The organism is Pelorhabdus sp. sgz311002, from assembly GCF_056134285.1.
The window spans coordinates 230,685-692,057 of the sequence record NZ_JBWBCL010000001.1 but is presented as its reverse complement, the minus strand read 5'-3'; the positions used below and the strand labels follow the sequence as shown (position 1 = coordinate 692,057).

The following is a 461,373-nucleotide window of genomic DNA, read 5'->3' as shown; positions in this document are numbered from 1 at the left end:
AGCGTTTGCTAAAGCTTTTAAAATCCAGTACGAAGAGCAGGATCCTGTTCGCGGCAAGCAGCTTGTTCAAGCCCATGGACCTGTTTATGTAGTGCAAAACCCGCCCGCTTTGCCACTGACGACAGAAGAAATGGATGCTGTCTATGATTTACCCTATACAAGAACATACCATCCTCGCTATGAAGCGCAAGGTGGTGTTCCAGCCATTGAAGAAGTCAAGTTTTCGCTTGTAAGTCACCGCGGTTGCTTTGGCGGGTGTTCTTTCTGTGCCATTGTATCACATCAAGGTCGAATTATTCAAAACCGCAGTCAAGACTCACTCTTAAAAGAAGCACAGGGTATGACGAAACTTCCTGATTTTAAAGGCTATATTCATGATGTAGGAGGGCCTACAGCTAATTTTCGTCACCAAGCTTGTTCCCATCAGAAAGAACGCGGTGCTTGTAAGGGAAAACAGTGTATGTTTCCAGGCCCTTGCCGAGAAATTGATACCTCCCATGACGAGTATCTTTCCTTATTGCGTCAACTACGGAAATTACCGAAAGTCAAAAAAGTGTTTATTCGTTCGGGGCTTCGCTATGATTATTTACTAGCCGATAACAACAGAGAATTTCTTAGAGAACTTTGTGAGCATCATGTGAGTGGGCAGTTAAAAGTTGCTCCGGAACATGTAGCACCGACGGTTACGAAACTCATGGGGAAAGCTAGTAAGGAAGTGTATTTGAAGTTTAAAGAAGCTTTTATGACTATGAACAAAAGAGTGGGCAAAGAACAATATCTTGTACCATACTTTATGTCCAGTCATCCCGGCTCCGGATTGCCTGAGGCGATTGAGTTGGCGGAATTCTTGCGTGATACTCACTGCCAACCGGAACAAGTGCAAGACTTTATTCCAACGCCAGGCAGTCTTTCTACTTGTATGTATTATACGGGGATCAATCCTTTTACAGGCGAAGCTGTCCATGTAGCGCGCCAGCCTCACGAAAAGAGACTGCAGCGAGCTCTCCTACAGTACCGTGACCCTAAAAATTATGATCTCGTTTATGAAGCTTTGGAAAAAGCTGGACGACTTGATTTGATTGGTCTTGGTTCTAAATGCTTTATTAGGCCTAGACGTAGTTTCAAGGGGAAAGCAAATTTGCTCCAAACTGAAACTGTAGAAACAGTAGAAAAACCAATAAAATCTTCAAAGCCATCAAATCTCTCAAAGTCGTCAAAATCGTCAAGACCGCCAAAATCGTCAAGGTCGCCAAAACAAAAAGGCCAAAAGCCTTTTAAAAAGCGTCGGTCATGATGTATATGTATAAATAAAGCAGGAATCTTTGGCATACCAGCTGAAGATTCCTGCTTTAACTTACGATATTTTATACAAGCGATTCTGAGGACGGTTTGGATAAATAAAGAGTTTTAATGGATTTACGGAATAAATAGTAGAGAATTAGACCATGGATCAGACAGGCGATGATTCCCATGAGTGGATTGAAGAGCAAAAATACCAAAAGACCTAATAAAACAGCAAGGGTGGATATGGCTATTTCTGCAAACCAAGCCCATCTTTTGGTTTTAAACAAGCCATAGGCAGGAAACGCGTAGAGAAAGATGCCGGGAAGTGAAGTATAGATGCCTGCGACATCTCCAAAAAATAAGCTATGGAATAGACCAATTATATTACCTAAAGCAATGAGTCCTAAGTAACCAACTAATAATAAAAGTCCTGCGGGAAGTTGCATTTTATTCGCTCCTTATAAGGTGAATTAGGTTATTGATTTTTCAGTCTTCTTATATTTTAGCATATTTTTTCTGACAAACCTATGGCTTTGCCCATAATTTGCTTGCATATCAGGAAGAGAAAGGTTATAGTATAGGTTGATACTTTACGTATTCAAGACGGAGGAATGTGCATGCGACGTTATGTGCCACTCTTGTTTCTATCTTTTTTTCTGGTTTTTGCTGCGATTATTGGTACCGATTTATTAGGACACGCTGGTAATCAAACACCGGAAAACCTTAAGTCAATCGTTGTCTATACAAATTTGCCTGTAGAACAAGTATCGCTTTTTGCGCAGGAATATGAAAAGTCCGCAAAAATTAGAGTTCAAATGGTGCCTTTGTCTGACCAGGATCTGTTGCAAAAACTTCAGAATGAGCGCCAAACGCCACAGGCTGATCTTGTTTTAGCTACAGAGGCTGTTCTGAGGCAGGTCCAGAAAGAGCATCTTCTCGCGCCTGTAACCTCAGAGCAAACCGATATAGTTCCTGACCGGTTTAAGGATAAAGATAATTTTTGGGTTGGTACTTGGTATGACCCGATTGTATTTGCCGTAAATCGCGATTTTGCCAAAAAGCTTTCTCAACCAATTCAACGGTGGGCTGACTTAGGGAAAGACAGTCAGGTACGCTTAGCTATGACTGATTTCTTAGCGTCGGAAGCGTCAGCTAGTTTACTTTATTCGTTGCGTTCTCTGCAGGGAGAACAGCCTACTTTGGCTTTCTTCAAGAAAATTCATCCTCAAGTGATTCAGTATGCCAAGTTTTTAGCTACGCCAGTGCGAATGGCTGGTATGGGTGAAGCGGATGTGGCCATTGCTGTTCAAAGTGAAACAATTCGTTATTATAATGATGGGTTTCCTCTAACGATTGTTTATCCTGATGAAGGAACGGCTTATTCTTTAACTGGCATTGCCTTGACTTTGCAGGGGCCGCATAGCGCTGACGCAGCGCCCTTTATTGACTGGATTTTGCAAAATGAAGCGCAGGAGTTATTGCAAAATCACCGATTCTACTTTGTTCCAACAAATCCTGAAACGAATATTGCTAAATTTTACGAGACGAAACATATGAAACTTTTCGACAGTCAACCGCTTACGCCTGTGGAGCAGCATACTATTATGGATAAGTGGATTCAGTCTGTTCGTCTAAGTCCTCGTTCGCTCTAGGAGGGAAATTGCATGTTAAAAGCAGGTTTTCTCAGCCTTGGCTGTGCCAAAAACCTTGTAGATACAGAAGTTATGCTTGGTATTTTGACTGAAAATCATGTTGAGATTGTACAAGATCCGGTCGATGCTGATTTACTCATTGTCAATACCTGCGGGTTTATTGATTCAGCCAAAGAAGAATCTCTTTCTACAATTTTATCTATGGCTGAGTATAAACAGACTGGAAAATGCCGCGGTTTAATTGTCGCTGGCTGTTTAGGTGAACGCTATCGGCAAGATCTTTTGGATGAATTACCGGAAATCGACGCGATTGTCGGTACTGGATCGTGGCATCGTATTATGGAAGCTGTCAATGCAGTTCTCTCGGGACAGCGTCTGTTAATTGCCGATGCAAATACGACTATTTATGACGATACAACGCCTCGGATTACTACAACGCCTTTTTACAGCGCCTATGTAAAAGTAGCTGATGGCTGTAACAACCGCTGTGCTTATTGCGCTATTCCTTTTATTCGCGGCGATTTTCGTAGTCGTTCTATTGAATCTATCGAAAATGAAGTCAAACGTCTTGTAGCGCAAGGAACAAAAGAAATTATTTTGATTGCACAGGACACCACAAACTATGGACAGGATCTTTACGGTAAACCAAGCCTACCTGAGCTGTTAAAAGCGCTTGTGAAAATTAATGATTTGAAATGGATTCGGTTACTTTATGGTTATCCCGTTCATTTTTCTGATGAAATTATTCAATTAATGGCTAAAGAACCGAAAATTCTTCATTATGTAGATCTGCCATTGCAGCATGCTCATGATGATATTTTGCGGGCGATGCATCGTCCGGAGACGCAAGCAGAAATTAAAACTTTGCTGCAAAAGCTGCGAGATGCCATTCCCGATGTGGTTGTGCGTACGTCTTTTATTGTGGGCTTTCCTGGTGAAACAGAAGAGCATTTTCAAGAATTACTTGATTTTGTCAGAGAACAACGCTTTCAAAACGTCGGTGTGTTTATGTATTCTCAAGAAGAGGGTACTAGTGCGGCGAAAATGGCAAACCAAGTTGATGAAGCTGTAAAAGAAGATCGCTATCACCGTCTTATGGCCGAACAAAGCCGCGTTAGTGAAGAATTGAATCTTGCTAGCGAGGGACAGATAATCGAGGTTTTAGTGGAAGGCAGAACCGATGATAATAAGGAGATTGTCTACGGCCGCTCCTATCGGGAAGCGCCGGAAGTGGATGGCCGCGTCTATATAGAAAATGCTGGATCACTGCAGGCAGGCGACCTTGTTTTGGCCAAAATAGTACAAGGCTTTACTTATGATATTTTAGCAGAAAAGCTGGAATCATAAAGGGGAGTGATAAAACCCCTTACAGGGAGGCGCTTCGGCATGATTGTCGAACTTGTCAGCACGGGAACGGAATTGCTGCTAGGAGAGATTGTTAATACAAATGCGGCTTTTTTAGCGGAACAGTTAAACGCTCTCGGATTTCACGTATTATACCAGACAACAGTAGGCGATAATCGCGAACGGATGGCCCAGGTTTTTAAAAACGCTCTAGAGCGTGCCGATATTGTGATTACGTCAGGTGGGTTAGGGCCGACGCAGGGAGATATTACGAAGGAAGTTTCTGCAGAAATTTTTTCTTTGCCGCTCATGCTTGATCCTGTTAGTCTGGACCGAATTACGGAGTTTTTTAAGCGGCGTAAACTAACTATGTCTGATAATAATCGTCGTCAAGCTATGATTCCTCAGGGCGCTTTAGCGATTGAGAATGAGCGGGGAACAGCACCTGGAGTGATCTTGGAACATTTAGGAAAAACAATCATCCATTTGCCAGGACCGCCCTTTGAATTAGAGCCGATGTTTCATTCATCGGTTGTTCCCTACTTGGAGCAACGGTTTGGTCAGCAAGGGACGATCGTCTCCAAAATTTTGCGCACTTACGGAATCGGCGAATCTTACTTAGAAGAACAAATTCGTGATTATATTTTAGCCCAAAATAATCCTACGATTGCTCTTTTAGTGCGAAGCGGTGAAGTAATTATTCGCTTAACGGCCAAAGGAGCGGATCAAGCGGAAGCTGAAATGAAAATTTTTTCTTTAGAGAAAAAAATTCGTGAACGTCTGCAAGGCTATATTTATGGTGTGAATGATGATACTCTGGAAGGGATCATCGGTCGTCTTTTACTTGAAAAAGAACTTACCGTAGCTTTAGCTGAATCATGCACTGGTGGTCTAACCAGCAGTCGTTTAACTGACGTCCCCGGCAGTTCTGCCTATTTTATGGGCAGCGTTGTATCTTATAGTAATGAAGTGAAAATGCAGGAACTTGCTGTCTCATCTGATACCTTGCGTGACTATGGGGCAGTTTCAAAAGAAACTGCTTGCCAGATGGCGGAAGGCATTCGTGAACGGTTTCATACTTCGATTGGCGTGGCAATCACAGGAATTGCCGGACCAGGAGGAGCTACCGAAACAAAGCCGGTTGGGCTTGTTTATATTGCGCTTGCCAGCGAACGGGGAACTAACTGGCAGGAATACCGATTTGCCGGTACGCGAAAGGAAATAAAAACACGTAGCGCTTTAGCGGCGCTCAATAAATTATATCGCTATGTTTTAACAATATGAGGAGGTTGGTACTTTTGAAGGATAAAGAAAATACCCTTTTTGGTAACTTACAGTTAAATAAGAAAATTGTTTCGGCATTACAGGATATGGGATTTGAAGAACCATCGCCGATTCAAAGTCAGACGATTCCGCTTGTGTTAGAAGGTCATGACGTCATTGGACAGGCTCAGACTGGTACAGGAAAAACAGCTGCTTTCGGGATTCCCATGATTGAAAAAATTGATGAAGCAAGCCGCAATATCCAGGGGCTTGTTATTACACCGACTAGAGAACTGGCTATTCAGGTTTCTGAAGAGCTAGCGCGCATTGGTAAATTTAAACGAGTGAAAACATTGCCGATTTACGGCGGTCAGGCGATTGATAGACAAATTAAATCACTGCGCTTCGGCGTTCATGTGGTTATTGGTACTCCTGGACGTCTACTTGATCATATTCGCCGGAATACGATTAAGTTAAGCCATGTAAAAATGCTTGTTTTGGATGAAGCCGATGAAATGCTTGATATGGGTTTTGTTGACGATATTGAAGCCATTATGGAAACCATTGTGGCGGAAGAACGTCAGACATTGCTGTTCTCGGCAACGATGCCAAGACCGATTATGAACTTAACCAAGCGTTATATGAAAGATGCTGTTGTTGTCTCAATAAGCAAAGAAAAACTAACAGTTCCACTGATTGATCAGGTGTACTATGAAACGCGCGAAAAACTAGAAGGCTTGTGCCGCGTTCTTGATAGTGAAACTACAGGTCAATTGATTATTTTCTGCCGTACGAAAAAAGGCGTAGATGATCTTGTGGCATCGCTTTCTTCACGTGGCTATCTAGCTGATGGTTTACACGGTGATTTAAGCCAAGCACAGCGTGATCGCGTGATGAAGAAATTCCGCGACAGCAAACTTGATATTTTAATTGCTACTGATGTAGCGGCTCGTGGTATTGATATTGATGATATTACTCATGTTATTAACTATGATATTCCGCAGGATCCGGAAAGTTATGTTCATCGTATTGGTCGTACTGGCCGCGCTGGACGAAAAGGTGTTGCTATTACCTTTATCCAACCACGTGAGTATCGTCAATTAAAGCTCATTGAAAAAGTAACAAAAACACGAATTATCCGTAAAGCTTTACCTTCGCCAGCTGATGTACTAGAACGTCAGAGAGAAGTGATTAAAGAACGGCTTGTTCAGACAATCGAGCAAGGCCGAATCGCTGATTATCAGTCGATCGTCACTGAGCTTGTACAAGACTATGATCCGTTAGAGATTGCTGCTGCTGCCTTGAAACTTTCGCAGGAAGGTTATAAAGAAAAGGCATCAGAGGCGGCGGAAAAGCCGAATTATCGTTCTTCCGGCGCAGAACCCGGTATGGTTCGCCTCTTTATTAATGTAGGTAAAGCCCAGAAGATTCGTCCAGAAGATATTGTGCGGACCGTCGCGAGCGAAGCTGATATTCCTGGTAATACCATTGGTGTTATTAATATCTATGAAAAATTCACTTTTGTGGAAGTACCAGAAGACGTAGCCGAACGAGTGATTGCCGTTATGCACAAGAATACTTTAAAAGGTTATAAAATTAATGTAGAAGTGGCCAAAGGGCGCTAATACTGCCGAAAGAAGCGGAGGGCTAGAGGCTCTCCGCTTCCATTTTATTTACTGCTTGGGGAGGGATCGTAGATGGATAAAGCAAAAGCCCTAGAGATAGCTATGCGTCAAATTGAAAAGGATTTTGGTAAAGGCTCCATTATGAAGCTTGGCGAAGCGGCGGCGAAAATGAATATTGAAGTGATTCCAACAGGTGCGCTGCCGCTGGATATTGCGCTTGGCGTTGGTGGAATTCCGCGTGGTCGTTGTATTGAGATTTATGGACCGGAATCTTCCGGTAAAACGACAGTTGCGCTCCATGTGATTGCGGAAGCGCAAAAATTAGGCGGAATTGCTGCTTTTATTGATGCCGAACATGCTCTTGATCCCAATTATGCTCGCAATCTCGGTGTTGATATTGAAAATCTTTTAATTTCTCAGCCTGATTATGGTGAGCAAGCCTTAGAAATAGCGGATGCCTTAGTAAGAAGTGCGGCTGTAGACTTGATCGTTGTTGATTCAGTAGCAGCGCTTGTTCCGAAAGCCGAAATTGAGGGGGAAATGGGTGATTCGCATGTCGGTCTTCATGCTCGGCTTATGTCGCAGGCGCTTAGAAAACTTACTGGAATTGTAAGTAAATCCCATTGTACCGTTATTTTTATTAATCAGATTCGTGAAAAAGTGGGCGTTATGTTTGGGAATCCCGAAGTGACCACAGGCGGACGTGCATTAAAGTTTTATGCTTCGATTCGTCTGGAAGTGCGCAAGGGCGAAGCCATTAAAAACGGCAATGATGTCGTAGGGAACCGGACAAAAGTGAAGATTGTAAAAAATAAAGTAGCGCCACCTTTTAAGCAAGCTGAATTTGATATTATGTATGGTCAGGGCGTATCACGTGAAGGGGCGCTTGTCGATATTGGCACTGAACTGGATATTTTAACGAAAAGCGGTACTTGGTATTCTTACGGAGCGAACCGATTAGGCCAGGGACGGGAAAATGTTAAAGAGTTTTTTAAAGAAAATGCTGCTATGGCAGCGGAAGTCGAAGCGAAAATTCGTGAAACCCTTTCTATTGGCACAGCAAAACCAGCTACAGAAGCCGATAGTTTCCTAGAGGTTGAGACAATTCGTGAAGACTAGTAAAGAACAGCAAAAAAGCGCTTATTCTTACGGACTTTTCTTATTATCGCATCGCGGCTATAGTGTGCAGGAACTGACAGCAAAAATGCAGCGGCAGGGATATACGGAAGTGGAACAACAAGAAGCTGTGGCAAAATTATCGTATTATGGTTTTCTAGATGATCTGGCTCTAGCTAAGGCGTATTATCGTAAATTTACGGCAAGTGGGAAGTATGGTGCTAAATTAATTGGGCTGAAGTTAAAGCAAAAGGGCTTTTCTGATTCGATCATTGAAAGTTGTTTTGACGATTATGATCAAGAAACTGCTTTAGCACAAGCGGTGCGACTGTTAGAACGTCGCTATAAGAAGCTTGAAGACAGAGAAACAGCGCCAATGTATCGTTATTTGGCAGCACGCGGGTTTTCGTCAGAACTGATTCGCAAAGCTGTAGCGCTAGCTAGGCAAGAAACTTGACACTCTCAGGAAAAACACGTACAATTATATTACAATCGTGAAAGTAAATACCGTTAACAGCTAAAGTTTTAAATGAACTGACAGCAAAGGGGTTGTCAGTGTAGAAAATGAAAGCCGGGTTAAACTCGGCTTTCCCCCTTATATATATAAAAGGAGGTGGAGAATTATAATAATCGAAATATTCATTGCCGCACTAATTTTCGCATTTTTAGGCGTTGGAATAGGCTATTTAATTCGCAAAAAGATTGCTGAAGCAAAAATGATTTCAGCAGAAGCTGCTGCGAAAAAACTTATTGAAGATGCTGAACGAATTGGCGAAGCAAAGAAAAAAGAAGCATTAGTGGAAGCAAAAGAAGACATTCACAGACTCAGAAGCGAAGTTGAGCGAGAAAGCAAAGAACGCCGTAATGATCTGCAACGCTTAGAACGGCGGCTATTGCAAAAAGAAGAAAATCTTGACCGTAAAATTGATTCGCTGGAAAAGAAAGAGGATATTCTCAATCGTAAGGAAGGCGAAATCGAAAAGAGTCAAGAAAAAATAAATGAATTATACGCAAAACAACTCTCTGAATTGGAACGGGTGTCTAATATGACATCAGAGGATGCTAAGAGGTTGCTTCTAACGAATGTAGAGGAAGAAATTCGGCATGAAACAGCTATGTTGATCAAGGATATTGAACAGCAGGCAAAAGAAGAAGCCGATAAAAAAGCGCGCGAAATTATTTCGTTAGCGATTCAGCGTTGTGCAGCTGACCACGTGGCAGAGACAACTGTTTCTGTTGTGGCTTTGCCTAATGATGAAATGAAAGGGCGGATTATTGGTCGTGAAGGCCGCAATATTCGTACCTTAGAGACGCTTACAGGCGTAGATCTTATTATTGATGATACACCGGAAGCTGTTATTTTATCAGGCTTTGATCCTGTTCGACGTGAAGTCGCCAGAACAGCTTTAGAAAAACTAATTGCTGATGGCCGGATTCATCCAGCTCGCATTGAAGAGATGGTTGAAAAAGCGCAAAAAGAAGTGGAGCAAAAGATTAAAGAAGCTGGTGAGCAGGCGACCTTTGAAACCGGAGTCCATGGTCTTCATCCTGAACTCATAAAATTATTAGGTCGTTTGAAATATCGTACGAGCTATGGACAGAATGTATTAAAACATTCCGTGGAAGTGTCTCATCTTGCAGGAATTATGGCTGCAGAATTAGGCGTGGATGTCATGCTTGCTAAGCGAGCCGGTTTGCTTCATGATTTAGGTAAGGCCATTGACCATGAAGTGGAAGGCCCTCATGTAACTATTGGCGCAGATTTGGCTAAGAAATATCGCGAGTCTGCTGAAGTAGTAAATGCAATTGGCGCCCATCATGGCGACGAAGAACCGACGACTGTACAGGCTGTACTCGTAGCTGCAGCAGATGCTGTATCTGCCGCTAGACCAGGCGCTCGTCGTGAAACTTTAGAAAGCTATTTGAAGCGGTTGACACGATTGGAAGAAATTGCTGAGTCATTTGACGGCGTGGAGAAATCCTTTGCTATTCAGGCTGGGCGGGAAGTCCGCATTATGGTAAAACCAGAAAAAATTGATGACTTAGCTTCAGTTCGTCTTGTACGAGATATTGTCAAACGAATTGAAAATGAATTAGAATATCCCGGTCAGATTAAAGTGACCGTCATACGTGAAACAAGGGCAGTTGATTATGCCAAATAAAAATAAAACCGGCCGGTAAGGTCGGTTTTATTTTTATTTATTAGAGCAGGATTTCCCCCTTTATCAGCGAACTTTTATTGTTATGTCATAACGTGGATGGTGAAAACAATGAATTCTACTAATCAAAGTGAAAAGTCGGTCAGTAACGGTGTTCATCTTTTAATATCGCTGTTAATTCGTTACCCAGAAATTGGCACAGTTACTTTTGATCCCGATCATCATACATTAAAGCTTTCTTTTATGTTTCATAATTTGCCGGAGCAAGAGGATTTTGCCGCTTTAGAACAATCTTTATTGCAAAGTCTTCATACTTATTATCGCCTAGAACGTTTTCGGCAGCCTTTGGTAAATCTATCTGTTAAAACGGTAGCCTCTTTGATTACTCTCACTTTAGTTCGTGATATTTATTCCTTCGGTAAGGGCGAAATTGATCTTGTTGTTGCTTTTTTACGGCAAGAGTTAGGTCAAGCTTTAATTGTTGAAGCGAATCAGCCGCTAGTAGAAGAAGATTTGCGGTTTCAAGAAGAGTTAATTGAGAATATGCTGCTTAGTGTGAAAAAAGAGGAAGTAGGCCATAAGCTCTTTGGGATTCGTGAAGAAGGGAAAGTTATGGTTTTCAATAAATAAAAATAACAATTTTTAGAGGATTTACCTTCCTTCCGTCGAAGTTTTATGTAACTATTATAGTTATTGTTTGATTTAGACGAATTAAAGGAGGGTACTTAATAATGGAAATTTTAAAAGTTTCAGCAAAGTCTAATCCTAACTCTGTTGCCGGAGCGTTGGCTGGTGTTTTGCGGGAGCGCGGCGCTGCAGAAATGCAGGCGATTGGCGCAGGCGCATTAAATCAAGCGGTAAAGGCTGTAGCCATTGCCAGAGGATTTGTTGCACCGCACGGCGTAGATTTAATTTGCATCCCTGCCTTTACTGATATTTTGATTGATGGTGAGGAGCGAACCGCGATTAAATTGATCGTAGAACCTCGTTAAAAGAGACAAACCTGTTCAGGAATGAACAGGTTTGTTGTTTTTTTAGTCATATTTGTGGCATAATATAGTAGAGAAGGGAGCGAGAAAGATGAATTTTGAATGGACTACCATAAATCCTGAAGCGATTCCTTGTGATACGTTAGTGATTATACCTCCTGCGGCTATAGATCAGAATTTCTTATTTTTACCGGAGGCTGATCGCCGACTGAATGATCAGCTTTTTTCTTTCCTTAAGGAAGATAGCACCAAAAAGGATTTTGGCACTGCCACCTTTTTATATACTTTCGGTATGGTTAAAGCAAAACAAATCTTATTTTTAGGTCGCGGTGAAACGGCTTTAAAGTCAAATGAATGGCGTCAATTATTTGGTATTGCAGCAAAAGCTTTAAAAAAGGAACAGGCTAAAAAGGTAACTGTTTTGCTGCTAGACGATGTTTTGACGACAGACGCTACTGTAATTTCCCATGCCGTCGAGGGGCTTATTTTAGGTTCTTATTCGTTTGATCAATATAAGGCTAAAAAAGAAAGTACCACTGTGAAGACCTGCTCTTTTGTCGGCGGCGAAGAGCCGAAAGATTTTTCTCAGATAGTAGAGCGTGGTCTTATTCTCAGCGAAAATGTGAAGCTTGTAAGGCAGCTTGTCAATGAACCAGCAGCAGTTATGACGCCTTCTGCTATGGAGGCGAAAGCCAAGGCTATAGCAAAAAAATGCGGCCTAGTTTTTGATTGTTTGGGACGTAAACAATTGGAAGAGCAGAAAATGAACGCATTTTTAGCTGTAGCGCAGGGAAGTGAAGAAAAGCCCAAGCTACTTGTCTTAGAGTATAAGGGAAATCCTGATCATTCAGAATGTATTGCCCTGATTGGCAAGGGAATTACCTTTGATAGTGGCGGACTTTCGCTCAAACCAAGCAGTGGCATGGAAGAAATGAAAGACGATATGGGCGGTGCCGCTACAGTATTAGGCACAATTAAAGCACTTGCTGAATTGAAAGTTAAGATTAATGTCATGGCAATTATGCCTTGTACTGAAAATATGCCTTCAGGCTCTGCCTATCGACCTGGTGATATAATTACTGCTATGAGTGGAAAAACAATTGAAGTTGTGAATACTGATGCTGAAGGACGGCTGATTTTAGCTGACGCCATTACTTATGCCAAAGAAAAAGGCGCTACTAAGTTAATTGATGTAGCTACGTTGACGGGGGCTTGTGTCGTAGCTTTGGGAGCTGTTGCAGCTGGTGTATTTACCAACAAGCAAGAATGGGGTCAAAAACTTTTAGATGCTTCAGAGGAAACCGGCGAAAAAATGTGGCAACTGCCTTTGTTTAAGGAATATGAGGACTTGATTAAAAGTCAAGTAGCTGATATTAAAAATTCCGGCGGACGGGAAGCCGGTGCTAGTACAGCTGCTTGCTTCTTACAACATTTTGCTGGCGATACACCTTGGATTCATATTGATATTGCTGGTGTAGTAACAACCAAAAAAAATCAAGGTTATCAAGTAAAAGGGGCGACCGGGGCCGGGGTATTTACATTAGTCAAGTTGTTCGAGTCTTTAAGCCATGAGTAAAGCAGACTTACATATTCATACTACGGCTTCAGACGGACGGTTTTCGCCGCAAGAAATTTTAGCAGCGGCCAAGTCCGCTGGCCTTAGCACTATTGCCTTGACAGATCATGATACAATTGATGGTCTACTTCAGCTTATTGAGTCGCCTTCTTGGCAAAAATCCTCAGTCAAGATGATTCCCGGTATTGAATTTAGTACGGATGTTCCAAACCATGAGATTCATATTTTAGGCTATCATATTCACCTATTTCATGAAGAGCTAACTAGACAACTTAAATTACTTGTAGATGATCGTATTGTGCGGGCGCAAAAGATGATCAGAAAACTTTCTGATCTTGGTTACTTTGTTTCTTATGAACGAGTATTAGAGATTGCAGGCGACGGTACGGCAATTGGCCGTCCACATATTGCTAGGGCTTTATTGGAAAAGAAATATTTCTCAACGATTTCTGAAGTCTTTGATAAAGTGCTTCATACTAATGGGCCTGCTTATGTTTCTCACTATAAAATGACGCCGCAGGAAGCCATTGATTTAATTCATCAAAGCGGTGGAATTGCAGTTATAGCCCATCCGGCTATGGTTTATGACGACGCCTTGGTGGAACAGGTCATCAAAGCGGGCATTGACGGTTTGGAGGTTTATCATCCGACCCATCGAGCGGAAGATGTGAAAAAATATAAAAAGCTTGCCGAAGAATACGGTTTGTTGCAAACAGGTGGTTCAGATTTTCATGGAATACCAGGGCGTTTTCCCGAAAAATTGGGCATTTTTATGATTGAAGAATCCTTAGCGGAACAACTACCTGTCAATTTTCTGAATCATTCCCTAAACCTGTAAACAGGGAATTTGAGGTTTATGTAGAATCTAGCAATAATAAAACAATAAGCGACAGAGTTTCTGTCGCTTATCCTCTTGTCATTCGAACTTTCCATTCTTTTAATTTATACATTAGGAGGCTATTGAATGAAGGTGATCGCCTTAGTCGGGCCCAGCGGAACGGGAAAAAGTCATCGGGCTTTGATTGTGGCTCACGAGCATCATGCGGATACCATTATTGATGATGGACTGTTGATTAAAGGTAGCAAAATTTTAGCGGGTCATTCGGCGAAGCGGGAAGCGAGTAAAATACAGGCAGTTCGTCGCGCTATTTTTATGGACGAGCAACATGCCAAAGAAGTAAGAGATGCAATAAAGACAGCTAATTGTGAAAAAATCCTAATTTTAGGAACTTCTAAGAACATGGTTAAGAAAATTGTCCATGTTCTTGCCTTGCCGGAAGTCGAGCAATATATCCAAATTGATGAGATTGCAACAGCTGCTGAAATGGCTAAAGCCAGAGAAAGTCGGATTCGCGACGGAAAACATATTATACCTGTTCCAACGATTGAATTGAAACCACATTTTTCTGGCTATCTAATTGATCCATTAGAAATCTTTTTTAGAAAATCCCGATCAAAACGGCATAAGTTAGGAGAAAAATCAATTATTCGCCCCACTTTCAGCTATTATGGAAAATTGTTGATTTCCGATGCGGCGATTGCCAGTATTGTGCAGCAAGTAGCTAGTGAACAAGACGGTGTCACTCGCACTGGGCAAATTCAAATTAAAAATTCCCATGATCGGGAAAGAGGTCTTTCCATTACAGTGGATATGGTATTACAGTATGGTTGTTCAATTCATTCCGTAGTAAAGGCAGCGCAGTATAAAATGAAAGATATGGTTGAATTTATGACAGGCATGAATGTAGAAGAAATCAATGTAGACGTAAAACGTTTAAGTATTGATTAATCATTAGGGGGAACGGATATGGAGAAAAAAACTGCCCAGCAAGTGATTTTATTTTCCGGCTATGCTAAGCTACCTACAGGAATTACAGCAAGTGAAATGTATAAGGTTGTCGGTATTATTGTAACAATTAATGTAGATACGGGAGTTATTGTGGAAGCTGATTGTACTTTAGCTACGGCTCTAGCCCGTAAACATGTGGCTCAGATTTTAGTGGGCAGTTCCCTTAAAAATGGTCCTGATAAAATTTTAAGAACGATTGATCAAACCTATCAAGGCAGTGCGAAAAAAGCCTTGATTACGGCAGTACGGATTATTTATGATAAACTGCGTAGCTTTCAAGAAGGCAGTATTCCTAGCCTGCTTGATTAATTTTTATAAAATCATCATATAACAAGGAATAACAATGGCTGCAGCGAGTGTAGTAATGGCTGTTAAAATAGCCGCATATTCTGAATCGGCCTCGTAAAATTTAGAGATAATAGTGACTTGCGTCATCGCTGGTAAAGCAGCCTGAATTACAAATACTTTTTTCATTAATTCCGGTATGGCAATAAAGTGAGTAATACATAGAACGGTAAGCGGAGAAATGAGAAAACGGCCGATTAAAATAGCTACTACATCTCGATCGAAACGCAAGTCACTGCGCTTTATTCTACTCATGACAATGCCGATAAACAAAAGAGATAAAGGCGTTGTCATGCCACCAAGATATTTTGTGGTATTGACGACAAAGTGGGGCAGCGATATGTTGCTTACTATAATAGCAACTCCGGCAAGGGCGCCAAGGAGCGGCGGTGAAAATATATTTTTAAGACTTTGTAGGCTAAAGAGACGGACTTCAGCCATGGCGCCGTCTTTGCCAATAAAATAATTACCAACTGTCCAGAAAAAGAGCGCATTTACAATAAAATACAATAGTACAAAGGGAATACTCGTATCACCAAACAGCGCTAAGTTGACCGGAATTCCTATGAAAACGGAATTGGAACAAAAAAATACGGCGCGAAAGACACCGCGGCGCTTTGGCGGAACTTTTAATAAATAAGAAACAACAATGCTGAGAATACAGCAAAGCAGCATGGAAAGAAAAGGAACAGCAATCCCGTAAATTACAGCAAGAAGTTTTTCTTGATTAAAGGCTGTTGCTAAATTCCATAGCATGTAAGCTGGTAAGGCAATAAAATTTACTAGCTTTGGAAAAACTTTACTGGTTTCTTCCGGAAACCAGCCCTTTTTTGTTAAGTAGTAGCCAATTATTACGATTGCGATAATAGTGAATATACCTTCTAGAGCTTGAATAAAGACCATAAGTACCACATCCTGATTTGAATTTTTCCGCAAATCTCTTCATTCTTTTCTCTTTGATTGTAGGCACTGTTCCTTAAATTGTCAATGAAGCTATTTTTGGTGTACTTACTATCAGTACATCTTTTTTATTGCGTCTAGCGGAGGATTTTTATGCCAGAAAGTATTGATTATAGTTTTAGTCACTTAGTAACAGGCGTGGCCTTTATTTTGGGTCTTGTTTTTTTATTGACACGAACAAAATTATTCCGTTTTTCCATTTTACTAGAGAAAACAACAATTACTGAAAAAATTCCCCAGATTCTTTTTTTTGGCTTTTTAGGAATTCTCGGGACGTACAGTGGCTTTTATATTCCTGACGGAATTACAAATACCAGAGCGATCGGAGTCATTATTGGCGGACTGATCGGCGGTCCGCTGGTGGGAACCGGTGCCGGTCTTATTGCTGGCATCCATCGGTTGGGACTGGATAGTCTCACCATGTATACTAGCGCCATATCGGCAGTGATCGAGGGACTTCTGGCGGGGCTGTTGGCTTCTACGTTTCGTACTATGCCCATTCGTTGGCCAGCTGCCTTACTCGTGGGATTTTGTTTAGAAACGATTCATATGCTTCTATTGCTTTTGTCACCGCCTTTCGAAAGGTCGGCTGTGTTTGTCATGACAATAGCGCCCTATATGCTCTTTATCAATCCTTTGGGAATTGCCACCTTTATGGCAATGCTTGACAGTATTCGGGCAGAACAAGCTCATATTGAGGGAAACGCTGCTTTTGTCGCCTTAAAAATAGCTGAAGAGACGCTTCATTTTCTTAGGAAAGGCCTAACTGAAACATCAGCAGCTGTTACGGTCCAGACTATTATGAAGCAAGTGAAAAATCTTGATGCTGTAGCGATCCGTTCGCAAGAGGAGTTGTTAGCGTTTGTTGCTAAAAACCCAAGGCAAACGCCGGAGACAGCCTATGGTACCAGTATTTCATCTACTCTAAAAAATCAAGAAAAAGAAATTGGCGAACTCATTTTTTACAAAGAAGTTCCGAATAGCAGTACTCCCTTTGAAACAGAGCTTATAAAGGGCTTAGGACAGCTTATTTCTACGCAAATTGAATTAAGCAATGGGGAGCAACAGGCCGCATTACGTGCTCAAGCGGAAATTAAAGCGCTGCAAGCGCAAATTAATCCTCACTTTTTATTTAATGCCTTAAATACGATTGCTTATTATTGTCGTAAAGAGCCCGAAGAAGCACGCAGTTTATTACTTAGCTTAGGGGAATTTTATCGGAATAATTTGACTCATTTGGACCACTTTGTTGATATTCAAACAGAGCTGCAGCATGTAGAGGCTTATATTAAGATTGAAGCAGCTCGTTTTCAAGGAAAATTGAATGTGTATTGTGACTTACCGACAGATCTTCGACTTTCTGTGCCTCCTTTAATATTGCAACCGATTGTCGAAAATGCCATTCGTCATGGGCTCTATCCAAAACGGAAAGGGGGAACTATTACTTTACGTTATGAAATACATGGCGAACAGCAGTGGGTGATTGTTGAAGATAACGGCGTTGGTATGAGCGGGGAGCTGATTGATGCAAGTCTAAAAAGTGACCCGAATCGAAAAAGTATTGGCCTTTCCAATGTGCACCAAAGGCTGCAGGCAATTTATGGTTTAGATTACGGTGTGATCATTACGAGTGAAATTGGCGAAGGAACAAGAGTTTGTATTCCTTTTCCTTTAAAAGGTGGTATAGAAAATGCAACTAAAAGCGATTATTGTGGACGATGAACTTCCGGCAAGAGAAGAGTTGAAATATATTTTAGGTAAAATTGACGGTATTGAAATTGTGAAAGAATGTGATGATGGCGAAGAAGTAAAACCGATAATCGAAGCAACTTCGCCGGATGTTATTTTTTTGGACATTCAGATGCGTTCCCAAGATGGTCTTGTCACAGCGGGAGAAGTGCTAGACTTGCCAAATCCACCGCAAATTGTCTTTTGCACTGGTTTTAGCGAATTTGCCGTAAAAGCCTTTGAGTTGAATGCGGTTGATTATATTTTAAAGCCCTACTCGCTAGAGCGAGTGGAAGCGACAGTACAAAAACTGAAAAAGTTTAAAAATTTTATGGATAATAAAACAGAAACTGCTGTTTTAAAATCAGGGAATATCTGCGTATGGTCTTCGGATCGTATCGTAGTGCTGCGCCCAGCTAAAATTCTCTTTGCTCGTTCTGATGAAAAACGCCAAACGATGCTGTATACAGAGCAGGGAATCTATTATACAAAGTCGACATTAAAAGAGTTAGCTGAAATTTTGGAGCCGCAGCGCTTTTTTCGCACCCATAAAAGTTATTTAGTCAATCTTGATAAAATAGAAGAGATTATTCCTTGGTTTAATAATACCTATGTACTAGCTTTAGAGGACTGCAAGGAAACAAATATTCCTGTGGCGAGACATTATATTAAACAGTTCAATCAAATTATGGGTATTTTATAATGCATGTTAGTAGTGAAAAATGAACTCTTGCGCATGATTTTTGGTATTTCATGCGTAAAGCGCTTTTATCATAAAATAGTTTTGATATAATTCAGACAAAGCCATGAACTCTTTAATTTTCAGGCTTTATCAGGATTAATATAGAATGGGGGAGTTTTCATTGAAACCACTTGAAAATGTAAAAGTATTAGATTTAACACGTGTACTGGCTGGTCCTTATGCATCGATGATGATGGCTGATTTTGGCGCTGACATTATTAAAATTGAAACGCCGAATACAGGTGATGATTCGCGTGCTTTCGGTCCGTTTGTTGGTAAAGAAAGTGCTTATTTTATGAGCTTGAATCGTGGCAAACGCTCCATGACTTTAAATCTGAAAGAAGAAAAAGCAAAAGAAATTTTTAAAGAAATGGTCAAAAAGGCCGATGTTGTTTTGGAAAACTATCGTCCTGGTACCATGGAAAAATTTGGTCTTGGCTATGATGTTTTAAAAGAAATTAATCCTAAAATTATTTATACAGCTTGTTCCGGTTTTGGTCATACGGGACCTTATAGCAAAAAACCAGCTTATGACGTTATTGTGCAGGGCATGGGCGGTATTATGAGCATTACTGGCCAGGAAAATGGCGAACCTACTCGGGTAGGCGCTTCTGTTGGCGATGTTACTGCCGGTCTTTTTGCCGTGATTGGAACTTTGACGGCTCTTTATCATCGCGCTATTAACGGTGTTGGTCAAAAGGTCGATGTTGCTATGCTCGATTGCCAAGTAGCTATTTTGGAAAACGCCATCGCCCGTTATGTAACATCAGGCATTGCTCCCGGCCCAATCGGCAATCGTCATCCTTCCATTACGCCTTTTGAAGCATTTAAAGCAAAAGACGGCTATGTAATCATTGCTGTTGGCAATGATCGTCTCTGGTCGAAATTCTGCAATTTGATTGGTAAAGTGGAATTAATCGAAGATGAACGCTTTGTATCAAATTCACAGCGTACGAAAAATCAAAAAGCCTTAAAAGCAATTCTTGATACGATATTTCCTGATAAAACAGTTGACGAATGGTTGGCTGTGATTGATGAAGCCGGTATTCCTTGCGGTCCAATCAATACGGTAGATCGCGTATTGAAAGATCCACAAATTGCGGCTCGTGAAATGATCGTAGAAGTAGAACATCCTATTGCTGGTAGTCTGAAAATGCCAGGCCTTCCGATTAAATTGTCAGAAACTCCTGGTTCAGTAGAAATTCCGGCACCACTATTGGGACAGCATACCGAAGAAATTTTAGCTGAATGGCTGAACTTGTCAGCAAAAGAAGTAGCAGCTCTCAAGGAACAGGGCGTTCTCTAATCAGTAAAGTCTATTCGAAAACAAGGAGTTGATTCTCTTGATGCAACAGGAGGATTTTTGGAAACAACGATGGTCAGCACTGTTCTGGGCGACCCTACTAGGCTTTGTTTTATCTTGTAACTATACAAATCATGGACCACTCATTCCAACCTTAGTGCAGCTTCTCGGTATTACCTTAGGGGCGGCCGGACTGTTTACCACTGCGGTGTTTTTTACTCATTCATTGTTGCAGATGCCTGGTGGCGCCATGTCCGATAAGTTCGGCGCAAAACGGGTAGGAACCTTTGGTCTTGTTGTAATTGCGATTGGCAATATCTTAACAGGTATGGCTAGCAGTTATGAACAGATTCTTTTATTTAAATTTATTACTGGCATTGGTACTGGTTCCGCGATTCAAGCTGGTCTGCGTTATGTTCCAACCTTTTTTGCCGGTAAGGAAATTGCTTTAGCGCAAGGTGTGTATGGCGGTTCGATTTTACTTGGAGCAGGTTTTGTCATTTATGTCATTCCTAGACTCTTAGGACTGCTTGCTTGGCAGGGCATTTTCTTCTTAACAGGTACTATGGCTGCTGTCCTTGCTGTTTTATGGGTTCTCTTGGCTCCCGGGACACCAATTACAATACAACCGAAGAAAATTAACTGGGGCGAGTTACTTGGCAACCGCAATGTATGGCTGTTAGCGCTGACTCAGGTTGGTTCTTTCGGAACGGTTACTTCTTGCAGTGTCTGGATTAACATGGTATTGCAGAAAAATATTCATCTGGATCCCAAAACCGCCGGAATGATTGGCGCGCTTGTATTACTAATTGGGATTTTAGGCCGTCCTGTTGGCGGATTGATTTTAGATCGTAAATGGCTTACAGCGAAACAACTGCTATGCCTATCCCATGTAGGACTTGCTGTTGGCTTTATTTGGGTCGGCATGGTTGATAGTATTACAGTCGCTGTATTGGCGATACTGCTAACTGGTATTATGGCTGCTCTTCCATTTGGACCTATTTTTGCGCAAGCCGCTGGTTCTTTCCCGACAAATCCTGGCGTATCAATGGGCTTTGTAAATACCTGGGGCGCTGCTGCTGTTATGATTTTGCCGCCGGTTATGGGATCGCTTGTTGACAGCTCAGGAACGTTTCTTTCCGCTTTCTACCTGTTAGGCGGTGTTGCTGCTCTAGCTAGTATTGGTTCATTAGGGTTAGTAAGCATTGCTAAAAAATAATTAACTCCTATGAAAATATCATTTTAAAATATCATTGAGAAAACAATCTTGCCATTACGGTAAGATTGTTTTTTTATGCCAATCCTTTCATTTAAGAAGCTTGACTTGATAGAGTATAATAAATAAAAATAACATCTTTCTATTTATTAATAAAAAGTCTCTTTAGAGTGGAGTGATTACGCTTGCTGCAGTCTTATCGCGTACTTATTATGCTGGTTATCTGTAATTTTCTTTGGGCCGGTAATTTTGTTTTTGGCAAAGTGGTTATAGCTGATTTATCACCGTTATGGATTACCTTTCTTCGCTGGCTTTTGGCGTTATTGTTTTTATTTCCTTTAGCCGGGTATTTGGAACAGCCTAATTGGCGAAAAGCCTTAAGACAATGGCCGTTGCTCGTAGCTATGGGATTGTTCGGTGTTATCTTTTATAATTTGATTCTTTATTCCGCTTTATCTTATACGACGCCGACAAATGCATCGCTAGTAGCATCGTTAAACCCTGCTGTGTTAGTAGCTGCTTCGATTGTTTTATACCGGGAACGTTTTTCTTTGTGGCAATTTTTAGGGTTCCTCCTATCTTTATGTGGTGTAGTCAGCGTACTCTTGAACGGTCAATGGGAAAGATTATTCTCGCTTACGTTCAATCAAGGTGATTTGCTCATGTTTGGAGCCGTTCTTGTTTGGACTGTTTATTCTTTTTTGGCAAAATACTTGCAAAGTGGGCCTATAACGGCAACGGCTCTATCAACCACTTTTGCTGTTGTACTTATGGCTCCTTTGGCATTAAGCGATTTTCCCCACTGGCAGCAACTTCAGCCAGTGACTTTCCTTGGCATTGGATATATGGTACTGTTTCCCTCTGTATGCTCTTTCGTGTTTTGGAATCAGGCCGTGCTAGCAATTGGTGCAAGTCGGGCAGGTATCTTTTTAAATTTAATACCTGTCTTTACGGCACTGATTGGTTTTTCCCTTGGCGAAAGCTTGTCTGTATGGCAAGGGCTTGGTGGTTTACTTGTGTTCAGCGGTGTTTATTTGACTACTGGGCGTTTTCCCAGAACAAGGAAAGCGCAAAGCAAGTTAAAAGTTTGCCGCAGTTCTGACGTATGATCATTCTTCGCAACTTGTTTTGTCGGCAGAGCTTGATATATAATAAGGTGATAGTTTAGTTTTTTAGTATAAAACGAAGGAAATTGAGGGATAAACATGGATCAACAGACCGGGACAAAATATAGTCTCATTTATACATATGGCTGTCAGATGAATCAAGCGGATTCGGAAAAATTAGAAGGACAGTTGCGCCAAGCTGGCTATGAAGCAACGGATTCGCAGGAGCAGGCTGATTTAATTTTGATAAATACTTGTTGTGTTAGAGAAAGCGCCGAAAAGAAAATCTACGGAAAAATTGGGGAGTTTAAACGCCTTAAGGCGTTAAATCCTAATTTGATTCTAGCAATTGCTGGCTGCATGGCCCAAAAGGATCGAGAAAAACTGTTAAAAAAAGCGCCTCATGTTGATCTTGTCTTAGGAACAAATAGCGCTGACCAGCTTGTTGCAGCGATCGAAAAAATCGAAACAACCAGAGAAAAAATTGTAGCCGTTTGGGAGCAATCGCCAGCCTTTGGGGAAGAAGGGCCAGCGGTACGTCATGGCCAGCTAAACGCCTGGGTACCTATTATGTACGGTTGCAATAATTTTTGCACCTATTGCATTGTCCCTTATGTGCGTGGACGGGAACGTAGTCGCCGACCGGAAGATATTCTAGCTGAAATTGCCGATTTGGGTCGTGATGGCTTTAAAGAAATTATGCTGCTGGGGCAAAACGTAAATTCCTATGGAAAAGATGCTGATTTTGGCTTTGACTTTGCGGATCTGCTTACCGCGGTGGATCAGGCCGGCTCTGTTCCAAGAGTTCGTTATATGACATCACATCCTCGCGACATGAACGAAAAGGTTATTGAAGCGATTGCATCAGGCAAAACTCTTTGCGAGCATTTTCATTTGCCCATTCAGTCTGGCAGCAATGAAATTATGCGTCGCATGAATCGAGGGTATACGCGCGACACCTATCGCAAGATTGTAGAAACAATTCGCCATAAGATTCCTCACGCGAGTCTTACGACCGATTTAATTGTAGGTTTTCCTGGCGAAACGGAAGAACTGTTTTTAGAAACCTTAGAATTTATTAAGGAAATTCAATTTGATGCGGCTTATACATTCTTGTACTCGAAACGTTCGGGAACGCCAGCAGCTACCTTTGATGAACAAGTGACATTAGATGTAAAAAAAGATAGACTAAACCGCCTGATGGAAGTACAAAATGAGGTCAGTCTCACTTTGAATCGAAAGCTAGAAGGCGAAGTCGTCGAAGTACTTGTGGAAGGTCCTAGTAAAAATGATCCAACTGTGTATACAGGACGTACGAGAACGAATAAAATTGTTCTTTGGGATAAGGGCGCTACGGAACAAGCTGGCGATTTTATTTCCGTAAAAATTGATAAAGCGCAAACTTGGGTACTTAAAGGAACCCGCATTGATTCTCTAAGTAAGTAGAGGAGACACATTATGGCTTATACACCAATGCTTGAACAATATCTTGCCGTCAAGGAGCAACATAAGGAAGAGATTCTTTTTTTTCGCCTTGGCGATTTTTATGAAATGTTTTTTGATGATGCGAAAGTGGCTTCGAGAGAACTGGAAATTACCCTTACAGGCCGCGATGGCGGAGGCGGTAATCGCATTCCCATGTGCGGCGTTCCTTACCATGCTGCGGATAATTATATTGCTAAATTAATTGCCAAGGGATATAAAGTTGCTATTTGCGAGCAAGTGGAGGATCCCAAAGCAGCGAAAGGCATTGTTCGTCGGGAAGTTACTAAAATTATTACAGCAGGTACATTGACGCAGGAAAGTTTGCTGAGTGACTTAAATAATAACTATTTGGCTGTACTTTACGAAAAAGACTTGACACTCGCCTTAGCCGCTGCTGATATATCAACAGGGGAGTGTTTCTGGGCGGCCTTCGATAGTGATGATCGTTATTCTGCCTGTTTTGACTTTCTCTATCGTCTAATGCCTTCAGAAATTATTTTCGCCAGTTCTTTGTTAGAAGAGAAGCAAGTACGAGCTTTTATGCAAGATCGTCTGACAGGTTGCACGGCATCGTCCTTTCAAGCTGCTGATACGACAGGCTGTCCTTTTGTTACGCAGCATTTTACCGTAGAAGAACACCCGGCTGATCGAACGGCACTCGAGGCGGTAGAATATTTACTAGCTTATTTGCATCACACGCTGAAAAATGATTGTTCCCATGTAAATCGTCTGACACAATATGAATTATCGGCTCATTTAATTCTTGACGCCTCGACGTTACGCAATCTAGAAATTACGCGCAATATGAAAGAAGGCGGAAAAAAAGGCACGTTGCTTTCCGTCCTTGATTTCACGCAGACGGCTATGGGCGGGCGTCTATTAAAACGTTGGCTCGAATATCCCCTGGTGCAACGAGAAAAAATTATGGAACGGCAAGATGCGGTAGCCGAATTCATCGAAGAAGCGGCTTTACGGCTAGAACTGCGTGAAGCGTTGCAAAATATTTACGATTTTGAAAGAATTTTGACACGGATTGAGGTCGGCACAGCCAATGCGAGGGACTTAAAGGCTCTTGGCGCCTCTTTGGCGGCATTGCCTGACTTGAAAAATTTATTGGCTCGTACGAGGTCGTCGCTGCTTATTCAAATTTATGAACAGCTGGATCTGCACGAATCGCTGGCGGCGCTGCTGGCAGCGGCTATTGTCGATGAGCCGCCGTTTTCCGTACGGGAAGGTGCGATGATACGAAGCGGCTATCATGAAGAACTTGATGCGTTGCGTCTTTTGGCAAAAGATAATCGTCAGTGGATTCAAGATGTTGAAACAAGAGAAAAAGAAGTCACTGGAATCAAAACCTTAAAAATTGGCTATAATAAAGTTTTTGGTTACTATATTGAAGTAAGCCGCGCCCAGTCGGGACTTGTACCACCTACGTATATGCGCAAGCAGACTTTGGCAAATGCCGAGCGCTATATTACGCCTGAGCTGAAGGAATACGAATCAAAAGTTCTCGGGGCGCAAGAAAAGATTGTGCAGATTGAGTATGAGCTTTTTTGCGAAATCCGTGAACAAATTAAAGCGTATATTCCGGCTATGCAGCTTTCAGCCAGACTGATTGCCGCCTGTGATACCCTGGCTAGCTTTGCTGAAGCGGCGCAGCGTTATCAATATATAAGACCAGCTTTATCGAAAGAAAAGCAAATTGTCATTCAAGATGGACGACATCCTGTTGTTGAACGGTTATTACGCGGGGAAATGTTTGTTCCTAATGATACTAAGCTGAACCACCGTGATCATGAAATGATTATCTTAACAGGGCCCAATATGGCTGGGAAATCAACTTATATGCGGCAAGTAGCGTTGCTTACTCTTATGGCTCAAGCGGGTAGTTTTATACCGGCGGCATCGGCGCAAATTTATCCTGTTGACCGTATTTTCACTCGTGTCGGTGCGAGTGATGATTTAGCTACAGGCCAAAGTACTTTTATGGTTGAAATGAGTGAAGTGGCTCATATTTTAAGCCATGCTACGAAGAACAGTTTAGTGATTCTTGATGAAATTGGTCGGGGGACAAGCACTTATGATGGTATGAGTATTGCTCGTTCCGTGATTGAATTCATGGAAGAAAAGATCCAAGCCTTTACGCTATTTGCTACGCATTATCATGAGCTGACTAGACTAGCGGAAGCGTCGCCGCGACTAAAGAATTATTCCATTGCTGTAAAAGAGCGGGGAAAAGATGTTATTTTTCTACGGCGCATTATTGCTGGCGGCGCTGATAAGAGTTATGGGATTCATGTAGCTCAGCTAGCCGGATTGCCTAAAAAGCTGATTGCGCGTGCTGAGGAGATTTTAAATGATATTGAACAGTGCCGACCAGAAATGGCTTTTGTCGCCGAAGAACCGCCAAAGAAAATAAAAGAGGCAGCGGCGCCTGTCTTAGATCTTTTTTCGCAAGCTGTGATAGAAGAGCTTTTGGCTGTTGATGTCATGTCCCTTACGCCGATCGAAGCCTTAAACCGCTTATATCAGCTACAGAATCAGGCCAAGGAGGAGGTGGGGCGCTAAATGCAGGAAGAAACGGTTGTACGGATTCTCGATGAAAATACAGCCAATAAAATTGCGGCAGGAGAAGTGGTGGAACGACCGGCTTCGATTGTCAAAGAGTTGATCGAAAACTCCCTTGACGCCCAAAGTACCATCATTGAAGTAGAAATTAAAGCAGGCGGCACGGAATTCATCCGTATTACCGACAATGGGCGAGGGATGAGCCAAGAAAACGCCCGTCTCGCTATTTTACGTCATGCTACAAGTAAAATTCGTTCTGCTGATGATCTATCGCAGCTTACATCACTCGGTTTTCGCGGCGAAGCTTTACCGAGTATTGCCGCGGTTTCTAATTTTACGCTGCTCACCAGACGACCTGGCGATGAACTCGGCACAAAAGTTGAGATTTCTGGTGGACAGCTGCTTGACGTCATCGAAGCGGGAACCTCTGTCGGCACCTCAGTCATAATAAAAGATTTATTTTTTAACACGCCGGCCAGACGTAAATTTTTAAAGACCGTAGCAACAGAAAGCTCGCAGATTCATGATATTGTCGGCAAACTTGCATTGTCCCATCCGCAGGTGTCGTTTAAGCTGATTAATCAACAGCGACTTGTTTTATCAACGCCGGGAACAGGCAAACTGTCTGATGCGGCAGCGAGTCTTTATGGTCATAAGATTGTTCCTGATATTTTGACAGTGGATTTTGCTTATGAAGGGATTGAAATTACCGGGATTGTAGCGAAACCAAATCTCATCAAAGGAACGCGGTCGTGGCAAACCTTCATTGTTAATGAGCGAGTCATTCAAAATCGGATGATGGCTAAAGCACTTGACAATGCCTATCACTCACTTTTGCCGAAATCAGGCTATCCGCTAGCTGTTTTATCTTTGAAAATTTCACCAGAAACAGTGGATGTTAATGTACATCCGCAAAAAGCGGAAATTAAATTTAGCAATGATCAGTTGATTTATCAGGCAGTATATCGTGCCGTAAAATCAGTTTTATTGAATCCAGGCTCGCTCATAGCGTCCGCAGCCAGTGCGCCAGAAATGTCACAGCACAGCACGGAAAAAATCCAACAAATTTCCTTTGAAAATATTGCTGCTATTCCTCACAGGAGTGAAGTTCGCGAAAGCTTTGGCGAGAATTGGCAGCCCTATCATGATGCCCCCGCTGCTGTTTCCTTTGCCGAAGCGCGGCAGGCGCTGCAAGAGCAGGATTCCTTTTCGCAGGAAACAGCGGCTATCGGAGCAGTTGCTAGGGAGGCAGACCGTGCTTCACAGACGGCAGCGGTTGCTGATTCGCCCCCGGCGGCTGAAGGCAGTGATTTTTCCGGTGAACTCTATCCACTAGGACAAGTAGATAACTGCTATATTATTGCCCAAGGCAATGATGGGCTGTATATTATTGATCAGCATGCAGCGCATGAACGCATTCTTTATGATAAAATGAGCAGTGCTGCCGATCGGATTCCTAGTCAACAACTGCTTGTGCCGCAATTATTGGATGTGCAGGAAGTAGAAGCCGACTTGATTCTTGATTATCAAGGACTTTTTTATGAACTTGGATTTTCCCTGGAAGCGGCGGGCCCTGCCACAATTCGTCTCTTAGAAGTTCCGGCTGATATTCATTCGGCTTATGCCGAGGCTTATATTCGCGATATTTTACAGCTGTTAGAAAGTGATACAAGGCCCACACCGCAAGCATTGCGTCATTCCTGCTTGCAGCTTGCCGCTTGTCATGGCGCCATTCGGGCTGGCGAACGACTCAATATGCGCCAAATGCAGGCTCTCATCGGCTCGCTTGTACAGACACAGCTGCCTTATGCCTGTCCTCACGGACGTCCCGCTATGATTCGTTTTACCCCACAGGATCTAAGTCGTTTTTTCAAACGAACCTAAAGATACCCTGGTAATAGATAATAGGTGGTTAGATGGTAACAGATATTTTCATTACAACAGGCCAGCGGCCGAATAATGATGTAGTTGATATGGCTGAATCGCTTGCGAAAGAGTGGAAAATTCCTTTTGTGCGGCGCGAAAAAGAATCGATCGAACAAATGTTCCTGAAAGCGCCGGCTATACTTGTTTGCACTAAAGAAGGACCTGTGCTGCATACTCCGGCAGGTGCTCATTCTTTTCATTTGAATTTAGCGTATTTACGTATAAAAAACCTAAAAAAAGGAAATCATGACCATATGATAACAGCGATGAATTTGCGGTCGGGACTTCGTTTGCTTGATTGTACGCTGGGATTGGCCACTGATGCGATTGTAGCGAGCTTTGCCCTTGGCGCAGTTGGTCAGGTAGTAGGCTTAGAAAGCGAAAAGGCTTTAGCTGCTGTAACAACATACGGACTTAAGCATTTTACAGCTGATGAACAGGATGTTACGCAGGCACTGCGCCAGATCACTGTTCAGGCTGCTTCTTACGAAACTTTTCTTAAAAGTCAGCCTGATAACTCTTTTGATGTAGTTTACTTTGATCCCATGTTTCGCCATCCGGTCACGAAAAGTTCTCAATTTAAACCACTACGTACTTTGGCGAATCCTTCGCCTTTATCGATAGAGGCCTTAGCTGAAGCCAAGCGTGTGGCGAAAGAACGTGTTGTTTTAAAAGAAACGCGAGGCAGCAGGGAATTTAGCCGACTGGGATTTACTGATTTTGTCGGCGGCCGCTATAGTCGCATTCAGTATGGTTTGTGGCAAAAGGCGGTGACATAAGTGAAACGGCTTATTGTGATTTTAGGCCCTACGGCTGTAGGTAAAACAAAGCTTAGTATTGAGCTGGCACAACGACTTAATACCGAAATTATTTCTGGCGACTCCATGTTGATTTATCGTGGTTTTGATATTGGTACGGCAAAGCCGACAGAAGCGGAAAAAGCGGGAATTCCCCATCATTTAATCGACATATTAGCGCCTGCTGACGAATATACTGTAGTAGACTTTCAAAAACAGGCAGCACTTTATATTGAAACACTCAATCATAACGGAAAAATTCCCATTTTAGCAGGCGGCACAGGGCTTTATGTTAAGGCTCTCCTGGAAAATTATCAGTTTCATGAGGCGCCAAGTGATGAAGCGTATCGCGCATACTTAACGGATTTAGCGGCTGAACAAGGAAATGAACATGTTCTCTCCCTGCTGGCTGCGGTGAATCCTCAGCTTGCTAGTCGGTATCATCCAAATGATTTACGCCGGATTATTCGTCAGCTTGAAATACATCATTTACAGGAGCAGGGAATTACTACGCCAGAGAAACAAGAACCAACAGAATCGAATCTTTGCTATGATGCGATAGTCATTGGACTGCAGATGGAGCGATCACTCTTATATGCACGGATCAATGAGCGGGTTACTGCAATGCTCGAAGCCGGTTGGGTGGAAGAAGTACGCCAGCTTTTGCAGCAAGGTTTGCCACGGGAGTGCCAAGCGCTCCAGGCGATTGGCTATAAAGAAGTTATTGCTTATCTTGATAGAGCTTTATCTTACGAGGAAATGGTGCGGCAGATTCAACAGACGACGCGCCATTTTGCCAAGCGTCAGCTTACTTGGTATCGGAAGATGCCTTACATTGAGTGGTTTGATCCAACTGAGCAGACAACGGAGCATTTAGTGGAAAAGATTTCCCAACGTATTGCACAAAAGTTTAATCTAAAGTAGAATAATAAGGTAAATACATTTCGGAGGGGTTGCGTCATGACAACAAAAGTAATCAATTTACAGGACAGCTTTCTAAATCAAGTACGCAAAGAAAACGTTCCTGTCATTATTTATCTTGTAAATGGCTTTCAACTGCGCGGGTCAGTCAGAGGTTTTGATAACTTTACCGTAATTATCGAAAACGAAGGCAAACAGCAGTTGGTCTATAAGCATGCGATCTCTACGATCACACCCTTCCGACCGATTACTTCCCTGCACAAAGACGAAACGAAAGAAGCCTTTAAAGCCGAAAGACAGCCGCAGCAATAAGTGTTTTCGTTTATTATAAGGCAAGCCTCAGACCGCCGTGGACTGGGGCTTTTGCTGTTTTTTACTAGTGTCATCAATTTGTCATATTTTTCGCCTATAATAATATACAAGAAATTATGATGACATATTATCAGTAAAGGAGTAGGAAGCATGAAACCATGGATGAAACGTTGCGTTATTCCTGTTTTAGGAATTTGTCTCGGCGGGTCTATTGTCTTAAACTATGTACAGGCAGCGCCGACAATGAACAATCTAACAAATGTTCCTGCTGTCAGTCAAACCCCTTCTGACGCTCGTAATACTTATGTGGTGCAGGCTGTAAAATCAGTAGGGCCTGCCGTCGTTGGCATTACGAATAAAGCCTATATGCGGGATAATTTTGATCAAAAGGTTCTTGTGGAGCAGGGGGTTGGTTCTGGCGTTATTTTTGATTCTAGCGGCTATATTGTGACAAATTACCATGTTGTCGAAGGAGCCCAAGATATTACAGTTTCCCTAACAGATGGACGTACGCTTCCCGGCAAGGTGCTTGGTTCTGATCCAGCTACAGATTTAGCTTTAGTAAAAGTAGATGCGGCGAATCTGCCTGCTGTCACCTTTGGTAATTCTGATGCTATTCAGGTAGGCGAACCGGCAATTGCCATCGGCAATCCACTCGGTCTCGAATTTCGTGGCAGTGTTACTGTCGGTGTAATCAGCGCTTTGAATCGTACCATTGAAGTGGGGGACCGTAAATTTAAATTGATTCAAACCGATGCGGCAATTAATCCCGGAAACTCAGGCGGCGCTCTTGTGAATGCCGATGGTGAAGTCATCGGCATCAATAGTGCAAAAATATCAGCAAATGGCGTAGAAGGGATGGGTTTCTCCATTCCGATCAATTCGGTACGACCCATTCTGGAGTCTCTTGTTGATAAAGGCAAAGTATCAAGAGCCTATCTTGGCATTGGTATTGTGGATCAAAATTCCGCAGCGCGCTATGGGTTGTCCGTAGAGCTTGATCATGGCGTATATGTGGCTCGGCTTGAAAAAAATGGCCCTGCTGCCCAAGGCGGTATGCAAGAGGGCGATCTCATTACCAAAATTAATGGAACAGAAGTCAATTCAGTAGCTGACTTAAGAACAGCCCTTGATGCAGTTCCCGTCGGCAGTGAAGTGACGCTCACCGTAGAGCGAAATGGACGCCAGCGGACTATGAAAATAACGGTTCAGGAAATGCCTGGTTAAGAGAGGAGTATTTTATGCCACAACTTTTATTTCGCTGTATCGAAATAGATGAATTAAAAAAAATTAGCCGTCCGCTTGTGGACGAGTTAACGTCAATAATTGGTTGTCCTCGCGACTATTTTACCTTGGATTATTGTCATACAACACGGATTGTCGATGGGGAAACTGCCAAAGGGAATCCCCTAGTGCAGGTGAATTGGTTTGCTAGAGGGCAAGAGATTCAGGATTTGGCAGCTCAGGCGATTGATAAACACCTTCGACAAGCTGGCTATGACCAAATTGAGGTTTATTTTGTCGAGCTTTCAGAAGTAAATTATTATGAGCAGGGAAATCATTATTAAAGGAAACCCGGAAGCTGCTGAAGCGCTTCCGGGTTTCCTTACTGAGTTGACATTTTTCGCCTATTCCGCTATATTAAAAATAATGTGTTGATTCTGGATAAAGGTGAGGTTCTTAAATTATGTCTGTACTTGATATACTAAAAGAGCGGGGTTATGTGCAACAACTAACCCACGAAGAAGAAATTACAAAACTGTTAGCAGAAGAAAAAATTACTTTTTATATTGGTTTTGACCCCACAGCAGATAGTTTGCATGTGGGACATTTTCTCGGAATGATGGTTATGGCTCATATGCAGCAGCATGGTCATCGTCCGGTCTGCCTAATTGGCGGCGGTACGGCTATGGTTGGCGACCCGTCTGGTAAAACTGATATGCGGAAAATGATGACTAAGGAAACCATTCGTCATAATGGGGAACAATTTAAACAGCAAATGGCCCGTTTTATTGATTTTAGCGATGGTAAAGCTTTAATGATGAACAATGCCGACTGGTTATTGGAGCTCAATTATGTCGAAATGCTGCGCGATATTGGCGCTCATTTCTCTGTAAACCGCATGCTGACAGCTGAGTGTTTTAAGCAACGTTTAGAAAAAGGTCTTTCCTTTCTTGAATTTAATTATATGTTGATGCAAGCCTATGACTTTTTGGAACTGAATCATCGTTGCAACTGCGTAATGCAAATGGGCGGCGATGACCAATGGTCTAATATTTTAGCAGGCGCTGATCTGATCCGTCGAAAAGAAAGCAAGCCTGCCTATGGCTTAACTTTTACTCTTTTAACCAAGAGCGATGGCAAAAAAATGGGGAAAACTGAAAATGGTGCACTCTGGCTTGATCCGGAAAAAACGTCGCCTTATGATTTTTACCAGTACTGGCGTAATGTAGATGATGCCGATGTAGAAAAATGCCTGTCGCTACTCACGTTCTTACCGATGGATGAAGTAAGACGTCTTGGCGCTTTGCGCGATAAGGAAATCAATGTGGCCAAAAAGGCACTTGCTTTTGAAGTAACAAAACTGGTTCATGGCGAAGCTGAGGCCGAGAAAGCCCAGCAGGCGGCAGAAGCTCTTTTCGGTGGCCAAGGGGCGCTTGATAATGCGCCGACTGTGACGATTACTGCCGCTTTACTTGGTACGAAGCTGCTTGATATTTTGGCAAGCACAGGTATTGTAGCAACAAAAGGGGAAGGACGCCGGCTGATGCAGCAAGGTGGACTCTACGTAGGGGATCAAAAGGTAACCGACCTTGATTTTGTGCTCACAGCGGATCTGTTGACAGAACAGAGTGTATTGATTCGCAAAGGGAAAAAATCCTATCACCGTATTGTGATCGAAGGCTAACATAAAAAAGTAAAACGACAAGAAGCTGCCATTTAGCGCAGCTTCTTTTTTATGAGAATTTGCAGGGAATTCCCGCGGAAAATCGAGGGAATTCCCTGCAATACTTTTATTCGGCAAAATATTACAATGAATTTGAATACTAATTATTTTAAGGAGGATCTATTATTGTGTCAACTTATAAGTTGAAGGTATGGAATCCTGAAGATCCCGACTTTTGGAATCAGCAGGGGAAGAAGATTGCGTCAAGAAATTTGTGGATTTCCGTAACGGCTTTATTATTATCATTTTGTATTTGGATGTTATGGTCGGCTGTAGCTGTCAATTTGAACAGTGTAGGATTTCATTTTACAAGTGATCAGCTATTCAGCTTAGCCGCTTTGCCGGGGTTTTCCGGAGCAACTCTGCGAATTTTTTATGCTTTTGCCGTACCTGTTTTTGGCGGTAGAAATTGGACAATCGTCAGTACAGCATCACTGTTAATTCCAACTATCGGAATTGGATTTGCTGTACAAGATCCTACTACAAGCTATACGACGATGGTTATACTTGCCATTTTATGTGGTTTTGGCGGCGGTAACTTTGCTTCTTCAATGGGAAACATCAATTCTTTTTTTCCGAAAAAGCAGCGGGGAACGGCCTTAGGAATTAACGGCGGCTTAGGGAATTTAGGGGTTAGCGTCATGCAGTTTCTTGTCCCATTAATTATTACCACAGGCTTACTTGGCGGTCAGCCGCAAACCTTTGTTAAGGAAGGAATTACGAAGACTATTTGGCTGCAAAATGCTGCGTTTATCTGGGTCATTCCCATTCTCCTCACAACAGTTGCGGCTTATTTCGGTATGAATAATTTAGAGACGGCTAAGGCTTCAGTAAAAGAACAACTCGTCATTTTTCAAAATAAACATACTTTTATTATGAGCTTTATCTATACGATGGCTTTTGGCTCTTTTATCGGCTACGCAGCCGTATTTCCCTTATTAATAAAAATTCAATTTGCCGGGATTGATCCATTAAAATATGCTTTTCTCGGTCCGCTTGTTGGTGCTTTATTTCGTCCCATCGGCGGTTGGGCTGCTGACCGCTTTGGCGGGGCCAAAGTAACTTTTTGGTCCATTGCGGTGATGATTGGCGCAACCTTTGCTGTCATTTACTTTATGCACATAGAGAATTTCTTATTTTTCTTTCTCACAGCGCTCATCTTATTTGTTATGACAGGGATTTCTAGCGGTTCAGCTTTTGGCATGCTGCCTAAGATTTTTACGACAAAAGACGCTGCTCCAGCTATTGGCTTTGTATCAGCAGTTGCGGCTTACGGCGCTTATTTTGTGCCGCAGGCCTTTGGTTTATCCATGAAAATGACAGGATCAGCTGATAGCGCGTTGTATCTGTTTATTGGCGCTTATATCGTTAGTTTACTTGTCATCTGGTATTTTTACAGTCGTAAGAATGCAAGAATATGCTGTTAATAAGGAGGCGAAAGTATGCAAGACGGACATCCTTTGAAGAAAAAACTTACATTTTTTAAAGAAATCGCCAAATATAATGGCGGTTGGTCTCAGGAAGAAGTGAAAGATCGTAGTAGCGAAGATCTTTACCGACAGCGCTGGCAGTACGACAAAGAAGTGCGCACGACTCATGGCGTAAACTGTACAGGCTCTTGCAGTTGGAAGGTTTTTGTGAAAAATGGCTTAATTACCTGGGAGAATCAACAAACTAATTATCCTTCTACTGGTCCTGACATGCCGGAGTTTGAGCCTCGTGGCTGTCCGCGCGGCGCTAGTTTTTCTTGGTACGTATATAGTCCATTGCGGGTGAAGTATCCCTATATTCGTCGCCAACTGCTAGCCTTATGGCGCGAAGCCAAAGAAAAAAACACCGGAAATCTGATTGCAGCCTGGCAATCGATTGTTGAAGATCCTAATAAAAGTAAAACCTATAAGTCCGCTCGTGGCAAAGGCGGTTTTTTACGTTCTTCTTGGGAAGAAGTAAATGAACTGATTAGCGCTATGATGCTTTATACGATCCAAGCCTATGGGCCTGACCGTTTAGCTGGATTTACGCCAATTCCAGCTATGTCTATGGTCAGCTATGCAGCAGGGGCAAGATTTTTATCGCTAGTTGGCGCACCCATGCTTAGTTTTTATGACTGGTATGCCGATTTGCCGCCAGCATCGCCGCAGGTATGGGGGGAACAAACGGATGTGCCGGAAAGCGGCGACTGGTATAATGCGGGGTATTTGATGATGTGGGGTTCCAATATTCCTTTAACTCGGACGCCTGACGCTCATTTTATGACGGAGGTGCGCTATAAGGGCACGAAAGTGGTAGCGGTAAGCCCAGATTATGCGGAAAACGTAAAGTTTGCCGATCATTGGCTCGCCGTGCAGCCTGGTTCTGACGCAGCTTTGGCGCAGGCTATGACGCATGTTATTTTAAAAGAGTTTTATGTAGAACGACAAGAAGCTTATTTTTTAGATTACGCCAAACAGTTTACGGATTTACCTTTTCTTATTCTATTAGAAGAGAAATCAGAGCAAACCTACGGACTAGGGCGGTTTTTACGGGAAAGCGACTTTGATAAAGCTGATAAACATAGCGAATGGAAACCGCTTATTTGGGATGATATCACCGAAAAGGCTGTTGTGCCTAAAGGTACAATAGGTCAACGCTGGGATGGTAACGGTCAGTGGAATTTGAAACTGGAAGATGAAGCAGGCGAAAAGATTGCACCGCGGCTTACCTTATTAGGAGCTGAAGATACAACCGTTTCCGTAGAATTTCCTGAGTTTTCCTCTTATGAGTCTACTTTATTTCAGCGTGCTGTTCCGGCAAAGAGGATTCGTATGGGTCAAAAAGAACTGACTGTTACAACTGTCTATGATCTTATGTTGGCTCAATACGGCATTGATCGCGGTCTGGCGGGAAATTACCCCCAAAATTATTATGAAACTGCTCCTTATACGCCTGCTTGGCAGCAAGAACATACGGGTATCGATCCTGAGCTAGTCATTCAAATTGCTCGAGAGTTTGCTAAAAATGCCGCCGTTACGAAAGGTCGTTCCATGATCATCATGGGGGCGGGCATTAATCACTGGTTTAATGGTGATACGATTTATCGCGCTATATTGAATCTCGTTATTTTGACAGGATCGCAAGGCGTCAATGGCGGCGGGTGGGCCCATTATGTCGGCCAGGAAAAATGCCGTCCCATTGAAGGCTGGGGAACGATTGCCTTTGCTCGCGATTGGTCGATGCCGCCTCGATTGCAAAATGCTACTTCGTTTTATTACTTTGCTACCAATCAATGGCAGTATGAAACGCACGGTATGGATACGCTTAAGTCTGCTGCGGTAGAAAAAACGCGCTATCGCCATCCTGCCGACTACAACGTCTTAGCGGCGCGGCTTGGCTGGCTGCCCTCTTATCCGCAATTTGATAAAAATTCACTGAACCTTGTGCAAGAAGCGCAGCAGCAGGGCGCTGAGTCAAACGAAGACATTGTAAAATATACCGTAGATGCTTTGAAAAGCAAAAAACTTCATTTTGCTGTGGAAAATCCCAATCAAAAGGAGAATTTTCCGCGGGGACTTTTTGTCTGGCGTTCTAATTTGATTTCGAGTTCCGGCAAAGGTCATGAATATTTTCTAAAACATTTACTGGGAGCATCCCACGGCTTATTAGCAGAGCCGAATGAAAGGATGAAACCGGAAGAAATCGCTTGGGAGAATGCCGAGGAAGGGAAGCTCGATTTACTAATTGATCTTGATTTTCGTATGGCTGGTACGGCGCTGTACTCTGATATTGTGCTGCCTGCCGCCACTTGGTATGAAAAGACCGATTTGAGCAGTACGGATATGCATCCTTTTGTCCATCCCTTTAATCCGGCAATTAATCCGCCCTGGGAAGCCCAGTCCGATTGGGATATTTTTAAGAATTTAGCCAAGACTTTTTCTGCTATGGCCAAAGAGTATGTACCGGAGGCAATCAAAGATCTTGTCGCCGTACCGCTCATGCACGATTCACCGGGAGAAATTGCTCAACCGCTGGGAAAGGTACAGGATTGGAGCAAGGGAGAAGTAGAGGCCATTCCCGGAAAAACCATGCCGAATCTGGTGCTAGTCGAGCGGGATTACAAAGAGGTTTACCATAAATTTATTTCATTAGGACCGTTAGTTGAGAAAAACGCTTTAGGTGCTCATGGAATTTCCTACTCGGCGAAAGAAGCAGTAGACGAATTGAAAAAGTCCAGCGGCGAAATTACTTTGCCAGGAGCGGCGCTGGGCCGACCTGACTTATCTACAGCCCGCAAGGCGGCTGATACGATTCTAGCTCTATCAAGTGCTACCAATGGCGATTTGGCCATGAAAGCTTGGGCGGACGGAGAGAAAAAGACTGGTGTTACGCTTCGTGATATCAGCGCTGGTCGAGCTGGTGAAAAGATCACCTTTGATGATATTACAGCGCAGCCGCGCAAAGTGATTCCCACGCCTGTATTTACCGGCTCCAACCAAGGCAATAAACGGTATTCGCCCTTTACGACAAGCATCGAACGGCTTATGCCGTTTCGCACACTTACAGGAAGACAACATTTTTATCTAGACCATGAAATCATCTTAGAGTTCGGCGAAGCTTTACCTGTATATAAACCAACATTATCGCCGCTAGTCTTTTCTGATTTAGAAAAGAAACCAGAACAAGCAAAAGAAGAAATCGTTCTGCGCTATCTCACTCCCCATGGCAAATGGAATATTCACAGCACCTATCAAGATAATCTCCATATGTTGACGTTATTCCGCGGGGGGCCCCATGTCTGGCTGAATCATCAGGACGCTGCGAAAGCCGGTTTAGCTGACAATGATTGGGTAGAAGTATATAACCGCAATGGCGTGGTGGCAGCTAGAGCTGTAATCAGTCATCGCATGCCGCGAGGCACTCTCTATATGTACCATGCGCAGGATCGGCATATTAATGTTCCCGGGTCGGTGATTACGGGGGAACGGGGCGGTACGCACAATAGTCCCACGCGGATTCATGTGAAACCAACACAATGTATTGGCGGCTACGGCCAACTGAGTTACGGTTTTAACTACTATGGCCCCATCGGCAATCAGCGGGATATTTATGTAGCTGTCCGCAAGTTAAAGGAGGTCGCTTGGCTTGAAGATTAAAGCGCAAATTGCCATGGTTATCAATTTAGATAAGTGCATTGGTTGTCATACTTGTAGCGTAACTTGCAAAAATACCTGGACAAATCGCCGCGGCGCCGAATATATGTGGTTTAATAACGTAGAAACGAGGCCAGGCGAAGGTTATCCAAAAGCGTGGGCAGATCAAGAGAAGTATCAAGGCGGCTGGGAACTAAAAAACGGCAGCCTGGCTTTAAAGAGCGGCGGTCGTTTGCAAAAACTACTGTTTCGGCTATTTTATAACCCCGATCTGCCTACACTAGAAGATTACTATGAACCATGGACTTACAACTATGATTCACTGATTCATAGCGGATCCAAGCGTCACCAACCTGTAGCTAGACCGGAATCGGTTATTACCGGTCAGAAAATGAATCTTACGCAAGGCCCGAACTGGGATGATGATTTGGCCGGGACTCCGTTTACTGGCCCCAGTGATCCAATCGTCAAGAAATTGCAGGAAAAAATTCGCTTTGAATTTGAAGAAACTTTTATGGCCTACTTACCGCGTTTGTGCGAGCATTGTCTCAATCCTGGCTGCGTCGCTTCCTGCCCCTCCGGTGCCATTTATAAACGGGAAGAAGACGGAATTGTTCTGGTAGATCAGACTGCTTGCCGCAGTTGGCGCTTATGTATTTCCGGCTGCCCTTATAAAAAGATTTATTTCAATTGGAAGACCTATAAAGCGGAAAAATGTATTTTTTGTTTTCCTCGCATTGAAAATGGCCAGCCAACGATTTGTTCAGAAACATGTTCCGGTCGGGTTCGCTATCTTGGCGTAATTCTCTATGACGCCGATCAAGTACAAGCTGTTGCTTTAAAATCAGATGAGCAGCTTTATGAAGCGCAGAAAAACATTTTCCTTGATCCGACCGTTCCCGCGATTATTAAAGCGGCAAGAGAGGCGGGAATTCGGGAAGACTGGCTGAAGGCTGCACAAAAATCACCCGTTTATGATTTAGCCGTCCGCTATGGCGTGGCTTTACCGCTGCATCCAGAGTTTCGGACTTTGCCGATGGTTTGGTACATTCCACCGCTCAGTCCGATTATAAGTGCCCTGCATCACGAACAAGACGCAGCACCGGCCTTTTTCGCCGAACTCTCCGCTATGCGGATTCCCATGACCTATCTTGCGCAATTATTAACAGGCGGCAATCTCACAGCTGTGGAGAGCGCGTTAAGCAAGCTTTTAGCCATGCGTTCAGCGATGCGTTCTATTTCTTTGCAGGAGCCTGTCGATCAAGAGCTGCTTCGCGCTGCCGATTTAAAAGTTGAGGATATCGAGCCTTTATATCGACTTTTGGCTATTGCGAAATATGACGATCGTTTTGTTGTGCCAACAGCTAAACGAGAAGAAAGCAGCGCATCACTCTATGAGCAACAGGGAAGCTGTGGCTTCTGTCAGAATATGCAAGGAGGTGGACGCCGTGGATAAAGCAGCGTTGGCGCTGATTATCCCCTTGTTGCAGTATCCTGAGGGGCGAGGCGAAATATTTAGACAAACCGCGCAGGAAGCTGCAAGTCTAACCGACAGTGAAGTTTCGAAAAATTTGCTTGCTTTTTTACAAGCTTGCGAGGCGTTTCAAACAGACGAACTTGCGGCAAATTATGTGAGCACTTTCGATTTTAATGAACAAACAAGTTTGTATCTCACTGCCTTGTTATTTGGTGATGAGCGAAAACGAATTGAAGTACTTACTGCCTTAAAGGGCATTTATCTACAGTCCGGCTTGGCCTTAGACGAGACGGAACTGCCAGACTATTTACCGGCCCTATTGGAATTTTGCTGCGCCGCTGAAGAAAGTAAAGCGAAGGAAGCTTTACAGTTGGTACAAGGTGCAATTGAGCTGCTATATCAGCGCTTGGCAGAAGCGAAAAGTTTTTACAAAGAATTATTCGCAGCTCTAGTGATCGCTTTAGAGAAAACGGATACAACATTGCCTGTAGGAGGTGTTTTATGAATTTTGTAGAACAATTCTTATGGATCTTATATCCCTATATCGCTTTGACTTTGTTTGTAGTAGGTCATATCTATCGTTATAGCTCTGACCCCTTAGGCTGGACAGCCCAATCGAGTCAGCTATTAGAACAGAAAAAGTTGAAATGGGGAAGTTTCCTCTTTCATTTTGGAATTGTAGCGGTATTAGGCGGTCATATTGCCGGGCTTCTAGTTCCAAAAGCTTTTTTTGACGGAATTGGTATTTCCAATGAATTATATCATCTAGGCGCTATCTACGGCGGCGGCCCGGTAGGTTTGATTGCTTTTGCCGGAATGGTTTTACTTGCTTTGCGTCGCTTTGGGAATGATCGAATTTTAGCGGTAAGTTCGGTTAGCGATCGTCTGATCGTTTTGCTGTTGCTAGGTGAGATTTTACTAGGTATAGGTGCTACTTTTAGTAATTTATTTGATGCGAGCCATTTTGATTATCGTCAAACAATTGCGCCATGGTTTCGAAGTCTCTTTATCTTTTGCCCTGATAGCACCCTTATGTCTTCTGTTCCATGGATATTTAAGTTGCACATTTTAGCAGGATTTTTTATTTTCGCTTTGTGGCCTTTCACGCGTCTTGTTCATGTCTGGAGCCTACCTGTTGAATACTTACAGCGAGCTTATATTCAGTACTGGCGTCGATGATGCAAGAAAAGCGGGCTTGGCCGATAAATTTTAATGGCTTGGAGCATCTCCCTATGAACCAATTGGAAGAAAAAATTATAACTTTATTAAACCATACAAGAAGCGAAGCAAGGGCTGATTTTTCAGCACTTGCTTGCCAAGAGCCGGTTCAAGGCGTGATTCGTTGGAAATATGCTGTAGGCAATCAAAATGAACGCTTTCGCCGTATTGTACTTCATAGCGGCAAAGGAATTGCAGGCAAAGTACTTCTTTCGGGCCGCCCGACGCAAGTAGTGAATTATCAGCCAATGCCACATGACGATCCTCGCGAATATCCTATCTTATATGCGGAACAACTTCGCACAGCTTTAGGAGTGCCTGTATATATCGATAAAAGAGTGCACGGCGTTTTACTCATCGGCTATCGCAGTGATTGGAATCTAACTATAAAAGAAATTTCTTTGACGCAAAGGTACGCAAAAGAATTAGAAGCTCTTTTCACGCAGTATGCGGTGCAGGGTTTTTAGTACGGAGGCTTTGTTCATGGAAGACGCAAGATCTGATGCATTTTGGAAACATTTATTTTCTCAATTAACCGATGCGGTTGTGCTAGTTGATTCGCAAGGGTTTATTACTGATTGTAACTCTGCAGCCTGTCAATTAACGGGATATTCAACTGACGAACTATTAAAGCCTTTAAAATTGAGCGAGTTGTGCCAAGGAATGGCGACAAGTCACGAATTTACTGCTTGCCAGAACTGTTTTGCTACTATGGAAAGTACGCCTGCATTCTCGTGGCGACTGCGGGATAAGAATGGCCAGATGCTTTGTTTATCAGCTAGCGCCACTCGTTTAATAACAGAAAAAGGGAACTCTCTTGTTGTAGTTTTTCGTGATGTAACAAAATATCAAGAGCAAGAAGAAGAATATTTTCAGCGCAAGATCACTCGCTATATGATGCAAGCCCAGGAGCTGGAAAGAAAGCGAGTATCGCGGGATTTACATGATGGCGTTGGTCAGACGATCTATAGCTTAATTGTTGGCCTGAATACGCTGGAACATGCTGGGGGTGTTCGGGCAAACCAACAGTCTCAGTTTGCTATGACGAAAGAGTTAGCTGTTCAAGCGCTTCATGAAGTGCAGCATATTGCCGTTGATTTACGTCCTTGTTCGCTTGATGACTGGGGATTGACTGCAGCTTTGCGTTCCTTTGCCAAACAATTTGAACAAACCTACGGTATAGTAACAGAGCTGAGTATTAAGGCGGCAGAAAAACGGTATGATCCGGCCATCGAAACAGCCTTGTATCGTATTGCCCAAGAAGCCATGTTGAATGCCGCTAAATATGCCAATGTAGATCAACTATTTCTTGAGTTTCAAGATGCGTCAGAGGTCGTGCAACTTATCATTCAAGATGATGGACGGGGATTTTCATTAGAAAATGTTACGATTCAGGGAACTGGCTTAGGACTTTACAGCATGCAAGAAAGAGCAGAACTAGTGGGCGGACGCTTTGTGCTAAAAACTGAGCTGGGCAAAGGTACAACGATTCAGGTTACCATACCTTTAGCAGAGGGAAGGGAAAAATACAATGATTCGCGTATTGATTGCTGATGATCATGCTGTTGTGCGTGCTGGCCTGGCTATGATGATTAATTCGCAGGACGATATGGAGGTCGTTGGGGAAGCGGCTGACGGACAAGAAGCCGTTGCTGCAGCGCTTAAACTACAGCCTCAGGTAGTTCTAATGGATTTGAGGATGCCGCCGGGAGAAAATGGCCTTGTCGCTACGGCGCGTATTCGAGAAGCGGCTCCAGCCATTCGTGTGCTGATTTTAACCATGCATGATGATGAAGAATATTTGTTCCAATCTTTAAAAGCTGGAGCTGCGGGCTATATTTTAAAAACAGCGCTTGATTTTGACGTAATTCGCGCCATTCGTTCTGTCTCCAAGGGCGAATCCTATCTATATCCCTCAGCGGCTAAGTGTTTGATTGAAGATTTTTTGCAGCGAGGGAAAACAAGCGAAACCTTTGAATCGCTTAATTTATTAAGTGATCGGGAACAACAAACTCTCCGGCTTGTGGCTATGGGCTACGGCAATAAGGAAATTGCCGAAAAATTGTGCCTTTCCGTGAAAACAGTAGAGGCTTATAAAGCAAAGATCATGGAAAAACTTCATTTGAAAACAAGACCCGAACTCGTAAAATATGCACTTAAAAAAGGACTTTTAGATTTAGAGAGTTGAAGTTTTATATATGAAGGGTGGGGCGCTAATATGCTTGATCGCTATGGCAGGGCGATTCATTATTTGCGAATTTCTGTTACGGAGAACTGTAATCTGAACTGCCGCTATTGTCGGCCTGACAACCAATTTATCAGACAAAAAAAGAGTATGACGCATCAAGAAATTGTGCGTTTCGCCGCGATTGCTGCTAAGCAAGGAATTCGCAGTATTCGTTTCACTGGTGGGGAGCCGTTATTGCGGCAAGATCTTGCCGCAATTATTTATGATATCAATCGAATCCCTCAAATTGAAGATGTTTCGGTGACAACGAATGGCGTTTTTTTTACTGAGCAAGCCAAAGAGCTTAAGGCAGCTGGTTTAAACAGAGTAAATTTTAGTTTAGATACGTTTCGTCCCGAACGGTTTTCTTATATGACGGGACAGGATGAGCTTCACAAGGTATTAGCGGCAATTGAACAGTCCATTCAAATCGGCTTATCTCCAACCAAAATCAACACAGTCGTTTTGCGCGGCTTTAATGATGATGAGCTTCTTGATTTTGCCGCCTTTGCTCACAAAATGCCACTACATGTTCGCTTTATCGAATGTATGCCGATTGGCAATCTTACTTTTTATGATCAAGAAAAAACTGTTTCAATTGGAGACATGAAGCAAATTTTAGCACAGCATTATACGCTTGATCCTTTTGCTGAGGTTACGGGCAGCGGCCCTGCTGAATATGTCCGTTTACGCGGTGGCCAAGGAACGATCGGTTTCATTGGGGCATTAAGTGAACATTTTTGTGCCGAGTGTAATCGCCTGCGCCTTACAGCTGATGGAAAATTACGGAGCTGTCTTTTCGCTAAAGGTGAGGTTGATCTTTTGACAGAGCTGTGTCAGGGCGCACAAGATCAGGATCTAGCTGAACTATTTCGCCTGGCAATTCGCAAGAAACCATTAAGACATGAAATGCAGTCTGGCTGGGGAAAAAATAATCGACGCATGATGTATCAAATCGGCGGTTAAGGGGACTGTTTTTTGAAAGAGGTGAGTTTTTGGCTACAGTGATTGCCGTAAATTGCAGCACTAAAAAAGGCGTTGTTAAAAAACCTATTCTGAAAGGTTACTTTAAAATGGATCATGGACTCGAAGGCGATGCGCACGGTGGCAATTGGCATAGACAAGTAAGTTTATTAGGGCGGGAAAGTATTGCCAAAGTAGAAGCTGTGATCGGACACCATCTTTCTCCCGGTGTTTTTGCCGAAAATATTACAACAGAAGGAATTTGTCTTTATACATTGCCGATTGGAACTTGTTTAAAAATTGGCAATGCTGTACTTGAAGTTACGCAGATTGGCAAAGAGTGTCATAGTGGTTGTGCTATCCGGCAACAGACTGGCGATTGTGTAATGCCGCGTGAAGGTATTTTTGCCAAGGTGGTCCAGGCAGGATCGATTCAATCAGGTGATAGCATTGATATTATGGAATAAGCGAAAGCGCTTGGTTTAGCCAAAGCGCTTTCTTTTTTATGTAGCAGGAGTTTTGGGGAGCCGCAGGGAAGAAACAAGCAAGCCATTCGAAGGTTGTAACATTGAATTGATAGGAGAGTTTATGAATGCTGCAAAAAAAACTGCTAAAATATTCGATTAACTATTTATTTATTATAATTCTCCTCACAACTTTCAGCTTAATTGGCTATGTTGTTTTTACGAGCTGGACCAGCTCAATAGAAACAATCATTGCCGATATTCAAAGTAATACGAATCAGCGTCTTCTCGTGCAGATTGATCAGTTTATTAATAATCCCCTGATTATTAATGAGGCAAACCGCAGTTTATTAGAACAGAATATTATTGATTTATCAGATCGGCATAAACGAAATGTGTACTTTTCTAGTGTTATCGAAGCGAATCAAGAGGATATTTACAGTTTTAGCTATGGCTCTGAAACGGGAGACTACTTTGGTGCTAGAAGAAATGACCACAATGAGATTGAAGTTTATGAAAATACCTTGTCAACAAATGGACGGACTCGTTATTATGCGGTAAACAGAGCTTTCGAAAGTACTCTATTAGTGCAGGAAACAGCTCCTTTTGACGTCAGAACAAGAGATTGGTATATTCTTGCCAAGAAAACAAGAAAAGCAGTCTTTTCGCCGATTTATAAACATTTTGTTATGAATGACTTGGCCATATCGGCAGCGTATCCAATTTATAATAAAACAGGAACTTTTGAAGGGGTTTTAGGAACGCATCTAACGCTTTCGCGTATGAATCAGTATTTACAGGATTTGGTGAAAAGCAACAAGGGGCTTGTATATATCGTTGAAAAAGATACGGGTTATCTAGTGGCTAATTCACTGGGAGAACCTAATTTTTTAATATACTCAGAAAATGGGCAAACCGTTTTGGAACGAAAACAAATCTCTGAGGTGCAGCGGCAAAGTATTACTAAGGCGTATGAAAACTATAAGAATTCCCAAGGGGCTACACTTTTTGATGAAAATGATAGCGAAAAACTATATGTAACGGTTTTAGAATACAATAAAGAAGGTCTCCACTGGCTGATTCTTTCGGCAATTCCCGCTACTCCTTTTACGGCAGCTGTTACTAATAGTATAAAAATGACTTTGGGGGTATCGCTCTTAGCAGTTCTTACGGCTATTTTATTGTATATTAAAAGTACGGGGCAAGTTTTAAAACCCATATATCATCTCATTGAAACTACGCGGCGTTTTTCTGCTGGTGATTTTAAACAGCGAGCGACTATTTTCCGTGATGACGAGGTCGGTACTTTGGCTCATTCTTTTAATACCATGGCTGAACAAATTCATGAATTTGTAAATCATTTAGAAACGAAAATTTACGAACGAACTGCTGAATTAGAAGAAGCAAATGAGAAATTAGCCTTACGTACTGGCGAATTAAAGGCTGAAAAAGATTTGGCAGTAAAACGTTTTAATGAATTAAATGCTCTTCATGATATTGCAGCTGAAGTACAGCTTGGTTTTTTACCGGAACCTTTTGAAAACGAATTTATAAGAGCGCAATATTTATTTAAGCCTATTGAAAAGTTAAGCGGTGATATATTAGATTTTATTTGGCTAGAGGATCATGAAAAATTGTGCGGCTTTATTGTTGATGTATCAGGTCATGGCTTAATTGCTGCGCTACGCACCCATATTTTGCATGGATTATTACATGATATGTACTTAAGCGGTGGAACGCTCTCAGAAAAAATGGCTGCTTTAAACCAACAGGCGTTGCGCTACTTTGATGAGGCTAGCTATGCTGCAATTCTCTTTTTTGAAATTGACTTCAAGACAGCGATGCTGCGTATTGTATCAGGCGGAAATTATTATATGATTGCTTCTTGTGAATCGAAGCAGGGGGTTGTAAAGCTTCCTGGCTCCTTAGTAGGGTTACTTCCTGTAAACGTAGAATATTCTACCGTAGAAATCCCCTTGCAAACAGGCAATGTTTTTGTTTTTGGCAGCGATGGCTTATTTGATTTGCTAAAGGAAGAAGAAATTAAAAGTTTTTCCTATGAGCGATTATACCAGCAGCTTACAGCAAAAACCGAACAGGCTGGGCGCTGGGATGATGCATCGGCAATTTTTTTAGAAATCAAAAAAGTATAAAACTTGGACAAGAACTTGCAATTTTATACAGCTGATGGGGCAGGACATTATTCTTTTACAGCGAAGTAGAAAAAAGCACTTTATTCCTAGCAGGAGTTGATAATATGAATCAAATGCGTTTTCTCACAGCAGGTGAATGTTCGCTGGTTGTGGAATTTGGTCAAGAAATTGACGAAATGACAAATCGTCAAGTGCACAAATTAGCCGCATTGCTTCAGGCAAAAGCGCTAACAGGTGTTAAAGAGTTAATCCCTACCTATCGATCTTTATTAATTGATTTTGATCCTAGTCTTGTTTCCAGAGACAGCCTGCAAAAATCAGTTCTAGCTTTGCAGCAGGAACTGGCTGGTGAGGCTCAGGCAGGGAAAGTACGTTTGCTGCACTTTCCTGTATGTTATGGTGGTGAGTACGGTCCTGATCTTGCTTTTGTAGCCGAGCATCATCAGATGATGGAGGATGAAGTAATCGCCATTCATACTTCAGTTCCGTATCTTGTGTATATGCTTGGTTTTACACCGGGATTTCCTTATCTTGGCGGTATGTCCGAGAAAATCGCAACACCGCGTCTGGCTAAACCTCGTACGGCAATACCGGCAGGATCCGTGGGGATTGCAGGCAGTCAGACTGGTTTTTATCCGATTGAAAGCCCTGGCGGCTGGCAACTTATTGGACGTACACCTTTACCCGTTTTTGCGCCGGAATCGTCGCAGCCATTTGTGGTAGCGGCAGGCGATTATCTGCTTTTTGAATCAGTTTCGCAGCAAGAGTATCAGGCGATTGTTGATCAAGTCACCAATCAATCTTATCAGCTTAAAATTGATGAACTTACAGCGGCAGAAATCGCGGATTTGAGAAAGTCAGGTGAGAAAAAATGATTACAGTACGTAAGCCGGGACTTTTGTCTACGATTCAAGATAAAGGCCGTTTTGGCTATCAAGCTTTCGGTATGCCTGTAGCAGGAGCAATGGATGACTATGCCGCCGCAGCAGCAAATGCTCTATTAGATAATGACGCCAATGCGGCAGTGCTTGAAATGACATTTTTCGGTGGTGAATTTGAATTCAAAGAGGAGCTTTGTATTGCCATCGCCGGTGCCGATATGCAAGCCTCTTTAAATGGCAGTCCGGTAGCAAACTGGTCTAGTTTTCTTGTACCAGCGAACTCGATCCTTTCTTTTGGCGCTGTAACAAAAGGTTGCCGGACTTATTTAGCCGTGCCTGGTGGCTTTGATGTACCTCTGGTTATGGGAAGCCGCTCGACTTATACAAGAGCTAAAATTGGTGGTGTAAGCGGACGTGCTTTAGCTGCTGCTGATCAACTTTCGGCTTGCAGTAAAGATAAAAAAGCAAAAGTACGCCAAGTTCCTGAAACCTGGTTACCGGCTTATAAAGAGGTTACGGAAATTCGTGTTTTGTTGGGACCTCAGGATGACTTATTTACCCCAGAAGGTACTAAGACTTTTTTAAGCGAGGTCTATACACTTTCCAATGAAGCAGACCGTATGGGATTCCGTTTTGAAGGCGCTAAAATCGAACATTGTTCCGGTGCCGATATTGTATCAGATGCTTTAGCTTTCGGCTCTATTCAAATTCCAGGTCATGGCAGTCCAATCATTATGATGGCTGATCGTCAGACAACAGGCGGTTATACTAAGATGGCTACGGTTATTCGGGCCGATCGGACGAAATTAGCGCAGTTAAAACCAGGCGATAAAGTGAAATTTGCCGTTTGTAGTGAACAAACCGCCTTAAAAGCTTATTCAGAGCAAGACGAACGAGTAAAACGGATTTACGAACTTCCTTTAGCTAGTTCCGAGAAAGTAACTACAACACAAAGTTTAGAAGAGCCTAGCGGCAAACCGAGACAATTTGTAATAACAGTAAATGATCATCGATATGATGTGCAAATTGTTGAAACAAGTGAAAAATAAATTATCACTTTTGTTTTTCAGACATATAATATAGCATCAAAACCTTATAATTCTAAAGGGGAGTAGCTAGCGGGAATTACCCGTGAGTAGAGTCGACATACTGGCGCAAGCCCGGTTCTACTTGGCAGAACATTTGCTATAGCGAGACCTTTATTTCCCAATCTACAGTTAGGGAAGTAAAGGTCTCTTTATTTTATGCAAAGAAATATCGCAAGGGTTGCAGCAAATTTTATAATGCTCATATACCTTGCGATATCCTAATGGATATTATTTTATGTTAACGACTTGATAAAGTAAGATAAAGGAGAATCATATTTAATAATACAATGACTGTTACCACAATCCAACCAAGCACATTTGTAAAGATTGTATTTTTGAAGGTTCCCATAATGTTCGCTTGATTCGTGAGAATCATAAGCGGAATAATCGCGGCAGGCAGAGCAAAGCTTAGTATGACTTGACTATAGACTAGCGCCTCCATAGGATTGATACCAGACATCAAGATTCCCAGTGCTGGCAACATTGTAATAAGGCGACGAAGACTTGCCTTTAGATCAAAGCCAAGAAAGCCCTTTAAGATCACTTCACCGGCCATTGTGCCAACCGTCGAAGAGGAGAGTCCAGAGGCTAACAGGGCAATGCCAAAGGCTCCAGCAGCCATATTTCCCATTAATGGCTGCAGGGTAAGATAGGCTTCTTCTATTCCGCCGATTTCTAAGCCGTTGCCTTTAAACACGGAGGAAGCAACAATAACCATGGCAGCATTTACGATAAAAGCCATATTCATGGCAATGAAAACTTCTATTTTAGCCATTTTGAAGTGATGCAGACAATCTTGCAGACAATTTCTACGTCTCGTTTGTACCAACTGCGAGTGCAGGTAAATAACATGAGGCATTACGGTGGCTCCCAGCATGCCTACAGCTACTAGGATACTATCAGAACTTAAGAAGGGAACTGCTGTATGATAGAAAACCTCATTCCAAGCAGGTTTGGCAATAAACATTTCCCAAATATAAGCTAGACTAATGACAGCAACCATTGTCGTGATGATTCGTTCGATGATTTTTTGCCCATATTTTTGTAAGTGACAAATTGAATAAGTAATTACGCCTGTTAGGGTTGCGGCCCAAACTAAAGGGATGCCAAATAGCAAATTAAAGCCGAGAACACCTCCTAGAAACTCAGCGAGATCCGTGGCCATTGCTGCGACTGTCGCTACTGACCAAAAGATCCAGTTCATTTTACGGGAAAAAAATCTACCGCAATGTTCTGGTAAATTCATTCCTGTGGCAATACCGAGTTTAGCAGATAAAATTTGCACAAAAATCGCCATAAAATTGCTCCATAATATGACCCATAATAAGTTATAGCCAAATTGCGATCCGCCACTAATATTCGTGCCGAAATTTCCAGGATCCATGTAAGCCACACTCACAATGAAAGCTGGCCCTAAATATTTAAATAACCCTTGCGCTTTTTGTCGGATTACTTCATCTGAGAGAACGGGCAGTTTGGTCATTGGACTCGATACGAAATTTTCATCTTTCAATTTCTCCCACTCCTATTTTTTCTTCAGCAATCACCCCACGAAAAGGTAGTACAGAATTTTATTTACACTTGACAATTATAGAATATGGCGTTGCCAACAAATTTGTGAGGTTACATAATGCAATAAAAATCCATACAATTAGTATGGCGCAACTACCCCAAAACGCCCCTGTATTATAGGATATAATGAAAAAGCTACCTTTCATCGATATGCTTGTTGGCACTTCGCTGAAAGGCAGCTTTTTGTCTTTATAATATATTATTGACTCATTTTTAGCGTTTGGTTGAACGCTTTTTCTTTTTAGGACTTCTTTTTGGTGTAGTCCGTTTTGGTAAACTACTTTTTTGCAACTGCTCTTCTTTCTTCTGTCGATAGCGTCGCCCATAATTGAACAACGAAATAGATGCTGCAATGGTTAAAGCGACATCAGTGACTGTTTTTAAAGTAGAATCTTCCGTAGTTTGTCTGGTAAATAACCATAAAATTGTAAGGGACCAAAAAATAATGTCTGAAAGTCGTTTCATGATTTGTCGAAATTACCCTCCTTTTTCATTCATCTTATTTTACCATGTTATTTTCTGAATTTGAAAATATTTCTTTTTATATAGAATGAAACTAGACTATTCATGGTAATAATGAGCAGATTAGTTTCAAAATGATAATTTATGTTTATAGTCTGAAAGTATGATATAATTAAGGAAAGTTTTTACAGCACAGTTTCAAGTGAAATATTTGCCTTGCTTGCTAGTTTTAAATTAATATAAATCAATGTACAAATTCGCGAGAGGTGATTATCATGAAAACAATGGACTTAAACTGTGACATGGGAGAAAGTTTTGGCACTTATAAGCTGGGCTATGATGAACAAGCTATGCCTCATGTAACATCAATCAATGTTGCTTGTGGCTTTCACGCTTCCGACCCTGTTAATATGGTGAAAACTGTAAAGTTGGCTAAACAATATGGCGTAGCGATTGGTGCGCATCCGTCATATCCGGACCTAGTTGGTTTTGGGCGGCGTGTACTCATGGCTTCCCCAGCGGAAATTAAAGCGGATGTCATGTATCAGGTAGGTGCTCTTGCTGGTATTTGTAAAAGTGAGGGGCTTACGTTGCAGCATGTTAAAGCTCATGGCGCCCTTTATAATCAAGCAGCAAAAGATTTAGCAGTAGGCAAGGCGATTGCTGAAGCCTTGGCGGCCATTGATAAAAATTTAATCATGGTTTGTCTGGCTAACTCGCTAATGGTCACAGCAGCAAAAGAAGTAGGAATTCCTTACGTTGAAGAAGCCTTTGCGGATCGCGCCTATACAGCAGAAGGACAGCTTGTACCGCGCAAACAAGAAGGATCGGTAGTTCATGATGTTCATGAAGTCGCTAAACGAGTATTGCAAATGGTAAAGGATGGAACAGTCCAAACGATTGATGGTAAAACCATTCCGATTAATGCTCAAACAGTTTGTGTACACGGCGACACTCCTTCCGCAGTAGAAATGATCCAAAAGATCACAGAAATCTTTGCTACTGAACAAGTTACTCTGCAAGCTTTTGGTAAGTAGGCAGATTTCTTTGCCAAGTCGTCTCTTCTAGTGTAAAATAGAGATAATTCTAATGAATAAAGATAAAATAAGATAGAGGCTATTTAGTCTCTATCTTATTTTGTCATTCGCCAAGAGAGGTGTTTGGTGTGAAAGAAGTACTGGGTGATTTAACAGGCATCCGTCAAAATAGGCAGGAAGAATTAAAAGCTCTTTATGAATTTTCGGTTCCTTATGGACAGATGATTACAAGTGAACTCAGCGCTTCTATGGCTGCGCTGACAGAAGTGCTAAATCGTGAAATTGCAGTATACCTAAATCGGCGCGGACAAATTGCCGCTGTAGCTGTCGGTGATCAAAAGACCGTTTCTCTGCCGGAGTTTTCCGGGCGGCGAGCAAGACATCGTTTGAGTGGAATTCGTTGTATCCATACTCATCCGGGCGGAGATAGTCGTTTAAGTTCGGTCGATGCCGCGTCCCTGCGGGACATGCATTTTGATGTTATGGCCGCAATCGGCGTAAAAAATGGCGAAGCTGCTGAAATCAGTTTTGGCATGATTACAGGTCTTATTGATGATTTAGAACAGGTCGAGATTATTGGTCCGATGACGATTTCTGAAAACTGCCAAATTGATCTAGTATATTTACTCAGTTTATTGGAACGACGTTTGGCGGCAAGCGATAAGACTCATGCTTTAATTGAAGAAGAACGAGCTATTTTAGTCGGCCTTGATCAGCCGAAAGGTTGGAATGTAGAAGATTCTTTAAAAGAGCTTGCTGAACTGACGGCTACGGCAGGAGCTGTTGTCGTAGGAGGCTTTTCGCAAAAACGCGATCGACCGGATGCTGCGTTATTTATCGGCAAGGGCAAGGTTCAGGAAATCAGTCTTGCTAAACAAGAACTGAATGCTAATTTGATTATTTTTGATGACGAATTAACTCCGGCCCAACAAAGAAATTTAGAACAAATGCTTGGTGTAAAAATTATTGATAGAACAGGTCTTATTCTTGATATTTTTGCGCAGCGCGCTAGAACGTATGAAGGAAAGCTGCAAGTAGAATTGGCCCAGCTTCGCTACAGACTTCCCCGTCTAGGCGGCCAGGGGCTTGTTTTATCTCGTCTGGGCGGTGGGATTGGCACAAGGGGGCCTGGCGAAACAAAACTGGAAGTAGACAGGCGTCGAATTCGTTCGCGAATTACTGATGTAGAACGAGAATTGGAGAAAGTAAAAAAACAGCGTTCTTTGCACCGCGAACGCCGCGATAAGAATAAATTATCAACAGTAGCACTGATCGGCTATACGAATGCTGGTAAATCGACCTTACTCAATAAGCTGACAGAAGCTGGTGTCTTAGCAGAAGATAAACTTTTTGCCACATTAGACCCAACGACGCGAAAAATATCACTTCCTAGCGGCCGCGAAATCTTACTTACTGATACAGTCGGATTTATTCAAAAACTGCCCCATCAACTGGTAGCTGCTTTTCGTGCGACTTTAGAAGAAGTCATTCAGGCTGATCTATTGCTTCATGTCATTGATGCGAGCCATCCCCAGTATGAACAGCAAAGCGAAGCTGTGTGGCAAGTTCTTCGAGAACTACAGTGCGATACAAAACCAGCCCTAACTTTATTTAATAAAATTGACAAAATTACTGAACCGCACTTGATCGAACGAATGACAAGACTGCCTGATAGTATTGCCTTATCTGTTTTAAACCCAGATCCTATTGTTGGCCTTACGCCGCTTTTAAATTTAATCGAAGAACATCTACCAACGCATTTTTTGCGTTGCACTTTATGTTTGCCTTATAGTGCCGGCGGTGAAGCTGCTAAACTGCATGATGTGGCCCAAGTAGAATCTATGACCTATGAAGAAACAGGAATTGTCGTTACCGTGGCAATTCCGTCAGAATATATGGAACGGTACAGTCAATATATTGTGGAGATGAATAAATGACAACTTGGATGGAACAAAATTTTTCGTCAAAACTTCTTGCTGCTAAAGAAGAAGCTTTAGCTAGCGTACAACCTTTATTTAAAGAAATCGACGAAGTCGCAGCAATCAATACGGGCCGTATATTAGCAAGCTTTCGACTACATCAGGTTTCTGATTATTCTTTTAAGCAAACGACAGGATATGCCTATGATGATAATGGACGTGATAAGCTGGATGCAATTTGGGCCGATCTTTGCGGTGCCGAAGCGGCTCTTTTTCGTGGACAGTTTGTTTCCGGAACGCATGCTTTATCTTGTGTTCTATTTGGAATTTTACGTCCAGGCGACGAACTTGTCGCTATTACGGGCTCACCCTATGATACAATGCAAACTTTAATTGGTTGGGAAAGAGAAACGCCAGGTTCTTTAAAGGAATGGGGGATTACTTATAAAGAACTACCTATGATTGACAGCGGTATCGATCTAAGTGCTATTCCCTCTATTATTACAAATAAGACAAAAATGGTTCTTTTACAACGGTCACGCGGCTATAGCTTGAGAAAAACGTTAACAGTGGCAGAAATTGAGGCTGCTTGTGCTGCTGTTCATGCTGTAAATCCTAACTGTATTTGCTTTGTTGATAATTGCTATGGTGAATTTGTAGAAACGTTAGAGCCTACTTCTGTAGGTGCTGATATCATGGCGGGTTCTCTCATTAAGAATGCTGGCGGCGGAATTGCGCCTACTGGTGGTTATATTGCTGGTAAACAAGAATATGTGGATCTGGCTGCTTATCGTCTTACTTCACCGGGACTGGGCGCAGAATTAGGAGCATCGTTAGCAGGGAATCGTCTCTTTTACCAGGGGCTTTTCTTAGCGCCTCATGTAACGGCACAGGCCATTAAAGGCGCTATTTTTTCGGCAGCTTTCTTTTCCTTGCTGGGCTATGATGTGTTCCCTAAGTATGAAGAAAAGCGCAGCGATATTATTCAAGCAATTACTCTGGGGAGTCCGGAAGCTATGATTGCTTTCTGTCGCGGGTTGCAGTCTTTTTCGCCAGTTGATGCCCATGTTCGGCCTGAACCAAGCGCTATGCCTGGGTATCCTGATGCAGTAATTATGGCTGGTGGTACCTTTGTTCAGGGATCTTCTATTGAATTAAGTGCCGATGGACCGATGCGAGCGCCTTACGCTGTCTACTTGCAAGGTGGTCTTACCTTTGAACATTGCATTATTGGTTCGTTAGGAGCGGCAGAAGAATTAGAAAAAATGACAAAATAAAAACTATTACTTAATTCACGACAGGAAAAGAGTAGGTTGTGTCGAATAAAATTAACTTGATGTTACAACAAGACGGTGATTGGTGGTACTATGGAATATTTATTAATATCCACAATTGCCCTTGCTAGCACGACTTATCTTATTTATATTGTAGCTAACAAGGTCTTTCATTTTTCTCTTCACATAAAACCACTGATTTTATGTGCCTGTTGTTCTTTATTTATCAGTGTAGTAATTCCAAGATTTATCGTTGGTTTTGCTGGTCTTACCGGAACGCTTAGCATTTTGGCAGTTTGTGCTGTGATTTTTTCGTATTTTATGGCCTATCATACAGAAGTGGAGCGGGAGGAAGCTTCGAAAGCTCAGCCTGCTACTTGTTCCCCTGGTCTCATTTCAGTAACTGATGAAGAGCTTTCTTTAATAGAACCTTCGATTAGAATGCAAGGTCCGTCGATCGAAGAAGAAAAAATGGCACTACCTGTTGAAGAGGTTGCAGAAGACCTGCCTTGTTCTTCAGAACCTATACAACAACCAGTAGAAGAAAAAGAATTGTCTAGCTTGGCTGAAATAGCACCAGAACCCGAAGAATTAATGCCACAGTTACCTTTTTCTTTTAATGAATTATTAGAAGAGTTTCCGCAAAAACAAGCTATTACTGATCTGACAAGTGACCTTCCCGATGTGTCTATTGCGAAAAAAATGCAAGATGTAGCGGATAGTTCTTTATTACCTGTTACATTAGAAACAGTACAAACAGATCTAACTACTTGCGCTGCTTTACTTGAGTTAGAGAGAGAAGCAAGGGCGAAAAACCAAATTTCGCAAGTAGTTGAAGATGCAGTTACTGAAGAAACAGCTATTGAAGAAGCAATAGTTGAAGAAGCAGCAACTGAAGAAGCAATAGTTGAAGAAGCAGTTACTGAGGAACCAGTTACTGAAGAACCAATAGCTGAAGAAGCGGTTACTGAGGAACCAGTTACTGAGGAACCAATAGCTGAAGAAGCAGTATCTGAAGAAGCAGTAGTTGAAGAAGCGGTTACTGAAGAAGCAGAAACTGAAGAAGCAATAGTTGAAGAAGCAGTTACTGAGGAACCAGTTACTGAAGAACCAATAGCTGAAGAAGCGGTTACTGAGGAACCAGTTACTGAAGAACCAATAGCTGAAGAAGCAGCAACTGAAGAAGCAGCAACTGAAGAAGCAGCAACTGAAGAAGCAATAGTTGAAGAAGCAGTTACTGAGGAACCAGTTACTGAAGAACCAATAGCTGAAGAAGCAGTTACTGAGGAACCAGTTACTGAAGAACCAATAGCTGAAGAAGCAATAGTTGAAGAAGCAGAAACTGAAGAAGCAATAGTTGAAGAAGCAGAAACTGAAGAAGCGGTTACTGAGGAACCAGTTACTGAAGAACCAGTTACTGAAGAACCAATAGCTGAAGAAGCGGTTACTGAGGAACCAGTTACTGAAGAACCAGTTACTGAAGAACCAATAGCTGAAGAAGCAGTATCTGAAGAAGCGGTTACTGAGGAACCAGTAGTTGCGCCAGAGCGTTTAGATTCGCTTGTGTCATTAGATGATTTGCTTGATTATGCCTTTGAATTAAAAGAATCTGCTGAATTTGAAACTGCTTTGCAAGTTTTACATAAAGCTTTACAATTATACAAAGAAACAGATGATTCTCCGTTCATTATCCTTGAGATAGGTAATATTTTGAAATCTGTTGGGCGCTATACTGAAGCCGCCGCTACATTGAAACAGGGTTGTACTTTAGCTGTAGTTGCAGATGATATTATGATGCAGCAGCAATTTAAGCAAATGATTGCATTTATGAACATTATTCAAGAAAACTTGGTAGCAAGTCGGCTGGAAATCATGCCTTATGGTCAAATTCCTTCCGATGTTATGCATAAAATTGATGAAGCTTTTCGCCAATGGCACAGTTTAAACTAAAGCCACACCACAATTGGGAGGATCAGTAAAGAATGAAAAAGAGTGTAGAAATTATTGGATTGCCTGTCATTAGCATTGATGAAGGGCGCGAATTAGGCGTTGTAAAAGATTTAGTTATTAATCCTACAGCAAAAGAAGTAACAGCCCTATTAATTGAAGATGTAAAATGGTTTATGGGAGCAAAAACATTTCCCTTTTCTCAGATCAGCGGAATTGGCCAATATGCCGTTACTATTGAAAAAGGCGATTCGGTAAGTTCCATTTTAGATTCTCCGGAATTACTTGAATTATTAAATATTGATGTTAAAATTATTGGATCTAAAATTTTGACGAAAACAGGCCAAATCCAAGGTAAAGTCGTTGATATTATTGTCGATGAAGCTGGAAAAATCGTTACTTGCGATGTTGAAGATATGAATGGAAATATGACAACGATATCGTCAGCACAAGTAGTAACTTTTGGTAAAGAAGTTACTATTACGGACGGAACAGCTGCTGTGGCTGTAAGTACTCCAGTTGAAACAGTTCCCACTTCGATTGAGACAGAACCTACGACAATTATTCCCGAACCGGAACCAATTGTCGAACCGATTGTTGAACCTGCCATAGTCTCAGAGCCTGTCGTTGAACCAACACCAGAGCCGGAGCCAGTAAAAGTAGAACCAGCAAAAGTAGAAGCTCCAGCAGCTAAAGAGCCTGCTAAAGATGCGCGTTCTGAAGAAGCTTCAAAGAAGTTTGACGAAAGACAAAGAAAATATTTGCTTGGGAAAAAAGCAAATCGTCGCATTGAAATGGATAATGGGGTAGTTATTGTAGAACAAGGCGGTGAAATTACCGAAGAAGTTATTCAAAAAGCTAAATTAGGTGGTAAATTCGTTGAACTTTCTATGAGCATCCAGTAAGGAAGTGCAGAAAACTGTGCAAAGATCTTTTTCAAGACAAAGAGTAGTTTATGGTGCTTTCTTTCTAAGTATTATTTCCTTATTTAGTCTTGTAAGCTTTGCTGCTGCAAATACTGCTTTTTGGGTGAGTGATGAGATTTTTCAAGGAGTTACAGTGGACCATGTTGAATTGGGCGGCTTGTCAAAACAAGCCGCCCGTCATAAATTAGAAGCTGTCTGGTCCGATTCCACACTACCTCAAGGCATTATTTTAGTTAGTGGTGATAAAAGTATTGTAGTTCCACTTGAAGAAATTGATTTTTCCATTTCTATTGATCAGATTATTGATGAAGCCTATGCAGTAGGCCGTAAAGGCTCTTTTCTCCAGCAACTGCAAGATCGTTATCTTGCTAATAATTATGGCAAAGAGGTTCTTTTGGCAGCAAAATTTAATCAAAATAAGTTGCAGCTAGCTGTACAAAAGGCAGCTGAAGCAATGAATCAAGAACCGAAAAATGCTACTGTTATTATGCAGAACTCTGAAGTTCGTATTGTACCTGAAAAAACGGGTCAAAAGATTGATGTTGATAAAACAGTTAACATGGTGGAAGAGGAACTGCAAAAGCATAGATACGTTACAACAGCGCTAGTCTGCAATACCTTAACTCCAGCTATTTTAGCAACTGATTTACAGTCGATAGATGGGATTTTAGCTTCTTATCAAACGGAATTTAATAGCTCCGACTGGGGTCGTAGTCAAAATGTATTACTAGCGGCAGCTAAAATTAACGGTATTCTGGTAAAACCAGACAGTATTTTTAGCTTTAATGATGCAGTAGGATCACGGTTAGCTGAACTAGGTTTTCAGGAAGCTCCCGTTTTTGTTGAGGGGAAACTTGTTCCTGATATTGGCGGCGGCGTATGCCAAGTAAGTAGCACGCTTTATAATGCAATTCTCCTAGCTGATATGACAGTAGTGGAAAGATCAACTCATTTTAGTCCGCCAAGCTATGTTCCTTTAGGGCTTGATGCTACAGTAGCTGATAATTTATTAGATTTTCGTTTTAAAAACACCTCGACGACGCCAATATATATTACCAGTGAAGTGAATGGGAATCTTCTTACAATCACTGTTTTCGGTAAAAAAAATGTGATGGCGCCGACCATTGAAATTGTATCAGCTAATAAAAAAATTCTTGAACCAAATGTCATTGTGAAACAAGATGCTTCATTGCCTTCTGGTGTTGAGAAGGTTCTTGAAGCAGGGCAGCGCGGCTATCGAATATCTACTTATCGCATCAAAAAAATAAATGAACAGGAAATCAGCCGAGAACTTTTGGCAACGGATGAATTTTTACCTACAGATCGAGTGATTCTCGTGGGAACGCAATCAGCAGGAAAAACAAAATAGATGACTATCGTGAAGACAAGTTGGTTATAAAATAAAAATCAGCCGAATACTTAATAGTATCCAGGCTGATTTTTTTAAGTTTTTTTAGATTTGCCGATACACGCCAATCACCTTGCCCAGAATTTGTACGGAGTCAGCATAGATTGGTTCCATTGCATCATTTTCTGGTTGCAAGCGAATTCGGTTTTTTTCTTTAAAAAAACGTTTTACGGTTGCCGCTTCGCCATCAAGCAAGGCGACAACGATATCATGATTGTCAGCAAAGGATTGCTCGCGAACAATAATGTAATCACCATCTAAAATACCGGCATTAATCATGCTTTCACCTTGTACGGTAAGCATAAAAACATTTTCGTTGTTTCTTAATAATGCATTGGGAATCGGATAAGTCTCTTCAATGTTTTCGTCGGCAAAAATAGGTTCACCAGCAGTAACACGGCCAACCAGTGGAACTGGGATTACTTTTTTTTGTCGCCAACTGTTATCTTCCGTTAATTCTAAGGCGCGTGGTTTTGTAGGATCGCGACGAATAAAACCAAGCTCTTGCAATTTAATCAAATGACTGTGAACGGTCGAACTAGAACTCAAGCCAACAGCTTCGCCAATCTCCCTGACTGAAGGAGGATAACCCTTTTCTCTTACACTTTTTCGTATATAAGAAAGGATTAACTTTTGACGATTCGTCAATAACCCTTCTTTAATTGTTTGACCATGCACAGATTATCACCCCAACTATATTTCTTGCTCTATTATAGCACGAAATTGCTTCTTTTCAAACGTTCGTTCGTATTGGCAGGATTTTATCTGTATTTTGTGGAAAATTATTATATATTGGATTAAAAGGAGACCTGTTATGGAAAAAAGTGATTTTCTTCGATTGCTGGGAACGGGACCAGTCATTCCAGCTGCACGAACCTTCGATGATTTTAAGTATGCTTTAGAACAAACGCAGGGAGAAAGTATTTTTGTTTTATTTGGTGATATTTTAGTATTGCCTCAGTTGTTGCAGCTTTCGCTTCAACATAAAAAACGACTTGTAGCACATTTAGACTTGCTGCAGGGAATTGGCAAAGATGAGGCTGGAATACGATTTCTCGCTCGCATGGGAATTAAGGCAATTATTACAACGAAAAGTCATCTGGGTAAAGTGGCTAGAGAAGAAGGTATGATAGTTATTCAACGTCTTTTTGTGATGGATTCAGAAGCATTAAAACAGGGATTACACCTTTTAACGAAAGCAAGACCTGATGCAGTTGAAGTTTTACCAGCGTCGGTTCCCGATTTTGTAGTGAAAGAGTTAATCAAAAAAACGGGGTTACCAATTCTCGCGGGTGGGCTTGTAACGTTGCCGGAAGATATTACAGCAGCAACAAATAAAGGAATTTGTGCTGTAAGTACGAGTTGTCGTGCTTTATGGCAATAATTTTTTAATAATATTCAAAATAATATTTTAAATAAGCAGGATTCCTGTGAAAAAAGTATAATTTCTAATATTATACAAATTTATATGGGGGGACGAGAGTGATAGAGAAGTCCAATAAGCATTCTTTCATATCGGGGAGGGGTGTTTATTGGGCTTTTGTTATTCTCTCTAATCTAACAAAATTACAAGAATAGGAAGTGAATTTACCATGACAAAAAAATATGTTTTGGCACTGGATCAAGGAACAACAAGTTCAAGAGCTATTCTATTCGACCAAGAATCAAACATTGTTACGGTAGCGCAGAAAGAATTCACTCAGATTTTCCCTAAACCAGGCTGGGTAGAACATGATGCAGAAGAAATCTGGAGTACACAACTGGGCGTTGCCTCGGAAGTTATTGCTAAAGTCGGAATTAGTCCTAATGAAATTGCTGCGATCGGGATCACTAACCAACGTGAAACAACGGTTGTTTGGGATAAGAATACGGGAAAACCAGTTTATAATGCAATTGTTTGGCAAAGCCGACAAACAGCTGAAATATGCGACGATATAAAAAAACGTGGCTTAGAACCTATGATTAGGGAAAAGACTGGTCTCGTCGTCGATGCATATTTTTCTGGTACAAAGGTAAAATGGATACTGGATCACGTGGAAGGTGCCAGAGAAAAAGCAGAAAAAGGTGATCTGTTATTTGGCACGATTGATACGTGGCTGGTGTGGAAACTTACAGCCGGTAAAACTCATGTAACTGATTATTCGAATGCTTCCCGTACATTAATGTACAATATCCGTGCTTTAAAGTGGGATAAAGAGCTTTTAGATATATTAACAGTGCCAGAATCTATGCTGCCTCAGGTTTGCCCATCAAGTCAAGTATATGGTCATACCGATGCCAAGTTCTTCTATGGCGTTGAGGTGCCCATTGCAGGTATTGCAGGCGACCAACAAGCAGCACTTTTTGGTCAAACTTGCTTCCAACCTGGTATGGCGAAAAACACCTATGGAACTGGTTGCTTTATGCTTATGAATACGGGCTCTAATCTTTATGATTCTAAAAATGGGTTATTGACAACGATTGCCTGGGGCCTTGATGGAAAAGTGGAATATGCTCTTGAAGGTAGTATTTTTGTTGCCGGTGCTGCCATTCAATGGTTGCGCGACGGTTTGAAAATGATTGAAACAGCGGCTGATTCAGAATATTTTGCGCAAAAAGTACCTGATGCTGGCGGTGTGTATGTAGTTCCTGCCTTTACTGGTCTTGGCGCTCCGTATTGGGATATGAAGGCCAGAGGTGCTATTTTAGGTCTTACTAGAGGAACCAACAAATCCCATCTCATTCGGGCGACACTGGATTCTTTGTGCTACCAGACGAAAGATGTTCTTAGTGCCATGGAAGCAGACTCAGGAATCACTCTGCAGGCCTTAAAAGTAGATGGCGGCGCAGTAAGCAATAACCTTTTGATGCAGTTCCAAAGCGATCTGCTCGGAGTTCCTGTGGATCGGCCACAAGTTACCGAAACAACAGCTTTAGGAGCAGCTTATTTAGCCGGATTGGCTGTGGGAGTGTGGAAAAATAAAGAAGATCTAGTGAAAAACTGGCAGCTTAATCAACGGTTTGAATGCCAAATGGATGATGCTGAAAGAGCAAAATTGTATACGAAATGGCGCAAAGCCGTAACTCGCGCGATGGATTGGGAAGATTAATTTCTTCCCATCCCCTGATTACTGAAAACAATGGGATGTGAATAGGATGCCAAATAAAGTTATAGCAAAAACTGATGTCGTTATAATTGGCGGAGGGATCGTTGGCACAGCTATTGCCAGAGAACTTGCCAAATATAAAATTGATGTAATATTAGTAGAAAAGGAAACCGATATCGGCGTCGGGACGACAAAAGCGAACAGTGCCATCTTGCATGCTGGTTTTGATGCTACGCCTGGAACGTTAAAAGCTAAATTTAATGTACGAGGCAATGAGTTGTATCATCAGCTGGAAGATGAATTGGATCTTGATATTCGATGGACTGGTTCTCTTGTTGTAGCAGCCTTGCCTGATGATATGAAAACCCTGGAATCCCTTTATGAACGCGGCAAAGAAAATGGTGTTCCTGGTTTGGAAATTTTATCAAGAGAAGAATTGCTAGAACGCGAACCTCATTTAAATCCTACGGTTTGCGGTGCTTTATGGGCACCGTCCGCTGGCGTGTTTCTTCCTTTTGGCGCTGCGCTTGCCTTTGCGGAAAATGCAGTTCGTAATGGTGTAAAAGTATTTACAGAGTCGCCAGTTTTGGGTATAAATATGACAAATGGTAAAGTAGTCAGTGTGAGCATCCCGCAGGGAATCATTCAAACCGACTATATTATTAATACAGCAGGAATTCATGCCGATGATGTAGCAAAGATGGCTGATGATCTGAGCTTTAAGATTACACCGCGTAAAGGGGAGTATATCCTGTTTGATCGCAGCGTCAGTCATTTAGTGAACTCCGTGATTTTCCCTGTACCTCGCAATGACTCGAAAGGTATTCTCATTGCACCGACGATTCATGGCAATATTTTTATTGGTCCTAATGCACAAAATATTGTTGATAAGGAAGATGTGGCTACCACTAGTGAAGGGATGAATGAAATCATTACTGGTGCAAAGCGCTTGTTGGAAGGTCTTCCTTTAAATGCGGCTATTACTGAATTTTCCGGCTTAAGAGCCGTCGCCGATGTGGGTGATTTTGTAATTCGACCTTCTTCAACAGCGCAGGGGTTAATTCATGCTGGTGGAATTCAATCGCCAGGTCTTACATCAGCTCCAGCCATTGCGGAGGAAGTTGCTAGAATTCTTTCTGAACAGGGCGTAACGCTTGTAAAAAAAGAAGATTTCAATGCGCGTAATCCCCGTAAAGTTATTTTCCGTGAGCTTTCTTTGCCGGAAAAGGAAGCAGCGATTGCTGAAAATCCGCTTTATGGACGAGTTATTTGTCGCTGCGAAACAATTACCGAGGGTGAGATTGTTGATGCGATTCATTCTCCCTGCGGTGCTAAAACAGTCGATGCTGTAAAACGCCGGACACGGGCTGGCATGGGGCGTTGTCAGGGCGGTTTCTGCGGCCCGAGAGTTACAGCGATCTTAGCAAGGGAATTAAATATTCCGATTACAGCGGTTCGCAAGGAAACGGTAAATTCCTATCTGTTTTTTGATAAAATTCCCGGAACTTGCGAGGTGGCTGATCATGAATAACAAAGAGTATGATATTTTAATTATTGGCGGCGGCCCAGCTGGTCTTGCTGCTGCTCATAGTGCTGCTGCCCAGGGAATCAAGAATATCCTTGTTGTGGAACGTGATAGAGAACTTGGTGGTATTTTGCAGCAATGTATCCATAATGGATTTGGCTTGCAACGTTTCAAAGAGGAATTGACCGGACCTGGTTATGCACGACGATTCATTCAAATGGTAAAGGAAGATGCTAGCGTCATCGATATTATGCTTGATACGATGATTTTAGAGGTTAGCGATCATAAGACGGCCATCGCTATCAGTCCTATACTTGGACTATTTCAAATTACGGCTAAAGCTGTTATTTTTACAATGGGGTGCCGCGAAAGAACGCGTGGTGCAATTCGTATTCCTGGGGAACGACCTGCTGGCGTATTTACCGCCGGTGCAGCTCAACGTATGACGAATATGGAAGGCTATATTCCTGGCAAAAAGATTGTTATATTAGGCTCAGGCGATATCGGTCTTATTATGGCTAGACGTCTAACACTAGAAGGTGCTAAAGTGGAAGGCGTTCTAGAAATTATGCCCTATTCTAACGGCTTAACTCGTAATGTAGTTCAGTGTCTAGAGGATTTTGATATTCCTCTGCATTTAGCCCATACAGTCGTAGCGATTCATGGCCATGATCGTGTAACTGGCGTTACTTGCGCGGGTGTTGATGCGAAAATGCAGCCGATTCCCGGCACTGAGTTTGATATTGAATGTGACTGTCTACTGTTATCGGTCGGTTTAATTCCAGAAAATGAACTATCTCGTGATCTTGTTGCTATTGACCGCATTACTTCGGGACCGATCGTGGATCAACATCGCCAAACAAGTCGGCCAGGCTATTTTGCGGCAGGCAATGTGGTACACGTTCATGATCTTGTTGACTTCGTTTCTGAAGAAGGCGAAATTGCCGGAAGGTATGCGGCGCTTTATGTAAAAGACAATTTGGAAAAGCCTGACCATATGATTCAGGTAAAGGCAGTCGGCGAAGTAAGAACTGTTGTGCCGCAGCAAATCGCCGTGCACAAAGAAACAGGTGAGTCTGAACCTTTACGACTCTTTATGCGTGTGCGCGAGCCGAAACGACAATTGGTTCTGGAAGTGAAAATACAGGAAGAAGTCATTGCTTCCAAAAAGCTAGCGATTGCCAAACCTGGCGAAATGATTATCATGCAGGTACCTAGTAATAAGGTTCCTGCTGACGCTCAAGAATTAATTGTTGAAATTAAGGAGGCGGCAAGCAAATGAGTCAAAGAGAACAAGCGATCAGTTGTATTGTTTGCCCCATGAGCTGTCAGGGAAAAGTCATTTTTGATAACGAAAATATCATTGATGTTGTAGGATTTACCTGCCAACGGGGCGTAAACTATGCGAAACAAGAGGTTACTGATCCAAAGAGAACTTTAACCACTACAGTGAAAGTAACAGGCGGCGAATTGCATCTTTTGCCAGTTATTTCAAAATCAGCTTTACCGAAAGATAAGGTTATTGCTGCGGCACGCTGCTTATCAACTGTTGCTGTAACAGCACCAATCGCAGAAGGTGATATTGTTTATTCAAACATTCTTAACTTGGGTGTTGATATTGTGGCAACTCGCGATGTAGCTGCCCAGTAAGATTTGTAAAAATTTCTTTACTTATAACATAAGATCTTATATTATAATTTATATAAGGTCTTATGTGGAAAACGATTTTTAGAAACTTAATTTGAATATGATGTAAGTAGTTGATCAGGAGGAGTCTGCACCAAGGACTCCTCCTGATTTTTTATGGGGATTTTTAGTTTTATAAATATCTTTAGGAGGATTTATATGGTATGGAAAAAACAGTTTTAGAAATAGCAAATCAGGCATTAGTAAATATAGCACTTCTTTTATTGCTTGGTATTTTAGCAGCTAAAGTAGCTGAAAAATTAAAATTACCCGATATTATCTTATATTTATTGATGGGTATGTTCACAGGACCAATGGGCTTAAATTTACTAATGATTCCGTCCGATTCCGCATTAAATCATGCTTTTTTAACATTGGGTGCTGCCGCATTATTGTTCCATGGTGGCGTTGGCGTCCAATTTACTATCTTAAAACAAGTATGGCGATCATTAGTTTTGGCTGCAACTTTATCTGTACTCATAATGATTTTAATTGTAGGTTATGCGGCACATTGGTTATTAGGCATCAATTTATCAGTTGCTTTTTTGCTTGCTGCTATTATAGCGCCTACTGATCCAGCTGCGCTTGTGCCAATTTTCACGTCAGTAAACATCAAAGAAAAGCTGTCACAAACAATCATTAGTGAATCTGCTTTTAATGACGCTACAGCTGCCATTATGACATTTACGATTTTAACTGTTGTAACTACCGGTGAATTTTCGCTAATCTCTACCTTAAGTCAATTTTTACGAATGGCTGGTGGAGGTATCTTATGTGGTGCGTTTGGGGGGCTAACAAGTCTTTACCTTATAAGCGATCGATCAAATAATATTTTCGCAAATTTTAGCAAGCTTTTAGTACTGCCTGTAATCATTGGTACTTATTTTTCAGCGGAACATTTTGGTGCGAGTGGCTTTATGGCTGTGTTCGTCGCGGGACTTCTTTGGGGAAATAACGAAGAACTAGGGTGGGCAATTAAAAAAATTCACAGAAAAGAGGTTACTTCATTTATCCATATTATTTCGACAATATTTACAATTGCTATATTTGTTTTGTTAGGGAGTCACATTGAATTTTCCTTACTAACTAAGCATTTATTTTCAGGATTAGCTATTGTGGGAATCTTTATGTTTGTTGCACGGCCAATAGCGGTACTGGCGTTTGCATTAGCAGATCAAAAAGCGAACTGGCAAAAGAATGAGATGATCTTTATGATGTGGACCCGCGAAACCGGTGTTATTCCAGCGGCGCTAATCGGGATGCTCACAGGTTATCATTTAGAATCGTTAGAAACGATTTCTTCAGTCGTAATATTGACCATTTTGATTACGTTAATCTTACAACCAGCTACTACGAAACTTTTAGCAAAGAGATTGAATTTGCTGATTCAACAAGAAGAAACAGGCAAGTAACCATAATTAATATTACGTAAACAAAAATACCATATTTTTCTTTTTGTTTATTACTTCCGATAACTATAAATTATCGGAAGTAATATTTTGGCCAATTTTTGATAATTTTTATGAAACTGCAACAACCTGTCTAGCGACACTTAAATACATACTTTAATACTATCCTAATATATACTTTATAAATAAAATAATTTTGAATTTTATTATTATCATTTGAAATAAAATATTTATAAAATGTAAAAATTATTTGTTTTTATCTTTACAAATAATTGTCAATTAAAATCAAACCAATTTTACGCTAGTAAAAATATCCACAACAATATCTTTATTGCTCTTATGCACTCAACAAATTAGCTTCTACCGAAATCAGAGATATATTCTGATTCACATAGGTAAATGTTACATTGATTCCGAAAGGTTGACCAATTTTACCTAACAGAGAAATAAAATAACTCAGCATTTCATGGGTTAGTAATTCTGTTTTATCAATTAATACTACAGCACCATCTACATAGCCAAGCTCTATGACATTACGCATTTGAACTATAGACTTTTCTTCGTAACGTTGGGAGGTCATTAAATAATTTATAGCTCGGTTCTGTCCCGAATAAGATATTAATCTAGCAATAGTGCTTAAAATCATGAGAATTAGCTGCGAATTTCCTACACATTTTACCTTTCTTTGTTCAATCTTTTGACTGTATTTTAGATTATCATAGGATTTTAAAACACGCTGTTCAAAATCACTAGCAAGATCTGTTAGTAAGAATTCATTCCAGCCTATAGGCAAGATTTTAAAATAATCATCTGCTATCATTCTTGCGATGTGCAATTTCGCTAATATTTTTTTACTGTCAACAGCTTCTTTTTTATGTTCCTTTTCAAGATCTAATAACATAGAAACAAGAAATTTTTGAAAACTTTCCATGTCATCTTTTTGTGTAGAGGCCTTTGTCGCCATAGCATACAGTACATTTTTATAGGCTTTATTTCGTTGATATAAGCAAACAGCAAGATCTTTTCTATCTTTTTGCAAGTTATAATAGTCAAGCGCTTGACGAATCACCACTAGTAAGTCTTCTTCCATGTTCCAAGGCTTCGTAATAAAACGAAAGATATCCCCGTGGTTTATTGCGGTCAGTACTTGATCTAAGGATAAAAGTGCATATCCAGAAAGAACTATACGAATCGTATCGGGATACTCTTCTTTTACTTGTTTTAGCAATGTGAGTCCGTCCATACCCGGCATGCGTAAATCAGTGACTATAACATTTACTTTGTGCCTTTGCATGAATCCAAGCGCCTCTGCTGCACTTGTCGCAAATAAAGAAGCGTATTCTTCATCTATAACCGCTCGTTTAATAGAATTCAACACAGGTACTTCATCATCTATAAATAAAACTGTGTCTTTAGCCATATTTAACACCCATTCTTTCTATACGCTTTCCTACAAACATTCTTTTAAGGGCAATTTAATGATAAAGGTTGTTCCGACGCCTTCCTGACTTTCCACCTCTAAAACTCCTTCATGTTTATTCACAATAATATCATAGGAAATACTAAGACCTAAACCCGTTCCCTTGCCAACTGGTTTCGTTGTGAAAAAAGCATTGAAAATCTTCTCTTTTATATCATTACTCATACCGACTCCATTATCTTGAATCAAACAATAAGCAAAACTTTCGTCATGATGCGTTGAAATTTTGATTTTCCCCATCGCATCAAGCTGCTTTGCTACGATGGCATGAGCGGCATTTACAATGAGATTCAGTAAAACTTGATTGATCTGTCCAGAGGATGCAGAAAATGCAGGAACTTCTTTTAAATCAGCCTCTACTTCAGCCACATATTTCACTTCATTTTTCGCGATAATCAATGTATTTTTGATGCCTTCATTTAGATCATAAGCATCAAATTCATTCTGCCTGTCACTGCGAACAAATAACTTCAAAGCTTTAGCAATATCCTGAATTCTTTCCAGTCCCTCTTCACACTCATTAAATAGAGTTGGAATATCTTCTAATATAAATTCTAACTTTTTTCGCTTTTCCAGCTGATTGATTTGATCAATAAACTCAGATACACCTAAGCAACTTTGAATTCCCTCAATGGATTTCAATTCTTTATACTTACATGTAACTTCTGCAATTCGAGAAAAATATTTCTGCAATGTATTAAAATTGCTAGAAACAAAGCCGACCGGATTATTAATTTCGTGTCCAACGCCAGCAGCCAATTGACCAATACTCGCTAGCTTCTCTTGCTGAACCATTTGCAATTGAGTACTTTCTAACGCTTTATAGGCTGCTGTTAATTGCTCATTATGTCTATATAAAGAGTCTTCCATAACTTTCTTCTCTGTTATATCAAGCTCCATACTTAAATAATAACTAATTTCCCCATCAGCATTTTTTACAGGTGATATGGACACTAAAACCCAATATAAATTACCGTTTTTTCTTTTATTGCAAATCTCCCCTTGCCACTGATGTCCGTTAGTTACAGTTTCTTTAATTTCTTTATAAAGGCTTTCAGGATGCGCTTCCGATCTAAAAAAGCTGACATTTTGCCCTACAATTTCTTCTTTAGAGTAACCAGATATTCTACTATATTCTGCATTTACATAAATAATCGTTTCTTCTTTGTTGATAATAATAATCGACCCAGGGTTTGCTTCCACGGCCTGTGATAATTTAAGAATTTCTTCTTGGGCTAACTTCTGTTCCGTAATATCACGAATCATAATAAGCGCCTGTTCTCCTGAAATGACCACCGCACGTGCTTCGCGATATTTGATTCCGTCTTCATATTCAATTTGATATTCAAATGGTCTAACTTTCTTCTGTTGAAAGGAAAGTTTAACATTTTCTTTAAAAACATGAGCTACTTGCGCAGGTAAAACATCTTGAATTTGTTTTCCAAGAATTGTTTTGTCGCCAATATGACTAAACTCTGAAGCCTGTTTAAATTCAATTATAGTGAGCTCTGGCGTTACTACTAACATAATGTCTGGTATCGTTTGAACAAGCACTTTATTTTTCTCTTCACTAATTCTTAGAGCCTTTTCTGCTTCTTTTTGCTCGGTTACATCAATTACAGCGCCAACTAATCCCTGTACTACACCAAACATATCTCGATATAACATTTTATGAAAAACAACATGCCGAACGTTACCATCGACACTGAAGGAATTCTCATAGACTTGCACTTCTTCTTTTTCAAATAACTCTTGGTCTTTAAAGTGATATAGATCGGCATACTCCTTGGGAAGTAAGTCATACGCTGATTTTCCAATAACAGCTTCTTTACTTAGACCAATAAATTTCTCATATGCTTTATTACAGCCTGTATAAGTTCCACAATAATCTTTTACAAAAATGGGTACAGGAACTAAATCAAACATGATCCAAAAATCTAAATCTTTACAAGCGATCAATTCGTTGATTTTTATGGACCTCAGATCTAATTCCAATGTGCTCACTCCTCATTTTCTGAATTTAACATATAAATTCTATTTCTGGTTACCTAAGCCCTACGGACTTATTTTAAAAAAGTTTCATATTTATAAAAAACATGGAACTTTTTTTAATATAATGTCGAATTATCCAAGTATTTCCTTAATAGTTATATCCTAAATTTTTGTATGGCTTGTTGTAGTTCTTCTGCCATTTTAGACAAATGCTGACTGGCGGAAGCAATCTCTTCTACCGACGCAGACTGCTCCTCCGTAGCTGCCGAAATCGTTTGTGTTTCTTCTGAAGCTTTTTTGCTCTCATTATCAATTTGCTGTACGGCATGAACTACATTTTGCGTGCCGCTCGTGATTTCTTGGATTGCTGCAGAGATTTCATGAATTTGTCGCGTCATATCTCGCACCATATTCAAAATCTCGCTAAAGCTTTGACCCGCTGTAAATACAACCTGAGCACCGGTATCTACTTCCTTTTTTCCGTCATTCATAAAGGATACAGCTCTGTCCGTTTTTGTCTGAACATCACTAATGAGATCCGTAATCTGCTTTGCTGCCTCTTGGGATTGCTCGGCTAGTTTTCTCACTTCTTCTGCTACCACAGCAAATCCTTTGCCTGCTTCGCCTGCTCGCGCTGCCTCAATCGCCGCATTTAATGCCAATAAATTGGTCTGTCCTGCAATATTTGAAATGGCTTCTACTATTTGCCCGATCTGGTTTGATTTTTCCTCCAACTCGCTAATCACAACAGTCGTGGCATTCGTTCTTTCTTCAATAATTTTCATTTGACTTACAGCCTGCTGAATTGCTTTTTCCCCTTGATTCGCTGTTGCCGCAGTTTTTTCTGCTGATGCCGATACAATTTCTGTATTTCCCGCTACTTGCTGTATCGCTTCTGAAATTTGAGTCACTACAATATTAGTGTTATTCGCTAATTCTACTTGTTTTTGTGTTCCATGTGCAACTTCCGTTACCGAACCAGCTACTTGATTTGACGCTTGCGCCGACTGTTCCGCACTTGCCGTTAATTCTTCTGAAGAGGCAGCTAACTGCTCTGATGTATGAGCTAATTGCGTAATTAATTTTCTAAGATTTTTATTCATTGTATCAACAGCATTTGAAACCATCCCGAATTCACTTTGATCTCTTAAATTTGCTGCTGGAACCTCTCTAGTAAAATCACCTTTTGCTACTACATTTAAGAAAACAACAATATCATTTAATCTCTTAGAAATTCTCTTCGTTATTAAGAAGCCAAGTAGAATTCCTAGAATTACAGAGGCTATGATCACTATCAAAAATATCATATTGGCAAAAGCAAAGTCTTTTTGATTTTGTTTGTTCATTTCTTCCGATGACTTTTTAGTTTCTTGCGCTAGTGCAATTAGTTTCTTTGTAAACTCTTCTGACAAGGGCTTCGCTTGCTGACTATATAAATTATAGGCTTCACTATTTTTATTCTGCACAGCTAGTTCAATCGCCTTAACTCTAACGGCGCGAAACTTTTGTAGAACACTTCTTATTTCCGCTATTTCTGCTCTAGTCTTATCATCTGCAGATATTTGTTCAAACCGCATTAAGTTATCGTCAAATTGTTTTGCTCTCACTGTAATTTCATCAGATAGCTTCTTATTTTCATTTTCATTAGTTGTAAGCATTAAGGCAAACGTATTTGTTTCAATTCGTCTAGCGCTAATGCGATTTTCATTGATTAATTCTATCGCGGTCATTTTTTCATTATACATTTTATTCAATGCATCATTTGTCTTGCTAAGAAAATAATAGCCTGTCCCCCCAACACAAATCAGGGCAACAAGCAGCACTGAAATTAATAAAGCCAACTTACGCGCAACTCTTAAATTATTTAACCAATTCAAAAAGTTCTCCTCCGTTTTCTAGTAGATATTATGTATACTCAAACCATTTTTCGATATTATTTTCCAAACTCCTTCCATTTCCCACTTGCCAATTTATTCCTATCATTAATTGCAAATATGAAAAGTATCTTATATTATTTCTTCTCCACATTAATTTGTTGCTTATTGATTTCACCTTGTATGAATACAGTTTGATTTAACTCTTCTTTCTTAACTCCCAAAACAGCGCATTGTTTGCAATAATAGTAAGTATATATAGTTTCATAATAACCTGGGTCTTCAGGATTTCCCCACCCTATGATTTTACGGTTAGAGGATTCATACATGGAATAGGAACAATTCTTACAAATCATATTCTTAGTCCCTTCATAATAGTTTTTTCCATTCTACATTAAGTATAGGAGTCCTCTCCTCATATACAAGTCCTGATTATAAAAATTATGTATACAAAGAAGACACCATACCTTAGTTCTTTAATTCCGGTTCATTTCAATGATATATAAAGAAATTTTCAAATTTAACGTTATGGGCGTGTAATCTTTTATTTAGAATAATCCGCTTCGCGACTTTCACTTCGTGCCAATAAATATAAAAAGGACACGGCCTATCACGACTAAAAGAGAGTCTCCTATTTATAAAAATAGGAGACTCTCTTTTATCAGTATTTCAGCCAACAAAGGTTCTTGTAACGATCATACTTTAAATTTTTGTATGGCCTGTTGCAATTCTTCTGCCATTTTAGATAAATGTTGACTGGCGGAAGCAATCTCTTCTACCGACGCAGATTGTTCCTCTGTAGCTGCCGAAATTGTTTGCGCTTCTTCTGACGTTTTCTTGCTCTCATTGTCAATTTTCTCTACAGCCTGAACTACATTTTGAGTTCCACTCGTAATTTCTTCGATTGCTGCAGATATTTCGTGAATTTGTCGTGTCATATCTCGCACCATATTCAATATCTCACCAAAGCTTTGGCCTGCCGTAAACACAACCTGCGCACCAGTATCTACTTCTTTCTTTCCATCATTCATAAAGGATACAGCTCTGTCCGTTTTTGCCTGAACCTCACCAATTAGATCCGTAATCTGCTTCGCCGCTTCTTGAGATTGCTCGGCCAGTTTTCTGACTTCTTCTGCTACCACAGCAAATCCTTTGCCCGCTTCGCCTGCTCGCGCTGCCTCAATCGCCGCATTTAATGCCAATAAATTGGTCTGTCCTGCAATATTTGAAATGGCTTCTACTATTTGTCCGATCTGTTTTGATTTTTCTTCTAGCTCGCTAATTACAACAGTCGTGGCATTCGTTCTTTCTTCAATAATTTTCATTTGACTTACAGCTTGCTGAATCGCTTTTTCTCCTTGATTTGCTGTTGTCGCAGTTTTTTCTGCTGAGGCCGAAACAATTTCTGTATTTCCCGCTACTTGCTGTATCGCTTCTGAAATTTGAGTTACTACAATATTAGCATTACTCGCTAATTCTACTTGGTTTTGTGTTCCATGTGCAACTTCTGTTACAGATCCAGCTACTTGATTCGAGGCTTGCGCCGACTGCTCCGCACTTGCCGTTAATTCTTCCGATGATGCGGCTAGCTGATCCGAAGTATGGGCTAATTGCTTAATTAAAAGTCTAAGATTTTTACTCATTGTGTTAACAGCGTTTGAAACAATTCCAAATTCACTTTTATCTCTTAGATTTTCTTCTGAAACCTCTCTAGTAAAGTCACCATCTGAAACTATTTGCAAGAAAACAACGATATCATTTAAACGTTTAATAATGCGCCTCGTGATTAATATTCCAAGTAAAGCACCTAAAATAATAGAGACCAGTATAATACCAATAAAGATAGTATTCGCTAAAGAAATATCTTTCTTGTTTTGCACATTCATTATTTCTGCAGATTTTTTCATTTCTTCTGCTAGTCCAATAAGCCGCTTGTTAAAGTCTTCCGATAAAGCTTTTCCCCGCAAATTATATAATGCATAGGCCTCGTCATTTTTATTTTGCATTCCAAGTTCAATAACTTTAATTCTAGCATCTCTGTATTGACTTAAAGATTCTCTAATTTCTCCTAGCTCTTTTTTCTCATTCTCTCCCATAGGTAGTTGTTCAAACTGTGTCAAGTTTTCATCAAATAGTTTTGCTCTTCTATTTATTTCATCAAGCAAAGATTTATTCTCGTTATCATCTGTGGTGAGCATTAAGGCAAATATATTTGCCTCTATTTTGCGGGCATGAACTCGATTTTCATTTATCAGTTCAATCGCAACTAGTTTCTCGTTATATATGCGACTCATAGCATCATTAGTCTTGCTCAAAAAATAGTAACCAGTGCCGCCCACACAGATCATAGCAAAGAGCAGCACTGAAACTAAAAGAAATAATTTACTGGAAACTTTTAAATTATTTACCCAGTTCAAATCAGTCATCTCCTTATTTTTCTGTTTTTCTACAATAATCTACTTATAGTGTTTTCAATATGATATTCCAAAATCCCTTTAAAGCGCGATTTTTGTAAAAACATTTTAATAAAAGAGAAATACTGTGAAAATTATCGTTTTATTGAAATTCACTTAAATATTTGTAGAAAATATGCAACTTCTTACGAACGAAGCTATGTAAGTCCTAACCTTAGATAGAGAAGCAAAAAGACCAGGAATACCCCTGGCCTTCGCTTAGAATTACTTTGTATTAGTATTTTGATTATTTCTCACACCACTATTGCTCATCTCTGTTATTATTCTGCCCAATGTCATGATAACTAGCTCTGTAAGTACTAAATTAAATAAGTTTTCTGAATTATCCATTATTGTTTGAGGCGCTTTTTTATATACTCATTTTATAATAATCTAACAGCTATTTCTATATAATCAGCCCTCGTTTTATGTAAATAAAAAACAGATGTATTTTTATACAAATGAGACACTTGCTTTCCCACGAAAATTCGCCTAGAAAGTATGCATATTCCTATATCCTAAAGTATGCACTTTTTTGTCGCTGGACAAATAACCTATTTCTAGCAAAATTAAGTGGATATTCTTGCTAATCTTACTTTCGTATTCTTTTAGTAAAATTAATTTTACTAAATTCGTTAAATAGTAAAAATAAAATATTTAATTCAATCTGAAATTATTTGTTTAGCGTAAGGTTGTTGCTGAATAACATTGTGTATGTGTTGGTTTGTATGCTTCTTTAAAACCAGAATTAATCAAAATATTTTGCGTTGTATTCCCAGTCACACCTTTATTGAAATAGGTTACCGTCGGTTTGTCTTTATCTAAAGAATGCAATGTATTGCGAAGTTCGTCTTGAGGAATACTCCGTGCTCCCAGAATATGAGAATCCTCATATTCTGGGCCTATTCGAGCATCAATGATTTCCTCTTAATCTGCGCACCTTGCTATAAATTAGTAAGCTATATAGAAAGTACATCATCTTGAGCAACAAACTAGGGAACTAGATTTTTATTGATTCAGATTTTATTGCAAAAAAGCCGATAATTTCTCTTTTTTTATGTCTTCCCCTTGCCATGGAATCACAGCCATAGAACCGGCAGAAATCTCATCCACCTTATTCAGCCAAGGAATCTCATTTTGCGCTTTTGTTTTTAGCAAGGAACTTTGTGTGTGAGTCATGAGCAGACTCGCATTCATCACCCACCATTTGTTATGAATTCCGGCCCGCACTAAATCATCGCGAAGACGCATGGCTTCATAAACCGGCGTAGCTTCCGGCAATGTAACAATCACCACTTCAGTCTCTTGCTCATCGCGTAAACGCGGCAGAAGTTTTTTTACCGACTCTGGTACATCGCCATGAGTTCGTTCTACCTCTTTATGATAGCTCTGCGTTGCATCAAGGAGCAATAAGGTGTGACCTGTTGGCGCTGTATCAATAACGACAATCTGATCATCTGCTTTATCAACAAGCTCGGCAAAGGCGCGAAATACGGCAATCTCCTGGGTGCAAGGAGAACGCAGATCCTCTTCTATATAAGCAATGTCTTCTTCTTTCATTGTTTGCCGGGCTGCAGCAAGTACTTCTTCCGTATATTTTCGTAATTCTTCTTGCTCATCGATATGACTGATCGTAACGCCTGGCTGCTCTGTCATAACAAAGTCGAGATGGTTTGCCGGATCTGTTGTCGTTAGATGCACCTTCGCGCCTTTTTGCGCCAAGCCTAACGCAATTATAGCTGCTAACGTAGTTTTGCCGACCCCGCCTTTGCCCATAGTGAAAATCACACGCTTACCGCTTTGATAAAGATCCTCTACTAAAACTTTTACTGTGGCAAGCTTAGATTGGTTCAGTGTGTAAGGCTTCGTTTCCTGATGATCCTCCTGAAGCAGCAAACGAATATTATCAATTCCGGTAAGATTATAAGAGCGGAGCGGAATTTGATAGGTAGCAATATTTTGTAAAGCAACAGGAATTGAATCTAGAGCCGCCTGTTGTTTGCGCTGCAGTTGGCAGGCGATTTCATCATCGGCACTCTCTTGCTCCAGAACGCCATTAATGATCAATAGTTGATTTTCTACACCTAACTCTTTTAATTCCTTTGACGCACGTGCGGCTTCAGCCAGCGGAGAATTTTCCGGTCTGGCAACAAGCACCAGCGTTGTCAAATTACCATCGGCCAAAGTCTTTACAGCCTGCTTATAGACTTCTTTTTTACTTTCCAGACCCGATAGTTGACCTAAACAGGACGCGCCATGCGTATTTTCGCTAATAAAATTGCTCCAGGCTGAGGGCAATTGCAGCATTCTGAGGGTATGACCTGTCGGCGCCGTATCGAAGAGAATGTGATCATAAAGAGCTTGTGTCTTAGTATCCGTAATAAAATGCGAGAACTCATTAAACGCGGCAATTTCCACCGTGCAGGACCCGGATAACTGTTCTTCCATATTCTTAATTACGCTCGCTGGCAGTTTTCCCTTATAAGGAGCAATCACGGATTCGCGATATTCCCGCGCCGCTTCTTCCGGATTCAAATTTGCTACGATAAGATTAGGGACTTCAGGAATCTCTGTTCCCTTTCCATTTAAGTCCATGCCAAAAACATCTTGCAAATTCGAAGCTGGATCAGTACTAATAAGCAATACTTTTTTCCCTTGATCCGCTAAAGTAACAGCCGTAGCACAGGCGGCAGAAGTTTTCCCCACGCCGCCCTTTCCGGTAAAGAATAAATATTTAGTCAACGTAATCGCTTCTACGCAAAAAGACGGATACATAATGAGCGCCTCCTCAGATTGAAACTTAACAACATCCACCGTTGCAGCAGCAACCGCCATCATCTTTTTCTTGTGACTCAGACGGGGCATCTAATTCAATGCCTGACCATGCGACAAATTCAACATCAGTCGGATAAAGACGTGTTTTTTTCACTTCACCATCTACGAGAGTGATTGGTAAAACCTCAGCTTCTTCTTTTAGCAATAACTCATTGACTTTCTGATAAGAAATGAAGGCTTGCGGTTGATTGGCTAGGCCAAATCGAGTAATATCGGCTCCCTTGGCTGTTAAATTTTTAATGGTAGTTGCCACTCGCAGCAGCTCTTTGTCAATACTGGGACCGCAAATCCCAGTTTCGCAGCACATGGCAGGATCAAAAATTTCAATTTTACTCATCATAATCGCTCCCTTTTCTTTGATATATATTTTTATCTTACTATATCCTATGGATCTTATAATCCTATGTGCTAATATACAAATATATACATATATGCATATTTACATAAACAAGAAAACCAGAGGAACGAAATCGCGCTTCCGTCCAACCAGTTAGCGCGGTATCAGGTTTCTGCATCTCGCTCTAAACTTAATATACCGCAATGCAAGGTACTACGCACTTCTCTAAGCTTTTCAATATCTTTCGCATACTCAGGATGCTGCGCTAAATCTTCGTCTAGAAGCACCTTGATAAACAAGCATTCTGTTAACAGTTGCTCATTAATGCCATAATAGACCCATTGCGCTTTTTTCTCGCTTCGAATCAAATCAGCATCGCGTAATTTGGCTAAATGGCGGGATGCATTGGACTGACTACTTTCTAATAAAGCTTCTACTTCACAGACACATAGCATTTCCTGGCGCAGCAAATTCATCATCCGTAGCCGCGTTTCATCGCCTAAGGCTTTTAAAATTCTTACTAGATCCATGCTGCAAGCCGCCTTTCACAAGTCTTAATAATTAATTCTTATATGCAAATATAATCATATTCTATGAATTGGAAAAAGTCAAGTTTGACTTTTTCCCTATAACTTTATTACAAGCGATGTATCACTATCGTCTTTAAAGAGGCGCCGCTAACGATATTACTGCCGACAGAGGAATATCATACTTGAAAATAATGCAGAAGATACTCCCGATGATAAGTGTTAATAAGATACAAAACCCAATCGCAACACTTCCTTGCCAGCTGTATTTCGGCTTATGAGTAAAGTAATCCCCTCTTTGAACCATACAAAAGCCTCCTTAATTAGCAATCTACATAAAGTTGCTAAAATAAACTGTTTAATTTTACAACTATTACAAAGATAAAAAGCGATTGATAAACCTTCATTTTACTTTATCAATCGCTCCTAAAGCAGCTTAGTTTGTTTACGAGGCTGCGACATGGGACACACGAGACGGCAATTCCAGCAATTCGTTAGCGCATGCCCGCGATCCGATACCGTTGCCACATGACTCCTGCATCTCATTTGAATGACTGATCCATTGCCAGATAAAGCCTGTGACGGACAAGCATCAAGACATTTACGGCAAGACGGCGGACAAAGCAGTCTTGGTTTAGATGCTGGCGCCGATACTTCCATATCGGAAAGAATCGTAACAAGCGTAATCCGACTGCCATATTCAGACGTAATGAGTAATGCCCCCTTGCCTATTACCCCTAGGCCAGCCTTTTCCGCGGCATGGCGATGCGATAAAATTCCCATCCCGTGCTGCCGCGCTTCATCCCAGTAAAAATAAGGGGCATCTGTTGGAATGGGTACAGCAGTAGCCCCCTTGGCCTCGATGTAAGATGCGAGCTTAGTCGCCAGTGTGTCGAGTTCTCTGACAACGACTTCTCCCTGCGCTGTATAGACTACTTTATTCTCAGAATAAACCGTTCCAGCGGAAAGGGCTTTGCCAATGACAATCACACTTTGCGCACTTGGCATAATATCATTGGGGTGAAACCCTTCCGGCGCTTCATTAAAATCTTCCACTCTGGCAAACCCGACTAGGTCAGCGCCGACCTGCATTGCATACTCTCTAACCTTTTCCTGCATTTTATTTCCTTCTTTCTTAGTATTTTCCTCACTATAAGCGCTTCTTTAAACAAGAACTACTGCCTGGGCAAGCTTTATCCAATCCCGATTCCTGCAGTAAGTCAATAGGCATCTCTTCACGGACGATGTCACTAAAACCAGCCCGGTTAAAGTAATCCTTGGCGGTTTCAGTCAGCAAATACACTTCAGCAATCTCTTGCTGTTTTAATTTGGTTAGCATCGCTGTGAGCAAGGTCCTGCCAATTCCGGCTTTGCGAATTGGGGCGGCTACAGCGAAAGAACGAATCAAGCTTTTTTTCCCGTCTTGTAAAAATCCCATGACTCCAATAATCCGATCTTGTTCAGCCACAAGAAAATTTTTAATATGTTTTTCTACGCCAACAACCGGCAAATCATTAGCAGTCAACAAGGCCTCTATAGCAGAATAATCATTCTCGTTGGCCTGTCGAATTTTAAAATCTCCCTCTTCCCGCAATAATCTTGCCGGTTTTTTCGCACGGATGAAGGCACTCACTAAAGACCCCTTGGCAATTTCAAGCTCCTGAGAAGATAAAACTATTTTTTCTTTTCCTTTATTCAAATCAGCAAAATCGTATTCTTTCGTTAATACAATTTCCACGTCTTCCATTCCTACTGAGGCTAATTTTGTGCGATACTCATCTTCACGTAAAGCCCCGGCTAAACAACCCGCCCAAGCCAAAGTCTTTTCTTGAATTTCCGGCGGAATGCTTTTCTTAATCACAATATCAGAAACAGCAATCCGTCCGCCAGGTTTTAAAACTCGCGCCATTTCTTCCATAACTTTTGCTTTGTTTCCTGACAAATTAATAACACAGTTCGATATGATTACATCAATACTCTCATCCTCTAAAGGAATCGCCTCGATTCTCCCCTTTAAGAATTCTACATTTGACAAGCCAGACTTTTCTTGATTTTCCCTGGCTATAGATAGCATTTCTTCTGTCATATCAAGTCCGTAAGCCTTGCCTGTTGAACCAACACGCTTCGCCGAGAGTAATACATCAAGGCCAGCGCCGCTGCCTAAATCAAGGACAATTTCTCCGGCGTACAATGAGCCTAGCGCGGTCGGATTGCCACAGCCAAGCGATAACGCGATGAGATCCTCTGAAAGACCGTGTAGATCACCTTCCTGATATAAATTGCTTGTTACCTGACTTGCACAGCAGTTTGTATTTTTTTCACTGTTAGAAACCTTTTGCTCTATGAGCTTCGCATACTTTGCCTGTATCGCTCCAGCAAACTCTTCGGACATACCCTTTCCTCCTTAGCTAATAAAATTAAATAAATAGCCCGTAAAGATGATTGCCACTGTAAGAATTCCGGCAAATATACCAATTAGGCGTTTCTTTAATACCCGACGCAAAATAATCATTTCGGGAAAACTAATGGCTGAAACAGCCATCATGAACGCCAGCGCCGTCCCTAGCGGCAACCCTTTTTCCATGAGCGAATATATGATCGGCACCATCCCGCTGGCGCTATTATAAAGCGGAACGCCGAGAACAACCACAAGAGGCACAGCAAAAATATTATCTGATCCAGCATATTGAGAAATGAAATCATCAGGAACATAGCCGTGAATCAATCCGCCAATTGCAATAGCTACTATGATATAGGGTGTAATATAACGCAAAAGATCCAGCGTAAACACCTTGGCATTGTGACAGCGTTCAGCGAAAGTAGCCGGAGCGGGCTGACTGCTTTGGCAGGCTTCATACGTTGAAAAATCTTCTAGTAAATGCTCTAAGTGTAACTTGCCGATAATAATACCTGCCACAATAGCAATGATTACACCACTTACCATATAAAGCAACGCGATCTTCCAGCCAAAGAGACCAAAGAGCAAGATCAGCGCTACTTCATTGACCATCGGCGAAGCGATTAGAAAGGAAAATGTGACGCCAAGCGGTACTCCGGCTTCAATAAACCCAATGAATAAGGGAACTGCTGAACAGGAACAAAAAGGCGTAATAATGCCAATTATAGCCGCCAGAATGTTTCCTAAAAAACTGCGCTTTCGACTTAAGAATTCTTTGGTCTTTTCCGGCGGAAAATAGGAGCGGATAATCGAAATAATGAAAATAGCCACAGAAAGCAATACAAGAATTTGCGGCGTATCAGCTGCAAAAAAGTGCAGCGCTGCCCCCAAATGTTCTTTTGGTGAAAGTCCCAGCCACTGATAAACAATCAGATCCGCAAAAGCCTCAAACATAAAAATTCCTCCTTTAGCAGCAGCGTGTGCCTTTTAAGGCTTCCGTTAAAATCTGCAAACTCTCTATAATTTGAGATTGTTTTTCTTCGGGAATGGCCGCTAAAATTTCACCAAAATAATTTTCCATACGGGACTCAATACTTAAAAATAACTCGCGGCCTTGTTCGGTCAACCCCAGCGACACATAGCGCCGATCGTTCGGATCTGGTTCTCTCAGTAAAAGTCCCTGATTGACAAGTTGATCCACGGTTCGGCTTACGGTGCTTTTATCGAGATTAAGCAGTTGCGCCAGATCATTTACAGAAATCTGTTGTCGCCTACCTGTTTCAACAATAACGTGGCATTGTGTCATCGTAATACTGCAGCAAGTAGCGCCACTTCTTTCTAAGACACCTAATTTACGAATTAAGATACGCGTCGTTTCGCGCAGTCTCTGACTATCCTTAAGATTTTGCATAAAAAGCACCTCCTGGTAACATCTTACTATATATAGATGTATAATGCAACTATTTGTTTATGAAACTAATAATTTAATAACACAATTTGCCTCAAAGCATTTCAATCGTTTTATTTCACTACATCAATCGTATATTCGACTTTTCCGATCTTACCTACACATTACATAAGCCTTATGCTATTCTTTTGCAATACTATATCCTCCATCAACAGGAATAGCTGCACCAGTAATATACTTAGCTGATTCAGATAATAAGAATACTACCGCATCTGCTATATCCCTTACTTCTGCAAACCTACCAAGCGGAATTAACCCTATTCTCTTTGATACCGCCGCCGTATTTATCATATGTCGCTTTAACCCATCTGTAAGGGTTCGTCCTGGCTCTATAGCATTTACATTAATATTGTAGGGGGCTAATTCCACAGCCATCGCTTTTGTAAGCATTCGAATTCCCGCCTTCGCAGTAGAATAGGGCAACATTCCTTTCCCAACCAGGCTTGCTCTCATGCAACCAATATTTACGATACTACCATTGCAACTATTGTTAACCATCCATTTACTTACCGCCTGTCCCCACAAGAATGCGCCTTTTAAATTAACCTCAATAGAGCTATCCCATTGTTCTTCCGTCATTTCAAGAAAATCCATTTTTTCAATTATACCAACATTGGAAACCAAAGCATCTACGCGCTTAAATTTAGTAATACACTGCTTTAGAGCCTCCTCTACATCCTTTTTCTTCGTTACATCTCCACAAAAATAATCTACGTATTCAGTTGGCATTTCACGCTGAGCAACCCATACAAGTTCTTTTTCATTTTTATCAAACAAAAACACACAGTAATTATTATTTATTAGATTTGCCGCAATTGCTTTCCCCATACCAGTGGCAGCACCCGTTACGATAGCTACTTTTTGAGTTGTTCCCTGCATTCTATTCCCTCCAAACATCTAATTAGGTACTTCTTCGTTGTTACGTACATACTTCCTTTCAAAAATTTGGTGCTTTTAGTTTTACATTCTCACTAAAAAAATTACTTAAAAAATTTAAAGCTAAGACATTACATATGCCTTAGCCTTAAATTAAGTTAACTTATTGGATAAAATGTTTTACAATATGAATTCTTACATGTAAAAAACTAAGATGCCAAGACTAACTCTTTAATTTCATCACGCCAAATTTTATAAGCTTCATCATTTAAATGCAATCCATCTTCCGTATATTTTGCAAAAAGCATACCATTTTGATCAGTAAACTCTGGCGTTAAATCAATATATTTACAATGCGTTTGCATTGCTATTCTTCTAATTTTACGATCAAGCAACTTAATATTAGAATTTGATCTCAAGTTATTTGAAGGAAAGATGTTTTCATTAAATGGCAAAACACTTTCAACATAAATCGGCGTATTTGGCAGTGCCGTTTGTAATGTATTAATAATTTTTTGGTAATTTGCTGCTGTATCGTCAATCGATCGATTAAAGCAGAGGTCATTCGTGCCAATCATCAAAAAAATACGTGAGGGCTGTAAAGCAATGACTTGATCAATTCGATTGAGAACGCCTGCTGTTGTGTCACCGCCAATTCCTCTATTTTCCACATTTTGTTTAGGAAAAAGCTTTGACCAGTCCCCCTCATCAGTAATGCTATCACCTAAAAAGACAACAGGATGCTCTTTATGAGGCTTTAAAGAAAAATAAGTTTTACGAAATCGATAGTAAAGACTTAAATAAGCAGGATCATTAGGGTTGCGACTCAAATCGTTTGCCAGTAGGTAAACCTTTTGACCATCTTTTTTGGCGAGTTCTTGGACAGAATGATTATAAGCAACTATCCCCAAGATAAATACAGCTATTACAATAAAAAAAGCTTTTCTTTTCATAATAAAACTAAAACCCTTCCTTCTGATTCTGATAAATCGTGATTTTAAATAGTACTGTCACTAGTATTGCTTGTAGTTCTGTTATATCTCCGCCCCCCCTCGCCTGCACAAAAAAATGGCAATTGCTAGTTCGTAATATAAAGGGAATTTTCAATACTACATTTCTTCGCTAAACAAACAACTCGTTCCTGCATAATGTTGCTTGTTTTGAGAATTGTTTATATGATCGATAAATATAGAAGGTTCTATTCTTCTAGAAATAATGGTATTTTGTATATTTTGAAATTAATTATTATGTGGTATAATTTTTACATAGTGTTATATTTTTTGATATTTTTATATTTGCACATAAGGAGTGGCGTAATGCAAACTTTTAAAAAAATAATTAAGCTTTCTTCTAAGTTTCAATTAACTCTACCTAATGATATTCGTAACGCATTAGACATTAAACCGAATGAAATTTTGACTATTGAAATTAATTCTGAGCGTTCGATGCAAATTTCCAAAAATGATTTTGACCAAAAGCTATTGCAAAATCATGATTCTGCTAAAAACATCCCCAATAAAAATCAAGAAAGTAAAATTATCTTTACCTTAGATAAAACCTTTGGTATTTTGCGTAATCGAAAATCAAACTAAGGATGGTATTGCATCGTGGATAAAATATTGCTTGATAGCTCTGTTTTGACAGGTCACTTACTAGGAAATAGCGCTTGTCGCCAATTTTTACAAAAACTTTTGCTTAGCGGCCGCAGTCCGGCTTTATCAGTCATGGTATTGGGATCGTTAGAAATCGAAGAAGACTGTGAAAAAGAAATAAATTCTCTATTAGAGCTTTTTGATATTGTTCCGGTAACAGCGCCAATAGCAAAAAAAGCCAATCAAATCGAAAAGGCCTTACAAAATGGTGAACAACATGATACAATTTTATCAACAGAACAAACATTCGCTGCAGCAACGGCTATCTATGAAGGGTATACCTTAGTTACTCTGCCAGAGTTCGTCTCTCGTTATAGCGCAAATAGTGCTTTAGGTGAATTATTTGTTTTTTCAGTACCAAATTCTTAGGTCAGGCAAATTTAGATTAGATTAGTAAATAAAGTGCATTGATTTCGAGAGAGAAAGGATACAGGAATCATGTCGATATTGCAAAATCCCTATGGGTTTCCTGTGTCGGAAACCTTTAGCGAACCCTACTCGGAGGCGGCTATCAAGTATTTGGAGCGCTCTAAGTCACCAAATACCGTAAAAGCTTATAAATCGGACTGGAGCGATTTTGTCCATTGGTGTAAAGATCACAAGGAGTCTCCCCTACCAGCCTCGCCAAAAACAGTTGTTAATTATTTATCTGAATTAGCCGAAGGCTACTTGTGTGCCAATACCATCTCTCGCCGTTTAACGGCGATCTCGGAAGCACATCGACTGGCAAAACAGATGCCGCCTATTCTGCATCCCGATGTACGAGCTGTTATGACGGGGATTCGCAAAACGAAAGGAACTCATCAACAAGGCAAAGCAGCCATTTTATTTGATGATCTCCAGGATATTCAATTTTCTTTTCCTGATAATTTAACTGGATTAAGGAATCGCGCTTTAATTCTTTTAGGTTTTTCTGGAGCCTTTCGTCGTTCAGAGCTAGTCTCACTGAATGTAGAACATTTAACTTTTATGTCACAAGGCCTTCAGATCTTTTTAGCTCGTAGTAAGAGTGATGCCGAGGGCAAAGGATCTTACCTCGGTATCAACGCCCTACGCACCAGCGCTTATTGTCCAGTGGCTGCTGTTAGGGCTTGGCTAAAAGCAGGTGGTCTAAAAAGCGGTCCTTTATTTCGCCCGATCAGTAAAGCTGGCACAATTAGCGAACGGCGACTGACAGATCGATCTGTTGCCAACATTGTTAAAGAATGGGCTTTGATTAATGGCCTTGACCCAGATATTTACTCAGGACATAGCCTCCGTCGCGGTTTTGCTACATCAGCGGCAATTAGCGGCGCTTCAACGAAAGAAATTATGAAGCAAACTCGCCATCGCAGCGAAAAAATGGCAAATCGTTATATTGCTGAAGGCACGATTTTCGAACGAAACGGCTGGGAACGTTTAGAATAACTAGATTGGGAGGAATTTACTATGAATCCAAAAATAAAAATAGTGTTTGATTTCACCTGTCCTTACTGCTATTTAGCTTGGGGCTATCTTCGCAAATTGCAACAAGACTATTCTTTTGAAGTAGAGTGGATGAGTTGGGAAATTCAACCGAATATGCCGCCAACAGGAATCCGTTTATCTGACTTTTTATCGCCCGAAAGCTTGGTAGAGACGCAAAATAGTCTCAATGAGTTAGGTGAACCAGTAGCATTAAGGCCTGGTGATAAAACATTTTCTTCGAATACACGTTGGGCTCTGGAGGCCCTGGAATTTGCCAAAGAGTATCATAAAGAGCAGGAATGGGTTGATGCTGTATATCAAAGCAGCTTTGTCCAACGACAAGACATTGGTGATTTACATACTTTGTTGGACATTGCTAAAAGTCTAGAACTTGATACAGATAAACTTCGTTCTGCTTTGGAAAATCATGTTTATTATCGCGTTCTATTACGAAATGATCAGTATTGTATGGAACAAAGACTGGAGTTTGTTCCGACTATCTATAGTGGCGACAAAATACTGCTCGAAGGGGTTTTAACTTTTGACATGGTGCAAGACAAGATTCGCATGTTAGCTAAAAAATAATAGCAAAAAGTGGCACCTTACTCTAAAGACTTTGTACTATTTCGTCTTTAAAAGGTGCCACTTTTTTTATTCAGTTTTGCTTTGATTCCCGTCTTCCATTTGAGCCGAAATTTTCTGTCGAAAAGCCCGGCTTAAAGAAAGACCATTCGGTGCAAATAAAGGGCTTTCTAAAAATGAGAAAAATTGGTACAACCCATCAATTCCAATAAGTCCCCAGCAATATTCTAACCATACGGACTGACAAAAACTTAGCAATACTTGTGTCTTCGTTGTTTCGTTGGGTAAATCAGCACTGCAAATATTTTCAAACCCCAAACGCCATAGTCGTTCTTCTATCATGCTTTGCCGCCAAGGAGACATTCTACTTCCCAATGCTAAAGAGTCTTTCAGTGCTTGTTTTACTGCTTGTGCAACAACGCTCTTTGCTGCAGCAAAAGAAACCGTGTCTAAAACATCATTCTGAGGATTTGTCACCAAAACGACTTCATCATCATAGGTTCCTGTGGCCGGCATCCCTTCATAAGGGCTTACTATCGCAAGTTCTTGCAATACTGCAGTTTTTGCTTCTGTAACCGTTAATAATAGTTTGGCCATATCGCCTTTGGAAACTTTGGCAGGAATAAAGGCAAAAATGAAAATGCCGCCAGATAAATCTGCTTGTTTTTTATAGTAGGTTTCACCAGCGCGAATCGCATTTTCGCCGACATCAGCAATAATAACAACTTCGATTGACTGAGAATGCCAAGACAAACAACTATAGCCTTGATTATCTATAGAGGCGCTTCCCTGTAATAGAAGGTTGACGGTTGAAGAATTTTTTCGTGTTCCTAAAAGGCAGGTCGGCTGTAAATTACTTTGCTCATACGTCACCGAACGAACTGAACAGTAGCCGCCCTGGTCTTGCGCTGTACTTAACACAAATCGTTTATCGGGAAAATGAAATTGCACTCTATTTTCTTTAGTAAGGATGAAACCGCCTGTTTTTAATAACTGATTGTCCATGGTCTCTACTCATTATATACATAGAATTTGAAAGCGTTTTACCTGAAAAGCTGTTTTCAAAGCCTCACGATGATTTCGTTCTAAAATCGAGCGATCTATCTGTGTTCTTGCTGTAATCCACAGCATGTCGCCATTTACTTTCAGAGCAGAAAGTCGTTCAATATATTTTTCAAAATCTCTTTCCCCCATGGCCTCTTTTAAGCTGGCCAACGCCGGTAGTAAATCCGGGTTTTCCGTGGCCATTCGCTGGGTAAGTGGTGTAAGTACTTCGCGATATACTGACATAGACCTATCCTCCTTAACGCAGCCGACAGTGCTCGGCGCAATCAATCATATCTTGTACATGCTCAACATAAAGCTGCTGTATTGTTTCGTAGCTGCCTAGACCGGCAAAAGAAACTGATACAGAAAAGCCAGCTTTCATTAATTGATTTTTCGTAGAGCTTTCGTCTTCCCCTGCCATGTCTTCATGAACATGATCTCCTGACGTTAGCAGGAAGGGCTTTAAGCTGACTTTTTGTATCTTTGCTGCCTGAAGCTTTTTGATAACATACGCAAGCGAAGGAAAGCCTTCTACTGTATAAATAAAGGTTCGATCTAGGCCTGCTTCCGCTAATTTCATCTGGAAGGCTGCGTAGGCTGCATTTCCTGGATGTACGCCGCCATGGCCCATAATTACTACAGCTTGACTGGCGTCTTTCGGTTCTAACTGGGCACGCCAATCAGCAATAATTTTGCCATAATCATCAGGCATATTATTAAGACCTGTATAGTGAAGTAAAGGACGTCCTAGGCGCAAAATAGGAAAAACTTGTTGCTCACTGTGGCGATAACGCCAAATAAGTTGTTTGATTTTTTCATATTCTTCGCCGCCCACGATGTGAAGCGGCTGCACTAGTACTTCTTGATAATTTTCTGCCGCTAATTTTTTTAAAGCCGCTTCTTCTGTATCAACATAAATTTGGTCACGTTCTGCTAACTTTTTTATAACAAAACGTGAAGTAAAAGCTCGCCGCACTTCATAATCAGGAAAGGATTGTTTGATTTTATTTTCGACACTTTCAATATTTTCCTTGCGGCCTTGTGCATAGGTAGTGCCAAAACTTACAACTAGAATCGCTTTTTTGTCCATTAAAATTCAATCCCTTTTTGCGCTTTAATTCCTTCTTTATAAGGATGCTTGATTTCTCGCATTTCTGTCACCAAGTTGGCTTTTTCAATCACTGCCGGATGAGCATCACGGCCTGTTAATACTATATGAAGCATTTCCGGCTTTTCATTTAGTAATCCTAAAATATCTTCTAACGCGATTAGCTCAAATTTCAGAGCATAATTAATTTCATCTAAAATAATCATATCCCAATCGCCTGAAGTTATTGCTGCTTTTGCAGCAGCAATCGTTTCTGCTGCCGCCTGACGATGCTGTGCCATCGCTTCATTGTTTTCTTTATCCTTACTTACAAATCCATCGCCTAATGGCTTCATAACAAAACGCGATCCTAACGCCTCTGCCGCCTTTAGTTCGCCATATTTCCAGCTTCCTTTAATGAATTGTAATACAAGGATTCGGAGCCCTTGCCCCCAAGCACGCAACGCCAACCCTAACGCGGCTGTTGTCTTTCCTTTACCATTTCCTGTATGTACAATGATAAGTCCTTGTTGTTCGATCATACTAAGCCTCCTTGTAACGTAGAATTTCTCTATTATGACAATTTTTGATCGCCAGTAGTGGCTGCAATGCTTGTTGTTGCTGGGATACCTTTTGCTGCCAATCTTCCCAGGAACTTTGCATAAATTCATGCACAAGATAGTCTGGTTGAGCAGCCTCAACAATTTTACAGACTGACGAACTCGTAAATGGCAGATGCTGATCAATTTGGAGCACATGCGCCATAACGTCTGCCAGTTCATGTCGTTTTGCCGATTGATGTTGCGTTTTTTCTACATAAAGACCTGATAAAGATTTATGCAAATGGATCACACGAATGTGATTCGATAAGGAACCCATTTTTTTCAAAACATTGAGGACGTAGGCAATCCCCTCCTCTTCTGTCCGTAAAGCTTGATTTGTATTCATTAAATGCCCTGTATCGAGCAGAAAACCGCTATTTTTATGATGAATCTGAGTTAGCAAACGCTCCGCTAACTTAGGATCAAGTAAAGTAAGACCTGGCCACCATAAATTTTCAAAACAGAGCATTACATCTTCTGGTAGATCAGCACAAAGCAAATTGGCAACCTCACAGGCGGCATCAACTACACTTTGATTCGATACTTGAAAATCCCAAGAAAAGAGCTCTTTCGGTCGAACATGTCCGACATGAAAGACAACATATTTAACGCCTGCCGTTAGCGCAAGCTGAAGATTTTTACGATAATTTTCAAGCCACAGCTCAGGCGTAGCAGCACCGTAGCAAGCCGAAATATTTGCTGAGCTGCCAAAGTCAGCCAGCAAATTTTCTTGATTATTCTGCCAAAAGTCAAGCCAACAAGGCCAAAAATGTAAATGAGCGCCGTAAATATATTGTTTAGGGTGAAGCTGACTGTCCCAGTTTTGGTGAAACATCATTTCAATTCCATCAAGCTGCTGTGATTCTAAAAAAAACCGTAACTTGTCAGGATCATGGGCAATCAACTCTAAATCACACTCATAGTTTGATAGATTGACGAGTTGCAACATACTGACATCTCCTATATAAAATAAGCCAACTTTATACTGACAGTATCATCTTATTTTGAAATTGTCAAACTGAACGGAGACTTGCGAATTTTGTCAAAATAATATATTTTTTTCAGAAAAATAGTATAATTTAAAAGGATTTTTCGCATATTACTATAATAAATATAATAAGAAGAAATCTTATAGTAAGACGGACTAAAATTTACTATGAAAGGATGATGAGTTTGGAATTCTTAGGTTTAGGAATTGCTGCTATTGTTGCTGCCTGGGTTTATAGTGATGCGAAAGAGCGAAATTGCACTATACCCTATGGGTGGGCCCTTGGAGTTTTTATCGGTCTGATTATTTTTTTACCGCTCTATCTTATTATGCGTCCCAAAAAGCCTGTAAGAATTGAGCAAAGTCTCCCTCTGGAAGATGAAGCAATCAAGCCGAAACGGCGCTCACTCTGTTCGCAATGCGGCACTCCCTTTAGTGATAACCCCAATTTTTGTTCGCATTGCGGGTATAAACTATCAGATTCTGCCTATTCGAATATCCCCCATCATCGTCTTACTTCCTTTTGATCCAATAAACAGCTGTCTCAAATTTGAGACAGCTTCTTTTTTAAGAAAAAAGTCCCCGTAAACGGGGACGGTTGCGGTGCCTAGTCGCAACGATGGAAAAGAACAACAAAAATAGAGTAAAAGGATTGGAACTATCAATGACTCCTTGGAATCCAAGGAAAAGGTTTGGCATTAAAAAAGCCTTCCTAATTGCTTAGGAAGGCGCATTTGCGAAAATACAACGAAATAAAATTTCGCAGATAAATCCCCTCCCCATCACTCGTGGGTCAAAATGGTGATTGCTAGACAGGCAGTTCTCCTGGCTCTGGATCATAGCTGCTCTAAACCTTCCCAGAATACTCTATTCCAGTGGTATATTTTAGAGGAGCTCCTCATTACAGTGGCGGGACCGCGTCGGTATTACACCGAACTTCCCTATTAAGCCTTTTCAGGCACCTATCTCAAAACTATGTAGTTTTAAAAAGTTTACATAGCTAGTATAAATCTTTTTGCAAAATAAGTCAAGAAAAATTAACTAAAAATTCAGTGCTTTTCACCACGTTCACGCGGATGCTCAATTAAAACTGCTGCAAGCAGCTTCTGCGTATAAGGTTCAGTTGCTTTTGATAACTGAGCCGCTGGAAGAATCTCAACAATTTTCCCTTGGTACATCACCGCAATTCGATCGGTTAAAGCAGCTGCCAGCTTCAGATTATGGGTAATAAAAAGATAGGTTAGGTTAAGCTCTTGCTTTAACTCTCGTAATAGTTGGAGGATCTGATTTTGAATAATTACATCGAGACCGGAAGTTGCTTCATCTAAAATCAGAAAGCGAGGTTTCACAATAAGCGCTTTCGCTAAACAAACTCGTTGCCGCTCACCCCCGCTTAACTCTCCCGGATATCGCGCTAAGATAGAACGGGGTAATCGAACGGCGGCAAGGGATTGTTCGATTGCTTTTTCTATATTTGCGCCATCAGCCAAAGAAAAATTTTGCAATGGTTCCTCTAACGCAATATAGATCGACTGACGCGGGTTTAATGCACCTAATGTATCTTGAAAAACGATTTGCAAGTCTTTACGAATATAGCGTTGCTTTGTTACTGGCAAAGCAAATAGATCTTTACCATTAAAAACAACTTTTCCCGCTGAAGGCGCCTCTAGCATAGCAATTATTTTTGCCAACGTGCTTTTGCCGCAACCACTCTCGCCAACGAGTCCAAGGGTTTCGCCTGCCGCAATTTCTAATGATACATCGGAAACAGCCTGAACCTTTTCATGGCCCAAAAGCCAACTTTTATGAAGTCGATATTCTTTAGACAGGTGGTCAATTTTAAGCATGCGATGACCACTCCGGCAAAAAAGACTCATCGCACTCAAAACGACTTGCTGCTAATAGGCGTTTCGTATATTCCGAACGCGGTGTATCAAATAAAGCCATGCAGTTATTGCATTCCACAATTTTCCCTGCTTGCATAACAATAACATCATCAGCCATTTCGGCAATAACGCTCATATCATGGGATATTAAAATAATGGAAACTCCCTCCTCCTGCTGCAGCCGTTTTAACTCTTTAAGTACCTGAGCCTGAAGTGTTACATCAAGCGCTGTAGTTGGTTCATCAGCAATAATCAGAGAAGGTTTTAACGACATGGCCATAGCAATCATTACACGCTGGCTCATGCCGCCACTCAATTGAAAGGGAAAACGGCGATAAATTTTTGCCGGTTCTGTGAAACCCATTTTTGCTAATAATAATAAGCTTTGTTCTTTGGCTTCCTGACGAGTACAGCCAGTATGAGAACGAAAAACCTCCGATATTTGCCAGCCGACTGGTAGAACGGGATTTAGTGCTGCTGTTGGATTTTGAAAAATCATACTGATTTTTTGTCCCCGCAGCGATCGGACTGAATCAAGTGACATTTTCAGCAAATCTTTTCCTTGGAATAAAACCTCTCCCTGGCAGCAAAATTGATCGGTTTGTTCTTCTAGTAGGCGTAAAATCGCTCGAGCTGTGAGCGATTTACCACTGCCGCTTTCGCCGACAATTCCTAAGACTTTGCCTGGCGCCACATGAAGCGAAATGTCAGCTACTGGTGTCGTTATACCTCGTTGCGTCATAATATTAATCCAAAGATTTCTAATTTCCAAGCAACTTGCTGCTGTCAAGGGAATCACTTCCTGTCTTTGTTCTATTCCGTCTTTGTTGCTGATTCAGTGGATCTAAGGCATCGCGAATGGCATCGCCGACAAAATTCACGGCAAGAACCGTGGAAACAATGGCAAGACCAGGAAAAAGCGTAATCCACCAACACCCAGCTAAAATACTGCGCTGACCACCCATAAGCATATTTCCCCAGGACGGTTGATAAGGCGGAATACCTAGGCCTAAAAAACTTAAAGCAGCCTCAGTAATAATGGCATGGCCCATATTTAGTGTAGCTAATACGACAAGTGATGGCAGACAGTTCGGTAAAATATGGCGGCAAACCACATTTTTCTGAGTAGAGCCGCTAGCGAGCGCTGCTTTCACAAAGGGCTTTTGTTTTATGACTAAAAACTCTGTTCGTATCAGGCGCGCTGTTTGCATCCAAGTGGTGAAGGCAATTACTAAAACAACGCTCCAAAGTCCTTGATTTCCTAAGGATTGCAGGGCAATAACCATAACTAACGTCGGCAGTGATAACAAACCATCAACCAAACGCATACAAAGGTTATCTAACAAACCGCCGGCATAGCCGCTCATTAAGCCGTAGCATAAGCCTATTGTCGTTGCTAAAAAAACGGAAGCAAAACCAACTAATAAAGAAACACGTCCGCCATAAAGCAGTCTGCTGTAAATATCACGACCTAATTCGTCAGTACCGAACCAGTGCTGTAAAGAGGGCGGTTGGCGAATACTGAGAAGATCTGTATCAACTGGATTATAGTGACTTAAAAGCGGTGCAGCTAGGGCAAAAAAAGAATAGAGTAATAGAATTGCTATCCCCCAACGCCCGATTCTATGGCCGTAAAGACGATGCCAAAACAGTTTATTATTCTCATTATCCATGTGCGCCAAGCCCCCGTTTTGCTCCCTCGCCCTGCAATCTGGGATCAAGCCAAGCGCACAAAATATCAGCAAGTAAATTACCAATCACTACAAATAAACCAGTGAGAAGAATGGTTCCCATAAGCAACGGATAGTCCCGTGTTGCCGCCGAGTAGATTGTAAGCTGGCCGATTCCTGGATAAGCGAAGACGGTTTCGACGAGATAACCGCCGCCAATTAATGAGGAAAATGACATTCCTGTATAAGTGATTAAGGGAATTAGGGCATTGCGAAAGGCATGCACATAATAAATATAGTTAGGCATAAGACCTTTCGCATAAGCTGTTAAAATATATTCTTGGTTCAGAACTTCTAGCATGCTAGAGCGAATTAAACGAATATAGGCGCCAATATGGCTAACAGCAAGAACAAGAGCTGGTAATATAAGATGCAACAAACGATTGCTTACATCCTGCTCACGCCCAATTGCGGCGAGCCCAGAAGATGGCAGCCAGCCAAGATAAACAGAAAACACCAGTATGGCAAGGAGTGCTAACCAAAAACTAGGAATAGAAAAAAACAGAAACGCAATAAAGGTTGAAAAATAGTCGAATAAAGAATATTGCTTGACTGCTGCAAGAATCCCGATAGACGTTGCTAATACAAGCATGATTGCTGTAGCACTAGCGGTTAATAGCAAAGTGTTGGGTAAACGCTCTGCGAGAATCTGGCTAACCGGTTGTCCTGTCATATATGATGTTCCTAGATCGCCCTGCAAAATCCCTGACATCCATTTACCATACTGAATAGGCAATGGTTGATCCAGTCCGAGATTTGTCCGAATCCGCATTTGGTCTTGCGGCCGCATTTTTTCTAAATGACTGCCGTACATGGCTACGGCAGGATCGCCGTGAGCCATGTGAATCAGAAAAAAAGCACATAAGCTAATTACTAAAAGAACAGGCAGACTCGATAAAATGCGACGAAAAATAAAACCTAACATTTACTGTTTGCTCCATTCCTCCAAATTCCACATATAACCTGCGCCGTGATGTCCTAGTGTTTTTTCTTTAATGCCAGATAGGTTTTTCTTGGTAACTAAAGCAACATCAAGATATGCTAAAAAATTAAACGCAGGGTCTTTAGCAAGCTCATTTTGGAATTCTTTATAAAGTGCAATTCTTTCATTACGATCACTAGCTTGTCTGGCTGCTAAAAGCAATGAGTCAACTTTCGTGTTTTTATAGTGTTCATAATTGGCAATTTCCATTTGAGAACTATGGAATATGCGATACGTATCATCATCAGGGTCAAACGGACTACCCCAGCCCAGCAAGAAAGTATCAGTTTGGCCAATTTTAAAGGAACCTTTTTCCTTCGGATCAGGAATTGCTTCCACGCCGATTTGTTTAAACTGGGTACTTAAAGCATTGACTAAAGCGACTCTTACAGGATCAGTAACAAAAGTCGTCAACTTAAAGGAAAAACGTTTTCCATCTTTTTGCAAAACTCCATCGGGACCAGGTGTCCAGCCAGCTTCAGTCAGTAAAGCCTTTGCTTTTTCCAGATTGAATGTGTAAGGATTGACATCAGGATTATTGGCCCAGCTCAACTGTAACGGTCCATAAGCCGGTTTGCCCCACCCCAGTAAAACGCCATTTACTATGGCATTACGGTCTACTGCATAGTTGAGCGCCTGCCGTACTCGGGCATCCTCCCATAGCGGATTCAGTCTGTTATACATTAATACCCGATAGTCGGAAGTAACAATGCGATGAACCGTCAAATTTTCTTTTTGTTTCATTCGCTCAACTTCCATTGGATCGACTAAAGCTACATCAATTTCACCTGTTTCTAGTTGCAACGCCCGAACATTTTGGTCAGGCAGATATTTTAAAATGACTTGCTCTGACTTGGGCGACTGACGGTAAAAATCTTGATTGGCGGCAAGTTTCATATATTGTCCTTTTTTCCATTCCACAAACTTAAATGGGCCGGTACCAATAGGCGCAGCATTGAAAACATTGTTATTAATATCTTTACCTTCCAAGAGATGTTTCGGCAAAATTCCGGTAGACATTACATTCACTAGCAAAGGAAACGGTGTTTTTAGAACAATTTTTACGGTATAGGGATCCATAATTTGCACAGCTTTAATTTCCTCAAACCGTTCTCGAATCATTGAATTATTTTTAGGATTTAACGCGGCTTCAATCGTAAATTTTACATCATCCGCTGTAAACGGCTGACCATCATGCCATTTAATATTTTTCTTTAAATGAAACGTATAGGTCAGTTTATCACTTGATATATCCCAGCTTTCCGCCATGTCAGGAATGGGCTCATTTTTATCATCGTAACGGACTAACCCGCTAAAAATAAGTGAAACGGCATCATCATGCTCATCGGCAAAAATTGGATTGACTTTATCAGATTCATTTTCGACACCAAGAATAATCGACTTCGAATCCGTTTTAGCACCTGTCTGATCGGCTTTACCGCCACAGCCGCTTACCAGAAATGTCAGTACTACCAATAAGACAGTAATAAAAAAAACACTTTGTTTTGCGAATAACTTCTTTTTGCTAAAAAATCTACTCATCTTACGCCAAAAGCCTCCCTTAAAAATAAAAACCAAGTAAGCCCTTTCTTTCAAGAAAAGTAGGCTACCTGGTTTACATTGAAAAATTACCCAGAATGCGTAAGAAGCTTCATGCCTCTAATAAAGTACAATTCATCATACTTTATTAAAATTATATTTGACATCAAAACAAATTTTCCTGCTTTATAATAAAAATTCAGTAATTTTTAACAAGCAGTAATTCCGCCATCGACACTCCAAAGCGCCCCCGTAACAAAAGCAGCTTCTGAAGAAGCCAAAAAACAAATGACGTTAGCTACTTCTTCTGCTGTGCCAATTCTTCCTAGCGGGTAATAAAGAGCCATTTCCGCTTTGGCAGCTGCTGGATCGGTCTTTTCAGATAATTGCTTTTCCAATAACGGCGTGGCAATATCGCCAGGACAGACGGCATTGACACGAATTTTATAAGGCGCTAACTCTAATGCCAAGGCTTTAGTAAAAATATTGACAGCTCCTTTGGAAGCGCAATAGGCGCTGCACTGTAAATTCCCCTGTACACCTGCATCAGAGGAAACATTCAAAATAGCGCCGCCACCTGTTCTTCGCATTTGTCTTGCTGCAAATTTTGCCATAAAGTAAACGCCTTTTATATTACAGTCCATTAAATCAGCAAAATCTTGTTCACTCATTTCATCAATCAGCTTCTCCAAATAAAGACCAGCACTGTTGATTAGCACATCAAGACGGCCAAAGCGGCGTACTGTTTCTGCTACGATCTGCTGACAAGCGTCATAATTGCTTACATCGCCTTTTAGGTAAATTACCTCAGGCTGGTTTTGTAAAATCTGCATTGCTTCACGTCCTTTCTGCTCATTACGGCCAACTAGAACAACCGTAGCTCCTTTTGCTAAAAACTTCTTTGCAGATGCTAAGCCAATACCAGAAGTTCCGCCCGTAATCAGTATTACTTTGCCAAGAAAAGACGACTCGCAATTTTCCACATCCAACGCTCCAATTCATTGCAAAATAGATTATATCACTATAAGCATACCACAATTATTTACAAAGTATCTACTTGCTCTTCTTCGTCTTCAAGAAATCTTTCGCTATTTTTCATTTGTACCATAAGAGAACGCACAATTTCCTCATAACGACTTACGACAGCATTCGTTAGTGCCGGGACCTCTCGTTGTCCCCATTCCTCATGCTGTTGCTCTAAAATAAACATAGCAAGTTCATGAATCCGATAGGATTTTAATACACTTTTCAAGTCAAACATTTTTACTCCTCCTTCATCTATTTCTATGACAACACCAACCATCTGGTGTCCATGAGACAAGGATTTTTAATGATGAGGCGCGAAATTATTAAAGAATTTCTAATAAGGAGATACACTATGTCTAAACAACTTACCGCTTTTTCCTTATTGCTGCTGTTTCCTTTAGTGATGATGGCTCCAGCTACAGCCTCATCCATTCCGCTAAAATCATTGCCAGCTGGTTCTTTTGCGCTACAAGATCGCTATCAGTTGGACTTATCGATTATGGGAAGTCCCTTGGCTTCGGAACAGCAATGCGTCGCCTATTTACGTCAAAAAAACCCGCTGCCGGAAACGGCAGTTTCAGCAAAAGAGCTTGTACGGATTTTTTATGAAGAAGCGCGACATGAAGGTATCCGTCCTGACGTAGCTTTTGCCCAATCCCTCCATGAAACAGGCTTTTTTCGTTATGGTGGTGATGTATTACCACCACAAAACAATTATGCCGGGCTTGGCACAACAGGCAATGGCGTAAAAGGCGCCTGGTTTAAAAGTCCTCGTCAGGGAATTCGCGCCCAAATTCAGCATCTCAAAGGCTATGCTACGCCAGTTGCACCACAAGGCATTCTCGTGGACCCGCGCTATGACCTGCTCAAAAAGACTCCTTTTTTTGGTAAACAAAAAACTTGGCAAGCGTTAAACGGCAAATGGGCTGTTCCTGGTAGAAACTACGGGCAAACCATTTTAAGAATTCATCAGGAAATTTTAAAAATGCCTCGTAATTAGAGTTTTTGTTTGATCTTATCGTTCAGTAATGTAATAATATCAGGCAAATCGCTTTTGGCTGCTGCTCTACCTCGTTCAATACAACGATCAATGTCATTTACACTACGAAAGGCTAGATCAAAAGTCTGAGGTCGAATCACCAAATCTGATAATTGCCGACCTTTCAACAAGGTTACTTCCCGCGACATAATTTCAATACACTGCAATAGTACTTCTCCGACAGACTGAATACCGAAATTAGGTTGCCCATCATACCCCAAATCGACGCCTAACACCACTTCCGCCCCCATGGAACGTAAAATATCAGCAGGCAGATTGTTTTTTACAGCTCCATCAACGAGCGTCATTCCCTGATAAACTTTTGGTTGAAAAATTCCCGGGATAGAAATGCTTGCTCGCACTGCTTCAATAAGTGAAATAGAATGATCATATTTTGCATGTAATATATCAGGTTTTTGTCGAAGCAACGTTGTGAAAAACACCGTTTCAGCTGTATTGAGATCAACAGCTGTAATAGCCAAAGGTAGTTTTGTTTCTTTTACTGTCCGATTTCCCCACAGCGAACGAAAATACTGTTCCACTCTTTCACCTTTAATCATTCCAGCCGGAATAACTGATAAGAGACGAAATTTTCCCGTAAATAGCCACTTCATACCGTACTTGACAAGTTGATTTAAAGAAAACTTTGCGTCAATCAAATCATGCAGATTCAGTTCATGGGCAAGTTCTGTCATTTCTTGTGAACCATGGCCAGTGGCATGCAAAGCCGCTACTACAGCTCCAGCGCTTGTTCCGGCAATAAAATGAATGGGAATTCCGGCTCGTTCTAGTTCGGCGAGTACGCCAATATGAGCTAATCCGCGCAGCCCGCCGCCGCTCAAGGCTACGCCAATGCGCGGAATGGTCAGCTCGGATCGCCCGTTCACTCGGATAAGCACTTTGCCACCACCTTTCGGCCATCTGGTATAATCTATGTAATAAACTGATAACAAGTGAAAAAGGTCTGCCAAATATGAAATATTTGGCAGACCTTTTTGGGTAATATAAGCAATAAACTATTTAGTCATGTGATTCTTTCTGCGCCAAAATAATTAGGCGCGGTGTATCTTTGTCATAGGGACGACCATCAAAAGCACCGAAAACTTGTTTAATTCCTAAACCGGCTTCTGTAAGCATATCTGTCATTTCAGCTAGCGTATAAGTTCTAAGCTGAAAATCAGCTTCTGTTTTTTTACCGGTAACTTGATTTAAGAGTTGCCGCTTCATTACGGCAATACCTTCTTCAATCTCTACTTTATAAGAAAGAACAGCTTCACCACTAGGATGACGCCAATAGCGATTTAAATTGTTTTTCAGCATCCAATCACGATTAAACAAATCAATCAAGAAAAGGCCCTTTGGTTTTAAGGCTCTGGCAATCGATGCGATTACCGCTGCATTTTCTTCATCTGAGAAAAAACCAAAAGCAGCGAACATATTAATTACCGCATCAAAAGTTTCCTGATAGGAAAGCTCGCGCATATCACACTCTACAAAGCTCACAGCAATTTCTAGCTCCTCCGCTTTCTGTTTGGCAATCGCTAGAAAATCACGGTTACTATCAAGGCCAATTACTTCATAGCCAAGCTTCGCCAGTTCTAAAGTATGACGTCCATAACCGCAATATAAATCAAGAATCGTTGAATTTTTTATTGGAAGCTGCAGGGCACTCGTAATAAACTGAATTTCCTGGTCGGTTCCTGCTAAAGAATATTCTTTAAAATCCCCTAGCGTGTCCTGCTTCATATTTTCACCTCTTATCTGTCAGCCTGCTGCAATTTCATGAAAAACACGCACACAGTTTTTATCGTTTTGCTTCGCTGCATACATGGCAGCATCAGCATGCTGAATTAATTCAACATCGCTGTCAGCATCACGCGGGAAACTTGCGAGTCCGGTACTGACAGATATAATTCCATTAGGCTGTGTTTCTCGATTATCAAAAGGATATTCTGCAATGCTTTGCCGAATTCGTTCTGCAATAATTACGGCATCATGAAGCGGAGTTTCCGGCAAAATAACGGCAAATTCCTCTCCACCATAACGAACAACAAAATCAACGTCTCTTACGATATGTCTAATTAGTTCGGCAATCGTGCGCAATAAATAATCTCCTTGTTGATGACCATGTCTATCATTATAGCTCTTAAAGTTATCAATGTCCATCATCAGGAGAGATAATGGTCGGTGATAGCGCTTAGATCGTTTAAACTCTTGCGTAAGCAATGTTCTAAAATACCGATAATTAAAAAGACCAGTCATCCCATCCGTAATCGCCTGCACTTCAACTGATGCTACATGGTTCGCATGAGCAATCGTCATAGCAATTTGATTCGCTAAGGAACCGAACATCTCTAATTCCAGCTCACTAAAATCACGCTTACAAGTTGTTTCAATGTCAAAAACACCGATCACCTGATCATTGACAATCAGCGGAATCGCCAGTTCACTGACACAGTCAATTCCCCCACTAATATAACGGTGATCTTGACTCACATCAGGAGAAAAAACAACTTCTCTGTATTTTGCGGCATGACCAGCAATTCCTTGCCCTAATGGAATTCGCAAAAATTTGCAAAAGGTCTGAAAATAGCCAGTATGGGCGCGTACAACAAGCTCCTGGTTCTCTTTATCCAAAAGTAGTATTGCCACATTATCTAAGGCGAATTCTTTTGTGACGTTTTTTAAAATTTCCTCTAAAACTTCTTCTTCATCTACTGTCTTTTGTACAATAGAGGTAATGCGATAGAGCGCGACTAATTGTTTTTTTGTTTGCTCAAGATCCATTAAAAATAAATCTTGATTTGACATTGCTGTGTAGAGCTCTTCATTTACATTTTGATATTGTGCAGTAATGGAAGTAAATTCAGTTTCCATAAGAACCGATTCCGTAATATTGCGAATATAAACAAGTATTTTATCTTCCCAGGGATAAAAATTCCAACAGTAATATTCGGGTAATTCATGAGCTGTTGTATGCTCATGACGACAGACCATCTGCTCTGTTCGCTGCTTTTTGGCCTCATGATACATCGGGAGAATCTCGGTAACAGCATCAGGAAAAATAACATGAAGCATTTTTTCAAAGGGTTGGCCCAAAAAGCGTTTTTTTCGCCATCCTTCTATATTGGACAAAAAAATTTCACCAATTTTACCGTCAGATTCAACGGCCAAAATAACAGAAGGAGTCTGGGCAATAATTAATTCAATCATTTGTTTTAACATATCGTTGCTCAAACGTTCTCCACCTTTACTTTAGGCAATATTATATCTTGCTATAGTTTCGCTGAAGAGTTTTAAAATCCCTGCCAAAAATTAAAGCTATTTCAATGTCTAGTAAAATAGAATCATTGAAATAGCTTTATAAAAATTTATTAATTATACCATTTGCTTGCCAATATATTCGGCGCCTTTTTCTAAAGCAATTTTGTTAATTTCTAAAAGCTCCGGTTTTTTAGCAAACATTTTGGCAAAAGCACCTAGAACTGATTCAGGAGCAACGGCTCCGGAAGCTTTTACAATTGCACCCAAAACGATCATATTTGCTACTTTTGGATTCCCAATTTCCTGCGCAAGCTCATTCGCCGGAATTTTATAAACCTTAATATCCTGACGGGAAGCTTCTTTTTCAATTAAAGAACTGTTTATGATTAAAATACCACCTGACTGAAGCTGCGGCTCAAATTTATCTAAAGAAGGTAAATTCATGGCTACAAGCACATTCGGCTCAGTAACGATCGGCGAGCCGACTTTTTCATTACGGATAATAACAGAACAGTTTGCAGTGCCGCCGCGCATTTCCGGTCCATAAGAAGGAATCCAAGAAACTTCACGATTTTCAATCATGCCAGCGTACGTCATAAGCTGACCCATTAACAGGACGCCTTGTCCGCCAAAACCAGCCATAATCATATCATGGGACATCATTCTTTCACCTCCTTATAAACACCTAAAGGAAAGACTTTCATCATGTTTTCTTCTAACCACTTGGAGGCCTTTAGCGGAGTCATACGCCAGTTCGTTGGACAAGTAGACAGAACTTCTACCATAGCGAAGCCATCGCCTTTAAGCTGATGTTCAAAAGCGGTTTTAATTGCAGCTTTGGCTTTGGCCATATTCGCGGGATTATTGACAGCTACTCTGGCAATGTAGACAGCGCCATCTAGAGTCGAAAGCATTTCCGATACTCGAATAGGATTTCCTGTATTAGCTAAAGAACGGCCATAAGGCGAAGTATTTGTCACCTGATCAATCAAAGTGGTTGGCGCCATTTGTCCTCCGGTCATGCCATAAATTGCGTTATTAACAAAAATGGTTGTGATTTTCTCACCACGTGCTGCAGCATGAACAATTTCAGCACAACCAATAGCAGCCAGATCGCCGTCACCTTGATAAGTAAATACAACAGCATCAGGATGAACTCGTTTTACACCGGTAGCAACAGCAGGTGCGCGACCATGAGCTGCTTCCAGCATATCTATATTAAAATATTCGTAAGCTAACACAGAACATCCCACTGGGGCTATGCCAATCGCGTTTTCTCGAATTTTTAGCTCATCAATAACCTCACCAACTAGACGGTGAATGATACCATGATGGCAGCCGGGGCAATAGTGAAAAGGTACATCCAGAAGTGATTCCGGTCTTTTAAAGAGAACTTCAGCCATTTTATTTCCCCCCCACAGTACTGAGAAGTTTTTTGATTTCCGCCACCACTTCTTTCGGTGACATAATCATACCTCCTGTTCGTCCGTAAAAAGCGACTGGACGAGCTCCATTCACAGCGAGCCTTACGTCTTCCACCATTTGTCCAGCGCTTAATTCTAGCGTTAAGAACGCTTTCGGCGTTTGCGCTAATGCTCCTAATGCTTCACTGGGGAAAGGCCATAAGGTTCTCGGACGGAATAAACCTACTTTATAGCCTTCGGCGCGAACTGTATCTATTGCCGAGCGGGCGATACGCGATGTAATACCGTAAGCTACGATAATCAGATCGGCATCTTCTGTATATAAGCTTTCATAACGCACTTCGTTAGTAGAAATCATTTGATAACTATTCTGTAATAAATGATTATGTTCTTCCAAATGTTCTGGCTTTAAAAATAGCGAGTTAATTACATTGGGAGTTGTTCGTTTATGCATGCCAACAGCAGCCCAAGGTTTTGCCACTGTTTCCTTAATAGCTTCAGGGAATATGATCGGTTCCATCATCTGTCCCAAAGCACCATCACCAAGCAGCATAACAGGATTGCGATATTGGTCGGCTAAGTCAAAAGCAAGTACTGTCATATCCACAAGCTCTTGTACTGAATTTGGCGCAAGCACGATCAAACGATAGTCCCCATGACCGCCGCCTTTTGTCGCTTGAAAATAATCAGCCTGCGAAGGTTGAATACTGCCAAGTCCTGGGCCGCCGCGCATCATATTGACAATAACGCAAGGAAGCTGTGCCCCAGCTATATAAGATATGCCTTCCATTTTCAAGCTAATTCCCGGGCTGGAAGAAGAAGTCATAGCTCTGGCGCCAGCGCCAGCAGCACCGTAAACCATATTAATGGCGGCAATTTCACTTTCCGCCTGAAGAAAAGTCCCTTCTACCTGAGGCATACGCCGCGACATATATTCTGTTAATTCCGTCTGGGGGGTAATCGGATAGCCGAAATAATGACGACATCCGGCCACGATTGCTGCTTCCCCAATTGCTTCATTCCCTTTCATTAGAACCTTTTCAGCCAATGTAATTCACTCCTATCTTTACTTGTGAATTTCAATTACCATATCAGGACAGGTTTTTGCACAAAGCATACAGCCAATACACTTACTTTCATCAATGCACATAGAAGGCCGATACCCTTTACTGTTAATTCGATCAGAAAGTTGAATAATTTTTTTCGGGCAAACGGCGGTACATAGTTCACAGCCTTTGCACCGTTCTTCATAGAATACAGGTTTTGGCATAACTATACCTCCCTTGAAAAAAAATTGTGAATTTTTTTGTAGTTTCTTTCTATGCAAAACACTTCCACAAATTTTAATAAATTCCTCTTCATTTTACAATGTATACAAAGAAAATGTTCAATAATCGCGCGGGTTGTAAACATGTAAAGACAAAAAAGAAAGACTCTGCACTTTTATGCAGAGTCTTTCTAAAACAGACAAATTATTTAATAATTTCGCCTAAATCATCATTGGCGATTTGTCCGGCGTTACCTTCATCTGTATCAATATGCATTTCTAGTGCAAAATCTTCCCGCACGCGAATAATAACATTTTCGAAAATTACGCCGCGGTCGCCGCCGAAACGAACTTTCACACAGTCTTTATCTTTTACGCCGAATTTCTCAGCATCAGCTGGCGTCATGTGAATATGTCTTGCTGCCACAATAACCCCTTTATCAAGAGTTATTTTGCCTTTTGGGCCAACAATCGTAATGCCTGGTGTGCCTGCTAAATCACCAGATTCTCTAACAGGCGGTTTCAACTTTAATTTAATCGCGTCAGTCAAAGCAATTTCGATTTGCGTTTCTTTACGAACAGGACCGAGAACGCGCAATTTGTTGATTGAACCTTTTTCGCTAACAATATCAACAACTTCTTCAGCAGCAAATTGGCCAGGTTGTCCTAATTCTTTTTTTAATGTGAGCTGATGTCCTTCACCAAAGAGAATATCCAAATCTTTCTGCGAAAGATGGAGATGACGGCCAGAAATACCAACAGGAACTTTCAATGACATAATACAAGCACTCCTTTTTATAAAAGCTAAATTTCTTTATCTACCACTAGTTATTCGACGACTTCAGAAAAGTATACCACACTCACCATATCGTCAGGTGATAAGGTTTTTTCATAAATAGAATGTAAAAATGTGATAAGTTCATCGGCGCTAGTAATATTTTGACTTTCTCCCTGCAATTCTTCTAAGGATAGCAGGTTTAATGGTTTCGTATCTACTTTGTCAATCACAGCCGGATAAAGCTTTTTACGCGGTGCAAATCGTTTTCCTACCGTAATCCAAACCAGATCGCCTTCTTGATATTTACTACTTTTATCGCCAAGACGGATCGTGCAAATCTTACGGCGAGAAACAAGCTGGGAGTGATAATGAGACGAATAAAAATTTAAAGCTCGCATATCTTACTCCTCCTATAGCACTATAATTCACAACACAAATTACGTCAAGTACCTTATCCTTATTTTTCTACTAAACGCATGCCACGGCGCTGATTTTCAAAAATAATCTGTTCTACATCTAATGTAAGAAGTTGTCTATTTTCCATTAATATTTTTCCTTTAACAAGGACAGTATCAACATCACTGCCGTTTGCACTATAAGTTAATAGCGATAAGCGATCATGACGCGGATACCAGTGTGCTTTATGCATATCAATTAAGGTAATATCGGCATCATAGCCCACAGCCAATTTCCCAATCTGTTGATCAAGCCCTAAGCATATAGCGCCTTGTTCTGTTGCCAATGCTACAGCTTCTTTAGCTGGCAATAATTCAGGGTTAAAATGATTCGTCTTATGAAGCAGTGCCGCTAGACGAATTTCCTCTATCATATCAAGGTTATTATTGCTTGCTGTTCCATCTGTACCAAGACCTACAGGGATTTTTGCCGCTAACAGTTCCGGTACTGGTGCAATGCCGCTTGCCAACTTCATATTGCTGCCAGGATTATGCGCTACAGTTACATGGTATTTTTTTAGCAAAGCAATGTCTTCTGTTGATAAATGAACGCAGTGAGCTGCTAAGACGGGATGGTTTAACAGTCCTACTTTTTCCATTAGGGCAATCGGTGATAAACCGTGTTTTTTCTGGCATTCTTCCACTTCGCCTTTGGTTTCTGACAAATGAATATGAATACCGGCTTCTAATTTTTCCGCCAATGCCACAACTTGTTTTAGGTAGTCAGGTGGACACGTATATGGGGCATGTGGTCCAAGACGAACCGTAATGCGTCCATCAGCTTTGTTATGCCAATCTTTATAGAAAACCTCGCTGTCTTTGAGAGCCTGCTGACCGTTAGGTGCAACTCCAGCCATACCACGCGCTAAAACAGCGCGCATGCCGCTCTCTTCTACTGCCTTAGCTACTTGATCCATATGAAAATACATATCGGCAAAGGTCGTTGTGCCTGTTTGGATCATTTCCACAATGGCTAAAAGCGTGCCCCAATAAACGTCTTCGGGCGTTAAATTGGCTTCTGCCGGCCAAATTTTTTGTTGTAGCCAATCCATAAGCAACATATCATCGGCATAACTGCGAAACAGTGTCATGGCAGCATGGGTATGGGTATTTACAAGCCCGGGAATTGCCAATTTATGCGATCCATTTATTACTTTGTCGGCTTGCTTCGTAAGGTTTTGTCCTAATGCAGCTATTTTACCGTCTTTAATAAATAAATCTTGCTTAATAATAGCTCCATTTGTTCCTAATACTTCAGCATCTTTTATCAATATACTAGTCATGATCAACGCCTCCTTTGCGCAACCGATAACTCGACTGATAGAACTGGTGCATCGCATCAATATCATTTTGACTTAAAGGAACGGCACCGCCTAGGTTTTGGGCGTAAAGAAAAATTTGCGCTGATTTTTCTACGAGTTCACAAGATAGCATTGCCTCTGTTAAGCTCGTCCCACAGCCAAGCACGCCATGATTTGCCAGTAGTACAGCATTTTTCCGTTCTAGCATTTTTACAGCATTTAGAGCCAATTCATCCGTTCCCGGTAAAGCATAAGGGGCAACCTCAATAGAACCGCCGATAACCTGCAGCATATCCTCAATAATCGGTGGAATTGAGCGTCGGGCAACTGCACAAGCACTAGCAAAAATACTGTGAGTATGTACAACTGCTTGTACATCAGAACGTTGCAAATAAACAGCTAAATGAAGCGGCAGTTCTGAGGAAGGCGCTAATGCCCCATCAAGAACACGACCGGAAAGATTGACTAAAACAAGATCCTTTGGCTTTAATGACAGGTAATCGCGACCAGAGGGAGTCACTAAAATCACGCCTTCTTCGACGCGACAACTAATATTGCCCCAAGTTCCTACAACCAGACCTTTTTGGACTAGCCGATGACCCACTTCAATGATTTCCTCTTGAATCTGTTTAAGTTTTGTCATGCTATAACCTTCTCTCAGGCTTGGTTAATATATTCTTCCTGTTCTTTCGTAAGCTGATCAATAGAAAAGCCCATAGCTTTTAATTTTAAAGCAGCCACTTTCTGATCGAATTCATAGGAAACTTGATGAACGTCATTCGTAAGTTCCTGATGATGTTCTAAAATATGTAAAGCAGCTACTGTCTGCATTGCAAAGGACAAATCCATAATTTCCGCCGGATGGCCGTCGCCAGCTGCTAAATTAACCAGACGACCTTCAGCTAGTAAATAAAGTTTCCGACCGTCAGCCATGGCAAACTCTTGAATATTGCGGCGTGCCGTCCGAACTGATACAGCTAGGTCATTCAAATCGACTTTGTTAATTTCTACGTCAAAATGTCCGGCATTAGCAAAAATTGCACCAGACTTCATTACTTCAAAATGCTCACGGCGAATAATGTCTTTACAGCCTGTAACCGTCACAAAAATATCGCCAATTTTTGCCGCTTCCGTCATGGGCATAACCCGAAATCCATCATAAACAGCTTCTACTGCCTTAATTGGATCGATTTCTGTAATTACGACATTAGCGCCAAGTCCTTTTGCTCGCATAGACACGCCTTTACCGCACCAGCCGTAGCCAGCTACGACGACCGTTTTACCTGTTACCGTCAGATTTGTTGTCCGCATAATGCCATCCCAAGTGGATTGGCCAGTACCATAGCGATTGTCAAATAAATATTTGCAATAAGCGTCATTTACAGCCATCATGGGGAAGTTCAGTCGTCCTTCGGCTGCTAAAGCTTTTAACCGCATTACGCCAGTCGTGGTTTCCTCACAACCGCCAAGAATGCGCGGCGCCAGATCAGAACGCGAACCGTGCAGCAACGCTACGAGATCGCCGCCATCATCAATAATAATATCAGGTTCTGTATCAAGTGATTTATTGAGGAAGTGTTCATATTCTTTATCTGTGCAATCATACCACGCATAAACGGTTACACCGCTGTCAGCCAGCGCGGCAGCTACATCATCTTGCGTCGATAAGGGATTACTACCGGTAATTGCTACCTGAGCACCGGCATTTTTCAGCACGATCGCCAAGTAAGCTGTTTTAGCTTCTAAATGCATGCTAATAACGATTTTTTTACCAGCGAAGGGTTTTGTTGCTGAGAGTTCTTCATTTAAAACATTGAGAACAGGCATATGTTCTTTTACCCAGTTAATCTTATCATGACCTTGCGGTGCAAGGTCTTTATTACGAATTAGCGACATGTGGTTCATCCTTTCATTTCAGCTCGTTGTTTTATTTCCATGATTTTTTTACAATCAGGCTTGTTGATTACGCCATACTCGGTAATAATTGCCGTAATATAAGCCGCTGGCGTTACATCAAAAGCGGGATTATAAACAGTTGCACCAGTAGGAACAGTCTGCTTCCCGGCAAAACAGGCCACTTCTTCGGCATTGCGCTCTTCAATAGGAATTTGTTCGCCGCAGCTTAAAGAAAAATCAAACGTAGACAGCGGCGCTGCTACATAAAAAGAAATTTGGTGCTCTTTGGCTAGAACGGCTACGCTATAGGTGCCAATTTTATTGGCTACATCGCCATTTTGGGCAATGCGATCGGCCCCTACAATCACTGCCTTTACTTTCTTTTGCTTCATAACCCAGCCAGCCATATTATCCGTAATGACAGTTACCGGAATTTGATCAGCCACCAACTCAAAAGCCGTCAGACGAGCTCCCTGGAGCAATGGCCGTGTTTCATCAGCGAATACACCTAGAATATTTCCCTCTTGATGAGCCTGGCGTATTACGCCCAAAGCGGTCCCGAAAGAAACTGTAGCAAGCGCCCCAGCATTGCAGTGTGTTAATACATGAACAGGCTCTGTAAATAGCTCAGCGCCAAACCGTCCAATGGCCTCATTGATTTTTTTGTCTTCTTTGGCAATCGCGATTGCTTGGTTCTCTAAAGCAGAAACACTTTTAGCCGGATCATAACTAGAAACACTCAGACAGTTTAGCATAATATCAACAGCCCAAGCCAAGTTCACAGCGGTTGGTCTTGTCGCTTTCAATTCTTTTGCTGTAGTTTCCATGTGATCCTTAAAAGCTGCTCCAGAATGTTGAAATTCTAAAGCTCCTAACACCATAGCAAAAGCCGCCGCTGCACCAATCGCCGGTGCGCCGCGTACAACTAGTCGTTTTATGGCGTCTGCCACCGCGCGATAATCACTGCAAGTCTTATAGACGATTGTTTCAGGCAGCAGGGTTTGATCAAGTAGAATCAATCGATCTTGCTTCCATTCTAAAGCTAGCAATGACCTCACCACTTTCTAAAGAGTAAAACCGCCAAATTCTCGTAAAGCTTCATGGCAGTGACAGGTTTTTGTTAGTTTACCAGAAGCCAAAACAGCAATGGCCGCCATAATAAGCTTTCTCAAATTTTCACCGTTTGCCCGCATCGTTTCTACGACCTCACTATGAGTCAGACTATGCGGTGAAATTCCAGCGGCAAAGTTCGTAACCATTGATACCGTGGCATAACACATTTCCGCTTCTCTGGCTAAGACTGACTCTGGCAGATTTGTCATTCCCACTAAATCGCCGTGAAGCATGGCAAACATCTTAATTTCCGCTGGTGATTCAAAGCGAGGTCCTTCTGTACAAACATAGGTACCGCCGTTATGGGTGGTAATGCCTAGCTGATTAGAGGCTGCAAATAAAACCTGTCTTAGATCAGGGCAATAAGGCTCTGTTACATCAACATGAACAACGCCGCGCTCTCCCCCTTCGTAGAAGGTAGACGTCCGCCCCTTCGTAAAATCAAGAAATTGATCAACTAAGACAAAATCGCCTGGTTTCATATTCTGATTGAGCGAGCCGACAGCCGTTGTAGCGATAATCTGCTCCACACCTAATTTTTTCAACGCCCAGATATTACCACGATAATTAATCAAATGGGGCGGAATCGAATGCTTGCTTCCATGTCTTGGCATAAAAGCAATTTCAGTTCCCTGATACCAGCCGCTAGTAACTGACACTGGTCCATAAGGCGTTTCTACTTCTTGTTGCCGTACATTATCAAGAATTTTAGGATCATATACGCCTGTGCCGCCAATAATTGCAATTTTCATGTGCTCACCTAGCTTTCTTAAAATAAAACGCAAAATAAAAACTTGTAAAACATCAATTTATGTTTATTCGGTACAGTCTTTTTATTTACCTGCTGCTAGACAAACATTGTCTTATGATTAAGATAATGTAATGCCTAAGAGTCCGCCTAAGGCGCCCGCGGCAAGACCGGCAGCATATTTATTTAGTAACAGCAACACCGATGGGTTGTCGCCACTTAAGTAGAATCCGCAGGACAAGGAAATGGATACATAAAAAAAACCGATGAAAATTCCTAGCAACAACCCCTTGGACTTTTTAATAAAAGCACCATACAGACTACCTAAAAAAATGCTCATTAACGTAATCGCTGCCATGACACCTGAAACATGCTGCTCCACAAACATACTGTCTGTAAGTAAAAGTCCCAAGGAAACGATTAAAATTGCCGTAAACGAGACGAGAAGACTCATAAGAATTCCACGCAGCAAAGCCTGCGCAAAGGCAGGCATTTTTCCTAGTTTAGCTGCTGATTTTTTACTTTTGGACGGGTGATACATCAGGCATCCCTCCAGGCTTTTACCAAAAATGTATGTTTCATTCTTGATTTTTAGCCCAGAAGTTCTGCAGTAATGGTTTTCCTGGCAGTTATTTTTCAAAATTCCATGTTTGGAGTTCTTGCAAAAGTGGATAATGAGTTAAATCGATATGAACAGGTGTTACCGCAATTTTTGCCTCTTTCAAGGCCGTTACATCACTGTCTTTGTCATCAGGTTCCTGGACTACATTGCCTCCCATCCAGTAATAGCTACGCCCCCGCGGATCTTTGCGTTCTTCAAACGAATTTTCATACTGACGACTTCCTAGTTTTGTTATTGCCACACCAGAAATTTGTTCTGGCGGCAGGGCTGGAATATTGACGTTTAGCAAGGTATGTGGCGGCAGACCGCTTGCTACCACTTTAGGAACCAGTCGTTTGGCAAAATTCGCAGCTACAGTAAAATCACAATGATCCCACGCATTGAGTGAAAAAGCAATGGCGGGAATACCATGGAGAATTCCTTCAATGGCTGCACTTACTGTGCCAGAATAGAGTACATCAGTTCCCAGATTAGGACCATGATTAATACCTGATACAACAATATGGGGCATTTCGTCTAATAAAAGTTCCTCTAATGCCAGTTTCACGCAATCGGTTGGCGTGCCACCGATTTTCCAAGCCTTTACAGCCTGTGGTAGCTCATAGGAATCGACTCGAATCGGTTCATGAACCGTAATTGCCTGACTTGTAGCACTTTTTTCTACATCAGGCGCCGCTACATAGACCTGCCCAATCTCTGATAAAGCCTGGCTTAAAGTAAGAATTCCCTGCGCTTGAATACCATCATCATTTGTTACTAAAATCCGCAAGCATTGTTCCCCCCGATCTAATTAAAGTAACTCTAACTGTTTATGGGTTTGGGGAATGATTCGTACATTTCCCAGTTGTTCTGATGCCAAATCAAAAAATGTCCAAAGTTCTCGTTGCATCAGTTCCTGGCCAGCCTGTTTGGCCGTAACAGGCTGCAAAACAAGGGGAACTGTTGGACTGACCGAATGAATCACAGCTAGCGCTTCTTTAAATTCCTTAACGGTAGTTTGTCCTGTCAGAACAATTTTCACAAACACTTCTTTATGGATTGCCTGTTGTAAAAATTTTTGATGAACCATAAAGAGATCTTGACCAGTACTACTAGGCAGTTTAATATCCATGCTAATAAAATCTATAGCAGGTAGTACTTCGGCAAGTTCCTCATAGAGCGTGCCATTTGTTTCTAAATATTTTCTAACAGGTAACTTCTCGCTTAGAGCAAGGAGCGCTGGTACATGACACAACGGTTCACCACCGGTAAAACTAACAGAGTGATGTGGTTTTTCCATTAGACGAAGTGAATGAGAAACAAGACGATCCAGTGAAATAGGATTACTTAATAACAGAAAGTCACCAGTCCCAGGTGTTTGCTCAAGTTTAGCTGGTTCTGTTGTAACAAAAGATTCTGCTGTATCACAGTAATTGCAGCGCAGATTGCAGCCAGCAAATCGAATAAAAAGCTGACGATAACCGACATAGGGTCCTTCTCCTTGAATCGAAGAAAAAACTTCTACAATATGCTCATCCATGATTACGCTCCTGGCGATATGCAACAGCAGAGCGCGGTGATTCCCATACTTTTACTTCGTAAATTTGAACCTGCTTTGCCTCCAAAGGAGTAACTAGTTCGTCATAAATATATTTGGCGATATTTTCTGCCGTAGGATTTTTCGTTTCAAAAGCTGGCAATTCATTCAAATAGTAATGGTCAAGACGGTCGATAATCGTTTTGACTTCTGCTTTTAATACGGTAAAATCAATCACCATACCTAATTCATCTAATTCAAAGCCCCGTACAGTGACTTCTACTTTCCAGTTATGGCCATGCAATCTATGACATTTTCCTTGATAGTTGCACAAATTATGTGCAGCTTCGAATTCTGCCTGTATAGTTAACTCAAACATAAAGAACCTCCCCTAATCATCTAGAATAGAATTAGTATAGCATAAATAGAAAAAGATGAGCAAAGACTCATCTTTTCCCTGACATTTATTTTGCTGCCTGCTTGCTCAAAATAGCATCTTTTGAAAATTCCGCATCATCAGTCACTAGAACTTCTTTATAGCTTAAGCTACGCGTATGCTGTGTATGACTCCATACTCGTTCATGGCGATGAATAAATCCGTAGATCGTAATAGGAATCCAACTGTAAATAAAAATTGGATAAAGTAGCAAATAAAACCACATTTTTAAGGAAACACGGATTTGTGCCAAAATAATCATCGGAAAAACATACTGGGCAAAAGCGAGAATTGTCCATACTTCTACAGGAAGAACCCGATTTAAAATATTAGTGTAAAATGGGAAAAACCCATAAAGATAACTAGATATTACGAAAGCCGTAGACATCAGCAAAAAATAGGGTTGAAACAAATGAAATACACCATCAAGCATGCGAACGTCACCGCGTTTAAAACCTTCTTTGAGTAATTTAGGAATGAAACGACCGGCTACATCGAAATGCCCCTGCGCCCAACGCTGACGCTGCTTCCATGATTGTTTAAAGGTAAGCGGTTTCTCATCATAAACGATGGCATCATGAGCCCAAGTTGTTCGAATACCGCAAAGCAGACTTTTCATAGTAAATTCCATATCTTCGGTTAAGCAAGTAGCTCCCCAGCCGAATTTTTTGAGAACATCCATGCTAATACACATACCTGTTCCACCAAGAACGCTCGTAAGACCAATATTGTATTTTGCTAAATGCCAAATATAGTTTACTACCCAGAAAGAAATGGCGAAGGTGCCCGCAACCCAAGTATCATTGGGGTTTTTAGAATCAAGATACCCTTGGATTACACGCTCGCCTTTGCAAAGGCGATTATTCATTTCCAATAAGAAAGCCGGATGGACTAAATTATCGGCATCAAATACGACAACAGCATCATATTGTTTTTCCATAGCGTAAAGTTTTGCAAACATCCATTCCATAGCAAAACCTTTACCACGCTCTGTCAAATTGGTCCGTTCATGAACAATGGCGCCAGCCTTTTTGGCTATTTCTGCCGTTTTGTCATTACAGTTGTCAGCAATCACATAAATATCATATAAGTCTTTCGGATAATTCAAGACATTTAGATTTTCGACAAGCTGTCCAATGACCGATTCTTCATTATGGGCGGCAACAATAATCGCAAACGTTTTTTCCGGCGTCAAAATTTTGTTTTCATGCCGTTTCCAAAGACCAAACATGGCAATAATAAAATAGTAGAGTGAAAAAAATACGATCAGTAATTGCAATGGGATCATAATAATATCAAAAATATGTTCCATGGATTTTTCTCCTTTAAAATCCGATTTCGTATATCTATCCAAATTATCTTTGGGGACAAGCTAAAAAGGTGGCTCTTCTTATTGTTTACGACAAGGCTGATTTATAATCCAAAAGTCGTAAAATACTGTTGAAGATACCGAACACAGCATAAGTAAAGAAAGGAGCAAAGAGGTAAGAATGCGGTAATGCATAAAAAAGATATCCGCCAGTTGCCACAGCCAAAATAATGGCAATTCGGTAAATTTTTTCGCCTTTGCCTTTAAAATCAGGATAGCGAACTGTGCTAACCATTAGATAGCCAAAAATCGCTACAAAACCAAGAAACCAGTATCCTGAAGGCTGAATGCCTGTCATAATAAAAGTCGCTACAACACAGCCGCCTGCCGGAATAGGCAATCCCATAAAATAACCTTTTACAGTTGTTGTATTTACATTAAATCGTGCCAACCGCAACGCACCGCAAGTGGCGAAAAAAACAGCGACAACCTGCCCCAAAAAACCAAATTCATGCAGGCAATAAACATAAGCTAAAAAAGCTGGCGCTACACCAAAAGACACCAAATCACAGAGTGAATCAAGCTCTTTGCCAAATTCGCTGCTGACTTTAAAATAGCGGGCTGCCCGACCATCTGACCCATCGGCGATCATAGCGGCAAAAATCAATAGGGCTGCTGTGTAATAATAGCCATGAAAGGTTTGCATAATGGCAAACATGCCAAAGACTAAGTTAAGAGCCGTTAATCCATTCGGTATAATACTTTTCAACGTTGCATCCTCCCAATGATGGTTTCCCCGCCACGGACGCGATCGCCTTTCTTTACGAGGACTTCCACCGATTTGGGCATGACCAATTCCGTACATGAGGCGAATTTAATCATGCCGTACAGTTCCCCTTTGGTCAAGCTATTACCCAGCGTAACCCAGGAAACAATTCTTCTCGCTAAAATGCCGGCAATCTGCGTAACAAGCACTTTCATGCAGTCATTTTCGAGTCCAATCGAATGACGTTCATTCTCACAGCCTACCGATTCTTTGTAAGCAGGTCGAAAGCGGCCACAAGTATACTGTTGGTAAACAATTTCACCGGCAATCGGGCTGCGATTTACATGCACATCAAATACGGAAAGGAAAATCGTCACACGAATGGCTTCTTCATGTAAAAATTCTTCATCATAAAAATCTACTACACTCATGACTTTTCCATCTGCTGGAGACAAAATCAATGTATCGTCTGCGGGAATACTCCGTCTTGGATTACGAAAAAAGAACGTAACAAAACAGCATAAAACGCCAGGAATAATACTCCAGTAAATATTCATCACCATTGCAACAATAACTGTCAGGCAGGCGAGTATAGCAATGTAAATATATCCTTCTCTTACAATAGGAGCTTTAACCATCTATCCACCTCCTGATGCACCTATTTACGCACGTAAAAACAAGAAGCAAGTCAACACTTGCCCCATCTTGTCTCAAATTATTATAATATAGCCCATGTCTCTTGACAACCTTTTATCTAAGAGAATTCCTTAGCTAATCAGTTCTTTTTGGCTGCTCGTACTTTTAGCACAAATTTGGGCAGTGCCATCATCCGCATAAATCGACTCGGTTGCTTGAAAAGTCGAAAGAGCCATTCTAATCTTGCTTCTTGCATCCAAAGCGGCGCCCGCTCCATCACGCCAGCCATAACATCAAAAGTACCGCCTACGCCAATAGCGACACGAACAGCTAGTTCGTTCCGATGCTTCTCGATCCATTTTTCCTGCTTAGGAACACCAAGAGCGACAAACAATAGTTCGGCTTTGCTTTTGTTAACAGCATCAATGATCGATTTTGTCTCTTCCTCTTTAAAGTAACCATCCTGAATTCCAACAATTGTAATACCAGGATAAAGTTCGCGAGCTTTTTCAGCAGCTTTCGCAGCTACACCTGGTGCACCACCTAAAAAATAAAGGCGATACCCCGTTTTAGCGCTAATTGCAAACAGACGCTGCGCCAAATCAAAACCAGCGACTCGCTCTGGCACCGGTTTTCCCAAATAGGAGGCTGCCCAAACAACGCCAGCGCCGTCAGGAACGACTAAATCAGCTGTTGATAAAATTGAGGCAAGCTCCTGATCTTCCTGAGCCATCATCACCATTTCCGCGTTTGCTGTAGCAATCAACGAAAGTTTTTCTGTTTCTTTTGGTTTCCCCGCCACCATTGCTTCAACGCAAGTCAAAGCTTCTTCCATTGTTACAGCATCAACGGGAATCCCAAGAATACTAACCTTGTTTTGCAACCATATTCACCCTGCTTATGATTCAGTTTTATTCCAATTCTTATAAATTGTATCATATCATAAAAATCCCGGCAACTGCAGCCAAGGAATTCGCCATTTAGATTTACTCGATTCGCGATCATTCTTGTCTTTGTCTGCCTGATTGCCGCCATCGCCATTAGCGCCCGCTCCGCTCGGATTTTCCTGCATAAGTTTTCCTAAAAAAGGTTCTGTTCCCTTTATAAAGGCGCTTTTTTCCACTTCCGTGCAGCCTAAAATAGGTACACGCCCAGAATTAGCGCAAATCGGAATATTATCAGTAATATTGGCCGGTACTGGAAAAAACGCAGGCGGTTGATCTTTTAATACAGAATTCATCATGGCTCCCCAAAGACCGGCGACTTGACTGCCTGATAAACCGACAGAAGTTCGATCATCATTACCAATATAAATACCTGTTAACAGATCAGGAGTATAGCCGATAAACCAAGCTGCTTCATACTGGTCCGTTGTACCTGTTTTCCCAGCAGCACTGCGACCAATATTGCCAGCTGTGCCTGTACCAGTTTCCAAAACACCAGTCATCATTTTGGTCATAATGTAAGCAATCTCGGGACTTAAAACACTCTGTTGCATAAGCGTAGTCTCCTCAAGAACTTGATCATGTTCATCAAGCACTTTTAAGATTGCTATAGGCTTTGAATAAACGCCACCATTAGCAAAAATAGTATACGCGCTAGCCAGCTCAATTAAATTTACCCCTTGCGTTAAACCACCTAAAGCAGCAGCTAAATTATTATCTTCCGGGCGAATTGTCGTGATTCCTGCCGCTTTCGCCAAAGCCAAGGCCTTATCAATACCGATCTGCTGCGCTACTTTTACTGCTGGAATATTAATAGAATCGCGCAGAGCTTTAGACATAGTAACAGGACCGCGGTATTTCTTATCATAATTTTGCGGTTGATAACCATTAAAATTCACTGCTTCATCAAGAATAACAGCATTGGCTGTCAAGCCAGTTTGCAGAGCCGCCGCATAAAGAAAGGGTTTAAAGGCGGAACCTGGCTGCCTTGTTTCAGTAATAACCCGATTTAATTGACTTTCTTCATAATTTTTACCGCCGACCATCGCTCGAATCGCCCCCGTCTTCGGATCCAGCGTCAAGACAGCTCCCTGTTGTTTTGTTAATACTTTTTCCGCCGCTTTCTGCGTTTTGATGTCTAGTGTCGTAAATACTTTCAGTCCACCTCGGTAAACACGATTAGCACCATAGCGACCTACGAGTTCATTGGCAATGTAGTCGAGAAAATAAGATGCTTGCACTTCTCGTCGCTTTTTCCCAATCAATTGAAGCGGTTCCGCATTAGCAGCTGCCGCTTGTTCCGGCGAAATATCACCTATTTTAACCATCCCGGTTAGAATTTCAGCCCGCCGTGAAAGCGCTGCCGATAAATCGGAATAAGGCGAGTAAATATTGGGACCACGTGGCAGACCTGCCAACAAAGCGCTTTCGCCAAGCGTCAGTTCCCCGGCGTGCTTGCCAAAATAAACCTGCGCCGCCGCTTCGACGCCATAAGCGCCTTCGCCAAAATAAACCTGATTGAGATAAGCCTGCAAAATTTCCTGTTTAGAAAACCGCTGTTCTAAAATAAGAGCAAGCAGAACTTCTTTAAGTTTGCGAATGACTGTTTTTTCCTGCGTCAAAAACATGTTTTTCGCAAGCTGTTGTGTAATTGTACTACCGCCTTCCGCCAAGGTTCCCATACGAATATCAACCCATAGTGCTCGCGCCAACCCAATAGGATCCACGCCGCCATGGCTAAAAAATCGGCTGTCCTCATTATCAATAACAGCGCGCTGTAATTCATAGCTCATCGAACGAATGGGCACTACCACTCGGTTTTCTTCAAATAATTTAGAAATTAAACGACCATTTACATCAAAAACCTGCGTGGCGTTCATAAATTGCATATTTTCTAGATTATCTGTCTGTGGCAGTGTAAAAAAAGCATAAGCAAGACCTCCGAATAAAAGGAGGAACAGAGTAAGAAATAGGCCAAAAAGAAAACGAATTCCTTGATACTTGACAAGATTAGCCATGCAAAAACCTCCCTACTCTTTTAGTATACCCGAAAGCAATTTGTCTTTACGCAGGAATAGCAGGATTTACGTCGAATTTGGAATTTACACTCTTTTATTCGAAACCTGAGGTGTTAAAATTCATGCTCCAATACTCTCTATCTAAAATACTTTGCCGTGCCGCTCTGCTTTTTTGTTTATTATTAATAGCCGCGCCTCTGGCCACTTTCGCTTATGAGCACCTGACAACAGAAGAACCATCTGAACCTGCTTCTGTGTCGGTAACACCTGCCCCCGAAGCGCCGCCGCGCCTCGCTTTTACCTTAATTGCAGAAGATAATGCCTATTTAACAACTGACCAGCCTGTATACGATAACTTTCTCGTTACCGAACGGCAGCAACAGAATTTACCACTTCGTTTGCCTGAACTGATTCCTTATTATGGAACAAAGACAGTGTATTTAACCTTTGACGATGGACCTGATCCAGAAAATACGCCTTATGTCTTAGATTTACTGAAAGAATATCAGATTCACGCTACCTTTTTTCTAGTAGGAAAACAAGCTGCAGCCCATCCTGATCTAGTGAAACGAATTTTTGCGGAAGGGCATGCTATTGGCAATCATAGCTACAACCATGATTATCGTGATCTGTATCGTTCTCCTGACGCTTATTTTGCGCAGATTCATCGAACCGATGAAATTATTAAAGGTATTATCGGAGTTCGTCCACGGATTTCTCGCGCTCCAGGCGGAACGGTAGGCCATTTTCAAAAAGCGTACTGGGATCGTCTAAAAACGGAAGGCTATCGTGATATTGCCTGGAATATTAGTTCAGGCGATGCATCAGACGGTAAAGCGGCTGATCTTTACGGCAATATAGCAGAACAAATCCAGCGCCAAGCGCTCTGGAGCCATGCAATCGTTCTCATGCATGATGGAACAGGCCATAAAGAAACCATGAAAGCATTGCGTAATATTATCGAGTTGTTTCGCTCGCAAGGCTTTGAATTTAAAGTAGTCAATATGCGTACACCGACTGCTTGGTAATAATAAATGAATAAAAGAACCGCCGTTTTCTTCCTATTGTAAGAAAACGGCGGCTTTTTATTATGTTTTAGAGCTGTTTAAAGAAGAATTACAGACTGTAGTTAGGCGCTTCTTTTGTAATGTTAATATCGTGCGGATGACTTTCCTTGAGACCTGCTCCAGTAATACGAATAAAAGTACTATCTTTATGAAGTGCGGCAATGTCTTTTGTACCGCAATAACCCATGCCAGCGCGAAGTCCGCCAACAAGTTGGAAAATCGTATCAGCTACAGCGCCTTTGTAAGGAACGCGACCTTCAATTCCTTCTGGAACCAGCTTGTCCATATTTTCCTGAAAGTAACGATCCTTACTGCCTGCAGCCATTGCCGAAAGCGATCCCATGCCGCGATACACTTTATAGCTCCGACCTTGATAGATTTCCGTTTCTCCTGGACTTTCTTCCGTGCCAGCAAAGATGTTGCCAAGCATAACAACATTTGCGCCAGCTGCTAAGGATTTTACAACATCGCCAGAGTATTTAATACCGCCGTCAGCAATAATCGGAATGCCGGAAGCTTGCGCCGCCATAGCGCAATCATATACAGCTGTAATTTGCGGTACACCAATACCGGCAATAACACGAGTTGTGCAGATTGAGCCTGGTCCAATACCGACTTTTACAGCGTCAACGCCAGCAGCAATCAAATCACGCGTTGCTTCTGCCGTAGCGACATTACCAGCAATTAAATCAAGTTCAGGATACAACGATTTAATTTTTTCGACAGCTTTTAATACGCCCAACGAATGACCATGGGCTGTATCAACAACAATTACGTCAACTTTAGCAGCGACAATTGCTTGGATACGATCGAGCATATCAGCGCCAACACCAACAGCAGCAGCAACAAGGAGACGGCCTTTTCCATCTTTTGCCGAGTTAGGGTATTTTTGCGCCTTTTCAATATCTTTAATTGTAATAAGTCCTTTTAAATTGCCTTGTTCATCTACAAGCGGCAATTTTTCAATTCGATGCTTACCTAGGATCACTTTTGCTTCTTCCGGCGAAGTGCCTACAGGAGCTGTAATCAAATGTTCCTGGGTCATACATTCAGAAATTTTTAAAGAAAGATTCGTTTCAAACCGCAAGTCGCGGTTTGTCAGGATACCGACAAGTTTTTCCTGTCTAGTAATAGGAACCCCGGAAATCCGATATTTTTCCATCAAATTTTGGGCGTCTTGCAGTGTGTTTTCTGGTGATAAGAAAATCGGATCTACAATGATACCATGTTCGGAACGCTTTACTTTATCAATTTCATTTGCTTGACGCTCAATAGACATATTTTTGTGAATAACACCAATACCGCCTTCACGCGCCATAGCAATCGCCATTCTAGCTTCCGTAACTGTGTCCATGCCGGCGCTCATAATCGGAACATTGAGCTTAATATTTTTAGTCAGATTTGTTGCAACACTTACTTCGCGCGGCAAAACCTCTGACTTAGCTGGAACAAGTAGTACATCATCAAATGTTAGTCCTTCTTTTGCAAACTTATTATCCATAATCGACTCCTCTCATGATTCCTGTATAAGTATTTCAAATATAATACCACAAATGCTAGTAAGGAATCCACCCTTTTTTACCGATTCTATAAAATTTTACAATCTTTTTATTTCCTACTCATTATTAGCGAATATTATGTAGGATTAGCAGGAAATAGGGCAGTCAACGGAAAATATATTCTAATAAGACATAGTCGCTTGTAAATTCAGCAGTTGAATTGTCTTCAAATGCATTTATTAAAGAAAAAGGAAGGGAATTACATGGCTAATGATAAAAAAGGGATTTTATTAGAAACCGGTACAAATGAATTTGAAATCGTGGAGTTTACCGTAGGCCCTACTCACTATGGCATTAATGTTGCAAAGGTCCGTGAAGTTATCAATCATGTTCCTGTTACCATTATGCCTAATGCCCATCCCTATGTGGACGGTGTCTTCACATTACGTGGCCGCGTAATGCCTCTTGTTAATCTGCCGCGCGTTCTCGGCGTTCAGGGTCAATCTACGTCGCCTAAAATTATTGTCAGTGAACTCAATAATTATTTTGTGGGCTTTCTTGTCGATGAGGTTTCCCGGATTCATCGTATTTCCTGGACCGAAATGGAGCCGCCGCCGAATATCTCCGAATCAGAAATGGTTGTAGGCATTGTGAAAATGGCAGAAAAAATGGTCATTCTTCTTGACTTTGAACGGATTATTTCCGTAATCAATCCAGAAATCAACGAAAAAATGACGACCCTGCCTGATGCTGTTCCAGATATTGCACCAAAACGCCGCAAAAAAACCATTTTGGTAGCAGAAGATTCTCGGATGCTGCGTGATCTGCTTGTAGAAACACTACATGTGTCTGGCTATGAAAATATTATCTTTACCGAAAATGGTCAAGAAGCTTGGAATCGGTTAGAAGCCATGGCGAAAGATGATAAACCGATTGAAGAAAAACTCCATTTAGTCATTACCGATATTGAAATGCCGCAAATGGATGGCCATCATTTGACGAACAAAATTAAACAGCATGACAAGTTAAAGAAGCTTCCTGTTATTATCTTCTCTTCTCTCATCAACGAAGAAATGCGTCGTAAAGGTGAAACCATCGGTGCCACTGCTCAAGTATCAAAACCTGAAATTGCACAACTAATTGATTTAGTTGACAAATATGTTCTATAAAATTTAAGTTACATAAAAAAATCCGTGAAGCTTTACGCTCACGGATTTTTTATGTTTTTGATTTATCGATCGCAGCGAAGCACGCCGCCTTCCGACAAATGTTCTTTTGGCATTTCACGCAAAATAATCTTGACCGCATCAGCCGGGCACGCAGCTGTTTCAACAATCGCTTCCGTCACTTTTTTAGCTAATGCCCGTTTTTGTTCTAAGGTGCGACCTTCCAATAAATCAATTTGCACAATCGGCATATTTATAGCCTCCCTTAATAGAATAAGGTATCTATTCTGCTCAAAAAGATGATTTCCTGCTATTGAAGGGCTTTGCGCACAATTCGTTCTAGATTTTTCTGCGTGAGTTGCCGCGGGCTATTGGGTAGAAGACGATAAGACAAAGCATCAGGAACAATTTTTTCAACAACAGATTCGTCAAGCCCGATCTCTCCCAACCCTTTAGGAATCGAAATATCTTCTTTTAACTTTACTATAGCTGCTACGGCTTGATGAGCAGCATCTCTTTGAGTCAGCCCAGCTATATTTTCGCCTAAAGCTAGCGCGATTTGTATAAACTTACTATAATCGGCAATTAAGCACTCCTCCATCACAAAGGGAAGCATGATGCCATTGGCAATGCCATGGGCAATACCAAACTGCGCGCCTAGCGGATGGGCTAGTCCGTGAACAGCGCCAAGACCAGCGTTTGTAAAAGCAGCTCCAGCCATCAAACTCGCTAGCGCCATCTGACTTCTCGCCTCTAAATGATCGCCATTGGCATAAGCTACACGAAGCCACTGCCCAATCATTCTAATTGACTGAAGCGCCAGAGCATCGCTAATCGGCTCCGCCTTTGTAGCAATATAGGCTTCAATAGCATGAGTTAAAGCATCAATGCCCGTAGCCGCAGTTACACTTTGGGGCATCGACACATGTAGACGAGGATCAACAATAGCAAGGTGCGGCAGCATGAGTGGATGAGCCACGCCAATTTTTTCTTGCTTTTCCTTATCTGTCGTCACAGCTCCAGCCGTTACCTCGCTGCCTGTCCCAGCCGTAGTAGGAATACAGATCAGCGGCAATGCTGCTTTTTCTACCTGTCGACTTCCCTTCATATAGTTCCGGATAGATCCCCCATTTGTCAAAACCATCGAGATCGATTTAGCCGCATCCATAGGACTGCCGCCGCCAAAAGCAATGATTAGATCAGCGCCGAATTCTTTTGCCGCTAAAACACCTTGATCTACCGTTTCAATACCTGGGTCTGCTTCCACATCAGAAAAAATCTGAACATCAATGCCAACCTCTTGTAAAGCATGCAAAATAATCGGCAAATAAGGCGATTGTTTAGTTGCCGTCTTACCTGTAACAAGAAAAGCCTTTGATGCTTTAAGTTTTTTACATTCCGCTCCAATTTGTCCTATTGTGTTTTCACCAAAAAGAACCGTTGTGGGAAATCGAAAAAAGAAATCATTCATACTAGTCCCTCTCCTACATTGGCAGCCGCGGCACAAAGTCTCTAAACTTTACTGCCGCGGCTGCTTGTCTTTTTATGGATTAATCGTCGTTTTATAAACTTGCTTGCCATCCTTCATTTCCATAACGACAGCACTCTTTACAGGATTGTGGTATTTATCAAGCGTAACCAAACCAGTTACAAGTTGTAAATCTTTAATTTTCGTCAAAGCATCTTTAATTTTGACCGGATCAGCGCTATTGGCATTTTTGATAGCGGCTATAGCCATGCAAGCAGCATCATAGCCAAGAACTGCCGGTGCATCAGGAACTTGGTTATACTCTTTCTTGAAAGCTTCGACAAATTTATCAATCTGCGGATTGCTGTTATCAGGCGCATAATGATTTGAAAAGTAAGTGTTATTAAGAGCCTGCGCGCCAGCAATTTCTACAAGTTTCGGTGAATCCCATGCATCACCGCCAATGATAGGAATCATGATACCCATTTCACGGGCCTGCTTTACAATTTTAGCGACATCTTCATAATAGCCTGGCACAAATAAAACATCAGGGTTTGTTGCTTTTATTTTTGTCAAAATAGCTTTATAATCCTGATCTTTTTGCAAGTAGGCTTCTTTCGCTACTATTTTTCCGCCGCTTTTTACAAAATTATCTTCAAAGTACTGAGCCAGACCTTTGGAATAATCGGCACTGTTATCTACATAGATTGCTGCTGTTTTAGCATGAAGATCTTTGGCGGCAAATCCGGCCATAACAGTGCCTTGAAATGGATCGATAAAACAAACACGGAACGCGTATTCATTCACCTTTTCGCCATCTGCCGTCACCTTCGGATTTGTTGCAAAGGGTGTAATAAATGGGATCTTGTTATCCGCAGCAATCTGTGCGCCAGCAATGGTATTCGTACTGCCGCCAGCTCCTAGAATTAACGCCACCTTATCTTGGGTAATCAATTTGGTCACGGCATTAGCGGACTCTGACGGCTCGGAGCGATTATCAGCAATGACAAAATTAATTTTTTTACCAAGTACGCCACCTGATTCATTAGCCTCTTTAAAAGCCAGTTTAATCCCTTTGGCCATGGACTCGCCCCAACTTGCCGTATTTCCTGTCATTTCAAGATTGCCACCAATTTTGATTTCATTGGAATTTCCTAACCCGCCGCTACAGCCTGACACGAGCAAAGACGCACCTAACAGTGCAACTCCGATCATCTTTTTCAACATAAACTCGCCTCCTCTTAATAGTGAAAATAAAGACGCTGGAAAGAAAGAGTTTACTTTCTTTTCGCAGCGTCTTCGCTTTTCTCGTTTTATTCTTTTATTTTTATAAGACAGGTAAGACGTTTACTTCAGTGAGTAAGAACAGCCTTGTACCTGTTTTAAACGAATTATTTACTAGCAAAACGCAAAATGTTTTTTTCTAAAACAGCTAGGCCACGATCAAGTTCCTCATCGGTAATAACTAGTGGAATCAAAAGCCTGATTACATTGCTGAAAATTCCTGCGCCAATTAGAATTACACCATCTTCTAAACAAGCCTTAATGATTTTTCCTGTCAAATCTTTATCTGGTTCTTTCGTTACCTTGTCTTTAACTAGTTCGATGCCAATCATTGAACCAACTCCGCGCACATCGCCGATAGCTGGACAGCTTTCCTGCAGTATCTTTAAACGGTCCATTGTCTTTTGGCCGATTTGTATTGCTTTTTCGCAGAGCTTTTCTGTTTCAATATACTTAATTGTTTCAATTCCTGCAGCGCATGCTAAGGGATTTCCGCCATAAGTTCCGCCAATATTGCCGCCATCAGGCGCGTCCATTACTGTTGCTTTACCAGTTACCGCACTTAAGGGAACGCCAGCAGCAATCGATTTCGCTGTTGTCATGAGATCAGGTTCGACACCCCAATGCTCAATGGCAAACATTTTACCGGAGCGAGCAAAACCAGTCTGAACTTCATCAGCAATAAACAAAATACCGTGTTTTTCACAAATTGTTTTAAGCCCTGGTAAAAATTCCGGCGGTGGTACAATAAAACCGCCTTCGCCCTGAATCGGCTCAATAATCATTGCTGCAATATGCTCCGCATCGATTTCTGCAGCAAAGAAGCGGTCGAAATTCTCTAGACAATGCATTCCGCAACCGGGATAAGAACTTTGATAATGACAGCGATAGCAGTAAGCAGAAGGGACTTTATAAATTTCCGAAGGAAACGGTCCAAAGTTATACTTATAAGGTTTTACTTTACTGGTTAATCCCATTGTCATGTAAGTTCGCCCGTGAAAAGCAGCCTCAAAAGCAATAATTCCTTTTCGCTTTGTTGCATGACGAGCAATTTTCACGGCATTTTCTACCGCTTCAGCGCCGCTATTCGCAAACATCGTTTTCTTTGGTTCTCGCCCTGGCATTAATTCATTCATTTTTTCGGCTAAGGTGATATAAGGCTCATACATGGCAATAGCAAAAAAAGAATGGAGCAAGTTTTCTGCTTGATCTTGCACAGCCTTTACGACAGGTGGCGGACAGTGCCCTGCATTGAGAACGCCTACGCCAGCATAAAAATCAAGATACTCTCGACCCTCTACATCAGTAATAACAGCACCTTTTGCCTTTTTTACAAAAATATTCGTTGAGTTGGCAATGCCTCTGGCGACAGCCTGTTGTTTACGCTGCAGTAATGTTTCTGTCTGGCTGTTCATTTGACTCATAAGAACTCCTCCTCACGAAGCGAAAAAAAAGCTAAAATCATATCTTCTTTAGATATAATTTTAGCTTCATCGCTTTGTCTGCTTATATGATTGTGTGACTTTCTCGAAGTATGAACTTATTGTAACAAAGAGTGAACGCCAGCGCCATGTGCAATACTCACAAATAGATTGGTTTTGTTTTGTGAATATATACGATATGTTGTTGGAGGTTAAGAAGACTCTGCTCCAAAAAGCTGCCGATGAATCAACGCTCCGACTTGTAAGGTAAGACGCTCATAAGGATTCGCTAAATTGCGGCCTGTCACATCTTCAATTTTCTTCAAACGATAGTCTAGTGTATTGCGATGAACAAAGAGACGTTTTGCAGTCTGCACAGCATTGCCATTTTCCTCAAAAAAAACATATAAACTTGTCACCAAGTCACTTTTATATTTCCGATCATAGGCAAGTAAGGGCTCCATCACTTCTTTATAATAGTTATACAGCGTTTCCTGTGGCAAATCCAGTAACAGCTTAAAAATGCCCAATTGTTCATAAAGATATACTGATTCTGAAGAAACGCTATATTCGCCAAATAATAAGGCTTTAGAGGCCTCGTGATAACTGCGACGAATTTCGATTGGGCTATCGGCAGATTTGCCTAGGCCAGCAGCAATTTTCACTTGGGGAAATGCTATCCTTAATTCTGCAGCAATCTCAGACAACAAGGCTTCATTGGTCTTATGGAAAGATCCTACTTTTACAGCAGGCAAAAGTAAAACAATCGTATCAAGCCAGGTCATTGATAAAGCCGTACGATTTTGTCGCGTTAAAACGCTTCTCGCAGTCTGTTCTATTTGCATTTTTAGGATAACTCGAGACTGTTCTGCTGCTTCAGTCTGCAGGAAAGAAGTCTCAGCAAGGCCCTGCAGACTAATCACACCAACTTGTTGCGGCACCGTCAGGTCGTAGTGAAGCGCCGATGATCGCTCAAATAACTCTTGTACTTGTTCAATCGGTTTTAACAGAAGCTGTTCTAAAAAATCACTGACAGATCGTTCGGCCACATGTTTCGTAACAATCAAACTGCAAATCTCTTGCGTAACTTCTACAAGTCTAACCTCCCAAGGAAGTTCAAAAATAGGAAACCCGGCTTCATCAGCAATCACTAAAATATCTTTGGGAACTGCTTCAATATAAGGACCGACATTGACAATAAGACCAGCAAGATTTTTTTGAATAATACCATGAATTAAATCCTGCAAACGATCTTTATCACCTTGTAAACCAATTCCAGTAATAATTAAAAGTTCGCCGCCCTGAACCCAGGGCAGTACGTCAGGAAGATCAATAAAGTGGACCCAGCGTACTAGCTTATTCAGCCCCGCTTCGCCTGCTACAAGCTTCGCTTTCTGCAAAGAACGGAGCTGCAGGATTTTTTGATAGCTAATCAAAAAGAATCGATCCTTTCCTGTCACTAATTATTTCATCGTTCTCACTTGTACATATCTGCTGCCTTTTCTAGTGTAGTCTGCCATATTTCATCATCATAATAGCTCTTCCATTCGCCTTTTGGGCTATAGCGGCGAATCGCCAATCGTTGCCCTAACTTATTAAAATTCTCTCTTTTTACAATACGAAAGGTATGCGAATCAGGCTGGAGCCAAACCTCAAAGATCGTGCACACTAATTCTGGGCCAAAAATCATATCCTCATACTTGTAATCATACTTTACATGAATTTTTAAAATCGCTTTGTCTGAAAAATTCGCTTTGTTTACCGTATTGCGATCAATATATAGTGTTGCTTTGCTATTATCATCGCTGAGCTGCCATGCCGAATTAGAAAGATTTGGCATGGTCTGGCCTTCATCTGTTGCTATTTCACTATTTCTACCAAAATTTTGTGTATCAGGCGTTTGGTGTTCCTGTATTTTATTTTCTTGCACCAAGGCAGTGTCTTGGGCAACTGGAAAAGTGACATACTGATAATAAAGATAGCCTCCTAGCACAGTAAGACCAAGGAACAGTCCGGTGACGATTTTAAACAGACGCATCCCCTGCCTCATAAAATTTTTTCTACTCCCATTCTTGCGACTTTTTAGCGTAATATTCAATAATCTCGCGGCGGCGAATGATGCCAATAAAAATGTCACCGTCATCAACAACAGGGATAAAATTTTGATCAATTGCTAAGGAAAGCAGACTTTCTATTTCGGCGCTCACCTTAACCGGCGTATTCGTCATCCGCCAATCAATATCTTTGAGCATCACTTTATGGGTGTTTAAAAAAGTCAGTTCAGGCGTGTTTTTCAGTTTCCAAAGTAAATCACCTTCTGTGACGGTCCCCGCGTATTTTCCATTCTCATCGATAACCGGTACTGCTGTATAACGATGATATTCCATTTTTTCCAAAGCTTGCCGCATCGTGCTTGTAATCGGCAAATAAATAACTTCTTCTTTCGGAATCAAGAAAAACGCAATATTCATAGTACATCCACCTTATCTTACTGCATTAATTTTGGTATTTAAGGACGTAGCTTCACCTGACCACTTGCTAAATGGTAGACACCGCCAGTAATTCGTGCCTTTCCTTCCGCAATTGCTTCTTTTAAAATTGGTTCAGAATGAGAAATTTTTTCGATAATTAAATCAACATTCTTAGCAATGGCATTTTCAGTAAGATCACCTTGTTCTTCCCTAGCTTGTACGACAGCAGGCTCAATTTCGGCAATCACAGAATTTAAATGTCCCAGAAACTTGGCGCCAGCAACAGCTGCTTTCACAGCACCACAATCACCATGACCGAGAACAAAAATTAAGGGTACACCTAGCTTGGCAACAGCATACTCAATGCTCCCCAAAGCAGCAGCATCCACAATTTGTCCGGCATTGCGGACAACAAAAAGGTCGCCGAGCCCCTGATCAAAAATTAGTTCAGGCGGAACCCTCGAATCAGAACAGCAGACAATAACCGCAAAAGGATTTTGGCCTGTTAAAAGTTCCGAACGCCGCTTTCCATCAAGATGCGTCCGTTGTGAGTCACCTTGACAAAACCTGTTATTTCCATCGAGTAATTTTTGTAAAGCATCTGCTGCTTTGATCATATTCTCACCAGCTCTCTCATGTTTTCTTTAGTATAATTCTATTTCGCCTAAAATCAGCATATAATTAATATAAAAATTCACGTTTTTTAGCAAATAAACGGTAGAAAAGGGCTATAAAAATAATAACAGGAATTGTAGCACCGACTACAAGCTGCATTTCAATTAATTGATAATATAAACCAACGCCAATTGCCCAAATACATAGAGCTCGCCAATTAATCAGCAAGTGATCGTGCACTCTGCGATGCTGCAACCAGAAATATTCCGTAAGCAAAATTGCAAAAAACGGTGCAAAGACAGAACCAATGGCTAATAAGAAATTTTCATACTGTTCCATATCAACAAGGAGAGCTAAAATAGTCCCGATGATTGTCATAATAAGGGCAATCGGCTTTTCCCCAAAAGCGCCGACAATATTGGAAAAACTGACGCCAGCGGAATAGGCATCAAGAAAGGTCGTCGTGACCGTTGCTAACACAACAATTCCTAATGCGGCAAGCCCCAGATTAGCTGCTAATAGCATCGCGGAAGGCTCTGGATTTGCGGCAACAAGAGCAGCGCCAAGACCAATGATATACATCCAGGAGCTACCAAAAAAATAGCCAAGCCCGCTTCCCCAAACAGCAGCTCCGTTACTTTTGGCAAACCGCGTATAATCTGCAATAAGCGGCAGCCAAGACAGCGGCATAATGACGCTTAACTCAAGGGCTTCACCGAAGCTCATCGTTCCGCTTGCTGGAAGGGAAAAAACGGCGCCATCATGAAAGACTACTTTACTTAATACAAGAGTCATGATAAACAAACAAAATACAGCAACCATATTGAGCCGTTTTAGCCCGCCCTCGCGGCCCAGTAAAATCCAGAGAAAAACAAGAGCGCCAATACCAATTCCCCATAAAGAAAAATTGTCATAATTCCAAAGTGCTTTTGTAATTTCATTGACTGATCGTGCCGCCGTCAGGATCATGACAGCAGTCCAACCGACGAGTTGTAAAATATTTAAAACAGAAAATAGATAAGATCCATATACGCCAAAAGAAATACGTATTGATACACTAGCGGGAATTCTTGCCTCAGAACCGATAAAGCCGCCTAACACTAAAATGATAGTTCCAATCAAATGGCCGAGCAAAATTGCAATAAGCCCATCCTGAAAACCAAGGGGAGCTAATAATCCGCCTGTCAAAATTTCCGCAATGGATACAGCAGCCCCAAACCAAAGAAACAGAAAGTGAGAAAAAGTAAGGTTACATTCATTCTTAAGATTCATTTTAGCAGACCTGCACTTTTGTATAAGTCATAAAAATGGTGAACTGGTCCAACGCCCTTTCCAATGGCGAAAGAATGTTCGATGGCGGTTTGAATATAGGCCTTACTTACGGCTACTGCTTCTTTTAACGATAGGCCCTTTGCTAAATTAGCCGCTAGTGCTGACGATAAGGTACAACCTGTACCATGAGTATTCTTTGTAGGAATACGCGGCGCATCAAAATGAGTAAATGCTTCGCCATCAAATAAAATATCTGTTGCTGCTGTTTCTAAATGGCCGCCTTTTAACAAGACATAACGCGGTCCTAGTTTATGAATGGCTACAGCCGCCTCTTTCATGTCTGCTACTGTGTTAATCGTTAGGCCAGTAATTTCTTCTGCCTCGGGAATGTTTGGCGTAACAATCGTAGCCAAGGGCAGCAACTCCGTAATCAGCGTATGAGCCGCTTCTGGCTGCAACAGATGATAGCCGCTTTTTGAAATCATTACAGGATCAACGACAATTTCTTTGGCCTCATAAGCAATCAGACCTTGAACAATCGTTTTTATCGTCTCTGTACGAGAAACCATCCCAATCTTTACGGCATCTACTGAAATATCAGTAAAAATTACTTCTATTTGCTTGGCAATAATCGCTTCATCAATATCTTGAACGGCAAAAACGCCTTGGGTATTTTGTGCTGTAACAGCAGTAAGAACACTCATGCCAAATACGCCTTGCGCCGAAAAAGCTTTCAAATCAGCTTGAATCCCTGCGCCACCGCTGGAATCCGAACCAGCGATTGTTAGGACTTTTTTCATGATAATCTCTCCCTTTTACATAAATAAAGAACACCCAGATAGGATGTTCTCGTAACTGCTTTCTTGGAACCATTCCTTTGTTTGAATTAAAACTGACTCTATTTGATTGACTAAACCAGTAAAACTGGGCATAATAACAAGCAGAGGTTTAAATACCAAGAAAGAAGATGGTTTTATGACTCACGCTTTGGCGCAGTCGCTACTCGCCCATCAGGTTCGCGTCGAAATTGTCGGCACCTGCCTTGGCTATCTTTCCTTTACTTACTATCTGCGCTATAAACTATTCCTCCAGAAAGAGACGAGAACTTCTCTAGCTTCTCTGCACAAGAAAAAAAACTTCTTTCTGGGGACTCTGTTCGGTTTCGCAGGCTATTGGCTGCTTATTGGTCTCTTATGTGTTGTTTACAGCAGCAAACGCCTAGCGCGTGCATTGTTTTTACAAAAAGACTGATTTAATAGCTGACTTCAAGACCTCTATCAGTAAGAAGCCCAACAATATCAGTAAGTGGCGTCTTTGCTGGGTTATAATCTACAACTGCCTTGCCACTAAAAGCATGGACATGAACATGATACACACCGGGAAGTCCCAACAAGCTTTTTTTGACAGGCAAAGCATTAATCAGATTCAGCCCTTTTAACGATAAATTCGTCTGTTCTATATTGGTATCAGCGGCACAGCCACAAGTTTTACACATCCAAACCCCTCCTCTTTGAGAATGATTTTTACTTACTTTATAAATTAGCTTTTCACAGGACTTTTCCTGCTACATAAGAAAAAAACCTTTTGCCAAATACAAGCGCAAAAGGTTTTTTTATAAGATTTTATAGGTTATCTAGATTTTCAATCACAGGTACATCAAATGAATTTGGTGCTTCCACTACTTCTGTAGGCAGCCCCATTTGATTTAAAAGTTCGATAAAGGGAGTCGGATTTAGTTCTTCCACGTTAACCATGGTTTTTACATCCCACTCGCCGCTAGCAACTAATAAAGCAGCCGCAACAGGCGGAACTCCGGCCGTATAACTGATTGCCTGCGCTTCCACTTCATTATAGCATTCCTTGTGATCACACGTATTATAAATGAAAATTTGCCGTTCTTCTTGATTCTTCGTACCGCAAATATAATTACCAATACAAGTCTTGCCAGTGTAACCAGGAGCTAGTGAAGAAGGATCAGGTAGTAGAGCTTTCAACACTTTGAGCGGCGCCACTTCCACACCTTCAGCAATTTTTATTGGTTTTTCCGAAGTCAGACCAATATTGGTTAAAACGGAAAAAACATTTAAGTAATGATCGCCAAAGCCCATCCAGAAACGAATCGAGTTGGCATCTATATTCTTAGACAGAGAATGAAGTTCATCATGACCTGTTAAATATACCGGCTGACTTCCTACAACAGGAAAATCATAGTCAACACGGATAGAATGTACCTTCTGCTGCACCCATTTGCGATCGATCCATGTCCAGACTTTCTTAAACTCTCTGAAATTGATCTCTGGATCAAAATTAGTAGCAAAGTACTTGCCATGGCTGCCTGCATTTACATCAAGAATATCGATCGTATCAATGGTATCAAAATACTCTTTTTGGGCTAAAGCACACCATGCATTCACAACGCCAGGATCAAAGCCAACGCCTAAAATAGCAGTAATGCCTTTTTCTTTACAGCGATCTTTCCGTTTCCATTCGTAATTTCCATACCAGGGCGGATTTTCGCAGACCTTATCAGGCTCTTCATGAATTGCTGTATCCATATAAACAGCGCCTGTCTCGATGCAGGCCTCTAAAACCGCCATATTAATGTAAGATTGTCCAACATTAATGACAATTTCTGATTGGGTATCTTGAATCAACTGAATCATTTCCGGGATATCTAAAGCATTCACTGTGCGTGAGTACAGCTTTTTCGACCTATCCTTCAAGTGATTTTTGCGCAACACGCTTTCAATGATTGCCTCGCATTTTTGCTGGGTACGTGAAGCGATACAGATATCCCCTAACACATCATTGTTCATCGCGCATTTATGAGCAACTACATGCGCCACGCCACCAGCACCTACAATTAAAACATTTTTTCTCATTTTTGGCCTCCCTTTACTTCTAAAAAAGTTTTTTATGATAAATTATTTAGGAAATCACTATAGGTAAATTGACGGACAAGTTCTGTTTTTCCGTCTAAGCGCCGAATTACAATTGATGGCATATTCAGTCCATTAAACCAATTTTTCTTAACCATCGTGTAGCCAGCGGCATCAGCGAAGCGAACTTCACTGCCAACAGACAACTTGTCATCAAATAAAAACGTGCCAAATACATCGCCAGCAAGGCAAGAGCGCCCTGCCACCATATACTCATGTTTACCGGCTTTTTGATTTTCTATTTTAGCATCAAGGCGATAAATCAGCAGATCCAGCATATGAGGTTCTACGGAAGCATCGACAATAGCAATGCTTTTTTCATTATGAACAATATCAACGACCTGCGTAACAAGTTCGGTACAACCAGTAATAGCGCTTTCGCCTGGTTCTAGGTAAATTTGCAAATCATACTTTTTAGCAAAAGCAGCTAATTTTTCACTGAAAGCTTCAATCGGATAGCCTTCTTTTGTGAAATAAAGTCCGCCGCCAAGACTAATCCAATCAAGCTTGATTAATAAATCGCCATATTCCTCGCCTAAGTGATCAAGTTGCTGCGAAAATGCGGCAAAATCATCATTTTCGCAATTATAATGAAACATTAAACCGCTCAGTTTTTCAATATGCCGTGCAATATCGTCTTTCTGGGCTACGCCAAGACGGGAATACTGCCGCGCTGGGTCAGCTAGATCAAAATGCGAGTAGCTTATTCCTGGATTTACGCGCAAGCCAATTTTAATGTTTTTCGCCATGTCATAATAACGTTCTAACTGCGATAGCGAATTAAATATGATTTTATCAGCAAATTTCACTACTGCCTGAACATCTTCTTTAGTATACCCCACACAGTATGCATGGGTCTCTTTGCCAAATTTTTCTTTACCAAGCTTAGCTTCAAATAAAGAACTAGATGTTGTACCAGCCATATATTGCTGCATGAGCGGAAAAACTGACCACGTAGAAAAACATTTTAATGCTAACACAGATTTTGCACCTGATAACTCATGTACTTTAGCAATAATTTTTAAATTACGTAGTAATTTCGTCTCATCAATTAAATAGTAGGGCGTTGTAAATTCCATGCCTCAAAACTCCTGTCTAACGCTGCTATATTTATGTCAATCGCAAAAACCTGTTAAAACTCATGGTTTTAATAATAACAAAAACTAAGTCATTTGTCGATTATTCTTTTTGTGCCCTTTCTTTCTAGTCAGCTCTGCCAACTTGACAAATTACAATTATTATAATAAGTTAATTATTAACAGATATTATTTATTTTTCATTTCGAAGGGGAGGCTTTATAATGACTGCATCTCAGACTGAGCAAGATCTAAAAATTTCGGACGAAAGTAAATTGAAAAAAAGCGAGTCGCTTGATTCCGCCAGTTGTTGTGTTTCACGCTGCGATGATGTTTATGCAATGGATGCAACTGCCTGTATCGGCTGTAGCTCATGCCCTGAACTAGAATAGTCTAAAGTGATACAAAAAAACACGACATGAATTTGTCGTGTTTTTTTATTGCAGTAAGCTTTGTTTAGTGAGTTTTATGGATGCTGCATGTGTTGCATATGCTGCATCGGGTTAGTTGCTGGATTCGGATTCCATCCCATAATTGTTGGATCTACCATGCCAAAAATCATTGCAATATGACCAACTATGAGAAATAACGTTAACAAAACAAAGTGAAGTTTCATTTTTTCACTATCGCTTTTATGCTTACCAATTAAGCCAAGCTCAAGAAGCGCTATACTAAACAAAGGCACAACACCACTCAAATAAAACCCCACTGCCAAAACATCAGCAGCACCACGCCACTGTATATGGGGCACTGCGGTAATTAATAAATTTAAAAATACGCCTAGAAAATAGAAGCCAAGTACAATCCCTATTCTTCGATTCCAATTGCGCCAACTTGCCTGTTGCGTCGTCCCGCGCAAATATACCGTAAAAAACTCAGTCGCTACCAACGCTTCCGCTAATATGACCGGAACCGCCATATACATAATAAGATTCCAAGGCTGATTCACAGCCAAAAGTTCCATATAATGAGTCATATTCATAAGTAAGACCCCCTCCTTTTGGTTTCTTATTTATTATAGCCATTACTTATGAAGAAATTATGAAGAAGCTATGAAAAAATCATGAAATTTACAGCATTAAAAGAGAATATATTGCAAGAATTCTTTGAAGCCGCGTTCTTTAAAAATGCTCTTATAGTAACGTACTTCCTCTTGAATAAGTCCATCAATAATCTGCATTCCTAAAACCTCTACAGGCGCGTTATCATCTGTTAAAAGATAAATGCTTTTATGATAAGGTTTTAATTTTTTTTGCATATTCTGCATGAGTTTTTTTAAATCATTATTGCCTAATTGGGCTGTATTTTGTTCAAACCGTTTCACTGCATTCTTGTTTTGCGTTGCAAAAAGTTCTCGATTCGTTGACTCATCCACATCAATTGTATAAACTACATCAAATACGCTGGCAATGGTATCCGCTAAGTATTGATTTAAACTCCCTACCTTTTCTTGATGCATATTCATATTTACAACCATAACACCATCTGTTGTTAAATGATTCTTAACCATAGTAAAAAACTCTACAGATGACATTTGAAAGGGAATCGTTATATCCCTATAAGCATCGATCATAATAACATCATACTGTTCATTAGTGGCATTCAAATAGGCGCGACCATCGTAGGTCGTCACCTTAACTGCTGATGGAAGCTGAAAATACTGACTAGCCAAGTCAATTATTTTCTGATCGATTTCCACACCTTCGATTTTAGCATTGGTAAAATATTTATGGCACGCTTTTGCATAAGTCCCGGTTCCCATACCAATCACTAAAATTTTCATTGGCTCTTTTGTTGCAGTACCAGTCATGATAGGAGCCGCCAGAGCATAATCATAATACATTTTGGTGAGGCTATCGTCTTTTTTCATAATTGATTGAACGCCAAACAATACATTGGTAGAAAGAATAATGCTATCAGGCGTTTCTTTTACCTGTAAATAATTATAAAGTGATTCCCCTTCATATAAGAGATTCTTTTCCCAAAAGGCTAAATGATCGGATGATCCAACTATACTGCAAAACAAAAATAATAAAATACTTGCTATACATGTTTTCGGCTTTGTCCGTTTATAAATAAAATAAATCAAACCAATTCCAAGAAGAATACCAGAAAACAATAAAAAGGTCATTGATGTTCCCACGGCGGGAATCGTAATAAACGTCGGTACAAACGTACCAATAATACTGCCAATCGTATTAACTGCTACAAGCTTTCCCACAGTTTGACCGCTGTTGTCCAAACTATCAACCGTGTACTTTACGAGCGAAGGCGTTACCGTACCGAGCAAAAAAAGAGGAAATACAAAGAGAATCATGCAAGTGGAAAAAGCTGCAAAAACTAAAAAATCAGTATCAATTGTTAAAACAAGCACAGCAGATACAGCTAAAATAATATACTTACCCAACACTGGTATTGCCGCAATCCATAAAGCGGCTATAATAATTCGTTTATATAAAATATCGGGATTAGGATTTTTGTCAGCACTTCTCCCACCCCAGACATTTCCCAGTGCCATAGCGATCATGATTGTTCCAATAATAATGGTCCATACAATCTGAGAAGAGCTAAAATATGGCGCTAATAGCCTGCTCGCGCCAAGTTCTACTGCCATAACAGACATTCCTGCAAAAAAACTTGTCATATATAAATAGTACTTACTGTGCAATAAGGTCTCTGCAACCATGCTCATTCCTCCTGTAGGGGCTAATACATTACACTTTCTTTTTCTTTCGATTCTTTTCCAGAAAAGCCTTTTTCAATTACTTCTCACATGAAAAAATTTCTTTTATAGGAAATTATCCCTTTGCTGACGAAGTCAATGAATATAGCTACTAAATTATGAAACGTCAGGAGGCTCAATTATGAAACGTTTTTTAGCGATTTTGCTATTCGCGATGATTATCTGCCAGGTTGCTTATGCAGCGGAAGCAACTTGGCAATATGTTACAACGCAAAACAATGTTTCTTATCATGTGGATATGAATCGTATTACAATCAATAAAAACATTCTAAACTTTTGGCTTTTAGTTGATAGAAAAACGCAGCAACAAACTGTTAAAGCGCATGTTACTGCCGACCTTGAACAAAAAATTTATCGTTTTGATGAAGCCTATATTACAGATACAGCCTCTGACCAAACAGCCCATATGGTAACTCCTACTCCCTGGGAAAAAATCACACCTGCATCACCAATTGAAATGACAATTCAATTTATACTGACCCGACATAATGAATAAACAAACTAAAGGGCCTATTCCCCGGGACTTTCGTTCTATGATAGGATAGAATTGGAACAAGTTATATCGGAGGTTATTTATGAATTTTATCGGTTATAGAACTCTTAAAACAGTGATAGGCACAGGAATCGCTATGTATCTTGCGATTCATTTTGATCTTAAATTTGCTACAACGGCCGGAATTATTACGATTCTCTGTATTCAGGGAACCCGCAAACAATCTGTACGGTTTGCTGCTAAAATGATTGGCTCATTTCTATTGGCCTTATGTCTTTCCATAGTCATCTTCCAGTTATGCGGTTACACCCCTTTTAGCTTTGCTTTCTTTTTACTAATTTTCATTCCTTTGACAGTACAATGTAAAGTACAAGACGGCATTGTTGTCAGTTCCGTTTTGATTACCCATCTATTAATTGAAGAAAATACCTCTCTACCACTACTAATCAATCAAATGTCACTGATGGGTATCGGTGTGCTTACGGCTATGCTACTTAATTTATATATGCCAAATTTTGAGCATAAAATAAAAAAAGAGCAAGTAGCTATCGAAGGAATGATTCAGGACATTCTCCGTCATATGGCGGAAACCTTAAAAAATCAACCTGATTCTCTAAAAGGAGAAGCCTTGTTTACAGCGTTAGAAACGAAACTAAAACAAGGCCGCGAACTGGCATTAAAAAACTATAATAACAGTTTTTATACAAACAGCAGCGACTACACGCAATACATGGATATTCGTTTACAGCAATTGCATCATTTAAAAAACATGCAAAAATATTTTGATAGACTCCTGACACCGTATCCCCAAACGCTTTTAGTTGCTGATTACACGATAAAAATCGCCAAAGATTTTCATCATAAGGATATTGCCGTCTTGCGGCTAGATGACTTTAATCGCTTTCGTCAGAGTTTCACCACGATGGAACTTCCTAGAGATCGAGATGAATTTGAGCATCGCGGCATGCTCTACCAATATTTAAATGACATGGAAGAGTTGTTGTTTCTACAAACTTTGTTAAAATAAAACTGCATATAGGTACAAAAAGAGAAGCACCCCCAAAGGATGCTTCTCTTTTTGTATACCCTACTACGCTAACATCTAAACGTTTTTACCGCATCATTTAATAATTCACAAAGAATCGTAAGCGCCCGCGGTAAATCTTCATCAGAAAGATTGGTCCAGCAAATGCGCAAATGATTAATCTCTGGTTCACCTGCATAAAAAATGGAACCTGGCAAGAAATGAATGCCGCGTCGATGCGCTTCGGGAATGAGTGTGTCTGATTGCATCCCCCGCGGCAGAGTCAGCCAGATAAAAAGACCTGACGATTGCTTTGGCAAAAGAATATCAGGATGCAACAGTTTCCTAAGAGTTGCAAAAACCTTGCGTCGCCTAGCTGTTAATCGGCAACTGATTTCCTCAATTGCTTGAAATAGCTTGGGGTTTCGAAACAGCGGCGTTAGCGATTTTTGCAGCCATAAGGGCGAACCGAGATCAGCAATCGACTTCGCAGCAAGCAAGCGATTATAAATACTACCATCAGCGGCGAGTAAACCAAGCCGCATGCCGGGAAACAGAAATTTACTAAAACCTTTTAAATAAACAACACGACCATCATGATCGAGCATTTTTAAGGGAGGTGGCAAACAATCCCGCTGAATTTGAGGAATTTCGAGTTCACGATGGGGTTCATCTTCTAAAATTAGTACATTATGCTTGCGTGCGAAAACCAGAAGATCTTCGCGACGTGATCGACTCATAATGGCGCCCGTAGGATTCTGACCCGTAGGCACTACATAGACGGCTTTCAAACGGCTATAGGCCGCCAAATCTTCCAAAATATCAACACGCAGTCCTTCCTGATCTAAGGGAATAGGCTGCAACCGCACATGAGCCAGACGAAAAGCATCAATCGCTCCAGAAAAACAAGGCGCCTCTACCGCAATCGTATCATTCGGTCCTAAAAATGTTTGAGCAAATAAATTAATCCCCTGCTGCGTTCCATTTGTTATAAGAAGCTGATGCGGCTCAAGATCAATAGCCAACTTTTTGAGGTACTCTGTTAACGCATTCAGAAACTCCTGATCTCCCTTAAAATCAGCATAGCGTCCTAACGATTCCGGTGATCCCCGCAAAGTTTCCCGGATCGATTCCTGAATAAAAGTTAAGGGAAGTAGCGAATAATGGACGCAGGCATCGGCTAAATCAAGAATTTCTTTTGGCAATCTTACTGCACTTTGACTCCAAAAGCTAGCCCGCGGCAAATAATCTGGCACAGAAAGCTGCCAACTATACGGATCTTGTAAAGATGCTCCTTCGGATTGCTCTTTATTTGTCAGAAGAACAACAAACGTTCCCTTACCAGGTAAGGTTTTCACAAGCCCTTTATCTTGAAGCATTTTATAAACTTCATGGGCTGTGACTAAGCTTATTTTTAAATCTCTTGCCAACTCCCGCACAGAGGGAAGTCGGATGCCAGGCTCTAACAGACCAGAACGAATTCTTTGCGCCAGTTCTAAATAAACTTGTTGTCGAATCGACTCATTGCTGTCCCGTTGAATGAATATGTTCATAATCCCTCCAACTGTTATAGCCATCATTTGACTGTTATAGGTAAATGATGGTTTTATAGATTCATAATACAGCAATGTTATAGAACAGAAAAGAGGGATTTTTATGTATATCGTTTATAGCGCCATGTGTTTAATTTTTGGCACTACTTTTTTAGCCATTAAAGTTGGCGTGAATGTCGGAGCTCCCCCATTTCTCTTTGCCGGAGCCCGTTTTTTTACAGCAGGACTCATCGTCCTACTCGCAGTTAAACTTTGCGGTAGGTCAATTACCCTACCAAAAGGCCATTACAAATCTATTTTTATAGTTGGCTTGTTCATGACAGCACTGATGTTCGGCTGTCTTTATTGGGGGGAACAATATATTTCTTCTAGCCTAGCTGCTCTCCTTGCGGCGACAACGCCGCTTATGATTGGTCTTGTCGAATGGTTTCAAGGAGTGAAAGAATACTCGTTGATTCGTGGTAGCGGCTTACTGATTTCTTTTCTCGGCGTATCAATTGCTCTACTTCCGGCACTGATGCTAGAGGCAACGCCTTATGCCTTCTTAGCCGTTATCGTCATTTTGCTTGCTGAAGTAGGTAACGTTTTTGGCACGATGACAGCGCAAAAACTCCTAGCAGCAAACATCAGTCCCTTTACCCTTAACGGCTGGCAAATGGTTATTGGGGGAACTCTGCTAATGTTGCTGTCTCTTGGCACTGAAAGTTTTTCTATCACAGAATCGACTGATCTCTTAATGATCGCTTTGCTCTATCTCATCTTCTTAGGTTCTTTAGGCGGACATGGCGCTTACTATTGGCTAGTAGGTCGCGCTGGTATGCTGCTTCCCTCTACGTGGACCTATGTTTCACCCGTTATTGCTCAGTTCGTAGGCTACTATATATTAGGGGAAGCCCTCTCATTCTATTCCTTTATTGGCCTCATTCTCGTACTCAGTGGCGTGTTATTTGTCAGTAAACCAGCCCTTATTAGTAAGAAATATCAACAATTACGCTTCAAAAAATCTCAGTTAAACAGGCTCAGCCACTGAAAAATCATCAAATTAAAAATGATTCCTAGTCTCTTGCTATTCTTCTTCCGGCAATAAGCGATCGCCATAAAGTCTTTCAAAAATAGCGCCAGCACTCTTCTCTAGCTGCGGACAACGAATTGATGTTGTATTATTCGCTTGCAGCTTTGCGAGTCCTGCAGGGCCTGCCATCGATTCACCAAGTAAATCTTGACATAAGAGTGAACCATTGGCTGCCTTAAAGGCTTCTAAAAATGGCTTAGCTAAATCACACACTTCATTTTTACTGCTAGGATCGGCTGGATCACAAGTCATGCCAATTGCCATTAAAGCGCCTGTTACGAGCCCGCAGGTTTGACCGCTTCTGGCAATACCGCCGCCGAAGGCTGACGCAACTTTAAGAGCAATTTCTTCTGGAAGACCGAGTCGCGGACCATAGACTGCCAACATGGACTGCGCACAATTATAGCCTTTCGTATGATGTAAAAAAGTTACCTTGTCACTGCTTTTGCTCATTATAAAACCCCTCCCTAAAAATAATAATAATTTTTTTCTCGTTTATGTATAATTAGACTGTATTTAAGGCATAACTACTATTGTAAATTTTCTCCTCTCCCATATAGGCGGCGTCAGCCGCCGCTTTTTTTTTAACTATGTAAAATAAGGGAAAAGCGATCACCAAAACGATTCGGTAAAATGGTCGAAAGTAAATTCCTATAATCCTCTTCCAATACAGCTTCTTGCGCCGCCGTCCGAGCTTTTAATAAAATGGCCACATCAGTAACAATATTAGCAATTTTAAGATCGGGTAGTCCATGCTGTCTCGTACCAAAAAATTGCCCAGGGCCGCGCAGCAAAAGATCCTGCTCAGCAATGACAAAGCCGTCATTTGATTCTGTCATAACCTGAAGACGTTCCTGCGTGTCACCTTGTTTTACTTTAGAAATCAAAATGCAATACGAGGCATGTTCGCCGCGGCCAATCCGTCCTCGCAATTGATGAAGCTGAGACAAACCAAAGCGTTCGGCTCCTTCCACTACCATAATTGTTGCATTTGGCACATTTACGCCTACTTCAATGACCGTCGTAGCGACTAACAAAGAGATGTCATTTTTATAAAAAGCAGCCATAACGGCTTCTTTTTCGCTTGCTTTCATCTTACCATGAATCAGACCGCAAGAAATCCCCTGAAATAATCCTGTAGAAAGTTCTTCATAGCGTTGCACTGCTGCCTGAGTATCAATTTTTTCTGACTCTTCGACTAGCGGACAAACCACATAAGCCTGACGACCTTTCGCGATTTCCTTGGCGACAAATTGATAAATTGCCTCACTTTTTTCTTCGCCGCGTAAAAAAGTACGAATCGGTTTACGACCAGGCGGCAACTCTTGAATCAGTGATACATCAAGATCGCCATAAATCGTCAGGGCCATCGTTCGCGGTATCGGCGTTGCTGTCATAACAAGCACATCAGGCTCGGCTCCTTTGGCCTGAAGCTTTGCTCGTTGCGCCACGCCGAAGCGGTGCTGTTCATCAGTAACAACAAGACCTAATTGTCGAAAATGTACGGTATCTTGAATCAAGGCATGAGTTCCCACAATAATATCAAGAAGACCCGCTTGTAATAAACGGCCAACTTCTTCTTTTTGCTTTTTCGTCTTACTGCCTGTGAGTAACCCCACTTTAATTTTCAGGGGTGCTAACAGCTTTGCCAAGGTATGATAATGCTGATCCGCTAAAATCTCCGTAGGCGCCATCATAGCTCCTTGAAAGCCATTTTCTACCGTCTTCACAAGCGCTAAAGCAGCAACTACGGTTTTCCCTGATCCTACATCGCCCTGCAATAGCCGTTGCATGGGCTGCGTGTCCTCCATATCGGTCTTAATATCTTTGAGGGCTTTTTGCTGATCCTTAGTGAGTGTAAAAGGCAACAATGCGATGGCCTTAGTACTTAATTCTTCATCCCGGCCATGCTTAATGCCGGAAAAAGGTTTTTGATTTTGCGCCTTTAGTAGCAGCAGACCACACTGTAATAAAAAAAGTTCTTCGAACTTTAGTCTATCGATCGCCGCTTGAAGTTTCTCTTGCGATGCAGGATAGTGAATCGTATGAAAAGCTTCTTTGCGTCCCATAAGTCCTTGCAAACGAAGAACTCTTTCCGGCAAGACTTCTGGAATATAAAATTCCGTCAATAAGAATTTTTCTATTAAAGATCGTATTAGAGTTTGGGGAATATGTTCACCAAGACGGTAAACAGGAAGAATCCGGCCATGAAATAGATCAGTCTCACTGATTATTTCAGTTTCCGGATTCGTAACCTTCAGTGTATAATGACGCTCAATTTTACCATAAACACTTACGAGGGCATCTACAGTAAAGCGTTTTTTTAGAAAAGGTTGATTAAACCAAACAAGTTCAACCGAACCCGTTGAATCAACAACGACAACCGATAAAAGAGAAAGGCCCCGCCGAACTTTGCGTTCCGTTACAGTCAGGACCTTTCCCCGAAACGCCTCTACGTTTCCCGGCGATAGCTCGCTAATTTGCTTTAACTGACTTCTATCTTCATACCGAACCGGAAAATATTCCAACAATTGACCAATTGTAAAGATCCCTAGTTTTCCAAGCTGCGCTGCTTTCGCCGGACCAACGCCTTTAATATATTGGATCGAACTGCTCCACTCGAGCACACTAATCACCTTTCTGTCTTGCCGCCAAACGATTCAATTCTGCTAACAATTCATCAATGTTTACGGCATGATTTTTTGCGCCGCTCTGGATATTCTCAGAGTCAGCCCCTAAACAGGAGGCGCAATTCATGCCATGCTGTTTGAGAACCAGTTGAGATTTTGGATATTTGCGGAGAATATCAATAATCAAAGTATCTGTTGTGATCATTATATTCACCCCTTTTTTTCTATTATATAATAAAATTCTGACCATAAGGAAAAAATCCTGCTAAAGACTTGCATTCTCTTAGTGATCTGTGCTAAAATACTAATGTTTAGTAAAGGGATATTTTGTCCTTCTTAAAAGGAGGTGGAATAAATGGCAAACTTATGTGAAATCTGCGGCAAAGGTGAGCGCAGCGGCTTTAACGTCAGCCATTCCCACTTGAAAACCAAACGCACTTGGAAACCGAACATTCAGCGTGTTAAAGCAGTTGTAAATGGCGAAATTAAACGAGTTAACACTTGCACTCGCTGTCTCCGTTCCGGCAAAATTCAAAGAGCAATCTAATTTTTATGTTTTATAAAAAAATCCTCCGCTTATTGCGGAGGATTTTTTTTATTCTTCTTTTACTTTTTGCAAAAGTTCATTCAAATCAGTTTGATCAAACTGATATTTATTGCCGCAAAAATGACAAACAAGCTCTGCTTTGCCATCTTCAGCTATCAAGCGAGACAATTCTTCGCTTCCTAAACTGATTAAAGCAGTTTCCACTCGTTCTTTGGAACAAGTACAACGAAAAGCAAGTTCCTGTTCCTCTAAATAACGGATTGGAAGCCCCTTGCAAAGAGCTTCAATCATAGTTTTCGCATCTTGCCCCTCAGCAACAAGCGACGATACCGACGGTAACGCCTTGAGGTTAGCTTCTACAATATCAAGATCAGCATCGGAAGCATCCGGTAAAGCCTGCAAAATAAAGCCGCCTGCCGCCCGTACAGTCCGATCCTGTTCTACTAGCACACCGAGGCCTACGCTAGAAGGCGTTTGCTCTGATGTGTAGAGATATTCCGTAACATCTTCAGCAATCTCTCCAGAAACCAAAGCCGAACTGCCCGTAAACGACTGCTTCATATTCGTATAACGCGTCACATAGAGTGATCCTCGGCCTACAGCAGCACCGACATCAAGTTTTCCTGCTGCATTTAACGGAAGATCTATTGTTGGATTTTTCACCTTGCCACGGACTAAACCGCCCTTAGCATCTACAATGATCTCCCCTAAAGGTCCATCACCGGCTACTCTTAGGGTAACCGTTTCTTCTGTTTTTAAGTTAGCTGCAAACAGCAAAGCTGCCGTCATCGTTCTACCAAGCGCCGCTGTGGCCACAGGCGAACAATTGTGGCGAAGTCGAGCTTCTTCTGTCAGCTCGGTGGTAACAGCGGCGTGGATACGCAAGCCATCGCCTGCCGTTGCTTTAATTAAATGATCCATAGTTTTCCTCCATAAGCACTTCCCCGTTATCAACGGCGACAATCTGAATCTTTTGATCAAAAAGTAAGGCAAAAGAACCCCGTTTAGCAGCTGTTTTAGGCATAGCTGGCGAACCGGGATTCAGTAAAGTCACACCTTCATGAGATGCAAGCACAGGCAGATGAGTATGACCGCTAATAAATAAATTAGCCCGATAGCGCTGCGCTAATTTCACCTTCTGATCGTCTGTTAAAGTATGGCCGTGCTGCACTACGATCTTATATCGACCTAACTGCAAGTACATAAAGGAAGGATGAATCGGCCACTGTAAAACCATTCCATCGACTTCACTGTCACAGTTTCCCTGTACGGAAAAGAAGGGCTGCGGCAGCTGATTCAGCATGTCGATCAAACTTTTAGGATTATATTCTGCCGGAATTTCATTGCGTGGTCCATGATATAAAATATCACCAGCATGAATAATAGAGTCAACGTCACTCATATAGGTTTCATAGATGTGCTGCCAAGTAGCAGCACATCCATGAGTATCACTTACAATTGCTATTTTCAAAACAAACACTCATTTCCCAGGAAATAATTGTAAAACAAGTAATCTTTATCCAATATTTCTTAATAGATTTGCCATTTCAATGGCGGACATAGCGGCATCAAATCCTTTATTGCCGCCTTTTGTGCCAGCTCGCTCAATCGCTTGTTCGATATTTTCTGTTGTAAGTACACCAAAAATAGTCGGTACGCCTGTTTCCAGTCCCACATGAGCTACTCCTTTGGATACTTCAGAGCAAACATAGTCATAGTGAGAAGTGCTGCCACGAATTACTGTTCCCAAGCAGATTACAGCATCATATTTTTGACTTTTCGCCAGTTTTTGCGCCGCTAAAGGAATTTCAAAAGCACCGGGAACCCAAACAGTATCAATATTATCTTCCTGTGCTTCGTGACGCAATAAGGCATCCTTCGCTCCAGACAAAAGTTTACTTGTAATAAATTCATTAAAACGAGCTACCACAATAGCAACACGAAGATCTTTCGCAATCAAATTTCCTTCATAAATTGTTGACATCTTATTTTGCCTCCTCATACTGTTTCAATAAATGTCCTAACTTTGCTTTTTTCACTGATAAATAACGGTTGTTGAATTTATTAGCACGAATTTCCATGGGAACCCGCTCGGTAATTTTCAGACCGTAGCCTTCCAGACCAGCACGTTTTCTCGGATTATTCGTTAACAAACGAATACTTGTTAAGCCTAGATCGGCTAGAATTTGAGCGCCAATACCGTATTCACGCAAGTCCGGCGGAAAGCCTAAGAGTTCATTGGCTTCTACCGTATCACTGCCTTTATCTTGCAGAGCATAGGCGCGAATTTTATTAGCGAGACCAATGCCGCGACCTTCTTGACGCATATAGAGCAGTACGCCTTCGCCTTCTGCTTCAATTCGCTTTAAAGATGCGGCCAACTGATCGCCGCAATCGCAGCGCAAAGATCCCAACACATCGCCTGTAAGGCATTCAGAGTGAACACGAACAAGAACATTTTCTTTGCCAGAAACATCGCCTTTAACTAAGGCAATATGGCACTGTTTATCAAGTGCGCTCTCGTAGGCAACAACCCGGAATTGACCATATTTCGTCGGCATCGTTGCATCAGCTGCCTTCGTAATCAGCTTTTCATGACGTTTCCGGTAGCGAATCAAATCGGCAACAGTAATCAGTTTTAAATTATGCTGTTTTACAAACTTTTGCAGCGAATCAATGCGCGCCATAGACCCATCTTCATTCATGATTTCACAAATCACGCCAGCAGGATAAAGACCGGCGAACTTCGCCAAATCAACTGCTGCTTCGGTATGCCCCGCCCGACGCAAAACACCGCCTTCGCGACTGCGCAACGGAAAAATATGGCCAGGACGTCTTAAATCCGTTGGTTTGCATTTACTGTCTAAAATGCAACGGATGGTCTCTGCCCGTTCAAAAGCAGAAATCCCAGTTGTTGTCGTTACCGCATCAACGGATACAGTAAACGCTGTTTCATGGTTATCAGTGTTGTTTTCCACCATAGGATGAATTTCGAGTTCATCAAGCCGTGCACCGTCAACAGGCATGCAGATTAGGCCACGAGCATGAGTAGCCATAAAATTGACAGCTTCTGGCGTTACCTTTTCGGCAGCCATTAATAAATCGCCTTCATTTTCACGGTCTTCATCATCAACAACAACAATCATTTTTCCTTGTTTAATATCCTCAATGGCCTCTTCAATTGTGTTAAACATACTATCCCTCCATCTTATAACAAGAATACTTTCTTTAAAATTTTTATGCTAGAAACCCATATTTACCTAATAAAGCAGTGGATATGCGACTTGGCTCAGCTACTGCTTCAGTAGTGTCACTCTGTAATAACTTTTCCACATAGCGTCCCAAAATATCAGTTTCCAAATTAACAGTACTACCAATTTTCTTGGTAGCTAAAGCTGTCACTTCATAAGTATGAGGAATGAGTGATACACTAAACGAATGCGCATCACAATCCACAACAGTTAGACTGACTCCGTCAATGGCAATAGAGCCCTTTTTTACAATATATCTCATGACCTCTGCCGCCGCAGTAATTGTAACAACAACGGCAATATCATCTTTTTTTACATTCTGGATTGTGCCGATTCCATCAATATGACCACTCACAATATGACCGCCCAAGCGATCACCAACGCGAAGCGTCCGTTCCAGATTTACAGCAGCGCCAATCGCAAGATCTCTAAGACCTGTCTGTTTCACAGTTTCCGGCATGACATCGGCCGTAAAATGGCTGGTGCTAAAATCAACAACTGTAAGGCAGGCGCCGTTCACGGCAATACTGTCACCTAACTTTACATCAGTGAGGACTTTTTTAGCGGCAATTGTCAGGCGAACTGATTTTGCCGTCTTTTCAATCTGTTTCACTCTACCCAATTCTTCCACAAGTCCGGTAAACATCGCGTCCCTCCCGTGATTTCAGATAAGCGCTAATGAGAATATCCTCCTCTAGCTGCTCTATGGCAAGATCCTCTAGTTCATAAGCCTGCGAAAGACTTGCCACGCCACTGCCGCCAATCGGCGATGGCGCCGTCTTGCCGCCAAGGATCTTTGGCGCCACAAACCAGGCCACCTTATCAGCTAGGTTTTCTGCTAGCACAGAAGCGTTGACAGCAGCGCCGCCTTCTACAAGAATACTTGTTACAGGATAACTGGCTAAACGGCTAAAAAGTTCTCTAAGATTCAAGCCGCTTGGCCCTTCACTAATTGTCCAAACCGTTACACCGGCAGCTTCTAGGGCCTTTACCTTATCCATTGACGCAGACTTTGTTACAGCAATAATAGTTCGCGCTTCTTTATTTGTAACGACTTTGGCATCAAGCGGTGTACGAGCCTTACTATCAAGAATAATCCGCGTTGGATTACAACCTGGGCCCTCAGGCAGCCGCGTTGTTAAAAGCGGATCATCGGCAAGCACCGTACCAATTCCGACAAGAATCCCATCATACTGATTTCTCAGACGATGAACGGTTTGTCTGGCGGCAGGGCCAGTAATCCATTGGGACTGTCCTGTCGCTGTAGCAATTTTACCATCAAGCGTCATGGCTGTCTTTAATAAGACAAAAGGCATCTTAGTTGAAACCCATTTCACAAACGCTTCATTCACTTTTACGGCATCTAAACAACAGATTCCTTCTAAGACTTCTATACCAGCTTGACGCAATCTATCGATGCCATGGCCGGCTACAAGCGGGTTGGGATCAGTGATTGCCACAACGACGCGGCGAATACCTGCCGCTATAATCGCCTCAGTACAAGGACCTGTCCTGCCGTGATGGCAGCAGGGCTCCAGAGTTACATAAATAGTAGCGCCGTTTGCCGCTTCCCCCGCCTCTTGTAGCGCATGAATCTCCGCATGGGGCGTTCCTGCCATATGATGATAGCCTTTGCCAATCACCTTATCATCCTTTACAATCACGGCGCCAACAAGAGGATTTGGCGTGGTACAGCCTAAAGCTTGCTTTGCCTCAGCAATTGCCATTTGCATGAACTTTTCATGATACTGTCGTTCTTCTTTAGTTATAATCATTCTGTTTCACCTGCAATCTTGCCTTTCAGTCAGGGCGAGGTAGAAAAACAAAAACAAGCTATCTTCAGCCACTTGTAGAAAAAAATATACAAAGGGGCCTGAAAATAGCTTGTGCAACACAAACAAATCTACTCAGCCTTTTCTCATCCAGACTGTACTGTCGGCTTCGGAATTACACCGAATCAACCATAACGGCTCGCGGGCTTTAACCGCCGGTCAGGAATTGAAAGCACGCTTTCTCACCTGGCCCCAAAGGCTATCTTTACTATATTATGTAATTTTCAACTTCTCTGTTAGTGTATCACTTTTAAGAAATTTTAGCAACCTTTTAAAGCGCAACTCACTAAGTGGCAAGCAACACGATGTTCCGCTGAAATCGCTTGTAATTTAGGTTTTTCCTGTTTGCAAATTTCTCTGGTTTCAGGACATCTATTTTGAAACGAACACCCTGGCGGCAAGGCGAGCGGGCTTGGTATTTCCCCTTCTAACAGACGAACCTCTGAATTTCCTTTTTGTGCTACTGGAAAAACAGCTTGTAAGAGTGCCTTAGTATAAGGATGCCTAGCAGTTTGCAAATCACTGCCAGCGAGTATTTCGACAATATTACCAAGATACATGACGGCGATGCGATGACTAATCTGAGCAACCAATGCTAAATCATGACAGATAAAAATCATGGATAAATGTTTTTCCTGTTGTATTCTTACTAAAAGTTCCACGATTTTTTTTTGAACAGATACATCAAGAGCGCTAGTCGCCTCATCGCAGACAAGAATCTCTGGCGACAAAGCCAGCGCACGGGCAATTCCAATACGCTGACGTTGTCCGCCGCTCATGTTGCTAGGATAACGATTCGCAAAAGCCTCTGGCAATTCAACAAGTTGCAAAAGCTTGGTAACTTGTATTGGTGCTTCCCAGCTCTTTAACAGATTAAAATTTCGCAATGGTTCACAAAGGATATCCTTTATTTTCATCTTGGGGTTAAAGGCTTGAGATGGGTCTTGAAATACCATCTGTATATGTTTCCGATTTTGTCGCCTCGCTTCGCCTTTAAGCTGCGTAAGATCTTTACCCCGATAGTAAATAGCCCCGCTACTCGCCTCATAGAGCTGCATAATCAGCTTTACAAGCGTGCTTTTACCGCAGCCACTTTCGCCAACAATTCCTAGTGTTTCTCCTTGATAGAGAGATAATGATACATCATTGCAAGCTGTCAACATCCGTCCGTCAGCTACGGGAAAACGCTTTATGACATGATCGATCTCTAGAATTGCTGCTTTTTCAGCTGACATATCTTTTCCCTCCGACTTGTGGTACAGCCTCAAGCAGTTCTCGCACATACTCCGTTTGAGGTTGAGCAATAATATCAGCTGTCCTGCCAGACTCCACTATTTTCCCCTCGCGCATTACCAGCAAACTATCTGACATATAAGCGGCCACACCAATATTATGTGTCACAAGAATAATAGCCGTTTTATCCTTGTGACAAATTTCTAGCATTTCTTTTACTACTTGCGCCTGTGTCGTAACATCCAAAGCCGATGTCGGTTCATCTGCCAGCAGCAGCCGCGGCTTAAAAAACATAGCCATCGCCACGCCGACACGCTGGCGCATACCGCCACTCAGTTCAAAAGGATAACTTTTCATAATATTTTCCGGATTCGGCAGTTGCATTTTTCTAAGCATTTCTTCCGCCGCCTTAGCGGCCTCTAGTTTTTTAATAGACGAATGCTCACAGATATACTCGACAAACTGCTTGCCGATTCGTTGAATTGGATTTAGCATGCTGCCGCTGTCTTGAAAAACCATTGCGATCTTGGTTCCGCAAAGTTGGCGCCAGTCTTGATCAGCATTTTTTAATACATTCTTACCTTCAAACAAAATCGTTCCTTCGCGGACACGACCTTCATGGGGCAGGCAGCCAAGAATAGCGCGGATAATCGTTGTTTTGCCGCTACCGCTTTCCCCCACAATTGCTAGAACATTTCCTTCTGCAAGGGATAAACTAACATCTTGAACAATGTCCTGATCTGCATAAGAGACAAAAAGTCTCTGCACCTCTAACAACATCTCCATTCTCCTCTAAGTGCTTTATTTTTTTACAGGTCGAATCTGATTTGTCAGCCAATAATAATCAGAAGGATACATTTTGACCCCAGCCAGAGCTGCCTTACCAATGATGTTGGTTTCTGGGTACCCTAAAAATAAGGCGGCTCCATCATTCATAATAATTTGCTGTATATCAATAATGAGCTGGCGGCGCTTTTGAAGATCGAATTCCGTCGACAGCTCGGCAAATTTGCTATCGAGAACTGGATTGCTGTAACCAGAACCGTTCTGAGGATTATCGCCTTGTTTATTGGTGCGCCAATACCAGTTTAAAAAGATCTCAGGATCACCAGTATTTGCCGTAGTAATATTAGAAATCAAAAGGTCATATTCTCCATTAATCCCCATCTTGTCAACCAAATTATAATCTACTGTTTTTATTTTTACATCAAAACCGACCTTTTTCGCATCCGATTGCACTGCTTCAGCATAAATCGGTAATTCCGCCCGGCTGTTGTATACCACAAAATCTACAGTCAATTTTTTACCGTCTTTTTCAAGGATACCATCTCCATCTAGGTCCTTCCAACCGGCTTCTGCTAGAAGTTGTTTAGCCCGTTCCATATTGTAACTGTTCGGATCAGTAAGCTGGTCAAAACCATAATCCATGGAGGGAGGTACGGGCGCTTTGCCTTCAATAAAAGTTCCCTTCAAAATCACTTCGTTATAGGCTTTACGGTCGCAAGCGCTAATAAAGGCGGCGCGCACCTTGGGATCGCCCAGCACGCCTTTTTGATTAATTCGGGCAAGCACTGTGCGAAGCGAAGAAATTCTATCAATGTGATACTTTGTACTATCGTTAAATAGACCGATGTCGCCTGCCGCAATATTAACCGCTAGATCTATTTCGCCTGATTGCAAAGCCATTGCGCGGGTATTAGGATCATCAATCGAAGGAATTTCAACGGTTTCATAAGGCACTTCTCCATCCCAGTAGTAGGGATTTTTTACCATGACCGCTTTGTCTTTGACAAAGGATTTGCACATATAAGGACCTGTGCAAATAGGGCCTTCTTTCGCAAAATTACGCTGCGCCTCGGCCGATACATCGACAATCAAAAATAGAGGATCAGCTAAAAAGCCCGGCAGATTTGGTTCCGGCTTCTCTGTACGGATCGTGAGCTGTTGCCCATCAGCCAACATTTCTGTATATTTAAAAAAGGTTACTGCCCGTTTATTTTTGGCAAAGGCCCTTTCTAGCGAAGCCTTGACGGCAGCCGCATCTAGCGGTTTGCCATTTGAAAATTTTACGCCATCTCTAATTTTAAAGGTCCAGGTCATATGATCACTGCTGATTTGCCAGCTTTCGGCCAACCAAGGCGTTACTTTCATTTTTTCGTCAAACTTTACAAGACTTTCTCCCATGCCATACCGCATGACAACCCAACCAAAATAATTTTCTGTTGGCTCCAGAGAGTCGGCAAAATTTGTTACCCCAAACTTCAGCGTTTTCTGATCAACTTCCGACTTGCTGCTCCCGCATCCTGCCATAACACTTACGGCCAGGCAAAACAATAAAGTTACACAGATGAATTTAGTCCATTTTTTCACAGAATTCTCCCTCTCTCATTTCCTCAATTTGCTTTCTGTGGATCCATAATGTCTCGTAGGCTATCACCCCACAAGTTAAATATTGCTACAACCATCAAGATAGCGATCCCTGGATAAAGCATAAGCCAAGGGGCAGTTTGGATATGCTGTCTCCCTTCATTGAGCATCAAACCCCATTCCGGAGTAGGCGCCTGAGCGCCGAACCCTAAAAAAGATAGCCCAGCAAGTTCCATGATCATCGTGCCAATATCCATCGCCGCTGTTACCACAATGGTCGGTAAAGCATTCGGCAAAATATGATGCCGCAAAATTTGCAGCGGCTTTGTGCCATTCGTTACTGCTGCATAAATAAAATCACGCTCACGCAATTTCAAGGTAAGACTGCGTCCCAATCGAGCATATTTAGTCCAGCTAACCACTGCTAGGGCTAAAATGGTATTTAGTATATTTCCGCCCAGCATACCGGCAATAGCAATCGCCAGCACGATTCCCGGAAAGGCTAACATCATATCAACTAAACGCATGAGCGCCATATCCACTTTACCGCCTAAATAGCCGGAAAGAATGCCAATAAACGTTCCTATCCCTGAAATAAGAACAACTAGGGATAAAGTCATAAGCAGAGACGTCCGAGCTCCATAGAGGATTCGGGTCAAGCAGTCACGGCCCAGTTTATCTGTTCCAAGTACATGTTCAGTCGATGGTGCCAACAGCGAATGCCGCATGGTCGCCTCATAGGGGTCATATGGCGCTAGCCATGGCGCAAAAATGGCAATAGCAGCAATTAACAGTACTAAAAACGAATACAATCCAAACAAAAATTTGTCTTTTTCCCTAAGTGACACTTAGTTCCCGCCTTTCTTCAGCCGTGGATCAAGCAAAGTATAAGAAACATCCACTAATAAATTCATTGCTGTATATAACACGGCGATCCAAAGCACAAACCCCTGTACCAGAGGATAGTCACGCATTTCAATAGCATGCACAGCCATCTTGCCAAGCCCCGGCCAGGAAAAAACCATCTCAATTACAGCCACCCCGCCCAGAAGCCACCCAATAGATAGCCCCAGCAAAGTAATGAGCGGTAAGCAGGCATTCGGCAGCACATGCCGCCAAATAATTTTTTTCAGAGGAAGTCCTCTAGTCTTTGCACCAATGATATAATCTTGCCCTAGTTCCTCTAGTACGGCAGTCCGCACCTGCCGCGTATATTTTGCAGACATGGCAATCGCTAGGGTAAACGCGGGCAATACGATTCGGTCCAAAGACACTACACCGCCAGCAATAGGAAACAGCCGTAGTTTCAGGCCAAAAATATACAATAAAATAAGTCCTACCCAAAAACTCGGCATGGACACGCCCACAAAAGAAAAACCGCGAATCAAATAATCTACGGCGCGATTTCTATATACAGCGGAAAGAATACCGCAAGGCACTGAAATAAGTAGCATCATAACAAGAGCTGAACCTGCTAGCGCCAATGTACCAGGCAAACATTGCCAGAGCCGCTCAGCTACAGGCATTTTTGCCGAATAGGACATGCCCATATCGCCTTGTAAGACACCAGTAACCCAGAGAAAATACTGAACATGAAATGGTTGATCGAGACCTAACTGAGCCCTTGTCTCCGCAATTGTTTCTTCCGACACAATGGTATCTCCTACCTCTAGCAGCATAGCTACTGGATCCCCTGGTGAAAGATACATTAGGCAAAATGTCAGAAAGCTTACGCCAATAAGGGTAATGCCCATTTGCAGCAAACGCTGCATAAATTGTTTTTTAGTCAAGACACCCGCTCCTTTGTTTTAGCTATATTGTTATTTGGGAACAACGCTTCTTTTTATTAACGCTTCTTTTTATTAACGCTTCTTTTTATTAACGCTTCTTTTTATTAACGCTTCTTTTTATTAACGCTTCTTTTTATTTTTCTGCAATGACTGCAACTTTTTTGTTAAGCCCTGGTAAATAGATCCAAAGAAATATCGATCTTCCCAGGCTGAATACCGTAAAGGCCAACCATATGCCATGGTTTCCTAAGAATGGTTCTCCTAATAAAAAAACAATGAGACAGCCCAATAGCGAATAGAGCATAGAATTCCTGATAGGAGTCGACAATGTTGCGCCTGCAAAAATGCCATAAAGCTGCAGCCCCCAAACAGCGCTCAAAGGAAATAGACCGACCCAATATATATACAGGTCAGCTAGTTGCTTCACTTCACTAAGATTAGTAAAAAGTCCAATCACCGCGTTTTTAAATAAACAAACCCCGCCAAACAAAAGAAATGCCGTAACCCAGCCCCAAAATGCAGTTAATTGGACTGTACTTTTGTACAACTTACCATCTTTTCCTCCTATGGCTTTCCCCACTAATATTGTAGCGGTATTGCCGATCCCGCCGAGCAAATTGGCCATAACAAAATGAATTTGCATCAATACAGCATTAGCCGCTAGTACAACCTCCCCATATCGCATGCCGTATATAGCCATCAGATTATATACTGACAAGAGGCATACTGTTCGTATAAATAAATCCCTATTGACCTTCATCATGGCGGTGAACGCCGCTATATTACAGAATATCGCCAAGGAAATCCCGGTAATTGACACTTCTTTGATATGGTAAATCAAAACAAGCCCTAGGACCGTAGCCGCTATTTCCGAAATGAGGGTTGCTGTTGCCACACCATCGGCAGCCATGCCCCCTATCCGAACAAACAGTAATACCAGTAAAATATTCAAGATGTTCATGAAGATCTGTAAACACAGGGACAGTTTGACTTTAGACATGCCTGCTAGCCAGCCATTCATTACATAGCCAGTCAATACAAAAGGCGCTCCCCAAATTCGAATATCATAATAGGTTTCTGCTAATGTCCTGACAGCATCACTCGGTGTCACTAGCATAAAAGCGGCAATTTTGATTGGATACTGCAAGACTACAAGCAGTACGCCCAAAATAAAAGCAATCGCCATAGGCCGCAACAGCGCAGAGGTAATAGTCTTTTTATCTCCTGTCCCACTAGCCTGCGCACTAAACCCAGAAGTACTAATCCTAAGAAAACCAAGCAGCCAATACATAGTATTGAAAATCAAAGTAGCAATTGCTACGCCGCCAATATAAGCCGCCTGAGGGAATCGCCCCATGACAGCCGTATCGACTACGCCAAGGAGTGGTGTTGAAATGGAAGAAATAATCAATGGAACAGCCAAGCTGAGAAATTTTTTATTATCACTACTCATTGCTGCAGCAAAAATGGTCACGATACCTCCATAATATTTTCATAATTTACACAAGAGACTGTACATTTGGTAAAACACACAAAAAAATCTCCTGACGTAAAGTCAAGAGATTTGAAAAATAATTAAAATGTTTGCTAAAAAGCATCTGTCAATTATCCAAATCCCCTCCCCGTCGCTCGCAGGTATAGCGGTGATTATAAAATAGGCAGTTCTCCTGGCTCTAGATCATAGTTTATCCAAACCTTCCCAAGACGTTTGTCTCAGTGGTATTTTTTTGGACTCACTCCCTATTACAGTGGCGGGACCGCGCCGGTACTTCACCGGACTTCCCTATTAAGCCCTTGCGGGCACCTACTTTGACATATTTAATTAACCCCTGCTCGGAAATACTAAAAAACCTCCCTGCATAAAACAGGGAGGTTTGGCATCACAAGATAAATTATTCTCATTTAATCCCCTCCCCATCGCTCGTGGGTAAAAAAACGGTGACTGACAGATAGGCAGTTCTCCTGGCTCTAGATCATAGTTTATCCAAACCTTCCCAAGACGTTTGCCTCAGTGGTATTTTTTGGACTCACTCCCTATTACAGTGGCGGGACCGCGCCGGTACTTCACCGGACTTCCCTATTAAGCCCTTGCGGGCACCTATCCCAAACTATGCAATTTTCATTATACATCATTTTACATTTCATAATTAGTATACCATTTATCACAATATATGTCAAACCTTTCAAAATATTGCGTGTTTAATTTATAATAGTATCAAGATAAACTCAAAAACAAAAACGCTTAAATCCTTTACATTCCAAGGGATTTAAGCGTTTTTCATTTTATAAATAGTAAACAGGAACATATCACCGTTAAGAAATTTAGCAGCCTTTTAAAGCGCGAATCACTGCTGCTTGATCTTTCGCGGAAAAAACAGCTGATCCAGCGACTAAAACCGTAGCGCCTGCTGCAGTAACAATATTGGCATTAGCAGGGCTGATGCCACCATCGACTTCAATTTCCGTTTTGAGATCCCGCTCTTCAATCATGCGGCGCAAACGTGCAATCTTATCGGTTACTGCTGGAATAAAGGCCTGACCGCCAAAACCAGGATTTACACTCATTAATAATACCATATCAATATCTGGCAAAACCTCTTCAATCAGGGAAAGCGGCGTTGCCGGGTTCAGCGAAACACCTGTTTTCATATTTTCTTTATGGATTTCCTGTAAGAGCTTATGAAGATGCACTGTCGCTTCGGCATGAACTGTTAGAATATCGGCGCCAGCTTTCGCAAAAGGAATTACATATTCCTCAGGCTTTTCTACCATCAAATGCACATCAAAAGGCAGCTTAGTAAAAGAACGAATAGCAGCCACAACAGGCACCCCAAAGGTCAAATTCGGAACAAAATGACCATCCATAACATCAATGTGAATATAGTCGGCTCCCACTTCCTCCAGCTTCGCTACTTCAGCGCCAAGCTGAGAAAAATCTGCCGATAAAATTGAAGGAGCTACTTTTATTGTACTCATTTTCCATATCCCTTCTTATTAGCCTGCGCTTCATGCAGAATTGTCACATAGTTTTCATAGCGGCTCGACGAAATTCTGCCTTGAGCCACAGCTTCCTTCACTTGACACTGCGGCTCTTTATCATGAAGACAGGAACTAAATTTACATGCTTGTGGTAACTCATAAAACTCGGGAAAGCAGGTTTTCACAGTATCCTCCGGCAAAGTGATTTCCGTAAAGGAAAATCCTGGTGTATCAACAACAAAGCCGCCTGACTTCAACGGAAGCAGTTCTGCGTGACGCGTTGTATGGCGTCCCCGACCAATTTTATCACTTACCTGCCCCGTTTTAAGCAGTAAGCCTGATTCAATGGCATTAAGCAACGTAGACTTTCCGGCACCGCTTGGTCCTGAAAAAACAGTGATTTCACCATCAAGCAAAGCACGTAATTCGCTAATTCCTGCTTCGGATTTTGCATCGGTAAAAAACACTTTATAACCGATACGGCGATAAATTTCTGCTACGGCTTCCATCTCATCGCGGTCAGCTAGATCCACTTTATTAAAGCAAAGAATAGGCTGCAGTGCACTCGATTCCACAAGAACTAAGAAACGATCAATCAAATCAAGGGAATAGTCAGGATTACAACAGGCAAAGGTTACGACAACTTGACTGATATTAGCAACAAGCGGACGCTTTAATAGCGAAGTGCGGGGATGAATTTTCTCGATGATTCCCTTGCCTTCCCCTGTTACCTTATAATCTACTTGATCGCCGACAACTAAGGTAAACCGTTCTTGTTTCATTCGTCCCTTCACTGTACATAAAATTACCTTTTGATTTGTCTGGACACTGTAATAGTCGCCATAAGCCTTTACAACAACACCTGTCATTACCATAGATATCTTCTGAGCACCAGCATCTCTCCTTATAAATTTTGTTCCTGTGACAAGCTACCATTAATATAAAGCTGAACCCGAACTGTTCCGGTTCCTTCTAACTGCTTTTCAATCTTATCGCCTGGTTTATGAACATTTTCATAGACAACGCGCCGTCCATTGCTATCGGTAACAACAATTTGAACCGTCTGGCGTGCTGGCCCTTCCGGCACAGTCACCGACAGACTTCCGTGTTTTACCCCACCGCCTCCGCCGCCTTTCGCAACAGTAAAATCAACGGCAGTTCCTTCCGCAATTTCAGCACCTGCGGCAGGTCTCTGTTCCAAAATCGTACCAGCAGGATATTTATCACTGACCGTCTCAGTCACTGAGCCAGCCTTTAATTTAAGATTTTCCAGCTGCGCTGTCACAGTGGAAAGCAGAGCGCCCTTAAAATCAGGCAATGTCACTTTTTTGACCGCACTTTTATTGACTACAAGATCCACTGCTGTTCCCTTAGCGACTTGTGCCGGTGGTCGCGGATTCTGACTGATAACTGCATCAGCCGGCACCTCGGAAGAACTCTGCTCATCAACCCGTCCGACTTTAAGACCGGCATTTCTGAGCGCGGCTTCCGCATCTTTACGATTTAAGCCGCGTAAATCAGGAACTGTAGCAATTTCCCCACCACGACTGACAATCAAATTAATCGTTCTTTGTTCCTTTACAACACTTCCAGCTTCCGGCGACTGTGAAATGACCTGCCCCATCGGAACTTTGTCATTAAACACTTCGGATACTGACACGCGAAGATTCCGGCTTGTCAGTATGCTTTTCGCTTGTTCAACCTGTTTGCCTGTTACATCAGGTACAGTGACTTCTGCTCCGCTCCAAAATTTACCGAAAGCGAGAAATGCTCCGCCAGCAAAACAAAGAATAAAAAAGACGATAAAAGCTAAAATTAATTTTTTATTATAAGGCTTCGGCTGTACTCCGTTTTTTGCCACAAGACGCGTAGGTTCATGACCAGCTTCTTTTAATGCTTCAGACATGCCTGAAATCATTTGCGTCGGATACTCTTCACGCGACAGAAGCCTTGTGCTGTCTTCACGCATATAACCTTGTGAAAGCCTTAAGTCATTAATCATTTCACTGCTTGTAGCAAAACGGTCAGCAGGCAATTTTGCCATCGCTTTCATGACAATCGCTTCTACAAGCGGCGGAACATCAGGATTGATTTCGCTCGGCGGAACCAGCCTTTCTTGAATATGCTGTATGGCAATTCCAATTGGTGAGTCACCGTTAAAGGGAACTTTGCCTGTAAGCATTTCATACAAAACTACACCTAATGAATAAATATCCGATTGAGCGCTCACTGGCGCGCCTTTGGCTTGTTCGGGCGAAAAATAATGAACAGAGCCAATAATTGTACCTGTATGAACCATCGTTGCTGAAGTGACGGCTCTGGCAATCCCAAAGTCTGTAACTTTAATCCGCCCAGAACTGGTAACCATAATATTATGAGGTTTAATATCACAGTGGACTAAATGGTTTTGATGGGCATTTTCAAGCGCTTGGGCAATTTCATCAGCAATTCTTACGGCTGTCTCCACAGGTAAAATGCCCTCGCGATCAATCTTTTCTTTTAAGGTTTCGCCAGAAATAAATTCCATTACAATATAATAAATATCGTCATCTCGTCCGACATCATAAACATTTACAATGTTAGGATGAGATAATTTTGCCGCCGCCTGCGCTTCCCGGCGAAAACGCCGCACAAATTCTTCATTGGATGTAAATTGAGAACGCAATACCTTGACTGCCACATAGCGATCCAGTAATTCATCATGAGCACGGTACACTTCCGCCATACCGCCACCGCCGACGAGTTCGAGCACTGTATAACGATTATCAAGTGTTCGATTGATAAGCAAAACCATTCACCTCCTTAATGTAGTGCCGTTTCAAATACTCTACGAGCAACAGGGGCCGCTACAGCACCACCGCCGCCACCATTCTCTATAATCACTGCTACAGCGATAACGGGATTTTCCGCCGGAGCAAAACCAATAAACCAAGCATGATCATCGCCATGGGGATTTTCCGCTGTTCCTGTTTTACCAGCAACCGTCACGCCGCCTAATGCAGCGCCGCGGCCCGTACCTTTTTCTACTTCATAAATCATCATCTGCTTCATGAAAGCAGCCACTTCCGGGGTTGTAGCCGTAAGCCATGTTTTCGGCGAATTCTGCCGCAAGATGCGACCATCATAATCCACAACTTTTTGAATTAAATAAGGTTCCATCATCTGTCCATTATTGGCTAGCGCCGCTGCCAACATAGCCATACGCAAAGGCGATGCCACCAAGCTACCTTGACCGATTCCCGTCTGCGCCAAATCACCATCGCCAAGATCTTTAAAATTCGGCAAACGCGGCTTTTCTCCTTCTAAAGATTCATCGAGAGCCTTATCAAAGCCAAATCGTTCATAGGCTTTACTTAATCGGCTGCGGCCAAGTTCTAAAGTCAACTTGCCAAAAACGACATTGGAAGAAACGGCAAAAGCCTGGTTGACGGTGAGATCACCATAGGCTTTATCTTGAATTTCATGCAACACATAATCAGGCGGTATTTTTAAAAACCCATCGGATCGATATATTTTCTGCGGATTTGCCAGTTTTTCATAAAATGCGGCCTCGGCTGTCAAAGTTTTCATGGTCGATCCTGGCGGATAAAGCCCCTGCAGGGCTCGATTTAAAAGTGGCGCATTTTTATCTGTTGATATACTCTGCCATTCTTCCGCAATCCGATTCGGGTTAAACGACGGCTTGCTCACTAAAGCGAGTAGCTGCCCGGTCTTGGGAGAAATAGCTACAACAGCGCCTTTACGATTTCCTAGCGCCTGATAAGCAACCTGCTGCAAATCGGCATCGAGATTTAAAATAACCGAGTGCCCTTGATGCGGGAAAAAAACATGACTAATGGCGCCTAAGCGACGCCAAGGATCGCTCATGCCAGAGAGTTCGCCATTGGCAGTACTTTCTATGCCTGTTTTACCCAATTTTTCATCAGAATAACCGATCACCTGAGCAAAGAGCGAACCTTGCGGATATTCGCGGACAAAGCCACCCTTTTCCTTACGGCTTTGAGCAAGAATTTTACCATTGCGATCTAAAATGTCGCCTCGCTCCACTTGCTTTAAAAGCAAAGCACTACGGCGATTTAACGGATGCGATGATAAAAAAGAACTCTCATAAAATTGAATATACGTTAAGTAAAACAACAGCAGCAAAAGAAGACCTAGTAAAAAGTAGGCTGCTTTACGAATTGATCCTATGAGTATATTATCCATGGTTTGACCTTCTTCCTGAAATGGCAAAAAGCATGGAAAGCATAATGAAATTTGCCACAAGGGAGCTGCCGCCATAACTGATCCAAGGCAAAGGAATCCCCGTAAGTGGGAAGAATTTGATAACACCACCGACAATCAAAAATACCTGTAGAGCAAAAACAGTCGCAAGTCCGCCAGCAACCAGCGCTTGGTAAGGCGTCTTAGCATAAATAGCCGTACGAAAAGCTCGGTAGACAAGAAACAAATAGATTAATAGCGTACCGCCAGCACCAGCAAACCCAAGTTCTTCGCCAATCGCTGCAAAAATAAAATCAGTATGCACTTCCGGAATCAACTCTGGAAATCCATAAGTTAAACCGCTACCAAAGAGACCACCGCTACCTAAAGCAAAGAGCGACTGAACAATTTGATAGGCCCCGCCGGAAGGATCTTGCCAAGGATCGAGCCAAATATCAACCCTTGTTTGTACATGGCTATAAAATTTATAGCTTACCACAGAACCTAGTAAAAACAAGACGGTGCCAACAGATATAAAACTCGTCTTCCCGCTTCCCATATAAGCCATAATGACAACTGTGCCAAAATAAAGCAGCGCGGAGCCAAGATCTCTTTGAAAAATATACATGACCGTTGTTAAAAACCAGAGAAGCAGTAATGGTGCCAAAAAACGCGGCTCTGGTATTTCAAAAAAACCATACCGTCTTGTAGCAAAACGGAGCAATTCTCTATTCTCATTCAGATAACCTGCTAAAAAAAGCACGACAAAGATTTTAGCGAATTCGGACGGTTGAAATCGAATGGGACCTAAAACAATCCAACTTTTATGACCGCCGATTTCTACGCCGAAAATCACGGCAGCTAATAGTAGCCCAATTCCCAAAATACCAAAGATATACTTATAACTTGCTAATTTCTCAATCTGGCGAAAATACCACGAGCCAAGCAAAAAGAGGAAAAAGCCAATTCCTACCCATAAGGTCTGCGAAAAATAAAGCTGAGGCTTCAGTCGGTAAATCATAGTTAGACCAAGGGCTGCAAGCATAAAAGCCCCGGAAAAAAAGAATGGATCGCCAAAAGGCGCTAAGCGACGAACAATAAAATGAACAATAAACGCGCCGATAATCAATAAAGCGGCCGGTAAAAGCACCTTTAGATCCATCGTGTTATGAGCTAGACAAACAACCAAAAGACCATTTATTAAAATGAGTGATGCACAAACAAGCAATAAAGCTTCCTGTCGGGATCGAAGCTGTCCCATTTAAGATTCTCCCTCATTTTGCGCCAAAATTACAGTAACATTGTCATAGCCCCCGGCTGTTAGCGCCGCTTGTACCAGTGAATCGACCGTATTTTGACTAATCGTTTCTGTCGAAATCATTTGGGCAATCGCAGTTTCCGAAACAAGACCGGTCAGCCCATCTGTACATAGCAACAGATAGTCCGATGGCTCCCACTGAGCACAGCCGGAATCTACGAGAATTTTACTGCTTGTTCCTACCGCGCGTGTTAAAATATTGCGTTGCGGATGCACATCAGCTTCCGCTTTCGTAATACTTCCCTGACGCAATAATTCACCAACTAACGAATGATCCTCAGTCACTTGCCGTAAAAGCCCTTGTTGCATAAGATACATGCGGCTGTCCCCGACGTGAGCCCAATAAATTTTTTGTCCCAAAATATAACAGGCAGTCACTGTCGTTCCCATGCCTAAATACTGGCGTCCTTGTTGCGAACGCTCATAAATTTTCTCATTGGCTAAATGTAGAGCCTTCTCTAGCTCCTGTTGCGTTTTATTGGCGGCAAAAGGCTGCCGTAAATACTCAACAATCGTTGAAATTGCTAACTGGCTCGCAATTTCGCCTGCCACATGCCCTCCCATGCCATCGGCCACAACTAAAAGCTCTGGCGGCTCAAAAGCATAATGATCTTCATTCACTTCACGCACTAATCCAATATCTGTTTTGACAAAAGCCAGCACATCCATCACCTCTCAAAGCGAAATGTCACGATTCCAATTCGAATTTCGTCTCCTTGCTCCAGTCGATAGTCTCCCTGAATTTTATCGCCATTTACGAAAGTTCCGTTAGTACTATTTAAATCAGATAAAACATAATGATTTTTCCGTCGTTCGATAATAGCATGGTCGTAGGAAACAAAAGCATTTGTCAACACGATCGTATGATTTAGACTGCGTCCAATCGAAATTTGATCACCAATTAAATAGTCTGACTCTGGTATACTTTCTTCTCCTGTTTCTAGAACGCGCAGCCTAGCCCCGCCTAAACCGACGGTTTCTTCTGCTTTTGCAGCGGCAGACGATCTAGATAAATCAGCATAGCCAAAGCGAACCATGCGGTAAATAAAATAATAAATAAAACCAAGTAAACTATATTGCAGTACCAGACCAACCCCATTTAGGATCTGACTGCTGTTTACAAGGGGCAGCGAAAAAGATGGCACTTAGATCACCTCATATAAAAGCAAAGTCTGTCCTACTCGAATCTTATCGTTGTGCTTCAATACTTTACGGCTGATTTTTTGGCCATTCACATAAGTACCATTTAAACTCTTGGCATCATAAAGTACGTACTGTTCTTCTTCCCATTGAATGTAAGCGTGAAGACGCGATGTATTCATATCGGACAAAGAAAGCTCGTTATTTTCGCGGCGTCCTAAATGAAACCGCTGCAAAGAAAGTAACGCCACAGCACCACGATCGGGTCCCTCCACTATTTTCAGGTGGGCTTTGGACTGTAAAACAGCTGTTTCTGTCGCTTTGAGCGAAAAATTACCAAATGTTTTTGTCTGCCCCAATTCTTCCGCGTCAAGTACTGTTTTTTTCGGCGGCGCAGCTGGTCGTTCATAAGGAATCGCTTCCGTAAATTCACCAATCACTGCAAACTGTCCTTTGCCTAAATTGGTTCCCTCGCTAAATTCAAAAGTTGGCGTCGCCAGTACAGTATAATCTCGTTTTTCTGCTTCTTCTAATAAGAACCGAGTCATTTCTTCTTGAATAGCCCCAGCTACAGGCAACAAAGCTTCATAATCGGTCTTACGCAGTAAAACTTGGTAATGGTTGGGAGCATATGTTTTAGAAACGCCGACAGAACATTTATTTTCCATCTCCCGTACAAGCTTCTTGGCAATTTCCGCTGGTTGAAGCTCACTGGAAAATTTACTGTTGAAATAGCCTTCAATATACTTTTCAAAAAAGCTTTCCAGATTCCGGACAAATTTCACAATAAACACTCCTATTGACAAAATGAACTAGCAGATAATCCCATTATATGCGAATTTATCAGGCGAGTCAAAAAACTCACAAAGTCTCTTGTTCCATCAGTTTTTGATGACGTAACTGCCCACAAGCCGCTTGAATATCAACACCCATTTCTTTACGAACTGTTGCTGTAATATGACGATCCGCTAAAATTTTAGCAAATCGTTCAATAATCTTAAGCGGCGGTCGATGCAACCCTCGCTCTGGTACTGGATTCACGGGAATCAGATTGACATTTGCTAACTTGCCTGTTAAAAGTTTAGCTAACAGTCTAGCCTGTTCTTCCCCATCATTGATGCCAGCAATTAAAATATATTCATAAGTGACACGTCGTCCCGTGGCTTTCGCATAAGCATCGCCAGCCTGAAGTACTTCCTCAAGCGGATATTTACGATTAATTGGCATTAAGTGACTTCTTACCTCATCCGTTGGCGCGTGTAGCGAAATTGATAAAGTAAGGGGAATCTCTTCCTGCGCCAAGTCATAAATACGCGGGACAATGCCGGAAGTCGAAACAGTAAAATGACGATAGCCTAGATGAAAAACATCTTTGTCATGGCAAAGCCGAATTGCCGCCAACAGCGAATCATAATTTTGCAACGGCTCGCCTGTGCCCATAACAACAACAGTATCTACTTTTTCTTCTGTTTTAGCTAATAAACGCTGCATAAACCAAATTTGCCCAATAATTTCGCCTACCGTAAGATCTCGCTCTAGCCCCTTCAAAGTAGAAGCGCAAAAAAGACAGCCCATAGCACATCCCACCTGAGTGGAAATACACAAACTATTGCCATAGGGCTGACGCATTAAGACGGTTTCGACGCAGGCGCCATCAATAAGCTGCAACAAAACTTTACAGGTTTTTTGATCTTTAGAAACAATCTCCCGCTCTAATTGCGGCGCTTCAATTGAAAAATGTTCGGAAAGCAACGCCCGATCCTCTTTACTGAGATCGGTCATCTCCGAAAAATCCGTAACAAAACGTTGATAAATGGCTTTAGCAATTTGGCGGCCTCGAAAAGGCTTGAGTCCATAAGCGCCAACAGCTTCTGATATGGCTTGAATCGATAATCCAAATAAATTTTGTTTCAAAGTTCAATCCTCCTTTAGTGACTACGCCGCAGGCGAGCGATAAAAAAACCATCCTGTCCGTCGCGATGAGGAAAGAAGCGAATAACCTTATCATCCGTAGGCTGCGGTAAATATTTACCAGCCGGTTCAAGCACAAAGTGAGATTTTTCCTGCAGAAAACGCTCGATAACCGCTTCATTTTCCGCCGTTTCAATCGTACAAGTACTATAGACAAGAACACCGCCCGGCTTTACGCAGCGAGCCGCCTCTCGTAGAATTTCCAGCTGCAATTTAGGCAACTCTTGTAACAGCTTCGGATCTTTACGCCAGCGAGAATCACTTTTACGGCGCAATACGCCAAGACCGGAGCAAGGCGCATCAACCAGTACTCTATCAGCAAGCTCATAACCAGACTTCGATAATTTTGTGGCGTCATAAGCCAAAGTCTCAATGATTGAGATGCCAAGCCGCTTGGCATTCTGCTCAATTAAAGGTAGTTTGTGTTCGTGCAAATCTACGGCAAGGATTCGGCCGTTATTTTGCATTAATGCCGCCATATGAGTGCTTTTGCCGCCAGGAGCGCTACAAGCATCAATCACAAAATCCCCCGGCTGCGGATCTACAATCGGCGCGACAAGCATAGAACTTGTATCTTGAACTTGACAAAAGCCTTCCTGCAGCGGCTGTAAATGATCAAGCGATGCATGCTCTGTAACGAGAATTCCTTCGGGCACACTCGTCAAAGCTTCACAGACAACTCCAAGATCTCGTAGCTTTTTAAGCAACTCTTCCCGCGTAATCTTTAACGTATTCGTACGCAGCGTTAAAGGCGGAATTTCATTATTCGCCGCACATAAAGCCTCCGTCTCAGAAAAACCATACTGCTTCAGCCAATGCTGTACCAACCACAGCGGGTGAAAATAAAAATAAGCCAAGTAAGCATCTGGCTCTTGGGCAGGATCAGGATAGGTCAGTTTATCTTGTTGCCTAATCATATTACGCAGCACGCCATTGACAAATTTTACAGTGCCAGCATGACCATACTTTTTAGCCAGTTCTACCGACTGATTGCAAGCAGCCGATGGCGGCACCTTTGTCAAAAAAAGAATCTGATATAAACCAAGACGTAAAATATTTAAAATAACAGGCGATAAAGTAGAAAGTTTACGGGTAATAAACTTGGCCAAAAAATAATCAAGTGTCTTATGAGTCTTAACCGTACCATATACAAGTTCGGTAATAAAGCGCCGATCCTGTTCGCTCACAACACTCTTATGCAATTTTTTTGCCAAGGCAATATTCGAGTAGGCTCCACTATCAATTATTTCATTAATGACTTGCAACGCCATTTCTCTGGCATTCATTTACATTCCTCCGCCTGTTTTTCTTCCTTTTCTGCTATTTCTTCCATTCCGAGAAATTGCCGTACAATCTTTTCTACGGCCGCCATATCGACGCGCGTATTACAACAAGGACCGCAGGGCCGCTCATTTAAGAGGCCTACTACGGGTAACGGAAATACATCTTGAATTCCTGTAGTCAAGTCCCGCTCGCAAGCAATTGCTAAAATCGCTTGCGGCTTTAAAGCTTTGACTACACGCCGCGCTAAAGTACCGCCTGTAACAATGGCCAAATGGACTTCGTACTTTTCAGCAACAGCAGCAAGCTCCCCTACCTGACAGCGACCGCAGCGTCGGCAATTTTCGATATTCTTAGTAACCTTATAAGGGCAGTCTTCCTGCTGAATGCAGTGCGGCGTAAGGATTAAGAAACGGTTTGGTTTTACAATAACCTGTCGTTTACGAATCAGATGATTACTCACCTCGATAAAAGATCGTTCCACCCGCTCTTTATCTACATCAAACAATTTACCTAAAGCAATTGCAATAGGAAAAAGTAGTTGGACAGCAGACCAGGCAACACCTTGGAAAAACCGGGGCGTAGGAAATCCGAGAATCGCCAGAATAATTCCGCCGACACCAGCAAATACAGTCAATACAAATAGACCGAGGATCGTGCCAATAAACCAAGGAAGCAACTCATTCAAAGCTGACAATCCAGGTAAACTGACTTTCCAAATTCCATAGATGGAGCAGGCTGCTATGATCAGGCTGACTAAGAGCAACGCCAAAAACAATCGTTTCTGTGGTCGGCTAACTACTTCCAGCATAAACTCACCCCTACTTTAGCGTATCCCCAGGATGAATGCAGTAACCACATAGACACTCCTGGGCTGTCATTTTCCGTTTACTTTCCGGCTGCACTTCAACGATTTCTAAAAGGCCCTTGCCGGTCTGAACGACAAAGCCTTTTTCCGTGCAAGCGACAATCATTCCTGCCGTACCAGTCTGCGCATCATCAAGAACACGAGTTTGCCAGATCTTAAGATTCATCGAATCGGTTTTCGCAAAAGCGCCTGGCCAGGGATTTAAGCCTCTTACTTGATTATGAATTTCTTGGGCTGTTCTTTTCCATTGAATTCGTTCCGTTGAACGTTTCAATAAAGCAGCATAAGTAGCTTCTTCAGCAATCTGTTGTTCCCGCGGGGCTTTGCCAGCAGCAATTAACGCAACAGTCTCACTTAACAGATTAGCGCCTTGCAGCATAAGCACATCATGCAGCGTCCCTGTTGTCATATCGGCAGGAATGGCTGTTTCCGCTTTTAAAATCATATCACCTGTATCCATGCCTTTATCCATATACATGGTTGTAACACCTGTCACGGTCTCGCCATTCATAATCGCCCAGTGAATCGGTGCTGCGCCACGGTATTTGGGTAATAAGGAAGCATGGACATTCACACAACCACAAGGCGGCAGTTTTAAGAGCGATTCAGGCAAAAATTGGCCAAAGGCAACTACAACCATCAGGTCTGGCGCTAGCTCTTGTAAGGTGTGAAACATTTCTTCTGTTTTTATCGACTCAGGTTGAAGCACGGTAATTCCTGCCGCTACAGCCGCTTCCTTAACGGGCGGAAACATAAGCTTTCGCCCGCGGCCTTTCGGCCTATCTGGCTGGGTTACTACGGCGACAACCTCAGTCAAGGGATTTTCAATAAGCACGTTTAATGAGGGAACAGCAAAGTCAGGCGTGCCCATAAAAACTACACGCAATGGCTTATTTGTCATTAGAATCATCCTTTGAACTAGTCATAATCGCTTCCGCAATGTCAATAAATAAGATCCCATCTAAATGGTCAATTTCATGCTGAAAAGCGCGGCTTAAAAGTCCTGTTCCTTGGTATCGAACCTTTTTTCCTTGCCGATTCAAAGCTTCTACTGTTACAGAGGCAAAACGTTTCACTTCGCCGCAAACACCGGGCACACTTAAACAACCTTCCGGACCTACCTCTTCGCCTTCTTTGGCAATAATAACCGGATTAATCAGTTCAATCAGCCCATCGCCTACATCAATCACCACAACACGCAGTGATACGCCGACTTGTGGTGCAGCTAAACCTACGCCATCAGCCGCATACATAGTATCAGCCATATTATCAAGAAGCTGCTTAAGTTTTTTATCAATTTTCTCTACTGGCAACGCAATTTCCTTAAGTACTTTATCGCCAGCTCGTTTTATATCAAGAATCGCCATAATGATTCCTCCTTTTATGAAAATCCTGAAACAATTTTAGCACATAACAAGTAAAAAATCTAATACATCAAGCTAAGAGGATCTACATCGACAGTCACATTTCGCTCTTCTAATAGTTTTACGTCGCGAATGACGTCCCGAACCTTATCAGGTTCGCTTGTTTTAATCAGTCCAATCAAGCGATACGTATCTTGAATCTTAGCAATCGCTGCCGCTACTGGTCCAATGATCTCCGTCTGGGGCGAAGTTAACCTATTTTGTAAAACGCGGCAAGCTGCTTCCGCCTGCAAGCGTAAAGGACTTTCTGCCTTGCCTTGCCAAATGATTTTGATAATCTGACAAAAGGGTGGATAAGAAAGCTGACGACGAAATTCAATTTCTTGATCATAAAAAGCCCGATAATTATGGTCAGCTGCTGCAAGAAGCGCATAATGGTCAGGATTATAAGTCTGTACAACGACAGTTCCTGGTTTATCGCCGCGCCCAGCCCGGCCAGCAGCCTGAGTAATCAAGGCAAAAGTTCTCTCAGCCGCCCGAAAATCTGGTAAATTGAGCGCCGTATCAGCAGAAATCACGCCAACAGCCGTTACATTATGAATATCGTGACCTTTCGCCACCATCTGAGTACCCAGCAAAATATCTTGTTTTCCTTGCAGAAATTCCTTTAAAATCCGGTCATGGGAAAATTTTTTGCTTGTTGTATCTTGATCCATTCTCACTACCGTCTTATCTGGCAGCAATTTATGAAGTTCTTCCTCTACTTTTTGGGTTCCTGTGCCGAAAAACTTAATATAACGACTGCCGCAGGCCGGGCAGATATCAGGAACGGACGCCGTCTGACGACAATAATGACAGCGAAGATCCTGCCCTACTGAATGATAAACCATAGCAATGGCGCAATGAGGACAGGATATGACATGACCGCATTCGCGGCAAAGAATAAAGGTTGAATAACCACGGCGATTAATCAAAATAATTGCTTGTTCGCCTCGCTGCATCGTTTCGGTAAGCAAATTAGCCAGCGGCGGAGAAATTACGGTTCGCCGTCCCGCTTTCAATTCTTGGGCCAAATCAACAAGTTCCACCTGCGGCATCGGCTGCTTATCAACACGATAGTCCAGAGAAAGCAGCTCATAGCGTCCTTCTTGCACTTCATAATATGTTTCCAAAGCTGGCGTAGCACTGCCCAAAAGAACGGTAGCGCCAGTAGTTTTTGCCCGTATAATCGCCGCCGTACGCGCATGGTAACGAGGAAGTTCCTCTTGCTTATAGGTAAATTCATGTTCTTCATCAAGCATGATCAGACCAAGGGACGGAGCTGGAACAAATAAAGCAGAGCGAGCCCCGATGACAATCCCCGCTTCTCTTTCCTTCATCTGACAAAAAGAATCAAAGCGTTCCCCAAAACTGAGTTTACTATGAATGACAACGACATCCTCGCCAAATCGTTCCTTAAAACGTCGGACAATTTGCCCTGTCAATGCGATTTCCGGCACAAGCATAATAACCTGCTGTCCCAGTCGCCTCGCTTCCGCTGCAGCCGCCAGATAAACTTCTGTTTTGCCACTGCCGGTTACGCCATGAAGCAAAAAAGTTTGCTGCACTTTTACGGCCAACGAAGGAATTATTTTCGCAAGCGCGTCCTGCTGTTCCTTCGTATAAACAGGCGGAGTGCCCATGATGGCAGTTTCACCGTAACTACGGCGAAAAGTCCGTACTTCCTTGAAAGTAATCCAGCCCTCTTCTTGCAACCGTCTGACAGCGTCCCACTGAGCGCCCTGATTCTTCAAATCAGACCACATAACACAGCCCTGCTGTACAAAGTCAATAACCTTCTTCTGGGCAGGACGACGCGACCAATTTACAGTCTTCCCTTGATCAGACAAAGCAGCACAAATTGCCAATACCTTATCGGTTTTTTCGTTTGCCGTCCGACTTGTAATAATTTTTGTTGTAATGACTTTAGCACGCAAGAGAAACTGCAAATCTTTTTTCGAATAAAACGGCAGTTTCATGAGCTCTGCTTCTGTTTTTAAGTTTGATGAACGTATTGCTTCATAAAGCGATCTTTGGGTCAAAGAAAGCTCCTGCAAAACCTGCTTTAACTCTGGCAAATCAGCCAAGTTTTCCTGATAGCCCCGCTTTGTTTTTATCGTATTTTTCCCTGGCACGAATAGTCTGAGTGTATCGCTGAGCGAACATAAATAATAATCAGCAAGCTGCCGAGCTGTTTCTAGCATACTTTCATCAAACCACGGTGTTTCATCAAGTACTTCCCGAATGGGCTTTAACGCCTCTTCGTCAAGTTCTTCGCCTGCTGCTGCTATCAAATCATTAGCTGATAGAACAGCTACTACAAAGCCTTCTACCATACGAGGGCCAAAGGGAACGAGAACACGACAGCCCCTTGCTACCTCCCAACCTTCTGGAACCAGATAAGTAAAGGGACGATCAAGCCTTCTTACCGTTATATTTACAACAACCTGAGCATAGGTCATATTTTCCACCACGCATAAAAGTAAGGAGACTAAGAAATAGTCTCCTTATAAAATCCGATTTCTAAAATTCAATTCGCTCAAACTCGGCAAAATCCTGCTCCCAATTCCACCAGCTTGGTAAATTGCAGGAGAGAGGATCTTCCTGGGTAAACCAATCTTCCTCATAACAGTAAGGCATCTGTGGTGCGTAACGATGAAGACGGTTCTTAGCGCACGAGGAAAATCGTTTCATAATATCATCTCCTGACTATAAAATAAAGCAGCCTTTATAGTATAGCCAAGTATGATGAAATTATGGCTTTATAGACCAGCTTCCTGGCGTAAAATAGCAGCCTTGTCGGTTTTCTCCCAAGGAAGGTTCAGATCGTTACGGCCAAAATGCCCATAAGCAGCCGTCTGTTTATAAATCGGACGACGTAAATCCAGCATTTTTATGATGCCAGCAGGACGCAAATCAAAATGTTTCTGTACTAAAGCAGCGATAACAGCGTCATCCACTTTGCCTGTTTCAAAGGTTTCTACCATAACTGAAACAGGACGAGCTACGCCAATCGCATAAGCAAGCTGAATTTCGCATTTATCAGCAAGGCCGGCGGCAACAATATTTTTTGCCACATAACGAGCTGCATAGGCGCCAGAGCGGTCTACTTTTGTAGGATCCTTACCGGAAAAAGCACCGCCGCCATGACGAGCCATGCCGCCATAAGTATCAACAATAATTTTACGGCCTGTTAAGCCAGCGTCACCCTGTGGACCGCCAATAACAAAACGGCCCGTCGGATTAATATAATATTTAGTTTTATCATCAAGCAGTTCCGTTGGTACGATTGGTTTAATCACATGTGCGATTAAATCCTGTTCAATTGTTTTTAGTTCCACTTCTGGGCCATGTTGGGTCGAAATTACAATCGTATCAATGCGTACAGGCTTGCCATTTACATATTCTACCGTAACTTGCGTTTTTCCATCAGGACGCAAGTAAGGCAGTGTTCCATTTTTACGAACTTCCGATAAATGACGTGATAATTTGTGCGCTAAGGAAATTGGCAAAGGCATATAATCATCAGTTTCATTCGTAGCATAACCAAACATCATGCCTTGGTCGCCAGCGCCAATTGCTTCAATTTCATCCATTTCTCCCTGTTTCGCTTCCAACGCTTTATCAACACCCATAGCAATATCAGGCGACTGTTCGTCGATCGACACAAGGACGCCGCAAGTATCACCGTCAAAACCAAATTTTGCCCGAGTATAACCAATCTCTTTTACGGTGTTGCGGACAACTTTAGGAATATCGGCATAGCACTGCGTCGTAATTTCACCGGCTACATGGACTTGACCGGTCGTTACCAGCGTTTCACAGGCAACGCGAGCAAAAGGATCTTGTTCTAAAATAGCATCTAAAATGCCGTCAGAAATCTGATCAGCTATTTTATCAGGATGTCCTTCTGTAACTGATTCTGATGTAAATAAAACACGTTTTTCTTTCAAAAAAAGCCCTCCTCTATTGTGCTGTTTAAAAAAGAAAAACTCCCTAAATGGGAGTTTAATCATTCGCTCTCCCATCTCGCAAGAATTTCTCGCCGGAATTGGCACCGTTTTAGCTTGTACTAAATGGTTGCCGCGGTATCATTGGGCCTGTCCCTCCACCAACTCTTGATGAGTAAAATATAAAATTTTCACAAGTGCAATTGTATAGTAGAATGGCAAAAAAATCAAGAGCTTTTTTGCAGAATTGTGAAAACATGATTTAATATTTGATCAGCCAAAGCCTCTTTCGTCATCTGCGGTAATTCGACTATGGCGCCATCACGGAATAAAAGCTTGGCTATATTCGTGTCAACATTAAATCCGGCGCCTGGCTGTGATACGTCATTCGCCACAATAAGATCAAGATTCTTCTCTACCAGTTTTTTCGCTGCATAGGCTTCCACATTCTGCGTTTCCGCCGCAAAGCCTACGAGAATCTGTTTTTCTTTTATAGTACCCAATTCGCGTAAAATATCCGGATTGCGCTCTAATTCAATGATTAAATTCCCGTCATTTTTCTTGATTTTATGGGTAGCTACCGTTACCGGACGATAATCAGATACAGCGGCGGCCTTAATGACGACATCACAAGTCGTAAAATACTTTAGCACTTCTTGCTGCATTTCTTTGGCGCTCTCAACAGAACAAAAAGTAACACCATCAGGCTGCGGCAAACTGGAAGGACCAGATACTAAAACAACCTGAGCTCCTTGTTTCGCCGCTTGCGCTGCAATGGCATAGCCCATTTTCCCGCTGGATCGATTACCAATATAGCGAACAGGATCAATGGCTTCACGCGTGCCAGCTGCTGTAACTAAAATGGTCTTACCAAGAAGCGGCTTCTTCTGCGCAAAAAAGTTTTGTACAAAAGCGACAATTTCCAAAGGTTCCGCTAACCGTCCCACTCCTTCGGTGCCACAGGCCAATAGACCGCTGCCAGGCGAAATAAAGTGGTAACCAAGCTCTTTTAAAGTGGTCATATTTTTTTGCACAACAGGATTGCAATACATATTCGTATTCATCGCCGGAGCAACAATAACGGGAGCTTTTGTCGCCATCACTGTCGTAGACAGCATATCATCAGCAATCCCATTCGCAATCTTGCCCAAAATATTAGCGGTAGCCGGAACAATCAAAAACGCATCGGCTAACGTCGCCAGTGCAATGTGTTCGACATTCCAATGCTTCGCTTCGCTCCACATGCTGACAACAACAGGGTTGCCGCTCATTTCCTGAAACGTAAGCGCACTGACGAATTTCGCTGCCGATTCCGTCATAATCACATGAACATTGGCACCGGCTTTTTTTAATTTACTTACTACATCAACCGCTTTATAAACAGCAATGCCGCCTGTAACGCCTAGCACAATATTCTTGCCTTGAATTGACACTATTTAATACCTGCCTTTGTCCGCTCGTAGGAAACTTTACCTAAAGCGACTTCTTCGAGCGCCATTGTTACCGGTTTATTGGAACGACAGTCGATCAAGGTTGGTTCCCCGTCCATAATCTGTCTGGCCCGTTTCGCCGCCAGTACGACTAAAGTGTATTTACTATCTACCTTGTTTACGAGTAAATCAAGCGATGGATATATCATGTTTGAAAATCTCCTTCCTAAAATCAGCCTGGTAATTCTTCATCTTCGTCAATACTGCCAAACAGGCAAATATGTTCAAGTAACGCCTCATTACGAATAATGCGACAGTGCTCCGCCTGCATAATAGCCTCAACCTGACTTACCGCCTTCGCCACTACATCATTGACAATGACATAATCATATTCATGGGCAAAGGTAAGTTCTTCTTTGACGCATTTCATACGCCGCTCAATAACCGCTTCACTATCAGTTCCCCGCCCAACAATACGGTGTTCTAATTCCGTAAGCGACGGCGGCAATATGTAAATGAAAACGCCTTGCGGAAAAGATTCTTTGACTTTCATTGCGCCTTGAATATCAATCTCTAAGATGACATCTTGGCCAGCCTGTAGTTTTTCTTCAACAAATTGTCGCGGCGTTCCGTAATAATTACCATAAACCTCCGCCCATTCCAACAAGTTTTGTTGCTCACGCATCGTCAAAAACTCTTCCTGCGAAACAAACCAATAATTGACTCCATTTTCCTCCCCAACCCGCATCGGTCTTGTAGTAACCGATACAGAATAGTGAAGTGTAGCTGAAGCTTTTCGAAGTAACTCTTTACAAATTGTTCCTTTGCCGGCTCCAGAGGGGCCGGAAAGAACAAGTAGCGCTCCCTGACGCCGCGTCATACCTGTATATCCCCCTTATTCCTGTACATCTTCAGCACTATCTTTGCTTGACAACCGATGCGCGACAGTTTCTGGCTGAACTGCTGAAAGGATCACATGATCGCTATCAACAATAATCACAGCACGAGTTCGCCGTCCATAAGTCGCATCAATCAGCATACCACGGTCACGCGCTTCTTGAATAATGCGTTTAATCGGCGCCGATTCAGGACTCACGATGGAAATAATCCGGTTAGCTGATACAATATTACCAAAACCAATATTAATTAATTTGATTTCCATATTCTGATTCCTCCTGCAAAATTCTTGCAAAACCATTTATATTACTACTCTATGTTTTGGATTTGCTCTCTGATCTTCTCAATCTCACTTTTCATTTCCACAACGAGTGTAGCAATCTGATAATCATTGGCTTTAGAAGCAATCGTATTCGTTTCGCGATTAAATTCCTGCACTAAAAAATCAAGCTTTCGACCTACAGCCTCGCCACTATTTAAAATGGTCATAAACTGATCAAAATGACTTTTTAAACGGACAATTTCCTCGGTGATTGAAATACGGTCAGCAAATAAAGCAACTTCTTGCAACAACCGACCTTCATCAATTTGCACCGCCACAGGCTGTAAAAACTCATTCATCCGTTCCGAAATTTTTTGCCGATAATCACTGACAACCTGCGGCGCCCGCACTTCAATCTTCGCCAAAATTTCCTTCATGTCGGCAATCCGTCTGATAAAATCAGCCTCAATATTATCGCCTTCAGCAATCCGCATACTCATAAGATTCTGAATGGCCGAATCAGCGGCAGCGGCAATTTTGGGCCAAAGCACAGAAACATCCTCACGTACTTCTTCTACCTTCAGCACGTCAGGATAGCGGGAAATTTGACTGACTGATTCACTTGCTGTCATATTAAGTAGTGTCGCCAAATCGCTTATCGCCTTATGGTAAGCGATTGCCAGCTCTTTGTCAACCCTTACACTGCGCTTTGCTTCGCCATATTCTTCTACTGTAATAAAAACGTCAATCCGACCTCTGGCAAGGCTTGCGGCAATCTTGCGGCGTATCTTATCTTCCAGTGAAGCTAAATTTTTCGGCATGCGAACTACAATTTCATTATATCGATGATTCACTGCTTTAATTTCTATACTAAGTCGGTGGCTTTCATCTAGAAATTCGCCCCGACCAAACCCTGTCATACTTTTAAGCACTAATCTGCACCATCCCTTACCATGGAGTATTGTAAGCAAAAAAAACGAATTCATGCTTTGATTATCAATCTATTTCGAGCTTTTTCGTGGATTTCCTTTTTTCTAAGAAAAAAGGGGGAAATCTCCCCCTCTCTTTCTCTAACGAATTTTTTTCATATCAAAGAAAAAACGGTATTTCTTCTCTTTATTCGCCACGCATAAAATTACAGGGCGATCATGAGAAATCCCTTCATCAGGGAAATAGTAGTAAGCTGCAAACAAATAAAGCTGGCGCGGTTTCGGCGCTCCTGCTACGGGAGCAGAACTTGGCGCAACCACTTTAAGCTCACTGGGCAAATTGGACTGAACAGGAGAAAAAATCTTCTGATCTTGTTCCAGCCACACAGCAACGCCTTGTGGTAAGGTCGAATCGGTTTGGTACAACTGAACAGCAAAGGTTAAAAACCCGGCATAGTCTTGCCAAAGCTTTTCTCCCTCTGGCACATAGACAGGCAAATGATCAGCCAGTTTATTTCTAGCATCAATTGCTACTACGAGAAAGGGCGTATAGCAATAAGCCTGATCCACGCTGTCGTTTAGTTTTTGCGTCTTTTCTTCATAAGAGCGCCAAGGCGCCATGAAATCATCATCACTTAAATGGACGCCCTTAATAGCATAAGTCTGTGCTGCGCCGCTATCATTAGCAGAGGCGGCCGCAAAGACATTCGAGCACCAGAAAATCAAACCTAATAGAGCACCGAGTGCTTTCGCATACTTGTTCATAGGTTCACTCTCCCACACACAGACTTTACTTATTCTATTACACCATTTCTCTGACTTTTCCCTCTTTTTTCATATTATTTCATAAATGAAACTTCTTTTATACTTTTCGATGATACACACCAGAGTAAACCTCAACAGCCGGACCAGACATATAAATATGGTTATCGGCGCGCCATTCCACCGTTAAGTCACCGCCGTCTAAATGAACAAGAGCTTCTCGCTGCGTCCTTCCGGTCAAAACAGCTGCAACTAAAGTAGCGCTTGTTCCCGTGCCACAGGCGAGCGTAATGCCAGCGCCTCTTTCCCAAACACGCATACGCATTTCCTTGGGACCTAGAACTTCAACAAATTCTACATTGGTCTTGCGGGGAAAATAAGGATGCGTTTCGATGACTGGTCCGACTTTAGTCAAATCAACGGTAGCCATATCGTCAACAAAAATTACACAATGAGGATTTCCCATAGACACGCATGTTGCCAAATACTCTTTTCCATCAGCGACAATTGCTATATTTACAGCTTGACTATCGCCATCGCCGGTCATAGGAATTTCTTTTCTTAACAGACGGGGTTCACCCATATCGACACAAACCGTCTCAATCTTGCCATCTTTCATAATCAGTTCGGGACGAATCACGCCAGCTAAGGTTTCCAACGTAATTTTCGTTTTCGTTGTGAAACCATATTCATAGACATAACGGGCAACACAACGCGTCACATTGCCGCACATTTCCGCTTCGCTGCCATCAGAGTTAAAAATTCGCATGCGAAAATCTTCGGTTTCTGATGGCAAAATAATAACAAACCCATCAGCGCCAATCCCATAGTGGCGATCGCAAATTTCAATTGCTGCTTGCGAATAGTCTGTAACAGCTTCTTTTGTTCCGTCAATAATTACAAAATCATTTCCCTGACCGTGTACTTTTGTAAAATTCATGAAAAAACCTCCTTAATTGCTGCAATATAGCCAAAATCAATTCTATCAGACTCGTTGCGCCGCTGAAGGAATGGCTCTTTTCGGTCGCCACAGCCGTCTAATCAGGCTCACAAAGAGCGTCCATCCCGATAAGCATAAAATCACAGCCCAATCGCCTAAGTGAAGCGGCACCAGCGAAAACAAACTGCTTAAAACAGGAAGATAGAGAACTGCAAGATGCATCGAAACCGATCCAGTCACAGCCAACAGCAGTTGCCAATTGCTAAAAAATCCGATGTCCAAAATGCTAAAAAACTCAGATCTGCAGTCAAATACATGAAACAACTGGCAAAATACCAGTGTAGTAAGCGCCATCGTTCTAGCTAAAGCCAAGTCGTTCTGCACTGTATAGGTGAAAAAGAAAACGGCAATGGTACTACAGCCAATTTGCAAACCTCTTGCTATAATTTTACGGCTTAAGCCACGAGAAAACAAGCTTTCTCGCGGAAATCGCGGCGGCCTTAGCATAATGGCCGGATCTTTCCTATCGACACCAAGAGCTAACGCAGGCAGACCGTCAGTGACCAAATTGACCCATAGAATCTGTACAGGCAGAAGCGGTAGCGGTAAAGCTAGGCAAGCGGCAAGAAACATAGTCAATACTTCTCCAGTGTTACAGGCAAGTAAATAACGGATAAACTTGCGGATATTATCATAAATACCCCTTCCCTCGGCCACAGCGGCTACGATCGTCGAAAAGTGATCATCCGTTAAAATCATAGCTGCTGCTTCTTTCGCCACATCGCTGCCTGAGATCCCCATAGAAATGCCAATATCAGCTTCTTTAATGGCTGGCGCATCATTTACTCCATCGCCAGTCATGGCTACAATGTGCCCCCGCGATTTTAAAGCCCGCACAATTCGCAGCTTATGTCCTGGCGAAACACGGGCGAAAACGACCACATCATTGACGCGATGCGCCAATTCCTTGTCGCTGAGTCGATCTAGCTCCGTACCAGTAATAACCGTACCATGGTCTTTTTTCAACAAAGCGAGCTCCCGAGCAATCGCTACAGCCGTATTGGGGTGATCTCCCGTAATCATAACAGTGCGGATTCCCGCCTGCTGACATAAGTTTAGTGACTCCTTTACGGATTGGCGCGGTGGATCGATCATACCAACAAGCCCAACAAAAACAAGCTCTTGTTCCAAGGCTTCATCGACGTTTTCGGCGCATACATCAGCCGAAACCAATCGATACGCTAAAGCTAGCACGCGAAGCGCCTGATTCGTCATGGCTTCATATTGCGCCTCAATGCGGGATCTCTCTGCCGGTGTAAGCAGGCATTCGCGCCCATTCTGATAAAAGCGGTCACATAAGGGGATAACCGTATCAGGCGCCCCCTTAACATAAAGAAACTGCTCTTTTTTTCCGGTATGTCTATATAGCACCGACATACGCCGCCGCTGCGGTTCAAAAGGAATTTCACTAACTCGTTCTGCTTTTTTTTCTAAGTCACTACGCCAAATTCCTGCTTTCGCGCCAACCGCAACAAGAGCGCCCTCCGTTGGATCGCCTTCCACCTGAAAATCTTTCGGTTCTTTGCGCCATAAACCGTGAATTGTTACTTTATGATGTACAACTTCACTATTATTACACAAAACGCCAATTTCTAGACAGAGCCGCAGCCCCGCATTTTTCTGCGGCGCTATATTCTCACCGCCAGTCTGAAATTCGCCGCGTATATCATAGCCTTGTCCCGTAACCGAGATTTGCCCTTCTTCCGTAAAAATTTTTTGCACTGTCATCACATTTTGCGTTAAAGTGCCTGTCTTATCGGAACAAATGACGGTAACGCAGCCTAACGTCTCTACCGCCGCTAATTTGCGCACAATCGCATTGCGGCGAATCATTCGTTGTACCCCTAGAGCCAGTGCAACTGTCACAATTGCTGGCAGGCCTTCCGGTATAGCCGCGACAGCCAGACTAATTCCCGCTAAGCACATAAGTAATAATGGCTCGCCTCGCCAAACGCCTGTCACCACTACGACAAAACAAATCCCGAGACAAGCCCAGACAAGTCGTCTTCCCAAATGCTCCAACCGCTTGGCCAAGGGTGTTTTTTCCGGTTCAATTTCATTTAACAGATCGGCAATTTGTCCAACTTCTGTTCTCATGCCTGTGGCGCAAACAATGGCTTTGCCGCGGCCCCTTCGAACAGTCGTTCCGCTAAAAATCATATTAGAGCGATCTCCTAGAGCACTGTTAGAAGGAGTTAAAAAGGTGGCATTTTTTCTTGTTGGCAGAGATTCCCCAGTCAAAGCGGCTTCTTCCACCTCGAGAAAGTGGGATTTGATGAGCCTGGCGTCAGCTGCAACTCGCTGACCTGTTTCGAGCACTAGAATATCACCAGGGACAAGAAAGCGTGCCGGAACTTGCTGCACCATGCCATTTCGCAAAACCGTTGCTTGCGGCACAGCTAGCTTACGCAATGCTTCCAGCGATGCTTCTGCTCGATACTCTTGCACAAAACCAAGCACCGCATTGAGTAAAACGATCAGCATGATGGTCCCTGCATCAATATATTCGCCGAGAAAAGACGAAAGTAATGCGGCGCCCAATAAAATAAGCACCATAAAATCCTGAAACTGCCCGAAAAAGATCTGTTTACGCGATTTACGCCGACGCGGCCGCATCTCATTCAGACCATATTCTTCTTGTCTTCTAGCGACTTCTTTGGAATCAAGTCCCTCACTGGGATCGCTTCGCCAGTGAGCAATCACTTCATCTGCTTGATATAAATGCCAATCTCTATTCACACCAGTTTCACCCCACGGCCTTTTTTACCATGCTATTCAAAGTATGAAGTAAATAGAACAGGCGCGTTGTTTGACCGCTGGAAAACCTTAATGCTATACTATGATAGAACCAAAAGGAGGCAACACAGTGAGTTTAGATGGATGGAATTTAGCGGCTCTAGCAGCCGAACTGAGTCAAAATATTACGGGCAGCCGTATCGATAAAATCGTCCAATATGATAAATATACGCTTGTTTTTACCTTACGCAGTCATACGAAAACGAATAAGTTAGTTCTTTCAGCGAATCCTGAGCAAATCGGCGCCTATTTAACCGATGAAAATCAAGAAAGTCCGCTGCAACCGCCCAGTTTTTGCATGTTGCTGCGCAAGCATTTTGAAGATGGTCGAATTGGCCTTGTCCGCCAACAGGAGCTTGATCGAATTATTATCATGGATGTTGACACCATCGGGGCGCAGGGCCGGATCATAACGAAGCAACTTATTTTTGAAATGATGGGCAAACATAGTAATATCATATTCGTCCAAGACGGCGTCATTGTTGACGCTTTAAAACGAATTGGTCCAGCCCTAAGCAGAGTCCGTCAAATCCTGCCGGGACAAGCCTATCTGGCACCGCCAGGTCAAAATAAGTTTAATCTTTATACGGATTCTTGGGAAAACTTTTGGCAAAGCTATCGCAATCTTGGCGAGATAAGCGCCGAAAAAGCTTTGATTCAGCTCGCTTTAGGCGTTGGACCGCAAACAGCAAAAGAGTGGTTGTGGCAAACAGGCCTACCGCCAAAAATTCTCGTAAACGAGCTAGATGAAAAAGATTTGCGCACTTTACAAGACATCGTCGGCGAACATCTGGAGCTGTTTCGTCAAGGTCAGTTCGCGCCAACCTTGTGTCTCGATGAAAACAATCGTCTTTTAACAATTACAGCCTTGCCGCCAGCTAAACAGACTCCAAACGAACAGAGATTTACCTTCTCTAGTTTCAGTGAAGCGCTGCGCTATCTTTCGAAAGTAAAGCCAGTTCGCTTAATACCAGAACGAGATCTTCTCTTCAAACAAGTCACTTCGGAACTCCAAAAAAGCCAGCGTAAAAAAGAGAAACTAGCTGAAGAAATTGCCACTTCCCAGCAAGCCGACTTACTAAAACAAAAAGGCGACATTTTAATGGCCTTTCTAACAGAAATTCCGCCGCACAGCCACGAAGTGACGCTACCAAATTTCTACGATGAAAACCAATCTTCCCTTACAATCCCCCTAGCGCCTGACCGTAGTCCTATTGATAACGCACAGGCCTACTACACGGCTTATCATAAACAAAAGCGCGCTCAGATACTCCTTGTAGAACAATTAGAAAACTGCCAAGCTGAAGCAGCCTATTTGGAAACGATTCATGTTGCCCTGCAGCAAGTGCATCGCAACAATGACATTGAAGAAATTCGCCAAGAACTGGTTGCCGCCGGTTATGTAAAAGCAAGTGGGCGACGTCAAGCCCTGCCGCCAACGAAACCACTCCTTTATATCACACCATCAGGGGATCACATTCTCATCGGCAAAAACAATAAGCAAAATGATATTGTTACTTTTAAAACAGCCAAAAATGAAGACCTTTGGTTCCATGCCAAAGATATGCCGGGATCTCATGTAATTTTGCAAGCGGCAGCACCAGCGCCAAAGACGATTGAACTGGCTGCCTCCCTCGCTGCTTACTTCAGTAAAGGAAAAGAATCTGACAAAGTTCCTGTCGACTATACCAAACGGCGCTACGTAAAAAAACCATCTGGCGCCAAGCCAGGTTTCGTCATTTATGAAAAGCAAACGACTGTTTATGTAACTCCTGCCCGCGAAGTTGCGACAGAGCTATTAAAACAAAAATAAAAGGCTGCTGCCAATCCTGTTCAAAAATTTGAACAACTGTTGGCACGCAGCCTTTTTTTACTTGCTATTGTTTTATTGTTTTATTGTTTTATTCTTTCTCTTCGTCAACAATCTCTTTAATCACAACTTGATCATTGCCGTCAGTCTGACTGAGCTGAACATTGACCACTTCACGGCTCGACGTAGGCACATTCTTACCAACAAAATCAGCGCGAATTGGCAACTCCCGATGACCACGATCCACCAGTACGGCAAGCTGAATCACTTTGGGTCTGCCAAAATCAATGACTGCATCAAGCGCTGCTCTGGCAGTACGGCCCGTAAAGAGTACATCATCTACTAAAATCAATCTCTTTCCATGAATATCAACAGGAAACTCTGTACCATGAACAATCGGCTGATAGGCTAACGTAGACAAATCATCACGATATAAGGTGATATCAAGCAATCCTACAGGCACTTTCACTTTTTCAATTTTTTCAATTTCCGCTGCTAAGCGTTCCGCCAAAGGTACGCCGCGCGTCCGAATTCCAGCAAGCACTACGTCCTGCACACCTTTATTCTTCTCAATGATCTCATGAGCAATGCGGCGAATTGCTCGACCAATAGCCTCGCCATCCATTAATACTGTTTTTTCTAGTAAGTCCAAGAAAGCCACCTCTTTCTTTATCGAATCATTCTACAACGAAAATAGTCTAGTAGCTGCTCCATGTCGTCTGGCATAGGCGCTATAAACTCCATAAGTTCCCCCGTAACAGGGTGTTTCAGACTGAGCCGTTCGGAGTGAAGGGCTTGGCCGGAAATCAGGCGATCATAATTTTTTTTACCTGTTGGTCCATAGAGAGGATCAGCTACTAAGGGGTGACCAATATACGCCATATGGACGCGAATTTGATGCGTTCGCCCTGTAAGGAGCTTACAAAGCACGAAAGAATGTTCCTTAAAACGCTCCGTAACAGTAAACAGTGTCGTAGCTGCTTTCGAATTTTGCGGCGTTACGGCCATCTTTTTTCGGTCAATCGGATGACGACCAATTGGCGCTTCAATTCTTCCTTGCTCTTCCCCAATAATCCCATGGACTAAAGCACGATATTCTCGCGTCGCGCTTTTCTCCTGAATTTGCTGTGACAGCGATAAATGAGCTTGATCAGTTTTAGCTACGACCATTACGCCTGACGTATCTTTGTCAAGGCGATGGACGATGCCAGGACGAATGACCCCGTTAATGCCAGAAAGACTATCGCAATGATATAGCAGCGCATTGACAAGCGTACCGTTGTAATTTCCTGGGGCCGGATGCACAACCATACCGCGTGCCTTATTAATTACGATCATTGACTCATCTTCATAAAGAATATGAAGCGGTAGATTCTCAGCAACTACATTGAGTTCTTCCGGCGGCGGAATCAAAAACGTACCTTGATCTCCTTCACGTAGTTTATAATTGGCTTTTGTGACTTTCCCATTAATCATAAGATTACCACAGCCGATTAATTTCTGAATATAAGTACGTGTCAGTTCAGGATACTGTTCCGTTAAAACCATATCAATTCGTTTTCCCTGATCCTCTGCCGCAAAATGTAAACTATCAGCTGCTGCACATTCGTCGTACTGCTTTTCATGTTCGAGATTCATAGCATTTCATCCTTTTTTTCAGTAAATAAAATTGTATAAATCATAAAACCTACGCCGCAGACAATGGCAATATCGGCCACATTAAATACCGGCCAAATGCGAAAGTCAAAAAAATCAATGACATAGCCAAAATAGATGCGATCAATCACATTACCACAAGCGCCGCCTGCCATTAAGCTGATTCCGAAGCGAAACAGACGGTATGTCGACGGAATTTTGCGATAAAAATACAAAATGGCGCCAAAAATAATCAGCGCAATCGTAATAAATAGCCACTGCTGATTCACAAGAATCCCAAAGGCGGCGCCGGGATTGAGAACATAGGTTAAATGAAAGACGTTACGGATAATGGGAATCGACATATCAGGCTGAAACGTATGACTGATATAATATTTTGACAACTGATCTAATATAATGACCGTTGCAACAATACACCAAGCATTCACATGGATTCTCCTGTTCTTTCTTGAAAAATTGGGCGATCTAACGGAAAGAAGCACAGCTTTCGCCATGCTTCTTTAGGTTCCGTACTTATAAGCCAGTCCAACAAACTGGATTATTCGCCGGCGCTGATAGCTCCCACCGGGCAGGTAGCTGCACAAGTACCACAGTCTACACAGTCACTGCCAATTACATATTGCGTGTCGCCTTCCGTAATAGCGCCTACTGGGCAAACAGATGCACAAGCGCCGCATTTGATACAATCGCTGTTAATTACATACATACGATTCACCTCCCTAACATAACTACATTCATTATATCATATAGTTTGTCTATGCATGTGATAAAAATTACAATTTCCCCATCTTTTTCACGGATTCTAAAAAAGTTCCACGATTCTATCAAATCTGTATATTTAGTCATATTTCTGAAAGAAATATCGCTCAATTTCTTTGCGGTAATAATATAAGACTGCCAGCAGAACGACAAAGAACGATGTGATCAACAGCGTCAAGCGAAAGCTACGCGTAATATTCTGGCCTAAGTAAGAGTAGAGCAATAACGGCGGTGTTTGCCCCAGCGCCGTTGCCCACAGATATTCTCTTGCGGTAAGCTGCGTGACGCCAGCGCCGTAACTAACTACTTTATAGGGAACCAACGGCATCATCCGCGCAAAAAAAATCGCACCTAGACCATAGCGACGGCAAAACCGATTGAGTAATTCCAACTGCGAAGCAGCCACAAAGCTCTCGACAAAGGGGCGTCCATACCAACGAGCCAGAAAGAAATCAAGAGCAGCGCCCAAAAAAGCGCCAATCCAAGAATAGCAGGCACCCATAAACCAGCCAAAAAGCCAGGCATTGGCAATCGTAAGAATCATCCCAGGCATAAAGGGCACGAGTGATTGTAATATCACAACAGTGACCGCTGTAAGGGGCGCCCAAATCCCATAGCTAAGAATAAAGTGACGCAACGCTTCTAAGTTGTGTTCTTTCATAACGGCAAAGCTATTATGCACAAACTCATTTACGGCAGGAATAAAAAAATAGATACAAACGCAGCAGATGAGCAGTCCCGCTTTTACGCCATATCCAGTCCAAACTGGCCGACTCATCCCATTCACTCCCTGCTAACAATAATCGGATTAAAACTTGCTGCTGTGGGCTTCAACAATCCGGATAATCTCGGCAATAAAGGTACCAATGCCGGGAATATTTAATAAAATAAGCCGCCGTAATAAATCAAGCATAAGCGCAAATACCAAGGTAGCGCCTAAAGCGATCCCTAAGCCACGGGCAATACCAGCAATAAAATTCGTTAAAATCAACTTTGATGGCTTTTCCAGCATTTCCATATACTGAGCGACGCGCATACTTTCCAAATGCCTTAGAAGTCGCTCTAGTTGCGCCTCAAGCAAACGACTTCTTGCTTCAGGGCTCAGCGGATTAAATTGTTCACCCGAGTCTTTCATCGACTTTCCTCCCAGAATAGTATAACCTTTCGGAAAGAAAAAAACCGGAAAGAAGTTTCCGGTTTTTCCGTCTTAAAGAACAGGTAAGATTTTTGCAATTACTTTACAACAGAAGCGCAACGACTGCAAAGCGTAGGATGATCCGCGCTTTCTCCAACGGAATCACTGTAGATCCAGCAGCGTTCGCATTTTTCACCAGTTGCTGCCGCTACGACCATTTTCAAATCTGCTTCTGCTGATACAAAAGCTGCTTCATCGGTTGTATCGCCTTCTTCTACGGAAACTTTAGATACAATTAAAATTCCCGCTAAATCAGCGCCACAGCTTTCCAATACTTTATAGGCATCCCCTTTTGCATAAATCGTAATAGCTGCATCGAGAGAATGGCCAATCGTTTTGGCACGACGGGCTGCTTCTAGGCCTTTCGTGATTTCACTGCGCAATGCTAAGATCGCATCCCACTTTTCAGCCAAGGCATTATCAATATACTCAGGTTTTGCTGTAGGCCAGGTAGTCATTTGAATACTTTCTGGCATATCTCCTGTTTTCGGTACATAACGCCATACTTCTTCGGCCGTAAAGCTAAGAACAGGCGCCAGCATCGTTAACAGGCTGACCATAATTTCATACATAGCCGTCTGAGCTGCCCGACGTTGTACGGAAGTTTTCCCTTCCGCATAGAGGCGGTCTTTCAAAATATCAAGATAAATAGAACTTAAATCAACGGTGCAGAAATTATGAACCGTATGATATAAAGTATGGAACTCATATTCTTCATAGGCCTCAGTTACTTTAGAGCGTACTTGTTCTAAGCGCAGCAAGGCCCAACGATCGATTTCCAAAAGATCTTTATACTCTACTTTATGCTGAGCCGGATCGAAATCTGCTAAGTTTCCTAAAATATAGCGGAAAGTATTGCGAATTTTACGATATACTTCAGACATTTGCTTTAAAATATCATTGGAAATACGAATATCCGCTTTGTAATCGGCTGAGGCTACCCACAACCGTAAAATATCGGCGCCATATTTTTTAATGACTTCCGGCGGGAAAATAACATTCCCAATGGATTTGGACATTTTACGGCCTTCGCCGTCAACAACAAAGCCATGTGTCAAAACAGCATCATAAGGAGCTCTGCCCTTAGTCGCTACCGAAGTCAATAGTGAGGACTGGAACCAGCCGCGATGCTGGTCACTGCCTTCTAAATAAAGATCAGCAGGCCATTTTAGTTCTTCACGCTGCGTTAGGACTGCAGCATGGCTGGAGCCGCTGTCAAACCAAACGTCCATAATGTCTGTTTCCTTCCGGAAACCTTTTTTACCACAATGCGGGCAGGAGAAACCTTCTGGCAGAATTTCTTCAGCGGTTTTTGCCCACCAAGCGTCAGAACCTTCCCGACCAAACAAATCAGATACCGCTTGAATTGTTTCATCATTAATAATATGCTCGCCGCAATCGTTGCAATAGAAAATCGGAATTGGCACGCCCCAAACTCTCTGACGAGAAATGCACCAATCATGACGATCCACAACCATATTGTGAATCCGGTCTTCGCCCCAAGCAGGAATCCACTGAACATCTTCGATGGCTTGCAGCGCTTCCTTTCTGAAACCATCAACCGAAGCAAACCACTGTTCTGTAGCCCGAAAAATAACAGGACTCTTGCAACGCCAGCAATGGGCATACTGGTGGCGGAGGGAACTCTTACCAAGCAGCATTCCTGTAGCAGCCAGTTCCTTGATCACAGGTACATTGGCATCATCGACATGAAGGCCAGCAAATTTGCCAGCTTCAGCCGTCATCTTGCCTTGATGATCTACGGGGCAAATAATCGGCAATTTATACTTCATGCCAATTTCAAAGTCCTCCTGGCCATGACCGGGAGCCGTATGAACGCAGCCAGTACCCGCTTCCAGCGTAACATGTTCGCCAAGCAGGATTGGTGATTGACGATCCATGAAGGGATGATGGAATAGAGCGCCTTCCAGTTCAGAACCTTTTAACGATCCAAGAATCGTATATTCCCCTAAATGATTCGCTGTTACAACAGATTCGATCAATTCGGTTGCTAACAAATAGACTTCCTGATCAAATTTAACCCAAGAATATTCAAATTCCGGATTCACCGAAATGGCCACATTGGCCGGCATGGTCCAAGGAGTTGTCGTCCAGATCACAGCAAATGCTTGCTTCGGATCAACGCCTGCAGGCAATGTATTTTTGTCATCAACAAGCGGGAATTTTACAAAAATCGAATGGGATTTCTTTTCGGCATATTCGATTTCCGCCTCAGCCAAAGCCGTTTCGCAAGATGTGCACCAATATACTGACTTCAGGCCTTTATAAATATAGCCTTTCTTAGCCATTTCGCCAAAAACCTGAATCTGTTTGGCTTCAAAGTAAGGTCTAAGCGTCACATAAGGATTTTCCCAGTCGCCCATAACGCCAAGACGTTTAAAATCTTCGCGCTGCATGTCGAGACATTTTAAGGCATAGTTTTTACATTCTTTTCTAAGAGCCAAAGGATCTAGTTCATGGCGGTTTAAACCTAAGATCTTAATGGCAGCATGTTCAATCGGCAGGCCATGAGTATCCCAGCCAGGAACATAGGGTGCATCAAAACCGCAATGGCTTTTATACTTAATAATAATGTCTTTTAAAATTTTATTTAAGGATGTACCAAGATGAATATTGCCATTGGCATAAGGCGGACCGTCGTGGAGAACAAACTTTTTACGTCCTTTGGACCGTTTTTGTTTTTCTGCATAAATATTTTTTTCCGTCCACCAAGCCAGCATCTCTGGTTCACGTTGCGGTAAATTACCTCGCATTGGAAACTCTGTTTCCGGCAAATTCAAAGTTTTACTGTAATCAACTTCTGACATACCGACACCTCCAAAAAATTAACACCGTTTCTAGGGAATACCGGAAAATAAAAAAAGCCTTCATCCCTAAGGGACGAGAGCTTTTCCCGTGGTACCACCCTAATGACAGTTACGTCACTTTAAAAAACGAAATAACGCTCGTCATACGGTAAGACTTACTTGTGATTCAGCCTTACAGCTTCCGGGTGATCTTCTTACTGTACGAACTCTGCTAGGCTTTCACTATTCCTGGCTCGCTGTCAGAATCATAACAGAATACTGTCCCGTTCATCGCTTTATCTACGAATATAGCTAAATTATACTCAATTTGCGGTCAACCGTCAAATCAAGCTTCTTCTTCTGCTTCTTCCTGGATAATCATATCAAGCTGCGCCTGCAACATCGTTTTCATGCGCGAACGATAAATTTGCATTTGTTTATGTATTTCTTCATATTCGCCAGACAAACGACGTACTTTTGCCGTAGCTTCATCCACAAGCTGCTGACCCTTAATTTCCGCTTCCCGCATTAAAAGTTCTGATTGCTTCTTCGCATTCAGCTTGACTTCTTCGGCGGTTTCTTGTGCAATAACCAGGGTATTATGAAGGGTATTTTCCATTTGCTGATAATTTTCCAATTTGCCATTCAGGCGTTCAATCGTATCTTTCAGTTCTACATTTTCCCGGTATAAATGTTCATAATCTTTGATGACAAGATCAAGAAATCCGTCAATTTCATCTTCATTATAGCCGCGAAAACTACGTTTAAATTCTTTGTTTTGAATATCTAACGGTGTTAACATCGCCATTCCCCCGTCTTTTACAACAAGCTTATAAATAACGGCGCAACAAAATACTGAGCCGTCCTTTTTTGGTTGTACCTAATACTTCGGCCACTTCGAGTCGACCACGACCACGCATGGAAATCACATCGCCTGCTTTTACAGCCTGATCCGATTTTCGTACAGGCTGCCAATTGAGTTTAATTTTATCAGCCGCAATATCATCAGACATTTTCGTGCGGCTTGTCCCAAAACCAGCTGCTGCAATCACATCAAGACGAAGCGATGCGGCAGTTGTGCGAATCTCTTTAATCTTCTCTTCTTTTGGTGGAATTAGAGCTAAATCAGCCTCTTCGATTTCTACTGTGACTGGTCCAACGGAAGTAAGATTGGAAAGTAAAAAAGGCACTAAAGACTGGTGAACAAGGACAAAGGCTCCTTCGTTCATCAGCACAATATCGCCAGTCATTTCTCGCTCAATCCCACAGCCCAGAACAGCGCCTAGTACATCGCGATGCGTCAATCTGTCAAAGCGTTTATCCCATTTTACCTTAAGTGCAGCAATTTGGTAAACAGGTTTGCCGCGAAAATCAGTTTGAATGAAAGCAGCTTTTACGCGTTCCGCACCATCATAGCCGCCAAAACATTCCAGCCGTACAGCCGGATAGTGGGCCGATACCGTCTCGGCAATCATCATTGCATGAGGGTCAAGAAAGTCCGACACCTTGACCTTGCCATTCTTTGCCACCGCTTCCGCCAAATCAATCAGCTTAGCCGCTATATCACCATCACCGTCAGCACGGTAATAGCGCAATAGTTTTTCCCGATCACTCATGCTTTTTCCCCAAATCTTTGGACTGTTTTGTTGCCGCAACTACAGCATCAATTAAAGCAGCACGAATGCTATAGCGCTCCAAGGTTTGTACGCCCGTAATGGCCGTACCGCCAGGAGATGTAACCATATCTCGAAGTTGCGCTGGATGAAGTCCCGTATCAAGTACCATTTTTGCAGCGCCAAGCAAAGTCTGTGCAGCCAAAGTAATCGCCATAGCTCTTGGCAACCCTACTTTCACACCCGCATCGGCTAAAGCATCAATCATAACAAAACCATAAGCCGGTCCGCTACCTGATAAGCCGGTCACAGCATCAAGCAATTTTTCTTCAATTTCAATAGCCTTACCAGCCGAACGGAAAATAGCTAACACGGCTTCCATTTGTTCCGCTGTTGCTTTCTTGCCTGCCGCAACAGCCGCCATGCCTTCGCCCACAGCCATCGGCGTATTGGGCATAACACGAATAACCGGATTTTCCGGTAAAACCGTTTCAATCCGGCTAAGCGTCAGACCTGCTACAATGGAAACAATGACCGTCTTAGGACGAACCATTGCTTTAATGACTGGAAAAACCGATTCAATCACTTGTGGTTTTACCGTTAAAAAAAGCATATCTGCTTCAGCCACAAGTTTCTTACTGTCAGTTGTAGTCAACACTTGAAAGCGTTTTTCCAGATCATGAAGTCGCTGCTCATTAATATCCGATACACAAACTTGTTCGCTAGGTACAAGACCATTCTTAATAATCCCAGTAATCAAAGCTTCTGCCATGGCACCGCCGCCGAAGAAGCCGAATTTTGTCTGAGTTAACATGATATCCTCCTAAAACCAGGTAACATACTAGCAGGTAAAATTATTTCAACCAGGGCAAGATTCCTTTTTCACCTTCATCACGCGAAGCAAAGGACACATCCACATTATTCGGTGCACATAAGAAAATATGATTGCCCACTTTTTGAATACTGCCACTTAAAGCATAGGTCGTTCCGCTGACAAAGTCAATCATTCGTTTTGATAAATCGCCATCGCAATGCTCAAAATTCACAACAACAGGCTTACGAGCCTTCAGATAATCGGCAACTTGTTGCGCATCATCGAAAGAAACAGGCTCGATGACCATCACTTTCATTTGCTTTTGCGCCGTTGGCAAATTGACGAGATTATTCGCTGCAGCAGAATTTTTCTTGCTTCTCGGTTCGATTTCTTCCACCTTTACGCGATCTTCTTCTTCCTCTTGTTCAAATAATCCAAGGCCGCCCCAGACCTTTTCCATAATTTTCATTCCTTTTACCTCCTTGTTAACTCAACAGCATAATTGCGTTCGCCAAAAATCGCCGTACCTACACGAACCATATTGGCGCCTTCTTCAATAGCAATCGGATAATCATTCGTCATCCCCATTGACAGCCACTTCATATTACAGTTTTCATAAGATTTATCTTTTATTGCAGTAAATAGTTGATATAGTTTACGAAAGATCGGTCTTGTTGCTTCAGGATCGTCAAAATGCGGCGCTACTGTCATCAAGCCTTCAATCGACACATGAGAAAACTGACCTGCTTCTGCCAGAAACGGAATTACCTCGTCAAAGCCTAAGCCAAATTTTGTTGCTTCTTCTCCCACATTTACCTCTAATAATACGGCTTGTACTTTGCCGACAGCGGCAGCATGACGATCAATCTGCTGTAAGAGTCGTAGACTATCAACCGAATGAATTAAGTGAAAAAACGATACAGCTTGTTTCACTTTATTGGTTTGCAAATGTCCTAGCAGATGATACTCTAAACGATCTTGAAAATGATCAAATTTTGCCAGAGCTTCCTGCACGCGATTCTCGCCGACCACTTTCATGCCTAGTTCATAGGCTTCTTCCATTTCTGCAATCGTATGATTTTTCGTTACGGCAATCAACTGAACAGGCTGATCCATGCCTGTTTGCGCTGCCCTTTTTTCCCGAGCCGACTGGATGTTTTGCACAACAACGGCATAGTTTTCAGCGATTGACAAAACAACCCCTCCGTCCTTGTAGGTTTTATTCGCTGGTAATCAAATTTTTCCTGTTTGAAAATTATAAAACTTTTATAAAAATTTACTGATTTACTAATTTTACTAGCTTAACATAATTATACGCATAGCTGTATATTCTAGCAACGGGACTTTTGCACCATGTCTTTATGGTAAAGCAATTACTGCGCCCATGCGTCCCGTTTGGCCGTGTTCCGCTCGATGAGAATAAAAAAGATCTTGATGACAAGAAGTACATTGACCGCTTACGACGATTTGTTCTTTGGGAACACCGGCATCAACGAGTTGCTGCACATTGGCTTGCCATAAATCAAGAAACCACTTTTTCCCATGGGGTTGAATCACCCTGCCCCACCAGGAAAAAGCCCGTTGCAATTCAAAAAAAACTGTATCATCTACTTCATAGCAACAAGACCCAATCGAGGGAGCAATGCCTACGAGACAATTCTCCGGCTTAGACCCAAAGGACTCACTCATAGTTTCAACAGTCTTTTGGGCAATTTTCGCAACTGTGCCTTTCCAACCGGCATGCACGACCGCTACTACCTTTTCTTTCGGATCGGCAATTAAGACAGGCACACAGTCAGCATAGCATAAGAACAATGGCAGATTTGAAACATTGGTAACCAAGGCATCCGTTTTTGCCAAGGCCTCATCATACACTTCCATGCCCATACCGGCCTCTTGGTCCGTAACGATAGCAATTTGCGCCCCATGAACCTGCTGAGCTGTAACGGCTCGTTTCATCGGTAACCCGATCGCTTGAAAAAATCGCCGCCGATTGGCAACAACCGACTGCTTTTGATCGCCTGTATGAAGTCCTAAATTCAAAGCCCGGTAAGGCTTATCGCTCGTACCGCCAAGGCGCGTAGAAAAGCCGTGACGAATACTGTACTTTTCAAAATGAGAAAAAGTTCCTATCTTAAGACCCTGTACTTGCCGTAGTTGAAACTGTTCCATAACCTAACCCTCCCTACAAACACCGCAGCGAAGACAATTCTCCCGGCAGGGAGCCGTACTTTCTTCTCGGCACGCTTTCTCAAACTCTTCCCTAAGATATTCGGGGCGAAGGCCCATATCAAGAAAGTCCCAAGGAAGAACTTCTTCCCACTGCCGCTGGCGGTATAAATAAAATTCTTCAGAAAGACCGTAACAAGAAAGTTGCTTGCGAAATGCTTTAAAACTTTTGGCGGCAGCACACTCTGCTAAGAGCGGCGCCAACCTTCTATCGCCTCTAGCCAAAATGCCTTGTACATAGGCTTCCTTCGGCGATTCAATCAGTACTTCAATATTTTTATCCGACTTTAGCTCTTTTTGAATCCGTTTCAGCCGATTTTCTACTACTTTCATTGGTGCCATAGGCAGCCACTGAAAGGGCGTGAACGGTTTCGGCACAAAAGGATTAATACTTAGCGTCAGCTTGCGGCGACCACCGCCTAAAATCAGGTCTTGCATCGTATTTTTTGCTAAAGTAATAATCGCATCAATATCTTCTTCCGTTTCAAAGGGAAGCCCGATCATAATATAAAACCGGACGTGAGGAATCTTAACATCCGCCGCTAAATCAATGGCTCGTTGCAAATGCTCATTGCTAATTCCTTTATTAATCACTCGCCGCAGCCGTTCACTACCAGCTTCCGGCGCCAAAGTAATCGTTCTTTGACCGCTTTTCGCTAGCGCCGCCGCTAGCGTAGGCGTTATTGTATCAGCCCGCAAGGAAGCAACTGATAAGGTCATGCCCTTACTTAAAATATACTCACAAAGTTCATCAATTTCGGGATAATCGGAAATCGCAGCACCGACAAGCCCCACCTTTTGGCGATACACAGCTGCCCTGTCCACAGCCTCTTTAAGCTGGGGCAAGGCCTGTACCCGCGGCCGACGAAAACAATAGCCAGCCATACAAAAGCGACAGTGACGACCGCAACCTCGCGCAACTTCCACTAGATACATATCTTTAAATTCCGTATCTTTCGTCACAAGCTCTGTTTCGGCCAAGCGGCTGCCAAGCTGTTTTACCCATCTTCTAGTGATCACCGACGGCACCTGAGCTTTCACTTCATACCCTTGCAGCTCGCCGCTTTCCTTATAAGTCGGTTCGTAAAATCTCGGTACATACAAGCCAGAAATCTGTGCTAATTCAAAAAGCAGCGTAGCTCGATCGATGCCGCGATCCCGGCCAGATTCATAAGCATCTAACAGCTCGTGAATCACTTCTTCGCCTTCCCCGATGACAAACACATCGACAAACTCTGCCAAAGGTTCCGGGTTAAAGGTAGCACAAGGCCCGCCTACCACGACAATCGGATCTTGTTCACTCCGATCTTTCGACCATAGCGGCACTCTTCCCATCGTTAGCATGCCTAATAGCTGCAAGTAATCCATCTCAAAAGAAACAGCAAAGCCTACCAACTGATAATGCGATAAAACAAGCTGCCGCTCCAGACTGAGCAGCGGCGTATTGGTTCGTTCATATTCCGCCAAATCTTGCCGATCAGGCCAAAAAAACCGATCACACCGAACTTCCTTGCGGCTATTTATTTCACGATACATAATCTGAAAACCCAGATTTGACATAGCTACATGATATGTATTGGGAAAGGCCAGAGCAACTTCCAAACGGCAGCCCGCTTTAGAAAGTTTCGGCTGCTCCTCCTCATGATAGCGTTGATATAATTTTTCTTTTAAATTCCAAGACATCGTTTTGTCTCCCCAATCCAGTTCTATAGCTAAACAACTAAGCTACCTTAGAGCTGCTTTTCCATAGAAAGCAAAAAAAAGCTAACTACTCTATTATCTTCTGCTTCTCCTATCATATTCCTGCTCTCAGTACTTTTTTCACTGACAAGACGAAAAATTTCACAGGCGAAACAGCGCCTAAGACATCTTATAAACAAAGAAAACAGGCCAGAAATTAAATTCCGGCCTGTTCTCCCTTGAAAGTAAACTCCCTCTAAGCCTTATAAGAAACGAATCCATAACATGCCGAGCCACGTAGCGAAAAAGCCTACCAGCATATTCAGTAAAATATTAACCATTGCCTGATTCAAACCACTTTCCTGCAACAACTTAAAGCTTTCATAGCTAAAAGATGAGAAGGTTGTAAGACCGCCAACAAAACCCACTACAACGAGCAAACGCCACTGCGGGTTTACAATATATCGTTCCGTAGCAGCCGCCATAAAGGAACCAATAATAAAACAGCCGATTACATTTGCCAGTAGCGTACCATAAGGAAACGAAACGCCCCATTTCCCCGCAGCAAACTGTGACAAAAGATACCGCGAGCAAGCACCGATTCCACCGCCAACAAAAACAAGCAAAAGTTTTTCCATGCCCATCCCCTTCTTCAGCCAAGATCCTTAGCGCGGCGGTTTCGGACCATATTTTATAATATCTACATCATCGATTGTAATCATGCCTTTCGCTTCATCCATGACTTCGTCAAGAAAAGGCAAGAGTTTCGCGATATATTCTTCGCTATCAATGATCTCCACTAACACAGGTAAATCGGTAGATAGATCGACAATTGTCGCTTTATGAATTCGGCTATTGGCGCCAAACCCTTCGATTCCGCGAAAAACAGAGGCGCCTGCCAAATCAAGCTTTTTGGCTTTTTTGACGATAGCATCAAATAAGGCCGTCCGCTGATGCCGGTCGGATTCACCAATGTACACACGCAGCCGTTTTGCTTTTGCAGCAATTTTCGCCATAACCATCCACTTCCTTCACCAGATTTTCTCTGTTAGACAGCAGCCTGCTCGTCAAAACGAAACTCAACGACACTGCCATGGACTCGCGTTTGTCTCATATCAATGACACGTTGATTGGCCGAACCGCGAAAGGGTAGCAACAGACTTTTTTGCGCCATTTCAAAAGGACCATCAATGAGTACATCAATCTGCTTCATCAGCGGAAGCTCCGCTACTTCTTCATAAACATAGCCCGTATAGAGCCAAATATCGATATTAGGCTTTTTCGCTTTCACAAGAGAAATCACTTTTTCAAGAGCATCAGCCTGCCATAAAGGATCGCCGCCGCTAAACGTAATTCCCCGATGAATCGGCGACAATTTTGCCAAAATAAGTTCAGCCAGCGCCTCTTCCGTCATATTCTTGCCGCCTTCCGGAGAAAGCAACGCTTCATTGTGACAGCCAAAACAGTGCCGAGGACACCCCTGTAAAAAAGCGACTACGCGAATACCTAAACCATCGACAACAGACTCTCCAATAATATCGGCAAAGCGAATCATTTTACCTAACTCTCCTTTCATACTTCACTGCGCCGAATCTGATGAACAGTCGAAATCCCGCAGGAAGGACAAGCGTCACTTTCAATCACGCCAAGATAACCGCAGCCTTCGCAAAAATCGACAGGAAAATTAATTCCGGCATAGCCAAAATCGCAACGCGCCATATGACGGATTACTTCTTCAATCGCCCCTAAATTATTCACTGGCGGCGACGTAAATTCTACATAACTAATATGACCGGCATTACAATATTTGTGATAAATGCCTTCTTTCCGAATCTTTTCAAAGGCGCTGATTTCATAATGCACTGGCACATGGAAAGAATTTGTGTAATATTCTTGATCGGTTACCCCAGGAATGATGCCAAATTCTTTGTGATCCATCCGGACAAAACGTCCTGACAGACCTTCTGCCGGTGTTGCCAACAGACTATAGTTCAAATCATACTGCTCAGCAAACTTATCAGCTTTATCACGCATAAAGGCGACAATCTCTTCACCAAGAACCTGGCTTTCCTCACTTTCGCCGTGATGCTTGCCAGTAAGAGCCGTTAAAGTTTCAGCCAACCCAATAAACCCAATCGATAAAGAACCGTGTCGAATAGCTGGCTCAATGCGATCCTGCGGTTTTAAATTCTCCGAATCAAGATATAAAGCTTGTCCCATTAAAAAGGGCATATCTTTCACACGCAGCGCCGCCTGCACGAGATAACGGTGATAAAGCTGTTCCGCTACTAAATCCATCAGCGATGACAAGCTTTGGTAAAACTTCATTACATCGCCTTTGGCTTTAATGGCAAGCCGCGGCAAATTCATCGTAGTAAAACTTAGATTTCCTCGTCCATCTGTAACTTCTGGACCGCGGCGATTCGCCATTACTCGAGTCCGGCAGCCCATGTAGCCCACTTGATCGCCATACTCGGAGTTAAAGGAAGAATCCATAAAGCTGAAAGTAGGATTGAGCCGTTGCGCCGCTACACGAATTGCCAGTTTAAAGAGATCATAGTTCGGATCACCAGGGCTGAAATTCACACCCGCCTTAACACGGAAAATAATATTGGGGAAAATCGGATTTTCGCCGTGCCCCAGCCCTTTTTCATAGGCAAGCAAAATATTTCGAATCACAGCGCGTCCGCCAGGCGAAGTATCAAGACCTAAATTCAAACTGGAAAAGGGGACTTGCGCTCCGGCACGAGAATGCATACTGTTCAAATTATAAATCAAAGCTTCCATCGCTTGATAGACTTCCGTATCAGAAGCGTTTTCCATATAGGGCGCCATATCGCGATCAAAAAAAGCAAAACTTTGTCCGCCGTGCATGTCATTTTGCGAACTCTGCAAAATAATCGCAGCTAAAGCCGTGGCCGAACTAGGCCGCTTGGGCGGTCGAATATAGCCGTGACCATTATTAAAGCCTTCTCTGAGCAATCTTCCCAAAGGAATATGGACACAAGTCAGCGTTTTCCCATAGAAATCAAGATCGTGAATATGAATATCCCCGCGCAAGTGAGCTGTCGCCATATTTTCCGGAATCAGTCGATTTAAATAATAAGCCTTACTCGCGGCACTGGCGATTTGCAGCATTTTTGCGGACGGCGAATTGGATACATTGGCATTTTCCCGACTTGTCTCTACCAGAATTTCCGCGACCGCATCCATAAGATCCGATTTACCTTCACGAATCCGATTTCGTCTGGCCCGATACAGAATATAAGCTTTCGCTGTTTTAGCATGGCCTTTTTCAATCAGAATCTTTTCTACGGCATCTTGAATTTCTTCCACCGAAAAAGCATCTTCAACCGAGTTTTTCTCCATATACCGCATAACTTCTAAGGTAATTTCTACAGCCAATTGACGATTGGCGCCGCCAACAGCTTGGGCAGCCTTAAAGACAGCTTCCGTAATTTTAGTCTCATCAAAGGGGACTTCCCGACCGTCCCGCTTTCTTACTTTTAATGACATGTAATCCTCTCCTAGCCTGATAAGCGAAATAAGCTCTATTTTTCCTCGCTTTGCTGCTTTTGGTTTTTCATCAAAACCTGCAGTTCCTGCATAAAGTTCTCAATATCGGCAAACTGTCTATAGACAGAAGCAAAGCGAACATAAGCAACTTGGTCAATCTCTTTCAGATGACGCATCACTAGTTCGCCAATGAGTTCTGTTCTGACTTCTCGTTCAATCGTATTACGAATTTCTTTTTCAACTTGATCTACTAAATTCTCCATTACATCCACAGAGACAGATCGTTTTTCACAAGAACGAATTACACCATTTAACAGTTTCGTTCGGTCAAATAATTCACGCCGCCCATTCTTCTTAATGACGACAAGCGGCAATTTTTCGATCATTTCATAGGTTGTAAAACGCTTCGCACACTCTAGACATTCCCTTCGTCGGCGAATCGTACTGCCTTCATCAGCCGAACGGGAATCAATGACTCTGCTCTCATCATAGCCGCAGTAAGGACACTTCATTTTTTCCACCCCTTATTTTATGACAAAAAGCCGTAAAGGACAACTAAAATTCTCCGTTCTTTTTATCAGTATACTAGATCTGGTATATTCTTTTATTTTTATACGGCATATATAGTATTTTTCCTGCTATAAAAATAAAAAAACACAAAAAACTTTAACCGCTACAATTCGATTAAAGTTTTTCTAAGCGTTTCCTATAAAATCCTTTATGGGATTCTTTAGCGCTTTTTGACGTTCAATTTACTTTGATATATAGCAATTTTACCCTCTAAATTTTGTAAGTTTTCATCCCATTTTGCTTTTTCCTGCATAACCGCAAGCTTATGTTTTTCCAGAATTTCTAAGCGGCGGGCTATCGTGGCATCGCCTTGATAGCGCAAGATCGCATATTCGCGAATTGATTTGATCGGCATGCCTGTATCTTTTAACTTTTTGATAAATAAAATCCACTCTACATCTGCTGCCGTATAGTAACGCCGTCCCAAGGCGTCGCGATTGACAACAATTAATTGTTCCTGTTCATAGTAGCGAAGCGTCGGGGCGCTAAGCTGAGTTAACTTAGAAAATAGTCCAATGGAATAATTCGTAATAGTACTCATAAAAAACCTCTTGACTTCAAGTTTACTTTAACATTTACAATCCAAGTATACCAAATACAGGAGGTTAGAACAATGGAACTGAATCGAATGGAACAAGGTCTGAAAAAATTAGCAGAAGTAGATGGTACGGCTGGTGAAACCGTCATCCAAGCGCTGCAGGATATCGCGCCGGATCTAGGTAAATATATCGTTGAGTTTGCTTTTGGTGATATCTATTGCCGCAATGAACTGAATTTACAAGAGCGTGAAATGATTACCTTAGCTAGTTTATTAACACAAGGCGGCTGCGAACCGCAGTTAGAGGTTCATATCAACGGCGCGCTCAATGTGGGGATTGCCCCCAATAAAATCATCGAAGTCTTTATGCAATGCATCCCTTATACTGGCTTTCCACGGGTTCTCAATGCTGTCGGCGTTGCTAGAAAAGTTTTCAAGGAGCGTCAAGATAAATAAACGGAAGTTCCCGCTTAAAACCTACGTTTAAATTATTTTTGATTGATTATCGTAAATAAAAAAAGTAGAATAGACATAATAAAACACGACAAAACACTGTCGTGTTTTTAGCTGTTCCTGGCAAAACTTAAATCAGACTGTAGCAGCTATTCAATAAAAAAGGATAAAGGAAGTTACTTACTATGTGGCAAGCAGGACTATTAACGATATTTGTACTCGTCATTTTCTCTTTAGGTCGAAGCCCTATTTTCCGGGTAGACCGCGCCGGAGCAGCCTTAATCGCGGCAGCTCTCATGGTAGACTTTGGCGCCCTCACCTTTGAACAAGCAATCCACTCCATCGATTTTAGAACCATCGTCATTTTATTTTTTATGATGATCGTTTTAGCCAATCTGAAAGTAGCCGGATTTTTCGAACTCATCGGCAACTATGTTTTAAAAAATGTTACAACAAAGAAACAATTGCTTTTTGCCGTCATCTTTATCAACGGCATATTATCGGCACTTTGTATTAATGATATTATTTGCCTTCTATTTACCCCGATCGTGCTCATGATCTGTCAAAAAACAGATTGCAACCCCTTACCGCAGCTGCTAGGTCTGGCCATAGCATCTAATATTGGCAGTGCGGCAACCTTCTTAGGTAATCCGCAAAATATCCTCATTTCCAGCTTATCGGGAATCAGCTTTATGTCTTACTTTCTTACAGCCTTTCCGATCGCCTTGGTCGGTTTATTCGTAAGTTATTTCATCATCGCCTATTCCTTTCGGCAACAACTTCAAGGAAAGCTCGAAACGAAAAATGACAGTCAAGAATACTATCATAAATATCTCATCATAAAAAGTTTGATCGTACTGGCCCTTGTCTTAATCGGTTATATTGCCGGAAAAGATTTAGCTGTCACCTCAAGTCTAGGAGCGGCTTTGCTGCTGATGACGCGTCGCGTAAATCCTAATAAAATTTATGCTAGCATTGACTTTAACTTGCTGGTCATCTTCTCCGGCTTATTTGTTATGGTCGGCGCTTTAGAACACAGCGGCTTAATGACCGTATTAGTTGAGTCTACCACAAGCTTTATTGACTTTGGCAACAAAGGGATATTTGCCATAATCACGATCATTTTATCGAATATCGTAAGTAACGTACCTGCTGTACTGCTCTTAAAATTCTTCTTACCGCCTGACAATACAGTGTTATGGTGGAAGATGCTCGCTATCTTCTCCACATTTGCCGGGAATTTAACGATTACTGGCTCAATTGCTAACTTGATTGTCGTGGAAATCGCTAAACGACAAAACATCCATATTAGCTTTTGGGACTACCTTAAAGTAGGACTCCCCATTACAATCATTACATCGCTAATCGGGTTGATCGTGTTGTGGTAGTACCGTAAAATGGTACTGATGCTATTGCCGCACAAGCAGTTATTCTTAATAAAAATATTGAAAGTGAAGATTAACGGCAGATGCCGTTTTCTTTTTAAGGAGCCAATCCCCTGAAGCATGAATGGAAAAACACGAAAAAATCTGTACCTTCCAAAACAGACTCCAGAGATAGTTACTATACCAAAGCAACAATTCTTTATGCTTAAAGAAGAAGGAAACCCTAACAGTAAAGCCTTAGGAGGAAATTAATGGATACACAAGAAGTAATTACGCAAAGAAGAAGCATTCGAAAGTTTCAAAACAAAGTCATACCACAGAAAATAATAGAAGAAATACTAGAGTTAACGATAAAGGCCCCGTCAGGAAAAAATCGCCAGCCTTGGAGATTTGTTGTCCTACAAGATGAAGGGAAAAATAAACTAGTAGAAATCATGACGCAAGTCATAACTTTACGCAAACAACAAAATTTAGATATTGGAAGTTGTGAATCAACAATAAATGCAATTAAGCAAGCACCATTGCTAATTTTAGTATTTAATCCTTTTTCTAATGTGGAGAAAGATTACAACCATTTTAGATTATTGACGGATACACAGTCAATCGGGGCAGCCATTCAAACCATGATTCTATCCGCACAAAATCGTGGTCTTGGTAGTCTTTGGATTTGTGACATATTCTACTCTCAAAATGAAATATGTACATGGCTAAATCGTTCTGATGAACTTGTTGCAGCAGTCTCTATTGGCTATCCTAACGAAAATCCCTATTCTCGCCTGCGTAAATCTTGGAACGAAATAACGGAATGGGTCAATTGGTAATTGGCAACAAAGGAATATTTGCCATAATAACCATAATTTTATCTAATATCGTAAGTAACGTACCTGCCGTAACGCTCTTGAAATTCTTCTTACCGCTCAAGTCAAACTGCCGTCAATCAAGCTTTCGATTCCGTAAGAAAAATAACCCCGTCCATTATTGGATGAGGTTATTTTTCTTACGATCAAAGACGGCTTATCCGTACAAATATTGACTGTTAAATCTAAATCTAATGCTCACTAGTACTAACAAATACGATTCTTTTTGATTATGAAACTTAATATATTGCGACTCAATAGCAGTACCTTTATTACTAGTCTCGTTTTCACTAATTTATAATGTTTACTAATTTATAATGTTTACTTATTTTCCAGTAATGATTTTTACTACATCATTAGTTATATCTAAGCCGCCATAAACAATATTATCTTTAGTCAAGACCGCTTTTATCCCCTTAGCATCAGCCACCGATTTAATTGCGGTCGCAATTTTGTCACTAATAGGTCCCATAAGTTCTTGCTTTTTTTGGTCAAGATCTTGCTGCGTTTTTTGATAAAGCGCTTGCTTATCTTGATCATTCATATTAGCACTTTGTGTATCAAAATCACTTTTTGCCTGTGCAACTGCATCATCTAAAGTTTTCTGTGCTGTTGCAGTTGCCGGAACCTGCGATAATAAAAGTTGATAATCCACAATACCAATTTCATTAGCAGCTTTAGCAGCATAAGTTGTGCTAGGATTGAAGCCGAATGCATTAATCACTCCGAGAATAAATAATATTGTAGCAAATTTCTTTCCTTGACTTATAATATTAATCATTTTATTATCCTCCTACTGTATCCAGTATTTGCTGACCAACCTTCTTCTAGGATTATCTCCCGTCAGTTTTTTATTATAGCTATCAATCTTTTGAATCTTTTTTGATAATCTCATTTGGTAGCGTCAAAGTTCAACAGATGCTAGTGAATCATATAGGAGTACTTATAAGTCTCTATTGGTGAACTACATTTTTTATATCTCTCAAAGGCTCTTTTTCCATTTTCTAATCTTGATTCTAAAATTCTTGGACGGTGCAACTGAATTTATATGCAACCATTTATTCTTCTAGTAAATATCACGTTGTGCTATGTAAAAATGGATACTAGGCAATATTTTGCCTAGTATCCATTTTTATGGTAATTATAATCAACTAGAGCTACTAAAAGATTCTAGAGATGGATTACTTCTAGCCCATCAATTTTCGCCACCAAATAATCCGCGAGCAATCGCCGATGACACTGATCAACCGAAGGATCACTAGACAATAAGCAGTCACCGTCAAAAAGTTCAGGACTCAATAGAATTTCACGAGCATTAATAGTAGTAATATATCCCTTTTCAAACTCTATCCGGCTTATTTTCTTCGCCTTATAATCATCTATAAGATTTTCTGTGGGAGAAAGCTCTGGCATATGAATATAGTCTATGTTAGCAATGACTTTGAGAAAATACTCCAAATCTGCTTTCTTCGTATATCCAGCGAGCTGCGAGGTATTTTTGAGACGAATATCTATTATTCGTCTTACTCCATTCTTTTGTAACAACGCGAAAAAATCACAAGCAGATTTTTTCCCAGACCCAATAGTATAAAGTACCATAATTCTACCTGCCTTCTAATTTAAAATAATATGATAAAGTGAACAATCCAAAAACAAATGGATCTTAATTACTAAAGTATTAAATATCTTATCATGTAGTCCCTGTTTACAGGAAGTAAATGCAATCATCAAATATCCCACAATCGGCACTGATCAGCATATAGTTATAATTACAAAAGCGATGATTATCTCTGTAATCCCCATATTTTGATCCATAGCGGCAGTAAAAACATCAATGTAACATAAAAATATTTTTGATAAAACTTCTATTCGATTAGGAATTAAGAATATTCAGCAAGTATAAACTATATTCTTTTATTTATTGAACAACATCGTATAAATAACGAATCCTTACATTGCTTATTAGATTAGATGCTTTGGCAATGGAGAAAGATGTTTGCTCATTAAATCACGGTTTTGTCTGTAAATGTTTTCAGCGATTTCCTTTATTCTATTTGTTATCCACATATAAGTGGTTGTTCCTTCAGAATAATCAGCCTCTGCATACATATCAATTCGCTCTTGCCTTATCAGCTCATTAACTTGTCTAAACGCGCCTTCATCTCCGTGAGGATAAATAGCAAAAGTGCTCCCCCCATGTCGCTTTACTACTGAAAATGCAGGAATATCACTTGGTCCATCAGCAATATAAATCATATTTTGAAAAGGAATTCTCCTGTCTTCTTCCGGCATTTGAGAGTTAACGTCAATTTCTTCATGAATATTAGAACCCTTATTTATTTCAAATAAAGCTCTGGTTTTGGATGTATTATCAATTACATACCCAATTTGAGATATTTCTTTATTTACTAGTTCGGAACTTTTACTTTCTATTAAGTCTGTTTGCTTAACATCTTCGATAAATTGACATCCCCATACTCCATCAACATTTTGCATTACTACAGATCCTTTTATAATTTCAATTAATCCAGTACTAACAATATAGTGTTCAACTTTTATGTCATATTCCCTATATTTACTTTCATTAGCAATGAAATCCTTAGTTTTAGAGAAAATCTCGGGTATTCCTTTATAAAATTTAAGTTTTTCACCATAGGATCTTAGCTTTTGGTTATTTAAGCCTCTAAATAGACCTTGCTTTGTACAAGTAATAAAATGGTTTAAATATATGGTATCTTGATTAACATCAATGCCTTGCTTTTTATAAAACTGACTAAGAGAATTTACTTCCTTCCAAAAAGCTTTGGCATCAACATTAAATTCTGCAAAAATCGGATCTTGCATATATCCATCCACTAATGTTTTATCAAAGTCCCATATTACTGCTATTTTATTGGAAATCACTGTAATCAGCTCTTTTCATTTTATATTTCTCGTCGATCCATCTTGATACTCATTGAAACCAAATGGGTATTTGTATATACTTCAGTAGGATTTTTACTCCAGTTTAATTTTGCATCCTTATCTTGTCCAAAATAGCAACCCGCAAATATCCTTCATCTGTATTTTAAAAAACAATTAGAAAGACTACTCTTTCCCCTTAGATCTTTTGATTTTTCTCGCTCCACTATCCCATTTATCTGAAAGCCTATTGTTAACCAAAATAAAATGCCAATCCCAATAAATAAGGACTCTAAAATTGTAAGTTCATGAGGCTTAGATTGAAAAATGTAATATGGAAACCCTATAATAAAAATCACAAAAAAGGCTATCCACTTCCATTTTTTCATTTTAGCTAATTTATAAGTCCCCCAAAAGGCATAATAAATTGAAGCCACTATAAAAGTCCATAAAAATCCATTTCTAAAGAAAATCCCCCCCTCTATCAGATTCATAACAAATTATTTTTAAAACAACTATATGTATTTCACCCATCGTAGGCTTCTAGCGCTACCGGCAGTAGGCAATCGCCTTATTGCCTACTGCTGGGAGGGATAATAAACTGCACTCTTTATCTCATCTCTGGTAGCACCTAGCTCTTTCGCATGTTTTACATAAACGGGAGCCCGCTTAATAGTCCAACCGCTGCTAAAACAGCAATATAAGCAATCTCTTCTGTTTTGGAATCAAGGCTACTGATCTGATCGAGTTATTGAACAGGTTCTAATCATGCTTTAGATTGTTCTGAATCTTCTTTTAAAAAGCATTCAAAAGCATTACTTACATTTTCCAAACAAATACCTCCCAAATATCTTTAGTACAAAGTAAAAAACTCACATTCTAACAGCTGGCCTATTCCTTAGGATGAGCTATAAAATGTGAGTTATATTTCTATGGCTATAGCATAATTTTTGCGGACTACACCAACTGCTTGATTTGATAAAAAGCTACTAAACAATCTTACTCAGATCTACTCTAATGCTTTTTTTAAAAGCTTTAGCGAAATTGTATCGTTAATACTTTCGATAAAAGGAATATTTGCCGTATTTACACTAGCAAGGGTCCAGCTCAATAGAGCGGGTGTAAAATCTCTGTCCAGGGCACCACGATACGTAGACAAGATGCAATATTCGGCACAAAACCCACTAATAATAACGGTATCAACGTTTAGCTCATGAAGTACTTTTTCTAATTCAGTTTTATTAAAAGCATTACCATAGGTTTTATGAATACGCTGATCAGTCGGCAAAATATTGAGCGATTCTGGTAGTTCAAAGCCCGGTGTACCAGGAACTAAACCATTTGCTTCATCAATATGCTGTATAACAATAACTGGCAGCTTCTTTTCTCTAAAAAACACAAGGGCTTCATTAATAAAGTGAACTGCCTTGTTTAATGAAGCTGTAGTTTCTGGACTAATTTCAAAGAATTGGTTTTGGACGTCCACGACTAAAAGAGCTGGTTTCATACAAATCACCTCATCTTAAAATAATTTCTTTATTTAAATAGCCCATTTCTCTCTACCTTGCAAATTCTTGTAGCAAAATTTTTATACCACACTTCATTCCCCTTTTTTTGCGCTACTAAATGCTTCTGATCATTTTTCCACTGTTCAATAGCTTCTAGTGAATCCCAATAAGAGACAGTAATACCAACACCACTGGCATCTCTTGCACTTTCAATTCCAAGAAATCCTGGCTGCCGTTCTACTGCCTTGATTAATTCATCACCGATCCGATTATATGAATCTAAATCTTGATCACCCATAAGAGAGGTGAAAATTACTGCATAATATGGTGTTTCCGGTGTTTTAGCAATTCTACTACTCACAAAAAACCTCCTTGAAATGTATCTCCATTCATTTATTTCTATTTTATAAAGGAATCCCCTGCCTCAAATCGAACATATGTACTTATTTATATAAAAAAACTCTAACCGTTACTATCTGGTTAGAGTTTTTCATTGCTATTCAATTTCTTATAATCAGAACCAGCTGTCATTTCTACTAGAATTACATCAAGGCCAATTTTATGGATCTTATGCCAAGGAATCACCATATCATCGCCACGGCTGAATATACCAAAGAGACCGCCAGCGCCAGGCACGATGAGGGCCGTTAATTCCCCCTTATCCACATCAATTTCAATATCGCTGATTGTCCCTAGCCGTCTGCCATCCGATATATTAATAACGTCTTTTACTTTTAGATCCGAACTCTTGATCACGATTTCCCCCTCCACTTCACTTTTCACTACAGTATATGAAGGACAAGATAGGAACGTGACAAAAATTTAATTTTGTAAACAACGAGCTAATTTAACGACCTGTTAATGGCCTGTCAATAGCTCAGCAAAGCGGCTTTTAAAGTAAATGACTGGTTGCTCCTGGCCTGGTTGCTGCGTCGAAACTTCTGGAGCCTGCGACGTCGATGGCGTTGCTAAGCCATCAATTAAACAGAGCGGCGGGAAAAGTACACACCACCAGTTTTGACCTTGGCCGCTGCCTAGTAAAATTCGCACAGCATCATAATCGCCTGCCGGAAACAGCAGTGTGCCATAAGTACGGGCCGGAAAGGCAAAGTTGCCTTGCTGCAAGGAAGCGCTATAATCCACCGACTCCTCTTGCAAAACCTGATTGGCTACAGCTAGTATCTCCGGCTCATTTTGGGCTATAATCCGTTCAGCGTCGGCCTTGGTTACAGCTGTCGCTAACTTTTCCGTTAAGTAAGTTACCACGGCATTACGCACCTTATATTTGATCGCCTGATCTTCCTGTGAATCACTATTGGCCAAAATATGCAGGCGAACCACTTTATCAGCAAAGACGGATGCTGTTGGTTCCTTGGACTGAGCTTGTAAAAAAAAGAGCCAGCCGCCAAGAATAAAGAGTATCAGACAGCCTAATAACAATCGTTTTAGCAAATTTTCTCTCTCCCTTTTTCCGCTTTAAACATGCTTACGCATATGAGTTAACGCTGCTTTTTCCAGACGCGATACTTGCGCCTGTGAAATACCGATTTCATCAGCGACCTCCATTTGGGTTTTCCCTTCAAAAAAACGCAAAGTCAGTATGTGTTTTTCCCGATCATTTAATTTTCGCAACGCTTCTTTGATCGCCACACTTTCTAGCCAACTCATATCAATATGCTTGTCATCACTAATTTGGTCCATAACATAAATCGGATCGCCGCCGTCATGATAAATCGGTTCAAACAGAGAAATGGGCTCTTGAATCGCATCAAGAGCAAAGATAATTTCTTCGCGAGGCACCTGTAACTCTGCCGCAATTTCATGAATGGACGGTTCTCTGGCAAACTTGGCCACAAGCGAGTCTCTTACTTGCAATGCCTTGTACGCAACATCACGCATAGAGCGACTAACTCGAATTGGATTATTATCGCGCAAATAGCGGCGAATTTCACCAATGATCATCGGAACTGCATAAGTCGAAAACTTTACATTTTGACTAAGATCAAAATTATCAATTGCTTTAATCAAGCCGATACAGCCAACTTGAAATAAATCGTCGACATATTCACCGCGATTATTAAAACGCTGAATCACACTCAAGACCAGCCGTAAATTGCCATGGATCAATTCTTCTCGCAAAGGAAGCTCACCGGATTGGAGGCGTTCAAACATATTTCGCATTTTACTTGCTGAAATCACCGGGAGCTTCGCTGTATTCACACCGCAAATTTCCACTTTATTAATCAAGCTTACCACCACCTTTTTTTCCCATTTATTCAATATGTTTACTCTTATCAGTATGAACGAACTGCCGTGTTTTTATACAAAAAAAGAGAGCCTTACATCCACAGTGGACATAAAACTCTCGCTAAAATAGCAAAAAGTCATTTCTAGTCGCTTATACGTCGGCCAGAAATGACTTTTTGAATACAATGCTAAACAGATTCAAGACCTATCAATTAGCTGAGGGAAGTTAAATCAACATAAACGCCCTGAGCTGCGCCATAGAATATAACAACGCCAGTGATCGCAAATAACAGAGCTGTTACACCAACAAACAGAAGTTTATCTTGCAAAGAGACTCTATTGTTTGAAGCATGATCTTTCTCTATAACCTCACAGTAGCCATTTTCACAATATGTATGGTTCATATAATTCCCTTCTTTCCCAACAAAAATACCTTGTGAGGTTATTATAGTCCTCGTCTATTGATTTGTAAATGATAATGGTTATTGTTTAAATTTTAAATCTACACTCACTTTTTTGAAAATACAAAGTAATCGCTAATCGCTCTGGCAATCGCCCGAGAAAACTGATCCTGACCGTCGCTGGCAGCAAGCAGTTTGGCATCCGCCTCATGAGACAAAAAAGCCAGTTCAATCAGACAGGCAGGCATTGTTGTATAAGCTAACACCGAGCGATCATTGTCACCAGAAATGGTTTTAATGCCCCGATCAGCCACTGGCAGAGAATTGACGATTTGACTCTGGCTGCGCATCGCTAGTTGCGCCCCTGCCGTCGATCCCTGATAATACCACGATTCTGTGCCGCAGCTTGAATTATCCTCAGAGCTATTACAATGAATGGCTACAAACACATCATAGTCACCAGCATTGGCTTCTTTGACGATTGTATCCCCTGATTCATGCTGAAAAACCCTTGTCGCATAGCCTACGGCTTCTAAATAAGCGGCTGTCTGCTTAGCTACTGTTAAAGCAATATCACATTCCCGCAGGTTGAACCTCTCATTTACCACGCCGGGATCGGGATCGCCTGCTGGCGCATGCCCGGGGTTTAAAAACACACTAGCCATGACGGTCCCCCCTACTCTAATTGTTTCATGTGCTTTTTCATTTTTTGAATAATCCGTTTCTCCAAGCGAGAAATATAAGATTGTGATATTCCCAGAAGATCGGCTACTTCCTTCTGAGTTTTTTCTTTGCCGTCATTTAATAAACCAAATCGAAGCTCCATGATTTTCCGCTCGCGCCCAGTAAGCCGATTCATAGCTGTGTATAACAGGGTTTTATCGACTTCTTCCTCAACTGATTTATAAATGATCTCATTATCTGTTCCTAATACATCGGAAAGCAATAACTCATTGCCATCCCAGTCAATATTTAAGGGCTCATCAAAGGACACTTCAGAGCGAATCTTCGAATTCCGCCGTAAATACATTAAAATTTCGTTTTCTATGCAACGCGAAGCGTAGGTTGCGAGCTTAATCCGTTTAATCGGGTCAAAGGTATTTACTGCCTTAATTAAACCGATGGTACCAATGCTCACTAAATCTTCAATTCCCACGCCCGTATTTTCAAACTTTCTGGCGATATAGACTACAAGCCGTAGATTATGTTCAATAAACACACTTTTAACAGCCCCGTCCCCTTTTTGCAATTTAGCCATTAAAAACATCTCTTCCGCATTCGATAGCGGCGGTGGCAGCACTTCGGTACTGCCTACATAGTATAGTGAATTGGTTCTTTTAGCACCTAGGGAAAGAAGAATCGCCGTTATTTTTACTTTTACGTAAAATTTCATCATTGGCCACTTTGTAAACATAGGCCCGCCTCCTTCTTCATTACAACTCTGCCATTACGGCAGGGTGAAGCAACAATTGATAAGAACCGTCAGGAGCCAAAGGGCCGGGAACGAGGGCAAGAACCACTTGATAGGAACTCTGCTGAATCATAATCTTATCAGGACGAAACCCCATCAGCATCTCCGTTTTGACAATTCCCTGACAATAAACAAGTTCTAAACGATTAGCGATCGCCATATTTTGCTGTGATATATCGCTAAAAATTTCTTCCGGCCTTTTACGCAACCCATCAAGCAGCGAAGCTGGTAAAAACTCCCGTAATGCGCCGCTCTCTACAATTAACACCGGACGATGATCGGCTAGCGTATACAGGGCATTCCCTGTATCTAGGTAGCCTTTCAGTACAATACTGTTTTCTTCATAACAAATCGTAACAGGAAAGTAGAGTTTTTCATGGCGAAATTGCTGTAAAAAACCTTTTGACCAAATTAAAATGCAACTTCCGCCAATTACACCTCCTCCAATAATTTGTGAAAGAGTAAACTCGAAGGGTTGCGCCTCGGTCCAGGAAAACGCGGATTGCCAAAAAAAGTGCCAACCCAAAATGGCGCCGCCAAAGACAAAAGAAGTACACCAAAAAATGAGAAGCATCCGCGTCATTTGCCGCCAAGTTTGACAGACAAAGGCAATATGGACTAACAAAAACGAAAGGACTAGCTTGCTTAACGGCTCATATAGCAAAGCAAGCTGGGGCAAGACTTCACCTAGTGAATAAACAGAGCCCAGTAAAGCGGCTCCAAAGGCTCTCACAGGTAAAAAAGGCGCGCCAGAAACCCACGCTGTAAAAAATAAAATCAAGCTGTTTAAGACAAAATTTAATAAAAGCAGTTCATCAAAATAAATAATCATAAGACTGCCTCATAGATGATATGGTTTCGCTCCGGAAGCTATGCCTATTATAACAAAGGAATTGTTAAAATTTTGTAATTCGAAAGGCTAAGGAAACCGTCAAAACATGAAAAAACCAGCCAAGAAATGACTCTTGACTGGTTTTTATGTACTTATGTTGTTTTTATTAGCGGCGCATAAATGTAGGAATTTCTAAGTCGCGCCCTTTAAATTCTAAAACAGGAGCTTCACCTGCTTTAGGCGTTGGTGCTGGTTTTGCGAGCGGTTTATCAAATCCTGTAGCAATAACTGTGACGCGTAGTTCTTCTTCTAAAGATTCATCAATAACCGCACCGAAAATAATATTCGCTTCTGGATCGGCAGCATTTTGAATGATTTCTGCCGCTTCATTCACTTCAAATAAACCTAAGCTGGAACCACCAGTAATATTTAACAACACGCCTTTGGCGCCTTCAATGGAAGTTTCCAGTAAAGGGCTGCGTATCGCAGCTTCGGCAGCTACAGACGCCCGATCATCGCCTTTGCCAACCCCAATGCCCATCAGAGCAGAACCGGTTTCCAGCATAATCGTTTTTACATCGGCAAAATCAAGATTGATTAGACCAGGTACGGCAATCAAATCAGATATGCCTTGTACACCTTGCCGAAGTACATCATCGGCCATACGGAAGGCATCCATAATGGACGTGCGTTTGTCAGCAACTTGCATAAGACGATTGTTAGGAATGGTAATGAGTGTATCCACTTTTTCTTTCAACTTAGCAGTACCGCGCTCGGCCTGATTTTGACGACGGCGCCCTTCAAAGGAAAAGGGTTTTGTCACGACTCCCACCGTCAAAGCTCCGACTTCTTTCGCACACTCAGCAACTACAGGCGCAGCACCAGTTCCCGTTCCGCCGCCCATACCTGCGGTAACAAACACCATATCAGCTCCGCGCAAAGCTTTAATGATTTCTTCACGACTTTCCTGAGCCGCCTGCTCACCGACATCGGGATTTGCTCCAGCGCCAAGACCTTTAGTCAATTTTTCACCGATTTGAATCCGATTTTGAGCCTGCGACAATAAAAGCGCCTGTGCATCTGTATTTACTGCTAAAAATTCCACACCTTTAAGTCCGGCGGTAATCATGCGGTTCACGGCATTACTGCCACCGCCGCCAACTCCAATAACCTTAATCTTGGCAAACTGATCTAAATCCATATCGAATTCAAGCATGGATGATGTTCCTCCTTATATCCTTGCATGGTCATGAACCAAACATATTTTTCACTTTATTTACGACAAACTGCCAAGTAGACGGTACCTTATACTCTGGTGACAAATTATCGGCTGCATAGCAGAGCACACCATAGACTGCACTACTTGTCAGAGCTTGATATTCTTGCGGCATCCTATGAGCTATAATCACCTCTGGTTTTAAGGTAAACTGTTTTTCGATCTGCTCAATAAAACTGGATAACTGCGCACATCCCCCTGTCATATACACAGCAGCCTTCGCCCATACGTCGGCTTCCTGTGGTAGATAGTTTTTTATGTCTTCTCTCATCAGATACACTAGCTCTTCCGTGCGGCTTTCGATAATATCATGCAAAAAATCATAAGCGATTTTTTCCTTCAGCCCCATAGAGTCATCGCAATCCAACATAATATTCTGACGATATAACCCTTTATCTAATTTCGCATAATATTTTTTTATTCCTTCTGCCTGCTCTAAAGTTACTGAAAAAGCTTGTGATAAATCGCTGGTAATATAGTCGCCACCATAGGGCAAAGACGTTGATAACACAAGCTGCCCTTGCCGTAACAGGCTTACATCGGCCGTACCAGCCCCTAAATCAAAAATTAAAGCTTCCTGTTGCTTGATTTCTTCTTTTAAGCCCAAAAGAGCTGCATAAGAATTTGCTACAAAGCCGCTTACCGGAATCGACTGCCGTGCAAGCTCGGCATTTAGCTGACTTTTTAACGCTTTGGGCATGGAAATTACATGAGTTTTTACACGCAGCGAATGACAAGCCTTCCCTTGCGGAAAATCCTTGTAAACCTGCTTATCAAGACTATATTCAACAGGAATAATATGCAAAACAGCTTGTTCCGATGATAAAGCGGCTACGGACGCTCGGCAGGCTCGTTCCACATCGGATTCTGATACATTCTGCGGCTGCATCGGCGCCACAGATCCCTCCAAATTGTCTGATTGTAAAATAGCCGCACCAATTCCTACATAGGTACATTCAAACGGCCCAGCTACGGCTGTAGTGACACATTCCACAGCTTGGCGTACTGCAGCAACCACTGCGGGAATCTGCTCAAATTTACCCTTATAGTAACCTTGCATCGGCGCTACGGCACTGGCCAAAATCTCCACTTTGCCGTCAACGGCCTTTCCTGCTAATACCTTTGCCTGACTTGTTCCAATATCAATTGCTAATACTTGCCTCATAATGCCTGTGTCCCTCACTGCGAACTTGATTATGTTTCATTCCTTAATGTTTCAACATAAGAGGCGTTTTCCCTTTTTTTAGCGAGAAAAAAGCGAATATTTTCATGACATGTTCTGCCTCCGACAGGAAACAATAATAACGAAAAAACAGGAGGTGAAATGGCGCATGAAAGACTTCAAACATCCCTTATATCCCTTTTGGAATGGTAAAAATTTAGGAAATAATGACGAATTTAGTGATTTTGCCAAACAGGTGTTAGCAGAAAGTACGCCAGAGGCGCCTTGTGAAATTAGTTCCGAAACAACACCTGCTTATGAAACGGAATAAAATTGAGACAAAAGTCTTACTACTTTTAGCGCATAGAAAAGGGAGAAATAGGCAAAAGCCTATCTCCTTTTTTCTATTGCTATTTTGTTCTTATTTCTTTAAGAAATACCGTCGAATAATTGCTAAGTTCTGAAAAACTCGTAAACCAAAAGCTAACGAAGCAACATAATACAAATCAATGCCTAATCGCTCACCAATAAATACTAAACCGGCAGCAAGCAACGCATTGGTAAAAAACCCGGTAATGAAAACCGTATTATCAAATTTTTCTTCTAAAGCAGAACGCAAACCGCCAAAAACACTGTCAAGGGAAGCCAATAACGCCACAGACATGAATTTAGCATACTCTGCTGGTAAACTAAAGGGAATTAAGCTTCCTAAGATAATGCCTAAAATAAGACCGCCAATCGGTAGCATCATGATGGGCTATCCTCCTTTGGCTTTGCATAGTCAAAGCGGAAGGGGCCTTTATAGGCAGGAATCGAAATTTGCTCTTGCCTTTTCATCGTTACCTGAATACCCCAAAATTGAAGCGTCTCAACAACACCACCACGCATTTTCAGCGAATTTTCCATAGTCGCTCCGTCACCGATGGCTCGAATTTCATAAGGCGGTGAATAGCGCGTGTTGTTAACTGATAAGGTCGGACCGGCGCAACGAATTTCCGATGTAGCAATAATTCGTTGTTCATTAATGGAAATCGCTTCAGCGCCAGCAGCTCTTAGTTCATTAATCACCTTTAAAATATCTTCATCATGAATTAAATAAAGGTTAGGATTTTCACCAGGTTTTGTAGGGCGTTTACTATCATCAATAGAAACAATAATACCAGGACCCTCTAGCGCCACTACGCCTGCTCCCATACGAATATTTTGACTTTCTTTTGCTGCGGTCTCATTCCCGCTGGCTTGCCGCATTTCTTGAACTTGCTTTAACAGAGAATCGCGCTCTTTTTCTGTTTGGTTCAGTCGTTGTGATAGATCTTCAATCCGCTGAAATGGAATTGATGAACGGATATCCTGCGTTGTACGAAATTGTACGGCAAGCATAATACCAAGCACAACACAAACAAGTGCAATGGCTACCTGTCCCTGCCTTAAGGCTGTCAAACTAGTCCTCTCCTCTCACTTTCCTGGGCTTTGAATAAATTTAATATATGGAGTAGCATACCGTAAATCAATAAATTCAGCAAGCCCTGTCTTATCGCCAATTTCACTCAAGATTTGATTCGCAAATTGGGCTTTTTCACTAAGCCGTTCTGGTTGCCCAATCCGAACTTGCACCGAATGAATCGTAAGCGCTTGAAGCTGCTGCGGATCACTAATGTTCACTTCTGACAATAAATTAAGACTTTGATCTGATAACGCACTAAGAAATTCAAGGGATTGTTTCACAGGTTCACTTTGTATTTGATCACCTACATAGAGATTTCCTAGTTTAATCCCGGTAATGATGGGTACATTCATGTTTTTTAGCGTCCGAGAAGCGGCTAGTACCATTCCCTCTTTGTCCACTTCCACAAAACCATAATTTGTCGCTATATAAGCATAAGGCTGACGTTCTGCTACCTCTAATACTAGCGTCGAGGGAAAGCTGCGGCTAATATTAACAGAAGCAATGCGCAAGTCTTTCGTGAGCCGATCCTGTACATTGGCTACGTTTAGGCGAAAAATATTTGATTTTTCCGGAATTCCCGCAACGGATAAGATTTCATCACTTGTCATATATTTATTACCTGTTACCTTGACTTCGCCAATCATAAAATAAGCCGAATTCACAAATAAATAAGCAGCGATTAAAAATAAAATGAGCATAAGTACTGCTATAACCCGGCGTACCACCATCGATCGCCGCGCTGCTCTTACATCTTTGAGCCGTTCTGATGTACTACTCACCAAGCCGCCCTCCTTTCGCCTTAGCTTCTTTTTGTATTATACCGCAGCAGGCTGAGAATATAAAATAAAAAAAGCAGCCACAAGGGCCGCTTTCCCTGTTTCTTTTATTCAACCGCCATATACAGTAATTTCTCACATAGATCGGCAAAGGATAAACCCGCTGAAGCGGCCGCTTTAGGCACTAAGCTTGTTGACGTCATACCAGGAATTGTATTCACTTCTAAAATATAAGGATTTCCCGCTTTATCCATCATGAAATCAACGCGAGCTACACCACGACAGCCAAGTAACGAAAAGGTTTGTTCCGCCAGTCTTTGAACTTTTTTCGTTGTAGCCTCATCGATGCGGGCTGGTACGATATATTCCGTAGCGCCTTTAGTATATTTCGAATGATAATCATAGCAGCCTGAATGAGGCACAATTTCGATAATTGGCAAAGCTTCAGCCGTAGTATTGCCGATAACACCAACCGTTAATTCCATGCCATCAATAAATTTTTCTACGACAATATGGCGACAATAACTAAAAGCTTCTTCCACCGCTTTCGGTAATTCATCGGCCTGCTGTAAAATATATACACCAATACTGGAACCTTGCTCTGCTGCTTTTACAACAAGGGGAAAAGCAAATTGAGCCTTGATATCGCTGCAAATAGCTTCTAACGAAGACGCGGTCTTATCATAAATCATCGAGGGCGCGATGGGCAAACCTGCCGCTTCAAATAAGCGCTTTGATATACTTTTATCCATAGCCACAGCACTCGCTAAAACGCCAGAACCTGTATAAGGAAGTCCAATCATATCAAGCGCACCCTGCAACGCGCCATCTTCGCCGAATTTGCCATGAATGGCATTAAAGACAATGTCGATTTTTTCCGCTTGTAACTGATGAATAATCTGTTTTGGATCAAGATCAATGCCAACAGCCTGATACCCTTTTTCTTGCAGCGCTGACAAAATAGCGCCGCCGGTATTTAAAGAAACTTCCCTTTCGGCTGATGGTCCACCCATAACAACTGCAATTTTTTTTGTTTTCATGATTGCCTCTCCTTTTTCTGAAACAGCTTAATCAGACTCTTTACGCACAATAGCCGCACCTAATTGCTGCAGCTTTTCTTCCAATCGTTCATACCCGCGATCAATATGATACACTTGGTGAATCTCAGACGTTCCGACAGCAGCAAGAGCTGCCAGCACCAGAGCACTGCCTGCTCTAAGATCTGGCGCTGCTACACTGGCGCCACACAAATAGGGAACACCGCGAATAATCGCGGTCCGCCCTTCTACTTGAATTTTGGCTCCCATACGAATTAATTCGTCGACATGCTTAAAACGATTTTCAAAAATTGTTTCAGAAACCACGCTGGTTCCTTTAGCCACAGTCAGTACCGACAACATCGGCGCCTGTAAATCCGTAGGAAAGCCAGGGTAAGGCAGCGTTTTTACATCGATCCCGCTAAGCATTCCTGCCTGCAAGCGAATCGAGTCGGAATAATAGGAAATTCGAGCGCCTAGTTCGCGCAGTTTATCAATCACAGAAAATAAATAGGAATGATGAATATTTGTTACTTCTACATCGCCTTGCGTAACGGCTCCCGCTAACAGCAACGTGCCTGCTTCAATGCGATCAGGCATAATCCGATGCTCAGCCCCATGCAGCTTGGTCACACCGTCAATGGCAATGCTATCAGTGCCAGCGCCACTCACCTTGGCGCCCATAGAATTTAAAAATCGTTCTAGGTCGACAATTTCCGGCTCGCGCGCTGCATTATGCAAAATCGTTGTTCCTTTAGCCAACACAGCAGCCATCATGGCATTTTCGGTAGCGCCTACGCTGGGAAAGTCAAAGGTAATCTCATTGCCCTTAAGCTGGTCGGCCTTCGCATCAATAAAACCACAGGATTCTTCAATCTGCGCGCCCAAATGCTCTAACGCCTTTAAATGCAAATTGATTGGGCGCGGACCAATGGCACAGCCCCCTGGATAAGACAAGCGAACTCGGCGAAACCGTGCTAAGAGCGGTCCCATCAAAAAGACCGACGCTCGCATCTCACGCATGAGCAACTCCGGAATTTCCGTTTTACTGACCGAATAGGTGTCAATGAGCATCTTGTCGCCATCGCGAACGATCTTAGCGCCAAGTAGTTCCATAATTTTTTGCATCATCGCAATATCACGCAAATTAGGAACCTGATAAAGTACGGATTTTCCTTCACACAAGAGAGCGGCTGCCATAATCGGCAATGTTGCATTTTTAGCGCCGCTTACAGCAATCCTACCGCTTAATTGTACTTCTCCTGTGACGATAAATTTCTCCATCGTCTCCCCTCCCGGAAAAAGTACAACCACCCTTTTTAACTCTAACCGGTATTTAAGGAACTAATTTTTCTACAAGTTCTTCACCGGCTTTATAAATATTGCCTGCTCCCATAGTCATGACAAGATCGCCTGGTTCTACAATCTCAGCTAAATAACGAGCTACTTTTTGCCAATCAGCAATATAGACAACAGAGCGCTTTGTCTGCTGTTCCACTTGTGCTTTGATTGTTTCGCCGCTTATACCAGGAATTGGTTCTTCGCCAGCAGCGTATATATCCGTTAAAATTAATACGTCGGCAGGTCCAAATGCAGCGCCAAATTGCTCCTGCAACAGCTGCGTCCGTGAATAGCGATGGGGCTGGAACACACAAATAAGCCGTTTAGGCTCTGTTTGCCGCGCGGCTAAGAGTGTCGTTGTAATTTCCGTCGGATGATGGGCATAGTCATCGACAATCCAAATCCCGCCAGTTCTCGCTTTGGTCTGAAAACGCCGTTTCGCACCGCGAAATTCTGCAAGTCCTGCAGCAATCTGCTCGAAAGTAAGACCTAGCTTCAGCCCTACGGCAACAGCTGCCAGCGAATTATAAACATTATGACGGCCTGGTACATTCAGAGTAATGGTTCCCAAATAAGCCTCTTGTTCATAAACATCATAATGAGTTGTCGCACCTTGCGTGCGAATATTTTTTGCCATCATATCGGCCTTCTGTTCAATCCCATAGCTAATAATGGGACGCTCAATTCCAGCTGCCAGCGCCCGAATATGAGCATTATCAAAACATAATACTGCCAGGCCTTCTTCTTTCGGAAGACGCAGCATGAATTGACGGAAAGCTTCTAAGATATTCTCCATGGTACCGTAATAATCCATATGGTCATTTTCAATATTCGTCACTACAGCAATTTTAGGGGACAATTTCAAAAAAGAACCATCGCTTTCATCCGCTTCAGCTACTAACGAAGCGCCCTGCCCCAGCTTGGCATTGCCGCCTATGTATTCCAACTCGCCGCCGATCAAAATAGTGGGGTCTAGGCCCGCTTTTTCAACCATGAGGCCAATCATCGATGTAGTCGTTGTTTTGCCATGGGCGCCAGCAACAGCAATCCCATAACGAGATTTCATCAAAAATGCTACAATTTCAGAACGATGGAAAATCGGAATTTTCCGTTCAGAAGCTGCCACAACTTCCGGGTTTGTTTGTGCAATTGCTGTAGATACAACAATCGCGTCTACCGAGGCAACATGTTCTTCTTTATGATCGGTATGGACAATAGCTCCTAGCTTAACTAATTTTTCAGTAGTCGACGATTGACTTATATCAGAGCCGGAAACCGTATAGCCAAGCTGCAGCAAAACTGTAGCAATAGCGCTCATCCCCGAACCGCCAATTCCTACAAAGTGTATTTTCTTTAACGATGTGAGCAAAATTTTATCCCCTTTCCTACGCGCTGTCAGATACCTTATAATATGCTCTTTTACTTAGAGCCGTTCCGACCTCTACCCGTTAGCTGCAAAGCCTCATCGGCAATGACATAGGCTGCCTGCGGCCGTCCTAACTCTTTGCTTTTTTGCGCCATAAGAGCAAGTTTGTTTGGTTCAGCAAACAACGCGTCTACTGCCTTAAGCAGTTTTTCTCCCGATAACTCCTTATCGCGAATCACCACAGCAGCGCCACGTTTTTCTAAAATTCGTGCGTTAAACTCTTGATGATTTTCAGCGGCATAAGGATAGGGAACTAAAATAGCCGGAATTCCCTTCGCTGTAAGTTCTGCAAGACCAATAGCGCCAGCACGAAAAATCGCTAAATCAGCACAAGCAAGAGCTTCCGGCATATTGTGCAAATAGGGCACGACCTTAATATTTCCAGTTCCTTCCGTGCCTATGCCTTTTTCTGCTAAAATTCCAGCTATGTTATTATACTCGCTCTGACCTGTTACGTGCAAGATTTGCTTGTCCTTATCGTGCTGCAGCGCTTCATGTAACGCAAGAACAGCAAGATTAATCGTACGGGCGCCGCGACTGCCGCCAGAAACTAAAATCGTTTTCTTCTGTGGATCAAGGCCTAAAGAGCGATAGGCGGCCTCACGGTCAGCCGTCAGGACATTCGGACGAATGGGATTTCCTGTAACAAAAACCTTTGAAGAATGATTAAATGATGCCGCCGCTTCCTCATAACCTACAGCAACGCGATCAACAAATCGCGATAAAATCTTATTCGTAACACCGCCGACGACATTTTGCTCCTGAATCAATGTGGGCTTTTGGAGCAGTGCCCCAGCCAGCAAGACCGGTCCGCAAACATAACCGCCCGTACCGATAATCATATCGGCGCCAAACCGACGAATCAGCTTCGCAGCAGCCACAACACTATACATCGCTTTAGCAGCCACCGTCAGGTTATGCAGCGACAACCGCCGTTCAAAACCTGCTACTTCAATTGTCGCAAGTTCATAGCCCTCCTGAGGAATAATATTAGATTCTAACCCTCGTTTTGTGCCGATAAATAAAATCTCGCAAGACTCACCGCGCTCTGCCAGCCGTTCCTCAAGAGCTTTGGCAATCGTAACAGCCGGATAAATATGACCGCCTGTCCCACCGCCTGATAAGATAATACGCATAATATAACCTCCAGCTCACAAGCTGACATATCTTGATATATTTAGTAAAACTCCAACGCCAGCCAACGTGAAAATCAACGCTGACCCGCCAAAACTAATAAACGGAAGTGGAATCCCAGTGACAGGCATGGATGCTGTAACAACCGCCATATTCATTAGCGCCTGTAAGACAATCATCGTCGTAAGGCCGGCAGCAAGCAGACTCCCATACAAATCTGGTGCGGCCATAGCAATACGAAAGCCACGCCAGGCAAACAAAAAGAACAAGACGAGTACAGTAACCGTACCGATAAATCCCAACTCTTCGCCTAAAATGGCAAAAATAAAGTCAGTATGAGGCTCAGGCAAATATAAAAATTTTTCCCGACTGCGCCCAAGGCCTACGCCAAATAAACCGCCTGAACCGATTGCATACAAGGATTGAATAATATGATATCCCGTATTTAATGGATCAGCCCAGGGATCGCTAAAAGCTAAAAGGCGTTTTAAGCGATAAGGCTCAAGCAATATAGCTGTAATAATTCCAGCTACCCCAGTAATTCCTAGTGAAACAAGATGGGACAGCTTTGCCCCAGCGGCAAACAGTAGAATAAAAACCGTTCCGCCAATGGAAAGAGCTGTGCCAAGATCCGGTTCTTTTAGAATTAACCCAAAAACAAGCAGTAAAATCAGTAATTGCCCTAAAAGGCCGTGGCGAAAACTACTTATTTTATCTTGCACCTTTGTTAAACTATGAGCGCAAAAGAAAACCATACTGAGTTTTGCTATTTCTGAAGGTTGTAGATAGACAGAACCAAAACCGAGCCAGCGTCGTGCGCCATTGACGACGCGGCCCAACCCAGGAACAAGCACCAAAACCAGCAGCAAAATGGTCGCAACCAGCAAAGGCACCGCTAATTTCCGCCAATTATGATACTCTATGTTCATGGTAAAACCAAGCGTCACAAGTCCCAAAAAAGCCCAGATAATCTGTCGCTTTAAGAAATAATAACTGTCATGAAAATTGGCATAGGCCGAAATGGCGCTAGAACTATAAACCATAACAATTCCCATAGCGAGTAAAGCGATAACAGAAAAAAACAAAATCCCGTCAGGCGATTTGTGTCGAGTGACCAAAGAGACCGTCCTCCTTATTGTTTGGAGCGTACAAGCTCCTTAAAGACCCTGCCTCTTTCTTCATAGCTTTTAAACATATCATAGCTAGCACAGGCAGGTGATAATAATACAATATGCGGCGGACGAGCAATTTTATGCGCTAAATCTACAGCTTCTGCAAAAGAACCAGCTTCATGAATGGAGGAAATACCCTGTGCCACAGCAGCCGCTTTAAAGCGATCCTTGGCTTCTCCGAGCAGAATCAAATGCTCTACCTTTTCTTTAATTAAGGTCATAAATTCTGTAAGATCTGTATTTTTATCACGACCGCCTGCCAGTAAAATAATATGGCCGTCAAAAGCTTCTAGCGCTTTTATAGACGATTCTGGATTTGTTGCTTTCGAATCATTGTAGTAAGGAACGCCTTGAATTGTCACTACAGGCTCAATGCGATGCTCTACCCCTTCGAAGCTTTCTAGTACATCCACAATATCGCCAATCGAAACACCCGCCAAATAAGAAACAGCAGCCGCAGCTAAAACATTTTCTACATTATGGGCGCCGGGAATTTTCAAGACCGACAGCGAGCAAAACTGCAGTTCTTGCCCCTGCCAGGAAATATGCATCTGATTATTTTTTACATAAATTCCCTGTGATAAAATTTCTTTGCGACTAAAAAAGCAAACTTGCCCTTTCGCTTTGTCAGCCATATTGCGCACAATCGGATCATCATAATTTAAGACCAAGAAATCTTTGTCGCTTTGATTGGCAAAGAGTTTTTCTTTCATGGCAATATAATTATCCATCGTTTTATGACGATCGATATGATCTGGCGTAACATTTAAAATGGCCGCTATATGGGGCTTAAAATCTTTAGCCGCTTCCATCTGAAAGCTTGAGATTTCAGCTACAACAAGTCCTTCTTTACTAATTCCTTCAACTTCAGCCGACAGGGCCTGACCGATGTTTCCCCCTACAACCACTTCTTGCTTATGTTTTTTTAGCATTTCGCCAATGAGAGTCGTTGTCGTTGTTTTACCATTCGTACCTGTAATCGCCAGAATCGGCGCCGGACAAAGCTGGTAGGCAATTTCCACTTCGCTTAACACAGGAATCTGCCGCTTTTGTGCTGCCGCTACAAAAGGAATATAGATAGATACGCCTGGTGAAATAACGACAAAGTCTACATCATCTAACAGCGCTTCCTCTTGATTGCCAATGGCAAGTTTGATGCCTAACTCTTGTAAAAAAGTAGGATCTTTCTTTAATTTTTCCAAAGGGCTGCTATCGCTTAAGGTTACATGAGCGCCCTGATGATGTAAAACTTGCGCTACAGAGATACCACTGATTCCTGAACCGAGCACAATTACTTTCTTATCCTTAAAATCCATTGTTATTTACCTCCTTGACTTAAAAGCAATATAGTTAAGGCAATTACACTAAAAATAAGCCCTGCCGTCCAAAAAACGGTTACTACTTTCTGCTCAGACCAGCCAGACAACTCAAAATGATGGTGAATCGGGCTCATCTTAAACACACGACGACCCGTAGTTTTAAAAGAAGCGACTTGAATCATCACGGAAAGTGTTTCAATTACGTATACACCGCCCACTAGAACAAGCAAGAACTCGGTTTTTGTCATGACAGCCATAGCCGCCAAAGCTCCGCCTAAAGCCAGAGACCCCGTATCGCCCATAAACACTTTTGCCGGATGCGCATTATACTTTAAAAAGCCGAGACAAGCGCCAGCTACGGCCAAAGCAAACGCGGCCAGGGATATTTCGAAAAAATAATAGCAGATAAAAGCGTAAGCAGCCGCTGCTATTACTGTCGTTCCGGCAGCTAGCCCATCAAGCCCATCCGTTAAATTTACGGCATTGGTCGTTCCTACCAGCACTAAAAAAATAAGTACGTAATAAAACGGTCCAAAGTCGAGATCGGTTCCTAAGAAAGGAATCCAAATATCGGTGCCGCGACCAAAAAACGCCGTAGCTACATAGCAGAGGGCAAAAGCCATAATAATTTGACCCAATAATTTTTGTCTGGCTTTAAGACCTAAATTGCGTTTGAGAACCACTTTAATAAAATCATCTAAAAATCCTAATAGACCATGACCAAGCGTCAAAAATAAGGCAAGCCATACTTTGCTGTCTGTCGGAAAAAATATGAGCATCGGCAAAGTCAGTGCGACAAGAATAATAATACCGCCCATGGTTGGCGTACCCGCTTTAGCCATATGGCTCTTGGGGCCTTCCTCTCTGATGCTTTGTCCAAATTTCAACCGTCTCAGCAGGGGTAAAAATAAGGGACCTAATACAAGTGCTGTCACTAAGGCAATAATACCTGATCCATACATAGAATAACCTGTTTCTACCATAAATATTGACCCTCCATAACATCAAAGCAGCTTAGTTTTGAGAAGATGTGTCTCGCAATGATGCAATGATTTGTTCCATTTTCATACCACGCGATCCCTTAACTAAAATAAGGTCTTCTGGCGTAAGCTTAGATCGTAACACAGCCACCACTTCGCCATGATCTTTGCAAGTATAAACAGCGGTGAGACCGGCTTCTTTTGCCCCACTAGCAATTTCTGCACCTAATGCACCGAGTGTCACAAGCAAATCAACAGTCTTAGCCGCTACAGCCCCTACCTGGCGATGTAGCATCACCGATTGTTCGCCAAGCTCTAGCATATCAGCAAGAACAGCGACTCTACGCCCAGAATGAATCGTTTTCAGCGTCTCTAAGGCGCTTTTCATCGAAGCAGGGCTCGCATTATAGGCATCATTAATCACTTGATAAGGGCCAGCAGCTTCCATGGCAAGACGCATACCGCTTGGTGAAAAATGCAGCATTCCCTGAATGATCGCATCACTTGTTAAACCAAGTTTTTGCGCTGCCGTAATTGCTGCTAAAGCGTTTAATACATTATGCTCACCCAAAGCTGGTACAACAACTGCAAAAGTCTCAGCAGCAGTCATACAGTCAAAGGTGATTTTATCGCGAGACATAACCACATTTTGGGCACGAACTGACGCGGTTTCAGCAAGACCAAACGTTGCGACAGGAGCTTTCGCAACGGAGTCCATTGCGGCAACATAAGGGTTATCGTTATTTAATACAACAAAACCATCGGCAGCAATTGCCTCGACGAGTTCCGCTTTTGCCGCCGCAATATTGTCTAAAGACCCTAAAAGTTCAATATGGGTTTCTCCGACTGTCGTTACAATAGCCGCAGTTGGCGCTGCAATCGCCGCCAGTTCAGCAATTTGTCCCCGGCCGCGCATTCCCATTTCAACTACAGCCACTTGCGTTTCACTCGTCAAAGCTAAGAGCGTCAGTGGCAAACCAATCTCATTGTTATAATTTCCTGGCGTTTTTACAACATTCCATTTTTCGGCTAAAATTGCCGCAAGCATATCTTTCGTCGTTGTTTTGCCATTAGAGCCAGTAATGGCAATAACCGGAATAGCAAAGCGCCGCCGATGAAAAGCAGCTAGATCCTGCAGTGCCTTAAGCGTATTAGCGCATAAAATCGTTGTTACCGTACTAGCTACAGGCCGATCCACAATCACCGCTGCAGCTCCTTTGGCAATGACATCAGCAATAAACGCATGACCGTCAAAGTTTTCCCCTTTTAGAGCGACAAACAGACTGCCGGGAACGACTTTTCTGCTATCAGTATACACGCCAGTAAACTCGGTCAAATTTACTTGACCGAGTTTTGTGCCGCCTGTAGCGCGACAAACCTCTTCTAGCGTAAAATTAGCCAATTAGTTCAACTCCTTTAAAATTTCACGCACCACTTGGCGATCGTCAAAATCAATTGTTTTGTCTTTTAAAATCTGATACGTTTCGTGGCCTTTACCTGCAATCATGACTATATCATGCTCACAGGCCAAGCGCAAGGCGGCGCCAATGGCTTCCCGTCGATCGGGAATCATATGGTACTCTTTCTCCGGCGTTAAAACAGCTTCAATGCCAACAGCAATTTCTTGTAGTATCGCCAAAGGATCTTCACTACGAGGATTGTCGGAAGTGGCAATTACCACATCAGAATACTCTGTCGCCAATCGTCCCATAATCGGCCGTTTGGTGCGGTCACGATCGCCGCCGCAGCCAAAAACCGTAATAATGCGTCCTTCAGAAATTTGTTGTGCTGTCTTTAGAATATTCTCCAGACCGTCTGGCGTGTGAGCATAATCGACGATCACCGAAAAATTCTGTCCGGCATCAACAAGCTCAAACCGACCAGGAACCGTTGTGAATTTTTCTAGGGCGCTTTGAATGACTGCCGGTTTAACATTCTCGCCAAGACCCGCGCCAATGGCTGCTAACGTATTGTAAACATTGAAAAGGCCCGTAATCCGCAGACGCAGCGCAATAGAACCAAAGTCGCCTTTGGCGCTAAATTGCATTTGCCGCGCTTTCACAGCGATATCAACAGCTTGCAAGTTTCCTTTGCCCTGCGCTGAATAGGTAAAAACCTTGCTGTTTTTTACTTTTGCCAGCATGGCTGCGCCAGCTTCATCGTCGCCATTAATCACAGCCCATTTATTATCTTTCGTCGCATTTTCGCCAAGTCCCTTAAATAAAAGAGCTTTCGCTTCACGGTAATTTTCTAAGGTTTTATGATAGTCAAGATGATCTTGTGTCAAATTCGTAAAAATAGCGCCGTCAAACTCGCAACCAGCTACTCGCTGCATAGCCAAAGCATGGGAAGAAACTTCCATCACGACATAATCCATCGATGCCTCAACCATTTCACAAAGCAACTGTTGTAAGTCGATTACATCAGGCGTTGTATTTTTTACTGGCAAGGTTCTATCGCCAATTAAGGTTTGAATGGTTCCGATCACGCCAACCTGATAGCCAGCCTCTAATAAAATCTGTCTGATTAAGTAGGTTGTTGTTGTTTTCCCATTCGTCCCCGTTACGCCAATCATCCGTAATTTGCGAGCAGGGTAATCGTAAAAATAAGGCGCTGCCGTTTGCATCGCTTCACGCGTGCTGACCGTCTTAATAACCGTAAGCTCCTGAGGAACTGCTACGTCTTCTTCCACCAGGACCGCAACAGCGCCAGCCTCTTTGGCTTTCGCAATAAAGTCATGACCATTGACATGAGCTCCCTTGAGACAAATAAACAAACAGCCTGGCGTTACTTTTCGCGAATCATAGGCTAGTGATTGAATGATAAGATCTGTTTCTCCCTGAACAACCGTCCCGGAAATATGTTGTAAAAGTTCTTGTAATGTTTTTGCCATACAAAGGGCCTCCCTTAATGTAAATCCGCTACTAAGATTCACTTTTCTTACTCTATCCTGTTTTCCATATTTTTACTCATTGTTTGTCAGGCATTTTAGGAATTTGTAAATAAGGCAGTATATCTTTCATCATCGCCGCAAAAGCAGGTGCAGCAATTTGCCCGCCATAATAAAGTCCCATGGGCTCATCAATTAAAATAAGCAAAACAATTTGAGGCTTTTGAACAGGAGCGAAACCAATAAATGAAGCAACATACTTTCCAGCCATATAGCCGCCTGCTCCTACCTTTTGGGCTGTTCCTGTTTTACCGCCGACAGAATATCCGGCAAGAAAAGCATTTCTACCTGTACCCAATTCAACAACTTTTTCCAGAACTCCTCTAACTTCTGCACTTGTTTCAAAATTAATCACTTGACCTAAAGATTCCGGCTGAATTTCTCTGACTAATCGCCCATCTTTCGAAACAACTTTTTCAACAATTTGCGGTCGTAGACGATTGCCGTCATTAACGATGGCGCCAACAGCGCTCGCGAGCTGCAAGGGGGTTACAGCAATACTCTGCCCCATCGCTAACGTAGCAATGTTAATAGGTTTTACGTCTTTTTTATCAATAACAATTCCTTTGGCTTCCCCCGGCAACGCGATTTCGGTTAAATGACCAAAACCACTTTTTTCTAGGTATTGATAGAAAGAATCGCGTCCCAGGCGAAGGCCTACATTGACAAAGCCCACATTACAAGAATTTTGCACTACTTCCGCGAAAGATTCGCTGCCATGGCCGCCCTCTTTCCAACAATGGATCTGTCGCCCCTGCACATCAATCGCGCCAGGGTCGTAAAAGCGGTCTTGTAAAGTGACAACCTTTTCGTTTAAGGCCGCTGCAGCTGTTACAATTTTAAAAGTAGAGCCTGGTTCATAGGCATTAGATAATGCTAAATTACGCCAAAACTTGGGAGCGTAGTCGCCAAAATGGTTAGGATTATAGGTCGGACGGTTTGCCATGGCCAATACTTTGCCTGTCGCTGGTTCTAGCGCTACAACAGTAGCCGCAGCGGCCTGCGTATCCGTCATAATTTGATCAAGTTCCCGTTCAACAATTTTTTGCACAACAAGATCAATTGTTAGATAAATATTATTGCCTGGCTCTGGCGGAATAAAACGATGATTCGCATAAGGAATTTCCCGTCCTCTGGCATCATATTCTACCAAAATACGACCAGGCGTTCCTTTTAGTTCGCTGTCAAAGGTCATTTCCACACCATCAAGCCCTTGGCTATCAATTCCAGTAAATCCCAAAACATGAGCAGCGATTTCATCATTCGGATAGTAACGCTGCCCCTCTTGCGTAATTCCGACGCCAACTAAGGCAGATTCTTGAATTTTCCTGGCTAAAGCTGGTTCTACTTTTCGCTTAACCCAAACAAAAGCCTGTCGTTTGGCTAAATTTCGAGACAAGTCATCAGCCTGTAAATTCAAAATAGCAGCCAATTTGGCTGCTGTATCTTGCACATCTTTAATTTCGGCCGGAATTGCATAAACAGATTCAATGCTTTTACTTACGGCAAGTTCTCTGCCTTTTCGGTCAAAAATAAGACCCCGTTTGGCTTCCACGGGGATGTTGCGGATTCTTTGATCCGTAGCATTTTCGCTAAGCCAACTGCTGCGAAATAGTTGCAGATAGCCAAGCCTTAAACAAAGGCCTGTCAAGAGAAAGGTAACCAATAAGAAGAGAATAATAACCCGCCGACGAATCATGCCATGGGAAGCTGCTGCCACAGACTGATCCCTCCGTGCTGTTCAATTGGCTACCGTCGAGTAGTGTTCTGGGCGATCTCTGCCTTTACAAAACCTAGTAAGGAATGATCTGTTTTTTCTTTCCCCGTTTCTGTTGTAGTAGCAGCGCCAGCGGCGGCATAATAAACAGAAGCTGGTTGAACCAGACCAAGCTGGCTTGTAGCAATCCGTTCAATGCGACTAGGCGCCCGTAATTTAGCAATTGCCAGATGCATTTCTTCATTTTCTTTTTCTAAACGAACGACTTGTTTCTTCATTTCGACAAGATCATAGCCGCTGCGAACTATCCATTCACTCTGAATCGTGATAGCCACAGCCATAAAAATTAGGAGAAATACGATCCCCAGACATCTCTTGCGTAGCGGCGCATCAAGCTGAGGCTTGGGAAGCTTATTGTTCTGCTCTGTTGTCAAATGTTGCTCGTGATGTTCCCACTCTTGCTTTTTGCTCACTAACATCATACGGTTCCCCCTTATAAAATAGAACTGTTTTTAACCAATCTTCTCAGCAATGCGCAATTTCGCGCTGCGTGACCGGGGATTTTCTTCCAGCTCCTGAGAGGAAGGTACACGCGGTTTCCCGAGAATTTTCACGTTAGGCCGATGGCCGCAAACACAAACAGGAAATTTCGGCGGACAAATACAGCCTTTCGCCTGTTCTTGCAATACCTGTTTCGTAATGCGATCTTCCAGCGAATGAAACGTAATAACGCAAAGCCGACCACCTTGCTTTAACCGATCAATTGCCGCCAGAAAAGTATTTTTTAAAATCACCAGTTCGCGATTTACCTCAATTCGTATCGCCTGGAAAGTACGTTTAGCTGGATGAGGTCCATCCTGTCTAGCTCCAGCGGGAATGGCTTTTTTTATAACTGTTACAAGTTGTCCCGTTGTTTCAATCGGAGCAAGGGCTCTTTCTGCTAAAATAAACTGCACAATCCGTTTTCCCCAGCGCTCCTCGCCATATTCGAAGATAATACGGGTAAGTTCCGCTTCACTGTAGCGATTTACTACATCATAGGCGGAAAAGGGATTATTCGGGTCCATGCGCATATCCAGCGGCGCATCCTGCATATAAGAAAAGCCTCGCTCAGCCGTATCGAGCTGATGCGAAGAAACACCAAGGTCGAATAAGACGCCATCAACTTTATCAATACCGACTCGATCAAGACAATCCTTAAAATGTTCAAAATTGCTATGAATGAGTTCAATTCGGCATTTCGCTTTAGCTAACCGTTCCCTGCCTGCCGTAATGGCAGCAGGATCTTGATCAAAACCAATGTAACAACCTTCAGGCAACAATTTTTCCACAATGGCAGCCCCATGACCGGCACCGCCTAAAGTACAATCCACATAAATTCCAGCGGGATTTGTTATCAATCCATCAACGCTCGCATCAAGCAAAACGCTTTTATGTTCAAACTCCATCATTATCACTCCGTTAAATTCCAAGATCCGCCAAATGTTCCGCGATTTGAGCTACAGTAGGGGCCGTAAGAGCATTATACTCATCCCAGCTTGTCTTATCCCAAATTTCTACTCGATTGGATACTCCAATCACAACCGTGTTTTTCTCTAATTTGGCATACTCTCTAAGATTCGTCGGCAACAAAATTCGTCCCTGCTTATCTACTTCTACTTCGACTGCGCCAGCGAAAAAAAAGCGTACAAAAGCTCGTGCTTCTGGTTTGGCAAGAGGTAATTGACGAAGTTTTTCTTCTAATATAGCCCATTCAGTTAGAGTATAAACAAAAAGGCAATTTTCTAACCCTTTTGTGGCAATGAAAACAGGCCCCAGCGGTTCACGAAATTTTGCGGGTAATATCATTCGGCCTTTAGCGTCTATTGTATGGTTATATTCTCCCATAAACACAGCGACTCGCCACCATTACTCATTTCTTATCAACCACTTTCAACCACTTTCAACCACTTCAATAAAGTAATTTCGTGCAAAATAAAAAAAAACCTTCAAGTCGCCTTGAAAGTTTTTACAAAAATCACAATTCAGGAAAAAAGGCCTAGTTTCGAATGATTCCTAATCGTTTTAAAATAGGGGCGCCATTGACTCGCATATAAAAAGACCGGAAAGTATGTTGACTACGAAAAATTGGAATTCGCTCTAAAGAGCAAATATTACTGTCGCAATCGACCTCACCATACCTTACCGTAAAAGCGCCTTTATATCCAGCTTGATGAACAAGCTTGCGAACCGTATCATTGTAGGCGCCAGTCGGATAAGCCAAATAACGAGGCATTTGGCCGGTTTCGGCATAAATTTTATCACGCGACTGCGTCAATTCAGCCATGACCCCCTCTGGCGGCAAATCGGTCAGTGGTACATGATTCACTGTATGAGAACCAATTATAAAACCATCTTGCTGCATCTGCCGAATCTGATCCCAATTCATAAAGCGAGGATCCTTGCCAATAAAATCAGTAATTACAAAAAAAGTGGCTGTAAAACCATATTTTTTTAGTATCGGATAGGCATTTTCATAATTATCAAGATATCCATCATCAAAAGTAATTAAAACCGGATTTTCCGGTAGAGCTTCGCCTTTTTTCAAAGCCCGATAAAGCTGCTTTGGAGTAATGGAATGAAAACCATGCTGCGCCAAATAGGCAATTTGTTCCTCAAAGTCCTGTGGCGCCACTGATAAAGCAATTGGCATGTCATCCACTTTATGATAGTTTAGCACAGGAACTTCCGCTGCTGATTCTACTTCTGGTATCTGCGCTACCACAGCATTTGTACCACTAAAGGTCATTGCAATAAATAATAACATACACACAAAAACCATGCCTAATATTGTCATCCGCCGTTTTGACATCAAGACCTTCACTCCACCTTTATCGTTGTCTTAGTAGTATTCTGTCCAGCGTTTTTACCAACCCTTGCAGCCAAACTAGATCTTTTTAAGAATGTAGCAGTAAAAAGAAGAAGAGCAAGCACCATAAAACACACACTGCCCACTTGTGCAATGTTATACCCATAAAGTACTTCACTATCAAGCCGCATGCCTTCCATAACAAATCGACCAGCTGATTCACTAAACAGATAAAAACAAAAGAGCCGCCCAGTTCCCCATAGTTTTTGTTGTCTATCCAATATTTGGATAAGCAAGAGCACTAAGAGCAGCGCGAATGAAAGTAACGATTGGTAAGCAAAAATCGGATGAAAAAAATCAAAAGCCTCATAGCCAACTGGACGCATAGCGTAGTCGACGTAAATTCCCCAGGAGAGCTGTGTGGGATAACCAATTGCCTCCTGGTTCATGATATTAGCCCATTGTCCAATCGCTTCACCTAAAGCCATGACCATAGCAAAAAAATCAGCGAATTGGCCAAAGGCGAGTTTCTGTGATCTTATATATATAAGACCAAAGCAAAAAACTGCCAGTAAAGCGCCATGGGCGGCAAAACCGCCACGGTTAAGCAAAAAAATTTCTTGTAAGTGATTCGAATAATAAGGCCAATTAATGAGTACATAATAGGCACGTCCGCCTAAAATACCACAAGGCAGCGAAAAAATTAAAAGTTCCGCAATCGGTCCTAGCGGCAACTTTTGTCGTTTACCTTGCCATAAAGCAAATAGAGCACTCGCAATAATAGCCAGTACAACAACTGAACCATATGGCTGAATCCCTATGGCTCCTAGTGAAAGAACTGCAGAATTGATCATAAGTTTTTTGCCCCCAGAATTAAGAAACGAAATCCAGTATGTTCTTATTTTACCGCCAAAAAGAGAAAAACTCCAGGAAAAAAATCAGTTCTTGCGGCAAACTTCTCCCCATAATAAAGCGGCTAATCTTTGTTCCACAGCAATTTCCGTATAAGCAGTTTTAAGAACAAACATGGGCTTTATCTGCAATACCTCAATCAAAGAGCCTTCCCGCAAACCCAATAAAAAGAACTCCCTAAATACTGACTCTGGACCATCAATGCGACAAAGCCTCATTTTCTCTCCTATCTTACATTCCAAGAGAGATTTGACCATCAAACCCCCTCCTTAGTCTAAGCGAAAAACAGCTTCACTAATAAACCAGACCCTAACGCAATCAAAAAAATAAAACCTGCCATACTGCACGAAAGAACAAGGCCTTGTTCACGAATGGCAAGAGCAAACTGCGCCAAGCAGGGCAAAAAAACGGTAAAAGTTACGGCAGCAGTCAATAGCTGCACTTCATTTAAATGGTTTGTTACATATAAATCATAAATGCCAGCTGCACCGTAATCACGGCGAACAAAGCCTAGCAAGAAAATCGGCCCCATTTGCGGTGGCAACCCCAACAGAGTAACAATGGGAGCCATGGACGTTGTAAGTATTGACATTTTACCGCTAAGTTCCAACAGGCTTAGCAAGATACTAACCGCTAAAAACAACGGCAGCATTTCACTAAAATAGCCTTTGATCCGTTCGCTTGTTTTACATATAATATTTTTCAGGTGAGGCAGCCTTAAGGGAGCTAATTCTAGCAAAAAGGGAACTTTTCTGCCGGGAAGACACAGATTTAGCAAGCTCCCAATGCCAACAAACAGAATGATCATATAAAAAAACCAGTACAAAAATAATTCTCTATGAAGTGAAAGCAAAGCAATAATCAGTCCCAGCTGGGCTGAACAAGGAATCGCCAGCATAAGCAAAAAAGCGGCAATTCGACGTTCCCGTTTCGTTGTAAGAATTCTAGTTGATAAGACGGCGAGAGTCCCGCAGCCAAATCCCACAAAAAAAGGAATTGCAAAACGCCCATTCAGACCGGCAAGAGAAAAAAAACGATTTGTTAACAGAGCCAGTCGCGATAAATATCCCGTATCTTCTAAAAAAGCAAAAAAGAAAAAAAAAGTAGCCATAATCGGCAAAACAATCGCCACGGCATAACGTAGACCTAATGACAAAACACCAAAATCGCCCACTAGCAAGGTTTGCAAGGAACCATTTACGCCCCAATCAGTCAAAAGCATCATAGCGTAAGGCAGTAACGTGTCTTGAAAAAAATAACGATCTAACGTATCGACAAGCCACCCAGCGCCAAAGCGACCAACAAATTCATATAATCCGCCAAAAAGTATGATAAAAGCAAAAAAAAGTCCGGTTTTTTCTTCGCGAGTTACTTTCGCTAAAAAGGGCGCAAGACTTCGCCGTAAAACTCCTGTTCCATAAGTTATTGTGTCTTTCGTTACAGCAGCCACTTGCTCGCCTCTTTCTTTAAGAAAAAGAACAGAAGGCGGTTTGTTGCAAGAATGCGTAAGTTCTTCTCTTGTACGCTGCACTTCCTGCAACAAGGTTTGCCGCTTCGGCAGACTTTTATAAACATACAAAGCAGTTATATCCTGCTGTAGTAGTAAATAGGCGATTAAACGACGCGCCGGCAAAAAATTTTCTGGCAACCATTGGGTGATTTGATCTAAGGCTTGTTCCAATATAGGTGAGAATGGAACCGGCTCAGCAACTTGTTTTTTGTAAGCACGCAAAGCCTGTTTTAGCTGTTTCATGTCTTTTGACTGGAAGGCTGACCCTGAAATCACAGGAATTTTCAGCCGTTGACTGAGCGCTGCGACATTTATAGAAATACCTAGAGCTTTCGCTTCGTCCATCATATTAATTACAAGCAAAACAGAAAAACCGCCATCAATCAGTTCATAGGTCTGTGGTAGCATACGAATAAGATTCTTTCCATCTAATACTTGAATCACCAGCGAATCAGCGAAAGAAAATAAAGTTTCCCGTGCGACGCGTTCTTCTTCAGTGCGCGCATATAAAGAATACATTCCTGGCGTATCAATAACCTCATAAATTTGGTCGCCTAAAGAAAGCCATGCATGAGAAATTTCTACAGTTGTTCCCGGATAATTGGATACAAAAGCGTAAGCGCCAGTGAGACGATAAAAGATCAAGCTTTTGCCTACATTCGGCGGACCAACAAGCAAAATACGACGACACTTCTGCATAGAAACCCTCCTGATAGTGTCACAAGTCTTTTTTACCTTTTTATTCACAGCCCGCTCTATCTATACCGAAAAAAAGAGTCTATAGCCATAACTTCGGCCATAGACTCTTTTTTCGTTACTACTGCTTACAGCAAGGGTTTTAATTTCCCAATCAGATTTTCTTTTGGCATATAACCCATAATTTTTTCACCAGCATCGCCTTGTTTAAAGACGATCATCGTTGGCAGACTTTTTACGGCATACCGTTCAGCTAATTCACGCTGCTCGTCAACATTGACCTTAACTATTTTACATTCCTGGCTCATTTCCACCGCTACATCATCAAGTACGGGAGATAGACGCGAACAATAGCCGCACCAAGGCGCCCAAAAATCTACTACGACAGGTTTCTGTTCTTCTAAAACTTCACTTTGAAAGTTATCAATTGTTCCCTGAATTACTGTTGCCATTATAACATCCTCCTCGAGTCTATCGCTTAATTTTTATTATAAAACCGTGTATATTAATATGTACGGTCTGACGTTCTTTCATGCGACAGACCTATATAACACGCCTAGCTCCCAAATAACGAGTTTTCCAATAGGGTTCATCAAGATGGCTAATCATAACACCTTTGCTAGTCGAAGCATGAATAAAGCGTCCTTCTCCCATATAAATTCCTTCATGGGAAGCCCCTTTTTCATAGGTCGAAAAAAATACAAGATCCCCTTTTTGCAAAGAGTTTCGCGAAATCATTTTTCCTACTAGAAACTGCTGATCAGCCATTCGCGGCAATTGTCGTCCTTGCTGTTTAAAGACATATTGCGTAAATCCCGAGCAATCAAAGCCTTTAGGGCTTGTCCCGCCAAACACGTAGGGAGTACCAATATAACGCTGTGCTGTTTCCACAATTCCCTTCGTCTGATAGGAAAATGAGCGACTATTTCGTTCTCGCCCTGTAATTTCTCGGTATGTCTCTTGATCAACAATGCCATCATCTGGTAAATGTTGACGGCGTTGAAACTCTTTGACGGCCAACTTAAATTTGTAACTAAAGAAACCATCAATCGCCCCGCTATAATACCCTCGTTCTTTCAGCTTTGTTTGCAAAAGTGAAATCTCCGCGCCTTTATCACCTTGCATAAAATACAAACCAGAAGCAAAAGCTGTCGAAGCATAGGCGATTATCATCATACTACATAGCACCGCTCTTACCAAAAACGCCACAAATACCCCTCCGCACAAATCAATTCTTATTAGATTTCATTTCGCACTTTTCCCGATTTATCCTGCTGCCAATAAAACACTTTTTCCTATAAAATAATTTCTATCAGTTAGAAGGAAAAGTAATATAAATCTCGAATATAATTAAAGTTAAAATATTTTATGGTTACCAAGGGGGTTTTCCTATGAACACATTTTCACCAACAGGTGTTTGTACAAAACAAATTACGTTTGACGTTCAAGATGATCGCATAAAAAATGTTATCTTTCATGGCGGCTGCGACGGTAATTTACAAGGAATTGCCAAACTAGTTGAAGGGCTTCCTGCCCACGAAGTCATTGCTCGACTTAAGGGGATTCGCTGTGGCAGCAAAACAACGTCTTGCCCTGACCAGCTAGCAGCTGCGTTAGAAGAAGCTGCCGCTATGGCAAAAACAAACTAACGAGCAATCGTCAAATAGCTTTACAAGGTGTCCACAGTTTTTCAATTGAATAACAGTACAGAAAAGTGGTATAAATTTAGCTTTCAATTTGCTATTTATACCACTTTTCTTATTATTTGAGGCTTATTTTATTTTGCCACAATCCCCGAAGATTTCTCTAGTGGAAAAGAAATGGTAAATACAGTTCCCTTCGAACAAGTATCAACTGATACAACGGCGCGATGACGTTCGATAATTTGAAAACAGACAGCCAAACCAAGTCCTGTACCTTTTTCTTTGGTTGTAAAAAAGGGTGTACCTAATTTATGCAAATGGTTTTGATCAATTCCCTTCCCTTGATCGGCCACAATTAGCTGAACTCGTTGGTTAAAAATAGTTGTTTTTACCGTTACAGTCTGACCTTTATCCATAGCATCAAGCGCATTGCCAACAAGATTGAGTAACAATTGACGTATTTCTTTGCCATTTACATAAATCGGTGGTATCTCGCCAAGCAATACTTGTAGATCTTTTCCTAAACTTAAGGATTGAGCATAAATAAGTGGCTCGACAGCGCGAATAATGTCATTTAAGTCTTGTTTAGCCATATCAACTGGCTTATTTCGCGCAACAACTAAAAATTCACTAATTAACGAATTGGCTCGATCTAATTCTAAAATCATCAATTCGTAAAAGCCTTTATATTTTTGACAATCGGGCTTACGCATCAGCATTTGCAAAAATCCTCTCACGGTTGTCATCGGATTTCGCACTTCATGACTAATGCCTGCCGCCATTTGTCCGACAATGCTTAAACTATCTAAGCGACATAATTCTTGCTCCATTCGTTTTTGTTCAGTAATATCAACGATCTGTATCAAGAGAATCTCTTTGCCATCTACTCGAACAAAGTCCACTTCAAGCAGGCCTTGTCTCACTTCGCCTTGCTTTGTAAAAAAGTTAATTTCCCGTTGATTGATTCTATGTTTTTCCACTAAACTCGTCTTTAAAAGACTTAATGACTCGGCAGAGCAAAGTCCAATTTCTCCAATCTTTCTGCCCACCATATCGCGTTTTTCAAAACGAGTAGTTCGTAAAAAACTATGATTCAATAGCAAAATATGTCCTGCCACATCGCTAAGCATCATTAAACAAGGATTATTATGAAATGCTTTATAAAAGCTTTTCTCGGCAAATTTTCTCTGCTGTTTTAAAGGAAAAACTTGTTTGCCGCTTTTAGTTTTTTCTATACAAATCGCGCTTTGATCGGTCCCAGAGTCTTTCTTGTCACACGATTTCTGCAAAAATAGTTTATCATACAAAGCGTTTCCCCAAGTTTTCGTTAGGAGCAAAGCTCGCTGTCGATTCTTTACCGTGTTAAAAAAATCTGCTTGATTTGATGCAAAAATCAATGCGCCACAAACAAGCCCCGCTTTCTGAAAGGGAACTAAAAATAAAGAATCAATATGATAAGATTCTAGCAACTCAGCTGTCGTTCTTACTTCGCTAAAGTCTCTTCTTGTAAAAAGACAAGGAGCAGCCCCTTGCAAAGCCGTTACTAAAAATTCGTTTGGTGCAATAACATGTTCCTTTTCTTTTCCATCGATCTTAAAAGTACCTGTTTGCACAGTTAAAGAACGAAAGGAAAAAGTGCATAAAAAAATGGAGGTACAGCCCAGCCAATTTTGCAAGTATTCCAAGGCTGGCGTCAATCCACCTTCACTTAGAACTTTTTTTGTTAAAAAAGGCTGTAGTTCCCACCGCGAAACTTCCACAAGCGATTCTTCGACTCTGGTTTCCGGCTGTATTGATAACAAATAATTAGATTGAACTTTTTGCAAAGTACAACAATTTGTCAATTGCTCCATATAAAAAGACAAGGGCAGTCTTGCTTTGGCCTTATTACAAAGAAAATTCCATTTGGCTTCAGACATTGAAAAGACTGTCATAACAGATTTATCTAATAAGGTTACGCGATCGCGATGTAACAACTGCTCAGCTGCCTGATTGACCTCTATAATTTTTCCCGTTAACGTCAGCAGAATACAACCATTTTGAATACCATTCCAAAATGGCGCCTCACTAAGCTGCATGCAAAGTCACATCCTCGCTGGCAAAATCAATCCTAAAAATATTCAAATGCTACTTTACTAATTTATACAAAAGAATACCTTTTTCCTGCTATTTTCTCAAAATACGAAAAAGCCAGACTAAGGCCCAAAAAAGAAAAGAAAAACAAAAATATTTTTGCTTTTCTTCCCACACAATCGAATCATTTTAAATGAAATACACTATTGACTAACGCTACAATTGTTCGACTATCATAATATTCAACAGCGTTTAGTGCCGTATTATCCTGGCGAATTGACCATAAATCATTTAATGGCATATGTAAGGCAGCGCAAAGTATCGTCCGAATTGTTCCGCCATGGGAAGCAATTAAAATCGTCTGATTTTGATGCTTTTGTAAAATTCGAGAAACAGCACGCATTGCCCTTTCCTGCACTGTGCGGAAAGATTCCCCGCCGGGAATTTGAATATCGTCAGGCTGTGTATAAAGTTGATCTAGTGTTGTCGCCCATTTATCCTGGATCTGGTCGTATTTTAAACCTTCCCATTCGCCAAAATGAATTTCACGAAAATCCGGTTCAGGAATGACTTCTAAACCCTGACGCTTGCCAATCATCCGGCCTGTCTCTAAGGCTCGCGTTAAATCGCTAGCATAAATACAATCAATCTTTTCCTTCTCTAAAAAGGTAGCAACCGCTTCCGCCTGCTGAAGCCCCACTTCATCAAGCGGAATATCCGTATGTCCTTGATAGCGCATTGCTAAATTCCAAGCAGTCTGCCCATGGCGAACATAAAAAATTTTAGTCATGCAGTTCTCCCTTCACGGCTTTTTCCAAAAAGTAAAGTAGACGGTCATTTTGCTTTGCAAGCTTTACGGCTAAGCGCAAATAATAAGCATTTAAGCCTTCATAATTACTACAATCACGTATTAAAATTCCTTCTTTTTTTAGTCGCTGCGCAATAACCGATGCCGTAAGCTGCACTGCCTCCGTATTGACTAGAATGTAGTTCACTGATGGGGGCAAGGGCTTTAGCCCGTTTATTCGGCACAGACCTTGATGAAATCTGACTTTCTCCTGCTCTATATAGCTCCTGCTCTTTTCACCAAAAACATGGTCTGATAAAGCAGCAACTCCCGCAATCTGCGCTAAAGAATTGACATTCCAAGGATCTTTCGCCTCATGTAACTTTGCCGTAAGAGCAGCGGAAGCTGCCATAAAGCCAAGGCGCAATCCAGGAATCGCATAAAATTTTGTGAGAGAGTGACTAATTAAGAGATTTTCAAATTCTTGTAGAAAAGGCTTACAAGAAACAACGGGATCGCTGATAAAATCAAGAAATGACTCATCAACAACAACGAGACACTTTTGCTTTTGGGCTTGCTCGATGAGCGGTCTTAGCATCTGCCTAGTTACTAACTGTCCTGTGGGATTATTGGGATTGCAAAAAAAGAAAAGATCGGGCTTTTCGCTAATGAATTGTTCCATTAATGTTTCAAAAGAAACTTGAAAATCATTAGATTGTTCTAAATAATGATTAATAATTTCAGCCCCGGACGCACGAGCAGAACGTTCATATTCACTAAAAGTCGGAGCTAAAATTAAAACCTTTTTAGGTCGATACACATGGCACAAAAGATAAAAAAGTTCCACTGCGCCATTACCTGGCGTAATTTGCTGAAACGGAATATCATAAGCAACGCTGATCGCCTGCTTTAAATCATAGGCTTGTGTATCAGGATAGTGGAGTACTGAATCGATTGCACCGGAAAGAGCGTTACGCACCGAATCAGCTAATCCCAAAGGATTAATATTAGCGCTATAATCAAGCCACTCGCTCGGATTTATGTCGATATTTTTACGGTTTTCGGCGTAAATATTACCACCATGTTCATTTTTCATAGGCATCCCTCCCGCATAACCTGCACACCGCCGCCAATTAACCGCACCGTCTTAAGATGTGACACGAAAGGACAAGTCCCTTGAATCTCTTCAAGACAAGCTTTAACCTTATCATCTTGACCGACTGAAAACATCAATCCTAAGACCGTTCCGCTATGAGCAGCATTAATACCGTATGCTCCATAACGGCTGCTCAAACGCAATAAGGACTCCAACGGTGGTTTATATAAAATGGCCTGATTTGCCAAAGCACTTAAGGTAGCTCCTTGACCAATCAAGGACAAATCACCACGCTGTAATCCTGCTATAACCAGTTCCGTAGCTTCGCGCACTTCTTTTTCTTTACTTTTATTCAGTACAACAAGGTCTGTACGCTGATGAAAAGAAAGTGTATCAACTTGACCACCCACATCTAAAATAGCTATTATCATATCAGGCGGGTGCCCCAAATTGCGACGAATTTTCCCCTGCACATGATCAAATAACATGATTCCTGAATAAAAAGTACCATCCGTCGGCTCAATAGCCAAGCATATATCAGCAATCTCATCAGGTGTAAGCTCTCTCCCCTGCGCTACGGCTACAGCCTGACAAACAGCGCTTAAGTCAGCGCTGCTGGACGCCATCCCTTTGCCCACAGGCAAAGCAGATTCATAGGAAAAAGAAAATTGTCTTACAAACTCGTCTTTACTTAAACCGGTTTCTAAATAATCAAGGGTAACCGAAAGCGCCTGCTGTGATTTTTCAGCCAAAGTACTTGAAACAACCCTTTTATCTGAAACTGTTAATGCTGTATATAAATCAATCGGGCAAGTAATTAAAAAAGGTTGTCCATCAACAACCCCTTGCACAAGTTCCCCACAAGAACCAGGACTTTTTACGGTAAAATTCATCATTTCTCTCCCACACTATGATAAAAAAGCCGTTAAGGCAACAAGTTCCGTTAATTCAGTAACAGCGCCATATGTATCGCCAGTCAAGCCACCAAGTTTTTTTTCGACGTATCGACAAAAAAGATGAGAAAAAACAAGGCTAATACTCGCCGCTAAAGCGGCACGCCACTCCAGTACACTTAAGGGAATTAGGATCAAAGCGCCTAAACAAAAAGCTTGCAACGCCTCACGTTTTCCTGTATATTCCGCAAAAAGTTTGCCGATTCCTTCCGGCCTGGCATACCCGTATAAAGTAACCGATAAGGATAACGCCACACGGGAAATAACCGGCATAGTAATAAGCGCCGCAGGCAAAAATGCAGGAGAAATCTCTTCTATGAGAGCCCACTTGGCAAGAACGAGCAATACAAATACCGTTACACCACTAGCGCCGACACGACTATCCTTCATAATTTCCAACATTCGCTCCCGACTCCGCCCTGATAAAAGCCCGTCAGCCGTATCCATAAGACCATCACAATGCAACGCTCCGGTCAGAACAAAGCCAGCAATCACCAATAGCAATGCCGTCAGATGAATGGAAAGAAAAGCGCTTAGAATGTAGTGAATCAACAAAAGATGCATGCCGAGCACTAAACCAACACCAGGAAAAAAAGCAACACTTTTACCAAATCGTTCAGCCGACCATTGTGTTTCTTCCTTTAACCGAATCCGTGTTAAAAATTGTAGTGCCGCAATAAAAGCGCCCATAGAAGTCCCCCTAAAATGATAAGCTACTAGACAAAGTAAGCCAAGCTAAAAGTCCATAGCCAAGTACAAACAGAAAAGTTGCCACATACATAAGTCGAATTGTCTTAGCTATATGCCCTGGTCCTAATACTTCTTTTGCATCGCCCATAAACGCCCGGTGCGACGCAACCCCGCCATAATAATTAATTCCGCCAAGCCGAACATGAAGGGCGCCCGATACAATCGATTCAGGGATCCCGCTGTTAGGACTGGGATGCTTGCGCGCATCGCGAAGCCACATTTTTAAGCCTGCTTTACTATCAAAACCTGTCAGTAAAGCGGCAGCTAGTAATAAAAGTCCAGTTATTCTAGCAGGAAAAAAGTTAAAAATGTCATCAACCCTTGCAGCAACCATGCCAAAATCAAGATACTTTTCATTTTTATATCCCACCATGGAGTCAAGCGTATTAACCGCCCGATATAAAAATGCCAAAGGAACGCCGCCAATTATTGCATAAAAAAGCGGCGATATAATACCATCTACAATATTTTCTGCCACGGTTTCCACCGTAGCCCGCGTTACTTCCGGCGTCGATAACCGATCTGTGTCACGGCCTACAATCCAACCGACCTGCTTTCTAGCCTCTTTTAATTTGTTTTGCAACAATAAATTTTTAATCCCATTACCAGCTTCCGCCAGACTACGAGGACTAATAGCAAAAGATAGAAGCATCGCTTCGCCAGCTAAGGTCTCCCATGGTTCCAGCAATGATAAAAAAGAACAAATATAAAAAACGACCGTATAAGTCACAGCGAGAACTGAGCCGACTAGAACAGCGCCTGCTGCTCGTTTTGCCCCGGCTGACGCCTTTGGACGACGCAATATTTTTTCTAATAATCCAATGAAATTGCCAATTAGCACTACTGGATGGAGCCGACTGCGCGGATCTCCTAATAACGTATCAAATAAAACAGCGCCAAGAGGTAACAGGAAAAACCAGCTATACTGATTTAATACTGTATGGCTCATTCTTCAAGCCCCATCATTGCATAAAGTTTTTTCATATCCAGACTGTCGCGTACCGTATCAGCCAACCGATTATAAGCTGCCTCTTTTTGGGCCAGACGATTCACTGTAACTTCAAGCGGAGCAAGACCTTTGCGACAACGCAGTGCATTTAAAATTTTACGACGCAATTTATCATTATCAAAAATTCCATGCAAATACGTTCCCATGACGAGTCCATCCTGCCGCACAACACCGTCGTCAATAGAAATCGCTTCGCCAGAACGTGACTCTAGATGGAAAGCCGTTTGAACAGATTCCAAGAAATTTGTTCTTCCCATATGAATTTCATAGCCAGTAAGTTCCTCTCCCTCGGTTTCTACACCGAGGAGCAACGGTCCAGCGCTGCGCGCCGTAACTTGATGAGTCACTTTTGTTGGTGCAAAAACAGTAGAAATAGGTAACAAACCAAGACCAGAAAGCTCATCATGGTTTGATTCGGTATGATCGGGATCATAAAGCTTGCAGCCAAGCATCTGATAGCCACCGCAAATACCGATAACAGGAATATTTTTCGCCACAAGGGATTGAATTTCCTGTTCGTAGCCATGTTCTTTTAAATAAAGCAGGTCTTCTGTCGTGTTTTTGCTGCCTGGCAAAATGATTAAATCAGGCTGGCCGATTGTGTCGCCTTGACGAACATAGCGAACTGATGTATCAGGCTCCGCTCCTAAAGCGTCAAAATCCGTAAAATTAGATAACTTAGGTAGTTGCATCACTGCAATATCTAACTCTTTCGTTACCTCGCTCTGCTTATCTTCCAGACTAACCGAATCTTCATCATCAATTCCTAGATCCTCAAGATGCGGCACAACGCCTAAAACAGGTTTTCCTGTTTTTTGCTCCAAAAAGTCAAGAGCGGGCTGCAAAAGTTTAATATCGCCGCGAAATTTATTAATAATCAAGCCTTTCACTAGCTGCCGTTCATCAGCTTCTAACAATTCAAGCGTACCTACAATCGAAGCTAATGCGCCGCCGCGGTCAATATCGGCGATCAAAAGAACCGGAGCTGTCAAATGCTTAGCAATACGCATATTCACAATATCATTTTTCTTTAAGTTCACTTCAGCCGGGCTTCCAGCCCCTTCAATAACGATGACTTCATAGTCCTGATTCAACTTCTCCAGGCATTTTTCTACCGCCGCTAAGGCTTTTAAGCTATATCCTTGATGATATTGGGCCGCCGACATGGTTCCAACGGGTTTTCCCATAACAATAACTTGCGAGCAGGCCGATCCCGTAGGTTTTAACAATACTGGATTCATCTCGACAGCAGGCTCTAAACCAGCGGCTTCGGCTTGAGCCACTTGAGCCCGTCCCATTTCGTCGCCTGTTTTTGTTACATAAGAATTTAGAGCCATATTTTGTGCCTTAAAGGGCACTACTTTCTTGCCATCTTGCAAGAAAATACGGCATAGAGCCGTCGTCAAGATACTTTTTCCCACATGTGAGCTTGTTCCTTGTAGCATAATGGGCTTTGCCATCCTGTTTTCCCCCTTGCTTACACCGATTTCGCCAAACTTTTTATTTCTACCGGAAGTCCGCAGACAACAAAATACACTTCATCTGCCGTCTTCGCTACTTTTTGATTGACCCAACCTGCCCAATCGCGGTATTTGCGAGCTAAAGCATTTTCTGGCACAATCCCTGCTCCGACTTCATTCGTAACAAATAAAACAGTTTTGCCGCAGCCTCGCGCCGCCACTAGCAACTGATCGATTTCCTGAAGAATCAAATCTAGATGAGCGGCGTCATCCTGCGGATGATCTGGCGCAAGCAGCAGGTTCGTCAAATACAAGGTAAGACAATCAAACAAAATTACGTCATTGGACGTTGCTGCCGCTCGAATCGTTTCAGCGGCATGATAAGGCGCTTCAAAAGTCTGCCATTGCTTATCGCGTCTCGCTTGATGCATCAGAACCCGTTGCCGCATTTCTTCATCATAAATTTGCGCCGTAGCAATATAGGCTAATGATTCTTCTCTCCCTAATTTTTGAGCAAGTTCTTCGGCAAATTCACTTTTACCGCTGCGAGCTCCACCAGTAATCAAAATAATTTTATTCATCATTGCCTCGATTCTGCCTTTTTGCGACAAAGGCGCGACAACTAGCAATAAAGGATTCGGCGGCTGCTTGCGATCCAGCAAAATGAAGATGGAGGTAAGATCCTAAGAGATTGTCTGTGGCAAAACCGCCGGGATATTCTTTGCCTGTGCGCATTTTCTTTAAGGTAAAAGCCCAGGCGGACACCGCTGAATCTTCTGGTTCAAAGCGGGAAAAGTGAAATTCATGACCGCGGAGTTTACTTCCTTTAGGCCCAAGAATCGTATCAGTGAGTGCCGTAGCTTCCACATAACCGACAGTCTGAAGCTTTCCTTCCATAATTGATGTAGCGGGAATCAAACCAGCCATAGGAAATTCTTCTCCAGTAAAATTGACGATTTTCTTGGTTAAATACATAAACCCGCCACACTCGGCAAGAATCGGCATTTTTTCTTGATGAGCTCTTTGTAGTTCGGCGATAAGACTTTGATTCGCAGCTAGTTCAGCTAAAAACATCTCAGGAAAACCGCCGCCTAACAATAAACCGTCTACCTCAGGCAGCGTAGCATCCTGCAAGGGGCTAAAATAGACAAGATCAGCTCCTAAGCGTTCCAGCATTTTTAAACTTGCCGGATAATAAAAAGAAAATGCTTTGTCTTTCGCCACACCGATGCGCACTTTAGACGCCGATTTTTGCGGCTTCTTTTCTTCATACAGTAATGGCAGAGCCGAGTTTGCTACCTCAAGAATCTCCTGAAGTTTAACTTGTTTGGCAATTGCCGCCGCAATCTGTGCTACGATCCGCTCGCTATCAGTTTCCTCTACAGGCGTAAGTCCTAAATGCCGTTCTGGCGTAGCCATCGTTTGATCACGCCGAATGGCGCCAAATAAAGCCACGCCAATATTTTCTAATGCTTTTGTAATAATTTCGGTATGCGAATCAGAGCCTAGGCGATTGGCAATGACACCGGCAATCTGTGTGTCACTATCGTAACGCTGGAACCCAAGCACGAGCGCAGCTGCACTCTCTCCCATGGATTTTCCATCAACGACTAGTATTACCGGAGCATGCAGCAATTTCGCAATTTCGGCAGTACTACTGATACCATTTTTTCCGCCATCGTAAAGCCCCATAACCCCTTCAATAATTGCTAAATCACAATCTACCGCTGTTTCTAAAAAAATAGGCGCAATTGCTTCAGGCGGCACAAGCCAAGTATCAAGATTATGAGCTGGTCTGCCGCTGGCAAGCTGATGATAGCCTGGATCAATATAGTCAGGACCTACTTTATAAGACTGCACTTTGAGACCCATTTGGCGAAAGGCTGCCAATAAGCCAGTTACAATGGTGGTCTTGCCAACACCGCTTTGTGTTCCCGCAATAACAAGTCGCGGTATAGAGTAAGTAGTCATAGCCATCCTCCTTTGTAATCACTATAGTGAAAGAAGGTTTTTACAGCATATATAAAAGGGCATTAACAGCTGAAGCCGCAATCGGGCTACCGCCTTTGCAGCCTTTCACCGTTAAAAATGGAACCGGTGAAATTTCAGCAAGAAGCTCTTTTGATTCGGCTGCTCCGACAAAACCAACAGGAACGCCAATAATCAGAGCTGGTCTTAGCGATTCTTCCTTCATTAAGCGAATGACTTCAAACAAAGCCGTTGGTGCATTGCCTATGGCTACAACAGCGCCATTCATTCTCTGCCCAAAAGATCGCATCGCCGCCATAGAACGAGTAATCTGTTGATCTTTCGCTTGATGAGCAACCTGCTCATCAGCAATCAGGCAGTGAACTTGTCCGCCTAATTCGCCTAGTTTACGCTTATTGATACCTGTACGGACCATTTCGACATCACAAAAAATATCAGAACCGTTTTTCAGCGCTTTAATCCCCGCGGCAATCGCCTCAGGATGAAGCGCTACATGATTCGCATAATCGGGATCGCCTGAAGCATGGATCATGCGTGAATAAATTTTAATCTCTTGTTCGTTTAAGTTAAAGTCCTTCAAATAAGGAGCAATGATTCTCATACTCTTTTGCTCAATTTCCTGGGGTTGTTTAATAAATTCCATAAGGAATCCTCCTCAACATCTTCTGTCCATTGCAACACTTTGGTCTGCCGCCCACATAATCACTTCTTCCGGCTTGGAAAAAAGCGGATAATCGGTCGATAGTAATGGCGGCCGCGTAATTACAACAAGAAAAAGCGATAACTCCATGGCTGCTAATAGTTTCGTATCACTACCGCCTATTGTACCGCTATTTTTCATCACAACAACCTCGGCGCCACATTCAGCAAACATAGCTTTATTAAGTTTTTGACTAAAAGGTCCTTGCATAGCAATAATATTCTGCGGCGTAAAACCAAGTTCAAAACACTCAGTTAACACTTCCGGATCAGGTAACACGCGAGCAATAAGACGCTTCTCTTTTAGTAGCGGTTCTTTAGCAAAAGTGCCAAGCGTCCGGCTTCCTGTTGTTAAAAAAATAACCTGTCCTAATTTAGCCGCTTCTCTAGCCGCTTCATCTGCTGAAGCGACTTCAACTAGTTTGCCATAATCCGGTAAAGCAACAGCAGGACGTTCATAGCGACAATAAGGAATTCCCATTTCACGGCAAACTTCGCGAGCTGTTTCGCTCGCTTTTACGGCATAAGGATGAGTCGCGTCAATAAGCAAGGAAATATGCTGTTCAAGAACAACATCCTTCATGGCAGTCTTATCAAGCTTACCGACAAGCACTTTTAAATGCTCGCAAGCTGCCAGTTGCCCCCCGTATTCGCTCACAGTAGATACAAGAATTTCTTCTTTTTGCTGCAACGCAAGCTTCGCAGCAATTTCACGCCCATCCTGCGTGCCAGCTAAAACTAAAATCACAGCTGATAACCACGAGGCGTAATCATGCGGCCTGCTTCCACATAAGTTTGACTATTGCCAATAATGACAAGAGAAAACATATCAATCTCTTCTTGCGTAAAATGTTCTAAGTCAGAGATGGTCATCTGCTGTTCACTACGTCCAGCTTGACGAACGATACCGACAGGCGTCTCTTTTTTCCGATGCTTTAAGAGGATTTCTCTAACTGTTTCAATTTGTTTTACCCGTTTCTTGCTGCGCGGATTATAAAGGGCAATTACAAAATCACCTTCAGCAGCCATCTCCGCCCGCTTCATAATGAGCGGCCAAGGCGTCAATAAATCGCTTAAACTAATCACGGCAAAATCATGCATGAGCGGTGCGCCGAGAATCGCAGCAGAGGCCGATACAGCGCTAATCCCTGCAATAATCTCCACTTCAGGGCGATAAGGCTCAGGCACTTTCATCGCTAGCTCTAAAACTAAGCCTGCCATTCCATAAATTCCAGAGTCGCCACTTGATACGACGGCTATTTTTTTCCCAGCTGCAGCTCGATCAACTGCGGCCTGGCAACGATCTACTTCCTGCATCATCCCCGTGCCGAAAGTTTCCTTCTCGGTAATTAATTCGGCAATGAGTTTAAGATACGTATCATATCCTACAACCACATCGGCTTCGACAATCGCTTCTTTCGCCCGTGGCGTTAAATCAAGCAAACTTCCTGGTCCTATTCCGACAACAAAGAGTTTACCTCGCTGATAGCAATAGTGACCTTCTGATATTTTGTTTTGGGTAAGAGTAGCTTGTGACTCTTCCCCCCAAGTATTGCTGCTGCTTCGCATACATTTCCCACTCCTATTTGTTCTTTTACAAAATCTGATTCTGTTAACTTATATTGATTGACACAAGCCTGCAATGTTTTACTATTATAGTATTTCACTGGCAAAGCTAGTTGCTGCGAGGCTGATAAGAGGCCGATTTCATCCTTTTTGATATCAACGGTAGCCAAAGCAGCAATACTTTTCATACTGCGGCCAATCTTTTTACAAGATTGGGTCAGCGCTTCGTAAATCATAGCGCTTGACGTCCCGCGACGACAGCCGATTCCGACAAAAAGAGTTGCCGGTCTGAGATATACATGAGGCTTTGTCATATACAGATCTTTATCAGTAATCACTACAGCACTGTCATAACTATCGGTATCGCCAAGACGATCCATCGTTTCAAGATTTACGCCCATTTCTTCAGCAAGACGATGATACGTAGCCGCCTCTGGCAATTGCCCATCTAAACAAAATAACACACGGTCTTCATTCACAATGGATGCATTCAAAACTTTTAATTGATCAAAAGGCTCTATGGCCAAATTCAGTTTGACAGCCAAAGTATCAGCTGCTACTTTTTGCGCTGTATCTGATGCGGTCGTAATAACAGGAACGGCATCAATCGCTTTAGCCACTGTTAGCGTAAGTTCATTGGCCCCGCCTAAATGACCGCTGAGTAAACTAATGGCGTGTTTTCCCATATCATCAAGCACTACCACAGCGGGGTCAAACCGCTTATCGGTAATGTGAGGCGCAATTACCCTTACTACTATACCTGTAGCCATAATGAAAATCAGACCATCGTAAACAGCAAAGATTTCATCGATAACTGTACTGACTTTTTCGTATGTATGGTGTAAGCGATTCGTTGTTCTCCCTTGTTTTGCATAAACAGTGACATCCAGTTTAAGCGACTGCGCTAACTGATCAGCAAGGTTCGCCCCCTTGCTGGTAACCGCTATAATTGCCAGTCTCATCGGCTATCCCTGTACATATGAGCAAAGTTGGGCGAATAGAGACAAGACAAATCATAGTCACTGTTAAGTACCTTTCCCACAACAATCATCGCTGTTCGATCAATTTTTTCTTTAGCCGCAATTTCGGCAATAGTTGTAAGCGTTCCACGGATAATTTTTTGTTCCGGCCAAGAGGCTTTTTGCACAATCGCTACCGGCGTTTTGGCATCATAACCGCCGTCGATAAGCTCTTGCGCTACATGATCCAGCATGTGAACACTAAGAAAGATACACATTGTTGCTTCATGGGAAGCTAGTAAAGCAAGCTTTTCTTTGGGCGGTACTGGGGTTCTGCCTTCTAAACGCGTAATAATAACAGTTTGCGACACATTCGGCAGAGTATACTCTTGCCGCAAAGCAGCCGCAGTAGCTAAGAAAGAGCTTACACCAGGAATTACGGAAAATTCAATATTTTTCTCTTTCAAACGATCCATTTGTTCTTGTATCGCGCCATAAATAGCTGGATCGCCAGTGTGCAGGCGTACAACCATTTTCTCTTGCGCCACGGCCGCTTCCATCACAGCAATCACTTCGTCAAGTGTCATTGTAGCACTATTATAAATTTCAGCTTCCTTTTTAGTCATATCCAGCAATGCCGGATTGACAAGCGAACCGGCGTAAATTACAACATCGGCCTGGCTTAACAGTTTTTGTCCCTTTACAGTAATAAGCTCCGGATCTCCCGGGCCAGCTCCAACAATATATACTAACACTTATAATCCTCCCTGTTTCACAAGTATGAGTGAAAGATAATCAATTTTTTTACCTACTAAAGATTGCAAATCTCGTGTGACAAGCTGCTCTGGATAACCAAGTTTGCTAATATATACTGCCTTATCAAGCAAATTCAATTTATCAAGCATGGCAACAATCGCATCATAGCGGCCAGCCACTTTCATTAGAACTACATTGGACGCTAATTGAAAAATATTTTCTAATTCTGTCGGATCATCGAGCGCTGGAATAATCAGAAGCCTTTCATTGCTCTCAGCTAAAGGAATATTCACATGAGCAGCGCTAGCGGCAAATGAAGTAATCCCAGGAACGCTTTCAATCGTAACAGTTGGCTCCAATTCCATAATCTTCTTCATCAAATAGGTATAAGTGCTAAACAACATGGCATCCCCAATGGTAATAAAGGCTACATCTTTGCCTTGACGCAACAAAGCACAAATTTGTTGTGCGCCTTGTTGCCAATGAGTCTCTAGCACCTCAGGATCACGCGTCATCGGCAAAGAAATTTCTGCCACAGTTTTGCCTGCAATATAGTTTTTAGCAATCGTCAGCGCCGCATTTATTGTGCCGCCAGAAGCAGGCACACAAACAACATCAACTTGTTTTATTAATTCAACCGCTCTGACTGTTAGTAAATCGGCGGGACCAGGTCCCACACCGATACCATAAAATGAACCTAACATTTGACGCCACCTTTCAATTTTTTCCAGCAAGTAAGCACAAAAATTGGATTGAGGGCATCAAACATATGGTAAGAACCCACTTTTTTCAGCCGATTTACCTGCATTTGAAAACATTCCGCTTCATAATTTCTTTGTGATAACAAGGAAAGAGCATTGGTGACGGTTTCCAGCGTAATTGCTGTAAGAATAAGCCGTCCCGTTTCTTTCAATAATAAGTCACAATTTTCTAGAATCGCCGGTAAACTGCCGCCACTCCCACCGATAAGAATCGTATCGGCTTGCGGCAAATTATCGAGCGCCTTTGGCGCTGCACCGCAAATTGCCGTCAAATTTTCCACTTTAAATTTTTTACTGTTGGCTTCAATCAGCGCTATACCTTCGGGCTCTCGCTCTATCGCATAAACATGACCTTGCGGCGCCATAAGTGCTGCTTCAACGCTTAATGACCCGGTTCCAGCACCAATATCGATCACCATAGCGTCTGTAGCAATTTTTGCCTTACACAGCACGAGAGCTCGCACTTCCGCTTTAGTCATTGGAATATTGCCTCGTATAAATTCACCATCAGAAATTCCTGGGGAATGTATCATCCTGTCACCACCATTACGGAATGAGAAAATCCAGCTACTTTTACAACTTCTTGTAAAGTGGAACTTACTATTTTCTCTTCTTGATAAGAAAGAGCTTCACACAAATAGACTTTTGCTTCCAACGGCCAGCCGCCAGCAATAAGTTCTGCGGCAATCCAACTGGGACAATGAACTGGGTCTGTTAAAAAAGCGATTTTCTTGCATTGATTAAACATAAAAACATCACGTTTCGCTTCTCGCCCATGCAAGCTCACTAGCGTTGCATCCTGCCATACCGAAGCGATACGAGAAAAAGCCATTTGAAAAGAACTAATACCTGGGATCACTTCTAGCTTCGCCTGAGGCAAAAACCGTTGTACTGCAGGCAAAAGACTATAACAGCCGGGATCTCCCGACACTAAAATAACAACATCATCTTGTTGTAAATATTGTTCAATTAAAGTCATCAATGCAGGAATTTCTTTATCAATCGGTAAAGTGATTTGCCCTGGTTCACTAAGTGCAGCAAGGGCCCGACGGCTTCCTGCTAATATTTTTGCAGCTTTTATCTTTTTTTGGGCAATTGGCAATATATAATCAGGTGAGCCTGGCCCGATCCCAACTATAACTATTTTATGATCCATCCCATTTTTCCCCCGATACATTTCGCACCAGCATCTGCTGCTAAAAATTCACCTTTTAAAGTAATAAGAACAGTTCCTACTTTTAGTTCATTAAAGACATACCGCTCTGCCCGCAAACTCGCTCTTGCAGCAATGACTTCATAGACCTTTTCTAATTGATAATTTTCTAAAACCGTCATCGCTGCTTCTGCCGTTGTACAATCCAAAATTTCGGTAACAGCCGCTTGTGGCGCACCTAATGCAGCGGAATAAGCGGCAATCGTTTCCAGCCGTCCATCGGCCATCCGGTTATGTGTATGAAAAATGCCAGCAGCAACTTTAGCTAATTTGCCTAAATGTCCTACTAACAGTACTTCTTTAAGACCATTTTGCGCCGCATTTTCCAGCATATGTCCAATAAAGTTGCTTGTTTGAACAATGAATTCAAGGGGAATATGCAATTTTTCTACTGCTGCATCCTGGCCAATTCGACCAGGAACAAACACAACAGCTTCATGTCCCAAAGCTTTTACAACACTAATCTGAGGCGTCAAGGAATTTTTAAAGGCTTCTTCACTCATCGGCTTTACAATGCCGCTTGTACCAATTATCGAAATGCCACCTTCAATGCCCAGCATAGGATTTAACGTTTTTTTTGCAAGAACTTCACCTTGTGGAACTGAAATGGTGACAATAGCACCTGTTTGAGGCGGCAGAAGCTCCGCTAGAACTAACTCAATCATTTTGCGCGGACCTGGGTTCACGGCAGGTTCCCCTACTGACACAGACAAGCCCGGTTTAGTAACAGTGCCAACTCCCTTACCAGCTCGTATCATAATGCCTGGCTGGTTAGTGAGTTCTACCGTGACTTCAATTTCCGTTCCGTGAGTAATATCAGGATCATCGCCACCATCTTTGATTACATAAGCCCTGCCACCGTTCTCTAGCTTCTCAGCTTTAGCAATCGGTACAGTAATTGGATATTTCTGCGGTGATAAAACCTCTACTTTAGTAACAAATTGATTCCTTGCGGCTAAAACTGCAGCCTTCGTCGCAGCAGCAGCGCAAGAACCTGTCGTATACCCTTCTTTCATTTTTTGACTTGCTAACAAAAGGAAACCCCCCCTTTGATTTTGGCAAAGGGGGGTAAAAGAGACAGAGCTGTTCGCAATTACCCACCTCCCCATCTCTCGTAGGTCATAACGGCGTGTGTCAGAACAGGCAGGTCTCCTGACTCTGGCTCATTGCGCTACTTAGCCTTCCCGAATTTCTCCAGTGGCATTGATAAGAGCGCTCACCATTACAGTGGCGGGACCGCGCCGGCTTTTCACCGGTCTTCCCAATTAAGCAAAAGCACCTATTCCCTTGATTATCAATTTATATTTTGTATATTCCATTATTTTAGCAAAATTCCTGCTTTAAAACGTGTAAAAAGAATATTCAGTTTTTAAAGTATGACAAAAGCACTAAAATTCCCTTATTATCATAAAATTTCATTTTTTTCTTGTTTTTCATGGTATAATATAGAATGAATAGATATTTGCTTATTTTATAAAGAGAAAGGTCGTTTGATGCTGTGTATTCTCCTGAAAATCCTTTAAAAGTCCGTCTAGCAAAAACTCTCTGGTTTAACACGTACCGCGCCCAAGTTACTACGCCGGAAGGTGAATATTTGGCCGCTCTTCGTCTAATTCCAACGATTCCACTTGACCGCAATGAAATTCCGGAAAATGCGCCGGAAGTAAAATCCTCTATCGTCGTCTTAGTGGAAGACGCTTTAGTAACAGATGAACATTTAGTAGAATTTGAAGCTGCTCTTGCTGATGAATTGCAGCAAGAATTAGTAAAAGTAAAATTCAAACCAGAAAATTGCCAATTCTTCTATCCCAGCCCGCCTCATATGTTGGCAGAAGAATCAGCCTTACCTCAGTAAAGGGAAAGAGAAAACAATCCTTGCCTTTCAACTTAATTGGTTCCGCAAATTACGACAAGGAGTGATTATTATGTATAATGCGGTAAGACATGAATGCGGCGGCAATGCTCATCTTGTCGGCAATAAAATGCAGCAAGGCTGGAATCAGTTTTGTTGTGACCGCTGCGGAGCTGTCTTCTTCCGTTGGATGACGGAAAAAATGGTAACTAAAAATGATGCAAGTTCCTAACAAGAATACTTTCCATTATTGCCGGTAAAAAAGAATGTTTCCATCTTGTTTTTGTATTTTCTGGAAGTCGGTCGCCTCTGGTAAAGAGGTAAAACCGGCTTCTTCTTTTTCTTTCATAAGAATATACTTACCCTTTCCATCAGAACGCTGTAAAAAGGTTTGCAGCGTTTCCGTCGGCATCGTATACTTTCCAGCCCAAACATTTTTACTATTAACAGGTTCCTCTTTTAAGATAAGTCGTGGTAAAAGAACATTACCATAATATACTGCTGAGGTTTGATATTCACCATAAATCGCCCCAGTGGCATCACCAGGAAGATCGGAAACAATGCTTTTGGCGGAGCGATGATTTGCTAGAGGAATTAAATTATTCGGAATAAGAAATAATATGGAAACAATCGTCGTAAGACAGACTGTGACAATGAGCATAGTCTGTTTTTTTTGCATCTGCATAAAAACAAGAATCAGTACCATTAGTGTACAAGCGGTTGCTGTTACGATTTTATGAAGAGCAATCGGAATAAAATAGGCGCTCGCACCAAAAATAGCTAGCATGAAACAAGCTGGCCCGCTTAGCCACAACCAATTTGCTGCTGCCACTGACGCTGTATAGAGTTTTTCCAGATAAACTGAAATAAGCACAGCCGCTGGAAAAATTGCCGGAAATACGTAAGTGAGATACTTTGTAGCCATAAATGAGTAAAATACAATAAAACCAAAAAACCATACAAGTAAAAACAATTCCCGTTCTCCAGCTTGCTTTATTGCTCGCCATAAAGCAGGAAATAACAAACCGCTCCAAGGCAGAAGACTCAACGGTACTAGAATTAGATAGTAATAAAAAACATTATCCTTAGGATGTTCAGAAACAGTAGCGCGCATATAATTATGAAGCCCTAAAAAGGTATCAACAAATTCCGGACCGTGAACTGTATACATCGCGTAATACCACGGACCAGCTATCAGTGCCATTAGACAAAAACCGTGTAATAAATATAGTTTTTTTAAATAATTGATGTTTCGCAGTAAAGCTATAAATAAAAGAGCAATCAAGCCAGGCAAAACAATGCCCACAGGTCCCTTTGTCAAAACTGCAAAGGCAGCTGCACCATAAGCCAATACGTAACAACTGCGTCCTCGGCCCTGAAATGCCAGATAGAGCCAACCTAATGAGAGGCTTGTAAAGAAAAACATGACCCCATCGGTCAAAATCAATTTACTAATCATCCAAAATTCCAACGAAGTAACCAGCACAAGACTACCCCAGAGAGCTTGTCTTGTGCTACCGTAAAGCAAAATGATAAACCGAAATAAAAGAACTACACTAGCAGCACCAAATAATGCGGCAGGCAGTCTCGCCGCAAAATCGTTGATACCAAATAAAGAAAAAGAACCGGCAATGAGCCAATAAATTAAAATAGGCTTATCATACCAAAATTGACCGTAAATTTGCGGCGATAGCCAGTTTCCTGATAAAACCATTTCTTTGGCGGTAAGCGCATAATTGGACTCGACAGGATCTGTAACTGGTATGATTTGATTGAATGCAAGATAAAAGAAAAAAGCAAGAAAAAATAGGCTGTAACTCATATAATGGGCCCGCAAAAGGCATCTCTCCTACTATTGTTTAATCAAAATCATTTTATCTTGTTCTTGCCACAACAGCTGCAAACTCTGTTTTGTCTTCTCGTTTAAGACAGTATAGTCTTGATAGCGAACTACAAAATAAGTTCCTCGAACAGCTTCGTCAATTACCTTACCACTGACCGACTTCCGTTTATCATCTAGTTCCTGTCCGTATAAATGAGTATAATAGGCAAAACCTGGACGTAAAAATTTAGCTACATAAATAGGCGCCTGCCCATCATAGATATTTTTAAAATTTTCTGCCGCCGATTTCATACTTAAACTACTAGAAACTGGTCCAACTAAAAAGGCAACAAGAACCGCGCTAAATAACGCAAAGGGAATAGCCTGACTAAAAATCATCATCAACACACTACGTTTCAGGTAAGCTGCCCACAATCCGCCTACAGCGAAAACAAATAACACGATGCTGACGATTGTCCCAGTCTGCAGTTCATTTTGTCTTTGCATTGCAAAAACCAAACCAACACCAAGAAGTCCCAGCAATACAGTTGCTACGATAGGCCAACTAATAAAAGATAGCTTCTGCCGCCGCTCATAAAGCCGATTTAGATACCAACCGATTACTAACGCAAGCGGTGGATACATGGGAAGAATATAGGAAACAAGTTTTGTCTGAGATATGGAAAAAAAGAGGAGAATGAAAAAGCCCCAAATATTTAAGAACTGTAAGTAACTAAAGGTTTGCCCATAACTTGTCAAAGAATTTTTCACAGCCTGAACAAGCACTGCTGTCCAAGGTAAAAACCCGATCAGCATAACGGGAATATAATAATACCAAAGCACTCCTTCAGGATGTTCTGGCGACGTAAACCGCGTCACATTATGATATCCAAAAAAAGTATCAATGAACGGAGCCCCATGCGTATAGGCCATGAATCCATACCACGGAGCTGCAACAAGCAAATAGATCAAACAGCCCCGTAAAATTTGCATTTGTTTTAAAATAGCCCAGCGACGTCCGGCTAATATATAAAGAAAGATTATCGTTCCGGGAAAGACAAGACCAATCGGACCTTTCGCCAAAGTAGCTAGACCAGCAAAAAGATAAAGCAGCCAGTAGCGTTTCAGTAAAAAGGCTAATAATGACGCCGTAAGACAAAACAATAGCGTCATATCAGTTACAGCCGCTTTTGATAAGTAAAAAAACTCAACCATTGTCGTCAATACTAACGCACTAAATAAACCAGTTCGTTCATCAAAAAGCTTCCTGCCTGCCTGATAGATCAAAATCACTGTTGCAACAGCTAACAGAGCCGATGGAAAACGCGCAGCGAATTCATTGATTCCGAACAATTTGAAGCTAAAAGCTACCAACCAATAGAATAACGGCGGTTTATCATACCAAAAATCGCCGTAAATTCTAGGTGATAGCCAATCATTAAACAGCAACATTTCCCGCGGCGTTTCACCATAAACAGGCTCATCGGGATCTAGCAGCGGCAGTTGACCTAACTGAAAGAACGCAGTAAATAAACTAATCGCAATAATAAACCATAAGGCAGGCGTAATTCGGTTAAATTTCATTTCTTATTAGCTTCCTTTCCCACACAGGAATTTATACGTCTTAGCTAATCCTTCCGGTAAAGTTGTTTTCGCTTTCCAGCCTAAATTACTTGTGATCGCTTGATTTTCTAGAAAGGAACGAAAGATATCGCCTTCACGCGGTGGTTCATAAGTGGTACTCATTTTTTTAGCACTAACAGTCTCAATACAATGTAGCAGCTCATTGACTGTTATTTCGGTTTTTGTGCTCACATTATAAACCTGATTGTCTTTATCAGTCTGCAAAGCAAGCAAAATTGCTTCAGCCACATCACCGGCATAAACAAAATCGCGCGTTTGTTCTCCAGTGCCAAAAATCGTAACAGGTTCATCTTGGAAGCACTTACGCGAAAAAATACTGACAACGCCGCCTTCACCGCCATCGCCCTGGCGTTCGCCATACACATTGGCGAAACGGAGCACCACATAAGAAAGGCCGAACTGCGCCTGATACAACGCTAAATATTTTTCAATCGTTAATTTACTCAGTCCATAAAAAGAAGTAGGAACTGTCGGCGCTGCTTCTTTCACTGGTACCTCCGCCACATCACCATAGACAGCAGCAGTCGAGGCAAATACAACGCGCTTTACGCCATAAGTACGACAAGCTTCTAGCAAGCGAACAGATCCTTGAATATTTACATCGGCATCAAATAAAGGCGATTCAATGGATGCCGGCACGCCAGTCTGCGCCGCTAAATGAACTACTGCATCAAAATTTTCCGTTGCCAACACTGTAGACATCATTTCGTGACGAATATCACCGACAACAAGCTTCGCTTTTGCTGGCACATGTTCTTTTCGTCCCGTACTTAAATTATCATAAATTACTACAGTATGACCATCAGCAAGCAGCTTTTGCGAAAGGTGCGAGCCTATAAATCCGGCTCCGCCTGTAACTAAAACCTTCATAAATCGAACCCCTTCCTTTATTCGAATCTCTGAGCTTTTATTTGATTTCGCGTGTTAAAAAGTTCTGGCCAAACACGCGGATGGTAAAATACATACCAATCGAAAACGGCAGATATTCTGAAAAAATCCGCCATACAACAGCAAGTATGCCCACAGTTCCGGCAGGCAAATCACTGGCAAAAAGCAACACAAACGTTCCTTCCGCAATGCCAGAGCCGCCTGGTGTAGGCGCAAAATATAATAAAAGATTTAAAAAAATCATTTTTCCTAATACGTGAACGAGGTCGACAGAAATTCCCATTCCCCAAAACAAGGCAGGCACCATACTATAAAGAGCTAACAGGCTAAAGGCGGATTCTACAAAAACTCGAATCATGGACAACGGTGCCGCTGCCAACAACAAAACACCGCCTCGCACATCTTTATATAAATTAAAGGCATTACGGCGAAGATGGTGGCGTGCATTCTTAAACAATGGGCGCATTAGGTAAATCAACAGGTTGGTTCGAATCAACCAAATACCAAGACCCATACAAAGTAATAACCCAATAGAAATCCCCAATAGTAAATTGGGTGATAACCAAGGTAATTTATCGCTTTCAATTAAAAAAATAAAGGGCATACAAACAAGCATAAAAAAAATCGACAGTAAGGTTCGGACAATCACTAAAACCGTCGCTTTGCCAATCGGTACTCCTGCTTTACGCAAAAACATCACTTGAGCAAAAGCGCCCCCAGCAGCTCCTGGTGTGAGTAGCGCTAAAAAGTAATTGCTGAAAATCACCTGAACCGCCTGCATCAGCGAAATGGATTCGCCAGAAATGCGCACAAGATGCATGAGCCTCGTACCATCAAAAAACATCCCCACTGACCAGACAAATAAGACAAGTAGAATCGTCCAAGGCTTAAATACGTCAAAATGCTTTAAAGTGTGAATATCAACAGTAAAATAAATGACGGTTCCCGATATGCCGGCAACAAGTAAAATCAATAAAATAAGCCGTTGGTACAACTTATTCATACAACAACTCCTTAAACGAAATCAATTCAATATTCTCTTTAGCCAAAAGAAGGCGATTCTCTTCCTGCAACACCGCAGCCAATTCATCCTGCCAATGGTAACGCCAAGGATAGTTGTTACTTAACTTCTGATTCTCTTTACCGGGATGAATCATAATTTCTGAAGTTCCTTCCGGCAAGGACTTCAAAATCTCCAAAAAATATTCTGGCAACAAACTGCCGCCAGCCAGCATGCCAAAAAAATGATCGGGTTGACTAAGACCCGCTTTTGCATAGGCATAACGAGACTGCTTTGCTAGCAGTGATAAGGCACCGCGACCTAAAAAACGACCTAAAGAACAAGGATATTTACCAAAAAAGAAATACGATTCTGCCGGAATTCTCACTGCCTTAATTTCATATTCTTGCGCTAAACGAATCACAATGTCAACAATGCCAGGCACAACATGCATATGTTGATGACTATCAATGTGAGTTATAGATAGTCCAGAAGCCATTGCTTTTTCTACCTGCGCTCGTAATTCTATTTCAATTTCTTTGCGTCGTATTTTACCAGTGAAATATTTCTGTAAAAAAGAACCATAATCTGCTGCAAAACAATTGTTTTCGGCTACTAATGAAGGAATTTCTTCAGGCTGACACAGTGGCTTTTCACCACCAACAAGAGTTAAATGAATACCGATCCCTAAATCAGGAATTTCTTTGGCCAAAGCGACGGCTTCTGTAAAAGCCGCGCCGCCCGGCATCAAGGAAGTACTCGTAATACAACCCGCTTTGTGGCCCTCTACAATCCCCGCATTGACAAGGGGATGCAAACCAAAATCATCGGCATTGACAATCAGCCGTTTTTGCTCTTTTCTCATGGTTATTATACGCTCCAACTTTATCATGTATCTATGTTATCATGTCAGTAGCCGCTTGGCAATTTTTTATAGCCTATGACTACATAAGGAAAGAGAGCTTAATGCTCTCCCTCTTTTTCCACCTCTATTTTGTTACTTCCTCAACATGTGCGGCATAGGCGCTATGATTATGAATTGACTCATAGTTTTCACACTCTACTTCAAACCATTCGATTTCTGGCAGCGTGCGTATTGCAAGAACTAAGTCACGCAAAACATCCTCAACAAACTTTGGATTTTCATAGGCCTTTTCCGTGACAAACTTTTCATCTTCCCGCTTTAAGAGGGGATAAACTTGACTGCTCCCCTGCGCTTCCATCAAAGCAGCCAAGTCTTCGATCCACGTAAAATATCCCTGCCGTTGACGAATCTTTACCTGCATCAGTCCACGCTGATTATGAGCGCCATAGCGAGAAATCTCCTTGCTACAAGGACATAAGGAGGTAAAAGGAACAGAAAGCTCCATGGTAAAAGCCATCTCTTGACCATGTTCAAGTCGTCCACAAAAAGTGCAGTCATAATCAAGCAAACTTTCAAGAGCGCTTACAGGCGCCTTCTTTTTTACGAAATATTTGAATCGGATTAAAAGTTCCGCACTTTTGGCTTGCAATTTTTCCAAAGTATCCAATAAGATATCATTCATTTCACGCTTGGAGATGGGCTTTTGACTCCACTCGCTTAAAATTTCAATAAAGCGACTCATATGAGTCCCCTTAAATTGCTCTGGCAAACTTACGGTAAGAGTAATTTGCGCCAGAACACTTTGAAATGAACCATCTTTGGCCTGAATTAAAAACGGCAGATGAACCGAACTCACGCCGACGCGCTGAATTGCAATTCCTCTTGTATCTGTAAGATTTTGTACATCTTTCAAAAATGGGCACCCCTCTTTTTATAAGGTATCGGATCATTCATCCCAGCTTCGGCAAAGCCTTTTAACCGTAAGAGACAGCTATCACATTCCCCACAAGCTTCTGCTTCACCATTATAACAGCTTGTAGTCAAGGCAAGTGGGGCCTTATTTTCTGTTCCTAATACTACAATTTCTTTTTTGCTTAGAAACTGCAACGGCGTAAGCACTTGGATCTTTTTCCCTGTCGTTGTCGCCTTGGTAGCAAAGTTAGCCAACTCTTGAAATTTAGCAATAAACTCGGGCCGACAATCAGGATAACCGGAATAATCCATGGCATTGACGCCAATATAGACAGCTTCAGCGTCCAAAACTTCAGCATAACCGACAGCATAGCTCAAAAAAATAAGATTACGGGCCGGAACATACGTGACCGGAATATCGTCTCTCGTTACATCACCCTTCGGTACAGCAATTGACGGATCTGTCAAAGCACTGCCACCAATATCTTGCATATTCGTATCAACAATAAGATGTTTTTTTACTTGATAAAACGCACTGACTTGCTGCGCACAATCTAGCTCTCTGCTATGTCTTTGACCATAACGGAAACTAAGCGGATATATTTCATAACCAGCAGCGGCAGCTACTGACATACAGACAGTAGAATCAAGGCCGCCTGATAATAAGACAACTGCTTTCAATCTTTACACTCCCTATTTATGCATTAATTTAACAATACTCAAATCTTTACGTCTTTCCAGATCAATAAACTCGCCCTTATCAGTACGGACAACAGGTCGGGCTGCCATAAACTGACCTAAATAAATAACCTCGGCTTGCTGGCCATTGTTTAACACCACAATATTACCTAAAAAGCAATCGCGTACATTATTTAGAAAGACCGTACAAATTTCCACATCTAACTTTTGATACATATCATTAATAAGGGCCTCAATCACAGTAAAAGGCGCTACTTTTTCCCGATAAGAACGATTCGAGGTCATAGCATCATAAATATCAGCAATTGCTACAATACGTCCAAAAAGATGTATCGCATCCTTCTTCGCATGAAGCGGATAGCCGCTACCATCCATTCGTTCATGATGCTGTAATATACCACAAACGGCATTAGCTGACAAGGCTTTTTCTTGTCTTACAATCTGATAACCGAAATAAGCATGCTGTTGCACAAGAGCCATTTCTTCCGGAGTAAGCTGACTTGGTTTATCAAGAATTTCTGAGGGAATCTGGCTTTTCCCCACATCATGGAGCAAACCAGATACAATTAGATCGAATAACTCTGGTTTCGAAAGTTCTAACCATTTCCCTAACAACCCCGTAATAATAGCCACATTCACCGAATGGTGATAAGTATAATCTGAGAGATGATGTTCTTGCTGCAAATGATTAATAACACCAACAGCATTTATCATATAAGAAATTGGCCCTTTGACCAAAGAAAAAATTTCTTGTAAAGGAAGCGGTTCCTTCTGACGCAGTTGCTGAAAAATGACACGGACTCTTTCTACTGTATCATGGTAAGGATCGGAAAATTCCTTAGGCGTCTGCATACTATTTTGCCATTCTGTTGCAACAGGATTCGCCTGGGTAGAAACGGTAGATGCTGTTTCTGCCTCTGCAACTACAACACTCATAACATTCCATTCCTGCATTCTCTGCAGTAAGGCTTCTGTAAGAACAGTTCCTTTTTCCAACAATACCTTGCCCATTTCATTCAATACTACATCAGCTAATCTCATCCCTGGTTCAACTTTATCAATAGTGAGCCTTTTCGTTCCTGCCATAGCGCAACCTCCTGAAATTAAGCCCTAACAAGTTTTACAATAGTCACTTCCTTACGCCGTTCTAAATCAACAAAATCCCCATCTTCGGTTTTTACGATTGGCCGAGAGCCAAGAAACTGTCCTAGATAAACGACTTCCGCCTGTTCGCCTGTATTCAAGAGTACCCGATTCCCCAAAAAATAATCGCGTACATTATTTAAAAAAACCGTACAAACTGTCGGATCAAGCGCACCAAACATCTCTTCAATTAGAAGTTCCACTACGGCAAAGGGCGTGGTCTTTTTATGATAAACCCGATCACTTGTTAACGCATCATAAATGTCAGCTACCGCAATAATTCTGCCAAAGGGCTCAATCTTTTCCGCCGCGAGACCAAAAGGATAGCCAGTTCCATCAAGCCGTTCATGGTGCTGCACAACGCCAGCTAATACCTGCTTAGAAATTCCCGGTACGTTTTTTAGCAAATCATAGCCATAGAGAGTATGCATTTTCATGACTGCCATTTCTTCGTCAAGCAACCGCTCCGGTTTATTCAACACAGTAAGAGGAATCTGCGATTTACCTACATCATGGAGCAATCCGGCTAAAATCAACTGATCCAATTCTCTGCCTTCATAACCAAGCCACCGTCCCAAAACACCGCAAATAACGGAAACATTTAAGGAGTGGTGAAAGGTATAGTCGTCCTGACGGCGTACCATCAGTAAATGGTTCATAACACCAACAGAATTCACCATAGTAGCAATCGTCGTTTGCGCAAAATCTTGTATCCGAGGTAATGAAAGCTCTTGGCAAGACCTTAATCCCACAAAAGCCTGCTTTACAACAGGGATCAACTCATCATACGCTTTATGAAACAAACGATTTGCACGAGTAATTTCATTGTCTAGAATACTTTTTTCAATGACTAAATGCGTGATACCACGACTTTTCAATCGGGCAATCAGACTATCTGTTAACAGCATGCCTTCCATCAAGGCAATCTGCGAGTCTCGTTCGACTACAACTTGTCCCAATTTCATTCCGGATTGTACATCATCGATGGCTAATCTTACATTTTTGGTCTGTCTCATCAGGAAACACCCTTTTCCGGAAATTATTTAACCATCAAAGCAGAAATTATTTAACCATCAAAAGAAAACTTTGTTATTATATATTGCACACGAAAAGAACAACTTCCTGCACCGTTTTAGAAATAAAATTATGAAAGCTGCCACCACTCAGATTATGGTGACAGCTTTCCAATCTCATAAAGTTTTAGTCATATTGCCTGCAGACTTTTTACGATTGTTCCAGTAATTCTGCAAATTATCCATAAAAATATACATCTGCGGCACTACAATTAAAGTTAAAATCGTCGAAGTAATTAATCCGCCAACAACTACGACCCCCATGGAAGAACGAAGCTCCGCTCCGGCTCCCAGTCCGAAAGCGACAGGCAACATGCCTAAAATCATAGCAGCTGTCGTCATAAGAATCGGTCTAAGTCGAACAGTTCCCGCCTCTAAGAGTGCTTCTTCACGTGAAAGCTTCTCTTTTTCTCTGAGTGTATTTGTATAATCTACTAACAGAATTGCATTCTTCGCTACAAGTCCCATGAGCATAATAATCCCGATAAGACTCATAATGTTGATAGTTTTAGCTGTCACTAATAGGCCTAAAATGGCGCCAATCATCGAAAAAGGTAACGATAACATAATAGTGAGAGGATGAATAAAGCTCTCAAACTCAGCAGCTAACACCATATAAATCAAAACAACGGCAATAATAAGGGCTCGGCCAATTTCATTAAAGGAATCATTCATCGTCCGCGTGTCACCAACAAATTTGTAATGATACCCAAAGGGGAAGTTCATTTGACTCAATTCATTTTTCGTAGCATTAATAATATCGCCAGCTGATACACCGACATTATTGGCATAGACAATAATTTCTCGCTGCCTATCTTCGCGATCAATTTCTACGGGGCCCGATGTAAAATTCACCTTGGCAATATCGCCAATCCGGACTTGATTCCCAGATTTACTAGTTACCCGCACATTGGCTACATCTTCAGGACGAAGCCGCAGTTTATCTTGCAAGCGAACTCGAATATCGTAATCCTTATCGCCTACGCGATAACGATTGGCCGTCGTATTACCAGCAAAGGCGGTTTGGACAACATAGCCGACCGTATCAGCGCTGACACCAGCTTGGCCCGCTTTCGCTCGATCTAAAACGACTTGTACTTCCGGTTCAAAATCGCTTGCCGATGTATCAACATCAGAGGCTCCTTCCACATGGCGAAGCCGTTCGGCCAATTCATTGGAAAGCTGTAATAAAACATGCATATCATCGCCTTGAATGCCCACTTGGACTGGCCGCTTATCACCGCGCCCGCCTGTTGTTGACATAGGAATTACAGCAATTTTCATACCTGTGTAATTACGAAATTTCATTCGCAACATATCCATGATTTCCATCATCGTCCGCTTGCGATCACTGCCATCAACTAATTTTACACCAATCATCGCCTTATTTACCGGATTTTGCGCATAACCGATATTCATAAAAGCAGCACGTGTTTCCGGTAGATCTAGAACCGTTTGTTCAATCGGTTGAGCAAGCTGCCGCATTTTTTCAATAGACGTACCTGATGGCGCTGTCAAATAAATATTAAATTCGCCCGAATCATAGGTCGGCTGAAATTCAAAGCCCAGCAATGGGACAAAGAGAAAGTTTACCAATAACGAAGCAATCGCTATTGCTACAATCAGACCAGGACGCTTTAAGGCGCCACGCAAAAATTCACGATACGTATCGCGCACTGTTTCAAAGCCCTGCTCCCATTTATCAAGAACAGTATCGACTAGCCGCCCCAAAAAGCTTTTAGCTTTCATTCGGTGCTTAGCCGCTAGCTCCTCTTTGCCTTTTAACCAGCGGGCTGAAAGCATCGGCGTCATCGTGAAAGCCACAAACAAGGAAAAAGCGACAGCAAAAGCCACAGTCAAACCAAACTGGCGAAAAAACATGCCGATAACTTCTCCCATAGATCCAACCGGCACAAACACAGCCAAAATCGACAGTGTCGTAGCCAAAACAGCGAGCGATATCTCAGCAGTCCCCGAAAAGGCCCCTTCTGCTGGCGATGCACCAGCTTCAATATGACGGTGAATATTTTCTACTACAACAATTGCATCATCAATTAAAATACCTACGGCAAGACTAAGTCCCATAAGCGACATATTATTTAAAGTAAAGCCGCCTGCCTTCATCAACGAAAAAGTAGCAATGACTGACGTCGGAATCGCCAAAGCTCCAATGAGGGTCGCTCTGCCGTCGCGCAAAAATAAAAACACAATAACAACAGCAAGGAAACCACCTAAAATAAGTGAATTGGCCACATCTTCTACATTACTTTTAATATACAAAGAACCGTCACGAACAATCGTAACCTTTACGTCACTAGGCAGTTCGCCTTCGATTCGCTTCATTTCTGCTTTTACGGCATCAGAAACGGCTACAGTATTTGTGCCGGACTGTTTCTGTACTGATACGACAACAGAAGGAACACCGCCAGTTTCCGCGTATGTTCTTTCTTCTGCATAGGAGTCAGCTACATTAGCCACATCGCGCAGCAACACGACTTGATTATTGATAGTAGCTACAGCAATCGAACCGACTTCTTCTACAGTTCGATACTGACCTAACGTTCTGACAACCATTTCATAACCTTGTTCTTTTACATATCCGCCTGGCGTATTGGCATTGGCGCTATTTACAGCGCTAATAACCTGATCTAGTGTCATATTGTAGGCATCGAGCCGTCTTGGATCAACTTGAACCTGGATTTCCCGATCGCTGCCGCCCAAAATCGCCACATCGCCAACACCATCAAGCTGTTGCAGTCGTTCTTTCACGACATCAGTAGCCATTTTACGAATTTCACCGCGCGGGCGCTTGTCAGAAGAAAGACTATAGTAAACTACCGGCGATGCTGTAATATCATAACGCTGCGTAACCGGTTCATCGATCTGATCAGGCAGCTTTTTGCGAATTCCGCCGACTTTTTCCCGCACATCAGCCGCCGCCATCCTAGGGTCTGTTCCTAACACAAACTCAATTGTTACTTGCGCAATTCCTGGTCTAGTCAAAGTCGTAATTGTTTTAATGCCAGCCACAGAGCTTGCCGCATCTTCGATGGGCTTGGCCACAAGACTTTCCATTTCCTCTGGTGAAGCCCCCGTCCAAGTTACCATGACTGAAACAAGGGGAAAATCCACATCAGGCATTAAGTCAATGCCAAGGCGGGGAATCGCCGAAAGGCCGAAAACGACAAGCACAAACACTAGCATCGTCGTAAAAACAGGCCGCTTAATAAACACCTTTAAAAAATTCATAGCTGACCGGCCTCCCGGGTGGCGCTCACTTTTACGCTCGATCCGTCGCGAATCGTATTTTGCCCGGCTACAACGATCACATCGCCATCATTTAAGCCAGACAGTACTTCAGCCCAACCATCACCGACATAGCCAAGTTTTAATTTTCTTTGCACAACCCGATCACCATCTACAACAAAAACAGTCCGCTGATCTTCAAATAGTACCAGAGCAGACTCTGGCACGACGAGGGCATTGGGGCGTTCTCTGCCAGCGGCCATGACCTTTGCGGTCAAACCGGAAAGCATCGTCCCTTGGCTATTATCGAGCGTCACTTCTACCGTAAACGTTCTGGCAGGAACAGCAGCAGAAGGAGAAATTTTCGTAATTGTACCTATAAAGGGCTGGTCTGACAATGAAGAAATTACAACTTGGGCCGTATCGCCCAGTTTCACTTGCGTCACCTGCCCTTCACCGACAATTGCCTTCGCCAGCATTTTTGTCGTATCAGCTACATTAAAAACAGCGGTGCCCGCTTTCGCATAATCACCGGCCTGAAGATAACGCTTTATAACAATACCGCTATGAGGGGTAACGACGTCAGCATTCGTCAGTCGCGCTTCTAAATACGCGAGATTTCCCTGATTGGCATTGACCTGACCTTCCAGGTTGGCTACTTTTGCGGCAGCTGCTTCATATTGCTGCTGTGATACAGCGCCCTGAGCTACAAGCGTTTGGGCTCTGGCTAAATCCGCTCTGGCTTGGGAAAGATCGGCTCTTACCGCATAAACACTGCCTTGCGCTTGGGATACTTGCGCTGCATATTCATTATTTTCTAGTGAGGCGACAACTTGGCCAGCCGCTACTGCTTTCCCTTCATCTGTATAGAGATTTAAGATGCGCCCGTCCACTTTAGGACTAATATCAGAATACCAAATCGGTTCAAGTGAAGCTGTAAAGGAAAGCATTGGGGTAATATTGCGTCGCGATACAGCCATAACTTCGACCGTTGCAACACGACCTTTGGCCATAGCAGCCGCTTTTTCCTTCGCTGTTTGCATATTACTATAAATGCGAAATCCAATAAAACCTAGAATGAAAACAGTAAACACAGCAATTACATACAAGACCCTTTTGTTTTTCACGCCGAATTCCCTTTCTTTCTCTGCTGTCTAATTATAATGCGAATATTACTGCAATAACCTCTTTTAAGTTCTACAACAAGAGAATTTTTCCTCTTGACTTTACTAAAGTAAAAAAAGAAATTTCCTCAATAAAAAAACTGCTTCTTACAAGAAAAAGCAGCTACTAAAATAATACGTTTCTATGAGTTTTCACAAAATCCACTTTCAGACTTTACAGCCTTGTTGCGCTCGCAACAAAAGTAATACAAAAATCCTAGCAAAACTACACAGCCAGCACAGAACAGATATAATATGTGGTAATTACTATAGCTGACAATAATACCAAGCAAAAAAGATCCTAAGCCAACGCCAACATCTAATGATAAAAAATACGTTGCCGTAGCAAGCCCGCTGCGTTCGGGCGGCGCTGCTAAAATTGCCAAAGTTTGAAAGGTCGGATTCAGACCGCCGAAACCCAAACCAATTACGGCGCCTGATAGTAAAAACTGCAGAAGATTGTGCGAAAAGCCTAGCAGTAAAAATCCGCTGCAATACACCACTACCGCACCATAGACAATAAATTTTGCGCCAAAACGATCAAAGGCTTTGCCAATGAATGGGCGCGAGATTACGATCACTGCGGCGTAAACTGCAAAAAAATAGCTTGCCGCTTCCAACATCCCGAGGCTACGGGCATACAACGGTAAAAAGGTTAGTAAACTGCTGTACACAAAAGCCAATAACACGCCCGTTAACGCTACAGGCAAAGCCTTGGGCTCAACAAAATTTCGCCAGTTAAAATTCCGTCTTGACGTAACTGCCCTTTGTAAATTCATTGTTTTAAAGGAAACGCCGTTACCGCCGACAAAAGCGCAGAGGCTTAGTATAAAGCAAACACTAAAAAGTATTGTAAACGAATAGGAGTGAATCACAGCTAAGCCCACAAAAGGGCCAACAACCATGGCTAGACTGGTAAAAACTGAAAAATAACCAATTCCCTCGCCTTTCCGCGATAAAGGCGAAAAAAGCGCAGCCATAGTGGCTGTTGCTGTGGTTCCCGTCGAAAAAGCCGCTCCATGGATAAACCGAAGTAACAATAAAAAGAAAGCGCCTTGGGCAAAACCATATAAAAAACAGACAAGACACGATAGAGCTAAAGTAACAAAAACAACTTTGCGTTTACTCCATTTATCAATCCAGCGCCCGGCAAAAGGGCGGAAGAGAACTGCGCCAATCTGAAAAAAAGTTAAAGTTAACCCCGCTTCATGATCGCTTTGCTGCAACTCCTGAATTGCAAACACAGGCAGCGCCGCCAACAACGTATAATGAATCATATATTGAAAAAAGCTGCTCGCACTCATTCCAATATACGGTAAAGTCCATAATTTTTCTTTCACCAAACCATCACTGTCCTATTCTTTACCCAGAGCTTGACCGGCTAGTTGATCCGCCAGTTCATTCCCTAAAACACCACTATGACCTTTTACTTTTTCAAAAAAGATCCAGTCCAGTTTATTTGCCGTAAAATTTTTATAGGCCTGAGTAAATTTATTATTGGCCTTCCAAGCGCCTGTCGCCCAAGCGCCAATTCCCATATAGTCATGATGAAGCCGAATCGGCTTGCGATCTTCTTTTTCAGCCCACTGAATCGCGCGCATGGCCGCCGCGAGCTCACCTGCTACATTGCGCATGAGAGCTGCTTCTTCATTTTCACCAACACCGCTGTCCTGAAACAAGACTTCTTCTTGTTTCAGAACCACAAAAGCCCAACTATATTTGTTTTGTTTCTGATTAAAACTACCATCAACATAGATATGGTACTCTTCTGCATTGGAACTAGCTAGACTTTTCTGCCCGCCCTCCAGATAGGCTTGCGCTTCACTTTCGGTAAGAAATGCTTTAAATTGTGCATTAGGATAACCATGAGTCTGGGCTTTGCACTCATTCCAGCTCAAATATAAGCCAGGAGCCTTGCCAACACGAACCGCATAAAATTTCTTGGGAGCCACTATAGAACCTCCTTTGTTTATCAAGCAAAAAAGGTTGTCCGCCACTGCACCGCGACAGACAACCCTTAGCGACTATCCTGTTACGATTTCTGTAAAACTGCTTGTTTCGCCGCTTCCTGCACTGACTTTAGCGCTTGTCCTGTTTGCTTCGCTAACGTAGCACAATCATCATATTCAGGCATAATTTGAATGATTTTACCTTCATAGGTACTAACTTTTACGGCAATATCGCCGTCTGGCAACTTAGCCGTAACGAGAGTACGCTCTGCAATTGCCCGGTTCACAGGATAAAACCGCATACCAATCGTCGATGTTTCATCAAATACAGTGCGGCATAAAGTATCTTTCATTGCCGCTTCGGCTAGTACACTTAACATTGACGCTGAGCGACCCTTTTTCATAACAATTGGCGTAATCCATGCATCACAAGCACCAAGTGCCAATAACTTTTCAACAGTATAAGCAAGTACCTGTGGCGTGGAATCATCAATATTGGCTTCTAAAACCCATAAATCCTGTTCTGCTTCCTGTACGTCTCCTAAATATAAACGAAGCACATTGGGAATAGAAAGTTCATGACTGCCAGCGCCATAGCCAATCGTTTTTGTCGCAAAAGCAGTTGGCTTATCACCAAAGGCCTTTCCATAAGCAGCAAGAATCGCCGCTCCCGTGGGAGTTGCCAATTCCTTTTCCACCTGGCCACTGTACGTCGGTATCGCCTTGAGCAGTTCTGCTGTAGCAGGCGCTGGTACAGGCATAAAACCATGACTGCAACGAACCAGACCGCTACCCACATGAACTTTAGAAGCATAAACAGCTTCAATCCCTAAATAATCAAGAGCAAAAACAATGCCCACAATATCTACAATCGAATCGACTGCACCGACTTCATGAAAATGCACATGATCAATTGTCGTACCATGAACTTTAGCCTCCGCTTCACCAAGCAAAGTAAAAACTGCTTTACTTTTTACTTTAACCAGGTCATTTAACGCAGACTGATCAATGATCTTATAAATATCAGGCAAATGGCGATGATGGTGCCCTTCCCCGGTGACGACATCAACATAAGTTGCGGCAATACCTAATTTATTGACCTTAGATACCTTTATTTCATAGTGATCCAGTGGCAAAGATTGTAAAGCTTCCCGCAGTTTGGCCTCAGGCAAGCCGACCTCCAACAACGCGCCAAGCAGCATATTGCCGCTGATTCCTGAAAAACAGTCTAAATAAATTGCCTTCATTCTGTCACCTCATATGATTTATTATACTAGCCAGACGACCAGCGCCAAAGCCATTGTCAATATTTACGACAGCTACGCCGGCAGCACAGCTATTAAGCATCCCCAAGAGAGCCGCTAAGCCGCCAAAGTTAGCCCCATAACCGACACTTGTCGGAACAGCAATAACCGGTTTAGCCGCAAGCCCGCCCACAACACTGGCCAACGCACCTTCCATGCCCGCCGCCACAATAATGACATTTGCTGCTTCAATCGATTCCCGTTGACTTAATAGCCGATGGATTCCCGCTACTCCTACATCGTAAATCCGTTTCACACAATTGCCCATGACTTCTGCCGTAATCGCCGCTTCTTCTGCTACTGGCAGATCACTTGTCCCTGCCGTAAGCACTAGAATAAAGCGATCTTCATCTTTAGGCAACGGATTTTTCTCCACCACGATCAGCCGCGGCAATTCATAATACACCGCATCAGGCACAACGTTCTTTACAGCTTCATACATATCCTGACTAGCCCTTGTAGCTAAGATGCTGCTATGATGCGCTGCGAGCGAAGTAACAATCTGAACCACCTGATCCACTGTCTTTCCTTCCGAATAAACAACTTCAGGAAAGCCTTGGCGCGCTGAGCGTTGGTGATCAATTTTGGCAAATCCCAACTCTTCATAAGGAGATAGCTTCGCAAGCGCCTCATCAAGAGAAACTTCACCACGCTGAACCTGTTCTAAAATCCCTCTAGTTTTTTCACTCCACATGATCCTTCAACTCCAGCATCTCATTCATACTTCCCGTGCGGTAGCCCCCGAGATCAATTGTTACGTAAGTAAAACCAATTGCTTTAAAGGCGCTCACGAGTTTTTCCCGTTCTTCCCCCACCATAATCGCGGCAATTTGGTCAGGTTCGACTTCAATGCGGGCTAAGTTCCCATGATGGCGTACGCGAAACTGCCCTTTAACCACCGAAGCAAGCAGAATTTCCGCCTCTTCTACCTGTTTTAACCGTTGCCTAGTAATAGGCAAGCCATAAATTAAGCGAGATACTAAGCAGGCAGCACTGGGCTTATTCCAAGTGGGCAGTTGCCAAGCTTTCGAAAGCTGACGAATTTCCGCTTTATGAAAACCAGCTTCTAGCAGAGGACTTTTTACCATAGGAATCTCCGCTAACGCTTTTAGACCAGGACGATAATCGCCCTGATCATCTAAATTCGTTCCATCCAAAATATACGCGTAGCCGCGTTCTTTTGCCCAAGTAGCTAACGCGGAAAATCGATTTTTCTTACAAAAATAGCAGCGTTCCGCTGTATTATTTACAAAATCGGGATCATCAAATTCACCAGCTTCTAAAAAAAGCTGCGGCACCTCTAGCGTCGCAGCGATGGCCCTACAATCTTCTTGTTCTTTTTGCGTTAAACTTTCTGATCTGGCTGTAACGAGCAAAAGATCTGTCATTACAGATTTAGCAGCAGCAGCGAGGAAAGTACTGTCGACGCCGCCGGAAAAAGCAATGACCGCTTTATCATAAGACCGCAGCACTGTCTGCAATTTCTGCACTTTTTCCTCTAAATTGTCCATCTTGTATCACCTAATTTCCTTAGTCAAAAGCTGTGTCTTCCTTCTGGAATCATCAGTTTTGTATAGTAAATAGGCTTCGGCCTACAAATCTCTTTTCTACATATTCACCCAAAGAAGCAAACTTCCTGCTTACAGCTATTGTAAAAGTTCCCCTTGTTTTTTCTGCGCTAACAAAATTTCAAGCAAGGCAATAATATTTAGTTCCATTTCCTCAATGAGAAGCAAGAACTGATGAATCCCCGACAATTCTTTATTCCAAGCAGAAGGAAGAGCCTGTGCTTCTTCCAAATAAGCAATAGCAAGTTCCAAATATTCAGCGCCGGTTACGACAAAAGTATCGAGAAGCGTTTCGAGTCCCGAAGAATGTGGCTCGGGAAAAATAAAAATCGCTCGACTGTAACCTTCACTGCCCGCCTGAAATTGCATAAATACTATAAATGCCTGCCAAAAACCTAAAAAAGTCTTATTCTCAGTTAAGAATAAAGGAAACCAGACTTCCATAATCATTTTGCTAATTTTATTCACGTAAAGTTGCTGCAGTTGAAGCATTTGTGTAAGCTGCTGTTCCGGTTGCAATGCCAATTCAACCACCGCCTTATTTATAAAGACCTGCCGCCGAGGTACTACTCTATCATATTCCAGCCCCATTATTATGTTTACTTCATGGTTACAGAATTAGCGAAAAAAAAGAGAACCTAAAATTTCAGGCTCTCTTTCCTACTATAATCATTTAAATTAAGCTTCTACTGCCACTAAGCGTGTTAGAACAGCAAGCACATCCGAGTCTTCTACAGAACTGCTAATTTTCCACTTACCGAGATCCTCTAACAAGATCCAGCGAGTCTGTTGATTTAAATTTTTCTTATCTCGACTCATATAAGATAAAATGTCATCCTCTTTAAAGCCAGGTGCCGCAGTAGGCAGATGATAGCGCTGTAAAAGTCTTTTAAGTCTTACAGCGATTGTAGGGCTTAAGCCGGTAGTAAGTTCACTAAGATACAACGTCCCCAATAATCCCACAGCAACAGCCTCGCCATGAAGATAGGAAAAAGAACTGGCCGCTTCAATCCCATGACCCATTGTATGACCCAAATTCAAAGCCATGCGAACTCCCTGTTCTGTTTCATCAGCGCAAACAAACTCAGCTTTCATTTCGCAGCACCGCTGAATTACATATCCGACTGCCTCTGGTTCTAGTGCTAACAATGCATCAGCATGGTCTTCCAAATACTGAAATAGAGTTGAATCTGCTAATAGACCGTACTTAATCACTTCAGCCATACCTGCATAAAACTGCCGTGGCTCCAGCGTTTTTAAAACAGCCAGATTGATATGTACTCGCCGCGGCTGATAAAAAGCGCCTATTAAATTTTTTCCTAAGGGATGATCTACTGCCACTTTACCGCCAACACTCGAATCAACCTGAGCCAAAAGGGATGTCGGAATTTGAATAAAAGGAATGCCTCGTAAATAAGTAGCAGCAACGAAGCCCGCCATATCACCGACAACTCCGCCGCCAAGCGCTACGAGCAGCGAGTGACGATCCAGTTTTTCTTGAATCGCTTTTGTGAAGATAGCATTTGCTTCTTGCAGGTTTTTTGCTGCTTCGCCCGCCTGAAAGCAATAAATATCAGCGCAAATCCCAGCCTGTTCTAACAGCGTCTGTACCGTCTTTCCATATAAGGGACCTACATTACTATCAGAAACAATCAGCCCCTGCTGCGAAAAAGATTGTGATGTAAGCCAGTCTGCAAGGTCCTGCCAGGAGTCGGCAACCATTTCAATCTGATAACTTTTTTCCCCCAACTCAATCGGAATGATTGTCATAGCTCCACCGCCTGTTTCTATTTATTCTGATTGCTAAAAGGTTTAAAATCTATTCTTTGGCGATATGAGGCAAGACTATTCTGTAAATCCGCCATACAATCACTGCTAAATTTATCCAAAATAGCTTCTGCCAAAACAAGGCTTGCCGCTGCTTCGCCAACTACAGCTGCCGCGGGTACAGCGCACACATCACTCCGTTCAGTACTTGCTGCAATAGCTTCCCCTGTAGCAAGATCAAAGGTCTGTAAAGGTTTCATTAAGGTAGGAATTGGCTTCATAACTGCACGAATCGAAATCGTTTCCCCATTCGTCATACCGCCTTCGATACCGCCGGCATGATTTGTAAGACGATGAATGCCGCTTTCGCTATAAGTAATCTCATCGTGAATTAAGCTTCCTGGAAGATCAGCACAACCAAATCCGGCGCCAAACTCTACGCCTTTAATCGCTTGAATGGAAACAAAGGCAGCAGCAAACTTTGCGTCTAACTTACGATCATATTGGACATAGCTGCCAAGTCCCGGCGGCGCATTCAACAAAAGAACTTCAAAAACACCGCCAAGGCTATCACCAGCTGTTTTCGTCGCATCAATACACGCTTTCATTTTCTCACTAACAATAGGATCTACACAGCCTACTTCGGAGTTCCGTTCCTGTAGTTCCGCGATTGTAACAGCCTTTTCCAGTTTGACACCGCCAATATTAATGACATGAGAATAGATCTGTATGCCAAGTTCTTCTAATAAAGCGCGAGCAACAGCGCCTGCCGCCACCCTTGCTGCCGTTTCTCTAGCGCTCGCCCGCTCTAAAATATCTCTTACATCACTCCGGTCGTACTTTAACAAGCCCGTAAGATCAGCATGGCCTGGACGTGGTTCTAAGACTTTTTCACCTTGTGGCAACCCTTCCGGTGCCATTTTTCCCTGCCAGTTTTGCCAATCTCGATTAATAATTTGTAAGGTAAGAGGGCTGCCTAATGTTTCGCCAAAACGAAGTCCTGATAAAACCGTAACCTTATCTGTCTCAATTTTCATGCGTCCGCCGCGCCCATAACCTTGTTGACGCCGCGCTAGCTGCTCATTAATTTTTTCTGAAGATAGCTTAAGACCTGCAGGCAAGCCCTCCATAATCACAGTAAGGCAAGGTCCATGGGATTCGCCTGCTGTAAGAAATCGTAACATAGTACACCTCATCTACTAAAGTATAAATTTTCTAGATCCTATTGCTTAAAGGAACTCACCCGTTCTGCTAGACGATCAGAGCTTTTTGCTCCAACCTTTTCTTGCAAAAATTCCGCAGGCAGAGAATAAGCATAAATAGAAATTGCTAAGCTACAGCTTACTTGCAATCCTTTTGACGCAAAAACAACTTTATGGATTGTCATTAAACGAGGAAGACTCTCACATTGTTGTAAAAATCTAAGAATAGAAAAAAAGGACCCTCGCAATGAAATTTCCAAAGGCATTTCACAAAATCCTTGTTGTTGAAAGGATTTTTCCGGCATTACCTTCTCTAAGGTAAGCCCTTGCTGCCAAGCAAGTCCCGCTAAAGTTTTAACAAACTCTGCTAAAGATGCGTCTACCGGAATCTTTTGATCGGCATCGATGAGTTTTTGATCCAGTTCAGCTAAATATACATCTCCCTGCGGATGTAATTCACAGAAAAGCTGAACTTTATCTAACTCCTGTAAGACCTGAACTTTGGTAGTTTGCCACGCTATGATCTCGCGATACTGTGGTAGCAAAAAGAACTTTAAAACTGCGCACGATAAAACAGTGAAAAACCCCACGCCAATAAAAAGCAGTTGTTTTTGTGAGAAGGACTTTTTCTTCGTCAAATTCACACGTAACATACTATAGCCCTTTCAATTTTAACACAATCTCAAATTTTGTTACAGGTTCTTTTTCATCACGCCCAGCATGAATTAGCAAAGGATCTGCAAATGATTCTGATTGGCCACACTGATCCATGAAAGCAGTTACAAAAGAATAATCTAGTGCTTTCCCCTTTACTCTAATATAGCTTTTTTCCACTTCAAGATCGGTAAACCATAACTGCGGTGCTGCCAAAATCGCTAAATTGATAAAAATAGGCGTCCAAACAACTGCGCCCTGCTGTATCGTCTCAATAGTGGTTGTTTTTTCAGCTAGAGATGCTTCGCTCTGCCTCGCCGCTTCCATTTGCACTTTCATAGGCTGATATATAGAGAGCTTAGATTGCAGCGTTCGCACTTCTGATTTCAATTGATATAAAAAAATCGCCTGAAAAATATAAGTAAAGAAAAAAAGTCCCCCAAATAGGCCCATAAAAAAACAGTAAAATTTCTTGAAACTAAGTTTTGAGATTCTTTTGTCTTTTGGCAACAAATTAATATGTATCATTACATTTCGCCTCGCATAGCAAGGCCTAGCGCAGCGCCTAGAGCAGGGGATTCTTTCGCTAAAAATTCCTGATCGAGGCAAGGCGCTACTGCAATGTTAGCTAATGGATCATGATAAAAGACAGGAATGTCTATTTCTAACGCAAAAGCTTCTCTTAAACCGCTCCAGCAAGCGCCTCGTCCTGTCAATATAAGTTGCTGAAACGCAGCTTCAGCATACTGCCTCGTATAGTAATTGATCGCTTCGCGAACCTGCTGCAAAAGCTCTGTCGTCCATTTTCTTGCCTCGTTATCCATTATATCCGCAAAAAGTAACGGCTCCTGGCATTCTTTAAAACTCTGCGCTTCTTGCATAGAACAGCCAATTGAAGCCGCCAGAAACTTGATCAATTGATCGCCGCCAAGGGAAATACTTTTTGTGAATACAGGGGTTTCATTTTGAATAAACGTAAGCTGTGTTTCCTTAGCACCAATGTCAAGAAACAGCAAGTCCTTTTCTTCAGAAACTGTACGCAATAAGGCCAGGGATTCCGTTTCCACTGCCAAAACCTGCAAGTGTAAGTTTTCTAAAATTGCTAACAGCGGATCTAATAGAGACCGCAACACAGCGACTAAAAAAACCCGCATACGATCTGTTTTTACATTAGAATCCATAATGGCAAAATCATAATAAAAGCTCCCCGGTTCATAAGGCACATATTCATCAAGCGTCCAATGAATCGCTTCCGCCAATTCATCAGATGTCATAACAGGTAAAACAATCTCCCGCGAAAAAACATAGTGGTCGCTTAACGCTAAAACAACATTTTTGGCCGTTGCGCAACTGATCGCCAAGCCTTGTTGTAGTGCAGTTGTCAATTGAACCATATCGGCCAACGGGGACTGACTTAAACAACCACTTCCGGTTGGAAAGATTGCAAAATGAGTAAGCTCATTTTTTTTAGATAGCTTATCAAGTTGAACAATTTTAAGGGAAGACGTACCTATATCCAGACCAATTAGGCTTGTAAACCGTTGCTGAAAATAACCTATAACATTCCGTCTAATAGAATGCCATCTGCGTTTTAGTAAAAACAATTTTATACTTTTTTCTCATCATCCGAGTGGTTGGGATTATTTTTTACAATAGTAACCGCCCGACTGATGGCTGTAACAATATCCGCATTAAATTGTGTTTCAAGCAGATGGGTCCTTGTATAGGTTTCACCCAAAGGTTTAACAATATATTTTGAAGGCAATAGGTTTAACGCGATAGCCGCCATGTCATGACGACATCGTTCACAGGAGCAAATATGAGGCCTTTCTGACAAAATCGCCGTAAGCTTCTGCCACACAAGATCTTCCATATAATTTTTCAATATCATGGTATCCGCCCTTTCTCGCTCGTTATTTTGTCTAAGATCTACGTTCTGTCTTTATGCAAATCATGATCAATATGCATAAGCAAAACACCCTTCGTGTCAAATTGCAAGGTTGCCTGCAAAGCTTTGTTTGCTCCTCTAAACGAGCCGATAGAATGAATGTAATATGTTTTGTCTTCTTTTTCAATCGTAACAAAGGCCTCGCCCATGGAAGATTCATTTAAAGATTCAACCCAGCTCTGGCGAAAAGTATTCGGCTGCGTCGAAACTTCGGCAAAAGCTGCATAAAATCCTGCCTGAGCAGCATATTCAGCCTGTTGGGCTCGTCGCGCCACATCGTCTGTAGCCAGAACAATTTGAACTTCTTTAGCCATAGCTGCAATGAATACTCCCAGAAAGAGAGCCAATGCAATTGTAAAGATAGTCGCATAACCTTCCTCTCGCCAAAAAACTTTCACCGCAATACCCCCTGCCCCCCAGAATTCCAAAGATATACCGCGGTTTTAACTGTAACAGACTGTCCTGTTTGCTCATCATAAAACTCCAAATTCAAGTTAATAAGTTGATGCGTTTGTTCAGGATAGAAACAAAAAAATTTTTTTAGGGAAATATGATGCGAAGAAAGAATTGGCTGCGCTCCCGCCCCATCATTTAAATCGCGATAAAAGCCCTGCTGCGAGCTTTGTACGTAAGTAATATTTTTGCCCTGGGCGGTAAAATAAAGATCATCGCCGCCAAAATGAACCGAATCAGCATCAGCAGTCAACAAATCTTGTCTTAGCATCTCGACCGCCATTCTGGACTGCTCCGTAAGATATATATTCGAGTGAATCATTTGATGTTCTTTAATAGCGACTTGCATAAAAGGAAGCCCGATACTAAGAAGAACTGGCAACAGCGCAAGATATAAAGTCAATTCCACAAGAGTAAACCCTTTTACATTAAAAACCTTTGTTACCTTTTTTATTTTCATTGTATCGCCATAACTTTTTGACTTGGTACATAAGTGCAATAATACACCTGTTCCTCGTTTCTGCCTTCTTGCCAATGAACATATACGGTCACCACTGCAAGCTCTTGATAGCGAGGATGCGGTTTAATATGAACTTCCCGCCTAAACCTGACCTGATTACCTAAAAGGTCTTCCTGACTGCTATCTAAAATAGAAGCCGTACCGACAGCCTGCAACTGGGCTAGTTTTTCCTGACACAACTGCGCCGCCATGAAAGCATCTTTAGAACTGCGACTTGCCAAAACCATCATTTGCAAGGCTGCACCAAGAGTCGCAGCAAGAAAAAGAATAATGGCGCTAGCCACTAAAATATCTAATAAGAAAAAACCGCCACTACTTGTATCACTTTTTTTATTTTTAGTAAGAAAGATTGCTGCGAATTCGCCCTGTCGATAAAGCAATGACAATGACACCACGATACTTCGCTCCTTTTGCTGCAAGATCAATGCTATAACCGGTAACTGGAAAACCAGCCCCCCAGAAAATCAAATTTCCGTCTGCCGGAAAATATAGCTCTTTCGCTAACTGAGCTCGTTTCACAATCTTTCCCTGGTCAGAGATATAGTAATATGCTCCATTAGGTCCATTTGCATAAGATAAATAAGCAGTTCCATGACAAAAAGATAACTCGCGCGTAAGGTACAAATCAGCTACCAGTTGGTCCATCGCAAAGGACAAAGTCAAATCAGACAAATTCACCCAGCGCGGCACAGCCAACAGAGAAATTAAAGAAAGCAAAAAGAGAACAACAAGCATTTCCACTAAGGTAAAGCCTCGTCTCATTGTAAAACACCGCTTTCGCCGAAAATACAAAAGAAGAAAATGCCTATAGAGAACGCGACTCGTTATAGTTGATTCATACCAGAAATCACATCAAAAAGTGGTATCATAATTGCTAGAGCAAACAAAGCGACAATAAGTCCGACAAAAATAATTAAACATGGCTCTAATAAAACAGAAAACTTACGAACTGTAACGGTCACTTCTCCTTCGCATATTTGTGCAATTTTGAGCAGCATCGCATCGAGTTCCCCCGTTTCTTCACCAATTGTTACAAACTGGATCAAAAGCGGCGAGAAGAAGACCTGCCGACGTAATAAATCGGTTAAAGATCCGCCTGCTTTTACCTGCTGCTTAGCCTTTTGCAGCAATAAACGTATTTCCGGATGATTCGTACTATCCTCAACCAAAATGAGTGCATCCATTAGAGAAATACCACTAGCAAGCAAGGTTGCCAACAGGCGAGTAGACTGGGCAATAGCAGCTTTGCGCCATAGGGAACGAACAAAAGGCATTTTGACTGCTATTTGATATAAAATGAAATTGGGACTGCTGTTTCTAAAAAAACAGTAGGCAATCATTCCGCTTCCCCCAGTCACTGCCACGGTCTCCAATCCCCACTCTCGTAAAAAAGCAGAAAAAGCGAGTAAAACTCTTGTTAAAAGCGGTAAAGCCACATGCATATCCGAAAAAACAGCAACAAAATTTGGCATAACAACAACCAAAATAAAACTAACCAATAAACCGGTCATAGCTAAAACGATTAACGGGTACAGGAATGCTCCTTGGAGCGTCTCTTGCAATTCACATTCTTTTTCTAGCTGCTGCGCCAAACTACAAAGGACACTCTCCAAAATACCACCTAGCTCACCCGCTCTAATTGTGGCAACAAATGAACGGGGAAACACACCAGTCTGTCGCTCAAATGCCTGCCATAAGGGTTGCCCCTCCTGCACCTCTTTATAAATAACTTCCAACACTTCGGTGAATTTTTCACTGACGCCCTGCTCCCACAAAATCTGAAGAGCGGCTAAAAGCGATACCCCAGCTTCTAACATCGTAAAAAATTGCCGACAGAAAAAAGCAAGTTCTTTACGACTTACCGATTGGCGTTGCAAACACAAAAGAATACGCGACTTGCTCCGACGAAGTGTAGTCACAAAATACCCTTGCTGACGAACAAACTTTGCAGCGGCTTCCCGACTTTCTGCTACAACTCTTCCCGACACCACTTTTCCCTGCCAATTACGGCCTTTATAAATAAAAGTTTGTGCCATTTTGTGAAGCCTTCTTCCCCATCATAGGCAATGCAAAAAAGCTTTAGCAATATCAAGTTTTTTCTAGCCAGATCATTTACTCAAAGTTCGCTCCGAACCGCCCGCATAACCTCAGTTATCGTAGTGATTCCTTGCTTTGCCTTACAAACTCCATCTTTTTTTATAGAAATAAATCCTTCTTGCCCCGCAATTTCAGACAATTCATCAACCGAAACGCCACGGCTGATAGCCTCTCTGATGGTGCGGGAAAAAGGTAGGATTTCTTGAATTGCCAGCCGTCCTCGATAGCTACTGTGACCGCAGTGCGGACAGCCCCGACTCTTAAAAAAGGTTCTATCTACCTCTCCCAAATTTTTTAAAAATTCCACTTCCGGTGAATGTGGTAATAAAGAAAAAGGTTCCTTACAGACAGGACACAATCGGCGCACTAAACGCTGTGCAACAATACCAATTAGCGAAGCTGTCACTAAAAAGGGGTCAATCCCCATATCAAGCAATCGTGTAACGGCCCCGACAGCGCTGCTGGCATGAAGTGTACTAAATACAAGATGTCCTGTAAGAGCAGCTCTCACTGCAATGTTGGCTGTTTCCTTATCACGAATTTCGCCGACCATAATAATATTAGGGTCCTGCCGTAAAATAGCTCTAAGCCCGGTAGCAAAAGTAATCCCGACTTTCTCATTTACTTGAACCTGATTCACTCCTGGCAAATGATATTCCACGGGATTTTCAATTGTAACAAGATTTTCTTCTGGCTGATTCAGAATTTGCAAGGTCGCATAGAGAGTCGTGGTTTTTCCACTTCCTGTCGGGCCAGTCATTAAAAGTAAACCATGGGACTGACGATACAGTCGTTCATATTTTTGTAAGTTTTGTTGTGATAACCCAAGTTTCTCTAAAGTCAACGGAACTGCCGCTTGATCCAAAATACGAATTACGATCTTCTCACCTTTAATCGTCGGCAAAGTAGCAAGCCGTAAATCAATCGATCGTCCGGCCTCGTTCATTTGAATTCTGCCATCTTGCGGGCGACGTTTCTCGGCAATATCCATATTACTCATAATTTTCAATCTCGCTATTAATGGTGCTTGCATGCTTAAAGGAAATGACAGTACTTCTTTCAAAATCCCATCAATGCGATACCTTACTCTGACCTTGTCAGCGAGAGTTTCAATATGAATATCGCTTGCTTCTTCCCGCACAGCCTGTTTTAACAGAGAAGCCACAATCGCAACAATCGGCGCATCGCTAGCAGCTTGCACCTTCGGTATAGGTTGAGCCTCTTCCGCCTTAAGATCTTTTACTGCCTGATTCACCAGATCTTTTACGCCAAAAACCTGATGAATCGCCTGCAATATTTCTTTTTCACTGGCAATAGCCGGACTTATCTCAAAACCGGTAGCAAGATGCACATCTTCTAATGCTAAAAGATTACTTGGATCAGTCATAACAACCGTTAATCGATTCCCCGTTTTAGCAACCGCTAAAATTTTATAACGCTGAACTAAAGACCAAGGAATGAATCTGACGATAGCTGCATCAAGATCTCGCTGCGCTAAAGGAATATACGGAACAGATAATTGCTTCGCTAAAATCGGCATAAGCTGTTCCTCTGTTAAAAACCCTTCTTTCACTAGAATTTGCCCTAATTTTTCTCCCGTGCTCTGTTGCTTGATTAACGCGTCTTCCAGATTATCTACTGTAATGAATCTTGCTGCAATCAGTAATTCGCCTAATCTCTGCCGCTGTTTAACCATTCTTTCACCTCCTCCGGCAAAGCGCAGTTGAAGTGAAACTACTTGGTAAATTGCTATGAACAGACGCCTTAATTACGACTCTTTAGAAGCCTTCGCGTTTCTTCGGCAAATCCCTGCTGTTTTCAAAAAATAGTGACAAATTTATAATGAAGCTTTGACTGCCTGGGCCGCAACGTCCATCATTTTTGACCGCGGCGCTTCTTGTCCTGTCCAAATTTCAAAGGCCAACGCAGCCTGTTCTACCAACATGGCTAAACCGCCTAAAACAGGATAACCCTGTCCACGTGCTTTTTGCAAAAACAAAGTTTCTAAAGGATTATAAATTAAATCGCAAAAAAAAGTGTCGGTTTTGCATCGATTCCAAGCAAAAACAGGCTCTGCCTCAACCTGCGGCGACATCCCCATTGGCGTAGAATGGATAATTAGGTCAGCTTTACTTAGACTCTGTTCCCATTCGTTACTGGGCCAAGTCACCGTATTTACAGATCTGTTCAAAAAAAGATTGGCTAATTCATCAGCCTGCTCACGCCGTCGTGCAGCAATTGTTAAACATGCCACTTCTGGAGCTAAGGCGGCAGCTACAGCTCGAGCCGCTCCGCCGGCCCCTAACAACAGTGCATTTTTCCCAGCTAGAGAGCATCCTTTTCCTCTTAAAGCGGCTAAAAATCCAGGAGCGTCTGTATTATAGCCTGTGAGTACTCCTTCTTTTACTACGATTGTATTAACTGCGCCAATCTGCTTTGCCTGTTCATCAATTTCATCGAGATAAGCCATAATTTCTACTTTATGAGGAACAGTTACATTCGCACCAACAAACCCCAGCGACTCTAGACCAGCAACGGCTTCAGAAAGATTGCCCGGCTGCACAGGTAACGGCACATAGACATAATCGAGTCCACAAAATTCAAAAGCCGCATTATGAATCAGTGGCGAATACGAATGGCCTACAGGCCAACCAATCAAGCCGACTTTTTGTGTGGTTCCTAATATTCTCATCGTTTTTCCACCCCCTCATATAACTCAGGGCGCCGATCTTGCAACACAGTCATACTTGCTTCAGCCTGCAAAATCGCGGTCTGATCAACTTCACCATAGAGAATCTGCTCTGTATCATCGCCTTCCGCTAAAATAGTTCCGTCAGGTCCGACAAGCAGCGAATGACCATAAAAAGGTTGTCCTTTATGCTGACCTACACAATTCACAGCACAAATAAAAAGTTGATTTTCTACGGCCCGCGCCTGCGCCAAAACCTGCCAATTAGCACCTCGTACAGAAGGCCATTCCGCAGGAACAAAAATAACCGAAGCTCCCTTCAATTTCAAGGTGCGAAACATTTCGGGAAAGCGCAAATCATAACAAATAGCCACACCGACTTTCCAGTCCCCAATGGAAAACAGGCAAAGTTTATCACCACTTTGAAAAAAACGGCTTTCCTTAAACAAAGAAAATAAATGTACTTTTTGATAGTCTGTCAAAGCCCCTTTACCATTAAAAACAGGAATGTGGTTATATACCGCGCCATCGCGCCGATAGGCAATTGACCCACCGACAATTGTTATATTATATTGTTGCGCAATACGCTTTAACCCCCGCAAAGTCGGCCCATCCTCTTTCTCAGCAAAACTTTCTACCTGACGCAACGAATAACCGCTTGTCCACAATTCTGGCAAAACAATTACTTCAGCACCCGCTGCCGCCGCTTGTTCCGTTAATTGCAGCCCATGTTGCCGATTATGTTCAATGGCGCCGCTTTCTATATTCATTTGAATCATAGCAATTTTCATCATTTCCACTCCCAATTTACGCTCTATTACTTTTCTTGCTCAATGCAGCATATTTTTGTGGCGAAGCCATGCCACCGTAATTTTTTCTAAAAAGCGTGTAATTTTTGTTCCCAAAAATTCGCGATTCGAAAGCGGCTTTACCCAAATGGTATGACAACCGCTTAAATTTCCACCTAAAATATCGGTGTAAAGCTGATCCCCCATAACTGCCGTTTCCCGTGGCAACAACTTAAGTAATGCCAGGGCAGCCTTAAACCCCCTTAAAGAAGGTTTTAAAGCCTTAGAAACAAATAAGATCCCCTCAGTTGCAGCAATCATTTCTACACGGAAATTGCGGTTATTAGATAAAAGACAAATCTTGATTCCTGACTGTTGCAACCGTTGTAGCCACTGTTTATAGGCAAAGGAAACCTCTTTCTCGCCCCAAGGAACCAATGTATTGTCAACATCAAGAATCAAACCTTTCAACTCATGCTTTGTAAAATAGTCAGCTTCAATATCTAAACAGCGATAAGTCGCTATAGCCGGACATAAAAAACGTAGCATATTTTATCTCCTTACAAAAAATTCAGTTTGAAAAAACAACGTTACAAACTAGATTTTCTAAACAGTTAGATACTATTCTACCCGCCTTGATTCCTGCTTAACCGCAATAATTTTACAGCAAAAGCTTTGCAAGCATTGAATCACAAATAAGTTTTTTCTCTTGACAGTACCTAGTCCTTTTTCTATAATAACCACAACTATGATAGCAATAAAAACAACAGCGTGGTGAAACTATGAATAACACAAAAAAGAACATCATCCTTATTGGTATGCCTGGTTCAGGTAAAACAGCTCTCGGCTGCACCTTGGCAGAAAAGCTGAATAAAGTTTTTTGGGATACAGATCATTATATCGAACAAAGAGAAAAAAGAACAATTCCAGAGATCTTTCAAGCAGGAGAAGCGGTCTTCCGTCAAATTGAAAGCCAGGCGATCTCATCGCTTTGCCGGCAAGATCTACAGATTATTGCCACTGGCGGCGGCGTTGTAACGAAACAAGAAAATATGATTCTTTTACAAAAAGCAGGTATTATTTTTTATATTGACCGCCCGCTTGAAATGATCTTAGCTTCAGCCGAAATGGGCCGTCGGCCACTTCTAGCAAAAGATCCAAAACATATTTATACTTTATACGAACAACGCAAACACTTATATGAAAAGTACTGCGACTATCGTATTGACAATTCTCATTCTCTAAATGAAGCTATATTGGCAATCGAAAAAATCTTAAAAGAAAACCATTTATAAATTATTTCATTCTTTCAGTTGACTACGGATCGCTTCGATGGCTTTCTTTTCAATTCTTGACACATAGCTGCGAGAAATCCCTAGAATTTTTGCAATATCTCGTTGCGTTTTCTTAGCTCCGCCGGGAACACCAAAGCGCATTTCCAGCACCCATTTCTCCCTGCCGCTGAGACGGGAAATTTCCTTACCTAAACGTTCCTGTTCACAGCGCGTTTCCACAGCATCAGCTACAACATCAGAAGAAGTTCCCAGCACATCAATCAAAGTAATTTCATTGCCTTCGCGATCAATTCCGATCGGATCATAGAGACTGACTTCCGAGCGAGTCCGTTTTGTACTACGCAAATGCATTAGTATTTCATTTTCAATACACCGCGCTGCATAAGTAGCTAGACGAATCTTTTTGGACGGATCAAACGTATTGATTGCCTTAATCAGCCCAATGGCGCCGATCGAAATGAGATCATCCATATCTTCGCCGGTATTATCAAACTTTTTGACAATGTGCGCGACAAGACGCAAATTACGTTCGATTAGAGTATTTCTAGCCTGCTCATCGCCTTGCTTCAAACGAAGTAAATAGGCCTCTTCTTCCTTTTCACTTAGAGGCATGGGAAAAGTATTATGACTTACATAAGAAATCAAAAAAGTAATTCCCTGAATAAATGCTGCCGCTAATATAGTAAGCCCCCACATGACAGCCTCGCCCCCCGCCGTTATTTATCTGTTTATTTTATGGCGAAACAAGAAGCTTTGTGTCTGTCCTGTTGAAAAAGGTCTTGTTTTTCCAAACACTTTTTCTTATAATTTGACTGAGGTGTATAACATGGAAAAATTCATTGGTGATTTAGGTATTCTCTTTGCGATTGCATTAATGATTCTTTATTTAAACTGGGATAGTTTATTCCCAGAATAAAAATTTTAAACTAAAAATTGTTTTGCTACTAACTGATCTTGAAATAGCCGAATAATAGCAGCAATTTTTTTTGCCTGCTTCATTACTAACGCTAAAGAAGTGCTTTGCAAAACAAGATGGCTGCTTTCACTGGCAGCATTTACAATTCCCACCAATGAAATCTCACCAGTTGGCGGCAATTGATTCCCTACGGCTAATCCTGCCGTAATGCTTCCTGACCAAATCTCGATCTTACCTATTTCACTATGTTTCCCCAGGCAGGCGTCAACGGCAAGAATAAAAGGATTATTATACCTTTTATGAATTTCTTCCACAACGCTTGCCAAATTACCACCGTGAACCGGTTGATCTAAGGAACCATAAATAGGATAACAAGAGTTCTCTTGGAGGAAGGTTCCCACTAAGGGACCTAATGCATCGCCAGTATAACGATCGGAACCGATACATAAACAGACTAAAGAACGCAGGACTAAGTCCTGCGTTCTTTCTATGTTCCATAAATATGTACACGCTTTTTTTTCCAGATCATTGACACAACAAAACTGGCTAAATTTTTCCATCGCCTTGCCGCCCCTTTCTCGCTATTACTTTGTATCATATTTATGCGACAGCAAAGTGTTTCTATAACAAGAAAAGAGAGCAAAACTTATTGTCTTTTTAGCGCAAGAACAGAAAATAAATAAGTCACAATATATTCCAAAATAGCGCTGATTACGATCGTACCACCTGGAGCAATATCAAGATGATATGACGCAGTAAGACCGATAAGCACTGCTAAAACAGAGTATAAAATGGCGTAAACTAAAGTCTTACGAAAGCCCTTCTGCAACAAGTGCGCTGTCGCAACAGGCACAATCATCAAGGCGCTAACAAGCAAAATGCCAGCGACCGTCATACCTACGACCACAACAAGAGCCGTAATTACAGCAAAGATAAGATTAATGGCAACAATCGGAATGCCAGAAATACGAGCAACCTCTTCATCAAGAGCCATTAACATAAGTCTGTCAAATAACAGATAAGCTGTAAGTGAAACGAATAGAGCCCCGCCCCCGATCAGCATGATCTCTTTCTCTGTTACAGTAATAATACTGCCAAACAAAAAATTTAACAGTCCGATACTAGGCATTTTTGTCATACTGCTAAAAATAATAGCACAAGCAATTCCCGCATAAAAAAAGAGCGCCAGAACCATATCGCTATATTCTTTTTGTCTTTGACGCATCCATTCAATACTAACAGCGCCCAAAACTGTCAAACAGGCTGCGGCTATAGGAGGATAAAGTCCTAGCAAATAACCGCCAGTTACACCGGCAAAGGCAATATGTCCCAAGCCATCGCCAATCAAAGATTGACGGCGCACAACGACAAAAATACCAATAAGCGGACAGATGATCGCTGTAACAATTCCAGCGATAAAGGCCCGCTGCATAAAATCATATTGCAAGAAATCCACCGCGAATTCCTTCCTTCTCTTATGTGGAATAATACCATAAATGATTTTTCGTTAAATGACTCGTTCGAAATAACTCTCTTTCACCATAAAAACATAAATTCTTGTTAATACAAGCTACATGGGTTGCATAGGCTGTAGCTTGTTCAATATCATGGGAAACAAGAACTACCGTCATATTCAGTCTTTCGTTTAATTCTCTCAATAGGTTATGAATCGCTTCACTTGCCTGAATATCAACACCACTAGTCGGTTCATCAAGAAACAGCAATGAAGGGTTGCCTGTTAATGCTCTAGCCACCATAACTCTTTGCTGCTGCCCACCGCTTAAGTCTCCAATCCGACAGTTTGCCAAAGCGGCCAGACCAACAAGGTCTAGCGTATGAAGCACAATATGTCGTTTTTCAGCATCCGGTATCTTACTGCCTAGTGGACCAGACAAAAGCCCCAAGGCGACTACTTCTGCTACTGTAGCCGGAAAATCAGCAGTGTTACGCCGATAGTTCTGCGGTACATAACCAATAAGTTTTTGTTTATGAGCTTCACGAATTGGTTTTCCATTAATCAAAATGGCTCCCTGTGTGGGCGTCAACAGACCAGCAAGCAATTTTATTAAAGTGCTTTTTCCGCCACCATTGGGCCCCACCATCACGACAAATTCTCCTGATGAAATCGTAAGAGTTACATCTTCAAGAACCTTTTCGGCCTGATAAGTAAAACTCACCTTTTCTAATTTGATTTCACACATAATCTAGACTCCTCTATCTTAAAAGACAAGTGCTGTTCATTGCAAGGCTGCTTTGAGATTTTTTAAATTCTCCTGCATTACAGAAAAATAGTTATTTCCCGCCTTTGTTTCTTTATCAGTAAGACCTTCGATAGGATTTAAAACAAGAACTGCAGCACCAGTTTCTTTACCTAACATATTGGCTAATTTAGGCGAAACAAGCGTTTCAAAAAAAACAGCTTTCACTTTATGCTCACGGCAAAACTTTGAAACTTGAGCCAATTTTTCCGGTGTAGGCTCCGCGTCAGGCGCAAGACCCATAAGCGGTACTTGGTGCAATCCATAACGTTTTGCCAAATAGCCGAAAGCAGCATGGGTTGTAACAAAATCCTTCCGCGCAAACTTTTGTACAGCTTGCGCATATTCTTGATCAAGTGCCGTCAATTTCAAGGTAAGTGATTCTAAGTTCTTACGGTAGATTGCTTCATTGGCCGGATCGACCGATACTAAAGCTTCGCAAATATTATTCGCTTCCTGCACAGCAAGCACTGGGTCTAGCCAGATATGAGGATCTATTGTAAGAACAGGTTTTCCTGCTGCGTCAAGATCTTCTTCATCGTCTTCGCCAATTCCTGACAAAGTTTCGATATCATGGCTTACGGCAACGGAAGAAGTCGTCTTATTTTGTGTCAACATCTTATCAACCCACGGCTCGAAACCGTTCCCCTGGTATAAAAAGAGACCTGCTTCACGAATTTTAACAAGATCTTTGGCTGATGGCTCCCAATCATGCGGTTCTGCACCGGGTGGCGCCAGAAGCGAAAGATTAATTTTGTCGCCGCCAATCGCTTGGGCAAATTCATACACAGGATAAACAGATGCAACAACCTTAATTCGTTTGTCACCAAAAGAATTTCCGGTTACAGCACAACCGCTCAATAAAAAAATCAAGCTGCTGACTATAATGAGACAGATTACCTTTTTCATTTTACGCGCCTCTTTCACATAAACAAGAAAGTTCTTATTTAGATTCGAAAAGGAATTTTCATCACCATTATTATACTTGAATTTCCCCTAAATGCAAAGCTTTAGCATATAAACCGCCAAGCTCTGTCAATTCCTCATGCGTTCCCGTTTCAACAACTCGACCTTGACTTAAATAAATAATTCGATCTGTAGCCGCTAATGTCGTCAACCGATGAGTAATAATAAAAGTTGTCCGTCCACCGCTTACTTTTCTTACGGCTGCCATAACTTGCTTTTCCGCCTGCGCATCAAGCGCCGCTGTCGGTTCATCAAGCAATAAAATCTTAGGGTCCATAACAATCGCCCTAGCGATGGCTATTCTCTGTCTCTGACCGCCTGATAAATTCCCGCCAAGTTCACCTACTCTGCTATCATAACCAAGCGGAAGTTCCATAATAAATTCATGCGCGTCAGCGAGTTTAGCAGCTGCAATAATTTGCTCATACGTCGCCGTCGGACGACCATAACGAATATTATCATAAATCGTGGCATTAAAAAGCAAGGGATCTTGCTGAATAAAGCCAATATGGCTGCGCAAAGATTGAATGGTAAGCTCCTTGATATTTACATCATCAAGATAAATATTACCCAATGTAGGATCGTAAAAGCGCAATAATAAGTTAGCAAAAGAAGATTTACCCGCGCCACTTGGTCCTACTACAGCAATCACTTCACCAGGACTTGCTTCTAACTCAATTTGCTTCAAAATCTCATTATCTGGTTGATACCGAAATGATACATTTTCAAATCGTACTTTCCCCTGGACATGCGAAAGTACAAGCGTCCCTTCTGGCAGAGGCTCTTTTTCATCACGCAATTCTTCTATACGTTGCCAAGCAACCATGCCTAGTTTCATTTTGCTGATTGCTTCACTGATCTTTCGTACAGGAGTTGGAACGTTGATAATATAAACAAGAAAAGCGAACATACCGCCGATAGACAATTCGCCTTGAATGACTTCGCGACCACCATACCAGATAATAATGGTTAGGCCAATAGCTGCTAAAAATTCTACAAGAGGAATAAAAATGGCATTCATCCGCTGCACCTTTAACAGATTTTCAGCCGCTTCTTGAATTTGCTCACTAAATTTCTTATATTCGTACTCTTCTCGCACATAGCTTTGTACAACCATGACTGATAGCAGCGACTGTTGTACAATGCTAGTCATCTTAGCCAGAGTATGTTCCACAAGCGAGCCTAGTCTAGCTATTTTACGATTAAAAAAACTAATTGCTACAATAATAAAAGGAAGTGTAGCAAAAGTCACGAGCGCCAACTGCCAGTCGAAGTAGATCATAATCATCATAATCGCAATCACATTAATTGATTCGACCACAATATCAGGAATTCCTAAAGTAACAGCTTGCTGAATCAACAACAGGTCATTTGTGAACAGTGACATAATTTCACCGCTGGGTTTACTAAGAAAATAGGCATAATCATGACTCTGTAAAGTAGCAAACATATCTTGACGCATGCGTGCAATCATTTTGTTAGCTGCTTTTGCCATAATATAATTATAAAAATAGAAAAAGACGCCACGGACAAAATAGAGCGCGACAATCGATCCTGTAATAATATACAAAAAGGACAAATCATTTTGCGATAAAGCACCATCTATTAAAATTTTAATGACAATAGGTGCCGCCAAAGAAGCCGCACTTGATAAAATAAAACATAACACTGATAAAAATACTGAAGAAAAATAAGGCCTGATAAATTTAGACCAATACAAATTAACCATGAATGTCCTCCAAATAACAACAAAAGAATGCTACCATAGCCAATACTATTCTAGTAGCATTTCCGAAAAAAAGCAAATAAAATCGGGAAGGCGATGACGCCTTCCCATTTGACTACAATACTCGTCTGGCTCCAATGTAACGGGGGCCCCAATAACTGCTTTCCAAAGAATCAACGGCTACGCCGCGACTGGAAGTAGCACTAACGAACTGACCGCCACCCAAATAAATTCCTACATGAGATGCGCCTTCGGCATAGGTGGAGAAAAAGACTAAATCACCTGGCTGAAGTCTACTGTAAGAAACACCTCTTCCTACATTAAACTGCTCATCAGCCGCTCTAGGCAGATAAACGCCATAGGCACTAAACACATAACGGGTAAAACCAGAGCAGTCAAAAGCATCCGGAGTTGTTCCACCAAACGAATAAGGAACACCTCTTAACCCTAAGGCTGTCTGCATGATTCTTCTAGCCGCAGATACATTAGAAGAATCACGGCTAACCGGTATGTCTCGTCCCATTAACGCACGGTAAGTCGCATAGCCTACAACGCCGTCGGCTTCAAGGCCGCGATCACGCTGAAAAGCTTTAACTGCACTGGCAGTCAGGGAACCAAAACTTCCATCGGCAGGACCAGCATTGTAACCAAGGGCACCAAGTTGACTTTGAAGAGCGGCCACATCTGGACCTTGATCTCCTTCCTCAAACGCACCTGATGCAAAACCGAGTGAAACAAAACTAACAAAAAAGCAAACAAACAATGTGGTTCTGAAAAACTTTTTCACAGACTAACTCCTTTCCTCTACTAGCCTCCGAGGTTAGCTGACGGGTTCGGGAAGAAGAATAGACCCGGCTCATTTTCATGAGCTTCACCCCAATAAACGGTTTCCCCGTACCTGAGTTGGATTCGGCTTACTACACTCAATAATATATATACGACAAAAAAGACCAAAGTCCTGCCCTCAAAATACAGTTTTTGTCTTTTAGGCGCCGATTAGTTTATCCTATTTTTTACATTGTTCTGTTCCACTACTGTCTTTTCTCCTAATTCGGCCCGAACCCAGTAAAGCGGTCGCTGTTTAACCTCTTCAAAAATACGACCAACATATTCACCAATAATTCCAATGCCAACTAATTGAAAGCCACCTAAAAGAAGAATACTAACAGCCGTAGTAGCCCAACCAGGAACAGCTTCTTCCGTAAAAAATTTAATATATAAGACATGTCCTGTAAGAATCATTGTTCCTATACCGAACAACAATCCCAGATAAAAAGCAAACCGCAGTGGCATTTTAGAATAAGCCGTAATGCCATCAAGGGCAAAACGCAGCATTTTCTTTACTGAAAACTTAGATACACCAGCAAAGCGTTTGGGCGCTACAAATTCGATTTGAATTTGTTTATAACCAATATCACTGATCATGCCGCGGATAAAACGCGCTCGTTCTTTAAATAATCGGAAGCTCTGCACGACTTTTTTATCAAGCAGTCTAAAATCAGAACCACCTTCATAAATGTGAATATTTGACATCGCATTGATCAGCTTATAAAAAAGACTTGACGTAAGGTTTTTCAAAAAAGAAACGCCTTCCGTATGAACACGAATCGTCTGAACAACCTCATAGCCTGCTTCCCAGTGTTTCAATAGGGCTGGCAACATTTCCGGCGGATGCTGCATATCGCCGTCCATTGTAATTACGACATCGCCATTCGCATGATCAAGGCCGCAACTTAAGGCAATTTGATGGCCAAAATTTCTGGCAAGAATAAACGCTCTGACCCTTTGATCTTCTTGCGCCATACGATGCAAAATTAACGGAGTGGCATCACTAGAGCCATCATCGATAAAAACAACTTCAAAATCATACTCTAAAGGTTCGAGATATTTGACGACTTCTGAATAAAATACGGCAAGATTGTCCTGTTCGTTAAAAACCGGGACAACAACGGATACTAACATAATGTAAAACCCTCCAAAACTAAATAAAATACGGCATACGCCGCATACGAGAAAATTAGCGAATGCCGTGCACTATTCATTTTGCTGGGCAATATCGGGACGAAGCCGTGCTGCCTGCCGCAAATAAACATGCCGCATGGCTTTTTGCGGCAATTCTGTATTATAAAGTAGCAGCAACCGAATACAAAGAATCGGCGCTTGTGGGTGCTCAATTTCTACAGTACCAAATAAGGGAACATTATCCCAGCCATATAACCGCGCACCAGCTGCTGGGAAAGCACAAGTTAAATCTGGAGTCGAACTAAAGATAGCAGCTCCTATTTCTTCTACATCAAGTTGATTTTCCTCTGTTAAAGCCCTAAGCAGTTCCGCAACAGCTTCATTTACTGCTTGTTGCTCGTTTTTCTCCACCGTAATGGCGCCGCGAATTCCCCGAAGCAAACTCCATCATCCTTTCTTTATCTATCTTGGCTCTTTTCGACACAATTTGGTACCATTCCTGCTCTACTCGTCTGACTTTTTCTTAGTATGTGCGCTAGAACAAACTTTCATAAAAAAACAACCGGGGGTTACCCGGTTGTTTTTAAAGCATTTTCCAGCCTTTAACGACAAGTTTAATACGTCCGAAAAAACGGCTAATTGCAATTTCTAACGGATACGGCGATATAAACGCCTGGGGTACATACAAAACAATACCACCGATTTCACGCTCAGTAAACTGAGTCAGGTTCTTCGGTTCTCCGATAAAAGCTTCAGGCTCAAGCTGCACAGTACCACAGCACATAGAAACTTCCGGCCCAGCTGTCAAATGAGCTTTACCGCCTTTAGCAAGAATCCACTCCACCGCTTCATCACTCACTGAGATTTCCATTAAAGCGCCTCTTTTTCTTGCAGTTTTCGACTGAATTGTGCCAAGCCAAACTCGACATCCGCTGTTTGCGCTGCCGCAACTTTTGGAAAAGAACAAATTTCAATAGTTTCTAAAATTGGTTCCTGCGAGGCACTGTAAAACACACCGAACCAAATACCGCTTACAGCGCTTTCCACCCATTTTGCCGGCTCCTCTGAATCACTCAACTCAATCGTTAGTGAACCAACGCCTAGAAAGTCGCGAATTGCTTCTCGATCCGGCAAGGCAAGCGGTAATTTGTTGATAAAAATTGTGTGTTCCTTTTGCTCAGTAAGAAACAATTTTAAATTTTCCTCAATTTCTTTAAGAACAGCAACAACTAAAGGATTCTGATGCTCTAAGCTCATCGCATCGTCACCTCCACCTGCCACTCAGCTAGCAGTTGCAGCGTTTTTTTACAGATAGGCTCCAACTGAACGCTCACTGGATCTGTCAGTTCCATTCCCACATCAAGGCTCAGGGGCTGAACGCCAAGAACAACCACTTCTTCCAAGGGAGTTTCCAGTACCTGCAAGATAGCAAGCACCTGCTGAATACCGATATCGTGGAGAGAAACAGCATTTTGAAAGTATAAGTTAACTGCTTCACCGCGAAAATCATAGACATCCCCTGGCTCGCCGCCGCCTTGGATACAATCTAAAATCACTAAACGCTGCGCCTCTGACAAATAAGGAATCAAATCCATTCCAAGCGTGCCGCCATCGAGAAATTCCGCCCCTTCCGAAAGCTTGTATTTCTCGTCTAATGCAGTTACAGCTTTAACGCCAAAGCCTTCATCACTAAGCAGTATGTTGCCGATTCCCAGAATGATCGTCTTTTTCATCTGTCACTTCTCCTGCATCCATTGGTGTATGACTCAAATATTTATAGCCTGTAAACATGCTGGAAATCTCACCTTCATTTTCTACAAGATCAGCTCTTGCTGCCATGTAAACATGAACAATAGCAAAGAGAACAAAGCACCAGGCTATTACATGATGAATAATATGGAGCCAGTACTCATTGCTCACCAGACTAATTAAAGGAGCCAAGACCACAGCTGCCATACTATTAGGACGAATCATGGCGTACATGGTAAAGCCTGTAATAAGCTCACCAAGCAATAGACAGTAGACTCCTAAATAGCTGGCTCTTGCCAGAGCATTCCGCAGATAAGGTTTATGGCGACGCCGTAAAAACAAATAATGCTGCAACGTATCGAAGAAACCTTCCCAGTAAGCCCTCGTCCAAAACCGCGGCAAAAGCCGATCGCCGCGATTGATAATAAAGCCGTAAATCCGTAGAATCAAGGCAGCTAATAAAATATAAGCTGCAGCAAAGTGGACAAACCGAATCGTTTCCATCGACATAAATCGTCCAACGACAAAAGTCGGTTCAAATCCTTGGCTAGTAATAAAGAAAGGATTTCCAATATACAAGCCAGTTAAAAATAAAACAGGCATACAGCAAACCATGGTCCAGTGAAAAATTCTTAGCCAAGGACTAAATAAATAATAAGGTTTTCTTCCGCGTTCTTCCACGGCACTCCCTCCCTTCTTATTTGATGTTAGCGTCTGTACTTACAACAGCAATCGGTTCGCCTGCCGCATTATATACATGAGTTGCACAAGCCAGACAAGGATCGAAGGAATGAATTGTTTTAAGAATTTCCAGCGGTTTTACTGGTACTTTAACCTTAGTATCAATCATGGCGCTTTCATAAGCGCCGTGAGCACCATTCGGATCACGCGGACAAGCATTCCACGTCGACGGAACAATACATTGATAATTCGCTGATTTTCCATCTTTAATTACAATCCAGTGCCCTAAAGAACCGCGTGGCGCTTCATGTATGCCGACCCCCTTAGCTTCTTTCGGCCAGGAAGCCGGATCCCATTTTGCCGTATTTGCTACATTCGTATCACCGGAACGAATGCTTTTTACGAGTTTTTCCAAGTAGTATTTTGCTAAATAAGCTTGTACTTGAGCTTCTAAGGCCCGAGCTGCCGTACGCCCCACTGTGGATAAGAGCCATTTTTCCGGTGGAAGGTTTAACAATTTTGACACGCCGTCGATCTGATCGACGATCATTTTTTCCACCCAGGTTGGCTGGATTAAGCCTTGTTTTACCTTCGTATATACAATAATGTAACGAGCCAAAGGACCTACTTCACAGACTTTCCCCTGCCATTTCGGCGTTTTCAACCAAGAGTATTTTCCGTTTTCATCAAGATATTTCCAGGCAGTTTTCGTTCCTTCTTTCGGGCCGGTAAAGGAAGGTTTCGTAACGCCTTCCCAAGGATGAAGATCGCCGCCTTGCGGATAGGAATACCAGGAATGATCAACGCCTTCATTTAGAATCGCTGGATCGGCAAAATCCTTACCCTCTAAAATGGTTACTTTCGCTGCTAGAGCGCCAGCGGCAAAGTTTTCTACGACACCATTCGAACGCAGTAAGAGATTTTTATGGAAATCGCCATTAGAAATACCAGTATAGCTGTCTTCGGGGTAATCGCCATAGCCAAGAACACGTTCTTTTGCTAGTCCGCCGCCATCAACCATACCTTTTTGTACATAAAGATGACCAATTGCCAGCACATCAGGCACATAGAAACTGTTCATCATATTAATGGTAAGATTTAAAGATGCATCGACAATAGCCAACCGCTCGGCATTAATCGGCGCATTCATATCATTCATGGAAATTGAGCAAGGCATACCGCCGACAATATAGTGCGGATGAGGATTCTTTCCGCCAAATACAACATGAGACGTTACAACATCACGCTGCCTGTCAAGCATGTTCAAATAATGCGAAACAGCCATTAAATGAACTTCTGGCGGTAAAAGCGCATAGTCCGGATGATCCCAGTACTGACCGGCAAAAATTCCAAGCTGACCGCTTTCAACAATTTTCTTTACTTTATCTTGAACAGCTTTAAAATAAGCACTTGTCGCTTTAGGAAATTCTTTCGGATAGGCGTCAGTATCTAGTTCGATGGGAGCCTGCATTTTCAGACTGTATGTGTCAAGAACTGTATTTTGCAATGCTGCTGTTTTCACAGGATCAGCTTTCAAAGCTTCTACAGGACTTACCCAATCAAGCGCATGAAGATGATAGAAATGAACTACGTGATCATGGACGCCCTGACTGTTTGCCATAATATTACGGATATAGTTGGCGTTTTTCGGAATAGCAATTCCTAAGGCATCTTCCACAGCACGTAGTGATGCTAAAGCATGGCAAGTCGTACAGACACCACAAATACGTTGAACAAAAACCCAGATATCACGCGGATCGCGATCTTTTACTACAACTTCAATTCCACGCCAAGCTGTGCCGCTCGATAAAGCATCTTCCACCTTGCCTGTCGCTTCGTCAACCTTTACTTCGACGCGTAAATGACCTTCAATGCGATTCATCGGATCAACTACAATACGCTGCATATATCAGCACCAGCCTTTCTTATTTGTGTTCCTCATCCTGATTTTTCCCTGCTTTTTGCTGTACAACAGAAGCAATACCATGCACAGCTACAGCACCTGCTGTTAAAGCCGCTGCCGCCATACCAACTTTATCAGCATTAGCAACAGAATTCACACCGGGAATTCCAGGCAGTCTCGCATAAAATGGATCGGCATCCCAAAAGTTTTTATTGGAACAGCCCACACAGGGAGCTCCCGACTCAATTGGATAGGAAATCCCGTTCCACCAACGCATATTGCCACAGGAATTATAAGTGACAGGACCGCGACAGCCTACCTTATACAAACACCAACCAGCCTTGCTGCCAGCATCATCAAACTGTTCTACATACATACCTGAATCAAAGAAAGGACGACGATAGCACGTATCGTGAATACGGTTTCCATAAAATTGTTTTGGTTTACCGTCATTATCTACAGGTGGTAGCGCTCCAAACAGAGCATAATGCATAATCGTACCTGTCATAACTTCTGGGATCGGCGGACAGCCGGGCACACGAATAATCGGCTTACCGCTAATCACTTCACCAGCACCGACCGAGTGGGTTGGATTTGGCTTCGCCGCCTGTACGCCGCCATAAGCAGCACAAGTTCCGTAAAGAATGACGGCTGCCGCGTTTTTCGCTACTTCTTTTACATTATTGACAAAGGGCTTGCCGCCTACCATACAGGAAATGCCGTCATTATCAAGTGGGACGGCTCCTTCAATTGCTAGAATATACTTGCCGGCATAGGTTTTCATGACTTCTTCCAAATGATGCTCCAGCGGTTCACCTGCCGCTGCCGCAAGCACATCCATATACTCCAAGGAAATCATATTTAAAATTACATCGGAAGCCATCGGCGTTGTCGAACGAATAAATGATTCATCGCAACCGGTGCATTCATGGCCGTGCAGCCAAATTACAACAGGCAGCGTCTTGTTTTCTGCTGCCTCTACCACCTGGGGAATCATCGTAGGACCAAGGCCCATTAAGCCAGTGAGAGCGACACAGGATTTAAGAAAATTTCTACGACTTACATTACGCTTTTGAAACAAATCCCATAAGGTTCCTTTGTTTTCCATCATTTTCCCTCCCATTTGCATTTAAGAGTCTGGATATCCATACTCAGGAAAGCTGTAAAATCTGAAAATAATGTCTAATATGGTTATTCTTTAAAATTTGACCAATCCCTGCTTAATTCGACAAAATAGCAATTATTTTTTACCGTCCACAGTGACACCACGGTTCCTCAGCAAGATAATCGCCGTCGGAATAATAATAAGCGCGAGCCCGGCAACCGCCGCAAATTTTATCATAACCACAAGCGCCACAGCCGCCTTTTAATGGCTCATGGCGTAGTTCTTCAAACAAAGCGCTTTCCTGCCAGATCTGATCAAAGGCCTTCTCCTTTACATTGCCCACAGCAATAGGTAAGTAAGGACAAGGCTGCACATTGCCGTTAGGAATAATGACGCAGTAACCAGTGCCAGCTAAGCAGCCTCGCGAATAGCGCATTGCAATCCCTTTTTCTTTGGCAATACGCATAAATTGAGGCGCACATGTAGGCTTTAATTCAATGGGAACTTGGCCCTGTTTATCAAGAATTCTGCCCAAAAGGGCTTCATACTGTTCTGTTTTTAATGTAGTGGCTTCAATGTCTTTGCCTCGTCCTGTAGGGACAAGGAAAAAAATATGATGAGCAATAGCGCCTATCTTTACAGCAAAATCAGTAATATCGGTAATTTCAGGCTCATTCCAGCTCATAGCCGTCGTATGAATCTGAAATTTGAGGCCTGCCTCACGGCAGGCTTCCATGCCAGCAACACTTTTCTGCCAAGCTTGCTCTGCTTGACGAAAATGATTATGCTTGTTAGGATCGCAACTGTCGAGGCTGATACCGGCTACAGCCAGTCCCGCTTCTTTTAATTTACTTGCTACGTCTGGCGTGATCAAAATACCATTTGTGCCGAGAACAGGCCTCAACCCGACTGTTCGGGCATGAGCAATCAATTCGTAAATATCGGAACGCATCAACGGTTCGCCACCACTTAAAATAACAATTTTAAAACCTGCCTTTGCCATTTCTGATAACAGTTTTTTTCCTTCCTCTGTTGTCAGTTCATCAGCAGATCGCGTCCCGGCATCGCGATAACAATGCGAACAATGAATATTACAGGCCTGTGTTGTATTCCAGGAAATAATCAAATATGGTTCCCCCCAACTTCTTACAAAATCAATTTCATACCTTCCTTATAAGGTAACAATTCGACTTTAAATGAATCAATCCTGTTTCTATTTCTTAGATATTTTTTTGTTGAAATCGGCATTCCAAACAAACCGATTCTGTCGAAACAGGCTGATATACACTGCCGCATTGTTCACAGCGAGGCAATTCAATGCGAGCCAAGGAAACTTCTTCTGTAGTCGCCTGATCATAAGCCAAGGCTTGTACCGGACAGCTATCAATGCAAAGATTGCATTTCGAGCATTTTCTTGTCTCTTCTAAAATTTCAATAGCTTGGCCAAAGTCCAGAATTTTCAATGCTTTTTCCGGACAAAGTTTTACACACAATCCACAACCTGTGCAAGTCTGATCAATTTTCAGCATGGAAAAAACAGTAGGTTGAAACTCCAATTGACTATTAACATCACGGAGTCGTTCTTTACGCCGAATGGGTTCTGAAGGCCCGACATCTTGTAACAATAGACTCGTCGTCTTAACGAAAGAACCGCAAAGATCTTTAAAAAAAGTCCGTCGAGAAACCATCTTTTGCTTAGGAAGATAAGACGCTGCTTTGGCGCCCCAAATCAAGTTTTTTTTCTGTTCCTGCGGCAACAGCGAAAAACTAGTTCTTAACTGTTCTTCTAAAAAAGGCGCGATCGCTGGACGACATTCTAAACATTTTTGGGTATGAACAACGATAGTCGCACCGTATTTCAATATACTGGCCGTAAGCAAACGAAAATCAAGAAATCCCAAGCAAGCGAATGGGCTTATGCTATCCTGCCTTTGACAAGTGACTACAGCGCAATCACTGTTAAATAATGCACTCCAAGTCTCATACGAAATATCCTTTAGGGAAATAGCGTCAGCTGGACAAACAGCGCTGCAAAGACCACAATCATCGCAAAGGGCTTCAACAACAGAAAAATCGGCGCGAATTGCTTCTTTAGGACATTCTTGGCAACAGCGACTACATTGTGATTTAGAATAGCAAAAAGCATAGCATAGTTCCTGATGAATTCGTGCAGCACACATAAAAATCTGCCACTCACTGAATCTATTTCCAAAAGCCCCGAAACAAAGACAAGTTTCGCGAAAGCAGCAGTTTTTTCACCTCTTTTCTTTTTGAATACTCTAGATATACGCTGTTTTTACCTTTTCCGATTCTTTTAGTATAAAACCCACAGTTTTCCATTCTAACATTTTACATTCTCTTACACTATTAAGAATTCCTGTTATGTGAAATTTTTAATTTGTTAACAGAAATCTTTTAAACTTATGTTAATTGGGAATGTACTAATTTTTCTAGCGCTGCAAGCGGCGCTGAAAACCATTTATCCCGATGAAAAACCATCTGAGATTTTACGGCAATCCCGGATTGCCAAGGCAGCTTTACTAACTCACTGCGCTCTAATTCTGCTTTTAGGGCCAATTCCGGCAATAACGCTATGCCAAGACCATTTCTAACACATTGCTTGATCGTTTCCAAGCTACTAAATTCTAACCAATTTACGGAAACCTGATTTTTACTAAGTAAAAGTTTCAAATCTGTAGGATAACCAGAGCTCCCTTCAGGCATTAACAGCGTTTCCCCTGATAAATCGTGAATCGTCAATTTAGAGCACTTAGCTAAAAAATGGTCAGGCGCTGCAAATAAGATCGTATCACCACTAAACAAAGTAATTTCACGCAACTGCGGCTCTTTATATTCTTCATAAAGACTAAAAGCAACATCTATTATATTTTTTTGCAGCCATTGTGGAAACTCCGTACAAACCCCAGTTCGAATGTGAATCTGCACTTTAGGATAAAGCTTTTGATATTCCTTTAGCAGTGGAGGAAGCCAATAGGTACAAAGAGTTTCAGCCGCACCAATTACAAGAGTCCCCGCCACTTTAGACTCATTTTGAAATAAAAGCTTAAGATTTTTGGCATCACGAACCATACGTTCCGCATGAGGGAGTAGCTGTTTTCCTTGCTCCGTCAAAAACACTTTTCGGCCAATGCGTTCAAATACTTTTACGCCCAAATACGTTTCGAGATTCTTGATTTGTTCCGAAACAGTCGATTGCGAGTAATTGAGCTGTCTAGCTGCCTCACCGAAGTTCAGATTTTTAGCCACGGCGATAAAAATTTCTAAATTCTTAATCATGCTATCACACCAATCGAAAAAATCGATCATTTTAATCAAAACAATCGACTTATCAAAATACAAATATTATGATACGCTATAAGCAACTTTTGCGCAATCGAATTTCACTAAGGTGGTTATCGTTGATGAACGAAGATATTTCCTTTAAAAAAAGCATCACTTGGTTGCAAGGCTCTGCCATGACAATCGGCGCGGTCCTCGGTGCTGGAATTTTGGTATTACCTGCAATTACAGCATCTCTAGCAGGGCCAGCTTCTCTGCTTAGTTGGCTCTTTACCGGATTGCTTTCCTTGCCCATGATTGCCGTAATTGGCATGATATCATCAAAGTTTCCCGATTCCGGCGGTCTTGCTACTTATGTACATACAGCGTATGGTAGCTTAGCCGGACAGCTCACCAGCCTGCTCATGCTAACAGCCATGCCTTTTGGCATGCCGGTTACCGCCCTCATCGGCGCCAACTACCTTGGCAGCGTATTTAATTGGACGCAAGGAAATATCCATGTTGCTGCAGCTTGTTTGATTCTCACAGCCATTGCACTCAATTATCGCGGTATCGAACTATCAGGCAAAACACAGATCGGCGTTGTCTTATCCATTCTGCTGATTCTCACTATTGCCATTATTTCAGCCCTTCCCGCTCTTACAGTGACTGCCTTTACTCCCTTTCTCCCCTATGGCTGGCTACCTGTCGGCGGAGCTATGTCGTTTATTTTTTTCGCTTTTATGGGTTGGGAAATGATTGGAAATCTTGCCGAAGAATTTAAAAATCCTCGCAAGGATCTCCCGCTAAGCCTACTCATCTCGGTAATTGTTATCAATTTCATCTACCTTGCTGTAGCTTTTGTGACAGTAGGAACCAATGTATATCAATCAGAGTCGCCGCTCACTGCTATGATTACTTTAACCGCCTATCGTTGGGGAGACCACGCCAAAATTCTTGTTGCTCTACTTGGTTTTATTGCCTGCTACTGTCCTTTACACACCTTTATTGCCGGATTCTCCCGCCTTGTTTACGCCCAATCTAGAAATGGCGCTTTTCCCGCCTGTTTTTCTCAACTTCATTCTCGCTATCAAACACCTCATAGAGCTTTGTTAGCCTTCGTTCCGCTCTATTTGTTCATATTGCTATTAAGTTATAGCCTATCATGGAATCTCTATCCGCTGATCAATATCCCTTCTGCTAACTTTCTAGCTGTCTACTTTCTGGCAATGAGCGCTGCAACCCACATTCTTTCGGGAAAAGCCGCCAAGGGACTCGCCTGGATCAGTACTTTGTTTGCGCTTATCCTGTTCCTGTTTTCTGGCTGGTTTACCCTCTATTCCCTCACTGTAGCAGCCCTATTATTTAGTTACAAGTTATATCAGAAATACAAATAAGCCGATAAATCCAGGGAATATAACCGATCACTTTATAAGAAATCGCCAAAAGCTATGCCCAGTTCCCGCCCAGTTTGTATCAGTTCATGATCTACCGAAACAAGATGCGGCTGACCGACGACCTTAGCTAAGTCCACTAAAACAATTCGATTGTCTTGCAAGGCAACCATCGTTTTAAACTTTCCATTTTTAATCGCTCTAACAGCGGCTTCGCCATAGCGAGTTGCCAAAATTCGATCAAATGCAGTCGGACTGCCACCCCGTTGCAAGTGGCCCAGAACAGTAGAACGACATTCTACTTCAAGGCGCTTTTCTAGCTCATGCGTAATTTTATCACCAATTCCGCCTAATCGTATTTTTTCCGGGCTATTTTCAATGATTTTCGCCACAGACATTTCACCATTGACGGGCCGTGCGCCTTCCGCTGCCACGATAATGCTAAACAACTTTCCATTCTGCCGCCGCCGTTCAATTTTTTCCACAATTGCTTCCCACTCGAAGGGAATTTCCGGAATCAAAATACAGTCAGATCCACCAGCAATACCACTATGCAAGGCAATCCAACCAGCATAACGGCCCATCACTTCCAGCGTCATGACACGATGATGCGATTCGGCTGTTGTATGAAGACGATCTAACGCCTCAGTTGCAATACTTACGGCCGTATCAAACCCAAAAGTCCTTTCTGTTTGCGGCAAATCATTATCAATGGTTTTCGGTACACCAACTACAGGAAAGCCTAGTTCTGCCAGATCATAAGCAATTTTAAGGGTACCATCGCCGCCAATAACAATGAGCGCTGCAATTTCCCGCTGTCGTAAATTATTAATTGCTTGCTGTGACATATCTTTAAATACCACTTTACCGTTTTCTTGGCATTGATAGTGAAAAGGATTATCGCGATTTGTCGTCCCCAAAATTGTACCGCCGCGCGGTAATATCCCGGAAACAAGCTCTGATGTAAGCAAATGAAGATCATTTTCTACTAAACCTTTAAAACCATTTCTCGCACCATAAACGACAAGCCCCTGCGTACGAGCGCTCTTGTACACAGCTCTGATCACTGCGTTTAAACCGGGACAGTCACCGCCGCCTGTCAGTACTGCAATATTTTTCAAAATAAAGCCTCCTCTGGCAATAAGGTTTGTATACTAAAAAAGTCAGAGTTCCATAAAGAACTCTGACTTTTAGATTCGTTTTTTTTAAGAATTCTCCTGCCTAAAACCAACAATAATCGACACACGAAGAAGCTCAAAATAGTATCTCACTATAAAGTGGAATCCTCTTAAACTATTCCTTCAAGCGCCTTAGTTATTTCAGCAGCAGGTCGAAATCCAACAAGGCGATTGACTTCCTGTCCATCCTTAAAAATAAGTAAAGTAGGAATACCCATAACTTTATACTTACCAGCCAAGCCAGCTACGGCATCTACATTGACTTTTGCCACTTGCACTTTTTCCTGATAAGCTTCCGCAACTTTTTCCACTTCAGGAGCAACCATTTTACAAGGGCCGCACCAAGGCGCCCAAAAATCAATCAATACAGGTTTACCTGCCTCAATCAGTTGATCAAAATCAGCTATATTTTCAATTGCAATAACAGCCATTGTTCTTGCCTCCTCTAACCTGTTTATAAAGAAAAATAAATTTTCTTTACTCTTATTATATTTATTGTAGAAAAATTTATTAATCTTGTCAACAAAAAGTAATTATCAATAAAGATAAAAACAAAAACCGCTTGACAGCGGTTTTTTAGTTACGAGTAATCAATAAGCCGAGTTTTGTTCCGCCGTAGCGGTGATGATCATCTATCTACGCTTCTAGTTGCCTAGAAGCTCTAGCGACACAACCCGGAAGGTTCTGCGGGCAACTTCATCCCTTCCCTATTCGGTCTTGCTCCAGGTGGGGTTTACCAAGCCAACCAGTCACCTGGTTGCTGGTGCGCTCTTACCGCACCGTTCCATCCTTACCGAAAAATCGGCGGTTTTCTTTTCTATGGCACTTTCCCTAAGGTCACCCTCGCTGGACGTTATCCAGCACCCTGCCCTACGGAGCTCGGACTTTCCTCGAATACAAAGTACTCGCGATCATCTTTCATACTCATAAACAGCTTTTTAATTATAGTAGATTAAAGTGATTCTGTCAATAAACTGAGAAAGGAGATTTCTGACAAGAAGCTGTAGTTACAATAATTTTGGAAAAGCAACTCTGTAAATATTCCGCTATAACTGGCACAACAGGAGCCTCTGTTCCATAATGACCTGCATCAATCAGCGTAATTCCTAATGCTTTCGCATCGACAGCATCATGGTACTTTACATCACCGGTTACCAAAACTTGCGCCCCCAAAGCTTTTGCTTGTCGGAAAAATTCCGCACCACTGCCACCGACGACAGCGACTGTCTCCACTAAGCCTTCATCCCCCTCAATAACCTGAATGGATGATAAGCCAAGTTTTGTTTTAACCAAAGCAGCAAAATCGGCTATCGATTGACTAGAACAAGTCCCGAGTCGACCTAAGCCAGGAAACTTCTCCTTATTTTCTAACGCGTACAAATCATAGGCTACTTCTTCATAAGGATGAGCCGAAAGTAAAGCTTCTAAAACCAGCTGTTTTTTAGCCGCTGGCAAAATAGTTTCAAGGCGTAACTCCGCCACTTTTTCAACGCTGCCAACTTTGCCTAAATAAGGATTAGTCCCTGCTTGCGGCAAAAAAGAGCCAGTTCCTTCTACAGCAAAGGTACAATGACTATATTGCCCAATATGGCCAGCTCCGGCAGAAGTCACGGCTTGCCAAACAGCTCCAAAAGCTTCTTGCGGCACATAAGTGACTAATTTTATGAAAGGTTGCTCATAACCACTAATAAAAGGTCGTATATTGCGCAAACCTAATTGCTGCGCTAACACATCATTTACGCCGCCACGAGCACAATCCAGATTAGTATGAGCAGAAAAAACAGCAATATCATGCGTTAACAACAGTTTCACAATTTTCCCTTGTTCACTGTTTGTATCAATTTTGCTCAAAGGCTTAAATAAGAAAGGATGATGCGAAACAATCAGATCAGCCCCCCACTCTGCCGCTTCCTGGGCGACAGCCAGCGTCACATCAAGAGTTGTCATGATTTTATTCACAGGCTGTTCTTTTGCTCCTACAAACAAGCCAATCTTATCCCATTCTTCCGCTAGATAAGCAGGCGCCCAATTCTCCATAGCCTGCATTACACTTGCACAGGTTACTGTCATGGCAAAAGCTCCTTTAATTGTTGTAGCTGTCTTTTTAAGACAATCGTCTTTTCCTGCGCCCCAATACCGGCATTATTCAGTTGCGTTAAGATCCGCTTTGTATCATTTATTTTTTGACCAATATGCTGAGACAGCAAGGGATCTTGCTTTCTTAGCAGAATTGGACCAACTTCATACAGAATTTTCTCAGCTTCCGTAATTTCTGTCTCTACCGACAAAGTCCCCTGCCCGGAAATTGAACGCTTAGCACAAATCACTTCGTAAAGACGGTCATCATCTATTACAAGCGCCTCATCAATTAGCTTCCAACCGTGCTTTACCAGCCATAAACGCAATGCGCCCGCAGCTCCCATCGGCTGTAGCACAAGCGTCGTAAGACGGTTTATCCAGAGTTCACCTTTTTGGAGAATTTCAATCATTGTCTGCCCGCCCATACCGGCAATCACTACTGCATCGATCTCATCTTCACCAATTACAGTTAGGCCATCGCCTAAACGTACAGAAATTTTATCAGACAGCCCCGCTTGACGAACAGTAAGCGAAGCAGCTTTATAGGGCCCTTCATGAACATCACCAGCAATGGCCCAAGAAACCACGTTCTGCTGCACAAGAAACACGGGCAAATAAGCATGATCTGTGCCAATATCAGCGATTCTAGCACCTTGGGGAACGAAAGCGGCTATTTGACGCAGTCTTTCATTCAATTTCATCATTTTCTCCCCTTTACAAAGAAAAACGGAATTCTTGCTTTGCAAGAATCCCGCATTATTTCAACTGGTGGGCCCACCTGGTATCGAACCAGGGACCAGCCGGTTATGAGCCGGCTGCTCTACCGCTGAGCTATAGGCCCAAGATATGAAAACAGGTTTTCCGAAGAAAGCCTGTTTTGTTATCATTTGGCTCCTTGAGTAGGACTCGAACCTACGACCGATCGGTTAACAGCCGATTGCTCTACCAACTGAGCTATCAAGGAATAGTCACCAACGGGATATATTATAATACAAAATAAGTTATTATGTCAAGCAACTTCATAGAAAAGATGATAATTATTCCAGAAAATCCTTTAATTTCTTGCTACGGCTAGGATGACGTAATTTTCTTAGAGCTTTCGCTTCAATCTGACGAATACGCTCCCTTGTAACGCCAAAATGCTGACCGACTTCTTCCAGTGTTCTGGCACGCCCATCATCAAGACCAAAGCGAAGGCGCAGTACTTTTTTCTCACGATCAGTTAAAGTTTCTAAAACTTCTTCTAACTGTTCTTTTAAAAGCATGAATGAAGCGGCCTCAGCTGGCGCTGGCGCTTCTTGATCTTCAATAAAATCGCCAAGATGGGAATCTTCTTCTTCCCCAATCGGAGTTTCTAAGGAAACTGGTTCTTGGGCAATTTTCATAATTTCCCGTACGCGCTCAACTGTAATTTCCATCTCTTTAGCAATTTCTTCTGGCGCTGGTTCCCGGCCAAGTTCTTGCAAAAGCTGTCGCGATACGCGAATTAATTTATTAATAGTTTCAACCATATGCACCGGAATACGAATCGTCCGCGCTTGGTCGGCAATGGCCCGCGTAATGGCCTGACGAATCCACCAAGTTGCATAGGTAGAGAACTTGTAGCCTTTATTATAATCAAACTTTTCCACGGCTTTAATCAAGCCAAGGTTTCCCTCTTGAATTAAATCAAGGAATAGCATTCCTCGACCCACATAGCGTTTCGCAATACTTACAACAAGGCGCAAATTCGCTTCAGCCAAACGACGTTTGGCGTCTTCATCACCTTTTTCCATGCGTTTTGCCAATAAGATTTCCTCATCGGCAGTTAACAGCGGCACACGCCCAATTTCCTTCAAATACATGCGCACAGGATCATCAATCGTAACTCCCTCAGGAATTGACAGGTCAATATCAATCTCTTCCGCCTGTTCTTCTTCTATGTCAGCTGTGCCAGGTCCTTCTGCCTCAGGGATTTCATCAACAATTTCAATACCTTTCGTCGTGAACATTTCATACACATCATCAATCTCATCAGGTGTCAAGTCATCGCTCTGAAAAGTATCCATAATTTCTGCATATGTTAGCACACCTCCGCGTTTTTTACCGCGGTGCAGCAATTCATTAACATGATCAGTCGTCTGATTCTTTTTCTCTGTCATTTTATTCCCCCCTCCCCAGGCCGATGGCGGTCAGCATGACCGATTGATACTTATTAAAATTTTTATTGGTATAATTTATTAATTTCATGTTTAATTCGCTGGCTCTCTGCTAATTCCTGCAAAAAGCGACTATCCCCCATGCGTTCTAATTCATCGGCTTTTAACCGATGCTCTTCATATTGATTTTTCAAAAAAGCAAGTTCTATGGCTCGAATATAGTCGTCTACTAGGCGCACCTTATCTTCACAAGGAGTCTCTAGCAGCATAATGCCTGATAATTCAGCTGCCGCTGCCTGACTCAAGCGAAGAGATATCCCTTCAGGATCAATCTTACCTGTAGCACTATAATCAGAACTAAGCGCTGCCATAATTTCCTGTCGAACTGGACTACTAAAATGCCCTATCCCAAGCATTGATTCTACATAAGGTAATATCGACGCATCTTGAAACAAAAAATGCATTAGATGACGTTCTGCCTGTTCTGCCGCCCCTACTTTGGGGCCAGCAAGAGAAAGAACATTACTAGTATATCCGCCTTTTACAGTTTTATCCTTTTTAGCTTGTAAAGGATATTTTCTTAACTCTTCCCGAATTGTTCCTTCGTCAATTGTTAAAACAGCAGCTAATCGTGATATATGAGCATTTATCTCTACGGCATTATGAGCTTGCGCCAAAAATGGAACAACCTGTGAAATTACAGCAGCTTTTCCCTCTAAGTGAGAATGGTCAATGCTGCCAAGCGCCCTTTCCACCTCATAAGCAATAGCCGTTAACGCCTTATCCATAAGTGCGGCAAAAGCTTGTCCACCATGACGCCGCACATATTCATCAGGATCCTTACCATCGGGAATTTGAATAATTTTTACTTTCGCCCCAGCCTCGCTAGCCGTAATAATAGCTCGACTCGTAGCATTTTGTCCAGCCGCATCACTGTCATAAGCAAAATAAAATTCATCAGTAAATTTCAGCAACACTTTGGCCTGTTCCGCCGTAAAAGCTGTTCCTAATGATGCTGCAACACAAGTGATCCCAGCGCCATACAGACTCACTGCATCAAAATAACCTTCTACAATAACAACTTTCTTTTGGTCGCGAATCGCTTTGTAGGTTTTATCAAGACCGAACAACTCTCGTCGCTTATTGTAAATTGGCGTTTCCGGTGAATTGAGATATTTAGGTTGACTGTTGTCAAGAACACGTCCGCCAAATGCAATCGGCTGGCCTCGTAAATTTACAATAGGAAAAATAATGCGGCTACGAAAACGGTCATAGAAGCCATCACCCGACTGCCTCTTAACGGCCAATCCGCTTTCTTCCAAAACTGCCAACGAAACACTTCTCTCAAGCAAGGCCTGACTCAATTTATTCCAGAAAGGCGGCGCAAACCCCAATTGAAAAATCTCGATAATTTCAGGCGTAATTTGACGATCCATCAAATAATCAAGCGCCTCTTTACCATAGTTAGTCCGCGTCAAACAAGAATGATAGAAATCAGCGGCCAACTGATTTGCCTGAACTAAACGAGCAATTTGCTTTTCTCTCATTCGTTCCGCATCGGTTTTTTCTCGTTCTGGTAAAGGGATATTTAACTTCTGCGCTAGCAGCTTAACGGCATCAAAAAAATCAATGTTTTCAATCTTCATAAGAAAGTTAAAAACATTGCCGCCAGCACCACAGCCAAAACAGTAAAAAAAACCTTTATCAGGCGTAACCGAAAAAGATGGCGTCTTTTCATGATGAAAGGGACAACATCCCCAAAAATTCTTTCCCTTCTTTTTTAAAGGCACATAATCTGATATAACGCTAACTATATCACTTTCGCTTCGCAGACGATCGACGAAATCATCATTTGTACTCTTCATTTAGATCCCCTATCGTGTAAGCGATTCTTCCTTGTAGCCCTTAAGGCATTATTAAGTTTTGAGTATATTCTACAACTCACGTCAAAATCCTGCTTTCTGTCAAGCAGGATTTTAGACTCTTTTTTTATGGATATATTACTATTCCATATAAGTTTTATAAATCCTCTTTTTCCTCTTGACAAAAAATTTTTCTTCGCTCAAAGCAGACAAAATCTTCTACCATTATTGGTACCCCGATTTTTTCGGTAAAAAAAACTCTTCAAATAGTCGAATTGCATATAAGTCTGTCAGACCAGCCACATAGTCGATTACGCTCGTTTTCAATCCCCACTGCGCTTCTCTTGCTAAAAAATCTTCCGGTAATGTGTGTGGATTTTTTAAAAAATGCGATACGAGACTTAAAATAATAAATTTCGCTTTCTCTCGTTCTAGTTGAAGCGCCGGAGAAAAATAAAGTGTTTCAAACATAAATTCGCGAAACTCATCCATGGCGTTTTGCACAGCCGCCGACATGGTAATTTCATCAGCTTTGCTTGACGTTTCCACAATATCAGAAACCATAGCTGTAATCATCTGCGAAGGATTGCGACCAAATAAACTGGCTACTTGTTGTGGTAAATCAGATGGTTTTAACATTCCAGCACGAATTCCATCATCAAAATCATGGCATAAATAAGCAATACGGTCACCGATTCGAACAATACACCCCTCTAAGGTACTCGGTTTTTGCGGACCAGTATGACACAAAATCCCATCTTCCACTTCCTTAGTAAGATTCAATCCTTGACCATTTTTTTCTAAATATCGTACCACTCTAAGACTTTGCTCATTATGGTTAAAATGGCCGGAAAAATCACGTAGCGCAAATTCACCGGCATGGCCGAACGGAGTATGACCTACGTCATGACCTAAAGCAATCGCCTCCGTTAAATCTTCATTTAAACGGAGACTACGGGCAATAGTGCGAGAAATTTGAGCCACTTCCAAACTATGAGTCATGCGCATGCGATAATGATCGCCCGGCGAAATATAAACTTGCGTTTTATGTTTTAAGCGCCGAAACGATTTCGAATGAATCACGCGATCACGATCTCGTTGGAAGGCGGTGCGAAAGGGACAAGGCTCCTCTTGCCGCGCCTTTTGCGACTGGCTGCTTTTTGCCGCTCGTTCCGAAAGAACCGTTAATTCTAGTTTTTCCAGATATTCTCTCACACTCATAACTTTCACCCTTCCCTGCTAATCTTTTCGACTAAAAGACTTGGTATTTTTACCAAACTAGCAAACATGACAATCACCTTCTATTTCTGCTATACTAGCAGTAAGGATGGTGACTTATATGATAAAAAAACTCATGTTAATTCTAATAGCTCTACTTATTCTTTCCAGTACAGCCTTAGCCAAACCAACGATCACAGCTGATAAAACCTATTTTGACATAACAACAGGTCTTTATAATCTGGAAGGGAATGTATATATCGAAGCAGGTTCACGCATTATAACAGCTGGGGCAGCCCGAGTAAATATGGCAACCTTAGAAGTCACTGGCCTTGGCGGCATTACAGTAAATGACGGCGATATTAAATTCAGCGGTGACAGCGTCTTTGTTTCAGGAGCACAAAGTAAAGCAGATATTACAGGAAATATTATTTTTTTGCGAAAAGACTTAACAATTACAGCGGATCAAGTAACTTTTAACTGGAAAACTAAAGAGGCCCTATTCACGGGTCATGTAGAAGTCAAAAAAGACAAAGACACAAAGACTTATGAATCAGTTAAATATAATGTAGTAACAGATACAATTCTCTAGCAAAGAGAATTGTTCCTGTCTGGGTAATAAATAAGTCAAAGAATCCCTGTTTCTAAATAGAAACAGGGATTCTCTTTAAATAATTTCATTTTTTTGAGCAATTTCCAAGATTCGATTCGCCGTTTCTTCAATAGCCCGGTTGGAAACATCAATCACAATACAACGGGTCTTCCGCATAATTGCTTTCGCATATTCCAATTCTTCCGAGATGCGTTCTAAATTCGCATAACTTGCATCAGAAGCAAGCCCCATAATTTTGAGACGTTCTGAACGAATTTCATTCAGCTTAAAGGGATCAATAATCAGACCGACGATGCGATGTGGCGAAACTTGAAACAATTCCGGCGGCGGTGGCACTTCCGGCACGAGCGGTACATTCGCTACTTTGAGACGTTTATGAGCCAAATACATGCTTAGCGGTGTTTTTGAAGTACGAGATACACCGATAATCACCATATCAGCTTTCAATAATCCCCAAGCATTCTTGCCGTCATCATATTTTACAGCAAATTCGACAGCTTCAACCCGCTTAAAATAGTCCTGATCCAGTTTATGCACCAAGCCTGGTTTTAGTTTTGGCTGTAAACCTGACATTGCCTGAACAGTCGTAATCATAGGTCCCATAATATCAACGGTCCGAATATGGTGCTGTTCAGCAATCACCAAAAGAGCTTCACGCAGATGAGAGGACACGAGAGTATGGCAAATGATGCAGTTCTCTCGTTGCGCCGCTTCCCTGACAATTTCAGCAATTTGTTCTTCCGAATTAATATAAGGAACACGAATAATATCAAATAGGCCTGAATCAAACTGGCTGGCTGTAGCACGAGCAACCATTTCCGCTGTTTCGCCAATCGAATCAGATAAAGCATAAATAACCGGTAAAGTGGCTATTTTTCATTACCTCCTTTTTTCTTCCCCGATTTCAACAAATAATCGAGTCACATTCGTCTTGGTAAGTCGACCGACAATTTCCGTAACTGCTTTGCCATCTTGCATCAGTTGTTGTACAACAGGCAGACTATCAATTGCATGATCAATTAATTTCTTCGCCGCCACAAGCACAGACTCTTCCTTCGTTGTGACAACGAGCTTATGAACTGGCGTCATCAGCATTTTCACTGGCATCTTTTGCAAATCGCCAGCGCCGATTGAGGCTTTGAGTAAGTCCTTGCGGGAGACAACGCCTGATAAGATGCCGCCTTTTTCCACAATATACAAAGTCCCTACATCTTCTAAAAATAAAGTCACAACAGCATCATAAGCACTGCAGTCGGCAGGTGCTACAACAGGAACAGATAAAATATCGCCAACTACGATTCGATCCAGTTCTTCTGCTATGACACGCAGCGTATGATTTCCTACATAGAAGTAGCCGACTTTAGGACGAGCATCAATCAGCCCGGACATGACTAAGATGGCCAAGTCAGAACGCAGCGCAGCTCTTGTTACATTTAATTTTTCGGCAATAACACCGCCGGAAATTGGGCCTTCCTGGCGAACAATTTCTACAATTTTTTCTTGTCTTGCGGTAAGCGCAGCCATCACTCCCTTTGAGTAGGAAATTCGCCCTTTACCAGGTATAATCCTCTTTATCAGCAATTCCTCTACCAGTTAATTTATCGAGAACGAGACGCTGTTCCACTTGCGCTACGAGTTTTCTCGTTGATTTTACGGCATCAGGATTTACCGACATGGAATCAATCCCGCTCTTCACTAAAAACTCGGCAAAGTCCGGATAAACACTCGGCGCCTGCCCACAAATCGATACAGTTTTTCCGTCACGATGAGCCACTTCAATTAAATGACGAATCGCTCGACGTACTGCTAAATTACGTTCGTTGAAAATATGCGATACTGTTTCATTGTCGCGGTCACAACCAAGAGTCAGCATCGTCAAATCATTCGATCCAATAGAATAACCATCGACAAAGGCGTTAAATTGATCCGCTAAAATAATATTCGCTGGAATTTCAGCCATAAGCCATACTTTAAAATCGGGTCCTCGTCTCAGTCCTTCGGCAGCCATTAACTCCGTAACTTTAGCAGCTTCGTCTACAGTTCGGCAGAAAGGAATCATTACATTTAAATTTTTAAAACCAAATTCTTCGCGTACTTTTTTAACTGCTTTTAACTCTAACTTAAACGCTTCCGTGTATACAGGATCATAGTAGCGGGAAGCGCCACGCCAGCCTAATAACGCGCTAGGTTCATAAGGTTCATACTTATCGCCGCCCTTGAGATCACGATATTCGCTTGATTTAAAATCGCTAAAACGTAGTGTAACTGGCCGTGGCGCCAAAGCTTGGCAAACCTTACGGATTCCCTCAGATAATGCTTCGATCACTCGGTCAGGCCGTCCTGTTTCAATTAAGTAAAGCGGATGTTCATGAATCGAAGTTGTCCAGATAAACTCCTCGCGCATTAGACCGATTCCATCGCAAGGAAGCGAGCTATAACGATCAGCTAAGTCAGGATCGCCCAAATTCATGTAAATTTTTGTTCCTGTTACCGGGAAAGTTTCTTGTGCCGCTGTCGCGACTTCTGTAACAGCTGGTTTTACAAGATCATCAATACAACCTTCATAAATAATGCCGTTCGTAGCATCAACGGTAATTTCCATGCCATCTTGAATAGCAGTCGTTCCTGCCACACCGCGGCTTTTGCTGCCAACAACACAAGGGATACCCAACTCGCGACTAACAATGGAAGCATGGCAGGTCATCCCGCCCGCATCAGTGACAATGGCTTTCGCTTTTTTCATGGCTGGAACCCAGTCAGGGGCCGTCATTTCCGTGACTAAAATTTCCCCCTCTTTAAACTGATCAATGAGACTAGGATCAAGAATGACATGTGCTTTGCCGCTGACCCGTCCAGGACTTGCCGGCAACCCCTTCGTTACTACACGACGATTTGTAACTTGCTCTTTTCCTTGCTGCATCATATTGCCTCCTCGTTCTTTATTCCTTCTTGACCATACTGTCTCAGGCCGCGCTTGCAAAACCCAAAGTTTTCCATCGCGTTCGTCAATGCCCCATTCAATATCCATATAGGAACCATAATGTTGTTCAATTGCCAAAGCATGCTGCGCTAACTCCCGTACCTGCTCATCAGTCAACACTGCCGCCTTTGCCTGTCCTGCCGGTACTTGTTGCTCTTCACAACCACCATCGGCCTTACGTACTAGCATGATGGGTTTATCGTGAATTTGCTTGTCTACTATCGTTAAATCTGATTTTTTAACAAGAAAACTATCGGGAGTTACTGTTCCTTGCACAATATATTCGCCAAGGCCCCAAGAACCTTCAATAAGAATATTTTGATCATCACCTGTTGCCACATCAACAGTAAACATAACGCCAGAAGCTTTAGAAAAAACCATCATTTGTACTACAGCGCTTAAAGCAACATCAAGATGATCAAATTTTTTCTTGGCACGATAATAAACCGCGCGATCTGTGAACATCGATGAATAACATTCTTTGACTCTTGCTACCACATCGGAAACGCCTTGTACATTCAAATAGCTTTCCTGCTGACCAGCAAAACTAGCATCAGGCAGATCTTCCGCCGTTGCACTAGAACGAACAGCCACAAAAGGATTTTCTTGCCCTACTTTGCTTGCCAAAGTTTGATAAGCCGTTTCAATTGCCTTAGCAATAGCAGCAGGCATCGTCGCCTGCATAATTGCTTCACGAATGGCTGCACTTACCTTGCGCAGCATATAGCTATCCTCTACATCATCTAATTGACCAATCAAATCAGCAATTTTCTCACCTACGCCACTTTCTTTGACAAATAAGCGATAAGCATACGCCGTTGTTGCAAAGCCAAACGGAACGGGAACTTTCGTCTTTGATGTAAGTTCGCCCAGTGATGCTGATTTACCACCCACTAAAGCAACTTCTTCCTTGCAAATTTCATCAAACCATAAGATAAGACTTTCACTTTTTTCCTGCATAATATCCTCCTTATACGCCATAAAATAGCATACTCTATTATTCTTTATAAGCTTATATAGTATATACTATATAAATTCTCTATCTCCTGCTTTATGGCCTGATTTTTTCACTATTTTTATAAAAAAATCAACTCCGAACAAAAATCCTTGTTCGGAGCTGATTTATAGTGTACACTAATTACTTTTTCATTTAGCAAAGAAAATCAAACCAAAATTTTAGCAAAGTCGCCAAAAGGCTGTGTGAGTTGACTAATCTGACGTAACAAAGCTAACCGATTATTACGGACAGCTTCATCATCAACCATAACCATAACGGCCGCAAAGAAAGCATCGATCGGCGCTTTCAATTGATACAGAGCTTGCAGCGCTACCGCATAATCACTTGCCGCTGCTGTCATTTCCGCCTTAACAGCACAAAGACTACTATACAAAGCAGCTTCTGCCGGATCATTCAAAAGTTCTTTCGTCACAACATCGTTTTGCGCATTTTTCGCTAAATTATTGACACGCACGATCGCCTGAATTAAAGGCACCGCTTCTTCTGCCTGGACTAGCTGCTGAAGTGCTTGGGCTTTTAACCATAAATCATAGCAATTATCTACGCCAAGCGATAAAACTGTATCAATCAGATCGTAGCGAATTTCGTTTTCTTGTAGAACATTTTTAAGGCGAAGACTAAAGAAATCAAGTACGGCCTGTTCTAAGGAAGCGATTTTTTCAGCCTCTAAACCTAACAAGTCAGCCGTAAAACGAACTAACTGCGATAAAGACAGCGAAATTTGTCCATCAATAAGGATATTTACAATCCCCAGAGCCTGACGGCGAAGCGCATAGGGGTCCTGGGAACCTGTAGGAATCAGGCCGCGGCTGAAAGTAGCCACAATATTATCTAATTTATCGGCAATACTAAGCAATTTTCCCGCTGCAGTAGTCGGCAGAGAGTCACCGGCAAAACGCGGCAAATAATGTTCAAAAATAGCTTTTGCCACAGCTGGAGTTTCGCCTTGCAGGAGCGCATAAGCTTCGCCCATCGTCCCTTGTAGTTCTGTAAACTCACAAACCATGCCTGTAGCTAAGTCGGCTTTTAATAATTCGCCAGCCCGGCTAAGAGTTTCAGCATCGGCCTTCACAATACTGATTTCACCCACATAGGCTGCTAGTTTCTTAATGCGCTGCGTTTTATCATACATCGTACCAAGACCATCTTGATAAACAATCGTTTTTAATTTCTGCACTCTTACATCAAGAGGAATCTTTTTGTCTTCTTCATAGAAAAACTCCGCATCAGCTAGCCGAGCCCGCAGTACTCGTTCATTGCCGCGACATACTGTATCAATATGATCGGCATTGCCATTACGAACCGTAATAAAGACAGGCAGCAACTTGCCTTCTGGCGAAAACACCGGGAAATAACGCTGATGCTCGCGCATAGGCGTAATAAGCGCTTCTGGCGGCAATGCCAGATACTTATCTTCAAAGCGACCGCACAGTGCCGTAGGATATTCTACTAAAAAAACGACTTCTTCTAATAAATCTTCGTCAATGGCTGCTGTACCGCCTTGGGCCACAGCCAATTCTTTAATCTGCTTAGTAATCAGTTCACGCCTTGCTGCCGGATCGACCATGACATAATTCTCACTGAGCTTCGCAAAATATTCGTCGGCATTTGCCAGCGAAATATTTTTTTCTCCTAAAAAGCGATGACCTGTAGTAACACGGCCACTTGTCACTTGGGCAATGGAAAAAGGAATGATCTCGCTGCCAAATAGAGCAACTAACCACCGAATTGGTCGTACAAAGCGCATGTCAAGATCAGCCCAGCGCATATTTTTCGGGAAGTTCATGTGCTGAATCAAATCCGTCATAATTTCCGGTAAAAGACCGACAACTTCCTGACCTGCTTCAAAAACGTTAGCATAAACGTAGCCGTCTTTCACAACCAAGTCTTTTACATCAATTTTTTGTCCTCTGGCAAAGCCTTGAGCTGCTTTCGTAGGCTGATTCTGATCATCAAAGGCGATTTTAACGGAAGGTCCCTTATTTTCTGCTTTTTTATCAGCTTGTTTTTCACTGACAGCATGTATCAGCAAAGTTAGGCGGCGGGGCGTACCAAAAGTTTCTATCTTGCCACAATCAATTCTAAGTTCAGCCAATTTTTCTCCGGCCAATTTTCCCAACTGTTTCAGTGCAGCCGGCATAAATTTGGCCGGTATTTCTTCTGTACCAATCTCTAGCAATAAATCCTTACTCACTTGCCCGTCCTCCTTTCAGCAGGGGAAATCCCAGCTGTTCTCTCAATTCAAGATAAGCTTGCGCACATTGTCTGGCCATGTTGCGTACGCGACCGATAAACGCCGTTCTCTCACTAACGCTAATCGCGCCGCGAGCGTCCAAAAGATTAAAAGCATGAGAGCATTTTAATACATAATCATAGGCAGGCAATACTAAACCTTGCTCAATAACACGCAATGCCTCTTTTTCATATTGGTCAAACAAAGTAAAGAGCAAGGCTGCATCGGAAACTTCAAAATTATATTTTGACTGTTCCACTTCATTTTGGTGAAAAATATCGCCATAGGTTATCCCATCAACCCATTCTAAATCATAAACATTTTCTTTGCCTTGAATGTACATAGCTAACCGTTCTAGCCCATAGGTAATTTCTACCGAAACTGGTTTCACATCAATGCTGCCAACCTGTTGAAAATAAGTAAACTGAGTAATTTCCATACCATCAAGCCAAACTTCCCAGCCAAGCCCCCAAGCTCCCAGTGTCGGGGATTCCCAGTTATCTTCCACAAAGCGAATGTCATGCTCTTCGTGGCGAATACCGAGTTTTGCCAAACTTTCCAAATAGAGCTCCTGAATATTTGGCGGTGACGGTTTGCGAATTACCTGATATTGATGATGCTGAAATAGCCGATTCGGGTTGTCACCATAACGGCCATCAGCCGGACGTCTCGATGGTTCCACATAAGCTACATTCCAAGGTTCTGGCCCTAAAGCGCGCAAAAACGTAGCAGGATTCATGGTACCCGCTCCTTTTTCCACATCATAAGGCTGTTGAATAATACAACCCTGTTGGGCCCAATAATTTTGTAACGTTAAAATCATGTCTTGAAAAGTCACAATATCCCTCCTAAAAATAAAAACTTCCCGTCCCTGTAACAGTACTGTTACAGGGACGGGAAGTTATCCCGCGGTTCCACCCTGCTTGGCCAAAAATTGGCCCGCCTTCATAAATGCTGTTTCGCTCTGGAGCGCCTTTCTTTCGCCGTTACTGGCTTTCACCTGACCCAGTTCGCTAACTTTTTGGCAAAATACTTTATTCCTTCATCGCTAACTAATTTAGATTACTCCTAGTTTACCTAATTTGCGTTTAAAAAGCAAGCGTAAACTATTCTTCCTGGCGTTCCTTCGTTTCTTCCGTTGGTTCTACATCAACGATGTCATCATTGCGAACCACTTCAATACTGCATTTTTTAAACACAGCTGCCAGTACGCCAAGCGCAGCAATTTGCGGCGCTAATACCGCGCCAATGGCGCCAAGTGATACAGGGATTTCGGCAAGAATCTTATCTTCACTTTTAATGCGAATTCGATTTACATTCCCTTCCCGAATCAAATCTTTCACTTTATCAACAACTTCGCTGGATTTTACAGAAATTTCGTCAGTCCATTTACTATTTTGTTTCTTTTCTTCTAGTTCAATCAGCGCTTCAATTACATTGCCTTCATGTTTTTCCAGCGCTTCTTTTGCTTCTTTAAATGAAGCATTGGTGCGAGAACGAATCATATCAATTTTTTCAAGCGTTACTTTTTCTTCCATGGCTAAATCCCTCCTATTTATATGATCATTGCTGATTAGGCAATACTGTGAATAAAGTTCAATGATTTCAAGGGCCTGTCAAGATGACAAGTCAAATAATCAAGAAATAGCTTTTCAAGCTGCATTAAATCACTGCCAATTATAACAAAATGACTGGGATTATCAAAATCAAGGGATAGCAACGTTAAGAGCAATTCATAGACTTTCTCACTGAGCAAAAAAGCCTCGCCTGTAGCACACTCTTTGCAAACAGTACCGCCTAACTGCGAAGAAAAATGACAAGGCAATTCCACACGATTATGACAATGAACACACTCGGAAAGTTCTGGTCCAAAACCAGCTCGCTGCAAAAGCTGCCAGCCAGCAGCGAGACTTACGAGACGCGGATTTCGCTCTTGCATCAGCCGAAAAATTGCCAGCAACTGATACAGTAAATCAGGCTCCCCTTCACCTTCCGGCCAAAACTGAACAACAATTTCCGCTACAACAGCGCCATAAGCCATAGCCATAAGGTCCTGGCGCATATGAGCAAAAGGTTCTAGTAAAGAACATTGCCGCAAAGACCGACTTTTGCCATTATCATAAGTAATTTCCAGAAAAGCAAAAGGCTGCACAGTTCCAGCCATAGGAGAACGAGCCCGTCTTACATGCCTGGCAAACAACTGAATCACACCTTGATCTTCCGTAAAGAAAGTAACAAGTCTGTCAGCGTCACCACTGTCTTTGGCCTGGAGCACAAGCGCTTTTGTCGGCACAAGAGTCATCGCAGTATCAGCAAAATCATTGCGCTTCCTCCTAATTTGCTTTTTATAAACGTTTTGTTAATTGTTTATTCTGCCTCTATCTCAACAGCCTTATGTATAAGAGTCGCCTTAAGGCGAACGATACGAAAACCATTTACCTCTAAAATCACAAATTCATAAAGACCTAGTTGCATGGTATCATCGACTTCCGGTTTACGGCCTAACAGTCCAAACATATAACCGCCAATTGTATCTTCTTCATGCTCTTCCAAATCAATATGCAGCAGTTCTGCCACTTCTTCGAGCAGTACCCTACCATCAAATTCATAGCTGCCATCAGGCAAGCGTTGAATTTCAATCCCTTCTTCTTCGTCGTGCTCGTCTTGAATATTCCCGACAATTTCTTCTAGAACATCTTCCAAGGCAACAAGACCAGCCGTACCACCGTATTCGTCAATTACTACCCCAAGGTGAGTCCGTTTTCGTTTCATAATCTGTAGTAGTTCCGCCACAGACATGCCTTCTGGTACAACAAGAATTTCCCGCATAATTGATTTTAAATCTTTTTCCTCGTCAGGTTCTAAATCAAGTTCCATCAGATCACGCAAATGAACCATGCCAATTACATGATCACGGTCTTCTACACATAAGGGATAACGGGTATGGCTTGTCTCACGAACAACCGTCATATTTTCTTCAAAAGAATCATCTGTAAAGAGGCAAACCATATCTTGGCGAGGAACCATAACTTCTCTAGCTAAGCGATCGGCAAAATCAAAAACATTATCAATAAGCTCGCTTTCCATCTTATCAAGAACACCACCGCGCGTACTGGCGCTGACAATCAAGCGGAGCTCTTCTTCCGATAAAGCAATATTACTTTCTGTCGCAGGTGGCACGCCGATCAAATTTAAAATAGCCTGAGCCGTTCGATTAAATAAGCCGATGATCGGTGATCCAACCTTTTGAAAAATATAGAGCGGCCAAACAATAAACAATACCATTTTTTCGGTATGCTGTATGGCAATCGATTTCGGCACAAGTTCGCCAATCACGATATGCAAAAACGTAATAATGGTAAATCCGGCTGCTATGCTAATCGAACTTTGCAGCCAAAGCGATCCCGGTAAATACGCCGTAAACAAAGGTTGCAATAAGCTGGAAATAGCCGGTTCTCCCAACCAGCCAAGCCCCAGCGAAGCAAGTGTTACGCCAAGTTGAGTAGCTCCCAAATAACTGTCAAGAGCTGAAACGACCTTCATGGCTAAGGGAGCCCGTTTATCGCCTTGGTGAATCAATTCTTCGAGCCGAGTTTTGCGTATTTTCACGAGAGCAAATTCAGCAGTAACAAAAAAGCCGTTTACCAATACAAGAGCAAAAGCAATCAAAAGTTTAAAGAAGCTATATAGAGGAACATCTACAGCATCGATAGAGCATCTCTCCCTAATTTTTCATTCCAACCCGCTCAGGCATCATGGCGCCTGCCGTAAGAACATATTCTAGCGCACTTTCATTCGTTACATCTAAAGGAATAATATCCTTTTTCGCCACAATAATATTGAAGCCTGATGTAAGATTAAGGCTCATCGGCACAAATACGCAAACATGTTCATCTGGCAAATGTTCAGCAAGCGGTTCAGAAACATCTGATACGATGAAGCCAAGAGCTCTGCAGTCAGCATGCGGATAAGGCACAAGCACTGCCTGTTTAAAAGATTGACTGGAATTAAATACAGCAGTGGACAGTTTTTTAACAATGTTATAAATAAATTTCACAAAAGGTATGGAGTTGACAAACCGTTCTCCTAAGCCTAGAAGTGATTTCATCAGCCAGTAAGAAGAAAGCCATCCTACCAAAATAATAAACAACAAGGCCGCCATAAGGCCAACTCCAGGAAAATGAATTGGCAAATGCTGACCTAACAGTTGCTCAGAAAATGTGAAAATTTGCATGACAACCCATACGGTAAAGGCAATCGGAAAAATCACGATTAACCCATTCATAAAATACTTAGAAACCCACTTCATGATTCACCCCTCTTAACAAATGATAGCATTTTGACTGCCTCTGGTCAATAAACAGGGGCGGCTTTACAATAAAAAAGGAAAAAAAGGGTATGATTATTCATACCCCAGAGATTTTAAAATCGAATCACGATTGCGCCAATCCTTTTTCACTTTCACCCATAAATCAAGATAACAGGGATTTCCCAATAAATTTTCTACATCGACACGGGCCTGCTGACCGATTTTCTTCATTAAAGTACCGCCGCTGCCAATCAAAATTCCCTTTTGTGATTCTCTTTCCACATAGATGACAGCACGAACATACAATTTATCGCCAGGACGCGGTGCAATTTCTTCAATATCCACAGCAATGGCATGCGGCACTTCTTCTCTTGTAAGCTGAAGCGCTTTTTCCCGAATGAGTTCAGCAATGACAAGCCGCTCTGGCTGGTCTGTTATCATATCTTCAGGAAAATACTTAGGCCCTTCCGGCAGGAGACTTTTAATTTCAGTAAGAAGCACATCAAGATTTACTTTTTCCAACGCCGAAATAGGCACAACGGCTTTAAAATCATAGCGACTTTGATAGTTTTTGATGATCGGTAAAAGTTTCGGTTTCTCAACAAGATCTATTTTATTAACAACAAGAAAAACCGGCGTCTTTACTTCTTTCAAACGCTCAATAATATATTCTTCCCCGGGTCCAAATTTTTCACTGGCGTCTGTTACAAATAAAATGGCGTCCACTTCGCGTAGCGTCTGCTCGGCTGCCTCCACCATATATTGTCCTAGCTTATGCTTCGGTTTATGAATGCCAGGCGTATCCACAAACAGCATTTGTGCATCGTCTTGCGTTAGTACGCACATAATTTTATTGCGCGTTGTCTGTGGTTTATCACTCATAATAGCGATCTTCTGGCCAATAAGACTATTAACCAGCGTGGATTTACCAGCGTTAGGCCGTCCAATTACAGCGACAAAACCGGAACGAAAAATATCTTTCTTTGTATTACTCAATCGTTGTTGTCCTCCCCAAAATACGTCAAGTCCTCAGAAGAAAAAGAATAGGGCAATATCTCTTCTAATGACATAACTTTATATTCTCCCGTTTGATTTGCCATAATTATGGCGGGAATGTGAAACTCAGCTATCACTTGTCGGCAAGCGCCGCAAGGCGCTACAGGATTCGAAGTTTTTGCAGCAACAGCCAAAGCTTTAAATTTTCTTTCACCTTTTGCTAAGGCCGTAAAAATAGCAGTTCTTTCGGCGCAGATTGTTAACGAATAAGAAGCATTTTCAATATTACAACCTTCATAAATCGTTCCATCGTCGGTTAGTAAAGCAGCGCCTACGGGAAAATGCGAGTAAGGTACATAGGCTTTCGCCATGGCCCGTGTCGCCGCAGCTACAAGTAAGCGTATTTCTTCTGGCGTAATCGAACAAACTAGACTATCTTTCATAAACGCTCAATTCCTAAAGCGCCCAAAATAGCCTCTTCTTCTTGGCGCATTTCTGCTTTATCACTGTCGGTTAAATGATCATAGCCTAATAAATGAAGTAACCCGTGAACCGTCAAATAAGCAAGTTCTCGCTCCAAACTATGACCATACTCTTCGGCTTGCCTGGCGAGAGTATCAACAGAAATAATAATATCACCAAGCAAATCTTCTGCTGGACCATCAAGTATCTCCGGCTCCTCACCTTCGCTAAGCGCAAAAGATAAAACATCTGTTGGCCTGTCAATGCCGCGAAATTCTAAATTCATTTTATGAATATGGGCATCGTCGCAAAAGGATAAGCTGACTTCCGCCGTCGGCGCTAAGTTGTACAATTCAGCTGCTTTGCTTAAAACTTTCTTGACTGTCGCCGCCATCGCGTCCGATACAGTCACTTCGGTCTGTAAGGAGTTTATGTTGATTTCCATTTTTTAATTTTCTCCTTTCTAAATCTTTCTCATCGGGATATTCAATTCGTGTATGGAACATGCTGGAAAGTACCCTAATAAAAATATCACCGATCGTATTTAAATCGCGCAACGTTAGATTACATTCATCAAGCTGCCCTTCATGGAGACGCTGTTTAATAATTTTGCGCACAGTTGCTTCAATACGGTTAATATTCGGTTTCGCAATAGACCGTACTGCAGCTTCACAACCGTCGGCCAACATGACAAGCGCGGCTTCTTTACTTTGCGGACAAGGTCCTTCATAGCGGAAATCCGATTCAATAATACATTCACTATGATCATTTTCCGTCGCTCGTTGATAAAAATAAGATACTAGCGTCGTGCCATGATGTTGCTGCACAATATCAGCGACGATGCCAGGAATATTGTGTTCACGGCACAAATCACGGCCATCTTTAATATGAGACGTTATAATCAGCGTACTCAGCGACGGCGCAATTTTATCATGAGGATTCTCTCCTGACGCCTGATTTTCCACAAAAAAACAAGGACGCTTGATTTTGCCTATATCATGATAATAAGCGCCTACCCGGGCGAGTACTGGATCTGCACCAATTTGAGCCGCTGCTGTCTCTACCATATTGCCAATAAGTACACTATGATGATAGGTTCCTGGCGCCTCTAACAAGAGCTGCTGCAACAGTGGATGATTGGGTCTGGCTAGATCCATGAGTTTCACTGACGTGGTAATATGAAACACATTTTCTAAGTAAGGTAAAATTCCAGTCGTGATAATCGTAGCCGTAACACCACTAAAAATACCTAGTAAACACTGCGTAACAAGTTCGGCACCACTAATTTGATCAATTAGACCCGTTGTGGCAATAACAAGAAACTGGACAATAGAAATCCAAAAGCCGCTTTTTGCCAAACTGTAGCCTGTCGTCACTGTGGAAATACAGTAAACACCAGTGATACTCCCCATAAGACAGGTCAATACGGCACGAAGATCATGGTCGACAATGACGCCAAAAAAAATCGTTAAAGCAAAAGTTACGGCAAGACCAATGCGGCGATTGATCAAAATCGTTGCGAGCAAAGCGCCGACCGTCATGGGTGCGGCAAAATCAGAATAATAGTGAGCCATTTTTCCAAGAATCATGGTAATCAACATAACAAGGCCTACAAGCACCATTGATAAGTCATTTTCATAAACAGAAGGCGCACTTGTCCGGAGAGAAAGCGTCGTCAAGGCCATAATAATCAAGACAAAAAAGGTAAGCCCTAACACACGAAGTTCATTCGTCTGCCCGCGAGAAAGCCCCAGTTCCTCTAGCGCATGAATTTGCTCTGCTGTAACTACATCGCCGCGACGGACAAGTACTTGCCCTTTTTTGATTGTTTCACGGACAGGCTCTATCCCAGCTAAAACGCCTTGTTTGCGTTTTTCGGTTTCTTTACTGTTCAAAATAAAATTAGTCTGTAAAAACAGTGGTGCTAAAGCGGTTATTAGTTGTTTTTCCGCAAGCGGCAGCGGTAATTCGTTCGCTTCCAAAGCAATTTGCTTTTTTGCCAGATCTAGCTCATCATCACGAATGCCCCGCTGTAAATACTTATTTAGCAAAGTTAGAGTTCTATCTTGGTCGCGTTCCAACGCCGCTTCATCGAGCGTCACTAACAAAGTAGACGCCGTAGCCGACAGCAAGGGCAAAGCTCCTTTGACTTTGGCAATTTTCTCTTGCTCGGAAAGCTGCATATCTTCTTTAACCGTATGGGCAGTACGAAATAAAGCCGTAAGATTTTCCCCGGCTTTATTGACTATGGCCATATCTAGATCATACACGTTAACAATTCCGGCAAGTACTTCACTTTCCAGTTTTTTCGTTTTATCGGTATTAATATAGGAAACAGTCCGTGGCGCTAAAATATCACGATCACTAATTTGTCCAGTTTCAAATGAAACTCTATCACCTAAAAAATCCGTAGCCAGTACGACAATAAACAAAGTAAAAAAAGCTAAAGACAAGACAATCCGGCGAATAACCGGTTTTGCATATACACTGCCTGGTTGCGTAAACATAGCGCGCAACCGTCTACTGGCAGACCCCATTTTATTCACTCCAATTTTTCCATTTTCTTCTCTTTGTCAAAGTTATCATAGGCGCGAATAATCCGTGATACGACTTCATGGCGCACTACATCGGCTTCTTCAAACAGAGAAATGGCAATTCCATCAACCTGAGCCAGAATCCGCTTGGCCTGAGCCAAACCAGAAATTTGCCCTGGCGGCAAATCAATTTGTGTTAAATCGCCAGTAATAACCATTTTAGAGCCAAAGCCTAAACGAGTAAGAAACATTTTCATTTGAGGCGCCGTTGTATTCTGGGCCTCATCTAAGATAACGAAGGAATCGTCAAGTGTCCGTCCGCGCATATAAGCCAGCGGCGCTACTTCAATAATCCCCTTAGACATATATTTAGCAAAGGTCTCACTGCCGATAATATCATAAAGTGCATCGTAAAGGGGCCGCAAATAAGGATCCACCTTTTCTTGCAGATCGCCAGGTAAAAATCCTAGCTTCTCACCAGCTTCCACAGCAGGTCGCGTTAAGATAATTCTTTCCACTTTTCTATTTTTTAATGCTTCTACAGCCATAGCAACAGCCAAATAAGTTTTCCCGGTGCCGGCTGGACCAATTCCCAGCGTAATATCGTGACGTCGAATGGCTTCCAAGTAAATAAGCTGGCCCCAGGTTTTCGGCTTAATCATGCGGCCTCTTGCCGTCGTCAGCACCGAATCAGCATACAGTCGATGCAGTTTGTGGGCGCCATTTTCCTGAACCATTTTTATACTATATTTCACATCATGAATTGTAATAAAGTTTTTACTGCGATATAAAAAGATCAATTCTGACAGCAAATGATAAACTTGTTCTACCAGTATATCGTCACCGCTAATTACAAGTTGATCTCCCCGTGCCGTTACTTGGCAGGAAAAACTTTCCTGAATTAGTCGGATATTTTCATCATTTCTACCTAAAACCATTACAGCTTCTTGATGATCTGTAAAGTCTAATCGTTTTTCCATTTGATTGGCCTGCGGCAAATAGTTAGCCCCCCTGTAAGCTGGTTCTGTTTTCACCGATCTCTTCAATTGTTTCCACTAAAACTTTTACTTTCACCCTATTGGGATCGTCGGTTGCAACAAGTTCCGTATTTTTTGCGATAATTTGAGCCGTCTCAGGAATTTGTTCGGACAAAACTGCTAAAGCATGCCGTACAGCACTGTCCGTCGCTTCTTCGTGCGTTTTTTCTTGATAAACCGGCACAGTTTCATAAAAGTCTTCCCTGGTAAATTCGACAGGTAAATCGGGATTCCTCCAAAGGAGAACTTTTTTGCAAAAAACCTCGCGTTCAAAGCTCGTAAAGGGCGGATTCGGCGCTGATTTTATCGTCACTTCCCGCCCCCCAAAAAAAATCTTATAAGAATCTCGCTGCTGTCCAGTTCGCTCTAGCCAAGTAGTCGAAAGCGACTCTTCACCGGTTGCTTCATAGTGTATCTTGGCTTTTACAATACCAGTTGCCCGTACCGCCTTGCCTGACAGTAGACCTTTGATTAAAATGTCTCCCGCCCGTACAGTATCGCCCTGTTTCTTTTGGCCTTGTCCGTTTAAAACAATCCATTCGCAAATTACACCGTCTTTTTGAGCCACATAATCGGCAGGCTCGCGGCTTTCCTCTTGCGGCATATTCTTCTCGGCAACCTCTACGACAGCCCTCGTTCCCATAAACTGAATAGAAGCCCAGGCTAATTCCGGAACTGCCAAAAGCAAAGCTGTCTCAGCCTGCTTTTTATTCACTTCATCTTTTTTGGCCCCAGGAACAATACCGCCTTCCGCCAAGGCCTGCCTTACTACGGCAGCTGGAACTTGTTCACAGCCAGTAATATGGACAAAGAATATAAAATTTGATGCATATTGAAGCAAAGCACAGAACAGGAACAGTCCCAAAACAAACATCTTTCGGCGCTTAACTTTTTTGAAGAAAAAGGGAAATCCCTGATAAGCAACCACAGAAATTCTCGTCTCACTTCGCTTAACTAACGGTCTGATAGCAAAAAAATCCTGGAGGCTTATATAAACATAAACGCCATCAAATCGCTTGGTAGCTGACCATAGCTCGAACCCTTGATCAAGACAAAGATTGATGAGTTTCTCCGGTCTTTTACCTGTAACTTTTATATAAACAAACCCTTTGAAATAATGATTAAACCGCATAAACAACACAAGCTCGCCTCCTATAAATCATAGCGAAGCGACTGAATCAGTCCTTCGACTAGAATTTGTTCTACCTGGAGGCTTCCTAACGATAAATTGCTTCCTACTACAATTACAACTCCCTGCTTGAGCCTAATGCGGACAATTTGCGTCGTATACTCAATAATACCTTTATGATTCTCAATTAGCAACTGTTTATTTCCCAACAGGGTCATGCGAGGCAGATCAAAAATCAAATCATCAGGAATTTCAAACAGCTCCGCTATTGATTCGATACGATTGTGCTTACGCCTTGCCATAGAGTCTCCGCCCCCTTACTTTATGTGTATGTAGCAAGCGGAGCGTTCAGACATGGACTTATAGATTTGTTCTATTTTTTCAGTTACCGTTCAAAGTTATGAACTTTAACAGGCGCCGCAAAGCGCATATAATTTGTGGCTAAAATTACTTCGCCACACTCTAAGTTTTTAATTTCATTTCGTTGCTGCAAAATATCTTTGCGGCACATGGTTTCTAGTTTTTGACGATCAGCGCGCGAGGAAAGCGCTAAAATAAATAGCGTATTTAACTGAGAAAGCACCTGATCCGCCAAGAGTCTCGGCTGCTGGTCAACTACGCAAAGTCCGAGACGAAATTTACGAGCTTCACTGACGAGCCGCCGAAAAATATGCTGGGAGCCGACTTCCTTCCTGCCTAAAAAACGATGAGCCTCTTCCAGCACCAGCAAGGCTGGGGTCAGACCCATTCTTTCATCGTCGCTATGGGCAGCATAATAGTTAAGCAATTTTTTCGTAATTAAGGTGGATAAAGCGATCTCTCCTAACGGGGAATTATGTTTCATTTCTACTAATACCACCTTACCATTTCCTACTTCCTGAATCATCTGGGCAAGTGTACCTACTGGCTCTTGCGTTAATTGCAGTTCCTGCTGTAAATTCCAGCAGATGCTTTTGATCTTGCTAATAGTCCTAAGTTGAAATTTTTGGCCTGTTTCTGTTTTTAATTCACTAATTAAATCTTCTGCCTCGTATTTTAACAGGTAAGACATCCATTCTCTAGGCCAGAGAGAAGCAATCTTATAAAGAGCATCAAGCTGTACCTCAGTAAAAGTAGCGCAAAGCGCCAGATCAAGGGGTTCCCATTCCTCCATAGCCACCTGAAGAGGCTGACAAAGTGCGTCTTGGGGCTTTAAACTGTATACAACTAATCGGTCAGTAATCTGAGAATGCTTCGACAAAGCCTGATAATACTCATTATGAACATCAAAAATAAGCATGCCATACTGTTGCGATGCCAAAATCGAACTTGCCAATACTTTTACAAGATTGCTTTTCCCTGAACCAGTTGTCCCAAAAATCCCCATATGTTCTGGAATGGACTTGCTACCGCAAATTCCCACGGGAAAGGGACTGATACCGCGACCGCCTTTTAGATAACCAATTTCTAAATCACCGCCTATTTCCGCCAGTAATTCTTTATCTTCTTCCCCCAAAGAACGAACTTCGGCAAAAAAATCAGGGCATGTCTTAGGATTATAAAGCTGCCTAGCAGGATCAGCATAGCAAAGCTGTTCTGCCATCGCCAGTTTGACAGTATGATTGCCGCCTAAATAAAAATCAAGCTCATCTTGATTTACAACTTGACCACTTTCATCTAATTTACTCATGAGATAATTCACACCATTTAGGCCTGACCAGCGCGATTTCACTTTAAAATCATAGACGCGAATATAAAACCGGTCTTTTTGCTCACCTTCCACAACAAGAATATCGCCAAAATCAACCATCTGATGCGGCGCTACAACAAATTCCACATAAGTTCCCTTCGCAAAAGTAAGCCGTCCCTGATACATGGCTATCGCTCCCCTCGCAGTCCGTCTTAAAGCTTCACCAATATTATTTTGCACAAATGTCAAAAAAAAATAAGGCTGATACCCAAAATAGCCGTGTCTCTAAGTGAGAAACGCTGAGCAGTCAGCCTTATTCTTAGCGAAAGTTTTTTTGCCCATAGGGACGAATTTGCTTAGGCTTGCCGAGAATCTCCGACCACACAATCGCGGCGCGGAGCTGTTCTGGCGTGATAGACGAACCTTCTGACGAAGATGCGATCGCTGCAACGGAGGGCTCAGTCGTTGTTTGCGACGAAAAGCCACTTTCTTTCCCATCAAGACTTTGCGGCTTTTTTTCCGAAAGGAGAGCATTTTTTTTATCGTTACTCCCTTGCATCATTATCTGGTCTGGGACCGGCGGCGATTGCGATTCTGGGACAGAAGGATATTCATAGCTTTTTTTACGTTTTTTACGAAGAATTTCTGGTAAGCCATACAAAAGAGCCAGCAATAGTAATACGCCAATAAAATCCATATCCTATCACCTACTTTTTATCATCCAGCTTAGGTGCGCCGCTTTTAGCCACACTTTCTCGCATCTGCGTATCAGCCACAACGTTATTCAAATTATAGTAATCCATCACGCCAAGGCGACCTTCCTGCAAGGCAGCAGCCATCGCGTGAGGGACTTCGGCCTGAGCTTCGACAACTTTTGCCTGCATTTCCTGCGTATAAGCGCGCATTTCCTGCTCTTTCGCAACAGCCATAGCGCGCCGTTCTTCCGCTTTGGCCTGAGCAATCCGTTTTTCCGCTTCCGCTTGATCTGTTAAAAGTTCAGCGCCAATATTTCTACCTACATCAACATCAGCAATATCAATCGATAAAATTTCAAAGGCCGTACCGGCATCAAGGCCTTTTGATAGAACCGTACGGGAAATATGATCCGGATTTTCTAATACATCTTTATGATCAATAGAAGATCCCACGGTTGTAACAATGCCCTCGCCCACGCGAGCAATAATCGTCTGTTCCCCCGCGCCGCCAACAAGTCTATCAATATTGGCACGCACTGTCACTCGAGCCTTTACCTTAAGCTCAATCCCATTTTTCGCCACAGCAGATACGACAGGAGTTTCAATCACTTTGGGATTTACACTCATCTGCACAGCTTCCAATACATCGCGACCAGCTAAGTCAATGGCAGCCGATCTAGCAAAAGGCAGCGGAATATCGGCACGATGGGCCGCGATTAAAGCATCAATTACCCGATCTACATTGCCGCCTGCTAAGTAATGAGCCTCTAGCTGATTGGCATTTACATCAATCCCCGCTTTATTCGCCTTAATCAACGGCATTACAATCGCCGCAGGCGGAACACGGCGTAACCGCATGCCAATCAGCGTAAAAATTCCTACGTCAACAGCAGCCGCCATCGCCGAAATCCAAAGACCTAGCGGAACAAAGTGTAAAAACAGCATAACCGCTAAAAAAACAACAAACAAAATAAACAGTGGGAAAATTAAAGCTGTCATTATAAAACCCCTCCTTATAGAAACTTAATGGTCTATACGTAACGTTCTTACAATAACCCGCCGCCCTGAGACAGCTAATACCACAATTTTTTCGCCAGAGGCAATATAATCGCCTTCTGTTACAACATCAATTTTTTTGCCAGCAATCAGCGCCGTTCCCGCTGGACGCAACGTTGTTACGGCAACGCCTTCCAGACCAACTAGCACAGCATGATCGTCAACACTGTGAAACCCCTTCTCCCGTGCTTCGCGATCCTTTAGAATAAAACGTGCCACAAAAGCGCTTTGCGGTAAGAAGCGAGCCATCAGCGAAAAAATCACTACAGCCACAATTAGACTCGCAGTCAAAAATTGCAGTGCTGGCCCATCTCCGCCTAAGGCTAAAAAAAGTCCCCCTAACAGCAAGACAAGACCACTGAGTGCAAAAATGGCTGTACCAGGGAAAAAAAGTTCAGCGACTAACAGAAAGATACCGCTAAAGGAAAGCAGCGCCGGCATCCAGCCGCCACGCAATAGCCATTGCCCGCCCAAAAGTAAGCTAGCTGCGATTAAGGCAGTCAAAATTCCAACACCACTACCTACCGTTTTAATCTCCGTCAGTAACGCCGTAAAAATCAGAGTAACTAAAAAACCCTTAATCAAAGGAATTTCTAATAAACCTGCCGCTTGCTCCCAAGGCGATAATAACATATCGGTACCAGTTGAAGCGGCGAGGCATTTTGTTCCCACGGCACCAAAAATAACAAAGACTGTAAAGAAGCTGCGATACCAAGCTTTTCTTGCAAAAAACATAGTCTCATCTCCTCTCAGCGAATCCTTATTGTTAGTAGAGACCCTCTTATATTGTCTTTGGCAAAAGAAAATACAAGAGGGTCTCTACTAGAAATAAATCCGGTGCCATATTAGCACCGGATTGTATTTATGATTGAAGCATTTCGCGCACAAGCGTATTCACAAGTTTGCCATCAGCTTTGCCCTTTACAGAAGGCATTAAAACAGCCATGACTTTTCCCATATCCTTTACTGTTACAGCGCCAGATTGGGCAATTGCGTCTTTAACCAGCTGACGAACTTCGTCTTCGGCCAACTGCTTGGGCAGATACTGCATTAATACTTCAATTTCGCGTTCGAGATTTTCTACTAAGTCAGGGCGGTTGCCTTTGGCAAACTCCTCCATAGAATCTCGGCGCATTTTCACTTCTTTGGCCAGGACTTCTAATACACCCTGATCATCAAGCTCCGTTTTACGTTCAATCTCTGCGTATTTGATATTAGCGCGTACCATACGAATCACAGAAAGAGCAAGCTTCCCTGATTCTTTGGCTTTCATTGCCTCTTTCATGTCCGTTGTCAATTTCTCTTTAAGAGACATGTATCAATACCTCCGAACAGAAAACACTAGTTGAATTTACGTTTACGAGCTGCTTCGGACTTTTTCTTCCGTTTTACGCTAGGTTTTTCGTAATGTTCACGTTTTCTAACTTCAGAAAGAACACCGGCTTTTTGACAGGAACGCTTAAATCTGCGGAGTGCGCTTTCAAGTGTTTCGTTTTTACCAACCTTAATTTCTGCCATCTGATCTCCCTCCCTCCACGCAAGCCTACGGGAAGTGCATTCACATACACCTAATTATTATACAATAGGCTTCTGTCAACTGTCAATCTTAACCTGGAGGCCAGTTCATAAACCGCCCGCCGAGAATATGCAGATGCAAGTGATGAACTGTCTGGCCGCCATTATCTTTCGTATTAATTACTGTACGAAAGCCATCTTCATCCAATCCCGCCTGTTTTGCAATAAGGGGAACGGTGGCCATCAGATGCTTTAAAATTTCCTGATCCTCTTCCGTCGCTTCCAGGAGGTTAGCAATATGCTTCTTCGGAATTAAAAGAATATGAACAGGTGCGCCCGGATTGATATCAGGAAAAGCCACAACCATGTCATCTTCGTAAAGAATCGTCGCCGGAATTTCCTTATTTACAATTTTGCAGAACACACAATCTTGCTGCATATGCCAGATACACCTCCTTTCTGTCAAACCAAGGATTTTACATGACTTTATCTTATAAAGAGTTCGTTGTTAAATTCAAAACTCCTGCAAAGAACTGTAATAAATTAAAAATCCTGAGATCCCAATAATCCATCACGCCAAAGCTCTGTTGCGGTGACCGCTTGAATCGTACCTGTCAAATCTTTGTCGCTCGGCATATACACCTTTAAATAATGCTCGGTATGACCTTCGAGAACGCCGTCTTGCCATGTTTCAAAGAGTACATTGACTGTTTGACCAACAAATTGCTTCGCATAGATTGCCGCTTTTTTCTCAGCAATTTGTTGAATGACATGAACCCGTTCTTTTTTGATCTCTTCCGGAATTTGTCCGGCAAAATCAGCCGCCGGTGTACCAATGCGTTTCGAGTAAGGGAAGATATGCATTTTAGAAAAAGGCATTTTTTCCACAAAACTGACTGTTTCGGCAAAAAGTTGGTCCGTTTCGCCGGGGAAGCCCACAATTAAATCAGTCGACAAGGCTAAATCAGGAATTTCTGTTAGGATTCTCCCAATTAGCTCGCTATATTCACTTGTTGTATAGTGGCGATTCATCGCCTTTAAGATCGTATTGCTTCCTGACTGGAGTGGTAAATGAAGGTGACGGCAAAGCTTGTTATTTGCTTTAAGCAGTTCAACCATCTCTGGCGATACTTCGATGGATTCCAAGGAACTCAACCGCAGACGCACCACATCAGGCAACTCAGTGATTGCCTTCATGACATCAGTCAAGGTTACTGGTTCCGCCAAATCACGACCATAGGCGCCTAAATGAATACCTGTTAGGACAATTTCCTGAAATCCCGCACTTGTCAATTTTTCAACTTCGCTTAAAATGCCTGACAGCGGCCGAGAACGCAACGGCCCTCTGGCATAGGGAATGATACAATAAGTGCAAAAATTCGTGCACCCTTCTTGAATCTTGAGAAAAGCCCGCGTTCGACCCGGCATGGAAAACAAGGGAATTTCCTCAAAGGCATCGGCATCCATAATGTTAGTAACAACATTCAGCTTCGCTTCATGCTTTGATGCCGTTTCTACAAGTTCTACAATTCCCTGCCTATTTTGCGTTCCAATAATAACATCAACCCCATCAATTGCTGCAACTTGATCAGCAGCAACCTGGGCATAACAGCCAGTTACGGCTACTACAGCTTCAGGATTCAATCGATTGGCTCGTCTGATATACTGACGCGATTTTTTTTCTCCCAAATGAGTGACCGAGCAAGTATTGATGACATAAACATCGGCTTTTTCTTCAAAGGCAACAATCTCGTAGCCTTTGGCCAAAAAAAGCCCTTCCAACGTCTCGGTTTCAAATTGGTTAACTTTACAACCTAAAGTAATAAAAGCTACTTTTGGCACAAAGGTCCCCCCAAATCACCACATTCATACATAACCACAGCTAAAGCGGTTGTTGCTGCTGTTTCCGTTCGTAAAATTCGCGGACCAAGCGTAATGGCTGTAGCGCCGCTTCCCTGAATCAGTTCCGCTTCGGAAGCGCTAAAGCCGCCTTCTGGTCCAATCAAAAGCAAAAATTCTTTCGCCTGACTTTGCTGCAGCACATCTTTTATCCCGAGATTTTTTTCATTTTCATAGCAAAACAACCGAAGACTCTCCGGCGCTGCAAGGCGAAAAACTTCGGCTAAGGTCTTAACCGAAGTAACAGTGGGAACAACAGTCCGCCGACATTGTTTTGCTGCTTCAGCGGCAATTTTTTGCCATCGGTCTTTTTTCTGTTCCTGCTTTTTACTATCATAACGAACAACAGAATGATCTGCTACCCACGGAATAATCTGATGTACGCCGAGTTCTACCGCTTTTTGCACAATGTAGTCAAACTTATCATTTTTCGTTAAAGCCTGTGCAAGTATAACTTGAATGGGCGGTTCACTGCTATGATCAAGCCAAGCAGCAAATTCGATAGAAACTTTCTCGCCCTCAATTGCCGCAATACGTCCTACCGCCGCTTGTCCCGCTTGATCCACGACTTCCACTTCATCGCCGACTTTGAGTCGGAGAACTCGCGTCATATGTTTCGCTTCAGAGCCTTCTATAACCATGAAAGGTTCAATTTGCACAATAAAAAACTGCCGCATAACTTATCGCTCCAAATGAGCTACAATAGCAACCCAGCCGCCTTCTTCACTAACCTTGTCAACAACAAACCCTTGCTCTAAAAGCACAGCTGTCACATCGCTAAGGCGTTCTGTAATAATACCACTGCTAACAAAAAAACCGTCTGGTTTCAAGCGTTCTTTCACATCAGGAATCACTTTAATAATAATATCGGCAATAATATTGGCAATAATAAGATCAGCTTTACCGGTTACGCCTGTGAGCAGATCGCCCTGACTGACTGTGACTGTTTCAGCGACTTGATTGAGAGCCACATTTTCCTTGGCTACGCGAACAGCGACGCTGTCTAAATCGACCGCCTTAATAGCGGCAGCGCCTAATTTGGCACTGGCAATTGACAAAATACCAGATCCTGTACCAACATCAAAAATCTGCATGTCAGGCTTAACTAACTCTTCTAAGTGACGAATACACATAGCTGTTGTATGGTGAGTCCCTGTACCAAAAGCCATACCTGGATCTAATTCAATAATAAGATCATCCACACCAGCCTCATACTCTTCCCATGTCGGCTTAATCACAATTCTTTCGCCAACCTTGACCGGATGGAAAAATTCCTTCCAACAAGAAGCCCAATCTTCTTCCTGTATTTCGCGACAACTAATTTCGCCTTTGCCAGCATCAATATTATGACAGCAAAGACCGTTTACTTGTCCCTCAAATGAACGAAGCTTGTCATCAAGGGCTTCGTCAACAGGTAAGTAGGCTTTTACAACAACAACTTCCGTATCAGTTTCTTCAGGAATATCGCAATAATCCCACGCTCCTGATAAACGATAGGTGTTAATAAGCTCTGGATCTTCAATAACGACACCGCTGGCTCCCAAATCATGAAAAATATTGGCCACCGCTTCGGTGGCCTCATGGGAGGTTTGAATACTAATTTCAGCCCACTTCATCTGCACTCGCCCCTTCTTATGGAATTAAGACACCCCAAAGGCATCCTTCATTTTCTTAAAGAACCCTTTTTGTTCCGGGTTAATATCTTCTCCGCTAATTCGGGCAAATTCTTTTAAAAGTTCACGTTGTTTCTCAGACAAGTTTTTCGGAGTCACAACTTTTACTTTTACTAGCTGATCACCGCGCATATTACCGCGGATATGAGGAATTCCTTTATTTCGTAAGCGGAAAACAGTTCCAGACTGCGTTCCTTCTTCGACACGGAATTTCACTTTTCCTTCCAAAGTTGGTACTTCTACTTCGTCACCTAAAATTGCCTGAACAAAGCTAATGGGAACTTCACAAATAATGTCGTTTCCTTCGCGCACAAATAGTTTATGCGGTTTCACGAAAATATACACATATAAATCGCCCTGCGGACCGCCACGAAGTCCCGGTTCGCCTTCATGAGCCACACGTAACCGTGAACCAGTATCAACCCCAGCAGGAATCTTAATTTTTATTTTCCGTTTCACCTTAATCTTGCCTTGACCACGGCATTCTTTACACGGTGTCTTGACAATCTTGCCTTCGCCACGACAACGGTCACAAGGTTTCACATTGACCATTCGGCCAAAGGGTGTATTTTGTGTAAATTGAACTTGGCCCGCCCCTTTACAGTCAGGACAAGTTTCAGGATGAGTCCCAGCGGCAGCGCCTGTGCCATGACATTCTGGACAGGTATCCATCCGCGGAATCTCTACTTCTCGTTCCACGCCAAAAGCTGCTTGGTCAAAAGCAATCTCCATATCAAAGCGGAGATCTGAACCTTTTTCCGGACCATTGGCACGGCCGCCAAAACCTTGACCGCCAAAAAACATATCGAAAATATCGCCAAACCCGCCTTGACCGCCGAAGCCGCCTTGGCCGCCAAAACCGCCAAAGCCTCCACCTTGACTTCCGTCAAAGGCAGCATGACCAAATTGGTCATACTGCGCCTTTTTTTCGGAATTAGACAAAACTTCATAGGCTTCCGCAACTTCTTTAAATTTTTCTTCTGCCTCTTTCGCATTGTCCTTGTTGACATCAGGATGATATTTTCGGGCCAACTTGCGATAGGCCTTCTTTAGTTCATCGTCAGATGCTGACCGGGACACACCCAAGACTTCATAATAATCTCGTTTGCTCACCTTGCACCATCCTATGCTTTGTCATTCTTTTTTTCGTCAACAACCTCAGCGTCCACAATAGATTCATCTTTTGCTGCGCCAGCTGAAGCACCGCCTTGCGGCTGACCTTCATTTTGCGCATACATAGCTTGTGCTAATTCATAAAGCGGCTTCGTTAATTCTTCCGTATCAGCCTTGATTTTTTCCAAATCATTACCTTTTAGCGTTTCCTTTAAGGTATTCGCTGCTGCTTCGATTTTTTCAACAAGCGCTTTATCGGCTTTATCGCCAGCTTCTTTAATCGTCTTTTCTGCTTGATAAATCAAAGAATCAGCAGAATTTCTTACTTCGACTTCATCTTTGCGGGCTTTATCTTCAGCTGCATGAGCTTCCGCTTCTTTAACCATACGTTCGATTTCATCTTGACTGATACCACCAGAAGAAGTAATCGTAATTTTTTGTTCTTTGCCTGTACCAAGATCTTTGGCGGAAACATTTACGATACCATTGGCATCAATGTCGAAAGAAACTTCAATTTTAGGTACTCCACGCGGTGCTGCCGGAATACCGGACAATTCAAAACGTCCCAACGTTTTATTCGCTGCAGCCATTTCACGTTCGCCTTGAAGCACATGAATGTCAACGGAAGGTTGATTATCAGCTGCCGTTGAGAATACTTGGCTTTTCGACGTAGGAATTGTGGTATTTCTATCAATAATTTTCGTGAAAACGCCGCCCAGTGTTTCAATGCCCAGAGACAATGGCGTTACATCAAGCAGTAATACGTCTTTTACTTCACCGACAAGAACACCAGCCTGAATCGCAGCACCAACGGCTACGCATTCGTCAGGATTTACGCCGCGATGCAGATCTTTGCCAATAAATTTCTTCAAAGCTTCTTGTACAGCAGGAATACGAGAAGACCCGCCTACCAAAATAACTTTATCAATATCTTTCGGGGAAAGACCAGCGTCAGACAAAGCTTGACGAGTTGGCCCCATAGTGGATTCTACCAAGTCAGCCGTTAATTCTTCGAATTTAGCACGGGTCAAGTTAAGATCCATATGTTTCGGACCGGATTGGTCGGCTGTAATAAAGGGAAGATTAATATTGGTGGAAAGTACACCGGAAAGCTCAATTTTCGCTTTTTCCGCAGCTTCCAACAAACGCTGCGAAGCCATTTTATCATTGGCCAAATCAATGCCTTGTTCTTTTTTGAACTCTTCAATCAGCCATTGTTTTACCCGCATATCAAAATCATCGCCGCCAAGACGGTTATTACCGCTTGTTGCTTTTACTTCAAAGACGCCATCGCCTAATTCCAAGATGGATACGTCAAAAGTACCGCCGCCAAGGTCATAAACAAGTACTGTATGATCATTACCTTTATCCATACCATAAGCAAGGGCTGCTGCAGTCGGTTCATTAATAATACGAAGAACTTCTAACCCAGCAATTGTTCCAGCGTCTTTTGTAGCTTGACGCTGCGCATCTGTAAAGTAAGCCGGAACTGTAATAACGGCTTGCGTAACAGTTTCACCAAGATAGGCTTCTGCATCTTGCTTCAGTTTTTGCAAAATCATTGCAGAAATTTCTTGTGGCGAATAGCCTTTATCGTCAATATTTACTTTGTGATTCGTACCCATATGACGTTTAATGGAGCTAATCGTTCTATCAGAGTTAGAAACAGCCTGGCGTTTTGCGAGCTGTCCAACTAATCTTTCACCCGTTTTAGAAAAGCCTACAACCGAAGGAGTTAAGCGACTGCCTTCTGTATTTGCAATAACGACAGGTTCGCCGCCTTCCATAACTGCTACAACTGAGTTTGTCGTACCAAGGTCTATACCAATTACTTTTGCCATAATTTATTCATCCTCCTTAAATAACTCACAACTTAACCTTATGAAATCAACCGTTATTGACAACTTTCACCATGCTCGGCCGAATCACGCGATTTTTCAAGCGATAGCCTTTTTGTAGTTCTTGTACAATCGTGCCATCTTCTTTTTCAGCATCTTCCACACGCATAACGGCCTGATGTTCATTCGGATCAAACATCTGATCCATCGCGGCAATAGCCGAGAGACCGAGTTTTTCAAAAGCGCCAGTCATCTGACGGAAAATCATTTCTACGCCAGAATGAAACGCTTCCGCATCTTTACTGCCATCAGAAGCCAAGGCTCGTTCAAAGTTATCTACCACAGGCAAAAGCTCTGTAATAATTCCTTCTGCAACTAAAGTAGACAACTCTTCTTTTTCCTTGGTGGTCCGACGACGAAAATTTTCAAAATCTGCTTGCAAACGTTGATACTTGCGGACAGCTTCTTCCAAAGCGCTATCCTTTGCTTGCAACGCGGCAGCAAGTTGGTCTACTGAAAGCTCCCCTTGTACGCCTTCGCTAACTTCATTGTCTTGTGTTTCCTCTGCTGTTTTCACGGCTTCGTCTTGAGAGCTTTCTGGATCTTGTGCCGGAAACGGTTTTTCATTATCAGCCATACAGTCACCTCATTGCTATTCTCTTTCTTATCTATAGATACGGAATGCTTCTTTAGAAAAACTCAAGAAACAGGATTTCCGTGTTTATCAACCAATTCGATATTTTTTGATAAGCTCACCTAAATGAGTATGCATAAACTCTAGTATAGCCATGGTTTTCCCATATTCCATACGCGTTGGGCCTAAAATCGCTACAGAACCAACAACTTGACCATCAATTCGATAAGTAGCCTGTACCACGCTGCAGTCCTGTATGCCGCTATACTTGTTTTCCTGACCGATGGTTACAACAACACCATCTTGATTTTGCATGTGCAAAATATCGTAAAGTAGCCGTTTCTCTTCCAACATGGTTAAAATCTTTTTTATTTTATCCACATCACGAAACTCAGGTTGATTCAGTAGATGGGTCGTTCCACCTAAAAAAACTTTTTCCCCTTTATCTTGGGTTAAAGCCTGTGTAATCGCAGTAAAAGCATACTCAACCACATCAGAATCAAGAATCAAGTCTTGCTTAATATCCTGTACTGTGTCGCCGCCAATTTCTGTAAATCCTAATCCAGTCAAGCGATTATTTACTTGCTGGGCAATTTGCTGCAAATCGTCCTGTGTCGTTCCTTCCGGAATATCAATAATTTTATTTTCAACAATTCCTTTATCAGTTACGACAACAGCAATAACGCGCTGTTCATCAAGCGGCAGAAACTGCAAATATTTGAATTTTGCCGGAGCACTCTGCGGCGCCATCACCAACGAAACATTGTTGGTGACTTTCGAAAGCAGCTTAGCTGTCTCTTGAAACAATTCGTCAATTCGCCTGACTTTGGCTTCATACCACTGTTTGATCAAATGCAGATCTCGCTCGGAAATACTATGCGGCGCAAGTAAACAGTCTACATAAAAACGATATCCCTTGGCTGAAGGAATCCGTCCTGCCGATGTGTGCGGCTGTTCTAAAAAACCTAAGAGCTCTAAGTCGGCCATTTCATTACGAATCGTTGCCGGACTTACCCCCAAGTCATATTTGCGGGCAATAGTTCTTGAGCCAATTGGTTCGGCGGTAGAGACATAATCGTCAATGATGGCTTGTAAAATCCGACGTTTCCTATCATCTAACAAGATCTCCGCCTCCCTTGTTAGCACTCTTCCTGATAGAGTGCTAATATCTAATAAAAAAATACCACTCATTTTCTAGTCTGTCAAGAACGTAGTAGAAAATTTCAAGGTAAAAAAGCGCAAAAAACTACATTGCCTAATAATTTTCCTTGGTCGGTTAAAAAGATTCTAGTTTGCCTATGGTTAAGAAGCCCTTGGTTTGCCAAAGTTTCAAAAACCTTGCCATAATCTGCAAAAAAGGAAGTATGAAAAATCGCTTCATACTCGTTTATATCTAACCCTCGCATTGTGCGCAACGCTAAAAAAGCAAACTCCGCTTTCGCTGTCGCTTCGTCAAGCGTCTCCTCATAGGCAATAACCGATTCTCCTTTAGCTATAGCGGCAATATAACGCTTCGGATCGGTTTCATTCGACCAACGTTTCCCTGGGAAAAAGGAAGCCGCTGCCGCCCCAAGGCCTAAGTAAGGCTCGTAGTGCCAATACTTTAAATTATGACGGCAAGCATGACTAGGTTTCGCATAATTTGAAATTTCATAGCGGGAAAAACCCTTCTCAGCTAAAAAAGCAGGCGCAAAAGCGTCAAACTTTGCCTCTTCCGCTTCGTCAGGCAAGGCAAGCCTCCCCTGCTCTTGCCAACAGTCGAAGACCGTTCCCTCCTCTATTTTCAAACTATAAAGCGAAATATGCGATAAGGGTAATTGTACTGCTTTGGCTAAAGTGGTTTGTAAATCGATCAGCTTCTGGCCAGGTAACCCAGTCATCAAATCAATACTTAAGTTGGTAAAGCCAGCCTTAGCCGCGGCTATTACTGAAGAGGTCGCATCTTGGGCAGAATGAATCCGTCCAATTGTCCTAAGCAGTGGATCGGAAAAAGATTGCACGCCAAAGCTAATACGATTTAGACCTGCGTTCTTAAGCGCGACAAGAAGCGAATCCTTGGTGGTTCCAGGATTCGCTTCACAGGTCCACTCATAGCCTTCACTGAAAGAAAAAGATTCAGCAATGGCGTAACAAATTGCCAGTAGTTGATCTGCCGAAAGTATCGTAGGCGTACCGCCGCCAATAAATACCGTATCAACTTCATAATCAGAAAAATTTTTGCTTTGCACAGCAATCTCGGTTAATAATGCTCTCGTATAGGCGTCAAACAAATCCTCGTGCCCGCTCATTGACGGAAAATCACAATAAAAACACTTCTGGCGGCAAAAAGGTATGTGAACATAAAGCCCTAAGGTCTTTCGTTTCATCATTGATCAATCCATTTTTAAAATTGCCATAAAGGCTTCTTGCGGCACTTCCACACTACCAACTTGCTTCATGCGCTTTTTGCCTTCTTTTTGCTTTTCCAACAGTTTACGTTTCCGCGTAATATCGCCGCCGTAACATTTGGCAAGTACGTCTTTACGCATAGCCCGAACTGTTTCTCTGGCAATGACTTTATTCCCGATGGCAGCTTGAATAGGAATTTCAAACATTTGCCGCGGAATGATTCCGCGCAATTTTTCCGCCAAACCGCGTCCACGTGATGCCGCTTTATCGGTGTGAACAATCACACTTAAGGCGTCAACAGCTTCGCCGTTTAAAAGAATATCAAGCTTTACGAGCTTAGATGTGCGGTAGCCAATTAATTCATAATCAAGCGAAGCATAACCCCGTGTCGATGATTTTAGCTTGTCAAAATAATCGTAAATAATTTCACTGAGCGGTAAATGATATTCGATCGTAACGCGACTCTCATCAAGATACTTCATATCCTTAAAATCGCCCCGTTTGTCCTGCGATAGCTCCATAACGGCCCCGACAAAATCATTCGGTACAATCACCGTTGCTTTTACGTAAGGTTCCTCAATATGATCAATATTCGCAACAGGCGGTAGTAAGGACGGATTATCCACCCGAAGCATTTCACCGTCTGTTTTATAGACTTCATAAATAACGCTTGGCGCTGTCGTAATGAGCGTAATATTATATTCCCGTTCAATTCGTTCCTGAATGACATCCATGTGCAAAAGGCCTAAAAAGCCGCAACGAAAGCCAAAACCCAAGGCAATGGAAGTTTCCGGTTCAAAGACAAGAGAAGCATCATTAAGCTTCAACTTATCAAGAGCGTCACGCAACGCGTCATACTGTGAACTTTCTACAGGATAGAGCCCGCAATAGACCATCGGCGTAATAGTCCGATAGCCAGCTAAAGGCGCCGGTGCCGGATTATCGGCCAAAGTAATCGTATCGCCTACCCGCGTATCCTTTACATTTTTTATGGCAGCTGCAACATAACCAACTTGACCAGGCGCCAACTCGTCCACTAATGCCATGTAAGGCTTAAAAACCCCGACTTCCGTGACTTCAAAAGTTTTCTTCGTAGCCATCATATGCATTTTCATACCAGGGGCTAGCACGCCGTCAAACACACGGATATTGGCAATAACCCCTTTGTACGCATCGAAATGCGAATCAAAAATCAGCGCCTGCAGAGGCTTTTCGCGTTCGCCCTGCGGCGGCGGAATCTTAGCTACAATCGCTTCTAGTACCTCTTCAATGCCAATTCCCGATTTCGCGCTTGTTAATACCGCTTCCGAAGCATCAAGACCGATTACATCTTCAATCTCCTGTTTCACTTTTTCTGGATCAGCGCTTGGTAAATCAATCTTATTAATAACAGGAATGATTTCCAAATTATGTTCCAGTGCCAAATAAACATTGGCCAGTGTCTGCGCCTCAATTCCTTGCGCAGCGTCTACCACAAGCAGTGCGCCTTCACAGGCAGCCAAGCTACGCGAAACTTCGTAAGTAAAATCCACATGACCAGGTGTGTCAATAAGATTAAGCATGTAAGTTTCGCCATTTTTTGCCTTATAGGAAAGCCTTACAGCCTGAGCTTTAATCGTAATGCCCCGTTCTCGCTCCAATTCCATCTGGTCAAGAACCTGACTCTCCATTTCTCGAGCCGATAGTGTTCCAGTATACTCAAGCAAGCGGTCAGCCAGTGTGGACTTACCGTGATCGATATGAGCGATGATCGAAAAATTGCGGATCTTGGAAATCTCCACGCTGTCCTCCTCTCTGCATCCCATTGTTAGGAAGCAGTCAAATTTGTACATTAAATTATAGCATTTTGCTATAAGCGCCTGCAAGTCTTACCTTTACGGCAAGGAGAGAGAGGCAATCAATTCGTTCATTTCGACATAAAGTGGCTGCAAAAAAAATCCATACTGTAAAGGCAAACGGAAATTTTTTGTACCATCCCCTAGATAGAGAAAATTCCTATCGCTCCATAACGTACCAACTTCATAAGCTTGCCGCCAGTCGTAAGAATCACCTAACCAAACAATTTCATAAGAGCCTCGCTTCGGACTCGCCACAGAAAAAAGCGGCGCTTCCTGGCGCTGCGTTAATTGGGTTAACTGCCCTTGAGCAGTCCAAAGACCGCATAAAGTGACTGCCAGAAGCAGAAATGCGCCTCGATAAAGCAGTTTCCATTGATTCATGATTGCCTCCTACTAGTTGCTAGTTGTTAACCTTTTTATTCTACGGCTTCGCCCCGGCTTCAATTAAATCGGCTAGTACATCTCCTAGTATTTCCATACTGCGCGAGGCTTCTTCCAAAGAACTTTCTTCGCTGCCTACTTCAAGTAGCAACGCTCGCGGATGCAGATGCTGGTTGTATCGCCAGTCTTCCAGCTTAATGCCGCGACACAGGCCAGGATACTCCTTGTTTAATTTCGCTTCAATCTGTTTAGCAAAAGCATGATTCTGCTGCCAGTGGGGCTGGACAAGATCAGGCCGTCCTACAGCAACAATGATCAAAATACGGGCTGTCGGCACACCCTGAATTGTCGTTGTCACGTTTTCTCGTTTTTGTGCATCACGATGAATATCGAAAACCATTTGCAAAGAAGGATGATCATTCAGCATTCTTTGCAACGTGATTTCCGACAAATTATAAGCCTTCATAAAGGACGGATAATCATGAACAGCGCTGCTTTGCACAACGCCAACCCCTCTATTCTCCAGCCGTTTACTTAAAGCAGCGCCAACTTGTACAATATCGCCTTTTTGACCGCCCGCGCTATGGGAACTACCGGAAGAAGGAATGAAGGATTCCGAAGTATGGGTATGATAAATACCAACAAGCGGTTTACCTTCTTTACCACTCAAGGAGAATTCAAATTTAGGTAAAGTCTCAGTACTATTAGCACTGAGAGTTGCCACTTCGCTATGGGTTAATCCTGCCAAAAGCGGAATTTCCCGCTGCAAAATCGACCGAATATCTTCTGTATCAATATCAGTAAATAAGAGCAGCGCCGAACGCAATCCCTTGGTCGGTGAAAAATGGTTTTTCTCCGCTTCCGTCGAAGGCTTGGGCAAACTTCGAGCAAACCCAGGTACGCCGGCGCCTAACAGATCCCGCCCTGAGGCAAGAGTTCCGAAAAAAAAGGAAGACTTTGCTTGTCCGACTGAAGGCCCCTGAGCCAGAACCAAAGCTGTTTCCGGTGCAAATGAATCACACCAAAAGAAAAAGCCGCCAGCTAAAAAAATCGCCGTAAGCAAAGACAGTACTATAATACAAAGATAGTCAGGTTTTCGCAGCTTTTTGCGGCTTCGTCTTCTCAAATTGATCTCCTCCCGCGTCAGATTACCTGTACTATATATGCGCTAGGAGGAGCACCTATGCTCTATTGCAGATAACGATGAATATTTTTATAGTCGATTCCCTCATGCAGTGCTTGATTAATCGCACCGGCCACAATGGTAGCAATATCTTGAATCATCCGATCAATTTCTTTCGGCGTAACCATCAAATCCCCTAAAAGATCAGGAAGAATCTGCCGAACTATTACATGCTGCTCTGCTTCCGAAAGGGTGGCCATACTTTTAAAATAGCGAGCGAATGCGGCGTGCTCTTGCAAAACCTGAATGGTATCCATGGCAATCGTTGAAGCATGAATCACCGTAGGAACGCCAATGGCAATAACCGGAACCCCCAAAGAAAGCTGAGTAAGACCAAAACGCTTGTTTCCCACGCCTGATCCTGGATGAATTCCGGCAGTACTAAGCTGAACCGTAGTTGCTACACGACTGCTAGCGGCTGCCGCGAGTGCATCTACAGCAATCACCGCAGCGGGCTTCACTTCAGCTACAACACCTTGAATAATTTCAGCCGTCTCCATACCAGTTAGGCCTAAGACACCGGGGGCAAGCGCACACACCAACCTAACGCCGCCGGCCAATTCCGGTGACAATAACGTTTCCAAATGTCTAGTGACAACAATCTTGTCAATCACTCTTGGGCCTAACGCATCAGGCGTCACATTCCAATTTCCCAGACCGACGACAAGAACCACACCTTGCTTAGAAATTTGGAGTAGAGAAGCAAGTTCTTGCGCTACGGTGTTCATTACTGAATCTGCTAAGGGCGTGTTTTTATAGCGAAGCCCTGGCGCTTCCACCGTAATATACATACCTGTCGGTTTTCCCATCGCTTGCTTCGCTTCATCTGACGCAATATGAACCCTAGTAACAGTGATTTCTTCTTGTTCTTCTGTCTCTACATTTAGACCCGGAATTTCCTTTCCCGTAGACCTTGTCACATTTTCTCTTACTTCAACGGCCAGATCGGTCCGCAAACTTCCTTGATCCACCACAATGACTCCTCCTGTTTTATTTCTAGAGTATCCCATCTCTTATCGCCTTATCCGAGATGCCCTTCATAGATTATAATTTGGGATTTGTTGCTTGCATTTTTACTTTGTCCATGCTAAAATATCTTAGGTAATAGATCATAAGGAGGTGAACAACTTGCCAAATATTAAATCTTCTGTACGTAGCGTAAAAACCGATAGCGAACGTCGTCAGGCTAATGCTTCGGTCAAATCTACTTTGAAAACCGCAACGCGCAAAACTACCGAAGCCATTGCTGACGGTAAGGCAGATGAGGCGAAATCCCTCCTAGCTCAAGCAACAAGCAAAATTGATAAAGCTGCTGCCAAAGGCGTTCTTCATAAAAATGCTGCGGCTCGTAAAAAGTCCCGCTTGGCTCACAAAGTAAACGCTTTAGCACAATAAAAATAGGCAATATAACAAAACCTGTCTTTTACTGGCAGGTTTTTTATATTGCCTATTTTTATTATTTATATTGCATCAATGGCATAAAAACAAAATGATTTTTTCTAATGAAATTAATTCTCGACTAAATTTCAAGTCTTCGTCGGCTTCTTTAAGAAGCTCCATGGCCTTGTTTAACTGCGTTAAAGAAAAGGACCGGCTTTGTCTTATCAGCTTATCAGCCACAAAGGACGGCAGCTTTAGTTCTTTCGCTACTTCCTTCGCCCCCCATCCTTCCTCTAATAGAGCCTTAGTCTGATAAAGCTGTCTGGTATGACGAGCTAACAGTCCCAGAAGTTTCAGGCGTGGTTGACCACTTTCAATTTGATCCGCTAAGACAGCTAGGGCCTGAGCCACATCTTTGCGGCTCATTGCTTCCGTCATCGCAAAAACAGACATTTCCGGCACATTCGCCAAAAGCAACTCTACATCTTGCAGTGTAATCATCGATTTTGTACCGATAAATAACAGCAGTTTTGTAATTTCCTGATCTAAAAACGATAAAGAAGCATGGGGCATCAAGGACACTGCCGCTAAAATCGCTTCTAACGCTGCCGCTTCAATCTTTTTTCCTCGTTGACGTATCTCTGCTTGCAGCCATTGAAATAATTCCTGCCCCTTTAACGGCACAGCTTCAAAAACAACCCCGGTCTCACCGATGAGTTTATAGGCCTTGCGCCGTTTATCAACTTTATCATAGGCGGCAAAAATCACTGTCGTTTCTGGTGGCACTTGCTTTAAAAGTTTCAAAAAAGCTTCATCTTTTTTAGCTGTCCCTTCGCCATCTGCCTTTTTCCCAGCACTAAAAAACCGCGTATTGCGAATTAAAATAACATTTCTACCACCAAAAAAGGATATAGCGGATACCATTCCGGCCAGTTCTTCTAGCGACGGATCCTGATCGAAAACAGTCAAATTCATTTCCTGATCGTTGGGCGGAACCAGTCCATTCACAAGCGTCTTTTGCAGCTTGTCAAGTAAATAGACTTCATCACCATGTAATAAGTACAAAGAATAAATCTTCCCTTGCTCTAGTTCTTTTTGTAAAACTCCTACGGTCATAAGCTTTCTCCTACTTTGTTTCTGATCTGATAAATGGCTCTATCCGCACTTGATCCCTGTCAATCAAACAATGAATGGCTCCCTGTAAATCAGTACGAAAAATTTTAATATGCTGCGCCTGCAGCCTCGCTAATGTTTCGGCATGAGGATGCCCGAAATGATTTTGATAGCCTACGGATATTATAGCATATTGCGGTTGAAGGGCTTGCAAAAAATCGGTACTAGAGGCATTCTTTGAGCCATGATGCCCCACTTTTAGAACAGTCACAGGTGCAAGCGGCTTTTCCAATAAAGCCTGCTCTTCCTCCTTTTCTAAATCACCTGTAATAAGAAAACTTACCTTGCCGCAGTTGATACGATATACAACGGAGTGTTCATTTTCTTTTTTCCCCTCGTCTCTACCGCCACTCTTGGCGTGAATTACTTCGATGGAAATATCGTCAAAAGAAAAAACCTGCCCTTCCTGCGCAAAAATAATTTGATTATAATTTACGGCCTTCTCTAAAGCCTGAACTGGTAGTGACGGCGGTTCTTGGGCTAAAACTACTTTCTTTACAGGAATCTTTGCCGCTACCGCCGCTGCCCCGCCAGCATGATCGGCATGGCCATGAGTTAACATGAGATAATCTAAACAGCGAACGCCGTAATGGCGCAGATAAGGAACAACCACCTTATCACCTACATCAAAATGTGGATTTTCACCAACAAGTCCACCCGTATCAATTAAAGCAGCATGTCCCTGCGAGGATATCACTAAAGTTGCATCACCTTGGCCAACATCAATAAAGTGAACTGACGCTGGCCCTGGATACCAATAAGCGTAACTAAATACACCACTAATCACAAGTAGGGCTACGATAACGAGCAGACGCCCACGCCGCCACAGAGTTTTTGCCGCAGGAATCGCCGCCGGATGATAACCAAATAGATAAAAGAGGCCACCATAGTAAAAAAGCGCAGCGCCAAAAGAAAAAACAGGAAGATACAGGGGAGGGCAATATAGGGCTAGTTTTTGCACTAGAAATACGCTAAGCCCGATCAAACAGGCGCAGACTACGAACAGCAAACGATAGAATAAATAGAGACTAGGCAAAAACCAAACAAAAAGTGAGCCGAGCAGCCCCAGTAAAACCGCCATTTCTAATAGAGGAACAGCGACAAGGTTAGCGACAAAAGAAGCAACCGGAAAAACAGCAAAATAGTAAGCAATAAACGGCAAAGAGGCAAGTTCGGCCGCCAACGTCACCGCAAAAGATAGCGCTACAGGACGAGGCAACCAAGCAAGTTTTACTGCAATCGGCTTATAGAAAAATAAAATCCCCCCAGTAGCGCTAAAAGAAAGTAAGAAACTCACATCATAAATCCAAAGAGGCTCATAAATCAGTAATAAAAGTGCCGTTAAAGCAAAAGCCTGTGAACTATCTTGTTCCCTCCCAGCTAAGATAGCACCAAGACCGGCCAGAGCCATAAGGAGCGACCGCAGCACGGGAGCGCAAAAACCAGCAAGCAAAGCATAAAAAAAGATGAGAAAAGCGCAGATCCAAACGGTGATTTTGCGCCGAATATGACAAAAAGAGCAGATCAAAATGACGGCGCCGCCAATCAAAGCAATGTGAGAACCTGACACTGAGAGGATATGAATAATACCCGTCGTAGAAAAATCATCAATGACCGCTGAAGATATACCTGCATAGCCGCCAAACATCATCGCTGTTAGAAGCGCCGCATCGCCTGGGGCTATGGCTTCATTCAGCTTATCGGTAATTTGTTTACGCAACTTTTCTAGCAATACAGTAAGACTATTCAGGCCCTTCTTCTCGCCCTGAAGTGACTTAGCCAAAAGCGTAGCTGTAATCCCTTCTGACTTCAACGTAATTTGAACATCGCTTCTCCCAGGATTTTGATAACCATGCGGCAGCAAAAGCTTACCTTTAGCAATAACTATATCACCATTTGAAAAAACAGGCTCTCCTGCTTTCTGCTTAATAAATAGGCGCAGACCACCTGATGCCTTTTGCCAATGATCCTTGCCCGCTACTGCTTGAACTCGGCACCAATACTGTCGCTCTACCAGATCGTCTTCAATCTGCCGCTCCTGCGGCAGATCCATTACTTCTCCCCTTACGATTCTCTCGCCAGAAAAATGGCTAATATCATCAGAAGCAATTGCAAGGGCAAAAGTCATTAGCGTAACACCGACAACAAAACAAAGTGGAAAAAAGATTTTATAGGCTAAAGTAATCTTTTTTTGATAGGCAAAGTAGCTTTCTAAACCGACTAAAAGCAAAAGACAATAGCCGAGTTTCCAAAGGCTAAGATATGATGCTATGTAATGCTGGCACCAAAGCCCCATAATAAACGAGACAGTCAACGGCCAAATCATCGCCCTGCCCCCTATAAAGAAAGTTGATTTTGCATTTTTTTGATTTTATGCACCGTAAACCCTTTGACATTTGCCAACATATCTAACGAAGAAAAATTGCCATGGACTTGACGATAAAAAATCAGTTGGTCCGCCATAGTTGGCGTCATCCCTTTCACAGTTAAAAGTTCTTCTTTCGTTCCCGTATTGACACTTATTAATGTCACTAGATTTTCCGTCTGACTTTCTTCGACTCCGGCATTTGTCCTTACTTTTGGCGCCGCCTTTTCATGACGAGCTGGTACATGAATATGCATTCCATCCTTTACTGGTTTCACCAAATTAACCTTGCTATCATCTGCTTCCGGGGACAATCCTCCCGCAAGCATAAGTGCTTCGCTCACCCTTTTTTGTGTCGTAAGCGGATATACGCCAGGGTGATTTACGGCACCAGTAATATAAACATAAGCCTCCTTTCCCATTTTGGCACTTTTAGGTGCAGAATTTTCGGTCAAGCTTGTCACTGTATTGCCAGGATCGGCTTTCGATCCAGGTGAGAAAACAAAAGCTGCGCCGACAGCCAGCGTTAAGAAAACAACACCTAAAATCAAACGTTTCTGATACGTATCCATCGTCATCGACTCCCTTATTGGATTCAGTCGTTTGTTAGGGGTTATAGTTCCACTTCGCTTTTTTTCAAAAGATCCCTATATATTTTAGCGTTTTTATAAAAAAAGCTGTGGCAAACTTAGCTTCAAGTTTGCCACAGCTCTAATAAAATTCTATATTATTTTACTACAATATTAACAAGTTTTTGGGGCACGCAGATCATTTTTACGATTTGCTTACCGTCAATTAGCTTCTTAACTTTTTCTTGTTCCAAAGCAAGCTCTTCCAAGGCTTTTTTATCAAGATTTGCTGGTACAACAAGTTTATCTCTAACTTTGCCGTTAATCTGTAATACAATTTCTACTTCTTCTAACTTTAATGCGTCCGCATCATATTTCGGCCAATTCTGCTTATGAATACTGCCTGCTTGTCCTAACTCAGACCATAACTCCTCCGTGATATGCGGTGCAAAAGGCGCTAAAAGCTTGACCAGCGAGGTAACCACTTCGTAAATTAAACCACTGTTCCCGCTTTCCTGCTGATCCTTAAAGGCATAGAGAGCATTTACTAATTCCATAATGGAGCTAATCGCGGTATTGAAGTTGAAGCGATCACCAATATCGTCACTTACCTTTTTGATTGTTTGATGAAGTACCCGACGCAATTCTTTTTCGGCTTTTGTGAGTGTAGCAACGTCATAGCCAGGTTCTGCTTGCAGTACTACGTCCTGGTAATGAGCTACAATGCGCCAGAAACGACCTAGGAAACGGAACGAACCTTCAACCCCCTGATCACTCCACTCAAGATCTCTTTCCGGCGGCGCCGCAAACAGAATAAAGAGTCGCGCTGTGTCAGCACCATATTTAGCCACAATTTCTTCTGGTGAAACAACATTGCCTTTTGATTTAGACATTTTCGATCCGTCTTTAATTACCATGCCCTGGGTCAAAAGGTTTTTAAAAGGCTCATTTACATTCAAGAGACCGGCATCAGCCAAAACTTTCGTAAAGAAGCGCGAATAAAGCAAATGCAATATAGCATGTTCAATCCCGCCGATATACTGATCCACAGGCGACCAATAATTAGCCTGAGAAGAATCAAAAGGACCCTTTTCAAATTTGGGGCTTGTATATCTAAAATAATACCAGGAAGAACAAATAAAGGTATCCATGGTATCGGTTTCCCGCCGTGCTTTGCCGCCACATTTCGGGCAAGTGCAGTTAACAAATTCTTCGACTGTCGCCAGCGGTGACAATGCGCCCTGATTAAAATCTACATTTTCAGGTAAAAGCACTGGCAAATCTTCTTTTGGTACAGGTACTACGCCGCATTCTGGACAATAAATAATCGGAATTGGCGCTCCCCAATATCTTTGACGAGAAATCAGCCAGTCACGCAAGCGGTAATTTGTACGACTACTGCCGATTCCCTGTTCTTCAAACCATTTAGCAATAGCTATCTTACCGGCTTCATTATCGAGACCAGTAAATTCACCAGAATCAACCATTGTACCAGGTCCACTGTAAGCTTCTGTCATCGTATCGACGGTTAAAGCTTCACCGGCAGGCTGAATTACAACTTTAATAGGCAGATTATATTTCTTCGCAAAAATAAAATCGCGTTCATCATGAGCTGGAACACCCATAACAGCGCCAGTACCATATTCAAACAGTACATAATTTGCAACCCAAATAGGCACCTGCGCCCCAGTAAACGGATGAATCGCATAAGCGCCTGTAAAAAGACCTTCTTTTTCCGTGTCACCAGAAGTTCGATTTACTTCGCTAAGTCCTTTTACTTTTTCCACAAAAGCTCTAACGGCCTCAGCCTCCTGCTTGCCAGCAATCAGTCGTTCCACAAAGGGATGCTCTGGCGCTAAAACAATATAGCTTACGCCAAACACTGTGTCCTGACGCGTTGTATAAACAGAAATTTTTTCGCCAATTTCTGGCGCTTCAAACGAAAATTCAGCCCCCGTACTTTTGCCGATCCAATTTTCCTGCATTGTTTTAACTCGTTCCGGCCAGCCTTTGAGCTCTGTTAAATCTTCTAATAATCGATCTGCATAGTCGGTAATTTTTAAGAACCATTGTTCTAAATTCTTTTTGACCACGACTGAATCGCAACGCCAGCAATGACCATCAATAACCTGCTCATTGGCCAGTACTGTATTGCAATCGTCGCACCAATTAACTGCCGCTTTTTTCTTATAGGCTAAGCCTTTTTCGTAAAAAAGCAAAAAGAGCCACTGAGTCCAGCGATAGTAATCAGGATGACAAGTAGCTACTTCTCTTTCCCAATCATAAGAAAGACCCAGCTCCTTTTGCTGACGGCGCATATTAGAAATATTATCCCATGTCCAGTCACCTGGGCGCAGGCCATGTTTAATTGCTGCATTTTCTGCAGGCATGCCGAAAGAATCCCACCCCATAGGATGTAAAACACTGTAGCCCTGCATGACCTTATGGCGGGCAATGACATCACCGATAGAGTAATTACGAACATGGCCCATATGCAGATTTCCTGAAGGATAAGGAAACATTTCTAAAACATAGTATTCCGGTTTTTGCCTGTCAAGCTGTGTTCGGTAAGCGCCTTGATCAGCCCATGCCTGTTGCCACTTTGGCTCAATCTCGGCAGGTACATATTTTTCGTTCATTGCGACAGCCTCCAAATATATAGTAAATGAGGAAAAACAAGAAATCCCCGGCTGAACAGCCAGGGACGAGTGTACTCGCGATACCACCCTAATTAGCGATTCGATCGCTTTCGAGTCCGGTAACGACGGCCTCCCGTCGACGGTTCTCACGCCGCCGCTCCTTTGCATCCAGTCTGGCAGGAAATCTATCTCAGCAAAGAATCGCCAGCTTTCTGCTAATTCGACAAACCTTACTGCTCTAATTGAAACGGTTATTGCATATAATTATATAGCAATCTTTGACATACTGTCAAATACTGCAGCTAGGTTTTACCTAGTCGGACAGATACTCATAGTCAGGAGGTAACGTCATGTATAAGTTGATTATTGGCACAGTGAGAGTTACCGTATTTGATGATGCGATCGGTCGTGACCAAGCCGCATCCTTAGCCAAGGATGCGATCGCAACAGCAGGAGCTCAAAACAAATTGTTAAGCCAGGTAGAAATTCATCTCGATGAGTCAGGCCCCTCGGTAAGGACAACGGAAAAAAGCGGCTGTCGCTTTACGCGAAAAAGCATTAAGCAAAGCATGCTTGATACAATCGAAACAACGGTTCAGGAAAAACTAAATCCTTCAGGCAACTTTGGCAATCGCGAGCTTTGGTATGATAATGATACAGGACAAGAATGGCACGGCAGCTCCGTCAACGACGCCAGAGAGGAAGTCTTAAAGGCGTTTGAAGAATGGGTGACTTCACTAAAATAAAAAAGGCTATTACAGCAAAAGCAGCTTTCCTATATAAAATAGAAAAATGCTTTAGTGCAACAACCTACTCGATTATTCTACAACTTCTCCGGCAGCTCCAAATAAAGCAGAGCCCACACCTTCCATGCCTTTTACAGTCATACCTTCCATAATTAAACGTTTTAACGCCGCGCGGCCACGATGCAGTCGTGCTTTGGCTGCACTTAATTCAATGCCAACAATTTGGGCTGCCTGCACAATCGTTACGCCTTCTAAGTCATGCAGAACAAGCAAAACGCGTTGTGTCTCAGGCAATTTAGCGATGGCTTGGCGTACCAAAAATTGCTTATATTTTGTTTCGCACATTTTATCAGGATCTTCATTGGGTCGTTCAATCGGCAAAAGCTCATTTTGCAGCATCGAGTCCTCAAAAGTAACATGATGTTTAATTTTCTGACGTTTTTTCCGAAAAGTAAGACATACATTAGAAGCCAAACGATATACCCAAGTATACAAACCTGACTGTCCGCGAAATTTCGGTAGCGATCTATTTACTTGAAATAAAATCTCTTGCAAAGCGTCCATAGCATCATCGTGATTACTGAGCATCTGATACGCTAAAGAATATAAACGACCTTGATATTCAGCAATAAACAGCTTTAATGCCTCATCGGTATCGCCCTGGCCATAGAGGGCAAGAATTCTATTTTCCACAGTCAATTCCTTACTGTCCATAAGCTCAACTCCTCCTTACCCAGAGCATTCTCTTTAAAGCAGCGTCTTGCCGCAAAGCATTTTAAGTAAACAACAATTATTATATCAATATTTTTTCCAGACAACAACTATTTAAAAATAGACTTAGTGCAGTAACCGACCTGAAGAAACATCTACGGCGTCCTCCCAAGCGTTCCCGAGAAAGTCATCGATGCGAATCATCGTTTTTAGATAATCGATTCCTAGTAAACCAAACAACATAAATAAAGAACTGCACGTATTGTTACTTTCTCCCGTCATAAGCAGATTGCTGATTTGCTCTTGAAATAAAGAGTTAGCGGAAAAGGAACTTTGCTTTAAAAACGCAATTAGCGAACAACTAGGTTCCACGGTAGTCAAAAAAAGAAAGTTTCCCTTTTCTCGCCGTAACACCTCACCAATCGTTCGTCCCCAGCGAAAAGAATGTAATGGCGAAAGGCCCATAGATAAAGGAACAACAGGTACATCGCCTTGCGGAAATAAAAATTGAAGCGGTACAGTAATGGCAGCGTCAAGACCATAAACAACAGCTTCCGGAAAGAGCAAATTCTTTTTCCCAGCATTTAAAAGCCGCTTTGCTAAGTCAGAGTCGCCAGGCAAAGGATAATGGCTATTTGTCTGGTGCTGCGCTGATGTATCAATAAAGAATGAATCAGGACTTCGCCATTGGTCAGAAACAACCACAGCAGCAGCCACATTCCAGGCCTTCAAGCGAGTTCCTAAATCGCCTAACGCCTGTATTACCATGGAAGAACGATCTTTTGCCGCCTGCTCTAATAATAGTGGGGCAGGCGGTAACATAATACTATAAATATTGGAAGTCGATACAATCACAGGTTTCCCTCCCTGCGGTCAATCATTTAATTTTTATTAGAAAAAAAGCGATAATCCAAACTATATTTACCACCGCCGCTAAACAAAACAAGAATCATAAGCAGACTATCTTCAATCGCTGGCGCCGCAGCAAAAAGGCCTTTACTAACAAGCATCGTCGGAGCAGCAACAAGTAAAGTCGCTAAAATCATTAATGCCCCGAGCCGAGTAAACAAACCGAAGAAAATAAAGATACCTCCCAACAATTCAAAAACTGCGGCAATGAATCCCATAAAAGCGGGGGCAAAAGTAAATCCAAGCACGCCAATCATTGAACCAAGCTTTGCCCAGCCAGCCTCGCCTCCCATAATTTTGGGACCGCCATGAACAAAAACAAACATGAAACCAATAAGTAAACGAACGACAAATAAAGCCTCATCTCTGTTTTCATCAAGCCACTTTACCAAATTTTGCATTTTTTTCTCTCCTATCGTTTGTAATCAAAATTTTATTTTCTCTATGTTAGTCACTAAAAAATAAAAAAGGATACGGTCTTTTGTAATTTTTTTCAGTTGTTCCCTTGTTGCACTCGCAAAAGAAAATCAGCTATACTGGAAAGAAGTAAGTTATTTGGGAAAGGACGACCTTACGTTATGAATGTTTTTGCCCTCGGCGATCCACACTTATCAGGCGAACCGCCAAGCAAACCAATGTATATTTTCGGCGAACACTGGCGCGGCCATTGGGAAAAGCTCAAGGCCGACTGGGAAAAAAAAGTTACCGACGAAGATGCTGTCCTCCTCGTCGGCGATATCTCCTGGGCAATGAAGTGGCAGGACGCCCTTGTTGATTTAGAAGCAATCGCCGCTCTGCCTGGCCAAAAATATTTGATTCGGGGAAATCACGACTACTGGTGGCAAACAATTGGGAAAATGCAGCGTTTAGCGCCGCCTTCACTGCATTTTATGCAAAATAATTTTTATGAATTACCGGAAAGAAATCTAGCTTTATGCGGTACAAGAGGTTGGATGTTGCCACAGGACCCTAACTTCAAAGAAGCGGACCAAGCAATTTTTGACCGCGAGGTTTTGCGACTTGACGCTTCCTTAGCTGCAGCCAGGAAAAACGGGAATAGTCAGATGATCGTCTTACTACACTATCCGCCTCTCTTCTCACAGACTGATCAAAATAAAATTCTTGATCTTATCGATACTTATGAAGTAACACATTGTCTCTATGGTCACCTGCATGATCAATCGGTCAAAGGCGCTTTTCAAGGCAAGCGCAATGAAACAACCTATCATTTAGTTTCTTGTGATTCACTAAATTTTACTTTAAAACAAATCTAAGAGTGCTTTTAGCACTCTTATTTTATTTTAGCACCATTCAGCCATTCCTGCAGTGCCCTATTAGCCAGCTCATACTCTTTAGGCAAATGAGAAATAAGTGTCGGGATCTTTTCCAATTTCTCATTTTGAAGGCTTACTTCAATTTGACGGCACAGATCAGCAAGGCGTAACGCACCTAAATGAGCACTGGCAGATTTTAAAGAATGAACAGCATAACTAAGCTGGGTCATGTCCCCAGTTTGTTTTGCCCGTTCAATTTCACTTACTGTTTCCGGCATACGCTCACGAAATAGACACACTAATTTGTGAAGTAAGCTTCCTTGATCATCGCCACTCCCCAAGGCAAGATCACGCAGAACGCTTTCTTCCAAAACATTACCGATACCTGGCAGCCAACGACGCAAAATCTGCTCAAGCTGTTTTGCCGTTAAAGGTTTGCTAATATAATCATCCATGCCAGCAGCTAAGCAGATTTGGCGGTCCCCTTCCATCGCATAGGCAGTCATAGCAATAATAGGAATTACATTTTGCTGCGTTTCTTCCGCACGGCGAATCTGTCTTGCTGTTTCAAAGCCATCCATTTCCGGCATCTGACAATCTAATAAGATAAGATCATAATCGCCCGCCCGCCACAGCTCTAAACATTCCTTGCCGTTATTCACAGCTGTCGCCTCAAGCTGCAAAGTTTCAAGATAATGTAAAACAATTTCCTGATTAATCGGATTATCTTCAGCTACGAGAATGCGATAATCATTCGATCTTACACAAGCAAAGTCATTACTCGCTTTTTCCTCTGGTCTTTCTACCACTAAAACTGCTTCGGTCATTTCAGGTTCTTCTTCCAGCGCAATTGGCAAACAAAGAGTAAACCAGAAAGCGGAACCTTTGCCAAATTCACTTGTTACACCAATCTTGCCATTCATTAGCTCAACAAGTCGTTTAGAAATGGCCAAACCAAGCCCCGTCCCGCTGTAACGACGCGAAGAAGTACTTTCTTTTTGGGTAAAAGGTTGAAATAAATCCTGCACGTCCTTGTCGGCAATACCGATTCCCGTATCTTCTACGGTAAATAACAGGCAGACGTTTTCACATGATATTTCTTGTTGCTTTACACTAAGACGTATGGTTCCCCTTTCGGTGAATTTTAAAGCATTACCTAATAAATTTAGTAAAATCTGCTTAATGCGAATGGGGTCTCCCTTAAAATAACGAGCCGCCAAATCTTCACAGGAATATTCAAAGGTAAGGCCTTTTAGCATTGCCATGGGCCGAATCATTTCTAGGGTATCTTGTAGCAAATTAGTTAAAGAAAAACTAAGCGAAGAAAAAGTAATTTTATCTGCTTCGATTTTAGAAAAATCCAAGACATCATTAATAATCACAAGTAAATTTTCTGCTGATAAATGAGCCGCTTCTGCCATTCTTTTTTGTGTATTATTTAGTTTTGTTTTTAGCAGCAAATCAAGCATGCCTAAAACGCCGCTCATCGGCGTCCGAATTTCATGGCTGACCATAGCCAAAAAATCGCTTTTCATCCGATTCGACTGTTCGGCTGTTGCTTTCGCCCGCCTTAGTTCTGCTTCCACTTTATACTGTCCTGAAATATCACGAATAATTTCACATACCATATTCCTCCCCTTCCAAGTAAAGGGAGCTGCAGCAATTTCCACCGGAAATACTGTGCCATCTTTCTTTTTATGCCAATGGAAGGCAGTCTGCTCACTATCTTGTTCCGGTGCAACAGCCATAAGACACTGATTTACCAAATGTAATTCTTGGGAACCGCCATCTAAATTCGCATAAATATCGCGTGCGCACATTTGCAGCAATTCTTCGCGAGTATAACCGTATAGCTGAACTGCCGCTTCATTCACATCAATAAAATGATCTTTCGCAACATCAAACAGCATAATTGCATCTTTTTCTTTTGAAAAGAGTAAGCGATATTTTTCCTCGCTCTCTCTTAAGTCTTGCTCCGCCTCTTTCATCTCGCGAATATCAAATACTAAGCCAATAAGCCCTGTTACTTGATCATTTTCATCGCAAATTGGTACTTTCCGCGTAATGACAGAATAGCTTATGCCGCCATAGACGACTTCCTCTTCGCCAATAAAGAGCGGTCGACCTTCGCGTAAAACGATTAAATCATCTTGCCTGTATTTATCAGCCCGCTTTGCTGAAAACAAATCATAATCAGTCTTGCCAATGATCTCTTCAAGCGAGTAACCAACGGCATCACAAAAAGTCTGATTAGCCATTACATACATGCATCCGAGATTTTTAAAGAAAACTAAAGCAGGGAGAGAATCAAGTAAAGTAAGCACTTCTCGCTGATGACAATTTCGCTCCTGCTTGATTTGGCGCCGCAAACGTTTGTGCTCAGAAACCGCCTCCTCTTGCCCGCGCTTATAACCGGTAATATCAATAACAAAGGTATGGCACAGTTTTTTCTGCAACAAAACGTCGAAGAAAACACGGCTTTTTAAAAGAACATGGCAAACGTTTTCTAGGTTACCAATTTCTAGTTGACAGTCAACAGCTTCTTTGCCAGCAAATAAAGCCTCAAGATAGGCCTGAAAAGCCAGGCGATGTTTTGCCGATAAAATTCCACCAAAAAAACCTGGCGGGACTTCCTGAGCAAACTGATTCATAAACTCGATCCCGAGGGAATTAGCTGCCAAAATTTCGCCTGTTTCTGTAAGCAAAAAAGCACTAATCGGCATAGTTTCATAGAGAGCCCCATAATCAGGCCACAGAACATTGTCTTGGTCCATGCTGCGCCCTCCTATATTACATAATAGGTTCTATAAAAGTTTATGCTGCTAAAAATCGCGACGCAACAAAAAAAGTCGTGGTATACTTATGTACAAAAAGAATTCAAACGGAGGTCCTTATGCATCAATATTTATTTTTCATCGGCGATTTTCCCATTCGCGCCTATGGTTTAATTTTAAGCCTAAGTATAATTTTAGCTACAGGTGTTGCTTATTTTTTCGCCAAACAGGACGGTCGTTGGCATAATCATATTCCTGATATGGGCATATACTGCGGCATTGCCGGGATTGTCGGCGCCAGACTCTGGGATGTGTTCTTTTTTGACTGGGGTTATTACTCCTCACATCTTTTAGAAATCCCCTTTGTCTGGCAAGGCGGCATGGCGATCCAAGGCGGTGTAATCGCTGGGGCCCTAGTTGGCATTCTTTATACAAAAAAACATCATATAGATACCTGGGTTATGGCTGATCTTATTGCCCCAGCGTTGTTGTTAGGACAAGCCATCGGACGCAGTGCCAACCTATTAAACGGTGACGCCTTTGGTCACCCTACAGGCGGTCCTTTCGGCATTATCTATCCATCTACCACCTTAGCCTACCATGTTTATGGCGCACAACCGCTTTGGCCCGCCGAAGTTTGGGAATGCCAGATTGATATCGTGCTTTTTGCTCTGCTGCTTTTCTTTCGCACGACTCATTATGCCAAGGGCCAAGTTTTTATTTTATATGCCATTCTGTACTCCACAGCCCGCTTTTTCTTGGAGTATCTGCGCGGCGACTACAATACGCTTTTATTTGGCCTTAAATCCGCTCAACTTACGAGTTTATCAGTCATTGTGCTAGGCATCATCTTATTCTTTTGGAGCGGACATATCGATCGCAAGTCCCTCAATCGTTGACACTCTTATTTTACTATAATAAAATAATAAAATAAGAAACAACTAATACGTATTTGCCATAAAATAAGGAGGCTTCTTTTTGAATGCACAAACAGAAAACACTATAATGCCAACAGAAACATTAAAAAGAGACATGAAATCACGTCACTTATTGATGATTTCTATTGGCGGTACCATCGGAACAGGCCTATTTGTCGGCTCTGGCCAAACAATCAGTCAGGCTGGTCCTTTCGGCGCCATTCTCGCCTATATGGTAGGCGGTTTTATTATGTATCTCGTCTTACTCTGCTTGGCCGAACTGGCTGTGGCTATGCCTGTATCAGGCTCTTTCCAAAGTTATGCTACGCACTTTATTTCCCCAGGCGTCGGCTTTACCACCGGCTGGCTTTACTGGCTAAACTGGGCCATCTGCATCGCCACTGATTTTACTGCGGCCGGTATTATCATGCATAACTGGTTTCCTAATATTCCGACCTATTTATGGTGCGGTACTTTTGCTATTGTATTAGCTCTGCTAAACCTAGTTTCTGTAAGAGCCTATGGGGAAGCGGAGTTTTGGTTTGCCAGCATTAAAGTTACCGCTATTGTTGCTTTTATTATTTTAGGCGCTGGTATGATGTTTGGTTTTTCGAACCACGGCGCTGCTCTAGGTTTCTCTAACTTCTTTGCCAATGAAACGGGGTCGCTATTTCCGAAAGGCTTTCAAGCTCTTTTTTTAACGATGATTGCCGTAACCTATTCTTTTCAAGGCGCTGAGCTTGTCGGCATTGCTGCTGGCGAATGCGAAAATCCCGGCAAAAATATTCCGCGGGTAATCAATGGAATTACAGTACGAATTATTTTATTTTATGTTTTAGCTATGATTGTGCTCACAGGAACGATTCCCTGGGAAGACGCTGGCGTCTTAGAAAGTCCTTTTGCTCATGTTTTTGGCATGATGGGAATTCCTTACGCAAAAGATATTATGAATTTTGTCGTTCTAACCTCAGCTTTGTCTTCAGGCAATTCTGCTCTGTACGCCTGCTCTCGCCTGTTATGGTCTATGGCGAAAGAAGGACTTGCTCCCAAATGGCTTGGCAAGACCAATAGCCGCAAAGTCCCCTTTAATGGTATATTTATTACACTTGTATTAGCCTTATTATCGCTGTTAACAGAAGAATATGCTGCCGATACTGTGTACTTATGGCTCATGGCTAGCACAGGCCTTACTGGCTGCTTGATCTGGGTCATTATTGGCTGGTGTCAATTACGATTCCGTAAGTCTTTTCTCCGCCGCGGCGGCAAACTAAACGAACTAGGATTTCGCACTCCCTTTTACCCGCTTGTACCTTACTTAACCATCTTCTTTAACCTTGCTGTTGTTATCAGTCTTTACTTTGACGAATCACAACGTATCGTTCTCTATGCAGGTATTCCGATTTTAGCAGCAATTTACGGCTATTATATTTTCTTTTTGCAGCCACGCGTGAATGCCGTAAAAGACCTGCCGATAAAACCTTTATAAGTATAAGATTCGCCAGAAAGATCCATCGACATTTTGCTCCTTTCCCGCTATAATTTAGCCTTGTCTATAAACTTTTCGTGCATTTATAGCGGGAAAGGAGCGGAATTCTCTTGGATACTCTAACGCATCTTGCTTTAGGACTTGCCGTAGCCAGTTTGTCGGGGCATCCCTTTTCTTTGCATGATCCTGTATATCTCGCTGCGCTACTTGGCGCTGAGGCGCCTGATCTAGATATTGTGAGTCACTTAAGAGGTCCTTGGGCTTACTTAAAAACTCACCGCTCATTATCTCACAGTTTTCCTGGTCTTTTGGTTTGGTCGCTGCTCATTGGACTCGTATTATATCTTTACGGCCATGCTTTTACTGCGTCGTTTATGTGGGCCGCTTGCGGCTGCTTCAGCCATATAATATTTGATTATTTTAATACGCATGGCGCCAGTGTGGCTTGGCCATGGCAAAAGCAACGTTTATCTGAGCCGTTGCTCAAAGTATTTGATCCTATACTGCTTTGCCTTATTATCCTCCCTTTTTTACTTGCCCCAGCCTCAGTAAACCAAGGTATTGAATCGCTCTGTTTTGCTGCTGCCTATGTTCTGCTCCAATACCAACTTCGCTATGTTGTCAAAGGTAAGCTACAACAGCACTATAAAAATCAAGCAGCCCGACACATTTATATTATGCCGAGCCTAAATCATGGCTTGTGCTGGGATTATATTTTGCAAAGCGAACAAAAGATTCATCTGGGAAATTACGCTACTTTATCAGGGATTCTTACCGAAAATAAAGTATTACCGATGAGTGAGGAAAATGCTCTACTAGCTTTGAGAACAGGCACGCGCCTAGACCAATTCTTCCAGTTTTTCACACCTTATCCCTACTATTCTGTCACAAAAACCGGGGCAAGTTTCTGTATCACTATTTCTGACTTGCGCTATACTTCGCCAACAGGATTTATTCACTGGGGGTTCATGCACTTTAATCAAAACAAGCAACTAGAAACGACCTATCTATTTACCTACAAACAAAAAATTCTTATAGCGCCATAAATTTTAAAGCTGCCTCAGAATATACTGAGACAGCTTTTTTGGTATTCTTACATCTTATGAGAGGCCTAAGGCTCGCCGTTTTCCTTCGATATAATCCAGATAAATTTCTACGGCTTTATCGGCGGAAGTTTCAATCATGAGTTTTCCTAATCCTAGAGTTTCTGTCGTTTCTGTAAGTGTTTTGACGACTACATCACTGCCTGTTACGGAAGGGACAGGAGCCACATGTACCAGCCAACCCAAAGCAATGGCCGTGCAAGCATCAGCTACAGCTTTTTGCTCTAAATATTCCGGCGCGCCAATTACTAAGGGCAAATCCTTCGTATCCACACCAAGAGCTTCTGCTAGTTCCTTGCCTGTTTGCGTCATCTTGCCAATATCAACACAAGCGCCGTAAGAAAGAACTGGTGGAATGCCAAGTGCTTGGCAAATTTCCTTTAGGCCTGGCCCACATTCTACCGCAGCTTCTGGCCGCGTCAACCCCGTATACTCCATGACCGACGACGTGCAGCCGCCTGACAAAATCAAAACATCTTTGGCAATTAACCCTTTTGCTATGCGGAAGATATTGCTACCGCCCTGACCATAGGCTGCTGTAGTACAACCAACGATCGTCGCAACACCGCGGATTTTTCCCGCCTTAATTGCTTCAAGCAACGGCTCCCACGTACCGCCAAGAGCTTCTTTGACCGATTCGGTACTAAAACCGACCATGCATTTCGTCGTATAGTTTGGTATATAAACAGGCCGATTTTGTTTCTTTCTTTCCTGATAAGCTTCTAAGGCTTTTTGCAAAATCGTCTCAGCTTGTTGTTCCATCTTTTCTGGAACAAAGGCGAGCGTTTCTACCCCAGGTAGCCGAATCACCTCGTGTGTACTAATCAACTTTGTACCAAACCGTTTGCCATAGAGAGGCAAAGTTGGCACAGTACAGTTATAGTCAAACATGAAAAGATCGACGCAGCCTGTAGCAAGCAGATATTCTTCACTCAACCATTCGCCTTCTTGCCCCCGATAGGCTTTCAATTCTTGCATGCCGCGATAATTTAGTAATTGTTGTCCTTCACAGACATGACCTAAAACTTGAATTCCTGCGGCGCCCATCTCCTGGGCTTTTTTCTGCCAAGTTTCTTCCGAGGCTTTCGCAATAAGAACTTGTGCTAAGAGCGGCATATGACCATTTGTTATAATATTGACTTTTTCTTTGTCAAGAAGTCCCATATTCTGTTCCTGTGTGGTAATTTTTTGTGTTCCCATAAGAATTTCCTGTAAAATATCAAGCGCAAAGAGACCTTGATATTCATTGGCTATGCCGAGGCGAACCGCCGTAAGCAAAAAATCAACGGGATCCGCATTCAAATTCGTCATGCATTTCGTCTGAGCCAACGCAACTTCACTATTGCCACCGCCAGGGAAAATCCCCAAATTAGACCAAAGAGTACGCCGTTTCACAGGCGCAAATACTTTCGTTAACAGCGATTCCTCCCAATAGGGCCTTCCGATATCAGCTAAACAAAAATCGGCAAAAGCAATGGCTGCTTCATTCACTTGGGAAAAAGCGCCTAATCCCGCTTCTCGTGCATAAAAAAATAATTTTTCCGGTTCACGAATTTTCAAACCGCTTTCCGGCGAAGTAGCGGCCGCTTTCAATGTTCTCGCGGCTTGACCAGCATGAAATATATTAGCAGCGGTTCCAATTGTTACATGGCGATATACAAAATTTCGCGCCACCATCGTATGTGCGTCAACGCCGCAAGTTCCTCGCGGTACTTTAGGACTGATCCGGCAAGGCCCTTGAGCGCATAGTTGGCATGACAACCCTTGTTTACAGAAATTACAGCGAATTTTTTCTTGTTGACTGTAACGATCAAACACATTGGTAAGTCCCTGCGCATGAACGTGCTGATACATTTCTCGCATCGCCGGATCAATAATAATATTTAGCGGATAATTCTCTTGCCCTTGATCGCCTCGCGCAATATGCTCTCGCTGCCAGGAAAAAACTTCATCGGGGTCAGGCGATGGCGTAATTTCATAGTATTTACGTTGATTTTTATGAATATCAAAATGATCATCCGGCGAATTTGTGCCACTGGCCTCGCCTGCGCCTGACAGTGATTCCATCGGGCCGTGACTCACTTCATCGGTTGAATGAATCAGAGTTTTTTCTTTCTCCATAGATGCCTCCAAGCTATTTTGACATTGCTTTTATTTTGCCTGGAACAGGCCGTCCTATGCACGTTTTCTTTTCAACCATAGACCTGCCGCCAAAACAAAACAAGCAAAAAGTAACGGCAATAACTCTAATAGAGCTGGCCAACTGCTTAACAAAAATCTCGTTTGCTTGTCCGCTCCCGCCATATCACCAGCAGTCCAGCCAAGAAAAATAGAACCAAGCCAAATCAACACAGGCCATTTGCTTAAAGCTTGCTGAACAAGACGGCTGCCAAACATAATAATTGGAATACTAAGAGCAAGCCCCAGAAACAGATAGACCAGATTGCCTTTAGCTACGGCGGCAATCGCAATTACATTATCAAGGCTCATAATAAAATCGGCTGTAATAATCATTTTAATCGCTTCTGCCAAAGAAGAAACGGCGGCAATTCGCTCTTTTGACTCGCTTTCCCCTTGTAACAGCTTTATGGCAATGGAGAGTAATAACAGACTGGCAATCAGCTGAAGATAGGGAACAGAAAGGATAAATACAACGCCAAAAGTTAACAGAACGCGTAACACTACCGCGCCAATACTCCCCCAAAAAATTGCTTTTTTTTGTTTTTGGTGCGGTAAACTACGGCTCGCCAAAGCAATGACCAATGCATTGTCACCGCTAAGCAGCAAATTAATAAAAATAATGCTGGCAAGAATTCTAACAGTCTCCATGGCGCCCTCCGCGTTTATTAGATAAAAGCAAACAACCATCTCTTTATGAGATGGTTGTTCATTCGTCTTATAACTAGTAATTTGCAAAAAAACTTTTTTTACGCAACAAAAGCAATATTGACTTCAATGTCGCCTACAGGCGTCTGCATCGTAATCGCAACAGTTGTAGCCGAACTCACCGACATTAATAAGTTGTCCCCCATAATTAACGAAGGCGGTGAAATATCAAGTTTTACGCCCTGTTCAGAAAAATAGCTTGCCGCTGTCCCTGTAACCATATTCGAAAACTCAGAAATAGCGCTTTGGGCCATTTCATCAAGTTCTGCGACAGGCATGCCCATCATCATGGTTGAAGCAAGTTGCAACGCAGTTGATTTTGCCAAAGAATAGGCCACATTCCCCTGCAATTCCCCGACTAAACCCAACACAGTCGTTACTTCTTTATCAATAGTTAAACCTGATTTCAACTGCATAGCACCTTTATTTACAGGCTGGAGGCCAAACTGACCTAGTACAGTAACTAAAGCCTGCAAAAAAGGATTGATTTGCTCGCTTTTCACGAAGTAAGCCCTCCCCTAAAAGCAACACTCAATTGCAAATTCCCCGGCAAACTTGTAAAAAGCATGGTAGCCGTTTCGATTTTAGGCAAAGCAATCGCTGCATTCTCGCCAGCGAAAACAATAGGCGGTGAAGAACGAAGCGCTAATGAAAACTCATTATTAAGAGTGGTCACGGCATCACCTGTAACAATATTATTAATTTCCGCTAAAGTAAGCAAAACGGCTTCTTCCCGAGCGGATGTATAGCGCGTTCCCGTAATTTTTTCTGTCAAAGCAAGCGCTACTTCCGCTTCGACGTCAAGCATAATTCGTCCGCAGATCTTGCCAGTCAAATGAATTAAGGAAGCCACGCCAAACGAAGTGATAGGCTTGACCGAATAACTTGTTGCACCAAAAGAAGTGCACTGTAGCTTCGTCATAGCAAAAACCATACGAACCAGACTAGCGGAAAAAGGATCCGTCAATCGTTTATCCATGGGCTTTCTCCTTTTCAACAGCTTCTAATAGAGCAGCAAGTTGTTCATCATCAATTGGCTTTTTCAGATAAGCATAAATGCCAAGGGCCTTGGCCTGATCTTGAATCTCTATATCAGCCATGGCACTGACAATGATAATTTTTATGCCTTCGTGAGTTTGAAGAATTTGTTGCGCCGCTTCAAGCCCATTCATCACGGGCATCGTAATATCAAGTAAAATAACATCAGGAAGTGCTTTTGCACACTGTTCTATAGCCTCTTGCCCATCATGAGCAATACCACAGACTTCATAATCTAGTTTTGCCAAAAGATTAGATAACACATAGTGAATCATTGGTGAATCGTCACAAATTAGCACACGCAACTTCATGAATTCGTCTCCTTCGCTATTTTTGAAATGGAACAAGCTGATGAATTCTCTTAGCCATATCTTTTAAGTGAATCACTTCGTCAGCCAAGCCCGCATCAACAACACTGCGGGGCATGCCATAAATAACAGAGCTTTCCTCGCTTTGGGCCAAGCAATAGCAATTACAGGCTTCTTTCATCCGACGAACGCCGTCTAAGCCATCATTTCCCATGCCTGTCAAAATTACAGTAAGTATTTTCTGTCTAGGAAAAGACCGAGCTATCGAATCAAATAACACATCTGCAGCCGGACGTACTCCCTTAACTAAGGGAGTATTCAAAAGCTCTACCGTCTTACGGCCTCGCTCATTTTTTACAGTCATGTGCCAGCCGCCAGGCGCTACAAGAATATGACCTGGCAAAACCGTTTGACCGTTTGTTGCTTCCTCAATCGGCAGTTTGCATACTTTACTTAAAGAACCTGCTAAAAGTCTTGTAAAGTCAGGCGGCATATGCTGCACAATTAAGACAGGACAAGAGATCCTGTCAGGAAGTCCTGAACAGACTTCATTGAGAGCCGCTGGTCCGCCTGTAGATGCAGCAATTAAAATAAAATCAAATGCCACAGGCTCACCTCAGTTTTCTTTAAATTATAAAAATGTTTCGACAGGATCCTACTAATTTCCTGCCCTGAAGCAGCACTTGCTAAAATAATCACTCTATTTCTTTAGGAAGTGACTTGCTCAACGAACAAGGTATCAAGTATAATTAGACTTGATGTTACAAGGAGGCTGTCACATTGAAATACATTTATACACTTGCACTTGGTTTTGTTTTATGGCATTTCAGCTATTTGGTCTATTCTACAATTTACAGCTTAACAGTTATGTTTTTTTACCCATCAAACGAAACCCTTGACTTGGCAGTAAAAGTTATTCTAGTTCCCCTCTGTTTCTGGGGGGCTTATCGTATGGTAACAAAAGAACTTTCGCGTCGTCAGGCTGGAAAAGAGAAAAAAGATCCGGCGAAAGCCAAATAACTTTATAGCTGTAAATAGCCCCGCTGCCCTAGGCAGTGGGGCTATTTCTGTCTAGTATCATAGCCGCGATTTTACCATAGGGTCCTGCCCAAGTAATATCTTTAAATTCAGAACAAGTCAACCAACGCTTAACAGGAGAATTGGCGGCAAGCTCCTTGGGAATCACTTTGGCGCTATAACAATACACTTCCAGGTACCAGCGAATATGGGAAAAGGTGTGAGTCAGCGCACAAAGAAACTCTCCTGTTTCAAATTGAATTCCCTGCGTCTCCCAAAAAGAAGCATTCTCCGCAAGAACTTGCGGCCTTTCTAGCTCTTGCGCCGGAAACTGCCACATACCCGCTAAAAGTCCCCGCTTAGGCCGTTGTATTACTAAATATTTTTCTTTATAAACAATCACTGACGCTGTAACATAGACAGAACGCGGCTGCTTTTTGGGCCGCTTTATGGGCAGTTCTTTTGTCCTCTCAAGCTTAAAAGCCTCACAATATACAGTTAGCGGACAAAGCTGGCACCGCGGGTTACCTGGTATACACACAGCAGCCCCTAAATCCATCAGTGCCTGGTTAAAGTCGCCAGCTTCGCCTTGAGGTAATTGATCGTAAACAAGTTTAGTAATTTTTCGTTTTACTGCTGTTGTACTAATATCTTCCGCAACAGCAAAAAGACGGCTGAATACGCGCATAACATTGCCATCCACAGCAGGACAATCCACTTGAAAGGCAATGCTGGCAATCGCACCGGCTGTATAGTCGCCAACACCAGCCAGTTTTTTGATTTCAGTTGGACAAACCGGAATTTCCCCGCCGTAAGCAGCAGCTACTTCCTGTACGCCTTTATGAAGATTACGCGCCCGACTGTAGTAGCCAAGGCCTTGCCAGTATTGCAGAACTTCTTCTTCTGGCGCAGCGGCCAAACTCTCAATAGTCGGAAATCGGGATAAAAAACGCTCAAAATAAGGAATAACCGCCTCCACCCGCGTCTGCTGCAACATAATTTCAGATACCCATATTTTATAAGGATCTTGATCTCGCCGCCAAGGAAGATCTCGCTTTTCCGCTTTGTACCAAGTTAATAAAGCTTTGGCTAGCTCCATGATCTTCCCCCTTATCTCTTTTAATAAAAAATTCAATACAGTTTATTATAGTAAAAAAGACTCGTCTCGTAAAGACAAGTCTTTTTTATCTTATATAAATATTCCTTAATAAAGATTTATTAGGCAAAAGTTAGTCTTTTACAGTCACCTCTTCACCGTTTAAAATCTTATTCATATTGCGCATAGCGCACATCTTACCACACATCGTACAAGTTTCTTCTTCTTCTGGCGCCGATTCCTGACGATAGCGTCTGGCTTTCTCGGGATCAATGGCTAAATTAAACATAGTCTTCCAATCCACATCGGCTCTTGCTTTGCTCATTTTATTATCCCAATCTCTAGCTCCAGGAATGCCTTTGGCAATATCAGCCGCATGAGCAGCAATTCGCGAAGCGATAATACCTTCTTTCATATCTTCTAAATTAGGCAACCGTAAATGTTCCGCTGGCGTCACATAACAGAGGAAATCGGCGCCATTAGCTGCAGCAATAGCACCGCCAATAGCGCTAGTAATATGATCATAGCCAGGAGCTACATCAGTTACTAGTGGTCCCAACACATAAAAAGGAGCGCCATGACAGAGACGTTTTTCTAAGACCATATTCGCCGCAATCTCATTGAGAGCCATATGACCGGGTCCTTCAATCATAACCTGTACATTTTTCTCCCAAGCACGCTTAGTAAGCTCTCCTAAAGTCATCAGCTCAGCAATTTGAGCTGCATCAGTTGAATCATGAATCGAACCAGGGCGGCAAGCATCGCCTAAACTAATTGTCACATCATAGCGGGCGCAAATATCAAGTACGCGATCATACTGCTCATAAAAAGGATTTTCCGCCTGATTCAATTCCATCCAGGCAAACAGCAGCGAACCGCCGCGGGACACAATATTAGTTAAGCGACGATTGCGTTTGACTCGTTCGGCTGTCGCACGGTTTAAACCGCAATGAATCGTCATAAAATCTACTCCATCGGCTGCATGGCGTTCCACGACTTCAAAGAGCTGGTCAGCTGTCATATCCTTTAGGTCTGCATCATGCATGCCAACAGCATCATACATCGGCACAGTTCCGATCATAGCCGGCGAATAGTCAAGCACACGGCGACGGAACTCCTGCGTCTTGCCGTAACAGCTCAAATCCATGATGGCTTCCGCTTTTAATTCAACGGCTTTTTTAACTTTTTCCATTTCGCTATCTAAGTCGCAACAATCTTTTGATACCCCTAAATTTACATTAATTTTTGTCCTAAGTCCTTCACCGATGCCTTCCGGGCTGAGGCTTTTATGATTCTTATTAGCAGGGATAACTACTTTGCCTGTCGCAATAAGACCTCGCAACTTTTCAACATCCATGCCTTCTTTTTGTGCGACAACTTTCATTTGTTCGGTAATAATTCCTTGTCTCGCTGCATCCATTTGCGTACTATAAGTCATAGTAACACTCCTTCTATTGTTATTTAAGCTTGCTTCATATTTCTTCGAATCTCAATAACTTTGGCGGCAATATCGTCAGCGCCGACAATCTCGGTTACCAAGGCAATACACTTTGCCCCATGAGCCGCAACTTGATTAATATTATCAGCTTTAATACCGCCGATTGCGACAAAAGGAAGATCAATCTCTTTTACGACATAATCAAGATAATCAAAACCAACTGGACTGCACACATCTTTTTTCGTTTTAGTAGCAAAAATGGGACCAACGCCAATATAGTCAGCGCCCCGTTTGACGGCATCTTGCGCTTGCTGTGGCGAATGGGTAGAAAGACCGATTATCATATCAGGTCCCACAATTTGACGGACCAATTCAATTGGTAGATCTTCTTGTCCAATATGTACCCCGTCAGCTTTCACAAGTTTGGCAATTTCAATATCGTCATTTACAATAAAGGTCGCGTTATATTCTTGCGTAAGAGCGCGAATCTGGCGACATTCTTCATACTTATAGCGCTGCTTTTTCTCTTTTTCCCGATACTGAATAATTTGAATGCCTGCTTGTAACATGGCTGTGACAATATCTATGTTACTACGGCCTTGGGAATAAACTTCACCAGTCAATCCATATAAGTCTGTTCCCAAACAATCTTGCTTTTTCATAAGAACACTCCTTTCCCTAAATCATGCCTAAGGCGTATCGCAAAACTACATCAGCCTGTTTAGCCGCCGCCACTGCCACACGCGGCGCTAAAGGCGGCTGATCGTCCCCTACACCTGTCACTAAATCACCAATTAAAAAGAAGCGTTCTTTTATCTGGTGAATCGTAATTGCATCACTGTCGCCCATTCCAGCAAGTCCGGAAGCCCCTACAAGCAGTTTATCGGAAGAAAGCAACGCTTCAATAATTTTCTTCTTATATTCGGCCTTATCAAAGGCTTCAATGACCACCTGGCAATCCGCAAAAACCCTGCTAAAATCATCAGTATCCAATTTTTGATCTACCGTATGAATTTGCACCGCCGGATTAATGGCCGTCAAATTTTCCCGCAGCATCGCAACCTTTAAAGAACCAATCTGCCGGGAAAAGTAGTATTGACGGTTTAAGTTGCTTGGCTCAAGCACATCAAAATCAGCAATCGTAAAGTCGATAAAACCACTGCGCACTAAATGAACGGCGCAGTTCGAACCAAGCCCGCCAGCTCCGGCTATACCAATTTTAAAACTTTGAATCTTAGCCAAAGCCTCACAGCCAATCATGCTCGCCAAAGACGTTTCGAAAGCGTTCACAAGAGACCTCCTTTACCTGCTCCAAAGGGGCTGCCAATCCTTCATAACTGGTTGACAACCTTGCCGTAAAATAGCGTCTTTCATGGCAGATACACCCCGTTCATCCGACGTGTCGAACTGACCAGCATTTTTCTGATGCGCTATATGTCCGCCGACAACAGTGCAAGCCCCTGCCGACATTTTTGTTACACCGATTCCCATCATATGATCACGCATAACTGGAGTTTCACGCGATGACATCGTAATACCAGAGTAAGGCATAAATAATCGATAGGCCAAAATATATTGGACCAAATTTTTATCGGTCACAGCGACAGGTGGCTGAAATTCACCCGTATGAGGCCGCATGCGGGGAACCGAAATACTCACATCTACCGCTGGATACTTCGTCTGCAAATACATTGCATGAAGCCCTGTTTTAAAACACTCCTGCCGCCATTGATCGAGTCCAAGCAAGGCCCCGATCGAAACCGACGCCATGCCGCTTTGACAGGCCCGTTCCGGCGCATCAAGGCGAAAGCGGTAATCTTTTTTCGGTCCTTTCAGATGCAGTGTATCATAAAGCGCCGCATTATAAGTCTCCTGAAACATGGTCATATTATCAACGCCCGCTTGGACAAGCTGTTCATATTCTGCTTTGGTCAAGGAATAAACCTCAATGGAAATAGAGGAAAAATATTTTCGAAAGATTTTAGTACATTCTTCCATATAGTTCACTGAAGCAATCTGCGGTGCATCTCCCGTTAAAAAAACAATATGTTTTAATCCGGTTTTTGCTACAGCCTGCGCTTCAAGCTCTACTTCTTCTAAGGTTAAATGATTGCGTTTGAGCTCCGTATTTAAAGCGCTAAAGCCACAGTAGCGGCATTGATTGCTGCAAACATCAGATACGTAAATTGGCGTAAACAATAGAATCGTTCTGCCGAAGTGGCGTGCTGTAAGATCCTTAGCCTTCTGCGCCATAGGCTCTAAAAAAGCCTCAGCAGCTGGCGCTAACAGCTTCATATAATCGGCTAAGGAGAGATGATCCTTGCGCAATACCTGCGCTACATCCTGCTCCGACACAGCGGCAAAAAAGGCCGGAAAATCAAAGGAATCATACTCTTGCAGGGCGTCAAAGACGCTCCCCTTATTCATGTAAAAACCCTGTGAGCGGCGACGATGCTCGCGCTAGAGTCTGATCTACGCCTAACCCAGCTAAAAATGCCTGTCGTCCGGCGGCTACCGCCTGACCAAAAGCTTTTGCCATTAAGAATGGATTGGGAGAACTGGCAATCGCCGTATTCAGCAAACAAGCTGACGCGCCCATTTCCATAGCTTCCACGGCATGAGACGGCGCTCCAATCCCTGCATCAACGATAATCGGGAGTGAAATCTCCTCAATGAGAATTCGAATTAATTCTTTCGTTTTCAAGCCGCGATTGGTGCCAATCGGCGCGCCTAACGGCATAATAGCAGCAGCTCCGGCATTTACTAACGCTTTTGCTACCATTAAATCGGGGCTGATATAAGGCAAAACGATAAAACCTTCTTTCGCTAAAACCTCGGCAGCTTTTACAGTTTCATAGCCGTCAGGCAACAAATACTTACTGTCAGAAATAACTTCAATCTTAATCCAATTCCCACAGCCGGACGCTTTCGCTAAACGAGCCAGACGAATCGCTTCTTCTGCTGTTCTAGCGCCTGATGTATTGGGCAGTAATTGCATATGATCTGGTATATTTTCTAAAATATTATCTTGTTTTGCTTGAAAATCGATACGCCTGAGTGCCACTGTAATCACTTCGGCGCCAGATGCCTCGGCAATAGCCGGGATCAACCTATCATCACTATATTTCCCTGAGCCAATAAATAAGCGACTAGAGAGCTTTCTCCCGCCAAGTTCAAAAAAATCTTCCTGCTGTTGCATAATTAACCGCCTCCGACAAAGCGCAACACTTCAATCGTATCTTGATCTTTAACAATTGTTTGAGCCAATTCGTCGCGCTTTATAATTATTTGATTTAATTCCACTATGACTGTGTCCAAATTGATTTTTTGCTGCGATAATAACTCTTCTAGTGAAACTTCTGCTGCAAAAACAACCTCAGCTCCATTCAAACGGATTTGCATTCGCCTCACCTCACTTGCTAAAAAATCGCAAATAAAAAAGCTCGCGATCCAACATAGGCGCGAGCTTAAACCAAGCTAAGTGCGTGCTTCCCTACGCTGGTATTAACCAGATCAGGTTCAAAGGGTCGAAAAATCTTTCTCTCAGCCGCCAACCGGCTCCCCTAGCGAACTATTAATTTATCTGTATTATAGTACAGCCTTATCGCTTTGTAAAGAACTATTGGCTGCTTCCCTGTCCCTGATTTGTATCTTCGGCAAATTCGCTAAGGGCCTGTAAAATTTTAAACTCAGGCTCTTTTGCCAAAGAAGCGATAAAAGCCCGACGAACATCAGGCTGGTTAAAAAGTTGCACAAGCTGCGGCCTTACTTCCGGACTTTCTAAATGCTCTGCCAAAACCTTAGCAACCTCCGGTCGCTTTAAATACTCCAACATTTCCTGGCTTCCCTCGGGCGATTTCAGATAGCGCAAAACCTGCGCCGCCAACAGATCTTGTATGGCTGGATTATCCATGCTTGTTTGTACAAGTGTCATAACAGCTCGCTGTTGAATATAATGACGGTCAAGCCACAGAAAGCTGCCAACTGCGATAAGTAGGCCTGAAATGAGCCCTACTAATATACTGCTAAAAATTTTTCCCCGCACTTTCTTCACCTCAATCTTCTGCTTCACTTCTTACCATACCCGCTTACGTTTTTTTTATTCTTCGTATAACTCTTGTAAGTTTAGGCTATAGTAAGAAAAACAATAGGAAAGAAGGATAGGCAATGACTTTTAAAGATATGGCCAATTCTGAGCCGCAAAAAAAATCGCGTCCGGCAGGAGCGTCAGTGCAAAAATCAGCAAAAACAGATACTGAGACTGCCAAAGAACAGAAAAAGTTCCCCTGTAAAAACTCTCTGCCAACTTAAAAAGAACAGTCAGGCTCAACTAAACAGCCTGACTGTTCTTTTTATTGGTTTGAGACAAAACGACTCAAAAACGCATAAGCTACAAAAAAGCTATGGTGGTGAAACTATGCGACTGAAATGCCCCAAATGCCAGAAAAACTATTTTTGGGGTAAAGGCTGCGCCTACCCTTATCAATACTTTCATACATGTCGCCGCTGGTGGTGGAATTACCATCCCTACTGGTGGAATTACTTCTACTAAAAGGGACTTACGCCATCTCTTCCATTAACGAAAGCACCGAATTCGGCTGACTCAAGTTTCTGTCGATAAGCGTTCCCTGCGCCAAAGCGGGCAAGGATTCCTCTAATGTCATTCTATCAGTTTGATAGATAACGCCAAGCGGAATTTTATCACCCCATTGCCCGGCAATGGCGCTAGCCTTAGCAAAATCAGTTTCATCATAATCGGACAAGGTATCCACTTTGTAGATTCTCTCTTGATACCATTGATACGTATTAACATGATTAAATGATACGCAAGGTTGCAGAATATCGACAACAGCAAAACCTTTATGCTGAATTGCCATAGCCATCGTTTCGCTCAAATGCGCCAGATCAGCTGAATAGGATCTAGCGACAAAAGTCGCGCCAGCTTGCAAAGCAAGTTGAACAATGTTTACAGGCTTTTCTAAATTACCTAGCGGCGGCGGTGTGAATTTCGTTATCGCCCCTAGATCACTAGTAGGCGAGGCCTGTCCTTTAGTCAAGCCATATATCTGGTTGTTATGAATAAAATAGGAAATATCTAAATTTCGCCGTGCTGTGTGGATAAAATGCCCCATTCCAAGGCCCATGCCGTCGCCTTCGCCACCTTCGGCAATTACAGTCAGCTTATGATTAGCTAACTTCAATCCTGTAGCCACAGGCAGCGAACGACCGTGAAGCGTTTCAATACGGTATGTATTCACATACTGACTTATTTTGCTGGAACAACCGATTCCTGTAACGAGAGCCGTCTGTTCCGGATCTAATTCAAGCAGTTGAAAGGCTTTTTTCAGAGCGGCATGAATACCAAAATTACCACAGCCTGGGCACCATGTAGGAACATAAGGTAAAGTATATTGATCCATTATACTAGCACCTCCTTGATTTTATCGGCGATAGCTTTAACACTAAATGGTCTAGAATCATATTTAAAATAAGTAAAATCTGGTTTTATTCCGGTATAAGAACCCAAGAGCAAGCCAAGCTGTCCTGTTTTGTTGCCTTCAATCAACAATGTTTTTTTCGCCTTTTGTAAAACAGCCTCAACGGCCGCTGTGGGAAAAGGCGAAGGATACAAAACTTGTAGATAATTCACAGAAACGCCTTGTTGCGCTACTTCATCCATCGCTGCTAAAATCGCGCCTTTAGAAGACCCCCAACCAATCACCGTCAAATCGGCCATCTCAGGACCGTGCAGTTTGACAGAAGGAATTTCCTTAAGCAAATCTTCAACCTTATTAAATAGCTTATCCGTACCTTTTTCCGTAATGCTTGGTTCTTCTGCCGCATATTCCCGGTTTCCCGAGCTATAAAATCCGTCAGCGCCATGAGTATAACTTGTGGCTATATGACGACCACCCTTCTGACCGGGAAAAGACCGCGGCGATACGCCGTTTTCCGTTAAACTATATCGTAAATAAGGTTGATGGCTCGCCAAGTAATCCTCATCAGCGAAACATCTTTCAATTGCAAGGCCGCTTTGATCAAAAAAGTCCTGAACCCAGCTGGAATCCGCCAAATATTTGTCAGTCAGAATAATGGCAGGCATTTGATATTTTTCAGCTAAATTGAAAACCCGAAATGTTTCATAGAAACACTCCTCTACATCACCTGGCGCTACAATCAAGCGAGGAAACTCTCCTTGCGAGGAATAGTAGACGAAATTCAAATCAGCCTGCGCTGTCCGCGTAGGCAAACCAGTACTTGGGCCACCTCGTTGGGCCAGTACCATTACAACAGGGATTTCTGCTTGCGCCGCAAACCCTAGCGCTTCTACCATCAGAGCAAAACCGCCGCCGCTCGTGGCGCCGATTGCTCTTACACCGCCGAAACCAGCACCAATGAGCATATTCATTGCCGCAATTTCATCTTCAGCTTGCTTGAAAACTAAACCGTAGGCAGCCCCGTGGTCTGCTAGATAAGTAAGCACACTGGAGCCAGGCGTCATTGGATAGCCTGCAGCAAAAGTTACACCTGCCGCCAAAGCACCGAGCGAAATCGCGTCATTGCCATTAATCAGCATTTTCTTGCGATCAGTTTTTTCAAAAGCAAAAGGAAATTGCTTGCTAACTTTATATTCATCTTGCACGGCAGTAAAAACCTTATGAAACAGCGACATGTTTTTTTCTAGCACATCGGCTTTTGTAAACTCGCTAGCGAAAACATGAAGAATTGCTTCACTAGAAAATCCGGTTAAAGCGCAAAAAGCAGCAAGCATCGCGCTATTGACCATAACTTTCTCATCGCCACTTTCTAGCGACTGAACTAACTTAACAGGAAAAACCTGAACTCCTTCAGGCAATTTCACTAAATCAGGTTTGACTGCACCGTCATCATACAAGGCCACAGCCCCAGGTTTTAGTTTGTTTATATTTTGATCCCAAGCAGGCTGTGAAAAAGCGCCGAGAAAATCCAGCTCTTCATCATAAGCGCCTTGAGGCACAGAACCAATCTGTACTAAGCAGTCATTTAAACCGCCTTTGATAAGGGAAGGATACTCGTTAACTACAATAGCCCACAAACCATAGCGGCTAGCCGCCTTGGCCACGGTAGAGCCAGCGCTCATTACACCGTACCCTGCTTGTCCGCCAAACATGGCAGTAAAAGATTTTTTTGACATTCCTGTTCCCCCTTTATTTCTTATTATAAATAAACATTCGCCAAACTTATAAACAAGCCTTCTAATTAAATTATATTTTCTAAAAAATATTGTTTATTATTTATGTAAATCTTTTAATGGATTTTTATCGTACGCCTAAAAAAATAAACCAGACAAAGCCTACCGGCTAGTCTGGTTTATTTTTTCATTATGATTGGGTCAAAGAATAAAAGCCTAAATAAATCATTAAAGCTAAGACAATAAGCCCATAAATATAGTTTGCCTTTGAATTATTCGGATGATCAACTGGGCGAAAAACCATCGTATCTCCTCCATATTTCTGCTAAATTCCGCTTTTTAGAATTCATACATTCTCATCCACTGCGTCTTAAACAAGAAGACTTCACAATAATATGCTCTGCTGCAGCCTTGGCGATAATGGCAGCGCAAACGCGGGCATCGCTTAAAGCTTCATGATGATTTAATTCTACTGCCAAATGAGCAGCCACAGTATGAAGCTGATGATTTTTTAGCTGAGGCCAAGCTTTTCTGGCGACATCGAGCGAATCAATCACTTGAAATGCTGGCACAGGTAATCGATAATAAGCAAGAGATTCTAATAAAACCGATTCGTCAAACCGTGCATTATGGGCCGCAATAATTTGTCCTTCAATGTAAGGAACCACTTCTGCCCATATTTCGCGAAAGGTCAAAGAATCTCTTACCTGATTATACGTAATCCCATGAATATCAGTAAACGTAAACGTCGGGGTAGGCGGTCGAATAAACCAAGATTTTTCCTCAATAATCTCGCCTTTTTCTACTAGGGCAATCCCAAGCTGACAAGCGCTATAATGCCTAGGATTCGCTGTTTCAAAATCAATGGCCGTAAATCGTTCTGGACACATAGCGCCTCCTATGCTCAATGATCCCATTTTATAACACTGGCGCCCCAGGTCAAACCACCGCCAAAGCCTACAAGAACAATGACATCGCCTTTTTTGATAAGGCCGCTCTTAACGCCTTCATCAAGAGCAATTGGTACAGATGCGGCCGAGGTATTTCCATATTTATCAACATTTATGACAACACGGTCTAGCGGTAATTTCAGCCGTTTTGCCGCCGACTGAATAATGCGATAGTTAGCTTGATGCGGCACTAAATAAGTTACATCATCGGCAGTTAAGTGAGCTTGTTCCAGTGCTTTATTAGCAGCCTCGCCCATAATTTTTACAGCAAATTTAAAAACTTCATTTCCATTCATGCTGATATAATGAAGCCTTTTTTCAATCGTATCACTGGAAGCAGGAGATTTAGAGCCTCCTGCAGGTACTTTTAAAAGATCACCACCAGCTCCGTCTGCACCAAGATGACTTCCCAGTATCCCATAGCCAGATTCGGTTTCTCCTAAAACTACCGCGCCAGCACCGTCGCCAAAAAGAATTGCTGTACCACGATCTGTCCAGTCAGTAATTTTCGACAAAGTTTCGGCTCCGATTACAAGAACTTTTTCATATGTTCCTGCTTTTATAAAGTTAGTACCTACAGCCATGCCATAAAGGAAGCCAGAACATACAGCAGTCAAATCAAAAGCCGCCGCCTTTGAAGCCTTTAACCGATCTTGCAGTAAGCACGCTACAGAAGGGAATACCATATCAGGTGTAACTGTTGCGACTATAATCAAATCCAATTCTTCCGCCTTTACATTGGCATCTTTTAACGCCCTTTCCGCTGCAATAAAGGCTAAATCCGAAGTAGTTTGATCTTCAGCGGCAATCCGCCGCGCTCGAATTCCAGTACGCTCAACAATCCACTCATCTGCTGTATCAAGAATTTTTTCTAAATCTTTATTTGTCATTACTTTCTCAGGCACATATGAGCCAATTCCTAGTATACCAACAGCTTTCTCGGCCATAGATTGATCTCTCCTTCATCTTTTCATTAGCGTCTACAAATAACGCTTTCTTATGTCGAGTAGAATTTGTTATATTAACTGACCTAATCCCTATCTTAAAAACTGCGCTGACGCATTATTTTATCATTAAGTCTAGTAAACAGGCAACAAAATTCCATTATTTTGAAAACCACCAAGAAAATCCCCATCAAAAATCAGATAAAAATAGAACCACAAAATAAAATATGGTTCTACCGAAAAGACGAATGAGTCGTGGTTACGCCCATTCAAAAGACAAAGTTACGACAATCTCATTATCTTCAGAGCGAATGCTATAATAAGAAGCACGACCCAATAGCTTCTGAAAAGAACGGATTTGTTTCGGCGTTTCACCGATAATTTCTGGTACTCGAATCGTTACAAGCGCCTTATTATTAAAATTTTCTACAACGCTTACATTATTTGAAACAAGCTTAATTCCGGTAAGGATACGAATAAAGGTTGCCCGTCTCATTTTCGGCCTCCCTTTCCATAAATAAAAGTTAGTACTATTATACCACAAATAGTCCAGCCTGTTCCACCAACTTGGCAGCTATGCTCTCTTCCTATTTTTCAATAGAAACGCAAAATGTCTCTATAAACCAGTGTTTATAATTTTTTTGCCTAGTTAAAAATAAGATTATTACTTTTTTCAAAGCAATAATCCAATATAAAAGAGCAATTTTTACTACAGGCATTTTCTCTTGTTTCCTCAAATATGATATAATAAAAGCACTAACAAAAAATTTAATTAATTTTTTACCATGTGCTATTTTCAGTAAGTTTCGAAAATACCTTCATCTTAAGAAAGGAGGGTTGTTGTTTCTTTACTGGAATCATTTGATTTTATTATATTAAAGGAGGTTTTATTCATGACAAGTCCATTTCTCGGTGAATTTCTTGGTACGGCAGTCTTGATTTTTTTCGGCAACGGCGTAGTAGCAAATACGTTGCTGAAAAACTCCAAAGCGGAAGGTTCTGGCTGGATAAACATAATTATTGGCTGGGCTATTGGCGTTCTAATGGGCGTTTTCGTCGCCATTGCCTGTGGTGCACCGCAAGCCGATCTAAATCCAGCAGTAACTTTAGCAAAAACTTTAAACGGCGTTTATCCCGGCTCTGAAGCTATGGGAATTATGCTTGTCCAACTTGCTGGCGGTTTTGTCGGCGGTTGCCTCACTTGGATCTTCTTCCGCGGCCATTGGGAAATAACAGAAGATACTGGTGCAAAATTAGGCGTCTTCTGCACAGCCCCAGCGATCCGCAATTATTCCCAAAACTTATTGTGCGAAGCCTTGGCAACTCTTATGCTGATATTCCCGATCTTTGCTATATTCTCTAAAAACGTCGGGACAATCCCACCAGCTGTCGGCCCCTTCATGGTTTCCCTTTTGATCTTAGGCATCGGCTCCTGCCTCGGCGGCACTACTGGATATGCCTTAAATCCTGCCAGAGATCTTGGCCCACGCATTGCTCATGCTATTTGCCCGATTGCCGGCAAAGGCGACTCTGATTGGGCTTATTCCTGGGTTCCTGTTGCTGGTCCAATGATCGGCGCAGTTCTTGCTTTCATGCTTAGCAAAGCAACTGGTATTTTATAATCCACTCTAGAAAATAATAAAAAAGAGACTGTTGCAAGTTAGTACTTTGAACTTGCCGCAGTCTCTTTTTCTGTATTTGTTTGATTAAAACAATTGCCGTAAACCAAGACAAATAAGCAAAAAACCGGAAAGCAAAGTAGCTTTTTGCCCAAGCCATTCGGCCCCATATTTTTTACCAACATAAGCGCCAATCCATAAAGTAATAAAACTACAAAGGCCGACAAGAAGAGGCATTAACAAACTCGGTAAATCGGTCATACTAACGTCAATCCCGATCGCCAAAGTGTTTATGGATAAGGCAAACCCCAGCACAAAAGCCTCGCGCCAATCAATATGGTGTGATTCATCATGATCGGCTTGCTCTGGTCGGCCAATAATCGCCTGCGGCCAGCGACTCTTCTTAAAATCTTTCGATTCTTTTATGCCAGAAGCGCCAATAAGCACCCATACTCCCACAAAAACAATTAAAGCAGCACCGAAAAGATTCGCTACAGACAAAGCAATATGAGCCTTTATTAACTCACCAATTTTTTCAGCAAAAAAGGTAGCGCCAAATGATAAAAAAGCAATGATTAGGTTAGCCTGCCAGGAAACTTTAATATTTCTAACCCCATAGGCGATTCCTACGCCTAAATTATCGAGATTCGCCGTAATTGCTGTAAATAGCGCCAGAATCCAGGTCAAGAAAACCCCTCCTAAAAGAAAACAAAGAGTAGGAAAAACTTCCCTACTCTTTTATTACAGACTGTATTTTTCAAAAAACAAGAGTTCCTAGCTTTTTATGGGGCGCTGGTAAAACCAAATGATCAATTACTTTGTCAGCAATAGAGCGACAGCCCGCTTCAACGGCTATCTGAACAGCTGATACTTCGCCAGTTAGAGAAACCACCGCTTTCCCTCCCATAAATCGAGCTAAACGAACTTCTAACAATTGAATCGGCGCACTCTTAGCTGACGCATCAGCAGCCACAATAGCTGACGCTACAGAAGCACACTCTATGACGCCTAACGCTTGCAGGGCCTCTGGCTGATTTTGACGCTTTATCGCCGCAATTACGCTTTCATGCAAATTAGGGATGACAAAAGATGCCACAAGCTCTTTACTAGTATTGCTAGAAGTTCCCGCGGCCACAGCACTTTTCACAGCTCCCACATCGCCTGTAACCATGACGAGATATTTGCCGGGACAAATTGCTTGAGCCGTAAGAAGCTCTATCGACGCCGCTTTACACATCGAATCAGCAGCGGCAATACCGCAGGTAATTTTTCGAAATTCTAGTAAGCCAATAGCTTGTTTCATCTTTTTCACTCCCTAGTGCAACATTTTTACTAGATAAATCTCGACTTATACAATAGAAAATCCATCAACAAGAACGCACCGTCTCTGACGAGTAAAGCTACGCGGTGAAGTAAGACCTTCACCAGTTGGCCCAGCAATTGTAAAAGTCGTGTGACCTTCACCGCCTACACCGATACCAGCATAGGAAGGAGCATTTTTTACAAAGATCGTTGTTTCGATCGCTTTTGCTAATCGCGTAAGATGATCGACATTTTTGGAATGCATAATCGCCGTATGACGATTGCCATGTTCGACTTTCACAGCAAGTTCAATAGCTGCGTCAATATCCTTCACCTGCACAACAGGTAAAATCGGCATCATAAGTTCTTCTACAACAAACGGATGATCTTCCGCGGTTTCGCACAAAACCACACGAACGCTGTCAGGTACTTCAATACCAATTTTGCTTAGCAAATATTTAGCGTCCTTGCCAACGTAATCCTTATTGATCCCATAAGATCTTTTTGGTTTTTCGGTACAACCCTCAGCCATTTTCTCGGGTTTTTCAACCATAACAACTGCCAAAAGATCATCAATTTGTTTACCAGTAATTAAATAAGCGCCATATTTTTGCATATACGAAATGAGTTGATCGGCAATGGAGCCCACAGCAATCACTTCTTTTTCGGCAATACAAGGCAAATTATTATCAAAAGAGCAGCCCGCAATAATGTCTTTTGCTGCTTTGGGAATATCAGCTGTTGCATCAACAACAGCTGGCGGGTTACCAGCTCCGGCGCCAATCGCCTTTTTGCCTGACGATAACACAGCTTTCACTACGCCAGGACCGCCTGTGGCTACAAGCATATTAATGCCGGGATGACTCATCATAGCATTTGTCGTTTCTAATGACGGGTTAGCTACAGCCGTAAGTAAGTTAGCCGGTCCGCCAGCGGCGATAATCGCCTTATTTAAAATTTTAATTGTCGTAAGCGAAGTGTTACGTGCGGTAGGATGGGGACTGAAAAAAACAGCATTTCCTGCAGCAATCATACCAATTCCGTTACAAATAATAGTTTCTGATGGATTCGTTGTCGGCGTAATCGAACCAATCACGCCGTAAGGTCCCATTTCATAAAGGGTCAGTCCATGGTCGCCCGTCTTTGCTTCTGTCCTCAAATCCTCTGTTCCAGGCGTATTTAATGCGCCCATTTGATTTTTTATAATCTTATCGGCCACTCGGCCCATCCCAGACTCTTCTACCGCCATTTTTGCTAAAAGCTCCGCATTATTATAGGCCGCTTCTCGCATCGCTTTTACTAGATTTTCCCGTTCCCTAATCGATAGGGCTCTTAAACTAAGATAAGCTTCCCGTGCGGCGGCAACACCTTCGTCTACCGTTTCGTACACGCCATAATCACCGCCATGACCTTTGGCAGCTTCAGGCTGTTGGAGCTGCGCCAATACTTCAGCAGTGATCTTTGTAATGAGTGTCTGATCAATGTTCACGTTGTTACCCCCATTCGGTCTCCATAAATATTCTCGTCAGTCCCTTACCATGCGGCAAGGCCAGCTTTAGCAACTGCCATATCTTCCTCTACCGTTCCGCCGCTCACGCCGATCGCTCCGACAACAACGCCTTGCTCAATGAGGGGGAATCCGCCGCCAAATACAACAAATCTACCATTCAAATTGCCTTCTAGTCCATAAATTGGCATTCCCGGCTGAACGGCTTTAGCCACTTCATCAGTTGGCATTTTTAAGGAAAGCGCTGTATAAGCCTTATCAAGAGCCAAGGAAATACTTGCTAACAAAGAATCATCCATCCGCTCTTGCAAAACAAGATTCCCACCACAATCTACTACAGCAATCACCATAGGAATTCCTAATGTGATCGCTTTTTGTTCAGCGGCTGCTACTATTTTTTTTGCTCTTTCTAACATAGGCATCTTTCTTTCCGTTGGTGTATTTACGTTCGGCGCTGCTTGCAGTGTTTTTATAACTGCTTGAGTAACAGTTGTTATCAGTTCTTCCTGTTCTGCACAGCGAGCTAAAACAAATAAGAAATCAGATAACCTGTTAATATAGAGCGAAACATTGGGCGGAATTTCTTCGCTCCGTCGTGCTTTCACGACAGCTCGCTCGGCTCGTCTAACCATGCTTCTTGCCAAATCAATCGCTGCGCTCACAGCAGAAGTCCCTGGCGTAATAAAATACTTTTGTGGAATACGCTGTTCTTCCAGCTTGTCAATGGTAGCTTCCAACTTCGCTACATGCTGCTCAGTAATGTAGTAAGACTGACCGTTCTGTAGTGTTTCTGTTGCCAAATCGGCATTCAGCCAGATCAGCTCTTCTTGAAGCCTTACGATCGCTTCAATAACCCAGTCCTGTTTGGATAAAGCTCTGGCAAGCCCCAAAGCAGCACTGGCCTCATCAATCGTACCATATGCCTCTACCCGCACATGATCCTTCGGTACGCGCTGACGACTAAATAAACTTGTTTCTCCCTGATCGCCTGTTTTTGTATATACCTTCATTGTACTTACTCCTCAATGAGCGATTGGTTTAGTTCGATTGTATCAATAATTCCAATAATCGCCGCATCTACAGCCGATTGCGGATTTCCCGTCACATGTCTGGCTGAACTGCCTGTAACAACCAAAACGGACTCTCCTGTTCCAGCACCAATCGTGTCAACAGCTACAACAGGGCTAAGACCTTGATTGGAGCAAAGGCGAAGCGGCTGTACAATTAAAAGTTTGCAGCCTGTCAAACTTTCATCCTTTGGCGTTGCTACGACTGTTCCTACTACTTTTCCTAACCACATAACGATCGCTCCTATCGCTTAAGCTTACTCTTGGCTAAAAGTAATCCCATAGTCTCGGGCCATATCACGCGCCAGAGGGGTTATAAGGGCTCCAGGTACAACAGAAATACTAGAAAGCCCTTGGGCGACTGCCGCCTGAACTATTTTAGCATCAAGAACGGCACGTTTCGTCCCGCTTTTCGGGTTCCTGCCAACTACCGCTTCGACTTTTACTGCTTTTGATAAACTGCCGAAGCATACTTTAGCAAGCTCTAAAGCAGGTGTTAAATGAATGCCGAATTGCGCGATGGTTTCTAGATTTTTGGTAAGAGCTGCCATTAAGGCTGGCGAAGCTTTTCCCATATTGCGTTCACGTCGTCCCCAATCGCCTGGATCAGCAGCATTTTGCGCAGCAACAACAGGTTTTCCCATCATCAAAGCTTGCATAATTAAAGTCGTACATAACGTATCAGCTTGCGTATGAGCAATTTTAGCTGCTGTATTTTGTGTTAGCACAGGGACAAGAACTAGGTCAGCATCGCGCAGTTCTTTGCCCGGATAAGGCGAAGCCGCCGTTATAATTTTCACACTAGAACCAAGCTGGGCCGTAATCCGTCCTAAGCCAATAACTTGCTCCGCCGCTTGAGAAAGAACGACTGTGAAGAAAAATCCTTGCTTTTGAAGCTTTGTCAATTCAATAAAACTTTCTTCCATGCCGATTGTTCCGCCTGTAAAAATAGCCAAAGCCCGAACTTTCCTTTCGGGCGGCTGAGGAACTTGCGGCAAAGTTTGCAGGCGGCGCATAACTTCTGTAACCACCTGTTCGACAAGCACATCATAATTCACCTATGATGCACCTCCTAACTTTACAGCAAAGTAACTTTATCACCATTTTTCAAACCGAAGGCATTTGCTTCATCTGTATCAATATGAAGTTCCAACCTAAAGTGATTTTGCACGCGAATCAAAACATGAGTCATCGTACCGCCGCGAACCCCATCAAAGGCAATGGTTTTTAATTCACCATCTTGGATGCCAAACCGCCGTGCATCGTCGCCGCTCATATGGATATGTCTGGTTGCGCAAATAACGCCTTCTTGTAGTGTAATTGCACCGCAGGGACCAACGACCACAATTCCGGCAGAACCTTTAATATCACCGGAATTGCGGAAGGGAACTTTTACACCGAGACTAAAACTGTCGGTAAGCGAAAGCTCTACCTGGGTAGTTTTTCGCAAGGGACCAAGAACTCTTACGCCAGTCATCGCTCCCTTAGGACCTACTAAAGTCACTGTTTCTTCTGCGGCAAATTCCCCAACCTGGCTCAAGTCTTTCTTCTTAGTCAGACTTTTTCCGCAACCAAATAAGACTTCCATATGTTCGGCAGAAAGGTGGATGTGACGATTCGATACGCCCACAGGAATTCCTTCAGGCTCCTTTAAACGACATAGAACTTGCTTTACAATTGCTTGAATCATCGTTTCTTCCAAACTACTCACTCCCACCGTTTCCCTGTCGAATCATGTAGACTAAAAGCCTGATTATTCTTGTCCGTCAATTTTTGGTAGAATTTTTTCTACATCCGTGTGCGGACGAGGAATAACATGAACCGATACAAGTTCTCCGACTTTTCCCGCTGCTGCGGCACCACTATCAGTAGCTGCTTTTACAGCTCCTACGTCACCTCGCACCATAACAGTAACTAAGCCAGAACCGATTTTTTCATACCCAACAAGTATGACATTTGCTGCTTTTACCATAGCATCAGCCGCTTCAATTGCACCGACTAAGCCTTTTGTTTCTACCATTCCTAAAGCTTCTCCCCGCATTATGATTCCTCCCTATTCTTATGTTCGTCGTAATGAATGCAGTTCACTCGCGGTTCTCCTTTACGGCGTTCACAAACCGGATCAGAGCAGAGATTGCAAAGATCTTCCGGTTTTTTTTCAGTCTTTTTCACTTCCGCCTGACTGTCTGCTTCACTTGTTGTCTCATTCATTGTGGCTGTTTGTACAGACTCCTTAGACTCTGCTACGACAGCTTCCTCGCCCAAAACAGTATCAGACACTATAGCAACTTCCACCGCAGCAACTTCGACCACAGCTTCTCTCTGTTCTGTCGCCACTATATCGGCCTCACTAGCGCCACTGGCCTGTTTTTGCCAACCGACCGTATCTTTCGTAAACAAAAGGCCGTCGATTTCCTGATGTGGCCGCGGAATGACATGAGAAGAAAATACTCGATTTACTTTTATCGCTGCCGCATTGCCTGCCGCAACGGCGGCTGTAACAGCGCCAACATCGCCAAAAAGTTTTACCGTAGTGAGACCGCCGCCTTTGGCGAATTCGTAACCTAATAATTTTACATTCGCCGCCTTCACAGCTGCATCAGCTGCCGTAACAGCAGCAGCTAATCCTACCGTCTCAATCAAACCTAATGCTTGCCTAGACACGTTTCAACACCTCCCCATGGCCGTGGGCCGATTCTTGCAAAACCCGGCTGACTATGGAAGATACTAATTGATATAAGGCCATGGAGTCCTCTTGTTCCTTTTGAGCAAAGGTCAAAGAAGTATTGACGTCTTCGCTAACGGCCTTTAGGGATTTAAAGGGAATTCCCTTAACAAGCCGCGCAGCATTATAGCCAAGCGCGCGGCAAACGCTTAGGTTATCTGTTTCTTCCGAAACAAACAGCGGTTTTGCTATGGGAAGTTTCACATAGTGAATGCACATTTTCGCTGTTGTGATACCAACACCAACACCAAGCTGTGACTGCGTCGCAGCTTCATGAGCCAGTTCTTCCACCGTTTCAGTTGTTGTCGTCTCAATCATGCGATAGGGAATTCCTTCTTCTTCCATTCCAGCAGTCAGTTCGCGCAATTTTCTTTCATAACCAGCGTGAGGCTGCATTTGAATAACAATGCAAGGCTTACTAGCAGTTTGATTTGCTGTCATGTCCCTCACGCCTTTCCATCAAAATATGAAAGCACCAAACCTGTCGCAACAGCATTCCGCGGCCCTTCACTACCACGAATATTGCCGCGTCCGCACACAATTCCAAACTCGCCAAGCGAGTCTGTCACCATGTCAGCAACTTCGAAATCAAGAGCCGATCCGCCGACGAGTACCACAAATTCAATGTGGCGAATATTTCCTGTGGGCGCTACCCTTGCCAGAGACCGAAGCGCATTTGTCACAAACACTCGCCGTTTGGCTTCCCGCCGTACATGACGAATCTTATCAAGCGGATGATCAAAAGGAATCGGCACCATGTCATTCTCTTTTAAAATAACCACGCGTGAAAAGACCTGCGGCGGCAGATTTTCTTCAAAAAATCGCACTGTTCCATCTTCCAGACGAATATGATACAAACTTTCAACCTTCGCTAAAGGATATTTTTTGATATCTTCCGCTAAGTCAAAATCGTTAAGACCTAACTCTGAATTAATCAGCATCGTAACCATATCGCCAGCGCCAGCTAAATGAATAGACTCTACCCGCCCTTGCCTTGTGATAATAGCTGCATCAGTAGAACCGCCGCCCATATCCAAAATGGCTAAAGGCTTATCGGTACCAGGTGTTGTCAACGCGCCAGAAATTGCCATATTAGCTTCAACACCGGCAATAACAACACATACCTGCAGTCTTTCTGTCAGCTGATCCGCAATCTGCTGCATTGGTAACCGTGATGTTTTGACCATAGCAGCCAGGGCAACGGCATTTTCTAGGGCAAATTCCCCAGCAAGTCCGCCTTGCACTTTCTGCGGGACAAAAGTATCAACAGCTAAAATATCTTGAATCTTCATTTCACCAATAGGCTGTGAAGTCAAATCACTCATAACCTGTCTGACCCGCTCCAACATGCCGTTAACATTCGTTCCCTTTTCGCCCTGAATATCGCGAATCGGCTGTACTCGTTCCACGGTTTCCATAATTTTACGAGCCCCAGCCTCTACATCAATATCCTCCCGGCCTTTTTCTCCGATCAAAGTAATGAACCCGGCCGGAATCGCTCTAGCCTTGACATCGCCAGCTGGTGTTCGAACAACAACAGCTGATCGATTTCCAATCAAAGCTCTGGCAATTGGTACAATAAGCTTTGTTTCCTCTGGCGATAAATCAAAAACAGTAGCAATTCCGTAAGGATTTGACAGGGTTTGAATCGTTTGGCCAGGCAAAGCAACTTCAACAGCGGAAAGCATGTTAAGCGGAACCTTATCAATCAAGGTGACTTCATCAATAATGGGAATACGCTTATGAAGTCGATTCGCAATCAAGACAGCATCATCTTGCCTTACAATCGCTCCCTGCACATCAACACCCCGATCAATGGCGGCGTTTAATGCAACAGCAGCATCCTCAAAATCAATTCCACTAGGAATCACACAAATCACTTTTTCATGAGCAGCGGTTGTTAACAAATGGTCATAAGAAATTGTCATTCCAACACCAAGACCAATACCACCCGGTGTGGACGGATTATGACCAATCATTGTCGATTCCGTAATAATTGTTTCAGTAATTGTTTCCATCGCCAAGTCACCAATAACAGGAGTCGCTTCATTTAAACGAACTTCACTGATATTCTTTAAGACAATACCAGACTTTTTAACAGCCTCTTCCAAAGCTAAAATAATGCCTGGCACATTGGCGATCGTTCCTTTTATGCCTGTTGTTTTAACAATACTGCTACCAAGATATTTGCGGCTACCGTTCGGGTCAACTTGCGCTAAGCAAACTTCAGTTGTTGAATTGCCAACATCCACACCTGCGATAATTGTCATGAGAATCCCATCCTACTCTGCTCTGAGTCGATTCCGCCGTTCGTAAACATCTGCAGCTTCTCTGACTAGAGCCGCGCTCATTACTGCATTGTATTTTGTTTCCATTTCATCAGCAATTGCAAAAAGCTCTGCTTTAGTAGAACGATAAGGCCGCAGGGCATTATAAATTTCTAAAATTCGTTTATCGGGAATCGCCGTAAGTTCTGCTGCGCGCCGCAGATTATCACCAAACTGATTACGGCCTACACCATCAGCTATTTCAGCCTGCATCCGCAACGTTTCTGGTGCAATGCGCACATCTTCCGGTGTAACACTACCATTTAATACGCTTTCCAGCGTAATATCTGTTAATTTTTTGCCTGTAGGAGTTTTTAACATATCAGGATGCTTTGCCGAAAGCGGATAATCTTTTTCTGGGCAAAGACCACCTGCAGTCGTAGCAAATTTAGGAGCCGCTTGCGGTGCTGGCGTTGCCCCGCCTTGATACATTGATTGTAAAACTTGACGAACAATTTCTTCTACTACTTTTTCCTGAGACATTGATTTCACCTCCGCTGATTTAAAATTGCACTTCTATTTCAATCGGTTTTGCGCCAGGCACAACATGTTCTGTTTCTTTGATGTGAAGTACGGCTGCTTTCGCTTGATACTTTGGACGCGCCATCTGATCATTTTTGGTGGGAACAGGCGTTGGTGATTCACCTTTAGCGTATTTAGCCGCATTTCGGCCAATGGCGCGATAAGTAGGCAAATCAATCAGGGGCGACTGCGAGAAAAGTTCTAAATTGCTAAGCGGCGGTAAATCTTTTTGATGAATGACCGATGTACCACGCGATTGAATGCCAATGGCAATACCGGAACCGCTTAACTTTGTTGCATCATGAGCGGCAAAATCCACATCAGATGTTCTTAAAACTCTTATAACACGGGCTTGAATTCCTTCTTCTTCAATACCAGCAATCATTTCTCTCAGCACATCGCTATGAGGAATATTAATGATCGTTTTATTTTGATATTTGCCAAAAGCCGGAGCAAGAGCAATTACGACTTCATCAGTCCGTGTACCAGGGCGAGCTTCGCCTTTTTCCACCAGTGTCATGTGACGTCCGGAAACAGCTGGTTTGCTTGCGGCAGTACCGGAAGCTTTGGGCTCCATGCCTTGCATAACTTGCATAACAATTTCACGAATCATTTGTTCGTTAATTTGCATTTTTTCGCACCTCTTTCCCCGACTCAAACATCGAAATCAGACGGATTGATCGCCTGACTGATATTTTTAATTTCTTCCCAGCGTTCATCGCTGAGGCGATAACCGGTTCCAGGTCCCTGATAATCATTTTGCTGATTAACGGCACTAATAACATTGAAGTTTTTATCCAAAATAGCTGCCGTATGGAGATAGTCGCCGGAAATACGTTGTTTTAAAAGATTCAATACATTAGTTGCTATATCGGTAAAGCCTGTTTTCGCTAACGCTTTAATGATATCGAGCCCCGTAATGCCTCGACTCATTAACTCTTGCGCCGCTTTAAGGTCTTCCACAACATTACGCGGCGGCATATCGTTACTGCCATGAGCATAGGTTGCAGCTTCTACCTCTTCATCCGTAATAGCTGGGAACCCGAGTTCTTTAAATACAGCTTGAATGGCTTTCGCTGCTTTATTACGAACGCGGATGACTTCTTCTTCTGACGCCGGGCGAAGGCCGCCATCTACTTTAAGGTCACGCTGCAGAATATTCCAATCATCATAGTCTTCTACATCCCAGTTAGAACCAGCAAACATATTGTCATAATTCGGCGTAGCGCTATAGCCAGAGCAAATGAAGTCAGTACCTGGCAGGAACTGCATCAAAGTACGGGCTGTACGACGAATGTCGGAGTGGGTAAAAGTCTGGTCATTACTGGAAGCCACTTCCAGATCCAGCATAGCGGCGCAAAGATTTTCTGCGAGCACAGCGCGAATCCCTGAAGGAACAGCTGCCGGGACACCGATACAACTTACCGAACCATTCTGCAAACCTTGAACACCTGCGCCGCGAGTAATCATGATGCAACGCACTTCCAGGTAAAGCATCGATTTTCCTTCGGCATAGCCCATCTGTACTTCTGAGCCAGTGCCTGACGTAAAGCGCATTTTGAGACCGCGTGAAGCATACGCCGATGCCAAAAATGCTTTCGACCACGGCGTATCATCGCCATCAACAAAAACGTTTTCAGTGCCGTATACGGAGATCGTTTCAGCATAAGCAGTGATGCCGCGCATTCCCAGCTCCAGCTCTGTCGCTTCTTCCAAAGCGCATTGAATCAGCGTACCGCCGCGACCGACCTGCCCGCCCAGAAGAAGGGCCAGAGCATTAAATGGCGCATACCGAACGACAGCAACGGTTGTTTCCATTTCATCAAAACCGCGCAACGATGCTTCGGCACCATCAGCAGCAATCTGCACCGGGTTATCTTTTACATTCGTAACATGGCACTGATTCGAAGGCGTTTTGCGAGCACGCATTTTTTGCAGCGCCATCATCATTTCTACTACATTCATAGCATTAAAAACTTCAACAAGTTTTGCTGCCGTCAAGCCTCTCACAATTTTTACAATTTCTTTCCGTGATACATTGACATCTACAAGCATTTTAGCAATTTCCACACTATTCATAGCCATTGCTTTTTCTGCTATCGTGACATCAATTGCATAATCAGCAATAAACTGATCGATAAAATCAAATTTATCGCGGGGAATTCCATCCATTTCCACGATTTTTCCGTTTTGTACTTTAATACTAGGCACAGGGTCATTGGGGCTGCCCATAGCCATAAGACCAACTTCCGGCCATTCTACTACGAACCCATCCTGATTGACGGGACGGGCAGCAAGCGCTTCAAAACGTTTTGATCTCTTCATGATAAATCCCCTCCTCGTCGACTTAGATATAAGGTGTAGTAGTAGACGGAGCAGCACCGCCTAGAGCTTCCAACAGTTTTTTACCAACATCTTTAGCAGCCAGTACGGACTGACGAACGGCTCCTGAGTCACCGCTGATCGCAATGATAACTTCGTTGGAGAAGCTCGTTCCTTGTGCTGGGCTAGAATAAGCGATTAACTCTACATTGGCTGTTTTTACAGCCACATCCGACATAAGTACGCCAATAGCGGCCGGAGCGCCGACAATCAGACCAAAAGCTTTCCCTAAAGGGGCATTAAAAGCTTTGTTAATGGCATAGCTGGCGCGAGCCGTGTACTGTAATTCAATATGACCAGCATCATTGCCATAAACATCGCCAAAAGTACGATTTAATTCTTTTAAAGCCACTTCAATCGCCCGTCTGGCATCTGAAACTTCTTCAGCGCCAAAGAGAATCAAGCAACCATGACCAGCGCCGCCTTTTGTATCGCGAGCTAGTTCAATCGTAATGATTTCCGTATTTGTTGCTTTAACTGCTTCATCAGCCGCCATAATGTGCGGACCAGCGCCAGTACGAGCGCCTAAAATACCGATGGACCGGAATTTAGGATCAATCTTCATCATGTCATGAAGCATGGGATCCACATTGGCAATAACGAGACCAATGGTATCGCCGATTGCCGTGCCGACAAATTCCGTAAGTCCGGGATTTGCAAATGCGGCGGCAGTTGCTGTTGGGGCTTCGGTAGCTCCCGTTCCAGCTCCTTGCGCTTCCATTCTTTTTTTAATTTCATCCATTACTTTGTCAATCAATTGCTCTTGCATTTATATAGTCACCTCCATAAAATTTCCTACTTTACTTTTGGCAGAATTTTTTCTACATCCATATGCGGACGAGGAATTACATGAACAGATACAACTTCACCTACTTTACGGGCTGCTGAAGCACCGGCATCTGTAGCTGCTTTTATCGCGCCGACATCCCCGCGCACCATAACAGTCACTAGACCTGAACCGATTTTTTCATAACCAATTAAAATTACATTGGCTGCTTTTACCATGGCATCGGCGGCTTCTATTGCACCAACCAGACCTTTTGTTTCCACCATCCCTAACGCTTCACTCATTGCTGCACCTCCTTTCGAAAATGTAGTCCATTAATTCTTCTATACCTTCTCCTGTAAAAGCGGAAACAGGAAATATAGGTCCTTTTACACCGCTTTCCAAAAGACGGATACGAGCTTTATCCCGATCAGCATCAGGCGAATCGATTTTGGTAATCACCCCAATACTGTCGCGAGAAAACATGCCGGCAAAGCCCGGAGGCAGAGTCGGACGGGTGTTACGGCTGTCTTGGACAATTACAATAAGCGAAGCCTGCGCCGCCGTAACCATAAGGGCTGAATAAAATCGCGGCATTTGCGCATACTCGCCAGGTGTATCAATCGCTCCATCAGTAAAAACAAAAGATTGTGTCTTTTCTGCCTTTTTTGAGTCCTTGTTTAGCGCATGAATCAGTGATGTCTTCCCTGCGCCGACAGCACCAACAAACATAACCTGGTTCATGGTTAGGACCGCGTTACTTTCGGGCCGGAAAACCCAAGCCCCTCGGTCAAAAGGTGGATCACTTGCTGCAAAGCCGCTTCTACAGCAGATACATTCCCTGTTATCACAACAGAACCAGTAAAGCGATCCATAAACCCGATGGCAACATCAGCTGTTTTCGTAGCGACATCAGCGGCAATGATCGCTGCTTCGCAGGGAGTAATCGTTAAAATGCCAATAGCCGAAGCATTTGTCAGGCCTAATTTTTCACACAAGTCTTTTTTGGGATTCGCGATTAAATGAGCTAAAGTTACTTGTTTGCCTGGTACATATTCTTGAACCATGCGCGGTTTTTCCGGTGCCATTTTCCCCCCACCTATTTTTCATAGTTTTTACACTTACTTATATTTGATTTTTCTGCCTTTCTACCTTGCTTAAATTTTGCCGAGGCACCGCACATAATTGCTGCCTTAAAAAACAAAAAAGCAAAAAGCATTTAAGCTTTTTGCTAGAATAGGATTTTTTTGTTCTATTATTCTCTTTCTTTTACCCGCCCCTCTTATATGGCTAAATTCTGCTTTGACGTACTTGCTAAAAAATCAGAAATACGAGCTACATTTTGCATCGCATAAAGCATCGTTTTCAAAATTGACACCATTAATACAGCACCGGTACCTTCCCCTAAGGCCATATCGGCTTTTAAAATCACATCTTCGGCCATAATATTGCCAAGTAGCAAACAGTACGCCATGCCTGGTTCTTTCGACATATGCGACGGAATTGCATAGCAATCAATTTTGCTATTTACTCTAACCGCACAAGCATAGGCCACGGCCGTAATAAAGCCATCAAGCACAAAGGGAACTTTTAGCTTGGCACATTCCAGCATACTAGAGCACATAGCTACAATGTCAAACCCACCGACACACCGTAAAATATCTTCAACGGCATGAAGTTTTACCTTATGCTTCTCTACGCCTTTCTCGACGATTTGGCGTTTACGCCGCAACGCCTCTGGCGTCTTTAGCCCAGCGCCATGACCAACCACGAACTCGGGCGGCATTCCAGTCAAGGCATGAAGCACCGCTGAAGATGTTGTCGTATTGCCTATCCCCATTTCGCCAAACGATAGTAGATTGGCTCCTTTTTCCCGAACCGCTTTTTGAACTCTTTCTCTACCAATATCCCAGGCTTTTTGAAATTCGTCCTGGCTCATAGCTTCTTCTTTCATGAAGTTTTTGGTGCCAAAAGCGACTTTCCGACAAACACCAGCTTCTCTCGTATCACGAATGCCAATATCAATTACTTCATAAGGAATTTGATGCATTTGACAAAAACAGCTGATGGTAGCCAAGCCTGCCGCCATATTTCTGGCCTGCAAATACGTAAACTCCACCGGATCAGGCGCAATACTTTCTTCTACTACCCCATTATCAGCAGCATAAATAATGTGGTAAGGACGAATCTCCGTATGAATTTTTTCCCATGCCATCAGCACTTTCTTTAAATGTTTTTCCAGAAGCCCCAGACTGTGCAGCGGTTTTGCCGCGCCATCAATCAATTCATCCACTGTCTTTTCAAAATCCATAATCAATCCCTCCTTCAATAAAAATACCTGTCACAAGACAAACAGCACCTGCCAAAAAGGCAGGTGCTGCTTTGATTAGCTCCTATCCTTCTGGCATTCTCTCTTACGCGAAGACAAATGACAGCCATAACAGGCAGGTCTCCTGGCTAACGGCTCATCAATGTTTTGACGCCTTCCCGGTTTTCCGGTGGCATCAGCCAAAACATCTCCCCGATTACAGTGGCGCGACCGCGTCGTTTCAGAATTGCTTCTGTCCGATCTTCCCTATTCTCCTCTTTTAACAAAGAGGCACCTGTTTGGTGGCATGTTATGAAATTATATCAATCTATTTCCTACTTCGGCAGAAAACTCGCGTTTCCTTGCTAAGTTGACGACTAAGCAAGAAAGTCGATAAGGCCGTAAAAAAAATCCTACTTTATTTTAATAGAAACATTAATAGAAACAAAGGAAGCAAAATAACACCGCCAGTTCCGTCACCACGCTTACAGCGCCATAAACATCGCCAGTCACACCGCCCAGACAACGATTCACATACGCAGCAAATAATAAGCCGATTGCTAAGCCGCCCAATGCAGTAAACAGGCATTTCACCCCTAAAAAGGCAAAAACAAGGGCGAAAAAGACTAATGCAATATAGAGATTGCGGTTTTGCCTATGTGAAGGAAAAACTTGTCCTAACCCACTCGGGCGAGCATAAGGAAAAAAAGTAATCGTAAAAACAATTCCCAATCTTCCTGTTGTCGGCATAGCGATTAAGGCCAAAGGTAAAACAAACGGATCAAGATCGTATAAAAAGGAGAAACGAGCTAACAGGGCTAGTGCCAGCGCTAAAGCGCCAAAAGCTCCTACCCGGCTATCTTTCATGATTTCAAGCATACGCTCGCGTTCCCGCCCCGAAAACACGCCATCAAAAGTATCCATAAAGCCATCCCAGTGCAGCGCCCCAGTAATAACGACTTCACCAATAATAAGACAAGCAATCAAAGACAACTGGGGACCGAGACCGCCAAAGCCCCAACGAGCTGCCACGAGCAAAAAGGCCAGTAAAACACCGATAAATGCGCCAATAAGCGGAAAATAACGAACACTGCGCCCAAAACTTTCTAGCGAGCTGTCATGATGGCTGAGTAGTTGAATTCTTGTTAAAAATTGAAAGCCTGTAATAAAATCACTAAACCATTGTTTCACCATGGAAAAGCCTCCACTATTGAAGCGCTATTTTTAAGATAGAAGAAAGCCCTGCACAAAAGTACAAGGCTTTGCCTATTGTTTTTTCTTATTTCAAGCTTGATCCGAGCGCATTTGCTCCTAAAATTGCGGCACGAACCGATTCTACCGTAACAGGGAAAGGTTCGTTGAATATGGTTTCGCCTGCGGCACAGCTAGCTTCTGCAACCTTCTGAATTTTTTCTTCGGTAATCTCCGTAACGCCAATATCAGCCAAAGTTACAGGCAGTCCGACTTCACGGCAGAAACGAATCACTTCTAACAATTCTTCGCGAGAGCGGTTTTCCAGCACCAGCTGCACCAACGTACCGAATGCAACTTTTTCACCATGATAATATGCATGCGTTTCTTCTAAAGCAGTTAATCCATTATGAACGGCATGGGCCGCAGCCAGACCAGAACTTTCAAACCCAAGACCGCTTAATAACGTATTGGCTTCTACCACTTTTTCCAAAGCTTCCGTAGCTACTTTGCTTTCCGCTGCCAGTTTTGCTTGCAAACCATACTGCAATAGCAAGTCATAACAAAGTCTAGCCAATTGAAGCGCCGCCGAAGTAGAATAACCGCCAGGAAGATTTTTGCCAAAAGCTTTCGCACAAGCATCGGCTTCAAACCATGTAGCAAGTGCATCGCCCATGCCAGAAACAAGCAGCCGGACTGGCGCTTTTGCAATAATTTCTGTATCAAGCAAAACAAGATCAGGGTTTTTCGGCAATACCAGATAGGATTCAAACACGCCTTCCGCTGAATAAATAACAGCTAAGGCGCTGCAGGGAGCATCAGTAGCAGCGATTGTCGGAATAATGACGACAGGCAATTTGGCATAATAAGCTGCTGCTTTAGCCGTATCAGCTGATTTGCCGCCGCCTACACCTAAAATGACTTCAACGCCTTTTTCCTTGATACTTTCTACGAGTCTATCAATTTCTTGCTTGCAGCATTCACCGCTAAATTCTTCAAATAAAGCACTAATTCCCGCCTTGGCAAAGCTTGCCTCCATAGCAGCTTTTACTGTTTTTAAACCGTTTTTTCCGCCAAGTACAAGCGCTTTACTGCCGAGCAAACTCACTTGTTCACCGATGGAATGAATGGCTCCCGGACCTTGTACGTAACGGCTTGGTGAAATCATAATTTTATTCATCTACAGTTCCCCCATTCGATATCCTTCCTCAGCCTCGAGAAAAATTGTTCAATTCTTATTCTTATTATAATACGGAATGGGAAAGAGATCGAAGCTACATATTTGCGGCATTATAAAAAATATTTGCGCATCTCCCAACTACAGAAAATTGCATTCAGCAATTATTTTTCACATTATAGGCTTATCTTGCCAACTTCCGCAAATCGGCCTGTCCTTCTCTTGTTTCCCCCCTTTTGAAATGTTAGGATGAAGGAGATGAATGGAAAACAGGGAGCTGATTGAAATGGAAAACCAAGTACATGAGTATTTTATGGCGCCGATCAGCTTGATCGGAAGAGGTTGTCTAGAAAAACTAGCCGATTATCTAAAACCGATGAAGCTAAGAAAAGCGCTTATTGTAAGTGACAAATTTCTGGTTCAAAGCGGCTTGATTCGCCGTCTCACTGATACGTTAGAAAGTGTTGGCCTTTTCTATGTAATCTATGACGGCGTAAATCCTAATCCTACTGTTAACAACGCGAATTACGGACTGAAACTTTTTAAAGACAACGGCTGTGATTTTCTGATTTCCTTTGGCGGCGGTTCACCGCACGATTGTGCAAAGGCCGTAGCCTTCCTAGCTACGAACGGCGGTCAAATTAATGATTATGAAGGATTAAATAAACTGAAACAACCATCAGCACTAATGATTAGTGTGAATACTACCGCTGGAACAGGCAGTGAATTGACTCGTTTCTGTGTTATTACCGATGAAGAACGTCATGTAAAAATGACAATTTCCGATTGGCGTATTACGCCCCGCATTGCCATCAATGATGCTACACTCATGGTTGACATGCCCCCCTCTTTAACAGCGGCTACCGGCATGGATGCCTTGACCCACGCCATTGAAGCCTACGTATCAACAAATGCTACGCCTGTTACGGACTGCAAAGCCCTAAAAGCCATCGAGCTCATTGCCAATCACCTACCAACAGCTGTCCATGATGGAAAAAACCTGCATGCTCGGGAAATGATGATTAATGCCGCTTACCTTGCTGGGATTGCCTTCAATAATGCCAGTGTCGGTTATGTTCATTCAGCGGCCCATCAATTAGGCGGCTTCTATAATCTGCCCCATGGTTTATGCAATGCCATTATGCTGCCAGTTGTTGCCGAATTCAATGCAAAAGAAACCCAGGAAAAGTTCCGCGATATCAGCGAAGCATTTGGCATCAAAACGATGAATATGACGCTGGAACAAAGTGCCCAAGCCGCAATTATTGCGATCCGCACACTGTCTAAGGAAGTAGGAATACCAGCTGGGCTTAGAGAAGTACGCGGCTTTAATGAGAAAGATATTCCACTTCTCGCTGCGAATGCTCTCAAAGACATGTGCAGCTTAACGAATCCACGCCAAGCTACCCAGGAACAAATGGAGGAACTCTTTCGAGCTGCCATATAACTAAGTGCATAATCAAAAAACAGATTTTATAAAAAAGACGGTCAGCTTCTAAACAAGCTACCGTCTTTTTGTCGACTCTACAATGATATAAAACCGCTTTGCTTATTTTTCTTTAGCCAAAGTGTAGATATCTCCCGCCATCGTAGTGACTTCATTCATATTTTCGGTAACCTTTTCAATTGCGACAGTTTGCTCTTCAACTGTTTTTAACGTATCATTTCCCATAATTACCGTTTTTTGTACCGATCCCTGAATAATATCGGTAAATTCCCGAATTCTCCCGATAGTTTGTTTTGAATTATCCGATAATTTCTGTATTTCCCTAGCCACTACGCCAAAGCCTAGCCCGGCTTCACCGGCCCGAGCTGCTTCAATCGCCGCATTTAAGCCGAGAAGTCTTGTCTCGTCAGCAATGTCTTTAATAAATCCCATAACCTCATTAATTTGCCGTGATACAGTATCAACCTGATTTATTTCAGCATTCAGACTGGTTTGATTCTGCCTGACATCAGATGCCGAAGCGGCAAGTTCTTGCGTCATCGCTGAAATCTGCAAAATACTCGTATTAATGGAGCTAGCCATTTGTTGCAATTTATATTGCTGGTGTCCTAACTTAGATAAAGTATTAGCAACTAAAAATAAAACCTTTGCCGCCGCCTCTACATTTTTTCTTGGCGCCACCTTCACTTTCTCTAAGGCAGCAACATAAGCATTGGAATCAACGCCAATTTCCTGAGCGATTTTACGATAGCGTTCTTCTTCTGGCTGATCCGTCAAAATTTGTCCGCCTACAATCGTCCCAATTTGCCTTCCCTCTAGCAGAATCGGCGCGGCAAAATCAACTAGCCCAGCATGACAATCGTAAATCGCGGGCTTACCAGTCTGCGCCGACTGCTCCCCGCCGATTTTATCACATTCTTTACATCGCTTTAATCCCAAATCAGAACCGCGCGTATACTTCATGCAAAAATCCGTAAAATTACTCGGCTGCGTCACAGGCTCTCCAGTCGTATCAACAGTAATACTTGCTACACCGACGGCTTCAGCAAAATTATCTTGAAACTCCTGCAAAAACTTTAAGTCCACAATATCCGATAAAACGATTTTTTCGTCTTCTGACTCTTTCATCTGCGATGACCTCACTTTCCAAGTGTGATATTAGCCAAACATAGCAATTCCGAGCGGCGTAACAAGCAAAGGATGAGGCGGCACATGAACTGGCCTGCCAAAGGCCTTCCCGAATTCTTCACCAAAGTTTGTTAAATAAGCGGTTCCGCCAACTACATAGACAGGATAATCGTTATACTCCTCATATCCTGTTAGCATTTGCTGCACAACGGTCGCCATTTTTTCAATCACAGGTAGAATCACTGGCAAGATCTGACGATGATGACTTACATCCTTTTTCAAAGCTTCCGCTTCCTCTGTACTAATTTTAAAAGCGCCAGCAAGGACCAGCGTAACATGGGTACCGCCTGTAGCTTCATCTTTTGATAAGACAATTTCACCATCCTTTAGTACAGCCACCCCAGTCGTACCACCGCCAATATCCACAACAATACCATGAGTAATTCCCAAGGCTTTCGCAGCAGCGACCGGTTCATCAATTTGACAGATTGGATCAAGCCCGGCTCCAGCAATAACGTGACCGCAAGCGGCGGCATTACGCCCTACCGTTCCCGGGGGAATAGCCGTTGCCCCTTTGTCTAAATTAAAACCAAGAATCCCCTCGACTTCCGCTTTTAGCTTCTCCACAATCATCGTAGCCCCGCGAAAATCAACGACTAAACCGTCTTTGACGACAGAAGCCCACTCCATACTACCAGCTACAGGATTTCCCGCTTCATCGGTTACGACAAGAACTACGTCTGCTGTCCCCAAATCCACGCCAACCTTATATGGGCCTGGTAGCTTTGCTGCTGTTTTGGTTGCAATTAAATGTTGTAATTGCTCAATTTTCTCATAGGCCTCCATACTACAAAACTCCTTTCTTTGCTTGCGCTTTTCCTTAAACAGGAAAAAGAGTCATTAGAAACTGTACACATAAACCGCCAAGCATGCCAATAAAGGGATCGGTAATCGCTGTCATAGCCATAGTAACACCGCCTACGATAGCGCTAGATGAACCAATACCGCCAGCTAAAGCAAAACCGGCATTCGTTGGAACCGTTACAATAACACCTAATACAAGTAGAAATCCACTAATTGATTCACCGGAAACATAACGCCCTAGTTTTGGCAACATGCCGCTTACTAAGATAATAGCCATAAGGCTCATCATCAGGACCCCTGAAGCAACAGGATGCGGTGCCGCCCCGGTGGCCGAAATAATAGCTTGTACAGGACCGCCGCCAAAGAGCGACGAACCCATATCAGCTAAACTACTAACAATTGTTAGGTGATCTAGATTAATATCACTTTGTGCCAAAGTTTTAGCAGTAATACTGCCAAAAGCGATATTAGCGCCAATATTTAAAGCACAAATTGCCAAAGCACCGCGAATCACGCGCCGATTAAAAATAAATTTTTGTAAAACAAAGCTTTCTTGATTTTTGTCACTAAGCGTAGGCTGACTTCCTGTAAAAAAACATCCTGCCAAAGAAGCGGCCAGAACAGAAATAACAATCGTATAAACAAGCTTGTCCGCAGGATTCGGCGTCATATAATAAGCTGCCAGAGCGGTTGCAACCGACACAAAACCAACGACTGGTCGCCTTATCACCATATCTACGGCAACACGAGCTAAGATAATGCCAACACCGGCCATCATTCCGCTAGTAATAACCGGCCCAATAAAGGTTACAAGTGCTTGAAAAAATCCTAGTAAACCAATAATAAGTAAAATGAAACCTTCTAAAAAAATAATAGAAAAGCGCTCTTGCGGCGTATTTCCCAGTGTCCCAGCTAAGGTGATCGTTTCCGCCTGAAAGGAAATCGGTGAAACCAGTCCCAGCAAACCGCAACCGATAGCCCCAATAGCAAAACCAATCGCAGTCGGAACAGCAGCAAACCCAAAAGTTAAGGCATACAATCCAGCAGGCAGACCATTTAAAATTACACTAAACGCCGCTAAAACATCTTGTAACGTCACCTAAAATCCCCCATTATGTTAAAAGTCTGTTAATTTAATTCGCCTGCTCCCTGTCGCCCTCCTACTAGCTCGGCTTGTTTTGACAGAAAACTATCGAAACTTGTAAAAAAAGTTCTATATTCCCTAAAAAGGATATCTACGGAAAAAAAGAAGCTGCCGTAGCAGCTCTTTATAGAAAAATATTGCCTTAGATATTTTCACTGTTTTTTTCGGACTGACGTGAGCGTACCGCATGTCGATACTGATTTGGCGTCATTTCTACAGCCTGGCGAAAGACACGACTGAAATAGCTGGCATCTTTATAGCCAACCTCAGTTGCAATCCGAACTGCTGTGTAATCGGAATTTTGCAACATTTTTTTTGCCTTATCAATACGAACCTTTGTGAGAAAATCCACAAAATTATAACCTCTTTCTTGCTTAAACAGGCGACTAAAATAAAACGGACTGAGATGAACCGTTTGCGCGACTTCCTCTAACGAAATATTCTTATGGTAATTTCTCACAATATATTCGCAGGCCTTATGAATCACTCGAACATTCATACTGGCTCGATTATCGAGCATGTTATCAACAAGTTTATCTAAGAGATCATGCAGCCATTCCTCAACCTGCTGTTTATTTGTACATTCCTGCAATTGATCCAAATAATTAAAATTCAGCAACGTAAGTTTCTCAAGACTAGCTCCGCCCTCAACAGCCGCTCGCGAAGTCACAATAATTAGTTCTAAAACACAAGCCTTAACAATTTCTATACTTGCATGTTTGGAAAAGATTTCATTAAGCAACAGGCCCAAGGCCTCTTGCGCCTTAGTTCGATCACCGCAACGAATCTGTTCAAGCAAAACTCGTTCATATTGAAAAGGATATTGCAACGGTCCTTCCGTTAAGTGAGGAATATCCTTAATATGAATAATTTGATTATCGCCGAAATAAAAACGCTGGCGCTTCGCTGCCACAGCTTCCACATAGGATTTGTGGATCTCGCAAATTTCTTTATAATAATTTCCAATCCCAATCGTTACACTGAGATTTAAATCGGTTGCAATAGAATCACGGATCAGCGCCGCTTTTTCGCGCGCCAAGTTTTCAATCATTGTCTCATTAGATTCTACAAAACTAAGTAATATAATAAAATTATCACTGCCAAGAGGCGTTACTAAAACATCACTGCCAAGCAGTTGTTTTATATAATGATGTACTTTCTGCTTAATCACTTGCCGTTCTAGTTCCGTTCCCTGACGTGTAATCTGGCGAAAGTTATCAATATCCGCTACTAGGGCCACGTTGGGATCCACCGGTACCCCTAGGAAACGATAGCGTTCTCGCAAAGTTTCTTTATCACAAATTGAGCCGGAAATCAGATCATACACAAACGACATTTGGATAAAGGGAAGTGCCGCCGTTACACTAGCCCGAAGTTGCTCTTCTTCTATTTTCTTTGCCCTCACTGCACTAATTTTCCGACTTACCGTGCCTAAAGTTGCAATAATATCATCAGGCCGCACCGGTTTTAACAAATATTCGACGGCACCGATCTTTAGCGCCGCCTTAGCATAAGAAAATTCATCGAAGGCAGTTAAAATTACGATACAAGTATCAGGTAATTGCTCATGAATCTGCTTAGCTGCATCAAGACCATTCATTCCTGGCATGCGAATATCCATAAGGACAATGTCCGGTTTGTGAAGCGCCGCTAATTCGCAGGCGCTAGCGCCATCGCCTGCCTCTGCAATAATTTGTATATTAGGGCAGTGTTTTTCAATAATAAATGTAAGAGCTTTTCTTTCTAGTTTTTCATCATCTACAATCAACAGCTTATCCATAGCATTCTCTCCCAAATCAATGATTTATGCACAATGGTAAGGTAAGTGAATTTCCACCGTTGTTCCTTCCCCCAAAACACTATCAATTTTCACACCGTATTCACTGCCAAAGTAGTGTTGAATCCGTTTATGAACATTTAAAATTCCTAGTCCAGTTGTCTGACCATGAGTTTCTTTCCGTTTTTCCGCCTGAAAGATTGTATTAATTTTTTCTTGCGGTAAACCAACTCCTGTATCAACGACAGAAATCATAACATGATCGCCATAGCGTTTTGCTGAAATCTTCACTTTACCGCCTTCTACTTTTCTTTCCAAACCATGAATAATCGCATTTTCAATCAAAGGTTGCAAAGTAAGTGCCGGCACTTTGATATCGGCAATTTGAGGATCCACATCAATAACAGCGCGAATTCGTTCCCCAAAACGCACTTTTTGAATCGTCAAATAGTCAGTAATCGATTTAATTTCTTGCTCCAACGTACGTAAATCATCCATATCTCTAAGATTATTGCGCAATAAATCCGCTAACGCATAAACAACTTCCTGTGTTTGCGTCGCGCCTTCCAATAATGCCAAACGAGCGATTGTATTTAAAGTATTGAAAAGAAAATGCGGATTGACTTGCGACTGCAACGCCTTAAGCTCTGTAGCACGAAGCATTGCTTCCAAATCAGCTTTTGCTTTCATTTCCTCCATAAGCAAATTGCCTGAAATATTAGCAGCTCCAATCTCGACAATATAGTTAGCCATAATATACATGAGATCAGCCGCCGCTTGAATCCGTTTTTTAGCAATTACTTTTACTTCATTAAAAGCTTCGCCTAATTGGTCGTTGTCAATCGCCAAGTCTGCTGTAAAATCAAACATTTCATCTTTAGCCTTGCTCTCTTTCGGCGCTACTAAAACCTGTCCGCCCAAAAAAGCGCCAATATATTGGTCTTGTACAATAATCGGCGCCGCAAGATCAGTAAGTCCCGCATGGCAACGGTATACTGATGGTTTTTGATGACGGCGACCACCCTGATCATCACAGTTGATGCACCGTTCTAACCCTTTTGCCGTTGATCTGACAATTTTACAAAAACGAGTGAAATTGCTAGGACGTGTAATCGGATTGCCCTCAGCATCAACAATAACAGCAGCGAGACCTGTCGCATCAGAAAATTTATCTTGTATTTCCTGTAAAATTTGAACATTGACCGTCTCTCCTAAGGTCAATTGATTCGTACGGTTCATCTTTTTCCCTCCTTACTGAACTTCTTATCCATACCTTGCAAAGTAAAGTAAAAGGATTCAAAAAATAATCCTTTAGTTATAGTAAAAAGAGAAGCAAAAATTATCAATTTAATAGCAAATTATTGAATCATCATACTATTTCGCCAAACTCTTCCAATTTCCTATAAATCGCCAAACAATAGCAATATAGTTATATCCAATGTAAAAATAATACCGTAAATTCTTTTTAGTTCTTTTGCTTCTTGCATTTTCATAAAACAAAAATAAAATTCACTTAATAAAAATCTCAGAATATAACAACTTTTAATGAAACTATATAAAAGCATCGCAAAAAATGGTACACTTTATTATATTAAATGATTACATTACTCACTTAGGAGGTTACAAATCATGATACTTTTTAAATGGAATAGCCAACTCAGCGTACACATCGATAGTATCGACGAAGAACATAAAGAGATTTTTTCCATGCTGAATGCGCTCCATGATGCCACTAAAGATAAAGATCAAATTCATAACTTAGAAGCTCTCCTTGATGAGGTCTTGGTGTTTTTAAAAAATCATTTTTTTCACGAGGAAAAATTTATGCTGCATCATAAATATCCCAGTTATTCCCTACACAAAAAGGCCCATAAAAATTTATTTGAACAAGTCCAAAATTATAAAAACCAAATGAATGTAAACAATCCTTTCATCTGTAATCAAATTCTTCAACTTTTACGTGATTCAATCACCCCTCACATTTATTCACTTGATAAAGGATATGCACAATTTATAGCAAAAAGTATGAAAACAAAATATGCTTCGAAAGAATCTTCTTGATAAAAAGAGACTGTCAGCATTTCGCCGACAGTCTCTTTTAACAAGGAAGTCTAAAATTTATTGTTTTGCATAAGCTTTTGTTGCATCCCAACGCCACTGCCAATTCTTCACATACTGTTCAGCCAGCGCCTTATTACCACGAAGAATTAAACAATTTTCAGCATTGCTGTTCTCCGCCGAATACGTAAAATTAAAGCTCCCTGTAATGACATCCATTCCATCAATAATCATAATCTTACTATGAGCAATTTGAAAATCCGAATCAACTTTCATTAAAATTCCGCTATCGGCGATTGAATTAAGCAATTCTTTTTCTTTCTTCTCTCTAGCGGTCTCCTTATCATCATTATCAATATTACTTTTATCAATAATAATCCGCACATCGACGCCACGTTTTTTAGCAGCAATCAAGGCATCAATAATTTCTTTTGAAGTAAAACTATAGGCTTGTACTTGTACAGATTTTTGCGCTTTTCCCAGTTCGCCTACAATCATATTAGTAACACCGCCCTTAGGGCTAAATGCTACATCAACAGAACCTGCCGCTGCGACAGTGTGAACGCCTTTTAATCCATCTGGCATAACAGCTGTTTGTTTAGCGGCATTTTTAGTTTCCGCTGAAGAAACAGGCGTTTTATTGGTACAGCCAGCTATAAAGCCAACAGCAAGCGCCGTAAATACAACAACACTTGTAACGGCATATTTTCTAAATGATTGACTGAAAACAGTACTTCTTTTACGCTCCATCCTTTTCTCCTTTGAAAATAAAATCCCAGCTTTACCAGAAAGCTCGAATTGTTTATTATATAACTTGTAAAACCGAATACATGTGCATAAATAAGCCGCTTGCAATTACAGCCGCAACACCAAGTCCCCAAAACAAATAGTGCATAAGATCAATCCCTTCTAACCATTTCCATTTTATTTTTAAAAATCGTATCTAAAAAATAAGTTTTCTCCATATCCATATATATTATACTATATATTATGTAAAATTAGTGTAACTTTTTTTCTATTTACCATTCTATGCTAGGAATCTCATTTTGTATTGTAATAATTTCATGTACAGATTCCTTCTTCATCCCCAAAACATGACACTTCCTGCAATAATAAAAAGTATATTCACAACTACTTTGAATTGTATTTTCTGGGTAAAGACAACCATCCAGGGTCGATTTGGGCAAAAATTCCATAGCATTCTGACATTTTTGACAGATCATCTGCATCGCCTCCTTAGTATTCCATAACTAAAAATATAGGATGATAAGATAAATGAGATCTTTTGACGGGATGTTTCTTCCGGCAGCTTGCCGTTCTTGTTGTTCTTGTTTTCTTGTTCCTCTTGAGTATAGTGTAATAGAACTAAAGTAAAGTTACTTCTGCCAAAAGATATATTTTTCTAATAATTATTATTCGATAGAAAATATAGGTTTAATAAGGCTTTGACATGATTCATAGAACAATAAAAGAATTATACCTAAAGTTATAGAAAACAATAAAAAACGCTCTATTCAGCTGCAAAAGCCAAATAAAGCGTATCTTACGTCAAAATCGTTTCTCCATATCGATTTAATTTTTTAAAATTATTCCTTACCATAATGGGATAATAATTTGCATAGCAATATGAACATAAATGCATACACGTGTTATATTGTCCTATATCCTTACTTACGATACACTCACAGGCAGCTCTTTGCCCTGTATCTTTTAGATTAACATCTCGTTTTGAACAGAGATTCGATGAAAATAAATCCATTTGAACTCTTTCATATCCTAAAAATTCCATAAGCCTTTTATCATGAGAAAAACACTTTAGCATTAATTCATCATCTATGCATTTATTGGCCATAATCCCATACTTTTGTAAGCTAATCGCTTCGCCACAAGTTGCGATAGATAAATTCCACTTTTTATTGATAGCTTGAATTCCCTTCGCCATTTCTAAAATAGCTTCGTTCGTAAATACTTTATATTCTATACCTGCTCTTTTTAAATTTTTTTGCACCTTGGGATACCCCTGGATGTCGGCAAAGCTAATCACAAGTTTATCTGTATATTGATATAATGAGTCACCTACTTTTTCAACTCTTGCTAACAGTGTGCTTATATCCAAGCTATCTGTTAAAATTAAAGGATCAAATCGCCATATGACTCGCTCTTTGCCTATCTTATTAGATAATTCAATAAATGTATTAATTCTTTCATGTAAAGGCGGTACATTGGGTTCCAAGCCTTCCGCCTCATAATCATTGACAGTGTAAGTAAAGTAGAATTTTAATCCTTTATTACTTATATCATCTAAATATGTAATGATTGGCCTAGGATTTTTTGTCCAAAACACGATAACTCTTGTCTTTTCAAAAGAAACATATTGTGAATGACTTGCATGAAATGGATTCATCCATTTTACATATCCTGCATTGAGTCGATTCATAAACCATTCGGAATGAAACGCAGGAATATCAGTTGCACGACTTGCCGAAATAATGATTGGCGCAATCGCTTCAACTTTTTCTCCATCATCCCTAGTGATTGTTAGCTTATCCCAGCCTTTAACAGCCACAATGATTATCTCCTTTACGCTCGCTTTTCTAAATAGAAGGACCAAATTAGCAATGAGAAGTAAAAAGAGAAACGCCAGATAGCATTTCTCTCCATAATACTTCATACAATCAATCACAATTTATTTTATATTTTTTTATTTTCTCGATAAGCAATTATATCGGCCACGGTAACGACTACCATATTATTCGCTTCAGCGAACTCTATAATTTCCGGCAACCTTGCCATTGTGCCATTCGGATTGGTCAGTTCACATAATACTCCATAAGGTTTCAAGCCTGCGAGCCGCATTAAATCAACATTCGCTTCTGTATGGCCTGGTCTTTCCAATACACCGCCAGGCTTAGCTCTTAATGGGAAAATATGTCCTGGCCGCCGAAGCTTATCAGGATTTACAGGATCAGAAATTGCCGTTTTCACTGTCATTACACGATCAGCTGCTGAAACCCCTGTCGTAACACCCTCTGCTGCTTCAATGGAAACTGTAAAAGGAGTTTGAAAGCTACTTGTATTAACCTCTACCATCATTGGTAACTCCAATGCCCGAACTCTTTCTTCAGGCAAACACAAGCAGACAATTCCACTGCCTTCACGAATTAACATTGCCATTTGCTCATTTGTCAAAGACTCTGCAGCAAAGAAGATATCGCCTTCGTTTTCCCTACCCGCATCATCAGTAACTAAAATTCCTTGGCCGCAGCGCAGTGCATTAAGAGCTGCTTCCACTCGCATGGCGGCACTTTCATATTCAGTAAGAAAAATTTGATTCATAGTATACTTCCTCCTAATAGTTTAGTAGGACTTACTAGAATCAGGGCACAGATACAGACAGCTTATTCATTACAAAAATAATAAACCTATAGTGCATCAGTTTTCTGTCTATTGAAAATAAAATTAGCTGACTGCTTTATCCTCTTTCATCCGGACTGTACCGTCGGCACTGGTTTTTCACCAGTTCTGCTGTCCTCTTAATATCAAGAGCGCTCGCGGGCTCCTCAGTAGTAACTGAGATACCGCCGGTGGGGAATTTCACCCCGCCCTGAGAATAAGTCACTAAGTATATATTATTCCTGAAAGTTTATATTTGTCAAATTTTATATCCATTTTTTATCTCAGTATTTCTGTTTTAAGTAGCCTTCTCACATTTTTCTAACTAACTTTTTGTCCAGTTTGCTTTCTTACCTTTTTGAATTAGGTATATTTTTATTTTTTTAGCATAAAAAATATAAGGAATAGTTGTGACCTATTCCTTAATAAACTTGGAGGTGGTCTTATGAAAATTTCTATCGACTTAACCATCCAAGACTTCGTAATTCTCCTCTTCCTAATTATCGACTTCATTTTAATGCTCTGATTTGAATTAGCCTCAGCCTCTGGTTGAGGCCTCTCTTTTGCCATTATATACGTATCGTGAAAGATTTATTACTGACTTGCTTAAGAAAAACCATGGCCAAACATCAAAAAATTATACAAATTGAATGGATCACTGCCTAATAACATCCTATTCATACCCAAGCAAATATCATCACTGAAATTTATAACAAAAAAATACCGCCATTGCGGCGGAAAATGAGGGAATAACTGTGTACAAGGGAACTTATTGAAACGTATCTGCCTATTGGGTCAAATCGTTTATTTAACTTTGTTTTCATTATAGCAAAAGTTCCCTTATGTATTGTTACGGTTAGGTTAAGTTACGGTTAAGCTACAAGGTTTCTGCTGCCTACTTTTGAATCCATTAAGGCAGTACCTCTTGCATACCCACTTAGTAGAAAAAGCTATTGCCATGATCCTTATATTATAACTATACCTATGAAAATTAAGGGAAAACTAATGCATCGTTCGCGTCAAAATCAAAAAAGGGATTCCAAGCTACTTCCCATAAATGGCCATCGGGATCAGCAAAATACCCACTATAACCTCCCCAAAATACCATTTGCGCTTCTTTTATTATCTTACCGCCTGCCTGTTCGGCTTGTTGAAGTATATGATCTACTTCTTTTTTGTTTTTTGTATTATGAGCTAAAGTAATCCCTGAAAAACCAGCTCTTCCTGCGTTTACCATTGCATCTTTAGCAAGTTCATTAATGGGAAATAAGGCTAACCCGACACCGCCTAGATCAAAAAAGACTATACTTTCTTGACTAGCTTTTGAAGGAGTCCATCCTAACCCTTCTTGATAAAATTTGCGCGAAATCTCCATATCTTGAACGCCTAAAGTAATCAAAGTAATTTTCTGTCTCAATTAGACCTCTCCTCCACATAAATGTTTAAGTTTATTATCTTATAACTTTCTATGCCTGTCCAGTAGACGTATTATTCTCAATATCCAAGCGAATTTTCGGTATAAGGGACTCGGCAAGGGACAACTTAACATAATAAAAAAACAGCGTAGGGCTTCAAAGCCTTACGCTGTCTATGTTTGTTTGGTGGAGATAAGCGGGATCGAACCGCTGACCTCTTGAATGCCATTCAAGCGCTCTCCCAGCTGAGCTATACCCCCATAGCTATTAACTATACATAACTAAAATATTATGTATAATTACTTTATTTAGTATAAAAGATTTCTGAAAAATACGCAAGTATTTAGCAAGATTTTTTTTGCAAATATGTTTGAATTGCCTTATCGCTTTTTAAGGGTCGGCCAAAAATATATCCCTGAATGCAATCACAATGAAACAGTCTAAGTAAATTTAATTGCTCTGCTGTTTCAACGCCTTCCGCGACTACCGTCATTTCCAAGCTATGTCCCAAAGAAACAATGGAGCCAACTATATTTAACTGCATTTCATCCATACTAATTTGATCTACAAAAGATTTATCAATTTTAAGAATTGTCGCTGGCAAATCCCTTAAATATGTTAAAGATGAATAGCCTGTGCCAAAATCATCTAAAGATATACCTACGCCTAACGAACGCAACTGAGATAGTTTTTTCACGCTCAGTTCCATTGATTCAATCAAATTGCTTTCTGTTACTTCTAGTTCTAGTTGTTTTGCCTCAATCCCCGCCTTTTCAATACTGTGACAGACTGATTCAACAAAATCCTCTGACGCAAGCTGCCGTGAAGAAATATTTACAGCCACATGTATATTATCTCTGCCTAAATCAGCTAAATCCTTCGCAAATAAACAGGCCTCTTGTAACACCCATCGCCCAATAGGCACAATCAATCCACTTGCTTCGGCCAAAGGAATAAACCGAGCTGGTGAAATTTGCTGATAAATCGGATGATACCAGCGTAACAAAGCTTCAAAGCCCCAAACATCATTGCTTTGCAAAGACATTAACGGTTGAAATTCTAAATAAAGCTCCCCTTTCTCCAAAGCCTGCCGTAAAGCATTTGTTAAAATAACCTTTTCTGATGCTTCCTGGAGCAATGCCGGTTCATAAAATCGCCAGCAATTTCTCCCTGCCTGCTTGGCAGCATACATAGCACTATCAGCACGTTTTAAAATTTCTTCGGCATTATCAGCATCTTCTGGATAAACAACCAGGCCGATACTAGCCGACAAATGAAGTTTTTCGCCTGATGCCACATATTCCTGGCACAAGGCCTTAACAAGCTTTTCAGCAAGAAGCGCCGCTTGTACTCTGCTTTCTACACCTGAAGCAATGACAATAAATTCATCGCCGCTAATACGTGCAACAAATGCTTCTGTTTCTACAGCATTGCGAATATATAAAGCCGCCTGTTTAATCACTTCATCGCCAGCTAAATGTCCTAGCGTATCATTGACCGATTTTAAATCATCTAAATCAACAAAGAGAACCGCACCTTTTCTTTGCAATCTTTGCGCCAAAACCAGCTCATCCTGAAGCCGTTTGGATAAACTAGCCCGATTGGGTAAACCAGTAAGACTATCATGAAAGGCGATCGTACGAATTTGTTCCTGAGCCGCTGCTCGTTGCAACGCAAGCGCTGCCAAGTCACTGAACTGCCGCAAAACAGCGACCTCATCAGGACGAATAGGATAAACTTCATCAAACCAGCCTGCAACTAGAATTCCCTTTACACAGCCTTTTTCTTTAAGCGGCAGCATAATGATACTAGACAAACGTTCACAGCCTGGCTTCATGGACCGCTTCTGATATTGACGATAATCACTGATTTGAATCATTTCACCACTGTCATAAACAAGACGTTGCAAGGTTTCATCGGCCGCTAAATGTTCCATACTTTTCGACTCATCTTCACCAAAAATATAGTGAATTACCAGCGTTTTCTCTTGTTCACCGTAAAGGCCAATATAACCGCCAGGCGCCTTAATCAACTGCAAAGCATCTCGTAATATCAGAGACAAGAGTGCACCAAAATCTTCTGCTTCACAAGTAAGCAAACTCGTAATCGCCCCATATTGGCGTTCGCGCCGCAAAAGCTCTTGCTCCGTCTGACAGCGAATCGCTACTTCCGACTCTAACTTTCGATTGATATCAAGCAATGTCTCATTCATGGCCCGTACTTCTTCATTCATCGCTACAAGCTCCTGATTGGCCGCCACTATTTCTACCGTACGTTCTTCCACTTTTTGTTCCAGACTTTCTTGCGAAAACCGCATTGTCCGAATCATTTGATTAAAATGGTAAGTAAGTAATCCGATTTCATCATGCGTAGAAATTTTCGCCTCCACTTTAAGGTCTCCTGCCGTAACTTGCCGTGATAGATTCGTTAAATGTAAAATGGGCCGAGAGAAATGGCGTGATAAAAGGACAGCGAAAATCGCTGCAATCGCTGCAATGAGCAGCACAAAATAGCGTTTCCATTCTATTTGCGCATAAATAGGCTGTAAAAAAACATCCTCTGGTTGCAAAAAAACAATAAACCACGGAACTGAGCCAATCCTAGTAGACACGCCAGCCATAGGCTCTCCCTGCTGATCAGGAAAAGGAATCGTAAAATACGGCGCTGGCGAGTCAATTTTCCCTAAACCTTCGTGCAGTAACGCATCAGATTTGATAAGTTCATGAGTAATTTGCGTTTTTCGACTATCAGCAAGAACACGAAAATTTTCATCAAACAAAATAGCGAAAGACTCTGGTCCATTCTGAATGAAGTTCTTATTAAGTAAATTATGCAAAATTTCTGCACGATACTGCAAAACGAGAACACCGGTCTGTTGCCCTGCCTGATCTAAAACCGGACAGCTAAAATAGAAAAATCCCTTCTCTAAAGTATCTTGTGAAAGCTCCAACGAAGATACATAAGGCGCCCCTGTTGCTAGGGCTTCCTGAAAATAAGAAAAATGAGAAAAATCACGACCAATTTTTTCTTCATCGGTATCAAGAATGTCTTTCCCTGCTAAATTGATCAAGCTGTAAGAAACAATATAGGAACGGTCACGATTTCGGAATGATTCCAGTATCGCCATCGTTCGATCATAGGCATCGGCTTTTTGGGCCGTCGAATTTTTCAAAGCAAAATAATCAGCTAAATCAGGTAATCTTGCCTCCACGGCAAGAATTGTTTTATTTGATTGAATAAAGGTATCAATACCTGATGCAGTTTGAAAGGAAGCCGAATACAGCGAACGATAAGCATCATCAATTAAAATCTGTTTATCATCAAAGTACTCTAGCGTTTCCATAAAATGCAGTGGAACAAGCGAAAGAAGTAAAAAAGCCAATAGAAATTTAGCCTGTAGCGAATAGAGCAACCGCTTTAGCCTAAAAGCCCAAAAAGGTCTCATTCCTGTCACCTCATTCTAAATTCCTATTTTCTTGCCTCATGTAAAATTCTATCGATGAAGTCTTTTCCTAAAGAGCTCTCCCATTGTTTATAAATACCTTGTGAAGTTTTCTGAAAGGGCACTAAAGACGGCCGACGAATATCCATGCCTAAAGCTTCCATTGTTTGCAAATTTTTCGTTTCCTGTGCATAGTTTAGTTGACGTTGCTCACGGGCAAAGCGAAGTGCGCCTTCCCGTAACAAATTCTGTAGGTCTGGCGATAGTCTGCGCCAAGTTTTTTCACTTATAATAAGCGGTGTCGCTTCATATTTATAGTCGAGTATTGTCAAATACTTTTGCACCTTATAAAATTCATTGCTATAAATCGTACTAATTGGATTTTCCTGTCCATCAATTTCTTTGCGTTGCAATGCAGGATACACTTCAGGGAAAGCCATAACAACCGGACTCGCTCCATAGGCGCGCAAAATCGCTAAAGTCATGGCATTTTCAGGAACACGAATTTTCAGACCTTTAAAATCTTCGACCCTTTCAATTGGCTGTTTATTATTAGTAAATTGCCTAAAACCATTATCCCAGTAGGCCAAAAGCCGAATGCCTCGTTGCGGCAAACTTTCTGCTAACTCCTCGCCAATTTTTCCATCTAATAATGTTGCTACTGATTGCCGAGAGGAAAATAAGAAAGGTAGTTCCAACGCCGCTAATTTTGGTTCATAACTAGCAAGAACGCCTGGTGCCGTAATTACCAAATCCAAAGATCCAGTTATTGCCATCTCGGTCATCTGTTTATCGGTTCCTAAGGACTCACCGGGAAAAAGCTCTATTTTTATCTTGCCTTGACTTTGTTCATAAATCCAAGTAGAAAATCGTTCCGCCATAACATGTCGCGTACTTGTTGTCGGTTGTCCATAACCTAATCTAAGCACATATTCCGGTTTTTTTTCACTAAAAGAACTACAGCCTACCATAGTCACCATAAAGATTGCCAAAACAGCCGCCCCAAGCAATACTTTTTTCATGGCTATCCCTCCAGCCTCTTTTAGTGCAATAGCCGCAACGCTTTTAAAATTTCTTACTACTTTAAATCATCCGCACCCTCTTTTACCGCTCTTATTCGTCAAAAAAAACCAAAAACCTTTCTATTTTTCAAATAAAAGGCCAAATAATACAAAAAGACTTTGCGCCGTAAGTACAAAGTCTTTTTGTATTATTTGGTGGAGATAAGCGGGATAAAAATACTGCTTTTTTTACGCCGAACATTGCGCATCTATATTTTGCCATAATATCAGTCTGCAACAAAACATTGATACTGTTGTTTTGATTGTTTGATTCGCTGTCTCAAACCATCTTGAATATCATTAAAATTCTCCAAGAGAATCGATACTATTTTAGCGTCAAGCGCAATAAGATTTGTTCTCTATCTTTTATTAAAAATCCAAAATCCTTTGCTAATCGATAAGCAATATAAGCTACTCAGTTGTGATGATTTGCTAGTAAGGGACTAATTAAATCTACTGTTTTAGCTAAAGACGTAATTAGTTAAAAAATAGGAATTTGAAACTGCCGCATATTCAAATCCTCTCCTTTAATCAAATTTCTCAACTAACTAGTAAGAATTCATCAATTTTTGAGTTTACTTTTTAAAATACTTGCCTCAACAAAAACGTTGAGGCAAGTATTTTAAGCGATATTCCTTGCTATTAATAATTTATTGTTTATATTTCATATCCATTTGCATAATGTGATTCAAAAACCAATTATTGAGAAAAGGTAATATCTGAATAGCCAAAGTCGTATTTCCAGCTTCATACGTTGATTTAAACTCACCAATTTTATTAAGAAATGTGACATGTTGTTGTTTTTGCGTAACAAGCTCAGAGCTTCCTATTGAAGATAAATACTTCTCTTCACTGGCAAAATGGTCTTGAGCGTAATGAGTCAGATTACTTAAAAGTGGTGTCAGTATCGTTTTGCTTTGCCCAGATTTCATGGCTTGATGTAAATTACTAATCATTTCAATTAGCTTCTGATGATCCTTATCCATTGCAGGAATATTTACACTGTACTTATTGTCCCAACCTGATAATGCCATATGATCTTCCCCTTTTCTATTGATTGTTTTTTCGGCAAAAAAATCATTTTCTTTCTTCTATGAAAATTCCAAGGCCCTATACAATACTATTTATTCAAAATAATTTACTGTCGTTATACTTGTAGCTGCATATCTTTCAGCATTTACCTCACTTAAAGAGGCCATTCCTACAAGTAGCGATAAAACAATAATCAATATAAATTGATTCTTCATAAAACATCTCCTGTCTAAACTAAAACACGATAACAAAAAAACAATCGTGTTTCATAAACTTAAGTTCACATTTTTTTCAACACTTCAGAAATATCTTTTCTTCCGATTTTGTCAAGTCTTTTAATAATCATTTTTAAAGTCGGCCCCATAGGATGAATATTTTTTTCTCTATCTTTCAGCACAAACCCATAACAATTTCCATATATTTTTTCTTCATCTTTAGACCAAATTGTCGCAATCAATTGATCATCACTCATTTTCGTCAACCCCAATTATATATTTACTGTTCAATATGAACTTTGTTACTATAGTCCATACTATATCGAACAGAATGATTTATTATGTATGGCATCAATTCTTTATAAGTATTATTAATGATTTCATTAAATTCTTTTTGGCCTACAATTGTTAATTTAGGAAGTATTTTTCTTAACATTGAATTACATTCTGGAATGTTTCTAACAATCATCATTTCTCGCCACATTCGCTGAGTTTGTGAATTAAACAAAGCTTCTTGGTTATCGGAATTTTGTGTATCGTCTTGGGATTCAAAGTCAAACATACTATTCCTCCTCAACAATATTACAAAAACCATTTTCGACATATTATTACATTTTCCTTCTATTTCGTCGACATAATTTGCATAATTTTCTATTTTTCTACTAAAAATATATTTAAAACCAATAAAAATACTTGCAGAATTCAAAAATAAAGAGCTACCTAAAATACAGGCAGCTCAATTCATTTGCTTATAACTCCCGCTGTCACGATAGCAGGTTCTTTTATCAAGTGCCTTCTTCTTCGGCTACGGCAGCCTTAGGCAAATCAAAACTGATAATTGAAAGGGAACAATACACATGTTAAACTGTTCAAAGAACTACATTTGAAAACATTACGGATTCATCGAAGAAAGGAATAACACAATGACTATCAAAACAAAACTACTTTTAGGATACCTAGTAACTTCACTACTTATTGTCGTCATATCCGCGATTACAGTGTATGGATTTACGACAACCCAAACACAATATGACACTATATTATCAAGAAATACTCCTGTCACTGTGGCGTTAAGAGAAATTCAGTATTACTTTACCGGACAATCTAATGATGAACGCGGATTTTTATTAACTGGAGGCGGCGAGTTTAAAAACGAAATAACTCAAAAATCTGACCAGATAAAAATGCGACTCCAGCTCATTCAAGGACTCGTTACAACCGATAAAGAGAAACAACTTTTACAGGAAATAACCAACTCGCATGAACAATTTACCCAGATCAATTATAAGGTGATTTCTTTATACAACGAGGGCAAAATAGATGAGGCTAAATCCCTTTCATTCGGAGAAGGGCGAAAGATCCGAAAAGAACTAGAAACCAGTTTCAACAATTTTGTAAAGATCAATCAGGCCAATTCTGAAAACACAGAGGGTAATCTTCGATTATTACTTCAGCAAATGAAAGGGCTTATTATCGGCGTAAGTGCAATTGCAATAATTTTTGGAATATGTATAGGGATTTTCATGTCAATCTATATTACTAAACCAATCAAAAAAGTTACTTCACATATTGCAAAAGGTGATTTAAATATTCAAGAAAATATAGGGACCTCTCAAGATGAAATCGGGCAACTTGTGAGCGCATTCATGAAAATGGTAATTGATTTGAAAAAGATGGTACTGACCATTAAAACCAATGCTGAACATATTTCAAACTCATCAAAAGAATTATCTGTTAATGCTGATCAATCCGCGCAGGCAGCGAATCAGGTTGCTCAATCCATTGCTGAAGTAGCCACAAATGCTGAACAACAGCTTGGTGTAACTAATGCAACTTCTGGTATAGTAGAACAGATGTCGGCCAGCATTCATCAGATTTCTGCCACTGCCAACCAAGTAGCTACTCAATCCACACAAGCAGCAAGTACGGCAAATGAAGGTAATAAATTGACTGAAAAAGCAGTCATTCAGATGATAAATATCGAAAAAGCAGTGAATACTTCAGCGCATTTTATTGGTAGATTAGGAGATCGCTCGAAAGAAATTGGTCAAATTGTAGATATAATCTCCAGTATCGCTGGCCAAACAAACCTATTGGCTCTCAACGCGGCCATTGAGGCAGCTCGTGCAGGTGAACAAGGACGCGGTTTTTCTGTTGTAGCAGAAGAAGTCCGTAAACTGGCAGAGCAGTCACAAGATGCGGCTAAACAGATCGCAATATTGATTAGTGAAATTCAAGGAGATACAGAGAAAGCCGTATTAGCTATGAATAATGGAACGTCAGAAGTAAAACTTGGAGCCAATATCGTCAATGCTTCTGGACAAGCCTTCCAAGAAATTACGACAATGGTAAGCTTAGGTTCTGAGCAAATGATACAAATCTCTGTTGCTGTCGAGCAAATGGCTATTGGCAGCCAAAAGATCGTTAGCTCCGTAAAGCAGATAGAAGAACTGAGCAAAAAGTCATCTGGAGAAGCTCAAACAGTCTCAGCTGCTACAGAACAACAATCGGCTTCAATGGAAGAGATTGCCTCATCCAGCCAAACGCTAGCTCATTTAGTGACAGATCTTAATGCGGCCGTTAGTAAGTTTCAAATCTAATTCAAATACTCTAAAGCGGGCGTTTGATCGTCCGCTTTGTTTATTTCTAAGTTCATTTCTCTAGTTCTATGTCAAATAAATAATATCGATTGAAGCGGCAGGTGCGATTCCCGTCGCTTTTTCTATGCTCATCGATCTTCCTGCTTATTGATCCCTTACTGGATTCTGACAGTTAGTTATATGCTTATTGTTTCGTGCGTTAGAAAAATATTAGAAAAAAATAAAAAAGGCTCTGCGGAAAAATACCGCAAAACCTTTTTTTCTTGGTGGAGATAAGCGGGATCGAACCGCTGACCTCTTGAATGCCATTCAAGCGCTCTCCCAGCTGAGCTATACCCCCAAGATTTTCGTTGAAGAAATCCCAACGAAAATTATTATACTGCATTTACATAAAAATAGCAAGTACTTTTATGAATTTTATCAGATGCTTGCAATTTACGACTATTCCGTCGGTTCTTGCTCTCGTTTATAGGTCCAACCATCTTTTTGCTCGATTTTGCCCTCTTTGAGTAAATGACCTAGAGCCCGCTTAAAAGCAGCTTTGCTAATACCGAATTTCGCTTGAATAATTTCTGGTGACGAACTATCACTATAAGGCATTTTTCCGCCGCGTTCCATCAAAAAGGCAAATAGCGCTTCACTATCATTCACTAAAGCTTTTTCTTTCAAGGGCCGCATCGACATGTTAATCCGACCATCTTCGCGAATATAGGTAATTCTGCCTGTTACTTCATCTCCTACATGAGGTCGACCGATCATCTCGGACTCGTGTAGAAAAGCAATATAACGATCTGCCGTAAACACAAAGGCGCCATTTTCACCAAAATTATAAAGACTTCCTGTTACAGTATCACCGATCTTCACTTCTGTCGCTGGCCGCGAAGCGCGACGCAGTTCATCTTCCACTTCCATCGTTACAGCGAGTCGGTCGGATTTATCACGATATAATTTAACCCAAACTGTATCACCGACTTTTAGTCGTCCTCGCATACCAGCAAAAGGCATAAAGATTCCTCGTTCAGCACCAATATCAACAAAAGCGCCGTCTTTTGTTGTATTAATTACTTTAACGCGAGCAACTTGCCCTTCTTTCATTTTAGGCAGCTTTTGACTCGCTGTGAGACGATTTTTAGGATCTTTATAGAGAAATACAGTCACTTCGTCGCCAATGGCAACAGCGTCTGTCTGTTGTACCTTATGAAGCAGGATATCATCGGAAGTATTTCCCGTACCAGCATCAAGAAAAGCGCCTAGTTCACTAAGACGAGCTACTTTTAAAGTAACAACATCACCAGCTTTAAGCATCATAAACCTCGCTAGAAGCATCGCCCCAAAGCCGCTCTAAACTGTAGAACAACCGATCTTCTTCGATGAAAACATGAGCCACAGCATCACCGTAGTCAAGTAAAATCCAGCGTCCTTCTCTATATCCTTCTTTCCGGGACGGCTCGACTCCCTGCTCGCTAAGCTTTTCTTCAATATTATCAGCAATAGCTTTTACCTGCGTTGTGGAAAAAGCGCTGCAAATAATATAAGAATCGGTCACAGGCGAAATTCCTTCCATATCTAAAATTACTATATTTTGAGCTTTTTTATCACTCGCCGCAGCGGCAATCGCTTTAGAAAGTTTTTGATTATTTTGATTCATAATTTTCCTCCTCAAATTGTCTGTTCTAGTATCTGTCACTTGTTTCGGGCTTATTCGAAAAAGACCTACAGCGAACTGTAGGTAAATACCCAAAGTATGTATTATGGCGCCACTGGAAGCGCTTGTGCCGCAAAAGCACGTTCTATGAGCAGTTTGATTTGGGTCTTATCAGGTTCCCAATAGCTAATATTATCAATAGTAGCAAAATTCCCTGGCAACATTTCCGCTACGAACTGACCTGACTTCAAACCACGCAGCACATTTGCCGCTTGTAAGGATGTAGCAATGGACATATTCATTTCTAAGTTACGATGAACAGCCGAAACCAAATAGGGAATTTTCACAATTGTTTCAGCACGCCAAAATTGTTCGGACAAAGCCTTGAGAAACTTTTGCTGTCGTTCGACCCGGCCAATATCGCCAAGCTCATCATGCCGAAAACGAACATATTCTCCAGCTTGCTCACCATTTAAATGCTGATAGCCTTTATGTAAATGGATCGCAAGATTAGCATAAGGATCTTCATAATCCATATCATGTTCTACATACAGATCGACGCCGCCCAAAATATCGACTACTTCAATAAATCCCTGCCACTTAGCTGTCATATAATAAGGAATGCTAATATGAAGAAAGTCTTCTAGGGTATTCAAAGCCAAGGTAGATCCGCCATAAAAATAGGCATTATTAATTTTTTCGAGACCTTTATGACCGGGAATATTCACACGTGTGTCACGAGGAATAGAAATAACATGAACATTTTTTTGCGTCAAATCCACGCTGGCAAGCAGCATTGCATCAGACCGACTAGGCGAACCGGGAACGTCGATGTCGCCGTCATCAAGACCTAATAATAAAATATTAATGCGTGATGAATCAACTACAGGTGCTGTAGGATTACTTGAAACAGTAGCAGTCACTGGGGAATCTAAAAAGCGATGAATCGTCTGATAGGCTGCATGGACGGCACTGCCTAGTATAACGACAAAAATCAGCAATAATAAGTAAACGCGCCCCCAACGAATTTTACGCCGCGGCTGCCTTGATAAAGATTTACGCATCGTTGCTCTTCTAGACCTCTCCTTCAATCTGCGCCTTACAAAGGTGCAATTTCTTCCAATAATTCGTTACGCGCTAAAATCGTATTCTCATGAATCCAGGCGTCATGTTCAATTAAAAAAATTAAGGAATGGTTCATCGCCGCCAAAACTGCGGCATCAAGCCCGCGTTCTACTTTCTTACGCAGTTTATCTACGCCGGAATATTTTCGATTTGGTTCAATACAGTCTGCCAAATAAATAATCTTGTCAAGTTTTGTCATATGGGGCATGCCTGTTGTATGAACAGAGATTGCCCGGGCAATAACCGGATCTGTCACTTTGAGCTCTGCTGCAATCAAAGCGGCACCGACAGGAGAATGAAGTAAAATCGGACTTTTTCGATCAGCAGCACTAATCACTATACCAAAAGCCTCTGCTTTTTGCAATAGGTCCCGAGCAGGTATTTCGCGCGCATAATCATGGAGCAGACCAGCTAGAGCCGCAGCCTGTTCATCAACGCCAAATTTTTTCGCTAAAAATAGTGCAGTATCTCGTACGCCGAGCGAATGACGAAACCGTTTGGGCGACAGTCTTTCCTTAAGCAGGGCTTCATATTTTTCCATTAACAAATAAGTTCACCTCGTGTTTGTATTTCGCTAACGGTCGTAAATATCCTGCCATTATAAAAGCCTCCTTACAAGTAAGGAGGCTGCCTTCTCATCCCTGGCGGGGTTTTGCTTCATTTACAACAATTTGTCGTCCGGAAAAATCAGAGCCGTTCATCGCGTCAACCATATTAGAAGCATCATCTGTTGATACTTCCACAAAGCCAAAGCCGCGTGAGCGTCCTGTCTCTTTGTCAGTAATGATTCGGCTGGAAATTACAGCCCCATGAGGACGAAAAGCGTCTGCCAGAATTCCCTCAGTAGTAGACCATGGCAGATTTCCTACATAAAGAGTTGTGGTTCCCATAAAGCGTCACCTCTCTTTCGCAAAAGGTCAAAACTTAGTACCTTCACATTATTGACTTTTTTGCCAAGATTCATGCCTACCTTTATTTCCCTAAGAAACTATTACTTCTCATATAAACGATTATATATTATGTACTGACGCACTGGATCAGGCACAATATAGCGCAGTGAGAGCCCTTGTTCGATTCTCTGGCGAATTTCTGTAGAAGAAATGGCCAGCTCTGGCGTAGCCAACTGATGAATTCGGCTTTGCAATTCTATGGGAAAATGTGTCAAAGTATCGCTTAGAGAATAAATCGTTCCAGGCCTTGCCGCAGCAACGAAATGACAAAGCCTTAGTAATTCTTCGGCATGACTCCAAGTATGAAGCTCCACCAAAGAATCTGCGCCAATAATAAAATAAAATTCTGCTCGCTCACCGTATTCAGCGACAAACTGCCGCAATGTATCAATCGTAAAGGACGGGCCGCTTCGTTCCAGTTCCATAGTTGATACCGTAAAGTAGGGATTTGACTCCACCGCTAATTGGGTCATAAACAATCGATCATTTGCCGAAGTAATCTCACTGCCTAGCTTATGCGGCGGCGAGCCTGCCGGAATAAAAATGACTTTTTCTAAATCAAACTGATTGCGTACCGCCTCAGCCGTCACTAGGTGACCCATATGAATCGGATCAAAAGTTCCTCCCATCAATCCAATTCGCTGCTTTGGCCTATTCATAGCTGCGTTCCTCCCTGACGTCCTATACACCAAATAATCGAAATAAATAAAAGCAAAGAACCATGACAAAGACGATAATAAGCCCTGCCTTTAAATAATCAAGGCCATCGCGACGACCTTTACCATAGATAAAATAATCCCAAAGCGCAGCAGTCTTCTGCCATTTTCTCATGGAGTCGCCCGATTCTTAACAGACTCCGTAACAAGAATTTCATCGCCTTTTTCAACGCCACTGGTAATCTCGGCCATCCGATCAGATATCAGCCCCACTTTAACCGCTTGATTGACAGGTTGCCCCTTTACAATCATCTGGACATAAAAAATGCCGTTATTTTCTTTCAACGCAGCTTTGGGAACAAGCAAGACATTTTCTTTGGTTCCTGCTAAAAACGAAATTGTTGCCGCCATCCCAGGCCGCAGTACTTCCTGAATAGGATCTACCGTAATTAAAACAGTGTAATAGACCTTTTCATCACGCAGCTCCGCTTTAGCCAAAACACGATTTACCGTTCCCGCAAAAGTCTGCTGTCCTAAATCATTAACTGAAAAAGAAACTTCCTGGCCAGGAAAAATTTTGCTAATTTCTTTTTCCTCAACCTTCGCTTCTACTTCCAGTTCTGATAAGTCGGCAATCGTCACTAATGCCAGCAAATTCTCTTGCCCTGGCAAAATGCTTTGGCCAGCAGCAATCGGTTTACCGATGACCATGCCATTTACCGGCGAAGAGACTGTAGCCTGCTGCAAAGCTCCCACAGCTAAATCATAGGTTTTCTGGGCCGTATCGCGCTCCAACTGAGCAGCCGCAAATTGCTGCGCGGAAACGGATCCGTCTTTCACTAAACTGCTCATCTGCTCGAGCTTTTGAACGGCTTCCTGCAGTTTCTGTTGATGCTCCTGTACCTGTTTTGCCAAAAGACTATCATCAAGCTTCAATAATATCTGGCCTTCTTTGACAAAATCATTTTCTTTAACAGCTACTTCTTTGACTACGCCAGCGCTTTTTGCATAAACTCGTGTAGTATCGCGCGCATAAAGGGCGCCAGAAGCCTTTACATAAGAATGAATTGTTCCCTGCTCTACTCGTACGACCTGAACAGTTACGCTTGGCTTATTGCGCTCTTGATAATAGGAATAAGCAGCCTTCGCAAGAACAAGAACAACAAGCAAAGCTATAATCCAGTATTTTTTTCGCTTAATCTGCTCCATCTTGTCTCGCCTCCTAGTAAAGTTTACTGCCCCAACTTAGTTTGTAATACCTGCCAAATTGATTTTTTTTCAAAACCCTTGCGCCAAGAAGCAACGCCAGCCAATTTATACTCATCGACTAAAGCAGCCTTTAAGCCGATAGATCGTTCCTCTTCCAGCCAAATTCGATAGCGCTTTCCTTCTCGTTCATATTCTGTATAATATTGACCTTCTTTTTCCAGCCAATTTACTGTTAAATGATTATTTTTGATTTTTTCTTCCGCATCAGGCATAGATAAGGTCCTTGCACGCACTTTTACAGTTCCTTCTTCGGTCTCCCGCTCTTCCCATTCACGCATATAAAAAGGCAGACCGATTAACACTTTTTCCTTGGGCACAAAGCGAAGCGTCTTATCAATACCGGCTTTTACCCAAGCAAGCGATGCTACTGAACCGCTTATCGGACTTTTCGACCAATGTTCATCATAAGTCATAACCATAACATAATCAACCGCCTTGCCAAGTCGTGATCGATCATAGCAATTCGACCAATTCGGTACATTGCTTGGTACGGTTACATCAACAGAAACTACGAGATTTTGTTTTTTGAGAATCTCTGATGCTTTTTCGATAAAAGCAGACAACGCTTCTTTATCTTGATCATAAACATTTTCGATATCAAAGTTAATCCCATCAAGTCCATAATAAGAACTATAAAATAATAAAGATGCAATTACTCTGTTTTGTGCCGTTTCACTGGCCAATAATTCATGGGTTAAATCAGGATCAAAACTATTAGTAATTAAAGCCCATACTTTATAGCCTTTACTATGAGCCAAATCTACATACTGACTATCAGCCTTACTCATAATAGCGCCACTACCGCTCACAATAGAAAACCAAGTAGGTGAAAGAACATTTAGACCTGCCACCGTCTCTTCCTTGGCTAAATCGTTGCTTGTTGCCCGCACATCCCAAGCTAAATTAATTTTGCCCGCCGGAATCCCTTTCGCTGGCAAGGCTTGAACAGAATAAGGCGCTATCGTTTTACTATTCGGCTCTAAAATAACATGACCGCTATAGTCAAAGGAACTGGCCAGACCAGTAATCATATCAAGATTAACTACATCAACATAAGGACGTCCGCCAAGCTTTACCGCCGGAAAACTCATCACCATTTTTTCTTGCAGCGACTTTTTGATTGCTTGATTGTCTGTAGTTAAGCGTCCGCTAGGTACAGTTAAGAAGACCCGATTTTCTTCACTACGGTAAACAGCGTCTCCATCTACATAGTTCTTCAAGGTTTCAAAAGAAACAAGAATTTCATTGGCATTGACATAGGCCGCATCAGAAATTGGCGCATAACCAGCTTCCGTCTTCACAACAATCGGCTTTGCCTCGCGGAAAGGCGCTGCTTCACCGTTATTTCCCATAAATATGCCAAAAAGGAATACCCACAAACATCCCCAAAAAAAGATTTTTCTACCCATGCTTTCCCCCTAAAAAGTAAAATCTTTAATTAAATTTGACAAAGCAACGAGAAAACCCTTTCTTATGAATAAAAGCCTCCTCTGCTTGCTCTTGAAAAAAAGCAGACAAAATCCCGCTTTTCAGCGAAAAACTGTCTGCTTTTATACGAAAGTCTAGCGAATTTGTCCGTCACCATCAATCAAGTACTTTGTACTCGTCATTTCTTTCAATCCCATGGGACCGCGCGCGTGAAGCTTTTGTGTACTAATGCCAATTTCGGCGCCAAAACCAAATTCACCGCCATCGGTAAAGCGAGTGGAAGCATTCACATACACAGCTGCAGCATCAACCTCCCGCTGGAAACGACGAGCCTGAAAATAATTGGTTGTTACGATCGCTTCAGAATGGCCCGTACTATACTTGGCAATATGTTCTAAAGCTTCTTCCAGATCGGCCACAACTTTGACTGATAAGATATAATCATGATATTCCGTAGCCCAGTCTTCTGCCGTTGCTGCTTTCACCTGGGAATCATAGCGCTGTGTCATTTCGCAGCCCCGTAGTTCTACCTGAGCTTCGCGATAGCGTTTAAGCATGAGCGGCAAGAATGCGTCCGCAATATTCTTATGAACTAAAAGGGTTTCCATAGCATTGCAAACGCCAGGGCGCGACACTTTCGCATTAAAAGCAATTTCTGTAGCCATCATAAGATCAGCCGACTCATCAATGAAAGTGTGGCAGACGCCTGTGCCTGTTTCAATGACTGGTACTGTACTATTTTGTACTACGGTTTGAATGAGTCCGGCGCCGCCGCGGGGAATAATCACATCAATATAGCGATTCATTTTAAGCAGCAGTTGCACAGCTTGACGGTCTGTCGTTGCAACAAGAGAAATCGCGCCTTGAGGAATCCCTGCCGCTTCGGCGGCTGTAACCAAAATTTTCGCCAAAGCTTGATTGGAAGCAAAGGCTTCCGATCCCCCCCGCAAAACAACAGCATTTCCCGTTTTCAAGCAAATTCCCGCCGCATCAACCGTTACATTAGGCCTTGCTTCATAAATCATCGCGATTACACCGAGCGGAACGCGGACTTGACGAATTTCCAAGCCGTTAGGACGCCGCTGCACCGAAAGGGTTTCACCAATCGGGTCAGATAAAGCCGCTAACTGTCGAAGGCCGTCAGCCATAGCCTGAAGACGGCCTTCGTCAAGGCGAAGCCTGTCTAATAAAGCCTCACTGAGACCGTTGGCCCTGCCTTGTGTCAAATCCTGTTCATTGGCGGCAAAAATAGCCGCCTGCTCTGTTAATAGAGCATCAGCCATCTGAAGCAGCGCCTGATTTTTCATTTCAGATGAAATGACAGCCAACTTTCTGGCAGCCGCTTTCGCCTGTTTTGCTTGTTCTTCTAACTCTCGCTCCATGACTCCCTCTGCTCCTTTTTTGTATATTATACCAACAAAGCCAGATTGTCGCGATGAATGACTTCATCATACGGTTTAGAACCTAATACAGAAGAAAATTCGTGACTATGACAGCCTTTAATGCTATCAAGATCACTACTGTTATAATTTACAAGACCACGCGCCACTTCGCGACCGCTTTCATTTACAATGCGAATGGTATTGCCTTGTTCAAAATCACCGCTAACGGCAAGAATCCCCGCAGCAAGCAAACTTGAACCAGCTAATAAAGCCTTTTCACAGCCAGCATCAATCGTTACCGAGCCATAAAGGCGCGAACCAAAAGCCAGCCAGCGTTTTCTTACATGAAGACTATTTTCTTTCGGGGAAAACAGCGTTCCAATGGCCTTTCCCGCCAAAATATCGCGAATCACACCGTCACGACTGCTTAAAGCAATCACCATGGACACACCGCTATTCATAGCAATTTTGCCTGCTTGTATCTTCGTATACATACCGCCAGTACCGCGCAGCGACCCCGGTTCTCCAGAAAGAGCTTCTATTTCCGGCGTAATATCAGCAATTTCACCAATCAGTCGAGCAGCCGGATTGACGGCAGGGTTTTCCGTATAAACACCTTCTACGTCAGATAAGATGATTAGTAAATCGGCATCGACAAGGCCAGCGACCGTAGCCGAAAGCGTATCATTGTCGCCGATCTTAAGCTCATCTACAGCAACAGCATCATTTTCATTGATGACAGGAATAACTCCCATCTTTAGCAACGTTAAGAGACTGCTACGCGAATTGGCATAACGACGCCGATTGACGGAATCTTCCCTTGTAAGCAGTACTTGGGCTACTGTTTGCCCGTATTCACCAAAGATTTTTTCATAAACATGCATTAAAATCCCTTGCCCCACAGCCGCCGCAGCTTGCTTTTCCGGGATCGTTTTGGGCTTTTCTATAAGCCCTAACCGATCCATACCAACACCGACAGCACCAGAGGTTACTAAGATCATTTCCTTGCCTTGGTTGGCCAAATCAGCCAATTCACGAACTAGTTTTTCTATACGAAACAAATTCAACTTGCCATTTTCATAAGTCAAGGTGCTTGTACCCAGTTTAACAACAATCCGCCTCGCCTTTGACAAATCTGCTCTTGTTACCATATAAAGATCTCCTTTAGCGCTGACATTCCCTTAGGGTAAAGTGATAACAGGCTTTTCTTCGTTAGGCAGATATAAAAGACCATTACGGCCAATTACCTGAACAACTAGAGCGCCAGTAGCCTCGCCGAGTTCATAGATTGCATCACTAGGATCTAGAGGACTGTTTTGCAACACCCGGACTTTAACAAGTTCTCTAGCGGTAAGCGCCTGCTTTGCACTGACTACTACCGATTCAGCAATACCGCCCTTGCCTAATTGTACGATCGGATCTAAATCCATTCCTAAAGACCGAAGATAACGTTTTTGCTTTCCTGTTAATATAATTTCTGACAAACTTTCTTCACCTACTCCTTAAATTCAAACTCCATATCGCGAATACGAACTGTATCGCCTTCTTTAATCCCTCTAGCCTTCAAAGCCTCATCAACAGCTAAGCGGCGCCAGGCCAATTGAAAACGTCTTAGGCCTTCATCATCATCAAAGTTAATCATTGCTACCATTTTATCAATTTCTCGATTTGACACAACAAAAGCGCCATCATCAGTCCGACTAATCTGAATCGCATCTTCATCTTCCGGCTGATAGAGAATCGTCTCGGTTAGAGCTTCCGGTTCTTCTACATAGCTTTCGACAAGCTGCATAGCCCGCCATAACAGCGGCTCCATCCCTTCGCCCGTAGCAGCCGATACAGGAAACACTTCATAGCCCTGTGCCGTAAGCTCAGTGGTAATCCGTGCCAAATTCTCCGCGGCTTCCGGCAAGTCTACCTTATTAGCAGCAATAAGCTGCGGTCGTTTCGCCAGACGTTCGCTATATAAACGCAACTCTTGATTAATTTTCACAAAATCCTCGAGGGGATCACGTCCATCCAGCGCCGCTGCATCAAGAACATGAATGAGCACTTTGGTCCGTTCTACATGGCGCAAAAACTCGTGTCCCAGGCCAACTCCCTCGTGAGCGCCTTCAATCAAGCCTGGAATATCAGCTAAAACAAAGCTCGCCCCTTCTTGCAGACGTACAACGCCAAGAACTGGAATGAGTGTCGTAAAATGATAAGAGGCAATCTCCGGTTTTGCTGCCGTAACACTTGCCAAGATGCTCGATTTGCCAACGCTAGGATAGCCTAATAGGCCCACATCAGCTAACAGCTTCAACTCTAGCAGCAGATTTTTCTGCTCGCCAGGTTCGCCTTTTTCAGCAAAAGTCGGCGCTTGATGGGTGCTGCTGACAAAGCGAGCATTACCACGGCCACCACGCCCCCCCTTTGCGAGGACTGCTTCTTGGCCTATTTCTGTTAAATCAGCCAAAATACGGCCGGTTTCTTCTTCTTTTACAATAGTACCGCGCGGTACTTTTACATATAAATCTTCTGCGCCACGACCATGCATATTGCTTGTCTGGCCATTGGCGCCGCGCTCAGCCTTAAACTTACGACGATAGCGAAAATCAATGAGTGTATTCATATTAGAATCCACCACAAAGATTACATTGCCGCCGCGGCCGCCATCACCGCCATTAGGGCCGCCCTTCGCCACAAATTTTTCCCGGCGGAAACTGGACATGCCATTGCCGCCATCGCCGGCCAAGACGGTAATTTTTGCTTTATCGATAAACATGATAATTCTCCTTTAAATTGCAATGGTCAAGCACTAACTCTGCTTGCTAGGTCTTACTATTTGCCAATAAAGAAAAAATTACTCTTTTTCCCCTTTGCAGCAAAGATCCCCTTTGTAGTGAAGCCGCAGCGTTTCATTGACCATATTCGTATCTTGCGCCACTTTTTCGAGATAAGCTTGAGCCTGATCGGCTTTGCCAAGCTGCAATAGCGCATGAGCTACTTGCAGATGATTCACAAAGTCATGACGCTGCGCCCGAAGCAGCCGAACTATTTCAGGGCAAACACCCTCGGGAAGCGTTAAATCCATAAGTAAAGCCTCCTTATTCACCATTAGATGAAAATTTCGGCTTCTTGGACGTAATTTCCTGTCAGTCTCCTAAAAATCGCTATTTTTGTTTTATTATTAAAAAACGCCTGCAACCAGAGACGTTGCAGGCGCTTTTTTAAGTATTAGATTGCTTCTTCCACTTTGTAGACACTGACTTGTCTATTCAAGCGGCCTTTGCGTTCAAAAGCAACTTTTCCTTCGATCAATGAATAAAGCGTATCATCGCTGCCGATTCCCACATTCTTACCAGGGTAGAAATGAGTTCCTCTTTGACGAACGAGAATGCTTCCTGCCGTAACAACTTCACCAGCCTGACGTTTTACACCCAAGCGTTTCGCTTCACTGTCACGACCATTACGGGTACTACCTACCCCTTTTTTATGAGCAAATAACTGTAAGTCAAAAGTAAACATGTCTTCACCTCCTGTGTTCTATAATTCGAACACTTTTGGGAGAAATTTTTGCAATTTCTTTCAATCCCAAAAGCATAGTCTGGCAAACCGCTTCTGTCAGATCATCAGGAACTTCTCGTAAAGTACAGTCAAGCTGCCCTTCCGCCACTTGCAAATCAAGCTCGCGCTCCAAGTGATTCATAAGTCCAAGTACGGCTGACTGCGTTAAAGCCGATACACCGGCACAAACAATATCTTTCCCGCGAGTCGCTACATTAGCATGCCCCGCTACAGAAAATCGTTTGATTTGACCAGCTAAATAAAATATTTCTATCGAAATCATTATGCTTCAATCTTTTCAATAACAACCTTAGTAAAAGGTTGACGATGACCTTGACGACGACGATAGTTTGATTTTGCTTTGTATTTGAAAACAAGAATCTTTTTATCTTTGCCATGATCAACAACTTTAGCCGATACTTTTGCACCAGCTACGAAAGGTTTGCCGATCAAAACTTCGCCTTCTTTAACAACTGTTAAAACAGAATCAAAAGCAACAGTTTCGCCTGCAGCTACGTCCAATTTTTCAATTGTTACAACATCACCTTCAGCAACGCGATACTGCTTGCCACCAGTTTTGATAATTGCGTACATCCATTACACCTCCCTTATATTCGACTCGCCGAGTAGGGTACCTTAACGGATTTATAACCTTTGTCGAGCGGTTTAGGAAGAACGACTATAAAACAGCCGTCTACAGAATTAAATTTTAACACAAGCCCCTTTTCTTGTCAAACAAAAGTCTACGTTTCATCATAAAGGAGCGAAAAGGAAGCAAAATCAAAAGAATCTACCGTTTCCAGCAAAACTTTGCGACAAATCGCCGTCTCCAGTTCAGTTAAGGCTTCTTTTTCTGATAAGATGGCTGCTACCGCTGGATGAACCTGAATTCTCACATTTCCCGCTAAAACAGATTGCGCAGCCAAATTACGCAATTTCCGCTTAATGCGAAGCGCCACTGTTTCCGGCGAAGGAATGCGGCCACGGCCCTTGCAGCAAGGACAAGGCGTAAACAACGTCGATTCCACATTCTGCCGCGTCTTTTTTCGGGTCATTTCCACAAGACCCAGCTGCGTCAGGCCTAAAATATTCGTCTTAGTCCGATCTTGCTTTAAATGCTGCTCTAACGCACTAAGAACTTGTTGCTGATCCTCGGTCTTATCCATATCAATAAAATCAATAATAATAATGCCGCCAATATCACGCAGCCTTAGCTGCCTGGCAATTTCCGCCGCCGCTTCTAAATTCGTTGTCAACACTGTATCGGCTAAACTTGTCCGTCCAATAAATCGACCGGTATTTACATCAATTACAGTAAGTGCTTCCGTCTTATCAATGACAATATAACCGCCTGACGGCAATTCCACAGTTCTTTGCCCGATTCGTTCCATAGACTCTTCGACACCATAGACGTTAAACAGACTCTGATTACCTTCGTGATAGTGAATTCGATCCAGTAAATTAGGCGACATAAATCGAACAAGATCAATGACTCGTTCATAGGCCTGCTTGTGGTTCACTACAAAGGCTTCAATTGTGTCATCAAGGGAATCCCGCACCAGACGAATCACGAGATCCGCGTCGTGATACAACAGCGCCGGTGACTTAGTGATTTTAGCCCGCGCCGAAATTGCATGCCACAAACTCGTCAAATAGGCAATATCTTTGGCAAGTACGGCTTCACTTTGACCTGCTGCTACGGTTCGAACAATAAGCCCCATGTCAGCAGGTTTTAATTGCTCTGCCAGTCCTCGTAGCCGTTCTTTTTCTGCCGCATCTTCAATGCGACGGGATATTCCGATATAAGAAACCGTCGGCATCAGTACTACATAACGACCTGGCAGCGAAATATGAGTTGTCGCCCGCGGCCCTTTTGTCCCAATTTCATCTTTTAAGATTTGAATCAAAAGATCTTGACCGACTGTAGGCTTTAAAACCCGGCTGCCGTATTCTTGCGGCGCCTTATTTGGTTCACCTACATAGAGAAAAGCGTTTTTTTCACGGCCAATATCAATAAAGGCCGCCTGCATGCCTGGTAAGACATTCTTCACTTTTCCCTTATATACATTGCCCACAAGATGACTAAAAGAAACTCTTTCAATCACCGCTTCCGCCAGTTGTCCGGCTTCCAGTAGGGCCATACGCGTTTCTTCCGGCCAAATATCCACAAGGATCTGCTTTTTCACAGGTCCCTCACCTCCTTTACAAATCTAAAGGGGTCAGTTTCTGGCCCTTATCCAAAATAAAGAGTCCCTGACGATGAATTAATGCTTGTTTTTCTTCGGCTGGAAAACCGTACTGAGCAATTAGCGCAGCTAAAACCTCTTCCGCTTTTACGCTGCCAGTCGGTTTAATATGGAGGGCTAGTGTTAAAATCACCTTGTCCGCTTCCCTTGTTAAGCGTGGCTTTGCGGCAATAAATTCTTTTAAGTCTATCTCCTTGGCGGGCCCTTTATTCTTTAGCTTCGTATAAAAAACAATAGGATCTTTCGTAAAAGCTTCTACCGCTTGCTGTGCTGCTTCCCATGGAAAATCTAGGTCTACGGAAGACGGAATAACGATATCATAAACAGCCAAATTAACGACAGCCATAAGGGCCCGCACAGGCGGCTTCATCGCCTTTCCCTGAAGGAGAGAAATGCCGCGCGGCAAAGCGTTTTGCAAAGCAGCAACAACATCTCGTAACGGTAACTCTTTCGTTAATTCAATATCAAGATACTCGCCGCTGCTTGTCGTTCCCACAGCGAGAGCGGATGCAAAAGAAAATTTCATATGCGGATTGAAGCCTTCTGAATAAGCCATCGGCAGTTTTGCCCGATGCAGCGCCCGTTCGATCGTACGCGTATAATCTAAGTGGGAAATAAATCGAATTTCTTCTTCTTTAGTAATCTGAAAGCGCAGCTTCATTTTTCGTCACTCCAATCAATCACGTTCACCTTAAGATCCTGACAAACGCCGCAGACACCGCACAGTTCCCGGCGGCAATCGACAGTCAAAGTCTCAGCACAGGCTTTGCTGTATTCCGCCAACAAAAAGTCTTTATGCACCCCAGGGCTAAGAATATCCCAAGGTAAAACTTCATCGGCTTCACGCGTCCTATGATTGTAAAAATCAGGATCTAAAACACATTCATTAAAAGCGTCTTGCCAGGCTTGAGGACGAAATTGTTCTGACCAACTATCAAACTTCGCACCGCCTTGCCATGCTTGATACAGGACTTCGCCTAAACGGCGATCGCCTCTGGCAAAAACGCCTTCCAGCATACTGACAGGCCCTTCATGATAATTATAAGTAATGCTGCGATCCTTAATAAAACTGCGCAGAAGCTGCTGTTTTCTTTGAATTTCTTCCAAGGTATTCTGGCCGAACCACTGAAAAGGCGTCTGCGATTTCGGTACAAAAGAAGACACGCTCACAGTCACCTTGGCCCCGCGTCGACCTTTAATTGTTTGATAGAGACGAACGACCTTATACGCAAGGTCGGCAATCCCCTTAATATCCTCATCTGTTTCCGTTGGCAGTCCGATCATAAAGTATAGCTTAACGCTTGTCCACCCCGAGCGAAACGCAGCGCCAACGGCTTCCATTAGATTTTCTTCGGTAACACCCTTATTAATTACATCACGCAACCGCTGCGTACCTGCTTCTGGCGCAAAGGTCAGACCGCTTTTGCGGACTTGCTGCACTTTTTTCGCCAACTCAATCGAAAAGCTGTCAAGACGCAGCGACGGCAACGACACACTGACTTTGTCCTCTTTTAAATCCTTAGTTAAAATTTCAATTAATGCTGGTAGTTGCGAATAGTCGGCTGAACTTAAAGAAGTCAAAGAAATTTCATTATAACCAGTCGAAGCAATTTGTTCTTTGGCTAACCGGACTAAGGTTTCCAGTTTCCGCTCCCGTACGGGCCGATAAATCGTGCCCGCCTGACAAAAACGACAGCCCCGTGTACAGCCGCGGAAAAGTTCCAGCATGACTCTGTCATGGACAATTTCCGTATAAGGTACGACAGGCTTTGTGGGATAATCAATGCTTTCGAGATCACAGACAACACGCTTAGCAATCGTTGTTGGCGCATTTTTCTCTATGACGTTGATTGCATCAACACGGCCGTCAGCCAAATAAGTTACTTCATAAAAAGACGGCACATAAATTCCCGCAAGCTTACTGACTAAACGCAAAAAGCCTAAACGGCCTCCTTGTTTACCGGCAAGTTTCCACTCTTTATAAACAGCAACAACTTCTTCAATCACTTCTTCGCCTTCACCGATAATAAAGAAATCAAAAAATGGCGCTAAAGGCTCAGGATTATAAACACAAGGACCGCCGCCAACCACAAAGGGATGTTCTAAGGTTCTTGCCTCTGCCCGTAGCGGAATCCGGCCAAGATCCAACATATTTAATATATTGGTATAACTCATCTCATACTGAAGCGTAAAACCAAGCAGATCGAATTCATAAAGCGGCGTAAAGGTTTCATGACTAAACAACGGAATTTCTCGCTGCCGCATTTCCTGTTCCATATCGACCCAAGGCGCATAAACACGTTCAGCCGCCGTATCAGAACGTTTATTTAAAATATGATAAAGAATCTTATAACCTAAGTAAGACATCCCAACTTCATAAATATCAGGGAAAGCGAGGGCAAAGGTCACATCAACTGAACTATGCTCTTTAATAATACTATTATGTTCATAACCCGTATACCGAGCTGGTTTTGTCACCTTACTTAACAATGCAGGATCCAAAGTAATCATAAAAGACCTCCTAATTAAAATCATATAGCACTTTCATCTCAAAGATAATCATTTTCTGCTATTCTCTTAGCAGCTCTTCGAAGGAAAGACTTATACCTTTTTGCTGAATCAAAAACCATAGCCTTGCTTCAGAAATCTTACCGACTTCATGCCATTGTTCATCAACAATAATGAGTTCATGATACACATCCGGTTGAAAGAGCGGTAATAAACGCTTTACAGAGAGTCGGCTTAATACAGTATACTGCCGTAATGGCAAACAGCCAAGCCGCTTCATACGCTCTTTTTTAAAGGCAAGCAGGCGCATTGTTCGCAGCGAAGCTGTAATTGATTCCGCTTTAGCCGCTTTCTGCAAAAAACAAGCGGCAAGTAAAAAAGTTAAATTGATGGTATGGACATAGTAAAATTCATACCCTACAAGAATGACTAAGAAGCAACCAATAAAGCGACTCACGGTAATGGTAAAGACCGTAGCACGGCTATAGCCTAGTGTTAAAGCCAATAGAGAGCGAAAAATCCTCCCGCCATCAAGCGGCAGGCCTGGTAATAAATTAAACAAAGCTAGCGATAAATTTACCGTAAAATAAAAGGAAAGTAACTCAGAAGCGATTTGATGCAACAATAAAAAAACGACGCCCGCCAAAAAAAAACTCGCTAAGGGCCCAGCAGCTGCTACAAGGCACTCTTCGAGAACCGCAGCCTCACCTAGACTGGGTGCCAAAGCAACGCCGCCAAATACCGTAAGTTCTACTTTTTCTACGGGGAAACCTAACTTTATTGCCACTAAAACATGAGCGGCCTCATGCCACAACAAAGCAGTAAGCAAAAGCAAAATTTTGCTACCAAAACCAACTACGCTAAAAAATCCGATAAATATCAGAAGGAGTAACGGAACATGAATTGTAACATCACCAATTCTCCCTACGCGCAAAAGCATCCCTTCCTTAACGGGATTTATCCACAAGTCGGCTTAACGGATCAGTCGGCTGCCCATTGACCAGAATTTCAAAAAACAGAGCACCTTCTTGTTTGTCACGTGGCGCTAAATATCCCAGTATCTGCCCCTGTGACACTAGTTCTTGCGGTTTTACCAAGACCTCAGCCATTCCAGCATAGATCGTTTCAAGTTCCGCGCTATGACGAATCACAATTTGCCGTCCGCTCATGTCGCCACTCACTTCAGAAATCTTTCCCTGGGCGGCTGCCCGCACAGCAGTCCCCTGCGGCGCACTAATTACAATACCCGTGCTAGCTGGCTGGCTTGAAGCAGGAATCACACCTTTAGACGCTATTTTATTCGGCGCGCCAAAGGATGCAATCAGCTGACCATGAACCGGAAAAATCATATATTGAAAGGGATCAATCGGTCGAAACGCGGCGGCAAAATCCTTTCCGGTCATAGCCGCAACAGTCGAAGTTATATAAGGAGTTACCGCTGACTGCAACAGCGTTAAATCTGTCTCCACAGTAAGAATCTGTTTTGCTCCATCAAGCAGAAAAAAACCAGCTTCTGTATTAGAAAGTTTCACGAGATACAGACAAAAGAAAATCATTGTTGCCACTATAGTCCGCTTCAGCCAGAGATAATTAGACGGTTCCTCGCCATAAGGCCAGTAATCACGTTCAAAATCTCGATGCAATAACTGCTTTTTCCACCGCTGAAACATCCAATCACCTCACTGCCTTAAAACTTTACTACTACTATATGACAGTGAGGATTTTTTTAACCGTAGAATAAAAAAATACACAAGTAGCCTTGTATATTTTTCTAAACAATAGCATTCAACTAATTAAAACAGGATCTTTTGACGCCGCATATAAATATTGAGCAGTATACCAATGCTAATCATATTTGTCGTAAGCGAACTAACACCATAGCTCATCAGTGGCAACGGAATTCCCGTTACTGGCATAATGCCTGCCGTCATACCTACATTTACGAGAACATGAAAGGTCAGCATAGAGGTAATTCCTGTCGCCAAAATCATGCCAAAATTATCTCTGGCTACGCCAGCTATTTTTACACCACGATAAAGCAAGAGAAAATACAACAATAAAATAATAACAGCACCGATAAAGCCAAGTTCTTCACCAATGACGGCAAAGATAAAGTCAGTATGATTTTCCGGCAAGAAATTCAATTGGCTTTGAGTGCCGCCAAAAAGACCCTTACCAAAAAGCATGCCTGAACCAATCGCAATTTTCGACTGAATAATGTGATAACCTGATCCCAAAGGATCTACATTCGGATCAATAAAAACAGTCAGACGCTTTTTCTGATAATCTTTCAGAAAGTGCCAGAAGATCGGCATTAACGCTAAAGCGCCTCCCATTAACGTGAGAAGATGTTTCATGCTCACACCGGCAATAAAAATCATTCCGAGAAGAATTGCACCAAAGACAAGCGCCGTTCCTAAATCAGGCTGTTTTAATACAAGGAGAAAAGGAATCCCAACATAGACAAAAATCGGTAAGATTTCCCGATAGGTATTTAAATGCCCTTCTCGTTTATCTAGCATATGGGCTAACGAAACAATCATGATCAATTTAGAAAACTCCGAAGGCTGTAAATTAATCGGCCCAATCTGAATCCATCGCTGGGCGCCAAGAGCCGATTGACCTAAAAACATAACAGCTAAGAGCATAACTAAATTAACGCCATATAATACATTGGCCCAACGGCCCAAAGACTTATAGTCAAAATGCAGCATAATAAAAATAATAAAAACATTTACTACAGCAAAAATACCTTGCCGCTGTACATACCAGTAACGGTCATCACTCGGAGTATTGATATGGGTCGCACTACCAATAATAACTAAACTGATAAGCAGCAAAAGTACTGTAACTGTAATCAATCCATAATCCAAATTGCGGAGCAGGCGTTGACTCAGCACGGTAAATGCCCCCCATCTAAAAAATAAATATTTGTCTTTCCCGCCTGTCGCCCTTAGCGGCGTTTCATGCTATTGACGGGAATGTTCGCGATTAATGCGACAGAGCTGCTTTCTTGCGTAAAATTAACTTCCATTTCCGCTTCATTAATATCCATGTATTTTGAAATTACACGAATCATATCTTCTTTCAACAGCTCAAGTACTTCAGGCGAAACACTAGCCCTATCATGAACAAGAACTAAGCGCAGGCGCTCCTTAGCAATGTCTTTAGACGAAGCTTTACTTGGTCCAAACATTTTCTGCAGCAAATTTAGCATGAAGCACCCTCCTTACATACCGAATAATTTTTTCAGTCGATCTAAAAAGCCTTCATGAACCGTTAAATCCATCAACGGTACATTTTCACCAATCAAACGGCGAACAATATTTTTGTAGGCTGTACTAGCAAGTGAACCTGGATTCACAACAGCTGGTTCACCACGATTTGTTGATACGACAATATACTCATCTTCCGGTATAATGCCTAATAAATCAATGGATAAGATTTCAATAATATCATCAATATCCATCATATCGCCTTTTTTAACCATTTGCGGCCGAATCCGATTTACAATCAACTTAGGTCCATTTTTCCCTTCTGATTCCAATAACCCAATGATTCGGTCAGCATCACGTACTGCTGATACCTCCGGCGTTGTAACAATAATAGCGCGATCTGCACCAGCAATCGCATTCTTAAAGCCTTGTTCAATGCCAGCAGGACAGTCAATTAACACATAATCAAAATCCTCTATCAGCTCTGCACAAAGCGCTTTCATTTGTTCAGGATTCACAGCATTTTTATCACGCGTCTGCGCCGCAGGCAATAAATACAAATTCTCATAACGTTTATCACGAATTAAAGCTTGTTTCAGCCGACAATGCCCTTCTGTGACATCAACAAGATCATAGACAATTCGGTTTTCTAGTCCCATTACTACATCAAGATTCCGTAACCCAATATCAGCGTCAATTAGTACAACTTTTTTACCAAGTAACGCAAATCCTGTGCCCAAATTGGCTGTAGTAGTAGTTTTTCCTACGCCGCCCTTGCCTGATGTAATTACAATTACTTCACCCATCTAGCGTGGTCCCCCTTATTTATTTACAGGTTCAATAACAACTTGGCCTTCAACAATCCGCGCCAATTCGCTGCAACCAGGCGGCTCAAGTCTCTCATCAGGCGCACGAGCAATCAAACCAGCAATGCGAATCTGCATTGCCTGAAGACGATTCGCCATAATCGTAGCTGCCTCATTACCGCTGGCACCAGCATGAACAATGCCGCGGCAAACACCGAAAATCATAATATCTTCGTCAGCAACCACTTCCGCGCCGGGATTTACATCCCCTAAAATAACAACAGATCCTGTATATTTTATAACCTGCCCGCTGCGCAAAGTTTTACGCACAACAAGAGCATTTGTTTGGTAGCTTTCTGATCCCAAAAATTCATCAGACGTATCTAATTCTTTTTCAGACAAAGCCGCAGACTCATCAGGAACCACTTCTTGCATCGTAAGTCCATAGTCCGCCAGTAAGCTATAAAGTTGTCCTTTTTGACTTTCGGAAAAAGTCTCAGGTGCTGTCGGTACTTTTACAACAGCGCCAGCCATAAAAAAATTAGCCGCTGATTCTAGTTTCGTACGCAGTTGGGCGAGAATTGCGCTAAAATCAGCCGATTGATCAATAATAAGTTCAATTCCATCTCGATACCCTTTGAAAACAACGGTTTTGCGCATAGTGCGTTCTCCTACATTATAACAAATAAAAAGATTATACTCAGGTACAAGATTCGCTTTCTTTCGCTGATCTCCTTCTGATAATTTTATTCTTTTTCCATGAGAAAAACCCGCATAAGCGGGTCTTTCAGTAATTAAGGCTGCGACGGTAAATGAAAAGCGGCTTCAAAAATACTGCGGGCAATTGGCGCTGCCGAGGAGGTACCAAAACCGCCTTGTTCAACCATGACAACCACAACCACTTCGGGATCATCATAGGGAGCATAGGCAGCAAACCAGCCATGGTCACTGCCATGGGGATTTTCGGCAGTACCCGTTTTCCCAGCAATTTGAATTGGAAAGTTTTGAAATATGCTACCAGCTGTACCGCCTTCTTTTGCTACATCGCGCAAAGATTCGCGGATCAGATTTAACGTTCTTGGTGAAATATCTACACGACCCGTTTCTTCTGGACTGAAAGATTTTAATGTTTCACCATTATTTCCAGTCATTTTACTCACAAGATAAGGCCGATAGCGATGACCCCCATTGGCAATCTGCTCCATAATCTGAGCAACCTGAAGGGGTGTAGCTAATTGAAATCCCTGACCGATTGCAGCATCAAAAGTTTCCGACAAATACCAGTCTTCGCCATATACTTTTTCTTTATAAGCTTTATTGGCTACAAGTCCCTCAGCTTCACCAGGAAGATTAATCCCGGTAGGTACGCCAAGACCAAAGTTTCGCGCGTATTTCTCTAAATTATCAATACCTAACCGATTACCCATTTCATAAAAGTAAACATTATCAGATTTGGCCAAAGCTTCTTGGAAACTAATCCAGCCCAGAGCCTCGCCCTCCGAATTTCCCTTTGGAATAATCCAGTGTTTTCCTGTATCAAGAATTTTTTCTTCTGGTGTTACTTTACCAAGTTCCAAAGCAGCTGTACCAGTAACAACTTTGAATGTCGACCCTGGCGGATATTCACCAGAAATGGCTTTATTATCCATAGGATTAAAGGGATTTTCATTTAACACTTTCCAATCTTTTGAGGAAATCCCTGTACTAAATAAGTTCGGATTAAAAGTAGGTCGCGATACCATTGCTAAAATTTCGCCGGTCTTAGGATTTAGAACAACAGCGCTGGCCGCTTTTGCCTTTTTAAATTGCGTACGAGCCTGCAAATATGCAAGTTGTTTATCAATCGCATCTTCTGCGGCTTTCTGAATATTAGCATCAATAGTCAGCACAAGATTTTTACCAGGAATAGGTTCTTTTTTCCCCAGTACTTGAACAGGCCGCCCAGTTACATCGACTTCTACTTGATCGCCGCCGTCAACCCCACGAATTTCCTTATCATAAACTTTTTCTAAGCCAAATTTACCAATAATATCGCCCATCTTATAGCCGTCTTTTTTCTTTGTTTCTAATTCAGCGTCATTGATTTCACTTACATAACCAAATACATGAGCTGCCAATTCATTATAAACATAGCTACGAATCGGTTGAATTTCGATCATAACGCCAGGCATTTCGCTACGACGCTCTTCAATTTTCGTTACAACATCTGGGCCAATATCATTTTTTATGCGAATTGGCTCGAAATTTTGCGTTGGCTGACTTGCTTTTGCTCGTACTTCCTCTGGAGTCATACCGAGAATCGCTGCCAATTTTTGAATCACTTCATTAGAAAGAGGTCCTGACGTTGGCATAATTGATACTGTAAAGCCTGGTCGACTTGTTACTAGCGAATTACCGTTCCGATCGTAAAAATTGCCTCGTGGCGCCATTATGGGAATCAAACGTATACGATTGCCATCAGCAAGCCGCTCATAATTTTTACCTTGCAGGATCTGTAAAAAGGTAAGACGGCTAATCAGCGCGGCAAACACCAAAACAATGATTATGAAAAATACATCTAAACGATGAGTGCGTTTGATTAACATGACAGCCCTCTTTCCCAGATTAATAAAAAATTGCCTATACTATTATATTCCCGTTGTCACAGTTAATCCGCTCGCTGAAGCTCTTCTAAATTAAGTTTATATATCAGAAGATGCACCGGAATCGCAGCAAGAACATTATAGGCAAGTAGCGGTAAGAAATTATACACTATAAACGGAACCAGTTCAAACGAAAATCCTAAAAGAAGTACCATAAAAATGTAGAAAATATTATGCACGAAAGTCGCAACAATGACCGCCATCAGGGGAAGTAAAAAGTGTTCTTTAAAAACCTGCCGTTCTAGCATGCCTGCGCCATAACCGATCAACATTTTCGCTAAAACATGACAGCCAAATAAACCGCCTGAAGCGAGATCTGCCGTAAGACCTGTAAAGAAGCCAACAGCAACGCCTTTTTCCTTGCCCAGCAACAGCCCTGTTGCTAAAGTCATAATCATGAGCAAATCTGGCTTGACTCCGTTAATTGTAATGATCGGCAAAAGGGCACACTGAATCACAAACCCCAGCATAATCACCATGATCCAGCGAAGGATTTTCATGGTTTCACCGCTCCCTTCGCTGCATCCTTAGCAGCTTCCGACAGTTTTCCTGTCGGATCGGCGGCAGTGGTCCCAGAAGCGCTATTCGGTTTAACCGACGGTAAAACAGGAATAGGCTCACGAGAGTGAACAATAATAAATACTTCTTCTAATCGATCAAAATCAACAGCAGGCTTTAACACCGCATATTTTAACAAGCCGCCTTCATCATTCGCGATATCAATGACGTCGCCGACAGAAATTCCTTTAGGATATAGGCCGCCAAACCCCGATGTAACAATATGATCACCGGCAACAATATCAGCATCGCGTGACAAATTCACCATACGCGGTGCATTATGATTCGCCCCACTGCCTTCCACAATACCGGCAACACGCGATTCTGACCTTTGATTTAAGGCGCCGACTGCGCTGCGAGGATCTAATAGAAGCTGAACTTTTGCCGTAGAACCAAAAACTTGCACAACATTACCGACAAGACCTTGGGGCGTAACGACAGGCATATCTTTCGTAAGACCGTCATTCGTCCCTTTATTAATAACAATGATACTCGTCCAGGTACCTGGATCACGAGCAATGACAGTGGCTGCAACAAGATCAAACTGTGTTGCCTGCTTCTTATAATCAAGCATCAGTTTCAACCGATCATTTTCAGCAGTAATTTCTGTCATATCGGCATTTTGCTGCCGACTTGCTTCAATTTCACTTTTAAGGCGCTGATTTTCCTGATACACTGTAAAAATTTCTGTTGTCGCTGCTACAGTATGACGGATTCCGTAACCGACTTGAGAAAAAACATACTCAAATGGTGATAAAACAGTCGTTAAGGCCTGATCCATAAACGAAAACTGGAATTTTTTGTGCACAGAAGCACTAGCCAAGAGCAAAATGGTACACAAGATGACAACCAAAACTATGGTCTTTTTGCCAAAAAATCGCACTGGAAAGACTCCTTCCTAACCAAGTCGTTTCGGTGTCATCAGGACCCGTTTCAGCATATCGATACTTTCAATGGCCTTGCCTGTTCCATTTGCTACACAAGAAAGCGCATCTTCGGCAATATGCACAGGCATACCTGTTTCATTGCTCAATAACCGATCGAGACCACGCAGAAGCGATCCCCCGCCAGTCATAACAATACCACGATCCATAATATCAGAAGCAAGTTCTGGCGGTGTTTTCTCTAAAGTAACTTTCACAGCTTCTACGATGCCAAAAACCGGCTCACTTAAAGCATGCTGTACTTCACTAGCACGAATTGTAAGTGTTTTAGGCAACCCTGATACAAGATCACGACCACGAATATCAAGAACTTCATCCTTGGGCAGTGTGAGAGCAGCACCAATTGTAATTTTAATTTCTTCGGCCGTACGTTCGCCAATCATTAAGTTATAAGTACGCTTAATGTACTGTACAATGGCCTCGTCCATTTCATCGCCGCCAATACGAATCGACCGACTTGTTACAATACCGCCAAGAGAAATAACAGCAACTTCCGTTGTACCGCCACCGATATCAACAACCATATTGCCTGTCGGTTCGTGAACAGGCAGACCGGCACCAATGGCTGCAGCCATTGGCTCTTCAATTAAATAAGCTTCTCTGGCGCCAGCTTGGATCGTTGCGTCGATTACGGCACGTTTTTCTACTTCCGTAACACCGCTCGGCACGCCAACAACAACACGCGGACGGACAAAAGATTTTGTATCAATTGTTTTACCAATAAAATATTTTAACATCGATTGGGTTACATCAAAATCAGCAATAACACCATCTTTTAACGGGCGAATCGCTACAATATTGCCAGGAGTTCGTCCAATCATTTGTTTTGCCTCTTCACCAACAGCCAAAATTTCCCCAGTATCTTTTTGTATCGCAACAACAGAAGGCTCTCTTAAAACAATCCCTCTGCCTTTTAAGTGAACTAATGTGTTGGCTGTACCTAAATCAATTCCCATATCTCGGGAAAAAGATCCAAATAATTTAAACATCTAATGATACTCCTTTCAGTCCCTATACTTATTCTATTATGCCCTGTTCTTTTAAGCTAACATACTTGCCGTCCCCGATTATCACGTGATCAAGTACAGCAATATCAAGAATTTTACCGCCGTCCACTAATTGTTTTGTCAAATCTATATCTTCTCTACTCGGCTTAGGATCACCGCTTGGATGATTATGAATTAAAATCATAGCCGCAGCACTGTGATTGATTGCTTCACGAAAAACTTCCCGCGGATGGACAATTGCAGCATTTAAACTTCCTACTGCAATGGTCGGCTGCGCCACTACATGGTTTTTTGTTGAAAGCAGCAAAACAATAAAATGCTCCTTCGTCGCATAGCGCAGTCGCGGCATCATATAATCAGCTGCATCCTTGGGGCCATGAATGACAAAACGATCAACTTGGGCCAGCTGACCCAAGCGCCGGCCTAATTCAAAAGCCGCTACAATAGTCGCAGCTTTCGCCAAACCGATTCCCTTGATCCGGCTTAGTTCTTTTACAGTCAACATACTAAGGCGGGCTAGTCCCTTCGTTTCACTCAAAATTCTTTCTGATAAATGAACGGCAGATTCGCTTACAGTCCCTGTGTGAAGAATAATCGCCAGTAAATCCATATTACTAAGCGCTTCTGGTCCAGTTCGAATCAATTTCTCCCGCGGCCGTTCTTCCGCTGGCCAAGTTTTCAAGACAAACGATGAACCATCATTCATAATAGTCGCATCCCTGTTTGTTGAAGTAGTTTTGCCACCACGGAAAGCGGCAACCCGACTACATTCGTGTAATCTCCTTCTATTTTTTCCACAAATAAGGCGCCAAGTCCTTGAATGGCATAACCGCCTGCTTTATCAAGGGGTTCCTTGGTCGCCACATAAGAAGCAATCTCTTTAGAATCAATCGCTCGAAAAGTAACTTTTGTCAGGGCATAATCTGCTAGTAACGTAACAGCTTCGCCTTCACCTGGATAAAACAAGACAGCTACTCCCGTAATCACATCATGCGTTTTTCCGGCTAAGCTGTGTAGCATCGCCATAGCATCACTGGCATCTTTAGGCTTACCATAAATTTGTCCGTTTGCTGCAACAATTGTATCAGCGCCAATAATACAGTCTTTTTGATGTGCTGTTTCAGTTAGATTCCATTTTGCCATAACGGCCTGTGCTTTTTGCTTTGCTTGGAGCACAGCCAAATCAATCGGCGCCATGTGCTGTTCATTGTCTTCCTCAACATCACTGACAACGACAACATAAGGCATTCGAATTTGCTCCAATAATTCCCTTCTTCTTGGTGAAGCAGATGCTAAAACAATCATTTCCTAAGCCCCCTTAAAAACGCCGATACAGAAAAACAGCTACAAACATCCCTAAGAGGCTGACTAAATTAGGATATATAGAAAACCCGAAAACAAATCGGATTATATACAAATTCACAGTCATTGGGGGAACATCTAAAATGGGATAAGCCTTCACTAAGTAGGGAGCAATTCCTACAAGCATGGAAGAATTTGCAATCATCTCACCTAGAATTCCTCCAACTACAGCTCCTGTTAATAAAAAAAGTAAAAACAAACCGGCATTTTTTGTTTGTCCGCCTCGCACCTTGCGTCCCTCCATTATCTCTTTACCTTCAGCCTTATTTTTCTACAGACAAACAAAGAAATCCTTGTAACCCACAAGGATTTGCAGCAACTTACTTGTTCGATGCTGGAGAAGAAAACCTTACGTTTAATTTTAGCCGATTCCTGTCACTTATGCAATAGAAATGCAATGAAGAGATTTAGGAAAAGTAATGCAAAATAAAATCTTTGAATTTTACAGCTGCTGGCGATAAGTACCGATTACGGCCCCAACCCAGTTGAACAGACCGGCAACATTTATAATCATCAATTGGTAAAAAAGAAACATTATATTGATTTAGGCCTGATACACGCGGTATTAATGCCATTCCCAAACCAGCTTCGACCAAACCAACAAGCGTCCATATTTCATCACCTTCAAAGGCAATTCGCGGTGTAAGTCCTGCCTCTAGAAAGAACTGATCCAGTAAGACCCGCAAACCATAATCCTTCTTTAAGCTAATCAGCGGTTCTTCGGCCAATTCTTTTAAAGAAATACTAGCCCGGGCTGCCAGCGGATGCTTTTCCGTAGAAACAGCAAAAATTTCCTCCTGAAATAAAGGCTCTGCCTCAATAAGATTTTCATCATAGGGCGATGAAAAAATACATAGATCAATAGCCCCGTCAGCCAATTCTTCTAGCATAACATGGCTCGCATTTTGAGAAAATTTAAATTCAATGAAGGGATGCTGCAACCGAAAACTACCAAGTAAACTAGGTAAAAGATTCGGCCCTAGGGAATGTATAAAAGCAATTGAAACAGTACCATAGTCAGGATCCAGCATTTCCTGAATCACTTTTTTACCTGTATCTAATTCTAACAACGCCTTTTCTACATGTTTTAAGAAAATATGACCATATCTATTGAGCTGTAAACTCTTCCCTTTTCGCTCAAAGAGCGGGAATCCTAGCTCTTCTTCTAATTTTGCAATAGAGCGGCTTAAGGCAGGCTGAGAAATTGAAAGCCGGTCTGCGGCCTTAGTCATATGTTCTAATTGCGCCACCATCTTAAAGTAAGTTAATTGGCTCCATTCCATTCATTTTCGCCTCCCTTTTTATTATATAACTTTTTTGCATTAAATCAATGTAAAATATGCATTGGAAACATAAAAGAAATCCTTGTATAGTATAGATAAATAATTAAAGGCCTGACAATCAGAAGATTGTCAGGCCCAAGTTCTAGCAGTAAAAAGTAAGTAGCTTATTTAATTAAAGCATTCCCGTCCAAGTCCAGTAAGTGAAGACAAAGAGGAAATAAAGCGCAATACCGACGATTGTCATCGGAATACCGACTTTAATCATATCTTTTGTTTCAAAAGTATCGGTAGCATAAGGAATCATGGCTTGTGGTGAATGAACCGGCAAAATGAAGGCAAAATATACGCAGAAGGTAGAAAGCATAACCATACCAACCATCGGCAGCTGCGGATTATTCAAGCTGAGTAAAAAGCCTACAACAGTTGGTACTACTGCAGCCGTTGCTGAAGTGATACTAGCAAAAGCGAAGCGAAGAATCAAAATGCCTACTGTAATTGTAGCAATCATCACATATAGAGGCATATTACCTACGCCCAGCGCACCAAGCGAGCTTTTCGCCAACCAGATAGCAGCACCAGAGGACAGCAGCATTTCGCCTAAGGAAATCCCAGCACCAAAGAGAAGAATGGTACCCCAATCGACCTTGTTCACAACATCTTTAAATGTTGCTACACCGGAATAAGGTGAAAGCATAAGCAGAACTGAGAAAATAGCCACTGTATTGGCATCAATATGATGGAAAGACTCTGTAGCCCAGCCTACGATTGTTAAAGCAAAAATTACAGATATTTTTCTTTCCAGTTTACTCATTGGTCCAAGTTCAGCGATGGCTTTATCAACGGTTTCTTTACCGCCAGGAACTTCTTTAAATTCAAATTTTGTCATACGAGTAATGATAAAGTAGAATGCAATGGACATAGCGATACAGAAAGGCTCAGCCCACATAAACCATTGACCCCAAGACACAGGTGAATTTAATGATTTTGATAAAAAGCCGCTGGCAACAGCATTTGGAGCGCCACCAGAAAGTACGCCAATACCGGAGATTGATGTGCCAATCGCAATGCAGACTAAAAGCTGTCTAGCAAACTGGCTTTTCTTATCCAATTTAAATGCAGCAATAAGACCCATAGCAATCGGTGTTAAAGTAGCTGCACGAGCTGTGATCGAAGGGATCAGGAAAGTCAGAATTAAAGTAACAAGAATCATACCCGCAAAGATACTATTTGTTTTAGTACCAACCATTTTGATAATTGTTAAAGCAATTCTTTTTTCCAGGCCAGTGTGCAATATACAAGCCGCCATAAACAGACCTGCCGCTACAAGCACCCAGCCCGTGTTAATAAAACCACTGAGAGCTAAAGGAATCGCTTTGCCTGTGCCCAGTAAAGCGCCTTCTACGCCTTTAGCGGGAGCAAAGCCAACAAATATAATTAGAAAAGCAATAATGCCAATTGCACTCACAGGATACGAAACAGCTTCGGAAATCCACATGATAACGGCAAACAAGAGTACTGCTAACACTCTCTGCCCGGCTGTTGATAAACCGCCGCCAGGATTCGGCATAAATGCAACGCCTAACATTACAACAAGACCGATAATGATCCAGAGAATTTTCCCTGGTGCCGGTGATTTTTTATCTGCCATGATAAAACCTCCTTGGATGAATAACTAAGTTACTGCCTTACTTTCATTTCTAGCAAAAGCCACTACTATTCTTCCCCTTTACTGTTTCACTTATACGATACCAGTAACGCTATACCAAGCTACAATCGCAAAAGCCACTAAAACCTTTAAACCTGTTAATACGGCAATATCGCCATAGGCTTCTTTATAAGCCAAACCGCAAACTCCCATCAATGTCAGCAAAGCGCCATTATGCGGCAGTGTATCAAGGCCAGATGAAGCGAGGCAGACAACACGATGAAGAATTTCCGGCGACATTCCGATACTATTCGCCCAAGCCAGCCAGTCATGGCCTAAAAGACCAAGAGCGATCGTCATCCCGCCAGAAGCTGAACCGGAAAGTACGATCATGACATTGGTTGTAATAACTTCGGAAATCAGCGGACCAGAACCAATATGCAGATTTAAAAGCCCTTCTTTGACAATTTGGAAACTGCCTAAGCTTGTAATAACGCTACCAAAAGCAAATACGGAAGCTGTGTTCATAACTGCAGCTAAGGAAGAATGTGCGCCAGCATTCAGCTGTTTTGCAAACCCTTGTTCTTTTAAGCGTTTACGGCCTAAAATCAAAGCGGCAACTGAAGCAACAGCCAAAGCAATTTCTAATGACCAAAGCGCCTGTGTTTTATCAACAGATGTGCTTAACAACGGTAATTTCAACGCTTTTAGCGGTTCTAAGAGAGCTGACTGCCAGTGATAAGCCCAAGACCAACCAAAGGGATTGCTTAAAAAAAGATTTAAGCCAAGAATTATGACAAAAGGAATCAACGAAATTTTCCACGAAGGCAATTTGCTTTCGTCAATTGGATCAGGTTCATTGAGCGTATGGTTGCCATAACCTTCGCCTTTCGCGGCCAAAGTTTTGTAACGGTAAGTTAACCAGCCCCAAGCAATAAAGAAGAAGGCTAAACCGCTTATAATACTGTCGATAGGAGCAGCCCATGTCGAAGTACCAAAAAATACGGAAGGAACGATATTCTGAATTTGCGGTGTACCAGGAAAAGCCACCATGGCATAGGAGAAAATTCCCATCCAAAGCGTCGCTGGCATGAGGCGTTTCGGAATATCCGCAGCCCGAAATAAGAAGGCAGCTACTGGATATAAAACAAAGACCCCAACAAATACATTAATACCGCCGTAAGTCATTAATCCGCCGCCTAACAAAACAGCCAAAATAGCTCTTTCCTTGCCAAGTTTTTTGGCAATCATATTAGCCAACGATCCAACCATACCGCTCTGCTCCATCAATCGCGCAAAGACGGCGCCTAATAAAAACACAGGATAGTACAGCTTGATAAATTCCGCTGCTTTCGTCATATAAAGTTCGCCGTAAACCGGCATAATAGCCATGCTTCCTACCGAAGCAGCTAGCATAGCAAATAAAGGAGCAAGAATAATAATGGAAAAACCACGGTAAGCAAATACAATGAGTAGCATCAGACTAAGAGCAATCATAAGTAATTCCATACACGTCACCTGATTTCTATATTTATCTTATCATAGGGATTTCTGCATTTACAATTTTTGGCACGACTTCTATGCCAAAAAATATTTACCCTATCATCTTTCCATCAGGAGGCTGTTTTCATTTGAGGCACGGAGATTCACTCTTAAATCCTAGGTCTCATTATATTGAAAATAAAAAGTCTCGAAATTTATTAAATGATGAGCAATATTCTGACATATATTCGTGCAAAATTGCAAAGACCAAGAAGCCTTAACGGCTTCTTGGTGTTTTTTTTAGCCGATTACGATCAGCGGAGTGCCAGCTTGTACGGGGTCGCCAGCTTTTACCAGAATTTCTTTTACAACGCCGTCAGCGCTGGAAAGAACTGGATTGTGCATTTTCATAGCTTCCATAACGATCAGTTCCTGACCATTTTTTACAGCGTCGCCAACACTTACTTTAATGCTGATAATTTTACCAGGCATAGGTGAAGCAACTTTTGTGCCAGGGCCGCCAGCGGAAGGAGCAGGAGCTGCTTTCGGTGCTGGTGCAGGTGCTGCTGCCGGAGCAGGAGCTGCTTTCGGTGCTGCTACAGGAGCTGCTTTCGGTGCTGCTGGAGCTGCTACGCCGCCGATTTCTTCAACAGCGACTTCATAAGTTTTACCATTTACTGTGATTGAATAATTTTTCATGATAAATCCTCCTTCAATATCATACAATCATTTTTTCCTTGCTTATAGGCCGCCCATAAGATCCTGACGACCAGACATTACCCAAGCTTCTCCGCCGCGGCTAATGCTTACAATGTTTACATTAGCACCTTCGGAAATTGCCGCAATTGCAGCTGTAATCACTGCAATCAACTCACTGTCATCTTCTTCGACAGGAGCTGCCGCAACTGGAGTAGCTGCCGGAGCTGCTGGCGTTGCCGCCATCGCTGCCGGAGCAGTTGGATTATTCTGCTCTTCTCTTTTTTCTTGTGCTTCTGACATTACTTTCCAAACATAGCAGACCACAAGAATTATAACTAGAGCTATAAAAAATGTCAACATGAGGTATTTCCCCCCCTTTCACAGATACGTACTGACTACATTGCAGCCAGCACTTTTACTTTTTACTATCAGAACCGTCTGCCAGACTACTATGTTCCATCTCTTCACGAAGTTGAGCAAGCATTTTTTTCTGCTCTTTTCGCACGACACAGAAATAATAACCTAGTGTGACGATCATGCCTAGCACAAAAGCGGTCACATTCAAGTGTATCACCTCGTTCAAGGGTTATTGCTAAAATCAAGGGAAAGAAGGCGACATATGACCATAGGCTTCTAAATAACTCTTCGCCAAATCGGTATTAACTTCTACCACTTCGGCGTTGAATCCTTTCAGGTCTTCCGGTACCTCACTCAGTTTTGCTACCTCTTCGACGGAAGTAACAATTGCACCATGAGGAACAAATTTACCATCAGGAATTGTTACGCCGATAACTTTAGCCCCATGGCCAACAAAGCAGTTATCACCGATTACTGAAGAGTGAACAACTGTATTAAAACCGATAAAGGAATTTGTGCCAATTGCCGCAGGTCCATGAATAATGCAAGCATGAGCACAGGAAGATTTTTCGCCTACAAAAATAGAATAATTTTGCCCGTTTCGTTGTACTGCTTTGTCCTTTAATCCATGCATAATTACATTGTCTTGCACATTGACGTTATCGCTAAGATGAATAGTACCGCCTTCGTCAGCCCGTAGGCTGGCTCCAGGACTAACTAAAACATGTTTGCCAACTTCTACTTTACCAATTAAGGTTGCTGTAGGAGAAATAAAGGAGTATTCCGATACTTCCGGAGTAAACGCGCCAGAAAACCAGGGAGTTTTTATACTTTTTCCAATCATAGTATTCGCTCCAATCAAATTCGAGTATCGTACAATCTTAAGAAAAAGAAACCAGTTTCACTATTCCGGGAAAATTAGGAAACCATAATGCAGAACTTACAAAGAGTTCTGCATTATGATTTAAAAAACCTTTAATTAATGAACGCCTAGGAGCGCCAGCATGATACCACCGGAAATAGCTGTACCAAATACACCAGCA

Annotated in this window: 472 protein-coding genes, 4 tRNA genes, 1 other RNA gene, 10 riboswitches and 1 other annotated feature (2 of these 488 running past the window's edge); of the genes, 91 read left to right on the top strand and 386 right to left on the bottom strand. The window is 42.3% G+C overall.

The window, feature by feature from the left end; genetic code table 11:
- Window positions 1–1,294, top strand: the 3' portion of a protein-coding gene (locus AC0NJP_RS03520) for a YgiQ family radical SAM protein (protein ID WP_474698848.1). Its footprint begins 677 nt before the window's first position; 1,294 of the gene's 1,971 nt are visible here — the last part of the coding sequence; the start codon falls outside the window, past its left edge; its stop codon occupies window positions 1,292–1,294.
- Between the two features lie 70 nt (window positions 1,295–1,364).
- On the opposite strand, the gene AC0NJP_RS03515 is transcribed toward AC0NJP_RS03520, so the two are convergent.
- Window positions 1,365–1,730, bottom strand: coding sequence for a hypothetical protein (locus AC0NJP_RS03515; RefSeq protein ID WP_474038630.1), 366 nt, complete (start codon window positions 1,728–1,730; stop codon window positions 1,365–1,367).
- Between the two features lie 171 nt (window positions 1,731–1,901).
- Between AC0NJP_RS03515 and AC0NJP_RS03510 the strand changes: the two genes are divergently transcribed.
- The 13 genes from AC0NJP_RS03510 (at window position 1,902) to AC0NJP_RS03450 (ending at window position 15,166) form a co-directional block, all read left to right on the top strand.
- The gene (locus tag AC0NJP_RS03510; protein ID WP_474038629.1) at window positions 1,902–2,936 is read left to right on the top strand and encodes an ABC transporter substrate-binding protein; all 1,035 of its coding nucleotides are present in this window, start codon (window positions 1,902–1,904) and stop codon (window positions 2,934–2,936) included.
- 12 nt (window positions 2,937–2,948) lie between these two features.
- A complete protein-coding gene (gene rimO, locus AC0NJP_RS03505) occupies window positions 2,949–4,283 on the top strand; it encodes a 30S ribosomal protein S12 methylthiotransferase RimO (RefSeq protein ID WP_474698786.1) in 1,335 nt (444 codons plus the stop codon).
- A 39-nt stretch (window positions 4,284–4,322) separates the two neighbouring features.
- Window positions 4,323–5,564, top strand: coding sequence for a competence/damage-inducible protein A (locus AC0NJP_RS03500; RefSeq protein WP_474698785.1), 1,242 nt, complete (start codon window positions 4,323–4,325; stop codon window positions 5,562–5,564).
- A gap of 14 nt (window positions 5,565–5,578) precedes the next feature.
- A complete protein-coding gene (locus AC0NJP_RS03495; RefSeq protein WP_474698784.1) occupies window positions 5,579–7,168 on the top strand; it encodes a DEAD/DEAH box helicase in 1,590 nt (529 codons plus the stop codon).
- 72 nt (window positions 7,169–7,240) lie between these two features.
- Entirely contained in the window at window positions 7,241–8,287 is a 1,047-nt protein-coding gene (gene recA, locus AC0NJP_RS03490; RefSeq protein WP_474038625.1) for a recombinase RecA, read from the top strand.
- On the top strand, window positions 8,277–8,741 hold the full coding sequence (locus tag AC0NJP_RS03485) for a regulatory protein RecX (RefSeq protein ID WP_474698783.1): 465 nt from the start codon (window positions 8,277–8,279) through the stop codon (window positions 8,739–8,741). The genes recA and AC0NJP_RS03485 overlap by 11 nt, the downstream gene beginning before the upstream one ends.
- 163 nt (window positions 8,742–8,904) lie before the next feature.
- Window positions 8,905–10,446 carry a ribonuclease Y gene (rny, locus tag AC0NJP_RS03480; protein ID WP_474698847.1) on the top strand — a complete coding sequence of 514 codons (1,542 nt, stop codon included), beginning with the start codon at window positions 8,905–8,907 and terminating at the stop codon, window positions 10,444–10,446.
- Window positions 10,447–10,554: 108 nt separating this feature from the next.
- Window positions 10,555–11,073: a hypothetical protein gene (locus AC0NJP_RS03475; protein ID WP_474698782.1), complete on the top strand. Its 519-nt coding sequence runs from the start codon at window positions 10,555–10,557 to the stop codon at window positions 11,071–11,073.
- Window positions 11,074–11,174: 101 nt separating this feature from the next.
- Window positions 11,175–11,435 (top strand): stage V sporulation protein SpoVS, encoded by a 261-nt coding sequence (spoVS, locus tag AC0NJP_RS03470; protein WP_474038622.1) that lies wholly within the window; start codon window positions 11,175–11,177, stop codon window positions 11,433–11,435.
- An 88-nt stretch (window positions 11,436–11,523) separates the two neighbouring features.
- Entirely contained in the window at window positions 11,524–13,008 is a 1,485-nt protein-coding gene (locus tag AC0NJP_RS03465) for a leucyl aminopeptidase (RefSeq protein WP_474698781.1), read from the top strand.
- Window positions 13,001–13,846, top strand: a complete 846-nt coding sequence (locus AC0NJP_RS03460; protein ID WP_474698780.1) for a PHP domain-containing protein — start codon at window positions 13,001–13,003, stop codon at window positions 13,844–13,846. Before AC0NJP_RS03465 ends, AC0NJP_RS03460 begins: the two co-directional genes overlap by 8 nt.
- A gap of 126 nt (window positions 13,847–13,972) precedes the next feature.
- Window positions 13,973–14,797: an Asp23/Gls24 family envelope stress response protein gene (locus tag AC0NJP_RS03455; RefSeq protein WP_474698779.1), complete on the top strand. Its 825-nt coding sequence runs from the start codon at window positions 13,973–13,975 to the stop codon at window positions 14,795–14,797.
- A gap of 18 nt (window positions 14,798–14,815) precedes the next feature.
- Window positions 14,816–15,166, top strand: a complete 351-nt coding sequence (locus AC0NJP_RS03450) for a DUF3870 domain-containing protein (RefSeq protein ID WP_474038618.1) — start codon at window positions 14,816–14,818, stop codon at window positions 15,164–15,166.
- 3 nt (window positions 15,167–15,169) lie between these two features.
- On the opposite strand, the gene AC0NJP_RS03445 is transcribed toward AC0NJP_RS03450, so the two are convergent.
- Window positions 15,170–16,105, bottom strand: a complete 936-nt coding sequence (locus AC0NJP_RS03445; protein WP_474038617.1) for an AEC family transporter — start codon at window positions 16,103–16,105, stop codon at window positions 15,170–15,172.
- 150 nt (window positions 16,106–16,255) lie between these two features.
- Here AC0NJP_RS03445 and AC0NJP_RS03440 point away from each other — a divergent pair, with 150 nt between their 5' ends.
- The 27 genes from AC0NJP_RS03440 to AC0NJP_RS03310 all read left to right on the top strand — a co-directional run bounded on the left by AC0NJP_RS03440 (window position 16,256) and on the right by AC0NJP_RS03310 (window position 48,771).
- Entirely contained in the window at window positions 16,256–17,884 is a 1,629-nt protein-coding gene (locus AC0NJP_RS03440; protein ID WP_474038616.1) for a LytS/YhcK type 5TM receptor domain-containing protein, read from the top strand.
- Complete coding sequence (locus tag AC0NJP_RS03435; protein WP_474038615.1) at window positions 17,853–18,593, top strand: LytR/AlgR family response regulator transcription factor; 741 nt, start codon at window positions 17,853–17,855, stop codon at window positions 18,591–18,593. Before AC0NJP_RS03440 ends, AC0NJP_RS03435 begins: the two co-directional genes overlap by 32 nt.
- A 160-nt stretch (window positions 18,594–18,753) precedes the next feature.
- Entirely contained in the window at window positions 18,754–19,938 is a 1,185-nt protein-coding gene (locus AC0NJP_RS03430) for a CaiB/BaiF CoA transferase family protein (RefSeq protein ID WP_474038614.1), read from the top strand.
- Window positions 19,939–19,978: 40 nt separating this feature from the next.
- Entirely contained in the window at window positions 19,979–21,154 is a 1,176-nt protein-coding gene (locus AC0NJP_RS03425; RefSeq protein ID WP_474698846.1) for an MFS transporter, read from the top strand.
- Between the two features lie 182 nt (window positions 21,155–21,336).
- Complete coding sequence (locus AC0NJP_RS03420; protein ID WP_474698778.1) at window positions 21,337–22,260, top strand: DMT family transporter; 924 nt, start codon at window positions 21,337–21,339, stop codon at window positions 22,258–22,260.
- Between the two features lie 96 nt (window positions 22,261–22,356).
- Complete coding sequence (gene miaB, locus AC0NJP_RS03415; RefSeq protein ID WP_474698777.1) at window positions 22,357–23,703, top strand: tRNA (N6-isopentenyl adenosine(37)-C2)-methylthiotransferase MiaB; 1,347 nt, start codon at window positions 22,357–22,359, stop codon at window positions 23,701–23,703.
- A 12-nt stretch (window positions 23,704–23,715) separates the two neighbouring features.
- The gene (gene mutS, locus AC0NJP_RS03410; protein WP_474698776.1) at window positions 23,716–26,310 is read left to right on the top strand and encodes a DNA mismatch repair protein MutS; all 2,595 of its coding nucleotides are present in this window, start codon (window positions 23,716–23,718) and stop codon (window positions 26,308–26,310) included.
- Window positions 26,311–28,194: a DNA mismatch repair endonuclease MutL gene (mutL, locus tag AC0NJP_RS03405; RefSeq protein WP_474698775.1), complete on the top strand. Its 1,884-nt coding sequence runs from the start codon at window positions 26,311–26,313 to the stop codon at window positions 28,192–28,194.
- Window positions 28,195–28,226: 32 nt separating this feature from the next.
- The gene (locus AC0NJP_RS03400) at window positions 28,227–29,015 is read left to right on the top strand and encodes a class I SAM-dependent methyltransferase (RefSeq protein ID WP_474698774.1); all 789 of its coding nucleotides are present in this window, start codon (window positions 28,227–28,229) and stop codon (window positions 29,013–29,015) included.
- A complete protein-coding gene (gene miaA, locus AC0NJP_RS03395; protein WP_474698773.1) occupies window positions 29,016–29,957 on the top strand; it encodes a tRNA (adenosine(37)-N6)-dimethylallyltransferase MiaA in 942 nt (313 codons plus the stop codon). It abuts the gene before it with no gap.
- 36 nt (window positions 29,958–29,993) lie between these two features.
- Entirely contained in the window at window positions 29,994–30,266 is a 273-nt protein-coding gene (gene hfq / locus AC0NJP_RS03390; RefSeq protein WP_474038607.1) for an RNA chaperone Hfq, read from the top strand.
- Between the two features lie 150 nt (window positions 30,267–30,416).
- Window positions 30,417–31,493 carry a S1C family serine protease gene (locus AC0NJP_RS03385; RefSeq protein WP_474038606.1) on the top strand — a complete coding sequence of 359 codons (1,077 nt, stop codon included), beginning with the start codon at window positions 30,417–30,419 and terminating at the stop codon, window positions 31,491–31,493.
- 14 nt (window positions 31,494–31,507) lie between these two features.
- Entirely contained in the window at window positions 31,508–31,834 is a 327-nt protein-coding gene (locus AC0NJP_RS03380; RefSeq protein ID WP_474698772.1) for a DUF1904 family protein, read from the top strand.
- 119 nt (window positions 31,835–31,953) lie between these two features.
- Window positions 31,954–33,174: a tyrosine--tRNA ligase gene (gene tyrS / locus AC0NJP_RS03375; protein WP_474698771.1), complete on the top strand. Its 1,221-nt coding sequence runs from the start codon at window positions 31,954–31,956 to the stop codon at window positions 33,172–33,174.
- A 167-nt stretch (window positions 33,175–33,341) separates the two neighbouring features.
- Window positions 33,342–34,640: an MFS transporter gene (locus AC0NJP_RS03370; protein WP_474698770.1), complete on the top strand. Its 1,299-nt coding sequence runs from the start codon at window positions 33,342–33,344 to the stop codon at window positions 34,638–34,640.
- Window positions 34,641–34,655: 15 nt separating this feature from the next.
- The gene (locus AC0NJP_RS03365) at window positions 34,656–38,342 is read left to right on the top strand and encodes a nitrate reductase subunit alpha (protein WP_474698769.1); all 3,687 of its coding nucleotides are present in this window, start codon (window positions 34,656–34,658) and stop codon (window positions 38,340–38,342) included.
- Window positions 38,332–39,795: a nitrate reductase subunit beta gene (gene narH, locus AC0NJP_RS03360; protein WP_474698768.1), complete on the top strand. Its 1,464-nt coding sequence runs from the start codon at window positions 38,332–38,334 to the stop codon at window positions 39,793–39,795. Before AC0NJP_RS03365 ends, narH begins: the two co-directional genes overlap by 11 nt.
- Entirely contained in the window at window positions 39,788–40,321 is a 534-nt protein-coding gene (narJ, locus tag AC0NJP_RS03355; protein WP_474698767.1) for a nitrate reductase molybdenum cofactor assembly chaperone, read from the top strand. The genes narH and narJ overlap by 8 nt, the downstream gene beginning before the upstream one ends.
- A complete protein-coding gene (gene narI / locus AC0NJP_RS03350; RefSeq protein WP_474698766.1) occupies window positions 40,318–40,995 on the top strand; it encodes a respiratory nitrate reductase subunit gamma in 678 nt (225 codons plus the stop codon). The genes narJ and narI overlap by 4 nt, the downstream gene beginning before the upstream one ends.
- A gap of 53 nt (window positions 40,996–41,048) precedes the next feature.
- Window positions 41,049–41,501 (top strand): GAF domain-containing protein, encoded by a 453-nt coding sequence (locus AC0NJP_RS03345; protein WP_474698765.1) that lies wholly within the window; start codon window positions 41,049–41,051, stop codon window positions 41,499–41,501.
- Window positions 41,502–41,517: 16 nt separating this feature from the next.
- On the top strand, window positions 41,518–42,588 hold the full coding sequence (locus AC0NJP_RS03340; RefSeq protein ID WP_474698764.1) for a PAS domain-containing sensor histidine kinase: 1,071 nt from the start codon (window positions 41,518–41,520) through the stop codon (window positions 42,586–42,588).
- Window positions 42,566–43,222 carry a response regulator transcription factor gene (locus AC0NJP_RS03335; RefSeq protein WP_474698763.1) on the top strand — a complete coding sequence of 219 codons (657 nt, stop codon included), beginning with the start codon at window positions 42,566–42,568 and terminating at the stop codon, window positions 43,220–43,222. The genes AC0NJP_RS03340 and AC0NJP_RS03335 overlap by 23 nt, the downstream gene beginning before the upstream one ends.
- A 30-nt stretch (window positions 43,223–43,252) precedes the next feature.
- The gene (gene moaA / locus AC0NJP_RS03330; protein ID WP_474698762.1) at window positions 43,253–44,227 is read left to right on the top strand and encodes a GTP 3',8-cyclase MoaA; all 975 of its coding nucleotides are present in this window, start codon (window positions 43,253–43,255) and stop codon (window positions 44,225–44,227) included.
- A gap of 38 nt (window positions 44,228–44,265) precedes the next feature.
- On the top strand, window positions 44,266–44,691 hold the full coding sequence (locus AC0NJP_RS03325) for an MOSC domain-containing protein (RefSeq protein WP_474698845.1): 426 nt from the start codon (window positions 44,266–44,268) through the stop codon (window positions 44,689–44,691).
- Between the two features lie 125 nt (window positions 44,692–44,816).
- Window positions 44,817–46,841, top strand: a complete 2,025-nt coding sequence (locus AC0NJP_RS03320; protein WP_474698761.1) for a SpoIIE family protein phosphatase — start codon at window positions 44,817–44,819, stop codon at window positions 46,839–46,841.
- A gap of 104 nt (window positions 46,842–46,945) precedes the next feature.
- Window positions 46,946–47,716 (top strand): 5-oxoprolinase subunit PxpB, encoded by a 771-nt coding sequence (pxpB, locus tag AC0NJP_RS03315; RefSeq protein WP_474698760.1) that lies wholly within the window; start codon window positions 46,946–46,948, stop codon window positions 47,714–47,716.
- Window positions 47,713–48,771: a 5-oxoprolinase subunit C family protein gene (locus AC0NJP_RS03310; RefSeq protein ID WP_474698759.1), complete on the top strand. Its 1,059-nt coding sequence runs from the start codon at window positions 47,713–47,715 to the stop codon at window positions 48,769–48,771. The genes pxpB and AC0NJP_RS03310 overlap by 4 nt, the downstream gene beginning before the upstream one ends.
- Window positions 48,772–49,048: 277 nt before the next feature.
- On the opposite strand, the gene AC0NJP_RS03305 is transcribed toward AC0NJP_RS03310, so the two are convergent.
- Together AC0NJP_RS03305 and AC0NJP_RS03300 are read right to left on the bottom strand one after the other, a co-directional pair.
- Complete coding sequence (locus tag AC0NJP_RS03305) at window positions 49,049–50,323, bottom strand: Nramp family divalent metal transporter (RefSeq protein ID WP_474698758.1); 1,275 nt, start codon at window positions 50,321–50,323, stop codon at window positions 49,049–49,051.
- Between the two features lie 272 nt (window positions 50,324–50,595).
- Window positions 50,596–50,847, bottom strand: coding sequence for a hypothetical protein (locus AC0NJP_RS03300; RefSeq protein ID WP_474038590.1), 252 nt, complete (start codon window positions 50,845–50,847; stop codon window positions 50,596–50,598).
- 272 nt (window positions 50,848–51,119) lie between these two features.
- On the opposite strand from AC0NJP_RS03300, the gene AC0NJP_RS03295 reads away from it, so the two are divergent.
- The 6 genes from AC0NJP_RS03295 to AC0NJP_RS03270 all read left to right on the top strand — a co-directional run bounded on the left by AC0NJP_RS03295 (window position 51,120) and on the right by AC0NJP_RS03270 (window position 59,316).
- Window positions 51,120–51,881, top strand: a complete 762-nt coding sequence (locus tag AC0NJP_RS03295) for a LamB/YcsF family protein (RefSeq protein WP_474698757.1) — start codon at window positions 51,120–51,122, stop codon at window positions 51,879–51,881.
- A 128-nt stretch (window positions 51,882–52,009) separates the two neighbouring features.
- Window positions 52,010–53,818: a GTPase HflX gene (gene hflX, locus AC0NJP_RS03290; RefSeq protein ID WP_474038588.1), complete on the top strand. Its 1,809-nt coding sequence runs from the start codon at window positions 52,010–52,012 to the stop codon at window positions 53,816–53,818.
- Window positions 53,815–55,077 carry a methionine gamma-lyase family protein gene (locus tag AC0NJP_RS03285; RefSeq protein WP_474698756.1) on the top strand — a complete coding sequence of 421 codons (1,263 nt, stop codon included), beginning with the start codon at window positions 53,815–53,817 and terminating at the stop codon, window positions 55,075–55,077. Before hflX ends, AC0NJP_RS03285 begins: the two co-directional genes overlap by 4 nt.
- Window positions 55,078–55,167: 90 nt before the next feature.
- Window positions 55,168–57,024 (top strand): hypothetical protein, encoded by a 1,857-nt coding sequence (locus tag AC0NJP_RS03280; RefSeq protein ID WP_474698755.1) that lies wholly within the window; start codon window positions 55,168–55,170, stop codon window positions 57,022–57,024.
- A gap of 32 nt (window positions 57,025–57,056) precedes the next feature.
- The gene (locus AC0NJP_RS03275) at window positions 57,057–57,926 is read left to right on the top strand and encodes a PRC-barrel domain-containing protein (protein WP_474698754.1); all 870 of its coding nucleotides are present in this window, start codon (window positions 57,057–57,059) and stop codon (window positions 57,924–57,926) included.
- Window positions 57,927–58,080: 154 nt separating this feature from the next.
- Window positions 58,081–59,316, top strand: a complete 1,236-nt coding sequence (locus AC0NJP_RS03270; protein ID WP_474698753.1) for a VanW family protein — start codon at window positions 58,081–58,083, stop codon at window positions 59,314–59,316.
- 84 nt (window positions 59,317–59,400) lie between these two features.
- On the opposite strand, the gene lexA is transcribed toward AC0NJP_RS03270, so the two are convergent.
- Complete coding sequence (gene lexA, locus AC0NJP_RS03265; RefSeq protein WP_474038583.1) at window positions 59,401–60,033, bottom strand: transcriptional repressor LexA; 633 nt, start codon at window positions 60,031–60,033, stop codon at window positions 59,401–59,403.
- A gap of 136 nt (window positions 60,034–60,169) precedes the next feature.
- Here lexA and AC0NJP_RS03260 point away from each other — a divergent pair, with 136 nt between their 5' ends.
- From AC0NJP_RS03260 to AC0NJP_RS03235, 6 genes are all read left to right on the top strand, one after another.
- Window positions 60,170–60,739 carry a glycerol-3-phosphate responsive antiterminator gene (locus AC0NJP_RS03260; protein WP_474698752.1) on the top strand — a complete coding sequence of 190 codons (570 nt, stop codon included), beginning with the start codon at window positions 60,170–60,172 and terminating at the stop codon, window positions 60,737–60,739.
- Window positions 60,740–60,947: 208 nt separating this feature from the next.
- The gene (glpK, locus tag AC0NJP_RS03255; protein WP_474698751.1) at window positions 60,948–62,444 is read left to right on the top strand and encodes a glycerol kinase GlpK; all 1,497 of its coding nucleotides are present in this window, start codon (window positions 60,948–60,950) and stop codon (window positions 62,442–62,444) included.
- A 46-nt stretch (window positions 62,445–62,490) separates the two neighbouring features.
- The gene (locus AC0NJP_RS03250; RefSeq protein ID WP_474698750.1) at window positions 62,491–63,972 is read left to right on the top strand and encodes an FAD-dependent oxidoreductase; all 1,482 of its coding nucleotides are present in this window, start codon (window positions 62,491–62,493) and stop codon (window positions 63,970–63,972) included.
- Entirely contained in the window at window positions 63,965–65,248 is a 1,284-nt protein-coding gene (locus AC0NJP_RS03245) for an NAD(P)/FAD-dependent oxidoreductase (protein ID WP_474698749.1), read from the top strand. The genes AC0NJP_RS03250 and AC0NJP_RS03245 overlap by 8 nt, the downstream gene beginning before the upstream one ends.
- Complete coding sequence (locus AC0NJP_RS03240) at window positions 65,245–65,616, top strand: DUF1667 domain-containing protein (RefSeq protein WP_474698748.1); 372 nt, start codon at window positions 65,245–65,247, stop codon at window positions 65,614–65,616. The genes AC0NJP_RS03245 and AC0NJP_RS03240 overlap by 4 nt, the downstream gene beginning before the upstream one ends.
- Window positions 65,617–65,816: 200 nt before the next feature.
- Window positions 65,817–67,064, top strand: coding sequence for a cation:proton antiporter (locus tag AC0NJP_RS03235; protein ID WP_474698747.1), 1,248 nt, complete (start codon window positions 65,817–65,819; stop codon window positions 67,062–67,064).
- A gap of 334 nt (window positions 67,065–67,398) precedes the next feature.
- On the opposite strand, the gene AC0NJP_RS03230 is transcribed toward AC0NJP_RS03235, so the two are convergent.
- From AC0NJP_RS03230 to AC0NJP_RS03160, 15 genes are all read right to left on the bottom strand, one after another.
- The gene (locus AC0NJP_RS03230) at window positions 67,399–68,481 is read right to left on the bottom strand and encodes a response regulator (RefSeq protein WP_474038576.1); all 1,083 of its coding nucleotides are present in this window, start codon (window positions 68,479–68,481) and stop codon (window positions 67,399–67,401) included.
- A 30-nt stretch (window positions 68,482–68,511) separates the two neighbouring features.
- Entirely contained in the window at window positions 68,512–70,536 is a 2,025-nt protein-coding gene (locus tag AC0NJP_RS03225; RefSeq protein WP_474698746.1) for a PAS domain-containing sensor histidine kinase, read from the bottom strand.
- Window positions 70,537–70,688: 152 nt separating this feature from the next.
- Entirely contained in the window at window positions 70,689–72,410 is a 1,722-nt protein-coding gene (locus tag AC0NJP_RS03220; protein ID WP_474698745.1) for a methyl-accepting chemotaxis protein, read from the bottom strand.
- Window positions 72,411–73,102: 692 nt separating this feature from the next.
- The gene (locus AC0NJP_RS03215) at window positions 73,103–74,833 is read right to left on the bottom strand and encodes a methyl-accepting chemotaxis protein (RefSeq protein ID WP_474038573.1); all 1,731 of its coding nucleotides are present in this window, start codon (window positions 74,831–74,833) and stop codon (window positions 73,103–73,105) included.
- A 708-nt stretch (window positions 74,834–75,541) separates the two neighbouring features.
- Window positions 75,542–75,778: a rhodanese-like domain-containing protein gene (locus tag AC0NJP_RS03210; protein WP_474038745.1), complete on the bottom strand. Its 237-nt coding sequence runs from the start codon at window positions 75,776–75,778 to the stop codon at window positions 75,542–75,544.
- A 105-nt stretch (window positions 75,779–75,883) separates the two neighbouring features.
- Window positions 75,884–77,635, bottom strand: coding sequence for an arsenical pump-driving ATPase (gene arsA, locus AC0NJP_RS03205; protein WP_474698744.1), 1,752 nt, complete (start codon window positions 77,633–77,635; stop codon window positions 75,884–75,886).
- 25 nt (window positions 77,636–77,660) lie between these two features.
- Window positions 77,661–78,035 carry an arsenite efflux transporter metallochaperone ArsD gene (gene arsD, locus AC0NJP_RS03200; protein ID WP_474698743.1) on the bottom strand — a complete coding sequence of 125 codons (375 nt, stop codon included), beginning with the start codon at window positions 78,033–78,035 and terminating at the stop codon, window positions 77,661–77,663.
- Window positions 78,036–78,196: 161 nt separating this feature from the next.
- Entirely contained in the window at window positions 78,197–78,562 is a 366-nt protein-coding gene (locus AC0NJP_RS03195) for an ArsR/SmtB family transcription factor (RefSeq protein WP_474038570.1), read from the bottom strand.
- Between the two features lie 133 nt (window positions 78,563–78,695).
- Window positions 78,696–78,866 carry a hypothetical protein gene (locus tag AC0NJP_RS03190; protein ID WP_474038569.1) on the bottom strand — a complete coding sequence of 57 codons (171 nt, stop codon included), beginning with the start codon at window positions 78,864–78,866 and terminating at the stop codon, window positions 78,696–78,698.
- A gap of 119 nt (window positions 78,867–78,985) precedes the next feature.
- Window positions 78,986–79,678 (bottom strand): 4Fe-4S binding protein, encoded by a 693-nt coding sequence (locus AC0NJP_RS03185; RefSeq protein ID WP_474698742.1) that lies wholly within the window; start codon window positions 79,676–79,678, stop codon window positions 78,986–78,988.
- A gap of 31 nt (window positions 79,679–79,709) precedes the next feature.
- Complete coding sequence (gene arsM, locus AC0NJP_RS03180; RefSeq protein WP_474698741.1) at window positions 79,710–80,951, bottom strand: arsenite methyltransferase; 1,242 nt, start codon at window positions 80,949–80,951, stop codon at window positions 79,710–79,712.
- Window positions 80,952–80,963: 12 nt separating this feature from the next.
- Entirely contained in the window at window positions 80,964–81,911 is a 948-nt protein-coding gene (locus AC0NJP_RS03175; RefSeq protein WP_474698740.1) for a permease, read from the bottom strand.
- Between the two features lie 13 nt (window positions 81,912–81,924).
- Window positions 81,925–82,368 carry a MarR family winged helix-turn-helix transcriptional regulator gene (locus AC0NJP_RS03170; protein ID WP_474038565.1) on the bottom strand — a complete coding sequence of 148 codons (444 nt, stop codon included), beginning with the start codon at window positions 82,366–82,368 and terminating at the stop codon, window positions 81,925–81,927.
- 177 nt (window positions 82,369–82,545) lie between these two features.
- Window positions 82,546–83,304: an SDR family NAD(P)-dependent oxidoreductase gene (locus AC0NJP_RS03165; RefSeq protein ID WP_474698739.1), complete on the bottom strand. Its 759-nt coding sequence runs from the start codon at window positions 83,302–83,304 to the stop codon at window positions 82,546–82,548.
- Between the two features lie 206 nt (window positions 83,305–83,510).
- The gene (locus AC0NJP_RS03160) at window positions 83,511–84,254 is read right to left on the bottom strand and encodes a GDSL-type esterase/lipase family protein (protein WP_474038563.1); all 744 of its coding nucleotides are present in this window, start codon (window positions 84,252–84,254) and stop codon (window positions 83,511–83,513) included.
- Between the two features lie 363 nt (window positions 84,255–84,617).
- Here AC0NJP_RS03160 and AC0NJP_RS03155 point away from each other — a divergent pair, with 363 nt between their 5' ends.
- The 4 genes from AC0NJP_RS03155 (at window position 84,618) to AC0NJP_RS03140 (ending at window position 86,984) form a co-directional block, all read left to right on the top strand.
- The gene (locus tag AC0NJP_RS03155; protein WP_474698738.1) at window positions 84,618–84,893 is read left to right on the top strand and encodes an AbrB/MazE/SpoVT family DNA-binding domain-containing protein; all 276 of its coding nucleotides are present in this window, start codon (window positions 84,618–84,620) and stop codon (window positions 84,891–84,893) included.
- 15 nt (window positions 84,894–84,908) lie between these two features.
- Window positions 84,909–85,322, top strand: a complete 414-nt coding sequence (locus AC0NJP_RS03150) for a PIN domain-containing protein (RefSeq protein WP_474038561.1) — start codon at window positions 84,909–84,911, stop codon at window positions 85,320–85,322.
- Between the two features lie 69 nt (window positions 85,323–85,391).
- Entirely contained in the window at window positions 85,392–86,360 is a 969-nt protein-coding gene (locus tag AC0NJP_RS03145; protein WP_474038560.1) for a site-specific integrase, read from the top strand.
- Between the two features lie 21 nt (window positions 86,361–86,381).
- Window positions 86,382–86,984, top strand: coding sequence for a DsbA family oxidoreductase (locus tag AC0NJP_RS03140; RefSeq protein WP_474038559.1), 603 nt, complete (start codon window positions 86,382–86,384; stop codon window positions 86,982–86,984).
- Between the two features lie 66 nt (window positions 86,985–87,050).
- Here the strand turns inward: AC0NJP_RS03140 and AC0NJP_RS03135 are convergent, their stop codons facing one another.
- Genes AC0NJP_RS03135 through AC0NJP_RS03115 form a run of 5 tightly spaced genes read right to left on the bottom strand, consistent with a single transcriptional unit; the run spans window position 87,051 to window position 90,666 of the window.
- Window positions 87,051–87,986, bottom strand: coding sequence for an adenosylcobinamide amidohydrolase (locus AC0NJP_RS03135; RefSeq protein WP_474698737.1), 936 nt, complete (start codon window positions 87,984–87,986; stop codon window positions 87,051–87,053).
- 12 nt (window positions 87,987–87,998) lie between these two features.
- Window positions 87,999–88,271: a hypothetical protein gene (locus tag AC0NJP_RS03130; RefSeq protein WP_474698736.1), complete on the bottom strand. Its 273-nt coding sequence runs from the start codon at window positions 88,269–88,271 to the stop codon at window positions 87,999–88,001.
- 13 nt (window positions 88,272–88,284) lie between these two features.
- Window positions 88,285–89,118, bottom strand: coding sequence for a sirohydrochlorin cobaltochelatase (locus AC0NJP_RS03125; protein ID WP_474698735.1), 834 nt, complete (start codon window positions 89,116–89,118; stop codon window positions 88,285–88,287).
- On the bottom strand, window positions 89,118–89,657 hold the full coding sequence (gene cobO / locus AC0NJP_RS03120; protein ID WP_474038555.1) for a cob(I)yrinic acid a,c-diamide adenosyltransferase: 540 nt from the start codon (window positions 89,655–89,657) through the stop codon (window positions 89,118–89,120). Before cobO ends, AC0NJP_RS03125 begins: the two co-directional genes overlap by 1 nt.
- A gap of 1 nt (window position 89,658) precedes the next feature.
- Window positions 89,659–90,666, bottom strand: a complete 1,008-nt coding sequence (locus tag AC0NJP_RS03115) for a TIM barrel protein (protein ID WP_474698734.1) — start codon at window positions 90,664–90,666, stop codon at window positions 89,659–89,661.
- A gap of 224 nt (window positions 90,667–90,890) precedes the next feature.
- On the opposite strand from AC0NJP_RS03115, the gene AC0NJP_RS03110 reads away from it, so the two are divergent.
- A complete protein-coding gene (locus tag AC0NJP_RS03110; protein ID WP_474038553.1) occupies window positions 90,891–91,232 on the top strand; it encodes a zinc-ribbon domain-containing protein in 342 nt (113 codons plus the stop codon).
- 271 nt (window positions 91,233–91,503) lie between these two features.
- Window positions 91,504–91,686, bottom strand: a riboswitch (cobalamin riboswitch).
- A 68-nt stretch (window positions 91,687–91,754) separates the two neighbouring features.
- Here the strand turns inward: AC0NJP_RS03110 and AC0NJP_RS03105 are convergent.
- From AC0NJP_RS03105 to AC0NJP_RS03075, 7 genes are all read right to left on the bottom strand, one after another.
- Entirely contained in the window at window positions 91,755–92,552 is a 798-nt protein-coding gene (locus AC0NJP_RS03105) for an ATP-binding cassette domain-containing protein (RefSeq protein ID WP_474698733.1), read from the bottom strand.
- Window positions 92,545–93,381: an ABC transporter ATP-binding protein gene (locus AC0NJP_RS03100; RefSeq protein WP_474698732.1), complete on the bottom strand. Its 837-nt coding sequence runs from the start codon at window positions 93,379–93,381 to the stop codon at window positions 92,545–92,547. The genes AC0NJP_RS03105 and AC0NJP_RS03100 overlap by 8 nt, the downstream gene beginning before the upstream one ends.
- On the bottom strand, window positions 93,353–94,264 hold the full coding sequence (locus tag AC0NJP_RS03095; protein ID WP_474698731.1) for an ABC transporter permease: 912 nt from the start codon (window positions 94,262–94,264) through the stop codon (window positions 93,353–93,355). Before AC0NJP_RS03095 ends, AC0NJP_RS03100 begins: the two co-directional genes overlap by 29 nt.
- The gene (locus AC0NJP_RS03090; protein WP_474698730.1) at window positions 94,257–95,246 is read right to left on the bottom strand and encodes an ABC transporter permease; all 990 of its coding nucleotides are present in this window, start codon (window positions 95,244–95,246) and stop codon (window positions 94,257–94,259) included. Before AC0NJP_RS03090 ends, AC0NJP_RS03095 begins: the two co-directional genes overlap by 8 nt.
- On the bottom strand, window positions 95,247–96,845 hold the full coding sequence (locus tag AC0NJP_RS03085; RefSeq protein WP_474698729.1) for an ABC transporter substrate-binding protein: 1,599 nt from the start codon (window positions 96,843–96,845) through the stop codon (window positions 95,247–95,249).
- Window positions 96,846–97,051: 206 nt separating this feature from the next.
- On the bottom strand, window positions 97,052–97,825 hold the full coding sequence (locus AC0NJP_RS03080; RefSeq protein WP_474698728.1) for an SDR family NAD(P)-dependent oxidoreductase: 774 nt from the start codon (window positions 97,823–97,825) through the stop codon (window positions 97,052–97,054).
- A gap of 59 nt (window positions 97,826–97,884) precedes the next feature.
- On the bottom strand, window positions 97,885–98,103 hold the full coding sequence (locus AC0NJP_RS03075; protein WP_474698727.1) for a hypothetical protein: 219 nt from the start codon (window positions 98,101–98,103) through the stop codon (window positions 97,885–97,887).
- A 117-nt stretch (window positions 98,104–98,220) separates the two neighbouring features.
- Here AC0NJP_RS03075 and AC0NJP_RS03070 point away from each other — a divergent pair, with 117 nt between their 5' ends.
- A complete protein-coding gene (locus AC0NJP_RS03070) occupies window positions 98,221–98,868 on the top strand; it encodes a glucosaminidase domain-containing protein (protein ID WP_474698726.1) in 648 nt (215 codons plus the stop codon).
- Here AC0NJP_RS03070 and AC0NJP_RS03065 read toward each other — a convergent pair.
- The 23 genes from AC0NJP_RS03065 to AC0NJP_RS02955 all read right to left on the bottom strand — a co-directional run bounded on the left by AC0NJP_RS03065 (window position 98,865) and on the right by AC0NJP_RS02955 (window position 119,400).
- Window positions 98,865–99,806 carry a patatin-like phospholipase family protein gene (locus tag AC0NJP_RS03065; protein ID WP_474038544.1) on the bottom strand — a complete coding sequence of 314 codons (942 nt, stop codon included), beginning with the start codon at window positions 99,804–99,806 and terminating at the stop codon, window positions 98,865–98,867. The genes AC0NJP_RS03070 and AC0NJP_RS03065 overlap by 4 nt on opposite strands.
- A gap of 121 nt (window positions 99,807–99,927) precedes the next feature.
- Window positions 99,928–100,653, bottom strand: coding sequence for a class I SAM-dependent methyltransferase (locus AC0NJP_RS03060; protein ID WP_474698725.1), 726 nt, complete (start codon window positions 100,651–100,653; stop codon window positions 99,928–99,930).
- Between the two features lie 18 nt (window positions 100,654–100,671).
- Complete coding sequence (locus AC0NJP_RS03055) at window positions 100,672–102,144, bottom strand: sensor domain-containing diguanylate cyclase (protein ID WP_474038542.1); 1,473 nt, start codon at window positions 102,142–102,144, stop codon at window positions 100,672–100,674.
- Between the two features lie 141 nt (window positions 102,145–102,285).
- Entirely contained in the window at window positions 102,286–102,834 is a 549-nt protein-coding gene (locus AC0NJP_RS03050; RefSeq protein WP_474038541.1) for a 2-oxoacid:acceptor oxidoreductase family protein, read from the bottom strand.
- Window positions 102,831–103,574, bottom strand: coding sequence for a thiamine pyrophosphate-dependent enzyme (locus AC0NJP_RS03045; protein ID WP_474698724.1), 744 nt, complete (start codon window positions 103,572–103,574; stop codon window positions 102,831–102,833). The genes AC0NJP_RS03050 and AC0NJP_RS03045 overlap by 4 nt, the downstream gene beginning before the upstream one ends.
- Window position 103,575: 1 nt before the next feature.
- Entirely contained in the window at window positions 103,576–104,643 is a 1,068-nt protein-coding gene (locus AC0NJP_RS03040) for a 3-methyl-2-oxobutanoate dehydrogenase subunit VorB (RefSeq protein ID WP_474698723.1), read from the bottom strand.
- An 18-nt stretch (window positions 104,644–104,661) separates the two neighbouring features.
- The gene (locus tag AC0NJP_RS03035) at window positions 104,662–104,865 is read right to left on the bottom strand and encodes a 4Fe-4S binding protein (RefSeq protein WP_474038538.1); all 204 of its coding nucleotides are present in this window, start codon (window positions 104,863–104,865) and stop codon (window positions 104,662–104,664) included.
- Window positions 104,866–105,067: 202 nt separating this feature from the next.
- Window positions 105,068–105,640: a phosphate propanoyltransferase gene (gene pduL / locus AC0NJP_RS03030; protein WP_474038537.1), complete on the bottom strand. Its 573-nt coding sequence runs from the start codon at window positions 105,638–105,640 to the stop codon at window positions 105,068–105,070.
- Window positions 105,641–105,690: 50 nt separating this feature from the next.
- The gene (locus AC0NJP_RS03025) at window positions 105,691–106,038 is read right to left on the bottom strand and encodes an ASCH domain-containing protein (RefSeq protein ID WP_474038536.1); all 348 of its coding nucleotides are present in this window, start codon (window positions 106,036–106,038) and stop codon (window positions 105,691–105,693) included.
- A gap of 59 nt (window positions 106,039–106,097) precedes the next feature.
- The gene (locus AC0NJP_RS03020) at window positions 106,098–107,378 is read right to left on the bottom strand and encodes an amidohydrolase (protein WP_474698722.1); all 1,281 of its coding nucleotides are present in this window, start codon (window positions 107,376–107,378) and stop codon (window positions 106,098–106,100) included.
- On the bottom strand, window positions 107,371–108,039 hold the full coding sequence (locus tag AC0NJP_RS03015; protein ID WP_474698721.1) for a class II aldolase/adducin family protein: 669 nt from the start codon (window positions 108,037–108,039) through the stop codon (window positions 107,371–107,373). The genes AC0NJP_RS03020 and AC0NJP_RS03015 overlap by 8 nt, the downstream gene beginning before the upstream one ends.
- A 14-nt stretch (window positions 108,040–108,053) precedes the next feature.
- Window positions 108,054–109,301, bottom strand: a complete 1,248-nt coding sequence (locus tag AC0NJP_RS03010; protein ID WP_474698720.1) for an adenosylhomocysteinase — start codon at window positions 109,299–109,301, stop codon at window positions 108,054–108,056.
- Window positions 109,298–110,350 (bottom strand): S-methyl-5-thioribose-1-phosphate isomerase, encoded by a 1,053-nt coding sequence (gene mtnA / locus AC0NJP_RS03005; RefSeq protein WP_474698719.1) that lies wholly within the window; start codon window positions 110,348–110,350, stop codon window positions 109,298–109,300. The genes AC0NJP_RS03010 and mtnA overlap by 4 nt, the downstream gene beginning before the upstream one ends.
- Window positions 110,351–110,356: 6 nt before the next feature.
- Window positions 110,357–111,157: an S-methyl-5'-thioadenosine phosphorylase gene (gene mtnP, locus AC0NJP_RS03000; RefSeq protein WP_474038531.1), complete on the bottom strand. Its 801-nt coding sequence runs from the start codon at window positions 111,155–111,157 to the stop codon at window positions 110,357–110,359.
- A 117-nt stretch (window positions 111,158–111,274) separates the two neighbouring features.
- A complete protein-coding gene (locus AC0NJP_RS02995; RefSeq protein WP_474038530.1) occupies window positions 111,275–111,694 on the bottom strand; it encodes a TIGR04086 family membrane protein in 420 nt (139 codons plus the stop codon).
- Between the two features lie 88 nt (window positions 111,695–111,782).
- Window positions 111,783–112,544 (bottom strand): 5'/3'-nucleotidase SurE, encoded by a 762-nt coding sequence (gene surE / locus AC0NJP_RS02990; protein ID WP_474698718.1) that lies wholly within the window; start codon window positions 112,542–112,544, stop codon window positions 111,783–111,785.
- A gap of 21 nt (window positions 112,545–112,565) precedes the next feature.
- Complete coding sequence (locus tag AC0NJP_RS02985) at window positions 112,566–113,294, bottom strand: 7-carboxy-7-deazaguanine synthase QueE (protein WP_474698717.1); 729 nt, start codon at window positions 113,292–113,294, stop codon at window positions 112,566–112,568.
- Window positions 113,287–113,670 (bottom strand): 6-carboxytetrahydropterin synthase QueD, encoded by a 384-nt coding sequence (gene queD, locus AC0NJP_RS02980; protein WP_474038527.1) that lies wholly within the window; start codon window positions 113,668–113,670, stop codon window positions 113,287–113,289. The genes AC0NJP_RS02985 and queD overlap by 8 nt, the downstream gene beginning before the upstream one ends.
- Before the next feature lie 85 nt (window positions 113,671–113,755).
- The gene (locus tag AC0NJP_RS02975) at window positions 113,756–115,039 is read right to left on the bottom strand and encodes a glycosyltransferase family 2 protein (RefSeq protein WP_474038526.1); all 1,284 of its coding nucleotides are present in this window, start codon (window positions 115,037–115,039) and stop codon (window positions 113,756–113,758) included.
- 85 nt (window positions 115,040–115,124) lie between these two features.
- Window positions 115,125–115,805, bottom strand: coding sequence for a CDP-diacylglycerol--serine O-phosphatidyltransferase (gene pssA, locus AC0NJP_RS02970; protein WP_474038525.1), 681 nt, complete (start codon window positions 115,803–115,805; stop codon window positions 115,125–115,127).
- Window positions 115,802–116,440, bottom strand: a complete 639-nt coding sequence (locus AC0NJP_RS02965) for a phosphatidylserine decarboxylase family protein (RefSeq protein ID WP_474698716.1) — start codon at window positions 116,438–116,440, stop codon at window positions 115,802–115,804. Before AC0NJP_RS02965 ends, pssA begins: the two co-directional genes overlap by 4 nt.
- Before the next feature lie 137 nt (window positions 116,441–116,577).
- Window positions 116,578–117,321 (bottom strand): WecB/TagA/CpsF family glycosyltransferase, encoded by a 744-nt coding sequence (locus AC0NJP_RS02960; protein WP_474698715.1) that lies wholly within the window; start codon window positions 117,319–117,321, stop codon window positions 116,578–116,580.
- 57 nt (window positions 117,322–117,378) lie between these two features.
- Window positions 117,379–119,400 (bottom strand): transglycosylase domain-containing protein, encoded by a 2,022-nt coding sequence (locus AC0NJP_RS02955; protein ID WP_474698714.1) that lies wholly within the window; start codon window positions 119,398–119,400, stop codon window positions 117,379–117,381.
- A 122-nt stretch (window positions 119,401–119,522) separates the two neighbouring features.
- Between AC0NJP_RS02955 and AC0NJP_RS02950 the strand changes: the two genes are divergently transcribed.
- Window positions 119,523–120,428 carry a polysaccharide deacetylase family protein gene (locus AC0NJP_RS02950; RefSeq protein WP_474698713.1) on the top strand — a complete coding sequence of 302 codons (906 nt, stop codon included), beginning with the start codon at window positions 119,523–119,525 and terminating at the stop codon, window positions 120,426–120,428.
- A gap of 88 nt (window positions 120,429–120,516) precedes the next feature.
- On the opposite strand, the gene guaB is transcribed toward AC0NJP_RS02950, so the two are convergent.
- Window positions 120,517–121,968, bottom strand: coding sequence for an IMP dehydrogenase (gene guaB, locus AC0NJP_RS02945; RefSeq protein ID WP_474698712.1), 1,452 nt, complete (start codon window positions 121,966–121,968; stop codon window positions 120,517–120,519).
- 261 nt (window positions 121,969–122,229) lie between these two features.
- Between guaB and AC0NJP_RS02940 the strand changes: the two genes are divergently transcribed.
- A complete protein-coding gene (locus AC0NJP_RS02940) occupies window positions 122,230–123,135 on the top strand; it encodes a chemotaxis protein (RefSeq protein WP_474038519.1) in 906 nt (301 codons plus the stop codon).
- Window positions 123,136–123,197: 62 nt separating this feature from the next.
- Here the strand turns inward: AC0NJP_RS02940 and AC0NJP_RS02935 are convergent, their stop codons facing one another.
- The 10 genes from AC0NJP_RS02935 to thiD form a co-directional block, all read right to left on the bottom strand.
- On the bottom strand, window positions 123,198–123,446 hold the full coding sequence (locus tag AC0NJP_RS02935) for a 2-hydroxymuconate tautomerase (protein ID WP_474038744.1): 249 nt from the start codon (window positions 123,444–123,446) through the stop codon (window positions 123,198–123,200).
- Window positions 123,443–124,603, bottom strand: coding sequence for an iron-containing alcohol dehydrogenase (locus AC0NJP_RS02930; RefSeq protein WP_474698711.1), 1,161 nt, complete (start codon window positions 124,601–124,603; stop codon window positions 123,443–123,445). Before AC0NJP_RS02930 ends, AC0NJP_RS02935 begins: the two co-directional genes overlap by 4 nt.
- Window positions 124,604–124,675: 72 nt before the next feature.
- Window positions 124,676–125,827, bottom strand: coding sequence for an ABC transporter substrate-binding protein (locus tag AC0NJP_RS02925; protein ID WP_474698710.1), 1,152 nt, complete (start codon window positions 125,825–125,827; stop codon window positions 124,676–124,678).
- Window positions 125,828–125,991: 164 nt separating this feature from the next.
- Complete coding sequence (gene gabT, locus AC0NJP_RS02920; protein WP_474698709.1) at window positions 125,992–127,308, bottom strand: 4-aminobutyrate--2-oxoglutarate transaminase; 1,317 nt, start codon at window positions 127,306–127,308, stop codon at window positions 125,992–125,994.
- Window positions 127,309–127,517: 209 nt separating this feature from the next.
- A complete protein-coding gene (locus AC0NJP_RS02915; RefSeq protein WP_474698708.1) occupies window positions 127,518–128,741 on the bottom strand; it encodes a PucR family transcriptional regulator in 1,224 nt (407 codons plus the stop codon).
- 41 nt (window positions 128,742–128,782) lie between these two features.
- A complete protein-coding gene (locus AC0NJP_RS02910; RefSeq protein ID WP_474698707.1) occupies window positions 128,783–129,343 on the bottom strand; it encodes a hypothetical protein in 561 nt (186 codons plus the stop codon).
- A 22-nt stretch (window positions 129,344–129,365) separates the two neighbouring features.
- Complete coding sequence (locus AC0NJP_RS02905; protein ID WP_474698706.1) at window positions 129,366–129,776, bottom strand: CBS domain-containing protein; 411 nt, start codon at window positions 129,774–129,776, stop codon at window positions 129,366–129,368.
- Window positions 129,777–129,814: 38 nt separating this feature from the next.
- The gene (locus AC0NJP_RS02900; RefSeq protein WP_474698705.1) at window positions 129,815–130,393 is read right to left on the bottom strand and encodes a carbonic anhydrase; all 579 of its coding nucleotides are present in this window, start codon (window positions 130,391–130,393) and stop codon (window positions 129,815–129,817) included.
- A 64-nt stretch (window positions 130,394–130,457) separates the two neighbouring features.
- The gene (cytX, locus tag AC0NJP_RS02895) at window positions 130,458–131,663 is read right to left on the bottom strand and encodes a putative hydroxymethylpyrimidine transporter CytX (protein ID WP_474698704.1); all 1,206 of its coding nucleotides are present in this window, start codon (window positions 131,661–131,663) and stop codon (window positions 130,458–130,460) included.
- Window positions 131,660–132,463 carry a bifunctional hydroxymethylpyrimidine kinase/phosphomethylpyrimidine kinase gene (thiD, locus tag AC0NJP_RS02890; RefSeq protein WP_474698703.1) on the bottom strand — a complete coding sequence of 268 codons (804 nt, stop codon included), beginning with the start codon at window positions 132,461–132,463 and terminating at the stop codon, window positions 131,660–131,662. The genes cytX and thiD overlap by 4 nt, the downstream gene beginning before the upstream one ends.
- A 175-nt stretch (window positions 132,464–132,638) precedes the next feature.
- Between thiD and AC0NJP_RS02885 the strand changes: the two genes are divergently transcribed.
- A complete protein-coding gene (locus AC0NJP_RS02885; RefSeq protein WP_474698702.1) occupies window positions 132,639–132,914 on the top strand; it encodes a hypothetical protein in 276 nt (91 codons plus the stop codon).
- A 1-nt stretch (window position 132,915) separates the two neighbouring features.
- Here the strand turns inward: AC0NJP_RS02885 and AC0NJP_RS02880 are convergent, their stop codons facing one another.
- The 3 genes from AC0NJP_RS02880 to nspC all read right to left on the bottom strand — a co-directional run bounded on the left by AC0NJP_RS02880 (window position 132,916) and on the right by nspC (window position 135,681).
- Entirely contained in the window at window positions 132,916–133,158 is a 243-nt protein-coding gene (locus AC0NJP_RS02880; RefSeq protein ID WP_474038508.1) for a heavy-metal-associated domain-containing protein, read from the bottom strand.
- Window positions 133,159–133,285: 127 nt separating this feature from the next.
- Window positions 133,286–134,545 carry a saccharopine dehydrogenase family protein gene (locus tag AC0NJP_RS02875; protein ID WP_474038507.1) on the bottom strand — a complete coding sequence of 420 codons (1,260 nt, stop codon included), beginning with the start codon at window positions 134,543–134,545 and terminating at the stop codon, window positions 133,286–133,288.
- A gap of 32 nt (window positions 134,546–134,577) precedes the next feature.
- Window positions 134,578–135,681 carry a carboxynorspermidine decarboxylase gene (nspC, locus tag AC0NJP_RS02870; RefSeq protein WP_474698701.1) on the bottom strand — a complete coding sequence of 368 codons (1,104 nt, stop codon included), beginning with the start codon at window positions 135,679–135,681 and terminating at the stop codon, window positions 134,578–134,580.
- 221 nt (window positions 135,682–135,902) lie between these two features.
- On the opposite strand from nspC, the gene AC0NJP_RS02865 reads away from it, so the two are divergent.
- On the top strand, window positions 135,903–136,070 hold the full coding sequence (locus AC0NJP_RS02865; RefSeq protein WP_474698700.1) for a hypothetical protein: 168 nt from the start codon (window positions 135,903–135,905) through the stop codon (window positions 136,068–136,070).
- A 74-nt stretch (window positions 136,071–136,144) separates the two neighbouring features.
- On the opposite strand, the gene AC0NJP_RS02860 is transcribed toward AC0NJP_RS02865, so the two are convergent.
- A complete protein-coding gene (locus AC0NJP_RS02860) occupies window positions 136,145–136,660 on the bottom strand; it encodes a DUF6803 family protein (protein WP_474698699.1) in 516 nt (171 codons plus the stop codon).
- Between the two features lie 96 nt (window positions 136,661–136,756).
- Window positions 136,757–138,364: a spermidine synthase gene (locus tag AC0NJP_RS02855; protein WP_474698698.1), complete on the bottom strand. Its 1,608-nt coding sequence runs from the start codon at window positions 138,362–138,364 to the stop codon at window positions 136,757–136,759.
- 178 nt (window positions 138,365–138,542) lie between these two features.
- On the opposite strand from AC0NJP_RS02855, the gene AC0NJP_RS02850 reads away from it, so the two are divergent.
- Together AC0NJP_RS02850 and AC0NJP_RS02845 are read left to right on the top strand one after the other, a co-directional pair.
- Window positions 138,543–138,917 (top strand): hypothetical protein, encoded by a 375-nt coding sequence (locus AC0NJP_RS02850; protein WP_474698697.1) that lies wholly within the window; start codon window positions 138,543–138,545, stop codon window positions 138,915–138,917.
- A gap of 79 nt (window positions 138,918–138,996) precedes the next feature.
- Window positions 138,997–139,941, top strand: coding sequence for an aromatic acid exporter family protein (locus AC0NJP_RS02845; RefSeq protein WP_474698696.1), 945 nt, complete (start codon window positions 138,997–138,999; stop codon window positions 139,939–139,941).
- A gap of 68 nt (window positions 139,942–140,009) precedes the next feature.
- On the opposite strand, the gene AC0NJP_RS02840 is transcribed toward AC0NJP_RS02845, so the two are convergent.
- Window positions 140,010–141,491 carry an aminotransferase-like domain-containing protein gene (locus AC0NJP_RS02840; RefSeq protein ID WP_474698695.1) on the bottom strand — a complete coding sequence of 494 codons (1,482 nt, stop codon included), beginning with the start codon at window positions 141,489–141,491 and terminating at the stop codon, window positions 140,010–140,012.
- A gap of 103 nt (window positions 141,492–141,594) precedes the next feature.
- Here AC0NJP_RS02840 and AC0NJP_RS02835 point away from each other — a divergent pair, with 103 nt between their 5' ends.
- Window positions 141,595–142,521 (top strand): DMT family transporter, encoded by a 927-nt coding sequence (locus AC0NJP_RS02835; RefSeq protein ID WP_474698694.1) that lies wholly within the window; start codon window positions 141,595–141,597, stop codon window positions 142,519–142,521.
- A 36-nt stretch (window positions 142,522–142,557) separates the two neighbouring features.
- On the opposite strand, the gene AC0NJP_RS02830 is transcribed toward AC0NJP_RS02835, so the two are convergent.
- From AC0NJP_RS02830 to AC0NJP_RS02820, 3 genes are all read right to left on the bottom strand, one after another.
- Window positions 142,558–143,016 (bottom strand): C-GCAxxG-C-C family protein, encoded by a 459-nt coding sequence (locus tag AC0NJP_RS02830; RefSeq protein ID WP_474698693.1) that lies wholly within the window; start codon window positions 143,014–143,016, stop codon window positions 142,558–142,560.
- 131 nt (window positions 143,017–143,147) lie between these two features.
- Window positions 143,148–145,190 carry an ATP-dependent DNA helicase RecG gene (recG, locus tag AC0NJP_RS02825; protein WP_474698692.1) on the bottom strand — a complete coding sequence of 681 codons (2,043 nt, stop codon included), beginning with the start codon at window positions 145,188–145,190 and terminating at the stop codon, window positions 143,148–143,150.
- A 1-nt stretch (window position 145,191) separates the two neighbouring features.
- A complete protein-coding gene (locus tag AC0NJP_RS02820; RefSeq protein ID WP_474698691.1) occupies window positions 145,192–145,398 on the bottom strand; it encodes a DUF1858 domain-containing protein in 207 nt (68 codons plus the stop codon).
- Window positions 145,399–145,548: 150 nt separating this feature from the next.
- Between AC0NJP_RS02820 and rpmB the strand changes: the two genes are divergently transcribed.
- Window positions 145,549–145,740 carry a 50S ribosomal protein L28 gene (gene rpmB / locus AC0NJP_RS02815; RefSeq protein WP_474038496.1) on the top strand — a complete coding sequence of 64 codons (192 nt, stop codon included), beginning with the start codon at window positions 145,549–145,551 and terminating at the stop codon, window positions 145,738–145,740.
- Window positions 145,741–145,788: 48 nt separating this feature from the next.
- Here the strand turns inward: rpmB and hslO are convergent, their stop codons facing one another.
- From hslO to AC0NJP_RS02635, 36 genes are all read right to left on the bottom strand, one after another.
- Window positions 145,789–146,661: an Hsp33 family molecular chaperone HslO gene (gene hslO, locus AC0NJP_RS02810; protein ID WP_474698690.1), complete on the bottom strand. Its 873-nt coding sequence runs from the start codon at window positions 146,659–146,661 to the stop codon at window positions 145,789–145,791.
- Complete coding sequence (gene yfcE / locus AC0NJP_RS02805) at window positions 146,645–147,211, bottom strand: phosphodiesterase (protein WP_474038494.1); 567 nt, start codon at window positions 147,209–147,211, stop codon at window positions 146,645–146,647. Before yfcE ends, hslO begins: the two co-directional genes overlap by 17 nt.
- Window positions 147,212–147,256: 45 nt before the next feature.
- On the bottom strand, window positions 147,257–147,724 hold the full coding sequence (gene ribH / locus AC0NJP_RS02800) for a 6,7-dimethyl-8-ribityllumazine synthase (RefSeq protein WP_474698689.1): 468 nt from the start codon (window positions 147,722–147,724) through the stop codon (window positions 147,257–147,259).
- 1 nt (window position 147,725) lies between these two features.
- Window positions 147,726–148,934 (bottom strand): bifunctional 3,4-dihydroxy-2-butanone-4-phosphate synthase/GTP cyclohydrolase II, encoded by a 1,209-nt coding sequence (locus tag AC0NJP_RS02795; protein WP_474038492.1) that lies wholly within the window; start codon window positions 148,932–148,934, stop codon window positions 147,726–147,728.
- A 43-nt stretch (window positions 148,935–148,977) separates the two neighbouring features.
- A complete protein-coding gene (locus AC0NJP_RS02790; RefSeq protein ID WP_474698688.1) occupies window positions 148,978–149,637 on the bottom strand; it encodes a riboflavin synthase in 660 nt (219 codons plus the stop codon).
- Window positions 149,606–150,766, bottom strand: a complete 1,161-nt coding sequence (gene ribD, locus AC0NJP_RS02785) for a bifunctional diaminohydroxyphosphoribosylaminopyrimidine deaminase/5-amino-6-(5-phosphoribosylamino)uracil reductase RibD (protein ID WP_474038490.1) — start codon at window positions 150,764–150,766, stop codon at window positions 149,606–149,608. Before ribD ends, AC0NJP_RS02790 begins: the two co-directional genes overlap by 32 nt.
- A gap of 131 nt (window positions 150,767–150,897) precedes the next feature.
- Window positions 150,898–151,027: riboswitch (FMN riboswitch) on the bottom strand.
- 56 nt (window positions 151,028–151,083) lie between these two features.
- Window positions 151,084–152,058: an ABC transporter ATP-binding protein gene (locus tag AC0NJP_RS02780; RefSeq protein WP_474698687.1), complete on the bottom strand. Its 975-nt coding sequence runs from the start codon at window positions 152,056–152,058 to the stop codon at window positions 151,084–151,086.
- Window positions 152,048–152,836: an ABC transporter ATP-binding protein gene (locus tag AC0NJP_RS02775; protein ID WP_474698686.1), complete on the bottom strand. Its 789-nt coding sequence runs from the start codon at window positions 152,834–152,836 to the stop codon at window positions 152,048–152,050. Before AC0NJP_RS02775 ends, AC0NJP_RS02780 begins: the two co-directional genes overlap by 11 nt.
- A 21-nt stretch (window positions 152,837–152,857) precedes the next feature.
- The gene (locus AC0NJP_RS02770) at window positions 152,858–154,366 is read right to left on the bottom strand and encodes an ABC transporter substrate-binding protein (RefSeq protein WP_474698844.1); all 1,509 of its coding nucleotides are present in this window, start codon (window positions 154,364–154,366) and stop codon (window positions 152,858–152,860) included.
- A gap of 83 nt (window positions 154,367–154,449) precedes the next feature.
- A complete protein-coding gene (gene nikC, locus AC0NJP_RS02765) occupies window positions 154,450–155,271 on the bottom strand; it encodes a nickel transporter permease (protein ID WP_474698685.1) in 822 nt (273 codons plus the stop codon).
- A complete protein-coding gene (gene nikB / locus AC0NJP_RS02760; protein WP_474698843.1) occupies window positions 155,272–156,195 on the bottom strand; it encodes a nickel ABC transporter permease in 924 nt (307 codons plus the stop codon). It lies immediately after the preceding gene.
- Between the two features lie 151 nt (window positions 156,196–156,346).
- Window positions 156,347–157,687, bottom strand: a complete 1,341-nt coding sequence (locus AC0NJP_RS02755; RefSeq protein ID WP_474698684.1) for an MATE family efflux transporter — start codon at window positions 157,685–157,687, stop codon at window positions 156,347–156,349.
- 166 nt (window positions 157,688–157,853) lie between these two features.
- A riboswitch (cobalamin riboswitch) is annotated at window positions 157,854–158,036 on the bottom strand.
- Window positions 158,037–158,148: 112 nt separating this feature from the next.
- Window positions 158,149–158,330: riboswitch (cobalamin riboswitch) on the bottom strand.
- Window positions 158,331–158,535: 205 nt separating this feature from the next.
- Window positions 158,536–159,189 (bottom strand): ribulose-phosphate 3-epimerase, encoded by a 654-nt coding sequence (rpe, locus tag AC0NJP_RS02750; RefSeq protein ID WP_474698683.1) that lies wholly within the window; start codon window positions 159,187–159,189, stop codon window positions 158,536–158,538.
- Window positions 159,186–160,067 carry a ribosome small subunit-dependent GTPase A gene (gene rsgA, locus AC0NJP_RS02745; RefSeq protein WP_474038485.1) on the bottom strand — a complete coding sequence of 294 codons (882 nt, stop codon included), beginning with the start codon at window positions 160,065–160,067 and terminating at the stop codon, window positions 159,186–159,188. The genes rpe and rsgA overlap by 4 nt, the downstream gene beginning before the upstream one ends.
- Window positions 160,068–160,096: 29 nt before the next feature.
- Window positions 160,097–161,980 carry a Stk1 family PASTA domain-containing Ser/Thr kinase gene (gene pknB, locus AC0NJP_RS02740; RefSeq protein ID WP_474038484.1) on the bottom strand — a complete coding sequence of 628 codons (1,884 nt, stop codon included), beginning with the start codon at window positions 161,978–161,980 and terminating at the stop codon, window positions 160,097–160,099.
- 14 nt (window positions 161,981–161,994) lie between these two features.
- Window positions 161,995–163,398, bottom strand: a complete 1,404-nt coding sequence (locus tag AC0NJP_RS02735; protein ID WP_474698682.1) for a peptidoglycan D,D-transpeptidase FtsI family protein — start codon at window positions 163,396–163,398, stop codon at window positions 161,995–161,997.
- Window positions 163,391–164,656 (bottom strand): FtsW/RodA/SpoVE family cell cycle protein, encoded by a 1,266-nt coding sequence (locus tag AC0NJP_RS02730; RefSeq protein ID WP_474698681.1) that lies wholly within the window; start codon window positions 164,654–164,656, stop codon window positions 163,391–163,393. Before AC0NJP_RS02730 ends, AC0NJP_RS02735 begins: the two co-directional genes overlap by 8 nt.
- Window positions 164,657–165,376: a Stp1/IreP family PP2C-type Ser/Thr phosphatase gene (locus tag AC0NJP_RS02725; RefSeq protein WP_474698680.1), complete on the bottom strand. Its 720-nt coding sequence runs from the start codon at window positions 165,374–165,376 to the stop codon at window positions 164,657–164,659.
- Window positions 165,377–165,381: 5 nt separating this feature from the next.
- On the bottom strand, window positions 165,382–165,858 hold the full coding sequence (locus tag AC0NJP_RS02720; RefSeq protein WP_474038480.1) for an FHA domain-containing protein: 477 nt from the start codon (window positions 165,856–165,858) through the stop codon (window positions 165,382–165,384).
- Complete coding sequence (locus tag AC0NJP_RS02715; RefSeq protein WP_474038479.1) at window positions 165,859–166,638, bottom strand: FhaA domain-containing protein; 780 nt, start codon at window positions 166,636–166,638, stop codon at window positions 165,859–165,861. It abuts the gene before it with no gap.
- Window positions 166,639–166,714: 76 nt separating this feature from the next.
- Window positions 166,715–167,767 (bottom strand): dual-specificity RNA methyltransferase RlmN, encoded by a 1,053-nt coding sequence (gene rlmN / locus AC0NJP_RS02710; protein ID WP_474698679.1) that lies wholly within the window; start codon window positions 167,765–167,767, stop codon window positions 166,715–166,717.
- Window positions 167,768–167,781: 14 nt separating this feature from the next.
- A complete protein-coding gene (gene rsmB, locus AC0NJP_RS02705) occupies window positions 167,782–169,110 on the bottom strand; it encodes a 16S rRNA (cytosine(967)-C(5))-methyltransferase RsmB (protein ID WP_474698678.1) in 1,329 nt (442 codons plus the stop codon).
- Window positions 169,107–169,916 carry a DUF116 domain-containing protein gene (locus tag AC0NJP_RS02700; RefSeq protein ID WP_474698677.1) on the bottom strand — a complete coding sequence of 270 codons (810 nt, stop codon included), beginning with the start codon at window positions 169,914–169,916 and terminating at the stop codon, window positions 169,107–169,109. The genes rsmB and AC0NJP_RS02700 overlap by 4 nt, the downstream gene beginning before the upstream one ends.
- Before the next feature lie 10 nt (window positions 169,917–169,926).
- A complete protein-coding gene (fmt, locus tag AC0NJP_RS02695; protein WP_474698676.1) occupies window positions 169,927–170,874 on the bottom strand; it encodes a methionyl-tRNA formyltransferase in 948 nt (315 codons plus the stop codon).
- Window positions 170,864–171,340 (bottom strand): peptide deformylase, encoded by a 477-nt coding sequence (gene def / locus AC0NJP_RS02690; RefSeq protein ID WP_474038474.1) that lies wholly within the window; start codon window positions 171,338–171,340, stop codon window positions 170,864–170,866. Before def ends, fmt begins: the two co-directional genes overlap by 11 nt.
- Before the next feature lie 59 nt (window positions 171,341–171,399).
- Entirely contained in the window at window positions 171,400–173,838 is a 2,439-nt protein-coding gene (gene priA, locus AC0NJP_RS02685; RefSeq protein ID WP_474698675.1) for a primosomal protein N', read from the bottom strand.
- Window positions 173,839–173,899: 61 nt separating this feature from the next.
- Complete coding sequence (locus AC0NJP_RS02680; RefSeq protein WP_474038472.1) at window positions 173,900–174,070, bottom strand: hypothetical protein; 171 nt, start codon at window positions 174,068–174,070, stop codon at window positions 173,900–173,902.
- Between the two features lie 68 nt (window positions 174,071–174,138).
- Window positions 174,139–175,329 carry a methionine adenosyltransferase gene (gene metK, locus AC0NJP_RS02675; RefSeq protein WP_474038471.1) on the bottom strand — a complete coding sequence of 397 codons (1,191 nt, stop codon included), beginning with the start codon at window positions 175,327–175,329 and terminating at the stop codon, window positions 174,139–174,141.
- Window positions 175,330–175,397: 68 nt separating this feature from the next.
- Window positions 175,398–175,504, bottom strand: a riboswitch (SAM riboswitch).
- 49 nt (window positions 175,505–175,553) lie between these two features.
- Window positions 175,554–176,762 (bottom strand): bifunctional phosphopantothenoylcysteine decarboxylase/phosphopantothenate--cysteine ligase CoaBC, encoded by a 1,209-nt coding sequence (coaBC, locus tag AC0NJP_RS02670; protein WP_474698842.1) that lies wholly within the window; start codon window positions 176,760–176,762, stop codon window positions 175,554–175,556.
- Window positions 176,759–176,965 carry a DNA-directed RNA polymerase subunit omega gene (rpoZ, locus tag AC0NJP_RS02665; protein ID WP_474038470.1) on the bottom strand — a complete coding sequence of 69 codons (207 nt, stop codon included), beginning with the start codon at window positions 176,963–176,965 and terminating at the stop codon, window positions 176,759–176,761. Before rpoZ ends, coaBC begins: the two co-directional genes overlap by 4 nt.
- Window positions 176,966–176,988: 23 nt before the next feature.
- Entirely contained in the window at window positions 176,989–177,636 is a 648-nt protein-coding gene (gmk, locus tag AC0NJP_RS02660; RefSeq protein ID WP_474038469.1) for a guanylate kinase, read from the bottom strand.
- Between the two features lie 15 nt (window positions 177,637–177,651).
- Complete coding sequence (gene remA / locus AC0NJP_RS02655; RefSeq protein ID WP_474038468.1) at window positions 177,652–177,918, bottom strand: extracellular matrix/biofilm regulator RemA; 267 nt, start codon at window positions 177,916–177,918, stop codon at window positions 177,652–177,654.
- A 44-nt stretch (window positions 177,919–177,962) separates the two neighbouring features.
- Window positions 177,963–178,847 (bottom strand): YicC/YloC family endoribonuclease, encoded by an 885-nt coding sequence (locus tag AC0NJP_RS02650; protein ID WP_474698674.1) that lies wholly within the window; start codon window positions 178,845–178,847, stop codon window positions 177,963–177,965.
- A gap of 138 nt (window positions 178,848–178,985) precedes the next feature.
- The gene (locus AC0NJP_RS02645) at window positions 178,986–179,609 is read right to left on the bottom strand and encodes a hypothetical protein (RefSeq protein WP_474038466.1); all 624 of its coding nucleotides are present in this window, start codon (window positions 179,607–179,609) and stop codon (window positions 178,986–178,988) included.
- A 97-nt stretch (window positions 179,610–179,706) separates the two neighbouring features.
- Entirely contained in the window at window positions 179,707–180,546 is an 840-nt protein-coding gene (gene dapF / locus AC0NJP_RS02640) for a diaminopimelate epimerase (RefSeq protein ID WP_474698673.1), read from the bottom strand.
- Window positions 180,547–180,591: 45 nt separating this feature from the next.
- Window positions 180,592–183,345 (bottom strand): cation-translocating P-type ATPase, encoded by a 2,754-nt coding sequence (locus tag AC0NJP_RS02635; protein ID WP_474698672.1) that lies wholly within the window; start codon window positions 183,343–183,345, stop codon window positions 180,592–180,594.
- A gap of 127 nt (window positions 183,346–183,472) precedes the next feature.
- Between AC0NJP_RS02635 and AC0NJP_RS02630 the strand changes: the two genes are divergently transcribed.
- Entirely contained in the window at window positions 183,473–185,215 is a 1,743-nt protein-coding gene (locus AC0NJP_RS02630) for an Rqc2 family fibronectin-binding protein (protein ID WP_474698671.1), read from the top strand.
- 88 nt (window positions 185,216–185,303) lie between these two features.
- Here the strand turns inward: AC0NJP_RS02630 and pyrR are convergent, their stop codons facing one another.
- The 20 genes from pyrR to AC0NJP_RS02530 form a co-directional block, all read right to left on the bottom strand.
- Complete coding sequence (gene pyrR / locus AC0NJP_RS02625; RefSeq protein ID WP_474038462.1) at window positions 185,304–185,864, bottom strand: bifunctional pyr operon transcriptional regulator/uracil phosphoribosyltransferase PyrR; 561 nt, start codon at window positions 185,862–185,864, stop codon at window positions 185,304–185,306.
- A gap of 17 nt (window positions 185,865–185,881) precedes the next feature.
- On the bottom strand, window positions 185,882–186,850 hold the full coding sequence (locus AC0NJP_RS02620; protein WP_474698670.1) for an RluA family pseudouridine synthase: 969 nt from the start codon (window positions 186,848–186,850) through the stop codon (window positions 185,882–185,884).
- Window positions 186,847–187,296 carry a signal peptidase II gene (gene lspA / locus AC0NJP_RS02615; protein ID WP_474698669.1) on the bottom strand — a complete coding sequence of 150 codons (450 nt, stop codon included), beginning with the start codon at window positions 187,294–187,296 and terminating at the stop codon, window positions 186,847–186,849. Before lspA ends, AC0NJP_RS02620 begins: the two co-directional genes overlap by 4 nt.
- Before the next feature lie 110 nt (window positions 187,297–187,406).
- Window positions 187,407–187,574, bottom strand: a complete 168-nt coding sequence (locus AC0NJP_RS02610; protein WP_474038459.1) for a DUF362 domain-containing protein — start codon at window positions 187,572–187,574, stop codon at window positions 187,407–187,409.
- A gap of 132 nt (window positions 187,575–187,706) precedes the next feature.
- Entirely contained in the window at window positions 187,707–188,405 is a 699-nt protein-coding gene (locus AC0NJP_RS02605) for a TVP38/TMEM64 family protein (protein WP_474698668.1), read from the bottom strand.
- A 30-nt stretch (window positions 188,406–188,435) separates the two neighbouring features.
- Window positions 188,436–188,762 (bottom strand): DUF5665 domain-containing protein, encoded by a 327-nt coding sequence (locus tag AC0NJP_RS02600; protein ID WP_474698667.1) that lies wholly within the window; start codon window positions 188,760–188,762, stop codon window positions 188,436–188,438.
- Window positions 188,763–188,860: 98 nt separating this feature from the next.
- Window positions 188,861–191,650: an isoleucine--tRNA ligase gene (ileS, locus tag AC0NJP_RS02595; RefSeq protein ID WP_474698666.1), complete on the bottom strand. Its 2,790-nt coding sequence runs from the start codon at window positions 191,648–191,650 to the stop codon at window positions 188,861–188,863.
- Window positions 191,651–191,716: 66 nt separating this feature from the next.
- Window positions 191,717–191,930, bottom strand: a binding site (T-box leader).
- A gap of 45 nt (window positions 191,931–191,975) precedes the next feature.
- Window positions 191,976–192,431 (bottom strand): DivIVA domain-containing protein, encoded by a 456-nt coding sequence (locus AC0NJP_RS02590; RefSeq protein WP_474038455.1) that lies wholly within the window; start codon window positions 192,429–192,431, stop codon window positions 191,976–191,978.
- 28 nt (window positions 192,432–192,459) lie between these two features.
- On the bottom strand, window positions 192,460–193,245 hold the full coding sequence (locus tag AC0NJP_RS02585) for a YlmH family RNA-binding protein (protein ID WP_474038454.1): 786 nt from the start codon (window positions 193,243–193,245) through the stop codon (window positions 192,460–192,462).
- The gene (proC, locus tag AC0NJP_RS02580; protein WP_474038453.1) at window positions 193,238–194,056 is read right to left on the bottom strand and encodes a pyrroline-5-carboxylate reductase; all 819 of its coding nucleotides are present in this window, start codon (window positions 194,054–194,056) and stop codon (window positions 193,238–193,240) included. Before proC ends, AC0NJP_RS02585 begins: the two co-directional genes overlap by 8 nt.
- Window positions 194,057–194,096: 40 nt before the next feature.
- Window positions 194,097–194,525 (bottom strand): cell division protein SepF, encoded by a 429-nt coding sequence (locus AC0NJP_RS02575; protein WP_474038452.1) that lies wholly within the window; start codon window positions 194,523–194,525, stop codon window positions 194,097–194,099.
- A 5-nt stretch (window positions 194,526–194,530) separates the two neighbouring features.
- Window positions 194,531–195,250, bottom strand: a complete 720-nt coding sequence (locus AC0NJP_RS02570) for a YggS family pyridoxal phosphate-dependent enzyme (protein ID WP_474038451.1) — start codon at window positions 195,248–195,250, stop codon at window positions 194,531–194,533.
- A gap of 165 nt (window positions 195,251–195,415) precedes the next feature.
- Complete coding sequence (gene pgeF / locus AC0NJP_RS02565) at window positions 195,416–196,228, bottom strand: peptidoglycan editing factor PgeF (protein ID WP_474698665.1); 813 nt, start codon at window positions 196,226–196,228, stop codon at window positions 195,416–195,418.
- 3 nt (window positions 196,229–196,231) lie between these two features.
- A complete protein-coding gene (locus tag AC0NJP_RS02560) occupies window positions 196,232–197,968 on the bottom strand; it encodes a TIGR03960 family B12-binding radical SAM protein (RefSeq protein ID WP_474698664.1) in 1,737 nt (578 codons plus the stop codon).
- 260 nt (window positions 197,969–198,228) lie between these two features.
- Window positions 198,229–198,603 (bottom strand): fluoride efflux transporter CrcB, encoded by a 375-nt coding sequence (gene crcB, locus AC0NJP_RS02555; protein WP_474038448.1) that lies wholly within the window; start codon window positions 198,601–198,603, stop codon window positions 198,229–198,231.
- Between the two features lie 27 nt (window positions 198,604–198,630).
- Complete coding sequence (locus tag AC0NJP_RS02550) at window positions 198,631–198,981, bottom strand: DUF190 domain-containing protein (RefSeq protein ID WP_474698663.1); 351 nt, start codon at window positions 198,979–198,981, stop codon at window positions 198,631–198,633.
- A 32-nt stretch (window positions 198,982–199,013) separates the two neighbouring features.
- Window positions 199,014–199,541, bottom strand: a complete 528-nt coding sequence (gene nrdG, locus AC0NJP_RS02545; RefSeq protein WP_474038446.1) for an anaerobic ribonucleoside-triphosphate reductase activating protein — start codon at window positions 199,539–199,541, stop codon at window positions 199,014–199,016.
- Entirely contained in the window at window positions 199,538–201,481 is a 1,944-nt protein-coding gene (gene nrdD, locus AC0NJP_RS02540; protein ID WP_474698662.1) for an anaerobic ribonucleoside-triphosphate reductase, read from the bottom strand. Before nrdD ends, nrdG begins: the two co-directional genes overlap by 4 nt.
- Window positions 201,482–201,516: 35 nt before the next feature.
- Window positions 201,517–201,993 (bottom strand): transcriptional regulator NrdR, encoded by a 477-nt coding sequence (gene nrdR, locus AC0NJP_RS02535; protein ID WP_474038444.1) that lies wholly within the window; start codon window positions 201,991–201,993, stop codon window positions 201,517–201,519.
- A 218-nt stretch (window positions 201,994–202,211) separates the two neighbouring features.
- A complete protein-coding gene (locus AC0NJP_RS02530) occupies window positions 202,212–202,592 on the bottom strand; it encodes a MerR family transcriptional regulator (protein ID WP_474698661.1) in 381 nt (126 codons plus the stop codon).
- Between the two features lie 72 nt (window positions 202,593–202,664).
- On the opposite strand from AC0NJP_RS02530, the gene AC0NJP_RS02525 reads away from it, so the two are divergent.
- The 3 genes from AC0NJP_RS02525 to AC0NJP_RS02515 all read left to right on the top strand — a co-directional run bounded on the left by AC0NJP_RS02525 (window position 202,665) and on the right by AC0NJP_RS02515 (window position 205,248).
- Window positions 202,665–203,045 (top strand): carboxymuconolactone decarboxylase family protein, encoded by a 381-nt coding sequence (locus tag AC0NJP_RS02525; RefSeq protein WP_474698660.1) that lies wholly within the window; start codon window positions 202,665–202,667, stop codon window positions 203,043–203,045.
- A gap of 182 nt (window positions 203,046–203,227) precedes the next feature.
- Window positions 203,228–204,430 (top strand): ArsB/NhaD family transporter, encoded by a 1,203-nt coding sequence (locus tag AC0NJP_RS02520; protein ID WP_474698659.1) that lies wholly within the window; start codon window positions 203,228–203,230, stop codon window positions 204,428–204,430.
- Between the two features lie 248 nt (window positions 204,431–204,678).
- Complete coding sequence (locus AC0NJP_RS02515) at window positions 204,679–205,248, top strand: nitroreductase family protein (protein ID WP_474698658.1); 570 nt, start codon at window positions 204,679–204,681, stop codon at window positions 205,246–205,248.
- Window positions 205,249–205,609: 361 nt separating this feature from the next.
- Here AC0NJP_RS02515 and AC0NJP_RS02510 read toward each other — a convergent pair whose 3' ends face one another.
- From AC0NJP_RS02510 to AC0NJP_RS02445, 14 genes are all read right to left on the bottom strand, one after another.
- A complete protein-coding gene (locus tag AC0NJP_RS02510) occupies window positions 205,610–206,065 on the bottom strand; it encodes an OmpH/Skp family outer membrane protein (protein WP_474698657.1) in 456 nt (151 codons plus the stop codon).
- 389 nt (window positions 206,066–206,454) lie between these two features.
- Entirely contained in the window at window positions 206,455–206,883 is a 429-nt protein-coding gene (locus tag AC0NJP_RS02505; RefSeq protein ID WP_474698656.1) for a DUF488 domain-containing protein, read from the bottom strand.
- Window positions 206,884–207,246: 363 nt separating this feature from the next.
- Window positions 207,247–208,188: an HAD family hydrolase gene (locus tag AC0NJP_RS02500; protein WP_474698655.1), complete on the bottom strand. Its 942-nt coding sequence runs from the start codon at window positions 208,186–208,188 to the stop codon at window positions 207,247–207,249.
- A 1,006-nt stretch (window positions 208,189–209,194) separates the two neighbouring features.
- Window positions 209,195–209,692 (bottom strand): cysteine hydrolase family protein, encoded by a 498-nt coding sequence (locus AC0NJP_RS02495; RefSeq protein ID WP_474038436.1) that lies wholly within the window; start codon window positions 209,690–209,692, stop codon window positions 209,195–209,197.
- Between the two features lie 29 nt (window positions 209,693–209,721).
- Window positions 209,722–210,054: an antibiotic biosynthesis monooxygenase family protein gene (locus AC0NJP_RS02490; RefSeq protein WP_474698654.1), complete on the bottom strand. Its 333-nt coding sequence runs from the start codon at window positions 210,052–210,054 to the stop codon at window positions 209,722–209,724.
- A 119-nt stretch (window positions 210,055–210,173) separates the two neighbouring features.
- Window positions 210,174–210,449 carry a YlmC/YmxH family sporulation protein gene (locus AC0NJP_RS02485; protein WP_474038434.1) on the bottom strand — a complete coding sequence of 92 codons (276 nt, stop codon included), beginning with the start codon at window positions 210,447–210,449 and terminating at the stop codon, window positions 210,174–210,176.
- A 102-nt stretch (window positions 210,450–210,551) separates the two neighbouring features.
- Window positions 210,552–211,145 carry a stage II sporulation protein R gene (spoIIR, locus tag AC0NJP_RS02480; RefSeq protein ID WP_474038433.1) on the bottom strand — a complete coding sequence of 198 codons (594 nt, stop codon included), beginning with the start codon at window positions 211,143–211,145 and terminating at the stop codon, window positions 210,552–210,554.
- Between the two features lie 24 nt (window positions 211,146–211,169).
- On the bottom strand, window positions 211,170–211,949 hold the full coding sequence (gene sigG / locus AC0NJP_RS02475) for an RNA polymerase sporulation sigma factor SigG (RefSeq protein WP_474038739.1): 780 nt from the start codon (window positions 211,947–211,949) through the stop codon (window positions 211,170–211,172).
- 203 nt (window positions 211,950–212,152) lie between these two features.
- Entirely contained in the window at window positions 212,153–212,344 is a 192-nt protein-coding gene (locus AC0NJP_RS02470) for a hypothetical protein (protein ID WP_474038432.1), read from the bottom strand.
- A 104-nt stretch (window positions 212,345–212,448) separates the two neighbouring features.
- Window positions 212,449–213,006, bottom strand: a complete 558-nt coding sequence (locus tag AC0NJP_RS02465; RefSeq protein WP_474038431.1) for an N-acetylmuramoyl-L-alanine amidase family protein — start codon at window positions 213,004–213,006, stop codon at window positions 212,449–212,451.
- A gap of 11 nt (window positions 213,007–213,017) precedes the next feature.
- The gene (gene sigE, locus AC0NJP_RS02460; RefSeq protein WP_474038430.1) at window positions 213,018–213,755 is read right to left on the bottom strand and encodes an RNA polymerase sporulation sigma factor SigE; all 738 of its coding nucleotides are present in this window, start codon (window positions 213,753–213,755) and stop codon (window positions 213,018–213,020) included.
- A gap of 19 nt (window positions 213,756–213,774) precedes the next feature.
- Window positions 213,775–214,644: a sigma-E processing peptidase SpoIIGA gene (locus tag AC0NJP_RS02455; protein WP_474038429.1), complete on the bottom strand. Its 870-nt coding sequence runs from the start codon at window positions 214,642–214,644 to the stop codon at window positions 213,775–213,777.
- A gap of 166 nt (window positions 214,645–214,810) precedes the next feature.
- A complete protein-coding gene (ftsZ, locus tag AC0NJP_RS02450) occupies window positions 214,811–215,860 on the bottom strand; it encodes a cell division protein FtsZ (RefSeq protein WP_474038428.1) in 1,050 nt (349 codons plus the stop codon).
- 31 nt (window positions 215,861–215,891) lie between these two features.
- The gene (locus AC0NJP_RS02445; RefSeq protein WP_474038427.1) at window positions 215,892–217,085 is read right to left on the bottom strand and encodes a cell division FtsA domain-containing protein; all 1,194 of its coding nucleotides are present in this window, start codon (window positions 217,083–217,085) and stop codon (window positions 215,892–215,894) included.
- Between the two features lie 166 nt (window positions 217,086–217,251).
- Here AC0NJP_RS02445 and AC0NJP_RS02440 point away from each other — a divergent pair, with 166 nt between their 5' ends.
- Complete coding sequence (locus AC0NJP_RS02440; protein ID WP_474038426.1) at window positions 217,252–217,413, top strand: hypothetical protein; 162 nt, start codon at window positions 217,252–217,254, stop codon at window positions 217,411–217,413.
- 90 nt (window positions 217,414–217,503) lie between these two features.
- On the opposite strand, the gene AC0NJP_RS02435 is transcribed toward AC0NJP_RS02440, so the two are convergent.
- The 22 genes from AC0NJP_RS02435 to AC0NJP_RS02330 form a co-directional block, all read right to left on the bottom strand.
- Entirely contained in the window at window positions 217,504–217,833 is a 330-nt protein-coding gene (locus AC0NJP_RS02435) for a small basic family protein (RefSeq protein WP_474038425.1), read from the bottom strand.
- On the bottom strand, window positions 217,830–218,522 hold the full coding sequence (locus AC0NJP_RS02430) for a DUF881 domain-containing protein (RefSeq protein ID WP_474038424.1): 693 nt from the start codon (window positions 218,520–218,522) through the stop codon (window positions 217,830–217,832). Before AC0NJP_RS02430 ends, AC0NJP_RS02435 begins: the two co-directional genes overlap by 4 nt.
- A 15-nt stretch (window positions 218,523–218,537) precedes the next feature.
- Complete coding sequence (locus tag AC0NJP_RS02425) at window positions 218,538–219,308, bottom strand: cell division protein FtsQ/DivIB (RefSeq protein ID WP_474038423.1); 771 nt, start codon at window positions 219,306–219,308, stop codon at window positions 218,538–218,540.
- A 104-nt stretch (window positions 219,309–219,412) separates the two neighbouring features.
- On the bottom strand, window positions 219,413–220,345 hold the full coding sequence (locus tag AC0NJP_RS02420; RefSeq protein WP_474698653.1) for a D-alanine--D-alanine ligase family protein: 933 nt from the start codon (window positions 220,343–220,345) through the stop codon (window positions 219,413–219,415).
- A gap of 27 nt (window positions 220,346–220,372) precedes the next feature.
- Window positions 220,373–221,626 carry a UDP-N-acetylglucosamine 1-carboxyvinyltransferase gene (murA, locus tag AC0NJP_RS02415; RefSeq protein ID WP_474698652.1) on the bottom strand — a complete coding sequence of 418 codons (1,254 nt, stop codon included), beginning with the start codon at window positions 221,624–221,626 and terminating at the stop codon, window positions 220,373–220,375.
- A 52-nt stretch (window positions 221,627–221,678) separates the two neighbouring features.
- Entirely contained in the window at window positions 221,679–223,052 is a 1,374-nt protein-coding gene (murC, locus tag AC0NJP_RS02410) for a UDP-N-acetylmuramate--L-alanine ligase (RefSeq protein ID WP_474698651.1), read from the bottom strand.
- A 50-nt stretch (window positions 223,053–223,102) separates the two neighbouring features.
- Complete coding sequence (gene murG, locus AC0NJP_RS02405) at window positions 223,103–224,245, bottom strand: undecaprenyldiphospho-muramoylpentapeptide beta-N-acetylglucosaminyltransferase (protein WP_474698650.1); 1,143 nt, start codon at window positions 224,243–224,245, stop codon at window positions 223,103–223,105.
- Window positions 224,246–224,260: 15 nt separating this feature from the next.
- Window positions 224,261–225,361, bottom strand: coding sequence for a stage V sporulation protein E (gene spoVE, locus AC0NJP_RS02400; protein ID WP_474038418.1), 1,101 nt, complete (start codon window positions 225,359–225,361; stop codon window positions 224,261–224,263).
- A gap of 14 nt (window positions 225,362–225,375) precedes the next feature.
- Entirely contained in the window at window positions 225,376–226,731 is a 1,356-nt protein-coding gene (murD, locus tag AC0NJP_RS02395; RefSeq protein ID WP_474698649.1) for a UDP-N-acetylmuramoyl-L-alanine--D-glutamate ligase, read from the bottom strand.
- A 2-nt stretch (window positions 226,732–226,733) separates the two neighbouring features.
- Window positions 226,734–227,717 carry a phospho-N-acetylmuramoyl-pentapeptide-transferase gene (gene mraY, locus AC0NJP_RS02390; protein ID WP_474038416.1) on the bottom strand — a complete coding sequence of 328 codons (984 nt, stop codon included), beginning with the start codon at window positions 227,715–227,717 and terminating at the stop codon, window positions 226,734–226,736.
- A gap of 31 nt (window positions 227,718–227,748) precedes the next feature.
- The gene (locus tag AC0NJP_RS02385) at window positions 227,749–229,116 is read right to left on the bottom strand and encodes a UDP-N-acetylmuramoyl-tripeptide--D-alanyl-D-alanine ligase (RefSeq protein WP_474038415.1); all 1,368 of its coding nucleotides are present in this window, start codon (window positions 229,114–229,116) and stop codon (window positions 227,749–227,751) included.
- Window positions 229,117–230,607 carry a UDP-N-acetylmuramoyl-L-alanyl-D-glutamate--2,6-diaminopimelate ligase gene (locus tag AC0NJP_RS02380; protein WP_474698648.1) on the bottom strand — a complete coding sequence of 497 codons (1,491 nt, stop codon included), beginning with the start codon at window positions 230,605–230,607 and terminating at the stop codon, window positions 229,117–229,119.
- Between the two features lie 76 nt (window positions 230,608–230,683).
- A complete protein-coding gene (locus tag AC0NJP_RS02375) occupies window positions 230,684–232,384 on the bottom strand; it encodes a peptidoglycan D,D-transpeptidase FtsI family protein (RefSeq protein WP_474698647.1) in 1,701 nt (566 codons plus the stop codon).
- Between the two features lie 29 nt (window positions 232,385–232,413).
- Window positions 232,414–232,863 (bottom strand): septum formation initiator family protein, encoded by a 450-nt coding sequence (locus tag AC0NJP_RS02370; protein ID WP_474038412.1) that lies wholly within the window; start codon window positions 232,861–232,863, stop codon window positions 232,414–232,416.
- Between the two features lie 30 nt (window positions 232,864–232,893).
- Window positions 232,894–233,829, bottom strand: a complete 936-nt coding sequence (gene rsmH, locus AC0NJP_RS02365) for a 16S rRNA (cytosine(1402)-N(4))-methyltransferase RsmH (RefSeq protein ID WP_474698841.1) — start codon at window positions 233,827–233,829, stop codon at window positions 232,894–232,896.
- 13 nt (window positions 233,830–233,842) lie between these two features.
- On the bottom strand, window positions 233,843–234,274 hold the full coding sequence (mraZ, locus tag AC0NJP_RS02360; RefSeq protein WP_474038411.1) for a division/cell wall cluster transcriptional repressor MraZ: 432 nt from the start codon (window positions 234,272–234,274) through the stop codon (window positions 233,843–233,845).
- Between the two features lie 145 nt (window positions 234,275–234,419).
- Window positions 234,420–235,232, bottom strand: coding sequence for a polysaccharide deacetylase family protein (locus AC0NJP_RS02355; RefSeq protein ID WP_474038737.1), 813 nt, complete (start codon window positions 235,230–235,232; stop codon window positions 234,420–234,422).
- Between the two features lie 8 nt (window positions 235,233–235,240).
- The gene (gene lgt, locus AC0NJP_RS02350) at window positions 235,241–236,083 is read right to left on the bottom strand and encodes a prolipoprotein diacylglyceryl transferase (RefSeq protein ID WP_474038410.1); all 843 of its coding nucleotides are present in this window, start codon (window positions 236,081–236,083) and stop codon (window positions 235,241–235,243) included.
- Window positions 236,084–236,167: 84 nt separating this feature from the next.
- Window positions 236,168–236,398 carry a FeoA family protein gene (locus AC0NJP_RS02345; protein WP_474698646.1) on the bottom strand — a complete coding sequence of 77 codons (231 nt, stop codon included), beginning with the start codon at window positions 236,396–236,398 and terminating at the stop codon, window positions 236,168–236,170.
- 17 nt (window positions 236,399–236,415) lie between these two features.
- Window positions 236,416–238,350, bottom strand: a complete 1,935-nt coding sequence (gene feoB / locus AC0NJP_RS02340) for a ferrous iron transport protein B (protein ID WP_474698645.1) — start codon at window positions 238,348–238,350, stop codon at window positions 236,416–236,418.
- Window positions 238,351–238,475: 125 nt separating this feature from the next.
- The gene (trxA, locus tag AC0NJP_RS02335) at window positions 238,476–238,799 is read right to left on the bottom strand and encodes a thioredoxin (protein WP_474038407.1); all 324 of its coding nucleotides are present in this window, start codon (window positions 238,797–238,799) and stop codon (window positions 238,476–238,478) included.
- A gap of 91 nt (window positions 238,800–238,890) precedes the next feature.
- A complete protein-coding gene (locus AC0NJP_RS02330) occupies window positions 238,891–239,556 on the bottom strand; it encodes a C40 family peptidase (RefSeq protein WP_474038406.1) in 666 nt (221 codons plus the stop codon).
- Window positions 239,557–239,738: 182 nt separating this feature from the next.
- On the opposite strand from AC0NJP_RS02330, the gene AC0NJP_RS02325 reads away from it, so the two are divergent.
- The gene (locus tag AC0NJP_RS02325; RefSeq protein WP_474038405.1) at window positions 239,739–239,996 is read left to right on the top strand and encodes a TIGR03905 family TSCPD domain-containing protein; all 258 of its coding nucleotides are present in this window, start codon (window positions 239,739–239,741) and stop codon (window positions 239,994–239,996) included.
- A 128-nt stretch (window positions 239,997–240,124) separates the two neighbouring features.
- Here the strand turns inward: AC0NJP_RS02325 and AC0NJP_RS02320 are convergent, their stop codons facing one another.
- The 18 genes from AC0NJP_RS02320 to cbiD all read right to left on the bottom strand — a co-directional run bounded on the left by AC0NJP_RS02320 (window position 240,125) and on the right by cbiD (window position 257,077).
- Window positions 240,125–242,068 carry an ATP-binding protein gene (locus AC0NJP_RS02320; protein WP_474698644.1) on the bottom strand — a complete coding sequence of 648 codons (1,944 nt, stop codon included), beginning with the start codon at window positions 242,066–242,068 and terminating at the stop codon, window positions 240,125–240,127.
- Between the two features lie 179 nt (window positions 242,069–242,247).
- On the bottom strand, window positions 242,248–242,853 hold the full coding sequence (gene cobC, locus AC0NJP_RS02315) for an alpha-ribazole phosphatase (protein ID WP_474698643.1): 606 nt from the start codon (window positions 242,851–242,853) through the stop codon (window positions 242,248–242,250).
- Complete coding sequence (gene cobD / locus AC0NJP_RS02310) at window positions 242,846–243,946, bottom strand: threonine-phosphate decarboxylase CobD (protein ID WP_474698642.1); 1,101 nt, start codon at window positions 243,944–243,946, stop codon at window positions 242,846–242,848. The genes cobC and cobD overlap by 8 nt, the downstream gene beginning before the upstream one ends.
- Entirely contained in the window at window positions 243,943–244,842 is a 900-nt protein-coding gene (locus tag AC0NJP_RS02305; protein WP_474038401.1) for a GHMP family kinase ATP-binding protein, read from the bottom strand. The genes cobD and AC0NJP_RS02305 overlap by 4 nt, the downstream gene beginning before the upstream one ends.
- Before the next feature lie 12 nt (window positions 244,843–244,854).
- Window positions 244,855–245,589, bottom strand: a complete 735-nt coding sequence (cobS, locus tag AC0NJP_RS02300; protein ID WP_474698641.1) for an adenosylcobinamide-GDP ribazoletransferase — start codon at window positions 245,587–245,589, stop codon at window positions 244,855–244,857.
- Between the two features lie 10 nt (window positions 245,590–245,599).
- On the bottom strand, window positions 245,600–246,598 hold the full coding sequence (cbiB, locus tag AC0NJP_RS02295) for an adenosylcobinamide-phosphate synthase CbiB (RefSeq protein ID WP_474698640.1): 999 nt from the start codon (window positions 246,596–246,598) through the stop codon (window positions 245,600–245,602).
- Window positions 246,595–248,118 carry a cobyric acid synthase gene (locus AC0NJP_RS02290; protein WP_474698639.1) on the bottom strand — a complete coding sequence of 508 codons (1,524 nt, stop codon included), beginning with the start codon at window positions 248,116–248,118 and terminating at the stop codon, window positions 246,595–246,597. The genes cbiB and AC0NJP_RS02290 overlap by 4 nt, the downstream gene beginning before the upstream one ends.
- Window positions 248,119–248,135: 17 nt before the next feature.
- Window positions 248,136–248,699 carry a bifunctional adenosylcobinamide kinase/adenosylcobinamide-phosphate guanylyltransferase gene (cobU, locus tag AC0NJP_RS02285; RefSeq protein ID WP_474038736.1) on the bottom strand — a complete coding sequence of 188 codons (564 nt, stop codon included), beginning with the start codon at window positions 248,697–248,699 and terminating at the stop codon, window positions 248,136–248,138.
- A complete protein-coding gene (locus AC0NJP_RS02280) occupies window positions 248,692–250,089 on the bottom strand; it encodes a cobyrinate a,c-diamide synthase (RefSeq protein WP_474698638.1) in 1,398 nt (465 codons plus the stop codon). The genes cobU and AC0NJP_RS02280 overlap by 8 nt, the downstream gene beginning before the upstream one ends.
- 40 nt (window positions 250,090–250,129) lie before the next feature.
- On the bottom strand, window positions 250,130–250,750 hold the full coding sequence (locus AC0NJP_RS02275; RefSeq protein ID WP_474038396.1) for a precorrin-8X methylmutase: 621 nt from the start codon (window positions 250,748–250,750) through the stop codon (window positions 250,130–250,132).
- A gap of 12 nt (window positions 250,751–250,762) precedes the next feature.
- Window positions 250,763–251,554, bottom strand: coding sequence for a precorrin-6A reductase (gene cobK, locus AC0NJP_RS02270; protein WP_474698637.1), 792 nt, complete (start codon window positions 251,552–251,554; stop codon window positions 250,763–250,765).
- Entirely contained in the window at window positions 251,551–252,249 is a 699-nt protein-coding gene (gene cobJ, locus AC0NJP_RS02265) for a precorrin-3B C(17)-methyltransferase (protein WP_474698636.1), read from the bottom strand. The genes cobK and cobJ overlap by 4 nt, the downstream gene beginning before the upstream one ends.
- A gap of 11 nt (window positions 252,250–252,260) precedes the next feature.
- Window positions 252,261–253,334 (bottom strand): cobalt-precorrin 5A hydrolase, encoded by a 1,074-nt coding sequence (locus AC0NJP_RS02260; protein ID WP_474038393.1) that lies wholly within the window; start codon window positions 253,332–253,334, stop codon window positions 252,261–252,263.
- Window positions 253,331–254,086, bottom strand: a complete 756-nt coding sequence (cobM, locus tag AC0NJP_RS02255) for a precorrin-4 C(11)-methyltransferase (RefSeq protein WP_474698635.1) — start codon at window positions 254,084–254,086, stop codon at window positions 253,331–253,333. Before cobM ends, AC0NJP_RS02260 begins: the two co-directional genes overlap by 4 nt.
- Window positions 254,087–254,791 (bottom strand): precorrin-2 C(20)-methyltransferase, encoded by a 705-nt coding sequence (gene cobI, locus AC0NJP_RS02250; RefSeq protein WP_474038391.1) that lies wholly within the window; start codon window positions 254,789–254,791, stop codon window positions 254,087–254,089.
- On the bottom strand, window positions 254,785–255,381 hold the full coding sequence (cbiT, locus tag AC0NJP_RS02245; RefSeq protein ID WP_474698634.1) for a precorrin-6Y C5,15-methyltransferase (decarboxylating) subunit CbiT: 597 nt from the start codon (window positions 255,379–255,381) through the stop codon (window positions 254,785–254,787). Before cbiT ends, cobI begins: the two co-directional genes overlap by 7 nt.
- Window positions 255,378–256,004 carry a precorrin-6y C5,15-methyltransferase (decarboxylating) subunit CbiE gene (cbiE, locus tag AC0NJP_RS02240; RefSeq protein WP_474038389.1) on the bottom strand — a complete coding sequence of 209 codons (627 nt, stop codon included), beginning with the start codon at window positions 256,002–256,004 and terminating at the stop codon, window positions 255,378–255,380. Before cbiE ends, cbiT begins: the two co-directional genes overlap by 4 nt.
- A complete protein-coding gene (gene cbiD, locus AC0NJP_RS02235) occupies window positions 255,989–257,077 on the bottom strand; it encodes a cobalt-precorrin-5B (C(1))-methyltransferase CbiD (RefSeq protein WP_474698840.1) in 1,089 nt (362 codons plus the stop codon). Before cbiD ends, cbiE begins: the two co-directional genes overlap by 16 nt.
- Window positions 257,078–257,186: 109 nt before the next feature.
- A riboswitch (cobalamin riboswitch) is annotated at window positions 257,187–257,359 on the bottom strand.
- A 200-nt stretch (window positions 257,360–257,559) separates the two neighbouring features.
- Between cbiD and AC0NJP_RS02230 the strand changes: the two genes are divergently transcribed.
- Window positions 257,560–257,916, top strand: coding sequence for a hypothetical protein (locus AC0NJP_RS02230; protein ID WP_474038388.1), 357 nt, complete (start codon window positions 257,560–257,562; stop codon window positions 257,914–257,916).
- A 70-nt stretch (window positions 257,917–257,986) separates the two neighbouring features.
- A complete protein-coding gene (locus AC0NJP_RS02225; protein WP_474038387.1) occupies window positions 257,987–258,145 on the top strand; it encodes a hypothetical protein in 159 nt (52 codons plus the stop codon).
- Window positions 258,146–258,160: 15 nt separating this feature from the next.
- Here the strand turns inward: AC0NJP_RS02225 and AC0NJP_RS02220 are convergent, their stop codons facing one another.
- The 32 genes from AC0NJP_RS02220 to AC0NJP_RS02065 all read right to left on the bottom strand — a co-directional run bounded on the left by AC0NJP_RS02220 (window position 258,161) and on the right by AC0NJP_RS02065 (window position 289,856).
- A complete protein-coding gene (locus tag AC0NJP_RS02220; protein WP_474698633.1) occupies window positions 258,161–259,750 on the bottom strand; it encodes an ArnT family glycosyltransferase in 1,590 nt (529 codons plus the stop codon).
- A gap of 15 nt (window positions 259,751–259,765) precedes the next feature.
- On the bottom strand, window positions 259,766–261,319 hold the full coding sequence (locus AC0NJP_RS02215) for an ArnT family glycosyltransferase (RefSeq protein WP_474698632.1): 1,554 nt from the start codon (window positions 261,317–261,319) through the stop codon (window positions 259,766–259,768).
- A 6-nt stretch (window positions 261,320–261,325) separates the two neighbouring features.
- Window positions 261,326–262,249, bottom strand: a complete 924-nt coding sequence (locus AC0NJP_RS02210; protein WP_474698631.1) for an NAD-dependent epimerase/dehydratase family protein — start codon at window positions 262,247–262,249, stop codon at window positions 261,326–261,328.
- Window positions 262,250–262,286: 37 nt separating this feature from the next.
- Window positions 262,287–263,270, bottom strand: coding sequence for a lysylphosphatidylglycerol synthase transmembrane domain-containing protein (locus AC0NJP_RS02205; protein ID WP_474698630.1), 984 nt, complete (start codon window positions 263,268–263,270; stop codon window positions 262,287–262,289).
- Window positions 263,263–264,132 carry a ChbG/HpnK family deacetylase gene (locus AC0NJP_RS02200; RefSeq protein WP_474698629.1) on the bottom strand — a complete coding sequence of 290 codons (870 nt, stop codon included), beginning with the start codon at window positions 264,130–264,132 and terminating at the stop codon, window positions 263,263–263,265. The genes AC0NJP_RS02205 and AC0NJP_RS02200 overlap by 8 nt, the downstream gene beginning before the upstream one ends.
- A 124-nt stretch (window positions 264,133–264,256) precedes the next feature.
- On the bottom strand, window positions 264,257–265,045 hold the full coding sequence (gene folE2, locus AC0NJP_RS02195; RefSeq protein ID WP_474698628.1) for a GTP cyclohydrolase FolE2: 789 nt from the start codon (window positions 265,043–265,045) through the stop codon (window positions 264,257–264,259).
- Window positions 265,042–265,725 carry a 7-cyano-7-deazaguanine synthase QueC gene (gene queC, locus AC0NJP_RS02190; protein ID WP_474698627.1) on the bottom strand — a complete coding sequence of 228 codons (684 nt, stop codon included), beginning with the start codon at window positions 265,723–265,725 and terminating at the stop codon, window positions 265,042–265,044. The genes folE2 and queC overlap by 4 nt, the downstream gene beginning before the upstream one ends.
- A 12-nt stretch (window positions 265,726–265,737) precedes the next feature.
- Entirely contained in the window at window positions 265,738–266,829 is a 1,092-nt protein-coding gene (locus AC0NJP_RS02185) for an HD-GYP domain-containing protein (protein WP_474698626.1), read from the bottom strand.
- Window positions 266,830–266,846: 17 nt separating this feature from the next.
- Window positions 266,847–267,902, bottom strand: a complete 1,056-nt coding sequence (locus AC0NJP_RS02180; protein ID WP_474698625.1) for an HD-GYP domain-containing protein — start codon at window positions 267,900–267,902, stop codon at window positions 266,847–266,849.
- A gap of 174 nt (window positions 267,903–268,076) precedes the next feature.
- Window positions 268,077–271,208 (bottom strand): efflux RND transporter permease subunit, encoded by a 3,132-nt coding sequence (locus AC0NJP_RS02175; RefSeq protein ID WP_474698624.1) that lies wholly within the window; start codon window positions 271,206–271,208, stop codon window positions 268,077–268,079.
- The gene (locus AC0NJP_RS02170) at window positions 271,205–272,332 is read right to left on the bottom strand and encodes an efflux RND transporter periplasmic adaptor subunit (protein ID WP_474698623.1); all 1,128 of its coding nucleotides are present in this window, start codon (window positions 272,330–272,332) and stop codon (window positions 271,205–271,207) included. The genes AC0NJP_RS02175 and AC0NJP_RS02170 overlap by 4 nt, the downstream gene beginning before the upstream one ends.
- A gap of 179 nt (window positions 272,333–272,511) precedes the next feature.
- Window positions 272,512–273,708 (bottom strand): MFS transporter, encoded by a 1,197-nt coding sequence (locus AC0NJP_RS02165; protein WP_474698839.1) that lies wholly within the window; start codon window positions 273,706–273,708, stop codon window positions 272,512–272,514.
- Between the two features lie 15 nt (window positions 273,709–273,723).
- The gene (locus AC0NJP_RS02160) at window positions 273,724–274,320 is read right to left on the bottom strand and encodes a ribonuclease H1 domain-containing protein (RefSeq protein ID WP_474698622.1); all 597 of its coding nucleotides are present in this window, start codon (window positions 274,318–274,320) and stop codon (window positions 273,724–273,726) included.
- An 80-nt stretch (window positions 274,321–274,400) separates the two neighbouring features.
- Window positions 274,401–275,564: a nickel pincer cofactor biosynthesis protein LarC gene (gene larC / locus AC0NJP_RS02155; protein WP_474698621.1), complete on the bottom strand. Its 1,164-nt coding sequence runs from the start codon at window positions 275,562–275,564 to the stop codon at window positions 274,401–274,403.
- Between the two features lie 4 nt (window positions 275,565–275,568).
- Entirely contained in the window at window positions 275,569–276,315 is a 747-nt protein-coding gene (gene larB / locus AC0NJP_RS02150) for a nickel pincer cofactor biosynthesis protein LarB (protein WP_474698620.1), read from the bottom strand.
- The gene (gene larE / locus AC0NJP_RS02145) at window positions 276,305–277,132 is read right to left on the bottom strand and encodes an ATP-dependent sacrificial sulfur transferase LarE (protein WP_474698619.1); all 828 of its coding nucleotides are present in this window, start codon (window positions 277,130–277,132) and stop codon (window positions 276,305–276,307) included. Before larE ends, larB begins: the two co-directional genes overlap by 11 nt.
- A gap of 135 nt (window positions 277,133–277,267) precedes the next feature.
- Complete coding sequence (locus tag AC0NJP_RS02140) at window positions 277,268–277,714, bottom strand: hypothetical protein (protein ID WP_474038370.1); 447 nt, start codon at window positions 277,712–277,714, stop codon at window positions 277,268–277,270.
- 153 nt (window positions 277,715–277,867) lie between these two features.
- Window positions 277,868–278,959, bottom strand: coding sequence for a 3-dehydroquinate synthase (gene aroB, locus AC0NJP_RS02135; RefSeq protein ID WP_474698618.1), 1,092 nt, complete (start codon window positions 278,957–278,959; stop codon window positions 277,868–277,870).
- A gap of 17 nt (window positions 278,960–278,976) precedes the next feature.
- Window positions 278,977–280,140: a chorismate synthase gene (aroC, locus tag AC0NJP_RS02130; protein WP_474698617.1), complete on the bottom strand. Its 1,164-nt coding sequence runs from the start codon at window positions 280,138–280,140 to the stop codon at window positions 278,977–278,979.
- A 38-nt stretch (window positions 280,141–280,178) separates the two neighbouring features.
- Window positions 280,179–280,811, bottom strand: a complete 633-nt coding sequence (pilO, locus tag AC0NJP_RS02125) for a type 4a pilus biogenesis protein PilO (protein ID WP_474698616.1) — start codon at window positions 280,809–280,811, stop codon at window positions 280,179–280,181.
- A gap of 1 nt (window position 280,812) precedes the next feature.
- A complete protein-coding gene (locus AC0NJP_RS02120) occupies window positions 280,813–281,202 on the bottom strand; it encodes a PilN domain-containing protein (RefSeq protein WP_474698615.1) in 390 nt (129 codons plus the stop codon).
- Between the two features lie 137 nt (window positions 281,203–281,339).
- Window positions 281,340–282,416, bottom strand: coding sequence for a type IV pilus assembly protein PilM (gene pilM, locus AC0NJP_RS02115; RefSeq protein WP_474698614.1), 1,077 nt, complete (start codon window positions 282,414–282,416; stop codon window positions 281,340–281,342).
- A gap of 2 nt (window positions 282,417–282,418) precedes the next feature.
- The gene (locus tag AC0NJP_RS02110) at window positions 282,419–282,703 is read right to left on the bottom strand and encodes a late competence development ComFB family protein (RefSeq protein WP_474038364.1); all 285 of its coding nucleotides are present in this window, start codon (window positions 282,701–282,703) and stop codon (window positions 282,419–282,421) included.
- A gap of 38 nt (window positions 282,704–282,741) precedes the next feature.
- A complete protein-coding gene (locus tag AC0NJP_RS02105) occupies window positions 282,742–283,158 on the bottom strand; it encodes a hypothetical protein (RefSeq protein ID WP_474698613.1) in 417 nt (138 codons plus the stop codon).
- On the bottom strand, window positions 283,155–283,673 hold the full coding sequence (locus tag AC0NJP_RS02100; RefSeq protein ID WP_474698612.1) for a hypothetical protein: 519 nt from the start codon (window positions 283,671–283,673) through the stop codon (window positions 283,155–283,157). The genes AC0NJP_RS02105 and AC0NJP_RS02100 overlap by 4 nt, the downstream gene beginning before the upstream one ends.
- Window positions 283,670–284,128, bottom strand: coding sequence for a type II secretion system protein (locus AC0NJP_RS02095; protein WP_474698611.1), 459 nt, complete (start codon window positions 284,126–284,128; stop codon window positions 283,670–283,672). The genes AC0NJP_RS02100 and AC0NJP_RS02095 overlap by 4 nt, the downstream gene beginning before the upstream one ends.
- Entirely contained in the window at window positions 284,070–284,495 is a 426-nt protein-coding gene (locus tag AC0NJP_RS02090) for a prepilin-type N-terminal cleavage/methylation domain-containing protein (protein ID WP_474038360.1), read from the bottom strand. Before AC0NJP_RS02090 ends, AC0NJP_RS02095 begins: the two co-directional genes overlap by 59 nt.
- 62 nt (window positions 284,496–284,557) lie before the next feature.
- Window positions 284,558–285,769, bottom strand: a complete 1,212-nt coding sequence (locus AC0NJP_RS02085) for a type II secretion system F family protein (protein ID WP_474698610.1) — start codon at window positions 285,767–285,769, stop codon at window positions 284,558–284,560.
- 80 nt (window positions 285,770–285,849) lie between these two features.
- A complete protein-coding gene (locus AC0NJP_RS02080; protein WP_474698609.1) occupies window positions 285,850–287,526 on the bottom strand; it encodes a GspE/PulE family protein in 1,677 nt (558 codons plus the stop codon).
- Window positions 287,527–287,667: 141 nt separating this feature from the next.
- On the bottom strand, window positions 287,668–288,522 hold the full coding sequence (gene aroE, locus AC0NJP_RS02075) for a shikimate dehydrogenase (RefSeq protein WP_474698608.1): 855 nt from the start codon (window positions 288,520–288,522) through the stop codon (window positions 287,668–287,670).
- On the bottom strand, window positions 288,519–289,313 hold the full coding sequence (locus AC0NJP_RS02070; protein ID WP_474698607.1) for a carbon-nitrogen family hydrolase: 795 nt from the start codon (window positions 289,311–289,313) through the stop codon (window positions 288,519–288,521). Before AC0NJP_RS02070 ends, aroE begins: the two co-directional genes overlap by 4 nt.
- Window positions 289,314–289,349: 36 nt before the next feature.
- Complete coding sequence (locus AC0NJP_RS02065) at window positions 289,350–289,856, bottom strand: YqeG family HAD IIIA-type phosphatase (protein WP_474698606.1); 507 nt, start codon at window positions 289,854–289,856, stop codon at window positions 289,350–289,352.
- 233 nt (window positions 289,857–290,089) lie between these two features.
- On the opposite strand from AC0NJP_RS02065, the gene AC0NJP_RS02060 reads away from it, so the two are divergent.
- Window positions 290,090–290,602 carry a shikimate kinase gene (locus AC0NJP_RS02060; RefSeq protein WP_474698605.1) on the top strand — a complete coding sequence of 171 codons (513 nt, stop codon included), beginning with the start codon at window positions 290,090–290,092 and terminating at the stop codon, window positions 290,600–290,602.
- Between the two features lie 6 nt (window positions 290,603–290,608).
- Here AC0NJP_RS02060 and sigK read toward each other — a convergent pair whose 3' ends face one another.
- Entirely contained in the window at window positions 290,609–291,298 is a 690-nt protein-coding gene (gene sigK / locus AC0NJP_RS02055) for an RNA polymerase sporulation sigma factor SigK (protein WP_474698604.1), read from the bottom strand.
- On the opposite strand from sigK, the gene AC0NJP_RS02050 reads away from it, so the two are divergent.
- On the top strand, window positions 291,297–291,518 hold the full coding sequence (locus AC0NJP_RS02050; RefSeq protein WP_474698603.1) for a hypothetical protein: 222 nt from the start codon (window positions 291,297–291,299) through the stop codon (window positions 291,516–291,518). The genes sigK and AC0NJP_RS02050 overlap by 2 nt on opposite strands.
- A gap of 5 nt (window positions 291,519–291,523) precedes the next feature.
- Here the strand turns inward: AC0NJP_RS02050 and yyaC are convergent, their stop codons facing one another.
- The 17 genes from yyaC to AC0NJP_RS01965 all read right to left on the bottom strand — a co-directional run bounded on the left by yyaC (window position 291,524) and on the right by AC0NJP_RS01965 (window position 307,165).
- Window positions 291,524–292,078: a spore protease YyaC gene (yyaC, locus tag AC0NJP_RS02045; RefSeq protein ID WP_474038344.1), complete on the bottom strand. Its 555-nt coding sequence runs from the start codon at window positions 292,076–292,078 to the stop codon at window positions 291,524–291,526.
- An 86-nt stretch (window positions 292,079–292,164) separates the two neighbouring features.
- Window positions 292,165–292,974, bottom strand: a complete 810-nt coding sequence (locus tag AC0NJP_RS02040; RefSeq protein ID WP_474038343.1) for a metal ABC transporter permease — start codon at window positions 292,972–292,974, stop codon at window positions 292,165–292,167.
- Window positions 292,975–292,993: 19 nt separating this feature from the next.
- Entirely contained in the window at window positions 292,994–293,719 is a 726-nt protein-coding gene (locus AC0NJP_RS02035; protein ID WP_474698602.1) for a metal ABC transporter ATP-binding protein, read from the bottom strand.
- A gap of 36 nt (window positions 293,720–293,755) precedes the next feature.
- Window positions 293,756–294,685 (bottom strand): metal ABC transporter solute-binding protein, Zn/Mn family, encoded by a 930-nt coding sequence (locus tag AC0NJP_RS02030; protein ID WP_474698601.1) that lies wholly within the window; start codon window positions 294,683–294,685, stop codon window positions 293,756–293,758.
- Window positions 294,686–294,755: 70 nt separating this feature from the next.
- Window positions 294,756–296,471, bottom strand: coding sequence for an ABC transporter ATP-binding protein (locus tag AC0NJP_RS02025; RefSeq protein ID WP_474698600.1), 1,716 nt, complete (start codon window positions 296,469–296,471; stop codon window positions 294,756–294,758).
- Between the two features lie 112 nt (window positions 296,472–296,583).
- A complete protein-coding gene (locus tag AC0NJP_RS02020; RefSeq protein ID WP_474038339.1) occupies window positions 296,584–297,255 on the bottom strand; it encodes a C40 family peptidase in 672 nt (223 codons plus the stop codon).
- 8 nt (window positions 297,256–297,263) lie between these two features.
- Window positions 297,264–297,393: riboswitch (cyclic di-AMP (ydaO/yuaA leader) on the bottom strand.
- 71 nt (window positions 297,394–297,464) lie between these two features.
- Window positions 297,465–298,433, bottom strand: a complete 969-nt coding sequence (locus AC0NJP_RS02015) for a glycosyltransferase family 2 protein (RefSeq protein ID WP_474038734.1) — start codon at window positions 298,431–298,433, stop codon at window positions 297,465–297,467.
- A gap of 69 nt (window positions 298,434–298,502) precedes the next feature.
- The gene (gene aroH, locus AC0NJP_RS02010) at window positions 298,503–298,871 is read right to left on the bottom strand and encodes a chorismate mutase (protein WP_474038338.1); all 369 of its coding nucleotides are present in this window, start codon (window positions 298,869–298,871) and stop codon (window positions 298,503–298,505) included.
- 142 nt (window positions 298,872–299,013) lie between these two features.
- A complete protein-coding gene (locus tag AC0NJP_RS02005) occupies window positions 299,014–299,301 on the bottom strand; it encodes a CC/Se motif family (seleno)protein (RefSeq protein WP_474038337.1) in 288 nt (95 codons plus the stop codon).
- Window positions 299,301–299,687 carry a hydrogenase expression/formation C-terminal domain-containing protein gene (locus AC0NJP_RS02000; RefSeq protein WP_474698599.1) on the bottom strand — a complete coding sequence of 129 codons (387 nt, stop codon included), beginning with the start codon at window positions 299,685–299,687 and terminating at the stop codon, window positions 299,301–299,303. The genes AC0NJP_RS02005 and AC0NJP_RS02000 overlap by 1 nt, the downstream gene beginning before the upstream one ends.
- Window positions 299,684–300,163, bottom strand: a complete 480-nt coding sequence (locus tag AC0NJP_RS01995; protein ID WP_474698598.1) for a HyaD/HybD family hydrogenase maturation endopeptidase — start codon at window positions 300,161–300,163, stop codon at window positions 299,684–299,686. Before AC0NJP_RS01995 ends, AC0NJP_RS02000 begins: the two co-directional genes overlap by 4 nt.
- Window positions 300,120–300,860 (bottom strand): Ni/Fe-hydrogenase, b-type cytochrome subunit, encoded by a 741-nt coding sequence (cybH, locus tag AC0NJP_RS01990; RefSeq protein WP_474698597.1) that lies wholly within the window; start codon window positions 300,858–300,860, stop codon window positions 300,120–300,122. The genes AC0NJP_RS01995 and cybH overlap by 44 nt, the downstream gene beginning before the upstream one ends.
- A gap of 16 nt (window positions 300,861–300,876) precedes the next feature.
- Window positions 300,877–302,766, bottom strand: a complete 1,890-nt coding sequence (locus AC0NJP_RS01985; protein WP_474038333.1) for a nickel-dependent hydrogenase large subunit — start codon at window positions 302,764–302,766, stop codon at window positions 300,877–300,879.
- A 19-nt stretch (window positions 302,767–302,785) separates the two neighbouring features.
- A complete protein-coding gene (locus tag AC0NJP_RS01980; protein ID WP_474698838.1) occupies window positions 302,786–303,871 on the bottom strand; it encodes a hydrogenase small subunit in 1,086 nt (361 codons plus the stop codon).
- 139 nt (window positions 303,872–304,010) lie between these two features.
- Window positions 304,011–304,994 carry a putative heme d1 biosynthesis radical SAM protein NirJ2 gene (nirJ2, locus tag AC0NJP_RS01975; protein WP_474038332.1) on the bottom strand — a complete coding sequence of 328 codons (984 nt, stop codon included), beginning with the start codon at window positions 304,992–304,994 and terminating at the stop codon, window positions 304,011–304,013.
- A gap of 94 nt (window positions 304,995–305,088) precedes the next feature.
- Window positions 305,089–306,048: a 4Fe-4S binding protein gene (locus AC0NJP_RS01970; RefSeq protein ID WP_474698596.1), complete on the bottom strand. Its 960-nt coding sequence runs from the start codon at window positions 306,046–306,048 to the stop codon at window positions 305,089–305,091.
- Between the two features lie 241 nt (window positions 306,049–306,289).
- A complete protein-coding gene (locus tag AC0NJP_RS01965; RefSeq protein ID WP_474698595.1) occupies window positions 306,290–307,165 on the bottom strand; it encodes a LysR family transcriptional regulator in 876 nt (291 codons plus the stop codon).
- 125 nt (window positions 307,166–307,290) lie between these two features.
- Between AC0NJP_RS01965 and AC0NJP_RS01960 the strand changes: the two genes are divergently transcribed.
- Window positions 307,291–308,544 (top strand): APC family permease, encoded by a 1,254-nt coding sequence (locus AC0NJP_RS01960; protein ID WP_474698594.1) that lies wholly within the window; start codon window positions 307,291–307,293, stop codon window positions 308,542–308,544.
- A 32-nt stretch (window positions 308,545–308,576) separates the two neighbouring features.
- Here AC0NJP_RS01960 and AC0NJP_RS01955 read toward each other — a convergent pair whose 3' ends face one another.
- The 10 genes from AC0NJP_RS01955 to AC0NJP_RS01910 all read right to left on the bottom strand — a co-directional run bounded on the left by AC0NJP_RS01955 (window position 308,577) and on the right by AC0NJP_RS01910 (window position 317,019).
- On the bottom strand, window positions 308,577–309,662 hold the full coding sequence (locus AC0NJP_RS01955) for a 6-phosphofructokinase (protein ID WP_474698593.1): 1,086 nt from the start codon (window positions 309,660–309,662) through the stop codon (window positions 308,577–308,579).
- Between the two features lie 167 nt (window positions 309,663–309,829).
- Window positions 309,830–310,150 (bottom strand): thioredoxin, encoded by a 321-nt coding sequence (trxA, locus tag AC0NJP_RS01950; protein ID WP_474038327.1) that lies wholly within the window; start codon window positions 310,148–310,150, stop codon window positions 309,830–309,832.
- 148 nt (window positions 310,151–310,298) lie between these two features.
- Window positions 310,299–310,646: RNase P RNA component class A (rnpB, locus tag AC0NJP_RS01945), an RNA gene on the bottom strand.
- A gap of 39 nt (window positions 310,647–310,685) precedes the next feature.
- The gene (locus AC0NJP_RS01940) at window positions 310,686–311,789 is read right to left on the bottom strand and encodes a Nif3-like dinuclear metal center hexameric protein (protein ID WP_474698592.1); all 1,104 of its coding nucleotides are present in this window, start codon (window positions 311,787–311,789) and stop codon (window positions 310,686–310,688) included.
- The gene (locus AC0NJP_RS01935) at window positions 311,786–312,502 is read right to left on the bottom strand and encodes a tRNA (adenine(22)-N(1))-methyltransferase (protein WP_474038325.1); all 717 of its coding nucleotides are present in this window, start codon (window positions 312,500–312,502) and stop codon (window positions 311,786–311,788) included. The genes AC0NJP_RS01940 and AC0NJP_RS01935 overlap by 4 nt, the downstream gene beginning before the upstream one ends.
- Before the next feature lie 62 nt (window positions 312,503–312,564).
- A tRNA-Ile gene (locus tag AC0NJP_RS01930) sits at window positions 312,565–312,639 on the bottom strand.
- Between the two features lie 47 nt (window positions 312,640–312,686).
- Window positions 312,687–312,762, bottom strand: a tRNA-Asn gene (locus AC0NJP_RS01925).
- 73 nt (window positions 312,763–312,835) lie between these two features.
- On the bottom strand, window positions 312,836–313,939 hold the full coding sequence (gene rpoD / locus AC0NJP_RS01920; RefSeq protein ID WP_474038324.1) for an RNA polymerase sigma factor RpoD: 1,104 nt from the start codon (window positions 313,937–313,939) through the stop codon (window positions 312,836–312,838).
- A gap of 62 nt (window positions 313,940–314,001) precedes the next feature.
- Window positions 314,002–315,801 carry a DNA primase gene (dnaG, locus tag AC0NJP_RS01915; protein ID WP_474038323.1) on the bottom strand — a complete coding sequence of 600 codons (1,800 nt, stop codon included), beginning with the start codon at window positions 315,799–315,801 and terminating at the stop codon, window positions 314,002–314,004.
- A 222-nt stretch (window positions 315,802–316,023) separates the two neighbouring features.
- Window positions 316,024–317,019 carry a deoxyguanosinetriphosphate triphosphohydrolase gene (locus AC0NJP_RS01910; protein ID WP_474698591.1) on the bottom strand — a complete coding sequence of 332 codons (996 nt, stop codon included), beginning with the start codon at window positions 317,017–317,019 and terminating at the stop codon, window positions 316,024–316,026.
- Window positions 317,020–317,137: 118 nt separating this feature from the next.
- Here AC0NJP_RS01910 and AC0NJP_RS01905 point away from each other — a divergent pair, with 118 nt between their 5' ends.
- Window positions 317,138–317,608, top strand: coding sequence for an LptA/OstA family protein (locus tag AC0NJP_RS01905; protein WP_474698590.1), 471 nt, complete (start codon window positions 317,138–317,140; stop codon window positions 317,606–317,608).
- A gap of 75 nt (window positions 317,609–317,683) precedes the next feature.
- Here AC0NJP_RS01905 and AC0NJP_RS01900 read toward each other — a convergent pair whose 3' ends face one another.
- The 35 genes from AC0NJP_RS01900 to gpr form a co-directional block, all read right to left on the bottom strand.
- On the bottom strand, window positions 317,684–318,502 hold the full coding sequence (locus AC0NJP_RS01900) for a pyruvate, water dikinase regulatory protein (protein WP_474038732.1): 819 nt from the start codon (window positions 318,500–318,502) through the stop codon (window positions 317,684–317,686).
- Window positions 318,503–318,508: 6 nt separating this feature from the next.
- Window positions 318,509–319,153 (bottom strand): transcriptional regulator CcpN, encoded by a 645-nt coding sequence (ccpN, locus tag AC0NJP_RS01895; protein ID WP_474038320.1) that lies wholly within the window; start codon window positions 319,151–319,153, stop codon window positions 318,509–318,511.
- A 28-nt stretch (window positions 319,154–319,181) separates the two neighbouring features.
- The gene (gene ppsA, locus AC0NJP_RS01890; RefSeq protein ID WP_474698589.1) at window positions 319,182–321,569 is read right to left on the bottom strand and encodes a phosphoenolpyruvate synthase; all 2,388 of its coding nucleotides are present in this window, start codon (window positions 321,567–321,569) and stop codon (window positions 319,182–319,184) included.
- A 203-nt stretch (window positions 321,570–321,772) separates the two neighbouring features.
- A complete protein-coding gene (glyS, locus tag AC0NJP_RS01885) occupies window positions 321,773–323,821 on the bottom strand; it encodes a glycine--tRNA ligase subunit beta (protein WP_474698588.1) in 2,049 nt (682 codons plus the stop codon).
- Window positions 323,814–324,698, bottom strand: coding sequence for a glycine--tRNA ligase subunit alpha (gene glyQ / locus AC0NJP_RS01880; RefSeq protein ID WP_474038317.1), 885 nt, complete (start codon window positions 324,696–324,698; stop codon window positions 323,814–323,816). Before glyQ ends, glyS begins: the two co-directional genes overlap by 8 nt.
- Window positions 324,699–324,966: 268 nt before the next feature.
- Window positions 324,967–325,398 (bottom strand): DUF4342 domain-containing protein, encoded by a 432-nt coding sequence (locus AC0NJP_RS01875; RefSeq protein WP_474038316.1) that lies wholly within the window; start codon window positions 325,396–325,398, stop codon window positions 324,967–324,969.
- Between the two features lie 35 nt (window positions 325,399–325,433).
- A complete protein-coding gene (gene recO / locus AC0NJP_RS01870) occupies window positions 325,434–326,153 on the bottom strand; it encodes a DNA repair protein RecO (protein WP_474038315.1) in 720 nt (239 codons plus the stop codon).
- Between the two features lie 74 nt (window positions 326,154–326,227).
- Entirely contained in the window at window positions 326,228–327,529 is a 1,302-nt protein-coding gene (locus AC0NJP_RS01865; RefSeq protein ID WP_474698587.1) for a hemolysin family protein, read from the bottom strand.
- 55 nt (window positions 327,530–327,584) lie between these two features.
- On the bottom strand, window positions 327,585–328,169 hold the full coding sequence (locus AC0NJP_RS01860; RefSeq protein WP_474038313.1) for a DUF502 domain-containing protein: 585 nt from the start codon (window positions 328,167–328,169) through the stop codon (window positions 327,585–327,587).
- Between the two features lie 93 nt (window positions 328,170–328,262).
- On the bottom strand, window positions 328,263–329,165 hold the full coding sequence (era, locus tag AC0NJP_RS01855) for a GTPase Era (protein ID WP_474698586.1): 903 nt from the start codon (window positions 329,163–329,165) through the stop codon (window positions 328,263–328,265).
- Window positions 329,162–329,608: a cytidine deaminase gene (locus tag AC0NJP_RS01850; RefSeq protein ID WP_474038311.1), complete on the bottom strand. Its 447-nt coding sequence runs from the start codon at window positions 329,606–329,608 to the stop codon at window positions 329,162–329,164. Before AC0NJP_RS01850 ends, era begins: the two co-directional genes overlap by 4 nt.
- Window positions 329,605–330,072 carry an rRNA maturation RNase YbeY gene (gene ybeY, locus AC0NJP_RS01845; protein ID WP_474698585.1) on the bottom strand — a complete coding sequence of 156 codons (468 nt, stop codon included), beginning with the start codon at window positions 330,070–330,072 and terminating at the stop codon, window positions 329,605–329,607. The genes AC0NJP_RS01850 and ybeY overlap by 4 nt, the downstream gene beginning before the upstream one ends.
- Complete coding sequence (locus AC0NJP_RS01840; RefSeq protein WP_474698584.1) at window positions 329,981–332,164, bottom strand: HD family phosphohydrolase; 2,184 nt, start codon at window positions 332,162–332,164, stop codon at window positions 329,981–329,983. Before AC0NJP_RS01840 ends, ybeY begins: the two co-directional genes overlap by 92 nt.
- A 5-nt stretch (window positions 332,165–332,169) precedes the next feature.
- Window positions 332,170–333,141, bottom strand: coding sequence for a PhoH family protein (locus tag AC0NJP_RS01835; protein WP_474698837.1), 972 nt, complete (start codon window positions 333,139–333,141; stop codon window positions 332,170–332,172).
- Window positions 333,142–333,163: 22 nt separating this feature from the next.
- The gene (gene yqfD, locus AC0NJP_RS01830; protein ID WP_474698836.1) at window positions 333,164–334,330 is read right to left on the bottom strand and encodes a sporulation protein YqfD; all 1,167 of its coding nucleotides are present in this window, start codon (window positions 334,328–334,330) and stop codon (window positions 333,164–333,166) included.
- Window positions 334,331–334,350: 20 nt separating this feature from the next.
- A complete protein-coding gene (gene yqfC / locus AC0NJP_RS01825; protein WP_474038307.1) occupies window positions 334,351–334,629 on the bottom strand; it encodes a sporulation protein YqfC in 279 nt (92 codons plus the stop codon).
- Window positions 334,630–334,712: 83 nt separating this feature from the next.
- Window positions 334,713–336,182 (bottom strand): ATP-binding protein, encoded by a 1,470-nt coding sequence (locus AC0NJP_RS01820; protein WP_474698583.1) that lies wholly within the window; start codon window positions 336,180–336,182, stop codon window positions 334,713–334,715.
- 133 nt (window positions 336,183–336,315) lie between these two features.
- On the bottom strand, window positions 336,316–336,693 hold the full coding sequence (locus AC0NJP_RS01815; RefSeq protein WP_474698582.1) for a hypothetical protein: 378 nt from the start codon (window positions 336,691–336,693) through the stop codon (window positions 336,316–336,318).
- Window positions 336,694–336,703: 10 nt separating this feature from the next.
- The gene (gene floA, locus AC0NJP_RS01810) at window positions 336,704–337,690 is read right to left on the bottom strand and encodes a flotillin-like protein FloA (RefSeq protein ID WP_474038304.1); all 987 of its coding nucleotides are present in this window, start codon (window positions 337,688–337,690) and stop codon (window positions 336,704–336,706) included.
- A gap of 24 nt (window positions 337,691–337,714) precedes the next feature.
- Window positions 337,715–338,482, bottom strand: a complete 768-nt coding sequence (locus AC0NJP_RS01805; RefSeq protein WP_474698581.1) for an NfeD family protein — start codon at window positions 338,480–338,482, stop codon at window positions 337,715–337,717.
- A gap of 127 nt (window positions 338,483–338,609) precedes the next feature.
- Window positions 338,610–339,062: a GatB/YqeY domain-containing protein gene (locus AC0NJP_RS01800; RefSeq protein ID WP_474038302.1), complete on the bottom strand. Its 453-nt coding sequence runs from the start codon at window positions 339,060–339,062 to the stop codon at window positions 338,610–338,612.
- A gap of 26 nt (window positions 339,063–339,088) precedes the next feature.
- Window positions 339,089–339,265, bottom strand: coding sequence for a 30S ribosomal protein S21 (rpsU, locus tag AC0NJP_RS01795; RefSeq protein ID WP_215829829.1), 177 nt, complete (start codon window positions 339,263–339,265; stop codon window positions 339,089–339,091).
- 88 nt (window positions 339,266–339,353) lie between these two features.
- Entirely contained in the window at window positions 339,354–339,701 is a 348-nt protein-coding gene (locus AC0NJP_RS01790; RefSeq protein ID WP_474038301.1) for a histidine triad nucleotide-binding protein, read from the bottom strand.
- 104 nt (window positions 339,702–339,805) lie between these two features.
- Window positions 339,806–341,104 carry a tRNA (N(6)-L-threonylcarbamoyladenosine(37)-C(2))-methylthiotransferase MtaB gene (mtaB, locus tag AC0NJP_RS01785; RefSeq protein ID WP_474698580.1) on the bottom strand — a complete coding sequence of 433 codons (1,299 nt, stop codon included), beginning with the start codon at window positions 341,102–341,104 and terminating at the stop codon, window positions 339,806–339,808.
- On the bottom strand, window positions 341,092–341,838 hold the full coding sequence (locus tag AC0NJP_RS01780) for a 16S rRNA (uracil(1498)-N(3))-methyltransferase (RefSeq protein WP_474698579.1): 747 nt from the start codon (window positions 341,836–341,838) through the stop codon (window positions 341,092–341,094). Before AC0NJP_RS01780 ends, mtaB begins: the two co-directional genes overlap by 13 nt.
- A 3-nt stretch (window positions 341,839–341,841) precedes the next feature.
- Window positions 341,842–342,777 (bottom strand): 50S ribosomal protein L11 methyltransferase, encoded by a 936-nt coding sequence (gene prmA / locus AC0NJP_RS01775; protein WP_474038298.1) that lies wholly within the window; start codon window positions 342,775–342,777, stop codon window positions 341,842–341,844.
- Window positions 342,778–342,801: 24 nt separating this feature from the next.
- Window positions 342,802–343,947 (bottom strand): molecular chaperone DnaJ, encoded by a 1,146-nt coding sequence (dnaJ, locus tag AC0NJP_RS01770; RefSeq protein ID WP_474038297.1) that lies wholly within the window; start codon window positions 343,945–343,947, stop codon window positions 342,802–342,804.
- Between the two features lie 11 nt (window positions 343,948–343,958).
- Window positions 343,959–345,788 carry a molecular chaperone DnaK gene (gene dnaK, locus AC0NJP_RS01765; RefSeq protein ID WP_474038296.1) on the bottom strand — a complete coding sequence of 610 codons (1,830 nt, stop codon included), beginning with the start codon at window positions 345,786–345,788 and terminating at the stop codon, window positions 343,959–343,961.
- Window positions 345,789–345,834: 46 nt separating this feature from the next.
- The gene (grpE, locus tag AC0NJP_RS01760) at window positions 345,835–346,422 is read right to left on the bottom strand and encodes a nucleotide exchange factor GrpE (protein ID WP_474698578.1); all 588 of its coding nucleotides are present in this window, start codon (window positions 346,420–346,422) and stop codon (window positions 345,835–345,837) included.
- An 87-nt stretch (window positions 346,423–346,509) separates the two neighbouring features.
- A complete protein-coding gene (hrcA, locus tag AC0NJP_RS01755) occupies window positions 346,510–347,541 on the bottom strand; it encodes a heat-inducible transcriptional repressor HrcA (protein WP_474038294.1) in 1,032 nt (343 codons plus the stop codon).
- A 101-nt stretch (window positions 347,542–347,642) separates the two neighbouring features.
- Window positions 347,643–348,788, bottom strand: coding sequence for a radical SAM family heme chaperone HemW (gene hemW, locus AC0NJP_RS01750; RefSeq protein ID WP_474698577.1), 1,146 nt, complete (start codon window positions 348,786–348,788; stop codon window positions 347,643–347,645).
- 3 nt (window positions 348,789–348,791) lie between these two features.
- Window positions 348,792–350,612: a translation elongation factor 4 gene (gene lepA, locus AC0NJP_RS01745; protein ID WP_474698576.1), complete on the bottom strand. Its 1,821-nt coding sequence runs from the start codon at window positions 350,610–350,612 to the stop codon at window positions 348,792–348,794.
- A gap of 69 nt (window positions 350,613–350,681) precedes the next feature.
- Window positions 350,682–351,026 carry a hypothetical protein gene (locus tag AC0NJP_RS01740; RefSeq protein ID WP_474698575.1) on the bottom strand — a complete coding sequence of 115 codons (345 nt, stop codon included), beginning with the start codon at window positions 351,024–351,026 and terminating at the stop codon, window positions 350,682–350,684.
- 40 nt (window positions 351,027–351,066) lie between these two features.
- Entirely contained in the window at window positions 351,067–352,152 is a 1,086-nt protein-coding gene (gene spoIIP / locus AC0NJP_RS01735; protein ID WP_474038290.1) for a stage II sporulation protein P, read from the bottom strand.
- 62 nt (window positions 352,153–352,214) lie between these two features.
- Window positions 352,215–353,183, bottom strand: a complete 969-nt coding sequence (gpr, locus tag AC0NJP_RS01730) for a GPR endopeptidase (protein WP_474698574.1) — start codon at window positions 353,181–353,183, stop codon at window positions 352,215–352,217.
- A gap of 154 nt (window positions 353,184–353,337) precedes the next feature.
- Between gpr and rpsT the strand changes: the two genes are divergently transcribed.
- Complete coding sequence (gene rpsT, locus AC0NJP_RS01725) at window positions 353,338–353,604, top strand: 30S ribosomal protein S20 (protein WP_474038288.1); 267 nt, start codon at window positions 353,338–353,340, stop codon at window positions 353,602–353,604.
- Window positions 353,605–353,679: 75 nt separating this feature from the next.
- Here the strand turns inward: rpsT and holA are convergent, their stop codons facing one another.
- The 4 genes from holA to leuS all read right to left on the bottom strand — a co-directional run bounded on the left by holA (window position 353,680) and on the right by leuS (window position 360,335).
- On the bottom strand, window positions 353,680–354,705 hold the full coding sequence (holA, locus tag AC0NJP_RS01720) for a DNA polymerase III subunit delta (RefSeq protein WP_474698573.1): 1,026 nt from the start codon (window positions 354,703–354,705) through the stop codon (window positions 353,680–353,682).
- Window positions 354,706–354,715: 10 nt separating this feature from the next.
- On the bottom strand, window positions 354,716–357,088 hold the full coding sequence (locus AC0NJP_RS01715) for a DNA internalization-related competence protein ComEC/Rec2 (RefSeq protein WP_474698572.1): 2,373 nt from the start codon (window positions 357,086–357,088) through the stop codon (window positions 354,716–354,718).
- A gap of 11 nt (window positions 357,089–357,099) precedes the next feature.
- Window positions 357,100–357,699, bottom strand: a complete 600-nt coding sequence (locus tag AC0NJP_RS01710) for a ComEA family DNA-binding protein (RefSeq protein ID WP_474698571.1) — start codon at window positions 357,697–357,699, stop codon at window positions 357,100–357,102.
- Between the two features lie 155 nt (window positions 357,700–357,854).
- A complete protein-coding gene (gene leuS / locus AC0NJP_RS01705) occupies window positions 357,855–360,335 on the bottom strand; it encodes a leucine--tRNA ligase (protein ID WP_474698570.1) in 2,481 nt (826 codons plus the stop codon).
- A gap of 350 nt (window positions 360,336–360,685) precedes the next feature.
- Between leuS and AC0NJP_RS01700 the strand changes: the two genes are divergently transcribed.
- Window positions 360,686–361,081 carry a hypothetical protein gene (locus AC0NJP_RS01700; protein ID WP_474698569.1) on the top strand — a complete coding sequence of 132 codons (396 nt, stop codon included), beginning with the start codon at window positions 360,686–360,688 and terminating at the stop codon, window positions 361,079–361,081.
- Window positions 361,082–361,153: 72 nt separating this feature from the next.
- Here AC0NJP_RS01700 and AC0NJP_RS01695 read toward each other — a convergent pair whose 3' ends face one another.
- The 3 genes from AC0NJP_RS01695 to AC0NJP_RS01685 form a co-directional block, all read right to left on the bottom strand.
- Entirely contained in the window at window positions 361,154–361,795 is a 642-nt protein-coding gene (locus tag AC0NJP_RS01695; RefSeq protein ID WP_474038282.1) for an RNA polymerase sigma factor, read from the bottom strand.
- A gap of 123 nt (window positions 361,796–361,918) precedes the next feature.
- Complete coding sequence (locus AC0NJP_RS01690; RefSeq protein WP_474698568.1) at window positions 361,919–362,647, bottom strand: DODA-type extradiol aromatic ring-opening family dioxygenase; 729 nt, start codon at window positions 362,645–362,647, stop codon at window positions 361,919–361,921.
- A 26-nt stretch (window positions 362,648–362,673) separates the two neighbouring features.
- Window positions 362,674–363,102 (bottom strand): DoxX family protein, encoded by a 429-nt coding sequence (locus tag AC0NJP_RS01685; RefSeq protein ID WP_474038280.1) that lies wholly within the window; start codon window positions 363,100–363,102, stop codon window positions 362,674–362,676.
- 177 nt (window positions 363,103–363,279) lie between these two features.
- Between AC0NJP_RS01685 and AC0NJP_RS01680 the strand changes: the two genes are divergently transcribed.
- Window positions 363,280–363,975 (top strand): metallophosphoesterase, encoded by a 696-nt coding sequence (locus tag AC0NJP_RS01680; protein WP_474038279.1) that lies wholly within the window; start codon window positions 363,280–363,282, stop codon window positions 363,973–363,975.
- Between the two features lie 17 nt (window positions 363,976–363,992).
- On the opposite strand, the gene AC0NJP_RS01675 is transcribed toward AC0NJP_RS01680, so the two are convergent.
- Window positions 363,993–366,749: a PAS domain S-box protein gene (locus AC0NJP_RS01675; RefSeq protein WP_474698567.1), complete on the bottom strand. Its 2,757-nt coding sequence runs from the start codon at window positions 366,747–366,749 to the stop codon at window positions 363,993–363,995.
- Between the two features lie 119 nt (window positions 366,750–366,868).
- On the opposite strand from AC0NJP_RS01675, the gene lgt (AC0NJP_RS01670) reads away from it, so the two are divergent.
- The 3 genes from lgt (AC0NJP_RS01670) (at window position 366,869) to AC0NJP_RS01660 (ending at window position 370,198) form a co-directional block, all read left to right on the top strand.
- The gene (lgt, locus tag AC0NJP_RS01670) at window positions 366,869–367,648 is read left to right on the top strand and encodes a prolipoprotein diacylglyceryl transferase (RefSeq protein ID WP_474698566.1); all 780 of its coding nucleotides are present in this window, start codon (window positions 366,869–366,871) and stop codon (window positions 367,646–367,648) included.
- Window positions 367,649–367,727: 79 nt separating this feature from the next.
- Window positions 367,728–369,152 carry an amino acid permease gene (locus AC0NJP_RS01665; RefSeq protein ID WP_474698565.1) on the top strand — a complete coding sequence of 475 codons (1,425 nt, stop codon included), beginning with the start codon at window positions 367,728–367,730 and terminating at the stop codon, window positions 369,150–369,152.
- Between the two features lie 110 nt (window positions 369,153–369,262).
- Window positions 369,263–370,198 carry a metal-dependent hydrolase gene (locus AC0NJP_RS01660; RefSeq protein WP_474698564.1) on the top strand — a complete coding sequence of 312 codons (936 nt, stop codon included), beginning with the start codon at window positions 369,263–369,265 and terminating at the stop codon, window positions 370,196–370,198.
- Between the two features lie 54 nt (window positions 370,199–370,252).
- Here the strand turns inward: AC0NJP_RS01660 and cooS are convergent, their stop codons facing one another.
- From cooS to AC0NJP_RS01630, 6 genes are all read right to left on the bottom strand, one after another.
- Window positions 370,253–372,376 (bottom strand): anaerobic carbon-monoxide dehydrogenase catalytic subunit, encoded by a 2,124-nt coding sequence (cooS, locus tag AC0NJP_RS01655; RefSeq protein WP_474698563.1) that lies wholly within the window; start codon window positions 372,374–372,376, stop codon window positions 370,253–370,255.
- A 54-nt stretch (window positions 372,377–372,430) separates the two neighbouring features.
- Entirely contained in the window at window positions 372,431–373,084 is a 654-nt protein-coding gene (locus tag AC0NJP_RS01650; protein ID WP_474698562.1) for a TerC family protein, read from the bottom strand.
- A gap of 98 nt (window positions 373,085–373,182) precedes the next feature.
- Entirely contained in the window at window positions 373,183–373,644 is a 462-nt protein-coding gene (locus tag AC0NJP_RS01645) for a chemotaxis protein CheX (RefSeq protein ID WP_474038272.1), read from the bottom strand.
- A complete protein-coding gene (locus AC0NJP_RS01640; RefSeq protein ID WP_474698561.1) occupies window positions 373,641–374,120 on the bottom strand; it encodes a chemotaxis protein CheX in 480 nt (159 codons plus the stop codon). Before AC0NJP_RS01640 ends, AC0NJP_RS01645 begins: the two co-directional genes overlap by 4 nt.
- The gene (locus AC0NJP_RS01635; protein WP_474698560.1) at window positions 374,113–374,490 is read right to left on the bottom strand and encodes a response regulator; all 378 of its coding nucleotides are present in this window, start codon (window positions 374,488–374,490) and stop codon (window positions 374,113–374,115) included. The genes AC0NJP_RS01640 and AC0NJP_RS01635 overlap by 8 nt, the downstream gene beginning before the upstream one ends.
- A 16-nt stretch (window positions 374,491–374,506) precedes the next feature.
- A complete protein-coding gene (locus tag AC0NJP_RS01630; protein ID WP_474698559.1) occupies window positions 374,507–375,094 on the bottom strand; it encodes a CheB methylesterase domain-containing protein in 588 nt (195 codons plus the stop codon).
- Between the two features lie 173 nt (window positions 375,095–375,267).
- Between AC0NJP_RS01630 and AC0NJP_RS01625 the strand changes: the two genes are divergently transcribed.
- Window positions 375,268–375,507 (top strand): hypothetical protein, encoded by a 240-nt coding sequence (locus AC0NJP_RS01625; RefSeq protein WP_474038268.1) that lies wholly within the window; start codon window positions 375,268–375,270, stop codon window positions 375,505–375,507.
- 28 nt (window positions 375,508–375,535) lie between these two features.
- Here AC0NJP_RS01625 and mutY read toward each other — a convergent pair whose 3' ends face one another.
- The 8 genes from mutY to AC0NJP_RS01585 all read right to left on the bottom strand — a co-directional run bounded on the left by mutY (window position 375,536) and on the right by AC0NJP_RS01585 (window position 382,110).
- The gene (gene mutY / locus AC0NJP_RS01620; RefSeq protein ID WP_474698558.1) at window positions 375,536–376,603 is read right to left on the bottom strand and encodes an A/G-specific adenine glycosylase; all 1,068 of its coding nucleotides are present in this window, start codon (window positions 376,601–376,603) and stop codon (window positions 375,536–375,538) included.
- Between the two features lie 130 nt (window positions 376,604–376,733).
- A complete protein-coding gene (gene thiC, locus AC0NJP_RS01615; RefSeq protein ID WP_474698557.1) occupies window positions 376,734–378,038 on the bottom strand; it encodes a phosphomethylpyrimidine synthase ThiC in 1,305 nt (434 codons plus the stop codon).
- Between the two features lie 23 nt (window positions 378,039–378,061).
- Window positions 378,062–378,700 carry a thiamine phosphate synthase gene (gene thiE / locus AC0NJP_RS01610; protein WP_474698556.1) on the bottom strand — a complete coding sequence of 213 codons (639 nt, stop codon included), beginning with the start codon at window positions 378,698–378,700 and terminating at the stop codon, window positions 378,062–378,064.
- Between the two features lie 16 nt (window positions 378,701–378,716).
- Window positions 378,717–379,328 carry a sulfur carrier protein ThiS adenylyltransferase ThiF gene (gene thiF / locus AC0NJP_RS01605; RefSeq protein WP_474698555.1) on the bottom strand — a complete coding sequence of 204 codons (612 nt, stop codon included), beginning with the start codon at window positions 379,326–379,328 and terminating at the stop codon, window positions 378,717–378,719.
- A 12-nt stretch (window positions 379,329–379,340) separates the two neighbouring features.
- Window positions 379,341–380,465: a 2-iminoacetate synthase ThiH gene (gene thiH / locus AC0NJP_RS01600; RefSeq protein ID WP_474698554.1), complete on the bottom strand. Its 1,125-nt coding sequence runs from the start codon at window positions 380,463–380,465 to the stop codon at window positions 379,341–379,343.
- Complete coding sequence (locus AC0NJP_RS01595; protein ID WP_474698553.1) at window positions 380,458–381,237, bottom strand: thiazole synthase; 780 nt, start codon at window positions 381,235–381,237, stop codon at window positions 380,458–380,460. Before AC0NJP_RS01595 ends, thiH begins: the two co-directional genes overlap by 8 nt.
- Window positions 381,238–381,239: 2 nt before the next feature.
- Window positions 381,240–381,440 (bottom strand): sulfur carrier protein ThiS, encoded by a 201-nt coding sequence (gene thiS / locus AC0NJP_RS01590; protein ID WP_474698552.1) that lies wholly within the window; start codon window positions 381,438–381,440, stop codon window positions 381,240–381,242.
- A gap of 71 nt (window positions 381,441–381,511) precedes the next feature.
- Window positions 381,512–381,613: riboswitch (TPP riboswitch) on the bottom strand.
- Window positions 381,614–381,657: 44 nt separating this feature from the next.
- Window positions 381,658–382,110, bottom strand: coding sequence for a hypothetical protein (locus AC0NJP_RS01585; protein WP_474698551.1), 453 nt, complete (start codon window positions 382,108–382,110; stop codon window positions 381,658–381,660).
- Between the two features lie 95 nt (window positions 382,111–382,205).
- Between AC0NJP_RS01585 and AC0NJP_RS01580 the strand changes: the two genes are divergently transcribed.
- Entirely contained in the window at window positions 382,206–382,349 is a 144-nt protein-coding gene (locus AC0NJP_RS01580; protein ID WP_474698550.1) for a hypothetical protein, read from the top strand.
- Between the two features lie 248 nt (window positions 382,350–382,597).
- Here AC0NJP_RS01580 and AC0NJP_RS01575 read toward each other — a convergent pair whose 3' ends face one another.
- The 5 genes from AC0NJP_RS01575 to AC0NJP_RS01555 all read right to left on the bottom strand — a co-directional run bounded on the left by AC0NJP_RS01575 (window position 382,598) and on the right by AC0NJP_RS01555 (window position 387,599).
- On the bottom strand, window positions 382,598–383,458 hold the full coding sequence (locus AC0NJP_RS01575) for a 2-oxoacid:ferredoxin oxidoreductase subunit beta (protein ID WP_474698549.1): 861 nt from the start codon (window positions 383,456–383,458) through the stop codon (window positions 382,598–382,600).
- Window positions 383,458–385,212 carry a 2-oxoacid:acceptor oxidoreductase subunit alpha gene (locus AC0NJP_RS01570; RefSeq protein ID WP_474698548.1) on the bottom strand — a complete coding sequence of 585 codons (1,755 nt, stop codon included), beginning with the start codon at window positions 385,210–385,212 and terminating at the stop codon, window positions 383,458–383,460. Before AC0NJP_RS01570 ends, AC0NJP_RS01575 begins: the two co-directional genes overlap by 1 nt.
- A gap of 353 nt (window positions 385,213–385,565) precedes the next feature.
- Window positions 385,566–386,099 (bottom strand): 3'-5' exonuclease, encoded by a 534-nt coding sequence (locus AC0NJP_RS01565; RefSeq protein ID WP_474698547.1) that lies wholly within the window; start codon window positions 386,097–386,099, stop codon window positions 385,566–385,568.
- A gap of 14 nt (window positions 386,100–386,113) precedes the next feature.
- Window positions 386,114–387,106: a beta-ketoacyl-ACP synthase III gene (locus tag AC0NJP_RS01560; protein ID WP_474698546.1), complete on the bottom strand. Its 993-nt coding sequence runs from the start codon at window positions 387,104–387,106 to the stop codon at window positions 386,114–386,116.
- Between the two features lie 256 nt (window positions 387,107–387,362).
- Window positions 387,363–387,599 carry a hypothetical protein gene (locus tag AC0NJP_RS01555; protein WP_474038253.1) on the bottom strand — a complete coding sequence of 79 codons (237 nt, stop codon included), beginning with the start codon at window positions 387,597–387,599 and terminating at the stop codon, window positions 387,363–387,365.
- 397 nt (window positions 387,600–387,996) lie between these two features.
- On the opposite strand from AC0NJP_RS01555, the gene AC0NJP_RS01550 reads away from it, so the two are divergent.
- Window positions 387,997–388,725 (top strand): MIP/aquaporin family protein, encoded by a 729-nt coding sequence (locus AC0NJP_RS01550; RefSeq protein WP_474038252.1) that lies wholly within the window; start codon window positions 387,997–387,999, stop codon window positions 388,723–388,725.
- An 84-nt stretch (window positions 388,726–388,809) separates the two neighbouring features.
- On the opposite strand, the gene ytaF is transcribed toward AC0NJP_RS01550, so the two are convergent.
- From ytaF to AC0NJP_RS01445, 21 genes are all read right to left on the bottom strand, one after another.
- Window positions 388,810–389,409, bottom strand: a complete 600-nt coding sequence (gene ytaF, locus AC0NJP_RS01545; protein ID WP_474698545.1) for a sporulation membrane protein YtaF — start codon at window positions 389,407–389,409, stop codon at window positions 388,810–388,812.
- Window positions 389,410–389,479: 70 nt separating this feature from the next.
- Window positions 389,480–390,025 carry a BMC domain-containing protein gene (locus tag AC0NJP_RS01540; protein ID WP_474038250.1) on the bottom strand — a complete coding sequence of 182 codons (546 nt, stop codon included), beginning with the start codon at window positions 390,023–390,025 and terminating at the stop codon, window positions 389,480–389,482.
- Window positions 390,026–390,070: 45 nt separating this feature from the next.
- Window positions 390,071–391,513: an aldehyde dehydrogenase family protein gene (locus tag AC0NJP_RS01535; RefSeq protein ID WP_474698544.1), complete on the bottom strand. Its 1,443-nt coding sequence runs from the start codon at window positions 391,511–391,513 to the stop codon at window positions 390,071–390,073.
- A 44-nt stretch (window positions 391,514–391,557) separates the two neighbouring features.
- Window positions 391,558–392,541, bottom strand: a complete 984-nt coding sequence (locus AC0NJP_RS01530; protein WP_474698543.1) for a cob(I)yrinic acid a,c-diamide adenosyltransferase — start codon at window positions 392,539–392,541, stop codon at window positions 391,558–391,560.
- A 5-nt stretch (window positions 392,542–392,546) separates the two neighbouring features.
- Window positions 392,547–392,831: a EutN/CcmL family microcompartment protein gene (locus AC0NJP_RS01525; protein ID WP_474038247.1), complete on the bottom strand. Its 285-nt coding sequence runs from the start codon at window positions 392,829–392,831 to the stop codon at window positions 392,547–392,549.
- Window positions 392,832–392,855: 24 nt separating this feature from the next.
- Entirely contained in the window at window positions 392,856–393,656 is an 801-nt protein-coding gene (locus AC0NJP_RS01520) for a flavoprotein (RefSeq protein WP_474038246.1), read from the bottom strand.
- Between the two features lie 20 nt (window positions 393,657–393,676).
- Complete coding sequence (locus AC0NJP_RS01515; protein WP_474698542.1) at window positions 393,677–394,300, bottom strand: phosphate propanoyltransferase; 624 nt, start codon at window positions 394,298–394,300, stop codon at window positions 393,677–393,679.
- 51 nt (window positions 394,301–394,351) lie between these two features.
- Window positions 394,352–394,639 carry a propanediol utilization microcompartment protein PduA gene (gene pduA, locus AC0NJP_RS01510; RefSeq protein ID WP_474038244.1) on the bottom strand — a complete coding sequence of 96 codons (288 nt, stop codon included), beginning with the start codon at window positions 394,637–394,639 and terminating at the stop codon, window positions 394,352–394,354.
- Window positions 394,639–395,262 (bottom strand): BMC domain-containing protein, encoded by a 624-nt coding sequence (locus AC0NJP_RS01505; protein WP_474698541.1) that lies wholly within the window; start codon window positions 395,260–395,262, stop codon window positions 394,639–394,641. The genes pduA (AC0NJP_RS01510) and AC0NJP_RS01505 overlap by 1 nt, the downstream gene beginning before the upstream one ends.
- Window positions 395,255–395,764 carry a glycerol dehydratase reactivase beta/small subunit family protein gene (locus AC0NJP_RS01500; RefSeq protein WP_474698540.1) on the bottom strand — a complete coding sequence of 170 codons (510 nt, stop codon included), beginning with the start codon at window positions 395,762–395,764 and terminating at the stop codon, window positions 395,255–395,257. The genes AC0NJP_RS01505 and AC0NJP_RS01500 overlap by 8 nt, the downstream gene beginning before the upstream one ends.
- 5 nt (window positions 395,765–395,769) lie before the next feature.
- Complete coding sequence (locus AC0NJP_RS01495; protein WP_474698539.1) at window positions 395,770–397,593, bottom strand: diol dehydratase reactivase subunit alpha; 1,824 nt, start codon at window positions 397,591–397,593, stop codon at window positions 395,770–395,772.
- A gap of 12 nt (window positions 397,594–397,605) precedes the next feature.
- Entirely contained in the window at window positions 397,606–398,133 is a 528-nt protein-coding gene (locus tag AC0NJP_RS01490) for a diol dehydratase small subunit (RefSeq protein WP_474698538.1), read from the bottom strand.
- Window positions 398,134–398,152: 19 nt separating this feature from the next.
- A complete protein-coding gene (locus tag AC0NJP_RS01485; protein WP_474698537.1) occupies window positions 398,153–398,803 on the bottom strand; it encodes a propanediol/glycerol family dehydratase medium subunit in 651 nt (216 codons plus the stop codon).
- Between the two features lie 23 nt (window positions 398,804–398,826).
- On the bottom strand, window positions 398,827–400,497 hold the full coding sequence (locus tag AC0NJP_RS01480; RefSeq protein WP_474038235.1) for a propanediol/glycerol family dehydratase large subunit: 1,671 nt from the start codon (window positions 400,495–400,497) through the stop codon (window positions 398,827–398,829).
- 22 nt (window positions 400,498–400,519) lie between these two features.
- Window positions 400,520–401,323, bottom strand: a complete 804-nt coding sequence (gene pduB, locus AC0NJP_RS01475) for a propanediol utilization microcompartment protein PduB (RefSeq protein ID WP_474698536.1) — start codon at window positions 401,321–401,323, stop codon at window positions 400,520–400,522.
- A gap of 26 nt (window positions 401,324–401,349) precedes the next feature.
- Window positions 401,350–401,625, bottom strand: coding sequence for a propanediol utilization microcompartment protein PduA (pduA, locus tag AC0NJP_RS01470; protein ID WP_474038233.1), 276 nt, complete (start codon window positions 401,623–401,625; stop codon window positions 401,350–401,352).
- Window positions 401,618–402,064 carry a EutP/PduV family microcompartment system protein gene (locus AC0NJP_RS01465; RefSeq protein WP_474698535.1) on the bottom strand — a complete coding sequence of 149 codons (447 nt, stop codon included), beginning with the start codon at window positions 402,062–402,064 and terminating at the stop codon, window positions 401,618–401,620. The genes pduA (AC0NJP_RS01470) and AC0NJP_RS01465 overlap by 8 nt, the downstream gene beginning before the upstream one ends.
- A 2-nt stretch (window positions 402,065–402,066) precedes the next feature.
- Window positions 402,067–402,408 carry an ethanolamine utilization microcompartment protein EutS gene (gene eutS / locus AC0NJP_RS01460; RefSeq protein ID WP_474698534.1) on the bottom strand — a complete coding sequence of 114 codons (342 nt, stop codon included), beginning with the start codon at window positions 402,406–402,408 and terminating at the stop codon, window positions 402,067–402,069.
- Window positions 402,409–402,602: 194 nt separating this feature from the next.
- A complete protein-coding gene (locus AC0NJP_RS01455) occupies window positions 402,603–403,631 on the bottom strand; it encodes a nicotinate-nucleotide--dimethylbenzimidazole phosphoribosyltransferase (RefSeq protein WP_474038230.1) in 1,029 nt (342 codons plus the stop codon).
- Between the two features lie 115 nt (window positions 403,632–403,746).
- Window positions 403,747–403,942: riboswitch (cobalamin riboswitch) on the bottom strand.
- A 121-nt stretch (window positions 403,943–404,063) separates the two neighbouring features.
- Window positions 404,064–404,822: an adenosylcobinamide-GDP ribazoletransferase gene (cobS, locus tag AC0NJP_RS01450; protein WP_474698533.1), complete on the bottom strand. Its 759-nt coding sequence runs from the start codon at window positions 404,820–404,822 to the stop codon at window positions 404,064–404,066.
- Between the two features lie 85 nt (window positions 404,823–404,907).
- Entirely contained in the window at window positions 404,908–405,999 is a 1,092-nt protein-coding gene (locus AC0NJP_RS01445) for a glycerol dehydrogenase (protein ID WP_474698532.1), read from the bottom strand.
- Between the two features lie 283 nt (window positions 406,000–406,282).
- Here AC0NJP_RS01445 and AC0NJP_RS01440 point away from each other — a divergent pair, with 283 nt between their 5' ends.
- Window positions 406,283–407,443, top strand: a complete 1,161-nt coding sequence (locus AC0NJP_RS01440; RefSeq protein WP_474698531.1) for an iron-containing alcohol dehydrogenase — start codon at window positions 406,283–406,285, stop codon at window positions 407,441–407,443.
- Window positions 407,444–407,545: 102 nt separating this feature from the next.
- On the opposite strand, the gene AC0NJP_RS01435 is transcribed toward AC0NJP_RS01440, so the two are convergent.
- From AC0NJP_RS01435 to AC0NJP_RS01415, 5 genes are all read right to left on the bottom strand, one after another.
- Window positions 407,546–408,571 carry a PocR ligand-binding domain-containing protein gene (locus AC0NJP_RS01435; protein WP_474698530.1) on the bottom strand — a complete coding sequence of 342 codons (1,026 nt, stop codon included), beginning with the start codon at window positions 408,569–408,571 and terminating at the stop codon, window positions 407,546–407,548.
- 30 nt (window positions 408,572–408,601) lie between these two features.
- Window positions 408,602–409,417, bottom strand: a complete 816-nt coding sequence (eutJ, locus tag AC0NJP_RS01430; protein ID WP_474698529.1) for an ethanolamine utilization protein EutJ — start codon at window positions 409,415–409,417, stop codon at window positions 408,602–408,604.
- A gap of 34 nt (window positions 409,418–409,451) precedes the next feature.
- On the bottom strand, window positions 409,452–410,534 hold the full coding sequence (locus AC0NJP_RS01425) for a hypothetical protein (protein WP_474698528.1): 1,083 nt from the start codon (window positions 410,532–410,534) through the stop codon (window positions 409,452–409,454).
- A gap of 187 nt (window positions 410,535–410,721) precedes the next feature.
- Entirely contained in the window at window positions 410,722–412,359 is a 1,638-nt protein-coding gene (locus AC0NJP_RS01420; RefSeq protein WP_474698527.1) for a response regulator, read from the bottom strand.
- A gap of 24 nt (window positions 412,360–412,383) precedes the next feature.
- Window positions 412,384–413,595, bottom strand: a complete 1,212-nt coding sequence (locus tag AC0NJP_RS01415; RefSeq protein WP_474038222.1) for a sensor histidine kinase — start codon at window positions 413,593–413,595, stop codon at window positions 412,384–412,386.
- 390 nt (window positions 413,596–413,985) lie between these two features.
- On the opposite strand from AC0NJP_RS01415, the gene AC0NJP_RS01410 reads away from it, so the two are divergent.
- Window positions 413,986–414,417 carry a bacteriohemerythrin gene (locus AC0NJP_RS01410; protein WP_474038221.1) on the top strand — a complete coding sequence of 144 codons (432 nt, stop codon included), beginning with the start codon at window positions 413,986–413,988 and terminating at the stop codon, window positions 414,415–414,417.
- A 57-nt stretch (window positions 414,418–414,474) separates the two neighbouring features.
- Here the strand turns inward: AC0NJP_RS01410 and AC0NJP_RS01405 are convergent, their stop codons facing one another.
- The 11 genes from AC0NJP_RS01405 to AC0NJP_RS01355 all read right to left on the bottom strand — a co-directional run bounded on the left by AC0NJP_RS01405 (window position 414,475) and on the right by AC0NJP_RS01355 (window position 425,534).
- On the bottom strand, window positions 414,475–415,164 hold the full coding sequence (locus AC0NJP_RS01405) for a phospholipase D family nuclease (RefSeq protein WP_474698526.1): 690 nt from the start codon (window positions 415,162–415,164) through the stop codon (window positions 414,475–414,477).
- Window positions 415,165–415,957: 793 nt separating this feature from the next.
- Entirely contained in the window at window positions 415,958–416,980 is a 1,023-nt protein-coding gene (locus AC0NJP_RS01400) for a DUF1848 domain-containing protein (protein WP_474698525.1), read from the bottom strand.
- 125 nt (window positions 416,981–417,105) lie between these two features.
- Window positions 417,106–417,750 carry a 3,4-dihydroxy-2-butanone-4-phosphate synthase gene (ribB, locus tag AC0NJP_RS01395; RefSeq protein ID WP_474698524.1) on the bottom strand — a complete coding sequence of 215 codons (645 nt, stop codon included), beginning with the start codon at window positions 417,748–417,750 and terminating at the stop codon, window positions 417,106–417,108.
- Window positions 417,751–417,884: 134 nt separating this feature from the next.
- Window positions 417,885–418,030, bottom strand: a riboswitch (FMN riboswitch).
- Window positions 418,031–418,798: 768 nt separating this feature from the next.
- A complete protein-coding gene (locus AC0NJP_RS01390) occupies window positions 418,799–419,224 on the bottom strand; it encodes a VOC family protein (protein WP_474698523.1) in 426 nt (141 codons plus the stop codon).
- A gap of 182 nt (window positions 419,225–419,406) precedes the next feature.
- Window positions 419,407–419,482: transfer RNA gene (locus tag AC0NJP_RS01385), tRNA-Ala, on the bottom strand.
- Between the two features lie 83 nt (window positions 419,483–419,565).
- A complete protein-coding gene (locus tag AC0NJP_RS01380; RefSeq protein ID WP_474698522.1) occupies window positions 419,566–422,667 on the bottom strand; it encodes an EAL domain-containing protein in 3,102 nt (1,033 codons plus the stop codon).
- A 23-nt stretch (window positions 422,668–422,690) separates the two neighbouring features.
- Entirely contained in the window at window positions 422,691–423,686 is a 996-nt protein-coding gene (locus AC0NJP_RS01375) for a TRAP transporter substrate-binding protein (protein ID WP_474698521.1), read from the bottom strand.
- A 689-nt stretch (window positions 423,687–424,375) separates the two neighbouring features.
- Window positions 424,376–424,759: a bacteriohemerythrin gene (locus tag AC0NJP_RS01370; protein ID WP_474698520.1), complete on the bottom strand. Its 384-nt coding sequence runs from the start codon at window positions 424,757–424,759 to the stop codon at window positions 424,376–424,378.
- A 90-nt stretch (window positions 424,760–424,849) separates the two neighbouring features.
- Window positions 424,850–424,972, bottom strand: a complete 123-nt coding sequence (locus AC0NJP_RS01365; RefSeq protein ID WP_474698519.1) for a hypothetical protein — start codon at window positions 424,970–424,972, stop codon at window positions 424,850–424,852.
- Between the two features lie 65 nt (window positions 424,973–425,037).
- On the bottom strand, window positions 425,038–425,229 hold the full coding sequence (locus AC0NJP_RS01360; RefSeq protein WP_474698518.1) for a hypothetical protein: 192 nt from the start codon (window positions 425,227–425,229) through the stop codon (window positions 425,038–425,040).
- Between the two features lie 23 nt (window positions 425,230–425,252).
- Window positions 425,253–425,534 carry a hypothetical protein gene (locus tag AC0NJP_RS01355; RefSeq protein ID WP_474698517.1) on the bottom strand — a complete coding sequence of 94 codons (282 nt, stop codon included), beginning with the start codon at window positions 425,532–425,534 and terminating at the stop codon, window positions 425,253–425,255.
- Window positions 425,535–425,895: 361 nt separating this feature from the next.
- On the opposite strand from AC0NJP_RS01355, the gene AC0NJP_RS01350 reads away from it, so the two are divergent.
- On the top strand, window positions 425,896–427,572 hold the full coding sequence (locus AC0NJP_RS01350; RefSeq protein ID WP_474698516.1) for a methyl-accepting chemotaxis protein: 1,677 nt from the start codon (window positions 425,896–425,898) through the stop codon (window positions 427,570–427,572).
- A gap of 264 nt (window positions 427,573–427,836) precedes the next feature.
- Here AC0NJP_RS01350 and AC0NJP_RS01345 read toward each other — a convergent pair.
- The 42 genes from AC0NJP_RS01345 to AC0NJP_RS01140 all read right to left on the bottom strand — a co-directional run.
- Window positions 427,837–427,912, bottom strand: a tRNA-Ala gene (locus tag AC0NJP_RS01345).
- Window positions 427,913–428,013: 101 nt separating this feature from the next.
- Window positions 428,014–428,880: a CvfB family protein gene (locus tag AC0NJP_RS01340; protein ID WP_474698515.1), complete on the bottom strand. Its 867-nt coding sequence runs from the start codon at window positions 428,878–428,880 to the stop codon at window positions 428,014–428,016.
- The gene (gene rsfS, locus AC0NJP_RS01335; RefSeq protein ID WP_474038125.1) at window positions 428,870–429,220 is read right to left on the bottom strand and encodes a ribosome silencing factor; all 351 of its coding nucleotides are present in this window, start codon (window positions 429,218–429,220) and stop codon (window positions 428,870–428,872) included. Before rsfS ends, AC0NJP_RS01340 begins: the two co-directional genes overlap by 11 nt.
- 101 nt (window positions 429,221–429,321) lie before the next feature.
- On the bottom strand, window positions 429,322–430,281 hold the full coding sequence (locus tag AC0NJP_RS01330; RefSeq protein WP_474698514.1) for an LCP family protein: 960 nt from the start codon (window positions 430,279–430,281) through the stop codon (window positions 429,322–429,324).
- Window positions 430,282–430,316: 35 nt separating this feature from the next.
- Window positions 430,317–430,883, bottom strand: coding sequence for a bis(5'-nucleosyl)-tetraphosphatase (symmetrical) YqeK (gene yqeK, locus AC0NJP_RS01325; RefSeq protein ID WP_474698835.1), 567 nt, complete (start codon window positions 430,881–430,883; stop codon window positions 430,317–430,319).
- Between the two features lie 94 nt (window positions 430,884–430,977).
- The gene (locus AC0NJP_RS01320; RefSeq protein WP_474038122.1) at window positions 430,978–431,232 is read right to left on the bottom strand and encodes an RNA recognition motif domain-containing protein; all 255 of its coding nucleotides are present in this window, start codon (window positions 431,230–431,232) and stop codon (window positions 430,978–430,980) included.
- A gap of 101 nt (window positions 431,233–431,333) precedes the next feature.
- Window positions 431,334–431,951 carry a nicotinate-nucleotide adenylyltransferase gene (gene nadD, locus AC0NJP_RS01315; protein ID WP_474698513.1) on the bottom strand — a complete coding sequence of 206 codons (618 nt, stop codon included), beginning with the start codon at window positions 431,949–431,951 and terminating at the stop codon, window positions 431,334–431,336.
- 22 nt (window positions 431,952–431,973) lie between these two features.
- The gene (locus tag AC0NJP_RS01310) at window positions 431,974–432,123 is read right to left on the bottom strand and encodes a hypothetical protein (RefSeq protein WP_474038119.1); all 150 of its coding nucleotides are present in this window, start codon (window positions 432,121–432,123) and stop codon (window positions 431,974–431,976) included.
- Complete coding sequence (locus AC0NJP_RS01305) at window positions 432,120–433,157, bottom strand: efflux RND transporter periplasmic adaptor subunit (protein WP_474038117.1); 1,038 nt, start codon at window positions 433,155–433,157, stop codon at window positions 432,120–432,122. The genes AC0NJP_RS01310 and AC0NJP_RS01305 overlap by 4 nt, the downstream gene beginning before the upstream one ends.
- 23 nt (window positions 433,158–433,180) lie before the next feature.
- The gene (locus tag AC0NJP_RS01300) at window positions 433,181–434,626 is read right to left on the bottom strand and encodes a glycosyl hydrolase family 18 protein (protein WP_474698512.1); all 1,446 of its coding nucleotides are present in this window, start codon (window positions 434,624–434,626) and stop codon (window positions 433,181–433,183) included.
- A gap of 153 nt (window positions 434,627–434,779) precedes the next feature.
- Complete coding sequence (locus tag AC0NJP_RS01295) at window positions 434,780–436,027, bottom strand: glutamate-5-semialdehyde dehydrogenase (protein WP_474038115.1); 1,248 nt, start codon at window positions 436,025–436,027, stop codon at window positions 434,780–434,782.
- A gap of 26 nt (window positions 436,028–436,053) precedes the next feature.
- Complete coding sequence (gene proB, locus AC0NJP_RS01290; RefSeq protein WP_474698511.1) at window positions 436,054–437,178, bottom strand: glutamate 5-kinase; 1,125 nt, start codon at window positions 437,176–437,178, stop codon at window positions 436,054–436,056.
- A 30-nt stretch (window positions 437,179–437,208) separates the two neighbouring features.
- Window positions 437,209–437,511, bottom strand: a complete 303-nt coding sequence (locus tag AC0NJP_RS01285; RefSeq protein ID WP_474698510.1) for a YhbY family RNA-binding protein — start codon at window positions 437,509–437,511, stop codon at window positions 437,209–437,211.
- A gap of 11 nt (window positions 437,512–437,522) precedes the next feature.
- Complete coding sequence (gene obgE / locus AC0NJP_RS01280; protein ID WP_474038110.1) at window positions 437,523–438,794, bottom strand: GTPase ObgE; 1,272 nt, start codon at window positions 438,792–438,794, stop codon at window positions 437,523–437,525.
- Window positions 438,795–438,872: 78 nt separating this feature from the next.
- Window positions 438,873–439,103 (bottom strand): Spo0B domain-containing protein, encoded by a 231-nt coding sequence (locus AC0NJP_RS01275; RefSeq protein ID WP_474038108.1) that lies wholly within the window; start codon window positions 439,101–439,103, stop codon window positions 438,873–438,875.
- Between the two features lie 143 nt (window positions 439,104–439,246).
- The gene (gene rpmA / locus AC0NJP_RS01270) at window positions 439,247–439,537 is read right to left on the bottom strand and encodes a 50S ribosomal protein L27 (RefSeq protein ID WP_474038107.1); all 291 of its coding nucleotides are present in this window, start codon (window positions 439,535–439,537) and stop codon (window positions 439,247–439,249) included.
- A 4-nt stretch (window positions 439,538–439,541) separates the two neighbouring features.
- The gene (locus AC0NJP_RS01265) at window positions 439,542–439,859 is read right to left on the bottom strand and encodes a ribosomal-processing cysteine protease Prp (protein ID WP_474038106.1); all 318 of its coding nucleotides are present in this window, start codon (window positions 439,857–439,859) and stop codon (window positions 439,542–439,544) included.
- A complete protein-coding gene (rplU, locus tag AC0NJP_RS01260) occupies window positions 439,859–440,170 on the bottom strand; it encodes a 50S ribosomal protein L21 (RefSeq protein WP_474038105.1) in 312 nt (103 codons plus the stop codon). Before rplU ends, AC0NJP_RS01265 begins: the two co-directional genes overlap by 1 nt.
- A 149-nt stretch (window positions 440,171–440,319) precedes the next feature.
- Complete coding sequence (locus AC0NJP_RS01255) at window positions 440,320–441,762, bottom strand: Rne/Rng family ribonuclease (RefSeq protein ID WP_474038104.1); 1,443 nt, start codon at window positions 441,760–441,762, stop codon at window positions 440,320–440,322.
- A 16-nt stretch (window positions 441,763–441,778) separates the two neighbouring features.
- The gene (locus AC0NJP_RS01250) at window positions 441,779–442,483 is read right to left on the bottom strand and encodes a TIGR03936 family radical SAM-associated protein (RefSeq protein WP_474038102.1); all 705 of its coding nucleotides are present in this window, start codon (window positions 442,481–442,483) and stop codon (window positions 441,779–441,781) included.
- Window positions 442,480–444,333, bottom strand: a complete 1,854-nt coding sequence (locus AC0NJP_RS01245) for a TIGR03960 family B12-binding radical SAM protein (RefSeq protein ID WP_474698509.1) — start codon at window positions 444,331–444,333, stop codon at window positions 442,480–442,482. Before AC0NJP_RS01245 ends, AC0NJP_RS01250 begins: the two co-directional genes overlap by 4 nt.
- Before the next feature lie 58 nt (window positions 444,334–444,391).
- Window positions 444,392–445,264: a site-2 protease family protein gene (locus AC0NJP_RS01240; protein WP_474698508.1), complete on the bottom strand. Its 873-nt coding sequence runs from the start codon at window positions 445,262–445,264 to the stop codon at window positions 444,392–444,394.
- A gap of 13 nt (window positions 445,265–445,277) precedes the next feature.
- Window positions 445,278–446,000: a murein hydrolase activator EnvC family protein gene (locus tag AC0NJP_RS01235; RefSeq protein ID WP_474038098.1), complete on the bottom strand. Its 723-nt coding sequence runs from the start codon at window positions 445,998–446,000 to the stop codon at window positions 445,278–445,280.
- A gap of 123 nt (window positions 446,001–446,123) precedes the next feature.
- On the bottom strand, window positions 446,124–447,230 hold the full coding sequence (gene rodA, locus AC0NJP_RS01230) for a rod shape-determining protein RodA (RefSeq protein ID WP_474038097.1): 1,107 nt from the start codon (window positions 447,228–447,230) through the stop codon (window positions 446,124–446,126).
- Window positions 447,231–447,283: 53 nt separating this feature from the next.
- Window positions 447,284–447,547 carry a cell division topological specificity factor MinE gene (gene minE, locus AC0NJP_RS01225; RefSeq protein WP_474038096.1) on the bottom strand — a complete coding sequence of 88 codons (264 nt, stop codon included), beginning with the start codon at window positions 447,545–447,547 and terminating at the stop codon, window positions 447,284–447,286.
- 12 nt (window positions 447,548–447,559) lie between these two features.
- A complete protein-coding gene (gene minD / locus AC0NJP_RS01220; protein WP_474038094.1) occupies window positions 447,560–448,351 on the bottom strand; it encodes a septum site-determining protein MinD in 792 nt (263 codons plus the stop codon).
- Window positions 448,352–448,366: 15 nt separating this feature from the next.
- Window positions 448,367–449,011, bottom strand: coding sequence for a septum site-determining protein MinC (gene minC / locus AC0NJP_RS01215; protein WP_474038092.1), 645 nt, complete (start codon window positions 449,009–449,011; stop codon window positions 448,367–448,369).
- Between the two features lie 134 nt (window positions 449,012–449,145).
- Window positions 449,146–450,936: a penicillin-binding protein 2 gene (mrdA, locus tag AC0NJP_RS01210; protein WP_474038090.1), complete on the bottom strand. Its 1,791-nt coding sequence runs from the start codon at window positions 450,934–450,936 to the stop codon at window positions 449,146–449,148.
- 62 nt (window positions 450,937–450,998) lie between these two features.
- Complete coding sequence (gene mreD, locus AC0NJP_RS01205) at window positions 450,999–451,493, bottom strand: rod shape-determining protein MreD (RefSeq protein WP_474038089.1); 495 nt, start codon at window positions 451,491–451,493, stop codon at window positions 450,999–451,001.
- Window positions 451,490–452,434, bottom strand: a complete 945-nt coding sequence (gene mreC / locus AC0NJP_RS01200) for a rod shape-determining protein MreC (protein ID WP_474038088.1) — start codon at window positions 452,432–452,434, stop codon at window positions 451,490–451,492. Before mreC ends, mreD begins: the two co-directional genes overlap by 4 nt.
- Window positions 452,435–452,449: 15 nt before the next feature.
- Window positions 452,450–453,484: a rod shape-determining protein gene (locus AC0NJP_RS01195; protein WP_474038087.1), complete on the bottom strand. Its 1,035-nt coding sequence runs from the start codon at window positions 453,482–453,484 to the stop codon at window positions 452,450–452,452.
- 28 nt (window positions 453,485–453,512) lie between these two features.
- Window positions 453,513–454,208, bottom strand: coding sequence for a RadC family protein (gene radC / locus AC0NJP_RS01190; protein ID WP_474038085.1), 696 nt, complete (start codon window positions 454,206–454,208; stop codon window positions 453,513–453,515).
- A complete protein-coding gene (locus tag AC0NJP_RS01185; RefSeq protein ID WP_474698507.1) occupies window positions 454,205–454,807 on the bottom strand; it encodes a Maf family protein in 603 nt (200 codons plus the stop codon). Before AC0NJP_RS01185 ends, radC begins: the two co-directional genes overlap by 4 nt.
- 13 nt (window positions 454,808–454,820) lie before the next feature.
- Complete coding sequence (locus tag AC0NJP_RS01180; protein ID WP_474038083.1) at window positions 454,821–455,108, bottom strand: DUF4321 domain-containing protein; 288 nt, start codon at window positions 455,106–455,108, stop codon at window positions 454,821–454,823.
- 163 nt (window positions 455,109–455,271) lie between these two features.
- Window positions 455,272–456,147, bottom strand: coding sequence for a LysR family transcriptional regulator (locus tag AC0NJP_RS01175; protein WP_474038082.1), 876 nt, complete (start codon window positions 456,145–456,147; stop codon window positions 455,272–455,274).
- Window positions 456,148–456,319: 172 nt separating this feature from the next.
- Window positions 456,320–457,795: an SLC13 family permease gene (locus AC0NJP_RS01170; RefSeq protein ID WP_474038080.1), complete on the bottom strand. Its 1,476-nt coding sequence runs from the start codon at window positions 457,793–457,795 to the stop codon at window positions 456,320–456,322.
- A 90-nt stretch (window positions 457,796–457,885) separates the two neighbouring features.
- On the bottom strand, window positions 457,886–459,301 hold the full coding sequence (locus tag AC0NJP_RS01165) for a GntP family permease (protein ID WP_474038079.1): 1,416 nt from the start codon (window positions 459,299–459,301) through the stop codon (window positions 457,886–457,888).
- Window positions 459,302–459,574: 273 nt separating this feature from the next.
- Window positions 459,575–459,973, bottom strand: a complete 399-nt coding sequence (locus AC0NJP_RS01160; RefSeq protein ID WP_474038078.1) for a biotin/lipoyl-containing protein — start codon at window positions 459,971–459,973, stop codon at window positions 459,575–459,577.
- Between the two features lie 42 nt (window positions 459,974–460,015).
- Window positions 460,016–460,333, bottom strand: coding sequence for an OadG family transporter subunit (locus tag AC0NJP_RS01155; RefSeq protein ID WP_474038077.1), 318 nt, complete (start codon window positions 460,331–460,333; stop codon window positions 460,016–460,018).
- Window positions 460,334–460,388: 55 nt separating this feature from the next.
- Window positions 460,389–460,538, bottom strand: coding sequence for a hypothetical protein (locus AC0NJP_RS01150; RefSeq protein ID WP_474038076.1), 150 nt, complete (start codon window positions 460,536–460,538; stop codon window positions 460,389–460,391).
- Window positions 460,539–460,571: 33 nt separating this feature from the next.
- Window positions 460,572–461,174: an LbetaH domain-containing protein gene (locus AC0NJP_RS01145; RefSeq protein WP_474038075.1), complete on the bottom strand. Its 603-nt coding sequence runs from the start codon at window positions 461,172–461,174 to the stop codon at window positions 460,572–460,574.
- 135 nt (window positions 461,175–461,309) lie between these two features.
- Window positions 461,310–461,373, bottom strand: the 3' end of a protein-coding gene (locus AC0NJP_RS01140; protein ID WP_474038074.1) for a sodium ion-translocating decarboxylase subunit beta. 1,067 nt of this gene lie beyond the right edge of the window; the window shows 64 of its 1,131 coding nt (coding positions 1,068–1,131); its start codon lies beyond the right edge, outside the window; the stop codon is at window positions 461,310–461,312.

Excerpts from the sequence above, each read along its gene's own strand:
- moaA (WP_474698762.1), top strand. The coding sequence starts at position 43,253 with ATGCTTGATCGCTATGGCAGGGCGATTCATTATTTGCGAATTTCTGTT.
- AC0NJP_RS02590 (WP_474038455.1), bottom strand. The coding sequence starts at position 192,431 with ATGTTAACACCGTTAGATATTCAAAACAAAGAATTTAAACGTAGTTTT.
- AC0NJP_RS03280 (WP_474698755.1), top strand. The coding sequence starts at position 55,168 with ATGGAATATTTATTAATATCCACAATTGCCCTTGCTAGCACGACTTAT.
- crcB (WP_474038448.1), bottom strand. The coding sequence starts at position 198,603 with ATGGAAAAACTTTTGCTTGTTTTTGTTGGCGGTGGAATCGGTGCTTGC.
- AC0NJP_RS02560 (WP_474698664.1), bottom strand. The coding sequence starts at position 197,968 with ATGTCTTGGAATTTAAAAGAAAAATTATATCAACGCTATCATGAGGAG.
- AC0NJP_RS02525 (WP_474698660.1), top strand. The coding sequence starts at position 202,665 with ATGGAACTGAATCGAATGGAACAAGGTCTGAAAAAATTAGCAGAAGTA.
- AC0NJP_RS02820 (WP_474698691.1), bottom strand. The coding sequence starts at position 145,398 with ATGATCACAACAGATACTTTGATTATTGATATTCTCCGCAAATATCCA.
- AC0NJP_RS03380 (WP_474698772.1), top strand. The coding sequence starts at position 31,508 with ATGCCACAACTTTTATTTCGCTGTATCGAAATAGATGAATTAAAAAAA.
- AC0NJP_RS01320 (WP_474038122.1), bottom strand. The coding sequence starts at position 431,232 with ATGGGAACCACAACTCTTTATGTAGGAAATCTGCCATGGTCTACTACT.
- AC0NJP_RS01540 (WP_474038250.1), bottom strand. The coding sequence starts at position 390,025 with ATGAAACAAGCTATTGGCTTACTAGAATTTCGAAAAATTACCTGCGGT.
- thiD (WP_474698703.1), bottom strand. The coding sequence starts at position 132,463 with ATGAAAAAAGTCCTAACAATCGCTGGTTCGGATTCCAGCGGTGGCGCA.
- pduA (WP_474038233.1), bottom strand. The coding sequence starts at position 401,625 with ATGAGTGAAGCGTTAGGGATGGTGGAAACAAAAGGTCTGGTTGGTGCA.
- AC0NJP_RS02865 (WP_474698700.1), top strand. The coding sequence starts at position 135,903 with ATGACTGCATCTCAGACTGAGCAAGATCTAAAAATTTCGGACGAAAGT.
- aroE (WP_474698608.1), bottom strand. The coding sequence starts at position 288,522 with ATGAGAATATTAGGAACCACACAAAAAGTCGGCTTGATTGGTTGGCCT.
- AC0NJP_RS02180 (WP_474698625.1), bottom strand. The coding sequence starts at position 267,902 with ATGAGACAGACCAAAAATGTAAGATTAGCCATCGATGATGTACAATCC.
- AC0NJP_RS02605 (WP_474698668.1), bottom strand. The coding sequence starts at position 188,405 with ATGAGTCGGCCAGTTTGGACTGGATATGGCGTAAAAGCGGGACTGCTC.
- AC0NJP_RS02520 (WP_474698659.1), top strand. The coding sequence starts at position 203,228 with ATGTGGCAAGCAGGACTATTAACGATATTTGTACTCGTCATTTTCTCT.
- AC0NJP_RS01455 (WP_474038230.1), bottom strand. The coding sequence starts at position 403,631 with ATGGATTTTGAAAAGACAGTGGATGAATTGATTGATGGCGCGGCAAAA.
- AC0NJP_RS01175 (WP_474038082.1), bottom strand. The coding sequence starts at position 456,147 with ATGGAATGGAGCCAATTAACTTACTTTAAGATGGTGGCGCAATTAGAA.
- AC0NJP_RS01160 (WP_474038078.1), bottom strand. The coding sequence starts at position 459,973 with ATGAAAAATTATTCAATCACAGTAAATGGTAAAACTTATGAAGTCGCT.
- AC0NJP_RS03195 (WP_474038570.1), bottom strand. The coding sequence starts at position 78,562 with ATGGATCTAGTAAGAATTTTAAAAGCCTTAGGCGATGAAACGCGGCTA.
- AC0NJP_RS01415 (WP_474038222.1), bottom strand. The coding sequence starts at position 413,595 with ATGAACCGTACGAATCAATTGACCTTAGGAGAGACGGTCAATGTTCAA.
- AC0NJP_RS02795 (WP_474038492.1), bottom strand. The coding sequence starts at position 148,934 with ATGTTTAACACAATTGAAGAGGCCATTGAGGATATTAAACAAGGAAAA.
- AC0NJP_RS03475 (WP_474698782.1), top strand. The coding sequence starts at position 10,555 with ATGAATTCTACTAATCAAAGTGAAAAGTCGGTCAGTAACGGTGTTCAT.
- thiC (WP_474698557.1), bottom strand. The coding sequence starts at position 378,038 with ATGACTTATAGTACGCAAATGGATGCAGCGAGACAAGGAATTATTACC.
- AC0NJP_RS03500 (WP_474698785.1), top strand. The coding sequence starts at position 4,323 with ATGATTGTCGAACTTGTCAGCACGGGAACGGAATTGCTGCTAGGAGAG.
- AC0NJP_RS02370 (WP_474038412.1), bottom strand. The coding sequence starts at position 232,863 with ATGATGTTAGTGAGCAAAAAGCAAGAGTGGGAACATCACGAGCAACAT.
- cobS (WP_474698533.1), bottom strand. The coding sequence starts at position 404,822 with ATGGTGAAACAATGGTTTAGTGATTTTATTACAGGCTTTCAATTTTTA.
- AC0NJP_RS01310 (WP_474038119.1), bottom strand. The coding sequence starts at position 432,123 with ATGAGAAAATGGCAGAAGACTGCTGCGCTTTGGGATTATTTTATCTAT.
- narI (WP_474698766.1), top strand. The coding sequence starts at position 40,318 with ATGAATTTTGTAGAACAATTCTTATGGATCTTATATCCCTATATCGCT.
- AC0NJP_RS01555 (WP_474038253.1), bottom strand. The coding sequence starts at position 387,599 with ATGAGACGGGCAACCTTTATTCGTATCCTTACCGGAATTAAGCTTGTT.
- AC0NJP_RS02030 (WP_474698601.1), bottom strand. The coding sequence starts at position 294,685 with ATGAAAAAGGTAATCTGTCTCATTATAGTCAGCAGCTTGATTTTTTTA.
- AC0NJP_RS02210 (WP_474698631.1), bottom strand. The coding sequence starts at position 262,249 with ATGAAGGTTTTAGTTACAGGCGGAGCCGGATTTATAGGCTCGCACCTT.
- AC0NJP_RS02840 (WP_474698695.1), bottom strand. The coding sequence starts at position 141,491 with ATGAACATATTCATTCAACGGGACAGCAATGAGTCGATTCGACAACAA.
- AC0NJP_RS02885 (WP_474698702.1), top strand. The coding sequence starts at position 132,639 with ATGACTCACGCTTTGGCGCAGTCGCTACTCGCCCATCAGGTTCGCGTC.
- miaB (WP_474698777.1), top strand. The coding sequence starts at position 22,357 with ATGGATCAACAGACCGGGACAAAATATAGTCTCATTTATACATATGGC.
- rpe (WP_474698683.1), bottom strand. The coding sequence starts at position 159,189 with ATGAGTACAATAAAAGTAGCTCCTTCAATTTTATCGGCAGATTTTTCT.
- AC0NJP_RS02205 (WP_474698630.1), bottom strand. The coding sequence starts at position 263,270 with ATGAATAAGTTGTACCAACGGCTTATTTTATTGATTTTACTTGTTGCC.
- trxA (WP_474038327.1), bottom strand. The coding sequence starts at position 310,150 with ATGGCTGTTATTGCAATTGAAAATATAGCTGATTTTGATCAACTGATT.
- AC0NJP_RS02080 (WP_474698609.1), bottom strand. The coding sequence starts at position 287,526 with ATGGTTAAACAGCGGCAGAGATTAGGCGAATTACTGATTGCAGCAAGA.
- AC0NJP_RS02060 (WP_474698605.1), top strand. The coding sequence starts at position 290,090 with ATGAATAACACAAAAAAGAACATCATCCTTATTGGTATGCCTGGTTCA.
- AC0NJP_RS03365 (WP_474698769.1), top strand. The coding sequence starts at position 34,656 with ATGCAAGACGGACATCCTTTGAAGAAAAAACTTACATTTTTTAAAGAA.
- AC0NJP_RS01370 (WP_474698520.1), bottom strand. The coding sequence starts at position 424,759 with ATGGCATTATCAGGTTGGGACAATAAGTACAGTGTAAATATTCCTGCA.
- AC0NJP_RS01180 (WP_474038083.1), bottom strand. The coding sequence starts at position 455,108 with ATGGAGGGACGCAAGGTGCGAGGCGGACAAACAAAAAATGCCGGTTTG.
- AC0NJP_RS02420 (WP_474698653.1), bottom strand. The coding sequence starts at position 220,345 with ATGAAAACAAAAAAAATTGCAGTTGTTATGGGTGGACCATCAGCCGAA.
- grpE (WP_474698578.1), bottom strand. The coding sequence starts at position 346,422 with ATGGCTGATAATGAAAAACCGTTTCCGGCACAAGATCCAGAAAGCTCT.
- yqeK (WP_474698835.1), bottom strand. The coding sequence starts at position 430,883 with ATGGAAAAATATGAAGCCCTGCTTAAGGAAAGACTGTCGCCCAAACGG.
- dnaK (WP_474038296.1), bottom strand. The coding sequence starts at position 345,788 with ATGGCAAAAGTAATTGGTATAGACCTTGGTACGACAAACTCAGTTGTA.
- AC0NJP_RS02965 (WP_474698716.1), bottom strand. The coding sequence starts at position 116,440 with ATGGTTAAAGCTCCTATTGTAAGAGAAGGATATATTTACATTGCTATA.
- AC0NJP_RS03445 (WP_474038617.1), bottom strand. The coding sequence starts at position 16,105 with ATGGTCTTTATTCAAGCTCTAGAAGGTATATTCACTATTATCGCAATC.
- rsgA (WP_474038485.1), bottom strand. The coding sequence starts at position 160,067 with ATGGTAATGACAGGTGTTGTTGTAAAGGCTTATGGCGACTATTACAGT.
- AC0NJP_RS03400 (WP_474698774.1), top strand. The coding sequence starts at position 28,227 with ATGGTAACAGATATTTTCATTACAACAGGCCAGCGGCCGAATAATGAT.
- radC (WP_474038085.1), bottom strand. The coding sequence starts at position 454,208 with ATGAATGATGGTTCATCGTTTGTCTTGAAAACTTGGCCAGCGGAAGAA.
- cobU (WP_474038736.1), bottom strand. The coding sequence starts at position 248,699 with ATGAATAAAATTATTTTGATTACTGGTGGAGCTCGCAGCGGTAAAAGT.
- AC0NJP_RS01780 (WP_474698579.1), bottom strand. The coding sequence starts at position 341,838 with ATGCGGCAGTTTTTTATTGTGCAAATTGAACCTTTCATGGTTATAGAA.
- ileS (WP_474698666.1), bottom strand. The coding sequence starts at position 191,650 with ATGTCAGAAGTTGATTACAGTAAAACTTTGAATTTGCCGGAAACAGAG.
- AC0NJP_RS02585 (WP_474038454.1), bottom strand. The coding sequence starts at position 193,245 with ATGAGTGATCGGGAAAAACTATTGCGCTATTACCGTGCTGACGGTGAT.
- AC0NJP_RS01500 (WP_474698540.1), bottom strand. The coding sequence starts at position 395,764 with ATGACAGCAAATCAAACTGCTAGTAAGCCTTGCATTGTTATTCAAATG.
- rpmA (WP_474038107.1), bottom strand. The coding sequence starts at position 439,537 with ATGTTTACTTTTGACTTACAGTTATTTGCTCATAAAAAAGGGGTAGGT.
- AC0NJP_RS02530 (WP_474698661.1), bottom strand. The coding sequence starts at position 202,592 with ATGAGTACTATTACGAATTATTCCATTGGACTATTTTCTAAGTTAACT.
- AC0NJP_RS02780 (WP_474698687.1), bottom strand. The coding sequence starts at position 152,058 with ATGTCAGCTGAAAAAGCAGCAATTCTAGAGATCGATCATGTCATAAAG.
- AC0NJP_RS01805 (WP_474698581.1), bottom strand. The coding sequence starts at position 338,482 with ATGTTTTTTGCAAGAAAAGCTTGGTATCGCAGCTTCTTTACAGTCTTT.
- AC0NJP_RS01650 (WP_474698562.1), bottom strand. The coding sequence starts at position 373,084 with ATGGAGACTGTTAGAATTCTTGCCAGCATTATTTTTATTAATTTGCTG.
- mutS (WP_474698776.1), top strand. The coding sequence starts at position 23,716 with ATGGCTTATACACCAATGCTTGAACAATATCTTGCCGTCAAGGAGCAA.
- AC0NJP_RS03105 (WP_474698733.1), bottom strand. The coding sequence starts at position 92,552 with ATGCTTAAAATTGACCACCTGTCTAAAGAATATCGACTTCATAAAAGT.
- AC0NJP_RS02465 (WP_474038431.1), bottom strand. The coding sequence starts at position 213,006 with ATGGCTAGTGTGTTTTTAAACCCCGGGCATGCGCCAGCAGGCGATCCC.
- thiE (WP_474698556.1), bottom strand. The coding sequence starts at position 378,700 with ATGAAAAAGCAAGATTGTTTGGGAACAGACTTATATGGATTGACTGGT.
- AC0NJP_RS01435 (WP_474698530.1), bottom strand. The coding sequence starts at position 408,571 with ATGAAAGAGTCAGAAGACGAAAAAATCGTTTTATCGGATATTGTGGAC.
- AC0NJP_RS02645 (WP_474038466.1), bottom strand. The coding sequence starts at position 179,609 with ATGAACAAGTATGCGAAAGCACTCGGTGCTCTATTAGGTTTGATTTTC.
- AC0NJP_RS03170 (WP_474038565.1), bottom strand. The coding sequence starts at position 82,368 with ATGCAAAATCTTAAGGATAGTCAGAGACTGCGCGAAACGACGCGTATC.
- AC0NJP_RS03215 (WP_474038573.1), bottom strand. The coding sequence starts at position 74,833 with ATGACTGATTTGAACTGGGTAAATAATTTAAAAGTTTCCAGTAAATTA.
- mtnP (WP_474038531.1), bottom strand. The coding sequence starts at position 111,157 with ATGAAAATTGCAATTATTGGCGGCACAGGCGTATATGATCCTAAAATT.
- AC0NJP_RS03300 (WP_474038590.1), bottom strand. The coding sequence starts at position 50,847 with ATGAAACGACTTTCAGACATTATTTTTTGGTCCCTTACAATTTTATGG.
- AC0NJP_RS01495 (WP_474698539.1), bottom strand. The coding sequence starts at position 397,593 with ATGACAATTATCGCAGGTGTGGATGTTGGCAATTCAACAACTGAAGTT.
- cobD (WP_474698642.1), bottom strand. The coding sequence starts at position 243,946 with ATGAAAAATGAACATGGTGGTAATATTTACGCCGAAAACCGTAAAAAT.
- AC0NJP_RS02985 (WP_474698717.1), bottom strand. The coding sequence starts at position 113,294 with ATGGATGAGCATATTGTAGAAGTTTTTTCTTCGATTCAAGGAGAAGGA.
- AC0NJP_RS01560 (WP_474698546.1), bottom strand. The coding sequence starts at position 387,106 with ATGGCCGAGAAAGCTGTTGGTATACTAGGAATTGGCTCATATGTGCCT.
- feoB (WP_474698645.1), bottom strand. The coding sequence starts at position 238,350 with ATGCAGAAGTGTCGTCGTATTTTGCTTGTTGGTCCGCCGAATGTAGGC.
- lgt (WP_474038410.1), bottom strand. The coding sequence starts at position 236,083 with ATGATCAATTCTGCAGTTCTTTCACTAGGAGCCATAGGGATTCAGCCA.
- AC0NJP_RS03230 (WP_474038576.1), bottom strand. The coding sequence starts at position 68,481 with ATGGCTAAAGACACAGTTTTATTTATAGATGATGAAGTACCTGTGTTG.
- sigE (WP_474038430.1), bottom strand. The coding sequence starts at position 213,755 with ATGTTTACAAAGTGGCCAATGATGAAATTTTACGTAAAAGTAAAAATA.
- AC0NJP_RS02880 (WP_474038508.1), bottom strand. The coding sequence starts at position 133,158 with ATGTGTAAAACTTGTGGCTGTGCCGCTGATACCAATATAGAACAGACG.
- AC0NJP_RS02940 (WP_474038519.1), top strand. The coding sequence starts at position 122,230 with ATGGCTAATGATAAAAAAGGGATTTTATTAGAAACCGGTACAAATGAA.
- AC0NJP_RS01405 (WP_474698526.1), bottom strand. The coding sequence starts at position 415,164 with ATGGAGCGTAAAAGAAGTACTGTTTTCAGTCAATCATTTAGAAAATAT.
- AC0NJP_RS02380 (WP_474698648.1), bottom strand. The coding sequence starts at position 230,607 with ATGGCAAAAACATTACAAGAACTTTTACAACATATTTCCGGGACGGTT.
- AC0NJP_RS03075 (WP_474698727.1), bottom strand. The coding sequence starts at position 98,103 with ATGTTTGACTTGAAAAGTGTATTAAAATCCTATCGGATTCATGAACTT.
- AC0NJP_RS01300 (WP_474698512.1), bottom strand. The coding sequence starts at position 434,626 with ATGGGTAGAAAAATCTTTTTTTGGGGATGTTTGTGGGTATTCCTTTTT.
- AC0NJP_RS01445 (WP_474698532.1), bottom strand. The coding sequence starts at position 405,999 with ATGAATAAAATTATGATTTCACCAAGCCGTTACGTACAAGGTCCGGGA.
- lgt (WP_474698566.1), top strand. The coding sequence starts at position 366,869 with ATGCATCAATATTTATTTTTCATCGGCGATTTTCCCATTCGCGCCTAT.
- AC0NJP_RS03025 (WP_474038536.1), bottom strand. The coding sequence starts at position 106,038 with ATGCGAGCTTTAAATTTTTATTCGTCTCATTATCACTCCCAGCTTGTT.
- AC0NJP_RS01330 (WP_474698514.1), bottom strand. The coding sequence starts at position 430,281 with ATGCGTAAATCTTTATCAAGGCAGCCGCGGCGTAAAATTCGTTGGGGG.
- AC0NJP_RS01910 (WP_474698591.1), bottom strand. The coding sequence starts at position 317,019 with ATGAGTGTGAGAGAATATCTGGAAAAACTAGAATTAACGGTTCTTTCG.
- AC0NJP_RS01790 (WP_474038301.1), bottom strand. The coding sequence starts at position 339,701 with ATGCAGCAAGATTGTGTGTTCTGCAAAATTGTAAATAAGGAAATTCCG.
- dapF (WP_474698673.1), bottom strand. The coding sequence starts at position 180,546 with ATGAATTTTACAAAAGTACACGGTCAGGGAAATGATTTTGTAATTATT.
- AC0NJP_RS01595 (WP_474698553.1), bottom strand. The coding sequence starts at position 381,237 with ATGCAACAGCAGGAAGATTTTTTTGAACTTGGCGGGAGAAAGCTCTCT.
- rimO (WP_474698786.1), top strand. The coding sequence starts at position 2,949 with ATGTTAAAAGCAGGTTTTCTCAGCCTTGGCTGTGCCAAAAACCTTGTA.
- AC0NJP_RS02600 (WP_474698667.1), bottom strand. The coding sequence starts at position 188,762 with ATGAAAGACTCGGGTGAACAATTTAATCCGCTGAGCCCTGAAGCAAGA.
- AC0NJP_RS01960 (WP_474698594.1), top strand. The coding sequence starts at position 307,291 with ATGAACGAAGATATTTCCTTTAAAAAAAGCATCACTTGGTTGCAAGGC.
- AC0NJP_RS01580 (WP_474698550.1), top strand. The coding sequence starts at position 382,206 with ATGACTTTTAAAGATATGGCCAATTCTGAGCCGCAAAAAAAATCGCGT.
- AC0NJP_RS01980 (WP_474698838.1), bottom strand. The coding sequence starts at position 303,871 with ATGGAAAACAAAGGAACCTTATGGGATTTGTTTCAAAAGCGTAATGTA.
- mrdA (WP_474038090.1), bottom strand. The coding sequence starts at position 450,936 with ATGTTAATCAAACGCACTCATCGTTTAGATGTATTTTTCATAATCATT.
- AC0NJP_RS02035 (WP_474698602.1), bottom strand. The coding sequence starts at position 293,719 with ATGTGTGAAATCAAATTAGAAAAGGTGAGTTTTACTTATCAGGCCGAA.
- prmA (WP_474038298.1), bottom strand. The coding sequence starts at position 342,777 with ATGAAGTGGGCTGAAATTAGTATTCAAACCTCCCATGAGGCCACCGAA.
- AC0NJP_RS01480 (WP_474038235.1), bottom strand. The coding sequence starts at position 400,497 with ATGAAGAGATCAAAACGTTTTGAAGCGCTTGCTGCCCGTCCCGTCAAT.
- AC0NJP_RS02830 (WP_474698693.1), bottom strand. The coding sequence starts at position 143,016 with ATGAGCAAAAGCAGTGACAAGGTAACTTTTTTACATCATACGAAAGGC.
- thiS (WP_474698552.1), bottom strand. The coding sequence starts at position 381,440 with ATGCAAATCCGTTTGAATGGAGCTGAGGTTGTTTTTGCAGCAGAAGTT.
- nikB (WP_474698843.1), bottom strand. The coding sequence starts at position 156,195 with ATGCAGCGTTTGCTGCAAATGGGCATTACCCTTATTGGCGTAAGCTTT.
- mutL (WP_474698775.1), top strand. The coding sequence starts at position 26,311 with ATGCAGGAAGAAACGGTTGTACGGATTCTCGATGAAAATACAGCCAAT.
- AC0NJP_RS03070 (WP_474698726.1), top strand. The coding sequence starts at position 98,221 with ATGTCTAAACAACTTACCGCTTTTTCCTTATTGCTGCTGTTTCCTTTA.
- AC0NJP_RS03145 (WP_474038560.1), top strand. The coding sequence starts at position 85,392 with ATGTCGATATTGCAAAATCCCTATGGGTTTCCTGTGTCGGAAACCTTT.
- yyaC (WP_474038344.1), bottom strand. The coding sequence starts at position 292,078 with ATGGAAAAATTTAGCCAGTTTTGTTGTGTCAATGATCTGGAAAAAAAA.
- AC0NJP_RS02185 (WP_474698626.1), bottom strand. The coding sequence starts at position 266,829 with ATGGCAGGAACGAAAAGGCTCACTATTGATAAAGTTGAACCAGGGATG.
- AC0NJP_RS02175 (WP_474698624.1), bottom strand. The coding sequence starts at position 271,208 with ATGAATTTTTTAAAGGTGTTTATTAAGCGGCCTGTTTTTACGACGATG.
- sigK (WP_474698604.1), bottom strand. The coding sequence starts at position 291,298 with ATGTGGGGGCTTACTATATTAGCGGCAGCATTTATTCAGGGAATTACT.
- AC0NJP_RS02435 (WP_474038425.1), bottom strand. The coding sequence starts at position 217,833 with ATGATGCTACCGATTGGCGGTCTTATTTTAGGCATTATCTTAGGAAGC.
- AC0NJP_RS02845 (WP_474698696.1), top strand. The coding sequence starts at position 138,997 with ATGAATTTTATCGGTTATAGAACTCTTAAAACAGTGATAGGCACAGGA.
- ftsZ (WP_474038428.1), bottom strand. The coding sequence starts at position 215,860 with ATGCTTGAATTCGATATGGATTTAGATCAGTTTGCCAAGATTAAGGTT.
- gabT (WP_474698709.1), bottom strand. The coding sequence starts at position 127,308 with ATGAGTCAAATGAACAGCCAGACAGAAACATTACTGCAGCGTAAACAA.
- AC0NJP_RS02345 (WP_474698646.1), bottom strand. The coding sequence starts at position 236,398 with ATGGTCAAATCTCTCTTGGAATGTAAGATAGGAGAGAAAATGAGGCTT.
- AC0NJP_RS01740 (WP_474698575.1), bottom strand. The coding sequence starts at position 351,026 with ATGAATCAATGGAAACTGCTTTATCGAGGCGCATTTCTGCTTCTGGCA.
- cooS (WP_474698563.1), bottom strand. The coding sequence starts at position 372,376 with ATGGAGAAAGAAAAAACTCTGATTCATTCAACCGATGAAGTGAGTCAC.
- AC0NJP_RS01675 (WP_474698567.1), bottom strand. The coding sequence starts at position 366,749 with ATGGACCAAGACAATGTTCTGTGGCCTGATTATGGGGCTCTCTATGAA.
- AC0NJP_RS01235 (WP_474038098.1), bottom strand. The coding sequence starts at position 446,000 with ATGTTTCAGCGGTGGAAAAAGCAGTTATTGCATCGAGATTTTGAACGT.
- ybeY (WP_474698585.1), bottom strand. The coding sequence starts at position 330,072 with ATGGAAATCAACATAAACTCCTTACAGACCGAAGTGACTGTATCGGAC.
- AC0NJP_RS01145 (WP_474038075.1), bottom strand. The coding sequence starts at position 461,174 with ATGATTGGAAAAAGTATAAAAACTCCCTGGTTTTCTGGCGCGTTTACT.
- AC0NJP_RS02975 (WP_474038526.1), bottom strand. The coding sequence starts at position 115,039 with ATGGAACATATTTTTGATATTATTATGATCCCATTGCAATTACTGATC.
- murG (WP_474698650.1), bottom strand. The coding sequence starts at position 224,245 with ATGCGTATTATCTTATCAGGCGGTGGGACAGGCGGTCATATTTATCCG.
- AC0NJP_RS02860 (WP_474698699.1), bottom strand. The coding sequence starts at position 136,660 with ATGAATATGACTCATTATATGGAACTTTTGGCTGTGAATCAGCCTTGG.
- AC0NJP_RS02440 (WP_474038426.1), top strand. The coding sequence starts at position 217,252 with ATGAAAGACTTCAAACATCCCTTATATCCCTTTTGGAATGGTAAAAAT.
- AC0NJP_RS02735 (WP_474698682.1), bottom strand. The coding sequence starts at position 163,398 with ATGGATAATATACTCATAGGATCAATTCGTAAAGCAGCCTACTTTTTA.
- AC0NJP_RS03115 (WP_474698734.1), bottom strand. The coding sequence starts at position 90,666 with ATGTTGCAACTCGTCAATCTATCAAACTATGAGTGTGATTTAGAGTTG.
- trxA (WP_474038407.1), bottom strand. The coding sequence starts at position 238,799 with ATGGCAACAGTAATTCAGGGAACAATTGATAACTTTCAAAGTGAAGTT.
- AC0NJP_RS02875 (WP_474038507.1), bottom strand. The coding sequence starts at position 134,545 with ATGAGAAAAAATGTTTTAATTGTAGGTGCTGGTGGCGTGGCGCATGTA.
- eutS (WP_474698534.1), bottom strand. The coding sequence starts at position 402,408 with ATGGCACCGGAAAAACCGCGCATGGTTCAAGAATATGTACCAGGCAAA.
- AC0NJP_RS02470 (WP_474038432.1), bottom strand. The coding sequence starts at position 212,344 with ATGAACCATACATATTGTGAAAATGGCTACTGTGAGGTTATAGAGAAA.
- minD (WP_474038094.1), bottom strand. The coding sequence starts at position 448,351 with ATGGGTGAAGTAATTGTAATTACATCAGGCAAGGGCGGCGTAGGAAAA.
- pduA (WP_474038244.1), bottom strand. The coding sequence starts at position 394,639 with ATGCGGGGAGAAGCTTTAGGAATGGTAGAAACAAAAGGCTTAGTCGGT.
- AC0NJP_RS03450 (WP_474038618.1), top strand. The coding sequence starts at position 14,816 with ATGGAGAAAAAAACTGCCCAGCAAGTGATTTTATTTTCCGGCTATGCT.
- AC0NJP_RS03310 (WP_474698759.1), top strand. The coding sequence starts at position 47,713 with ATGATTACAGTACGTAAGCCGGGACTTTTGTCTACGATTCAAGATAAA.
- holA (WP_474698573.1), bottom strand. The coding sequence starts at position 354,705 with ATGACCGTAGGAGTTTTACAAAAAGAACTAGAGCAAGGGAAGATTTAT.
- AC0NJP_RS03235 (WP_474698747.1), top strand. The coding sequence starts at position 65,817 with ATGGAAAAAACAGTTTTAGAAATAGCAAATCAGGCATTAGTAAATATA.
- aroC (WP_474698617.1), bottom strand. The coding sequence starts at position 280,140 with ATGTTACGATTTCTTACAGCAGGCGAATCCCATGGACCTTGCCTTACT.
- AC0NJP_RS01905 (WP_474698590.1), top strand. The coding sequence starts at position 317,138 with ATGATAAAAAAACTCATGTTAATTCTAATAGCTCTACTTATTCTTTCC.
- AC0NJP_RS02090 (WP_474038360.1), bottom strand. The coding sequence starts at position 284,495 with ATGAGACGAGGCTTTACCTTAGTGGAAATGCTTGTTGTTCTCTTTTTG.
- AC0NJP_RS01465 (WP_474698535.1), bottom strand. The coding sequence starts at position 402,064 with ATGAACCAGGTTATGTTTGTTGGTGCTGTCGGCGCAGGGAAGACATCA.
- AC0NJP_RS01940 (WP_474698592.1), bottom strand. The coding sequence starts at position 311,789 with ATGACAGTAACCTGTGCAAGTGTAATGCAGGCTATGGAGAATTGGGCG.
- AC0NJP_RS02260 (WP_474038393.1), bottom strand. The coding sequence starts at position 253,334 with ATGAGACTGGCAATTATAGCGGTTACCAGCAAGGGGGCGAACCTTGCT.
- queD (WP_474038527.1), bottom strand. The coding sequence starts at position 113,670 with ATGTTTGAGTTAACTATACAGGCAGAATTCGAAGCTGCACATAATTTG.
- spoVS (WP_474038622.1), top strand. The coding sequence starts at position 11,175 with ATGGAAATTTTAAAAGTTTCAGCAAAGTCTAATCCTAACTCTGTTGCC.
- hfq (WP_474038607.1), top strand. The coding sequence starts at position 29,994 with ATGACAACAAAAGTAATCAATTTACAGGACAGCTTTCTAAATCAAGTA.
- AC0NJP_RS01875 (WP_474038316.1), bottom strand. The coding sequence starts at position 325,398 with ATGGAAGAAAAAGTAACGCTTGAAAAAATTGATATGATTCGTTCTCGC.
- AC0NJP_RS01295 (WP_474038115.1), bottom strand. The coding sequence starts at position 436,027 with ATGGAGCGAGAGTTAGAAGAACAAGCAAAACAGGCGAAAGCGGCTGCC.
- AC0NJP_RS01360 (WP_474698518.1), bottom strand. The coding sequence starts at position 425,229 with ATGAGTGATGATCAATTGATTGCGACAATTTGGTCTAAAGATGAAGAA.
- AC0NJP_RS03035 (WP_474038538.1), bottom strand. The coding sequence starts at position 104,865 with ATGCCAAAACCTGTATTCTATGAAGAACGGTGCAAAGGCTGTGAACTA.
- remA (WP_474038468.1), bottom strand. The coding sequence starts at position 177,918 with ATGGAAATCAAATTAATTAATATTGGTTTTGGTAATATTGTATCAGCT.
- rsmB (WP_474698678.1), bottom strand. The coding sequence starts at position 169,110 with ATGAATGCCAGAGAAATGGCGTTGCAAGTCATTAATGAAATAATTGAT.
- AC0NJP_RS01820 (WP_474698583.1), bottom strand. The coding sequence starts at position 336,182 with ATGTATCAGGGACGGCTTACTTTTGCGAAGGGAACTTATGTGGAATTT.
- cbiB (WP_474698640.1), bottom strand. The coding sequence starts at position 246,598 with ATGAGCCATACAGTATTAAATCAGTATAGCTGGTTTTTCCTGTTACCT.
- AC0NJP_RS03340 (WP_474698764.1), top strand. The coding sequence starts at position 41,518 with ATGGAAGACGCAAGATCTGATGCATTTTGGAAACATTTATTTTCTCAA.
- AC0NJP_RS02620 (WP_474698670.1), bottom strand. The coding sequence starts at position 186,850 with ATGAATCTCGAACATGAAAAGCAGTACGACGAATGTGCAGCAGCTGAT.
- AC0NJP_RS01710 (WP_474698571.1), bottom strand. The coding sequence starts at position 357,699 with ATGGATACGTATCAGAAACGTTTGATTTTAGGTGTTGTTTTCTTAACG.
- cytX (WP_474698704.1), bottom strand. The coding sequence starts at position 131,663 with ATGAATCTTAAGAATGAATGTAACCTTACTTTTTCTCACTTTCTGTTT.
- murA (WP_474698652.1), bottom strand. The coding sequence starts at position 221,626 with ATGGAGAAATTTATCGTCACAGGAGAAGTACAATTAAGCGGTAGGATT.
- AC0NJP_RS01195 (WP_474038087.1), bottom strand. The coding sequence starts at position 453,484 with ATGTTTAAATTATTTGGATCTTTTTCCCGAGATATGGGAATTGATTTA.
- AC0NJP_RS03060 (WP_474698725.1), bottom strand. The coding sequence starts at position 100,653 with ATGAAGCAGGACACGCTAGGGGATTTTAAAGAATATTCTTTAGCAGGA.
- AC0NJP_RS03135 (WP_474698737.1), bottom strand. The coding sequence starts at position 87,986 with ATGGACAATCAGTTATTAAAAACAGGCGGTTTCATCCTTACTAAAGAA.
- AC0NJP_RS03515 (WP_474038630.1), bottom strand. The coding sequence starts at position 1,730 with ATGCAACTTCCCGCAGGACTTTTATTATTAGTTGGTTACTTAGGACTC.
- AC0NJP_RS02510 (WP_474698657.1), bottom strand. The coding sequence starts at position 206,065 with ATGATTAATATTATAAGTCAAGGAAAGAAATTTGCTACAATATTATTT.
- AC0NJP_RS02790 (WP_474698688.1), bottom strand. The coding sequence starts at position 149,637 with ATGTTTACCGGACTTGTGGAAGAATTGGGTAGAGTGAAACAGATTGAA.
- AC0NJP_RS02455 (WP_474038429.1), bottom strand. The coding sequence starts at position 214,644 with ATGATTATTTATTTTGATGAACTGCTTTTATTAAATTTTGTCTTAAAC.
- AC0NJP_RS03335 (WP_474698763.1), top strand. The coding sequence starts at position 42,566 with ATGATTCGCGTATTGATTGCTGATGATCATGCTGTTGTGCGTGCTGGC.
- AC0NJP_RS01860 (WP_474038313.1), bottom strand. The coding sequence starts at position 328,169 with ATGAAGTGGGTTTCTAAGTATTTTATGAATGGGTTAATCGTGATTTTT.
- eutJ (WP_474698529.1), bottom strand. The coding sequence starts at position 409,417 with ATGGAGGCCTATGAGAAAATTGAGCAATTACAACATTTAATTGCAACC.
- cobC (WP_474698643.1), bottom strand. The coding sequence starts at position 242,853 with ATGACTAAAATTTTTTATGTTCGCCATGGGCAGACTGCTTGGAATTTA.
- AC0NJP_RS03345 (WP_474698765.1), top strand. The coding sequence starts at position 41,049 with ATGAACCAATTGGAAGAAAAAATTATAACTTTATTAAACCATACAAGA.
- AC0NJP_RS02445 (WP_474038427.1), bottom strand. The coding sequence starts at position 217,085 with ATGAGGCAAGTATTAGCAATTGATATTGGAACAAGTCAGGCAAAGGTA.
- AC0NJP_RS03440 (WP_474038616.1), top strand. The coding sequence starts at position 16,256 with ATGCCAGAAAGTATTGATTATAGTTTTAGTCACTTAGTAACAGGCGTG.
- AC0NJP_RS03435 (WP_474038615.1), top strand. The coding sequence starts at position 17,853 with ATGCAACTAAAAGCGATTATTGTGGACGATGAACTTCCGGCAAGAGAA.
- AC0NJP_RS01565 (WP_474698547.1), bottom strand. The coding sequence starts at position 386,099 with ATGTGTCCAGAACGATTTACGGCCATTGATTTTGAAACAGCGAATCCT.
- AC0NJP_RS03140 (WP_474038559.1), top strand. The coding sequence starts at position 86,382 with ATGAATCCAAAAATAAAAATAGTGTTTGATTTCACCTGTCCTTACTGC.
- AC0NJP_RS01680 (WP_474038279.1), top strand. The coding sequence starts at position 363,280 with ATGAATGTTTTTGCCCTCGGCGATCCACACTTATCAGGCGAACCGCCA.
- AC0NJP_RS03045 (WP_474698724.1), bottom strand. The coding sequence starts at position 103,574 with ATGGCTGAAGTTCTCTTTAAAAGACCGGAATCACTTCTGGATGTACCT.
- AC0NJP_RS01340 (WP_474698515.1), bottom strand. The coding sequence starts at position 428,880 with ATGATGCTTAAAGCTGGTGATGTTGTTACTTTAAAAGTAGCTCGTCTT.
- AC0NJP_RS02505 (WP_474698656.1), bottom strand. The coding sequence starts at position 206,883 with ATGGTACTTTATACTATTGGGTCTGGGAAAAAATCTGCTTGTGATTTT.
- rpmB (WP_474038496.1), top strand. The coding sequence starts at position 145,549 with ATGGCAAACTTATGTGAAATCTGCGGCAAAGGTGAGCGCAGCGGCTTT.
- tyrS (WP_474698771.1), top strand. The coding sequence starts at position 31,954 with ATGTCTGTACTTGATATACTAAAAGAGCGGGGTTATGTGCAACAACTA.
- AC0NJP_RS02575 (WP_474038452.1), bottom strand. The coding sequence starts at position 194,525 with ATGAAAATTATGGAAAAGGTCTGGGGCGGCCTTGGATTATTTGAACAA.
- AC0NJP_RS02290 (WP_474698639.1), bottom strand. The coding sequence starts at position 248,118 with ATGGCAAAGCCCATTATGCTACAAGGAACAAGCTCACATGTGGGAAAA.
- AC0NJP_RS01420 (WP_474698527.1), bottom strand. The coding sequence starts at position 412,359 with ATGGATAAGCTGTTGATTGTAGATGATGAAAAACTAGAAAGAAAAGCT.
- AC0NJP_RS02855 (WP_474698698.1), bottom strand. The coding sequence starts at position 138,364 with ATGGTTGCAGAGACCTTATTGCACAGTAAGTACTATTTATATATGACA.
- AC0NJP_RS01835 (WP_474698837.1), bottom strand. The coding sequence starts at position 333,141 with ATGGAAAAACGATTAGACTTTACAGATCATCAAGAAGCTGTAATGGTT.
- AC0NJP_RS01440 (WP_474698531.1), top strand. The coding sequence starts at position 406,283 with ATGGAAAACCAAGTACATGAGTATTTTATGGCGCCGATCAGCTTGATC.
- arsA (WP_474698744.1), bottom strand. The coding sequence starts at position 77,635 with ATGTATCCGTCTTTTTGCGTAGAAGCGATTACGTTGACTAAATATTTA.
- leuS (WP_474698570.1), bottom strand. The coding sequence starts at position 360,335 with ATGAACGAAAAATATGTACCTGCCGAGATTGAGCCAAAGTGGCAACAG.
- ppsA (WP_474698589.1), bottom strand. The coding sequence starts at position 321,569 with ATGCAGGAAAAAAGTGAAAGTCTTATCTTATGGTTTGATGAAATTTGC.
- AC0NJP_RS02680 (WP_474038472.1), bottom strand. The coding sequence starts at position 174,070 with ATGAAACGATTTTCCTCGTGCGCTAAGAACCGTCTTCATCGTTACGCA.
- AC0NJP_RS02770 (WP_474698844.1), bottom strand. The coding sequence starts at position 154,366 with ATGGCAGGATGCGGGAGCAGCAAGTCGGAAGTTGATCAGAAAACGCTG.
- recA (WP_474038625.1), top strand. The coding sequence starts at position 7,241 with ATGGATAAAGCAAAAGCCCTAGAGATAGCTATGCGTCAAATTGAAAAG.
- AC0NJP_RS02225 (WP_474038387.1), top strand. The coding sequence starts at position 257,987 with ATGTATAATGCGGTAAGACATGAATGCGGCGGCAATGCTCATCTTGTC.
- AC0NJP_RS01380 (WP_474698522.1), bottom strand. The coding sequence starts at position 422,667 with ATGAGACCTTTTTGGGCTTTTAGGCTAAAGCGGTTGCTCTATTCGCTA.
- AC0NJP_RS01250 (WP_474038102.1), bottom strand. The coding sequence starts at position 442,483 with ATGAAGCTGCGCTTTCAGATTACTAAAGAAGAAGAAATTCGATTTATT.
- yqfD (WP_474698836.1), bottom strand. The coding sequence starts at position 334,330 with ATGCGGTTTAATCATTATTTCAAAGGGTTTGTTTATATAAAAGTTACA.
- AC0NJP_RS03295 (WP_474698757.1), top strand. The coding sequence starts at position 51,120 with ATGAAAACAATGGACTTAAACTGTGACATGGGAGAAAGTTTTGGCACT.
- AC0NJP_RS03275 (WP_474698754.1), top strand. The coding sequence starts at position 57,057 with ATGAAAAAGAGTGTAGAAATTATTGGATTGCCTGTCATTAGCATTGAT.
- cbiT (WP_474698634.1), bottom strand. The coding sequence starts at position 255,381 with ATGATACATTCCCCAGGAATTTCTGATGGTGAATTTATACGAGGCAAT.
- mreD (WP_474038089.1), bottom strand. The coding sequence starts at position 451,493 with ATGAAAATCCTTCGCTGGATCATGGTGATTATGCTGGGGTTTGTGATT.
- AC0NJP_RS02305 (WP_474038401.1), bottom strand. The coding sequence starts at position 244,842 with ATGATGAATTTTACCGTAAAAAGTCCTGGTTCTTGTGGGGAACTTGTG.
- proB (WP_474698511.1), bottom strand. The coding sequence starts at position 437,178 with ATGGTAACAAGAGCAGATTTGTCAAAGGCGAGGCGGATTGTTGTTAAA.
- AC0NJP_RS01700 (WP_474698569.1), top strand. The coding sequence starts at position 360,686 with ATGTATAAGTTGATTATTGGCACAGTGAGAGTTACCGTATTTGATGAT.
- AC0NJP_RS01275 (WP_474038108.1), bottom strand. The coding sequence starts at position 439,103 with ATGGATTTAACGCTTCCCGAGGGTGTTTGCCCTGAAATAGTTCGGCTG.
- ribD (WP_474038490.1), bottom strand. The coding sequence starts at position 150,766 with ATGATTATAACTAAAGAAGAACGACAGTATCATGAAAAGTTCATGCAA.
- rpoD (WP_474038324.1), bottom strand. The coding sequence starts at position 313,939 with ATGACAGAGAAAAAGAATCAGACGACTGATCATGTTAATGAATTGCTG.
- AC0NJP_RS03155 (WP_474698738.1), top strand. The coding sequence starts at position 84,618 with ATGCAAACTTTTAAAAAAATAATTAAGCTTTCTTCTAAGTTTCAATTA.
- rsmH (WP_474698841.1), bottom strand. The coding sequence starts at position 233,829 with ATGGAGTTTGAACATAAAAGCGTTTTGCTTGATGCGAGCGTTGATGGA.
- AC0NJP_RS01550 (WP_474038252.1), top strand. The coding sequence starts at position 387,997 with ATGACAAGTCCATTTCTCGGTGAATTTCTTGGTACGGCAGTCTTGATT.
- AC0NJP_RS03050 (WP_474038541.1), bottom strand. The coding sequence starts at position 102,834 with ATGATGTCCCATGATATGATTATGGCTGGTTTTGGCGGACAAGGCGTC.
- AC0NJP_RS02730 (WP_474698681.1), bottom strand. The coding sequence starts at position 164,656 with ATGGGACAGCTTCGATCCCGACAGGAAGCTTTATTGCTTGTTTGTGCA.
- AC0NJP_RS03385 (WP_474038606.1), top strand. The coding sequence starts at position 30,417 with ATGAAACCATGGATGAAACGTTGCGTTATTCCTGTTTTAGGAATTTGT.
- AC0NJP_RS03245 (WP_474698749.1), top strand. The coding sequence starts at position 63,965 with ATGAATAACAAAGAGTATGATATTTTAATTATTGGCGGCGGCCCAGCT.
- pduL (WP_474038537.1), bottom strand. The coding sequence starts at position 105,640 with ATGTCATTGAAAGTTCCTGTTGGTATTTCTGGCCGTCATCTCCATCTT.
- larE (WP_474698619.1), bottom strand. The coding sequence starts at position 277,132 with ATGGACAATTTAGAGGAAAAAGTGCAGAAATTGCAGACAGTGCTGCGG.
- AC0NJP_RS02050 (WP_474698603.1), top strand. The coding sequence starts at position 291,297 with ATGACAGCCTCGCCCCCCGCCGTTATTTATCTGTTTATTTTATGGCGA.
- AC0NJP_RS02700 (WP_474698677.1), bottom strand. The coding sequence starts at position 169,916 with ATGCTGGAAGTAGTTAGCCGACCACAGAAACGATTGTTTTTGGCGTTG.
- guaB (WP_474698712.1), bottom strand. The coding sequence starts at position 121,968 with ATGGATAATAAGTTTGCAAAAGAAGGACTAACATTTGATGATGTACTA.
- AC0NJP_RS01685 (WP_474038280.1), bottom strand. The coding sequence starts at position 363,102 with ATGCAAAATTTGGTAAAGTGGCTTGATGAAAACAGAGATGAGGCTTTA.
- AC0NJP_RS03320 (WP_474698761.1), top strand. The coding sequence starts at position 44,817 with ATGCTGCAAAAAAAACTGCTAAAATATTCGATTAACTATTTATTTATT.
- AC0NJP_RS02950 (WP_474698713.1), top strand. The coding sequence starts at position 119,523 with ATGCTCCAATACTCTCTATCTAAAATACTTTGCCGTGCCGCTCTGCTT.
- cbiE (WP_474038389.1), bottom strand. The coding sequence starts at position 256,004 with ATGGATCATAAAATAGTTATAGTTGGGATCGGGCCAGGCTCACCTGAT.
- cobO (WP_474038555.1), bottom strand. The coding sequence starts at position 89,657 with ATGATCGAACAACAAGGACTTATCATTGTACATACAGGAAATGGTAAA.
- AC0NJP_RS01410 (WP_474038221.1), top strand. The coding sequence starts at position 413,986 with ATGATACTTTTTAAATGGAATAGCCAACTCAGCGTACACATCGATAGT.
- ribB (WP_474698524.1), bottom strand. The coding sequence starts at position 417,750 with ATGAATCAAATTTTTCTTACTGAATATGAAAGTGCCGCCATGCGAGTG.
- AC0NJP_RS01995 (WP_474698598.1), bottom strand. The coding sequence starts at position 300,163 with ATGAAAAAGACGATCATTCTGGGAATCGGCAACATACTGCTTAGTGAT.
- rplU (WP_474038105.1), bottom strand. The coding sequence starts at position 440,170 with ATGTACGCAATTATCAAAACTGGTGGCAAGCAGTATCGCGTTGCTGAA.
- AC0NJP_RS02850 (WP_474698697.1), top strand. The coding sequence starts at position 138,543 with ATGAAACGTTTTTTAGCGATTTTGCTATTCGCGATGATTATCTGCCAG.
- AC0NJP_RS03260 (WP_474698752.1), top strand. The coding sequence starts at position 60,170 with ATGGAAAAAAGTGATTTTCTTCGATTGCTGGGAACGGGACCAGTCATT.
- nrdD (WP_474698662.1), bottom strand. The coding sequence starts at position 201,481 with ATGTCATTAAAAGTAAGAAAGCGGGACGGTCGGGAAGTCCCCTTTGAT.
- cobI (WP_474038391.1), bottom strand. The coding sequence starts at position 254,791 with ATGTTAGGTTCATTTTATGGTATCGGTGTGGGACCTGGTCCCGCCGAT.
- AC0NJP_RS03015 (WP_474698721.1), bottom strand. The coding sequence starts at position 108,039 with ATGACAAAACTTAAACAGATTCAAGAGGAAATCATTGAAGTGGGTCAT.
- AC0NJP_RS01965 (WP_474698595.1), bottom strand. The coding sequence starts at position 307,165 with ATGATTAAGAATTTAGAAATTTTTATCGCCGTGGCTAAAAATCTGAAC.
- AC0NJP_RS02000 (WP_474698599.1), bottom strand. The coding sequence starts at position 299,687 with ATGAGCTTAGAGCATCAGAATCCTTTAGTTGTTGCTGTTCTTAAAGAA.
- AC0NJP_RS03250 (WP_474698750.1), top strand. The coding sequence starts at position 62,491 with ATGCCAAATAAAGTTATAGCAAAAACTGATGTCGTTATAATTGGCGGA.
- AC0NJP_RS01305 (WP_474038117.1), bottom strand. The coding sequence starts at position 433,157 with ATGGAGCAGATTAAGCGAAAAAAATACTGGATTATAGCTTTGCTTGTT.
- AC0NJP_RS01185 (WP_474698507.1), bottom strand. The coding sequence starts at position 454,807 with ATGATTGTTTTAGCATCTGCTTCACCAAGAAGAAGGGAATTATTGGAG.
- AC0NJP_RS02775 (WP_474698686.1), bottom strand. The coding sequence starts at position 152,836 with ATGTTGTTAGAGGTGCAGAGACTTTTTGTCTCTTATGCAGATCAGGAC.
- AC0NJP_RS02610 (WP_474038459.1), bottom strand. The coding sequence starts at position 187,574 with ATGTATGTAATTAACAGCGATTGTATCAAATGCGGCGCTTGTGCATCT.
- AC0NJP_RS01800 (WP_474038302.1), bottom strand. The coding sequence starts at position 339,062 with ATGTCTCTTAAAGAGAAATTGACAACGGACATGAAAGAGGCAATGAAA.
- AC0NJP_RS03130 (WP_474698736.1), bottom strand. The coding sequence starts at position 88,271 with ATGTCAGTATATCGCGAAGTACTTACACCACTTACCCAGCGAATGGCC.
- ribH (WP_474698689.1), bottom strand. The coding sequence starts at position 147,724 with ATGTCAACAATTTATGAAGGAAATTTGATTGCGAAAGATCTTCGTGTT.
- AC0NJP_RS01575 (WP_474698549.1), bottom strand. The coding sequence starts at position 383,458 with ATGGATCAATATACTTTACCTTATGTTCCTACATGGTGCCCAGGCTGT.
- AC0NJP_RS03085 (WP_474698729.1), bottom strand. The coding sequence starts at position 96,845 with ATGAGTAGATTTTTTAGCAAAAAGAAGTTATTCGCAAAACAAAGTGTT.
- pgeF (WP_474698665.1), bottom strand. The coding sequence starts at position 196,228 with ATGGAACAGTTTCAACTACGGCAAGTACAGGGTCTTAAGATAGGAACT.
- proC (WP_474038453.1), bottom strand. The coding sequence starts at position 194,056 with ATGTTAACTCAGACAAAATTCGGCTTCTTCGGCGGCGGTGCCATGGCA.
- AC0NJP_RS02200 (WP_474698629.1), bottom strand. The coding sequence starts at position 264,132 with ATGAGAAAAGAGCAAAAACGGCTGATTGTCAATGCCGATGATTTTGGT.
- AC0NJP_RS03460 (WP_474698780.1), top strand. The coding sequence starts at position 13,001 with ATGAGTAAAGCAGACTTACATATTCATACTACGGCTTCAGACGGACGG.
- AC0NJP_RS02025 (WP_474698600.1), bottom strand. The coding sequence starts at position 296,471 with ATGGTTAATTTGTATTGGTCTAAATTTATCAGGCCTTATTTTTCTTCA.
- AC0NJP_RS01485 (WP_474698537.1), bottom strand. The coding sequence starts at position 398,803 with ATGCAAATTAACGAACAAATGATTCGTGAAATTGTTATGCAAGTTATG.
- cbiD (WP_474698840.1), bottom strand. The coding sequence starts at position 257,077 with ATGAAAGAAGGGTATACGACAGGTTCTTGCGCTGCTGCTGCGACGAAG.
- AC0NJP_RS02925 (WP_474698710.1), bottom strand. The coding sequence starts at position 125,827 with ATGTTGAAAAAGATGATCGGAGTTGCACTGTTAGGTGCGTCTTTGCTC.
- AC0NJP_RS01490 (WP_474698538.1), bottom strand. The coding sequence starts at position 398,133 with ATGTCTCAGGAAAAAGTAGTAGAAGAAATTGTTCGTCAAGTTTTACAA.
- hemW (WP_474698577.1), bottom strand. The coding sequence starts at position 348,788 with ATGATGAAACGAAAGACCTTAGGGCTTTATGTTCACATACCTTTTTGC.
- AC0NJP_RS02910 (WP_474698707.1), bottom strand. The coding sequence starts at position 129,343 with ATGCGTCTGTTTAAAATCGTCACCGGACTGTTCCTTGGTCTTACTGTG.
- nrdR (WP_474038444.1), bottom strand. The coding sequence starts at position 201,993 with ATGAAGTGTCCTTACTGCGGCTATGATGAGAGCAGAGTCATTGATTCC.
- mutY (WP_474698558.1), bottom strand. The coding sequence starts at position 376,603 with ATGGAGCTAGCCAAAGCTTTATTAACTTGGTACAAAGCGGAAAAGCGA.
- AC0NJP_RS01715 (WP_474698572.1), bottom strand. The coding sequence starts at position 357,088 with ATGATTTGGCCGTTGACTGTCTCGTTTATTATGGGGCTTTGGTGCCAG.
- AC0NJP_RS02215 (WP_474698632.1), bottom strand. The coding sequence starts at position 261,319 with ATGAAATTTAACCGAATTACGCCTGCCTTATGGTTTATTATTGCGATT.
- aroB (WP_474698618.1), bottom strand. The coding sequence starts at position 278,959 with ATGACAATCATTCCGATTGAGTTGGGGGAAAAAAGTTATCAGATTGAA.
- AC0NJP_RS01815 (WP_474698582.1), bottom strand. The coding sequence starts at position 336,693 with ATGGATTTTATTGGCGTATTACTATTGCTGGCTCTTTTGTATGGCTTA.
- fmt (WP_474698676.1), bottom strand. The coding sequence starts at position 170,874 with ATGACAAATAAGCCATTGCGTGTAGTTTTTATGGGCACGCCTGACTTT.
- AC0NJP_RS03095 (WP_474698731.1), bottom strand. The coding sequence starts at position 94,264 with ATGGATAATGAGAATAATAAACTGTTTTGGCATCGTCTTTACGGCCAT.
- AC0NJP_RS02900 (WP_474698705.1), bottom strand. The coding sequence starts at position 130,393 with ATGATCAAAGCAGCAGATGCTTTACAAAAATTACTCGATGGAAATAAC.
- dnaG (WP_474038323.1), bottom strand. The coding sequence starts at position 315,801 with ATGAAGAGTACAAATGATGATTTCGTCGATCGTCTGCGAAGCGAAAGT.
- AC0NJP_RS02085 (WP_474698610.1), bottom strand. The coding sequence starts at position 285,769 with ATGGCACAAACTTTTATTTATAAAGGCCGTAATTGGCAGGGAAAAGTG.
- AC0NJP_RS02835 (WP_474698694.1), top strand. The coding sequence starts at position 141,595 with ATGTATATCGTTTATAGCGCCATGTGTTTAATTTTTGGCACTACTTTT.
- def (WP_474038474.1), bottom strand. The coding sequence starts at position 171,340 with ATGGCGATTCTTGATATAAAACGAGCTGGCGATAAAGTACTTAAGGAA.
- AC0NJP_RS02275 (WP_474038396.1), bottom strand. The coding sequence starts at position 250,750 with ATGGAATTTATTAAACAACCCCAGGAAATTGAGCAAAAGAGTATGAGA.
- cobS (WP_474698641.1), bottom strand. The coding sequence starts at position 245,589 with ATGGGCGCTTTTATTGCGGCACTACAATTTTTAACACGGATTCGGTTA.
- larC (WP_474698621.1), bottom strand. The coding sequence starts at position 275,564 with ATGAAGGCAATTTATTTAGACTGTTTTTCAGGAATCAGCGGCAATATG.
- AC0NJP_RS03020 (WP_474698722.1), bottom strand. The coding sequence starts at position 107,378 with ATGACTAGTATATTGATAAAAGATGCTGAAGTATTAGGAACAAATGGA.
- AC0NJP_RS02550 (WP_474698663.1), bottom strand. The coding sequence starts at position 198,981 with ATGGCGAAAATTGCTGCAAAAGCAAAACGGCTGCGTGTGTACATTGGT.
- AC0NJP_RS03185 (WP_474698742.1), bottom strand. The coding sequence starts at position 79,678 with ATGCAGGAAAAGGTTAGAGAGTATGCAATGCAGGTCGGCGCTGACCTA.
- AC0NJP_RS01170 (WP_474038080.1), bottom strand. The coding sequence starts at position 457,795 with ATGGCAGATAAAAAATCACCGGCACCAGGGAAAATTCTCTGGATCATT.
- nadD (WP_474698513.1), bottom strand. The coding sequence starts at position 431,951 with ATGAATAGGCCAAAGCAGCGAATTGGATTGATGGGAGGAACTTTTGAT.
- AC0NJP_RS03160 (WP_474038563.1), bottom strand. The coding sequence starts at position 84,254 with ATGAAAAGAAAAGCTTTTTTTATTGTAATAGCTGTATTTATCTTGGGG.
- AC0NJP_RS01970 (WP_474698596.1), bottom strand. The coding sequence starts at position 306,048 with ATGTGTGCTGCACGAATTCATCAGGAACTATGCTATGCTTTTTGCTAT.
- minC (WP_474038092.1), bottom strand. The coding sequence starts at position 449,011 with ATGCGCAAAACCGTTGTTTTCAAAGGGTATCGAGATGGAATTGAACTT.
- AC0NJP_RS01695 (WP_474038282.1), bottom strand. The coding sequence starts at position 361,795 with ATGGACAGTAAGGAATTGACTGTGGAAAATAGAATTCTTGCCCTCTAT.
- lepA (WP_474698576.1), bottom strand. The coding sequence starts at position 350,612 with ATGGGATGCAGAGAGGAGGACAGCGTGGAGATTTCCAAGATCCGCAAT.
- AC0NJP_RS01985 (WP_474038333.1), bottom strand. The coding sequence starts at position 302,766 with ATGCAGCGTATTGTAGTTGATCCGATGAATCGCATTGAAGGTCATTTA.
- AC0NJP_RS03285 (WP_474698756.1), top strand. The coding sequence starts at position 53,815 with ATGACAACTTGGATGGAACAAAATTTTTCGTCAAAACTTCTTGCTGCT.
- nrdG (WP_474038446.1), bottom strand. The coding sequence starts at position 199,541 with ATGAAAGGAGAGTTAGGTAAAATGATTCGCTTTGCCGATATTATTGGA.
- AC0NJP_RS03165 (WP_474698739.1), bottom strand. The coding sequence starts at position 83,304 with ATGCAGGGAACAACTCAAAAAGTAGCTATCGTAACGGGTGCTGCCACT.
- rpsU (WP_215829829.1), bottom strand. The coding sequence starts at position 339,265 with ATGGCAGAAATTAAGGTTGGTAAAAACGAAACACTTGAAAGCGCACTC.
- AC0NJP_RS01365 (WP_474698519.1), bottom strand. The coding sequence starts at position 424,972 with ATGAAGAATCAATTTATATTGATTATTGTTTTATCGCTACTTGTAGGA.
- pxpB (WP_474698760.1), top strand. The coding sequence starts at position 46,946 with ATGAATCAAATGCGTTTTCTCACAGCAGGTGAATGTTCGCTGGTTGTG.
- AC0NJP_RS02065 (WP_474698606.1), bottom strand. The coding sequence starts at position 289,856 with ATGCTACGTTTTTTATGTCCGGCTATAGCGACTTATCGCTGTTTAGAT.
- obgE (WP_474038110.1), bottom strand. The coding sequence starts at position 438,794 with ATGTTTATCGATAAAGCAAAAATTACCGTCTTGGCCGGCGATGGCGGC.
- AC0NJP_RS01350 (WP_474698516.1), top strand. The coding sequence starts at position 425,896 with ATGACTATCAAAACAAAACTACTTTTAGGATACCTAGTAACTTCACTA.
- AC0NJP_RS01935 (WP_474038325.1), bottom strand. The coding sequence starts at position 312,502 with ATGATGAAATTGAATGAAAGACTGCGTCAAATAGCCGCTTTCGTTCCC.
- rsfS (WP_474038125.1), bottom strand. The coding sequence starts at position 429,220 with ATGAATCAAAATAATCAAAAACTTTCTAAAGCGATTGCCGCTGCGGCG.
- AC0NJP_RS02320 (WP_474698644.1), bottom strand. The coding sequence starts at position 242,068 with ATGCAGCTTAGTGAGGCGCCATTTTGGAATGGTATTCAAAATGGTTGT.
- priA (WP_474698675.1), bottom strand. The coding sequence starts at position 173,838 with ATGACCTATGCTCAGGTTGTTGTAAATATAACGGTAAGAAGGCTTGAT.
- pilO (WP_474698616.1), bottom strand. The coding sequence starts at position 280,811 with ATGTTACGTGTGAATTTGACGAAGAAAAAGTCCTTCTCACAAAAACAA.
- AC0NJP_RS02100 (WP_474698612.1), bottom strand. The coding sequence starts at position 283,673 with ATGAAAATAAAAAAGGTAACAAAGGTTTTTAATGTAAAAGGGTTTACT.
- AC0NJP_RS01355 (WP_474698517.1), bottom strand. The coding sequence starts at position 425,534 with ATGTTTGACTTTGAATCCCAAGACGATACACAAAATTCCGATAACCAA.
- mraY (WP_474038416.1), bottom strand. The coding sequence starts at position 227,717 with ATGGTAGAAACAGGTTATTCTATGTATGGATCAGGTATTATTGCCTTA.
- AC0NJP_RS02280 (WP_474698638.1), bottom strand. The coding sequence starts at position 250,089 with ATGACTACTTACTCTATACCGCGACTTGTTATTGCGGGAACACAAAGC.
- yqfC (WP_474038307.1), bottom strand. The coding sequence starts at position 334,629 with ATGGCAAGGCGTAAGCACAATCGTATCGAATCAATAGCGGAGCTGTTT.
- AC0NJP_RS03175 (WP_474698740.1), bottom strand. The coding sequence starts at position 81,911 with ATGTTTGAGGCTTTTGCGGATCTGATTGTTTATCAGTGGCTGGGACTT.
- ccpN (WP_474038320.1), bottom strand. The coding sequence starts at position 319,153 with ATGGCTGCGCTTACCGCAAGACAAGAAAAAATTGTAGAAATTGTTCGC.
- rpoZ (WP_474038470.1), bottom strand. The coding sequence starts at position 176,965 with ATGATATATCCATCGCTTGATTTACTCGTAAACAAGGTAGATAGTAAA.
- floA (WP_474038304.1), bottom strand. The coding sequence starts at position 337,690 with ATGACAGCTTTAATTTTCCCACTGTTTATTTTGTTTGTTGTTTTTTTA.
- AC0NJP_RS01165 (WP_474038079.1), bottom strand. The coding sequence starts at position 459,301 with ATGGAATTACTTATGATTGCTCTTAGTCTGATGCTACTCATTGTATTT.
- arsD (WP_474698743.1), bottom strand. The coding sequence starts at position 78,035 with ATGATGAGTAAAATTGAAATTTTTGATCCTGCCATGTGCTGCGAAACT.
- AC0NJP_RS02110 (WP_474038364.1), bottom strand. The coding sequence starts at position 282,703 with ATGATATTGAAAAATTATATGGAAGATCTTGTGTGGCAGAAGCTTACG.
- murD (WP_474698649.1), bottom strand. The coding sequence starts at position 226,731 with ATGGATTTTAAGGATAAGAAAGTAATTGTGCTCGGTTCAGGAATCAGT.
- AC0NJP_RS01265 (WP_474038106.1), bottom strand. The coding sequence starts at position 439,859 with ATGATTTCGATAGAAATATTTTATTTAGCTGGTCAAATCAAACGATTT.
- AC0NJP_RS03510 (WP_474038629.1), top strand. The coding sequence starts at position 1,902 with ATGCGACGTTATGTGCCACTCTTGTTTCTATCTTTTTTTCTGGTTTTT.
- AC0NJP_RS03455 (WP_474698779.1), top strand. The coding sequence starts at position 13,973 with ATGAAGGTGATCGCCTTAGTCGGGCCCAGCGGAACGGGAAAAAGTCAT.
- thiH (WP_474698554.1), bottom strand. The coding sequence starts at position 380,465 with ATGAATAAGGGGAGCGTCTTTGACGCCCTGCAAGAGTATGATTCCTTT.
- AC0NJP_RS03010 (WP_474698720.1), bottom strand. The coding sequence starts at position 109,301 with ATGAACCACATGTCGCTAATTCGTAATAAAGACCTTGCACCGCAAGGT.
- AC0NJP_RS03240 (WP_474698748.1), top strand. The coding sequence starts at position 65,245 with ATGAGTCAAAGAGAACAAGCGATCAGTTGTATTGTTTGCCCCATGAGC.
- AC0NJP_RS02355 (WP_474038737.1), bottom strand. The coding sequence starts at position 235,232 with ATGTCAAAACGGCGGATGACAATATTAGGCATGGTTTTTGTGTGTATG.
- AC0NJP_RS01530 (WP_474698543.1), bottom strand. The coding sequence starts at position 392,541 with ATGAAGGTATATACAAAAACAGGCGATCAGGGAGAAACAAGTTTATTT.
- AC0NJP_RS02005 (WP_474038337.1), bottom strand. The coding sequence starts at position 299,301 with ATGGAAATCTCAGTGAGTGATGAAGCGGTGGAGTGGATTCTTGCTAAA.
- AC0NJP_RS02070 (WP_474698607.1), bottom strand. The coding sequence starts at position 289,313 with ATGATGAAAATTGCTATGATTCAAATGAATATAGAAAGCGGCGCCATT.
- arsM (WP_474698741.1), bottom strand. The coding sequence starts at position 80,951 with ATGTCCGAAGAGTTTGCTGGAGCGATACAGGCAAAGTATGCGAAGCTC.
- larB (WP_474698620.1), bottom strand. The coding sequence starts at position 276,315 with ATGTGGAGTGAAAAAACTAGAGGGATTTTAGAACAGGTTCAGCGTGGT.
- glpK (WP_474698751.1), top strand. The coding sequence starts at position 60,948 with ATGACAAAAAAATATGTTTTGGCACTGGATCAAGGAACAACAAGTTCA.
- AC0NJP_RS01570 (WP_474698548.1), bottom strand. The coding sequence starts at position 385,212 with ATGTCAAAAAAATCTTTTACTGCCATGTTTGGCGGACAAGCAGGGTAC.
- pduB (WP_474698536.1), bottom strand. The coding sequence starts at position 401,323 with ATGCAAGAGCAATTGATTGACAAAGTAATGGATGAAATTAAAAAAAGA.
- hslO (WP_474698690.1), bottom strand. The coding sequence starts at position 146,661 with ATGGATCATTTAATTAAAGCAACGGCAGGCGATGGCTTGCGTATCCAC.
- nspC (WP_474698701.1), bottom strand. The coding sequence starts at position 135,681 with ATGGAATTTACAACGCCCTACTATTTAATTGATGAGACGAAATTACTA.
- AC0NJP_RS01525 (WP_474038247.1), bottom strand. The coding sequence starts at position 392,831 with ATGTGGTTAGGAAAAGTAGTAGGAACAGTCGTAGCAACGCCAAAGGAT.
- AC0NJP_RS01640 (WP_474698561.1), bottom strand. The coding sequence starts at position 374,120 with ATGGATAAACGATTGACGGATCCTTTTTCCGCTAGTCTGGTTCGTATG.
- AC0NJP_RS02325 (WP_474038405.1), top strand. The coding sequence starts at position 239,739 with ATGAACACATTTTCACCAACAGGTGTTTGTACAAAACAAATTACGTTT.
- AC0NJP_RS01155 (WP_474038077.1), bottom strand. The coding sequence starts at position 460,333 with ATGTTGACATTTTTTATAGCTCTAGTTATAATTCTTGTGGTCTGCTAT.
- AC0NJP_RS02995 (WP_474038530.1), bottom strand. The coding sequence starts at position 111,694 with ATGTATCACCCGTCCAAAAGTAAAAAATCAGCAGCTAAACTAGGAAAA.
- AC0NJP_RS01375 (WP_474698521.1), bottom strand. The coding sequence starts at position 423,686 with ATGAAAAAAGTATTGCTTGGGGCGGCTGTTTTGGCAATCTTTATGGTG.
- AC0NJP_RS02515 (WP_474698658.1), top strand. The coding sequence starts at position 204,679 with ATGGATACACAAGAAGTAATTACGCAAAGAAGAAGCATTCGAAAGTTT.
- AC0NJP_RS01245 (WP_474698509.1), bottom strand. The coding sequence starts at position 444,333 with ATGATTACTTTGGATCCTGCATTGTTAAGTAAGGTGACAAAACCAGCT.
- AC0NJP_RS03190 (WP_474038569.1), bottom strand. The coding sequence starts at position 78,866 with ATGGTTCAAAGAGGGGATTACTTTACTCATAAGCCGAAATACAGCTGG.
- AC0NJP_RS03465 (WP_474698781.1), top strand. The coding sequence starts at position 11,524 with ATGAATTTTGAATGGACTACCATAAATCCTGAAGCGATTCCTTGTGAT.
- AC0NJP_RS02905 (WP_474698706.1), bottom strand. The coding sequence starts at position 129,776 with ATGAATATTGCGTTTTTCTTGATTCCGAAAGAAGAAGTTATTTATTTG.
- AC0NJP_RS02495 (WP_474038436.1), bottom strand. The coding sequence starts at position 209,692 with ATGAAACCAGCTCTTTTAGTCGTGGACGTCCAAAACCAATTCTTTGAA.
- AC0NJP_RS02955 (WP_474698714.1), bottom strand. The coding sequence starts at position 119,400 with ATGGCTAATCTTGTCAAGTATCAAGGAATTCGTTTTCTTTTTGGCCTA.
- AC0NJP_RS01840 (WP_474698584.1), bottom strand. The coding sequence starts at position 332,164 with ATGGGGTCTGCCAGTAGACGGTTGCGCGCTATGTTTACGCAACCAGGC.
- AC0NJP_RS03125 (WP_474698735.1), bottom strand. The coding sequence starts at position 89,118 with ATGGACAAAAAAGCGATTCTAGTTGTAAGTTTTGGCACTACCTATGCA.
- AC0NJP_RS03090 (WP_474698730.1), bottom strand. The coding sequence starts at position 95,246 with ATGTTAGGTTTTATTTTTCGTCGCATTTTATCGAGTCTGCCTGTTCTT.
- gmk (WP_474038469.1), bottom strand. The coding sequence starts at position 177,636 with ATGACGCGGCGTCAGGGAGCGCTACTTGTTCTTTCCGGCCCCTCTGGA.
- AC0NJP_RS01850 (WP_474038311.1), bottom strand. The coding sequence starts at position 329,608 with ATGAAAGATAGTCTAGTTTGTTCGATTACGCCAGAAGAAATACGCTTA.
- minE (WP_474038096.1), bottom strand. The coding sequence starts at position 447,547 with ATGCTAAATTTGCTGCAGAAAATGTTTGGACCAAGTAAAGCTTCGTCT.
- AC0NJP_RS03425 (WP_474698846.1), top strand. The coding sequence starts at position 19,979 with ATGCAACAGGAGGATTTTTGGAAACAACGATGGTCAGCACTGTTCTGG.
- AC0NJP_RS02930 (WP_474698711.1), bottom strand. The coding sequence starts at position 124,603 with ATGAATGATTTCTTTTTTCGATTTCCCACAACGGTTCTTTTTGGTGAA.
- AC0NJP_RS01635 (WP_474698560.1), bottom strand. The coding sequence starts at position 374,490 with ATGAAGTTGCGTGTGCTAATTTGTGACGATTCACCAATGATTCACTAT.